We start from the raw sequence: 461,373 nt of genomic DNA, 5'->3' as shown, positions 1-461,373 counted from the left end.
GGGCCGCGCGGTATCTCGATGCGCTCGGCGCCGAACGGCTCCAGGTTGTAACTGACGGCAAAGCCAGGATTGACCAGCTTTAAGCCGTCCTGAAACAGGCCGGTCTCGGTCACGTCGAAACCGCGTATTTTTAAATAAGTGGTGCGAGGTTCGAAACCGAACGATTCGCTTTGCACGCCCGGCGTGTAGCGCAGGGCTTCCGCGATAGTGCCGACGTTTTGCGCTTCCAGTTGGTCGTCGGTGACCACCGAAATCGACTGCGGCGTTTCCAGCAGCGGCGTGTCGGTCTTGCTGGCGGCGCTGGAGGCGGCCGCCACGAAGCCAACGTCGCGGCGTGTATTGTGGTCTTTGACTTCGACAACGGGTAGGGTGACGTCCTTGTCGGCCGACGAATCCTTGTCGGTATCCTTTGCCGCGGCCGGCGCTGGGCAGAGCAGCGCGGCGGCCAGCGGCAGCGCCGCTATCAGTGCTCGGGTATCCGCCGGCTTTTGCCGGCGGCGTGAATTGGGTTGGGGCATGGGTGCTCCGTCGGGTTAGCAATGTCTTTAAAGTCATGGCTACCTGGCGGAGGCTGGGTGGCGGGTTTGTTACCCGTCAGAAAACGGGTACGTTTTGTATTTCCGGTTTTGGGATGTCCGGCAGACAGGGGTTTACTTCGTTACCATTACAAGGCGGCATCCTTGCCTGGCCTATCTGCCGGACATCCCAAAGCCGGCGAATTTTTTTGTATCTATGACCCCGGTCTTACAAGTTGGCAAAGCGCCGGGGTTTTACGCGCTATTTTTTCTCAGGCTCAGACACGAAACCGATTTTACTGACGCCGGCTTTAGCGGCGTCGGCCAGGGTTTCGGCGACAAAGTGATACGGTACGTTCTGATCGGCGCGGATATGCAATTCCGGTTGCTGCGGCGCTTGGGCGATTTCCGCCAAGCGTTGATTTAAGGCCGCGCGGTCGATTTGTTCCTGATTCCAGAATAACTGGCCTTCGCCGTCCACCGACAGTGCGACCGGGTCGTCGCTGGGCTGCTGTGGCACGCTACTGGCCTTGGGCAGATCGATTTTCACCGCATGGGTCATCAGTGGGGCGGTGATCATAAAAATCACCAACAGCACCAACATCACGTCGATTAACGGGATCATGTTGATTTCGGCGACGGTGTGGCCGCCGCCCTTGTTTTGATCGAAGCCGCCGAATGCCATTAGTGTTCTCCTGTGGCGAAGGCCAGTTCGACGCCGGCAATAGCGGCGGCTGGCGCGTTGGCGATGGTGGCGCCGGTGGTCAGGAAGGCAAACAAATCGTGGGCAAAGCCGTCCAAGCGCGCCAACAACAAGCGATTGCTGCGCACGCAATCGTTATAAGCCAACACCGCCGGTATCGCCACCGCGAGACCTAAGCCGGTCATGATCAGCGCTTCGCCGACCGGGCCGGCGATTTGATCCAGGCCACCCAAGCCGCCTTGGCCGATGTTGACCAGGGCATGGTAAACACCCCAGACCGTACCGAACAAACCGATAAACGGTGCGGTGCTGGCGATGGACGCCAGTGCTGTTAAGCCCCATTCCAGCTGCGCGGTTTCCTCGTCGATGACGCGACGCATCGAGCGGGTGAGGAATTCCGCCGTCGAGCCGGCCTGTTGCAAACCGTGGCTGCCGTGGCGGGCATGATGTTGCGAGGCGGCCAGCGCGTGGCGGGTCAGATTGGAAAACGGGTCGGTTTGGGCGCCGTCGGGCAAGTGGCCGGCTACGTCGCTTAGTGTCTCGCTGGTCCAGAATTTCTGTAAAAACAGTTCGGCGCGGCGGCGGATGCGGATGGCGTGCCAGGCTTTGACGACGATGAAATACCAGCTGGCGACCGACATGATGATCAGCAAGCTGAACAGGAAGGCGCCGACACTGTCGGTTTGCGCCAGGAAATGGTCGAGACTTTGATTGAGTGCCATGATTTATCCTTCGAGAGAGAATGAAACGGGAACCACGACCCAGGCGGAAACCACCTGGTCGCCGCGGCGAGCGGGGACGAAACGCCATTTTTGGACGGTGTCCTGGGCGGCTTGGTCGAGGCGTTCGTGGCCGCTGGATTTACGCAGCGTGACTTGCTCAACCTGGCCTTCGGTATTGACCAACACGCGTAGCAATACCTTGCCTTGTTCGCCGAGTTGCCGCGATGCACTGGGATAGGCCGGGGCCGGGTTGTTCAAGTAGTCGGCGTTCAGGTTGGGCAAGGTCATCGGCGCCGATGCGGTTTCGCTGGTGCTGGCCGAACTGGGTGCCGGGGCAGGTGCGGATGTTGCGGCTGTTGGCGCGGGTTCTGGTCGAGGCGGTTCCGGCGTCGGTTCGGGTGCTGCCATTGCTGCCGGTGCGTGACTGGCGGTCGAGACGAGATTGGGTTTTTTTTCCGGTTTGGGCGGCGTCTTGGGTTTACTGACGGTTTTTTCCGGGGTTGGCTGGGCTTGTTGTACCGGTGGTTTGGCTGGTGCCTGTTGGGTTTGGGTGTCGCCTAGCCACTGCACCATGATAGGTTGCGGCGGAGTAATAGCTTGCAGTGTCTCGCTGTTCGGCATGAGGCCGAACCAGGCTAAATGCAGGCCAAGGGCGATGAGAAAGCCCAGGCCGCGCTCGTTGTATTCGGCTTTTTGTAGTGTGGCTATCGATTTATGTGGCCCGTCGCTGGCTACGAGGCGCATGGGGGCCAGGCAAGCAAGCTGGCGAAAACTGGCGGTCGGTAACATACAGGCCTCTCGATTAACGGATCTGAAAACGATTGGCTGGCTACCCTGAGGCTGGCTGGCTGGTGTTGTCGGGTGTTGCGGTTTATTTGGTCAAAATTAATTTGCCGTTACTGGTAATGCGCAGGCGATATTCGTCGCCTTGATGTTCGATGACAATTTCGTTTTGCGTGCCAAACAGCAACTGGCTGTTTAGACGCGGTCGGCCTTGCGGCAAGTCCGAGGCATCGACCTTAGACGAATGTGCCAATGGTTGGTTTGACGGCGTATTCATAGGCTGCAAAGGGTTGATAAAGAAATACCGAACTCGGTCAATGTGTTGCTACGGCAACTGGGTGAGCGGCTTTGCGCTCCAACAACAGCCCGGTCACGGTTTGCCAGTGTTCCAGTAGCTGCAGGTACATATCGCGGCTTGAGGCACTGTGTTCCAGTTCCGGATGGCTGAGTAGTCGACCCAATTGCTGAACAATCAGATGTGCCAGTTTTGGGTTATGGTGGCCGTTGATGAATTGGGTCATCAACAAACATGTTGCGGCATGAATTTGTGCCACATCCCGGCCGTTCGCTAAGCGGTTAGAGTTATCTTCGAACATGATGACCTCGAGTTGCTGGGGGTTAAGTAAATTGCCGCACACTGGATAAATTAAGAGGCTGTGCAGGTGCGGCAAGGACAGCACGAGAGAAGACTGTCGGATACAAATGATAATGATTATCATCTTTAAGTCAAGGAAAAATTTTCCGGGCAACATATAGCTGGGGCGTTTTTGCAGAAATCGGCGATTTATGGCGTGTTTGTTTTGCGCTTTGCATAGACAAAGCTCAAGTACTGACGGTGTTGAATCTCATAACGCGTCACGTTGACACGTTAGCAAGGCTTTTAGCAGAGGGAAGCGGAAGAAGAGTAGGGCAATCCGTTCGATTGCCCTGCATGATGAGGGATTAAAGCGTTTAGATCCAGTCGGAATCGTCGCTGTCGTCCGGCACGTTATAGTCGGCGTCGCTGAGCGAATAATCGTTTTGGCTATTATCATTGCTGGCTTGCTGTATAGCGTCGTCCCCGTAATAATTGTTGGTCACGGTTTGTTCAGGTGCGGCGCCATGCTCGCCAAAAGCTTGCTGGCCCCAAGCGCTAGAGCTACCATGATGTCCCATCAGACTTTCGATGCCCTGGAACAAAAACGAACCCGCCACCACGCCGGCCGCCGTGGTGGCGACATTACCCAAGAAGCTGGAGCCGCCTGCGCCGCCACCGCCAAAAAATCCGGGCGATTGTTGCTGCACTGGAGCGCCACGCGGCACTTGATAATTGCCGGCACCTGGCACGGTACCACTGTTATTGACCGGTTGCGCCCACGGATCGTTACCCAGAAATCCGCTACGTTGCGAGCCCGCAGCGTTTTGCAATTGATTCTGCAACTCGGCGATTTGCGCCTTAGCTGCCTGCAAAGCTTGGTCTTGCAACAATGCGCGTTGGACCAGCAGATAAGCCGCGTCGGGTTGTTTGGCAACCGCTTCACCGATCAGCGCTTCAGCATCGGCATCTTTGCTCGGAAGCCTTACTTCGTTCAGTTGACTCAGAAACTGGCTGAGTTGGTTGCGTTCCTGTGAATTCATTTAATAACTCCTATGCTGAGCATATAACCCGGCTAACTACCGGCATTGGCAAAGACTTCGAAATGGCTTTAAAGTTTCCTTCACAGTTGGGTGCCACTAAGGAAGTTTCAATAGAAGGATCGAAATAATTAACCGCGACTATTTTTCTTTAAAGCTGTGACGGGGAAGCATACAATCGCCGGCAGTAACGTTCGACCCGCTGGATAGGCTGTTCGCCGACACTAGTATCGATTGCAGTTATAGCTCGTAACGGTTAGTGCCTTTGTGGCTACTAGCCTTTTGATCAGGAGGTTTTTATGCGACACCTTTGGATGATCTTGTTGGCGGGTTTTGCCGCCACCGTGCAGGCAGAAGAAACGCCCAAGCCTGCTGCGCCGGTTGTGCAGGCCGGCAGTGGCGGCTTAGATAATTTACTGGGCTTGCCGCCTGTCCCCATTCCCGCCGATAACCCGCAATCGCTCGCCAAAATTACTCTCGGCGACAAACTTTTCCACGATAAACGATTTTCCATAGACGGCACCGTTAGCTGCGCCAACTGCCACGACGACAAAAAAGCCTTTACCGACAATCTGCCCGTTTCGGTCGGCCATCATGGCCTGACAGGTACTCGCAACGCGCCGACGGTAATTAACGCGGCATACTACAAATCGCAATTCTGGGATGGCCGCGAACCGAGCCTGGAAGCGCAATCCAAAGGTCCGTTCGTCAATCCGGTGGAAGGCGGTTTGCCCAATCATCAAGCCTTATTGGACATCATTCGTGCCGATGTGGAGTATCAAAAAACGTTTAAGGAAGTGTTTGATGTAGCCGATCAGAAACTGACTATCGATCATGTTGCTAAGGCCATCGCCAGTTTCGAGCGTACGCTGGTGGCCGGTAATTCGCCGTTTGACCGGTTTTATTTCAAAGGCGATAAAACGGCTTTGAATGAACAACAACAGCGCGGCTTCAAGCTGTTTCTGGAACAAGGTCGTTGCGTTTCCTGTCATGTTATCGAACAGAATCAGGCCTTGTTCACCGATAGCCGCTTCCACAATATCGGCGTAGGCATTAACGCAGTGCAGCAAGACATCACGCCCCTGGTGCAGGCGTTTCTCGATGCAAAAAATAAAGGCGGAGATGTCGATAAAATTGTGCTCACCGATAAAAAATCCTCCGAGCTAGGCAGGTTTGCCGTTAGCGATTCCTTGGCCGATATTGGCGGTTTCAAGACGCCGACGCTACGTAACATTGCCTTGACGGCGCCTTACATGCACGACGGCAGCCTGAAAACCTTGAAAGAGGTGGTGATTCATTACAACAACGGCGGCGTGACGCCAGCGAGTGCTAAATCCAACGATTTTTTAAGCGGCGGCATCCGGCCTTTGAATCTGACCGACGCGCAAATCGACGACCTGGTGGCTTTCCTGCAATCTTTGACCAGCGCCCAATATGCCCAACCCACCGCTGCAGCGGCTCAATAAGGAGAAAGGTCATGAATATCATCAACAGCAGCCGGCGCAACTTTATCAAAACCGGCGGCGCCTTGGCGCTTGGAACGACTTTGCCGATCAGTCTGGTGGAACTGGCGTTTGCCGACACCGCCGAAAACTTTACCTTTGCCTATATTTCCGACGCCCATATCCAGCATATCAGCGGCAACCGTTTCGTGCGCAATTGGGATCAGGGCTTGAAGCGCGCGGTCGCTGAAGCCAATCTGTTAACGCCCAAGCCGGATTTTGTGATGTTTGGCGGCGATCTGGCGCAACTGGGCAGCAAGCCGGAATTGGACCACGGTGCCGAAATCATGTCCGCGCTGAGCCACAAAGTACATTACGTGATGGGCGAACACGACTATTACCTGGACATGGGCGCGTACTGGGAAAAACTGTTCGGCCCGCAATATCACAGCTTCGATCATAAAGGCGTGCATTTCATCGTGTTGAACAGTATCCGCACCTACGACGACTGGACTTACAAGCGCTGGCCGACCGCTGAGCAGCGGATGTCGGAAATGGCCGGTCTGGATAACCCCAACGGCTCGCCGTTCATGGTCGGCGACGAGCAGCGCAAATGGTTGAAAGCCGATCTGGATAAAGTCGCCAAGACCACGCCCATTGTGGTGTTCTCGCATTCGCCGCTGCAAAAAATTTACAAGGGCTGGAATTTCTGGACCGAAGACGCCGAGCAGATTCAGGCTTTGTTAAAACCGTTCGCCAAAGTCTCGGTGATCTACGGTCACGTGCACCAGATTCAATACAACCAGATCGGCAACATCAGCTTTAATTCGGTAATGGCCACCGCCTGGCCCTGGCCGTATCCATCGACTTACGCCCAAACCGAACAATATCTACCCAAACTAACCGTGCCGATGAACCGTGCCGACCCGTTCCAGGAACGCGACGCCACCGGCTGGCAGTTCATTAATGTCGCCAACGGCCGGGTCGATCTGAATTTTACGCTGTACAACAACAGCGAACGCTCGGTGATTTTCAACCCAAAAGCCAAACATCCCGAAGATCGCGCCTATCAGGCCGAATCCAGCCGGATACCGCCGCAAAACCACTATTAATCAGAGGAGCATGACATGACGAATAAAAAGCTAACTCAATCGATGCTGGTGGTGGCGGTTTTAGGCTCGCTGGCATGGGCGACGGCACCAGCCGACGAATTCAGCACTGCGGATACCGAGCGCTGGCAACAGCAATTCATGGATAGCGTCAAACAAGGCCGAGAGTTATGGACTAGTCCAACGCTGGGCAGCAACGGCGTGGTCTGCGCGCAATGCCACCCCAACGCCGCCAACACCCATCCGGAAACCTACCCCAAGTTCCAGAAACAGATAGGCAAGGTCATCCCGTTGTGGGAAATGATCAATTGGTGTTTGCGCAATCCGCTGGAAGGCCAGCCTTTGGCCGCCGACGATCCGAAGATGATCGCGATTCAGGCTTATGTCACGTACGAACGGCGCGGGGTGAAGTTGGAGCCGGGTAAACACTAATCTAAACAGATTCTCTAAGTGACGCGGGGTCGAATAATCGCCTCTCCTGCCCGCTGTTTATCAATCAGCCTAAAAAGAGCAGTTGGTGTGTGTTCTGGGGCGTTAGTGCTTAGTAATGTCGAAGCATGGACGGCCCACAACGCCTACCTTCGGCTTCGTGCGGAATATAGGTGTTAAAACCAGCGATGCGGTGATTGTAGAAGGGGTAGAAACCGAAGCGCAGCGCTTGTTTCCGGAACAATACGGCTGCCGCCTGCCTGAGGTTTTTGTTCAATAAGCCGGTTGCACTTGATTAACGGTGCTTGGAGATCAGGCAAAAAATTCCCAGGGCAAATACTTATCTGTAGAATCGCGCTTTTTGCCAAGCGATCAGGGGAGCAAAAATCGGATGGGTAGAGCGTATCAAAACCGTAAAGTGTCCATGGCTAAAACGGCTGATGCCAAGGCCAAGGTTTACAGCAAATATGGCCGGGAAATCTATATGGCGGCCAAAGCCGGCGGGATAGATCCTTCGGGCAATTTGACCTTGCGGGGATTGATCGATAGAGCCAAAAAAGACCAGGTGCCTACCCATGTTATCGAAAAAGCCATCGATAAAGCCAAGGGCGGCGGCGGAGAAGATTTCGCGCCTGCCCGTTACGAAGGCTTCGGACCTGGCGGTTGCATGGTGATAGTCGATTGTCTGACAGACAATCCTAATCGCACTTTTGGCGATGTGCGCCTCTGTTTTACCAAAACCAAATGCAAGATCGGCACGCAGGGCGCGGTCAGTCATATGTTCGATCATTCGGCAATCCTGGCGTTTAAACATGGCGACGAAGATGCAGTGCTGGAAGCTTTGCTGAGCGCGGATGTGGATGTGTCGGACATTGAAAACGAAGACGGCAAGTTGACCGTGTTTACCCCCCACGCCGATTACGCCAAAGCCAAGCAAGCCTTGATGGATTTATTGGGAGAGATCGATTTCGAAGCGGATGAAATTCAATTTATACCCAGAAGCGTCACCACGCTTGGTGGCGACGATGTTGCCATGTTCGAAAAGTTTTTAGATATGTTGAACGATCTGGACGATGTGCAAAGCGTTTTTCACGATGCGGAGTATTGAGGGCAATAGCGTTCAGTAAATTGGCAAATGCCTTTTCTAATCGCCAGCACGGTATCAAGAAAAGGCATTTCCGACTTTGATTCGCCTCAGGCAATCCTCCCGGCTTTGCCGCTAATTCCTTCCATATAGTGTAAGTGAGTCCGTGTGAATAGACGTCGGTGACGTCGCCGAGCGCTACGCAAAGATGTTTCCGACTGTTAGTTTATGGTGAAAATGTTACAATTGTTTCTTCCGGTAAAACAAATCATGCTTATTTAGTGGCATTGTTAATAAAACGCATCTATTTTATAGTGTAAGCGTGTTTATTACGGAGTAGAAAAAATGAATGACTTACAAAAAGATATTTTGAATGGTTTGGCGTTTATCACCGGTGTGATAGGTTTTATGTCAGGCGAATTTATCATTTCATCGGCATTATTTGCCTCAACCACTGTTGCCAGCAATATCAACGTAAATCGGAAGAAACACTTAGATTAAACCGGCTTGGAAGAGCTGCTTTAGCGGCCCAGCCGGTTTTAGCAGGGAAACAACGCATCGATTAAGGCCGGGTGTTTTTCCGCGCTTTTTGAGCTTATTGGTGATTTGCCTGCTCATTGACGCTACCCGATAAATGGTTTGCGACGAATTTAAAAGTCTATCTGTTCCGGTGCCACCCGCAACACTTCCTCCATAGTGGTAATACCGGCGGCGACTTTCTCCGCGCCACTTAGCCTTAACGGGCGCATGCCCTCTCGGATAGCCTGACGTTGCAGCAAAAGTGTGTCACAGCCTGTCACGATCAGTTTTTGCAGAGCAGGGTTGTTTTCGAAGATTTCGTAGATGCCGATACGGCCGGCAAAGCCGGTGTTGCGGCATGACTTACAGCCGACGGCTTTGTAAATTTGCTTAGGGCTAGCGACTTTAAACGGCGCGACCAAAGCCTGCCATTGCGCTTCGTCTACCTCTGTCGCGGTTTTGCACTGCCGACATAACACCCGTATCAAGCGCTGAGCCATTACGCCGAGTATGGTTTGCTGGATCAGATAGCCCGGCACACCCAGATTCAGCAAGCGGGTCACCGCAGCCGGTGCGCTATTGGTATGCAGAGTGGAAATCACCAAATGTCCGGTCAACGAGGCTTGTACCGCCATTTCCGCCGTCTCCAGGTCACGGATCTCGCCGACCATGATAATGTCCGGGTCTTGTCTCAGTAGAGTGCGGATGCCGCTGGCAAAGTCCAAACCAATATTGGCCTGGGTCTGCATTTGATTGAAAGCCGGTACGATTTGTTCGATCGGGTCTTCCACGGTGCAAAGATTAATTTCCGATGTAGCCAGCCGTTTTAAGGTCGAATACAAGGTGGTGGTTTTACCGGAACCGGTCGGGCCGGTTACTAGAATGATGCCGTGGGTTTGGCTGGTCATCCGGTTCCAGGTCGCCAGCTCCTGTTTGTTGAACCCCAATTGCTCGTAATCGCGCAGTAACACTTCCGGGTCGAAAATCCGCATCACCAGTTTCTCGCCAAACGCAGTCGGCATGGTCGAAAGTCGCAGCTCGATTTCCTTGCCGTTGCTATTTTGGGTCTTGATCCGGCCGTCCTGCGGCAGGCGTTTTTCCGCAATATTCATTCGGCCCAGAATCTTCAAGCGGCTCAACACCGCATTCATGATCGGCATCGGCAGCTGATAAACATTGTGCAGAATGCCGTCTATCCGAAATCGCACATTGCCTTGCTGGCGGCGCGGCTCGATATGAATATCGCTGGCGCGCTGGTCGAAGGCGTACTGCAACAGCCAGTTGACCAGATTCACCACATGCTGATTGTTGGCGTCCAAATCGGCGCTTTTACTCAGCTCGACCAATTGTTCGAAATTTTGGCCTTCCGCGGCACGGCCATCGTTATGGGTTTGCGCACCTTTCAGCGACTTGGAAAAGTTATAAAACTCGTCCAGATAGCGCTTGATCTCGTCCGGGTTGGAAAACACGCAGCGAATTTTGCCTTGATGCATTTTCGCTAGATCTAGTTGCCAGGCGCGGATGAAGGGTTCGGCGGTAGCCACTACGATTTCATCGGCGTCTATCTTGATCGGTAGAATATTGTAATTGCCGGCGTAAGCCTTGCTGAACAACGCAGTGACGGTGGGTACGTCGATTTTTAGCGGGTCGAAATAGTAATAAGGCATGGTCAGCTTTTTTGCCAGCCATTGGGTCAAGTCTTCCTGAGTCAGTAAATTACCAAGCTGGCCTTGATCGGTGAGCTCGCACTCGGCCAACACTTTTAACGGATGCTTGTTTATATTGATCTTGGCGACCGCGTACTGTCGGCATTTTTCGACATCCTTGGCGGATAGCATGCCGTCCTCTTGCAACCATTTGACCACTTGGTTGATGTCCAGCTTTCTGTCTTCGGATTTGTGTTCTTCCCGCATGCGCCTGATTTGCTATGATGTACGGGGTTTAGTCTAGCCAAATATGCAGGACGCTGCGGATATTTAAGTCCGGGGTGGTGGAATTGCCATGCAAAGCATGGAACACTGTGAAGATGGCTTAGCGATATTTAGGTAAAGGCTATAATGGCGAATCGATTCTTTAATTCAGGGAGAGCTTAAGTCTTAACCCTAAATTTAGAGCTTCCAGCAACAATATACTTTCAGGATTTTTACGTGATGTTTACCCAATTGCATCCAGGCAAAAGCCGCGCACTTTCGGTCGAAGTGTTTTTATTGACAAGCGCATTGCTGATGCCAGGATGCGCTAGCACCGAGAAACACGATGAGCTCTCAGTATATGATGATCCGTATGAAGGGTTTAACCGGTCTATGTACGGGTTTAATATGTCCCTGGATAAATATTTTTTTAAGCCGGTTTCCGATGGTTATAAATTTATTACGCCTGATTTCATGGAAACCGGCGTCAATAACTTTTTCAGTAATTTGAAAGGCGTTAATGTGGTGCTGAACGACGTCCTGCAGGGCAAATTCCAACAAAGCGCCTCGGATACCGGGCGCTTCTTAACCAACACCACGATTGGTTTAGGTGGTTTGATCGACGTTGCGAGCGAAGTCGGGTTAAAAAACAACGTTGAAGATTTTGGGCAAACCTTGGCGGTGTGGGGCGTGGGTCAGGGCGCGTATTTGGTATTGCCGGTTATGGGGCCAACCACGATTCGCGATGGCGGCGGCGGCATCCTGGACAAAGCCGCCAACCCAGGTACTTATGTGCCGGGCACGGGAATTATCGAGGGGATCAATGATCGCGCAAACGCCGAGGGTGCATTAAACTTTATCAACGAGGCGGCTTTAGATCCCTATGTGTTTACCCGCGAATCCTTCCTGCAATATAGGCGCAATTTGATCAACGATGGGAAAAATGATGTCACCAGCTACGACTTGGATGTTGATAGCGCCGTTGAGGGTTCGGCTGAACCGAATTCAAAAAAGCCCGAAGTGGCCAAGCCTGCGCCAGACAGCAGCAGCAAGATAGAAGAGGGTGCTACACCGTCTACTCAGCCTGCCGGAGTCGACAGCGCCACTGCTTTCGACAATATGTTGAAGTCGTTTGAGCAAGCCTCGAATAAACTGGATCAATTAAGCAAACGAAAACGTAAAAAAATAATGAAGTAACGGCTTGGCTGAGGCTGCTCGTTTTGCGCCATCGCGAACAGGCGTGACTGCCGGCGATAAATCACGATCAAGCTGTGAATTCTGCAAGTCCAAAAAAAACGGAGCCCTTAGCTGACTAAGGAGCCCCGTTGTTGGGTTTAATCGATAGCTATCGATTGTAGATGTACATGGTTACTTCAAAACCAAAGCGCAAGTCGTTATAGCAAGGTTTTTCCCATTTCATATCGTATACCTCTATTAAATTGATTTAGGTTTTGTTTCTCTGTCAGCTTGTTGCAGACTTTGATGATTAACATAGCCTGAAAGCATGGCTGGCAAAGGGTGGACGACCGCAGCCGGACCGTCCACTCGATGATGCCTATCTGGATGGATTGGGTTCCCACCACCTGACAAAGCTCGGCTCTGTACCTGTATCCAGCAATTGCAAATAGGCTTTAAGATTGGCAATGTCGTTGGGACACAGATTGTTTTTAAAGGACGGCATTCCCTCGCCTTTGCCATTCAGAACTGCCTCGCCGGTTTCGTCCGCCTCGCCAACCAAACTAGGCCCCATGGCTCCGCCATGACCGCCGCCACCATGGCAGCTGTAGCAATTCATCCGCATGTAAGCCCTGCGTCCTTCGCCGGCCGCGTCCTGAGTAGGCGTAATGCAGGTAGGGGGTGTCGTTATCGTGGTCGACGCTGTCGATCCGCCTGTGCTTGAACCCTTTGAATCGGTCGAATTGGACGACGATGTCCGCGGTCTGTCCGCATGGGCGGCGCTCATGCCGCCCGCGAACAGGATTAGCCCGAAGGCGATTGAGACTATATTCAGTAGAACTCGCATGATTGATTTACCTCTTGAGTGAAGTTTGAGAGGTCGCCGGATCCCTATCCAAAAGGGATACAGTGGCGCCCAAAAATGGTTTGATAAGCGGTACGTTATAAGCAGTCAAAATGTCTTGAATCTCGCGCTGTTTACGCGTCAGACTTTGCTCCAGTTGCGCTGCGAAAGCCTCTTCGCCTTTTCTAACGCCCAGGGAAATATCAAAGTCAAAAGGCATCGACGGCATGTCGGCATCGGCCGGCGCTGGCGTTACCACCAGGGCTTTACCGAATGGCTTGGCGAAATAGCCGCCGATCGGCCCCCAGACGATGGCGACATCGATTTCCTGCTTGGCGACGGCACTCACAATTTCACCTTGCGGGTTATCGATCGATTCTTCACCCCACATGGAATAGCCGACAATATTTTCGACTATGCCGCGCCGAGCCAACGCGTTGGCCGGCGGGGAGTTGGAACCGTCGATGCCGATTGCGTGCAGGCCAATTTTCAGCTTGTGCAAACGCGGATCGTCAAAAGATTTAAACGCCAGATGGCGACCGCGCGCCGTGACAAAAGCGTAGCCGGAACGGTAATAGGGCCGGGTGGAAAGCACCCGTTCATAACCGTGTGGTACACCCATCATCACATCGCAGTATTTTGCCCCCAGGGTTTCACGGATATAACCCTGCCGTTGTTTCTGCCAGTAAAAGTTCAGCTTCATCCCCAAGTCGTCAGCCAATAGCTTGGCGATCTTGTTTTCAAAGCCTTCTTGTTTCTGATTGGAGAACGGCAAATTGTCCGGATCCGCACACACGCGCAACTCACTATCCGCGGCCACCGCCGTAGCAAACGACAATATGGCGGCTAAGAAAGCAATTCGCAGTGCGTCTGGCGATTTAAACGATGACTGGAGCATATAACTCCGCTTCGTACCTATGTGCGACATGGCAATTAAGGCAGCTTGTATACGTGAACCCAGCCGCCGTTACCGGTTTGGTGTTCACCATCGGAGCTGGTGTTAGCCGCACACTTATCATCACTAAATACCGCGACGCGCTGTTTGCCGTCAGGGCCGGCAAAACTGATGGGGTTACCGACAGTGTTGCATTCCAATTTGGCGGTAAACAAAGGTTTTCCACCCTTGTCGGCATCAACTGCTTTCAGTGCCGGCTCTTTGGTCGAGTAAAACACTACCCCGCCAGCCGTCGTCAATGTACCGGCATAGATCCAGCTGGTTTCTTTAACCTCCCATTTCTTCTCGCCTTTCACGGCATCCCAGGCGATAAGGTCGCTTGAATAACTGGTATCCGAGGCTGCGCCTATGCTGTAATCCGTACCCATGTAAGGTGCGCCGGAGATAAATTCAGCCTTTAATGCTTCCAGATTGCCGCATAGATTGAAGGTCGGCGCATAGAATAGACCGGTCTTCGGCGAGAATGACGCCGGTTCCCAGCCTTTTCCTCCAAGTACAGACGGACAGACTTTTTCGGTTAAAGCCCCCTGATGGACGCGCATGTTGTCGTTGACAATGGGTAGGCCAGTCGTCAAATCCACACCCTTCGCCCAATTCACTTCTTTGACGAATTGCGGTGCCAGCAAAACCTCGCCGGTTGCTCGGTCGAAGGTGTAGGCAAAACCGTTTTTATTGAAATGAACCAGCAATTTCTCGTGGGTAACACCGTTGATAGTCAGCGTTTGATTGACGGCGATATTCTCGCTGGCGGCATCGTAGTCCCAGCTGTCGTGCGGAACAAGCTGATAGGCCCACACGGCTTCTCCCGTGTCGGGTTTTCTGGCGAAAATAGAAGAACCCCATTTGTTGTCACACTTGCGCGGATTTGTTTTATATGTTGCAGCATCGCAACGCATATCCGCATTCCAGACTCCAGGTTGGCTGGTGCCGTAAAACAGCAAATCGAGTTCCGGGTCGTAACTCAGGTATCCCCAGGCAGCGCTGCCGCCCAGCAGGTAAGCCCTTTGGTTGGGCCAACTGGTGGCACCTTGGTCTACTTGATCTTTGTAATAAATGGAATTGTCGCGAAAGTTTTGGCCGATCAATACATCTTTGTCAGGGCCGGTGTTATAGGCGCGCCACAGCGATTTGCCGGTATTCAGATCCAAGGCCTGAATCCAGCCGCGCACCCCCATCTCGCCGCTGGAAGACGCGGTGATGACTTTACCTTTGGCAATGATCGGGGCTACCGTCATCGTGACACCGGTATGCGGGTCCGCCATGTGATTACGCCAGACTTCCTTGCCGGTCAATGTGTCGACCGCCACGGTGGTATTGTCGAGCAGGTTGAAGACGATTTTGCCTTCCGCGTAAACGGCCCCTCGGTTGATGCCGCCGCAGCAATTAGCACCCTTGGCGTATTCACTCACTTTAGGGGCATAAGTCCATTTGGTTACGCCCTTATTAAGATCATAGGCGATCAGTTTGTTGGGGAAGGGCGTGACAACATAAAGGGTGCTGCCGACAACTAGCGGTTCGCCCATGTGGCTGCCGTGGGCACCGGTTTTAAACGAAAACTCTTCTTTTAGTTGGCCGACATTGTCAGGATTAATGTCGGCGAGTTCGCTGTAACGGGTACCTTCCGGCGTACCGCCAGCGGTTGGCCAGTCGGCCCCTGCACCGGTCGCCGCAGCGGCGCCGATGGACAAGGCGCTACCGCCGAGCAACATCGCAAATACCACGCCCTTATGGATGGGGGTCGATCGCGCTTTTAAGCCTCCGTGCGGCTCTTTATTATAATGAAGCATGTTTATGACAGTCATTTAATGGTCTCCTTGTTAAGGTGAAATATCGCTTGGCAAATTGCACTAGTACATGGAATGGACTGACCAACTACGCACTGACGTACAAAATCCAACTGTTGCGCGATAAGGAAGTGAAGCGCTTTCAGACTACCCTTTAAAAGTTATGGTATTGTTAGTGTTTGATTAGGAAGGTATTAAGATTTTTAGCTGTTTCTTTGCCTGAATCGGCCATAGCCGGTAGATGAAACAGGCAAATTTCCAGCCGAAAGTAGGCTTAGAGAATATTGAGTTTACAAACAACATCTATTGCTCGACCGATGAAATTTACTTTGTTTCCAGCATCCTTAACGGTTAAGTCCGCAAGCAAACAAGATGGGATGGCAAGCACTCTGCCGGAGCCTAATGGGACCCTCCATCCGTTCGGGGATTGGATGTAATCGATCACTTTATTACTGGTGGACTTAGATGGCCTTGCGACTTCGGTTATTCAATTTTTGTCGCTCTTGAAGGGCTGATTTAAGTTGTTAAACCGACTGTAGACTTCATTATTACGAGCGCATTGGTTCAAAATACGCACGGGCAGACTTACTCCTCGTATGATTTGCTGTGTTCCAATTGTGATCTTTGTTCACGATACTCAGTCGCTTCTTTCAGCAACCCAACGGCTTGCAGCACAGTCGCCTTCATTCCAACGCCACCATGATGCAGATGCGCAACAATTTGTCTGCGGATGCTTGGTGCCATGAAGCTCTGAACGTGAGCCAGGATTTCTTAGATCGCCTCGTCCTCAGGATAAGCCTCGTAAAACCGTCCTATATCATTGAGGTTGTTAAGCACGAGTTCGAATGGTTTGGATGGAGCTGGTGCTGAGATTAATGTCTCGTACATTCCGTCTTTCATAAGCGTCGCCCCTGCCAAAAAAATGCGCAAATCAATATATTTCAAAAAATATATCGAAGTTTGAATTATACGCAGGATCAACATAGCCATACCAGTTAAAAGTCCCAAAATTACTACCGAATTTCATTGACAGACTGTTCGCTAAGCCGAGCCAATTGGGGCCACACGGCATTTTATACACATTAAAGCTTAATGTACGGCGATCAAGCGTTAGCTCGACACTATTTTTCGATATATACTAACAAATATAACAGTATCTAAAATTCCACTTAGTCGTGATTCAGATCGGTTCAGAGCAAGCCAATCCCAACAACGTCTTTTGTGTTGGAAACCCGGATGCGCGTTTTCAAAATATTGCATCCCGTATGCTCACATCCGGACAACCGTTAGGAGATAAATCGATGGCGCATCAATGCGGAAATTGTGGCTGTGACAAAGATTTTGGAACACCCGAAAAATTCTCGGACACCTTGATCGAACTGGAAATCGACCGGATCAAGGTCACCGTGCCTCAAGGGACATCCGTGATGCGTGCCGCCGCCATGGCGGGGATTGAAATACCCAAATTGTGTGCGATGGAAAGCTTGGAACCATTCGGCTCCTGCCGTCTTTGTCTGGTAGAAATAGATGGTCGGCGCGGTCATCCGGCCTCTTGTACCACACCCGCCGAAGCCGGTATGAAAGTTCACACTGAAACGTCGCAACTCGCCAAAATTCGCCGGGGTGTAATGGAACTGTATATTTCCGATCACCCGCTCGACTGCCTGATTTGTCCAGCCAATGGCAATTGTGAACTGCAAACCATGGCGGGTCGGGTGGGGCTGCGCGAAGTGCGTTACGGCTACGAAGGTCATAACCATCTATCGTTACAAAAGGACGAGTCCAATCCGTATTTCACCTACGACCCTTCCAAATGTATTGTTTGCAACCGCTGCGTGCGTGCCTGCGAACAAGTTCAGGGCACGTTCGCGCTAACCATCGACGGTCGCGGCTTTGAGTCGAGGGTTTCCGCAGGCCAAAATGAAGCGTTCCTTGATTCCGATTGCGTGTCTTGCGGCGCCTGCGTGCTGTCTTGCCCAACCGCCACTCTGATGGAAAAAACCTTAATCGAGCGCGGCCAGTCTGACGATCACATCGTGACGACTTGCGCCTATTGCGGGGTTGGCTGTTCACTGGTGGCCGAAGTCAAAGGCACGCAAGTGGTCAACATGTTTCCGAATAAGAACGGCGACGCTAACCACGGCCATGCCTGTGTTAAAGGCCGATTTGCCTGGGGCTATGCGACACATCCCGATCGCCTGACCAAACCGATGATCCGCGAAAAAATCACCGATCCCTGGCAGGAAGCGACTTGGGAGCAAGCTATCGAGTTTGCCGCCACTAAATTCAAAGCTATTCAAGCCAAATACGGCCAAAACTCAATTGGTGGACTGGTGTCTTCGCGTTGTACCAATGAAGAAGACTACTTGGTACAAAAACTGGTGCGCGCCGCATTTGGCAATAACAACGTCGATACCTGTGCGCGGGTTTGCCATTCGCCGACGGGTTACGGATTGAGCGCGACATTTGGTACCTCGGCCGGTACGCAAACCTTCGATTCGGTGCAGGATGCCGATGTGATTATGCTGATTGGCGTCAATCCAACCGACGGTCATCCGGTGGTGGGCTCGCAAATAAAGCGCCGTTTACGTGAAGGGGCCGGACTGATTGTGGTCGATCCGCGTGAAATCAATATGGTCAATTCAGCGCACATCCATGCCGATTACCATCTGAAATTGCGCCCTGGCACCAATGTCGCCATGGCAAATGCTTTGGCGCATGTCATCGTCAGCGAAGGCTTGTACGACGAAAACTTTATCAACGAGCGTTGCGACCCCAAAGAATTTCAAACTTGGAAAAACTTCATTCTCGAGCCGCGCAATTCGCCGGAAGAGATGCAGGAAATTACCGGTGTGCCGGCTGATCAAGTGCGCGGCGCCGCGCGACTATTTGCCGCCGCCCCGAATGGCACGATTTATTACGGTTTGGGCGTGACTGAACACAGCCAGGGTTCCACGATGGTGATCGCCATTGCCAACCTGGCGATGGCCACCGGCAACATTGGTCGCACCGGCGTCGGCGTTAATCCGTTACGCGGTCAAAACAATGTGCAAGGCTCATGCGATTTGGGTGCGTTCCCGCATGAGTTGCCCGGTTATCGCCATGTATCCAACGCTGACGCGCGCGCTGTGTTTGACGCGGCTTGGGGCGTGACCCTGCAAAACGAACCGGGATTGCGGATACCGAACATGTTCGAAGCGGCCTTCGAAGGCACTTTTAAAGGATTGTATTGCCAAGGCGAAGACATCGCCCAATCCGACCCCAACACCCAACATGTGGAAGCCGCACTACGCCAGGTGGAGTGCATCGTAGTGCAAGACTTGTTTTTGAACGAGACGGCCAAATTCGCACACGTGCTGTTGCCAGGCGCTTCCTTTTTGGAAAAAGACGGCACCTTTACCAATGCCGAACGTCGTATCTCTCGTGTGCGTAAAGTGGCTCCGCCATTAGGTGGCTATGGCGACTGGGAAGCGACGATGATGCTGGCCAATGCCATGGGCTACCCCATGCATTACGACCATCCCTCGCAAATCATGGACGAAATCGCCGAATTGACGCCCACTTTTAAAGGGGTCAGTTACGCCAAATTAGACGAGATGGGCAGTATTCAATGGCCTTGTAATGACGACGCCCCAGAAGGTACGCCAACCATGCACATCGATGGCTTCGTGCGCGGCAAAGGCCATTTCATGAACACCGAGTATGTGGCGACCGACGAAAAAGTCACGCGCCGCTTCCCGCTGATTTTGACGACCGGTCGCATTCTGTCGCAGTACAACGTCGGCGCGCAAACCCGGCGTACCAAAAATAGCATCTGGCATCCGGAAGACATCTTGGAACTCCATCCGCACGATGCCGAAGAGCGCGGCATTGTTGATGGCGACTGGGTCGGCATTCAGAGCCGGGCCGGTGAAACGGTGCTACATGCCAAAGTATCGACCAGGATGCAGCCCGGCGTGGTCTACACCACGTTTCATCATCCATTCTCCGGCGCCAACGTCATCACCACCGACAACTCCGATTGGGCCACCAACTGTCCTGAATACAAAGTCACGGCGGTACAAGTGGTTAAAGTCGCGCAACCCTCGGAATGGCAGCAACGTTTTCAGCAATTTAGAGGCGATCAGGAAACTTTCTTGAAGAAACCTAAAAAAGCGACAGTCGATAGTTAATTGAATGCAGAGCAACCCTAACGCCTGACTGCCTGAAATTTTTGCCAAGGATGGCAAATTGCTAACGGTAATTCCTTATTCTGCATGTTTATTCGCCAAATTCATTATCTTCTGGCCCTGGCAAAGACTCAGCACTTCGGGCGGGCAGCTGAAATCAGCCATGTCTCGCAGCCTTCATTGTCGACTGCCATTCTGCATCTGGAAGAAGAACTCGGCATTACCATTATTAAACGCGGACAGCGCTTTCAGGGATTCACCGAAGAAGGCGAAAGGATCTTGCAATGGGCCCAGGTTTTAGCCAACAACTGGGAAAGCCTTAAGCAAACGGCTCGACAAGCTCAACATCAACTCACCGGCACCCTGCGCTTCGGTGCGATACCCACCACTCTCGCGGTCACGCCGTCGATCACACGCCCGATTCAAGCTGAATGTCCGGGTATCTCGATCAATTTGGTATCACTCTGCGCGGAAGAATTGATTCGACAACTAGACCAATACGAATTGGATTTGGGTTTAACCTATCTGGATGATCCCCGCTTGAAAGGCTTTAACATACAGCCCTTATATCGGGAACGTCACGTCTTATTGGCATTACGCCCTGATCATTCACTACTCAAACGCGAATTGAATTGGCTGGAAATCGCCGAATTGCCCTTATGCTTGCTGACACCCAACATGCAAAATCGCCGTTTGATAGACGGCGCATTCCGCGATGCCTGTATCAAACCCAATATCGTGTTGGAAACCGATTCGATTTTTGCACTGTACTCGCATGTTCGCAGCGGCCTATACAGCGTCGTCCCCCATAGCATGTTAAACGTGGCCCAGTACCAGCCGGATATTGTGGCCATTCCGCTTTACCCGGCGTTGACCCGTGAGGTCGGCTTGATCATTCGGCGCCAGGATATGCTCTCGCCGATTCAGGATGTGGCTTGGCGAATTGCACAGACACTGGAATTGCAACAACATTTCGACAAGCTGATGTCGGCGCAAATTGACAATGTCATGAGTTGAACTTGCCGGGATCGAAGGGGCCGGTAAGCTGGCGTGACGTGCATTTGATTCATTTCTTTTCACCATCACGCTACAAAATCACCCCAAGATTCCGGCTTAAAACTCGAACATTGACGTAATTTTGTCCAACGTCCAAGTTCTGAGCGGGAATGACCGAGAAATTTTCTCGAACATTCTGGCTGAGAAGTCCATCACTTTAGTTCTCAACCAGAGCATTGGAGTAATTTTGTCCAATGCCCAAGCTCTGAGCTGGAACGACCGAGAAAATTTCTCGAATGCTGGGGTTCCTAACTGAAATGGCCAAGCTTTTTTCTCGAACGTTTTGGCTAAGAACGCCATCGTTTTGGTTCTGAACGAGAACGTTGGAGTAAATTTGTCCAATGATCAGGAAAAAAGCCTGGGCGATGCAGAAAACTTCTCCATCGCTCAAGCTCGGAACTGCCATGCTCAGGTTTGAATAATGACTTTTCTAAGTTATTGCAGGACTATGCTTTATTGGCATATTCCACGCTCGATAAACTTTGGAAATGATGAATTGTCGAAATAGACCCTTTGCGGACTATCGCTTTGTCTGATTCGATGGCAGCGATTTGATCGTTACCAGTCATTGATGCCTGTCACCGTCGATGAAATGCAGATAGGAAAATTAAATGTAGATCAAAAAGTTATCATGTCAAAGAGCATTTTCATATAGATATGCAGTTAACAATTTAATTCCTTGTTAGACAAAATACATATAATCATCAACGGATGGTCTTAACACATTAGTTAGGTTCGTAAGCGAATACTGGGCAATCTCAATGGATGGCGAATAAATAATGATGTACTTTGCAAATAAAGGGCTTTTCATCAGAAAGCTTAGTGATAGCTCTTATGTGATTCAGGATATTTTTGGTACATGCTCATTGCCATTTCAGTCTAGCGAAGAAGAGCTAAATGAGAAAACAAACACGATTGCAAAAGTACAGAAGCTCGTAACTATAGGCATAGATTTAGAGTTTCCTGATCTTTCCGACTTTAGGTGGAACGAGCTAGAGCACTATTACATAGCGCACATTGATTACGCTTTTTTAGCCTGCCTGATTAATAGAGAAGAAATTGAGAGATATCACTCCATTATCGGATTATTCCCAATAGGTTATCTTGAGTTTGGTTATGGAGAGGGCTCTAGATATGCATTAGAGTTTCTTCACGAAACTTTTAAAAAACTTTGCAATGATGGGCATTTTCCTATTCAAGAACGGGATTTAGAGTTGTTCCTGGTAACTAATCAGGTTAAGCGAATCTGCAACGACATTATGTCACTGATCAGTCGATCTATATCCGCTTATATAGAACTGTTGAGATCTCATAGACAGTGCATTGCTAAATCTTATAAGGCCATTGAGCAGTTTGGATCCAAAGAAATTATTCATCGTGGAAATGATTCATATCAAGCCGCATCTGCAGTTACATCCCTGGTTATATCTCTTTGTTCATCATTAGATTTATCAGCAAAGTTAATTCAATACTTAAACTCTATAGATATTTCCAGTATTTCTTTTAAGTCAGCTAGAGATAAACAATATCATGAGGTAAAGAAGATACAACCAAAATTTATTGCAGACAAAGTGCTAAAAAACATTGTTGGTATCCAAGATTCAAATACCGACATACCTGAAATAATTCAATTTCGAAATGATCTTATACATTCAACATCTGCGATTGAATTAGAAAAAATCTACATTGGAATCGCGACCAATGAAATAAATGAAATGCCTTTATATTATTCAGCACAGTATGCCCGAGATTGTTTAGACTCCGGACAGCCAGTGAGATTCTTGGGAAGAGACTACTTCGTTGAGGGGAAGATGGATATTGAGGTCAAAGCACTATCTTGGATTCATAAAGTTTTGCAATATCACATTAGTGTTGCAAAAGAAATCCACTCCCACCTAAAAGCAGTGGAAAAGGCCAAGCATGAGTTTGCAGGTGAACTCTACGCTAAATGACTGGTTTCCGTTTTACTACTGCCATGCGCTAAAGTCTTAGAATGTCGCGGAATGGCCGATTAGGCTCTTTCAGGACTAAAGTTGAAAAAACCGATACTTAGCCGTCAGCCAATAAAAACTACTGTCCACTAGCAATCTCTTACCCGAATATCGACTGGCTCGCCCTTTTGAGCGCAAAGGGGTTTGTAACCCCGTTGCAAACGTTTCAATCAAGCTTGAAGGTAAGATAAACGTTACGGTCGGATTAAAAAATCCTTCCAGCCCCAGTTTTTCTACGCTATCGATTGTTAAAATTCATCATACAAGGATGCGCCAAGGCAAAGCCGCGCATCGTTCGCGACCGATGCATTTCGCTATACAAACCTCAAACCACTGCATTTTGATAGCTGCAAGCTATCGGATCATATTTGCAAACGATTGGACGCAAATCAACGCTAAGCCAACAATACCTTTTCCTGGCCAGGGAACATCTGATGAGCCATACGCGGCGCATCCCGTTTTTCACCCACACCAAAGGTACAAGAAAATGGCAAAAATTGTTTTAGTTCTTTACGATGATCCGGTCGACGGCTATCCCACTTCTTACGCGCGTGACGATTGCCCGCAGCCGGAAATCTATCCTGACGGTCAAACCCTGCCGACTCCTAAAGCCATTGATTTTGTTCCCGGCGCGTTGCTGGGAAGCGTATCCGGTGAATTGGGTCTGCGCAAATATCTGGAAGCAAACGGTCACGAATTGATCGTGACTTCCAGCAAAGACGGCGAAGACAGCGTGTTGGACCGCGAGCTACATGATGCTGAAATCGTCATCTCGCAACCGTTCTGGCCGGCTTACATGACTGCCGAACGCATTGCCAAAGCCAAAAAACTGAAAATGATCGTCACTGCCGGTATCGGTTCAGACCATACCGACTTGCAAGCGGCGATGGAGCACAATGTTACCGTGGCGGAAGTCACTTACTGCAACAGCAACGCGGTGGCCGAGCACGTGCTGATGTCGATACTGGCGTTGGTGCGCAACTTCATCCCGTCGCATAACTGGGTGTTGAAAGGCGGCTGGAACATCGCCGATTGCGTATCGCGCTCCTATGACTTGGAAGCGATGAGTGTCGGCACCGTGGCGGCTGGCCGTATCGGCTTGCGCGTGCTGCGCTTGCTGAAACCTTTCGGCGTCAAACTGCACTACCTGGATAGGCATCGTTTGCCTGAAGAGGTGGAAAAGGAATTGGATCTGACCTATCACAGCAGCCTGGAAAGCCTGGCCAAGGTCTGCGATGTCGTGACCTTGAACTGCCCGCTGCATCCTGAAACCGAGCACATGATCAACGAGCAATCGTTGAAATGGTTCAAGCGCGGCGCCTATCTGGTCAACACCGCTCGCGGCAAATTAGCTGATCGTGACGCGGTGGTTGCCGCATTGGAAAGCGGTAAACTGGCCGGTTATGCCGGCGACGTCTGGTTCCCGCAACCAGCGCCGCAAGACCATCCTTGGCGCAGCATGCCGAACCACGGCATGACCCCTCACATCTCTGGAACAAGCCTGTCTGCTCAAACCCGTTATGCCGCCGGTACCCGTGAAATCCTGGAATGCTACTTTGAAGGCCGGCCGATTCGCGACGAATATTTGATCGTGCAAGGCGGCCAGTTGGCCGGTGTAGGCGCGCATTCCTATAGTAAAGGCAATGCCACCGGCGGTTCGGAAGAGGCGGCTAAATTCAAGCAGTCTTGATGCACACCGCTTGAACTAGCCCTAGGGATGCGTGGCATCTTGCCCGCATCCTTTCCTTTTTGAGCTTAAGCCATGTCGTTAAAAAGTAAAAGTAGAACCCGCGCCGTAGCGCTGCCAATTCGGCCATCAATATCGGTCATTTTAGTCGCCTGGCTTGCCGCAAGTTTGGCCATCGCTTGCGTTGCCTATTTGAGCCAAGTGTCCGAGCAACCACCCGGCTTTGCTGGCATTTTAACTGGTTCCGCCATCAGGTCTGCAAATAAGGATAAGCACGCTTGGGCGGAATAATGGATATCGAGAACGATAATGCCGAATTGCCGTTAATGATCACCATTGACCGGTTTATTGATATTCTGCGCCCTTCCTGACACATTAACAGAAGGTAAACCATGAACGATTCAAACGAAGCCAAAAAAGTCATCGTAGTGGATTTGCAGATGCCGTTTTTCTCCATCGTGGTGTTGATGGTGAAATGGGCGTTGGCATCCATCCCCGCCATTATCATACTGGCAGTGATCTTTAGCCTGGTTAGCGGTTTGATGGGGGGCTTGTTATTCCCGCGAATTTGACGCGTTAAGTGACGGGTCAATCCGATTGCGCGGAATTATCGGACGCGGACTGTTTGACAGTTTGCCGTTTTTTCCTGATGGCATAGAAATAGGTCATACCGGAAATGGTGCCGCATACGGTGGCTAATTTATCCAGGATAGGCGCCACCGTTACGATCAGAGGTTCATCGACCAGCCCCAACCAGACGCCAAAAGCCGTCAGTCCGGTCGGCGTGGCGACGGTAGCTGCGACAGCGGAAAGGCCAGCGATAATACCTGTGGCCATTGCGACATGTTCTACGCGAGCGGCAATTACGTCGTGATTCATCTGGATTGCAGGCTTATACCGTGGCAGTTGTTTGAGGAATCTTATCCGGAGTTTTTGTTGCTTAAGCAGGATAAAATTTTTCGCATTTTAGTGAATTTTGCAGCGGCTGTCAGCGGGTTGAGGGTAAGAATAATGGAAAGTCGATTGTTTCATCGGTGCGAGGTTTCTGTGTTGCGCCGCGTGTGTTTAGGTCTTAAAAACAGTGTTTGACATTTTCGCAAACAGGGAGTAATACGGTGATATTTGGGGTGAACGTGTATGTTCATTCCGCAACAGGTCGCCGGCCTACGTTTTTGTATTGAGGGAGTTAGAGATCGCCATGTCTTCCTTATCTGTGTCCAGTGTTAATCAATCCGGTTTTCAACAGCTGAGTGCGCTTATGGCCAAAAGAAATGCCGACCAGGCCGGGCAAATGGCGCAAGCGTTGCGAAAACAGGCGGATGCCGTGCAAGCACAGGCCGATCAATATGAAGCCAAAGCTCAGACTCTCGATTCCCAAGCCAATAAGGCAAAAGTTAATGCCGACGCGGCACATTTGAGATTAAATCTGTCCAATGCTTTTCAGGAAGTGGGCACGCAGCTCAGTAACACTATCAAGAACGCTGAGGTCAAGCCGTCTACATATTCTCCGCCGGCGACGAATACCACGGTTTCAGTGAGTAATGACAAGCCGGTGGTCGGCACCAATCTAGATACCGTTGTCTAGTCTTGGTACCTGCAATCATTAGATAAGCGAGGTGGCATTATGCTGTCGTCAATTAATAAGACTAATTCGGATACGTCCCAAAGCCTTATCCAATCAAGTATTCAGCGCCTAAGTTCCGCAAAGCGGATCAACTCGGCTGCCGACAACCCGGCTGGGTTGGCCATTGCTGATGCAATAAGTAGTCGCTTGGGCGGCCAAAACCAAGCAATCGGCAATATTGGCAATGGTTTATCGCTGACAGACACAGCCGGCGGGGCATTAAACCAAGTAAGCGATAATCTGCAACGCATCCGCGAATTGACCGTGCAAGCAGGTAACGGTACGTTGTCGACCCAGGATCGGCAAAGCATTCAGGACGAGATCAACGGATTGGGCCAAAGCATCGACGGGATTGCCGGCAACACCCGGTTTAACGATCAAAAATTGTTGGACGGTAGCTTTTCCGGCCAAGTGCAAATCGGCCCCAATGCCGGCGATACGCTTAACCTCAGCTTGGCTAATGTGTCCAGCACTGCCTTAGGTGTTTCGGGATTGGATGTATCGACTGCCACCAATGCGACCAATGCGCTGGATACGATAGATAGCGCGATTAAAAATGTCGGGAATGTGCAGAGTAATTTGGCAAGCACCTCTGCGGGCTTGAATTCCAATCTGGCAAATCTGCAAAGCAGCTATCAGAACCTAGCCGAAACCCGCAGCCGTATTCAAGATACCGACTACGCGCAAACCGCTACTGAGTTGAACAAAGGCAAGGTGCAAAACCAAGTGGCTAACTATGCGCTCAAGCTATACCAAGACAATCAAAAAACCGCGACACTAGGCTTGTTAAAGTAACAAAGGCTTTGCAGTAAAAAGGCCGGTGATTCACCGGCCTTTAAGCTTTTACTCTAGCGGCTGCCTGACGGCTTTCTCAATTTGACCGGTTTGATGGTGAGCGGAAATAATGCAAAGCGCCGCACCAGCCATTTTCTAAATTCCTCCAGCAGCAACATACCGATCACGAACGGCAAGGTAAACAGCCAAACACCTGAGTCTATTGGCGCGGTGCCGAATAGCGCGTTGCCCCACGGTGTGTAGACAATCGCCAGAAGCAAGGCAATTTCCAGCAGGATGCCGGACAGGATCAGTTTGTTATCCAGTAAAAGAGTCGAGAAAAGGCCGCGCTGAGGTTGTTTGCAGATAAATACATTGGCGATCTGCATCATGATGATCGCGCTCAAGCAGGCGGTGGTGGCCTGCAGGTACAGTGGATGATGGCTACGTAATATCTCGCCATAGTCCCAGCCGCCGCGTTCCAACACGAAGAAAAATAACGCCATCGCCGCAACGGCTTCCAGCAGGCCGAGAAAACCGTACGCCCTGGCCAGCAAGCGCCAGTCGATCAAGGTTTCCTTGTGCGAGCGCGGTGGTTTACTCATCACTGACGCGTCCGGTTTTTCCACGCCCAGGCCCAGTGCCGGCAACATGTCGGTACCCAAATCCACCGCCAGAATCTGGATGATGGTCAGCGGCAGCGGAATTTTGAATAGCACGAAGGCCAGGTAGGGAATCAGTTCCGGAATATTGGAGCTGAGGATGTAGGTCAGGAACTTGCGGATGTTATCGAACACCGCCCGGCCTTCCTCGATGGCGGCGACGATGCTGGCAAAATTGTCGTCCAGCAAAATCATGTCGGCCGCTTCCTTGGCGACGTCGGTGCCGGCCTTGCCCATCGCGATGCCAATGTCGGCTTTTTTCAGGGCCGGGGCATCGTTGACGCCGTCGCCGGTCACCGCCACCACGTGTTTCTTACGTTGCAAGGCCTCGACGATATGCATTTTTTGGTCGGCGCCGACCCTGGCGAAAATGATCTCCGGTGCATCCAGCGCCACCTGCAATTGGCTGGACGTGAGTTTTTTTAGCTTGTCGCCGGCAATCACCCTGGGATTGTCGGACTTGACCAAACTAATTTGTCTGGCAATCGCCACGGCAGTATGCGGGTGGTCGCCGGTGATCATGATGACTTTGATACCGGCCAGGTGGCACTGGGCGATGGCGTCGGCGACTTCGGGACGTGGCGGATCTTCCAGGCCCACCAGACCGCTGAAAATCAGCGCCTGTTCCGGGTTTTTATCGACGGGTTCGGCCAGGGGGCGATAGGCAAACGCCAATACGCGTAAACCTTGGTCGGCCATGGTTTGCAGCGCTTTCAGCAGTTGTTGTCTCAGGGCCTCGTCGAGCGGCTCTATCTGGTCGTCGATAGCAATCTGCTTGCACAAAGGCAACACCATTTCCAACGCGCCCTTGCAAAACAGTAATTTGCCGGCCGGGGTGTTGTGGATGGTCGACATGCGTTTGCGGTCGGTATCGAACGGGATTTCGCCTATCTTGGGATAATCGACTCGCATGCCTTGCGTATGCGCCATCGCCACCAGCGCGACTTCCATCGGATCGCCGAGTAAATCCTTGCCTTCTACGCGTTTCAAGTTATGGCACAAAGCCGCGTTGGCCAGAAAGGCGGCGTGATGTTGCAGGCTGTCGCTGCCCAAGCGTTCGGGTTGCCAATAACGGTTGTCGATGAACAGTTGTTTAACGGCCATTCGATTCTGGGTCAGCGTACCGGTTTTGTCGGTGCAAATCACCGTGGTCGAGCCCAGCGTTTCCACCGAGGGCAGATTGCGGATCAGCGCATTGCGCTTGGCCATGCGCTGGGTCGCCATCGCCAGCGACAGCGTCACAGTGGGTAGTAAACCTTCCGGGACGTTGGCAACGATGATGCCGATCGCGAACATAAAGTTTTCCCAAAACGTCAGACCGATGAATTGGCCAATAAAGAAAAACACCACGCCCAACAGCAGGGCCAACAAAGCCACGAAGCGGCTGAGCCGGCTGATTTGCAATTGCAGTGGCGACTGGCCTTTGACCGTAGTTTTCAAGGTATGGGCAATCTTACCGAACTCGGTATGCATGCCGGTGGCGAATACCAGTGCCTTGCCTTCGCCGGATACCACCGATGTGCCGGCCAGCAGGATATTGCGGCTTTGCGTGATGTCCTCGACATCCGAGGTTTGCGCGTCGCGGCCTTTAGGGAGTGATTCGCCGGTGATGGTGGCGTTATTCACCCGTAAGCTAAAAGCTTCCAGCAGCCGGCAATCGGCCGGTACATTGTCGCCTTCCTCCAGAACCAGCAGGTCGCCCGGTACTAATTCGTCGGCAAACACCAGGCTCAGTTCCTGGTCGCGAATAACTTTGACTTGATGAGGCAGCAGCTTTTGTAAGGCGGCAATCGCTTGTTCAGCTTGATGGCGCTGCCAGAACGAGAAGCAGCCGTTGATCGCAATCACGCCCAATACTGCGTAGCCCAAGGTCGCCATGCCTTCGCCGGGTTGCTGAGACTCGGCGAAAAATGCCAGCCCCGCCGCCAGCCATAAAATCAAGGCAAAAAAGTGCAGGAACTCTCGCGCAAACGCCAGTAGCGCGGAGGTCTTTTTGCTTTCTTCGATACGGTTGAAGCCAAACTCGTGCAAACGGCCTTCTATGGCTACGTCCGCCAGGCCATCCATGCTGGAACCTAAACTCTCCAGGGCGTCTTCGGGGGTTAAATGGTGAATTTTCGTGGCCGTAATCCGATAAGCGAGTCAAGTAGGGTAGTTTAGAACGAATCGGCTTATTTCCGGTATGTAGCGCAGCCTATTCATGATCGTGCTTGTGTTTTAGGGCGCTTAGCAGGCAAACTTCTCACATTTTATTCATTTGGATAGCAAGTAGATGAGCGTTAATCGCCAAGTTTCTCTCGCGTCGTTCGCCGTCAGGTGCTTGGCAATGCCGATTTTATGCGGTCTGCAGGGCTGTTTTTCGCCGCTGGCGCTGGATAGGGCGGTGATCGAGTACGACAAGGTTACCACCGATATTTTGTCGAAACAGTTGCTGCTGAATATCGGTCGTGCCCACCAGCACCAACCGATGCATTTCACCGGCGTTTCGAACATCGCCGCCACGTTTAATTTTCAATTCAATGCCGGTGCCACGCCCGCTTTCACCGGCGAAGTCGGTTCGGTAATGACGCCGATATTCGGTGGCACGATGTCGGAAAATCCGACTATCAGCATTGTGCCCATCGAAGGCGAGGAATTTACCCGGCGCTTGTTGACACCGTTTCAGGAAAACAAGCTGACCATGTTGTTACGCCAAGGCGTGGATGTGGATTTGGTATTACGTCTGCTTGCCGGCGAGCTGCGTCTAAACGGCGGCAAGCAGGGCGGCGTGTATTTGAATAAACCGACGGATGGCGACGGTTATCGGCTATTCCGGCAAGCCGTGTTGCATTTGTCGGCTATCCAGGACAGTCATAAGCTGTTTGTGGAACCGTTGGTATTCAGTCGAAGCTGGAATCTGCCGGCCGAGTCGCTAAACGCCGAGCAGTTGGCGGTCTTGCAAAAAGACTATAAGGTTGAGTTCAGTGCCGACCAAAAAAAAGTGATCTTAACTAAACGGGTGACCGGACGGATATTATTGACTAATTTCGATCCCGCAACCTTGAGCAACGACGAGCGTTTGCGTTTGCATGAAGAAGCCGATCAAGGCGCGGAAAACGATGTCAGCGTCGATATTCGCGCCGGATATCCTGGCGGCGAGTGGCCGCTACATGGTGTGTTTCGCTTGCGCAGCTTTCACAATGTGTTGAATTTTATCGGACAAACAATAAACGATGATCCGGAATATCCTGTCGATAAGCATCCTCTGACGCCTTCGGTAAGCGAGAATCCGGTGCAAACCATGGCTTTGCTGGTCAGCGAAGACGAGCCTCCGTCAACTGAAATTAGCGTGCGTTTCGGAGACAATTATTATGCGTTGCGGCCGGAAACCGGCTATCAATGGAATCGGGAAGGTTTTAGATTGTTATGTCAGATTTTTCAAATGACCATGACCGATCTGGCGCGGAAGGGTGCGCCGGAAATTACTATTTCCAAATAAAGGGGGAGATTTTTGACTGAAGTAATCGATAAAAACATGGTGATGCGCTGCGTGGCCTATCAAAAAGGCATGGGCATAGGCGATGTCACCATCGAAGACATCAGCGAGGTGCTACTTAAGGACGACACCTTTATTTGGTTGGGCTTGCGTGAGGCTGATGCCGAGATATTGCGAAAAATTCAGCAGGAATTTGGTTTGCACGATCTGGCCATCGAAGATGCTTGCGCGGCGCATCAAAGGCCGAAGATCGAGGAGTACGGCGATTCCTTGTTTATCGTGCTGCATACCGCGGAATTGCCTGGTAAAAACGTCGAGTTTGGTGAGACTCACATTTTTATGGGGCCGCGTTTTTTGGTGACCGTGCGTCATGGCGCGTCGCAGAGTCTAAGCAAGGTGCGCGAGCGTTGCCAGGCCATGCCGCACCAATTAAGCAAAGGGCCGGGCTTTGCCTTGTATTCGATTATGGATTTTATTGTCGATAATTACATGGTGGCGATTGCCGGCCTGCAAGACCGCTTCGATGTGCTGGAATCGGCGATTTTTCAATATCGGCCCAGTCGGCAAACCATGGAAGACCTGTATGAGTTAAAGCGTGAGCTATTGTTGCTGGAAGGCGCGATCAATCCGGTGATCGATATTTGCAACGAGTTGATGCGTTTTCATAACGGATTGATTCACAAAGAGGTTAGGGTGTATTTTCGTGATATTTCCGACCACATTAAACGCGTCGACCAGGCCATTCATGGCATGCGCGAAATGTTGCTGGCGGCGATGCAGGTGCATCTGACCTTCGAGACGGTGCGGCAAAACGAGGTGGTCAAACGCCTGGCCGGCTGGGGGGCGATTCTGGCGATACCCACCATGGTCTTCAGCTGGTATGGCATGAATTTCCGGCATATGCCGGAGCTGGATTGGCCCTATAGCTATCCCTTAGTTGTTGGTGGCGTAGCGCTGTGCAGCTTGGCGCTGTATTTGCGTCTAAAGCGGGCCGGGTGGTTGTAAGCTGCGGGCTGTGATTCCCGACCTTTAGTTGTTGTGATCGGGTGCCTTAATTCTAGTCAGATTACTCGAACTACCTCTCTAAGTCCGTCGTTTCGGCAGGGATTGCCGAAATCCGGACGCCATGGACGGATCGAAGCTTACCATCCATGGCACTGGGTACCCGCTTCCCCGCTTCCCTGCGGGTATGACGAACCTTTTTTGTAATCTGACAAAGTACAATTAAGACACACTCAAAATAGCGTCAGTTGGTGTCGGCCTGCAATTGTTTCAGCATTTCCGCTACGCGTTTGGCATCCAATGCAGGGTCAACGTCGTCATCGATACGGCGTATCGTTAAGTTGGGGTCGACGATAAAGGTCCAGCGTTTCGCCATGTTCAATATCGGCATTTTTACGCCATAGGCTTCACTGACCTTAGCATCCTGATCGGATAACAGTGAGAATGTGAGCTTATGCTGCTGATGAAAGGCCTGTAGATCCTTAACCTCGTCAGTGCTAATCCCGTAAATCTCGGCATTTTGATCGCGGATCAGTTTGATGGCATCGCGAAAAGCGCAGGCCTGGGTGGTACATCCCGGCGTCCCGGCTTTGGGATAAAAATACAACACTGTCCACCCCTTTCCTTGCCGAGCGGCTAAACTTATTTTGCTGCCGTCCTGAGATGGCAATTGAAATAGCGGTGCCGGTTGGCCGGGCTGCAGATTATCGGCGTAGGCCGGCAAGGTAAATGCAGAGCAAGTCAATAGAATAAAGAGTAAGCGTTTGAAAGTCGAATCGGTTTTTTGCATTGAGAGTCCCCGTTAGATAAAAATTTACATGATGGCAAGCCTATAGGTTTCTAATAAAGCAAAACATACGGTGTTGCAACGAAGGCCTGGGTGGTATTGTTAACTATCAGCATGAGTATTCCTTGAAAAGCAATTAGCACAATGCCGATTAGGAATGGGGCCAAGACGATTGCCTGTATCCCTGCAAGAGGGCTTTTATTCGGTTCCTTGCGGGATACTCTTAAGGTTAGCGCCCAGCATTGGGTGTAGAATATTTGCTTATAAAACATCCGGTTTCTATCCGGTCATGTCAGTATTTTTGAAAGACTGATGTCCATATTGGCGCCGAACTATGGAAGACGCGCAATGAATCGTCCGCATAATTTTTCTCGTTTCTCTCGAAGCGTGTGGCTTACCGCGGCCACGTTTGCGATATTCGTTGTCGTGTTTGCAATATACGTCCGCTCGGAAAAGCAGATAGACCGCGCCAACGAATTGCGCCTGCAATCGTATGTATTGATGGACGAATTACGGCAGTCCTCCGACTATCTAACGCAAATGGCACGTAGTTATGTCGCCACCGGTGAGCCAATCTACAAACAATACTTTCAAGACATTATCGAAATACGCGAGGGTAAGCAGCCGCGACCTTTGAATTATCACGACGTCTATTGGGATTTGGCGATAGCCGACGCCAGAGCAGTACACCCTTCCAGCGGCCATACCATCGCCTTACTAGAGCTTATACGTCAAGCCGGATTTGCTGAGCCGGAATTGGCTAAGATGGTGGAGGCGAGTGCCAATTCCGATACGCTAACCGTTACCGAGCGCGCGGCTATGGCTGTGGTCGAAGCAAATAATGCTGATATCGAGATCAAACGCAATCAAGCGAGCCTATTGCTGCACGATAAGGCCTATCATCAGGCTAAAGCTAATATCATGAGGTCAATCGGAGAGGCCTACCGACTGATGGATAGCCGCACGCTGCAGGCGGTGAGTGCCAAGGAATCCGCCGCATTTTGGATGCGTTGCGTGTTTGTGTTTCTCGGGATCGTGTCGATGCTGATGCTTTGGCGAGTTCACCGCACTCTGCACGCCACCTTGGGCGTATCGGTGGATGAATTGCACTCGCGGATAGTTCGGTTAGGCAAGGGTGACTTTTCCGGCACAGTCCCAAATATTGATGGAGCGCAAAACAGCGTGGTGGCCTGGCTGTCTGAAACTCAGTTAAATCTGGCTCGCATCGATGCTGAACGCCGGGAGACGGAAGCGAAAAATCAGCGGCTGACTCAGTTGTACGCGGCGCTAAGCCAATGCAATCAGGCTATTGTGCGTTGCACTAGCGAAGCCGAATTATTTCCGCAAATCTGCCGCGATGCGGTGACCTTTGGCGGGATGAAGATGGCGTGGATCGGTATGTTGGATGAAACCAGCAAATTGATTAAACCGGTAGCATCTTACGGCAGCGGTACTGAATATCTGGCTGGAATTGAAATATCGATAGATGAGAGTTTGCCGACCGGACGCGGACCAACCGGCACAGCGGTACGCGAAGATAGTCCTTTTTGGTGTCAAGATTTTCAGCATGATTTTGCCACAACAGTATGGCATGAGCGTGGCGCAAAATTTGCGTGGAATGCATCCGCAGCCTTGCCATTGCATCTGCAAGGTAGAGCTATTGGCGCGTTTATGTTGTATGCGGACGCCGTCAATGCGTTTGACGATGCCGCGCGCAATTTACTGATGGAAATGGCTATGGACATCGATCATGCCCTGAATGGTTTTCAGCGCGAGATCGAGCGCTTCCAAACCCGGCAAATGGAAAGTTTTCGGGTGTTCATGCTTGAACGTCTGAATGGCAATGTGCCGTTGCCGGATATTTTGCAGGATGTGGTAACAGAACTTGAAACCATGCTTGCTGACAGTGTTTGTTCGGTTTTGCTTTTGGATGACGAACAGCGTTTACGGCTAGGCGCCGCCCCCAGCCTTCCGGATTTCTACAATCGAGCGATTGATGGCTTAAAGATAGGCGCCGGGCTTGGGTCGTGCGGCAATGCGGCGTACACCGGGCAGCGCACCGTTGTTGAGAATATCGCCAATCATCCTTTCTGGCAGCCTTATCTGCCGTTGGCGGAACGAGCAGGTTTGGCGGCCTGTTGGTCGGAACCGATTTTTTCCGGCAGTAAAAAAGTCCTCGGTACTTTTGCCATCTATCACCGTCATCCCGCGGTTCCTGACGAACATACACTGCGTTTGCTGGAGATGGTGGCGCATTTTGTGTCACTGGCCATCGAGCGCAAACAGGCTCAGGAACACATTTATTACCTGGCAAATTACGATCCGCTGACCGGTTTGCCAAATCGCAGTCAGTTGGACGATCATCTTAAATACGCCTTGAGTTTGGCAAAGCGCAGCAACGGCCATTTGGCGTTGATGTTTCTGGATCTCGATCATTTTAAAGACATTAATGACTCTCTGGGCCACAGCGTAGGTGACGCTATGTTGGTTGAATTGGCCCAGCGGCTATGTGCCGTGCTGCGTGATGAAGATACCGTGACGCGCTTGGGTGGCGATGAATTCATTTTTCTGTTACCCGGCACCGATGCCGATGGTGCCGCCAATGTCGCGCAAAAATTGCTGGATGCTATCGCCGAGCCTTATCGGATCGAGCAATACGATTTGACGATGAGTGCATCGATTGGGATTGCGTTGTATCCAAACGACGGGGAGGACTTGGAAAGCCTGTCTAAAAGCGCTGATGTGGCGATGTACCGAGTTAAAACGGCTGGTCGGCACGGTTATCGCTTTTTTACGCCGGAAATGCACGCCCGCGCTCAGCGCAATCTGCAATTGGTCAATGCATTAAGGCAGGCTTTGGATCGTGAGCAATTTCATGTCTATTATCAGCCGCAAGCGGACATACATACTGGGCAAGTGATTGGTGCGGAAGCCTTGCTGCGTTGGCGGCATCCCGAGTTTGGCATGGTTTCGCCGGCCGAATTCATTCCGGTTGCCGAAGATAGCGGGCTGATTCTGCCGATAGGCGAGTGGGTATTACAAACCGCTGTGCGGCAAGCTAAATCCTGGTTGGAGCAAGGCTTGGGGCCATTGACAATGGCGGTTAATCTGTCAGCGGTTCAATTTGGTCATCCGGCGCTGCCGGAGTTAGTCTCGCGCATACTCGCGGAAGAAGGGCTGCCGCCGGAGTATCTGGAGTTGGAGTTGACCGAAGGGGTATCGATGCAAAACCCTGAAGCCGCGATTGCGGTGATGAATAATTTACATCAACGTGGCGTGCGCATGTCTATCGACGATTTCGGTACCGGATACTCTTCCTTGAGTTATCTGAAGAAGTTTAAAGTATACAAATTGAAGATAGACCAATCCTTTGTACGCGATATCACTACCGATTCGGAAGATAAAGCCATCGTTAGTGCCGTGATCAGTCTGGCCAACAGCTTGGGTTTGCGGACCATAGCCGAAGGGGTGGAAACTTTAGAGCAACAGGCGTTTCTGCGTGAACAGGGCTGCCAGGAGATTCAAGGCTATTTATTCGGCAAGCCCATGCCTAGCGAACAGTTCGAAGTATTTTTGCGGCAGAGGGTAGTTGATTCGACTGCAGTGTCTTGAGTGGTGTCCGGCACTTTGCGACGGCGCCAAGTGTGGTGGACAAATTGACGAAATGGCCGACTACGTTCATGCTTGCTGACCGAATGCTGTGGTGCTTAGGGGATTGTAAGTTCCCTCATGCCGATTTTTCGCCGACTTAACAGGAGTCCGCCCTTGAACGACGCCAATCCTATTTTCAAAAACCTGCCCGACTCGCTGCCGATTTCGCCGTTGGCCATACTGATTACTGTCACCGTGTTGGTCGGCGCCACAATGTCGTTTTACACCATTCCCGCCGAATCTGAAGGCATCGTCTTGCGCTTTGGCGAATACATCGAAAAAGTCCCTTCCGGCTTGCATGCCAAACTGCCGTTTGGCGTGGACAGCATCATCACCGTGCCGACTCAGCGTCAGCAGAAACTGGAGTTTGGGTTTGCCACAGCAGGCTTCACTAACCCGGATCAAATCGGCGACGAGCCGGCCCTGGAAAAATCCATGGTAACCGGCGATCTGAATTCGGCGCTGGTGGAGTGGATCGTGCAATACCGGATCACCGATCCGGAAAAATATCTATTCGATGTCCGCGATCCTGGCTTGACCTTGCGGGATATTTCCGAAGCGGTAATGCGGGAGGTGGTGGGTGATCGCACTGTCGATGAAATCATCACCATCGGCCGGCAAGAGATAGAGGAAACCGTACTGGCACGTGCGCGCCTGTTGGCCGAGCGCTATCAATTGGGGGTGTCGATCAATCAGGTACAGTTGAAAAACGTTAATCCGCCCGAACCGGTACAACCCTCGTTTAATGAAGTGAATCGGGCCCAGCAAGACCGCGAAAATGTCATCAACCTGGCTAACGGTGAATATAACAAAGCCGTGCCACGAGCGCGCGGCGAAGCGGACCAGAAAATTCGCGCCGCAGAAGGTTATCGATTTAAACGGATTAACGAAGCGGAAGGGGATGTGACTGCTTTCAACCAAGTATTGGAGCAATATCTGAAAGCACCGGACGTGACGCGCGCACGGATTTATCTGGAGACGATGGGCGATGTGCTGCCGCAAGCCCGTCAGCAGATTATTGTCGACGATACGGTGCAACAGATATTGCCGATGTTGCCGTTTCCGGGTCAAGCTGAGGGAGTGGTGAAATGAGTGTATCCACAAGAGTCTGGTTATTAATCGTTGTCTTCGCCTTTTTGCTGTTGCAATCGGTGTTTACCGTCAATCAAACCGAGCAAGTTATCATCACCCAATTCGGTAAACCGGTCGGCGAACCGATCACCAGTCCTGGTTTGCATTTCAAGATTCCATTTACCCAGCAGATCAATAGCTTTGATAAGCGCTATCTAGCCTGGGATGGGCCTATGGTGGAGATGTCCACCAAGGATAAGACTTATGTGCAGGTCGATACCTTCGCGCGCTGGCGCATAACCCAGCCCATGCAATATTACTTGCGCTTGCGCGACGAACGTAGCGCGCAATCGCGCTTGGAAGATATTCTGGGTAGCGAAACTCGCACCGCAATAGCCCGGCACGAATTGATCGAAGTGGTGCGTTCCGATAAGGATCGCAAGCCCCTGCAAGACGAGAGCTTGGGGCCACTTACCGGCGAAGGAACCATAGGGGTGCTGCGGCCAATCCGGGTGGGCCGGGCGGCGATCGAAAAAGATGTATTCGATGCGGCCGCACCTAAGTTGGCCGAATTTGGTATCGAATTGCTGGATGTGCGCTTCAAGCGCATCAATTACAACCATCAGGTTTTGGAGCGCATCCATCAACGGATGATCAGCGAGCGCTTGCAAATTGCCCAGCGTTTCCGTTCGGAAGGCGAGGGCGAGGCGGCTAGGATTAACGGTAATCGAGACCGGGATCTCAACGAAATCGAATCCACTGCCTACAAACGTGTGCAAGAAATCCAGGGCGAAGCCGACGCCAAGGCGACCGAAATTTATGCCAAAGCCTATGGGCAAAAACCCGAGTCTGCCGAGTTTTACAAGTTTTTGAAGAGCATGGAAACCTATCGCAAGGTGATAGACGGTGACGCCACCATTGTGTTGTCTACCAACAGCGATTTATTTGGCCTGTTGAAGCGGGTGGAGCAAAAAAATCGTTGAGACGCGTATAAAGCCAATAAGCAAAAATTAAGCTCTGACCTGCACACTTTATCGCAAGCAAATAATTTTCTAACAGGAGGTTTGCGATGTTAAGCAGAACAACAGTCATCGTTTTGGGTTTATTGGTCTCGTCGGCTGCGCTAGCCGACCACGAGCATTGGGGTGGGCATCACGGGCATCATCACCATCATGGCTATGACCGGCCAATGTATCGGGAGGACGTGATTTATTATCAACCCGCCCCGGTAGTGGAATATGTGCCGGTTCCCCGGTATTACGCGCCACCACCTCCACCTGTTTATTACGGATATGACCAACGTTCACCGCAAGGTTTGTTGGGAGGAATGGTCGGCAGTGCGATGGGTTATCAGCTAGGAAATGGCGACCCGATAGCCGCTGGCATTGGTGCTGCCGCCGGGGCTTTGTTGGGTAACGGTATGTACTGAGGCTGCCTGGTCGGAGCGGTCAATATTCCAGTAACTTGAAAAAACTTTTCGGCGCGCCGCAAATCGGACAATCCCAATCGTCGGGGATGTCCTCCCAGCGGGTGCCAGGCGCGATGCCGCTATCCGGGTCGCCCTTGGCTTCGTCGTAAATGTGTTCGCATTCCATACAGTGGTATTTCTTGTAATCGCTCATCGGATTTTCTCCTGCGTCTAAGCGGCGCAAGTGCCGAGAAATCGTTCGAAAGCTGTTACCATCAAGGGCAATATGCTTAATAATCGGTGGTCGGCGTCTAGCATATGCAGACGCGCGCGATGCTCGCGGCAGAAGCGCCAGGCGTTTTCCGGTGGTACGACATCGTCTTGCCAGCCATGAAACACCTCGATATTGGCTGTCGTAGGCTTGAAATCGGTACGTGCGTATCCCGGTAAATAAAAGGCCGGTGCGATCAAAAACAGTCCTTTTGGTTTGATGGTTTCCGCCGCGACGGTAGAGACATAAGCCCCCATACTGGAGCCCACCAACACTAGCGTTTCGCATCCAGTTATATCCAAGGCCAATAGCTGTTGCACGCGCCAGTCCGGATCGTTGCTGGCTTGATAATCCGGGCTGACAAATTCAAACCCTTGACGTTTGGCGACTTCTGCCAATGCCAAGGGTTTTTCGCCCCAAGGGATGCTGTCCTTGCCGTGGTTGTAAATTACCAGATTGGTCATGATTTCAGTCTCGGTGTTGAATAGCTTATTTGCGGAAAAATAAATTAGCCAGCAGCGTGATTAGCACGCTGACCACGATCATCGACGTGATAGGTATAAATACGAAGCTGTTTTTATTCTGAATCCGGATGTCGCCGGGCAGTTTGCCAAACCAATTGATCAACCACGGGACATAGTGCAAAACCAAGCCGATCACCAGGATGGCCGAGCCAATAATGATTAGTGCTTTGCTGGGTTCCATTTCTTTTCTCTATTACGCCAATACCGTAAGGGTTAAGGAACCACCACTACTTGCGCGAAGCCGCCACCCAGCGTACGGAAGTTGGTGGTTTGCCCCTGGTAGAGGCGGGCGCAGACCAATTGGGTTTGGCCTTGATAGACATAGTGGCGCAGATCCAGTTTCAATTCGCCGGCGTCCAGAAGCCGTTCGCTGGGTTTCACTAAGGCCTGCGCGACATAATCGTGTTGCAGAATATCTTCGAAAACTCGCCGGGTCAGCTTATCGCCGCGATAAGCCGCCTTGCTGCCGTAGCCTTTGGCCGGTTTGAAAAACAGTTGTTTACGGTTGGACCAAAACCATTCGGCTTTTTGTGCATCAACCAAAACGGTATGAGCGACCCCCGTGCTCAATATCGCGCAGGTATTGTCATCGACGCCGATAGCCTGCAGAAAATCGTCCTTGCCTAACCATGCCAGATTTCTTTTATCGGCGTAAAGCGCGTGATTTCGCGGATGCGGGGTCAGCACTACTGCACCGGCCAAATAGGCTGCGCGTAAAGCGTGGCATTTTAAAGCTTCCAAGCCAAAGTCGGTCAAGCGGTTATACACCAGATCGATTTGCAGATCGCCGTGCCAAAGCCCGCCATCGCGATAGCTTAAGGCCTGCGGATCGCAAACCACAGTCTCGATTTTATGTTGCTGGAACAGGTGTTTAAACAACAAAAACTCCGGCCACATGTATTGATTTTGCGGATCGTCATCGACGATGGCGATGTTGCGCAATGGCGCTGAATCACGTTCCGCCTGCCATTCCTGGTAAAACATTTCCATGAATACCGTTTCGGTTTGGCGGATGTCTTGGTTATGCAGCTTAAGTTTACCCGGCTGCTGGTTACCGACGATTTCGCAACAGCTGTTTTGGACGCGAATTAATAGCGCATTAATCATCGCGCCGCCGGCATTGGAATTGATTTCGATCAGCTTCGGGCCGTCGGCGCTCAGATGAAAGTCATAGCCCAGAAATGCGCCGCGGGCTTTGACTAAAAATCGCGCGGTATCCGGTGCGTATTCCAGTACATGTTGCTGGTAAGCCGGTAGCGCTATTACCCGTTCCAGCGCAGCGATGATCTCCAGTTGTCGTTCCAGGCAGTCTTGGCTGATAAACACCGCAGACTCGGCGAACAAATTCGGCCGCTCCTCAGCGATCATCCGATACAAATTGTCGTTGCCCTCTAGCCTATGCAGTTCGCTACGCAGGGCTTTGCGATTTAGCGACGAGCAGCGGCAATTGCTGTTTAGCTGTTCGGCGCTAGGTATGTGTTCGGGGTCTGGATAGGGATGCATGAAAAACGCTAAACGTGGGTTGTTGGTCAAACAAGATTTACGCCACTATTCTAACGCGATACGCTGGCTCGCGAATCGGTAAATCCTAATATAGGCGCTTGTCAGCGCGGCCAAGCGATCTAATTCCCGGCTCATGAGCTTATTGCTATTTTACCTATCCGGTTTTTTATTGGAATGACGGCGCATAAATATAAAGAGCGGCAAGATTAGATGAAAAACGGGATTAAGCCCTTTTGTCCGGCAAAGCTAGAACTTGAGCGCGTATTTTGTCACTATGACAACCTTTGTCCGTATTTGAAGTCGCAAGAACTATGAAGCAACAAGCCGCATCAACCAATAATCAAACAAAATTGCGCAAATCCTCACCGTATCTGCTGACGATACTGGCGCTGCTTTATTTTTTTTCGCAGCCCGCCGGCGCCCAAAGTCCCGAGTCTGGTGTTAGGCAAACGATAGAGTCCTTGCTGGCCGCTAAACAGCATCCTTTGCTGTCACAGGCGGATTTTTCGCAGTATAGCGAAGCGCTGAAACAGCTATATCAGATGAACGCCAACCAGCTGATTTGGTTGGGCGCGGATAAGCCCGCGAAAAACCGCGACGATGTGTTGAGCTTGTTAAGTAATACCAAAACCGACGGCTTGAGCCCGGATGTTTACGATGCCGAGCGTTTGCGCGGTTATTTACAACAGGCCGCGACATTGCCGCAAAACGCAACCAGCGAGTTGGTATCTTACGACCTGGCTTTATCGATAGCACTGGTGCATTACGCGCGTGACCTGCATATGGGTAGAGTCGATCCGCGCAATTTCGATTATCCGGTGAAGTTTGCTGCCAAGTCCGCTGTCGATGTTGCGGCGTTGTTGAGCCAACATATTCAGCAACAAACGCTTGCTGAGCTGCCGGCGGTATTGGCGCCAAAATTCAAGCAATATCAACAGTTAAAGACTTTATTAGCAAGCTATCGTCAGCAAAATACCGCTGCGCAGCTGCCAAAACTGCTGTTTGCGAAATCGCTGCGTCCCGGCGAGCAAGATCTGCAATTACCGGAGTTGCGCCGACATCTGCTTGCGTTGGGCGAGCTGAAAGCGGAAGAAGTTCTCGGCGGCAACACGGATAACATCTATGACAATGCCGCGATAGAGGCTGTCAAACGCTTGCAGCAACAACAGGGTTTAAAAGCCGACGGCGTGATTGGCAAACAAACGCTGGCCTTATTGAATCAATCTCCGGCCGATAAAATCGGCAGAATCGAATTAGCCATGGAACGTTTACGCTGGATGCCCGCGTTACCGGAAGGGCCAAGGATTGCCGTGAATATCCCGGCGTTTCAGTTGTGGGCGTTCAATTCTCGCGAAGATGAACAGCCGTTGACCATGAAAGTGATCGTCGGTAAGGCTGAGAAGAACCAGACCCCGGTGCTATGGGAAGAGATGAAATATTTGGAGTTCATGCCTTATTGGAATATTCCGCAAAGCATCATGGATAAAGAAATGCTGCCGAAGCTATTGAGCGATGAAGAGTTTCTAGCCAATCAGGATATTGAGCTGGTGGATCGTCATGCTGACGACAATGAAGAAGACAACCAGGACAGCATTGTCGATGAAATCAAAAGCGGTCGGATCCGCGCCAGACAACGCCCCGGCAGCAATAATCCATTGGGGCGGGTGAAGTTTATTTTTCCGAATAAGGCCGATGTGTATTTGCATGATACGCCGGGGAAATCCGCGTTTAACCGGGATCGCCGCGATTTGAGTCACGGCTGCGTCAGAGTGGCTGAAGCGGAAAAATTGGCGGAATTCGTACTTGGCGATGAAACTGCTTGGGACCAGCAAACCATACAGCAAGCCATGGCGGGGCCCAAAACTCAGCGGGTCAGTCTAAAAAACTCCATACCTGTTTTGTTTTTTTATACCACTGTGTTCGTGGACCGCGATGATAAGCCGCGCTTTTATCCCGACATTTACGGCCAGGATAGTCTGTTGCAAAATGCCTTGAATAAGGCATTGGCTCCGAACGCCAAACAGCAAGTGGTTATTAAAACTGGCAATCTTGCTCGCGGCGGTTAGCTTGTATATTGTCACTGGGATAGCTGATTTTAGGAGGCTAATCTATGAGGCAAGCGAAAACAGCAAACTATGCGGTTGCTACCGAGGTTGCCGCTGGCGTCATAATTAAGGGGCTGCCGGCGGCGGTAGCGTATTGGTTGAGGCCGTTGGCGGTGCAGGCACGGGCGGCGTTGGTTTAGCCGGTCCATTGGTAGCTGTTGTTGGTCCAGCTGGCCGCTTTGATGTCTTGCACCTGGTTGCGGGTGTAGCTCCAGGTGTTGTCCTGGCCGGTGCCGGCGGCGGTGGCGTATTGGTTCAGGCCGGCCAACGCCGATTGCGTGTCGTAGCCGTAGCCGGTGGTGGTGCCGTTACCCAGGGTGACGGTGGTGCGCCGCGACAGGTCGTGGTAGGCGTAGCTGGCCAGGCTGACCGTGCCGTTTTCCAGCAGGGCGGTCGGCCGGTTCAGGGCGTCGTAGCTGGCGGTGATGTAGAACACAGAGGCTTCCGGCCAGGTGGTCAGCTGGTTCTTGGCATCCTTGACGGTAAGCGGCAGACCGTTGTTGCTGTAGGTGTAGGTCGCGTAGTTCTGCGCGATACCGCTGCCGACACAGGTGACGTTATTGTTCAAAAAGAGTTGTTGAAATATACGAAATTTTGTATATTTCAACCCATGACCGACCCAAAACCTATTAAATTCCTGGGCAATGCACTTGAAGACCTACGCGGATTTCCCGTATCTGTACGCCGAGAAGCGGGTTATCAACTTGACCATGTGCAATATGGATACGAACCAAGCGACTGGAAACCCATGAATACGGTAGGACCGGGGGTTAAAGAAATTCGAATTCGCGACGCGACCGGCGCATTTCGCGTGCTCTATGTCGCCAAATTCGCCGATGCTATCTACGTCGTACACTGTTTTCAGAAGAAAACCCAGAAAACCAGCCAGTCGGATATCGATCTGGCCGCCAAACGTTATCGTGATTTATTGAAGGAGCTTACCCAATGAACAGCGAACAATTCTCCAGTGTCTGGGATGCGATTGAAGACACTCCCGAAGAAGCCGAAAATATGAAACTTCGCGCGAGGCTAATGATGAATTTGACGGATTACATTACCCGAACCGGGTTGAGCCAAGCCCAGGCCGCCAAGCTGTTCGGCGTGACCCAACCGCGTATTTCGGATCTTATGCGCGGCAAGATTAACTTGTTCGGCCTGGATGCTCTCGTCAATATGGCCGCATCAGCAGGGTTGCATATCGAGATGTGGGTACGAGAGGCGGCATGACATCCCGCGCAATTGGCTAAAACATGCGGCGCAATACGGCTTCGTCTATTGACCTACCGATTACGGCTTACGGCCTTGGTTAATCACATGCGTCCGAATACGCTTCGCTATTCTGACCTACGCGGGTTGGCGTTTAACCGCCAAAAATAAAACCCTTTTCCATTGACCAGCGGCAGCCGGTGGCCTCGCAGAGCAGGATAAGCCTTGAGTGCATCGCGCGAATAAGCGGGTGTGGAGTGTCGCTATGCGGTAAAGCCAGAGGCGGTTCGTTGTGGGGAATCAGATGGTTTCGGGCAGTGGAACAGGCCGCCGATAGTTGAGATCGGCGGCCTGGGGTTTGATTGTGGTTTGCAAGGTCACTCGACAGATGCGCCTCCTGGCGTCGGCAGCATCCTATCTGCGCACGTTGATGTCTTGCACTTGGTTGCGGGTGTAGCTCCAGGTGTTGTCCTGGGCGGTGCCGGCCAGGTTTTGGGTCAGGCTGGCCAGGGCCGATTGCGCGTCGTAGCCGGTGACGGTGGTGCGCCGCGACAGGTCGTCGTAGGCGTAGCTGGCCAGGCTGACCGTGCCGTTTTCCAGCAGGGTGGTCGGCCGGTTGAGGGCGTCGTAGCTGGCGGTAATGTAGAACGCGGTGGCTTCCGGCCAGGTGGTGCGGGTGCGGTTGCCGGCCGGGTCGTATTGGTAGGCCAGGGTTTTGCCGCCGGCGCTGGTGCTGGTCAGGCGGCCGGCGTTGTCGTAGACGTAGCCGATGGCGTAGCCGGTTTTGTTGGCGGCGGTTTTACGGCCGACCAAGTCATACCCTAAAGGGCATAAATAACTGAAGCTGATGTTGTCGGCCGCAGTCGGATAGGTCCGACTCAGCAGACGGTTGAGGTTGTCGTAGGCCAGGGTAATGCTTTGACCGTTACGTTTGCGCAAGCTGGTGACGTTGCTGTTGTTATCGTAGGCCACCTGTTCGAAGTCGGTCGCCGAGGAGGCGCCGGCGGTGACTTTGTCCGGATACAGGGTTTTCAGCTTGCGGTCGTGACCGTCGTATTGGTAGGTGGTCAGCTGGTTTTTAGCATCCTTGACTGTGAGCGGTAGGCCGTTGTTGCTGTAGGTGTAGGTCGCGTAGTTCTGCGCAATACCGCTGCCCACGGCTTTTTTGAGGATCTGCACGCTGTCATCGCTGTTGTAGACGGTCTGAGTGACGCGGTTGCCGCCGTCGGCCGAAATTTGGTAACTTACTTAGGTGAAAAATAAGCGTATTATTTGCATATAAATAGCGCCTTTTTTGCGCTATAGGAGAACTGTATGGCAAACGATAAAGAAACAATTCGCCTTAGCTTGAGCGTATCACCTGAGTTAAACGAACGACTGGAGCAACTGGCGTCTTCGGGGCACACCACCAAAACCGAGATTCTACGTAAAGCCATTGCCTTGTATGACGTGGCTGCCGAAGCTAAAACGGAGAAAAAAGATTAGGTATCCTTGACCAAAACAAACAGCTATTGACCGAGATTGTAGGTATTTAGTGGAGGAACAGACCAATGAAAAACGCGGCGATCCCCAGATCAACCTAGGACAAATCGTCGGCAAGGATCATAAGTACGAGTTGTCAGTCAGCAACGAAACGCCAGAAGATGCCACCGCTAGATGTGTAAGGGAAATGGCGGATGCCGAACTGAAACGGAAAATGACCTATTCGCTATTTTGTTTCGCGCTTTTAGTAGTGGGTGTTGTTTTTGGCGGCTGTGTTTACGTCTTCGCGGTGGGGACGGTAGACGACAAAAAATGGGCCGCAGGTATTATCAGTGCAATTGCATCCGGTCTAATCGGCTTTTTGGTGGGGCAAGGGAAAAGATAACTGTTCACGGACGAGCCGCTTGACGCTCTACCTATTGCGACTTACGGCCTTGCGGAGCTCGATTGAAACGCCAGCGGGACGGTTTAGCCATTGCTGGCGTTTGGGGTTTTCGGGGCGGAACGAAAATAAGCCGCCGAAGGTAGAATTCGGCGGCTTAGGATAAGTTTGGTTCGATCACGCGACAGATGCGCCTCCTGACGTCGGCACATCTTATCGGCGCACGTTACCGCGTTGAGAAGAACCAGACGCCGGTGCTATGGGAAGAGATGAAATATCTGGAGTTCATGACGTATTGAGATATTCCGCAAAGCATCATGGATAAAGAAATGCTGCCGAAGCTATTAAGCGATGAAGAGTTTCTAGCCAATCAGGATATTGAGCTGGTGGATCGTCATGCTGACGACGATGAAGAAGACAACCAGGACAGCATTGTCGATGAAATCAAAAGCGGTCGGATCCGCGCCAGACAACGCCCCGGCAGTAATAATCCATTGGGGCGGGTGAAGTTTATTTTTCCGAATAAGGCCGATGTGTATTTGCATGATACGCCGGGCAAATCCGCGTTTAACCGGGATCGCCGTGATTTGAGTCACGGCTGCGTCAGAGTGGCTGAAGCGGAAAAATTGGGGGAATTCGTACTTGGCGACCAAACTGCTTGGGACCAGCAAACTATACAGCAAGCCATGGCCGGGCCCAAAACTCAGCGGGTCAGTCTAAAAAAGTCGATACCTGTTTTGTTTTTTTATACCACTGTTTTTGTGGGCCTTGATGACAAACCGCGTTTTTACCCGGATATTTACGGTCAAGATCAATTGTTGCAAACCGCTTTGAGCAAAGCCGCTAATCCGGGCGCTAAACAACAATTGGTCAGTAAAGCGGTAAATGGTGCCGGCGGCGGTTAACGGGGTTCAGTTTTAGCGGTTTTGGATTATGCTGTTATCCGGAGTGTGGTTTTTTAGGAGACAGGGATATGACGCAAGTAAAAATAGTAAACCAAGCTGTTACCGAGAAAGTTAAGAAATCGCCGGCGCGCAAGGGCAAGAAAGTCAGAATGGCGCCGCCGACCAATGGCGAGATTCTGGTCAAAGGTGTGGTGATGGGTATCGTGATTTCCGGGTTGACGCACGCCAGTAAAAGCATCACCCGCGCGCTGATTCGCCATCCGCTTGCCTTATTCTCCGGTGGTTTGCTGGCCGGCTATCTGGCGCATAAACATCGCAAGGACATCATCGTGCTGGGTAGTCGCACTGCAGAGGAAAGCCGGAATTTCGTGCTGAGACAACGCGAAAACCTCGGCGATTTAATCGCTGAAATCAAGGAAGAAAGCGGAAGGACTCAATAGTCTTCGGTTTGTTGGGGTTTACCCGACATCTTGTTTCACCGACTGGCGCCCCGATTTCCGGACTGGCGCATCCGCGTAACCGATGTACATAAGCGGTGGCACTACCGCAAAATTTTTTTTACGGTAGATTGATTGCTATCGCAGTAGTGCTGCATCGTCCTCGGCAAGTTTTATGAAAATTTATCAACTCCACCGGCAGCAGCGCTTGGCCCTCAGCCAGCAGCAAGCCTGGGAGTTCTTTTCGTCCCCGCATTATCTAAACCAAATTACCCCTGAGTTTTTCCATGTCGATATCACCTCGCCTGTACCAGAAGATATTTACTCAGGCTTGCTGATCCGCTATCGGATGAAGGCAGTGTTTGGTGTGCCCATGTCTTGGCTATCGGAAGTTAGTCATTGCGATAAGCCGAACCGGTTTGTCTACCAACAGGCCGTGGGTCCGTTCGGTTTCTGGAGTCATGAGGTTTGCCTGAGCAATTGCGCGGAAGGTGTCGTGCTGGAAGACATCGTGTTTTATACGATGCCGTTCGGCTGGCTGGGCCAATTGTTACATGGGTTTATCGGCGATAAATTGCAGCGCATATTCGATACGCGCCGCGATTATCTGCAAGCAAAATGGGGCGTTGCGGAGCCTTGACGCATTCAAATCGGTACCGGTTTGACAGTTGACTTTTTTCATCCGCAGGCATCTAATCAAGATCCTGCACATTCAACCTGAAGGAGACTAATATGGCTCAAGACAAAGGTTATTTGGATCAATCCGGCAATCAAGTGATTGCCATCGTCAAAAATCTGGATCGCGATGTGGAGCGCGGCGAAGATACCATCATGCTGGGCTATGGCTTGGTATTGCTGGCACCGGCTTTCGCCCCCTTATTGCCGCCCGTTATTCTGTTGCCGCTGATGGCTATCGCATTTGCGATTTCGGCCACCTTGGCCCGTCTGCATTTCTATAAAATGGCGCAAAAACTGACAGTATCCATGAGAGAACTGGAAAGCCGGGACCAATACACGTTAAAACCCATTGCGCAAGTGTTTGACGAACATCCCCAACAGACTTTGGCGGTCGCTTTTAATCCGTTGAGAAATCTAAAACGGACTCTGAAAAGCACCCTGGGCGGCTTGATGATCAATCCATTTTGGGGGCCGATTTTTTACATGTTGGGCGTGCAATTTGTCGAGGATAAACATTTCTTTGTACTAAATAAGGCGGTGATCAGCGTAGAAGAAAAGATCATGCCGATAGTCTTACGCGATGAATAAGCGGGGAGTCGGCAATTTCACGTTCGCAACGCTGCCGCGGCAAATTTAACGTAACCGCGTTCAAGGTGGGGCGGTTATTTTGTCGCGGTAACCATTGTCCAAAAGTACAGTTATACACAGAAGCTGTGGATAAGTTTGTGATCAAATCGTGGGCAAAGCTTGCCAGTGCCCGTCTTGTTTGAAGCTGCATTAAATTGGCTAATTATTAGTCAATTAGTCGGCCGTTTTTTTGACTATCCTTAGTACTGTTCAGAAGAGCCGGCGGCGATGGCCGACCGGCCCCGTTTTATCACGCAAAAGGTTGTTCCCCATGGAAACTCAACACACCCTCACCATTGACGGTAACCAGGCCGCCGCCGGCATTGCCCACAAGTTGAACGAAGTCATCGCCATTTACCCAATCACACCGTCGTCGCCGATGGGGGAGTGGGCCGATGAATGGTCATCGCGCGGGCAACCGAATTTATGGGGTACGGTCCCCAGAGTCGTCGAATTGCAAAGTGAAGCCGGCGCGGCCGGCACCATACATGGCGCGTTGCAAGCCGGTACCCTAGCTACGACGTTTACCGCATCGCAAGGTTTATTGCTGATGCTGCCGAATATGTACAAAATCGCCGGCGAATTAAGCCCGACGGTGTTCCATATCGCCGCCCGTTCCCTGGCTTGCCAGGGCCTGTCTATCTTCGGCGATCACAGCGATGTGATGGCGGCGCGGATGACCGGCTTTGCCATGTTATGCTCCAACTCGCCACAGGAAGTGCAGGATCTGGCGCTGATTTCTCACGCGGTGGCCTTGCAAAGCCGGATCCCCTTCATGCATTTTTTCGACGGCTTTCGCACCTCGCACGAAGTATCAAAAATCGTCAGCGTCGACGATGCGGTCATTCGGGCGATGATAGACGATGCCTGGGTTAGCGAGCATCGCGGCCGGGCCTTGACGCCGGATAAGCCGGTACTGCGCGGTACCGCGCAAAACCCGGACGTGTATTTCCAAGGCCGGGAGTCGGTAAACCCGTATTACTCGGCCTTGCCTGACATCGCTCAGCAAGCCATGGATAGATTCGCGGCGCTGACCGGCAGGGCATACCGTTTATACGAGTATGTCGGCGCGCCGAACGCCGAACGAGTGATCGTGCTGATGGGGTCCGGCGCGGAAGCGGTGGAAGAGACGCTGGATTATCTCAATCGCCAGGGCGAAGCAGTCGGTCTGTTGAAAGTGCGTTTGTTTCGGCCCTTTGCTCCGGAGCGCTTGATCGAGGCCTTACCTGCCAGTTGCCGGAAAATCGCGGTATTGGATCGCACCAAGGAACCGGGCGCCGACGGCGAACCCTTGTACAAGGATGTGCTGACGGCGTTGGCGCAAGATTTCAGCAACGGCGGCAAGTTTGCCGGCTTACCGATAGTGGTCGGCGGCCGTTACGGCTTGTCGTCCAAGGAATTCACCCCCGGTATGATCAAGGCGGTTTACGACGAGTTAAAACGCGAGCGGCCGAAAAATCAATTTACCATCGGCATCCACGACGATGTCAGCCATACCAGCCTGGAGTGGGACAGCGAATATCGCACCGACGCCCACGACCAAACCTTTCAAGCTATGTTTTACGGCTTGGGCAGCGACGGTACGGTCGGCGCCAATAAAAACACCATTAAAATCATCGGCGAAGAAACCGATTGGTTTGCCCAAGGCTATTTCGTGTACGACTCGAAAAAATCCGGCGCCATCACGGTTTCGCATTTGCGCTTCGGCCCCAAACCGATCCGCTCAACTTATCTGATAGCCGAAAACGACGCCAAATTCATCGGCTGCCATCAAACCGTGTTTCTGGAACGCTACGACATGCTGGCCAATGCAGCCCACAACGCGGTGTTTCTGTTGAACAGCCCGGTACCGGTCGAGCAGGTTTGGGATACCTTGCCGCATAAGATGCAAGAGCAAATGCTGGCCAAGAAGATTCGTTTTTATCTGATCGACGGCAACGCGGTTGCGGAAAAGTCCGGCATGGGTAAGCGAATCAATACCATCATGCAAACCTGTTTCTTCGCGATTTCCGGGGTATTGCCGCAAGATCAGGCTATTGCCGCGATCAAGCATGCCGTGGAAAAAACCTACGGCAAAAAAGGCCAGCGCATCGTCGATTTAAATTTTAAAGCGATAGACGAAACCTTGGCCGGCTTGCAACAAGTACCTCTACCCAAGCAAGCCGATAGCGGGTTCGATATTGCCGCATTGATCGCCGATACGGCGCCCGAATTTATCCGCCGGGTTACCGGCGAAATCATCGCCGGTCGCGGTGATGCGCTGCCGGTCAGCGCGATGCCGGCCGACGGCACCTTTCCCACCGGTACGGCGGCTTACGAAAAACGCAATCTGGCTTTGGAGATTCCGGTTTGGGAAACCGATCTGTGTACCCAGTGCGGCAAATGCCCAATGGTTTGCCCGCACGCGGCGATTCGCAGCAAAATCGTGCCCAACGAAGCCTTGAGCAATGCGCCGGAGACTTTCAAACACGCGGCGATGCTGGGTAAGGACTTTCCGGCCGGCCTGTCGATCAGCTATCAGGTGGCGCCGGAAGATTGCACCGGCTGCGGACTTTGCGTGGATATTTGCCCGATTCGCGACAAATCCAACGCCAGCCGCAAGGCTTTGAACATGAGTCCGCAAGCGCCGTTGCGCGAGCCGGAGAGCCAAAACTGGGATTACTTCCTGTCCTTGCCGGAATATGATCGTCGCTTGCTAAAAACCAACACCATCAAAGGCTCCATGGTGTTGCAGCCTTTATTCGAATTTTCCGGCGCTTGTGTCGGCTGCGGCGAAACCCCGTACGTGAAATTGGCCTCTCAGCTCTTCGGCGACCGCATGGTGGTAGCCAACGCTACCGGCTGTTCGTCGATTTACGGCGGCAATTTGCCGACTACGCCTTGGACCAAAAATGCCGACGGCCGCGGTCCGGCCTGGAACAATTCCTTGTTCGAGGATAACGCCGAATTCGGTTTGGGCATGCGGGTGGCTATAGATAAACAAGCCGAACATGCGGCCGAGTTACTGGTGTCGTTAAGGGAAACCTTGGGCGGAGAGTTGGTGGATGCGATTTTACATGCCGACCAAGCTGATGAAGCCGGCCTTTACGAACAACGCCAACGTGTCGCTGAATTGAAACAGCATTTACCCTCGCTGAAGCAGCCTGCCGCGCAAGCCCTGTTGCCGCTAGCGGATTATCTGTGCAAGAAAAGCGTTTGGATTATCGGCGGCGACGGTTGGGCTTATGACATCGGTTATGGCGGTCTGGATCATGTGCTGGCCAGCGGCCGCAACGTGAATGTCCTGGTGCTGGATACCGAGGTGTATTCCAATACCGGCGGCCAAACGTCCAAGTCCACGCCGCTGGGTGCGGTGGCCAAGTTCTCGGCCGGCGGCAAAGCCACGGCCAAAAAGGATTTAGCCTTGTTAGCCATGGATTACGGCAACGTCTACGTTGCCCATGTGGCTTATGCCGGCAAAGACACCCAAACCCTGAATGCCTTCCTGGAAGCGGAAGCGCACGATGGGCCGTCCATCATCATTGCTTACGCGCCTTGTATCGCGCACGGCGTCGATTTGTCCAACAACCATAGGCAGCAAAATTTGGCGGTGAAAAGCGGGCATTGGCCGTTATTCAGATTCAATCCTGGTCGTATCCGGCAAGGCAAGAATCCGATGCAACTGGATTCCGCGGAACCGTCGGTGCCGCTGCGCGAGTTTGTGATGAGCGAAACCCGTTTCAGCATGCTCTGGCAAAGTCATCCCGACCACGCCGAAGCCTTCTTGAAACAGGCGCAACAAGACGTGAAAAACCGCTATCGCTACTACCAACAACTGGCCGCGCTGGAATGGAGCGATGCCACCAGCGTCGCCGCTGCCAAAGCCGCACTGAAAGCCGATCTTGCCCAGGAGAGCCAACATGGTTGATTTAACAACAAATTATTTGGGCCTGAAACTGGCGCATCCTTTGGTGCCTTCAGCATCGCCGCTGAGCAAGGACTTGGACAGTGCCCGTCGGCTGGAAGATGCCGGTGCGGCGGCCATCGTCATGTCGTCCTTGTTTGAAGAAAAAATCGAAGCTGAACAGCAACAGATGGAGCGGTTTTTTTTCGGGCAAGGCATTGGTTACGGCGAGGCGGATTCCTTTCATCCGGTGCCTGAGCAGATTTTGACTTACCAGGAACAGTATCTGGAACATCTGCAACGCTTGAAAAGCAGCTTGCATATTCCGGTGATCGCCAGCTTGAACGGCATCTCCCAAGGCGGTTGGATCGAATACGGCCAAGCCTTGCAGCAAGCCGGCGCGGATGCGCTGGAATTGAATATCTACCATCTGGCGGCTAATGCCGATGAAAGCAGCGAAACGGTGGAAAACCGCTATCTGGATATTTTGCGGGAATTAAAAAGCCGGGTGAGTGTGCCGCTGACCCTAAAGCTCGGTCCGCAATTCAGCTCGCCGATTCATTTCTCCCAACGCCTGGAAGCGGCCGGTGCCGATGGTATTGCAATATTCAACCGGTTTTATCAGCCGGATATCGATCTGGAAACGCTGGAAGTGGTGCCGAAACTGCAATTGTCTACGCAAGCCGAAGCCTTGCTGCGTATCCGCTGGACTGCCTTGCTATATGGTCGGGTGAAATTGTCTTTGGCGGTAACCGGTGGTTTTCATCACAGCGCGGATGTGATTAAAGCCTTGTTGGCGGGCGCAGACGTGGTGCATCTGTGCAGCGTATTGCTGGCGCAAGGCGTGGGCAAACTCAGCGAAATCCGCGCGGAATTGGAACAATGGCTGATCGAACACGAATACGAGTCCATCAGCCAGTTAAAAGGCAGTGTTAGCCAACAGCACGCCATTGACCCCAGTGCGTATGAGCGTGCCAATTATATCCATGTATTGGACAGTTACACGCCCTCTGCCGGCGTGTTGAGATAGCGAAAGACCGTGCGGGATTTGGATGAACTATTCGCCGGCTTGGCTAAGTCCAGATTCCGCAGCCAATTTCGTTTGAATGCTAAAGACCGGGATTATTTGCACAACAAGGGCCTGGAAACGGTATTAAGCCACGCCCAAGATTTCGTCGAAAAACGCTTAGCCGCCGCCGAGCCGCGCAATGACGGCAAACAAACCCCGTTTCGCGGCCATCCGGTGTTTGTCGCGCAACACGCCACCGCGTGCTGCTGCCGGGGCTGCCTGGAAAAATGGCATAAAATTCCGCAACATCGCGAGTTGAGCGACACTGAGCAGAGCTATATCGGCGCGGTTCTGGAGCGCTGGCTAAGTGAGCAACTCTGAGCATGCTGGCGCTGTCGATTGATTACTGTTTTCCAATTCGGATCAGCCACGGTGTTTAAACGACTATTCGCCAAACCGCAGAAAATCAGACTTTACAAAGGGGCGGTAGTGATCGCTTCGAACGCGCAGCCACAGCTCGATTTCTTCCGGAGCACGGATTACGCTGCCTGTTGGCAGCAAAAACTTTCCGAAATTTTGTCGCTGCCGGAGCGGGACAAATCAGGAGCCGACGACAACGAGGCCCATTACCTTGACTTGATGGTATACGACTATCAACTCGGATGCGTCGAGGAAGTCGATCTGGGGTATTTCGGTTTTCCGCTCTTCTGGCGGCCGAAAGTCAGTATCGGGGTCAGGGTATATCGGGTGCGCGATGGCCGCACCCGATACAGCGAAACCTTGCGCATGGCGATGCCATGGCGCAGCTATTTCAAAAACCTGGCGCTGTTCAGGCACCATTTGCTGGATGAAAAAGGCATTGAGCGCATGCTTTATCAAGGGTGTTTGCGTTTGTTACAAAACGTGCATGACGACCTTTATCGCTGAATCCTCGGCTTGCTTGGTGCCGCCGCGTTTCGCGATTGACCGCCATGCACCGCTACGCGTAGTGTCTAAAATCCGATAGTCAATCGCCGGGCGTAATATGGGCCAAGAAATTCATGCCGCAATCTATCAAGATGCCGACTTTCAGCGCTTTCGACAACGCCTATTCGCAGAAACCGAACAGCTCGGCCGGCTGATTAAAAATCGTGCCTGTTCGGAAGCCGAGCCGGTGGCCGGTTTTGAAATCGAAGCTTGGCTGCTGGACGACAACATGCAGCCGGCACCGGCTAATCAGGCCTATCTGCAATCCTTCGCCCACCCGATGGCCGGGCCGGAACTGGCCAAATTCAATATCGAACTAAACACGCCGCCGCTGGCGTTGACCGGCGAAGTGTTCAGCCAAATGCATCAGGATTTACAAAGTACTTGGGAAGATGCAGAACAACATGCCCGGCAACTGGATTTGCATTTGTTGGCGATAGGCACCTTGCCAACCTTGCGCCAAAGCGATCTGCATCTGGGCAATATGTCGGACATGAATCGCTACCGGGCCTTGAATCAACAGATTTTGCGCTGCCGGGGGCGGCCGATTGTGTTGGATATTTGCGGGCATGAACATCTCAAATTAGAGCATCACGACGTGATGCTGGAAGCCGCCACCACCTCGTTTCAATTGCATATCCAATGCCCGCTCAGCATCGCTCATCATGTGTATAACGCGGCTATCATCGCCTCGGCGGCGATGGTGGCTGTGAGCGCCAACGCACCGTTTTTGTTCGGCAAGGATCTCTGGGCGGAAACCCGTATCCCGCTATTCGAGCAAGCCATCGCCACCGGCGGCTATGCCGGTGCGGCAGACGGGCCGTTGCACCGGGTCAGTTTCGGTTCCGATTTTGCCCGGCACTCTATCCTGGAATGCTTTGTCGAGAACCAGCAGCATTTTCCAATTCTATTACCCGAGTTTTTCGACGATGCGCCGGAAGCGTTTCAGCACCTACGCCTGCACAATGGTACCGTCTGGCGCTGGAATCGGCCGCTGGTGGGTTTCGATGCCGACGGCACTCCGCATATCCGCATAGAACACCGCAGCCCCGCCGCTGGGCCTACCGTGTTGGACATGATAGCGAACGCGGCGTTTTTTTACGGCTTGGTAAAAAACTTGGCTGACGAACGCCAAGCGGGCAGGGCGGATTTATCGTTTGCCCAGGCCAGGGACAATTTTTATCAGGCGGCGCGGCATGGCTTGGCTAGTCATATCGTTTGGTTTGGTGACCATAAACTACGGTTAGCCGCGCTGATAGAGCAGGAGCTATTGCCGCGCGCCGTTCAGGGATTGCAGGCTTTGGGCATCTGTACTGCTGATCGTGAGAATTATCTGGATGTGATTCGCCAACGGCTTGCCAATCAACAGACCGGCAGCCACTGGCAGCGGCGGTTTATCAAGGAGAATCCGGGTGAGTTTAGGGAGCTGACGCAGGCTTATTTGCAGAGGCAACGCAGTGGGGAAGCGGTTGCCGGATGGGGGATATGAATAAGCACAACATCATTGTTCCCATGCTCCGGCGTGGGAACAGGGCTCGACGCTCCAGCGTCCTGGTGCGCACCGCTGGAGCGGTGCGGGCTGCATTCCCACGCCGGAGCGTGGGAATGATAAAAAAACTTGGCTGACGAACGCCAAGCGGGCAGGGCAGATTTATCCTTTGCCCAGGCCAAGGACAATTTTTATCAGGCCGCGCGGCATGGCTTGGCTAGCCATATCGTCTGGTTTGGTGAACATAAGTTACGGTTGGCAACGCTGATAGAGCAGGAGCTATTGCCGCGCGCCGTTCAGGGATTGCAGGCTTTAGGCATCTGCACTGCTGATCGTGAGAATTATCTGGATGTGATTCGCCAACGTCTTGCCAAGCAACAGACCGGCAGCCACTGGCAGCGGCGGTTTATCACGGAGAATCCGGGTGAGTTTAGGGAGCTGACGCAGGCTTATTTGCAGAGGCAACGCAGTGGGGAAGCGGTTGCCGGATGGGGGATATGAATAAGCACAACATCATTGTTCCCACGCCGGAGCGTGGGAACGATGAAATTAGTTGACCATTAATCGGCGGAATCGCTGGCCCGTTTCGCCATACGAGTAATATAAGCCTCTTTATTGTATGCAGCATGGAGATAATATTTAGTATTTCTTTTTTCCGCTGCAAAAGTTGGCTCTCCCGGAAATGAGCCAATTTTGGACATGCTTTGTAGATCATCTGTTGATGGGGTGGGAAATCCATTCTCAAGACAATGAAGATTTAACCATTTTTCTGTTTCTTGAAAGAACACTTTTAGCTGAGTTGATTGATACTGCTCATCCAAACATTCCCACCACAAAATAATTGACGCGGATATTCTTCGAGAAATATCGTCTAAATATTCCTTAGAAGTTGGTGCTATACGTTCGGTAATATATTCAACTAATAGATGCATATAAAAAAGTAAATATGGTAGTCTGCTGTATAAGTATGCCCACTGAGTCAACTTTTGATCCCAGCCAGAGAAAATAAAATTTATATTTAGATTGTCTGTGCGAATTTTAGGGTGTTCTGTGAATAAATGCATGGCGAGGTTGCATATACCATCAAAACTATCTTCAAAGCTTTTATCGTAACGTAATTTAGCCAAATATAGAGGATCAAAACGTTTTTCTTCTCCTAGGATATTTAATACTTGGCTTATTCTTTTGCGATGACCCTCAACGCCTCCTGCGTTCTTATGTCGAAGTTTCAATGAGTCGATTGCAAGCGTTTCTGCAAAACTCAGCTTATCCAAAATAATTGATTCAAGGATATACAGATTTTCTTGCAATGGTTTTCTTATAAGCATATAAGATATTCCCAGTTTGGCTTTGCGAGAGCATTCTAACGCCTCATACACGCAATGTAATGCATCAGACAAGACAGCTGGAAAAATCATTGACACTAATATATTAGCTCTATCATTAGTCCGATTTTTATTTGCTAGCCATACAAAAATGTCATTAGCTTTTGATAGCTCTTGGTCTTCGTCTTCTAGCAAATCGATGGTAGTTATGAAAAAACCTCCTTCTTCACCTGATCTTAATATCTGAACCATTACATCGTGAATCAGGTAGCAAAGATCGTGAGCAATATGAAAGTTGTCTGGAAGAAGCTTTGTGTTCTTGTTTTTCAATGTAGGAGACATTATTTATTAGTGAACCAGCGATCAGAAAGGAAAGTTGCCCGATAATGTGTGGTAAATAATAACTAAATGTTTTGGTGTTGCTATATATATTTTTAGAAATTATATCAAACTATATTCATGTAACCAATTCTACCTGCTAATTCAATGTTAAAACAATTCGAAAGCTTACCCAATGGCTTACTAGATATTTCTGTCGAAGCCCTGCATAAGCTAATCCCCGAACCAACCTTATTCCACCTCCCCGGCAAACGCCCGGAAACCCTGTTTGTCTCGGTCTTACTGCACGGCAACGAATCCACCGGCTTTCTGGCTGTGCAAAAGCTGCTGCAAAAATATCACGACCAAAGCTTGCCGCGTGGCTTGACGCTGTTTTTCGGTAATACCCAGGCGGCGCGTTCCAATCTAAGGCGGCTGGACGGGCAGCAGGATTTCAACCGTATCTGGCCTGGTACTGCGTTACCGGAGTCGCCGGAAACGCTTTGGGCGGCGCAGATTTGCGAGATCATGCGCCGGCGTGGCGTGTTTGCCAGTGTGGATGTGCATAACAACACCGGCCTGAATCCGCATTACGCCTGCATTAACAAGCTGGATAAGGATTTTCTGCATCTGGGCGCGTTGTTCGGCCGCTTGCTGGTGTATTTCACCCATCCCAAGGGTACGCAGTCCAGCGCTTTTGCCGAGTTTTGCCCGGCGGTGACTTTGGAATGCGGCCGGCCGGGCCAGCCGCACGGCACCGAACATGCCTTTCAGTTTTTGGATAGTTGCCTGCATTTACACGAATTTCCGGCGCAGCCGATTGCGAAGCAGGATGTGGATATTTATCACACGGTCGCGCAAGTTACCGTCGCCGACGAGGTCGGTTATAGCTTTAGCGACGCCACGGCCGATCTGCGTCTTGATCCGGAATTGGAAGGTCTGAATTTCACAGAGATTCCGGCGGGTACCGTGTTGGCCACAACCGACTGCGCAAGGATGCCCTTGATTGCCAAAGACAACGACGGTAAGCCGGTTACCGAACAATTCCTGATGATTAGGGAAGGGCAAGTGCAAGTCACTCGGCCGACGATGCCGTCCATGTTAACCCTGGACGAACGGGTCATTCGCCAGGATTGTTTGTGTTACCTGATGGAGCGCTTGCCAATACAGACTGGTATTTGAATTTTCGTTACGGCGGGAAGCGGTAAAAGTCAAAAGCCTGGACGCCGCTTTCGCGAGAATGGTAGATTCGATCAGCTGCAATGGTTTTCCAAAGGAGAATAATGATGTTGAAGTCACTGGATGTGTTATTGGGTTTGTCGGTGGTGATGTTGATCGTCAGCATGGCGGTGACTTTAATCAGCCAGGGCATTTTGAATCTACTGGCCAGCCGCGGCCGCAATCTGCGCGCCGGCCTGGCCGACTTGCTGGAATTGCTGGATGCCCGCTTTTCCCGAACCGAAGCCGAGGCCATCGCCGCTTTAACCCTGACGCAACGGACTATCGGCGGCCGCTGTCGCTGCCGACTGCCGGCCTGGCTACAGTTTTTTCAGTTTGGTGAAGTGATCCATCGTGAAGAATTTATCAAGATTTTGCTGGATTTGGCGGCTGGCTACGATGTATCGATCAAAACCGAATTCGAACAAATCAAAGCCAGGCTGGCCAGTAAAACCATCAATGTCGGCCAAGCCACGGAAGCCCTGGAAAGCAAACTGCTGGAATATCCGTGGTTTTTTAAGCGCCTGGATATTGAAGCTTTGCTTGCCAAGATCAAACAAGAAAAGGCCGAGTCAAAAAAACAGCAGTATCTCAAGCTGGAGAGAATTGTCGCCGGACAAATCGATCTGCTGGATAAGTTGAAATCCGTATTGCACGACAATGGTATCGAGGATCCGGTGGCTACATTAAAAAACGCGCGCATGCTGGCGCTGGAATTTGAAAAATCCAATCCGGAATTGGCGCACGACGTGCGTGAGGCCAATGCCTTATTGCAGGAGGCCTCCAGTGAATTTTTGGCGAAAATTTGTTTGAGTTTCGATCATTTGATCGACCGGGTCAGCGTTAGATTTACCGCCACCACCCGTGTGGTCAGCTTTATCAGCGCGGCCCTGGTAGCGATTGCATTGCAGTTGGACACGGTATATTTGATCAACCGTTTGTCCATGGACGAGCAAATGCGGTCGGCCTTCGTGGAGTTGGCGCCCAAGCTGGCCGACGAGCAGCAAATAAAGGCTGCGGTTCAATCAACGGATGCCAAGGGTGCCGCGGGGCAGGGTGCCGAGGCGGCGACGGAAGATGCTGTTAAAGCCAAAGAACGCGTCGATCCGGAAAAGCAAAAGTATTATTTGAATTTTCTAGCGGAACAGGGCTTGATCAGCCTGCCGGTTGACCTGGAGAGCTGGTGCAAACATTGGAAACTGGTGAGTATTCCCGGTTTGATCTTATCGATTTTTCTACTCAGCTTGGGTGGGCCGTTTTGGTATAACGCCTTGAGTAAGCTGGTGCAATTGCGTTCCGGCCTCGCTCGCAAGGATGATGAGCAAAAAGCTATCCGCCAAACCACGCAGACCGTGGGTGGCGATCCGCAAAGCTCGGATAATTCGACAGCGGCGAATCCTTTACAAGGCGAACGCGGCGATCTTAAGGCGCAGGGTTGAGGAGAGCTTATGGACAAGAAATGGATAGGTTGCGCGCCGGGAAATTGTCGGGTCGGTCGCCCGGCTGGTTTCAAACCGGACATCATTGTCCTGCACTCGGCGGATGGCAGTCTGGCAGATGCCAGTGTGCGTTATAACAAGTCGGGCGCTTTACAGTCTATGCATTACGCCATCGGCAATAATGGCGAGATTCATCAATATGTCCTGGAAGCGGACACCGCTTTTCACGCCGGTTTGGTGGTTAATCCTGAAGCCGAACTCATTAAGCAAAGACCCAATACCAACCCCAATTTTTTCTCGATTGGCATTGCCCTGGAAGAACCTTTGCTCGGTTCACCTACTGCCGCGCAACTGGCGGCATGCTCGAATTTGATCCGAGAGATTGCCGACCGCTGGCATATCACCGTCGATGCGGCTCATGTGTTGTCGCATAGCGCGATTCGCGCCTCGGTGAACTGTCCCGGTTCCACTATCGATATTATCAGTCTGATTGCGACTGCCTTACCCGATCCGGCGGTCAATTTAGTGGCCGGCAAACAATTGGGTTTACTGAGTAGGGCCAATCTGCGCAGTCGCCCATCAGTCAGTGCGCCAGTGCTGCGAGTCTTGGATGCCGGCAGTAAAGTCGAGATTGTCAGCTTTACGGTGGGCGATAGTGTGTCCGGCAACGGCTATTGGTATCAGGATAAGGACAATTGTTTTTTCTGGGCGGGGGCCACAGACCGGCCTAATCCGCAGGTGTTGGCGACATCGAACGAAAGCGAAGCCGACACCGACACCATGGCGCTCGGTGACCAAGCCGCCGCAGTTGGCACAGGTTTGGTGATTAATCGCTCTCGATTTCGCTTGCCAGCCGGGCAGTTTTTTCCCGAGCGGCCGAAAAAAGATCTGATTGTTTTGCACTTCACAGCCGGGTCGTCGGCCAAGTCGGCGTTCGACACCTGGATAGGTGATGCTCAACATATCGCCGCGGCCTATTTGGTCGATGTCGACGGGACAGTCTATGAAGTGTTCGATCCCGCGCAGTGGGCTTATCATCTGGGGGTGAAGGGTTTTAACGGCCGGCTGGATCAACGCTCGATCGCGATAGAAATTGCCAATGTCGGGCCGTTGCGGCCGGCGGCGGATAATCCGGACGTCTTGAATTGGTGGTCGCCGCGTCGAGGCCAAACCGAGTCATTCGGTTCAAAATACTGCGACAAAGCCCAAACCGATAAATATATGCAAACCAGTTATCGGGGCGAAGCGTACTTTGCCACTTTTCCAGCGCAGCAGGTGCAGGCGATTCGTTTATTGCTGAACGACTTATGCGGGCGATTTTCCATACAGAAAACCTTGCCCCCCACAGCCCGGCAATTTGAACGCGATCTGGATTTTTTCCAGAGTTATTCCGGCATCGCCAGTCATGTGAATTTTCGCTGTGATAAATGGGATATAGGCCCGGCCTTCGACTGGGCGGCGTTGGGCATTGCCAATGCGCACGGCGCCTGATTCTCGCTTATCTGCGCTGATGTGTTGCTCGCGATAGGGTGTTTGTCCGCGAGTATCGGAAGATTAGCGTAACAAGCGATGCGGTTGTCACAGTTCTTCCCGCTGGCCGGCAACGATGTGCGCTGTTGCTGTTAAGATGAATTAAGTGAGTGGCCGGGCAATTCCGGCTTGGACCGCTATGCTTAGTTTTTTGGTAATCAAATCTGTTTCATCTACACCTCTAGCAACTTAGGAAATAATATGCCCGATAAACCATTCTGTATTTTTGTAGTGGATGACGATGCTCTGTTGCGTTTGGTCATAACCGATCAATTGCAGGGGCATGACTATCAAATTCACGAGTTTGCCAATGGCGAGGAATGTTTGGCCGCAATGGATTTGGCTCCCCATCTGATTTTGCTGGATATTGAAATGCCGGGCCTCAGCGGTATCGAGGTATGTCGGCAGATTCGCGCCGATGGCAACGACGATGTACAAGTAATGTTCGTTTCCGCGCACGACGATCTGGAGATTTTGCTGACCGCATTTGATGCCGGCGGTAACGATTTTATTCCGAAAAACGCCAAAAAAGACGTGCTTCTGCGCAAGGTCGATTTAGCCATCGAAGCCGAGCAGCAAAAACGGCAACTGCAATCACAATTATCTTACGCGCAAAAAACCGCATTTACCGCCATGTCTAGTTTGGGCGAAACCGGCACCGTGTTGCAGTTTTTACGGACATCGTTTCAATGCGTTACGTTTCAGCAATTGGGTAGTTTGTTAATTGAGACCCTGCAGCAATATGGTCTGAACGGTTTGGTGAAATTGACCGCCGGCGAAGATGAATACGATTTCAGCCCCGAAACAGCTTGTACCCCGCTGGAAAAGTCTATTCTGACCTATGTATCCAAAATGGGCCGTATATATCAGGCCGGTGACAGGTTGGTGTTCAATTTTTCGCATGTGGTTTTATTGGTAACCGGCTTGGACACAGACGATCCTGACGCTATCGGTCGTTTGCGCGATCACCTGGCGATTCTTGCGGAAGGGGCCGGCGCTCGCGTCGACGCAATGATTAGCGAGCAACAACGCATGCAGGAAGCCAATGCCCGCTTGGAAGGCGTGAAAGAGTTGACTGATTTATTGATAGAAATTGAAGCCAATCAACATGCTAATCACGCGCAGATGGTAAATCTGGCCGAACAGCACAAAATGAATATGGAAAGCGCTTTTATCCATCTGGGTTTGACCGATAGCCAGGAGTTCATGTTGCACGGTTATGTCGATGAATTGACGACGCAGATGGATAACCTGTTCGAGAACGACAACAGGCTGGCGTTGCGCTTGAACCAAATTGTCGAAAAACAAAAATCCTTGCTGCTATCGAGCCAGATTAACCGCTAAATACCCATCTACATCGCTATCGATTTGACGATAGAGTCGAGGATTTTCCATGCAAGCTTTGTTTTCGCCCGCTGTGGCGCTGATGAATCGTTTAAGTTTCAGCAAGAAGTTTGTGGTGATAGGGGTGCTGTCACTACTGGCGGTATTGGTGGTGTTTTACAGTCTGTATCAAAGCCTAAATCGGGTGATTATCGATGCCGAACGGGAATTGCACGGCTTGGCGCAAATCAAGCATATTACCCAGACCATGCAAGTGGCGCAGCAGCATCGGGGTTTGTCCATTGCGGTATTGAGTGGCATAAAAGGTTTGCAAGATAAACGCGATCAGACGGAAATCAAGGTCGGTACGTCTTTATCGGCTTTACAGCAAGTCCTAATAGACGATTCGGTGACTGCCGAGGCATTAGCAGAGATTAACAGCGAATGGGCGCGACTGCGGCAAGCTGGGGCGACACTTAGTATTCAGGAAATCTATGCTTTACATAGTCGGCTGTTGGAGCATCTATTGGCGCTTGGGGAAATTGTCGGCGAGGAATACGCACTAGTTACCGATTCCCACTTGGATTCCTACCATTTGATTATGCTGGTAATAGAGCAAATGCCGAGAACCTTAGAAGGCATTGAGCAGCTGCGCGGTTATGGCGTGGAGTTACTAGCCAAAAAACAGTTTAGCGATCAGGACAAGATCGATATCTTCGTCATAAAAGACAGAATCGAAACCGGTGTTAAGGCCATAGAAGAAACAACCCAGGACTTTCAACGTTACAAATCGGAATTGCGGCCGATCCTGGCGTCTACCCGGGAAAATATCGCCAATGCTGCAAACCTAATTACCCAACATGTCATTCCCGATATCCTTCAGGAAAAATTTTCCATCAATCCGGAGTACTTTTATTCGACAGTTACCTTGGCGCTAGATATTGCCTATTCGGAAGTATACGATAGCTTTATCCCGGCAGCCGAACAGTTGATTAAGGCCAGAGTCCGTGCGGCAAAAACCACATTAGCCTTGAGCATCGGTATCCCCGGCTGCATATTTTTACTGATAATTTATTTTGCAATTGGCGCTCATCTTGCGGTTAGTCGCTACATAGGCCAATTGACGAAAACTGCCAAAGCGTTTTCCGCCGGCAATTTTCAGCAAAGAATGCCGTTAACCATGCGCGACGAAATTGGTCAGGTCGCCGAGAGTGTTAATGAAATGGCCGACGGTTTCGCGGCATTATTGGCAGCAAGACGCGAGGATGAGGTTCGCATTCGCAGTATTGTCGATACCGCTTTGGATGCCGTAGTGCAGATGGATACCAACGGTCTGATCAGTGGCTGGAATCGTCAGGCCGAACAGATATTCGGCTGGCCTACGGCGGACGCCTTGGGCCGATTGTTACACGATGTCATTATTCCGGAGCAATACCGCCAAGCCCATCAACAAGGCATGTTGCGCTATTTGGACGCCGGAGATGGGTCTGTTTTGAACCAGCGCATAGAAATTGTTGCGCTACATCGCGATGGGCATGAGTTTCCAATTGAGTTGGCCATCACACCCAATAAATTGGGAGACACCATAGAATTCAGCGCATTTATCCGAGATATTTCCGCGCAAAAACAGGCTATGCAAACCTTGCAAGCCAGCGAGCAACGCCATCGGGCCTTATTCGAGTCGTCGCGGGATGCCTTGATGACGCTTAGTGCCAGCCGTGGATTTATATCGGGTAATATTGCGGCAATTAGCCTGTTTGCTTGCAGGGATGAGCAAGAGTTTTTGGCGCAAACTCCGGCCACATTATCGCCGGAACGGCAGGCCGATGGCCGGGTATCGGCTGAGGCGGCTCAGGAAAAGCTGGCGTTGGCGATTGCCGAAGGATCGACGAATTTCGAATGGGTACACCGGCGCTTAAACGGCGAGACTTTTTTTGCCGAAGTGCGGCTTAGCTGCGTCGAGATCGAAAATGAAATCGTCGTGCAGGCCACGGTGCGCGACATCAGTGAAAATAAACGCGCCAAGGCTGCATTAGTCACTAGCGAAGCTAGAACCAGAGCCGTACTGCGGACCATGTCCGATGCGGTGGTGTTGATCGACAACAAAGGTATCATATTGTTGGTTAACGACGCGATAGGCGAATTGTTCGGTTATGAAGAAGACGAATTATTAGGGCAAAACGTGAAGATGTTGATGCCGGAGCCTTATCATTCCGAGAACGATGGTTATCTGAGCCAGCATCTGGACAACATCAAAGAAAGGGTGATTATCGGCCGGCGTACTGAGGTAGAAGGTAAACGGAAGGATGGACTCCTGGTACCCATTGAGTTGAGTGTCAACGAATTAATGGACGATTTCGGCAGCACTTATATCGGAGTGATGCGCGACATCAGTCAGCGCAAGGCGGTAGAACAGGCGCATGAAATCGCACGCTTGGAAGCCGAGCATTTGGCGCATATGAAAAGTGAGTTTCTGGCCAATATGAGCCACGAAATTCGTACGCCGCTGAATGCGATTATCGGCTTGGCCAAAATGAGTGTGCGCGATAATTTTGGGCAGAGCATGCGGGAAAACAGCGCCCGTATTTACGATGCCGGTATGCATTTGCTTAGTGTGGTCAACGACATCCTGGATTTTTCTAAAATCGAGGCAGGCAAGATGATCTTGGATGAACAGCCGTTTCGCCTGGATGCTTTGATAGAGGATGCCATCAGCCTGGTGGATATTCGTGCCAAAGAAAAGCAGCTAGATCTAGTAGTGCATCGTTCCCAGGATTTACCGGAATGGGTGAATGGCGACCCGCTGCGTTTAAGGCAGATTTTGGTCAATTTATTGTCCAACGCCGTAAAGTTTACCGCGCATGGCTATGTCAGCCTGGAAGTTTCCAGACAGCAAGACATGACCGAAATCAGCGTGACCGACAGCGGCATCGGCATGACATCCGAGCAGATTGGCCGTTTATTTACCGCTTTCGAGCAAGCCGATAGCTCTACAACCCGTAAATTCGGCGGTAGCGGTTTGGGCTTGGCGATTAGTCGGGATCTGGCTAAGTTGATGGGCGGCGATATTCTGGTCGAAAGCATTTTGGGAGCCGGTAGCAAATTCACATTGAGTGTGGCGTTGCCGGCCACTGATGCCGGCGTCGAGCATTCAGCCGACTCTCAACAAGACGGCGGACGCTTGTGCGGCTTCAGAATATTGGCTGCGGAAGACGTGGCTTTAAACCGTCTGGTCTTGGAGGATTTGTTAATCCACGAAGGTGCGCAGGTGACCTTTGCGGAAAACGGTCAACAAGCTCTGGATCGACTGGAGGAAGCCGGCTACGCCAGCTTCGATGTGGTGCTGATGGATATTCAGATGCCGGTGATGGACGGTTATCAGGCGGCTCGGCGTATTCTGGAAATCGCACCGGATTTACCAATCATCGGTTTGACTGCTCACGCCATGCCCGAAGAGCGGCAGCGCTGCCTGGAAATAGGGATGCGGGATCGAGTTACCAAACCGATCGATGCCAACGCCCTGGTCGGTGCGCTGCGGCAGCATGTGTCCATCATCAAAATGCCTGATGAAACAAGTGGTAAGGGCTATGCCGCAGCGGTAATCGAAATTTCGGCAACGGTAAATGACACTGTGGCGGCAGTAGCTGCTGAAGGCTTGATCGATTGGGATGCCTTGCTACAGCGTTTTGATGGTCGTCAGGCATTTATAGACAAGTTGATCGACAACGCGCTGGATGGCGCGCAGCAAGCTAATGTCGATAAACTAAGAGTGGCCGCTCAGCAGCGCGACTATGCCTCAATTAAGTTTATGGCGCATAACTTGAAAGGTTTTGCCGGCATTTTCGAGATTCAGAAGATACAGTGTTTGGCGCAGCAAGCCGAAGTGGCTGCTAAGGATCAAGCCGATGACGCGATTGTATTGGCCGAGAGTTTGGCTAGTGTGCTGGAAACTATTCTGGCGGAGTTGCGGAATAAACGGGCTGTGGCAGGATAGGACGACTCTGTAACTATCAGCCAAGTCGTCAGTTCCGTGTGTACGGGAGCTGTCAGACCGCACAGTAAATCCATTATACGAGGTTCGCGGTAAAGCGGGCGGGTGAATACGTCAAGCTAACCGTTTGTCTTCAGTCATGGGAAGGACTCAATCAGCGCTAAATTGGCCGCGAAAAAAATGGCGGGTTTATACAACCCGCCATCAAAACATCCCTGTTGCTAGGAGGAGGTTTACCTATCACTAACAATAGCCTACAAAATCACCTGGTCGATTTGTCATGTTAATGAACGGAACCTCTAAAATAAAACGATATAATATGATTCTTATATCGAAAGAATAGATTCTCATTGCAACGTCGAATTACATTATAGGTTAGTAATAAAATTTTGCTTTGAATCGCCGTATTTTTAGGAGCAAGCATATGAATCTTAATCAATTGGAATTGCTGCGAGTTTTGCAGGAAACCGATTTCAATTTGAGCAAAGCCGCAGAAAAAATGCACGTGGTGCAATCGGCGGTTAGTCGGCAACTCCAGTTGTTTGAAATGGAAGTGGGCTCGCCGCTGTTCGTCAGACAGGGAAAAAAGCTCACTGGTCTGACGCCCTTGGGCGAAAAGATCATGGAAGAAGTGGATTTAATCAATCAGGCAAAAAAAAATATCCAACTGATTGCCGACGACTTTCTCGAGAACAGTAACGGCACCTTACGGATAGCGACTACTCATACGCAGGCCAAATATTTACTGCCGGAACCGATAGGCCGGTTTAGGCGCAAATATCCGGGGATTAAAATCTACATGGTGCAGTCTTCGCCGGATAATCTGATTAACTTGTTACATCGGCATCAAGCCGATATCGCCATCTGCACCGAAAAACTGGATGAAGACGATAAATTAGTGGTTAAGCCCTGCTATCACTGGCATCACGTCGCGGTAGTGCCAGCCGATCATCCTTTGGCGGAGGGCGAAATAAGCTTGCAGCGGTTATCGGCTCAGCCGATTTTAACCTATACACCAGGCTTTACCGGACGTACGACCATAGAAAAAGCGTTTTATAGCGCCCATCTACCCCTGGATATTACGCTGGCGGCCGCCGATTCCGACGTGATTAAAACCTATGTGCGCTTGGGCATGGGGGTGGGGATTATTGCCGGTACGGCCTACGAAGCCAGTAAGGATGGCGATTTGGTCGCCAGGGATCTGTCCGGTTTGATACCCAGTTCGACCACCAAGATCGCCTATCTAAAACAACTATACGTGCCCAATTACTGCCGTTATTTTATCGACGAACTGCTGGCGGAAGCTGCCCGGAAAAGTCGGGAGAGAGGCGAAGATCCAGACACCAAGCTCTAGAATCATGAGGAGTGTTTTTGGGTTATGGGAGTTTATTATTTTTCGGGAGACGATAATTTTGGTGATTTTTGAGAAAGTTTATACCCATTGGCAATGCCAAATATGTCGTTCGCTGAGCGGAGCCGAAGCGGGCTTTTGACTTCGACTACTTCGGCTTCGCTCGGCACAGGTCCGCTCAGTCAACGGAAAATTGTTTGGTTTGGGTACGTTTATTGTCATAAGTCGCCTTAGGTTAAATCCATTAATGTAAAGCGTCATTTAACATAGATTAATAAAAGGCTGCCTGGCTTGAAAGCTTGCCAGTTTGGTAGTCGCCTGAATAAATAAAGAAATCTGCATCGGGTTTAAGTTTTGCTAAGAACTTTCGGCTGACGTCCCAATACCGAAAAACTAAACCGGCCCAATGTCATTTCAAGCCCAGCAATCCCTGCACGAGCTATACGTCAGTTGCCACGGCGAACTGGAAGCCGTGCTGTTTTCGCGTGTGCGTTGCCGGGAAACCGCCGCCGACATATGCCAGGAAGCGTTTGTACGCTTATGCCGTAGCGAGGACTTGAGCACCGTCGGCAATCTGAAAGCTTATCTGTTCCGTACCGCGCAAAACCTGCTGATTGATTACTATCGCAGTCAAACCGTGCGCAGTGCCGCGATTGTGGAATGGCCGGAGGATACGCAGCCGGAAGTCGAAGACCTGCGCTGCGCGGAAACCGTGGCGCTGGGTGAACAGGATTTGGACCGTCTGATCGAGGGCATGACCAGCTTATCCCCCTTGTGTCAGCGCATTTTTTACCTCAACCGCTTCGAAGGCTTGAAGCAGCGCGAAATCGCCGAAACACTAAACATCTCCCTCCGCACCGTGGAAGAAAACATCAAAAAAGCCTTAGTGCATTGTGCTAAAACCCTGGATGAAGACGAATAGCGACTGTGGTTTAGGCCGATAGCCTCGTCTATGATATATCTCCCCCCACTGTTCAATCAGGAATTGATCATGTCCACCGAACCGATGCCAGACGATGCCGAGCGTTTGCTGGAGCAGGCTTGCTCATGGTTAAGCCAATTACATTCCGGTGAGTTTTCTCAGTCTGCGCGGCAAGAATTGAATGCCTGGCGCGCTGCCGACAGCGCCCACGAACAAGCTTGGCGACGTGCCGAAGCACTGTGGGCGGGCTTGGGACAACTGCGCGGCCGCCGCATCATTCCCGGTGCGCAACCGTTACCGGGGGAGGGGGGCTTACAAGCCAAAATACAACCCTCTCCCTCTGGGAGAGGGCAGGGTGAGGGGATGCAAACTAACGCTTTGACGCATTTTAATTCCCTCACGCCAACCCTCTCGGTAATCGATCCCGACATTGCCCCATCTTCAGCATCAGTGCAGTTGTCCCGAGATGAGAGGGAGCTTTTACGACAGTCTCCAGGGCAAGGTGGCAGGCAAGCTAAGGCAGCGGATGCGCTGGCCGCAAGTCCGGTTGCCATGCTGGATTCCCGTCTGCGCGGAAATGACAGCCTCGGGGATTTTAAAGTTCGCGTCAACACCAGAACTCGCCGCCGCGGCCAGTCCTTAACTTTGGCTGCCGCCTGTTGCGCAATGCTGGCGGTCACACTCACCGCGCTGTATCCGCCGGCATTCTGGCGCGCGGACTATTCGACCGGTAAGGGCGAGCAGCGCAGCGTGACCTTGGCCGACGGCTCGAGGGTGATGCTTAACACCGGCACCGCCCTGGCCATCCACTTCGACGCCGGCTTGCGCCGGGTGGAGTTATTGGCCGGCGAAGCCTTTTTCGAAGTGGCTAAAAATCCGCAACAGCCGTTCGTGGTCGCTGCCGCTGGCAGCGAAGTGCGGGCGGTGGGCACCGCCTTCGCTGTAAAACTACAGTCCGAGCAAACCCAGGTCGAACTGGTCGAAGGGATTGTTGAAATACAAGACGAGGGGCAACAACACTATGAACGCCTCGCGGTGGGACAGTCAGCGTCGATAGACGCCAACGGTATCGCCTTAAAACACGCCGGCCATCCGGACGGCATGGCGCTGTGGCGCGCCGGCTATCTGCAATTCGACGGCTTGCCGCTACGCGACGCGATTGCCCAAATCAACCAGTACCGCCCAGGCCGCGTCGTGTTGCTGAATACGGCTTTGGCCGACAAGCGCATCAGCGGCCTGTTTCGCTTGGATGCGCTGGATCAAGCCATCGCCAGTTTAAATGCCGCCATCCCGGCGCTGCAAATTGTTAGCATCACGCCGTATCTGGTGGTGTTGCGTTAACATGAAAGGCTAAAGCCAACCGCAATTCCGCCGGTAGGATGAGTAGAGCGCAGTGAAACCCATCATCAATAGTTTATTCCCGCCTCAAATCATTTTCCAATTCCACCACGACACTCCTTATTACAAAGAACAAGCCGCATTTTTCTGGTTTCGATACTGCGCGTTGGGACTGGCTTGATTAACGATGGGTTTCGCTACGCTCTACCCATCCTACGAAACCGAAGCAAACACAGCACCGCACTCACGACACCCCTCTCAATTCGCTCTCGCCGGTTTCTTCCAATGAAAAAATCCATGATCGCCCGATGTGGGTTTTCAAAAAGTTTCCGTCTTAACTAACACGAGCCGAAATGCTGCCGTGTAACCCGACCGAAACTAGGAGTATCCATGTCCAACGCAAAGCATTGCAATCCCTCAGCCGGCAAAGGCCGGCGCCATGCCGCCAAAGCCGCGTTGCTCGCGGCGCTGATCTCGCAAACCGCCCATGGCGATGCCGCCGGCAAACACCATTTCGACATACCCGCCCAGTCGCTGAATCAGGCCTTGTTGATGTTCGGCAGGCAAAGCCAGCAACAACTGATGTACGGAACCGACATTGCCGACAACCTGCGTAGCCGCGCCCTACAAGGCGATTACACCGCCGATGAAGCGATCAGAATTTTGTTGGGTGACGCGCCGCTACAGGCCGTGACGACCGGCGAAGGAAATATCACTTTGCAGCCTAAAGCGCGGGAAATGCACAACAAAGCCAGTCCGGATACGATGGCACCTGTGTTGGTGACCGGTAAAGCCGTTTACGATATTACCGACCCCACCAATCCCAGTTATAGCCAGTCAACGGCATCGACTACCAAGACCGACACGCCGATCATGGAATCGCCTTTTTCGGCCAAGGTCATCACCAAACAAATTTTGAAGGATCAACAAGTGGTCCGGCTGGACAAAGCGTTGGAAAACATCAGCGGCGTGTTGACTAGTCAAAGCGCGGCCGGTATCGGCGGCGGCCAAAGTTCGATATTCATCCGCGGTTTTCAAACGTATGAATATTATCGCGACGGCGCGCGGATCAATAACGGCTTTTTGGTAAATGGGCCGCGCGAGACGGCTAACGTCGAGCGCGTCGAGGTTCTTAAAGGCCCGGCATCCATACTGTATGGACGCATGGAACCGGGCGGCATGGTCAATATCGTGACAAAAAAGCCGTTGGCAACGCCTTACTATTCTCTGCAACAGCAATTCGGTTCGTTCGATTTCTACCGTACCACGGTAGACGCCACCGGCCCGGTCAATAAGGATAGAGACTTGTTGTATCGTGTTAATCTGGCCTATGAGAACGGCGGTTCGTGGCGGGAGTTTTTGAATAACGAGCGGGTGTTCTTCGCGCCGAATTTTCAATGGGACATCAGCGACCGCACGAAGTTAAATTTTCATTTGGAATATCAGCATAGCAACGATCCTTTCGATAACGGCTTGTTTGTGATGCCCGGCAGCAACCGCCCCATCAATTTGCCTCGCGAGCGAAATCTGGCGGAACCCGGCCCCGGCACGGAATCCGAAACCATCGCCACGGGTTACGATTTGACGCATGCCTTTAACGACAATTGGAGTATTCACCATCGTTTCGATGCATTTTTATTGCCCAGCGCCGATAACCCGCCGCAGGTAAAATTTGCCGGACCAATCGCTTGCGATACGGTTAGCTGTATGACCGGACAACAAACCTACGAGGCCCGCCGGACACAGGAAAGTTACTATTCGACTTTGGATCTGACCGGTAAATTCGATACCTGGGGCTTGCATCATACGGTTTTGATAGGCGGTGACTATCAGCGCGTGCAGGACGATACCGAGTATTTCGGTTTTAATTCCAGCGACACTCTTCCTCTCAATGCCTACAACCCGGTGCATACCGGTGTGAATGCCGGTTTGTACAACAGGCCGAATGTTTGGGGTTCGGCCGGTTTCGTCGAGGAATGGGGTGGATTTTATACCCAGGATCAAATCGAACTTCCCCGGCATGTACATCTATTGGCTGGATTTAGATACGACACCGTCAGGAAAAATGATTGGAATCAGATCGGATTAAATTTTGGCACGCCGTCGTACTTACCCTATGCCAATACCGTGCAGGTGGAAGAGGCGGTTAAACCACGTTTTGGCCTATTGTGGCAACCGATACCGGAAGTCAGTTTGTACGGAAATTATGTTGAAAATTTCGGTATAACCAATGGCCTGACGACGAATAACTCGCCGTTGCCGCCCACTTCCGCGCAACAATGGGAGGCCGGCATCAAGACCGAATTGTTCGATAGCCGTCTGACAGCGACGCTGGCTTGGTTCGACATCACCAAACAAAATATTGCCACGCCCGATCCCAATCCGGTATTGGCGCTGTTGGGGTTTAACAAGGCCGTAGGCGAAGTCCGCAATCGCGGTATCGAATTCGACGTATCCGGCGAGGTATTGTCTGGCTGGAACATTATCGGCAGCTACGCATATATCGATTCGCAAATTACCAAGGACACGGCGTTGGTCGGCAATGAAATCACCAATGGTAACCAGGGTCATCGCCTGTGGAATGTGCCGCGCAACAGCGCCAGTTTGTGGAATACCTACGACGTTCAAAGCGGCGATTTACGCGGTCTGAAAGTCGGCGGCGGGATGTCCTTGCGGGATCAGCGGGAAGGCGATAATGCCAATAGCTTTCAACTGCCCGGCTATGCGTTGGTCAATCTGATGGCCGCTTATAGTTGGAAAGTCGGTCCCACCAAGCTTACGACGCAACTGAATGTCAATAATCTTCTGGACAAAATGTATTGGGATAGCGCTGCCAACAACTCGTCCAATGGGGTCATGCCTGGTGCGCCACGCAGCTTCTTAGGTTCGGTGAGAGTGGAGTTTTAGTATCGTGAAGCTCTTGGCGGGCCAGGGCTGCGAGTCAGATTTTTATATCCCCAAGCGGCTTTGGAAGGACCAAAAGTTTGTGAGGGGGGTAACCCGGTCCAGCTCTAGAACTGGCGTTATTTCAACTAAAGTGACTTATACAGCGCCAAGGCTTTGTTCAATTCTTCGGAAGCGGCTTTAATGTCGCCTAACTTGGCTTTAATTTGGCCTTGAATTACCAGCGCGCCGGCTTGTTTTACAACGATTTCGCTACCGGTGATTTTCTCGCCGGAGGTGCGGGCGGCCTTCAAATGCACTTGGGCGGTATTGAAGTCGCTTTTAGCAATTTCCACCAAGGCTTTTTCCAGGTGCGAGATGGTTTCGCTGACATTTACCGAGCTGCTGGCTGTGGCTTCCGCGGCTAGGGCTGTCGTAGCGTATATACCGTAGCTAGTTGCCAGGGATAAGCTCAGCAGTGTGATTTTGATGATATTCATAAATAGTGGCCTTGTGGTGCATGAAGGAAATAGCAGGTTACCCGGAAAAAATTATTTTTCCTGCGGTGGCCTGTTGGTTGTTTGAGCCAGCGCCACACTACCCTAGTTTGAGCGTGGCGTTTAAATACAAAACGGCCAACAGCACATACACCACAAAGCTTAAACCCAACAACCAAGGTTTACCTTTAGGTCTAGCCCATGCCGGCAAATGCGGTGGCAGCAGTTTATGGTTGAGCAGATACAGCGCTACCGGAAACATGATTGTGCCGCCAAAGCCGATGATGGCGCTGGTTAAAATCAGTGGGCCGGGGGCGTCGAGTTGCATGGTCAGTGAGGTGATGATAGTCAACAAGCCCAAAAAGATGTAATACCAGCGTCGGGCCGGCAGACGGCGGCTGCTCGGAAACAAGGTCAATATAATATCGGTTTGGATACGGCTGACGGCGTCGGCGGTGGCTAGCCAGGTGTCGGTTAAAAAGGCGGCTGCCACCACCAAAAACAGTAAGCGGCCGATCTCGCCCCAACTCACTGCAAAGAACTGGCTTTGCACCACCGCCAGTTCGTATTCTTGCGGTAATAAACCTTTTGGAAACAACAGCGCATAAGCCAGCAGGCAGGTCATTAGCGTGGTGAGTAGATTGCCGATAATGCCGACCAAAATATCCGCGCTTAAAAACCGCCGCCAGGTCGACCAATTCTTCGCGCTCTCCGCGTCGTCGGCCGGCAGGAAACCGTCACTCAATACTGCTTCTTCTGAGCCGCCCAAGCCGGTGATGCGGCCAACTCGTCCAGCCATGCCGGCGCCTTTATCGCGCAACCAGTAGGAATAAAACAAAATCCAGAAGCCGCCTAGCCCTGCAAAGGTAATAGCAGTCAATAGTTTGCTGGCATCGCCGCTATCCCAGGGGCGCGGCATCTCGCCGACCGGGCCGAGCAGGCCGAGGCTAAATTCCGGCAGCGCCTTTAACACATCGCTTTGTAAACATGCGGATAACAGCCCCACCACGGTGACTACCGCGACCAGTTTCATGAAGCGTTCTATTAAGGTGTAAACCACGCCGCTGGCGAGAATGGCCGAAACGAACACCGCAATCGAGGTGTAGCCCCAAAACAAGCTTTGCCCGCGTTGCGTCCAGCCGGTCGGCCAGTGCGTCAGCTCGGCCATTGCGGTGCCGCCGGCCGAGGCAAAGGCACCAAACCACAAGAAGGACACGGTCATCAGCAGCCACAAAAAGATCCCAAAGCCGCGATGCAAGCGAATAAAGCCGTGGAAGATGCTTTCGCCGGTCAGCAGGGTGTAGCGGCCGATTTCCAGGTTCAACGGATATTGCAGCAAACAGGCCGGGACCAGCAACCATAAGAAAGTCAGGCCGTATTTGGCAATCATGTACGGCCACCAGATCAACTCGCCGCTGCCTTGTGCCAAGGCCATCCACACCACGCCAGGGCCAAGTGCTTTCCACCAGCCAGGGAAGGCGGGAACAGTGTGGCGGGGGAGGGCGTGTAGGTCGGTGTTGTTCATGGTTTGCAAAAATGAAAGCTTTATTGGAAAAGCCGCCATTTCCGCAAATTTGCCTGGATTTGGCAAATCCGTTTAACAATCCGGTGGATGGTTACTGGTGGAAATTGGGGAAGCAGGGGTTTTCAGCGTTTCTTGGAAATTTGCTTGGGTGAGACGCCGAAATATTTACTAAAAGCCAGGCTGAAGTTGCTGGCGTGCCGGTAACCTACCATCTCCGCTACCAAACTGATCGGTTGCCGAGTTGACGCCAGTGTGCGATAGGCATGCCGCATCCTGATCTCGGTGACGACGCCGTAAGGGGTATTATTAAAATAATGCTGGAACAGATTTTTTAACTTGAATGGGGTAATGCCCAGAGTTTTTGCCAGGTTTTCCAACGATGGCGGATCTTGGTAATGCAGTTCGAGGATCTCGCGGGCTTGGTCAGCTATGTGCCGGCTGGCTTCATCGAATCTGGAATAGCCGTATTTTGCAGGTTGGCAGAGTCCGCTAAGTTCGCTAGCCAGTATCGTCATGACATGGCCGTTTAATGTTAGCGGTGCCAAAGGGGCGCTGAGGTCGCATCCGAGCAATTGCCGGGCAGCAATAATGCTTTGATTCTGGCTTGGCCGGCAGCTTAAAAGTTGCAAGGCATTTTTCTGGAAGAAAAACGCTGATTCATTTTCGCCCAAATAGCGGTCCATCCAGCGCTTGCCGATTGAAAAACGCAATTGCTTTATGGGTTTATTCGCTTGGTATTGGCGTTCGCCGTTACTGCTGTCGAAACTGGTAATTGTGGTATTGCCTTCGCTGAATGTCAGCTCATGCTTCTCGCTGTCGATGAAGCGGGTGTGACCAGTTATCCCAAGAGTTACTACCAGCCGCGGCTCGGCGAAATCGATTTTGCTGGTGATCGCCAGATCGTGCAGGGGTTGATAGGTCGTTTCTATGTAACTTAGGGAGGGATCGAGCTGAAAAATCAGCGATCTGCCCTCGCCGAGCTGAGAAGGCAAGGATTGACGCCAGCAATGTTGTTGCGGACCGGGCTGCATGGACAGCTCGTTACTGCTCAGCCTTTTGTATCCCGCCTTTTTTGTGTCGGTCATGTCCTGAAGTGTCCTTGGCCTAGAGGATTTGCCCGCCTCGGTTGGGCATACGACTTACTTTTACAATAATTTGTGACATAACACTAACTTTTATCATAAATCATTTTAAATCCGTCTGCTTTGCCGGACGAGTTAGATGCGCGCTTTTCCTATCTTTATGTTTTATATGTCTTATTAAATCGGTGGCATAAGGATTGATAGTTGGTTTTTGGGTTGCTTAACTACTTAAGCCTCACATTGCGCGGAAACGCAATCAGCAGGAATGGTTAGGGGTAATTCGCCAATGACAAAATAACTATCAAGATTTTCGAGAGGACACGATGAAAAACGTTAAATATCTATTGCTCGCTGCCACGCTGGGGCTGTCTAGCCAAGTTCAAGCCGCACCAGGTTGTAGCGCCGCTAATTTGAACGGCAGTTATGTGCTATATCAAAACAGCGTGGCGCTGGCTAATCTGCATACAGGACGTTGCGAAATTACGGTTCTAAACGGTGTAGTAGGTGGTTCTTGCGCATTCACTACCACGCAAAGCGGGGTGATCACGCCGGGTTTCTCCGGCCCGGTAAGCGGCACCGCCACCATGAACACCGATTGCTCGGCTGTGGCGCAATTAGACTTCTCGCCGGCGCCTAATGTCACTGTGCAATCATTCTTTGATTTGCAATTTACCCCGGACAAACAGTCGTTTATCGGTCAATGGACCAATAATTTTGGCTTACTGGGTACTTCCGCCGGTACCCGTTTCTCTCCGTTCCTGCCCTCCACACCTGCGCAATAAGGTCTGATGATGACAACTAAATCTTTAAAGCTGGCCTTGGCGGTTGCTGCCTGGCTATTGGCGCCCGGCGCGAACGCGGCGGTTTACAATTTTGTGCAAACCGGTTTTGACGACGGGGCGACGATTTCCGGTAGTTTTACCGTCAATGATGCCAATAACTCCGGGCAGATTAATGTGGGAAGTGCCGTTTGGGGAATGAATTTCAACGAAATATCGGCGTTTTCTTTATCGTTTTCCGGTAACTCTATTGTTGGTGCGTTCACCCACAATCTGGCCGAATTATCGGTGATGGTTTACAACCTCGGCAGCCCTTACCTTGGCGACGAGATCCACGGCGCGCAACAGGAACTGATAGCCTCCAACTATTTTGGCACCACCGGCTTTGATTATTACAGCGGCATGGGCTTTGGCGGCTTCGGTGGCGCGGTATTCGATAAAGCCAGCAACGCGACATCTTATAGCTACGACTTGGTGTCGGTAACCCCGGCCGCCGTGCCGGTTCCTGGGGCAGTTTGGTTGTTTGGAACGGTGCTGGCGGGATTTGTCGGTATGAAGAAGCGTAAAGCTTGATTGCCAGTTGCAAGGCTTGGATAGCAAAAACGCCCGCTAAGGGCGTTTTTTTTTGACTGACCGTTTCTTAGTGATGTGGGTGGCAATCAATTCCCAACGGTCAGGCGGTTTTTTGCAGCTTTTTCAAAATGCTTTTACTGATCCGTTCCACAAAGTCTTCGGGATTTTCGTAGTCATGCTCTCGGATAAACTCCACGACCGATGTCACCAATTTTTTGGTGTCGGTGATTTCCTGATGCGATCTGCCGCAACCGCCGCAGTGGGTGCCTTCGGATGTGCATTGGTCGATACAAGGTTGGTATTTCATAGAGTGTTCTCAAAAGTTAATGGCTAAATGGTGACTATTGTAAGTGGCGGCAGCGAGTTACCGCAAAACTTAACGCCAACATCGGCTCTTTGGCTTCCCATGTTGGATAAATTGCTGCTGACGCTATTTTTATAAGTATTGTAATTTAGATGTAAGAGATTGAAAGTAATCAACTATTCTGTTAAATAACATAGTTCAATAACTTGAATTAAATAATTCTAATATTACAATATAGTTTGCTTTAATTTGGTATAGCTCATTGGCAAGCTCACGCTTCCGGCCGCTGCCGGTTTTAAAACTGTTCGATCAGTTTACAGATTTCCAGCTTTTTTGACGGTTTCAAGGGCGGAAAGATCTTAATGATCGTTGCTCGTGCCAATAGCAAATTGAAGTTATTTTTGACTTTCGAAAGGCGAATTATGAAAAAAATCTGCGTAGACAATCAGCAAACGGTCCTGCATGCTCCCTCGTCAGTAACAACAGGTCTCGGCTTATTGGGTTTGTTGGCGACTGGCATGCTGCCTCTCGGCTTTACCTCGGCGGTTAACGCCGATGACACAATCGAAAACTCCCTGGCTGATGAAGTGGTACTGGAAAAAGTCATCGTCACCGACAAGTTTCCAGGGGTAAAGGCCTTAAACGCTTCAGACATGGAAGCGGATATTCTTACCAGCAAGCGCGCGGCGGTCAGCGATACGGCCAAACTGCTGGAAGATACGCCGGGGGTGAGTTTATACGGTGCCGGCGGCGTCTCCAGTTTGCCGGTGATACATGGCTTAAACGACGACCGGGTGAAAATCGACATCAATGGTATGACGCTGACCTCGGCTTGCGCCAATCATATGAATCCGCCGCTGTCGTATATCGACCGCAGCAATATCGGCAAGATCACCATTTTGACCGGTGTAACGCCGGTGAGCCTGGGTGGCGACAGCATCGGCGGCACGATTTCCGTGCAAACGCCCGATCCGGTATTTGCCGAGCCGGGCAAGGATATTTTGCTGGACGGCAGCGTGTCGTCGTTTTACCGCAGCAACGGCGATGCCTTCGGCGGAAGCATCGCTGCCGGCGTGGCGACGCAAAATGTGCGACTGGACTACACGGGGTCGCACACCGAGAGCATGAATTACAACGACGGCAACGGCCAGATCGTTAAATCCACCGCTTACGAAAACCAAAACCACTCGGCCGCCTTGTCGTTCAAATCCGATAAACATTTGCTGGTGATCCATGGTGGTCAGCAGCATATTCCGTTCCAGGGCTTCCCGAATCAGCGGATGGATTTGACCAACAACGACAGCATCTTCGGCAACATCATGCACAAAGGCAGTTTCGATTGGGGTTCGCTGGAGAGCAAATTCTATTTCGAAAGCACCCAGCACAGCATGGACATTGGTGAGGACAAACACAGCCAGTTTCTGGATGGCACGGCTAGCGGCGGCACCTTTGCGCCGCCCAACGATCAAATGCCGATGGAAACCCGTGGCCGCAACCTGGGGTATAAAATCCAGGCGGAAATTCCATTCAACAAGCGCGACACTTTCCGGATCGGCAACGAATATCACAGCAACAAAATCAACGATTACTGGCCGGCGGTGCACACCAATACCAGTATCGCTGCCAATAATACCGATGTCCGCAGTGCCTATTGGATGATGGCGCCGGAAGCCTATCTGAATATCAATAATGGCGAACGCGACCGGGTGGGTTTTTTTGGCGAGTGGGAAGCCAATTGGGATGCCAAATGGCGCAGCTTGTTGGGTCTACGTTACGATCACACCACCACCAATACCGGTGAGGTTCAACCCTACAACCCCGATTTGATCAACACCGGTCAGACTCGTACGGTGGATAGAGCTGGGGCGATTACCGCTTTAAATGCTGCGAATGCCTTCAATGCCCGCGACCGCGAACGGAGTAACGACACTTTCGACGTGACCGCTCTGGTGCAATTCACCCCCAACGACATCAGTCAATACGAATTGGGATACGCCCGGAAAAACCGCGCGCCTAATTTATACGAGCGCTATGTCTGGGGCGCGCGCAATATGGACATGGCGATGATAGGCTGGCACGGCGACGGCAACGGCTACGTGGGCAATATGGATTTGACCGAGGAAACCGCGCATACCGTCAGTTTGACGGCCGCGTTTCACGAACCGAAAAACAATCTTTGGGAAGTGAATGCTACGCCGTATTTTACCTACGTGAACAACTTCATCGATGCCGACCGTTGCGTCAGTGCCTCGACGGCCGCAGCCAGCGGTTGCAAAGCCACACCGCAAACCGCCACCAACAGCTTCGTCTATCTGCAATATGCCAATCACGACGCCCGATTGTGGGGGATGGACGTGTCCGGCCGGACACGGATTTACAAAGACTCAACCGTCGGTGAATTTGCCGCCCACACCACCATGAGTTATGTGCGCGGCGAGCGCATGGATGGCGGTAACCTCTATCACATCATGCCGTTTAACATGAAGCTGAGTTTGGATCACCGTTTGAACACTTGGCAAAGCGCGATAGAAATGCAGTTTGTCGACGGCAAGGACGACGTGCAGGCCATCCGCAACGAAACCGAGACGGCGGCGTATATTTTGTTAAATGCCCGCACCGGCTACGAATGGGGCAAAGTGCGTTTTGATGTGGGTCTGGATAACGTGTTGGACAAGCAGTATTACCATCCCTTGGCAGGTGCCTATCTGGGTGACCGCTATGGCATGAATCCAACTGCGCCGGCCAACGTCACGGTGCCTTGGGGTAGAAACATTGCCGGGATGGGCCGTTCGGCGTTTGTGGGCTTGACGATCAAGTTCTGATGCCAAGTTTAGGATCAATGGAAATTGATTGAACGAGGCTATTTGATTGTTGTGTCACGACCTAGGTGGGTTTTGACACAATGATTGAAAAATACCGGCTTTGGTCTGGCAGAAATTGTGAAAATTTTCGGTGGGTAACGTTCGGCAAGGATTCCAAAGACACGAGTAAACATGGTGTCACAGTCGCTGAACTTCTCTTTCGGCGGCACCATTGCAGGTCAGCAAAATTCGTTTGGCGACAAAAATAACGGATGGTCTATGCTTGTCGGCCAATAGGCACGGTTTGTGAGTCCCCTGCGCGGCGATGGCGTATGCGCACGGATTTTCAGAAGTGTCCGGCCAGTCGTTAGCCTGTCCACCTCAGTGTTATGTTGTTGGGGAAAAAGGCGCTCTCCAAAGTAGATCAAAAGGAAAAGTCGATGTTAACTATCTCGCTGCGCAAGGGATTTTTAAGCGGTTTAGTGGCCTTAGCCTGGCTGTTATTGATACTGAACGGTTGCCGAGAGGATAGTAAAAGCGTCGCTCCGCCGATGATATATCTGTTGAATCATCAACATTGGACACCGGTGTTGGTACTGAATTTTACCGATGCCATCGCGCCACCGGATGACAAAAGTTTGCCTCTGAAGGAAGGTGTTCCGCAACTGGAACCGGCCATGGAGGGCGTGTGGCGGTGGCAGGATCCGTCGCGGTTGGCGTTTTTTCCGGCGAGACAGACGATTCCGCCTGACGCTAAGCTGAAAATTTCTTTGGCTGACGTGAAATTGCATCCCAGCTACAAGCTGGAGCAAGCCGATCTAAAATTCCATACTCCCGAATTGCAAATGATTCGCCACGAATGCCAATGGGTCGATAGTCACGACGCACCCTTGCGGCGTTCGTTGGAATTTAACTTGGAGTTTAATTATCCGCTGGCCCATCCTGCCTTCAGCGCCGCGATGGCCAACGGCACGGCCATAGATATTCATGCCAGTCAAGGCGTGCGCATTAAGGCCAGTAGCGACCAACTGCTGCGTCCGGCCGAGGATTCTGTTATTAAAGCAAGCTTTAAAGCCGGCAAAGTGTGGTTGTTGGCTGTCAATCAGGCCGCGACCGAAGCTGAATTGGCAACTGGTGCCGAATGCGAGTTGCCGATGATTCGAGGGGATTGGGATAAGTTCGATGCGCCGAAAGCCGTTATTCCCAGCGTCACCGATATCTGGGCCAATCAATACGATGGCAAAATCAGTGTTCGGCTCAGAGGTACGGATTTGACAGAGTCTGTCAAGAAAACCAAGGCCGGAGAGCCCGTGGCGGGCGGCGTTCGCATCGTCCCCGAAATGGAAGGCCAATGGTTCTATGGAGAATCCAAAGGCGATGGCGATTTGGTTTTTACCCCGAAAGCGGCGGATGCGTTGAAACCCGGCCAAGCATATGAAGTCAAGCTTGAGCAATCGGCCTTTCCGGGGCTGAAGTTTGAAAAGCCGCAGTATTCCGGCTACGTGACGATGCCGGATCTAACTGTGTCGGTCGGTAACGTTCGGCTTTACAATGACCCGATAGACGCCAAGATTAAACGCGCGACGGCCACCCTGACTTTCAATTATCCGCCGCAACGCGATGGTTTGGCCGCCAAAACAGCGGTGTGGTCGCGGCGTTTGCCGGCCAGAACGTTCCAGGATGCGATCGGCTACGAGCTTAGCTACGACGACAAAAATCCCAAACTGGCCTATCTGAAAACCACGGCATTACACTTGGTCGACGATCCGAGCGAAATCAAGATCGTTGTCGATAAAGGCGTCGTTGCCCAAAGCGGCGGCGAGCCTAGCAAGCAGGAAGCAATCGGCGTACTGGCCGTGCCCAGCGCGCTGGATTATTTGAAAATAGAAAGTCTGGTTGTCCAAAGTGTCATCAAGCAAGATGACAGTATCGAACGTTTGCTGGTGCTGAAAACCAATATTGCGTTGAAAGACCCGGCCGGGTTGGAAAAAGCCGTCGAAGTCTACGTGTTGCCGGATTGCCGGATCAAAAATCCCGCCAGACCCAAGTTTTGCGCCGAAAAAGATGTTACCGAATGGCAAAGCGCCAATCAGATCGACTCCGACGTCATTAAACTGTCGACGCCGGTGGCGTTAAAGTGGCGCGAATCGGATAGTGAAGATCCTACGGTTCAGCATTTGAGTTTCGCGGCTCCAGAAAATAGCCGGTTGTTGGTCAAGGTCAACAAAGGCATAGAAAGCCTGGACGGTTTTAAATTGAGCGGCGACGCCCGATATTTACAGGAATTGGGCGCCAATCAACGCGAGCTGAAAATCCTCCACGAAGGTGCCTTGCTCAGTCTCAGCGGCAATAAACAATTGGGCGTTACCGCGCGCGGCGTGCAAAACGTGCACGTGGAGTTGCAACGGGTGTTACCTCACAACATGCACCATGTCGTGCATTTCACCTCCGGTAATTTCGAAAATCCCAGCTTCAGCCTGCCAATCGAACATTTCGCCGAGAAATTCGGTTACGACCAGGCTTTACCCTCCGGCAAGGAAATGGAACGCCAGTATTTCGCGGTGGACTTCGGCCGCTTTACTCGCGACAAAGGCTTTCCGCCGAGAGGCTTGTTTATTCTGTCGGTGGCGGAGAAAAAAGCCGAATCGGCGCAAATTTGTACTGAGCAGGAACCAAGCGAAACCGCCGAAAGCGGTAACGGCGAGAGCGCGGAGCCGACTGCCGATGACGTGGAACAGGGCGGCGATGAACAAGCTGCTACATCCGGTGATTGTGCCGCCACTACCGACAACGGATCGGACTCAATTAGCACGGACAAGCGTCTGGTGCTGCTGACCGATATGGGTCTGCTGGTTAAAACCGCCTCCGACGGCAAGCAAGAAGTATTCGTGATGTCCTTCCGCAGCGGCCAGCCGGTTGCCGGTGCGCAAGTGTCGCTGCTGGGCAAGAACGGCGTGGCGGTGTTTTCCGGCAAGACTGACGAACAAGGCAAAGTCGGCTTTCCGACCACCGAAGGCTTAATAGATGAGAAAACCCCGACCGTTTATTTGGCAGAGAAAGACGGCGACCTGAGCTTTCTGCCGTTTAACCGCAGCAACCGACAGCTGGATGTGTCGCGCTTTGATATAGACGGCCTGCGCGATAATGCCGACAGCCTGCAAGCCTTTTTGTTCTCGGATCGCGGCATCTACCGGCCTGGCGACACGCTGAAAATCGGCGCGATTTTGCGCAAACGCGATTGGTCGGCGCTGCCGGCCGGCTTGCCTTTGAAATCCGTGATCAGCGACCCGGAAAATCAGGAAGTCTGGAGCAAAACCTTGAGTTTCGGCGCTGAAGGTTTCGAGGAAATTGCCTGGACCAGTTCAGCCGCCGGCAAGACCGGTACCTATCGCGTGGAGTTGATCGTTGCTGACAAGAGTAAAAAGTCGCTGGGCAGCACCAAGGTCAGAATAGAGGAGTTTCAGCCTGATCGCTTGCAGGTCAAGACCGAGATTCCCGCCGCACCGGCCAAGGGGTGGCTGTCCCCTGATGCTGCCAAGGCCAAAGTTACGGTCCGCAACCTGTTCGGCACCCCGGCCGAAGGCAATAGCGCCAAACTGCAACTGACTGCAAGGCCCTGGTCAGGCCAGGTGCCGGGTTATGCCGATTACCGCTTCCGGCGCTCGGCGACGGATAGCATCCCTGATGTGCCTCAAGAGTTGGGTGAAACCAAGACCAACGCCCAGGGCGAGGCCGTATTTGACCTGCCGCTGGCAAGCGTCGCCGAACCGGTCTACGAAATAGCGCTGGCCGGGGAGGGCTTCGAGAAAGGCTCGGGCCGTTCGGTGGTGGCCATGACTTCGGCGTTGGTGTCCAAACAAGCTTATCTGTTGGGTTATAAACCCGATGGCAGTCTGGATTACATTGCCAAGGACAGTACGCGCAAGCTGGATTTGCTAGCTCTGGGTAGCGACTTTCAGCCACGGCAAGCCGAAACATTGAATGCCGAGATATTTGAAACCCGCTATGTCTCGACGCTGGTTAAACGCAGCGACGGCTTGTATCAATACCAGTCCATGCAACGCCAGGAACTGCGCAAAACTCTGCCGCTGGCCTTGACCAAAGGCGTGGCCGACTTGATCTTGCCCAGCGACAATCCCGGCCGTTTCTATGTAATCTTCAAAAATACCCAGGGCGAGGAACTGAACCGAGTCGATTACACTGTCGCCGGTGCCGGCAACGTCACCCGCAACATAGAGCACAACGCCGAGCTGAATCTGACCCTGAATAAGACCGAGTATCAACCCGGCGAAACTCTGGAAGTACAAATTGTCGCGCCGTATCAGGGCGCTGGTTTGATTACCGTCGAACAGGACGGCGTACTCACTAGCCAATGGTTCAAGACCAGCACCACTGCCTCCAGCCAGCGTGTCGCGCTGCCGAAAAATATCAGCGGCAACGCCTATCTGTCGGTGGCTTTCGTTCGTTCGCTGGATTCGCGGGAAATCTACATGAGTCCGCTCAGCTATGGCGTGGTGCCGTTCAATATCTCCAAACAACGCTATACCCAGGAGATAGCACTTAAGGTGCCGGAGACTGTGCAACCCGGCAAGACGCTGGATGTGGGCTACCGTGTCAAGGAACCGACCAAATTGCTGTTATACGCAGTCGACGAGGGCATTTTGCAGTTTGCCCATTATCAGAATCCGGCGCCGTTGGATTATTTCTTCCGCAAACGCGCCTTGCAGGTTAAAAGTCACCAGATTCTGGATTTGATCCTGCCGGATTTTGCCTTGGTACAGCATCTATCGGCGCCGGGCGGCGATGAGGATGCACAGCTGGGTAAATATAAAAATCCCTTCGCCCGCAAACACAAACCGCCTATGGCGTTCTGGTCCGGCATCATCGACGCTCAGCCCGGCGAACACAGCCTGGCGATTCCGGTGCCGGATTATTTCAATGGCAAAATCCGCGTGATCGCCGTGGCGGCCAATGCCGGCAAACTGGCGGTGCCGGTGGCGAGCAGCGTTGCCAGCCAGGCTTACGTGATCCAGCCGCAGCAACCCTATGTTGCCGCGCCGGGCGACGAGTTCGACATGGGCGTACTGGTCGCCAACAATAGCGGCGCAGCCGGCACTCTGCCCTTGCAAGTAAACATCGCCGCTGGCGACTCGTTGGAATTGTTGTCGCCCAATCCACAAACCCTGACGTTGGCTCAGGGCCAGGATGGTACGGTGCGTTTCCATGCCAAGGTCAAGGACAACAAACTCGGTCCGGTCGATGTGCATTACCAGGTCTCTGCCGCCGGCAAGAGCGCCGACTACCGCGAGGAAATCAGCATCCGGCCGTCGCAACCCTTACTCACCACGCTGCAAGGTGGGGTGCTGACCATAGAGGAACAGCGCAAGGGCAATGTGCGCCAGTTGGACGTGAAACGCGACATGTATGACGCCCAACGGCAGGTGGAATTTTCGGTATCCATGACGCCGGCAGCCTATCTGCGCGGCATCGTCGATTATCTGAAACACTATCCTTACGGTTGTACCGAACAGATCACCAGCCAGGCCTTCCCTGCGGTGGTGTTGGGCGCCAATCCTGAATTGGGTTTGTCGGCCGACGACGTTCAGCAATTGCTTGGCCGCAGCATTCACACCCTGCAAACCCGGCAGCGGCATGACGGCAGTTTTGGTTATTGGACAGTGGCGGACGAAGGCATGCCGTTTTACTCGATGTATGCCACCCATATGTTGATGGAAGCCAAGGAGCGCGGCCATCAGGTGCCGGATGCGATGCTGGAACGCGCGCTGGGTTTTGCCGACGAGTATGCCCAATCCCGGCAATACCAATTCCTGCAACACGATGCCAAAGCCTATGCGTTCTATCTGTTGGCTCGAAGCGGCCGGAATGTGGCCGAACGCTTGCGGGCTTTCGAAGCCGATCTGCAGGCGCAAAGCAAAAGCAGCGGAAACGCAATAGCTAGCCGCAGCCGTTTCTTCATTGGTGCCGCCTACAAGCTGCATCATCTGGATCAGAATGCCGACCGCCATTTCGGCGAATTCCAACGGCAATGGAAATCCAGCGGCTTGTTGCCCAAGGACATTCAGAACAATCCGGAAGACCTGAGTCTATACCTGTATCTGGTCGGCAAGCACATGCCGGAGCTGATCGACAGCCAGGACCCGCAATTCGGCCGCTATCTGCTGGAGCTGGGCCAGGATTTGGTCAAACAGCGGATGAACTCGTTCCGTGGATCGATGGCTTTGCTGGGCCTGGGCAGCTTGTGGACGCGCTTTGAACAGGATCAGCAAAAAACATTTACGGTGTTGGCCGGCACGCCGCTGGCGCAACTGGCCCTGGAAGGCAAAACCATCAAAAGTATCATGCTGACGCCGGTGCTGCGGCCTTTGGAAATTCGCGGTGAAGGCAGTTGGAATCTGTACTACCAGCTTAGTGAACGCGGCTACGACAAAGCCGCGCCGGCCACAGCCATCGTCGAAAAGCTCAGCATTACCAGGCAGTTGCTCAACGATAAAGGCGAAAAAGTCGACCACATCGGATTGCAGGACAAACTGTACGTTCGGGTGGGCCTGCATCCTGATCGGGCGATGAAGGACGTGGCAGTGGTGATGCTGATCCCCGGCGGTTTCGAAATCGACCTAAGCGAGCAAGGCTTGGCCGAGCGCAAGTCGCTGCCTATAGACAAGAAACCGCTTTGGCAGCCGGATTACATTGACGTGCAGGAAGATCGTTTAGTGATGTTCGGCGCGCTGGATGGCGGCGAAAAATATTTCGAGTTCCGCTTAAAGCCCTTGAACTCAGGCGCTTACAAGGTGCCGCCTGTGTTTGCAGAGGGGATGTATGACAGCGAGATTTTGTTTAGGGGCTTGGGGGATGTGGTGAAGGTAGAGGAATAATAAAAAAGGAAGATACTATATGGATGCTGATTGCGTACTCGATTGCTCCTTATCGTTCGTTTCGATAAGGATGTACTGGAGGCCTTCCTTGCCAAAGGCCGTGGCTGGGGATGAATGATGCGCTGAAAGGCTGGCTTAAGGAGCATGAGACGGATTAATAAACTGCCATATTGAACAGGATCCTGACAGTTCTGAAGCTCAGCCTTATCGAAGGTTTACGCGCGAAAAAAACCAAGTAAGGGATGGAGGTGGGGAGTGCCTGGCACGAAAACGCCGAGAATTGGGCGGCGGTTAAACGGCGAACGCTGGATGCTGGGTCGCGGGCTGAATTTTTTTTCCAAACTGCTAGGCGACGGTCAGGCAATATTTGCTTAACGGATCAGGTTAGATGCTCCGACAAAATCTCTCAAAATGGAGGTGAATTGTCGCCGCTTGGTCTCTATTTCACCAAAACTAATGAAATTTACCGTCAAGGTTTTGAAATCCTCGCCGGCCAAACGTCTGTTGTTGGCGACGGTTTTACTGACATTACTGATCTGGCTGGCACAGGGCTTTAGCCCGCAACCGTTGTTGGTCAACCGAGCCAACGGCTCCTATGTCGTGACCGACAAGAATGGTCGCTTGCTGCGATTGAGTCTAACGTCCGACGAAAAATACCGGCTGTGGACGCCGTTGGCAGAATTGCCGCAATCCTTGCAAGATGCGACGCTGTATTACGAAGACCGCTGGTTTTACCGGCATCCCGGTATCAATCCGGTGTCGCTGTTGCGGGCGGTGTGGAGCAGTTTGATCACGCAAGATCGTCGTATGGGCGCATCGACGCTGAGCATGCAATTGGCGCGGCAGCGCTGGCGCTTGAAGACCGATACCGTAGACGGCAAGTTAAAGCAAATGGCTTATGCCTTGTGGTTGGAGCGGCATTTCACTAAAACGGCATTGTTGGAAGCCTATCTTAATCTGGCGCCCTATGGCGCCAACATTGAGGGCGCCGGCGCGGCGGCCTGGGTTTATTTCCACAAGCCGATTTCGGCGCTCAATCAAGACGAGGCGCGGGCTCTGGCGCTGATACCGCAAAACCCCCACGCAAGGGCGCCTATGAATCCTGCTGCACGGCAAAGGCTACACTTGGCCTGGCAGGCGGCATACGGTAACGATCCCGGATTCGACCGTCTCTGGTTCAGGTCGCGCAAGGAGCTGCCGTTCGGCGCGCCACATTTCGCCGAACGATTGCATAGTCTGCATCCTGAATCGGCAACCTTGTCGTCAACGTTGGATGGCACCGTGCAGGCACTAAGCGAGGAATTGCTGGGCGGTTTTCTGCGTCAACATAGATTGCAGGGCGTAGCCAACGCCAGTGTGATGGTGGTGCATGCGCCGAGCATGGCAGTGTTGGGCTATGTGGGTTCGGCGGATTATTTCAACGCCGATATTCATGGTTACGTCAATGGCTTGAAGTCGCCGCGTTCGCCAGGATCTACCTTGAAGCCCTTCATTTATGCTCAGGCCATCACTCAAGGTCTGATCACGCCGGATACTCGTCTAAAGGATACGCCGTTGCGTCTGGGCGACTACCAACCGGAAAACTTCGAGCGTAACTTCTACGGCCCGCTGTCGGCCACCGAGGCCTTGGTGCGCAGCCGAAATATTCCGGCTATCAGCCTGTTGGCGCAATTGCAAAAACCGACGTTTCACCAATTTCTACTTCAGGCCGGCATAAATATCCCCAAACAGGCCGCCAATTACGGGCTGAGTCTAGCGATAGGTGGAGCAGAGATCTCCATGGAGGATTTAATGAAACTGTACGGCATGTTGGCCAATGCCGGTGAGTTGCGGGAGTTACGGTGGTTGAATCAGGAGGATCAACCTGCAGGTAAGCCGCTGTTGACGCCGGAATCGGCGTTTCTAGTCGGCGAAATGCTGGAAAGCAATCCACGCCCGCAACGCAGTTTTGGCGGACGCAGTTTCGGTCGACAACGGGCCGTCGCGTGGAAAACCGGTACGTCTTCCGGCCTGAAAGATGCCTGGGCCATAGGCGTCATGGGCGATTTGCTGGTCGGTGTATGGGCCGGCAATTTTGACGGCAGCCCCAACCGCCACTTGGTCGGACGAGAATTGCTAGGGCCGCTGTTGTTCGATATTCTGGATGCCGTCGCCATGGAACGGCCAAGTCCTGTCGATAAAATTCCGCCACCTGGGTTGAAACGCATCGAAATCTGCCCGTTGTCGGGACAACCGGTATCTGATTGGTGCCCACATCGCAAGGAAGGCTGGATTATTCCAGGCGTGTCGCCAATTAAAACCTGCACCTTGCATAGATCGATACGTATCAACCCGGCCAACGGCTTACGAAAGTGCCCGGAAGACGATACACCAGGCGAAACCCGTGTCGCTGAATTTTGGGATAGTGACGAGTTGGAGGCGTTCCGTCAGGCCGGCATCCGCCATGACAATCCGCCACCTTTCGAACGCTTATGCGAGCAAAGTCGATCGGTCGATGTGGTAATCGATTCGCCCAAAATAGTGTCTCCGCAACCAGGGGTGAGCTATCCGGTACGCGGTGGGCAGCAAAACGGCATTGAATTCAGCGCTATCGCCGCCGGTGGCCAGCATCGTTTATTTTGGTTTGTAGACGATAGTTTTGTAGGTGAAGGTGCCACTGTGTTGTGGCCGGCGAAACCCGGCCGCGTCGAGATCGTCGTGGTTGACGATCAAGGGCGCTCGTCAAGTTTAGTGGTTGACGCAACACGGGCAGAATAGACTACGAGTTACGCTACGCTAGCGAGGTTTAGGTGTTGGCTGTAACTTAATCATATGGGTTTGAAAGCACGGATTATTTGATTTCGGATGCAACGCTAATTAGGTGTCTGCTCGGCTTCTGACAAACGGTATACATAAATCGTTGCCCCTATCACCGCCGCCTGGCCCATCAGCAAATTGACGATAGGCAGCGTCAAACCCAAGCCAGTCAAGCCGCCGAAGCTCAATACCCCCCAACGGGTTTGCTGCATGAATTGTTTCTGTTTGGGAAACGGCAGGCCGCGTTCTTCCAGTGGATACGCCAGAAATTCCATCGCTATGCCCCAGGCGGCAAATACCGCCCAAATAAAGGGTGCGATCAAATTGACGACCGGAATTAAAAACAGCAGCAGCAAGGGCAATACCCGCAGTAACAAATAGCCGACCCGGCGCAGTTCCCCGAAAAACACTTTATCCCAAGACAGTTCGGCTTTGGCGACGCTGCCGCCGCTGATCAGTTGCAGCGTCTTAGCGGCTAGCTGGCTGTAATACGGCGCGGCGATCAGATTGGCAAACAGCGTGAAGGTGAAGAAGCCGATCACTAAAAAGCTGACAAAAAACAGCGGCCATAAAATCCAATTTAGCCAGGACAACCAGTCTGGGATAAAGGAATGTATCAAAGCCGATACCGAATGGTAGCCCAGCACGAAAGCGCCGGTGTACAACACCATATTGATGAACAAGGGTATCAACAGGTATTTGCGCAGTTCGGGGTGGGTGAGCATTTTCACGCCCTGCCACAAGCAGTTCAGCGCAAAGACAGGGTTATTGCCGCGTGGTAAATTTAACATGGTGCCAAGCTCCTTACCCCGTGCAGGCCGGGATCGATAACCACGCCGCGTTCGGTGACGATGGCGCTAATCAGGGCGGCTGGGGTGACGTCGAACACCGGGTTCCAGGCGTTCACCAGTGAGCCTTCCTCTAAGTAACAATCCGCCAACAGTTCCTGGGGATTACGTTGTTCGATTTCGATGCTGTCGCCGTTTTCCATGCTGAAGTCGAAGGTGGAAGAGGGCGCTGCCACCATCATTTTTACGCCGTGCTGTTTAGCCAACACCGCCAGCGAATACGTGCCGATTTTGTTGGCGACGTCGCCGTTGGCGGCGATACGGTCGGCGCCGACGATGATCCAGTCGACCTTGCCGGATTTCATCAGCCAGGCCGCCGCCGAATCCGCGAGCAGTGTGGCGGGGATGCCGTCTTGCGCCAGCTCCCACACCGTCAAGCGCGCGCCTTGCAGCCAGGGCCGGGTTTCGTCGGCGTAGACGTTTTGCAATTGACCGCGCTGGTGCAAACTGCGAATCACCCCCAGCGCGGTGCCGTAACCGCCGGTGGCTAGCGCGCCGGCGTTGCAGTGCGTCAACACGGCTTTGGCGGCGCCGATCACATCCGCGCCGCGCTCACCCATGGCGTGATTGGCGGCGATGTCTTCGGCGTGAATTTGCTCGGCCAATTGGTTCAAGGCCGCGATGGGTTCCGCCGGATTTTCAGCTAACAAGCCCCGCATTTTATCCAGTGCCCAGAACAGGTTTACCGCCGTTGGTCGGGAAGCGGCGAGCTGTTGGATGTCCGACGCCACGGCGTTTTGCCAATCACCGCTCGGATAATGTTGCATCGCCGATAGCACGACGGCATAGGCGGCAGCAATACCGATGGCCGGCGCGCCGCGCACCCGCATCGAAGCGATGGCTTCGGTAACGCCGGCGGCATCGTGGTATTCGTCGTAAGCAATGGTTTCCGGTAGCAAGCGTTGGTCCAGTACTTTTAAGCTGTGCCCGCTCCATTGCAAAGCTTGTACGGAAAGTTTTTGGGATGTACTCATGGTGGTTCCGATTAAAGCAAAGATAAAATTATTTAGTTGGTTCGTGTGCCCTGGGACCAGAACCCTCCGGGCACAAGCGCCGGAGCTGTTGGGCCGCGTGGCATGGGTAATTATTCAGCGGCTATTTTAAGGCGTTTTTGCGCTTGCTGCTGGGTACCTTAGCCTTGTAACTAATCGCGTTGATGGCGTGTCGTCCACGATCAGGATAGTCGCCAGTGAGATAGTTTGGTTCCTGACTGTAAAGAAGTGACGGTCCAAAGGGTGACGATAAATGGTCTTGGCTGCAGTGACTTCACAGGCGAGTAAGCCGGCTAACGAGGTATAATCGTCGCTTTGCATTTTGGGAGAGCCCATGCTGGTCGATCTTCTCATTCAAGCCCGTTGGATTATACCGGTTGAGCCGGAGTCCGCAATCCATGAGCACTCCAGTCTGGTGATAGATGACGGCAGAATCGTCGATTTGTTACCGACCGCGCAGGCAATGTTGCAGTATCAAGCACGCAATGTGGAAGTGCTGGACCAGCATGCACTGATTCCCGGTCTGATCAATTGCCATACCCACGCCGCGATGTCTTTGCTGCGCGGTATTGCCGATGATCTGCATTTAATGGACTGGCTGCAAAACCATATCTGGCCGGCTGAGCAAAAATGGGTCAGCGAAGCCTTCGTCAGGGACGGCACCGATCTGGCGATTGCCGAAATGCTACGCTGCGGCACGACCTGTTTCAATGACATGTATTTTTTCCCGGAAATTGCGGCTCAACAAGCCATACAACATGGCATCCGTGCCAATATTGGCTTGATCGTGTTCGATTTTCCGACCGTGTGGGCAGAAAACGCCGACACCTACCTGAGCAAGGGCTTGGCGCTGCACGAGCAACTGCGAAATGAAACATTGATTAGCACCTCATTTGCGCCGCACGCGCCATATACCGTGTCGGATGGACCGTTGCGCAATGTCATAACTTATGCCGACGAGATGAATCTCACCGTGCATATGCATTTGCACGAAACTGCGCACGAAGTCGACGAGCAAAGAACTAAAAACGGTCAAACGCCGTTACAGCGGTTACACGAGCTGGGTTTGCTGACGCCATCATTTATCGCGGTGCACATGACGCAACTAACTAGCGAAGACATCCTGTTTTACGCAGGGACCGGCGGTCACATCGTGCATTGTCCTGAATCCAATTTGAAATTGGGTAGCGGCTTTTGTCCGGTTGCGGAATGCCTAGCGGCCGGCATCAATGTGGCTCTGGGTACCGACGGTGCCGCCAGCAATAATGATCTGGATATGCTGTCGGAAATGCGCACCGCAGCTTTACTGGGCAAGGGTGTGGCTGGCGATGCCAGCGCGGTGTCGGCGAGGACCGCATTGCAAATGGCGACCATCAATGGTGCCAAGGCCTTGGGGCTGGATGCGGAAATCGGTTCGCTGGCTATCGGTAAAGCCGCCGATGTGGTGGCAATAGACCTGAGTGAGCTTGAAACTCAGCCCTTGTTCAATCCGCTGGCGCAGATCGTCTATGCCGCCGGTCGGCATCAGGTTACTGATGTATGGGTCAACGGAAAGCAGTTGCTGAAAGCAAGGCGACTAACCACGCTGAATTATGAAGATCTTTTGCGCCGTGTAGACGTTTGGTCCAGACGATTGAAATAAACCGGTTTCGATCAACTTCCGCTTAACAATCATTGATCAGCTATTTTAGCTCAGTCCATTAGGATAGGTAGAGAGGTAATGGGAGATTGGCAAATTCGTCAATTTCATTCATCATTCGACATACGCAAATCAAAAATATAATTGGAGAATTCACTTGAGCACAATGAATCAAATAGATCCACCAACTGTCTCTGTTTGTATTCCTACTTTTCGCGGTGAGGCTCATATTGGCGCAGCTATTGAATCCGTGCTCAATCAGAGTTTTACAAATTACGAGTTAATCGTAATTGATGATAACTCGCCAGATAAAACTTGGCAGATAGTTTCGAGTTATCAAGATGAAAGGATTAAATATATAAAAAACTCCGAAAATCTTGGGCCTGAGGGGAATTGGAATAAATGTTTGGCTGAAGCTAAAGGTAAGTATTTAAAACTGTTGCCCCACGATGATACTTTGGCAGCTGATTGTTTACGCCAGCAAGTCGAAGTGCTTGATGAAGACGTTAAAGAAATAATTGCGCTGGTTTTTTGTGCTCGTCACATTGTAGATTGTAACGAAAAAACTATTGCTACCAGAGGCTATCGAGGGGGTAGGCAAGGTGTTGTTTCAGGCGGTGATACAATAAAAAAGTGTGTGCGATTAGGGACTAATCTGATAGGTGAACCCGGTGCTGTATTGTTTCGCAAGAGTCTTGCCGACAAAGTCGGGCCATTTGATGGCGGTATATCTTATATTATTGACCTTGACTATTGGTTTCGTTTATTACTGCATGGTGATGCTTATTATATTGATAAGCCTTTGGCGTCTTTTCGAGTGGCCGCAGGGTCTTGGAGTATTGATATAGGATCTAGGCAGAGCCAAGATTTTATAGGCTTTATTAATCGATGTATTCAAAACCCTGTCTACCGAATAAGTCCTCTGGATTGTATGTTTGGCAGATTTATGGCTAAAATTAATAACTACCTCAGGCTGTTGTTCTACAAATATTACCTTCCTCATTGAAATAAAGGTGGGTTATGCAAGGTGAAAATGTATTTTATCAAGTTTATGCTAATGAGTAGTTACGTAGAAGTCAGCATTTTATTAGAAGATTTATTAAGCGATTCTATATTAATATTTTAAAAGATTTGAATGGCTTCTCTCTAGATGTTGGTCGTGGTGCTGGACAATTATTGTCAAGGCTTACATCTGGTTCTCTTGGGCTTAATTCCTTATTGAGGCTCTAAGGTCTTATGGCATGAATGTGAAGCAATATGATATGAATGAGGACGATTTTCTGTTTTCAGATATTCCTGCGAGCCAGTTCAAAAATCTTATTATTTTGCATGTGCTGGAGTATTTTTCTGATGCTGCTGATGTAATGCGTAAGTTTTGCAATTCGGCTAAGGGTCTTGGTATTGAAAAAATATTTATCATCGTTCTAGGGGGAATGGGCTATGCTTCAGACAAAATACATCGTACATTTATCGATAATTCATACGTGCCTACAAATCATTTGGAATTTCTCTCGGGATATAAGTTGACTAGTGAAACGTACTTTCCCTTGCCATTTGAGTTTTTTGGAAAAATATTTATTTGTAATGAGCTAAAACTAATATATGACAAAGCTTAAAAGTCATCAGCAACGTAAGCGAGTTAAAAACAAAAGAAAGATTGCCTCTTTTGACAGAAAAAAATCAGGATTAAGCCGAGTTTTTAGGGTATTTGATATACGGTTCGTGCGTTTTTTGATTGTTGGTTCAATTAATACTGGGTTCAGCTATGCCGTGTATTCATTCTTGTTGTTTTTAGGGGTTGAATATAAACTGGCAAATTTTGGATCTCTAGTTTTAGGTATTGTATTTAGCTTTAATACGCAGGGGCGATTTGTATTTGGTAATCTTGATAATAGGCTTTTTGTTCGCTTTGTGATTTGTTGGTTTATTATATATATTTTCAATATTTTTCTTATTGGTAAGTTAATATATTTTGGGTTAAATGCTTACGAAGCTGGTGCTGTCGCTCTTGTTCCTGTTACGCTATTTTCTTTTTGTGTTCAAAAACTGATCGTTTTTAGGAAGACTAAGGATTTGGCTGATAACCTAACTACTTCAAATAATCCTCATTTACCCAGGTTATTTATGAATACTAATCTCGCTATTGTAGTTCCTTGTTACAATGAAGAAGAGGTTTTGCCGGAAACAAATCGCAGGTTACTTGGTTTAATGGCAACAATGCAAGAAACCGGGCTCATCTCTGAAAATAGTGGAATTTATTATGTGGATGATGGTAGTCGAGACAGAACGTGGGAATTGATTTCGAATTATAATGCTAAAAGTTCGTCTGTTCATGGGATAAGGCTGTCTAGAAATCGAGGGCATCAAAATGCTTTGCTCGCAGGTGTTTTTAATGCTCCAGGTGATGTCGTCGTTTCAATTGATGCTGATTTGCAGGATGATATCAATGTAATTAAAGAAATGGTGGATGGTTTTAACGAAGGCAATGAAATAATTTATGGTGTAAGGTCGTCAAGAAAAAGTGATACATTTTTTAAACGATTCACCGCACAGTTGTATTATAGGATCTTGAAGTTAATGGGAGTTGATCTTGTTTATAATCACGCGGATTATCGATTGATGAGTCGGAGGGTTATTGATTGTCTAAAGGAATATAACGAAGTTAATTTGTTCTTGAGAGGAATAATTCCTCAATTAGGGTTTCGTACAGCAACTGTTTTCTACGAACGTAGCGAACGGTATGCTGGGGAATCTAAATATCCGTTGAGTAAAATGCTTGCGCTTGCCGCCGATGGTATTACTTCTTTTAGCGTTATACCGTTGCATATGATTACTTGGCTTGGGTTTTTTGTGAGTTTGGGCAGTTTAGCAATGGTTGTATGGATTTTGATTGGTAAATTTGCCCTGAACTCCACAATTCCTGGCTGGGCCTCTTCGGTCCTTCCTATTTATTTCATAGGGGGTATACAGTTGTTAAGTACTGGAATACTCGGGGAGTATCTTTCCAAGGCATACATGGAGACAAAGAGGCGGCCAAGGTATTTTATTGAGGAGATTATTTAGTGTGAAATTTTTAAGTTTTTTTCAGATGCGTGGTATTAAAAAGTTATTTAGCGTTGAATTGTTTTTTATACTTTTCAGTGCGATTTCGCTGAGGTTGATTTTCTTTAATGGTCCTTTTGGAACGGATGAAATAACCTATCTGGTAAGGTCGCTAGAAGTAACTAATGGGGAGTGGTCAAGTTCCAACTATAATGGAGCGCTGAGATATGGGTATAATATTCCTTCCGGGTTTTTGATTTATTTATTTGGGTTAAATATTTACACTGCGAACCTCTGGGCTTTATCTTGTTCCATAATAGAAATCTGTGCTGTCTATTATTTCGCGTCAAAATTTATAAGTCACAAGGCCGCTATCCTGTCGAGTTTGTTTTTAGCCTTCACTCCACTTCATGTTGCGGTGTCCACTCGCTTGCATGCCGATCCAGTGGTTTCGATGTTTTTGACGCTTAGCTTTGTTTTTTTCTATATAGCGGAGCGCAATTCCAACAAAGTAATGTATTTCTTTACTGGAATACTTTTAGGCTGTGTGTTTTGGGTTAAGGAGCTGGCGGCGATAGTATTTTTTGCCTTCATTTTTTATCCTCTTGTTTTTAGAAAGCTAAATTCCGATTGGTTTTACTTGGTTTTTGGCGGTTTATTTATGCTGCTGGGACACTTTGTATTAATGGAGTTTATCGCGGGAGATCCATTTCATGCGATTAAGACGGTATTAGGTCAGGTAAATAGGAGTTTTATATCAAATAGTCAAGGTGAAGACAGTCCTTGGTATTATTTTTATTATCTTTTTTTTGATATAAAGCACACTTGGTTAATGCCTTTAATTGCATTGTTATTATTGGTGTTTATAAATAAAAAAAATCAATTAAAATGTGCTAATTCTTTGAGGTTTTGTTTATTTTGGTTACTGTCGTTATTAGTGGTTTTATCTTTTTTTCCGGTCTCTTTTTCGCCTATACGCTTTGCAATGAAGCAATCTAATTACATAACATTGTTTTTGGCTCCAATTTCTCTGATTGCCGGAACTGCAGTATCTTATTTTTCTCGTAGAACTGCTAGTATTTTAATTGTATTATTCGTGTCAGGAGGTATTGCACTAGCAGCCTTAGAGCAGCAGGCTTATCAGGTTTTTACCGCGAACAGTCGAGGGTTAATGGAGTTTTCAGTAAAGCATCCTGATCAATATATTTTTGGATCAGTTAATAATAAAAGAATTGCATGCTTCTATCGGCTCATAAACGGTAACACTTGCTTGGATAGTAAAGTTTACGAGTATTCTCAAATTCCAGAAGATTTGAGAAAAACTGTCGACACCCATGTGTACACAGTAATTGACCGGGAGACTTTAGGGTGGGGTATTAGCGATGTAAAAATAGAAAAAGTTCCTTCCTGCTGGAATGAGGTCGAGAAGATAGCACCATCAAATACTGGTAATGGTATTTATGTTCTTGATATGCTCTTGACTGTATCGAAATATCTGTCGACTAGTTTAACCGCCAAGCTTCAAACGATGAAAAGTCCTAATGAGGCTAAAATCTACTCCGCAAGTCTCGCAAATATATGGTGTGAACGCAATTGATAGAATGGTGATCAGCTCAAGTTAAGCGCTTATCCTGGCACGGCCAAGCAGGAGAATCCGGTAAGGACGTAGCTGTCCTCTTGAGAGCTCGGCAAATCCCGCGCGGGGAGTAACTAGCTCCTCATCTCCTCTGAAATTGTTGCTTGCGGGTTTGTTTAGTCTTCTTGATAAAGACCGGAGAGAATAGACCGCGTTGTTGCCAGGATAAAGATTTCCCAGTTAAGCAGTTTTGCGCAGGTTGCCGACTTTTTCAGAGGTTTTATATCTTGGTTAAAAGTTTTCTGGAAATTCCCTCGAATTCCCATACAGTTAAGTCACGTTTATTCAAATGGCCTCCGGTTGATATGCTCAATCCTGGGCGTCTACTAGTCAATCTGGCCGATTTTTTTAATTAGTATGTGATTAACAGATACTTCAACATTCAATTGCCTTGCTCCTCTTTGGATACCCGAGCTTGAGGTCCCGGTTGATAGCCGATTTGATGTTAAATACCCAGTAATATAGTAAACTATAGCCCTATGAACAGGTTGGCATTATGACAGCGACAGAAAACGTACATCCCCATGAAATTCATAAGTTTGGTTCGCAAGCCGAGCGTTGGTGGGATCCAAACGGCGAGTTTAAAACCTTGCATGACGTCAATCCTTTGCGCTTGCAATTTATTCAGCAATACGCCGATCTGCAAGGCAAGCGAGTAGTGGATGTCGGCTGCGGTGGCGGTATTCTCACCGAAGGACTGGCGAAGGCCGGCGCGGACGCTTTGGGTGTGGATTTAAGCGAAGACTTGCTGGATATTGCCGATTTGCATGGCTTGGAAACCGGCGTCAACGCCAGTTACCGGAAAATCAGCGCCGAACAACTGGCCGAGGAACAGCCGGCCGGCTTCGATCATGTGACCTGTATGGAAATGCTGGAGCACGTACCCGATCCCGCGTCCATCATTGCCGCCTGTGCAACGCTGGTTAAGCCCGGCGGCATGGTGTTTTTCTCGACTTTGAACCGGGTGCCCAAAGCCTGGTTACTGGCAATCGTCGCGGCCGAACACGTGTTAAAAATGGTGCCTAAAGGTACGCACGAGTACAAAACCTTTATCAAACCTTCCGAATTAGGGCAGATGGCCAGAAGCGTAGGGCTTGAGTTACAAGGGATGGTCGGTATCGAATACAGCCCGTTCAGCAAACGCTTTAGCCTTGGTAAGGATATCGACGTTAATTACATCGCCGCCTTTCAGCGCCCCGAGTGACTTTGCATGACCGGATTTAAACTGGATTGTGTGTTGTTCGATCTGGACGGTACCTTGGTCGATACTGCGCCCGATCTGATCGCCTGTTTGAATAAGACGCTGCTGGCCCATGGTTTTCCGGAAGCGCCGACAGAGTCAGTGCGGCCCTTCATTTCCCATGGCGCCATGCCGATGATCAGGCATTGCGTGAGCGTGGACGACAGCGTGGCGCAGCAGATGTTGTCATTCATGTTGGACGCTTATGAAAACAATATCGCGGAACACAGCCGTTTCTTTCAGGGTGTTGCCGATAGCTTGGAAGCGATAGAACAGCTAGGTTTGAAGTGGGGAGTGGTTACCAACAAGAAATCCCGCTTTACCGGGCCGTTGATGGCCGCGATGCAGCTCACTGAACGAGCAGCCTGCATTATCAGCGGTGACACCACGCCCAACAGCAAGCCGCATCCCGAACCGATGTTGGCTGCCTGTCGCCAAGCCGGTGTATCGCCGGAAAACTGCGTGTATATCGGCGATGCGATACACGACATCACTGCCGGCAAACGCGCGAATATGAAAACTCTGGCGGCCTTGTATGGCTATTTGCAAAGCGACGACCAACCCCACACCTGGGGTGCCGACGCCTTGATCGAACAACCGCCACAATTGATGGAATGGATACACGCTAATTTATGTTATTAAGCAATAAGGTTTTACTCATTACCGGTGCCGGCGGCGGTTTGGGCGGCACGGCGGCGCAGGCCTTAGCCGGGCAGGGCGCGCAAATCATTCTGCTGGATAAAAGTATTCCTAAGCTGGAAAAAGTCTACGATGCGATTGTGGCTGCCGGCGGCCCGGAACCTGTCATGTATCCCTTCGATTTGGCCGGCGCCAGTGAAGCGCAATACGAAGAAATGGCCGAGGCAATAACGCAACGCTACGGTGCTTTGCATGGTGTATTACATGCGGCCGTGGAATTTAGCGCATACAGCCCCATCGCCAACTACAAAACCAAGGATTGGGGACATGCCTTAAACGTCAACCTCAGTGCGCCTTTCCTGCTGTGCCGGGTGTTGTTGCCTTTGCTGCAACGCAGCGAGCATGCTTCCATCGTGTTTATCTCCGATTCCTCGGCGCGTAAAGTCCAGGCTTATTCCGGTGCTTACGGCGTAGCGAAAATCGCGCTGGAAGGCTTAGCAGGCATTCTGGCCGCGGAACTGGAAGCAGCAGGAAAAATCCGTGTTAATACTTTGGTACCGGGACCGGTGGATTCACCGTTGCGAAAGAAAGCTTTCCCGGCCGAAGATAAAACCAGACTGCCGAGCATGAGCAGTCTGGACCCGCTGTATGTTTACCTATTTAGCGACGCCAGTATCGGCAAGACCGGTCAAATAATTGACGCCCAAACTTTTAAACCTTAAGAAACTTATGGCAGACAGAGAAGTTGTATTTTTAACCCGCGAGGTCAACATCGTCACCATTCCCGACGGCAATCACGGCACCTTGAGTAAAGGCCAGGAAGTCACGATACACCAGGCTTTGGGCAGCAATTACACCGTGGTGACCGATTACGGCCACATGGTACGCATCGCCGGTATCGATGCCGATGCCTTGGGCAAGGAAACCCAGCATTTACAAACCTTGGTCTCGGAAACCGACCGCAGAGCTGTCGAACAGAACTGTTGGGAAGTGATGAAAACCGTCTACGATCCGGAAATTCCGGTCAACATCGTCGATTTAGGTTTGGTTTACCATTGCAGCGCCAGCCCCAATGCCAGCGGCGGCAACGATGTGCATATTCAGATGACCTTAACCGCGCCGGGTTGCGGCATGGGCCCGGTCATTCAAAGCGACGTCGAGAAATGCGTGCGCGCTCTGCCTGGGGTTAGCTCAGTTGATGTCGAAGTGGTTTTGGATCCACCCTGGTCGCGGGAAATGATGTCCGAAGTGGCGCAAGTGCAATTGGGTTTGTTTTAAGCATTTTGGGCTTGAGCCGATTGAGTGGCTAGCCGTTAAACCATTCGGCTAGTATGGCGGAGCCCGCTTTTATGAATGGCGGCAGACAGGTGGCGAAAAATTGCCGCTTGTTGTAAGAATCGGGTGCGAATTTTTATAAACAACTGATTTTTATTAAATATTATATATTGGCATGTTCCTGGCTTGTTTGTACTTGAACTTTGATTCAAGACTCGGGGAACCGTCATGAGAGATAAAGCAGCCGAATTAGCCATTGTCAGCAATAAAACCTTTGAAGCGTCTACCGCTGTCAATTTGCATCACTACGATATTAGTAGTGCTTTGCAGACCTCATTGGAATTCAACGAGCTGATCAGTATTTTCTGCGATAAAATTCAAAACACCATTCCACATAATGGCTTTGAATATATCAACGAAGATTTCAATTTAGAGTTCAAACGCGGCGTGATGGCGCGGCACTCTTGCAACTATGCGTTGAAAGTCGAAGATCAACAGCTGGGCGAATTGAAATTGACCCGCAGCAACCGATTCGGCAAAGACGAGTTGAAAATGCTGGAAAGCCTGTTGTGCTGCCTGATTTACCCATTGAGAAATGCCACCTTGTTTCAGCAAGCGTTGAAAATGGCATTTACCGATCCGTTAACCAAAACCAATAACCGCACGGCGTTTAACGATTGTTTGATGCGCGAGATTAAACGCGCTGAGCGTAACTCGCAGAATCTATCGGTAATTTTTGTCGATGTGGATCATTTTAAGCACATCAACGACGATTATGGTCACGGTTGTGGCGATTTGGCTTTATCTTCATTGGCCGGTTGGTTGAAAGACAGCGTGCGCGGCAGCGACGCGGTGTTTCGTTACGGCGGCGAAGAGTTTGTGATCTTGCTGAGCGATACCGACATCGACGGCGCCTTGGTGATAGGCGAACGCATCCGAGCAGATATTGAATCGCATACCTTGGCCTATGGTATGGACGTGTTGAATCTGACCGCCAGTTTGGGCGTTGCTACCTTAAAAGGTAGCGATAGCCCGGAATCGTTGATCAAACGTGCCGATGCCGCGATGTATCAAGCCAAACAACGCGGTAGAAACCGGGTAGAAATCGGGAGTTGATTCGGCTTTTCGCAAACTAAGCAAGCGGGCGGAGAGTGTTGCTTAGGTGATTTTTGAGAAAGTTAATATCCATTGGCAATGCCAACTATGTCGTTCGCTGAGCGTAGCCGAAGCGAACGGTTGACTTCGGCGCCGCTCAGTCCACGGAAAATTGCTTGGCTCGGGTACATTCATTACCATAAATCGCCTTAGTTCATTTTAAATCGATAACCCACGCCCGACTCAGTCAGCAGGTATTTTGGTTGAGTCGGATCGCTTTCCAGCTTTTGCCGCAATTGGCTCATGTAAATTCGCAAATAATGCGGATTTTCCTGATACGAAGGCCCCCAAACTTCCTTAAGAATCTGCTGATGCGTCAAAACTTTGCCGGCGTGCTTGATCAGCACGCAGAGCAAGCGGTATTGAATCGGCGTCAGATGAATTTCGCTGTCATTGACACTAACTACTCGATTGCGTAAATCCACTTTCAGCGCATCGACGATAAACACCTCGTCTTGTGCATATTCCGCCGGCCGGCTGGCATGCCGTAAAGCCACCCGTATGCGTGCCAGCAATTCGCCAAAGCCGAACGGCTTGGTTAGATAATCGTCCGCGCCGGCGTCCAAGGCGTCGATTTTTTGTTGCTCGTTACTACGGGCGGACAACACGATGATAGGTACGGCTGACCAATTGCGCACTGCCTTGATGACGTCGACGCCATCCATATCCGGTAAGCCTAAATCCAATATCAGTAAATCCGGTTTACGCACGCCGGCTTCGATCAGGCCTTGTTTGCCGGTCTCTGCTTCGAATACCGCAAAGTCTTGCGTCGCCAGACTGGTACGCAAAAAGCGTCGGATCGGCGGATCGTCTTCGATGACGATAATAACGGGATGGGTTTTAGCCATGGCGCAAAGCGGGTAAGAGTGCGTTCATTCCTCCGGCTCCATAGAGGGTGGTAGTTCGTCTGTGGGCAGCGTGAAGGTAAATATCGCGCCGCCGCCCACTCTGTTTTTGGCGCGAATCCGGCCGCCATGGACCTCGACAATGGCCCGGCAAATCGCCAGCCCCAAGCCGACGCCGCTTTGCGCCGATTCATGCCGGGCTTGGTAAAATTTTTCGAACAATCTGTCCTCCAAGCCTTTGGGAATACCTGGGCCGTGATCGGCGACCGAGATTTCCATCGTCTTACCCACGTTTTTGGCAAGCACTTCCAGTTCGGTATTCGTAGCGGTATAGCGCAAGGCGTTTTCCAGTAGATTAATCAGCACTTGTTCGATCATCACCGCATCGACAAATACCAGCGGAATGCCAGGCGGCAAGGTGACACTGACCTTGCGACCGCTTAGATGTTTTTGCAAGCGGGTCAGGACTGTGCCGATGATTTCTTCGACAGGATGCCACTGCTTGTTTAATTCCACCACGCCGGCGTCGAGTCTGGCCATGTCCAGAATATTATTCACCAAATTGGCCATGCGTTCGGCTTCGTCATAGATGGCGCGGCTGAGCTCTAAGCGGTGCTGGGTTTGTAAATGTCCTTCGTCTTCGACCAATGCGCTGGCTGAGCCGATTATTGTTGCCAACGGTGTGCGTAAATCGTGTGAAATGGCGCTCAGCAGCGAGTTGCGTAGCCGTTCCGCCTCGATTTGCATCTGCGACAGCTTGGCTTGTTCGGAAAAACGTAGCCGCGCCACGGCTTGGCCGATCTGCCGCAAAAAGGTTTCCAGCAATTTTTGTTGTTCCGGCAGGAACACTCGGCGCAAGTTGACCGGTAACAGCGCCAGCACCCCTATGGCTTTATCGTCATCCTGAATCGGAAAATAAATCGCGGCACTGCCGGGTAAGGTATGGGTACCCTGTCCGGCCATTTCGTTATGATCGTATACCCACTGCGCCACGCTCAAATCCGCGCTGCGTAAGGATTGGGCCAGGCTGCGTTGTTTAGGGTAGATCAGACGTCCGGCTGGGTTGGCAAATAAAATCACATTGCGGCTGCTGAATTCGGCGTACAAGTGCTTAACCGCTATCGCGACCACCTGCACCTCGCTCTGGGCCACCGCCAGCTCTTTACTCATGGCGTATAAGGCGGCGGCACGGCGTTCCCGATGCGCGGCGACCTTGGCTTGCGCGCGCACATTGACCATCAGATTGCTGATGACGATAGCCACCACCAGCATCGCTAGCAAGGTAATCAGATACTCACCGTCGGCTACCGACAGGCTGTAGAAAGGCCGCACGAATAGCACATCGAATACGCCGACGCTGAGTAAGGACGCCAACACCGACGGTCCCCGGCCGAAGCGGGTAGCGATGAATACCACACCGAGTAAATACACCATCACCACATTGGCCAGTTCTACCTTGCCGAACAGCATTTTGCCCACTGCGGTGCAGAGCAAAGTCGTTGCCATCGCCCACAGATAGCCGCGATAGCGTCGGCGAGTTTTACTGGGAATGCGTTGCCGCAGGCCGGGCAGGGGTGATTTCTTGAATAAAGACAGCTCGGCTTCCAGTTCCTCGCGTTCGCCCATGTGCGGGCTGCCCAGCAGGTAAATATTGATATTGTGGGCGTGGCTGATCAGCACATCCACCACCGAACCCAGCAGCCAGCGCCGCCAGCCGCGCCGGCTGGGTTTACCGACCACAATCTTGTTGATATTGCGCTCGCGGGCAAAGCGAATCAGTGCTTCGCTCATCTCCGGCGCGCTGAGCGTCACTGTTTCGGCACCCAGTTGTTCCGCCAGCCTTAATACCCGCAGGATGCCGTCGCGCTTTTCCGCGGGCAAGCGCGCTAATTCCGGGGTTTCGACATACACCGCGATCCAGGCCGTACGTAGACTGGTCGCCAAGCGTTTGCCGGCTCTGACCAGGCGCTCGGCCAGCACATTCGGACCTATGCATACCATCAGCCGTTCATTGACCTGCCAGACTTCGCGAATGGCGTTGTCTTCGCGATAATCCAACATCTGTGCATCGACGCGATTGGTGGTTTGTCGCAATGCCAGTTCGCGCAGGGCAATCAGATTGCCCTTGCGGAAAAAATGCTGAATCGCGTGTTCGGCTTGTTGAGGCAAATAGACTTTGCCTTCTTTCAAGCGCAGTAACAATTCGTCCGGCGGCAAATCGACCAGTTCCACTTCATCGGCGCACTCGAATACCGTGTCCGGCACGGTTTCCCAGATGCGGACGCCGGCAATCTGGCCGACGTCGTCGTTCAGGCTTTCCAGATGTTGCACGTTCAGCGCGGTATACACATCAATCCCGGCTTCCAGCAATTCGCGAATATCTTGCCAGCGTTTCGGGTGGCGCGAGCCGGGGGCGTTGGTATGCGCCAGTTCGTCAACCAGTATGATGGCCGGCCGGCGTTTTAGGGCCGCATCAATATCAAACTCCTGTAACACGGCGCCTTTGTAGTCGATCTTGCGGGTTGGGAGGATTTCCAAGCCTGCCAACAGCGCTTCGGTGTCGGCGCGACCATGGGTTTCCAGCAAGCCGACTATCACATCGAGATTTTCTGCGCGCCGTTCCCGTGCCGCCAGCAACATGGCATAGCTTTTCCCGACCCCGGCCGCCGCGCCGAAAAAAATCTTCAGGCGGCCGCGTTTGGCCTTGGCTTCGTCGCGTTCGACGCGGGCCAGTAGTTGGTCGGGGTCCTGGCGTGGTTCGTTCATGGCTGAGCAGGTTGCGCAGCGGCGTCCAAAGCCAGATTTAAGCCTAAGACATTCACCCTGGGTTCGCCGAACACCCGCCATTGTCTAGGCTGGGTATGCGATTCGACCAAATTCCGAACGACGCTTTCCGGCAATTTGCGGGCTTTGGCCACGCGCTTGATTTGGTAATTGGCCGCCGCAATGCTGATGTGCGGATCTAAGCCGCTGGCGGATGCGGTGATCAAATCCACAGGCACCGGCGCATGATTGCCAGAGTCGAGTTGCTGCAAGGCCTGAATGCGCTGGGTGACCGCATCCCTTAAAGCCGGATTGGTCGGGCCGAGATTGGAACCGCCGGAAGCGGCCGCATTGTAAGGGTAGGGTGCGGTTGCCGACGGCCGGCTCCAAAAATATTGCGGTTCACTAAAGCCTTGACCGATTAGAACCGAGCCTATGGCTTGGCCTAATTTATCGTGTATCAGGCTACCGTTGGCTTGGGCTGGAAAAACGGTTTGCGCTATCAGGGTCACCAATGCCGGATAGAGGCCGCCGGTGATTAATGTCATCAGCAACAACAGCGTCGCGGCTGGTTTGAAATAAGTCGTCATGTTCTGCTCCCTTACACCAGATTCATCGTTACCAGAACTAAATCAATCGCCTTAATGCCTATAAACGGTACCAGCAATCCGCCGACCCCGTAGACCAATAAATTGTTTTGTAACAGTTTCTCGGCGCCTACCGGTTTATATTTAATACCCTTCAAGGCTAGTGGAATCAAGGCGATAATTATCAGTGCATTAAAAATGACGGCTGACAATATTGCGCTGGCCGGCGTCGCCAGGCCCATCACGTTTAACACGTTCAACGCCGGATAGGTGGTGGCAAACGCAGCGGGGATGATGGCGAAATATTTTGCCACGTCGTTGGCCACGCTAAAGGTGGTCAACGCCCCGCGAGTCATCAACATCTGTTTGCCGGTCTCGACGATTTCGATTAGCTTGGTTGGGTTGGAATCCAGATCGACCATATTGCCGGCTTCCTTGGCGGCCTGGGTGCCGCTGTTCATCGCTACCGCCACATCGGCTTGGGCCAGTGCCGGCGCATCGTTAGTGCCGTCGCCAGTCATAGCTACCAATCTGCCGTCCGCCTGATGTTGCCGAATCAAGGCCAACTTGGCTTCCGGCGTGGCTTCGGCCAAAAAGTCGTCGACCCCGGCTTCTGCAGCTATTGCAGCCGCAGTCAGGCGATTGTCGCCGGTGATCATGATGGTTTTGATACCCATCTGCCGCAGTTCGATAAAGCGTTCCTTGATACCACCCTTGACGATGTCTTTCAATTCGATCACGCCCAGAGCCTGTTTGCCATCAGCCACCACTAGCGGCGTACTGCCGCGTCTGGCCACATCGACTACCATTTTTTGGATTTCGTCGGGAAAGCCGCCGCCTTGCTCGGTAACATACTGTCGAATCGCGTCCTCCGCACCTTTACGAATTTGCCGACCGTGCAGATTGACCCCGCTCATCCGGGTTTGGGCGCTGAAGTGGATGAAGGTCGCGCCCAGGGATTGCACATCGCGCTCGCGCAAACCGAACTTTTGTTTGGCCAGCACCACGATGCTGCGGCCTTCCGGGGTTTCGTCGGTCAAGGACGCCAGTTGCGCGGCATCGGCCAGCTGGGTTTCGCTGATACCCCTGGCTGGCATGAAAGCCGCGGCTTGCCTATTGCCCAGGGTGATGGTGCCGGTTTTATCCAGCAATAACACATCCACATCACCGGCCGCTTCTACCGCGCGGCCGGAGGTGGCGATCACGTTTTTTTGCATCATCCTGCCGATCCCGGCCACGCCGATAGCCGACAGCAAGCCGCCTATGGTGGTGGGAATCAAACAAACCAACAAGGCCACCAGTACGGTGATCGAAATAGGCCGCCCCGCGCCGGCTGTTTCCACGCTGTAGAGAGAGAAGGGTAGTAAAGTCACCGTCGCCATTAAAAACACCAGGGTTAGCGCGACCAGCAAGATGGTCAAGGCAATCTCATTCGGGGTTTTCTGCCGTTTCGCGCCTTCGACCATGGAAATCATCCGGTCCAGAAAGGTTTCGCCGGGGTTGGCGGAAATCCGCACCACTAGCCAGTCCGATAGTACGCGAGTGCCGCCGGTGACTGAGCTAAAGTCACCGCCCGATTCACGGATCACCGGCGCGCTTTCGCCGGTGATGGCGCTTTCGTCCACCGAGGCCACACCTTCGATGACATCGCCATCGCCGGGGACGAAATCGCCGGCTTCGATCAGCACCACATCGCCTTTTACCAAATTGGAGCCGGCGATTTTCGAATAATTGCTGCCGTAACGCGGTTCATCCAGCTTCTTGGCGGCAATATCGCGTTTGGCGGTGCGCAAGAAGGCCGCTTGGGCCTTGCTGCGGCCCTCCGCGGCGGCTTCGGCAAAATTGGCGAACAGCACGGTAAACCATAACCAGATAGTGATGGTTAATATAAAGCCAGCCGGTTCTTCGCTATCACCGGCCAAAGCTTGCAGCCACAACAGCGTAGTTAGCAGGCTGCCCAGATAAACGACAAACATCACCGGATTTTTCCATTGTTGCTGCGGCGTCAGTTTTTTAAAGGCTTCCCAAACCGCTTGTTTGAGCAGGTCAGGGTCGAATAAAGAAGAAGAGAGCGCTTTGTGTGTCATATGCTTACCTGCTAGGAAATCAAGAATGAGCGAGCATGTGCAGCTGCTCAACGATAGGGCCCAAGGCCAGCGCCGGAACAAAGGTCAACGCGCCGACCATTAACACCGTGATAATCAGCAACACCGCGAACAAGGGCGTATGGGTCGGCAAGGTGCCGGGGCCGACCGGTACGTGTTTTTTAGCGGCCAGCGAGCCGGCGATAGCTAATACCGGAATCATCAGCCCGTAACGCGATACCAGCATGGCCAGGCCGAGCAGGTAGTTATAAAACGGCACATTGGCCGATAAGCCGGCGAAGGCGCTACCATTGTTATTGCCTGCGGAGGACAGTGCGTAGAGCACTTCGCTAAAGCCGTGGGCGCCGGGGTTAAAGATGGATGCTTTGCCAGCCTCGCTCATAAGTGCGAGTGCCGTACCGCCCAATACCAGCAGCGGGGGTATCAGAATAATCACTGCGGCCATCTGCATCTCGAAAGCTTCGATTTTTTTGCCCAAATATTCCGGGGTGCGGCCTATCATCAAGCCGGCGATAAACACTGCGACCAGCGCGAATACCAGCATGCCGTAAAGGCCAGAGCCGACGCCGCCGAAGATCACTTCGCCCAGCTGTATCAACCACATCGGCACCATCCCGCCGATGGGGGTGAAAGAGTCGTGCATGGCGTTCACCGAACCGTTGGAGGCGGCGGTAGTGGCGACTGCCCATAGCCCGGAATTGACGATACCGAAGCGGATTTCTTTGCCTTCCATATTGCCGCCGGTTTGCTGAACGGAAGAGGCTTGATCCACGCCCAATGTGGTCAGTGCCGGATTGCCGTTTTGCTCTGCCGATACGGTGACGAAAATCAACGCGACAAACACCAGCGTCATTGCTGCCAACAGCGCCCAGCCTTGCCGGCTATCGCCGACCAGAAAGCCGAAGGTATGGCACAGCGCGGCGGGGATTAACAGGATGGCGAGCATTTCCAAAAAATTGCTTAGCGGTGTGGGATTTTCGTAAGGATGCGCCGAGTTAGCATTGAAAAATCCGCCGCCGTTAGTACCGAGCTGCTTGATAGCAATTTGTGATGCCGCCGGTCCCAAGGCCAGGATTTGTTCCTGGCTTTGCTGGGTTTGAGTGACGGGTTGACCTTGTGCATCCAGAACAGCGTGTCCATCCGCATCAAGCGCTGGTACCGAGTAAGTCAGCGGTTCTTGCAGCTTGACAGTGGCATAGCGATCAAAGGTTTGCACCACGCCTTGCCCGACCAGGACGACGGCCAGCAGCAACGACAACGGCAGCAGGATATACAAGGTTGAGCGCGTCATATCCACCCAGAAATTGCCGATAGTGTGGGTGTTACGGCGGCTGAAACCACGTATCAGAGCTACTAACACTGCCATACCGCTGGCTGCCGACAAAAAGTTCTGTACGGATAAACCCAGCATTTGCGTGAGATAACTCATGCTGGCTTCACCGGCATAACCTTGCCAATTGGTGTTGGTGGCAAAACTGATGGCGGTATTTAAAGCTGAGTCAGTGCTGATCGCCGGTAAAGCCTGCGGATTTAGTGGCAATAGGTCTTGGCAAGTTTGTAGCGCGTAAACGACTAGCAGACCGAGCAAGTTAAAAATCAGCAAAGCACCCGCATATTGCTGCCAGCGCATATCTTGATCGGCCTCGACGCCGCACAGCTGATACAGCCAGCGCTCAAGCCCGGCAAACCAAGTGTTGGCGACGATGGATTCGTCTTGATACACCCGTGCCATGTACGTACCCAGCGGCTTGCTCAACAGGAGTAAGGCCAGCAGATAGAAAAAAATTTGTAGGAAGCCGGTTTCGTTCATCAGAATTTCTCCGGATAAAACAAAGCGACCACCAGATATACAAACACCAGCAGCGCCAAGCCGCCGCTTAATAGATAAATCCCGCTCATATAGACCTCCTGTGAGGAAGTGCAAACAATTTTCGAATTTGGCGAGTGTTGGCACCGACCCAAGTGTCGGTTGATGCGTTTCAGATCGCCTGGGACACAATCTACCGATTGGCGGATAAAAATGTCGTAAAAATTCCCGGGTTGGTCGTTAAGAAAAGGTAAAACCCAATGGGGGGATTGGCTGGGTAAAGCCAAAATTCGTCAGATTAAACAGGACAAATGTCCAACCAAGCTTTTGGCGACTTTACGAACCGAACCAATCGCGAATGATGCGCTTCTTCAAGCTGTTCGTGGCTGGCTCGTGAATTGCCGAATTTTTACAAATTTTTTAGACGATAGTCGATATAGTCGCGCCTTATTTTTTATTCCATAGCTCGATCTACTTTGCCCTGCTTAACCAGGGTAATGAGCTAACAAGGCCAGGGTTGTCGATTAGCATCATGTCTGAAAATATCAAGTCTTCTCAATTTACCGGGTTAACGCTGAGTGCCATAGGCGTTGTATTTGGCGATATCGGCACCAGTCCTTTGTATGCGATTAAGGAAGTATTCCATAATGGTTTGACTACGGACATACCCCATATACTTGGCGTGTTATCGCTGGTTTTCTGGTCGCTCACTCTGGTGGTTGCTACGAAATACGCAATTTTCATCATGAGAGCAGACAATAAAGGCGAAGGCGGCATTATGGCGCTGCTCGCACTGGCCTTACAGACTGCCAAAAATGACAATCAAAAAACTAACAGGATCATCACGATTGGGTTGATTGGCACGGTACTGTTTTACGGAGATAGTATTATTACGCCGGCCATTTCCGTGTTAAGCGCGGTCGAGGGCTTGGAAATTATCGCCCCAAAGTTAGACGCGTATGTATTACCCACCACCATCCTGGTGTTAGGCGTATTGTTTGCCATTCAAGCGAGAGGAACAGAGGCCGTCGGGAAACTATTTGCGCCGATAATGTGTTTTTGGTTTTTAACTTTAGCGGTCCTGGGAGCAATAAATATCATCCAAGAGCCAGCCGTACTTAAAGCTGTCAACCCTATTTGGGGAATTCAACTGTTGCTCGAAGAAGGCTGGAAAGGCTTTCTTATCATGGGTTCCGTTGTCCTCGCCATTACAGGAGCTGAGGCGCTTTACGCGGATATGGGGCATTTTGGATTGAAGCCCATTCGATTTGCGTGGTTTAGTTTCGTGTTTCCTGCATTGTTGTTGAATTATTTCGGTCAGGGAGCGCTGTTGATTGGCAACCCGTCGGCGATAGAAAATCCTTTTTATTTACTGGCACCCACTTGGGCTCTCTACCCTTTGCTAATTCTGGCTACCTTCGCCACTGTAATCGCTTCTCAGGCGGTGATCTCCGGAGCATTTTCGCTGACCAGGCAGGCCATTCAGCTGGGATATTCCCCTCGTATGGAAATCCAGCACACCTCGGGTGATGAAATGGGCCAGGTGTACATTCCGGCTGTCAATTGGCTGCTGATGGCTTCAGTCTTTATTCTGGTGATTAGCTTTAAGTCATCCAGCGCACTTGCGAATGCGTATGGTCTGGCAGTCACAGGCACTATGATTACTACGACGATGTTAGCTTTTATCGTTATTCAGAAATTGTGGAAATGGAACACTGCTACCAGCACCACTTTTTTAGCCACGTTTTTGACATTAGACGTTCTGTATTTCCTGGCTAATTCCTTAAAAATTCCGGAAGGCGGCTGGTTGCCGCTCACAGTTGGGCTGGGTCTATTCCTGATATTTACCACTTGGATCAAAGGGCGAGCACTCTTAGCCAAGAAAATGGACGAAAAAAGGGTTTTGTTCGAGGAACTCGAACAAAAAATACAGGCGGGACAGTTAGCAAAGGTCAAAGGCACAGCTATTTACTTAGCAAAGACCTTGCATGGGGTTCCACAGGTATTGATGCATAATCTGGAGCATAACCGGGTGTTACACGAGCAGATTATCGTGTTAACCATGGTTACTAAAGAAGAGCCCTACGTCGACGAAGCCAACCGTCTTAAAGTTCGCGTGTTTGGCGACGAACGTAATTTCTTTCGCGTCAAACTCTACTTTGGCTTTATGGACCAGCCAGACTTGCGCCGGGCATTACATCTCTGCCGAAACGAAGGGTTAGTGATTGATGAGAAACTAGCTTCCTTTTTTGTGGGAAGTGAAAAAGTGTCTTTTCGCAGAAAAAGTCCTATGCCGAAATGGCGACGGGCACTATTCCGATTTTTACTTCACAACGCCTCCAGTGCCATTGAATATTTCAGGTTGCCAGTTGATCAAGTAATTGAAGTGGGTATTCGAATCGAGTTGTAGTATGTGTTGAAGGCCTTAAGCCGTAAGCTCCAACAACCATCCCATTAAAGTTTCGCATTTGATTTTTAGTGTTTAAAAAGCATCGACCGCATTTCACTGTTCCCGATCACGTAAAGCCATAAAGCGCAAAAACAATTTCATAGGGCGCATTAGAGATGGTGCAAGTAATTGATTTCGCAGCGTTGAAAAATATCTGATCCTGTTTGAACCTTTGGCCACATAACCGGCATTAACGCTAGTGTGTCTTCAGGGCGCGCTAGGTCTTGCAAAGGCGTTTTAGTCTCGGCAGGTGTCGGTTTATCAATAATTTCAAAAAGGATTCTTATGCACCGTTTTTTTTCATCCATGCGCACTCTGGCGGTCGCTATTTCCCTGGTTGCAGGCTGCGAGGCGGCCCAAGCCGCGCCAACTATTTCGTTTAGCGCGCCGCTGGCGGAAATACATCCAGGCAGCTCGTTTTCACTATCTATACTGGCAACCGATTTTCCGGTAAATCTCGAATTATTGGGCGGCGGCCTAGACATTACCTCCAGCGATCCAAGCGTACTGCGTATTGACGCGGCAACATTCGATCCTTCCTGGGAAGAGAGCTTTTCCGACAATCCAGTCATCGATGACGCAGGCAGTCATGCCAACCGTTTGGGGTTCGGCAGTTTCAGCGGTAAAACAGGCAGCTTTCTGATTGGTTCCATCAGTTTCACCGCAGTCAGTGATGGGATCAGTCAAATCGACCTGCTGGAAAACGTCTTCAACGGCGGATTCACTTTCTTCGACGCCAGTAATCCGAACCCGGCTATCCCGGTCATTTCATTTGCCGGATCAACATTGACGGTAACGCCGGTGCCACAAGCGGTACCTCTGCCTGGTGCCGCCTGGTTGTTTGCCAGCGCTATGGCCGGTTTCGTCGGTTTGCGTACTCGTTCAGCCGCGTTGGCTTAAGTCGTCCTTGTTACATTCGACCCAGGAATTAATATGAGCATTACTTCAATTCGTCCCAATCGACCAACGCTATTGGCAATGATGGTCGCCATGTCTGCCTTTGCCTCTGTTGCTACAGCCGTGACCGATCCGAATGCGCCTTTGTACGGCTCCTTAAGCAATTTTGACGTTTACAACGACAATCCTCCGGAAGTGGAGGTGCATGGTTTCGAAATCGAGCTGCACGGCGTATCGAAATCGGAGATAGGCTACTCTTTCGGTGCCCCTTACCAACGCTACGGTAATCCACTGGTTATCGACGGCGGCATCGATGCGCAAGGTAAGGCGGTTACCCGCATACGCTATGAATCACCTTACGATGCAGGGGCTAGCCGTTTCACCGAAACCACGCCTCGTGCGCCGGCAGTGACGAATACTGGCGGGCACGCCTGCTACCTTGGCGGTCCGATTGGTAATTATGCTAGTAGCGGCTGTGAGCATTTTGGGGTTGGTGTTATCGGCACCGCGACGCAAACTATTTACCGCTGGCTGGTAGCCGATCCTGCTACGCCGGGCAACCTGATTCCAGTCACCAATCCGGGTACCGGGTTGCCGGTGTCAGCCTCTATTCCTGCCCCTATCTGGAATGTGCAGCCGGCCCAACAACCGGACCTGAATCCGCAGCCGGAAGTCATTGCCGAAGTCGAAGCGCCTGAACTCGAACACCCTGAGGATAAGTTTGGACCGGCACAATGGATGAAGGTTATTAAGACTGAAACCGAACAATCGGCCAAACTGGAACATTTGCTGTTCGACGACCCTAAAAACCCGGTCAATGACGACGTGAACAATGTGGTTGAAACCGAGATCGAATGGGAAATCATGCAACAGCGCAACCCCCTATTCTTGGGTGGCGGTGGAAAAAAAGGCGGTAACGGCGGCGCGGCTGTTGCCAAACAAGCCAACGGTGGGCAATTGCAGAATGGCAAGAAATCGGTCACTCGCCGCTACGAGTTCTACAAATACACCGGGACATTGACGGTAGAAGGCGAAGCCGATCCGCAAGCGGATATTGATGTTGACGCCAATGGCAATCCGCTTGACGCGGCTATCGGTAATCTACAGGGCGTGCAAATGGTTGCGGTGAATCTGGATTCGGACGGTGACGGCATCGATGACGGCAATGACAATTGCATCGTGGAACCTAATCATCACGGCGACGTTGCGCAACGAGACGATGACGGCGATGGCATCGGCAACGCTTGCGACGCACATTGGGCCAATAACTTGGGCGACCAGGTAGCCAACTTGGTGGATTTGCGCATCTTCAAGCAGGACTTCCGCGATGCGGCGCGTAACCCAAAATTGGATTTGAACGAAGACGGACGCGTAGACTTGTCCGATCTGAGCAAATTCAAAGCCATGTTCGGCAAACCAGCCGGCCAATCAGGCAAAAAAATCTGCAACGCATTGAATCCGTGCTTGCCATAACAACGGCGTAGTTAGAGAAGCTTGTCAGGGGGATTTACCCGGTTGCGCAAAGCCTTCATAAAATACGTCGATAATATTTCCAACGGCCGTGACTGCGCAGTAAGCGAAGCCGTTGGCGTATAAAACTATCCGGAAGGCATCACCAAGCCGTCCGGCGGCGCCCCCGAGTCTTCTGGGGGCACCGCCGAACCTGCCGGGGTTGCATTCCCTGTTGGCGAAGGTGCAGTTGGGATGCCGGGACGTGCCTTCCAGGGAGTTTTATACGCCACCTAGGTAGTTTGGAATGCCTTCACGGGTGTCGGCAATGCGCACGGATACCTTGGAAGTCCTGCAAAGCGATACACCCCCGTTTTATTTCCTAAAAGCTCTCAATGAGACTGTTGCACCGAATGCTTATTCAGCAACGGCCAGCGCCAGTGCCTTATCCAATTCCGCCAGCGTGTTATAAAAATGTGGCGAGAAACGAATCCCACCGCCGCGTAACGCGCAGACCACCCCGTTTTTCTGCAGATGCTTATAAAGCACTTCATTGTCTATACGCCGATGCTTGAAGTTGACGATGCCGGACTGCAAACGGCTGTGCCGCTGCGACAGTAAAATCAGCTCGGCGTTGGCGCTGATGGCGTCGCGCAGGTAGTTGCTGCGTTCCAGAACCAGGGCCTCGACCGTCGGCATGCCAGTTTCCAGCAATAAGGACAAACTGGCCGACAAGGCGTGAATGCCCAACATGTTTGGGCTGCCGCATTCGAAGCGGCGGGCGCTGGGATGGATCTCCCAAGGCAGGTTTTCGTAGTTATGCGTGTCTTTCATCATGTGCCAGCCGTATTGGCTGAGCTTTAGCCGGTCGCGCGCGGCCGGGTTGGTGTAAAACACTCCCAGGCCTTCCGGGCCGAATAGCCATTTATGCCCATCGGCCATCACGAAATCGGCGTGATAAGCTTGCACATCGAACTGCACCGCGCCCAGGCTTTGAATCGCGTCGATGCAAAACAGGATGCCGCGCTGCTGGCAAAATTCGCCGATGCGTTCCAGATCCATGCGCAAGCCGGAGGCGAACTGGATGGAGCTGATGGTCAGCAAACGCGTGTTGCTATCCACCAGTGCAAACAAGGCGTCTTCCGGGGTTTGGGTGCTGTGCAAATCGGCTTGTCTAAATTCTACGCCTTGTTCGGCCAGGGCTTGCCAGGGCAGGCGGTTGGAGGGGAATTCCTCGTCGCTGGAGACGATGTTGTCGCCGGCCTGCCAGGGTAAACCAACAGCGACGAAGGACAAGGCTTCCGAGGTGTTTTTCACCAGGGCAATATCGTCGGACGAGGGCGCATTCAACAGTTCTTGCAATTGCCGGCGGATTTCGTTTTCCTTCTTCAACCAGTCCAAATAGTAATGCGAGCCGAACTGGCTGTTTTGTTCGGCAAACTGCACTACTGCCGCGCTGGTGCGTTTCGGCCAAGGGGCGACGGCGGCGTGGTTTAGATAAATCAGCTCGTCGGTTAATGGGAATTCTGCATGCTTCATGGGCTATACCGGTAAATGAATGGACCTGTACGGATGATGCGTTAAAACATCCTGCCTATCAACCTCTGATGTGCGCACCTATCTCTAGCTAATGCCGGCGTCAAATTCAACGCGGTTTAAAAATTAACCGGAAAGCTTTTAAAACAGGTTACGATCCCAATATATTAAACGGCGTTATTATTTTGGTTGATGTATATGATGGAACTAATCTGGATTAGCACGGCATATATGGCTGGTTTGGTGGCCAGTCGCCTGTCTTTTCCGCCGCTGGTCGGTTATTTGGTGGCCGGTTACGTGTTGCATGGCTTAGGCATTGCCGTGTTGCCCGATCTTCACCATCTGGCGGATATCGGTATCGAGCTACTGTTGTTTTCGGTGGGTCTGAAACTCAAGCCCAGTTCGCTGATTCGCCGGGAGGTGCTTAGCGTTGGCGGCTTGCATTTGCTGCTGATGGCGATGATTTCCGCTCTGGTGTTTCTGTGGCTGGACGAGCGTATGACCGGCGGCTTGGTGCTGGGCCTTAGTTTGGCGTTTTCCAGTACAGTGTTGGCGATCAAGGTGCTGGAAGATAATGGCGAGTTGTCGTCGCTGCACGGCCGGGATGTGATGAGTATCCTGATCTTGCAGGACATCGTGGCGATAGGCCTGCTGGCACTGGCCGAAGGCAGGCAGCCGACACCCTGGGCTTTGGCTTTGTTCTTGTTACCGCTTTTACGGCCCGTTGCGCATCGGGTGCTGTCGGTCAGCCGCTCCTCCGAACTGAAGCTGTTGTTGGGCGTTACCTTGGCTTTGGCGGGCGGCGTGGCGGCGGAATCTGTGGGTATTGCCGCTGACATTGGCGCCTTATTGACCGGCGTCATGTTGGCAAATCATCCCAGGATCAAGGAGTTAAGCGATAGGCTATGGGGCTTGAAAGAACTATTTTTAGTCGCGTTTTTCTTGCAGATTGGTGTCAGCGATTTACCCAACCGCGAGCAGATCATCGACGCCTTGCAACTGCTGGCTTTGTTGCCGTTGCAAGGCGCGCTGTTCTTCGGTTTGTTTGTGGTGGCCGGACTGAGGGCGCGCAACGCCTTTGTATCGTCCTTGGCCTTGATGACGTATAGCGAATTTGCATTGATTACTACCGGTGCGGTGGTCAACGCTCAACTGCTGCCGGCGGAATGGAACGCCATTATCAGTCTGGCGGTGGCCGGTTCACTGGCGATTGCCGCGCCCTTAAACCGCTATTCGCATCGATTGTTTTCCTGGGCCGAGCCGGTGCTGCTGCGTTTGGAAAGAAAATCCGAGCATCCTGACCGCTTGCCCGACTCTTTCGGTGCCGCCGAATGGTTGGTGATCGGCATGGGACGGACCGGTGGAGTAGTTTACAAAACCTTGTGCAAACAAGAACAACGCGTGGTTGGGCTGGATTCCGACCCCACCGTATTGGAATATCATCTTGCTGCCGGGCGACGGGTGGTTTATGGCGACGCGGAAGATAACGAGTTATGGATGGGTTTGCCCTTGCACAAAGTCAAAGGCATTTTCCTCACCGTACCGGCTTTTGATGTGCGTCTAAACGCTGTCGCCCAGCTTAGAAAACGCGGCTTCACCGGACAAATAAGCAGTATTTTTTATCACGGTGTGGAAGAACAGCAATTATTAAATTTGGGTGCCAATTTTGTGATTCATCCTTTGGTCGAGGCCGGTCATCGTCTTGCCAGCCTGATGTTGGACAGCCGCGACGAAACAAGCCAGTAAAGGGCTGCTGGCGCTGGATGAGCCGTTGATGCCAGGATTAGACATATTGTCCTGAATGGCCGATTTCAGCGTAAGCAAGGGCAAACCGCTAAAATACTCGGCTTGTATCGGGACTACGCGGCTTTGCGGACAAACAATACGATGTTGGCGGTATCAGTTCGCGGCCAGGCCTGAAAATCGATGGGTAACTCCATCAATGGCCCGGTAACGCATAACTTCAACGATCCATCGGTCGCCATGTAGAGTTTTTTCGGCAACTTGGCTCTCTGATTGTCGGTTTTGGTGTTCATTAAGGTCAGACTGGTGAATGTTGGTAGCCTTCACTTTATTGCCGGTTTCTTATTGTTGCCTTAAACCACCCGAATTTAATTGTTTGAAACGTATTCCGGAAATCCAACATGCTCGAGCAAATCAAATTGTTTTTTGAAAAACACCTTTCCTTACCGTCACCCGAGCTTGCAGCGGAAGCAAAGCTTCAGGAGGCCTTGACTGCCTTAATGACGGAAATGATGATCATGGACGATGTCTGCCAGGATGTCGAACGGGCCAAGATTCTGTCCTTGGTGAAAAAGTGTTTTTCCCTCTCCACCGAACAGGCCGAGATCTTGATGGCCAATGCGGAACAAAAGCGTCAGCAGGCGGTTGATTATTACGAATTTACCTCAACAATCAACCAATGTCTCGGCCCTGAGGAGAAGATAACGTTTGTTAAATCCCTCTGGCAAATCGCTTATGCCGATGGCAATATCGATCCGCAAGAGGAGTATATGGTGCGCAAGATTGCCGATCTTCTTGGCGTCTCGCATACCGATTTTATTCTGGCCAAACTGCGCGCGAATCCCAATCCCTGACTATCGCCGGACCAACACTTTTAAAATGAATCACTCATGAAAAAGAGCAAGAAAAACAAAAATCTGTTGCTAAAAGAAGTTGAAATTGAGGTCGGTGATTTGTACTTCACCACTGCCCAGCAATACCGGGCGGTCTTGGCGATCAAGGGCGATTTTTTAATTTACGCGCCAAGCTCGGAAAACATGAACCCGTTGCCGGCCGATAGCAAAATGCCTTTTGAAAACTCGCCATCTAAAAAATGCCAGATCGCCACATTTGCACAAAAGGAATATCAAGCATTTGATTGGCACGGCGCGGTAGCCGTCAAGCACAAGCTCACGGCGTCTCAGGTGGCCGAGGCCATCAGCCAATGTAACGCGAAAGCCCAAATTGCAGGTTTGATGGCTGAATAAGCCGTTTTTCGATCCAAGCTGCTCGCCTAAATCGGTGTAAGCACTCCGCTGTCGTTGACAATGCGATTGCCCCCACTATTGATCCGGCTTGGTGAAGGTTTAATGGCCGTCCGCCTGTCGAAACGCGGCTTATGCTTCGACAAGGTTCTCCTGAATGTCGCCGCAGAGGCGTCTCTGCCCGAACGATTGAAGCATTCAACAGCCCCGTCAATCGTTTGCAGCAATTGGCCGCGCGCGAATGGCCTTTTGGTCTGCGCGCAAGGCTGTCCAGGCTCGCGATTAAGGCATTCTGCCATTCGCGAGCAGCATTTTGGCTTGTGCGTTTAGTGCTACATCAATAAACGCGTCAAGGTCTGATTTTTGTTGTTTGTTCGAAACGGAGAACGGGATGATTTCGGACATAAGCACTGTAAAAATATAAGCAAGCACCGCATTGATTTCTGTATGGCTCTCTTGATTCATATTTTGAGTCAACTTATAAGTGGTTGATTAATTGATAAATCCAATTAAATTTTCAACGTATCTTATCGGCTTATGCCTTATTCAAAAGGCCATAAAAATACGACAAATCAAGTATTCTTGGTCGGCACGACCTTGAACACTGAACTCTCGCAGATACTTCACTGAAACAGTAACATCTCGATCGAATAGGTGTGGGGTATACATGGCTACTGGGCCTAAGCTGGAAGCTTCGCTATTGACATTCACTAAGGTTTCGGCACTTGCCCTGTCGGCAGTGGTTTGGCGATAGTGCGAACCGGTGATACCAACTGCAAGATCGGGTCGAATGTAATGTCCCAGCATATAATCAACATGAAATTCATCGCCGCTTTGATAAGCGGTGGCCGGATTTTTTAGATTGTTCATGTAGCCTAGAGTAACCGACAGTTCATTATCTGCTGGTAATTGCCAGGTTAGAGACAGGATGTGATCGAATGTCCAGACATTACGGCCGGCATTTAATGCGCCTTTTTCATAATATCCGGTAGGCGCAACAACACCTTCAAAAGCTAAAGCCGTAAGACTACCCCATTGCCAATTCAGTGCTATTGGTATCAGATAGGCATCACCCAGACCAAATCGGGTCATATCGTTATTGTTACTTTGATCTTTTGCGGCCACTAATCCGGGATATAGGGCAACGATAAAATTTCCGCCCAGTATTTTTTGGCCGGTGGCATGAACGATACTTGGCATTTCGAGAATGGTTCCAGTCTGTCCCTTGGTGTCCTTATAGGCGGCATAGAAATTATTAAAGAAAGTACCTTTTTCAGGCATGACCGCCATTGCAAAATCGCCGTAAAAACCCGGCAGATAATTGCTTCCACCACCTTCCGAAGCATGGCTAACTAGGGGGCCATTCCAGATAAGTGCGACAATCGCCAGATACCGCAGGATGGCGGATCGCCTTAATTGATGCGGGCTATTATTAATCATCGTAGCATCTCTCCTGTTATGGAACGTCGACTCTATGGTCAGCCAGATTCATTTGAAGTGGCTATACGGCGCCAAGTAATAATGGGCTCCCAGGCGGCATCGCTGAATGTCGTGTCATTATTCAGTGATGCGCAAATTCCTCTCCGTCAGCATAGAGAAGATAAATCACCTGTTTGTTGGCGGATGCTGAATAGTTACGATGTTGTTAAAGCATATGACACTAGAGCTGTTCCGACTCGTCCAACCATTGCAAGATGGCCGGATAATCGAAGCTTTCCGCCGGCTTGGACAAAGTCCGCGCTAACGTGGCATCGATGCCTGCTATCCGTTGTATGATTTCTATTATGTTGTCACTGTTCAGGCAGATCAGTTCATACCTCAGCTCTATACGCAGCTCTAACGGCAATCTTGCCAGCATGTCGACGATTTGTTCCGTGGCAGGCATTTCTTCCATCGCATGTTGAGATGTGTAGACATATTCCAGGCTCAGTTGCCGAGCCAGACAGGCATAAATTTCATCGAAACGATAGGGTTTGCGCACGAAATCGTCCATGCCGGCATCCAGCATTTCCTGCTGTTGTTCCATGAAGGCGGAGGCGGTCACTGCGACGATTTTCACCATTTGACCATCGGGCAATCGGCGGATGTATTGAGTGGCTTCGATACCGTCCATCACCGGCATCTGCTTGTCCATCCAGATTAAATCGGGCTGCCAGCTTTGAAAGACTTCTATCCCTTGCTTGCCGTTCTCCGCGATATTGGTTTCCAGGCCAAGTTGGGTCATCAAACGGTTCAGCAGCAACTGATTTTCGCGTTGATCTTCAACGATCAGGATGCGGTAGCGAGGTTGGCCTGGCGCGAGTTCCACCAGCTCGCTCGCGTCGAGGTGCTTGGAATGGAGAATCTGGTTGGCGTCAGCCAATTCTACCGGCAATTCGACCCGGAACAGCGAGCCCTTGCCGGGTGTACTGTCGAGAGTAATCTGGCCGCCCAAGAGATTGACGAACTGACGGGTGATAGTTAGACCGAGACCGGTACCTTGATTGATGGCATGTTCACCCAGTTGCACAAATGGTTCGAAAATACGAGTCTGTTCCTCCTGCGGGATGCCGACGCCGCTATCCTCGACTTCGATCTGCAAATGCGAACGCTTGTTTTGTCTTACGCCCAAGCGCACGCTTATCTCGCCTTGATCGGTAAACTTGATCGCGTTGGTAATCAGATTGGTCAGAATTTGTCGAATGCGGGCTTCGTCGCTGTTGATATAGCGCGGAAATTCCGACGATTGATCGAGTTCCAGCCGTAAACTTTTTTCACGGGCGCGGATCTGCATCATTTCGGTAACGTCCCGCACCATGGCGCCCAGATCGAATGGTGCCATGTTCAATTCCAAACGGTCCGCCTCGATTTTGGCCATCTCCAAGACGTCGTTAATCAATTTCAGCAGATGTTCGCCGCTACGGTTGATGATGTTCAGGTTTTCAGACTGGCTGGGGTTCAACTGGGCATCCTGGCGCATCATATTGGAAAAACCCAAGATGGCGTTTAGCGGGGTGCGCAATTCGTGGCTCATGTTGGCCAGGAAAACACTTTTGGCCTTGTTTGCCGATTCCGCCGCGTCCCTGGCCAGCAGCAGTTCCTCGGTACGCTGTAGAACCGTTTCTTCCAGATGGTCCTTATAATGGCGAAGTTCTTCGCCGGTTCGTTTCAGCTCCTCTTCGAGCCGTTTGCGTTCGGTGATGTCTCTAGCCACGCCCAATACCCCGATCAAGGCACCGGCTTCGTCGCGCATCGGCGTCTTGATGGTTTCGAACAAGCCGTGGTAGCCGCTGGCCACGAACGTCAGCCATTCCTCGTTGCTGCAAGGCTTATTCGCCTCCATAGCAATTCGGTCGTGCCCGCGAAAGAAATCGGCCAATTCGCGATCGATGAAATCGTAGTCGGTCTTGCCGATGATTTGACTTTCGGCGGCGCCGAAAAACGTTTCGAAGCGCGGGTTGCAATTCAAATAAATGCCTTCCGGATCCTTAAGCCAGACGAGATCTGGAATAGCGCACACCAGCGATTTAAGCTGGCTGCGTTCCACGGCGAGTTCCCGCTTGCTGGTCACCAGCGCCAATTGTGCCAGCAACAAAGCGTCGCGATCTTTCAGTAACGCGCCTTGCCGAATCATCGCCAGCACGACTACTATCACAGAACCTATGTCCGCCGCGGTTTGCACAATGAACGGTAAATTGTTGAGGGTATGGGAAAACACCACGGCCAGCGAGGCCATTACCACGGTGAGTAGAGGAAACAATCGCAACATGCCCTCGCACCAGCGGTCCCAGCTGGGGTCGGTATTGTCGTCGATATTCCAGCTGGTTAGGCTGAAGCCGATCAACAATACCGCTACCGAAAACGATATATTGAACCAGGCGCCGTCGATAGCGGTGCCGTCCAGGGCCATGAAATTCCAGCGCATCCAGCTAAGTCCGGTGATAATCAGGCCGATCAGAAACAGCAACAGACTGGAATTGGGGCGCTGGCGCAACACAGGCATCATGGTCAGAGCCAAACTGGCGGCTCCGAACAGCGTGGCAGGATAGGCTATCAGAATCAGCAGCGGCAGCAGCGCGGTTTCGCCGCGTTTGGGCAGATACAGCGCCAGAATCAGTGTCAACATCGCCACGGTCAGGGTTAGTGCGTCCAGCCAGATTGTTTTGCGTTCGGCCGCTACGGTATGTCCACGGATTTCCAGCAGTAAGCCTATGGCGATGCAAGGTCCCAGCCACAGATACAACAAATCCGATGGAGCGGGGAAGTTGGCATAAGCGATCGCGGTTTGAATATCCCAGAATATCTGGCCAACGGCATAGCCACTTAAACCGAGCGTAAACCAGAACACGCTTTTGGCATCGGCTGGAGCGGCTCGTTTCAGGCTCAGACAGCCCAGGATTGCCGATGAGACAGTGCCCGATGTCCAATGCATGTTATCGAAAAAGCGAATCCAAGAAATGTCGGTAGATAGGCGGATACCTAGAGTGCCGATCACCACGCCCAATATTCCGGCCGATAGGACGATTTTGCTGATGGCAGGCATGGGTTGGCGTCTATGCATGCTACACCAACACCACACTCTGATTAAGTTCCATATTGATCAATTTGGCCTGTAAATCTTCGAAGTCATATTCGCTTAGACCAATATAAATCAGTAAATTACTTGTGATACGTTCAAATTCATAATTTGTTTCCACGTTGCCCAGCGTTTTGTGGGTTTTACAAGTCGCTTCGGCCAGTTTTAATGTTGCAAGAAGATTCTTTTTGGGCTTAGTGCATTGTATTTTGTCCGCAAAAATATCTTTCGTTTTATGGCGGTCGGTAATGGCTTCACAGATATAAGCCGTTAGTTTCCAGGCTTTGGCGACAAAATAACCGACAACAGAATGATTGCAATCGATGAGGTCGTTTTAAACATCGGAAATCCTACGTTTAGGCTCTGCATATGCGTTATTCAAAACGCTTAAATAATGGTCGAATTTTCCAATAAGTAAAGCTATTCCGGATTAGCCTTGGTTGGTTTATGGCGCGCCCGCCGAGTAGATTGGATGGCATGTGCCCTACACATCATTGATCCGGCCTTCTGAAACATTAATATCTGATCATTTTGCCCCAGTCGAAAGGCTGTTTGCGTTTCGACAGGGGCGAACGGGTTCAGCATTTAACCTCCGCACTAATCGTTTGCAGAAATTTACCAGGCGCGAATAGCATATTGGCTCGCGCACAAGGCACTAGTGGTATGGGTTTAAGGGGGTATCCCGAATTTTGTGTAAACGGGTTTAAGTTATCGGTTAGGGATTCGGTCTTCGAACTGAATACTAAACCGGTTTAATGCGGCTTTCCAGTCATAGACGGGCATGGTCCACTTTTGGCTGATATTCTTCAATGCCAGATAGAGCAACTTGGATAATGCGTCATCGCTGGGGAAGATCGCGCGATTTTTTATGATTTTTCTCAGGCTTCGGTTCACCGATTCGATGGTATTAGTGGTGTAGATCACCTTGCGAATCTCGGGCGGATAGTCGAAAAACGGGATGATACGGTCCCAGTTTCGTCGCCAGATCGGGGCAATGGTGGGATAGGCTTCGTGCCAGTTGGCCTCGAATTCGGCCAGTTTTTGTTCGGCTTCCCTGACGGTAGCGGCTTGATAGATACGCTTGAGGTCGTCGGCGACCGACTGGCGCCTTTTGTAGCTGACGTAGTTAAGGCTGTTACGGACCAAGTGCACGATGCACAACTGCACAGTGGCTTTGGGAAACACGGTTTCGATCGCTTCCGGAAACCCCTTTAGACCGTCGACACAGGCGATAAAAACGTCGTTGACGCCACGGTTCTTGAGCTCGGTGACCACTTGCAGCCAAAATTTGGCGCCTTCGCTTTGGGCAATCCACAGCCCCAGCACCTCTTTGTGGCCGTCCAGATTGACACCAATAGCCAGATAGACCGCCTTGATCCGCACACTGCCACTGTCCCGCACTTTGGTGTGTAGGCAGTCGAGGTAGACGATGGGGTAAATCGGATCCAGCGGACGGGTTTGCCAGGCGCTCACCTCCTCAAGGACCGCGTCGGTCACCGAGGAAATCAAGGTGGGCGACACCTCCGTGTGATAGATCTCCAATAGATGGGCCTGGATTTCCCGTACCGTCAGGCCGCGGGCGTACAACGAGATGATCTTGTCGTCGAAGCCCGTCCAGCGCCGTTGATGCTTGGCGATAATCTGGGGTTCGAATTCGCCATGACGGTCACGGGGAATCTCGATGGGTAAGTCGCCGAAGTCGCCTTTGAGCGTTTTCCGGCTCTTGCCGTTACGGGCATTGCTATTGGCGTTGGTCACCGCCTCATGCTTGCCGTGGCCCAAATGCGCGGTCATTTCCGCTTCCAGGGCGCGTTCGACAATGGCTTTGGTCAACTGCTTTAACAGTCCATTGGCACCGATCAGGTCTTCGGGTGTTTGATAGTTCGACATTAAGGCATCGAGTAATTCATCAGGAATGGCTTTGGGTGATACGGTCATTTTTTCATCCTCATCAGGATCGGTAGTTTCCTACCTCATGGCCGTTTACACAAAAATTCTTACACCCTCGGGTTTAAACCAATTAGGCTTGCTTGAACTGCTTTTTAGCTTGCGCGCAAAGTTATTCAGGCTGGCGATTAAGGCAAATTTGCCGTTCGCGAGCGGCATTTTGAGTTGCGCGTTGACTGGTGCAGGTTTGCGCTTAAAGCGATTTGCCTGGCACGAAGGGCTTATTGGCTTGCGGGCTAGCCTAAATGCCTTGTGGTTAAGGTAAAAAGGGTTTCGAGAGAAGCAAACAACCTGGCGTTGGTAGCTCCGTACTGTACTGTCGAGGTGTTGTGGCCAGTCGTCCCCCCACAGCCCGCAGCAAATTTCGCCACCAAACTTGGCGGGTGGATTGTTCCACTTTGCGCTTGGCGCCGCGATTGAAACGCACCACTATAGCCTTGCATACGCTACCGTGTTGATCGGCCTGGCAATCAACGATATTTCGTAACTCGAACGACATATCGTCGCCGCTTCCGCCAGTCGGCTCATTGCCGCCAACCTGAAATGCCTTAAACACCAAGACCAAAACAACATTAAAACAATCGTTTACAGGGCGTCGGCAGTAAGCACGCGGCAATTGGCACAAGAAATGACAACTAAACGCTAACCATCGGACATCGGTTAGCGGCTAACCGCCTCCGAGACAACACTTTTATCGTTTACTCAGGAGCAGCATCATGTACCGCCCATATTTCAAAGCTCACCCATTAGCGCTGGCGTTTGCTGGCATCCTAGCCAATGGCCTTTTGACCTCACCCGCCCTTGCCTACGAGCTGGTTTGGGACGGCAGCGGCGACAGCGACAATTGGTTTTACTCGAACAACGACTTCCTTCACCCTAATACCAACTGGCTCAATAACGACCCATTATTACTGCCGACTGCTGGCGATACCTTGGTCTTCAAAGGCAGCACCCGGTTGACGCCGCTTAACGACGGCCCGGATGCCATGGCCATCAACGGTATTACCTTTGCGGCCGATGCCAAGGCGTTTACCCTAAACGGCAATCCCATCGTCAGCATCGGCAATATCGTCAATGCCAGCCGCAATCTGCAAACCATCAATATGCGGATCGCCATCGGCGCCGATCAGATCTGGGATGGCGGCAATATCCCCGGCGGCTTTTTGCAAGTGAATCAATTCACCGATTTGGGCAACCATTCCCTGACCTTGTTACGCCACGCCAAGGTTTCCGCCGGCAATAGACCACTGATTCTCGGCGAAACCGGATACGCACGATTACTGGTGAAAGGCGCGAGTACGCTGGACAGTGTCTCGGCCGTCATCGGCGACGGCTGGGGAAGTACGGCGGAAATGACCGTCCAAGGCTTGGGATCGAAATGGACCAATCGCGGGAACATGAACATAGGCACGCACGGCAAAGCCACCCTGAATATCCTAGATTCCGGCTCGGTGATCAGTAAGAGCACGTCTATCGGCAACGGCGGCAAAGTGACTATCGATGGTCTGGGATCGAGTTGGACCAACAGCGACTATCTTAACGTTGGCTATCTTGGTGAAGGTACGCTAAGTGTGACCAATGGCGGTGCGTTGAACTCCGGCCGAAGCACCATAGGGGACGGCACCGGCCATACCAGCTTAGTGACCATAGACGGTACCGGATCGAAGTGGACGAATCAGAGCCTGTCTATTGGGGTGCCTGGCCATGGCCGTTTGAAAATCACTAACGGCGGGGCCGTTATTTCTGGCGAGAGTATCATCGGCGCTCAGGGTGACGGCAGCTTAGTCGTCGATAGTGGCGGCAGCGTGAAAAGCGACAAAGGAACTATCGGCAGCACCGTTGGCGGTGTGGGGGTGGCAAGCATCAATAGCCAAGGATCGACATGGACTATCCGGGATAGACTAACGGTAGGCAATCAAGGCACCGGCACGCTGAATGTGGAAAATGGCGGAAAAGTGGAGAGCGCAAGCACGGTCATAGGCAATGCCATCGGCGGCTCGGGCACGGTGACTGTCAACGGCGACGGCTCGCAATGGCGGAACCAAGGCGATCTGTTCATCGGCCAGGGCGGACAGGGGCTGCTCAATATCGAAAACCATGGCCTAGTTTCGGTTGGCGGACACTTCCGAATTTTAAGAACCGGCGTCGTGAATCTGAGCGGCGGCACGTTCGAAGTCGTCAATCAAGACGAAGTTCGCCCTGGGCCTGGCGGCCAGTTTAACTGGCGCGCCGGCACCTTGAGTATCACTGGCGCCGATGGCGTGACCTTGGGCCGCAATGAAATATTTAGCCCGGTCACCACCCTAACCAGCGGTAAAACCTTGGCGGTGAGCAGAAGTCTGAACGTCAACAGCGGCAATCTATTATGGCTAAACGGCGGCTCGGTTAAGGCCGGCACGCTGGCTTTGAACGGCGGACAAATCGTTTTCGATAATGGTAGCCATCTGGATATGAACGACATCGGCACCTTGTCCGGCTACGGCAAGCTGGCATCGACAGTGAGCGGCGGCACGGCGGCCAACACCATCCGCGCCAATAACGGCAATCTGCTGCTGGGCGACGCCAATTCCACTCAAGGTTTCGAGTTTGGCGGCAAGTTGGAAGTCGGCTCCAATCAAGTGACGCTGCTAGATAAAGATAAAGCCCATTTGGGCGTCTCCACTATTCTCGCCAGCGGTGGCAAGTTGATTACCGTCAACGGCGCCGATCTTGGCAGCGGCGAAACCCTTAGTTACACCGGCAACGCCAGCATACTAGGCAACTTTACCAACAACGGTGACGTGTCCGGCACCGATGGCGTATTAACCTTCTTAAACGATGTTAACGGCGCCGGTGGCTTTAACGGAAGCGTTGCCTTTCATGGCGATTACAACCCAGGCAACAGTCCTGCTGCCATCGACTTCCACGGCGGCGACATTAGCTTCAACGCCACCTCCGTTGTGACGATGGAAATCTTCGGCAAGCAAGCCGGTAGCCAATACGATCAGTTGCTGAATATTGATCATTTCGACTTTAACGGTACGTTGGCCTTGGTATTCGGCGGCAACTTTACGCCGGTCGCCGGCGACGTGTTCAAGCTATTCGACTTCGCCGGATTCATCGGCAGTTTCAGCCCGGACCGCATCAGCGTCGCCGGCATAGACCGCAAGCTACTCGATTTTTCCAACTTGGCCGCCAACGGCAGTCTGCGCGTCGCAGCCGTGCCGCTGCCGACCGCCGTATGGCTGTTCCTGAGCGGTTTGCTGGGCATACTGGCCAAGTCGCGCCGCAATATTCGCCATAGCGCGAGGCAATCGTAAAAAGGGCCGTCGGGCGGATAAGCGGAGCGTCATCCATCGTTCAAGTGTTTTCAATGGTCATCCGCTTCTCCAACGGCAAGGGATTCGGAAATTGCTGCCGCGCAATCCAAGGCATAGACTTCTGCGGCTTCGACCAAACGATGAAAACTCGATGAAGGCTTTTAAGCCCTAGAGTAAGTCTTTAATCGAACTATCCTATGTATCAATAGTTTGGCATCGTGGTGGTTTATGTTGATTGGCGGATGACGCTGCGCTTATCCGCCCTACATTCTTTGATCGTTGGGATATGACAGCAGATTTTATTCGCGGTCACTCGAGTCGGATAGATTGGCAACGCGCTTCCCGACCCGGAACAAACTCCAAGCCAACGCGATAACCATCAGTACGATGGCGATGCCCAGAAACCAGCGGCTGTTCAGTAATTGACCGAAATTAAAATGGTTAACAGCAGCGGAAATCTCGGTTTCCGGCCCCAATCCGGCCGAGTTGCTGCGGTAACCGCGCCGCAACAACTCCTGGATCGGTGCGGTGTCGTAGCGCGGCGCTGCGGCGGTTTCGGTGCCGTATTTCAGTTGATAGCTCAAGCCGGTTTGCGGCAAGAACAGCAATTGGTAGCCCGGACCGCTGCCGGCGACGGTGTTGACTTGCAGTTCCGGGTTGTCCTGGTCGTGAATCACAATGCGGTAGCGTGCTTGCCGTTGTTCAGGAAAACCGATGCTGGTTTGCTCGCGATTGATGTCTTGATAATGCAGGGCTTCCAGGGTGCCGCTGCCGATGGTCTGCATTTGGGTTTCCAAGCCTTGTGTCAGTGGGATTTGCACTTCGGCTTGGCGGCTGAAGTTTGGGGTCATGATTTGCAGCTTAAAGCCGTTCAGGGGTTGTCGCAGGGTGTCTACGTCTATGACGGTGGCTTTTTGCTCGGCATCGCGTTTGATTTTAAAACTGACCGGGTAATCAAATGGCTGATCGGCGTCGGCCACGGTTTCGCCTACATTGTGCCATAGCTCTATGCGCTCGACATGCAGCGCTTCGGTGCTTAGTTGCGTGGTTTCCTGGCGTTGCAATTCCTCGCCGCCGCGCACGGTGCGGGTTAGTTCCAACAGTTCGGCAACCCGGGTCTGGCTGGCCTTGGCGACGACGATTTTGAACTGGCGGAAGCTATTCGCCGGCAACTCGACATCGTGATTACCGACACGCATATAACGCGAATAATCGTAAATCTGTGCGCGCTCGACCAGCAATTGCCAGTTTTCGCCGTCGTTGGAGCCGTGAATCTGCAAGGCGTATTCGAAATCATGCTGGTTGGTGACCAGACTCAGGCCGTCGGCGTTGGCAGCGTTTTTGTCCAGTTGCACGGTCACGACGAAGCCTTCGTCCTCGTCACCGAATTTTTGCAAATCGATGGTCTTACTGGCACTGGCTAGGCGCTTGCTGACTGTTTTCTGGCTGGCGATTTTTTCCAGAAAATACGGGGTTTCGACACCGTTTTGATCGGTCAGGCGTAGGTCGCGAAAATCGGCGGCGCTGTTTGCATACACCGCGCTGTCCAGCGGCACGGCCAGCAGACTTTGTTGCCCGTTATCCTGGGCCAGCACTGGCCGGAAGAACCGGTACGCCGGTGTTTCGTTGGCCCAAGCCTGGGACAAAAACAGGCAGGATAACACTGCAAATTTGGCGATCATGATCATGTTTTGTTTTCGGTATTGCCGATAAAGGTTTGTTGATAACGCATGTAAAAAAACGCGCCGCCCAGCGCCAGCATGCCTAGCACGATAAAGGCGACGATCCGGTAAATTTGTTCCAACCGGGCTAGGTCGATGAAAAACACCTTCCAGGCTACCAAGGCAAATAGCGCCAGGCCGACCAGGCGCAGGCCGGCAATTTGCCGCTTGATGCCATTAAACACCAGTGTCAATGCAAATATCGACCACAAGATCGACACGCCGCCGGAACGCAAACCCGGCACATATTGATACAACAGTGAGTTAATTTCCAGACTTAAAAAGGTAAATAACAATACCAGCGCCGCACCGCCCAGCCACTGGCGGATATTGCCGGTGTCGACTGTGCTGTCCGACAGGCGGCGCAAGGCGAACAGCAAAAAGCCGATAGTGGCGGCAAAATCCAGGAAACGCATCAAGGCCAATTCAAACGAATAGCCGCCGCCGTAACGCAAGGTCCAGACGCTGTCGCCGACGGCAATATGGCCCAGCGTCAAATCCCAGGACGGCAGATCGAACAACAGCATCTTCAGGAACACGCCGATCAGGAACAGTCGAAGCGCTTGTAACAGCCAATCGCCGGTACCGGCTACGTAACGGCTCAACAACAGCCAGCACATGGCCAGCCAGACCAAGGTCAATACCGGCAATTGCAAGGGTGGATACAGATAGGCAAAGCTGCGGAATAACTCCAGTTGCAAGACGATAAACAACAAGCCGCCTCCGACCAGCAGGATGATTTGCAGCAGTAGATTGTCTTTTAGCCACAGCGGCACATCGTTGCCGGCATCGCAAGCCCATGGCGAGGCGGGTGCCGGCTTTTCGATCAGGGTATAAGCCAGCGCCACCGACAATATGGGAATGCCAAAGCTGATCACGCGTTCCAGTAAACCCAACAGGAAGGCGCCGAACGATTGCTGGCTGTCCATCGTCATGCCGTATTGGCCGGGCAAGTCGATGAAACAAAAACGCACCAGCACCAGTGCATACAACAGATAAGCCACTTGCTGTAAAAACGCGCTACGCAATTTGCCGGCCATCCACAGCATCACCAAAGCTTGCAGCGACCAGCTGACGGTGATCCATTGATTAGACAGCAGCAGGGGCAGGGTGATGGTCACAAAAAATGCCGCCAAACCGATGAAGCTGATCAGCAGTTCTTTATCCGCCACCTTGCGCGCCAGACAGTAATACACATGTCCCACGTAAAACGCCGCCAGCGCCACGGTCAGTAAGGCGGTCCAGATTTGCCCGTAAGCCTCGTCGATCAAATGATAAGCGGTACCGAAGAAGATCGCGGCATTGACGATGAGGCCAATCAAATCGAGCAGAGTCGATTTGCTGTGGTTGACCAGGCAGAACAAAAACACTGTGGTGGAATACAGCACAAAAAAGCCGGTCAAGAACGGCAAGACCTGCCAGAAATACTCGACCTGATAATTTTGCATCGAACCGAAAAACAACAGGTAATTAAAGAAAAAGCTCAGGAAATTTAATAAATGCCACTGCTTGTACCAGTTAATCGCCAGGATGCCGACGCCTAGCAATAGCATGTAACTAAACAAGCCGGGGAAATTGACCTGGCCGGTAGATAGCATGATGGGCGTGCAATAGCCGCCGATGATCGCAAAGATAGCGACCAACATGGAATCCAGCTTGATCGCCAAAAACGCCGCGCAAGCGGTGACTAAAATCATCAAGGCAAAAGTTGGGTAGGCGTCCAGCAGATGGTAAAAACTGTGCGCGGCAAATACGCTGAAATACAACACCGCGATGCCACCACCCAGCAAACCCTGGCTGAACAGATGATAGGTGCCGCCGACCAAGCGCACACCGCCGACGATCATGCCGACGCCGGCCAGCACCGATAAGGCCACCCGTGCTTGCTCACCGAGCATGCCGTTGTCGATGGAATATTTCAGGAAAAAACCGATGCCCGTCACCAGGATTAATACACCGATGCGCAGCAGCCAGTTGCTGGCCACGGCATATTCCATCGCTACGCCTTCCGGCCGGTGGCCTTCGCCGACAATGATCCAGTTCCAGATTTCTTTTAGGATTTTCTGCGCTGCTAACTCGAAGCGACTAGGTTCGGCGGGTTGCCAGGTATTTTGACTCCAGGCGTTTTCTTGGGTAGGCTCTGCGCTGGGGACTGGTGTATTTTCGACTATTGGCGGAGCCGGTTCGGCAGGGAATTGGCTGGCGGTAATGTCGAATATTACCTGTTCCGTTGCCGGCGTTTGCGCTTCGAATAAGGCCGGTTGCGGCGGCGTTTCGGTAGCCGCTGGTACTTGTGCCTTCGACAGTTCGCGCAGCAGTTTGCGGTCTTCGCGCAGCGCGGCTTCTATATTACGCAATGTGTGATTAATATCATCCTGATTACGTTTCTGGCGGCCCATTAAAACGGCCAACATCGCGATCATCACGATGGGTACTAAAATCAGGACAAAAGCGATAAAGCCGAAAAAATCGTCCACGGCAACTCTCCAAGGCTGGCAAACGGCGTGTGATTGGGTTAAGTAAGTAGACTCCGCAAATAAGGTTTGCCGCATGCCTACTTAGCATGACCAAGCGCCATGTTAAACGGCAATGCGTAAAAAAAGAACGCTATTTACTGGTGGGTTCAATATTCAGCATAGGTGGCCGGTGGCGGGGTGGTTAATAAGGGTTCGTTTCGTAAGGATTTGATCTATGATTAAGTGAAGGATTACAAAGGTAAGCCATAACATGACATACAGGTTTCCAACAAGCTGCCGACAACCCAAGCAATACACCCGAACACTACGATGCATTGGCTGATCCCATGAACAAGAACTCCACAATCCAATCCAAAATTTTGCTGAGCATAGCCAGCGTTTTTTTATTGCTGATGTTTGTCAGCACGCTATTTATGGCCGAACGGCAAAAAGACATGATACAAGCTTTGGCGACCGAAAAAGCCCGGGATATTGCCAACAGTTATTTCGATGGCGTAAACACGCTGATGTTGACCGGCGCCATGGCGCAAGGCGAAGTGTTACGGGACAAGGCGCGCTCGCATAGCAACGTCACCGAAGTACGCTTAATCCGGGGCAAAGGGGTCGTGGATTTTTACGGCGCCGGCAAATCGGAGCAAAGACCTGTCGATAATCTCGACGACCGCGCACTGGCTGGCGAGCGCATCACTCAAACGGGCGAGGACAACAACGGACGCCTGATTACCGTGCTGGAACCCGTTAAGGCCAGCGCCGATTTTCGTGGCACTAACTGCCTGACTTGCCATGCGGTGAGCGAAGGAACAGTTCTGGGCGCGGTGCGGGTATCGTATTCCTTGGCGAATCTTGACGCGCAGATCAATCGCGATTTAGTTACCGCATCCGGTATTTCGCTAGTGATGTTTGCCGGCGGATTGTTGCTGGTGAATATGTTGATGCGCAAAATTGTGGTCAATCCATTGGTGACCATGCGTGACACGGTCAACGCCATTGCCGGACAGTCCGACTTGCGCCAGCGTTTGCAAGTCGATTCCGGTGACGAAATCGGTCAGGTCAGCGAGTCGTTTAATACCATGTTGGCAAATTTTGCCGGTAGTTTGGGGCAGGTGTCTTCGGTTAGTCAGCAATTGGCCTCAGCGACCAGTCAGATTGCCAGCGTAGCCCGGCAAACCTCGCAAGCCGCGACTCAACAACGTGGCGAAACCGAAACGGTTATACAGGCCATTCATGAGCTGGAGAGCTCAGTACAGGACGTGCGCGGCGGCGCAACCGGCGCAGCGCAAGCCTCCGTGGAGGCTGACCAGCAAGCCGCGCAAGGGGCGGCGACGACAAAAAATGCCATCAATGGTATTAACGAACTGGTGAATGAAATTGACCGTGCGGCCGAAGTAATCAAACGTCTGGATCAAAAAAGTAATGGCGTTGGCGCTGTGTTGGATGTGATTAAAGGCTTAGCCGAACAAACCAATTTGTTGGCGTTGAATGCCGCTATCGAAGCCGCCAGGGCGGGCGAGCAGGGCAGGGGGTTTGCAGTGGTGGCCGACGAAGTCCGCACCTTGGCGACCCGTTCGCATAAAGCGACCGAAGAAATTCAAAGCATCATCGATCAATTGCAACGCGAAGCGAAAGACGCGGTGACGGTGATGAACAATGCCAAAAACAGCGCCGAGCAGCGTCGCGAGCAAGTACAAAGCGCTGATCAGGGTTTGAGTGCGATTGCCGAGCGGGTTACACAGATTCGGCAGTTGAACTCGCGAATGTCGCAAGCTGCCGATAACCAAAGCCGCGTTGCGCAGCATGTCGGGCAAAGCATTGCCAATATAGGACAACTGACCGAACGGACCGCGCAGGATGCTGCGCAAACCAATTCCGCCAGTAACGAATTGGTGAAACTGGCATCTCAGTTAAACGAGTTGGTTGGGCAATTCAAGCGTTAGACTAGGGGCTGTTGCCGTTTTACATGGGCAACCAAATGAAAGCGCAGGCCAAAGCGACGACACTTTCAAAATTGCGTTTCAATTTGTCATATCGCGTCGCGATGGCTCTGAAATGTTTCAGTCGCGCAAATACATTTTCAACGAGGTGGCGATACTTGTAGAGGCACCAGTCCATTTCGTCATTCCCAATGGTTGAGTTCTGTTTTCTAGGAATGATAGGCACACTCCCTTTGTCTCGAATTTGAATACGTAAAGACTCACTGTCATAGCCTTTATCAGCAATCATGTGGGCAGCCAAAGGGAGTTTAGCCACCAATTCCGGCGCTTCTTTACAGTCGTGCACCTCGCCCCCCGTCACCGAGAAATGAATGGGCAGCCCGCAAGCATCAACGGCCATATGGATTTTGGTGGTGTTGCCCGCGACGGATTTTCCAATGGCTGTTTCCTGCTCATGGGCCGCGCCACTACTATGTTGATGAGCCTTCACAATACTGCCGTCGATAAATGCCCATTCCAAATCCGGTTCCACCACCAGTCCCCGAAAGATACCCATCAATTTTTCCTGAAGCGACCACGCGTTGAATCGTTTATACACGGCATTCCATTTGCCAAACGTTATAGGCAAGTCTCGCCAGGGGCAGCCTACTCGCAAGCGATAAAAAATCCCCTCTACCGTTTGTCGTAGCGAAGGCTTGTCATAAATCCCCAGGCTCAACATGATGGCTTTGAATTTATTCCAGTATTCATCCGTAAACAACTGTCGTGGCATCGCTTGAGTATAGGTTGATTGAAAAACTCAAGCATTTGGGCTATTCAGTTCGATTTCAAGGCTATCATCCCAAAACGGCAACAGCCTCTACTCGGACGACGGTTGACAGTTGCATTGGCTCGGCTATATAGTTCAAGGCCATGAACAGTCACATTGTTACAGCAAACACACACCTATGGCTATGGGCCTTGCCCATTGTCGTGGTGTTTGCGTTTTCTTAAAAATTCAAGCAACCGCGGGTCTTACCGCTGTTGCTTCGACACTCGCCTAAGGCCCGCATAATTCAGGAGGCCTAATGGCAACAACCACATCCACCGCATTATCCAATCGCACCCGTTTGTTGGGCTTTGGCCTGGCAACGCTAGCGGCCATCGGTTTTTCCGGCAAGGCTATTTTGGTAAAACTAGCGTATTACGAACCCGTGGATGCGGTGACGCTATTAGCGCTGCGCATGCTATTTTCCGCGCCGGTTTTTCTGATCGTCGCCTGGCGGCATGCCGGCAACAAGGCTCTGACGCAGTTAAAGGCTGGAGATTATCTGGCCTTGCTGCTATTGGGGCTGCTGGGCTATTACCTGTCCAGTTTGTTCGACTTTATCGGCTTGCAATACATCTCCGCCGGCCTGGAAAGGTTGATTTTGTTTCTGTATCCAACCATGGTGGTCGTGCTGTCGGCGCTGTTGTTAGGTAAACCGTTTGGGCGCAAGGAGGCTATCGCGCTCTTGCTGAGCTATGCCGGCATCGGCGTGGTGTTTTTCGACGAGATCAATATTCAGGCTGAGCATTTGCTGCTGGGCGCCGGTTTCGTGTTTGCCGGCACCTTAACCTACGCGGCCTATCTGATCGGCACCGGCGAAACGGTAGCACGCATCGGTGCTTCGCGTTTTACGGCTTATGCGATGCTGGTGGCTTGCGCGGCTACGCTGCTGCAGTTTTTATTCACCCATCCGCCGCAGGCCTTGGTGTTGCCGATGCGGGTGTATCAACTGAGTTTGGTAATGGCGATATTCTCGACCGTGTTGCCGGTGTTTATGCTGTCGGCGGCGATCCGGATGATCGGCTCCAGCCATACGTCCTTGATCGGCTCGCTGGGGCCGGTGGCGACCTTGTTCATGGCCAGTTATTTTCTGGGCGAGGAGTTGAGCCCGGCACAAATCGGCGGGGCGGCGCTGGTGATGGTGGGGGTGTTGAGTCTGTCGTTGAAGTAAGACCGCCGCAACAGTTTTGCTTAGGTGACTTATGGCAATAAATTACCCAAAGCGAGTGATTTTCCGTTGACTGGGCGGAGTCGAAGTCAACTTTTCGCTTCGGCTACTTCGGCTTGGCTCAGCGAACGACATATTTGGCACTACCAATGGGTACAAACTTTCTAAAAAATCACCTTAGTCCTTGGCTGAGCCACCCGATACCAGCATCTCCCGCGCATGCGCCAGCGTGTTTTCGGTAATGGTCACGCCGCCCAACATGCGGGCCACTTCATTCACGCGTTCGTCGTCGCTCAAACGGCGAACCGTGGACGAAGTCACCGCTGCTTTCTGATTTTTGGCAACAAACAAATGCTGATGCGCTTGCGAGGCGACTTGCGGTAAGTGCGTCACGCACAATACTTGCCGGTTTGCGCTCAAGCGCCTTAGCTTCTGGCCGACGATCTCGGCAATCCCGCCGCCGATGCCCGAATCAACCTCGTCGAAAATCATCGTCGGCGTGGTTTTGTCGGTGCTGGTGGTGACTTGTATCGCCAAGCTGATCCGCGACAATTCGCCGCCGGAGGCCACTTTAGCCAGCGGCTTGGCCGGCAGGCCGGGGTTAGTGCTGACTAAAAATTCTATACTATCCACACCGTTGCGCTGCGGTTCGGCATCCTCCGGCGTGCGCAGGTTAACGATGAATTCGCCGTGCGGCATGCCCAATTCTTTCACGGCGTCCGAAATGCGTTGCTGCAACTCCGCGCCAGCTTGGCGGCGGCTGGCGGATAAGTCGCCGGCCAGTTTACGGTATTGGCTTAACAGCCGCTCGCAATCGGCATTCAAGCTTTCGATGCGCTCGCTGCTATGGCTTATATTATCCAGTTCTGTGGCGAAACGCCCGGCCAGTTCCGGCAATTCTTCCGGCTGGATTTTATGTTTGCGGCTCAGCGATTGGATGATGCCAATCTGGTTTTCCAAGGAAATTAGCTGTTGCGGGTCGGCTTCCTGGTTTTCCAGAAAGCGGCGCAATTGTTGGGTGGCTTCGCCGATTTGAATTTCCGCGTCGCTCAATAGCTCGGAAATACCGTTCAGCTCGTGGGAATATTGCGCCAGTTCGTTGATCTCATGAATCACATGGCCCAGCATGTCGGTCACCGACTGCTGGTCGTTGTCGTACAAGATATCCAGCTGTTGTTGGCCGACGCCAAGAATTTTGCCGAGGTTGGCCAACTTGTGATGTTCGTCGGCCAAAGCCTGATAATCGAAGTTTTCCAAATCCAGCTGTTGTAGTTCTTCCAGTTGATAACGCAGCAACTCCTCACGCTCGGCCTGGTCGCTGCCGGCTTTTAATAATTGCTGCAGTTGCTTATGCGCTTGTTTCCAGTTTTGATAACAGCTATTCAAATTGTCCAGCAAGGCTTGATTGTCGGCGAAACCGTCCAGTAGCCGGCGCTGTTCCTCGCTATCCAGTAGCGTCAGATGCGCATGTTGGCCATGAATTTCCACCAGCTGCCGACTCAAGCCTTGCAGGGTTTGTAAATTGACAGGGCGGTTGTTGATATAAGCCTTGGAACGGCCATCATCGCTGATGGTGCGGCGGATCATGCACTGGCCGTCGTCGTCCAGTTCGCTATCTATTAGCCATTGTTTGACCAGCGGCGCTTTGGACAAGTCGAATTCGATATTCACTTCGGCGCGTTTGCTGCCGGGCCGGACATAGCCGGAATCGGCGCGGTCGCCCAAAGCCAGGCCTAAGGCGGTCAATAAAATTGATTTGCCGGCGCCGGTTTCGCCAGTCAGCACCGACATGCCGGGGTCGAGGTCCAAGTCCAGCGCGTCCACTACGGCTAGGTCGATAATGTTCAGGTTTAACAGCATGGCCTTAGGCGGGGTAGCCGCTCCAGTTGAGTTTGCTTCGTAGAGTATGGAAAAAATCGTGATCCGCGGGGTGCAAAATTTTAATCGGTTTGGCGGATTTTTTGATGACGATTTTATCGTTGATGCGCACGTCTGGAATCTCCATATGGTCGCAAGTCACCAAGGCGTTGATCTGTTTGGTCTGGCTAAAGCGGATTTCGATTTCCACATTGTCGTTGATTACTATCGGCCGATTCGACAGCGTGTGCGGGTTTAACGGCACCAACACCAGTGCATTCAGTGCCGGGTGCAAAATCGGTCCGCCAGCCGACAAGGAATAAGCGGTAGAGCCGGTCGGGGTGGCGACGATCAGGCCGTCCGAACGCTGGGTATTGAGATACACACCGTCGATGCTGGTGACGATCTCTATCATGCTCGGCGTTACCCAGCGGTGCACCACCACCTCATTGACCGCAGTTTGTTGGTGAATGATTTCGTGGTCGCGGATGATATGGGTGCTGAGCAATTGGCGCTGCTCGGTTTTGAACTCGCCCGCCAAAATCTTATCCAGGCGGCTGGACAACTGCTCCGGCGAAATATCCACCAAAAAACCCAGCCTGCCGAGATTGACACCCAATAGCGGTGTTTCAAAATCTGCGGCGGCCCGGGCTGCCGCCAGAAAGGTACCGTCGCCGCCCACCGCGATAATCAAGTCGCATAGTTCCGGCAAACGCTCGATATACACGGCAGACACCTCGTCCTCGTCTATCAAGTCGGCACTTTGCGCATCCACCACAATATCGTGACCACGAATTTTTAGGTAACGGAAAAGTTCGTTCAGCGTCGCGGCAATACCGGAATCGCCGCACTTGCCGATGATACCGATACGCTGGAAGGGGGTTGGCATGGTTGGGGTGGTGGTTTTTAAGTAAGTTCGATTATAGGGGATTGTGTTTTTATTCGGTAGCTTTGATGTGGTTTGTGTCGCGGGCGCGGCGGCTGTTTGGAGGTTGGTTTTCGGCGCGGCGGTAAATCAGGTCTCGCGGTAGGGAAACAATAGCGTTCGCGCGACCGATGCGCTTCGATTTCTTCCAACAGTATTTGCCGCCGTCAAACGATGCAAATAGCGCCACTGGTACTTTTCCAATCCAGCATGATTATAAAGCTACTCGCTGACACTACCTCAAAACTGAATGCCGTTAAGTTACACCCAAGGAAAAAAGAGCCGTTCGTGGTGAGCCTTGTCGAAGGGAACGGTTACGCCTTAACTTAACGGCAGTGCCCCGAAACCTGCTTGCTCTCGCGGCCAAGCCTCCAGCCAATCCGCCAACACCGCAGTACTTTCTGATTGGCACTCAGCGAGTGGTAGTTGGGGACATTTGGAGCGCTGGCGTTTAAGCAAAAAACCGCTGCAAATACGTCCCGGTATGCGATGTCTTATGCTTGGCAATCTGTTTGGGCGTGCCTTCCGCCACCAGTAGGCCGCCGCCGCTGCCGCCTTCGGGGCCCATGTCCACGATCCAGTCGGCGGTTTTGATCACGTCCAGATTGTGTTCGATGATGATCACGGTATTGCCGTGGTCGCGCAGGGTATGCAGCACGGTCAGTAATTGTTTGATGTCGTGAAAGTGCAGACCTGTGGTCGGCTCGTCCAGTATGTACAAGGTGGTGCCGGTGTCGCGTTTCGATAATTCTTTCGCCAGTTTCACCCGTTGCGCTTCGCCGCCGGATAGGGTCACGGCGTTCTGGCCTAGCGTGATATAGCTTAAACCGACGTCGATTAGGGTTTGCAGCTTGCGGGCCAGGCTGGGGATGGCGGAAAAGAATTGGGTGGCGTCTTCCACGGTCATTTCCAGCACTTCGTGGATGGTCTTGCCTTTGTAGCGGATTTCCAGGGTTTCCCGGTTATAGCGCTTGCCGTGGCAGATGTCGCAGGGCACGAAGATGTCCGGCAGAAAGTGCATTTCCACCTTGATTACGCCGTCGCCGGCGCAGGCTTCACAGCGCCCGCCCTTGACGTTAAAACTGAAGCGGCCGGGATTGTAGCCGCGAGAACGCGCCTCCGGCACCGCCGAGAATAATTCGCGGATCGGCGTGAAAATGCCGGTGTAGGTGGCTGGGTTCGATCTTGGCGTGCGGCCGATCGGGCTTTGGTCGATGTCGACCACCTTGTCGAACTGCTCCAGGCCTTCGATGGCCGCGCACGGCGCCGGAATGCAACTGGCACCGTTGATGACGCGGGCGGCATGGCTGTAAAGCGTATCGTTAATCAAGGTCGATTTGCCGGAACCGGACACGCCGGTGACGCAGGTCAGCAAACCGACCGGGAAACTGGCCGTGACGTTTTTCAGGTTGTTGCCGGATGCGCCTTTGATCGCCAACTGCCGGGCCGGATCGTTGGGCGTGGTTTTCTTCGGCACGGCGATGATTTCCGCACCGGATAAATAGCGGCCGGTCAGCGAATTGGCGTCGGCCAGAATTTGCGCCGGGGTACCTTGTGATACAATCTGCCCGCCGTGTACGCCGGCGCCGGGACCAATGTCGACCACATGGTCGGCGGCGCGGATGGCGTCTTCGTCGTGTTCGACCACAATCACGGTGTTGCCCAAGTCGCGCAATCGAAACAGCGTGTTCAGTAGGCGTTCGTTGTCGCGTTGGTGCAAACCTATCGACGGTTCGTCCAGCACGTACATCACTCCCACCAGGCCGGCGCCGATCTGGCTGGCCAAACGAATGCGCTGCGCCTCGCCGCCGGACAGCGTATCGGCGCTACGGTCCAGCGTCAAATAATCCAGTCCCACGTTAACCAAAAACTCCAGCCTTTCCTGAATCTCCTTATTGATCTTGGCGGCGATTTCGCCGCGGTGGCCGGGAATATTCAGTTGCTGAAAAAAACTTAGCGTTTGTTTAATTGGCAAGCGGGTGACGTGATGCAAGGGTTGTTCTTCGACAAACACGTTGCGCGCGCCCAGATTCAATCGCGCGCCGTCGCACACCGCGCAGGTTTGTTGCGCCAGATATTTGGATAATTCGTCGCGCACCATTTGCGAGTCGCTTTCGTGATAACGGCGTTCCATATTGGGAATAATGCCTTCGAAGCTATGCCGGCTGGCTTTGGGTTTGCCGTTACCCATCTGGAAGGTAAAGCTGATTTTCTCTTCGCCGCTGCCGTACAAAATCGCCGCCTGAATGTCCTTACCAATCTGTGAAAACGGCGCTTCCGGGTCGAAGTGGTAATGCTCGGCGAGCGCGCAGATGATCTGGTAATAGTAGGCGTTGCGCCGGTCCCAACCGCGCACCGCGCCGCCGGCTAAACTGATCTCCGGATTGTGTACCACCAGTTGCGGATCGAAGTGCTGGCGCACGCCCAGGCCGTCGCAACTGGGGCAGGCGCCTTTTGGGTTGTTGAAGGAAAAGATGCGCGGTTCCAGTTCGCTGAGGCTGTAGCCGCAGTGTGGGCAGGCGTAGCGTTCCGAGAACAGTAATTGTTGATCGTTTTCCATCGACGCGGCAATCGCCAAGCCTTCCGACAAGCGTAACGCGGTTTCGAAGGATTCAGCCAAGCGTAGTTGTATGTCGCCGCGGATTTTGAAGCGGTCGACGATCACTTCGATGGTGTGTTTTTTCTTTAAATCCAGGGCAGGGGGTTCGTCCAGCTCATAGACTTCGCCGTCGATGCGGGCGCGTAAAAAACCCTGGGCTTTCAAATCTTCCAGCAGCAACACGTGTTCACCTTTGCGGTCGTTGATCACCGGCGCCAGCAGCATCCAGCGCTCGCCTTCTGCTTGTGCCAGAACCTGATCGACCATCTGGCTGACGGTTTGCGCTTCCAGCGACACGCCATGCTCCGGGCAACGCGGAATGCCGACACGGGCGTATAACAAACGCAAATAATCGTAGATCTCGGTGATCGTGCCGACCGTGGATCGTGGGTTATGCGAGGTGGATTTTTGCTCGATCGAAATCGCAGGCGACAGGCCTTCGATATGGTCGACGTCCGGTTTTTCCATCATCGATAAAAACTGCCGGGCATAGGCCGACAAGGATTCGACATAACGGCGCTGGCCCTCGGCGTAAATGGTATCGAACGCCAATGACGACTTGCCGGAACCCGATAGACCCGTTATGACGATCAACTTGTCACGCGGCAAGTCCAGATCGATGTTTTTTAAATTATGAGTGCGGGCGCCGCGTATGCTGATGGTGTCCACTGCTGTGCATTCCTGTTTTTTTGAACAACTCCATACTATACGGGGAACGGTGGGCGTTGGGCAAAGAGCGATTTGGTTATGCAGGTTCGTAAGCGGGATACTCAAGGCGATACATAGATCCATTCTTGGGTCTTAAAGTTATAGCTCCACCAGTCCATGTAATCGTAGGTTACATCATATATCAGCGCCGGCCGGCCGTCGTAGACATGGAAATACACTCTGCAGCAATCGCGCGCTGTTCGGGAATCAATTCCCATATCTTCGAGCTTATCCGGGTATCGCTGGTTATTTAGATGAAACATTTCGATAGTTTTTGCGATTTGATCGCTTTCGGCTCTGACGCTGTAGTGTCGATAGATGTGGAAAACGAGTACGCTGCTTAGTGATGCTAAAATAATGGCAATCGCAGTCAGGCGGATGGCGCGTTGCAGTGGCGAACGCCAGTAGCGCAGGATTTGGATAACTTGGTAGAGCAGTGCTGCTATGGCAATCGGTATGATGATGTAGGCTGTGAGTCGCTCACAACATAAAAAGGTTGCAATGGCAAATAGGATTACGGTGCTCTGATTTGCTTTAAGCAAGGGTAATATTTTATTCACAGTATCCTACACGCTAAGGTCGGTTTCCCGGTGCATATTCAGTAAGTTGCATCAATCCTTACAGATGCTTCAGCATGTCCTGCTTGCTAGCGTTTAAGCAACAACGCCGAAATCAAGGCAGTCTGCAACAAGCCCACGCTGACTATCCAGCGGATCAATTCGCTTTTGGTTTCGGCCAGTTTGGCGTCTTGCTCCAGCTCCAGCTCCTTGATGTCGCGCTTAAGGCCGGTTTCTAGTTCCTTTAAGTCGCGCTTGGTCGATAAATCATCCAAATCGTAATCGTGTTTCGCTTGTTCCAAGGTTGCGGAAATGGCGGTTTTTTGCAACTTGGTGATGATTTCCGCTTGCTCTTCGCTAAATCCCGCTCCTTTCAGCTCTTTCACAAATTCATGGGTGTCGAACATGATCGCAGTCATATTAGTTTCCCAGATGGAGATTTTTGCTGCATTCTAACATGCGAAAATCCTTGGCAAATACACCTCAGGCTTCATTCCGGCGCTGGAGTCTCGCCTTGATAAGCTGGTACTATAGCCGCCTTTAACGACGCAAGGCAAAGGGGAGTTGGGGTTTGACACAGGTTCAGGATATTACCAGTCCGATGACGGCCATGGAGAAACGGGCTACCGTATCGCTGGCCAGTATCTATGCACTCAGAATGCTGGGTTTGTTTATGCTGTTGCCGGTGTTGTCGCTGTTTACCGAACAAATGCCGGGTTCGACACCTAAGCTGGTCGGCTTAACGATGGGCATTTACGGCCTGACCCAGGCTATCTTGCAAATTCCATTCGGATTGCTATCAGACCGTTTTAGCCGTAAGACTATCATTGTGATCGGCTTGGTTTTGTTCGTGGCCGGCAGCATTTGGGCGGCGCTGGCGACCGATATTTACGGGGTTTTAATCGGCCGGGCCTTGCAAGGCTGCGGGGCGATTTCCGCAGCGGTCATGGCCTTGCTTGCTGATTTGACCCAGGAAGTACACCGCACCAAAGCCATGGCGACCATCGGCGCTAGCATTGGTGTTTCCTTTGGTGTGGCGATTACGCTGGGACCTATCATCGCTGATCATTTCGGCATTGCCGGCATATTCTGGATGATTGCCGTGTTGGCGGCGCTGGCGATTCTGGTGGTTCTGTTCGTTGTGCCTAACCCGGAAAAAATTACCACGCATCGCGATGCCGAATATATCCCCTCCGAGCTAGGCTCAGTCATCAAAAACGCTGATTTGTTACGGCTGAATTACGGTATTTTTGCTTTGCATCTGATTTTAATGGCCAGCTTCGTGGTGGTGCCGCTGTTGATGCGCGATGCCGGCTTGCAGGGCGGCAGCCACTGGATGGTGTATCTGCCGGTGCTGGTGACGTCGATGGCGATGATTATTCCCTTTGTGATCATCGCCGAGAAAAAACGGCAGATGAAGAAAGTGTTTATCGGCGCTATTTTTACCTTGGTGCTAGCCAACGTCGGCTTCGTGCTATTGCACGGCGAATTGATCGGTTTGATCGCCTGTTTGTGGATATTCTTCTGCGGCTTTAATCTGCTGGAAGCCACCTTACCGTCCTTGATTTCCAAAACCGCGCCCGGCGACTTAAAAGGTACGGCGATGGGCATCTATTCCAGTGCCCAGTTTCTCGGCGCGTTTTTAGGTGGTGGAGCCGGCGGTTGGTTGTACGGCGAATTCGGCGCAGCGGCGGTGTTTATGTTTTCGGCGGGCGTAGCCGCCAGCTGGGTTGTGGTCGCGCTATTCATGTCGCCGCCACGTTATTGGGCCAACTTGCTGTTGTCGTTGAAAGCAGTTAAACCGGAACGCGGCGAGGAATTTTCCAAACAGTTACTGGCGATTAATGGCATAGAAGAAGTACGTTTGCATTTCGAAGAAAATGCCGCGTATCTGAAAGTCGATAACCAGCAGCTCGACAAAAATCAATTAGGCATTTTTTTAAAGCAGTGGCGGTAAGCCGCTGTTAATCGCAATTTTTATACGGAGACCATAATGTTAAATAAAGTTATGCTGATCGGCCGCCTCGGCGCAGATCCGGAAGTACGCTACATGCCAAGTGGTGACGCCATTACCACGATCCGTCTGGCTACCGACAGACGCTGGAAAGATAGGCAAACCGGCGAGCGAAAGCAAGAAACCGAATGGCATCGCGTGGTATTTTTCAGCGGTTTGGCAAAAATCGCCGGCGAATATTTGAAAAAAGGTAGCCAATGCTATGTAGAAGGACGTATCCGCACCCAGAAATGGCAAGGCCAGGACGGTCAGGAACGCTACACGACTGAAATCGTTGCCGACAATATGCATATGCTGGACAGCAAAAGCGGTGGCACCGCCAGCTACTCGGACAGCAACACGCCGCCGGCCAGCAGTTACGACAATCGTCAATCCGCGCCTGCCGGTTCGCAATCAGCGCCGGCGCCGGCTTCGTACGACGATTTCGATGATGATATTCCGTTTTAGATCGTCAGCCTGTTCAAGACAAGGATGAAGCAAGCCAACGCCAAAGCGCCCGACCAGACGGGCGCACAATCTTGCACCATCACTGCCAGCCGCCAACAGCAGCAGCTGGAAATCGCCGTTAGCGGCGATTGGGTGCTGGACAAACAATTGCCCACGCTCGATGTCGTATTGGCACAGATCGAATCCGATAAAGCTATAAGCAGCCTGCGGTTCTCGACGGCGGCGTTGGGGCGTTGGGATAGCATGTTGGTCACCGAATTGATCAAATTGATCGATTGCGCGTCCCGTAAGGGTATAACAGTAGATAAAACCAGCTTGCCTGCATCGATTCAAGGTTTGTTGACGCTGGTTTCTGCGGTACCGGAGCGTGTCGATGCTCATCGCGGGCAAATGCACACTTCCTGGTCTCGGGCTTTAGTTGTCAGTACGGGCAAAGCTATTCAGCATAGCAAGGAGATGTTGATCTTTGTCGGCGAAATGGTGGTCAGCACCTTTGCTACCATCCGCGGGCAAGCTCACTTTCGTCGCCAGGATTTATGGTTGTATATTCAAGAATGCGGGCCGTCGGCGCTGCCTATCGTCACCTTGATCAGCTTGTTGGTGGGCTTGATTCTGGCCTTTGTCGGCGCGGTGCAATTGTCCTTGTTCGGCGCGCAAATTTACATCGCCAACCTGGTTAGTTTGGGCATGACCCGGGAAATGGGCGGTTTGATGACGGCGATCATCATGTCCGGCCGCACTGGCGCCGCCTATGCCGCGCAGATTGGCACTATGCATGTCAACAGCGAAATCGATGCGTTAAAAACCATGAACCTGGACCCGATGGCGTTTTTGGTGCTGCCGCGCATGCTGGCCTTGATCATCATTATGCCGCTGCTGTGTTTGTATGCCGACTTGATGGGTATCATCGGTGGCGGCTTCGTCACGGTTAATTTTTTTGATGTGTCGCTGACCGAGTATCTGGACCGTACCGCGAGCGCGGTGAAAATGAAGGATTTTATTATCGGCTTTGTGAAATGCTCGGTGTTCGGTATTTTGATTGCGCTATCGGGTTGTATGCGCGGCATGCAATGCGGCCGCAGCGCCTCGGCGGTCGGCGACGCCGGTACTTCGGCGGTGGTCACGGCCATTGTGTTTATCGTCGTCGCAGACTCGGTGATGACCATCATCTGCAATCGCTTGGGGATTTAACGATGGCCGAGGCCTGCATCACGGTAAAAGACCTGACCATGACTTACGGCGATTTCGTGATTCAGCGCGATCTGAATTTTACGATCAATCGCGGCGATGTATTCATCATCATGGGCGGCAACGGCTGCGGCAAAACCACCTTGTTGCGGCATATGATAGGCCTAAAGTCGCCGGCAAAAGGCGATGTCTGTTATGGCGACCAAGGTCTCTGGCAAGCCAATCCCCAAGTCCGTCAGCAAATACTGGCGCGCACCGGGGTGTTGTTTCAAAGCGGTGCCTTACTCAGTTCCATGACTTTAGCCGAAAACGTCGCACTGCCGATTACCGAAGCCACCCGCTTACCGCCTAAAAAAGTGCGGGAGATTGTCTCCTATAAGTTGGCGCTGGTCGGCTTGGCCGGCTTTGAAGATTATTATCCATCCGAGCTGAGCGGCGGCATGCAAAAGCGCGCGGGCTTGGCGCGGGCGATGGCCCTGGACCCGGAGATTCTGTTCTTTGACGAGCCGTCCGCCGGCCTGGACCCGATCACCGCCAAATTGCTGGACGACCTGATTCTGAGTTTAAGCAATGCCTTGTCGGCGACTATTGTGGTGGTGACCCACGACCTTGACAGTATTTTTGCTATCGGCAGCAATTCGGTGTTTCTGGATGCGCAAACCCGCACCAATATCGATGGCGGGCCACCGCAAAAATTGCTGCACGAATCCAAACACCCCAACGTGATTCAATTTTTGAACCGGGGCAATCAAACCGAGCAAACCAGTAACACTCGACACATGAGGAGTCCGGCGTGAGCAAACAGGCCAATCCATTCGCCATCGGCGCATTTTTGGTCGGCGCGTTGATCCTGCTGACGGCGGGTGTGATGATCTTCGGCGGCAGCGACTTTTTTAAGGACAAAAAACGCTTCGTGATTTTTTTCGACTCGGCTTTGAATGGTTTGAATGTCGGGGCGCCGGTTAAATTGCAGGGCGTGCAAATCGGCAATGTCAATGAAATCTCCTTAGTAATGGATTCCGCGACCGGCCGTATCTTTAAGCCGGTAGTGATTGAAATCGACCCGGCCTTGTTACGAGATCTGTCGGGAGAGCAAATGTCTGCCCACACCGAAAAGCAGCGTCGGCAAGATGCGCAACGGATGATTGATGCCGGCTTAAAGGGGCGCTTGGAAACCCAAAGCTTATTGACCGGGCTGTTATATGTTGATCTAAATTTTTACAACGATAAGCCGGTCAATTTGGTGAAGCTGGATTATAAAAACCTGCCGGAACTACCCAGTGTGCCGACCACGGTTGATGAAATCCGCAACACTGCCGACGAAATTCTCAATCGCGCGCGCCAGCTGCCGGTCGAAGAGATGATGAAGAGTTTGGCTGATACGCTGAGTGAAATGCGCAGTTTGCTGCAGTCGGACGATACCAAGAAATCGCTGTCGGCACTGGCCAAATCCCTGCAGGAAACCCAAAAACTGATGTTTACTTTAAACAATCAACTGGGGCCTTTAATCATTAATGCGAACGGCGCGCTAACTGATACTCGCGGTACATTGCAGGATTTTAATAAGCAAATGTTGCCGGTTTTAAAAGCTGCCGAGCAGAGTTTGACCGCTGCTACTAAGGTGTTGAACGAGTCGCAAAATACGCTGAGTGCTGTGGAAACCATGGCGGCGCCGGATTCGCAATTGGGGCAGGCCCTGGTAGAAATGCGCAACGCCTCGCGGTCCTTAAAGGATTTGACCGAGTCGCTGGAACGGCGGCCGGAGTCGTTGATTTACGGCAAATAGAGCCTTGCGTTTTTCCGAATAGCTTTTCTAAAGGCGTCGCTGCCAAACCGGATGACTATGAAACACTTAATGTATTTATCGATGCTACTGTCAGTGCTGTTGCTGAATGCTTGCAGCCATACGCCCATGCAGTTTTACATGCTCAGTGCCGAAACCGGCGTGCCGCCCGCGGACACCGTTTTGCCTGCTGGCACCGTGTTGGGTTTGGGTCCGATTCATTTGCCGGCTTATCTGGATCGGCCGCAGTTGGTCACCGCCCTGAGCGAGCATCAGTATCAACTGGATGAGAACAATCGCTGGGCAGAGCGCCTGGATGAAAATATAGCCCGTGCCTTGGGGCTATCCCTGGCCAAACAACTGGGCATCGAACAAGTGGTCCGCTACCCTTGGGCTCCGCGCCAAACTATTGATTACCAAATCAGCTTTGACATCTTGGAGTTGCATCAAACCGCTACCGGCCAAAGCCGTTTAGCCGTGCAATGGCAATTGAAAAAAGCCGAACAGGCCGTTATTGGCAAACGTTTTGAGTGCAGCGAAGCAGCAGGTAAGGGCGTCGAAGCCAGTGTTGCCGCGCAAAGCCGTTGCTTGACAAGGTTTAGCGCGGAATTGGCGGATGCGGTGCGTCAGGCCGCGCAAAAATCCGCGCTCATCCCATAGTTGCACAGCACTTCCGGTTTGAAATTAAACTTTTAAATACACCCCCTCGGCTTAACCCGCCGCCAACGCGGCTCCGGCTTCGTCAAAGCGCAACACATTAATCTCGCCATCTGCGTCAGTAATTTCCGCTTCGGCCAGCGTGCCGTTAAAGTGATATGTGTACACATGACGTAATTCCACCTCGCCGTAGACCAATTTTTCCAATAGCAGCAGACGCTGATCGGTATCGTAACAACCGCGAAAATAGGTGTTGCGGTTTTCCAGATGGCTTTCGTCTGCCAGTTCGTTGACGAGTTTCAACGGTAATTTCACGCCGCTGTAGCTGATGAAATAGCGGCAGTCGCAGTTTTCCAATTCCACTTCGATTTTCCCAGGATAAAAAACTAATTTCCGCAATATTTGTGCCGGAATAGATGGGCCGAATTGTCTGGGCTAAGAGGCGATTTAAGCTAACTATGCTGTGACAAATCATTCGCCGCCGCTGCGGATTGTCGGGTTTGCTACATCCTGTCGAGTGGCAAGCGGGCGCGAAAATGAAACAATAGCGCTAAAGCTAGGGCTGATCAGCGTCGCGCGTCCATCAAGCATGGCCTGGCTTCGTTTTTGCTTGATCTAGGTTTTTAATCAGCCTAGCGCCTATGAAACTGTTTCTGGATTGGTCGTCGTATGAAAACGCCGGGATGGGTGATGCCTATGCCGATATTCCCAAGCACGGCGCGGATTTCGCCAAGGCCGTGGCAGTGTGTATCGGTAGCAAGCAATGCGAACGCGATGCCAAAGGGGTAATGTGCCCCAGTTTTAGGGTGACGCAAAACGCCGGTTTATCGCCGGGTGGACGGGTGAGGGCCTTGAAGGCGGCTTTGAACGCCGATAATGAAAGCGCTTTTTTCAATGCGGAGCTGGCTGAAACCATGGCCTTGTGCATCAGTTGCAAGGGTTGTAAACGCGAGTGCGAAAACGAAGTGGATATGGCTCTGATCAAGGCCGAGTTTCTGGCGCAGCAGGTACAGCGCAACGGAGTTTCTCTGCGGCGGCGGCTATGGGCGGAGCTACCGAACATACTGCGGTGGCGTGGACTCAGGCCGCTGATCCATTGGCGTAATCGTTTGCCGCTGCTGGCGCGTTTAGGCGAAGCCTGGCTGGGCATCAGCGCTAAAGTCCGCTTACCGGAACCCGCCGTGCAAGCGTTTCAGGTGCCGGCTCAGTCCGCGTTGAGCTTGCATCCGGCGTTGGCCGACAAACAAGTCGTTTTACTGGTTGATACCTTCAATTATTACTTTAATCCTGCCGCCGCCGAAGCCGCTAAAAAGCTGCTGAATAGCGCTGGTTATCACGTACACATCGCCACGCCGCTGGCCGGGGATGAGTCAGACCGACCCTTGTGCTGCGGCCGCACCTACTTTTCCAACGGTATGATAGACAAGGCCCGTGCCGAGGCGACGCGCATGCTCAGCGCGTTAGCCGAACATGTTGCCGCCGGTCGCACGATTATTGGCCTAGAGCCGTCCTGCATCCTCAGTTTACGCGATGAATATTTAAAGCTGGGTTTGGGTGAACCGGCGCAAAAACTGGCGGAAAAAGTCTTATTGCTGGAAGAGTTTATCGTCCGCGAACAAGCCGGCAAACGCTGGCCCATCGAATTTCAAGCCATTCCCGGCGTTAACAGTTTGCTATTGCACGGCCACTGTCATCAAAAAGCCGTGGGTGCGATCAAGTCGGTACGCAAGTTGCTGAAACAGTTGCCTGATTTGAAGTTCGAACTGATCGAATCGTCTTGTTGTGGGATGGCCGGCAATTTTGGTGTCGAAGCCGAACATTACGAGCAAGCCCAAGCTATGGCCGAACTAGCCTTATTTCCAGCGCTGCGCGCCGAACCCGACGCACTGCTGGTCGGCAACGGATTTTCCTGTCAGCAGCAGATCGGCAACGGCGGTTTCGCCCAGCCGCTGCATCTGGCCGAAGTACTTTGTTTAGCCCTACCGTCACAGGATTGATGCGATGAAATTAACCATAGAGAAACGTTATCTTCAACAACTACTTACCGATCACCCGCGTTTGCAAAGCTTAAACGACCAGTTGCGGTTTGGCACCAAAGCACAAGTGCCTTACGATTTACTCAGCGAGGCCGAATTAGCCAGCCTGGCCGGTATTTACTTGCAGCAAGGTGAAGCCCTGCAACAACAAGCGGCATTATTGAGTGCACTGCAAGCGGCTCTGGCCGACAACAGCCATCGCTACAATATCGATCAACTGGAAATGCTACTGCCCGCAATCGCCAACTATTTTCTGGACGGTGGTATTCGCGGCTGGTTGTTTCATGTCGAGCCTTCCGGCAGAACCTTGGCTTATTTGATCACCCGGCTGGATTACACCCCGCCGGGCGAAGAAGAAGCCGGGCGGATCTTGATCGAATTGAAAGCTAATACCAAGGGTAAAATCATGGTTGAGAGCCTGATCATTCGCAGCAAGGATCTGGCTAACAAAACTCTACCGGAGATTTTTGCCACGAAAGGGTATTTAAAAGAAACCCCGGAATTAATCGCCAGTTACGATGAGGCCTCCGTGCGCTATTTCGATTGGCGGGCCCGCTACGGCGAGCAATTCTCCGGTTGGGGTACGGGCGAATACGCCGAAGACCCGACCGCCAGCCATCGCAATAGTGATTGGACCCGCAAAAACACGGTAGTGATGTCCTCCGGCGGCGGCATCTGCCGCTTGGTCAACGACGAGAATATCCTCAGCGAACGGGCTTTGAGCTTGGACGCCTCCGGCGACATTCTCGGCACCTATCTGCGTAAGGCCGGCAAAAGCATGCGCTACGACAGCAAAACCGAAAGTGCCATGGAAGCCGCCAAAGCCGAAGTGCCCAAAGGCATGTTCACCGAGATGCCGGTGCATGGCTATATTCTGATGTTTCATCTGGAATTGCATCACCACGTTTGGGTGTATGTCGATGATACCCAGCCTTATGTGTATCAGCCGGAATTGAAGCAAAAACTGATTTTGCCGCCGGAGCAAACCGATTTGATCGATATTCTGACGGCGGAAATGGACATGTTGATGGATGACATCGTCGCCGGTAAATCCGGTGGTACCACGGTGCTGTGCGCCGGGCCGGCCGGCGTGGGTAAAACCTTGACCGCTGAAGTCTATTCGGAAATTATCAAACGGCCTTTGTACCGGGTACATTCCGGGCAGTTGGGCTTAAACGTCGCCGAGATGGAAAAAACCCTGAAGGACACCCTGATCCGCGCCCAACGTTGGGGGGCGGTGATGCTGATCGACGAAGCCGATGTTTACATCAAAAGCCGGGCGGATAATCTGGCCTCCAATGCCGTGGTTGGCGTGTTCTTGCGGGTGCTGGAGTATTTCAATGGCCTGTTGTTTTTAACCACCAATCGGGTCGACGACATCGACGAAGCCATTATTTCCCGTTGCATTGCCATGCTGCGCTATCACGCCCCGGACCATGCGGATCGCTGCAAAATCTGGCGGGTGATGACCGAGCAATTTAGTTTGCCGGTCAAGGAAGAATTGATCGACGAGTTGGCGGCGATCTTTCCCGGCGCCACTGGTCGCGACATCAAGGGCTTGACCAAGTTGGTCGCCAAGTTCTGTCAGCAAAAACAGCTGGCACCGGAGCTGGAAGTGTTTAAGCGCTGTTCGGTGTTTAGGGGCTTAGAATTGTTGGACGAAGCCGCCTAATTAGAAAACCGCGCAATATACTTAGTCTTGCTACTGTTTTATTAAGTAAAACAATAAATTGCCAGTTGCGCGTATTGTTGATTTTTAATAAGCGGATATAGTGAAAGCGAGATTTCGTTTTGACCGACAAACGGTCCGGGAGGCCAAATGAAAATTGCTAAGCTAGGAAATACCGGCATCGCCATGCTGATTGTCGTCATTGCTGGCTTGCTAGGTATATTACCGATGGGGCTGGTCTTTTCCATATTGCTATTTGCCGCCTTAATGCGCGGTAGCGTGATGTTAATTGATAAAGCCATTGATACGGCGCAAGCGAAGGAAATCGATCGGCATTGATCGGGGTATTATTAACTAGTCCAATAATATGTTTGCTCCCGCGCAGGCGGGAGCTGATCTTGCCCCCAATTCCCAGACACCCAGTTAAGAGAGTAATCTCGCAACCTGAGGCAACCACCAATAGCAATCATTCCTTGCCGGTTGCGCCCAATCGGCTAAACCAGAACTTTGAGGCCGATCGACCGGATCAAAAATGGGTCTCCGACATCATCCATATCTGAACTGACGAAGGCTGCTTGTATTTGGCTGTGTATGCGCGGCGGGTGATCGGCTGGTCAATTTCAGAACGCATGACCGCCACATTGGTCGGCGATGCTTTAACCATGGCGCTTTGGCGGCGTCATTTGCCCAAGGGTGTGATTGCGCATTCGGATCGCGGCAGTCAGTATTGTTAAACGGCGTACCAAAAGCTGCTGGCAAGCATCAATTAATTTGCAGCATGAGCAAGAAAGGCGATTGTTACGATAATACGGCCATGGAAAGCGGGAACCACAGCTTAAAAGTGGACGCGATCCACGGTGAGCGGCTTACAACTCGCCAAGTTGCCAAACAACATGCTCTGAAAATCTTGGAAACGGAGCGCAAGCGAAGTGAAGATTTTTAGTCCCCGATAGCCGTAGCGCCGGGCGGGTTTTCGCAGCGAAGCGGAGAAAACCTGCAAGGCATCGCGACACGGCGTCAAGTCATGCGAGAGCCGATGTTTCGACCCCCTGTTGGGTCGAAATGAGGTGACGCGGACGAATCGGGGCCGCCGAAGGCATAAACTGCCAGCAAATTTTTCGGCGCTGAAATCGGATGGGACCCATTTCAGCTTTACCGAAAAATGCTGGCGCTCTTGCGAAACGCTATTTTCGCTTTGGGACCATGCCCACCGGTCCGGCACTAACCCTTCGATAGCGAATGATAGTTTGTTTCCCGTTTCGCCTCGACTTGGACTTTCAAACCATCGGCCAAATAGCGTCGAGCAGCGGCTTGGAACCTAAAAAATCGGCGGGGTTCTCTGAAGATCGGCTTGGCCGCACAAAAGATCGAAGGGATACTTCCGAATATCGCTGGGATACTTCGGAAACTCGACGAGGTCGCTCGGATGGTATAAGGGTAGCTCCGGAAGTCCCCCCCGATATCCGAAGCATCCCTTCGATGCCGAGTAAGCTTTCGGCGCCGCCCCGAAAGCTGCCTAGGCCAACCGCTATACCAAGCAAAGCGATGGGATGATTTTGCTCATGCGGTCCAGACAGAAGTCAGCTCGGTTAAAATCCGACTCACAAGGCGCCCTCCTTAGCATTTAAAAACCTGTGTGCATCCGTCGTTCACGATTAGTCAATAAGGGGAAATCGGATCAAATGGACGATTGCATACGAACGCATAACAGGCGGCATATGCCGGTGCTGTTTTATAATGCCTTTTTGAAGCACCGGCTAATCCCTAAACAGCCATGAAAAAAATCATTCAGAAAATTTCCGCCGCGATTGCCGAATCGACCCTTCCGGAAAAAGCCAGGGCATACTATGCCGCCGGGCGTTTTAAGGAGGCGAGTGATTTATTCAAGGAGCTGTTGAAGCTATCGAACGACGCCGAAATCAAACGCTGCTTGGCTGATTGCTATCTGCAACGGGCCAGGGGAATGGCGGCCAAGGCTATGTTCAAGGAAGCCTGCGTGCTTTGGGAAAACTACGCCGCTCACGCCGATTGCCCGCTGCAAGCGCAAGACGCTTACCTGTTGTGGCTGTTGGCCGGCAAAAATGAGCGCAAAGCCTACGCCAGGTTGTATGCTTTTACCGCACGGCAGCTGGACGAAGAGTTTCCTGGATTGTCGGTCCATCTGGGCGCGCTACTGGTTTCCGGGGCGCCCGATCTGATAGCGCATTTACCTCAGGATTCCGCGCTGCTGAAGCATTGGGAATGGATAGGCGCGGCGCTGGCGGCGTATCGCGATGGCGAGCGGGAACGTTGCGAGCAGGCGCTGAAACAATTGCCGTTCCGTTCGGCGTTTCGCGATTTGCGCACCTTGCTGAAAGCACAGCTACTGGATGGTGTGGACATCGAGCAAGCGACGGTCATGTTAGCCAAAATCCCCGACGAATCGCCTTATCAACCGCTGGCTAAGGCCTGCTTGGCTTATCGGCAAACCGGCGCGGATTTCGTCGCCAGCGTGTCGGCGCTGGAGCACAATCAACGCCGTATTGTTGCCCAGGCCAAAGGTCTTAATGCCCGCCAGAGTCAGTTATTGGAAGCGCTGGCCAAACTCAACGGCCAGATCGACGCCAAGGCGCGCTTCAATCTGGTCCTGCAATATCGCGATGTATTCGGCAACGCTGCCGCGCAAGCTTACTGCCTGGGCGTGTTGGCCGAGTATCCGGGCGGCGAGAAAGACTATTTCAAACACTTCGCCGGCAAAGACTCGTTCGAGGAAAACCGTTTGCAGGCCTTGTTGCACGAACAAGCCGAAAACGCCTACGACGCCGGCTTTTTCTGGGAACGCTGCATCGATATTCTGAAACAAGACCGGCCGGCGAATGACCGCAAAATTGCGTTGATCCTCAGGCGTATGGCCGATAAGGCTTATTCCGGCGAAGCGGCAGCCATGTTGGCCGACAGCCTGGAATACGACCCGGACGACCGGCAAAGTTACCTGAAGCTGCTAACGATTTACCAGGAACAGCGGCCGGATCCCGCTCAGTACGAACACTGGTTGGAACGCGGCCTGCAACGTTTTCCAAACGATACCGAGTTGCTGGTGCGGGCAGCCAAATCGGCCGCCGCCAGAAAAGCCTTTAAAAAGGCGGCGGCTTACGCCAAAGCCTTGTTGCAGATCGATCCGGTCAATACCTTGGCTAAACAGCTATTGTTCGCCAATCACATGGCCCACGCCCGTCGTTTGATCAAAACCGAGAAATTTCATTTGGTCGAAAAGGAAATACAAGCGGCAGAACAATTGACCATCGATAAAAGCCTGCGCCGCCAAGCCGAGTTGTTGCGCGGTTTTTATCTGTGGCAGGCCGAGGACAAAGCCCAGGGCTTACAACGCATCGCCGATACGCTGGCAAGCCTGTACGACGATCCGGTAAATATGCATGTGCAAGCCCAAATCGAAGCCGGATTGTTGGAACTGCCGACACAGGGGCTTAGCCGCGTGCTGCCGGCGTTTAAGGACTATTTGCTGTCCGCCCCGCAATTGCAGCGGCTGATTGGCTTGCTGAATTATTACGACGAGCAATTGGACGATAACAGCCTGATCCTGAAAGCCCTGGACAAAGTCAAAGCGCCGCTGAAGAAGTCGGCGGAATGGCTGCTGGACCATGAAACGCTGTTGCTCGCCTGGTGCCAAGCTTTGGAAAGCATCGGTCATTTCGAGCTATTGAAGCACTGCGCCAAAATGGCTCAGGCCCGCCGACACACGCCGGCCTTAATGTATTACCGGACGCTGGCCGAATGCCAGGGCGATGCCAGCCACTTGGACTTAATGAGCTTATACCGCTTGGAAATTGCTTTGGCAGACGCGCGGGCGGATAGCGACAACAGGACCGCCGGATTGATCGGCCGCCTGCTCGAACGGGCCAGCGGGGGCGCCGAGCTTTTGCCGTCGGCGGATGACATTGAGGATTTCGATCAGCCGCCGCTGAGCGACGATCCGATTGAAGATTTGTTCGGTCACATTCCGGACGCCGTGTTCAAGCGTATCGAAAAGAAAATCGAGGAGCTGGTGCGCAAGCGCGGTCCCGATCAGTTCGTCGCCCAAATCATGCATCAATACGGCAACGGTCCCGATGATCAAAACCTGGCGATCTTGTTCATGAATCAAGACTTCCTATGGTGTGTGACGGTATTCGCCGCCGCCGAGGAACTGAAACTCGAGATCGGCGTCGGTTTAGACGACATCGTCGCCCGCTTTAACCACGATTCTCCGCAGTATTCGCTGCCTTTCAATTAAGTGCTTATGATTTCACCGTATGACATTCTGGGCGTGCCCGAACAGGCTAGCGACGCCGACATCAAACAAGCCTATCTGCAGCGGGTCAAGGACAATCCGCCCGACCACGACCCCGCGCGCTTTCGGCAAATTCAAGAGGCTTTCGAAGCGATCAAGGACCAAGACAGCCGGCTGCGCCACGCTTTGTTTGCTATGCCCCACATCGAATTCGATGCGCTGCTGGCGCAAGCCTTCGGCCAACCGGGTGCCGGCGGGCCGATGCCTGCGGACGATTTCCTAAAGCTGACGAGTACGCTGTCTATCGAAAAATCGCTCGCTCAATTGACTAAAACGCCATCATGACCACAGAGACCCCGCAAGACGAATTGCTGACAGCCTTGCAGCATTATCTACAGGAAACCGATTTTGCCCATTTGACCGCACTCGACCAACCGGATTTGACCGCCTTATTCAGCGATTTGGCTGGGCTGAAAACCGAAGTCAAAGCCGAGTCGCGGCAGTTCAAAGCCACACTGGATAGCTTGAGCGAGGCGGTCGCCGTGCTGAAAGCCGATAATCAAGCCTTGGTGGACGAACTGGCGAAAGCCGGCGAACGCCTGCAACAACAGCGCCGCGAGGACGAACGGGCGCTGCTACTGGAATGGCTGGATATTTACGACCGGCTCAGCGCGGGCTATAGGGCCTTACAAAATTATCGCCCGGTCGATGGCTTGTTCAGTCATTCAAAACCACAGGATGTCGGTTTCATCGCCAGCGTTGGCGAAGGCCAGGAAATCACGCTGAAGCGTTTGGAACAGATGCTGCAACGCCGGCGGGTGTTTGCCATCGATTGCGTCGGCCAGCCCTTCGACGCGCGGACCATGACGACCCTCGCCATCGGCAACGATCCCACGCAGGCAAACGCCATTGTGCTGGAAGAGCTGCGCAAGGGCTTTTTAATGGAAGACCAAGTGCTGCGCTTGGCGGAAGTCAAAGTCAATAAACTTTAAGCATTCAGGGAACACATATGAACGACATCATCATCGGCATCGATCTAGGGACCACCAACTCCGAAGTCGCCATCGTCGAAAACCGCAAGGTCACCGTGATCGCCGACAGCGGGCACAAGATTTTGCCGTCTTTCGTCGGGCTGGACGATAACGGCGAGATTCTGGTCGGCGCCAGCGCGCGCAATCAATACCTGATTTATCCGGAGCGCACCGTCAAGTCGATCAAACGCTTGATGGGTCAGGATGCGCGGGTCACTATGGCCGGTCAGACCTACACACCGCAAGAAATTTCCGCGATTATCCTGAAGCGCTTGAAAAGCATTGCCGAAGCTTATGTCGGCCGGCCTATAGCCAAGGCGGTGATTACCGTGCCGGCCTATTTTTCCGACGCTCAGCGCCAGGCCACCCGTGAAGCCGGGGAAATCGCCGGGCTGGAGGTGGTGCGGATGATCAACGAGCCGACCGCCGCCGCGCTGGTTTACGGCGCCGGCCAGCTCGATGCCAAACGCATGCTGGTGTACGACTTGGGCGGCGGCACCTTCGACGTGTCTGTGGTCAACGTGCAGAGCGGCGTCGTCGAGGTGCTGGCCAGCCATGGCGACAATCATTTGGGCGGTGACGATTTCGATCAGTTGATCGTCGATCGCATCCTGGCGCATATCCGTCAGCAATTTGGGATCGAAGTCGAGCCGCACGGCAAGGCAATGGCACGCATCAGCCGGGCGGCGGAACAGGCGAAACTGGTATTGTCCGACGAGCCGTTTGCGGCGATAGAGGAAGAATATTTGCTGGAACGCCAAGGCACGCCGCTGCATTTGACGATGGAATTGGCGCGTTCGGAATACGAAGACCTGATCGCCGACCACATCAACGCCACGCTGGACGCCACCCATATCGCGCTGAAGGGTGCCAAATTGATTGCTTCCGACATCGACGAAATCATTCTGGTCGGCGGCTCGACGCGCACGCCGTGCATCCGTGAACGCCTGTTCGACGAATTCGGTTTCGAACCGCACGGCGAGGTCGATCCCGATCTGTGCGTGGCGATGGGCGCGGCGATGCAGGCGGCGATGATTAACGGCGAGGATATCGGTACGGTCTTGGTCGACGTGACGCCGTATACCTTCGGCACCTGCGCGGTTGGTTATCTGGACGGCATGCCCTATCCCTATCAATACATACCCATCGTGCATAAAAACAGCGTGTTGCCGGTGCGCAAGTCCGAAGCTTTCGAGACCTTTAGCGACAATCAACGCGAAGTGAATGTGCGGATTTTTCAAGGCGAGGACCCGGATGCGTTGAACAACATCGAAATCGGCGAATTTTTGGTCGAAGGTTTGTTGGACGTGCCGGCCGGCAACATCATCACCTTGACGCTGGACCTGGATTTAAACGGCATCTTGCATGTTTCGGCGCGGGAAAAAGCTTCCGGCAAGGAAAAAGCCATCACCATCAACAACGCGATTTCCCGCTTTGATGACAGCGAACTGAGTAGCGCCAAACAGCGTATCGACGGCTTGTTCGGCGGTTCGGCCAATGGCGAGGCGGATTCGGTTTCGGAAAGCCCAGCCGTGGTCGCCGCGCTGCAAGTCATCAAAAAAGCCGAATTGCTGTTCGAAACAGTCTCCGCCGAAGACAAGGAAGACATGGTCGATTTGATCGAAACAATCTCGACTTGTCTGGAGAGCAGCGACGAGGCCGGGCTGCGCGAGCCGGTGGAACGCTTGAACGACATCATCTACTACCTGGAATCGTGATGCAGCGCTGCCCGGCCTGCAACGCCCGGCTCGGCGCAACCACACTGTGCCCGCGCTGCGGCGCCGAGTTGAAGCAAATCGTCCGTAGCCAACGCTTGGCCGAACAGTGGCTAGGCGTCGCTATGCAAAGTCTCGCGGCCGGTAGACCGGCTATCGCGGTGCCGGCGCTGTTGCGTTCGTTGAGTTTCAAGCAAACCCCGGCCGCCAAGCTGATCAAAGGTTTCATGGTTCAGCGCCTATATCGGACGCTTTATGATAATGTGGCGGAGCAACGCTGGCCGGAAGCGCGCGATATTTTGGGCCATTTGCGAATGCTGGAAGGACCGAACGAAAGCTTACGCCGGTTTGACGAGATGATAGGCCATCTGTCGGATTAGATCATTTCAGTCACCCCATGCCCAACTATATCCTGGATTACCACTACGGTTGCTCGTGCTAGACTCGTGCGCAGACATGCAATATTTCGGCAGGATGGCACTATGACAGCGGCGCGTACTAGTCACTCTCACCCTATTCAAATCGCAGAAGTCCGGGCCAGCCCGTCGCATGGCCGGATAGGCATCACCTTCTGTCCAGGCAAGCATGACCGTTTTGCTTACACCGGGGCTTGGGAGCGCGACCTCGGCATCGATTTGGATGCCATTGCGGCCTGGGGGGCAAAGCTGGTGTTAACACTCGTCGAACCCGCAGAGCTCACCGCCCTCAAAGTGCCGCAGCTCGGGCATGAAATTCGCCGACTAGGCATAGCCTGGCGCCATCTGCCTATTGCCGACTATTCTGTGCCTACCCAGGCCTTTGAACAACAGTGGATCGAGCAAGGCCGCGAGATCCGCGAGATGTTGCGTCATAGCGATGATGTGCTGGTGCATTGCAAAGGCGGCCTGGGTCGGGCGGGTATGATCGCGGCGCGGCTACTGGTGGAATTAGGCATGGATGCCGAAGCGGCGATTCATGCCGTTCGCCATGCGCGCAAGGGTGCCATCGAAACACCTGCACAATTGGCCCTAGTACGCCGAACCCAGCCCATCCCCAGCCCGGAGCCTAGCGATTGCCGCTGATTGATACCAACACTATGCAGCGGCTTGCCGGGCAGTTGGGTAGCAACCCCGCAGGTATTTATCAGGACGACAACGGACGACGCTATTACGTGAAGACCCTCGACTCGCCGGCGCATGCACGCAACGAAATGATGGCAGCCAAACTCTACCAACTGGCTGGTGCGCCGACTTTGACTTATCTGCACACAAACGCGCCTGATCAGATCGCAACTGAGTGGGTCGAACTGGATAAAAAGTGCATAGCACATCTCAGTGAAAGCGAGCGCAAACAGGCCCAGCACTGGTTTGCAGTGCATGCCTGGACGGCCAACTGGGACGCCGCCGGCTTCAATGGCGACAACCAGGGTGTCGTTGACAGCAAAGTACTGACACTTGATGTGGGCGGCGCACTGGCATTCCGGGCGCAGGGGGATCCCAAAGGCAAAGCATTCGGCACCCGCGTGGACGAACTCGATGTGCTGCGGCATGACACTGGCAACCCGCACGCCGTCAAGCTGTTCGCTGACATGAGTGCTGACGACATCAAACAGAGCATAATGGTGGTGACACGGATTCCTGACGAACAGATACGGCAGGTCATTATTGACAGCGGCGGCAGTCAAGCACTGGCCGAGAAGATGGTTGCGCGCAAAGCCGATATGGCTGGACGCTAGCTAGTTTTCGCGTAAGAATTGATCGGTCGTCGGGAGCGATGTGTTAGCAATGTTGGTTGGCATATTGAAGCTTTCCCTGTTTGTGCAACTTCACGAACGAGTCGACCGGTTCGTAAAGGTGCGAATACTTGTTGTTCAGTGGCGGTTGCAAGATGTAAATGTAAAACGACTCGACGTCCTCAAGGAACATTTCTGGAATACCGCCAAAGCACCAGAAATGCGAGAAAGGAAGCTGAGCCTTACGATGTTGGATAAGGCGCTTGTAAATAGTGTTGGACTTCCCAGCGTAGACGATCTCATGACTCATGAATTAAGAAGTAGAACCCGCCCTTATTGGGCCCTTCTCCCAACTCATAAGGAACGCCGTTTTTTACGATGTGGCCAGCGGTGTATAGAAAATTCGGAAAGCTTTGCTCAAGCCACTTGATGGGTGGGATACCTAGTTCCCTCCAGGGCTCTTGGGGGAGTAGGAAGATGTCATCCCCGTATGGTGTGGAATAGGCATTGCTAACGCCACACATCAGACGACCGAAAATCGCGTAGCGGTTTTTGGGTCGGCTGAATGTGATTGTTAAGACTTGCTTTGATGTTCATTGCAATGGCCAGATTTTTCGAGTTTTCAGGAAACTATCAGGGACCAAGAATGTACACATGTATTCGTTCACACCGAAGAGTTCACCCACACCATGCTGGTAGTGTGCGGTAGTTGATAATTGCGAGAAAACCTCTGCATGCCAACGTACTAGCAATAAGGTGTAGTACCGCCCAAAATTTTGAACTACTTCAACTTGGCCTGTGCGAACGGATGCTTGTTTAAGATTGCTCATTTCTTGGCCGGTTTCATCGACATGTAAAACCACTGAGTGAGCTCCGAGCATTCGCTCGACTAGTTCTGCGTTCTTCTCAACTTTAAGTTGCACTGGCTTTCCATAATAGTGTTCGGCAAGGATGGCGTTTGCAACAATACTCCGTCATTTGGCTATCGGCTCCTCTTGACTTAAGTTCGGTTCGCCAAGGGAGCCGAAGTTCGCATAGCGTCCTTTGCTGGCATCAGCAAATGCTTTGAAATAAACGAGTTTCTTTACATTTAACAAAATGCACTTAGGATTACCAGATTTATCAGCTGCGAAGCTGGGTTTCATTATCATTCAACCCAACCTACCCGTGCAAATCCAACATCGGCTTATTATCTATTTGTGGTCATTGGCAAAATTAAAGTGATAGTCTCTTTGGGGTCAATCACGGTAAATCAACAATCTCAAGCCTTTTTTGCACGGAACGCCGGATTTGCCCTATTGCGTAATCGACCACATTTTGCACAATACAGAAATATTTTCAGCTTTCAGCCAAGCTGATGTTTCCACTTTATAATGCAATCGTCCTGATTTTTTACCAATAATTGCTAGCGCCTTGCTATCTTAGACCTGACTTTTGCCGTGCGTAAGGCAGGTATTCCAATCGATTGAACGTGCGTCATCCAAATTTTAAGCAAATCTCTTGAAAACTAAACTAGCTTTTTTAATTCTTTCCCTATTCGTGGCGTTGGAGTCCGGTGTGAGTGCACAAGAAACAAACGACAATGTTGAAGCGCAGGTCCCGGCCTTATTGGCCAAAATGAGCCTGGAAGAAAAAGTCGGGCAGATGACGCAGATCGACTTTAGCGTGATTTCGGTGCTGAATGGCGAGGTGGCCGATCATCCTGTCGATTTAGCCAAATTGGAAGATGCCATATTCAATCGGCATATCGGTTCGATACTGAATACGCCCACCACGCCGAATAATCAAACTCAGCCCATCGAAAAATGGCGGCAGATTACCCAGTTGATACGCGATGTCGCCGCCAAGAGTCGCCTGAAAATCCCGGTGCTCTACGGCATAGACGCAATCCACGGCGCGACATATACCGAAAATGCAGTGTTATTCCCGCAAGCGATCAGTATGGCGGCGACGTTTAATCCGGATTTGGCTTTTAAGGAAGGCGAAATTACCGCTAGGGAAGTGAAAGCGTCCGGGTTGGATTGGAATTTCATGCCAGTCGTGGACATCGGCCGGCAACCGCTGTGGCCGCGTTTGTGGGAGACCTACGGCGAGGACGTGCATTTGGCCGTGACCATGGGTAGTGCCTATATCCATGGTCATCACGGCGACGATTTTGCGGCAGCCGACAAGGCGCCCACTTGCTTGAAGCATTATGTTGGCTATAGCTATCCCTTAAATGGCAAAGACCGTACTCCGGCCTGGATAGGCGAACGGGCCTTACGCGAATATTTTCTGCCGGGTTTTGAAGCCGGCGTGAAAGCGGGTACGCCCACTGTGATGGTCAATTCTGCGGAAGTGGACGGCATTCCCGGCCACGTCAACCATCATTATCTGAATACCATTTTGCGCGACGAGATGGGGTTTAAAGGCTTCACCGTTTCCGATTGGGCCGACATCAGCCGTTTGTATACCCGTGATAAATTGGCAGCCTCGCCGCGCGAAGCAGTGAAAATGGCAGTAATGGCCGGCATAGATATGAGTATGGTGCCGTTTGATTACTCGTTCTATGACTTGCTGCTGGATTTGGCCAAGACCGGCGAAGTGCCTATGAGTCGCATCGACGAAGCGGTGTCGCGGATTTTGCGGGTGAAATATCAAAGCGGTTTGTTTGACAGACGCGAACCGGCGCTGGCGGTAGACGGTAATTTTGTCACTGAAGACGCCGTGGCCGCTAACCGCCAAGCCGCGCGGGAAGCGATTATTTTGGCAAAAAACGAGCAGCATATGCTGCCTTTGAGCAAGCAGGCCAGCATTCTGGTAACCGGGCCGACCGCGAATTTATTGAGCGTCATGAACGGCGGCTGGACCATCACCTGGCAAGGTGCCGCCGAACATTTATACCCTAAAGACAAGCCCACCTTGCTGCAAGCGATTCAGCAAAAAACCAGCGCTAAAGTGACTTACGTGGGTGGCAAAAATTTCAGCGATGAAATTAATATCGAACAGGCGGTGACGCAAGCTCGGCAGCACGATGTGGTGATTTTGGCGCTGGGCGAAAAAACCTATACCGAAACCGAGGGCAATATCGAATCCTTGCAGTTGGACCCGGTGCAAATGCAACTGGCCAGAGCGATATTCGAAATTGGCAAACCGGTGGTTTTAGTCACATTCGGCGGCCGACCGCGCATCATCACCGAATTAGCTAACAAGGCGCAGGCCGTGGTGTTGGGCTTTTTGCCGGGCATGGAAGGCGGGGCGGCGATGGCTGATATTTTGTTCGGCGATACCAATCCCAGCGGTAAACTGCCGATTTCCTATCCGCGCGATACCAACGACATCGTGATGTATGATCACAAGCCGATAGAGGCTTTCGAGAGCAATCAGTATCGGCCACTATACCCGTTCGGCCACGGTTTGAGTTACACCACGTTTCAAACCAGCGGGCTAAGTTTGAGCAAAGACAGAATTGCCATGGGCGAGAATGTCGATGTGACCGTTAAGGTTAAAAATACCGGCGCGAGAACTGGAAAGGAAACCGTGTTGGTGTATTTGCACGATGTCGCGGCGTCGGTATCGCGGCCGGTGAAGCAGCTAAAGGCGTTCAAAAAGATAGCATTAAAAGCCGGTGCGGAGCAGATTTTGCAATTCACTTTAACGCCGCAGGATATGTCCTTTATTGGCGTAGATATGCGGCGTGTCGTCGAACCCGGCGAATTCGAGGTGATGGTTGGTACCGAAACGGCTGGTTTTCAGGTCGTCAAACCCTAAATCAATTAGCAGGATTAACCTATGCCGGATCAACCAAACCTGGGTAGACAGTCTTACACAGGTTCTTTAAGTATTTTGACCTCGCTGTTTTTTATTTGGGGCTTTATTACCTGTCTTAACGACATCCTGATTCCGCATTTAAAGGCGGTGTTCACCCTGAGTTATACCCAAGCAATGCTGATTCAGTTTTGTTTCTTCACGGCTTATTTTCTGATATCGGTGCCCAGCGGCTATCTGGTGGAAAAAATCGATTACAAGGGCGGCATCATCGTGGGCTTGGCGATTGCCGGCTGCGGCTGTTCACTGTTTTATCCGGCTGCCGGCTTGCATTCCTATCCTTTGTTTTTGGCGGCGTTTTTTGTGTTGGCTTCGGGGATTACCTTGTTGCAGGTTTCTGCCAATCCTTACGTGACGGTGCTGGGTGATCCGCATACCGCGTCGAGTCGCTTGACCTTGACTCAAGCGTTCAACTCCCTGGGCACCACGCTGGCACCGTATTTTGGCGCCTTGTTTATCTTGTCGATTGCGGTTAAGAGCGCTGATCAGATCAAGCTTTTGGATGCAGATCAACTCACTGCGTATCAGGCTGCGGAAGCCGCAGCGGTACAGAATCCGTATTTATTGCTCGCGGCCCTGTTGTTTTTAATGGCCGCAGTTTTTGCGTTGCTGAAGTTGCCTAAGATTAACCAGCAAGCCGAGGCTAGTGGCCCAAACGAAGAGGGTGATAGCGCCTGGCACCATGCGCATTTGGTATTGGGCGCCGTGGCGATTTTTGTGTACGTGGGCGGCGAAGTGTCAATCGGCAGCTTTTTGGTTAATTTTCTGGGCGAGCCGGATATCGCCGGCTTGGCTGAACAAGATGCCGGCAAATACGTGTCGTTTTATTGGGGCGGGGCGATGGTCGGTCGGTTTATCGGTGCGGCGGTGATGCAGAAAATCCATCCCGGCAAGGTGCTGGCGTTTAATGCTTTGGCGGCAGCAGCTTTGGTGTTGGCGACGATGTTGGGTAGCGGCACACTGGCAATGATAACGATACTGTCGGTAGGATTGTGCAATTCCATCATGTTTCCCACCATTTTTTCGCTGGCTTTGACCGGCCTTGGCAAACATTCCGGCCAAGGCTCCGGCATTCTCTGCGCCGCCATCGTCGGCGGGGCTATCTTACCGTTACTGCAAGGTGCTTTTGCCGATCATATCGGTATTCAGCAGGCATTTTTCATTCCTTTATGTTGCTACCTGTTCATCGCCTATTACGGTTTTCGCTGCCGCCGGTTGTAGACAAAACTGGCCCTTTACCCTTTCAAGAACTTTGCCCGATTGGGCGATTGAATGATCAAGTTGGGGATACCAGATAAAGGCAGTTCGCCATCCGTGCCACCGAGTTTTACCGCTTCCTTGGGCATGCCGTAGACCACGCAGCTGGCTTCGTCTTGGGCGATGCAGAGTGCGCCGGTATCGTGTAACTCCTTCATGCCATGTGCGCCGTCGTCGCCCATCCCGGTCATGATTATGCCTAACACGTTTTTGCCGGCGGCTTGCGCGGCCGAGCGAAACAGCACGTCCACGGACGGACGGTGGCGGCTGACCAATGGGCCATCCTTGATTTCCACCCTGTATTGGGCGCCGCTGCGACGCAGTAACATGTGTTTGCCGCCAGGCGCGATCAAGGCCAGGCCGGGGATGACCCGGTCGTTTTGTTCGGCTTCTTTGACGGTAATCTGGCACAAGCTGTCCAGCCGTTTGGCAAAAGCGGCAGTGAAAGCTTCCGGCATGTGCTGCACGATGACGATGCCGGGCGTGGTGCGCGGCAGCCGAGTCAACACGTATTCCAATGCCTGGGTGCCGCCGGTCGACGTGCCGATGGCGACGACGCGGTCGGTGGTTTCCGTCATGGTGATTAGGCTGGTGTGCGCGAGTACCGCGTCGGCGGTTAATTTCGGGCTGCCTTCCAGGGGTTTGCCGGTCGGGACCGATGATTTTTTTAGTCTGGCATGTGCAGCACCTTTGATCGCATCGGCGAGTAGGGTTTTTGAGTCTTGCAGAAAGCCCTTCAGGTTAACGGTGGGTTTGGTGATGATGTCAACGGCGCCGGCGCTCATGGCTTGCATCGTTACTTCCGCGCCCCTGGCGGTTAGAGTCGAGCAAATAACGACCGGGGTAGGATGTTCATGCATCAACTTTTTCAGGAAAGTGATGCCATCCATGCGGGGCATTTCTATGTCAAGGATGATGACATCCGGCCAATCCTTTTCCATGCGGGCCAATGCAAAGATTGGATCCGGCGCGGCACCGATAACTTTGATGCCGGGAAGGCTATCGAGTAGGCCGGTTAATACCTGTCTGACCACTGCGGAGTCGTCAACAATAAATACTTTTGTGTCTGCCATATAGCCTTTAAATGTGCCGGTTAAATCAGAGTTTGTTTACCAGAATTCGGCGCTGCTTCTGAATTTTTCATGTTCCTCAATGTTTTTCTTCCAATAGCGGCGTTCTTCGTTTTCAATCAGTCTTTCCTGGTCGTGATCGATTTTTTTGATAAAGACCGAATAATCAGTACCGACGAAATGGACGTTTCTGCCGATATTGCCGCCAAGACAGGCACTAAGCATAGGAATGTTTTCTTTTTTTAGGAACTCTTTTATGAATAAAACATTTACATCGCCTACTGTGGCCTTATTATTTCGGTCTTCTCGCAGCTTGAGCACATTGCCGCCACCGAAACATTTGGCGATCAGGTTAAGACGGTTTGCACCCAGTTTCATCATTTCGTTAATTAACAATTCCATTGCATAGATGCCGTAACGGCCTTCATCGGATTCGATGATAGGCTGGTTTTGCGCATGTGAGCGGTAGGCCAGGAGAAAATGGTTCATGCCGAAAACCCGGTTGATCGGGTCGTACAGACAGGCAGCCACGCAAGAGCCCAACAGGGTCGAAATTACTTCCGGCTGGCGAGAGGCATAAAATTCACCAGGGTCAATGACGATGCGTTGGGTGTCTTTGAATGGCAGGCGCTTCATGGCTTTCGGTATATTGAGGGTTTGATCATTTGTAACTGTTCCGTAACCCTATGCAGACTTTCCGAATGGCTGATAATGAAATGTCCGCCCGGTTTCAAGGCGGTGATCAGCCGTTCGACGACCTGTTTTTTGGTGTCCTGATCGAAATATATCAGGACGTTTCGTAGAAAAATCACTTCGAACTTACCCAGTGAAGGCGGCAGTATGCTCATCAGATTGATTTGATCGAACTTTACGCGGGTGCGCAGCTGGCTATCCACCCGAAAAAAACCTTCCTGGCTGCGGACACCCTTCAAACAATATTTTTCCAATAGGTGTTTATCCATCTGCTCCAGTCTATCCAGTGGATATACTCCTTGGCGGGCAATCTCCAACACACGGGTACTTAAATCGGAGCCGAAAATTTCCCAATTGCGCATGCCCAGATTTTCCGCTAATACCATCGCTAGAGTATAAGCTTCTTCTCCCGTTGAACTAGCCGCGCTCCAAACTCGAAACTGCTCACCGCGCCAGGGTTTAAGAATGTGCTGCTGAAAAAAATCGAAATGCTTGGGTTCCCGAAAAAAATAGGTTTCATTGGTCGTCAGTATGTTGACCAGCGTTTGAAACTCATGTGGGTAATCCGGGCTGGTAGCCAGCTGATAGTATTCGCCGTAATTGTGCACCTGGTAATAGTCAAGACGTTTGGCTAGCCGACTGGCTACCATGACTTTTTTCTCCGGTGTAAGAGCGATGCCGGCATGGTTGTAAATCAGAATCCTGAAGCGTTCGAATTCTTCGGGTGTTATTGGGGCGATATTAATAAACAGTCCTTCGAAAGTAGGGTAGGTGGTTTGATTATGTCAGTAAATGATTACATGAAATGCTGAGAACTTAACAATAACAAAAAACCTAAGATGATAGTGGGTTGAATGCAGCTGCAAAACTATCTACTATCCTTGATATACCTAAAAACACAAATGGAATTCCCATGCTTCGTAAACCTTATCCCACAGCCAAAAGCCCCGGCCCCATTGGTTTTTATGTGTTAACGGTTGGCTTGGGAGTGGCCGGTGGATTGTTGGCTTGTGTGCAAACAGGGTTTAGTCTGATCAGCATGGGCGCCACTGCCGCGCTTGGTTTTGCCGGTGTTCTGGTGGGGTCTACTTTGTATAATAGCCAGCAAGCCGTGCTTAACGAGGTTAATAAGGCTTGGCGGGGCGACGAAGACTTAAAGCTGCAAGATCTTGAAGCTTATGCCATTGAGCTGGAGCGCTTATTTCTGCAGGTGGTGCCCATCCTGCTCAGACAAGTACAAACTTCCAGAACTCACACCGAACAAGAAATTACCGTGCTGACAAGTCGTTTTGCGGCGATGGTTAATCAGTTGGAAAGGCTGATTTCCGCCGGTGGGCGGAGTCGTCAAGGCCGTAGCGTTGATGTGTTATTCAGCGAAACCCGGGATGCCTTGACCGCGGTCTTAAAAGTTTTAAATCAAATTCAAGACGTTGAACACGCGGTAGTCGACGAGGTTCGTAAGCTGTCCGCGCATACCGGTCAGTTGGATACCATGGCGCAGGAAGTGCGCAAGGTGGCCGAACAAATCAATTTATTGGCACTTAACGCTGCTATCGAAGCAGCCCGAGCAGGCGAAAATGGCCGGGGCTTTGCGGTGGTAGCCGACGAAGTGCGTAAACTGGCTGGTTTTTCGTCGTCCACTGGCGAAAAAATTAGCCATGCCATTGCGGATATTAACAAAGCGATGGCCTCCACCTTAAAAATGTCGGAGGCATCCGGGTCTTCGGACGACAAAGCGATACGCGATGCCGAGCAGGCCATACGCACCGCACTGGACGATTTGCGGGTAGCTTTGGATATGTTCAGAGATGATGCAGACCAATTGCGCGGTAACAGCGCACAAATTCGCGATGAGATTTTCTCGGTGTTGACGGCGTTCCAGTTTCAGGATCGGGTCAGTCAAATGTTGTCCCATGTCGAACACAATCTAAATAGTCTACAAACCGCGGTGGATACCACGCGTAACAGTGGCGAGCGCCAAGCCAATAGTTTGGATGTTGGGGCAACATTGGCGCGAATGGAACTGAGCTACACGATGCCGGAAGAACTGATGAATCACTCTTCCGGGTCGGCGGTAAGTCACCAAAGTACCTCCACTGACGATGAGATTACATTTTTCTAAATTTAATGAAGGATTGAGTAATGGCTAAAACCATCATGATTGTTGATGATTCGGCATCCATCCGCCAGGTTGTCGGTATTGCCCTTAAGAGTGCGGGCTACGATGTGATCGAAGCGTGCGACGGCAGGGATGCGCTGAACAAATTAACCGGACAAAAAATCAATCTGATCATTACCGATGTGAATATGCCAAATATGGACGGCATAACCTTTGTTACTGAAGCTAAAAAATTACCGGCCTACAAATTCACCCCGATGATGATGCTGACTACCGAAGCCGCCGATGATAAAAAGCAGGCTGGCAAGGCGGCAGGCGCTAAAGCGTGGTTGACCAAACCATTTCAAGCCCCAACGTTACTCGATGCGGTTTCCAAATTGGTGTTGCCTTAAAAACAACTCCGCTGCACAAGGGGAGAAAACCTTGGCTATCGAACTAAAGCAACAAAAAAAGGGTGTTACCCATCTTGCCATACAAGGTGAATTGACCATTTATTCGGTGCTGGAACACAAAGAGGCACTGTTCCCGTATCTTAGTTCGGCTAAGGAGATTCAAATCGATCTCGCCGATGTCACCGAAATAGACAGCGCCGGCTTGCAACTACTGATGTTTCTGAAGCAGGAAGCAGTAAGCCGAGGCATCACTTTTAGCCTGAGCCAACATAGCGAAGCGGTGGTTGAAGTGTTGGAACTGCTTAATCTTAGCAAGCATTTCGGTGATCCTATCGTTATCTCCGCAGACTGGAAATCATCATGAGCGAATTAGACGCGGCCTTAACAGTTTTCGCCCAAGAGGCCGAAGAGTTGTTAACAGATATGGAAGACGCTCTACTATCCCTGGAGAGCAAACCGGACGATAGCGAAACCATCAATAGTTTATTCCGGGCCATGCATACCATCAAAGGCTCTTCCGGATTGTTCGGCTTTAATGCCATCGTGGGTTTTACCCACGAAGCGGAGTCGATTCTGGATAAAGTGCGCAACGGCGAACGCAGTATCGATGCGGAATTGATCTCTGTGTTGTTGGATAGTAAAGACCACACGGCTAAATTGATCGAACATTGTTTGACACAGCAAGAAGCAGCATTACCTGCTAGCTTGTCGGCGGACAGTGAACGCTTAATTCGGCAATTGACTGGACGGCAAACTACTGACATGCAGCCCAGCGACGATAGCGTGCAGTTGGAAACAGAAGGTGGTGGCGAAATATCGGTGGACGACCATTGGCTTATTTCACTGGCGTTTCAGAAAGATGCCTTCCGAAATGGCATGGATCCCTTGTCGTTTATTCGCTATCTGCGAACTCTAGGTGAGATTAAACAAATCCTTACCGTCGCCCCTGCAATGCCGGCTGGTGACGATATGGATCCGGAAACTTGCTATTTGCATTTCAAAATTGCTTTTCAGAGCACCGCGAATAAACAAACAATTGAAGCGGTGTTTGATTTTGCCTCGGACGATTGCGAGATCAAAATTTTGCCGCCCAATTCCAAAATAGAAGAATATGTAGATCTGCTGAACGCTCAGGATGACAATGATATTAAGCGCTTGGGCGATATGTTGCTGCAGGTTGGCGCGCTGACTCAGAACGACGTTAATCATGCCTTGCAAAGTCAGCAGGCAATCATTGAGGCAGAAGAAGAAGGGGTTAGCAAACCGTTGGGTGAAATACTGGTCGAGCAACATGTTGTGCAACAGCCATTAGTCGATCAAGCCTTAAAAAAACAGGAGCAGACCAAACAAAAACTGGCAAGCGAAGCTAATTACATTCGTGTCGACGCCACCAAGCTTGGGCACTTGATCAATTTGGTGGGTGAGCTGGTCATCTCCAGTGCGGCAATGAATTTGATTGTCGAGCGGCACGGACTCAGCGATGCCGGCGATGTGGCCGCGAGCATGAACGCCTTGGTCAGCAGTATTCGCGATACCGCATTGGAATTGCGCATGGTGCAAATCGGCGAAACCTTTTCCCGGTTTAAACGGGTGGTGCGCGACGTTAGCAAGGAGCTGGATAAAGACATCGAACTTTATATCAGTGGCGGTGAAACCGAGTTGGATAAAACCGTTGTCGAAAAAATCAACGATCCGTTAACCCACTTGATCCGCAACGCCCTGGATCACGGCATTGAAAGTCCCGCGCAACGCCTCGCTGCCGGTAAACCGGCGCAAGGTATCGTGCAACTCAATGCCTATCACGAATCGGGGCATATCGTGATTCAAATCGCCGATGACGGTGCTGGTTTGAACAGCCGGAAAATACTCGACAAAGCAATAGCCAATGGCCTGATAAAACCTGATCACGATTTGTCAGAGCAGGAAATTCACAACCTGATTTTTGCCGCCGGGCTTAGCACCAAGGATCAGGCTACGAACTTATCCGGGCGCGGTGTCGGCATGGATGTTGTGAAAAAAAATATCGAAGCCTTACGCGGTTCGGTTGAGATAGACAGCCTAGAAGGCGAGGGCACCACCATTTCCATTCGTTTGCCGCTGACCTTGGCGATTATCGACGGCTTCATGGTTGGCACCGGCCAGGAGCGTTACATTATTCCGCTGAGCATGGTGGATGAATGCATCGAGATGAGCGCTAGCGACTGCGAGATCGATGAGATACAGCATTACATTAATTTGCGCGGTCAAGTGTTGCCTTATTTGCGATTGGCAGATTACTTTCACAATACTTCTAAAGATCCCGGCAAAAACCGTGAAAGTGTAGTGGTCGTTAAGTCAGGTCAAAACAAAGCAGGCTTTGTGGTGGACGAATTACATGGCGAACATCAAACTGTAATTAAGCCCTTAGGCAAGGTCTTCGAAAGACTCAAAGGTATTACCGGCGCAACGGTCTTGGGTGATGGTAACGTCGCCTTAATTTTGGATGTGCAGGGTCTTATTGATTCGGCTATCCATTCCAAACACCGAAAAATGCCGATCTATGAATCTTGAAATTCTAGCAACACCGTTGGGAATCGATTTTTGCCAATTTCATGCAGCGGTTTCCCAGGGGTAACTAAAGCCCTCAAGCAATACCCAACATCCCAGGCTTTAATTTAACAGGAATAAAACAATGAAAATGACCGTGGTAAGAAAAATGATTTTACTGGTTGTCGTGGCCATTATTGGTCTGGCGGCTGTTGCCTGGATAGGGCAACGCAGCATGAATAGTGTTTATGAGAAGACGAACTTTGCTAACTTAAATACGGTGCCGGCGCTGGCGGCCCTGGGTGATGCCGGGCAGCGGTTGGGGCGTTTGCGGGTCAGGGTCTATCGGCATGTGTTGACTGAGGATATCGCGGAAAAGGAAAAAGTCGAAGCCACTATCAAAGACGCGCAGGACGGTATTGAGAAGGCCTTTGCGGCCATAGAGAAAACTGTTGATGACGAAAAAGACAGAAAATTCCTAGAGGAAATGACAAAAACGTACAAAGAATATGCTTTATCAATCGATAAAATTATCGTGGTTTCTAGAAAAAATAATGATGCCGACAGTCGGACGGTACTTGCAGCCGGGGCGCCCATTGCCGAGGAGTTCAACAGTAAAATCGACAAGTTCCAAGAGTATGTGATTGAAATAGGCAAAAAATCGGCTGACGAAGCCGCGGCTGAAAAAGAAAACGCAACTTTTATGGTGAATGTGATCAGTGCATCGATCTTGATATTAACCGGCATACTTGGCTGGGTAATTACACGCGGCATTATTCTGCCTTTGAACGAGCTGCAACGGGTGGTGGACGCATTGGCGCAAGGCGAATTTAGTACCGCGATTAATATTGATCGTGAAGACGAAATTGGCGTGGTAGCGAATGCCTTGAAGGCTATGCGCGGACACTTGGTGAGAGTGGTGCAAGAAGTCCGTTCCAATTCGGAAGCCTTATTGAGCGCATCCCAGCAAGTCAGTGCCACGGCACAATCGATGAGCCAAATGGCGACCGAGCAAGCGGCTAGTGTGGAAGAGACGACCTCATCGATTGAACAGCTTAATTCGTCGGTGCAACAAAATACTGAAAACGCCCACATCACCGAACAAATGGCGACCAAATCTGCCAGCGAAGCGCGTGACGGGGGGGATGCCGTGAATGAAACGGTCTCTGCCATGAAACATATCGCCAAGAAAATTGGCTTAATTGAGGATATCGCTTACAAAACCAATTTGTTGTCCTTAAACGCTGCCATTGAAGCGGCGTCTGCTGGTGAGCATGGTAAAGGATTCGCAGTCGTGGCGGCAGAGGTGCGTAAGTTGGCAGAAAGCAGCCGCGTGACCGCAGAAGAGATTAATGAGTTGGCGACCAACAGCGTTGCCATCGCCGAAAAAGCCGGTTCCTTGATTAATGCAGTGGTACCTAATATCTCCAAAACATCCGATCTGGTGCAAGAAATCAATGCGGCGTCAATCGAACAATCCAGTGGCATCAATCAAATCAACGAAGCCATGCGCCAATTGGATAAAGCAACCCAGCAAAATGCAGCCAGTGCTGAAGAGCTAGCGGCTACGTCGGAAGAGCTGAATGGTCAAGCAACGCAGCTACAGCATGCAGTAGCCTTCTTTAAGTTGGAAGAAGATGCCAGAACGCAAAATTACAGAGCGGCTCCCCCCTCACCGCGTCCAAGCAGGGGGCCGGCTAAACCAGTTTTTACACCTAAACCTGTGGCTACCCACGCAGGTGACGGGTCGATTAATTTTAACGACAAAGACTTTGAGCGCTTTTAGTCTCTGGAGAGCAGACCATGAGTAATCTGATTCGACGAGAAGCTAGCCGGACAGTCGCGGTTCAAGAGCCGGTGGGGCAGTACCTGACATTTTTAGTGGGGACAGAGAGCTTTGCAGTGAGTATTTTGGATATTAAGGAGATTATTGAGATTGCCAGCGTCACACGAGTGCCGTTGACGCCCGATTACATTTACGGGGTAATTAATTTACGGGGTAGCGTGGTGCCGGTAATCGATTTATCGGCTCGTCTTAGCCGGAAGCGATCAGAAGTGAACAAACGCAGTTGCATCGTGCTGGTGGCCGTTGAAGTGGGTGATAGCGTGCAGCTGGTTGGAATGTTGGTGGACGAAGTCCGGGAAATTTTGGAAATTCCGCCCGCCAACATTCAGCCGGCACCGGATTTCGGCACTGATATTCGTACCGATTTTATTCAAGCCATGGCGCGTGTCGATGACGTATTTATTATACTTCTGGCGATTAGCCGGGTGCTGTCGCTGGACGAATTATCCCTACTAAGCGATTTGGCGCAATCTCAAGAGCATCTCATCGCAAATGCGGACTAGGCTTTGATCTGGGAGTTATGCTGGAAGATTTTTTAAGTATTCTCCCAGCAGCTTGTCTTCTTCAAGGATATGTACTAACACCCATTGGCGGACAAATATTTTTATGTCGGCAGGTCGCCATTGTCTTTGGTAAATGGTTTGGGAAATGTCGTTCAATCTATCAAGCATTTGGTTATGCGTTGCGACATGTTGTGCATAACCCGGATAGCCATGGTGTTTCATTAAATGTTCTTCGGCTTCGAAGTGCTCACGGATGTGCTGATAAAACAGTGCAAATAAATGCGTCAACGTTTCGCTAGACTCTGCTTCAACAATTTTATTCGCCAGATCGAACAATTGCCTATGCTGCGCATCCACCGTAGCGTGACCTATTTTGTAGTCATCTTGCCAGATAAACTCGCTCATTTTCAGGCCTCGTTATTAGTAAATTAAACAGTTAGTGAATTGTCCGATTTCTGATCTTGTTGGATTTTGAAATAAGCATTGATAGCGGCGTCCTCCTCCACTATATGAAAAATCCAGTCTCGCATGAAGCCAATCACATCTAATTCCTGGCGTTTTTGCCGATTGATATTTTGACTAAACTCGACCAGTTTCTCCAGCATCAAATTATGCGTTTGCTCATCGTTTTGCTATTCCTGATAGCCATGTTATTTCATAAAAGCTTCGTCAGCTTGAAAGTGCTCCCTCACATATTGATAAAGCAGCATGATGTTTTCGGCTAGCGCTTGAGTGTCTTTCGAGGCTACCAGTTGGTTCGCTAGCTGGAATTATTGTCCGTGTTGTTGGTTAACTTCTTCATTACCCAGCAGACATTGATTTTGCCAAACGAACTCGTTCATGTTTTTTATTCTTGTAATATCTTTTCGCTGTTATTGCATTTTGAAAAAGCCAACTTCCCGCATAAGCGTTTTGCTTTGATCGTTTAGTTCTTCAGCAGTGGCGGCCAGTTGCTCTGAAGCTGCCGCATTATGCTGAATAGCCGTATCCAATTGTCCTACCGCTTGGCTGATTTGGCGGACGCCGGCCGCCTGTTCGTCAGAGGCCGTGGCTATCTCCTGTACCAGCGTAGCGGTTTTTTGAATACTGGGTAGCATTTGGCTGAAGATACGACCGGCATTTTGGGCGATGTCCAGGCCGGTATTCGCTAGTTCGCCGATTTCGTTGGCGGTATCCTGGCTACGGGTTGCCAGCTTCCTAACCTCTGTTGCCACGACCGAGAAACCGGCGCCGTGTTCGCCCGCCTTGGCGGCGACAATGGAAGCGTTTAATGACAGCAAGTTGGTTTGGTAGGCAATGGCCTCGATTAAGCCGATTTTTTCGGCGATTTTGTTCATCGCCTCCACGGTGTCTCTGATTGCCTGTTCACCGCTTTGGGCTGATTCGGCGGCGGTAAGCGCTATTTTTTCCGTGGTTTGCGCATTCTCATGGTTGTGTTCCACCGACCCGGTCAACTGCTCCAGCGCGGCGCTGGTTTGTTCGATACTGGCCGCTTGTTCGCAACTGCTTTGACTGAGTGTTTGCGCGGCGTTATTTACTTCATTAGAGGCTTGAGCGATTTGCTCCGAACAACTGCCGATAGTGCCAATTACATCGGCCAGGCGTTTTTGCATGGTTAGCATTGCGGCAAAAATGCCGACATGTTGCTCCGCTTGCGGCATGCCCCGCCGTTCCAGCTTGCCTGCAGCGATATTGACCGCCAAATTATTGACCTGCAACGGTTCGCCACCCAACTGATTGGCTATATCCTTGCGCAGTATCCAAAACAGCGAAAAAGACAAACCCGCGACCACAACGATAAACACACCGTTGAACAACAAGCGGCGGCTGGCGCTGTTTTCGATGGCCTTGGACGAGTCTATGGTGTCCTTGGCGATATAGTTTTCCACATCTTTCAACAGATTGATCTTGCCGGTTTGCATCGCAAACCAGTGGGCCGGATCCACCCCAAAGCCGCCTTTATCGGCATGGCTCAGCGCTATGCTGCGCATGGCGGCGGTTTCGTCTATGAATTGTCCGCGCAGTGTGTGTTGTAAAAAATCCAGGTACGGTTGTGGGGCGACCGAGGCGAAAATATCCAGATAAGTATTCTGAAAAGCAATCAAGGTCACCAGTTTTTCATACATGCCTGGCCCAAATGCGTCTTTGGCAAAGGTGTTGGCCAAGACTGCCCGCTCCACGCCCGCTTGTTCCTTGCCCTTCAGAAAATTGGCGTAGGCATCCAGCTTATGATTGATTTGCACATTGGTGCTCAACTGCGGCAGTTGGGCGATGATGGCTAGATAGGCGGCATTCAGGTTGGAATAATAATTGATGGTGGCTTCGCCACTGGCGCGTAACGCGGTGACTGCCTGACGAGTCTCGTCGAGTTGGTCGATTTGCCGGTCTACTGCCGACAAGCCCGCCGTCAGGTTGGTGGCGGCGGCTTTGGTATCGAATGTTTTGAGAAAAGCATTCAGTTGTTTCAGTTTTTCGTTGGTGGCTAAGCGTTGTTGTTCCAGTTCCGCTTTGAATTTCTGGCCACCGCTGCCCAAATGCCCGACCGACAACCCGCGTTCTTTTTGTAATTCATGTACCAGATCGCTGGCGTACACGGAAAAGTCGGCTAAAGAGATAATCTTTGCCGCTGACTGCATCTCTACAATATGGGTGTAGACCACGAAGGAGGCCATTAGCAGTAAACCCGCTAAAGGGATTAGCGATAGAGCGGCTATTTTGTGACTGAATTTAACGGTGTGCAGGTCAAGCATGTCCACTCCCGGCGACTATTTATATGCTCAAGCATAGTCCAGGGTGCTTATACCTGCTACGTGCAAGGTTGACGGAAACGGGTCGATTGCGTTGGAAAAAACTCGAACAATCGACCCAATTCGCCTATCGATATTTAGAACAAACCGCTGATCACGCCGTCGTCGCTAATATCGATGCGTTCCGCGGCCGGTACTTTCGGTAAGCCCGGCATGGTCATCATGTCACCGGCAATAGCCACGATGAAGCCGGCGCCGTTAGCCAGGCGTACTTCATTGATTTCCACGATATGGTCAGACGGCGCGCCCTTAGCGTTTGGATTGGTAGAAAATGACATTTGGGTTTTGGCCATACAGATCGGGAAATGACCGTAGTGGGCTTGTAGCGCCTTTATTTCGGCAAGGATTTTGGGGCTGGCGCTGATTTTTGCTGCGCCGTACAGTTTGGTGGCAATGGCTTCGATTTTATTCCACAGTGGCAGCTCGTTGTCATAAACATAGCTAAAGCCGGGTTCGCGATTGTCGACGATGTGCAGTATTTCCTGCGCTAGCTGTTCCGCGCCGGCACCGCCGTGCGCCCAGTGCTTGGCGACCACGCATTTCACGCCCAGCGATTCGCATTTGTTCTGCAGTAAGGCGATTTCGGCGTCGGTGTCGAAGGTAAAATGGTTGATGCTGACCACGCAGGGCAAGCCGTAGTGCTGAGTGATGTTATGCAGATGGCGCTCCAGATTGGCAAAACCTTTTTCCAGCGCTGCCAGGTTTTCCTGGTTCAAGTCGTCTTTAGCAACGCCACCGTGGAACTTCAACGCGCGTACCGTGGCGACTAGTACCACTGCCGACGGTTTTAAACCGGACATGCGGCATTTGATGTCCAGAAATTTCTCCGCGCCCAAGTCGGCACCAAAGCCGGCTTCGGTTACCGCATAATCGGCCAGTTTCAAAGCGGTTTTGGTGGCAGTGACGGTATTGCAGCCGTGGGCGATGTTGGCAAACGGGCCGCCATGGATGATCGCCAGATTGTTTTCCAGCGTTTGCACCAGGTTAGGTTTGATAGCGTCTTTTAAGATCGCCGCCATGGCGCCGTGGGCTTTCAAGTCGCTGGCGTAAACCGGCGTGATTTTATCGGATTTGTAGCCTATGACAATCCGGCCCAAGCGCTCTTTTAAGTCGGCGCGGCTGGTAGCCAGACACAAGATTGCCATGACTTCCGACGCCACCACGATGTCGAAGCCGTCTTCGCGCAAATAGCCGTTGGCCGGCCCACCCTGGCCGATGGTGATTTTGCGTAGCGCCCGGTCGTTCATGTCGATCACGCGCTTCCATTGGATGCGGCGCGGGTCTATGTCCAATTTGTTGCCGTGATTGATGTGGTTGTCGATCAGTGCGGACAATAAATTGTGGGCCACGCCGACAGCATGAAAGTCGCCGGTAAAATGCAGATTGATGTCTTCCATAGGTACCACTTGCGCATAGCCGCCGCCGGCCGCGCCGCCTTTTACACCGAAGCAGGGGCCGAGCGACGGTTCGCGTAGGCAGATAATGGTTTTCTTGCCCAAGCGGCTTAAGGCGTCGCCCAAACCTACCGTGGTGGTGGTTTTGCCTTCGCCGGCCGGCGTGGGGCTAATTGCCGTGACTAAAATCAGTTTGCCATCGGTTTTATCGGTCAGGCTGTTGACATATTCCAGGGAAATCTTGGCTTTGTAATGACCGTAAGGGTCCAAATGCTCGGCGGGAATACCGAATTTTTCGCCGGCCAAATCAATAATCGGGCGCATGCTTGCCTGTTGGGCAATTTCAATGTCAGACATGGTGGTTCCTAAAATACTCTGAGAAATGTGGCAATAAAGCAGAGCAGCCGGCGGCTGCGATGGGCGGATATTGTAGAGTTCTAAGGCTTGAGCAGCCAGAAATTTAATGGAGAAAAGCCGGCAATGCTGAACGGGTACGGGGCACTGCCGCCTTTTCGGCGACTAAGACGGTCGCGGTGGACAGTCTGTCGCAATGTCGAGTAACGCGGTTCAGTAAGTAATAACTTCGCTGCCTTTACCTACCAACACCACATCTGCCGCACGGATGGCAAACAAGCCGTTGGTAATCACGCCGGGGATATTGTTGATGGTTCTTTCCAGTTCGACGGGGTCCAGAATGCTTAAATTATGCACATCCAGAATCTCACAGGCGTTATCAGTAATATAGCTGGCGCCGGTGTCCTTGTTCATGCGCAATTCCGGTTGGCCGCCCAATTTTGCCAATTGACGGGCCACGAAGCTGCGCGACAAGGGCAACACTTCAACCGGTAGCGGAAATTTGCCCATCACGTCCACGCATTTACTTTCGTCGACGATGCAGACAAATTTCTTGCTGGCGCCGGCGATGATTTTCTCGCGGGTCAGTGCGCCACCGCCGCCTTTCAGCATTTTTTTATGTGGGGTGACTTCATCCGCGCCGTCCACGTAAATATCCAGATCGCCGGATTGGTTCAGGTCGATAACGCGAATGCCGATGGATTGCAAATGCTCGGTGGTTTTAGCCGAGCTGGATACCGCGCCTTCGATGTCTCTTTTGAAGTCGCAGTCGGCCAACAGATTGATTAAATGCGTAACGGTGGAGCCGGTTCCCATGCCGATGATAGGCACGTTTTTCAAATATTGCAGGGCAGCCTGAGCGACTTGTTTTTTTAATTCGTCTTGAGTCATGGTGATGGTCCTGATGGATTGCTCTTATAAATCTGACACGGCGTTTAACCCGTCATTGTATGGGATAATAACCGATTAAGGCTGATTTCTCAGCAGTTTTTACCACGATACGGCTGCAGGCGGCAGCGCCTGCACGGCCCAAAGACCAACGCATGGACGGTAATTGCGCCAGCATTTGCCGAGGACGATAATGCAAAAATACATAGAAAAGATATTGCGGGCGAAAGTCTACGACGTTGCCGAGGAAACCCCATTGGATTTTGCTTCGACACTGTCGGAAAAAATCAATAACAAGGTCTATCTGAAGCGTGAAGATTTACAGCCGGTGTTCTCTTTTAAATTGCGCGGCGCCTATAACAAGATCGCTTCGCTGACACCCGAACAAACCGCCCACGGCATTATTGCCGCTTCGGCCGGCAATCATGCGCAAGGTGTGGCTTTGGCGGCTAAAAAACTGGGCATCAAAGCCCTGATTGTGATGCCGAAAACCACCCCGGAAATCAAGATCAAGTCGGTGAAGGCGCGCGGTGCGAAAATCGTACTGCATGGCGATTCTTACGACGATGCTTACGCCCATGCCATGGAATTGGTCGCGGAAAAAGGCATGACCTTTATCCATCCCTACGACGACCCGGAAGTGATAGCCGGGCAGGGTACGGTGGGAATGGAAATTCTGCGGCAGCACAACGGTGATATTCACGCGATATTCGTGCCGGTCGGCGGCGGCGGGTTAGTGTCCGGCATCGCCGCCTATGTCAAATTCGTGCGTCCGGACATCAAAGTCATTGCGGTGGAACCCGACGACGCCGATTGTTTAAATCAAGCTTTAAAAGCCGGCCAGCGGGTGATATTGGAGCAAGTCGGTTTGTTTGCCGACGGCGTGGCCGTCAAGCAAATTGGTGAGGAACCGTTTCGCATCGCCCGTGAGTACGTCGATCAGGTGATCACCGTCAGTACCGACGAGATTTGCGCGGCGATTAAAGATATTTTCGACGATACCCGCTCGGTCGCCGAACCGGCTGGCGCCTTGGCGGTGGCGGGTTTGAAAAAATATGCCGAACAACAACATGTGCAGCAGCACACGCTCATCGCCATCGACAGCGGCGCCAATATCAATTTTGATCGCTTGCGCTACGTTGCCGAGCGCACCCTGGTAGGCGAGCATCGGGAGATTCTGCTGGCGGTCGAAATACCGGAGGTGCCGGGCAGCTTTTTAAGATTTTGCAAAATGATAGGCAAACGCAGTATTACGGAATTCAATTACCGCTACTTCGACGCGCACATGGCCCAAGTGTTTGTTGGTATTAGTAGCAGCGGCGCGGAAAACGACCGGCAGCATCTTATCGAGCAACTGGTTGAAGACGGTTTTCCGGTTACCGATATGACCGGCAACGAACTGGCCAAGGATCATATCCGCTATATGGTCGGCGGTCATGCGCCGTGCGAATTAAAGGAAAGTGTTTATAGCATCCAGTTTCCCGAGCGCCCTGGTGCGTTACTGAAATTTTTGCTGTCGCTGGGTAGTCAGTGGAATATCAGTTTGTTTCATTACCGCAATCACGGCGCCGCGTTTGGCAAGGTATTGATAGGCTTGCAGATCGATGGCGAGCAACGCCGGCGTTTCGAACAATGCCTGTCAACTTTGGGGCTGGCGTATCGGGATGAGACCGGCAATCCAGCCTATCGCCTATTTGTGGGCGGTAGCGAGGGCTGATGAGCCGCTGTGACTTTGCTTATGACAATCAGATTTGAGGATCGGCTTGATTCGCGTTTCCTTGCCGATGTCCTTGGCTACTACCCCTTGCGGATATAAACTCAATTAGTTTAATTTGGCAAGCAATTGGCTGATCATACTGTTGGCTTGGTTTAAGTAGCCACGGCCGAACAGGTTTAGATGGTTAAGGATGTGGTAAAGGTTGTAAAGGGTTTTGCGGGTTTTGTATCCACTGTCCAGCGGATATTCGGCTTGGTAAGCCGCATAAAAATCGCGGCTGAAACCGCCGAACAGCTCGGTCATGGCCAGATCCGCTTCGCGGTCGCCGTAATAGCAAGCCGGGTCGAAGATTATCGGTTGCCCTTGGCTATCGGCGGCGGCATTGCCGCCCCATAAGTCGCCGTGCAGTAAGGACGGGTGGGGGCGGTAATCGCTAAAAAAAGCGCCAATGTTTTCCAGCAGTTTTTCGCCTTGCGTTTGCAGTGAGCCGCCATAGCCGTTGGCCGCAGCAAACTGCAATTGTTTGCCCAAGCGTTGTTGCCGCCAAAAACTGATCCAGTCGTTGTGTCTGGCGTTGTGTTGTGGGGTGGAGCCGATGGTGTTGTCGATGGGCCAGCCGAAATACGCTTGTGGTCGCTGGTGTAGCAAGGCGAGTTGTTGGCCGAATAGGCTGGCGCTACGCCCATGTAAGGAGCCCAATTCTATGAATTCCAACACCAGATAAGCGTGTTGTTGAAAGTCGCCAAAGCAAATCACCTGCGGGACACGCACTGTACCCATGCCGGCCAACTCGCGTAAACCGGCCGCTTCGGCGGCGAACATGGCCGCCAAGTCGGCGCGGTTTAATTTGATAAACCAATCGATGTTGGCAGCTTGCAGTCGGTAAGCGCTATTGATGTCGCCACCGCCGACACTGCTCAGGCGGTGGTTATTCAGAGATTGGCCGGTTTGGGTTTCGAGATGACTAACTAATTGTTGCAATGCGGCCATGATGATGTAAGCGCTTATTTCGCCCAGCTGTCGCGCAATGTCACGGTGCGGTTAAACACCAATTTTTCCGGCGTGCTGTCGGCATAGTCCAGGCAAAAATAGCCGGTGCGCTCGAACTGGTAACGAGTATCTGAAGAAGCATTAGCCAAGCTGGCTTCTACCCGGCAATCGCTTAACACGTCCAGCGAGTTGGGATTGATGCCGTCCAGGAAGTTGTCCAGTGTGTCCGGATTGGGGTGGCTGAACAATCGGTCGTATAAACGCAACTCGGCGGGCAGGGCGTGTTGCTCTGATACCCAATGAATTACGCCTTTGACTTTGCGGCCTTCCGGGTTTTTGCCCAAGGTGGCCGGATCGTAACTGCAATGCAGTTCTACGACATTGCCGGCAGCGTCTTTAATCGCTTCCTCGCATTTGATCACATAGGAACCGCGCAGTCTGACTTCGCCGCCCGATACCAAACGCTTGAAGTCTTTTGGCGGGGTTTCCATGAAGTCGTCTTGTTCGATCAGAATGGTTTTGGAAAAATTCACTTCGCGGCTACCCATTTCCGGTTTTTGCGGATGGTTGGCGATTTGATACGTTTCGGTTTTGCCGTCTTCCCAATTGGTGATGACTACTTTCAGCGGCTTTAATACCGCCATCGCCCGAGGTGCGCGCTCGTTCAAGTCTTCACGAATGCAGTTTTCCAGTACGCCCATTTCGATCCATGAATCGTTTTTGGTGACGCCAATCCGCTCGCAGAAATCCCGAATCGCTTCCGGGGTAAAACCGGCGCGGCGTAAGCCGGAAATGGTCGGCATGCGCGGATCGTCCCAGCCATTGACATGTTTTTCCGTCACCAATTGCAACAATTTACGCTTGCTGACGATGGTGTATTCCAATTGCAGGCGGGCGAATTCGATTTGCTGCGGATGGCAAGGGGTTTGCAATTTGTCCAATACCCAGTCGTAAAGCGGTCGGTGATCTTCAAATTCCAAGGTGCAGATGGAGTGAGTGATGCCTTCCAAAGCATCGGAAATGCAATGGGTGTAGTCGTACATCGGATACAAACACCAAGCATCGCCAGTGCGCTGATGATGAATCCGGCGGAGACGGTAAATGGTTGGATCGCGCATATTAATGTTAGGCGAGGACATATCGATTTTGGCGCGTAACACATATTGGCCGTCGGCGAACTCGCCGGCACGCATTCGCGTGAACAAGTCCAGGTTGTCTTCAATGGAACGGCTGCGGTCCGCACTTTCCTTGCCGGGTTCGGTCAAGGTGCCGCGGTCGGCGCGCATTTGTTCCGGGGTGGAACTGTCGACATAGGCATCGCCTTGCTTAATCAACTGCACCGCGTAATCGAAAAGTTGTTCGAAATAATCGGAAGCGTGATATTTGCCGGCCCATTTGAAACCCAGCCATTGCACATCGCGCTCGATGGCTTCCATGTATTCGACGCTTTCTTTTTCCGGATTGGTGTCGTCGAAGCGCAAGTTGCAGCTACCATTGTTTTCGGCCGCAAGGGTGAAGTTCAGGCAAATAGATTTGGCGTGGCCGATATGTAGATAGCCGTTAGGTTCGGGAGGAAAGCGGGTGGCGACTTTGCCGTCGTTTTTATTGGCGGCCAGGTCGGCGGCGATGATGTGTCTAATGAAGTTGGATGAAACTGGGCTATCGGTAGCTGACATGTTCGAGTAAATGGCTATGGTTGTGATGAGGTGGGTGGGCTGCTATTGAGTCAGTCTCCATTTTAACGAGTTTGGCCGGAATTCGTAAAGGCGGCATCGTTAGCTGGTTTTGCATTAAAATCAAGGTTAAATACATTGTAACTTTTTGTATTACAAGATTTTTACTAAATTATTAGCACTCTTGTTTGTCGAGTGCTAGAATTTGACCATCGTTAATTTATTCCACCGGAAACGAGGGTGATATGAACAACAGCTTGGCTTTACCGATCAATTTATCGGTTGGGACGTTTGATTCTTATTTAAGCCTGGTAGCTCAAATGCCTAAGCTCAGTGTAGAGCAGGAGCAGGATTTAGCTTTGCGTTACCGCGATGAAGGCGACTTAAACGCCGCACGCGAGCTGGTTATGTCCAATTTGCGTTTCGTGGCACATGTGGCCAGAGGTTATGCAGGTTATGGTTTGCCGTTGGCGGACATCGTGCAGGAAGGCAATATTGGCTTGATGAAAGCGGTAAAACGCTTCGACCCCGACATGGGGGTGCGGCTGGTGTCGTTTGCCGTACATTGGATTAAAGCCGAAATCCACGAATTCGTGATCAAAAACTGGCGCATCGTTAAAGTCGCAACGACTAAATCACAGCGCAAACTGTTTTTTAATCTGCGTAAATTCAAAAAGGACTTGAGTTATCTATCGCAAGACGATGCGGAAGCGATTGCGGAAAATCTGGATGTGGATGTCAAAACTGTTTACGAAATGGAACGGCGTCTGGATGGTCGTGATATAGGGTTGGAGCCCAGTGGCGACGACAGCGAAGACCACGCGCAAGCGCCGATCGCTTATCTGGAACAGCATGGCGCAGATCCGGCTTTATTGCTGGAAAATAGCGACTGGGAAGACCGTAAGGAAGAATTGCTGATGGATGCCATGGCCAGCTTGGACGACAGAAGCCGGGATATTCTGGCTAGCCGTTGGTTGGTGGAAGAAAAAGCCACGTTGCACGAATTGGCTGATCGTTATCAGGTTTCGGCCGAGCGTATTAGGCAGTTGGAACAAAACGCCATGAAAAAGCTGAAAGCAGCCGTGACTTTGGCGGCGTAAAAAATAGTTTGGCATTTCTGAAAAAGTCAGTATAATGACGCTTTCTTTGCCGGGGTGGTGAAACTGGTAGACGCGCCGGATTCAAAATCCGGTTCCGAAAGGAGTGTCGGTTCGATTCCGACCCTCGGTACCACCTACTCATTCAGAGTAGTCCAAAGAAATTCAAAAACCCGCGAGCCGCAAGGCTTAGCGGGTTTTTTATTGTTCAAAGAAGTTCAACGAAATGCAGGGACATACACCCAAATTTGTGTCCTTCATTGTGTCCTTTCCTATAATGCCCGTTACCGAGGACACAATTGAGGACACACTATGGCTCTTCATCTCAATAAAGACACGGTTTACAGAGCGGCAAAGCCTAGCGAAAAGGAATACTTCATCAACGATGGGGGAGGGCTTTATCTTGTCGTCGGTAAAAACGGCACCAAAATCTGGAAGTTCATCTTCACCTTCGAAGGAAAGCGGAAAAAACTCTCTTTTGGCATATATCCCGACGCCACACTAGAAAACGCCAGGCGCAAAGCTGAAGAGGCCAGAAACAACATCGCCGACGGCATCGATCCGAGCGAAACCCGAAAGCAAGCCAAAGCGGAAATAGCTCAAGTTGTCGAGAACCAAAACCGAATAGACTCCGGCCTACCCATCGCCAATAGCTTCGAAGATATAACCCGGCAATGGCTGGAATCGTCGGCACACACCGTGCGCGACGTAACCAATCACAAGAAAGTTCGCCGCTTCGAACTCTACGTGTTTCCGGAGATCGGCCAAAAACCAATCGACGAAGTGAAATCGCCTGACATCTTTGCAGTCATCAGGCCTCTAATCATTAAGAAGCAACTGGAAACCGCGCACCGAGTCCGAGCCGACATCAGTGCCGCCTTTGCCTACGCGATTGCTCACGGCTTTACCGACTACGATCCAGCTCAAGCGGTCGGCGCCCAAATACCGGCGCAAAAGGTCAAACACAACGCCGCTATTACCGAACCCAAGGAAGTTGGCCAACTTCTTCGAGATATAGCCCACTACCAAGGCACATTTGTAGTGCAATGCGCGTTAAGGCTATCGCCTTACCTCTTTCAACGGCCGGGAGAAATTCGGCAAATGGAATGGAAAGACGTCGACATGGCAGCCAAAGAATGGCGTTACTTGGTCACAAAAACCGAAACGCAACATATTGTCCCCCTGTCACGTCAAGCGGTTGAGGTTTTGGATTCAATCAAACCGTTAACCGGTGTCGGCCGATACGTGTTTCCGTCAAGCCGCGGCGACGGTAGGCCCATGTCCGACGGAACCATTCGTACCGCCTTGAAAACCCTGGGATATGAAAGCGACGAAATGAGCGCTCACGGCTTTAGAACGACGGCGTCGACCTTGCTCAACGAACAAGGCTGGTCGCCCGATGCAATCGAACGCCAGCTATGCCATATGCCAAAAGACCAGGTCAGAGCAGCCTATAACCGGGCGCAGTATCTGGACGAGCGCCGGCGGATGATGCAGGCTTGGGCGGATTATCTCGATGCACTACGAAACGGGGCTACGGTTATCCAGTTTCCGCATCATGCTTAGGTATTGATATGCCATGGCCAGTGATAGTCGTTTGTTTATATGGCGGGCGCAGGCCAGAACCATACTCGACGAAGTTTTAGGCGTTCGAACGGACTTTATCGAACACCTGCTCGCCCACGCGGTCCGCGATCCCAACGGCCGTGCGTACAATAGAACCGCGCATTTGCCGGAACGGCACAAGATGATGCAGCAATGGGCGGATTATTTGGATGCCGCAAAATCGGCGATAACGTCAACCCGCTTTCTATGTAAAGCACTACGATTGATCTAGTCGTGTACGTGACGGCCAGATCAAGCATGCAGACAAAGTTAGCGCCCCTGGTTTTTTGATAGAGATATGCCGATATATCGAACGAAAAGAGTAAAAACGACCCGCTGCGGTCAATCGCTCGGAGTGATTCAATGGCGACAATCAGTCCATTAACGGCCATTAATGTGTTGTGGAAACCAAAACATAACATTAATATTTTATTCAGACGCAAATTTTTAAATATATATGGTTGACCATATAATTATTTATTAGCTTACAAGCAAGGAAAAAATGAAGCCTTCAACATTAAATACTTTGTTAGTGGCAAAATCAATTTATGGTGAAACCAAATATTTAGTTAATTCAGGTGATAAACACATGTGCACGGCAGGCATAATTCTTTTACAGGATTTTGTCGAACTTGTTGTTTTGGCTGTTCTAGATGAACTAGACGTGGATGAACAAAGGGCTTTGGAGTCCAAGTCTTTTGACGAGCTTCTCGGAGAGCTCAAAAAAAGAAATGTTCCAGTGATAAAATCTGGATCGATTAAAGCATTAAACAAACAAAGAGTAATTTCTAAGCATTATGGGCAACTGGCCGAGCCCGCATCAGTAGTAAATTATTTTAGTATTGCGATTAAATTTACTGACACATTATTTGAAGCTATTATTGGCGCAAAGTTAAACGAAATATTTCTTACAGATATTCTAAAAGATGGAGAGCCTAAAGAGCTAGTAAAAGAATCTATAGCTCTATCAGAGCAAGAAAAATATTTGCCCGCTCTCATAGGACTTCGAAAAGCATTTTTTATTGCCTATGAATTTGAGTATTGCATCTATCGATTCAGAGAACGTGATCAGAATGAAGATGTATCTTTCGGTCTGCTTTATTGGGCTTCAGGTGGAATGAAAACTTACTACTGGACAAGAAATAAGCAGTGGATAAGTAAAAATGTCACAAAGCCAGTTGACTATGTACAAATCAATCACGACCAATTAAAAACAGATTGCATGGAGCTTGGTGTTAGTACAGTAGACATTGAAAATTTTCGAAGGCTGACACCCAACGCTGTAAGAACCGAAAAAGATGCATGGCATTTTGAATATTCACCTACTTTTGTTGCAAATGAATTAAATCGGGAAAACTTTAACTATTGTTTAGATATTATTATTGATTTCTTACTTAAAAAACAAGAATTTGACTCAAGCAGAAGATTTCCCAAAAGAGAAAAATCTATACCCGCGCCTCCAATATATATTGGAAAACCTTTATTCCGAAAGCCTTCGCAATATTCAGAACAAATAGGTGTTGTCGAAGATAATTATTACTATGACGTAGACAACATAGTTTCAGGATTTGATTCATCTGAGAAATATTTATACGTCCATTTATTTCCTCAGGAAGAAAAGTCTTTCTTAGACGGTCATATATGGGGTTACCTACTCGTTGAAGAAGGATAAGAAGTCAGACAAATACGCGCCTTCTGCATCGTAAGGCCTATAGAACATCGTTTATTGAGGCGTAAAACGGCTGATTTCGAAATGTCAACTGTCTTAAGCTCAAATTTTCGAATGACACAAAAGTTGCCGTTAACCGAATTCCTTCAACAACGCCACCCTATCAGCCTTCGATAACTTCCCAATCAAACTGGCGGCGAGCTCAAGGGTGTTGGTGACCGGTGGGTTGATCCAGCGTTGGAAGCCCAGTTGCATGACGAAGCGGGCGGCGCAGGCGGGGTTGGAGCAGTTGCAGTAAAGGTCGGCAATGGTTTTTTCGTCGTTCAGGTTGTTGCGCGAGGCGATGTGGGCTTTGTGTTGGCAGTGCGGGCAGTTTATTTGCATATTTTTAGTACGGTGCTTAGTTAACTTGACAAAACTTGACGCGCCCATATACTTTCGCGCATGCAAAAATCCTTGAATCTAGCCAATGCGGAACGCGCGATGCAGAATGCCGGTTTAACCCAAGCCGCTGTCGCCGCCGAATTGGACGTGTCCCGAGAAGCCGTATCGCAATGGCTTAGCCACAAATCCTTTCCGCGCCCAAACAAACTACTCCAGCTCGGCAAACTGCTCAATCTCGCCTTAAACGAGTTGGTGTTCATCGAAGAACCCAACGCGCCAAAAGTAGCCTTTCGCAAAATGAAAGGCACCAAAACCAAGGATCACCACATCGAAAAAGCACAGGAAATCGGGCGCTTTTTACGCCAATTGGCGCCGCTGTTGCCGTTTGACACCCTGGAAATGCCGCCAGTACTGAAAAATCCACTTGTCGATTATGACTACTTGCAAAAAGCCGCGGCCAAAGTTCGGGAAGACATCAACCTGGCACCAACCGATACCGTCGACTTCAAGCACCTGATTCGCCGCTTTCGCGATCTACAGGCCGTTGTCGTGCCGGTCATGTGGGGCAGCAAACAGCGGCACGAAAACGCCCTGCATATTTACTTGCCGGATTCGCAAAGCACCTGGGTTTATCTAAATCTCGATACCAACGTCCACGATTTCAAATTCTGGATGGCACACGAACTCGGCCACTGCCTGTCGCCCAATCTGGAAGGCGATGCCGCGGAGGATTTTGCCGACGCCTTTGCCGGCGCCTTGTTATTCCCGCATGCACTGGCAGAACAAGCGTACACTGACATCAAGCGCCACCGCGCTCCTGGCGCCCGTGCCAACCGCGTATTGGACTTGGCACGGGATCAAATAATCTCGCCTTACACCATTCTGGCACAGGCCAACCAATACGCCGAGCAGATCGGCAAACCTAAGATTGAACTTGGCCAGGCATTTAATGGCGCTGTAACCAATTTCAACAAAGGTTACTACAACGTAAGTGAAAGCCTGTTGGCAAGCGCCGGTCGTGACGAAAACGGTAAACCCAGTGCCAAAGATTATCTTGCCACCCTGGAACACGTCTTCGACACGCCATTTTTCGATCTGCTACGCCGCTACCTAAAGCAACAAGATAAGAGCCCTGGATACGTTCAAACGGTATTGGATATGACATTGCTCGATGCACGGAGTCTCCACGCCGAGTTGACCTGATGGCTCAGTCGAAAATACTTGTCGACACCAACGCTTATCTCAGGCTGGCACAAACCATCCGCCCGCTACTGTTCGTGCCTTTTGGCGAAAAGCAATTTTGCCTTTACATCCTGCCGGAACTCAATAAAGAGCTGGAAAACCCAAGGCTACAACACACCTTTTATTGGGTGAACGAAGCCGAATTCGCCGACAATCGCAAATATTTTCCAACGCTTGGAAGAAAGCAACAGCAAGCTATTCAACGGACATTCGAATATGTTTGGGATTACGTGCAAACCGACTTGCAAGGCCCGTCTCGCGTTGATGCGTTGTATATCGCTTACGCGCTGGAATTAAAAGTGCCGGTTGTAACCGACGATCAAGATATGACCACCTTAGCCAAGGTATTCGAGGTCAACGTCATGCCCACCTTGGAACTGTTGAAAATCATGCTCGACTGCGGCCACATCGACCTAAAATCCATCAAAGGTCTTTGCGAATATTGGCGGCAATTCGGCGACCGGCCGGCTAATATGGATGCTGATTTCACGCGGTTGTTTCTGGATCAATAATTGGCGGCTTTCGGAGCGTCATCGTTATAATCGAATCAACCGGATAGCCCGACGGGGCGAAAAGCGGGTTTCGTCAGCTCGTTTCCGGTTTTCCTTTCTGACGGCTTACACTTTGACGGAGTGAAAATGGTCTTGGTTTATTTTCAAGGGCATGGAGATTGGTTTATTCAAACTGACCAAGGCCTAAGGGCTGCGACATACGTTTCAAAAGCACTAGACGCTGACCCCGGTATTCTTATCGAATATCGATATTGTCCTGATATTAAGGGAACGTTCAAACTTACCGATGAAGATGAAAAAAACCTCGCTATAACTCAAAACTTTGAAATTACAAAAAAATCTATAAAAAAGTTACTCCCGTGCTATCACGAATTAAGCGCATTCGAAAAACTATCTAAAGAAGCCAAAATTCCAATAGACCAAATTGACAATTACGTATTTCTTATTCAAAGGGAAAAGAGGCTGCGAAAAGAATTTGTTCCATTAGATTTTGACTTAAAGATTATTGAATCAACATCTACAAGCAAAATCGATCCGAGACTGGAGAATTCTTATCTTTTAACCATCGGCGCGTTGTTGGAGTTTATATCCGGGAAAAGTCCTGGTATAGCCAAGCATCAGGGTTTTGAAAGTGAGGCAAAACTGATCGAATACCTAGACCACAAGTATGGAGATTACGAGGGAGTATCAAAAAGAACATTGCAAAGCAGATTTGCAGAAGCAAAACGTCGCTTGAAAGATGTTGGGAACTAGCACCGCAACAGTTTTAAACCACCGCAATTGCGGTGACTAAAAAATTTCTCTCGATCATCATGCACTCCAAATTCAACTGCATCAGAGGAGTGCAAAATGTCAACAGCCAACAAACTTCCGGAAACCGGTTTTCTTAGAATTACCCAAATAGTCGGTAGTAAGGCCAAAAATATTCCGCCGCTTATCCCTGTCGGTCGAACCACCTTCTTGAATCGCGTAAAACAGGGACTTTGGCCCAAGCCAGTAAAACTTGGACCAAACACCGTGGCTTGGCGTGTCGAGGATATTCGAGCGCTGATTAAAGAAATTGGCGGTGCCGCATGATCCGGTTGACAGCGCCAAATCGTAAAGCTATGCTGGTCATGCTTTCGAAAAAAACGGAAGTCGGGCGTGGAACCCCGTTAGTTAGCAAAGGCGTCAAGACGCCGATTCAAGGCGTTTTTTATTGCCTCAAGAAAATGGTCGCGCCCGCGGTGCGCCCAATTATTTTGGTGGCGCGTAGCGGGCAGCCGAAAGGCCGGCCTGACCCTTTGCCAGGTAGTTCCAACCCGTTACGCGTCGCCGCCCAAAGCGTGGAACCTTTGTGCGGCGGTTATCAACCTTCAGCAAAGGAACAACCGCTATGAGCACCCCAGCTACGGGCAAAATCCGCCCAATCATCAGCTACAGCGATGAATCCGTAAAACTCAACGCCGCCCTGTCCGGAATTAACGACATTTTCCACAGACTGGTCGAGCATTCCGCTACGGATCATTCGGCGCCTCACAATCTATTCGTCTGCTTGGAAAGCCTGGCAGGGGATTTAATTAACGTCTGCAATACGATCGACAACAGCGCCGGAAATCCAGCCGCGTCTACCCGATTTATCGGAAAGCCGCGTCGGATTAAATCCTATGGCCACGCCGCCGTACAACTCAGCAAAACCATATCCTCCCTCAACGGCATCTTCCACCTGCTGATCGAAAACTCCTTCAAGGGTATTCCGGCAAAATTCGATCTGATCGTTTGCCTGAAAACCGAAGCCGAACAATTAGCCGAAGTCTGCCAATACATGCAGGAAACCAGCGACGTTAGTTCTTATGGCATGGCAGGAGGTGCAATGTGAGCGCGCAACCCGTCAAAAAATCCGTTGTTATGTCATCGCCATTGGCCAGCATCAAACCGGCCGGCACCGTTGCCATGGCGCCCGACTCCGCCGAACGGCTCAGCTATTGGTGCGACCAGGCTGAAGACTTCCTGACCGAGTTGAGCAAATTGCGTTGCCTGTCCGGCCTGCTGAACGGCCAAAACGAGCACAACAACATTACGCTGTCGGAGCTGTGCTATCTGATTGACCCCAGTGTGGAGCGCTTGAAAGACATCTGCGACGAACTGAGCGACCTGTTTTATCAAAAGCAGGTGGCTTTCGTGCAAGCGGCCGACGAACGCGGCAACCACACAGACGCGGCATAAGCCGACCGGCAACTTTTAGCTGCCGGTTTTGCGCCGGCCGTGGCCGTTCTCCGCCCGGAGACCGCCCGCGGCCGCGCACCGGCAAGGAAGCAGACAATGACAAACGATGTCCAAACAATCATCGACCAATTCCGGGCCGACATGGCAGCCGCTGGAATGGCCGTCAACGAACCGATCATCGCCGACGGCGTGTTGCACCGCGTCTACGTGGCAGGCGACCGGAGCGGCACCCAGAACGGCGCCTATATCCTACATTTGGACGGCCATTCGGCCGGCTATTTCGAGCACTTTCCGAAAGGCTTGAAAACAACCTGGCGCTTTGGCGACGCATGCGCCAAGCCGTTGTCGTTGGTGATGCGTCGGCAAATCGAAGCCGAGCGCAAGCGCCGCCAACGCGAGCGCTGGCAACGCCAACAGGAAACCGCCGAGAAAGCGCGTTGGATCTGGCAGAACGCCAAGCCGGTATTCGAGACCCGGCAACACCCTTACTTGAAACGCAAATCGGTCAAGCCCTACGGCATCCGCACCGGCCGCGGCACGCTGATCGTGCCGTTTTACGACGACACTCGCCAGCTGGTGAATTTACAGTTCATCGAAGGCAACGGCCAAAAGCGTTTTATGGCTGGTGGCCGCAAGAAAGGTTGCTTTTCGCCGATCGGCGAACCGGCCGGCGCCGAGCGCTTGTTAATCTGCGAAGGCTGGGCCACTGGCGCCAGTCTGCACGAAGCCTTGGGCGTGGCCGTGTTGGTCGCGGCCGATGCCGGCAATCTGGAACCCGTCGCACTGGTGGCCAGGCGCTTGTATCCGTCGGCCGAGATCGTCATTGCCGGCGATAACGACGCCAGCGGTGTCGGCCAGATAGCAGCGAAAAAGGCGGCGTTGGCGGTCAAGGGCAAATACCTGATCCCGGCGCAAACCGACACCGACTGGAACGACGTTATCGCGGCTGGAGGCTCGGTCTGATGGATGCCGCCAACGACTTGAGGCAAGACTTGTTCGAAAACCTGGCCGAACAGGGTGCACTGTCGGCTGTCGAGCCACCTGCGCCGTACAAAAGTACGGTGCAGGTGCCGAAAACGCCAACGAATGGGGCTAAAACGGCGCCCAATTTGTCAGCGGCGGTCGACCCCTTCGAAGAAGACCAGGATATGCTCACCGCGCTACCGGACGGCACGCAATTGAACCCGGACGACATCGCGATCCTGAAACGGATGAACCTCGACTATTGCCATACCTTGGTCGGCGGCAAAAACTTGGTGATCGGCCAACGCTATTGCCAGGTGCAAGGCAACGTGCTGACTTTCGAGGCGCCGGCGGAATTCAAGAAAAAGTTCATGCATGCGCCGTTGATAGGCATGAGCGATGGCCACGGCCGCGGCAAACGCAAAAATCCGGGCCAAGCGTGGATGGAATGGCCAGGCAAGAATATCAAGCTTGGCGGTACCGGCTTTTTCCCAGATCCGAAAAAATGCCCAGCCGACGCACTGAACTTTTACCGCGGCTTGCAGGTGAAACCCAAGGCTGGCGACGTTAAACCCTATCTGGACCATTTGCGCTACGTGATTTGCGCCGGCCACGAGCCGTCGTTTCATTATCTGGTGGGTTGGATGGCGCACTTGTTTCAAAAGCCGGACATCAAGCCCAGCGTGGCCGTGGTCCTTAAATCTGTCGAAGGCACCGGCAAGGGCACCATGGCTGAACCCTTGCTGCGGATCTTGGGTTCGCACGGCAACAAGACCAATGGCGCTTATGCCATCGCCGGCCGCTTCAACGGCTTGGTGGCTAATCGGCTGATGATCTTTGCCGACGAGGTGGATTTGACCGACAAGCACGTCGCCGACCGGCTGAAAGGCATCATTTCCGAAACTACGGTCAACCTGGAGCGCAAAGGCTTGGAGATCGAGCCGCTGCCGAATTATTGCCGGCTGATCTTCGCCAGCAATCATTCCAGAGTATTGAGTGCCGGCATCCGCGAACGCCGCTATCTGGTGTTGGAGCCGTCAGACGGCTTTGCTCAGGATCCCGGTTACTTCCGCCGATTGTGGCATTGGATCAACCACGACGGCCCGGCCAAACTGCTGAACTATCTGCTGATCGTCAACATTGCCTACTTCGATCCGTACCGCTGCCCACAAACCGCCGCGCTGATCGCCGAGAAGCTGGGCAACCTGAGCGGCGTGAACCAGTTTTTCTATCACCAGATCGCCAAGGCGGAACCGTTCGGTGGCCGGCCCAGGATTCGGGCGACCGAACTGGTCGACGAGTATGTGGCATGGAGCTCCGAGGAGGGCGAGAAAGTCTCCAAGGCGGCAGCCGCCAATTTAACCGGGCGGATGATGGCCAAGCTGGGTATTCAGGTACACGGCCGTTCCGATCGCGGCGGCGGCAAGTATTACGATCTGCCGGAACGGTCTGAATTGGTACAGCGGTTTGCTTTATTGCTGGATATTCCGGTCGAGGAGCTGGACTCGTGAAATTCTGCAAACCGGCGTTTTTGCTGTACCAACTGTACCACCAAGAAAAACACGCTGTATTTCAGTATGTTAAGTGGTATAGCAATTATTTATCTATCTATACCATATCGATACCAACTAAACCGAAATCAACGGGAAAAAAGCTGGGCATCCGACATGGTGTAGTAACTGTACCGCCTATTTTGGCAACTGTACCCCACCTGAAAGCCACGCCAGACGTGGGCTTGAGGGGTGGTGGTACAGTTGGGACGGCAAAAATCGCATTTTTTCTTTTTATTTATTTCGGCGGCATTTTCCGCCGTTCCTTCCCGTTTTTTGCGACCGCGCACCGCGCCGAGGAGGTGACGCACTGATCGACTAAGCAATCCCGTTGGACTGGCCAGGGCTTGAGGAGGAAACCAACCACTGACGAGGATTTGAACATGACTGCATTTAACCCTTTGGCGGAACTTCGCCGGCAAGGCTTCGACGCCGATTTACACCAAGGCCTGGTGCGGGTTTGGCCGCGGCACAAGGTCAGAAAAGCGCTGGCCATGTTCGTTACTGCCAACTTGCCGGCGATTACCCAAGCGCTGGCGGCCGAAGACAACATGAAGAGCGTGAACAACGTGTTGTTGTGGGATTTACCGGTACCGGTCAACGCTGGTAACAGCGAGCCGCCAGCCGGCGCAATTCCCGAACATCTGAACGGCCAACGGTTTGCCGGCGTACCGGCGCCAACTGCTTAAAACCATTAATCACGGAGATTCTTATGAAAACAATCAGATTATTAGGCGACCTGGAAAAATACAAACCGGTCTGGACGCTGGACGTACAAACACCGGCCGAGGCATTGCGCGCAATTTCGGTGCAGCGCGATGGCTTTTTAGCGGAATGTGATGCTGGGCATTATGTGGCGGTATTGGTGGATATAAACAACCAGGATAATTGCCGGCAGGTAACTGGGGAAAATGCGCTCGATCCGTGGGCGGATGAAGAGTTATGGATAGTGCCGTCGGCGGGCGGCGACGTTCCTGCGGTCATTATCGGTATTGCTACCGCGCTCGGTGCGTCGGCTGCTACTGCGATTGCTATTTCCGCGTTTGTCATGCAAATGGCATTGTCGCTGGCCTTGTCGGCAGTTGCCAGCCTAATCACCGGCAAAAAGAAAAACACCCCCGCAACCCAACAAGAGCGCCCGGAAAACAAACCATCCTTCATCGCCGACGGTGTTGTCAACCTCACCGCCGCCGGCCATCCGCACCCCATTCTATTCGGCGAGGTTCCTGATACGGGCTGCATGATTCTGTCGTCGGATTATTGGGTTGAGGATATTCCAGTTTAATTTTGAAACACGTCAGACAAGGCTTGAGGAGAGACCGCCGGCCGACACAAATGCCGACCAGCAATTTTTAACTGTTTTGGAGAAAGAAAATGGCAATTACACCATGGCCAGTTAATAGCCCTTTGACCCAACTAAGGGTGCAAGGGATAGACGTCACATTTAACCGCTGTCGATTGATGGTATTTCCTAGCCCTAAAGTTACAAATGCGATTCGGGATTTCATCACTGCTAATGCCGAATCTATCGCAAACGAGTTGTATACGGAAGCGTATTACAAAAAATCCAAAGATCCACTGGGTTATTTGGTGGCAGATACATATGACTCGAGAATATCGTTGGGTGTGTTGTTTTGGGGGTGGCATGTCGATCATGCAACGCGAATAGCGCTTGGTGGTTTACCAACCGATTTTAGAGACGCTGTTCCCAGTGAGTTTCTCGGCGTGCTTTTCAGTCCTGGCGCTTGATACCCAGGATTAAACATATCGCCGATCAAGATATTGTTCGGCGATTCTCAAGCTAAATAAAGGAAACACCATGAACCATTTAAACGACACACAAAAGCAATATCTCAGTGAGACCGTCCAAAAGCTATCCGGCGCCATGAAAAAGATCAAGTTCACTCAGAAAATGTCCAGCGAAGAGGCGGAGGCGATCCGCAAGGAACTCAACTCAGTGCAAGGTACGCTTGCTGTCTTCAGCGATATTAATCCGGATATTCAGCAGATCGAGCTGTTCAAAGAAACGGCGGACCTGTCGCAAGAGGCATTGCGCGTATTAACCGGCAGCCACGACCATTTGGTTTAACCCCGCCCGCTGCGCGGCCGATACCGCGCAGCAATTTATTCACTAAATTGGAGTACCCGACATGAACCCTATATCGAATGCCGAACAAGATTATCTGGCTAAGAAAACCGAACTGGAAGCCGCCCAGCAAAATGAGGCCGAAAAACGCGGGGATATTGTTAAGCTGGAACAGCGGCAGAATGATATTGAGTCGGAGCTGTCCGACTTGAACCAAAAGCTGAAACAGGCCGGCCAAGCAATGGCTAACGGCGATATGAGCAGCGACGACTACATTGCATTGAAGCGCTTGATTGCCGACAAGAATTTGGAGCGCGAAGCGATCGGCGAGGCGATCGTTTTACAGAACGGCGCCTTGCAAATGCTGGTCGACCATTCGCGGAATATTGGTCATCAGCGTTGGCGGCAATTGGCTATTGCTGCCGGCGAGATTAAACAGCGAGCCTTGGCATCTTGTGTCGAGGACAGAGAGCAACACTTGAAGGTGTTTGTCCTAGGGGTCGCGGCTCATTACTTGAATCATCATCCGTTCACTGGCCAAGAAAAAACCGAACAAGCCCAATTGGCCTATCAGATCATCGGTGAAGAGTTGTGCAAAGCAGTTTTTGCCGACGAATTTGAAGCTTTTCGGATCTTCGCCGAACCCTCGCTTGCCAAAAGCAGAATCGAGGAGATTATCAGCCAAGCGGCTTAACCTAATCGGCAAGCCGGATCGAGCCGGCTTGCCTTTTTATCGCCAGCCTACAACCATGAGGATGAAAGGATGGCCATTCATCAAGACGAAAATGGGATTTGGCATGTACAAGTCCAACGTAAAGGGATACCCCGTATTCGCCGGCGCGGCTTTCTATCCAAGGATGCCGCCATAGTGTTCGAGCGCAATTATTTGGAGAAGCACCGCGCCGCAGCCGGATCGTCGGGCGACGGCCGCTTGCTGTCCGAACTGATCGAACTATGGTTCGTCCGGCATGGCGCACAGTTAGTCGACGGCAAACGTCAGCGCCGCGAGCTATTGGCAATCGCTATCGATCTGAAAAACCCGGTAGCGAGCCAGTTATCGCGCGATCAGTTCTTGGCCTACCGTTACGCCAAAACCCGGCAGGCGAATCGCGCCGAGCTGCGCCAATTTAACCAGACTCACCATCACTTGATCGGCCTGTTCAACCGTCTGCGTAACCTGCGGGAGATCAATTACAACTCACCGATCTGCGATCTGGAGCTGATCGAGTTGTAAGCGCCCCGGTACCGGTATCGCGATCGCAAACACGGCCGACCGGCCGTAAATTCACTCCTCCTCGCCTGCGCGGTTTTTGCACAAAAATTTGCACGCGAATTTCGTTTTGAACCGCTTAAGTTCGGACAATTAGCGTGAAAACCAGGAATTTCAAGGTTTTCTGGCACCAAAGCGGACCGTTTTTACCCGTTGTGCAGTATTCGCAAAGTGCCGATCATTTACACTTTCTGCCATTGAATACACCGAAACGGCAGACCTAAATACCAGTCGATTTACAGTAACTATTTGATATATAAATATTTAATTATCTATTAAATTTTTTGGAGAAATTTTGCCGTGTGCGATGCGATTGGCTGAAAGACGCGAATTACCTGGATTTGGAGAAAAACCGAATGGCGGAAATCGGCAGTTTTTCAGCATTTGTGAGGTCGGGTTTATTTAGGCTGATCCAGGCTAAATAAACCCTATAGTAACGACTAGCGAAATATTTGGATTTGAGCTGTTTAGGTAGGAAAATACCGGATAAGACTTAGAATTGTGTCCTTGTGTGTGTCCTTGCTCAGGCTGTTAAATTTTTATGATAAATAAAACAAGTGCTTATGAATGTTATGGTTCCGACCCTCGTACCATCTACTCTTCCAGAGTAGTCCAAAGAAATTTAAAAACCCGCTAGCCGCAAGGCTTAGCGGGTTTTTTATTTTGTGGCGTTCGAAATTCGCGCCAAATCACAGCACCACCCAAAGAGGTACTGGGATGCCAGCTTCCAATGCTAAGCACACCGATTCCACCCGCAAAATATCGACCTTAAAGGCGCTATGGCCGTTTATCCGTCCCTATCGCGCCAGAATGCTTCTGGCTTTTTGTTTGTTGTGCCTTGGTTCCGCGACGATTTTGTTAGTGCCATTGGCGTTTCGCGATCTAATCGATTTCGGCTTTGGTCAGCGACAGGCCGTGCAGGGCGGTTTGTTGGGTTCGTTGAGCATGGACAAGCGCTTTCTGGTGCTATTTGGTTTGGCCTGCCTGTGGGCGTTGACGATAGCTGCACGTTATTACACCGTGAGTTGGGTCGGCGAACGGGTGACGGCGAATTTGCGCAGCGCGGTTTACGAACGGGTTTTGGCCCTGTCTCCGCAGTTTTTCGAAACCTTACAAACCGGGGAAGTGTTATCACGTCTGACCGGCGATACCACGCTGATTCAAACTGTGGTGGGCAGTTCGATTTCAATGGGTTTGCGCAGCCTATTTCAATTTGTCGGCGGCATGATCATGCTGGCATTGACCAGCCTGTATCTGTTCTCGCTGATTTTGGGGCTGATGATCTTGCTGACCTTGCCGATACTGGCTATGGGCCGGCAAGTAAAAAAATTATCTCGGGAATCGCAGGACAAGATCGCCGACGCCTCGGCGTTGGCCGGCGAGATTCTTAACGCGGTGCCTACTGTCCAAGCCTACACCCAGGAATGCCGCGAAGCGAATCGCTTTAGCGAGCGTGCCGAAATCAGTTTCCTCACCGCTGTGCGTCGCAGTCGATTTCGTTCCGCACTAACGGTTATCGTCATCACCGCCGTGATGGGCTCCATCATTTTCGTGTTATGGATAGGCGCCAACCAGGTCAACGCCGGCATCATGACCGGCGGACAACTGGCGTCTTTCGTACTCTATGCAACCCTGGCTTCCGGCGGGGTCAGCACCATAGCGGAAGTCTGGGGCGACGTGATGCGGGCAACCGGCGCAACCGGGCGCTTGCTGGAACTGCTGCATGCCGAACCGGCAATAGTCGATACCTCTTCACCTCAGTCCTTGGCGGACAGCAACACGGCAGAGATTCAATTTCAGCAAGTCAGCTTTAGTTATTCGTCGCGCTTGCAAACCGCCGCACTGGATAGTATCGATTTAAGCATCGCGGCAGGGGAGAGCGTCGCTTTTATCGGTCCGTCCGGGGCCGGCAAGACCACGCTGTTCCAATTGCTATTACGTTTTTACGATGTTACGCACGGGGCTATCTGCCTAAACGGTCAGGATATTCGCCATCTATCTTTGCAAGAACTGCGCGGCAAAATTGCCATCGTGCCGCAAGACGCGGTGATTTTCTCGACTTCCGCGCTGGAGAATATTCGTTACGGCAGACCCGATGCCAGCGACGCGGAAGTCATCGCGGCCGGGCAATTGGCGCAGGTGGCGGAATTCATAGATCGCCTGCCGGATGGCTATCAAACCTTTCTCGGCGAGCGTGGTACGCGCTTATCCGGTGGTCAGCGCCAACGTATTGCCATCGCCCGGGCCATTTTGAAAAACGCGCCGTTGTTGTTGCTGGACGAAGCCACCAGCGCGTTGGATGCGGAGTCGGAAGTGCGGATACAGCAGGGTTTGAATGCGGCGATGCAAGGTCGTACCACCTTGATAATTGCGCACCGCTTGGCCACCGTGAATAAGGTCAGCCGCATCGTGGTGTTGGATCAAGGGCGCATCGTCGAAACCGGTACGCCCGAAGGTTTACGCAAACAAAGCGGACTGTATGCCAGGCTGGCAAACTTACAGTTCGATGTTCATTAAGCTCTGATAACTCGTTTTACGCCTCGCTGCCTATAGCAAGTCGCGCCGCAGCTTTATCGGCGGTGCACCGCGTATTACCATAAACTTCGCTTTTTCAATTTATACTGTCGGCGGAGAAGGGATTCTATTTTCGCAGTTACCGCCACCCGCCAAGCCCAGCCATGTACCACAAATTGCTTAAATTTATCCAAGACGATATTTGGCTGCTGCACGAGCAAGATCTGCCGTATGTTCACGAAAAAATAATCAAATATTTAAAAATCGTTATTTTGTCCTTGCAAAGTTTCGATCTCGATCTTTGTCAGCTGCGAGCCTCGGCTTTGACCTTGTACAGCATCTTGTCGATAGTGCCCGTCATCGCCATGTTGTTCGGGATTGCCAAGGGCTTTGGTTTTGAAACCATGCTGGAGCAAGAGCTGCTGCAGCGCGTGCCGAATCAAGATGCTTTGGTAACGCAATTAATCGGCTTTGCGAAAAACCTGTTGGAAAGTACCAAGGGTGAAGTGGTGGCGGGGATAGGGATTGTCGTGCTGTTTTGGACGATCATCAGCTTGATTGGCAATATCGAAGCATCGTTTAACTACATTTGGAAAATCGGTAAAAGCCGGTCTTTGGGTCGCAAATTTAGCGACTATCTATCCTTGATGTTGCTGGCGCCGGTACTGTTGATAGCCGCTAGCAGTATAACGGTGTTGGTTAGCACGCAGATAACCTGGTTTATTACCGTCATTCAATTGCCGGCGTTCGCTACCTGGCTGGTGGTTAAGGCGCTAAGTTTGTCGCCGGTGTTGCTGATGATCGTCTTGTTTTCCTTTACGTTTATTTTTATGCCTAACCATAAAATAAACTTTCGGGCCGGAATCCTAGCCGGGGTGGTGACCGGCCTTAGCTATCAACTGCTGCAATGGGCGTATATAAGCCTGCAGATCGGCGCGTCGAGTTATAACGCTATTTACGGCAGTTTTGCGGCGCTGCCCTTGTTTGTAGTTTGGCTGCAAAGCTGTTGGATGATCGTGTTATTCGGCTGCGAAATGGCGTTTTTTACCCAAAATTATCAAACCTATCGAAACCACAATCGCTTTGCCAATTTAAGTTTTGCGCTTAAAAAGCTGGTTGCCTTACAAATCATGCATCTGATAGTCAAAAACTTTAGCCAATTGCATGCTCCTCTAAGCGCTGCCGACATTGCCGGAAAACTGGCTGTGCCCATTGCGATTGTCCAGGATGTGCTGGCGAAATTAGTGCGCAGCCACCTACTCGCCGAACTGAAAGAACCGGACGACAGCGACGAGGTTTATTTGCCGGCGGTGGATATTCATATCTTGACCATCAGCTACGTAATCAACGCGCTTGAACAATGCGGACAAAACCAGTTGCCGGATAGTAACTGGGAGCCTCTGTTAAGCGAGGCGCTCGAAACCTTTAACACCATTATCGAAGTATCCAGCTGCAACGTGCTGTTAAAAGATATTTAGTAGCCTTGAATAATGCCGCTTAAACAGCTAGGCCTGTTCCGGGCTTAATTTGCATTTTTAGCACACATTTTTCAAAGTTAGACATTGGTTTTACGCGGTCCATGTTGTTCTATTTGTGGCGTGTAAACGGCCTTACTTTGCTCTTGGGTGGATCATGGGCTAACTTTGGCAAGAGTTTGTTTACGATTTTAAACGGGGGACTGTTTCGAGGCAGCCAACTCTCTATTCGCCGCCAATCAGGCTAGATGTAGGGCTTATATGAACGATATATGTGTTTCAAACGAAAAACCGAGAATTCTGATTGTTGACGATGTGCATGAAAACCTGCATACCTTGCTGAATATTTTGCGGCAGGATTATGCGGTGATGGCGGCTACTTCCGGTGAAAAGGCCCTGGAAATAGCGCGGCGCACACCTGCTCCTGATTTGATTTTGCTGGATATACACATGCCGGAAATGGACGGTTATCAAGTGCTGGGCCACTTACGTAGTGATCCATCAACTGTTGAGATCCCGGTGATTTTTGTCACTGCGGCTGGCGACATTGGTGACGACACCAAAGGACTGGAATTGGGCGCAGACGATTATTTACTTAAGCCTGTGATGCCTGAGATGCTTTTGACGCGGGTTAGGCTCCATTTGGAGTTGGCGGCCTATCGGAAACGCTACGGCAGACTATAATCGTTCGGGTGAATTGGCAACACTTGCCCAACTACTTTCCTTGACGATGAACAAAGACGAACCCCTAGCGCTCAATTCCCGACCGACTATTTTAGTGGTAGATGATCTTCCCGAAAATATCCACGGTTTACTCGAAGTACTAAAGGATGATTACGGCATTAGGGTTGCGACGGATGGCATGCGCGCGGTTGAGTTGGCGCAAGGCCTGACGCCACCGGATTTGGTGTTGCTGGATGTCAAAATGCCCGGTATGGATGGTTATGAGGTTTGCCGGCGGCTTAAGAGCGATTCTAGAAGTGCCGGCATACCCGTGCTGTTCGTGACGGTAGTCGATGCGTCCATCGAAAAAGTTCGCGGTTTTTCCATGGGCGCCGCCGATTTTATTACCAAGCCGTTCGATATCGACGAAGTACGGGCCAGGGTCAAAACGCATTTGGAACTTAGCCGCTTGCGCCGGGCCTTGGAAGGGCGGGTCAAACGCCTGAATGAATACCGGCATGCCACGGATGTGTCTAATATCGTGTTCCGAACCGATCCCCAAGGCTTGATCACTTTTGTAAACGATGCCTTCGTCCAAACCTATGGCTACTCGCGCGAGGAAGTGCTCGGAAAAACCAGTCGAGTGATAAAAGATCCTCATGCGGGTCCCGGTTTGCATCGGGAGTTATGGAACACGATTCTAAGCGGCGCAATCTGGCGTGGCACTTACAGCAATCTGACCAAAAGCGGGGAGGTGATTTACATCAACAACACCATCGTGCCTATCCTGAACGCGGATAGTTCGATTCGAGAATTTATATCGACCAGCGTTAATGTGACCCATCTGATCAGGCAGGAAGAATTGATTCGGGAACAAACCACGGATGCATTAACCGGTTTGCCCAATCGAGTGAAATTGATGCAGGATCTAGCGAACGCCGAGCAACCGATGTTGGGCATGATCAATATCGATCAATTCAAAGCCATTAACGATTTTTACGGTTTATACAACGGCGATAAAGTCTTGTTGGAAATTGGCGAGTGTTTGCAAAAAATGGGCGGTGCCGATGCCCAAGCCTATCGCATCGGCGGCGATCTGTTTGCGCTGTTCTCGCAAAACGGCTGCGATCTCAGCAGTTTTGAGCAGCTGATAGACCGAATTATCAGGTTTTTGGAATTAGAAGCGATCGATTGCGGTGAAGACCAGATCAATATCCGGGTCACGGCCGGCATCTGTTCCGGTACTGACAATCCATATACTCACGCTGCGCTGGCTTTGGAGCGAGCCAGAATCGAACATCGGGATTATTTGATTTATGCCGATCAGATGCAGATCAAATCGCACTATAAGGACAATATCCACTGGAGCCAGAAGATTCGTAGTGCGTTGGCCGACCGCCGCATCGTGCCGTATTATCAACCCATCGTCGACAATCGTAGCGGCGAAATCGTCAAATACGAAGCCTTAATGCGGATGATAGACGAAGATGGCAATGTCATTCCGCCTAGCTTTCTCGGTGTCGCGAAACGTACCCGGCAATATACCGCCTTGACGCGGACTATGATCGAGCAAGTGCTGCAAGTGTTGCCCGACTCTGTGGGGGAGATGAGTATCAATCTGACGGTCGAGGATATTATCGATGCGGATACCGTGAGTTTCATCGCTGACCACTTATCTCGGCCCGGCGTTGGGTCGCGGATTATCTTGGAGATCACCGAATCAGAAGGCATCGAAAGCTACGAGGAGGTGCTCGAGTTTGTTGAGCGAATGAAAGGCTACGGTTGTCATTTTGCGATTGACGATTTCGGCAGCGGCTATTCCAACTTTGCGCATTTATTGCGTTTAAAAATCGATTACTTAAAAATCGACGGTTCCATCATCATGAATATTATCGACAATCCCGATTCTGAAGTGATTGCGCGTGTCATCGTCGATGCCGCGCGCCGTTTGGGCATGCGTACAGTCGCCGAGTTCGTGGGTAGTGCCGAGATTCAGGCCAAAGTTGTAGCCTTGGGTATCGACTTTTCCCAAGGCTTTTATTTAGGCAAACCAGCACCGCGACCGCATGCAATACCGGGCAATGACTAAGGCTTATTCAGGCATAGCTGATGCTGAATCGGTCATGGTGTTCTAGTATGCGGTCGGTTTTTGTTGAGGGTTTTTCGTACGCGGCGATTTCCTTGCCAAGACCACTTAGCTGCATATTCTGCGGGCTACTAGGTGTTGCCGGTGTTCTGTTGGCAACAATTTGCTTCAGTATTCCGGCGCGCGCCGACATCAGTGCCGCGACGATTCGTGGTCAAGTCACGCTTGGAAGCGCGGACAGCCAGGCTGGCGCGCAAATAATCGTCACTAGCCTGGAGCGGGGATTTTCCACGCGTACCTTTTCCCGAACGGACGGCTCTTATGTACTGATGGCATTAAAACCCGGTCGGTACCAACTTAAGGTATTGGCTGCGGACGGGCAGCAGAACAGTCAAGAGCTGACGCTGCAAGTGGGGCAAACGGCCGTGGTGGACATTGCGTTAGGCTCTGAGGAGCGGGTTGCCGATCAGGCTAGCGAAGGCAATTCGGCGGAGTTAGCGACGTATTTAACCCCCGAGCAAATGCAACGTCTGCCGCAGGTCAACCGCAATTTTTTAAATTATGCCGATCTGGCACCCGGCGTGAATGTGGTTACCGACCAAAATGGCAGTACCCGTTTGCAAAGCGGTGGGCAGCGGCCGGATAGCGTCAATTTGTTTATCGATGGCGTCAGTCAGAAAAACTACGTGGTCAGGGGCGGGGTAGCCGGCCAGGATTCCAGTCGTGGCAATGTGTTTCCGGAATCGGCCGTCGCCGAATACAAGGTTATCAGCCAGAACTATAAGGCTGAGTACGATCAAGTCGGCGGTGCGGCAATTTCGGTGCAGACTAAATCCGGCGGCAATACCTTTCACGGCGAAACGTTTTACGATCATACCAATCAGGATTTGCGCAGCGTCACGCCTAGCGAGCAACTCAACGGCGGCAAGCGCGATACCGAGCAAGCCCAGTTCGGCGTCACCTTAAGCGGCCCTATTGCCAAGGATGTTGCGCATTTTTTCATGGCCTACGAACGTAAACTTAGCGACGATTACGCTAATGTCAGCGCCGGTGATGGCTCCAGCTTGCCCGCGCCGTATCAAGCGCAATTGGGCAGCGTGAACAGGCCGTTTACCGCAGATTTGTTTTTCGGTAAGTTGGATTGGGCGCTTAACGATAGTCACTTGATCGAAATCTCTTTCAAGTTGCGTGACGAAACCGAAACCTTGGGGATTGGCGGTCAAAACGCTGAATCGTATGCCTTGGCAAAGGGTAACAGTGAAAAACGTCTGGATTTTAAATATCAGTACAGCGCCGAACATTGGGTCAACGAAGCCCGGTTTACTTATGAAGATGCCAATTGGCGGCAACTACCGGCCACCCAAAGCCCCGGTTTGCTGCTGAGTCGCCTCGACGGCAGTTTGAGCGGTGGTAATCTGACTAGCCGTAGTGTGCTGAATAGCGGCGGGGCGACCAATTATCAGGACAAGGGCCAGAGTGGACCGGGGTTTCAAGACGATCTAACCTTCAGCGGCCTGGATTGGCATGGCAGCCATGTGCTGAAACTGGGCGGTAAAGTTAAACAAATAGAACTTGGTGCGGTGGAACGCGACCCGTACAACCCGCAGTTCGGCTTAAATTTAAACAATCCTGCCGGCAATCCCTACCAAGTGCGCTGGGCAACGCCATTGGCGGGAATCGGAGACGGTTCGGCCAGCACGGACGTGACGCAATTGGGCGTGTATCTGCAAGACGATTGGAATCCTAATCGGCATCTGAGTGTGAACCTTGGCGTGCGCTGGGATTATGAATATAACCCCGGCTATCTGAATTACGTCACCCCAGGCGATGTTAGCGGCGCGCTACGCAACTGGCGTAACATTCACAACACCAACGCCGGTTACGACATCGAAAATTATCTTAGCAATGGCACCAACCGCGCGGCGGACAGCAATAATATTGCGCCCAGATTAGGTTTGGCATACGACCTTTTCGAAGATCAGCGGCATGTGCTGTTCGGCGGCTACGCCAAAGCCTATGACCGCAATATTTACGATGTGCTGCAACTGGAACGGACCAAGGGCAGTTACCCCAGCTACGCAGTCAATTTCCAGGGCGACCCCAATGACAACTGCGCTGCGGGTGTCGATTGCATTGCCTGGAACCCCGCGTATTTGAATTATACGCCGGCTCAATTGTCGGCGCTGACCGGTGCCAGTGCCGGTAGTAGCCGGGAAATTAATCTGATGCGTAATAATCTACGGACGCCGTACGCAGACCAGTTCAATATCGGCATGCGTAATCGTTTCGGCGATTGGCATACCGAGATCAGTTTGTCGCATGTGCACAGTTACAATGGCTTGGTCGGTTTGCTGGGTGGTCGCAACACAGACGGCAGTTTTTACGGGGCCGGCTCGGGGTTCGGCGGCACTTTTCAGGCCGTGCCTGGCTTTGGGCAATTAATTTTGTTCGATAACGGCGTACAGACCAAGACCAATTCGGTATTTGTTAAGGCCGAAAAGCCGTACAGCAAGGACAGCGGCTGGGGGATGACGTTTGCTTATACTTTTACCGATTCCGAAGAAAACAAACCGCAGTCCTTCACCGACAACAGCAGCTATTTGTTTGAGCATCCCAACACCCATACCGCCGGATGGCTGGATACTGCCGGGGTTAGAAAACACAAACTGGTGACTACCGCCAGCGTCGATTTGCCGTGGGATTTGATTTTTTCCACCAAATTGACACTGGCTACGCCTGACACCCGCTCCGGCATTAACTGTACAAGTGGTGCGTGCCGCTTCGATACCTTTACGCCCAAAGGTAGCGATTTTATTTTTCCGGGGCAGTGGTGGGGGTATAAACAAGTCGATATCGCACTGATAAAAAGCTTTGACACGCCGCACGATACCCGGATGAAGCTGCGCCTGGATGTATTGAATTTATTCGATTTTAAAAATTATGCGGCGTTTAACAGCGACTTTGCCTCGCCGAATTTGGGCACGCCGCTTACCGTGCTGGCCGGGCCGGGTATGACGGTGAAATTGACCGCACGCCTGGAGTTTTAATGCGGGGAAAATTAGTGGGCTTGGCTGTGTTTTTATGGGTATTGCTGAGCAGTCTCAGCCTGGAAGCAATTGCCGACGATGCACTCAACGCCAAAACCAAGGCCAACTATGTGTTCAATTTCACCAAGTTCGTGGAATGGCCGGCGTTGATGAACGACACGCTGCATGTCTGTATTGTTGGTGCCGAGCCTATCGTCAACTTGCTTAGCGATTTGGCCAGCCGCGATACCAAGGGGCATTTATTGCAAATATGGTCGGGCATAGACGACCCGCAGGTTTGCCAGATTTTGTATATCGACAAAGATGCGCCGGAATTGCAGGCCTTGACGCGACAGGTGCGCGGTAATCAGATACTGACGGTTAGCGATGCCGATGGTTTTGCCGGCAAAGGCGGCTGCATCGGTTTCTACGCTGAAAACGGCCAAATTAAACTGGAAATCAATCCCGACGCGGTACGCAATGCGCAATTAAAAATCAACGCGTTGCTGATGGAAATCGCCCGTATCGTCCGTTAATTCAATCCGGAACACCATGACAAACCAGGCTGAATTTAAACGCGATCTGACTATTAAAACCAAACTGGTGCTGATCATGTTGGCAACTAGCGTACTGGCGCTGATGTTGGCTGGTGCCGGTTTTATTGCCCAGGAACACATGCGGGTGAAAGAGGATATGGGCCGGGATTTGAGTTCTCTGGCACGCATCATCGCCAACCGCAGTACCGTGGCCTTATCCTTTAACGACAGCAGTGTCGCCAATGCGACTTTGGCCGCCTTAAGCGTCAAGGATAGCGTGGTATCGGCGTGTATTTACGACAGCGCCAATCAGTTGTTTGCGCTTTACGAACACGGCCTGGCTTGTCCGCCGCAACATCCCGATCCGCTGGCAATGGATCAGCCGCAATTCGACGACGCTTACTGCACCGTCAACGAAACGATAGCGTTGGGCGGCCGGACCTTGGGAAGGGTGTGGATAGCTTCCAGTTTGGCTGAGTTGGATTCGCTGTGGCGAGACTTTTTAGTCGGCGCGACGGGTATCGTATTGTTGTCAGGTTTGTTTGCCTTATTACTGGCTTCCAGTTTGCAGCAAGTGGTATCCGGCCCGCTGGTAAGGCTGAAAAGGACGGTCGAGACTATTAACAGTCAAAAGAATTACACCCTGCGTGCGGTGCAAGAGAGCAATGACGAATTAGGCGCGCTGATTCAAGCCTTCAACACCATGATAAGCACTATCGAAACCCGCGATAGCGAGTTATTGGCTTTGAATCGGCAGCTAGCCGACAACGAGACCCAATTGGCCGGCATCAACGAAAGTCTGGAAGAACACGTGGCGGCCAGAACTAGGGAATTGGCGGAAAGTAACGCCAAGTTGGCGCATAACAGCGTGATGCTGGCAACGGTGTTGGATAGCATGTCGCAAGGTTTGATTGCCTTCGACAGCAATTTAAAATTATTGGTTTGGAATAAAAAGCTCAGCGAGGTGCGTGGCTATCCGGAAAGTATGTTGGAAGTGGGTAGGGACCATGCCGATTTTATGCAGTTCGACTTGACGGATACGCAGCTGCGTTTCCGAAATCCCGATGCCGAACTCAGGCAGTTGCTGGAGGAAATAAGACATTTTCTGCCGCACAATTTTACTCGGCACAGACTAGACAACCGGGTCATAGAGATCAGCGGTGGGCCGATAGCCGATGGCGGTTTCGTCAGCACCTACGAAGATGTCACCTTACGCAAACAAGCCGAGGTGGCGTTAAAAGAGGCCAGAGATGCCGCTCAGGCTGCGACCCAGACCAAAAGCCAGTTCCTGGCGAATATGTCGCACGAGATCCGCACGCCGATGAATGGTGTGCTGGGCATGTTGCATTTGGCTTTGCAGACCGAATTGACGGCATCACAACGCAATTATTTGTCAAAAGCCCACAATTCCGCGCGTACCTTGCTGGGGATTCTTAACGATATTCTGGATTTTTCCAAAATAGAGGCCGGTAAATTATTGTTGGAAGAAACCGAATTTCGCTTCGATAGCGTGGTGGACCAATTGGCCGATATGATCGGTTACCAAGCCGGTCTGAAAGGCATCGAATTTCTGATCCGTCACGATCCGCAAATTCCGCCGGTATTGGTGGGCGATTCGCTGCGTTTCGGCCAGGTGTTGACCAATCTGTGCGGTAACGCGCTTAAATTTACCGAGGCCGGCGAATTGGAGCTGGCTTTCCATTGTGTCGCCAAGGGCGATAACACTATCGATTTGCAGATTTCGGTGCGAGATACCGGCATCGGCATGTCCAAAGGCGATCAACAAAAACTATTTCAAGAGTTTACCCAAGCCGATCAGGGCACCAGTCGGCGTTTTGGAGGCACCGGTTTGGGATTGGCCATCAGTAAAACCCTGGTGGAAATGATGCGGGGCCGGATTTGGATCGAGCAATCGCAGCCGGGCCAGGGCACAACCTTCTGCTTTACCGCACGTTTGGGCGTTGCCACGGCTACTTTGTTGCATCAAGAAGCGCTGGAACAGAGCATAGGCCAGTTACTCGCCGACGTGCGAGTGTTGGTGGTGGATGACAACGATGCTTCCCGGGAAATCATCAGCGATATGCTGCGGCCGTTTCAGTTGCAGGTAAGTTGTGCTGCAAGTGCCGCATCCGCGCTGAGTGTTTTGCGGGATATGCCGGTGGAGCAGCCCTTCGATGTAGTGTTGATGGACTGGAAAATGCCGGGTATGAACGGCGATGAAGCGATTAGACTGATTCGCGCCGACACCCGCTTGCAGCCGCAACCCAAGATCATCATGGTGACGGCGTATGGTAGCGAAGATGTGATGCGCTTGGCCGGCCGGGCCGGTATCGACGGTTTTTTGATCAAGCCGGTATCGCCGTCTTCGTTACTGGATGCCATTCTATCCGCGCTGGATCGCGGACGGGTCCTGGGTGTGGTGGATAAATTTAAACAGTTGGGCGGTGCGGACATTACCGGCAGCAAACAGCTGCAAGGTATCCGAGTATTGTTGGTAGAGGATAATGAAATCAACCGCGAGTTTGCCTGCGAATTATTGCGCAGTCACGATATTCAGGTGGACGAAGCGGTTAACGGCGCGGAAGCGGTGAGCATGGTTAGGCAACATCATTACGACGCGGTATTGATGGACATTCAAATGCCCGTGCTCGACGGTTTGCAGGCCACCGGCCAGATTCGGGCCTTGGCGCAATCGGCGGGCGATCAACGCTATGCCTCTATGCCCATCATCGCGATGACCGCCCATGCCATGGCCCGCGATGTTGAAAAAAGCCTGGAGGCGGGTATGAACGATCACATTACCAAACCGATCGATCCCGACCGGTTGTTCAAAGCCTTGGCGACCTGGATTCCGATTAGCGCGGATGAAAACCGGGGAAACGACGTGGCGCGGACTTATGATCTCGCTGATTATCCTAAAGATTTACAAACTTTGACCTGCCTGGATATTGTGCAAGGTATACGCCGCATCGGCGGCAGTCCGGAGGCTTACCGCAAGCAGTTATATCGTTTTCGAGAACATTATCCGGATGTCGTCGCGCAGATTCGCGGCTTGATCAATGCCGGTGAACTGAAACGAGCCGAAGAGCGTTGCCATGCCCTGAAAGGTGTGAGTGGCAATCTGGGGGCGGTGGATTTATTCGAAGCTGCCGCCGGTATCGATATTGTGCTTAAGCAAAATCAAATACCGCCCGCTGAACACTTGCAGCGCATGGATGGGTTTTTGCGTAAATTAATCGCGGAAATTCAGACTTTGCAAACACTGGCGGACAGCCAAGGTTCCGGCCCGGAACAGGCTGTGGCACCGCTTGCCGACGCCGATATAGCGGCGGATTTAACCAAGTTGTCGCAATTGCTGGAAAACGATCTGGGCGCCGCCGAAGCGATGTTGGAGCAATTACGCAGAACGATGGCCGGGCATGAACATCTGTGCTTATTAGAAGACGTTGCTAAAAAAATCGACCGTTTCGCCATCGACGAAGCCCTAAAACAACTATCTGAGTTGCTGCAAAAGTTTTAAGGGCTATTTGCATTCTAGCTTGAAACATCAGCTTAGCCGATAGCTGAAAATATGTCTGTATTGTGCAAAATGTGGTTGAACAAGCAACAGGGAAATTGGGCGTTCTGTGTAAAACAGGGTTGAGATTGCTGATTTATCGCAATCGGCCCACTCTTGCCAGTCGAGTTTCTCCAAACCGGAGGGCTACAAAGCAGCCATTGCCGACTTCAATCAATCGGCCAAAATGAGATATTCAGGATTTCAAATTGTTGCCACTGAATACTCCTTTATCTGAATTAGTCGACCCTGAAAAATCATTATCATATTGATTTGTAATGGATAACCTGTAACACATTCCGAGTAGAGGCGCACCAAGACATTCTCTGCATCGGTGATACCGCTCATCACAAAAGCCAAGTGTTCTTTGTTATCCAGGGTATTACGGTAATAGTAGAGTTGAAAGTCGCTATATGCCGTGGGAATACGGGCGGTAGTAAGTCGGGATACGCCAGCTTGGGACTTGGTGTTTAATGTATGCTTAATTCCTTTCGGCAATCAATTTTTGCGCCATTTTTCAAGTCCTTGTTTGAAATAATAAACACCGGTTGCGGTGCTTGGAAAGTGATGTCAGACGGACGGAAAGTGTTGGTGCTGTGTTGGTTTATCAGCTTGTATGAGGTGGGAGAGCGGTGACAATGCGCTTGTTTGCTGTGTTCGTGGAATCAATCTTTTGATTGGCGAACGGTCGTAACCGGCGGGCTGCGGCGTATAATGGCTAGCCGCGATGTAGCGTAAAGTTTCACTGTTCTAACCCTGATCGGCGATCATGTCATGTCCAAACCCCTGATCTACAAAGGCCGTGCCAGCATCAGTAATGCAGCAGGCCGCTTTGAAAAGCTGAGCAAGGCAGCTGAAGACGACGGCTGGGGCAGTTTGGATGCCGAGCTGCCGCCCTTGGCGACCGACGTCATCATGGATAGCAGTAAGTCGGTCATTACCTATAACGATTCGCCCGATATCCCGTTTGATAGGTCGATCAATCCCTATCGTGGCTGTGAGCATGCCTGCATTTATTGCTTTGCCCGGCCGACCCATGCTTACTTGGGTTATTCCGCCGGTCTGGATTTTGAGAGCAAAATTTTGGTCAAGCCTGAGGCCGCGCGCCTGTTGCGCGAAGAGTTGGCCAAACGCAGTTATCGCTGCGCGCCGCTAGCCTTGGGCACCAATACAGACCCTTACCAACCGCTGGAACGGCAACAGCGCATCATGCGGCAGATTTTGGAAGTGTTATCCGAGACCCTGCATCCGGTGAGCATCGTCACTAAGTCGGCATTGATCGAACGCGATATTGATATTCTGGCGCAGATGGCCGGGCAGGGGTTGGCTGCGGTTTATCTTTCGATTACCACGCTGGACAGAACGCTGGCGCGTGCTCTGGAGCCGCGCGCCGCCGCCCCGCAACGCCGCTTGGAGGCGGTTGCTCGCTTGCGGGCAGCCGGAATTCCGGTTGGCGTGTTGGTGGCGCCACTGATTCCGGTGCTGACCGATTACGAACTGGAAAGCATTGTCAGTGCAACTCATAAGGCCGGCGCGCAAAGCGTGCAATACATCCTGTTGCGCCTGCCCTTGGAAACGGCGGATCTATTTGCAGAATGGCTGCAACAACACTACCCGCTAAAAGCCGAGCATGTGATGAATCGGGTCCGCGATAGCCGTGGCGGCAAAGCTTATGATGCGGCATTTCATCAACGCCAGCGTGGCAGCGGCGGTTATGCCGATTTGATTGCGCAGCGCTTCAAGTTGATTGCCAGAAAGCTGGAACTAACCGGTTCGCTGCCGGCGTTGCGTAGCGATTTGTTTCGCCCGCCAAACTTAGGCGGACAAATGAGTTTCGGTTTTTTTGATTGAGCGCGGCTCAGGCTTCCGTTTCGGCGTCTTCTCGGCGTTCCAGCAAGCCTTGCTCGCGGATCATGGCTTTAAAGCCCTTCATCACCGGTCGGGAAATTGCAGTTTCTGCCATCAAGCGTTTTTCGTAAATCAAGTTTTTCAGGGCTTCGTCGTCTTCCTTGGCGCGGGCCGTCGCTATCATAGGATGTAGATCGGCTTGCAGAATTTGCCCCGGCAGGTGTTTAACGCAGTCATAGAGCAGCGCCATCACCACTTTTTCAGTCGGGCGCATTTTGCATTTGCCGTCGATGATTTTCAGCATCACCGTCACTGCGCAATCAACGTGAATCGGACTGAGAGGGTGATCGTTCACCCATTGCTGAACGTGATCGGGCGTCATCCGATTTCCTCACCAGCAGCGGTGCGTTTGGCATAGTCCAGCAAGGATTCCTCGACCGCTGCGTAGGCATATTCCGCCACGGCCCGGACGCCGATGGCATGGACTTTTGCGGTGGGGCCGTCGCCGATGCGCGCCACGAATACGGCGTAACAGTCTTCAATGGTTGCCAAAATGCCGGGCATTGCCGATTCGTCGGCATGCTGGCCCAGGCAGTAATTAGCCACTTCACGGGTTTCCAGTAACTCGCAGCCGGTCTCGCTGGCGCTATACACCGAAAATTTTGTGGCATGGCCGAAATGTTCGTTGATGGAAATATTGTCTTTGGTGGCGACGGCCAGTTTTAAGGGAAATTCAGCCATGGGTGTGCGGTCGAGTAGATTTCATTTTTTGGAGGTGTCTTGGGTTTTAGCTAAAGCGAAGCAAGACCGATACCACATGCGCTACAGCCTAGTTTACGGGTGTGCAACGCGGCGGATGTAGACTGGAATTAAAGATTTGTCGAGTTTGCGACAAGTGCAGCTGACAAAGAGCTTAGGAGGTTTGTGAGAAACTTTATGTCCATTGGCAATACCTCATATGTCGTTCGCTGAGCGGAGCCGAAGCGAACAGTTGACTTCGGCTACTTCGGCTTCGCTCAGCGCAAGTCCGCTAAGTCAACGGAAAATCGCTTGCTTTGGGTACATTTATTGCCGTAAATCGCCTTAGTCTTCGTGCTTTTTTAAGGTGTTGCCGGCGGGTTTGAAGGTATGTAAATCCACCACCGGCTCGGTACCTTGCGCGGCGCAGCCCCAGCTTAGTTGCTGATCCTGGGTAAAGCGCTTGCCCAGCTGCCAGGCGATTTCGGCGCGGGCCAGTTCTACACCCAAATAAAAGGCATGGCCGCCGTCGGTTTCGACGTGCAGTTTTGGGTATAAATCGAACGGGTCTTGCGCGGTGTGCAGGCCGTCGCGGTTAAACACATGAATGCCGTCGCTACTGACCTGGATCCGGTAGCTGGGGTCTTTGATTTCTGCTGCCAAACTTTCGATTTCCGCGCGGCTGTTCAAAAACGGCGAGCTGTCATGCACAGTCAATAGATCCGGGGCGATGTGCTTGGGCAGGGTGTTGTGCTGCTTGGCGGTGTACATGATGCGGCGAGCGCTGTCGGCTTCCTTGATGGCGCGGCGCGCGTGTTTGCTGACTTCGGTAGCCAGAATATGGTTGATATTCAGCTCCGAGCATATCCCCAGCAACATGGCGTTAATGCCGGAGGTGTCGGCGTGAGTCAATTCGGTGAGATTGCCGACGCCCATCATCATTTCCACCTCCGGATAGCGGCGGCGGAATTCATGATTGCGGACAATGGAATCGGTGAAACCAAAATGGATAGGGTCGAGGATGGGGTCGACGATGAAAGCGCGGTTTTTGCGCTGCAATATCGCGATGGCCGCGTCCAACGTGTCCAAGTCGCCATGGACTTCCGGGATTAAAATCGGCGTGGTCGCCACTTCGTCAGCAATCCACAGACTCTTGGTGGTCAAACTCAGCATGTAATCGGCTCCGGCTTTACCGCCGGCCAATAAATCGGCGTCTTCCAACGAATCGATGCTGACGGTGAAGCCTTCTTGTTTTAAAGTGCGGATGCATTCGGCCAGATGCGGAAACGGCGTGCCGGGCAGGCAGCCAATGTCGATGACATCGGCACCGCTGGCTTGATAGTAGTAAGCTCGCTCGATCACCGCCTCGACGCTAATGCTGGGGGCGTCGGTGATTTCCGCGAAAACTTTGGTTTGGTATTGGCTTAGGTCGTAATGCTGGGCAGCCAGGCCAAAATGTTGCGGTAAGTCTTTTATCTCTTCCGGGCCGCGCTCGAACGGCAGGCCAAAGTGTTGAGCCAGCGCGGCCAGATCGCCGCGGCAGCGGCCCGGTAAGATCACCCGGTCAGCGCCTTGCGCATCGGGCATGCGGCGGATGATCATGTCGCTGGTAATCAAGGCGGCCACCGTCACGCCCATCACATAGACTTTGTATTGAAAGTCCGGCTGCATTTTTTCCAATACCTGCCGGACTTGTTTCTCCGCCAGTCGGCCAGTGATGAACAGGATGCGTTCGCTCATAGGCTGGCTAATCGGGCATTGACCGCAACGATCAGTTGCTCGACATCATCAACCACCTGCGTATAAGGAAAAGAGCGAATTTTGTCGGTGGCTTCCAAATCGATGGGGCGCGGATAAACCATGAACTTTTTCTTGCCGGGCGCGGTGGTTTCAATCTCCGGCAGGGTGTCACAAGGGTAAACGATGCTGGGTACGCGGCATTTGCCGGCTTGGGAATACAGGTTGGTGACCAATGAATCGGCGATGCCCAACACGCATTTGGCGATGGTATTAGAGGTGGTGGGGGCCATGACAAAGGTGTGGTAATAGCCCTTGTAGAATAAACCGACCGGAGGCGCCGAAGCGGCTTTATCCCGGTAGACCGGCATTTTAGCCTTGATGTCGTCCAGACGAATGCCGTACATTTTCAATACTTCCTCACCGGCCTGGCTCAAATACAGATCGACCTTGTCCAGCGTCAGCATGTATTCAAGACATTCTTCTATATAGTGTCCGGAGCCGGTAATAGCCCAGGCGAGACGCGGTGTGGTCATGGCATGTGTAGTCGTTTTGTGGACGGCGTATTATACGTGAAGATGACGGCTAATCGACTATGGTTGTTGATTATCAAGGCGTTACTCGCGCTGCGGCTGGATCAGTGGCTGAATGCTATCAGCGTATTGCAGCGCTCCGGTTTGCCGCTCGCTCCGGATAATTGAGCTGGCGCTTTAGGCCCGTGCGCAAACCCAAACATCAACTTTGCCGACGCCGGCTTGCTTCAGCGTAGCGGCCAGCGCTGAGCAGGTCGCGCCGGTAGTCATTACATCGTCAATAATCGCAATATGTTGAAACGCCAGGGGCTTAACAAGCTTGAAGGCCTGACGCATGTTTTTCCGGCGCTGCTTGGCTGGCAAGCCGGTTTGATGATTAGTGTCGCGCTGGCGAACGCAGCTGGTCAAATCCAGCGGAATGCCCAGTTGCCGGGATAAATGCCGGGCAATTTCTATGGACTGATTGAACCCGCGCTCCCGATAACGCTTGGGATGCAAGGGTACGGGTAACAGGCAATCCGGTAACTCTGCGCTGTCGGCAATATGCTCGGCCAGCAAGGCCGCCATCAAGCGCGCGTGTTTATAATCGTTGGCAAACTTTAATCTTCCAATCATATGGCGCATCTGGCTTTGGTATAAAAACGGCGCATAGGTCTCGTCGAAGGCCGGCGATTTCTTCAAGCAGCGGCCGCACAACTGCGGCACGTCTATAGCAGTCTCGAAGTGTTCTCCACAGCGGTAGCAACAGGAAAGGTTACGGGGTAGGTCGGTCAAACAGCCTAGGCACAAGTCCAAATCCTTGTATCCCGGACCAGCGCATAACACACAGCGTGGCGGCAGCAATTTCTTCTGTATAATGTTCAGCCAGTTGTTTACCATAATTTTAAATTTAGGTTGATAAGTGGGTGTTCTGCACCGCTTTTGTCCTTACTTTTCGGAGATTATCAGAATGTCTGCAAGCCAGAAACCCTTGGAATCAGCGGTAACCATTCGTAACGATTGGCAGTTGCACGAAGTCGAAGCATTGCTGGCACTGCCGTTTAACGATCTGATTTTTCAGGCGCAAAGCGTACACCGGGTATATTTCGATCCCAACGAGATTCAGGTTAGCAGTTTATTGAGCATCAAGACTGGCTCCTGCTCCGAGGATTGCGGTTATTGCCCGCAAAGCGCACGTTACGATTCCGATCTAAATCCGGAAGCCTTGATGCCGGTGGATGCGGTATTGAAAGCCGCGCAACAAGCCAAAGAGCAGGGCGCATCCCGGTTTTGCATGGGCGCGGCCTGGCGCAGCCCGAAAGACAGAGACATCGAGCGGGTCGTGGAAATGGTGCAGGGCGTGAAAGCGCTCGGCATGGAAACTTGCGTCACGCTGGGCATGCTTAGCGATAAACAGACCCAAGCCTTGAAAGATGGCGGTCTGGATTATTACAACCACAATCTGGATACGTCCGAAGAGTATTATTCCGAAATCATCACCACCCGTACTTATCAAGATCGCCTGGATACCCTGGAGCGGGTGCGTGATGCCGGTATCAATGTTTGTTGCGGCGGTATCGTCGGCATGGGCGAGTCTACGGTCGATCGGGCTAAATTGTTGTTGCAATTGGCGAATATGCCCAAGCATCCGGAAAGCGTGCCTATCAACATGTTGGTGCAAGTGGAAGGTACCCCGCTGCACGGCGTTGAAGCGCTGGATCCCATTGTTTTTGTACGCACCATTGCCGTTGCCAGAATTTTAATGCCACAATCGCGCGTCCGTCTTTCGGCTGGCCGAAAAGCAATGGGCGATGAGATGCAGGCCTTGTGCTTCCTGGCTGGTGCCAATTCGATATTTTATGGCGACAAATTGCTAACTACCGACAATCCGATGACCAATCACGATCAGCAATTGTTCGAGCGTTTGGGTGTCAAGATGGGCGGTTCCAGTTACGCCTAATGTCCAACGCTTTTTACGATTTTACCGGCGAGCTGCGACGACTGGAGCAGGACAATCTGTATCGGTACAGACGTGTCGTCGATGGTCCGCAAGACATAAAGCTCAATGTCGGCGGTAGGGAGCTGATCAATTTTTGCAGCAACGATTATCTGGGACTGGCCAATCATTCCGAGGTGGCGGCGGCATTCAAGTCCGGTGTTGAGCGTTACGGTGTCGGCAGCGGTTCTGCGCATCTGATTTGCGGGCATAGTAGTGCGCATCACGCCTTGGAAGAAGAGTTGGCGGCGTTCACCGGAAGAGAAAGGGCTTTGTTGTTTTCCACAGGATATATGGCCAATCTGGGGGTGATTTCCGCTTTGCTGGGGCGCGGTGATACGGTGCTGGAGGACCGCTTGAATCACGCTTCATTATTGGACGGCGGTTTGCTGTCGCGGGCGCGTTTTCAGCGCTATCGACACGCGGATTCCGCAGATTTGCAGGCTACGCTAGCGGTTACTTCCGGGAAGGCTTTGTTGGTCAGCGACGGCGTGTTTAGCATGGATGGTGATTTGGCGCCGCTGCCGGCCATGGTTGAGTTGGCCGAACAGCATCATGCAGGGTTATTGATCGATGATGCCCATGGTTTTGGCGTACTCGGTAAAAACGGCGGCGGCGTGGTCGAGCATTTCGGCTTTAGTCAGGATGATGTGCCTATCCTGATGGGTACCTTGGGTAAGGCTTTTGGAACCTTTGGTGCGTTTGTGGCCGGTTCCGAGGATTTGATCGAGATGCTGATTCAAAAAGCCAGGAGTTATGTGTTTACTACGGCACTGCCGGCGGCTGTGGCTGAAGCGACTCGCGCTAGTTTGCGTTTGCTGCAAGTCGAGTCCTGGCGCCGCGAACAGTTGCAAAAGCTAATCCGCCGTTTCCGGCAAGGTGCGAAGCAGCAAGGCTTGCACTTGATGGACTCTTTTACCGCGATTCAGCCCGTTCTGATTGGCGACAGCGGCCAAGCCATGGTGGCTAGTCAGCGATTGTTGGAACATGGGTTGTGGGTAAGCGCGATTCGGCCGCCGACTGTGCCGGCCGGTAGCGCCCGCTTGCGGATTACTTTTTCGGCTAATCATACCGAACAACAGGTCGATGCTTTGTTGGAAGCATTGGACAAGGCCTTGTCATGACTGGAATTCATCGAGAAATATATGGCCAGGGCCGACCGTTAGTGATGCTGCACGGTTGGGCGATGCATAGCGGTATCTGGCGTGAATTTGCCAGGCACTTGGCTAGGCATCGTCAGGTGATTTGCCTGGATTTGCCCGGTCATGGTCGTAGCGCCGAATTGGGGACCTTTGATCTACCGACTATCGCCGCCGCCTTGCTCAACGCTATCCCGGTCAATCGTTTTAGCGTGTTGGGTTGGTCGCTGGGGGCGACGGTGGCTTTGGATATGGCGGCCCGATGCCCTGATCGCGTGCAGTCTTTGTTCTTGTTATCCGGTAATCCTAAGTTTGTGAAGAATGCCGATTGGCCGGGGGTGAGGCCGGAGGTGCTGGATGGCTTCGTCTCCCAACTTAGCGAAGACACGCAACTGACCTTGCAACGCTTTTTGGGTTTGCAAGTGCAGGGCTTGCCTGAAAGTCGAGCGTTATTGCATAAATTGCGCTTGGCGGTGCATGAGTGCGATGCACCGGCTAGCGATGCGTTGCAGGGTGGTTTGCATATTCTGAAAAACAGCGATTTACGTAAATCCGTAGTGGGTTTACGTTGTCCGATCACGGTAATGCAAGGCGACAAAGATACCCTGATTCCGGCGCAAACCGGGCGCGCCATAAAGACTCTGAATCCGCGCGTTGCATTACATGTTTTGACCAATGCCGGACACGTGCCGTTTCTATCGCATTCGCAGCAATTATGCGACATCGTTGCGGCGGCTGAATGAGTCTTGCTGTGCTGGATAAAGCCAAGATCAGGCATTCCTTCGCTGCGGCCGCCGACAGCTATGATTCGGCGGCGAAGTTGCAACGCCAGGTAGCGTTGGCCTTGTTGCAAAAATTTCCGCTGCAGTCTATGCCGGGTTGGGTATTGGATATGGGTTGCGGCACTGGCTTTTTGACGCGGCATTTATCGGTCGAAAGCCAGGATCTATCCTGTTTGGCATTGGATATTGCTTTGCCGATGCTGCAGGCTTCGCGGCGGAACAACCGAAGTTTACCGGTTGATTATGTCTGCGCCGATGCCGAAGAACTGCCGTTTGTGGATAGGAGTTTCCAACAGGTTTATTCGAATCTGGCGCTACAGTGGTGTCAGAACTTGCCGGCGGTGTTTGCCGATGTACGACGAGTATTGATGCCTGATGGGCAGTTGGTATTCTCGATTTTCGGCCCGGAAACCTTGAGGGAATTGAAAGCCGCCTGGATCGGTGTCGACGATTTTGCCCATGTTAACGATTTTTATAGTGTTGGACAGATTCGCGATTTTCTGCAGATGGCCGGGTTAGGGCAGGTCGATGTGGAAACCGTAATGTATCGCTTAAGGTATCCCTCGGTGCTGGCTTTGATGCGGGAGCTAAAAGACCTGGGTGCGCATAATGTCAGCCACGCCAGAAATCGGCGGCTGACCACGCGCTCGCAATTACAGCAAATGCTGATGCAGTATGAAAATAGTATGCTAAACGGCGAAATACTTGCCAGCTATGACATTATTTTCGTGCGGGCAAGGCGATGAAAGCCGGATTCTTTGTCACCGGTACCGATACTGATGTCGGCAAAACCTGGACGACTATTGCCTTGATGCGTTGGTTTCAAATCCAGGGCTTAAGCGTTGTCGGGATGAAACCCGTTGCTGCGGGCTGCGAATGGCAAGATGGGATACTGAAAAATTCCGATGCACTACTGATGCAGCAATACGCATCCTTTCCCCTGGAATATGAGCAAATCAATCCTTATGCATTTGCAGCGGCAATGTCTCCACACTTGGCTTGTGGCAATGTTGAAGTGAGTGAGGAGGTTATCGTCGACGCATTTACCCGCTTACAAGCACTGGCCGATGTGGTGATAGTTGAGGGTGCGGGTGGCTGGTATTCGCCGTTGAGCGATGTTTTGGATAATGCTGGTCTCGTTCAAGTTTTACATTTGCCGGTGATTCTGGTGGTGGGCGTCAGGCTGGGTTGTATCAATCACGCGCGCTTAACGATGTCGGCCATACGCCAGGCCAATTTATCCTGCGCAGGCTGGGTTGCGGTGCATATCGATCAGGCTATGCCGGGCTTCGATGGCAATCTGGCTTTTCTACGCAAGGTCATAGACGCGCCTCTTTTGGGTGTTTTGCCGTTTTTGGCAGTTGCTGATTTTGATCTTTTAGCAACTAAATTGAATTTACCAAACTGGCAAAAACTTGATGTATATCAAAAAAAATGAGTAATAGATGTTCAAAATGACGGCTCCATTACAAAAACAACCAGGAGACGTTTTATGGCTTTAATTACTTGGACTGCGGCTCAGTATGGCACTAATGTCGGATTTGCCGACCAAGAACACCAAACCTTGTTCGGTTTGTTGAATAAACTGTACGATGAGGCTACTGGCGGCGCGGCGCGCGCTACGGTTGGCGCTTCGCTGGATGCATTGATTACCTATGTGGTCGATCACTTTGCTCACGAAGAAAGGGAAATGGTTGCTAAAGGCTTTGGCGGTTATGACCGTCACAAAGCGGAACATGAAGCTTTGATCGGTATCTGCGCGGATTTACAGAAAAAATTCCACGCGGGTGAAGCCGAAGTGACCGAGGACGTCGGTCAGTTGGTAAAAGGCTGGTTGGATAGCCACATTCCGAAATTCGACATGGCTTATTCGGATACGTTGAAGTAATGACCGCATAAATCTGTCTTTGCTAGACAACAAAAGGCTTGCGAGCAGCGATGCTCCCAAGCCTTTTTTACGTGTATTTTTTACAAACGGGAAAACCTCTTCTGGTTTGTGGGTGAGTCATGGGTTAAAATTGCCCAGTTAATTTATGATAATTATCAGTAAATGGAATTGTTCGTCCGTCAATGTCGGGCGACGATATTACGAAGATATAACGCATACAAGTTTATAACTACTAATGGGGAGGCTGCTCCGTGAAGAAAACAAAGCAACTGCTCGCTTGTCTGGTCTTGATGGCTTTGGGCCTGGAGACTGCGCATGCGGACTATACACTCAACCTGATGAAGGGCGTGACGCAACTCAGTAACGAGCTTTACGATTTGCACATGCTGATTCTGTGGATCTGTGTGTTTATTGGGATCGCGGTATTCGGCACTATGTTTTACTCGATTTATCATCATCGTAAATCAAAGGGTCATAAAGCCGAGCAGTTTCATGAGAATACGACTGTCGAGATTATCTGGACCATCATACCTACGTTGATTCTGGTAGGTATGGCAATTCCCGCAACCAAAGCCGTTATCGATCTGGACAAGGTGCAGGATTCCGAGATGAGTATCAAAGTCACCGGTAAACAATGGTATTGGGAGTACGAGTACCTGGATAACGGCGTGCATTTCGAGAGCCATTTAGATGAGGCTAGCGAGAAAACCCATCGGGTCAGCAGTATGGATCCACGTAACGTCCCCAATTACTTGCTGAACGTTGACAAACCTTTGGTGGTACCGGTCGGTAAGAAAATCCGTTTTCTGTTTACTGCTGCCGACGTGATTCACTCCTGGTGGGTTCCTGATCTGGGCTGGAAAAAAGATGCTAACCCCGGCTTCGTTAACGAAGCTTGGACTTCTGTCGACAAGCCCGGTACTTATCGCGGTCAATGCACCGAGTTATGCGGACGCGACCACGGTTTTATGCCGGTGGTGGTGATTGCTATGGAACAGGATCAATACGATGCCTGGGTGAAAGCCACTTTGGATAAACAAAACCAAGCGCCTGACTTGAGTGATGAAACCCGTAATACTTTGATGGCAAAAGGCGAGTCTGTTTATCTGAAAAACTGCGTGGCTTGCCACCAAATTGATGGCGACGGTATCTCCGGTTGGTTCCCCGCGTTGCGAGATAGTGCCAAAGTCACAGGCAATATGGATCAGCTGATTGGTTTTATTCAGGCAGGTACCAGCAAAATGCCGGCGTTCAAAAAATTGCCGGACGACGAGTTGGCTCAGCTGATTACTTACATCAGAAACGCACCGGCATTGGGTAATAACGTGGGTGATGAGATTCAGCCTAATAAAATCACACCCAAATGGGACGATGATGAGTAATTCACTGATTTTCGCAATGAACTCATTTTCTAATTTTTGCTGAGGTATAAAGTATGACTGCTGTCGTAGCTGAACATGATGATCATCACGATCACCACGATCACGGCCCTGAGAAGGGCATTTTACGGTGGATATTTACCACCAACCACAAAGATATAGGCACCTTGTATCTGGTATTCGGTCTGATAATGTTTTTTGTCGGCGGTACCATGGCCTTGATCATTCGTTCCGAATTGTTCGAGCCGGGCTTGCAATTTGTCGATCCCAATTTCTTTAACTCGATGACCACCATGCACGCCTTGGTGATGGTATTCGGCGCGGTAATGCCGGCATTCGTGGGTTTGGCCAACTGGATGATACCGATGATGATCGGTGCGCCGGATATGGCTTTACCACGGATGAACAACATGAGCTTCTGGCTGTTGGTCGCTGGCGTGTTGATGTTAGCCAGCACTTTGTTCATGGAAGGCGGCGCGCCTGCGGGTGGTTGGACTTTGTATCCGCCCTTGGTGCTGCAAACCGGTAAGGCTTTCCCGTTTGCCATTTTTTCGGTGCATTTATTGGGTATCTCTTCGATCATGGGCGCAATCAACGTGATAGCCACCATTTTCAACATGCGTGCTCCCGCCATGAGCTTGATGAAGATGCCTTTGTTCGTCTGGACTTGGCTGATCACCGCGTTCTTGCTGATCGCGATCATGCCGGTATTTGCTGGTGCGGTCACCATGTTGTTGACAGATAAATTCTTCGATACGAGCTTCTTTGATGCGGCTGGCGGCGGTGATCCTGTCTTATATCAGCACATTTTCTGGTTCTTCGGTCACCCTGAAGTGTATGTGATGATTCTGCCGACTTTCGGTGTGGCCTCTACCATCATTCCGGTGTTTGCCCGTAAACCACTGTTTGGTTATGCCTCGATGGTGTATGCAACCGGTGCCATTGCGTTCCTGTCATTCATCGTTTGGGCTCACCACATGTTTACCGTGGGCATGCCAGTTGCCGGTGAGTTGTACTTTATGTACGCCACCATGCTGATCGCGATTCCGACCGGCGTGAAGGTGTTCAACTGGACTGCCACTATGTGGAAAGGTGCCATGACTTTCGAAACACCTATGTTGTTTTCGATTGCGTTCGTGGTGCTGTTTACCATGGGTGGCTTCACCGGTTTGATGATGTCGGTGGCACCTGTGGATTTCCAATACCACGACACTTATTTCATTGTTGCCCACTTCCATTACACCTTGGTACCTGCGTCCATTTTCATCCTGATGGCTGCCGGTTATTTCTGGTTGCCTAAATGGACCGGCAATATGTACAACGAGAAAATCGGCAGACTGCATTTTTGGTTATCGGCCATCTCCGTGAACATCTTGTTTTTTCCGCAGCATTTCTTAGGATTGGCTGGTATGCCGCGCCGTATCCCGGATTATGCGATTCAATTTGCGGATTGGAATATGGTGTCCAGTATTGGCGCGTTCATCTACGGTTTTAGCCAATTGTTGTTCGTCTATATCGTCATCGATACCATCCGTGGTGGAACAGGCGAGAAAGTGAGCGATGAGGTCTGGGAAGATGCAAGCAAGCATGGTTTGGAATGGACCTTGCCATCCCCAGTGCCTTATCACACGTTTGCAACACCACCTGAGACTATTCCAACCGAGCATTTTTAACGCATGAAATGAGTGAATGAGATACGCCACGCCTGTGGGTGTGGTGTGTCAGGTAATGATATGGACACAAAAAAGAAAAACATTTTGACGGCTTTGGTGCTGGTTGCGATTGCCTTGACTATTTACGTATTTGCGGTTCTTAAGGCCATCTCGCAATGAGCGAGGATATTGGGCAAAAAAATGCCAAGCTGGTCCGTAAGCTGGCGTTGATTGCGATGGCCATGTTTGGTTTCGGTTATGCCTTGGTGCCGCTTTATGATGTGCTCTGTGATTTGACCGGTTTAAACGGCAAGGTTGCAGGTGAAGCAGTAAACGAAGTTGAGTATGTGGTGGATAAGAATAGGGAAGTGACTGTGGAGTTTCTCACGTCCTTAAACGAGTCAACGCCCATGTTGTTTCGCTCCGAAGTCAAAAGTATGACAGTGCATCCTGGCGAATATTACACGGTTAACTTTTATGCCAAAAATAACACTGATAAGCCAATGATTGCGCAAGCCATTCCCAGTATTACGCCGGGTTTGGCCGCAGAGTTTTTTAAAAAGACCCAGTGTTTTTGCTTTACCGAACAAACCTTTACAGCTAACGAAGAAAAAACCATGCCGGTCCGTTTCGTTGTAGAACCCAAGTTACCCGAACGCTATAAGACCGTCACGCTTGCATACACTTTTTTTGATAACACTAACATCAGTAAAAAATAGAGGGGAAGGATATGTCTACACACGATAGTTATTACATACCGCATAAAGCCGTGTGGCCGGTCATGGCTACCGGCGGCTTGATGATGACGCTGGCGGGGTTTGCCAATCATCTGAACGGTTCGTCGATAGGTCCTGGCATGATGATGACAGGTTTCGTGATATTTTTGGTAATGCTGGGTTTGTGGTTTGCGCTGCAGTCCACCGAGAGCGAATCCGGTATGTACAATCATGGCGTCGGTATTTCTTATCGGATGGGCATGATGTGGTTCATTTTTTCCGAAGTCATGTTCTTCGCGGTGTTCTTCGGTGCTTTGTGGTATGCCCGCAATATCTCGATACCGCATCTGGGCGAAAGCGGCATGATAAGCGGTCCCGGTCGCTCGACCCATGACGTGTTGTGGCCGGCTTTTGAAGCTGTATGGCCAACCAATGGTCCGGGTAAAGTCGGTGGCGATTTCGAGCCGATGGGCGCCTTCGGTTTACCGTTCCTGAATACTCTGCTGTTGTTGTCTAGCGGCGTTACCTGCACCTGGGCGCATCACGGCTTGTTGGCAAAAAGTCGCGATCAACTGATAAAAGGTTTGATCGCTACTGTCGGTTTGGGCTTTTTATTCGTGGCATTTCAAGCAACCGAGTATTACGAAGCCTACCATGAAATGGGTTTGACCCTGGGTTCAGGTATTTACGGTTCAACCTTCTTCATGTTGACCGGTTTCCACGGTTTCCACGTTTGCGTCGGCGCGATTATTTTATCGGTGGTATTGTTCAGAAGTTGGAAAGGCCATTTCACCCCGGAAAACCACTTTGCTTTCGAAGCGGCCGCCTGGTATTGGCATTTTGTCGACGTGGTCTGGTTGGGTCTGTTCGTATTTGTTTACTTGATGTAACAGCCGTTAGTCATGCCGGAAAAAGCGCGGTCTTTGCGGATCGCGCTTTTTTTTTGTCGATTCTTAAGGGTTTGAGGTTGCTGTCGGCTGGTTTTGATTGGCATGCATGCGCGCGCCAATGCCGTGAGGTTGAATCATGCCGCTGGCGTACGCGATGAACAGGAGGATAAACAAAGCCAGCGAAAGACCGATGCGCATGGTCAATGCCTTAGCGGTTTTCGCGGAATCCTTGTCTTCCTTGTGTCTGACAATATGAAACAGCGCGGAACCAAGACTAATGACGATGGCCAGGAATGCGACGATAGTGAGCGTTTTGATGAGCATGGCGGCGACAATAAATAAAAACCTGCATTCTCGGTGATTCGGGTACGCTTGCCAATAGCACATATCCACACAGGAGCTTACACCTATGATCAAATTTAGTACGTGGGGTATCGAATTTCGCTGTTCGTTACTGGCATTGAGCGGATATTTGCTGTTATTCGGCTTATTGTGCAGCTTGGGATTTTGGCAGTTGGGACGCGGCGAACAGAAGACGGTTTTACTGGCGCAGCAACAAGCGGCTGCCAATGCTGAGGCCTTGGATTTGGGCCGGCAAACCGAAATCGATAAAGATGTTTTACGTTATCGACCCGTTTTAGTGACTGGTCATTACGATGTCAGTCATCAGGTTTTGGTTGATAACCAGATTCTAAACGGCAAACCCGGTTATCTGGTATTGACACCGTTTTTGCCCGATGGCGGCATGCCTAGCATATTAGTTAACCGCGGCTGGGTCGCGTTGGGTGCCTCGCGTGAAGTGTTGCCGGATATCGGTATCAGCGTGGCCGCCCAGCAAGTGCAGGGCAGAATCAACCATTTTCCCGAGCCTGGTATCAAATTAAAGGGGGCGGAAATTCCTGGAGAAACTTGGCCGGTCAGAGTGCAAATTGTCGATAGCAAGCTCTTGGCAGACAAACTGGGCTACGCCTTGGCCGATTATCAGATTGAACTGGATCCGGCTCAGCCCGAGGGCTATCAGCGGCAATGGAAGATTGCTGTCGCAATCCCGCCTGAAAAACATAGGGCCTATGCAGTACAATGGTTTGGATTGGCGCTGACCTTAACAGCCCTATTTATTTGGATCAGTAGTCGAAAAATACACCGTGGAAAATCAATTTAAAAAAAACCGCATTACCATCTTAGTGATATTTGCTATGTCCATCGTTCCCTTTGGATTTGCATTTTTTTTGGCGAAAAATCCTGATATCGTCAAGCTAGGCACCAATAATGGCGTACTAATCAACCCGCCGCAAGTGACGTCAGCCGAAGAGTTTTCCGGGTACGATACATTCTCCGCGCAAAACATGCAGGAGTTGAAGGGCCACTGGGTATTGGTCAATCCGGTGACCAAGGATTGCGAGGAAACGTGTCGGGATGCCTTGTATAAATCTCATCAACTGACATTAATGATGGGTAAGGATATTGCCCGGATTCGTCGTTTGGCGGTGCTGTTTGACAAAACTTATCAGCTGCCGGCCGAATGGCGCGACGATGGTCGTTTATTAAAAGCCTTGCCGGCCGCCTCATTGCAGGAAAAATTAACACAATTAAGCGCGCAGCCCTTGCCGGAAGGCATGCTGATAATCATGGATCCATTGGGGAACCTGATGATGCAATATGCCCCAGGTTACGATCCTTACCAAGTAAAAAGCGACTTAAACAAGTTACTCAGAATTTCACAAATCGGTTAGAAATATGTTCAGAAAATTGACCCTGTGCTGCGCGTTTTTGGCGTTGCTAGTTATTGTTGTCGGCGCCTACGTTCGACTAACCCACGCCGGTTTGGGCTGTCCGGATTGGCCTGGCTGTTACGGCAAGGCTTTCGTCAGCGACAGCGCGGAATTTAAAGCCGAAGCCGCCGCAGCATTTCCGCAATACGCCGTAGATACCGCAAAAGCCTGGAAAGAGATGGCCCACCGCTACTTAGCTGGTGGCTTGGCAGTGTTGGTATTGATCTGGTTTGGACTGGCGTGGAAGGAAAAACCGCGTTCGCCTGCGGTGATGCTGACTGCATTGGTAATGTTATTGATTGTTGGCCAAGCCGGTTTAGGCATGTGGGCGGTTACCTCGGGCACTCGGCCTGGCGTGGTGACGGCACATCTATTATTGGGTTTTTTCACGTTTTGGACTTTAGGCTGGAGTTATTTGCGTCTTAATCCGGTCGCCGAGTTAAGGCAGGTTCGTTCCGGGCCTGTAATATTGACCGGTTTGGCGATGCTGGTATTGCTGGTGCAGATTGTGTTGGGCGGCTGGGTCAGTAGCAATTATGCCGGATTAGCGTGTAGCGATTTTCCGCGTTGTAATGGTGAATGGTTACCAGGGGCCGATTATCTGAGCATTTTGGATCTGTTCAGAGATAACGGTCTTTCGGCCGACGCGAAAATGGCAATCCAAGCGCTGCATCGGGTCTTGGCGGCATTTACTTTTGTGGTCCTCAGCGCCTTGATGTTGTCCGCTACGTCGGAACGTTACCCAAAACCGGTGCGTTTGGCAGGGAATATCCTGAGTCTCCTGTTATTGGTGCAGATCTTACTAGGGATTTTTAGCGTCAAATACCAGCTGCCGTTGGCATTGGCTGTTGCGCATAACGCGGTAGCGGCCGTGCTGATGTTGCCCTTGTTGGGAATTTTGTTTTACAGCCGTTACAGCCCAGGAGTCGAGGATAAAAGCCTAACCCTCGAAGCCGCCGAGAAGGTTCCAGCCGAACAGGTGCCTGTAGTAGAAGTACCGCAGGTCAGCAGTGACGGTTCCTTATATTTGCGTTTAACTACCCAGCTGAAAAAGACCAGAATGGGTCTAGGCGGGGTGTTGAGCAGTTTGGCATTCGGGCATAAAGCGGTTACTAAGGAGTTGTTGGCGGACATCGAAGCCCAGTTGTTGATGGCTGATTTGGGTATCGAAACCACCACGCAATTGATCAAACAGCTGACCGATAGTTTGGAACGCGATCAGCTCAGCGATGGCCAAGTATTGAGCCAAACCTTGAAGCAAAATTTATTAGCCATGCTGGAACCCTGCAGTTTGCCGCTGCGAATTCCGCAGCAGGATGGGCCGTTCGTGATTCTGGTGGTCGGTGTTAACGGTGCAGGCAAGACGACCTCGATTGGTAAACTGGCCAAACGCTTGCAACAACAAGGCCATAGCGTGATGTTGGCGGCAGGCGATACCTTTAGGGCGGCGGCGGTCGAGCAGTTGCAAGCCTGGGGCGAGCGTAACGATATACAAGTGGTGGCGCAGCACACCGGGGCCGATTCCGCCTCGGTTATTTTCGATGCCTTGCAATCAGCTAAAGCTAAAGGGATAGATGTGTTGATCGCCGATACCGCCGGCCGATTGCATACCAAGTCCAACCTGATGGACGAATTGAAAAAAATCAAACGTATCATGACCAAGCTGGACGAGTCCGCGCCGCACGAAGTGTTACTGATACTGGATGCCGGCACCGGGCAGAATGCCTTGTCGCAGGCTAAACTATTCAACGAAGCAGTGGAACTGACCGGTATCGCGTTAACCAAGCTGGACGGTACCGCCAAGGGCGGCATTATTTTCGCGCTAGCCAATCAACTGCATATTCCCATTCGTTTTATCGGCGTGGGCGAGCAGATCGATGATTTACAGGATTTCAATGCGCAAAATTTTGTCGATGCCTTATTTGTTCAAGAATGAAGTGTAACAGACTGATCCCATGTTGAGATTTGAACACGTAAGTAAACGCTATCCCGACGCCGGCGAGGCCTTGATCGACGTCAGCTTTCACTTGCAACGCGGCGAAATGGCATTTTTAACCGGCCGTTCCGGCGCGGGCAAGAGTACCTTGCTGAAGTTGATCGCGATGATGGAGCAATGTACGCGCGGTAGCGTTTCGCTGGACGGTCAAGACATTAGTCGTATCGGCGAGCGGAAAATACCCTATATGCGCCGCAATTTGGGCCTGATTTTTCAGGATTACAAGCTGCTAAATGATAGAACCGTGTTTGACAACGTGGCCTTGCCTTTGGTGGTCTCGGGTTACAACCATCAAGAAGTGGCGCGGCGAGTGCGGGCGTCTTTGGATAAAGTGGGTTTATTGGGTAAGGAAAAGAAACATCCCTTGGCCCTATCCGGTGGGGAGCAACAGCGCGTGGGTATCGCCCGAGCGATTGTCAACAAGCCCAAATTAATTCTGGCCGACGAGCCGACCGGTAACCTGGACCCCGATCTGTCCGCCGAAGTAATGTTCATGTTCGAGCAATTCAAACAAGTCGGAGTGACGGTGTTGATTGCCAGCCACAATATAGAGTTGATTAATCATCTCGGCCATCGAGTGTTGACGCTCGATAAAGGTCATTTGATAGCGAGTTGACGATGAAACAGAATCACCGCAAACAAAGCGGCAGCAGGTTGGGGGAGTTATTCCATGCCTATTTACTTAATCACGCGCATGGTCTGTTTTCCAGCCTGGGCCGATTAAGTCGCACGCCTTTTACCTCTGCTATGACTATCCTGGTACTGGCGATCGCCATTTCCCTGGCCAGCAGCTTTTATATCGTCGTGGCCAACATCCAGCAGTTGACGGGTAATCTAGAGTCCAGCAATCAGATGTCCTTGTTTTTGCATGACAACATTAGCGATGCGGCCGGGCAGAAACTCGCCGAGCAAATACAGCAAAACGGTAGTGTCATGGAAGTTAAATTCATCAGTAAGAAACAAGCGCTGGAGGAGTTTAAAGCCAATAGCGGATTCAGCGATGCCTTGAATGCGCTGGAACGCAATCCATTACCGAGTGTGATTCAAGTAGTGCCGAAAAACGCGCTGGAAAACAACGAAGACATCGAGAAATTGATGGCCGATTTTAAACAATTCCCGCAAGTCGATTTCGTGCAAGTCGATATGCAATGGGTGGCGCGCTTGCAAACCATCATGTTGATTGCCAGCCGCGGCGTGATGCTGGTTAGCCTATTACTGGGATTTGCGGTGACTTTTATTACCGGCAATACCATTAGGCTGGAGCTGCAAAATCGCCAGGATGAAGTGTTTATTTCCAAATTGGTTGGCGCTACCCATGCGTTTATCCAGCGTCCGTTTTTGTACACCGGTTTTTGGCTGGGTTTTATCTCGGGTTTTCTGGGCTGGCTGATCATGACGATCATGCTATTGATCTTGGAAACGCCGGTAGAGAAGCTATCGACTTTGTATAACAGTTCGTTCGATTTACTGTTTTTGAGTTTCTCAGAGTTTATTTTGCTACTGATGATCTCGTCAGTATTGGCAGTACTCGGTTCCTGGGCCGTGTTGCATTATCAACTGCGTCAACTCAAACCCCAATAAAGTCGTGAAATTCTGGGAAACGAAAACCCTGACGCAAATGAGCACGGAAGAGTGGGAATCGCTGTGCGATAACTGCGGTAAGTGTTGTTTGAACAAGCTGGAAGACGAAGACACCGGCGAAATCGCTTTTACCAGCGTGGCTTGCGATTTGATCGATCTGGAAACCTGCCGCTGCACCCATTACAGCGAACGCTGCACATTGGTGCCGGAGTGTATCGATTTGAAGCAGCATGATTTTGCTGAGTACAACTGGTTGCCTTCGACCTGTGCGTATCGCTTATTAACCGATGGCGAATCTTTACCCAGCTGGCATCCCTTGCTGACCGGCACTAGCGAATCGGTGAAAGACGCGGGAATATCTATTGGCAGTTATGCCATCAAAGAGTCGCAAGTTATCGATATGGAAGACCACATTATCGAATGGTTGCAACCTTGAGTAGGGGCAGGTTGGGCCGCCGGTAACCCTGGTTTTCCGGCGACGTCAAATTTGAAGCGTGCGGGATTGCTTATCCTTTGCCAGGCAACATTCCTACAGTGCCTGGCTTAATCCGTTTGCAACTAACCACTACATCTTCCTGACGGCATTTGGCTTCCTGTGGATTGCTACAGGTATCGCAAGCCGTGTTACCCGCGCTTTTTATCTCGTCAACATGCCAACCGTAACCTTGGGATTGGCAGAATTTCTTGCTGAATCTGTCGATATTGTAGCTTTTGGCAGCATTTTCCTTCGCTTTGCTCTCTACTTGGCAGTGCTCGGGTGCCAGAGTGTTCGCCATTATGTCGCGATAAATATATTCGGTAGCTTGGACGGGGCTGGTCAACAATAAAGAGGCTAACAGGGTGCCGATAAAAGTTATTTTCATCATATTAATCCTCGCGGTTGCTGATGACGCGGATATTCATTAAGCGATTTTCTTCGGCAATTTGATCCTTGATGGGCGCAAATTTGTCGTTTTCGCTCATTTTGACTGCCAAGATGGCGCCAACGACCACCGCAGTAGCCAACACCACATACAACACGAAGTTATCTTTTTCTTGTTTTACTTCTGTCATGGTTTTACCTCTTGAAATAGTATATCGGTCAGTGCCCCACCGAATTTGAAATGAAAAACCTGTTCGCCCCGTATCAGGGCCGGCACTGATTTGATGTCAATCGACGCGATTTTTTCGATACTAATTGCGTGCCCGCTTCGCCGAGCAAGATCGAATTTTTCGCTGACCGGATTGAATACATCAGCCAGGAATTGCGTTACACCTCCATATGAGGAGTTCCGGTCTGAAAAAGACTGAATTAGGCATTGCCGACCCGCTCTTTGGTAGCGAATCGAAACAATAAAAGAAACGAGCGAGCTTGTCAAACAAATATCGTATCAACATCATGAGTTTGAGGGTTTTTGCGCATACAGCCCCCGCAAATAACGCTGAGGTTTTGCGCGATTAGCGAATAGTGCAAGCGTGCCTAGTGCGGTTCGGCTCGATCAATAAGTGGGGCTTTATGTGAAAAGTCTGGCAATAGGAAGGCTTATTGGAGATAGAATATCTGCCCGGTTGAAATTAGCGATTAAGCTGGTACTCTTCAGCCTTACTTGCTTTTGTCTTACTACATTACTTACAGAACAGAAAGATCTCATATGCAAACATTAACTAGAAAAATTAAAAAACATGTGACTTTGATTCTTTTGAGTGCATTGCTTCCGGCTCTCAACCCGGCTTGGGCGGAGTCCGATAAGCAGCTCCAGGAAAAAACTCTCAAAGCGCGGGAAATGAGCCATCAGAAAACCATGGATCATTCCGCTCATTTAAATCAGGCGGATGAAACAGAAGGCTTTCGTGGGGTTTTTTATGGCTATCTGCCGTGTAAAGAAAAAGATTGCGATGGTTTCAAAATGACCTTGTCTTTGAAACAAAAGAACAATTACTTATTGGTAACCCAATACGCAAAATCCTCTTCTCGAGAGTTTTACGAAAAAGGTAAGTACGAGTGGGATGACAAAACCCACATACTGTCGTTAACCTCCAATAAAAACGATCTGAATCGCAAATTTAGTATTAAAGACGAAGGGACGTTGATTCAGCTGAATAGCGATGGCACGCCCATGCTTGGCGACCAGGACGACTACACGCTGGCAAGAAGTGATAAATCCAAATCTAGGGAAGTGCACATTCACTAGGGAATGCTAGCATAGAGTGAGTTCTCGCTGATACGGTGCAAAGCGCTAGCCGGTATGCTATTTCAAGCCGGCTAGTGGACAAGATTTAGAGTATTCGACGTAAAAGTCGGGTGTAGTTAACGGCTGTTTTCTGACAACGCATCTTCGACTATTAGCCTTGCTTAGATAGCGGATTCGGTCAAATAGTCGTTTTTCAACTTCACGTAATGTTTGGCTGAATATTCCAGAAAGTTTTTTTCAGAGTCGGTCAAGGCGCGCATTTGTTTGGCGGGTGTGCCGACATATAAAAAACCGCCTTCCAGCTTTTTGCCAGGCGGCACCAACGCACCGGCACCCAACATCACATAATCCCCCAGCTCGGCATCGTCCATCACAATCGCACCTATGCCGATAAGGCAATAATCGCCTATCGTACAGGCATGCACGACGGCTCGATGGCCGATAGTGACGCCTTTGCCGATTGTTAAGGGATGGCCTTGCGGCGAATAGTCGCCGGCGTGGGAGACGTGCAATACCGAGCCGTCCTGAACGTTAGTACCGGCGCCGATGGTGATGGTTTCCACATCGCCGCGTATCACCGTGCTTGGCCACACCGAGACATCGTCACCGATTTTCACATCACCGATCACGACCGCTGCTTCGTCGATATACACGTTGTTGCCGACCTTAGGTTGTTTGCCTTTATATCTTCTGATTGCCACCACAACTCCTGTTTTTTGCCATACTTAAACCGCGATGTTACGCAATTAATCAATTCTTCTCCAGTCCAGCGAGGGTCATAATGGCATTTATAGACGGTATCAAACGGCAACTACGTTCGGTTATCGAATGGGAAAATCCCGACCCCTATCTGTTGCTGGCGCAATGGACTGAAAACGGCGACGAAATCAAAAATGCCTCCAAATTAATCGTCGGTCCGGGGCAGGGCTGTATTTTCGTCTATCAGGGCCAGGTCAAGGCGATTATCGAAGAACAATGTATGATCAATTTAGAGACCGATAACGTACCGTTTTGGACCACAATCAAGAAATTCATGCAGTTTTTCGAGAGCGAGCATAAGGTAGGGATTTATTTCTTCCGTAAAACCAAGATTCTCGATCAGAAATGGGGCACCACCTCGCCAATTAAATATCAGGACCCCAAATATCATTTCCCGGTCGCTTTAAAAGCTTACGGCAACTACAGCTATCAGATCGCCGATCCCGGAGATTTTTTCGTCAATATCGTCGGCAGCAATAACCAGATGCGTATAGACGATTTTCGCAACATTCTTTCCGCGCGGATCATCAATCCCATTTCGGATTATCTGGCGGAATGTCAGCATAGTTTTGCCGACATCGACGCCAACCGCGACGAAATAGCCCGAGGCATAGCCATCAAACTGGCCATCGTGTTTCGTAAACTGGGTTTTAGTATTAGCGATTTTCGTATCGAAGGTACTGATTTTGATGAAGATACCTTGCGCCGCATTAATCGTATTGCCGATCTGACCGCTGAAGCGCAAGCCGCGCAAGCGGTGGGTCTGGATTATGCCAAGGTGCAACAGCTGGATGCCTTACGCGACGCCGCTCGCAATGAAGGCGGCGGCGCCGGGCTTGGTATGGGAATGGGCGCCGGCATCGGGCTGGGGCAAAGCATGGCGCAATCGTTGGGTGCGGCGACCAATCAGGCCGTTGCTGATAGCAATCAAACTGTCGCCAAACTGACCGAATTGAAGCAGCTATTCGAAGCGCAGTTGATAACCGAGGCTGAATACGCCGCCAAGAAACAACAAATATTGGACAAGTTTTAGCATGGCCAACTGCAGCAGTTGTTCCGCACCCTTACCCGCCAACACGCAATATTGCAGTTATTGCGGGGTCCGCAATGACATTGATCTGTTAGGCAAGCATGACTATCAAGTCATCGATGCCACCAGCGAGCGAGTTTGTCCGGAATGTGAAAAAAGCCTGCAAACCATAAGTCTGGATGCCGCCGGTGCCTTGCATATCGAGCGTTGCGCCAACTGCTATGGCTTGTTTTTCGATCCCGGTGAAATAGAAACCTTGCTGGATAGCGCGGTAGCGCCGGTGGTGACTGTCAATTTGGAGTTGCTGAGCAACATCAACCAAGACCGCTATCCGAAAAATGCCACCGTAAAATACCTTAAATGCCCGGTGTGCCAGGTGTTAATGAATCGGGTGATCTACGGCTATCGCAGCGGTGTGATTATCGACCAATGCAGAAGCCATGGCATTTGGTTGGACGGCGGACAAATCAGTCATCTGCTGGAGTGGAAAAAGGCCGGCGGCCAAATTTTGAATCAGCAAAAAATCGCCGCCAAACAAGAAAAAGCCAGCTCCGAGCAATTCAAAAAAGCCTTTCGAAAAGACTATTCCCGGCCGCAACAAAGCTATGGCGAACAAAGCGTTGATAGCGATTTAGTGGCGTCGGTAGCTGAAGTGATATTCAAGATTTTTGAATAATGCATATTCCTTATTAAGCCTGCCACCCGGTCCGATTGAACACCGCACTGGGTTCGATGGGAACGGGTTAGTTATTATTGAGAACGGCTGAGTTTTCAATCGAACCTGATATTGGCATATCTTTAAAAACGGGGGCGATTCCAGAATAGGTGCCAACAATAGAATGCGAAAAATTACTCAGAAGAAACCGATGATTCCTGTACTAGATGACTTGCTCAACGATGGCCGGCTAACGCGGTTGTTTTCTGCAGATGATCACCACTGCGCACTGCAACTTTGGGTTTTGCAAATCAAATCCAAACAGTCGATTGAAAATCGTATCGTCTACGGTCGCCTACTTCCCTACAGCTATTCCAGTGAAGAGTGGTCCTTCAGTGACAACGATAAACTTCATCCCTTGGGGCAAGCCAAAGCGAAGATTACCCGCCTCAATCTTTATATCAAAAGTATCTACTGCGAAGACCTTCTTCGGCAGTTGAGCGCCGGACGAACCATCTCGGAAATCAGCGATAAACTGGCGCTCAAACTCTCGGCCAAATTAAGAAGACTGTTCGGAAACCTTGCACTCGCTGCAGATGAGTTAGTTTATCGGCCCGTTGCATATTTGTTTAACCGTGACGCACATGACCAACACGGACTCTCCAGTCCACATGGCGGAGCCGGCGCCCTCAGTGCTTCGATCACACAAGCCAATAAAGGGGCACTGTTCTGTCTAGGCCAAGACTATGACTTGGGTTTGACTGCATTGGTGGTCGAGCACCTTAGTGAAGATACTGGCTTGGAGTTTGGTGGTGTCGATGCCGCCCGATTTGGTGACCTGGAACTACTAGTTTTTCCGGCGCTGGACAACCTGGAACGGCCCTTATTGAACGTGAACTGGGCCGATGACTCGTTCGCCCTAATTGTTCGATTTAGTCCGATGCAGTTGCCTTATTTCAGCAGTTTCCAGTTCCGCCTGTGCATCACAAACGATAGCCAAGTCGTCTACTCAAGCATCGCTAAAGCGGAACCTGATGCGGAAAACATGTTTGACTGCAAATTCGAGCTGGACGAATCAATGCAGGCGATAGCCGACAGCACCGAGTTAGAGATATTCGGTTTCCGTGGTGATAATTCCCGTACAGGCACCCTATGTTGCAGGTGGCGCGTATATTATTTTCGAGAAATCCACTCTCAGGGGCATGTGGTAGGCCATGGGGCTAGTCCGGTTAAATTTGACTGGCTGGAAAAAACCACGCAGTCGCGCGATCCTGCACGGGTAAAGGCGGCTTTAACGATCAATCACGGTAATCTCGGATATAGCAACCTTATCGGCAGGCGTAACGATCCTTGGGCTCCAGCCAACCGCGATCTCGCATCCCTTTTTGCGCGACTCCATCCGCCGAAATCGGAGTGTCGGTTTTTTCTTCGCTGGGGGCAAAGCGACGGCGAGGGACTGCTGCAATTTGTAGAGTGGTTCAGGGCGCTGCTGACCAAATATCAGCAGTATCAGATGGTCATTTTCGATCCCTATTTCGAGGATGTCGGCTTGGGTCTGTTGTTTATCTGTGCGTCAGAGAAGGCCGACTATATCGTCTTCAGATCCTTGCCTAAACCAACCAGGGAAGATAAACCCATGCGGCGGAAATCAGACAATACTGCTCGGGATGGAATTAACAACTTACTGGCAAACTGCGAGCAAAACAGCCAACAAATGAAACGAGTGAAATTGCGCATTTACGGGTTAAAGGAAGGTCGACTGCATGATCGCTATATCCTGATCATGGGACAAGATAGCTTGCCGGTCGCAGGTTTCCATCTATCCAACTCGTTTCAGAAAGCCGCCGAAAATTACCCCTTATTGGTTACCCCGATTCCTTCCGATGTTCTGCTGAAAGTCGAGCAATACAAGTCCGAATTGTTGGAGGAAGCAGCAATAGCCTTGCAGCCTGCAGGCAAGACCACGAATCCCAGTATGAAGCTTCTCTTCGACTCCGAGGCATCGCCTACTGCTCGACCACGCTACGAACCGCTTCGTTTCCTCGAGAAGACCCAAGCAGGTAACGTATTAAGCGCATGGACTGGAGAATTGTCGCTACAAGGATTAAGCGGTGATTTGTTGAAGGAGAGGATGGCGTTGTTGGGTTTGCTCACAGATAATTCGCTCACACTGCCCGAGACCACAGGGCTGAAAAATTGCCTAGATCAGCAGGCAGATGATATCGCGGACTTTACGACAACTTGGGAAGTGCTCGGCAATATGCTTGCGCATTCGCGATTTGGGGACTATCGCTTTCCTGAACTCGAATCCGAACGTAAATTTAAGAAATTTCTATCACAGTTCCTTCAGGTATCGTTTGACAGTGCGCTTGACGAGCTGGATAGGGAATTAGCCGTGATTGATGCAAAATTCTTTCGAGAATCACTAACGGCACTGTTACATAGCCCCTATCACCTACATCATTTATCCCACCCAACAAAATACACAGCTTTAACTTGGCCGGAGTTCTTCGCCATTAAATTTCTATGGTGGTGCGCCCCAAACGCTCTGCTGGCAATCGCCGAAGTCCAAATGGCCGGCGTACCAGATGAGCCGCAGGGCTCGGACGCGATGCGGTTGTCACTATTGAGCCAGATCGTCGGCGAAATTTCACTATCGGCACAGTTTGAAATCAGCGAAGTACAACGGAGCCTTCTCGTTCGCAGCAACAATGGATTACTGCAATGGATGGGGCTAAATGCGATTGAAATAGAGCTGGAAAAGCCGGGAGGGCTTGCTAAAGTGCTTAATTTGGTCGCTGGCTTTACCTATCCGGAACGGGTAAGAACGCTAGGCTGGATGATTAACCATGCGGCAAAGAATGACAAGAAGGCTGAAATCTACAAAGGTTTAGTCCATGCGCTGCACGCGACTCTGCCGGAGAGCGTCCTAGCAGATGAACTAAAATGCCTGATCGACTCCATGCGCGGGCATATGCACCAACTTGCCTGGGCCGAGCCTTGGCTATTCCAGGATGTGGTATTTCCCTTATTGCAGAACGACCGCGTCAACACTGATGACGTCTGTGAAATCTGGGTTCAGGAGCTAAATGGCATGCTGGAACCACTACAGAAGGATCTACCTATTTTGTTTAACCGAGCGCGCGAAGGACAGATGACCAACATAGCCGCCTTCCTTTTCGCGTATAGCTGCCACGAGCAGCAGAAGGTCAGCTTAAAGTCGATGCAGGCGATCTTGAAGAAGCAACGGCAGATTGTGCAACAGCCTCTTGCTAGCACTTCGAGCTGGACACGTTGGGACACCTCTCTCACGATCTCGCTTTGGATATTGGCTTTTAGCAGATGGGCCGAATTCTACCTGCGCCAACGCGGCATGAATGACGGCGAATTGGAGCGATTGTCGCGGGACGCCAAAGAGGTAGTGATAGTCAGGCATATGGAGGAATGGTCTTCAGGGGGCGCTGGTCAACAGGGTGAGCTGGCTGCATTTCTCGACGAGGTGGAACAACTCCTGAAGTCAAGCGAGCATTAGTCGAACAGGGTAGCCATGGCGAACCTGTTAATGAATTTTCAATTGGAATACCTTACAAGATACGAAGTGCGGGCACCTAAATTTGGATTTTGAAACGAACTAGGTAATTTGACATCATTGGCAGGGCCCTAGGATGTACTGAACAGCGTGAAGCGCATCCGCTGCGAAACCTTGGAAACGAAACGTAAGCGAGTAAAGGTTGTGTAGTCCCCGGAAGCCGTAGCGCCGGGCGGTTTTTCGATTAGAAAAACTGCAAGGCATCGCGGTACGGCGTCGAATCATGCGAGAGCCAAGGCTTTGATCCCCTTGTTGGGTCAAAGCCGAGGTGACGCGGACGGCCAAGGCCGCCGAAGGCAATCACCGTGACGGTGTAGGCGTGATTATTCACTCAGGGATGGTGAATAATCTTTACCGCCGGAAGCCGACACACGCCGATATACCAAGCTTTTAGCGTATTAATGATCACCCTTAACGATCATGAAAACACCGGGTTACCCCAGCAAATGAAAGCCGTGTGACGATGACTTTCACCGTAGCGTTTAGAAAAACTTTACCGAAATTAATCATCTGCATGCCGGCGTGATAAGCCTATGATCAATGCGCTGACAATGACCATGACTGCAAGCGCTACGCATGCCCACATAAAAGGATTAACGTAGCCAATAATGATGGTGCAGCCGATGAGAAAAAAACCGAGCAGGCTAAATTGCCAACCAATGTGATAGCCATCCAGCATGGTGGACAATCCCAAAATCAGTAAAATCACCAGGTCTGCGCTGAGCCCTTGCAGTTGCCCTGATTTATTCAATAAAGAAGCGGCACCGACCGCGATAATCGTATGAAACCAATGCATCGCTTGCGACTTGAGAATATCGCCAAAATCGACGTCTTTGCGCTTGGTTTGCAACCAGGAAACGAACACCGACAACACTCCAAACACGAATACCATCAAAAGCCAATAGCCATAGCCATCGTCTGGGGAAAAATCAGTGATGAAAATGCCCCCAAGCGATAACAGGATAAGCAGAACAAAAACGCTACCCTCTATCCAAAAATGGCGTTTGCTTGAGGTTTCATCTGTCAGTATTTCATCGTCATACATGTTTGTAGTTCCTGATCTTGGTCTGGTGAATGGATGGTTTATTTGTCGATTAGACAAGCTGTTCTCGACCCAGTTAAAAAAGAGGCATATTCATTAAAAAATGCACTCCGATGCTGCCTAAATAGCCCAGTGCGATGATCGGAGCCCATTTTAAGTGGATCATGAAGGTGTATACGCCTTTGGCTTGTCCCATTAACGCCACGCCTGCCGCAGAGCCGACCGATAACAAGCTGCCGCCGACCCGGGCTGTCAGTGTCACCAATAACCATTGACCTTCCGACATTTCCGGATGCATGGCCAGGATTGCGAACATCACCGGGATGTTGTCGATCAAGGCCGAAATGACGCCCACCAGGATGTTGGCTGGCGTGGCACCGAGTTCACCATAAAGAAACTCGGATAAATGATGTAAGTAGCCGAGGAAATTCATACCGCCAACGCATAGCACAACACCATAAAAAAACAGTAGGGTATCCCACTCCATCCGTGCCAAATGATGGAAAACATCAAAGCGCAAACTATCCCCATCGGCGGCATTTGCTATTTCTTCGCCAGACATGGGGTCGAGACCTAATTCCGGTTCGTCGCGGTGAGTGATGTGCAGGAAATAGCCAAACAATTGCAGATAGGTTAAGCCGGCCATCATACCGACAGCAGCCGGCATCTGCAGGCTGTTTTGAAAGCCGACTGCCGTCAATACGGTGAGCAGGAATAACAAGACGATACGTTTAGCGCCTCGCCGCGTGACAACTTGGGCATGAATTGGTGCAGGCTGGGTTTGGGGAATGGCAAAGTGCATGATGGCAGCGGGAATCAGGAAGTTAACCACCGACGGCACGAATAACTTGAAAAACGCCCAGAATTCGATAATGCCTTTTTGCCAGACCATCAATGTGGTGATGTCGCCAAACGGGCAAAACGCACCACCCGCATTGGCTGCCACCACGGTATTGACGCAGGATATACCGACGAACTTGGGATTATCCTTCCCGACCGCCATGACGACTGCGCACATCAGCATGGCGGTCGTCATATTGTTGGATACCGAGGAGATGAAAAACGCCAGGATGCCGGTCACCCAAAACAGTTGGCGATAACTCAAGCCCTTGTTAACCAGCCAAGCCCGGAGGCTATCGAAAACTCGCCGCTCTTCCATGGCATTTATGTAAGCAATGGAGACGATCAGGAATAGCAATAATTCGCCATAGTCCAGGACATCGTGCCGAATCGCTGCCTCCGCTAAGGACGATAGTCCTCGATCCTTGTAGATCAGGGCAATGGCCACCCAAATCAGCGCTGCCGCCGCCATCATCGGCTTAGATTTACGCAGTTCGAGAACTTCTTCGAGCACCACGAACACATACGCCACAGCAAATAAGCCGATACACAGATAACCGACCCAATGTCCACTCAAGTCCAGGGATTGAGATACAGTCTCTGACAACACACTGGTTGGCAATAAAAATAGTCCGGCACCTGTTAATGAGCCGAGCAAAACCTTGTTTAAGTCTTTCATACAATTTTCCATCTCAGTATCACGTCCCAAGTTCATATTCCAACAGTATCACTGTTGTTGTATCTGTCGGGTTGGCCTAAATGTTCATACTTTCCTTTTGTGGGAGGGCGATTTTTTAGGTAGAGGATTAATGGGCAACATCGCCGCCTCGTCATCCTTGATTTTCATTTCTTTGACAAGTACGTCCAGATTCTTGGCAAGAGACTTGAGAACATTCTCCGGTAAGTCAAATAACGCGTGTTGCAATATGCCCTGAGGCGGCGTCGGCACTTGGTTTAGTAATTCAATACCATCCTGAGTCAAGGTCACCGTGACGACCCGCTGGTCCTCACTAACGCGTTCCCGCATGATCAATCCTTTTTTGGCCAATTTATCGAGCATATTGCTGGCGGTGGAATGATGAATCGACATCGCTTTGGCCAACTCGGTGACCTTCAATCCAGGCGTTTTTGACAATTCCCAAAGTGCCCAGAGTTGAGCGCTGGTGACCCCGCAATGCGTTTCAACCCATTGGGAATGTTGTTGAACGGCCTTAAAAATCAAGCGAAATTGTTTCAAGACCTCATAAGGCCATTGTTTGGAACTGTCGGTTTTGCTGGTTTGCAGTGCGGTTTTGTCCATTTCGTTACGATTTAAACGCGGCAAAATTGCCATTAAAAAAAACATCATTATCCACCAAAGAGCTAATGTGGTCAGGATGATTCCAACTGTCTGAGCGCTGTTATTTGGTTACTGGCTACAATACAATTCATGGGAAAACACAATGACACCTGCGCTCGTTTTTATATGTTGATGCAAACATTGTTTGCATCAACATTATGCAGTTATTATAATGCCCTCGGCAAGTCTAAGAACGGATCAACTGTTGTGAAGAGGCTTGATGTGGTTTCAAAAATTGAACATACGTTGAAATTTCTGTCACTTAGCTTGCCCACTTACTTACTGAGTTGGCGCCAACCAAATAGACAACACATCTATTACGCGCTTGCCCAAGTTCCTTCTGTTCCCGTAGCAATACTGACAAAGCAATATAGAATCCGAAACTACAATGTTTTCAAAAAATCACATGAGACGGCTTATCCACTGGGTGTGCCTCGCCTCGCTATTGTCGCTGGCATCCTGTTGCGGTCAACACGATGCAGTCCCTATCGATCAATCTTCATCGACGACAGCATAGAGCCCGACAAATTTGTGCCAGTGTCTGGAATATCACCTTGGCTGCAGGGACAAGCTGAGTAGGGATTGTCAAAAACCGTGGTGTCAACTGCGGGGCCGCAAATGACCAGGAATAACGTATGAAATTGAAATATCGTCACCGAGTGGTCAAGAGAAAGAAATCCAGTCCAATCAATCATCCCCGCGAGGTGAACGCTTGCACGACCGTGGTCATACCGGCTTTGAACGAAGCCAAACGTATTCAGGAAGTGGTGGCATACGCGTTGGCCGATCCGGCAACGGCCGAAGTGATTGTTGTCGACGATAGCTCCATAGACAACACAGCGATTTTGGCGCAACAGGCCGGCGCCCAGGTGCTGACTAGCAGTATGCTTGGCAAAGGTGCCTCCATGCGCGACGGTGTGGCGGCAGCCAGCCATGATCTGATCGTTTACCTGGATGGTGATCTGAGCAATTTGCGCCCCCGCATTGTCACCAGCCTTTGTTTGCCGCTGCTGAATAAGCGGGCGGACTTTGTCAAAGCCCGCTTCGGACGTGGTGGTGGCCGGGTGACGGAACTCACCGCCAAACCGATGCTAAAGGTCTTTTTTCCCGAACTAGCGTATCTATCCCAACCGCTGGGGGGCATCATCGCTGCGCGCAAATGCCTGCTGCAAACGCTAAGTTTCGAAGATGGTTATGGCGTGGATGCAGGGTTATTGCTTGATGCTCATTTAGCCGGTGCCCACCTGGCAGAAGTCGATATCGGCTCGTTAGAACATGATAGCCAGCCGCTGCAAGACTTATCGCTGATGGCCAATGAGGTCAGTCGTGTCATTTTCAACCGCGCCAAACTTGCCGGGCGGCTGCACGTGGAGCAGGTGATAGCTATGTACGAAAGCCAACGCCAAGTCGCGGCTAGCATTGACTATGTTCTGACCCAGCGCAAGGGGCGGCGTGCCCTGGTTTTGCTGGACATGGACGGCACCATAACGCCCTCGCGATTTGCGCTGGAGTTGGCACGCAATACCGGAAATGAAACGGCACTGATGCAATTGCTGGATACGCCCCACGATGATGCCATAAGCCGTAGCGAGCAGATAGCCGAGTTGTTCCGGTTTGTTCACAAGCAGCAATTCGAATATGTGGCACGGACACTGGAAATTCGCCCAGGCGTCATCGAATTCGTCAAGCAGGCAAGGCGAGCCGGTTTCATGGTCGGGGTAGTCAGTGACAGCTACTTCGTTGCCGCCGATATCATGAGGCGTCGCATATTTGCCGATTTCGCCTTGGCTCATACCTTGACCTTCGATGGTGACGTCTGCAATGGGCAACTTCAAATCAATCCGACTTTCTTGCCTGACGAAAGTGATGCAGTGACTTCCATTTGTAAAAGCAATGTTTTGCGTTGCTTCTTGACTGATAAAACACTGCCCCCTGTCGAACTGATCTGGGCGGTCGGCGATAACCTAAATGACCTGGAAATGTTGCGGCGAGCGGACAATGCCTTCGTCATTGACCCGAAGTCGCCCAAACTACTTGAGGAGCCTGGCATCACGCTAATCGATGAATTTAAGGAATTAGTAGAGTTGTTGATTTATGAAGCGTCGGAAAGTATCGAATCTTAATGGCAACCGAGTTCAGTCATTGTAAATGGCATACCTAGTATCGAGACTACTCGGGCAGTCCAAACATCCCCAAAGCCTTTGGCGTTTATATGAACACCATCCGTTATGTTGATGTGCTTTTTCTTATCAGCTTGTTAAACATCTCAGGTTGCGAGCAACTCGATCCCGAGCAGGTAGCTCGATCAAAGCGGCTTGCTGAAATTACCAAGCAGAAAGGGCTGCTTTGTACTAAGTCCCGTCTGTATACAATCAGCTCTGAAAATTTAACCCGAAGTATCCGCGGACACGATTTTGAAACGGATCCTAATAGAATGTCTTGCTCGGACATGTATTATCACAATCAGGATCGAGTGGCTCGACACCCTAATACTCTCAAATAGGCGACTAAATATCCGCTTGCGATGTTGGTCCGCCCCCTGGCTAAACCATTGGCTATACGCTGTCGAAGACAATAGTCTCAGCAATACAAATGATTAGGATAGGTGATGTTTTATAGCAATATGTGCATACAAACATTGTTTGCTTCAACATTGAGTCATCACTAGAATGCTAATGGCCTGATAGATTTCTGATGCTCCTCAATGTAACTAAACAAGCCAGGACTATCTAAAACAGTAGCCGCCACTTCAGTTCATCTGCTAAGTCCGAGGCCGAATTAACGGCTAGAGGGAATTGCTTTATGTGTCGTGCACCCTATAAACGTAAACTCCCTACCTAGCGCCGGAGAAAGTTGTTGAAATGTGACTTATCAGAAAGCCAACCCGTGTCAGCAGTGGAGCTTAACCGGCAGCGGAACCGTTTAATCCCCCAAGCAATCGTGCTCGGCTTATTGACCGGCGGAACCTCGCTAGCATTTCATTTTGCGATGAATAGCGCCGAAGCATTTCGACACAAATTTTTAGACTTATCCCATCAGAATAGCCACCTTGGCGTGGGCATGATTCTGGGATTCGCGCTAGTATCGGTCATTGTCTCAGCTGGATTAGTCAGGCAATTTGCCCCCGAATCAAGTGGTAGCGGCATCCCTCATATTAAGGGTGTACTGCTCGGGCACCGACACTTCCGCTGGTTGAGGGTACTCATTACCAAGTTTTTCAGCATGGTGATTGGCAGCATTGGCGGCCTGGTGGTTGGCCGCGCTGGCCCCTGTGTGCACATGGGCAGTTCGATAGGGCAAGGGCTAGCCGATAGTTGGCCTAAAGATGGTAAGCACTATCATACAATTTTAATCGCTGCCGGCGGTGGTGCGGGCCTCACGGCAGCATTTAATGCCCCACTTTCCGGCGTAACATTTGTACTGGAAGAACTTGAAAGGCGCTGTTCGTCGCTCGAATTCATTACCGCCGCCATTGCCTGCCTCACCGCGGACATGGTGTGCCGCGTAGCGCTTGGGCAACAACCGGTCTTCCATTTCACCCATGTCGCTGCTGCGCCGCTTAACCAGCTCATTGCATTTGTGCCTTTGGGCTTGTTATCAGCTCTATTGGGTAGTTTGTTTACCCATACCTTACTGTGGGGACAGCGCTTGATCACTCTGCAGGCTTGGCCAAAATTGCTCTGGTGGCTACTATTGGCTAGCGGGTTGACTACCACAGCTTGGTATGCCCCACAGTTATTGGGCGGTGGGCATGATTTCGTGAACAATATTCTCGTCGGTCAAGAACTTACATTGCAGACCATCGGCTTGTTCTTTATCAGTCGATTCGTGCTGACGATTGGCAGTTCCTGCTCGGGGGCGGCCGGGGGAATTTTTATGCCGATCCTGGTATTGGGCGCACTGTTGGGTTGGGGCGTCGGCGTGGCCACACAATTGTTTTTTCCCGAATTAAACGTAGATCCCAGATTATTTGCCGTTGTCGGAATGGCGGCGTATTTTAGCGGGGTGGTGCAAGCACCACTAACGGGTATCGTGTTAATCATCGAGATGACCGGCGATTACGCCTTGATTTTGCCGCTATTCATCGCCTGTTTTACTGCATTACTAATCGCGAATTGGTTGGGATGTCCGCCCGTTTATGCAGCGTTGTTAGATAAGGATTTGCAAAAAGAACGGGTTCAGTAAATGGTGCATTGAAAACGCTCCATATTCACATTGCCAACTCAAACCATCAGGAGACAGTTATGGAATCTTACCGAATAGCGTTATTTGTCATCGCCTTGGTGGCGGCTTTCGCGCCCTTGCTGGCCAGATTACCGACTCGCTTCCGTATGCCGGTGGTGGTAGTGGAAATGCTTTTGGGAATGCTGATTGGCCCGCATATTTTCAATTGGGTAGCCCCAGACGGTTTAGTGGGCATGTTGGGCGAGCTAGGCCTGACGTTTTTGCTGTTTATGGTTGGCATGGAAATCAATCTCGGCGAAATTCACGGCAAACCCTTAACACTGGCCATTGGCGGCTGGTTTCTGTCGTTTACAGTCGCCATGGCGTGCATGTTTTTTGTGCGTGCCATCGGCCTGATTCAGGCTCCACCCTTATTGGCTGCCGTGGCATTGTCGACCACTGCTCTTGGAATATTGGCCCCAATCCTGCGTGACGACGGCATGTTGAATACGGACTTTGGCAAGCTGCTTCTCTCTGCCGCGGCGATGGGAGAATTCGGCCCGCTGATGGTGGTTTCCTTAATGATCATCCCAACCCATAGTACTTTTTTGCATACTGTGTTCATCGTTGCCTTCGTAGGGATTACTTTTGTGATTGCGGATACGGCTATCAACGCGCGATCTTCTTCTATCATCAATCTCCTGTCCCAAACCATGCAAAGTAGTGGCCAATTGCCGGTGAGAATCTGCATTGCGCTCCAAGCTTTATTAGTGGTTTTGGCCGGCGAATTCGGATTGAATGTGGTGATCGGCGCATTCGCGGCCGGCATGGTGGTCAGTCTTGCCAGCCAAGGTGACAATGGTGTGATTCTGCGTCAGAAGTTGGATGCCATCGGCTATGGCTTCTTAATTCCTATTTTTTTCATCGTTTCCGGTATGAAATTTGATGTCAGTGCGCTTTGGGCAAATCCATTGGTGCCCATTCAGATTATCTGTTTATTGGGGCTGCTGATTTTGATTCGCGGCGTACCGGTACTGCTTTACCACAAGGTGCTTTCACCCTCTGATCGACTACCTTTTGCCCTTTATTCCGCCACCGGCCTACCCATGATTGTCGTCATTACCGAGCTGGGGGCTTCGTCCGGCCTGATGTCGCCGGATCGCGCCGCAGTTCTGGTCAGTGCTGCGATGATTTCCGTTCTGCTGTTTCCCATCCTTGCCGAAAGGATAAGAGCGCAATCGTAACGTTGTCTGCGAATGCAATCCGTTACAGTAAACGTTAATTAACCACGCCAACAACGTCTTGTTCCGCTTGGTTTTCGGAGATGGCATTAACCGTGCGCCTGGGCCGCTTCAGATTTCGGCCTAAGGTTGCTTTTTGCATGGCGTCGATGACTGTGGGATTGGGCGAAAAATAGTCCGGCGTATTCCATTGACTCCACTTGTGCTTGATCGTGTTGAAATCATCCGTAGCAATATTGGCAACATTGCTATTCTGCTCTGCGGTGTTGTACATGCCCCAATTATTGCGGCCTAACACCTTATAAGACCAGGTGGTCCAGTGGCTGCCCGACTCCGTAAATTGCTGAAGGCCGTAATTCCAGGATTCGGCATTGCCGAACAATGTGAACTCCCCTATAAAATGCGGTACGTTATATTCAGTACCCCATTTTTTCGCGTCCTGAATCCACCCGTCCACGGCATTCTTCATCACCATGAAGTCTTCATTGTTTTGCCATTGGTAATAGTGCAGAGAATAGACGACGTTCTCCCAGTTTTTTTCTTGAGGATTCGGCAGGGTATTCCACCACCAGATGGCTTCCATAATGATGATATGGTCGGGATCAATCGCCCGGATAGCGTGATACAGGCGATCGTATAGATTGACCACCTCGGACCCCATCCCGCCGGGAAAGGTCTCCGAGGGTTCATTTAGCAGGTCATAACCGGCTACACCGGCGTTGTCTTTAAAACGCATGGCAAGGGTTTCCCAAAATTCCACCAGTTGATTCTGATAGAGCGGGGTGGAATAAAGTAGCGTGCCGTTTTGCCGACCAGAATGATGTGCTCCGTTTTGTGAACCCGGCGCGCCATGCAGATCCAGGATGGTGTAAAGCCCGTATTCCCGAGCTTTGTTGACGGTCCATTCAATCCTGGATAAATCAATGGCACCTGTATCGTCCAGTCGCCAGTTGCCCCCGTCATCCATATGGTTAAGCGCGTATATGGGTAAGCGGATACAGTTGAGACCGGCGGCGGCGATGTTCTTGAAATCGGTTTCCGTGATCCATGAATCCCAGTAAGCGTGGTAGAGCTCCCAGACGGCATCCTTACCAAAACGCTTGTTAAGAATATTTCGTGCGTCCCATTCATTTGACGCACCGGCTAATGGCGACATCCACGGTTCATGCCCCCGCCAGCCGCCCAGATTGGTGCCGTAAAGATGAACCTCCTTGCCCATACCATGATTGTCTTTGATAGTCGCGCCATCCACTTTCAGAAAATCTGCAGCGGAACGACCTACAGGCGACCATAGCAGCAGCGTGCAGAGTAAGACAGAAATTTTCGGTAAGAGTGGGAGAAAAACAAGGTTCAGTTTCATAATCATCACTATAGCTTGGTGGGCTCCGTCCCTTGGGTTTTAACATCGAACAAGCGTCCGTTTATTCTCGAGCTAACGGTCAAAGCGTGGGCAACATAATCCGCATCATTCGCGATGTAACTCCAGATTTTACAGGCTATTCAGTCAATATACGCGGTCATGGTCAGTCAATGCCGGGTGATCTAATGATTATATTTCTGTCAACCAATAGAACTGATAACCCTGCAACACGATCCGCCTATCATATTGCGCCGGCTTGCCGCCGCTGTACAAATCGACGAATTGCCCAAAAGGATCGATGCCCCGACTCCTGAGCAGATATAAATCAAGGTATTGCGGGTTGGCGTCGAAATTGGCGACGACCAAAACGCGTTCCGATGGCCGGTCGTGATTGAAACGAATGAAGCACAGCAAATGCGGGTTATCGACCTCGACCAGTTCCCGGTTGTTGAAATCGGCGAACGCCGAGGTTTCCTTGCGGATTGCTATCATTTTTTTCATGGCATTAAACAAGCTATATTCAGTGGTGCCCAGTTTTTTTCGCAATTCCGCTCGGTCCCAGTTGATCTTGGGGCGATGTATCCAACGGTTGTCGTCGCTTTTGCCGGGGTCGTCGCGGTAGCCATAATCGTTAACGACGCTGAGCGCATCGCCGTTGTAAAGTAAGGGAATACCGCCAAAAGACAATATCAGGCTATGCAATAACAGAATCTTTTTGATCGCGGTATCGATCAAGCCCTGGTCATTCATTTCCTGACCCGCCTCCAGTCCCGCCAGGGACGCCAGCGAGCCACTGATACGGGCATCTCCGGTGGTTTCGTTACGCATGAACACCATCCCTCTGGCTGGCGACGCCTCGAACTGGCCGCTGAAATAATTGACTAGAAACTGCCGGTGCGCATAGGGATCGTATCCTGCGGCCAGGATGTCGTTGTCGTCAAAGCCAAAGCCTATATCATCGTGGCAGCGCACATAATTCAGCCAAGTGGCTCGTTCCAGTTTCGCCGGCAGGTTTTTGACGCCTTGATAAAGCAATTTGGTATTTTGCGTGGCTATGGCATCCCATAGTAAGGCCATCAAGGTAGCGTTGTAGGCGATTTCGCATTCCTTGGCGATGATCGCGTCCTCGCCGAAATATTTGATGACTTCGAGCGGCGTGACGATGGCTTCGGCGATGAATAGCACGCCCGGCGCGGTGACCTGACAGCAATCCTTCATCAGTTGCAGAATCAGATGGGCATTGCGTTCGTTCTGGCAGGAAGAACCGATTTTCTTCCACAGGAAGGCGACGGCATCCAGTCGCAGGATGTCCACCCCCTGATTCGCCCAGAACAGGATGATATCCAGCATTTCAATAAACACATCCGGATTGCTGTAATTCAAATCCCACTGATACTGCTGGAACACAGTCATCACCCATTTCTGCATCTTCTCATTCCAGGTAAAGTTGCCAGGGGCTGATTCCGGGAAGATTTGCGGCATGGTCTGCTCGAACATATCGGGAATTTCCCGATTGTCGAAAACAAAATAGTAATCTTGGTAACGCTTATCGCCCTCGACCGCCTTGGCGGCCCAGTCGTGTTCGTCGGAGGTATGATTCATGACGATGTCCAGCACCAGCAGGATATCGCGTTTCCTGAATTCCTCAGCCACCCATCGCAGATCATTCAAATCGCCCAACCTGTCGTCGATTTGCCGAAAATCGCTGACTGCATAGCCGCCGTCACTCTTGCCGGTCGGACACATCAGAATCGGCATGATATGCACCAAATTGATGCCAAGTTCCTGAAAGTACGAGATCTTGGTGGCCAGATCAGCCAGATTGTCCGCGAAACCATTGGTATACAGGGCCATGCCCACCCATTTCTGCGACAGAAACCAGTTGTGATCCTGTTCGCGTTCGATGTCGACCCGTTCCAACTCGGCGGATCGATCGATATAGCCCTTGGCCATGGTTTCCACCAGTCGCAGCATTTGCGGCTTGAAATCCTCGCGGTGACCATATAAGTTGAAAAACAGCGAATAAATCGCATAAAAATTAGCACCCAGCCGGGTGTAGAAGTGCCGAAGATCCTGGCGCCGAATCTCCGGCTTCAGATCATCCAGAATGGCGTTCAAGAGCGAGTGGGAAACTTGTTCGTACATGACCGTAACCTGTTCGAGTTAATGTGGCAACATGGCGTAACGAATGCGAAACTGGGATGGGCATTGGCGCCCATTGCGAGCTTAGTAGCCCCGCAGCAATTGTTGCATCATGCCGTTGTCTGCAAGACGCTTGAACTGTACGGTGCAGAAAACGGCCATACTGCGATCAATCTTCATGGGCCTCCATCATCCAGTACCGGGTTTCCGGAAGATAATGAGCGATGCCTTCGAGTATACCCGCACTGTAATTGCCGTTCATACCCAAAAAGCCGCCTCGCGCCAGATAAAAAGCCGCCTGGTTACTATTTTGCCTAATCAAGACTTGTGCCTGTTCGACAACAGCACGGTCGGCATTGGCGACCAGCACCGACGGTATCCGGCTGACAATCACCGGCAGATCGTTACCACTGTCGCCGGCAAATACTGTATTGCCGATATCGAAGCCCTGATGCTGCATCAAAAACTCGGCGGCATGCAACTTGGTGGCTCTGGCCGGTAACACATCCAGCAAACCGGTGTCGGTAGTCTCATCCACGCTGTAAATCAGACTTGCTGGCAGGCATTGCGCCTGTAGTCGGCTAGCCATTTCCTGGCGCAATACCTCAGTATCACACTGCACCGACAGATAATAACTAAGTTTGAAACGGTTTTGCTTTGCTTCTTCCTGCAAACGCAAGTTCGGTAAATCGTCGAATAAAGGCCGCAAATCCTCGGCCATCAGGCCGCGCCAGTCGGTGGCGATATCGTCTTCCCAAGTCGCCCAATGCTGCCATTCTGCTGCACCCGCTCGATAGATCGTGGTGCCGACGTCGCCGATCACCCAATCTGGTGCCGGCAAATCGTACTCGTGTATGGCTTCCGCGACCAGTTCGCGGTGCCTGCCGCTGACATAAGCCAACGTCACCTCGGGGCGCGCAACCAAACGCCGGAAAATATCGCGCGCACCCGGTGACTCAGGCTGGCGGCCGTTGGGTAGCAGAGTGCGGTCCAGGTCGGTACAAATTAGGATACGCGTCAGCATGACTCCGACGCTTTGTCAGAGATTGAAGAAATCATAGTGGTCGATGGCCTCAAGTATGCCCCAGGCATTTGACCGCTCGGCGAAATAGACTTGCTCCACCTCGGCTAAATTCGCCAGTTCCTCGCGATGGCGGTTGGCGACCACCACGCCCAGCGTATTGCCTGCCACCATGTCGCAATCGCCGCCGGAGCCGCCCGTCGCCAGGATGCGTTCCAAGGGAATATTCCATTGCCGGGCAACATATCGCAATGCCTGTCCTTTCGAGGCTCGCGCCGGTACGATGTCCAGAAAATGCCCAAATGACAGAGTGGGATTCACCGACAATTCCTTTTGACGCAACAAGGTCAGAATCTCGTCCATCGGCGGTGCACGTTCGCTGTCGTAATAATAAGAAATCTTGAAGCGACTTTGTTCTTGCTTGGGTTGCGGTGTCAAACCGGGCAGGCCACTGAGAACACGGCGCAGCACCTGTGGGGTCCACAGATGATCGATATGATAGCTCCAGGCAATATCGGCAATCAGTTGCGACGTGAAATAGACTTCGGTGCCCAGGCTGGTGATCAAAATATCCGGCTTTGGAATCCGCTTTTGCTTCAAAATCGCCAAAACTGCATCCAGCCGGCGTCCGGTAGCGATACCGAACAGACACTTTCGCCGCTTCTCTCTGATCAAGTTGACGAATTTTGCCAATCCCTCGTCATCCCCTAAGAGCGTGTTGTCCATCGCCGTAAAAATCGCTTGCCGCCGCAGCCGGCCCACTTTTCCGACCGGCGGCGTTTTCGGCAGACGTTCGAAATGTTGCAACAGCGGCTGCAGTTTTTGTAGATAGGCTTGGGTATGCGCCTCCCAGGAATAATAGCGGGCGACATTCCGCAGTCCGTTGGCGGACAGTGTCCGCCAGTGCTCCGGATTTTCTAGTATGCTCAGTAAGGCCTCCACAATCGCGGTTTTGTCCAGCGGGTCCACTAACAACCCGTTACGGCAGTTGCCGATGATGTCGACCGGGCCACCGTTTTCGGTGGCCACCAGCGGCAGGCCGCTGGCGGCCGCTTCCAGCAGCGTCAGTCCAAACGGTTCGGTGAGGGCGGGATTGATAAAAATCCCCTTGGCTGCCGCCGCCAGACGATAAATCTCCGCGACCTCGTCCGCACTGTGGTGCTTGGGTAACGCAACCCGGCCGTACAGATCATAACAATCCATCACCAGCAACAATTCGGTCAACACGCCTTGCGCTCCGTCGTTCATTTCCCGGATGTCGTCGCGGTTGCCGGCGACGATCACCAGGTTGGCGATAGCCTGCAAACGCGGCGATTCGCCGTAGGCTTCCAATAAGGTGACAATGTTTTTGCGTTCGTCGGGTCGCGACAAGGCCAAAATCATCGGCTTATTCGGGTCATACAAGAATTTATTAAGTGATATGGCAAACGTGGAAGCAGCCGTCTTGGCGCTGGGCGGGTAAAATTGCTCCAGATCTGTGCCGGGCGGAATGACCGCCATCTTCTCCGGGGTGTAGTAATCGTAAAGTTCGTATTGGTCTTCGATTTCGTTGCGGGTACTGGTGATGATCAACTCGGCATTGCTCAGCGTATCTTCTTCCGCATCGATGCGCCGGGAAATGTGATAACGCTGCTCGATTTCCTCCATTGCCAGGCCCAGCGCCAACAACCTACGGCACTTGTCCCGCCCCAAGGAATGGCCAGTATGAATCAAGGGCAAACCTGTCAAATGCGCCAGCCGCACCCCCACATAGCCGGCGTCGGCATAATGGCTGTGCAACACATCCGGCCAGCGTGGCTGAAGATGCAGCCAACTCAAAAGATTGTCCGCGAAGCTGTCCAGATGATCCCAAAGCTCTTCCTTGCGGATGTAGCCTTCCGGACCGGCATCGATACGCACGATCTGCGCGTTTTCCGCCAATGCTTCGACGGCTTCGGCGTAATCGTCGCTGACGTCGCTGTCGACGATGCGTCGGGTAACCAAATCCACACGTTCGACCAGGGGCTGCTTTGCCAAAGCTTTGGCCAGCTCCACCACATATTTGGTCTGCCCGCCGGTATCGGCGTCGCGGCCCAATTCTAAATCACGCCCACGTATCAGCCCGTGTATGCTGATCAAGACGATGTGCAGGCGTCCGGTATCTCCGTGTTCTAGCATGGTTCGCTCCGTGGACGACGTTGGTTTGCCGCGTCGACCTAGGTTAATACCGCTAAGAAATAGAGCAATCGACTTATTTCACGTAGCGGTAAAAACCTTTTAATAACATGGGCGCAAACAGGGTGGTCATGGCTATGACAATAATCAGCGCCGCGTAAACTTCGTTGACCATAATACCTGATGTGCGGCCGAGTTCGGCAAAAATCAGGCCGACTTCGCCGCGTGGAACCATGGCAATACCGATAGCCAGGCGCTCAGTCCAAGGTCCGCGCAGCACTAAGGCACCCAGCATTTTACCGAGTATAGCCACAGCCAACAGGCTGGCGGAAAACCACCAAATGAACGGCGAGGCCCAATCGATTTCACGCAGATTCAGCGAAAGCCCGACCATCACGAAAAATATCGGCACGAATAATTGGATGATAGGCCGCATCTGAGCTTCGATACGTCCGGTAAAATCCGGGTCTTCATGCAAAGCCATAGCAAAAGGCAGAAAAAAGCGCCGTGACAGCGCTAGTCCCGCGGCAAACCCGCCCAACAATTCCGGGGCGCCCATTTCGTGGGCTAACCAGGCGAAAAACAGCACAAGAGAGACAATCAGCGTGGGGATGAGTCCGTCGGTCTGGCTGATTTTGGCAAATTGCCGGATCAGCAAGGAAATAGCTTTAGCAAACAACGGCGCCAAAACAAAGAACATGGCGATAAAGCCGATGACTTGCAGGGCATTGGCTGTGTTGATTTGTCCGACCTGCGAAAAATCGTACAGTACGGCCAGCAGCACGACGCCGAGTATGTCGTCAATCACCGCCGCGCCCAATACCACCTGTGCTTCCCGGCTGTGCTGACGTTTTAAATCGGTAAGCACGCGGACCGTAATACCGATACTGGTGGCAGTCAGCGTACCGCCGATGAATAGCGATTCCAGCAAGTTAAGATCAAACAGCCAATGGCTGAGACTGAAACCAAACACAAACGGCCACAAAAAACCGCTGACCGCGACAAACAAGGCTTGCCAACCGGATTTTGCTAGTTGGCGTATGTCGGTATCCAGCCCGACTTCAAACAACAGCAAAATGATGCCGATTTCCGCCAATAATTTGATGACCTGACTTGGTTCCATCCAACCCAGCAAACTGGGGCCAAGAATAACACCGGCCAACAGTTCGCCTACGACTGGTGGGCTTTTAAGCCGCGCGAACAATTCACCGAACAGCCGAGCCGTCAACAGAATGACCATCAGCTGCAAGAAAAACTGATGGACGGTTTGGGCTTCCATAAGTCGACAATACTTGTTAAATCTGTTGCTGGCTGTCGATTACTTTATCGGTCTCGGTATCGGGTGATATCGCTTCGACCGATTGAAGTGGTTCGGCATTGGGCACCTGCATGACGAGGTCAGACGAGATGTCGCCTGTGACGGGTCGTTGACTTATACACAACGCCGGAAGCGTCGCCAGCCCGATCAGCAATGGAAGGGGGATGGCTTGACTACCCCAACGATAATGACCGACAAAGTGATCCGAATCATGGCTGTAGTCGTATGCTGCTGAACGACTTACGGGTGAATGCTTCCAAGGTTTAGCATCCAACCAGACCATGACTTGACCGGCTAACAACATCAGGCCCAAGCCGCTCAAATTAACCAAAGCCACTTCCAGCCACGCATCGCGCCCTAAGCGATCCAGCCAGATGCCGGCCGCATATGAAAGCACCATGGAGCAGAGAAAAATGGGTAACGATTGTTGCCCCATCGTGACAATAGCGCGAGGCCATGCACCCATTAGCCATTGTGGGCGCCAGTTGCACAGCTGATGCATCAGATAAGCCAGCGCCAGTAGATGCAGCCAGCGCAATAAACCCAAATGGCTTTTGTCGAGCCAGGGTTCCAGTTTTGCGCGAAGTTCGGCCCAGAACAGGACGTGGCTATAAGTGGGCTCATGTCCCAATGGGATTGACACCAATACCAAGCCAATGCAGATTGCCGTCAACCAGCGTCTTGCGTTGATCCGCAACCAGCCGGCACCAACGGCATAACCGGTGAAAAACATCCATTGCCAATTGAATGGGTTGAAATACCAGGGGCGACCACTAACCGGGTCCGAGGTCAACTCCCAGCCGTAGTAAAAGCTTGCCCAATACAATCCTGCCGAACTACCTAAGGCCAGCGCGACATGCACACGCGATAAGGCCCAAAATATCGGTAGCCAGACCATCATCACCAGATACATCGGCAGAATGTCAAAATACTTGGGCACATAAGTCAAGGTGAACAAGTCGTAGAGCGCTTGCTGGGTTGCGTCGAAAAAATAGGCGATATTCAGTCGTTGAATATCGTCCATTTCCGGCACCCAGCGATTACCGATCACGCAAACTAGGGCCAGCAGCACGAATGAAGCCAAATGTGCGCTGTAAATTTGCACGCAGCGATGCAGGATGCGGACGAAGCCCAGCCACAGTCCTGAACGTTCGAAGCAACGACCATAGGCCAGCGCCGAAGCAAAGCCCGATAAGAACACGAACACTTCGGCGGCGTCGCTGAGGCCAAACCGTGAAGGGGTATACCAAAACCAGGGGTTATCCGGCATGTGGTTGATAAAAATCACCATCAGCGCTACACCTCTAAAAAAATCCAGCTGAATACTCCTGGTTTGTAGTAACGGGTCTAGCAAGCTCATAACGCCTCTATAGTGCGATAAAAACGATTAAGTTAATGCAGTATTTCAATGAAATTTTTCTATCGTAGCAACAACAGTGGCTTGCGACTATGCGTTAACATCTTTACGGTAACGCTGCCCAGTAGCCAGTCGTGAATACGGGTATGCCTGAACGTACCCATCTCGGTCAGATCAATGCCGTGCTGGTCTTGATAATCGCACAGCACCTGTTCAGGTTTGCCGATCAGCCTTTTAGCGATGACCTCGATACCGCCGGCCAGTCGCAGCTTGTTGGCGGCAACATCCAGCAATTGGCCTTTGCCTTCATCCTGGCTGACGCAAACCAGATGGCAGGTCAGACCTTTGTATAGCGGGCTAGCGGCGACCATTTCCAAGGCTTTCTCCGCGGCCTGGCTGCCGTCGTAGGCAAGCATGATGCGCTCGGGGGCTTTGAACTCGGCATTGACCACCAAAATCGGTTTGTGCAGCGAGCGGATGATGGACTCCAGCTTGGCGCCGATTTTATCCGCTTGGTTTTCGTGCACCTTGCCGCGCACGCCGATCACCAGTACCCTCAGTTCATTCTCCAGCTCGATCAGCGATTCGACCAGACTGCCGTGGCGTTGGTTGGTGATCGGGTCGAGAACGCCGGCTTGCATCGCTCGTTCCCGAGCCGCTTGCAGCAGCTGCTTACCTTGTTGCAGCCGCAGTTTGCTGCGTTGCTGTTCCAGTTGCGTCAGTTGGTCCAGCAAACGATCGCGGCTGTCGACGCCGATGTTGCCGGTGATGTCGGTCGAATGGGCGTGCTCCGGATGATGGTCGATGGTGTGCAGCAGTTTCAACGGCGCATCGACTTTTTGCGCGATCCAGGCCGCATAGTCGCAGACGGCGTCGGTTAAGGGTGAGCCGTCGATGCTGGCCAGTACCAGGTTTTGGATAGTATTCATCAATGGCCTCCCATGACTTTCTCAATTTCTTCGGGCCTATCGTGAACGCCGAAGCGGTCCACAATCGTGGCGGTTGCGGCGTTCATGCCGATGACTTCAAGCTCGGCGCCTTCGCGGCGAAATTTGATCACGACTTTATCCAGCGCGCCGACCGAAGTGAGGTCCCAGAAATGTGCGCGGGTCAGGTCGATCACCACGTTCTCCAGCGCCTCCTTGAAATCGAAGCTGGCGACAAACTTATCCGCCGAATTGAAGAACACCTGGCCGACGACCTTATAAATTCGTGTGCCGCCACTTTCATCCAATCCGGATTCGACGTACAGGAAATGACTGATCTTATTGGCGAAAAACAGGGAAGTCAGCAACACACCGACCAACACGCCCAGCGCCAGATTGTGCGTCCACACCACGACCACAACGGTCGCCAGCATAACGATGTTGGTCGATAAGGGATGCGTTTTCAGATTGAGAAGGGAGCGCCAACTAAAGGTGCCGATCGAAACCATGATCATCACGGCCACCAGGGCAGCCATGGGGATTTTGGAAATCCACTGATCCAGAAACACCACCATGATCAATAAAAACGTACCCGCCACCAAGGTGGACAAACGGCCGCGACCGCCGGATTTAACGTTGATCACCGACTGACCGATCATCGCGCAACCGGCCATGCCGCCCAGCAAACCAGCGCCGATGTTAGCCAGTCCCTGGCCTTTGCATTCGCGATTCTTATCGCTGCTGGTGTCGGTCAACTCATCGACGATGGTGGCGGTCATCAACGATTCCAGCAGACCGACCACGGACAACGGCAATGAATACGGCAGAATAATTTTCAGATTCACATAGTGCGCCGGAGTTTCGATTAATAGACCTGACCCGACTGGTGCGCGAATGTTGCATGGATTGGGTGCCAAGAGCATTGGATCGCAAAATTGAATTGGGTTTTGATGCACCGGATACCGTGGTGCAAATCAATGGTGATGATGTTCTGCTGAGGGAGTTGCTGGGCAATCTACTGGACAACGCCATCAGTTATGGCCAATCGGGCGGACACATCAATGTCACCATGAGTTCCGCGCCACATATCAAGCTGATCGTGGAAGACGATGGGGTGGGGATACCTAATAGCGAGCAAGACAAGATCTTCGAACGTTTTTATCGCGTGCCCGGTAGTCCGGGAGACGGCTGTGGACTAGGATTGCCTATCGTCAAAGAAATTGCCGATCTCCATGCGGCGCAAATCAAGATTGACAGCAGATTATCGAACCAACGGGGAACTCGGATCGAAATCGACTTTGTCGGACGTTAAATCCTCTATTCACTTTTACGGCCTTCATTTAACGAAGCGCTGAACAAATCGACCCCGCTCTTGCCCTCACTAGCACAAGTGGCTCTGACAGGCTCTCGGCAGCTGCTCCTGCGTTGCTCTAACTCCTGCATTCTCGCAGTCGATCACGAACGGAATCAAACACTTACCGTTCATTCTGAGATTGTCGAAGGATTTAATCAGCGTTTCCCTAAGCTAAGTGAAAGGTTATTGTAAGGTTGACTCACTAAAATCTTGCTGTCTGTGTACCTTGAGATTCGAGCCCATGTTTTCCTGTCGCCTTCCAAAACGCCGAATTTACCTAATTTATCTCGCCCTCAGCCTCTCGTTAGCGTCCGGTTGTGCGCACTATAAACCGGAAGAACCCATCGATCATTCGTCAACGACCGTTTAAGGCCTGGCAGGCATTAAATCGAGCGTCAATCCAGCCAATCACGGAAAAATGAAAATCAGCAAAATTTTGTTGCTAATGCTTTGTTTGGGCATGGCAGCCTGCAACACCGAAAAGCCGCCGACTCAAGTCGATACCCACGAGGTGATTCATCCCATCGTCAAGGACACCAGCTACAGCAGCGAGTATGTTGCCGAAATTCAGTCGGTACGCTATGTCGAAGTCAGGAGCAGAATCAAAGGGCATATCGAAAAAATTCATGTCGACGAGGGACAAGCGGTCAAAGAAGGGCAACTGTTATTCACCCTGAGTTTCATGGAATTCGAAAACAGGAGCGCCAGCATTTTTCGGTAAAGCTGAAATGGGTCCCATCCGATTTCAGCGCGAAAAATTTGCTGGCAGTTTATGCCTTCGGCGGCCCCGATTCGTCCGCGTCACCTCGTTTCGACCCAACAGGGGGTCGAAACATCGGCTCTCGCATGACTTGACGCCGTGTCGCGATGCCTTGCAGGTTTTCTCCGCTTCGCTGCGAAAACCCGCCCGGCGCTACGGCTATCGGGGACTAAAAATCTTCACTTCGCTTGCGCTCCGTTTCCAAGATTTTCAGCGAGAGCTGCAAAAGGCTAATGCGGCCCATAAAAGCGCTCAAGCCAATTTGAAAGCGGCGGAAGTTGAAGTGATAAATGTCAGTCGACTACTGGAAAAAAACATCGTGGCGGAAGGTGAACTCGCAATCGTTAAAGCCAAGGTCGAGGCACTGAAAGCCAATGTGGACGAAGCGGCGGCCAATAAAGAACAAGTCGCGTTGAACCTTTCCTTTGCGCAAATCAAAGCGCCGTTCAGCGGCTTCGTCAATCGGATTCCCAATAAAGTCGGCAGTTTGATTGCCGACGGCGATATGCTCACCTCGATTTCAGACAATCAGGAAGTATTTGCTTATTTCAATCTATCAGAAATCGATTACCTCAATTATGTTTCGGCAAACGATAAACAGACAGATAGCGTGAGCCTGAAACTGGCCAATCACGTCTTATATCCCCATGCCGGAAAAATCGAAATGATCGAAAGCGAGTTTGATCACAGCACCGGCAACATCGCCTTCAGAGCCCGGTTCGCTAATCCGGAAAGGCTGTTGAAGCATGGCTCCAATGGCAAAATCATCGTCAACAAGCCACTCAAACAGGCTTTGTTTGTGCCGCAGAAATCGACCTTTGAAGTACAGGACAAACTGTATGTGTATGTCGTTAACACGGATGGCGTACTTGAGCAGCGCAATATCGTACCGAAAATGCGCTTTCCTGATTTTTATGTGATCGAATCCGGTTTATCCGAGCATGACAGCATCGTCTATGAAGGCGTGGAAAGCATGAAGGATGGCGACAAGATACACGCAAAGCCCATCGATTTAGCGCAAGCCCTACCATCATCAAATTAAGGGAGCGGGAAGCGTCATGATGACTGCCAAATTCATCCATCGGCCGGTATTGTCGATCGTTATATCCATTTTGATTACCTTGCTAGGGCTGTTGTCGTTATTTCAACTGCCGGTTACTCAGTTTCCCGATATCGCCCCGCCCGAAGTCAATGTCACGACAAAATTCATCGGCGCCAATGCCGAAGCCTGCGTCAAGGCAGTCGTCACTCCGCTTGAGCGGGCCATCAACGGCGTACCGGGCATGGCCTATATGTCGTCGGTTTCCGGTAACGATGGCGTCAGCGTGATCCAGATTATTTTTAAAGCCGGCACCGACCCGGAAGTCGCCTCGGTCAACGTGCAAAACCGCGTGGCATCGGTGTTGGACGAACTGCCCGAAGAAGCGATCAAGTCGGGAGTCATCGTCGAGAAAGTGCAAAACAGCATGCTGCTGTACGTCAACATCCTCAGTAAAGACCCGACCTTGGATGAAAAATTTCTCTACAACTTTACCGACATCAATGTGTTGAGAGAGTTGAAACGCATCGAAGGGGTCGGTTTTGCCGACATTATGGGCTCACGGGAATATGCGATGCGGGTTTGGTTGAAGCCCGATAAGTTGCTGATGTATAACATTTCGCCTACCGAAGTCATTGAAAAACTAAGGGCGCAAAACGTCGAGGCCGCGCCGGGTAAAATCGGCGAAAGTTCGGGGCGAGACGCGCAAGCGTTGCAGTACATCTTGAAATACTCCGGCAAGCACAACACCCAGGAAGCCTATGAAAACATCGTGCTGAGCGGCAAGGAAGATGGTGAACTATTGCGCTTACGGGATGTTGCCGAAGTGGCGTTCGACTCGCAGGACTACGATGTTTTGTCCAAGGAAAACGGCCAACCTTCCGCCGCCATTATGCTGAAACAACGGCCCGGCAGTAATGCCAAGGAAGTCATCGCCAATATCAAAAAAACCATGACAGAAATCAAAGCCAACTCGTTTCCACCCGGCATGGATTACAGTTTGACTTACGACGTTTCCGAGTTTTTGGACGCCTCTATCCATGAAGTGATTAAAACCTTGATCGAGGCCTTTGTCTTGGTGGCCTTGGTGGTGTTTATCTTCCTACAGGACTTTCGCTCCACCCTAATCCCCATTCTGGCGGTACCGGTTTCGTTGGTCGGCACCTTTTTCTTTATGCAACTGATGGGGTTTTCCCTGAACCTGATTACCCTGTTTGCCCTGGTACTGGCTATCGGCATAGTCGTTGATAACGCCATCGTGGTCATTGAAGCTGTGCATGCCAAGATGGAACATTCGCATATCGGACCGATGAAAGCCACCGAACAAGCGATGCGCGAAATCAGCGGTGCAATTATTGCCATCACACTGGTCATGTCGGCGGTGTTTTTGCCGGTGTCATTTATGGACGGACCCAGCGGCATTTTTTACCGGCAATTCTCGCTAACCATGGCTTTCTCGATTGTGTTGTCCGGCATTACCGCGCTGTCATTGACGCCGGCACTTTGCGCCTTGCTGCTTAAAAGCCATCACCACTCCCAGCAAAAAGCCACCCGGTTACAAAAACTGTTTGGCGGATTTAATCACTGGTATGACGGACTGGCCGCCCGCTACAAGACACTGATCGGCGCCATTGCCAATCGCCGACTGATCACGTTTGCCATCTTGCTGGGGTTTTCCCTGGGCGCCGGCTTGATAGGCGCCAATGTGCCGACGGGTTTTATCCCCGAAGAGGATCAAGGCACCATTTACGCCAACATCACCACGCCTTCCGGCGCGACGCTGGAACGCACCGAAAAAGTGGTCGATGACGTGCAGAAAATCGCCGCCTCACTTGAAGTCGTCAACTCAGTATCAAGCTTGGCGGGATTCAGTGTGCTGTCGGACGGCAGTGGCGCGGTGTACGGCATGAATCTGATCAGCTTGAAAAACTGGGGCGAGCGAAGCGTCTCAGATAAGGAAGTCATTGGGGTATTGGAAGAAAAGACCCAGCATATCAAGGATGCCGGTATCGAGTTTTTCACGCCACCGCCGGTGCCGGGCTACGGCAATTCCAGCGGCTTTGAAATGCGCTTGTTGGATAAAACCGGCGGCAGTCTCGAACAATTGCAGAAAGTCGCCGACCTGTTTGTCGAGGAATTGAACAAACGACCGGAAATCGTCAATGCCTTTACTACCTTCAACGCGCGTTTCCCACAGTTTGTGCTGCATATCGACGGCGACAAGGCGGCACAAAAAGGCATCACCGCCGAAAATGCCATGAGCACCTTGCAAACCTTGATCGGCAGCGAATATGCGACCAACTTCATCCGTTTTGGTCAGATGTATAAAGTCATGGTGCAGGCGCTGCCGGAATACCGTGCACAGCCCGATGATCTGATGAAGTTGTATATCAAAAACGATGCCGGCAAGATGGTGCCGTTTTCCGCTTTTCTGCACATCGAAAAAGTCTATGGCCCCGAACAGGTGACGCGCTACAACATGTACACCTCGGCCATGGTCAACGGCCAACCGGCAGCGGGATATAGCAGTGGCCAAGCCATCGACGCCATCAAGGACGTGGCGGCGAAAAAACTGCCCAAAGGATTTGGCTACGATTGGGCCGGCTCGTCTCGGGATCAGGCCAATGCCGGTCATCAGGCCATTTATATTTTTATGATTTGTCTGTTGTTTGTTTATCTTCTGCTAGCAGCCCAATACGAAAGCTTTCTGTTGCCGATGCCGGTGATCTTGTCGTTGCCCATTGGTATATTCGGCGCGCTGTTCATGTTATGGATCATGGGCCTGGAAAACAATATCTACGCACAAATCGCCATGATTATGCTGATTGGTATTCTCGGCAAAAACGCCATTCTGATCATCGAATTTGCTAGCTTGCAACATCGACTCGGCAAGTCGCCGTATGCTGCGGCTATTGAAGGCGCCACCTTAAGGTTACGACCGATTTTAATGACCTCATTAGCCTTTATCGCGGGTCTGATTCCGTTGATGTTTGCCTCGGGCGCTGGAGAAATTGGTAACAATACCATCGGCTCGGCCGCCGCCGGAGGCATGCTATTTGGAACCTTTTTCGGCGTCATCGTGATTCCCGGCTTATATGTGGTATTTGCCGGCAAGGCCGACAATAATCATCTCGGCGGCAGAAAAGATGAAGTCCCATTCACTGAATCCCTGTGATCGCTCATGGAACCTAAAGTTTTTCACCCATTCGTTCTTTTCTTCGTGATCATGGGCTTTAGCGGGTGCGCAAATCTAAATACCGATTTGTCGATCCCGGAAAAGCCGCTTCCGGACAGCTTTAACGATAAACAAGTTAGCACCGCCGTAGCCAGCATTAACTGGCGAGATTATTTTGCCGATCCGCTGTTGCTCAAATTGCTGGATACAGCGGTCGGCAATAACCTCGATCTGCAAATGGCCTTGCAACGCATTGAAACCTCGCGTTCCAGCGTGAAATTGGCAAATGCCGCCATGCTGCCGCAAGTCAGTTTGAATGTGGGCGGCGGTGTGCGTAAGTTTGGGCTTTACACGATGGATGGCGCTGGTAATGCGACAACTGAAATCAGGCCCGGTCAAATCGTTCCGGAAAATTTGCCCGATATGTTTATCGGCTTGCAGTCGTCTTGGGAAGTCGACGTTTGGGGTAAACTGGAAAGCCAGCGTAAAGCGGCTGTTTCAAACTACCTGTCCAGTATTGAAGCCACACATTTTGTGATTTCCAACCTGGTAACCGATGTCGCTATTTACTACAACGAACTATTGGCATTGGATAATGAGCTGGATATTGTCCGGCAGACCATCCAAAAACAACAGGAAGCGCTGGAAATCATTCAGATACAAAAAGAAGCCGGCAGGGCAAATCTGCTGGCGGTTCAACAATTCAATGCGCAACTGCTCGATAGCCAGGTATTGGAAAAAACGCTGCTACAACAAATTAGCGAGCGAGAAAATAACATCAATTTTTTGCTGGGCCGCTATCCACAACCCATCGAGCGGACGAAAACCGAGTTCTTCGATGCGCTACCCAAAGAAGTCCTTGCCGGTATCCCGTCGCAGTTATTGATCAACCGTCCCGATGTGCGTGCTGCGGAACATCAAGTCGAAGCCAGCAAATTCGATTTGCAGGCAGCCAAGGCGGCTTTCTATCCCAACTTCAACATTACCGCCAGCTTAGGGTTTCAGGCGTTCAACCCGGAATTTTTGTTTACCTCGCCCGCCTCGCTAGCATATTCGCTTGCTGGAACCCTGGTGGCGCCTATCATCAACATGAAATCATTGGAAGCCGCATTTAACACCGCCCAGGCCAATCAACTGAGTGCAATGTATAACTATCAGAAAAGCATTCTGAATGCCTATGTTGAGGTCGCTAATCAGCTGTCAAATATCAAAAGCCTGCAACAAATGAGCGCACTCAAAAAGCAACAAAGCGAGGTATTGAAACAATCGGTCGAGGCGGCCAATGAGTTATATAAATCCGCCAGAGCCAGTTATTTGGAAGTTTTGATTGCGCAACAAAGTGCGTTGCAATCGAACCTGCAACTGATCAATGTTACCAAGCAACAGCGACTGGCGACGATTACCCTTTATAAAGCGTTGGGTGGTGGTTGGAAATAAATAGGTAGCGGCTTTGATCGGAATACGCAAATAAACGGTTTAGGTATTGACGTGTGCCGCAAATACCGCAGGTAAAAAAAACTCCGCCACCAGCAACGGTTGCCGATGGATCGCGTAAACCGTTCGACGCCCCCAAATAGCATCATCAACATTAACAGCTGTTTGTAGGGCTGGTGACCAAATGTTTGTATCAGCCCGGCTGAATTGACGCTGGCGGCGTTCCAAATCCGGATAGGCAAAAATCACCTCGCCCAAGGGTCTGGTGCCGAGATGGGATAAATTACGATGGGCGATTTCGATGGTTGGCTCGGGCAGGATGGTGCGGGCCAGCACCAAGGGCTCGCCATCGGCGTGCAACAGTACTTCCCGGATCAATTGGTAGCGGCAGGGCGGCAAGCCTAGTAGCTGGCATTCGTCTATGAATGCCGGTTTCCAGCGGTGAAATAGCACTTTTACGCCGAAGCGGTTGCCGTGTATGCCGCGCAGACGTTTGGTCAGCGAGCCGGTTTCATTGAGCCAGGATTGCAGGTCGTTCGGCAGTTGCCGTTGGCTGCTTTGTTCGTGGCTTTTCCAGATGGGCGGGCGGCTGAATAAGAAACTTTTGTCGGGCAAGCGTTAAACCTCGGCGTAATGGCGGCTATGGCCGATCCAGCGTTGGATCAGCGGTTGAATGGCGTTGGGGTGTTGGCGATGGATCAATTGCGCGGCGACCGGGATCAGTTCCAGCAAGTCGCTGTCGCGGCTCAAATCGGCGATTTTGAACTGTATCTGCCCGGTTTGGCGGGTGCCCATCACCTCGCCAGGGCCGCGCAGTTCCAAGTCTTTTTCGGCGATCACGAAGCCGTCGTTGCTTTCTTTCAGGATAGCCAGTCGTTGTTTGCCGGCTTGCGAGAGCGGTGATTGATACAACAGTAGGCAATAGCTGTCCTGATTACCGCGGCCAACCCGGCCGCGTAACTGGTGCAATTGCGACAAGCCTAAACGCTCCGGATTTTCGATGATCATCAAGCCGGCGTTAGGTACGTCCACACCCACTTCGATCACCGTGGTGGCGACCAATAAATCGCAATCGCGATTTTTAAAGGCTTGCATCACCGCGTCTTTTTCAGCCGTTTTCATTCGGCCGTGGATCAGTCCAATTCTTACGTTCGGCAGGGCTAGACATAGATAGGCGGCGGTTTTCTCGGCTGCTTCGCATTGCAGAACTTCGGATTCTTCGATCAAAGTGCAGACCCAATAGGCTTGGCGTTGCTGCGCCACCCAATGTTCGATGCGGCCGATGACTTCTTCCCGGCGTTCCGAGGAAATCACGCTGGTGGCGATGGGTTTGCGGCCAGGCGGCAGCTCGTAGATGATGGAAATATCCAGGTCGGAATATTGCAGCATCGCCAAGGTGCGCGGAATGGGGGTGGCAGTCATGATTAATTGATGCGGTCTTAAGCCGCCATGCTGGCCTTTTTCGCGCAGAGCCAAACGTTGATGAACGCCGAAGCGGTGCTGTTCGTCGATGACGATCAAGCCCAGCTTATGAAAATGCACACTATCTTGGAACAATGCATGGGTGCCGATCACGATGTTGGCCGAGCCGTCTGTCAGGGCTTCCAAGGTGGCTTGCCGGGATTTGCCTTTCAATTGCCCGGTTAGAAACAGCACCTGATAGCCGGTCTCGGCGAACCACAGGCTGAAGTTGCGAAAGTGTTGTTCGGCTAATAGTTCTGTGGGTGCCATGATCGCGACTTGATAACCCGAGTTTAGGGCCATCAAACTGGTCAGAGCCGCTACCACGGTTTTGCCGGAACCCACATCGCCTTGCACTAAGCGCAGCATGGGTTGTGACTGGCGGCAGTCGCTTTCGATTTCGACGCTAACCCGTTGTTGCGCACCGGTCAGCTGAAATGGCAAGCCATCAAGAAATGCCTGTTTTACCGTGTCGTTTACTTTAAATATTGGCGACTGCCAGCTCTTATAAGCCAATTTGCCTTGCAGTAGCGCTAGGTGGTGGGCTAAAAACTCCTCGAACACCAGACGTTTTAATGCGGGCAGGGAGCCGCCGCTAATAATCTCTGCCGACAACTGCGGCGGTGGATTGTGCAGGGTGTGCAAGGCATCGTTCAGCGAGGGATAGCCATGTTCTGCCAGCAAGTTGGCGGGCAGCCAGTCCGTAATGGCACTGTCGCTTTGCAAGCAGAGTGTTAATGCTTGTTTGATGGCTTTGCGCAATGCGGATTGGGAAATACCTTCGGTCAGCGGGTAGACCGGCGTCAGCGTTGCTTCAAGTAGTTGTTCGGCCGCAGCGACGATTTTGTATTCCGGATGCACCATTTCCAGGCCGTTGTAGCCGTAACGTATTTCGCCGAAACAGCCGAGCAGGGTGCCGGGTTTCAGTTGTTGGCATTGTTGGACGGAGAAGTGAAAAAACCGTATCGACAGGCTGCCGCTGTCGTCGGCTATGCGACAAATCACGCTGGGTCGGCCGCGCTGGATACTGTCGGTAAATTCCACAGTGCCGCAGACCAAAGTGGTCATGCCCGGTAATAATTGCGAGATGGGGACGATACGGCTGCGATCCTGATAACGCAAGGGCAGGTGGAACAACAGGTCTTGGAGGGTATGAATACCCAGTTTTTCCAGGCGGGCGGCGGATTGGGAACCGATGCCTGTCAACGTGGTGACAGTTTGTTTGTGCGGTTCCGGATGACTCATGAATAAATAAATGAGGCGAAATAAAACGCCCCGTAGCTCTGATCAGTAGTATTCGTTGCGCAATACCATCACGCCGTCCATTTCCACACCAACACCTTTGGGTAATGCCGCAACGCCTATTGCCGCACGAGCGGGGTAGGGTTGGCTGAAATACTCCGCCATGATTTCGTTGACCGTGGGAAAATTAGATAAATCGGTCAGAAAAACATTGAGTTTGACGATGTCGCTGAAGTCGCCGCCGGCGGCTTCGGTTACTGCTTTCAGATTATCGAAAACCCGGCGGATCTGTACGGCAATGTCGCCGTCCACGACTTGCATGCTTTCCGGGTCAAGCGGGATCTGTCCGGATAAATAAACAGTGTCGCCGACTTTGATGGCTTGCGAATAAGTGCCGATGGCTTGCGGCGCCCGAGGTGTCGAGATGATTTCCTTGTTCATGCTATGCCTTGATGCGGGTAATTTTTAAAACCAGAGAAAGCTTTTTCAACTTGCGGATAATAGTGGCCAGATGCACGCGATCCTTCACTGCCAAGGTCAGCAAGTCTACCGAGACGCGGTCGTCTTGACTGACCACGGTGATGTTTTCGATATTGGAGTCCATGCTGGAGATGGTTGAGGCGATGGTGGCCAGCGAACCGCGTTGGTTTAGCAATTCGATGCGGATTTCGGCGGGGAATTCGCCGCTGGCTTCCGGGCTCCATTCCACATCCAGCCAGGTAGTCTGTTTTTTTCTGACTTCGTTGCTGTTACGGCATTCATGGTGATGGACGACTATGCCTTTGCCGGGATTGAAGAAGCCGATAATCGAATCACCTGGAATTGGCCGACAGCATTTAGCCAAGCTGACTACGATGCCTTCGGTGCCTTTGATAACCAGCGGGGTTTTATGCGTGGATTCGTTGTCGTCGAGTTTGACGGCGGCGTTTACGTCGGTTTGACTGATGCGCTTGGCCACCAGGAAGGGCATGCGGTTGCCCAGGCCAATGTCTTCCAGCAACTCGTTCATAGAGTGTTTTTTTAATACCTGCAACACCTGGATGATGCGGGTGTTATCGACATTTTCGAGTTGAATATTCAGGCTTTGCAGTTCTTTTTCCAGCAGGCGGCGGCCGAGATTAACCGCTTCCTGCTGATTAAAGTTTTTTAAATAGGCGCGGATGCAACTACGGGCTTTGGCGGTAGTGACGTAATTCAACCATAAGGGGTTCGGCCTGGCCCAGGTGGCGGTAATGACTTCCACTGTCATACCGTTTTCCAGCTTGGTTTGCAGCGGTACCAGTTTCTTGTCGATGCGTGCGGAAATGCAGGCATTGCCGACATCACTATGCACCAGATAAGCGAAGTCGACGATAGTGGCGCCGCGCGGTAGCTTGATAATCTTGCCCTTGGGTGTGAAGACGAATACTTCTTGCGGGAAAAGATCGACTTTCAGGTTATCGATGAACTCCAGCGAATCGCCGGCGGATTTTTGGATTTCCAGCAAATCGCGCAGCCATTCGTTGGCGCGCGCCTGAATGGTCTCGCTTTTATCTTTATCGGATTTGTATAGCCAATGCGCGGCAATCCCAGACTCCGATAAACGATGCATTTCGTGAGTGCGAATCTGAATTTCGATAGGTACGCCGTAAGGACCTATCAATATCGTATGTAGCGACTGGTAGCCGTTGGCTTTGGGCAGTGCTATGTAGTCCTTGAAGCGGCCGGGAACCGGCTTGTATAAATTATGTACGCAGCCTAAAGCGCGATAACAGTCGTCGACTTGGTGGCAATAAATTCGGAAAGCGTAGACGTCGAATACGTCAGTAAAGGAAATGTGTTTACTGAGCATTTTTTGATAAATGCTGGCGATGTTTTTTTCTCGACCAGCCACCGCACCGTCCAAGTCGCTTTCCTTCAGACGATTTTGGATGGCATTCTGGATGGTGTCGATGATTTCTTTGCGGTTGCCGCGCGATTTTTTTACGGCATTGTTGATAGCGGTAAAACGGTTGGGGTAGAGCGCTTTAAAGCCCAGCGATTCCAGCTGATGCCTGACATCGTTCATGCCCAGGCGATTGGCGATTGGTGCGTAAATCTCCAAAGTTTCTTTGGCGATGCGGCGTTTTTTATCGACCGGCATATTGCCCATGGTTTGCATATTATGCAAACGGTCAGCGAGTTTGACGACGATTACCCGCAGGTCTTGCGCCATGGCCAGGAACATTTTTCTGACGTTTTCAGCTTGCGCTTCGGCGCGGGAACGGCTGTCGATCTTGGAGAGTTTAGTCACGCCGTCGACCAGCTCGGCAACTTCCAGGCCAAATTGTTCGCCCAGTTGTTCCTTGCTGATGGGGGTGTCTTCGATGACATCGTGCAGAATGGCGGCCATGATGCCATGGTGGTCCATGTGCATAGTGGCCAACGTGGTCGCAACCGATACCGGGTGACAAATGTAAGCTTCGCCGCTTCTGCGGAATTGTCCGGAATGTGCGGCCGCGCCAAAATGATAGGCGCGGATCACATCGTTGATTTGCTCTTGGTCGAGATAGCTGCGCAGGATCTTGCAGAGCTGGTGAAGAAGTTTTTCTTCAGGATGCTCGATAGCGGGTAGCGCTGGTACGGTTTTGACAGCTATCTCGGGCATCGGGGTTAGATTTCCAGATGGGTTTCCGAAACGAACCCGGAGCGATGCAGACGATCAATGTTTTCTTCGTTAACAAAGCCAGCGGCAATTTCACGAAGTGCTAACACGGTGTCTTTGTCTTTGCCGCGCGGAATGAATTCATCGGCGCCTCTTTCCAGTTGCCGTGCTCTTTTGCTGGCGAGTAACACCAGTTTGAAACGGTTTTCTACATTTTCCAAACAATCTTCAACGGTAACGCGTGCCATGATTTAGCCTTATCTGAGTTTGCGGGGGAGCTTTGCCCGATAGACTGTAACAGTATCGAGCGAAGAAGGCTGAATTATAAGATAAATGACGCCCTTAGGCCAATCGAGGCTGCAAGCGGATGGGGGGCGAAGGTAAAACGACGGGCAATAAAAAGCCCGCTATACGCGGGCCCGTCCTGTTTGTTGTAATTATTATTGTTATTATGTTGGACGCCTGCCGTGAGGCAGTTTAGTCAAGCAATTACTATTTTATTGTTATTATTATCAGCCTTTTTTACAGGCCGCTTCCCTCCCCCTCAATAATACAACCGGTTAAGGTTGTATTCACTCCGTAAAAGGTGGCCGAAGTTTATTTTAAAAAAAACCGTGTGTCCAACAAAAAAAATCATTTTTCTTTGGGAAATGGTTTCGTCACGAAATTAATTTTCTTAAACAAAAACTTAGAAAGTATCAGTTCTTTCTAATGTTTAAAATTAGCGCTCCGCTCTGCGTGATTCTTCCTCGCTTAGAAAGAAATTAAGCCGTTCGTTGAGGATGGCCTGCAGTTGAAAACTTAGGTCGCTCTCTTGTTTTGCCAATCTGATTTGCATGATCGCCGCCTCGGTTTCGCCGCTGGCGTAATAATATTCGGCCATGTAGCGATGCGATTCGCCAGGCTGTTTGAGGTCGGCGAAAATCTGCGCGAGCAATTCGTAATAAAACGGTTGATCTTTCTCACCGTCCGACAAGCTTTGCAGTACTTGCTTGGCGCGTTGCGGCTGGGCGTTCTTGAGTAGGCTGCGGGTATATTCGATTTTCAGAGCGTCGTTGCTAGGAAAGCTATTGATCGCTTTTTCAAATAATTTGCCGGCTTTTTCGTAGTCGTGAGCATCCATGGCCGCACGCGCCAGTGCTGATATATATTGTGGCTGGGTCGGATATTGCTCGGTGAGTTTTTGAAACACTTCGCTGGCGGCGGCGTATTGTTGGTTTTCCAGATACACCAAACCTATGCCGTAACGGGCGACAGCTCTTTGCTCCGACGTGCCTTGCATTTCGAGCGTTGTGAAGTGCTGTAACGGGGTGCGTTTGTCCTGAGCGGACATTACAGTGAGCTTGGCTTTGGTCAATAAATAAGCCAACGAATCCGGATACTGGCGGTACGGATATATTTCGGCTCTGCCGCGTGTGTCGGCGACACGATTTTCGGATACCGGGTGAGTCCTTAAAAATTCCGGTACGCCTTTGCCATAGTAGCGGGTGGATTGTTGCAAGCGTTCGAAAAAGGTAGGCATGCTGCGCGGGTCGTAATTGGCGCCTGCCAGCGTTTGCATACCCACCCGATCAGCTTCTTTTTCGTGATCGCGGGTAAAGTCGATTTGAAACTGAATATTGCCGGCTTGAATTGCCATCAGAGCCGCTTGGCCCATGTTGGGCGACTGGGTGCCGATCAAAATCGCCGCCAACGTGGCCGCGACTGTCGGAATCGACATCTTGCTGGCTTTTTCGATCGATCTATATAGATGGCGTTGGGTGACGTGAGCAATCTCGTGAGCCATCACCGATGCCAGTTCGCTTTCCGCTTCGGTCAGCAAAATCAAGCCGGAATTGACGCCAATGTATCCACCCGGACCGGCAAAGGCGTTGATATTGGGATCCATCACTACAAAAAAATGGAAGGGATTGGATGGGGTATCGCTGTGGGAAGCTAATTGCCGGCCTATGGTTTGGATGTACTGCTGGATCTCCACATCCTGATTAATCTCGGTTTGCTGGTGCAAATTACGAAAAAACGCTTCGCCGAATTCCTTTTCCTGCGTTGGCGAAATAATGGCGCCGGCGGAATCGCCCATGTCCGGCAGTTGGATTTTTTCAATGTCCAAGGCCCGTGGCGACGAACAGAATAGGATTAGGCCAAGGCTGAAAATTAGAGGCTTAAGTGTCATGGAGGCTGGGACCGGAAGCGGCAAAGTTGGTTCAATGGCAAAACAATATGCGGCAAAAACGGGCAGTGTGCGTATGCCCGTATTAAAATGCGTTCAATATTTAATTTAACGATTATTTTACAGCGCGATGAAATATGCCGTACAAGTTAATGCCAGTCCTTACGCCAGCAATGCGGGCCTGAATGCCTATCGGTTTATTCAAGCTGCGTTGGCCGCCGAGCACCAAGTTCTACGCGTATTTTTTTATAAGGAAGGTATCTATCATGCTTTTCGTTATGCAAATCCTCCGGACGATGAGTTGTCGATTACTCGGTATTGGTCGCAATTGGCCGAGCACTCTGGCCTGGATTTAGTGGTATGTATTTCTGCGGCACAGCGCCGGGGCTTATTGTGTCTAGATGAGGCGGCGCGACAAGGCAAGCAGGATGACGATACGGCACTGGGGTTTCGGATAGGCGGTTTGGGGCAATGGCTGGAAGCTACACTGCTGGCTGATCGCTGCGTGGTTTTCGGTTGAGTATTCAATGAAACGTTATCTATTTATTATGCGCCGCTTGCCTTACAGTGGCACTCATCTGCAGGAAACCCTGGACGCGATTTTGACTGCGGCTGCCTTCGACCAGCACGTAGCATTACTATTTGTCGATGATGCCGTGTGGCAATTGAAAAGTCAGCAGCAGCCGGTCGGATTAGCTTTGAAGGACACCTCGGCAATTTTCAAGGCCTTGCAAATCTACGACGTCAACGAGTTGTATGTAGAACAAGAGTCTTTGCATGCCGCCGGGTTAACGGACGTGGATTTGATCTTGCCAGTGGTCAGTCTGGCGCGCGTTGAAATTAGCAGTTTGATGCGTACTTACGACGTTATTGTTCCGGATTAACCGGATGGGATTAAGCAGTTGATGGCGCTTAAGCTAAAATTCCTTATTCGAAATATTACCCTACTTAAATATACCGAGGACGAACACACCATGGTGGATGAAATAGAAGAAAAAAGGCGTTATTTCCGCGTCAACGACACGATAAGCCTGCTGCATAAGGTCATAGACAAAAAACATGCCGACGCGTTGAGTCATGTCTCCAACGACGTGTTAGGAAATTGTTCATTGACTTCAGCCTTGGATGTACTAGCCCAGGAAGCGCGAATGTTGTCGCCACGCTTGGAAAGACGCGATCCGGAAATGTTCGAATATCTGAAAATCATTGATACCAAGATTAACCTGATCGCGCAGGCGATTAGCGCGCAGAGTGAAGAGTTTTCCGAGCACGATACCCAGGAAGTCAGTCTCAGCGCGACGGGTTTGGCATTTAGTAACGATACGCCGATAGAGGTTGGTATGTTGTTGGAGCTGCGGATGTTGCTGACTTCGTGCATGGCGGTGATCGTTGCTTATGCGAAGGTCGTGCAATGTAAGGATATTTCGGAAGATAACCCGGATCAGCCGTTTGCTATTTGCGTGGAGTATGTCAATCTCACTGAAGACGATAGAGAGCTGTTGATTAAGCACGTCGTCAAAAAGCAGCTGCAGCAATTGCGTGATAAAAACGAGTTTTAACCGCGCTATACGGTTTCAAAGGGTTTTCGTAAGGTTGACGTTTGATTTCTCATAAGCTCAAACAGCTGTTACACGTCCTGGCGGACGGTCGATTCCATTCCGGGACCGAATTGGCGAGCTTGCTTGGCATTAGTCGTTCGGCGGTATGGAAACACTTAAGTGCGTTGTCCGAATTCGGTGTTGAATTACTGGCGGTATCCGGCAAGGGTTACCGTTTGCAGCGGCCGTTGCAGTTACTGGATAAACAGCAGATCGATCGGTACCTGGAGTTTCGCGTCAGGCCGTTACTCGGTGAGCTGGAAATTCACGATCAGATTCACTCCACTAATACGCATTTATTGGAAATGGCGCGGCAGGGCGCTAACAATGGTTCTGTCTGTTTGGCTGAACGGCAAACAGCGGGAAAAGGCCGGCGGGGTCGGACTTGGGTTTCACCATTTGGCCACAATATTTATTTATCGATTTTGTGGCGCTTCCAGGGCGGACCGGCTGCGATTACAGGATTGAGCCTGGCGATGGGTGTTGCCGTGGTACGTGCGTTGCGAGGTTTCGGGATTTCCGAAGTCGGTTTGAAGTGGCCGAATGACATTTACTGGCGACAACGTAAATTGGCCGGGATTTTAATAGAGGTGTCCGGAGAAAGCAGTGGACCTTGCCACGCGGTAATGGGTTTGGGTTTAAACGTCTATTTACCGGCGCATGAAGGGGAGGGCATTGAGCAGGACTGGGTGGATTTGCATGGTATTTTGGCGGGATCGATTCACGGCAAACGCAATTGGCTGGTGGGTGCGTTATTGAATCAGTTATTGCCGGTGCTGGCGGAATACGAGATGTATTCACTGGGCCATTATCTCGAAGAATGGCGTAGATACGATTGTATGCAAGGTAAGCAAGTCGACATTTTTATGCATGAACAAGCGTTTAGTGGCGTGGTAGCCGGCATAGACGATCAAGGCTTGTTATTGCTAAAACAAGCGAACGGCCAAATCCGCGCGTTTGCGTCAGGCGAAGTCAGTTTCAGACATATATGATTTTACTCGTGGATGTTGGCAACTCTCGCCTGAAATGGACTCAAGCAAATGCCGGTCTGCTGCAGCCGACACTTTTCATGGATTATCGGCAAGCGGATTTTCTAGAATGCTTACGCGAGTTTTGGCTGCATATAGCTGCACCCAGGCAATTAGCCATCGCGTCGGTATCGGAAAACGCGGTGACATTGCTATTGCTTGAAATGGCGCGGGCTCTTTGGCCTGGAATAGAGGTAATCATACCGCGAGCCTCACAAGCGGCATTTAATGTCAAAAATGCTTATGCTCAGCCGGAGAGGTTGGGCGTGGATCGCTGGTTGGCATTGCTGGCCGCGCATCGTTATTATCCCGGCGACACCTGCATAGTCGATTGCGGCACCGCGATTACAATCGATTTTATCGAGACGGATGGCAAGCATCTGGGAGGCTTGATCAGTCCAGGTTTGCTACTAATGAAAAAATCCTTGGCACAAAATACCGCCGCGCTACCATTTAACGAAGACCAGGCTGACACACAATTGGCGGTAGTCACGGAAGCTGCTATCAATAACGGTACTTTGTTGGCGGCAGCAGGCTTGGTGGAAGCCACGTTGGCGCGCCAGCCTAAAGTGTATCGGCTAGTATTGAGCGGTGGCGATGCGGAGACAGTAGCTCGATACCTAGCAATTCCAAGCATTGTCGATAGCGATTTGGTCTTTAAAGGTATGCTTAACTATTGCCGAAATGAAAATGCCTCATGAAAGCCCTGTTTTTTCTTTTATGTCTGCTGAATGTGTTGGTTTTTTTCTGGGAGTTACATTTTGGTGCGTTGACGAAGTCTGTCGAACCGCCAAGCAATGTACCGAAATTAATATTGCTTAGCGAACGACAAACCGCTAGGCGCGGAGCACAAATTTCCGCTTATCTGGATAACTCGGCTGCTGAATTACAAGCTAAGCAAGTGACGGATATTTTGCAGCGTTTGAATCGGCCCCCGGCCGTTTCAAATTTCAAAGCCCGCAGCCAAACCGCTAGCTCAATAGGTGCCGGACGCCAGCGAGCGGTTACCAATAATTGCTATGAGGCTGGGCCGTTTAACGACCAAAATGCTGCGCAGCGGTGGGCTAATGCCGAGCACTTGAGCGTATTCAAGCCCGTATACAAGTCGATAATACTCGCAACGGATTTTCAGATTTACTATCCCGCTGCCAAAGATGCCGAGCAAAGCCGCATCAATAAACTGATGTTAAAAGCCAAAGGATTTGCCGATGTGTGGCCGATTACTGACGGTGAAGTCAAGGGGGCAATATCGCTCGGAGTATTCAATGAAAGGCCGCGCGCAATGCTATATAAAAATCAATTGGCTGAGCAAGGTGTAAAAGCCGAGATAAGGCAGCGCAATAAAACGCGGGAGGAATTGTTTATTCGGTTTACCGCGACTCCGGGTGCAACCAAGAAAGCTGCGACTCGTCTCTCTGCTGGCGATTGCGGAAATGTGTTGAAATAAGTGGCATAACTTCGGGCGGCTGTGCCCGCATAACTCTTGTAGACACTGAATAGCTATGATTTAGGCCGGATGGAGCGGATTTGGCTCCATCCGGCTTTTTTGTGTCCGCAAGAATTAGCATATCTTGGTTTTAGATTCTAATTGCACCGATTTGGTGAGTTTTTAAGCTAAAAGGTAAAAAAAACCTCAAAACATGTCGGTAAATTTTACAGGCGATAGTTCTCTATTACGTAACCAATTGAAAAAAATAATGTTTAATTATGGCATTGTATTTGCTTATATGGTGGTGGGCAGGTATTTGTATATATCAACCCCCTTCGTAGTCGGAATTGAGGAACAATTTTGATTGCAGAGTAAGGTGGCCAAAAGGATGGCCAATTGTTAACGTTAATTTTAAATGGGGAATATCCATGAAAACGCTTTTATCTTTAAAACTTTGGCTTGCTGTTTGCCTGTTTGCAGTTTCGACTGTAAGTTCGGCTGGCATCATTTGGGAATCTACTAACGCCGATAGCAATTTTATCTCCTTCGGTTCTAGTTCATTCCCATTTACTTCAAGTGACACCTTCGGTATCTTTGCTGCTACTGCTGATCTGGCTGCTGATGCACCTGTGTACACTTTTAGCGGTGTAGGCAGCTTCGCATCTGCTAGCCCTTTCAAATTGGGTCTGTTGACAGCAAGCGGTTGGGTTAGCGAAGTCGGTAATTACGCACTGGGTGCCTCTGACACGTTCTTGTTGACCTTTGTAAAACCAGGTGTGATCACCAACAACTTAAGCTTTCTGTTTGGATTCGATCTGAAAGCAGCTGCTGATCAAAACCCTGTTACTAGCGTACCTCTCCCTGCTTCTGTATGGTTTATGACAAGTGCTTTGATGGGCTTTCTGTACACCGGTCGTCGTAAAGCGGTCGTTAAAGCTTAAAAATTTTTGGGCTTTTTAAACCGGATGGAGTCTAGTACTCCATCCGGTTTTTTTATGCCTGTTGAAAAACACAGGATTTAGTTTTTTCACTCCGTTCTGCAGATGCACTCTTTGCATGAGGCTGCAAGCTTTACGTTATCTGGCGGTATTCGCCGCCAGGGTTGGTGTCCGGCAAACATCAAAGTTATGATTTCTCCCTCGAGTGCAAACCAAATTGCTTGTTTAGCGAGTTAGGCTGTCAATTTCAAAGAGTCCGGAAGCGCTAAACAGATACTTCCCGACAAGGCTGGCAGTAAATTTCAAGTTCCCTTTTGTAGTCATGGAAGGAAAGTGGTTAGTTGCCGGAGCTTTCAAATAGTACAGTGATGTTTACAGTACGGCTGTTTTTGGTGTCGAATTATCGGTTACATAATAAGCCTAGCCTAAGGGCTAGTAGCTTAAAACTAACGACGCTCTCCCCAGGCATTGCGGTACAACAGGCCGAACACGGTTGCAAAAAGCCAAAACGCCGAGGGTAAGGGTACTGGTTGCACCGGCGACGTTTGGTACGGACGAAAAGACGTCAGTTTCAGATTGTCACCAGTACCGTTTGCGGTGGCCAATTTAAAGTACCAGCCGTCGCCGGTTGGGGCATTGCTCAACTCGGCGGCGATCAAACTAAAATCCCCGCCTGTATCATAACCCTCGCCCCAGTTGTATCCACTGCTAATGGTTTGCCCAACCAATTCTTGGGTGAAATCCAGAGTCGCGCCGGTGGTATCCCAAATGAATGCCGCATAATCGGTTAAGTCGAAATTGCCGTTACCTGTCGCGGCGCCGGAGACAGTGATGTTGAAACCGGTGACCTCTATCCCAGGCGTTAGCCAAACAAGGCCACTAGTATCGGGAAAAAGTATGTCGTCTACGCTTAGCAACGCATGTGCCTCGGCCTGATTACCAAACACGGCCCCGCTCCAATCCAGTTGAAAACTGCTGATGGCGGCCAGGGTTGGGGTAGGCGAGCCAAGCGCGCAGATTAACGCAAGCCCAGTGCCGATATTGTGAAAGCGGGGGATAAACATATTTTTACCTGTGATTGAATTCATACAAATATTTTTTGCAAACTTTTCTGTTTTTAACGGGATTTTCAACCTCGCGGAAAAAAGCTGCGGTTCCCTAAGGCCGCAGCCCATTCAACTGTTATTGAAAACCGATTTCAGAGCAATCGTACTGATTACCGCTTGGTGGCACGACCACTGTAGAGGGTACTGGTGCGTTGGGGTTGCAAGTCGCAATCAGGTTTCTAGCCAGTAATTTATTATTCAAAGCGCTTTGCAATAAGGCGTTACGCAGAGTCTGACCCGGTGCCAACTGCGCCAGGTTCTGATAGTAAGCGGCCGATTCCAATTTTTTGACCGCTTCCCAATTGTTGCCGAGCACACCGTCTTTCAATACCTGAATAGCGTCTTGGTTTTCCTCGATAGCCAGTTTGGCTAGTTCTTTGGCAGTGGCATTATTTGCCACTTGTTTGGCCTGATTATCCAAACGGTCCGACAGTCGAATGTTTTCCAACGCGTTGATGGCGCGCAAAAACGAAGCGACGGCTACAACTTGGGTAGAGTCAAGCTTGACTTTGCGATCAGCATTCTTCGAGGTCAAAGAACCATTTGAAAAATTAAACGCGTCACTGTTATAGGCTGCAATGGCTTCTTCCAGAGTGCTGACTGCATTGTTATGGAAGAATGGTGCGGTGTCGGCTGCTTCGATCAACGGTGGCGTATTGAAGCGACCGTCGCCATAACAAGGTTCGCCGTCCGGACCACAACTTCCTGCGGTTTGGCCGAAGCCGCCGTCATAAGGCATATCCGGTTTGAGCAGGCGAGCGGGATGGATCTTCATCTGCTCGATGCCTGTGTTGCGGGTTGGGTTGGCGTTGGTGGTTGAACTGCGGCCGCCGGCATTTTGATGGCAGCCGTTACAGTTGGCTGTGGTGCCTTGGACTACGGATTGACCGCTCGGGCATGTCGCAACCCATACGCCGTTTATCTTGGTGGTAGTTTGTTGGCCTCCGCCGGAGCAGGGGTTTTGCTTGGTATCTATCAACACCTTGCCGGCCTGCGTAAGGGGGTCGAAAAAGCTTAATTTATAGACCGGGTAATCCTTGCTTCGGCCCAGAGATAAAATATAAGCCTCGACAGCATCGAGTTCAGCGTTGCTCGGTACGCGAAAATCGGTATTGGGCACCCTGAGTAAATTAGTCGTCATATGCTGAGCTACCGCTCCCAGGGTAAATTCTTTTAGCGATCCGCCACCCGGTGCGCCATCGCCGCTCCAGCCGGTGGCGTTGGCAAATGCCTCATCCGCAACGAAATCTCCGCCCGCAGCCAGAGTTTCGCTTTTGGCGGTAGTAGCCAAAGATAAAGTGTGTGGCACGCTGCGGAATATATCAGGATTGACCAGTGTGTTAGGGTTAGCGGGATCGGGATGAGCGTCGACATTGGTTTTGATCAATGCGTGTTTACGTAACAGGGTCGAGTCTTCCAGGTCAGCCAAGGCCGGATTGGTTTCAGCCACGAACAGCGGATCGTTCGCAGGTAGTTTCAAGATGTAGTTGGGGTCCAGGGTGAAGTTATTGTCGGCGCGATGGCAGGTACCGCAGGTTCTGCCGTTGCCGCCGAAGGTTTCGTTATGGAAAATTTGCCGGCCTAACGCGACCTGGGCGCCCAGTACTGGCGTCAAGTCCGACAATGTGTCGGCGTTGGCTGCTTTCGGCAATAGAAACTCAAATCCGGTGTTTGTTTCATACTCGCGACCGTTAAAGTCGCCCATGGCGGTGGTTAGCCAGGGTTTGTCGGCATAATAGAGTTTATGCATCAGATCTGGCGAACCGGTAAGTGTGACGTTTTCCGCCGGGGTTTGACCGGCTTTGGAAACGACCACCGAGTCCAGGGTAAAGCCGGTTAATTGTTGGCGTTGCAATTGGGTTTCTAGCTGACCTTTGCCGTCGGCGACTAAGAAATCGCCCAGCGGCATCATCTTATCGCCGGCTTCGGGTTTTACGGAACTAGCGCCGTTATCAACCAGCCACAGGCTATATTTGCCAGCATCCATCCCACTGGTTTTTAGTGTTAGCGCTCCGCTTTTCAGGTTCAGTTCCATCAGTGCACGGCCACTGCTAAAGCTATGCGACAAAACTTTGGAATAACCCATACTGATTTTCAGAGTCTCCTGGCTCCCGCCGCGCGCCTCGTAATTTTGCTTCCAGACATCCATTGCGGCTTTTAAGGTGTCGACATCACCATGACCTACGATGTCGCTGTTCTGGTTCTGGGACGGTTTGCTGAACGAGTCGGCAATCTGGCTGCCCAGGTTTAGGGTCAGTAAAGACACGAGCGCTATAGTCGCCGTTAGCGCGCACGTTTTGGGGGTGCTTGTTATGAATCTCATAAAATAAAAAATCCTCGTCAAATCAGGTTCGGTTGGATGTAGCGACGGGATAGGCTTTGCAGGAAAAACGCACTTCCGGGCTTTTTGGCGCCGAGGCGACCCAATACGCTGTTTTTCGACACGACATCTGCAATTGCATTGGCAATATCCATGCCCAAATTCAGGTATTTTGCGTGCGGCTTATTTGTGTAATTGTAATCAATGACTTACAAGTGCCCTGGAAATGATTTTTTGAGCATAAGATAGGGCTAGACTATATTTATGATCTGTCAAGACGGATTTGGAAAATAAACTAGGTCATATGCCGCATGTATGTGGCATATGACGTATTTAGTTAGTTTGCTCACGGCTACAACGACGTAAACTTTCGACGACCAGTGTTTATTTGTGGTGAGCTTTTTTGAGTCGGCTAAACTCTATGGGGATTTTCTAATATTTGCGTACGGATTTGGGTTGGCGAGCGATCTTTGCCGTGCTCGCCCATTAGAAATTAGGTTTTTCGCCATAAACGCACCTTATTGTAGTTTTGCATGCTGAATGCGTGGCAAGCTTTTGCTGCACTGAATCCACTCGCCCGCTCCCCGAATGGGTTAATGTTCGTAGCCAAACTCGTCTATAAAGGTTTGCAGCTCCGGTAGGATGGCGGTGTACTCCGCTTGATAGTGGTGCCAGCGGCCAACCGATGATGAGTATAAAGGTTGCGCGACTTGGCTAAAGCTGGGGCTGGCGATGTACTTACCGGCCGCTTTTTTATGGAATTCGGCGACAGCCGGGTCCCAGTCCAAATCAAGAAAATCAAACACGTTACGGAACGCCGGTTCGAAATCGAATACGGCGTCTTCGTATCGAAACTCGATAAAATTCATTGTTAATTTCGATCTGATCGTCATCCACCAGTCCATGACTTGCGCATAAAATCGCGCCGTGCCATCCCAGCTAAACAAGTGCACGGTCGAAGGCGTCGGCAGCATGGTTTGCATGAAGCAACTCAAGCAGACATCGCGCGGATCACGGAGTAAAAATACCAGCTTGGCATCCGGGAAAATGTAGTTAATCAAGCCTAGATCGATGGTGTTCATTGTTGTTTTATCCAGCAATAAGCGAGTGCCGATCTTATCGCCGTACAAGGCGCGGGCCCGGTTCCAGTAAAACGCCCGTAATTGCAATACACCGGCTAAATCGAGTTTTCGCAGTTGCTCGGCGAGACTACCTTGTCCATTCGAAAGCCGGTTCAATTCCTTAGTAACCGAGGCAATCAGATCGGTTTCGTCCGCGACAAACATTTCCGGGTGGGAGGCAAGCACCTCCTGAGTCAGGGTGGTGCCGGTGCGCATAAAACCCAGCAAAAAAACCGGCGCGGGTTGATCGGCTGGAAACTCGGTATTAGCCCATCGTCCAAGCAAGTCACGATCGAATTCGGTCTTATGGCTTTCCAGCATTTTGGGAACCAAGCTGGCGTTTTGGCGTTTTACTTCCGGCAGGCGCGGCGCTACCTCGGCAGCTGCATGCAAATGTGCGAATACCTGATCGTATTGACCAAGTTTGTCCAGAATACGAGCCAACTCTTTATTGGCTCGGAACCTTTCTTCGGCGGTCAATAAGGGATTTTGCAACACCTTTTCCAAACGTTGTTTGGCTTCTTGATTCAGGCCATCGGCAGCTTCCAGAGTGGCGAGTAAAATCGCCAGTACTGCGCTATTCGGCGCCAATTTTAATGCCTGTCTACCGGCTGCGAGGGCGGGTTTTTTCAGATTTAGACGAGAGTAGGTCAAGGCCAATAATTGATAGCCGCGCAATTGCCCCGGATTAATCTGCACAGCTTGTTTGCATATTTCCAGCGCGCCGGGAAAGTCATTCCAAAACTGTAGTTGATCGGCCAGATCCAAAGCCAGATTGATGTCTCGGCTTTTGCGGGCTTTTTTAAGTAAGAACTGCCCCGATTGGCGCAGATGCGCGAGTCCTTCATTGAGTTTGCCTTGCCAACAAAGGGATTGCCCGAGACAAGCCAGGAATTGCGCGTCTTTGGGGTTTTCCGCGACCGCCTTGCCGAACCATTCCGCCGCTTCGACGAAATTCTTATTTTCAATGGCAGTTCGGCCGAGTTGTATGAATTGGTTCATGGTATAGGTAGGCACAGAAATGAGTTGAGATCAGGAGACGGTATCCTCAAAACGCGTAATTCCAAGTGGCGTTTAAGCTACCTTCACGTTGCAACTGGTTGCCGTTGAAGTCCGTTATCGCGGGTTGCAACCATTCGACGCTAAACAGATGTCTAGAAAGCGATCCTTCGGGAATGGACAGATTAAGGCCGAAACCGAAGTCTAAAAATTGTCCACCGTAGTTGCTGGTGTAATCGATGGGCGACGTTAATGAATGAGTACGGACAAATTCGCCATTGATAGCGCCTTGAGCGGTATAGACGCTACGAATCGATCCGGAAAGCCAGTTGGATACTCGGTAACTGCCCCATGCCGTCGATTGAAAGGCGTTTCCCAAAACATAGTTTGATCGATTACGGTTTTGCATGCGTTTAATGCCGCTTAATTGCGCCCCCCACGACCAGTTGTCTTGTTGCCCGGAATATGTCAGGCTGGGTTTGAAGTCCCAGGTCCCACTACCCAGTTGCATGCCGTAGTCATGTAGTTGGCTGGTGACAGCATCTCTCCCGTCGACTGTGGCCTCGACGTCGCCAGTCGGTGCGCTAAAGCCCAAGCCCAGATGAATGCGATGGTCTGGATGATCGTAAAGCTTGAGCAACGCGGCCATGGTGGTGTCCGAAAGGCCGCCGCTACTATGGCCGCCGCTATGTTCGTCGGTTGTGGTTGCGCCAACTATGGGCGATGAAGACATTTTCATGTCCATGATTTGCGGCATTACCATCAGGTTAAGCCAGTCGGTCGGGGCGTACATGATGTCGAGCATGTGCATATTCATGCTCATCTCGCGGGGCCTGGACGCACATGGGTTATTGCCGCAGCCGGCGGTTAGTAGCGAAGTATCGGCAACAACGTTCGATCCACGCAGAATATTGCCCGATTGATTTGCGTATTGATAACGGTAGCCCACCATAAACTCGCCGGGATTAGTCATCATATGCCCAAACATTACGCCAGCGGGAAGCGGCGCGCCGTGATGCAGATGAGATTGATGGCTTTCGTGTTCGTTTTTTTGGCTTGCGGGTGCGTATAAATTAATATTCATTCCCGCGTGGACCATGTAATAGCTGTAATCGGCATAGCTGGTGTCGTTACCACCGCCCAATTTCAGGTCGCTCTGCCGGGTGTAATACTCCACGCCGGCCTCTAACTTGATGCCTTTGCTAAGTTGTTTGCTGAAAGCGATACTTCCACTTAACGAGCCAAAGTCCGCCAAGCGGAAGTCGCTGGAATAATGGCCGTCTGCCCGGGGGGCCAGAAAATAAGGAGCAAAAAAATCGGCTTGAGATTGCGAATAGTAGCGTAGGCCGGGAGTGACCGTTATGCCGAATGGTAGCGATTGGTACCACTTTAACTCCACCGTGTGAGAGTTGATGCTCCAGTCGTCGGTATAAAAACGGTAATCGAGGCTGCTGGAGGCGTTGAGTGCCGGAATGTGCTGATTTATGCGATTTGAAAACGACAGCATATTGCGTTGGTCCGGACGAACTTCACGAAATAGTTCGGTGCCGACCATTTCCAACTTGGTGATATTGCTCCAATCCAGTTTATTGGTCTGCTGCGATAGCGCGTAGTATTCAGCAGCAGTGACCTCGCCGCGAATGTAGACATATTTGTAAGGGTTGCTGAGGTATCCTTCCTGGTGGGTAAAGTTTGCGGTGGACTGAAATAAGGTGTTTTTAGCCAGAACCTGGGATAGACCGACGCTAAAACTGTTATAGACGCTGGATTCTGTTAGCGCCGGGTAATTTGGGGATGTGGGGTCGGACGCGTGTACGTGGCCCGCTTCCGACAGGCCTGAATGGGTATCGGTATTGCGGGTTATCTGATTGGAGGTAAGATTGTAACCCGCAGTCAGAGTGGTTAATTTGTTGTTGAATTCCCGGCTGTAATTGACGGACCCGAATGTGGAGACAAAGTCCGGTTCTTCGGAAAGGCCGCCCGAAAAGCCGAGTGTGGCGTTGTCGAAATAATACTTCCCGCTAAATGTAGGCATGGTGCGGGTTTCCAAGGGTTGTTGTTGATAACGCTGCACTGGTTGCATGGTTGGCGTTATCTTGTTTAGCAACGACTGATACACGGCTATCGTTAGATTTTTAACGATGTCCGCTTCGAATTCCGATTTAGCCAATAGCCACGCGTTCATCGCATCGCTGTTGGCATTTTGCGAGGTAGAGGATGACGTGACGACGTTATCCAAAACCATATTGAAGGTCTTGCCGTTGGTCGGCGTAGAAGGAAACCCGGCAAAATGAATCCAGACGGCGTTGACGTTGCTAAAGCTGCTGTTCAATGTGCCATCGGCTAATGAGAGGTTGCCGTTAAAGCCGTTGGCGATGGTTTGATAGGCTATGCGAGTGGCATAGTTGGTGCCGTCGCCGCTGGCTAAATTGGTGTTGACTGCCGTGTTGAAGCCGAGCATCTCCCAATACGGGGTTGCCCAGTAGTTCGGCGAGGTCGTTGCCACCGCATTGTTAAGACGATTGCCGTTTTGGATGGTGGCGTTAAAATTCAATGAGTCCAGGCTGAATGCGCTGCCGTCAAGGGCTCTCAGGTAGATGCCGCTGGAGTCCGCGTGATATTCCAGGCCGTAAAGATCGATACCTTTGGACGAGTCGTAGTCGTTGGCAAATTGATGTAAATGGGCGCTGAGCGTACCGTCATTTACGTGTCCGACTACGATATTGGCCTCTTCGTAACAGCCATTGGTGCCTTGGCCGGAGCACGAACCGGTTCCGGTGTTGGAACTGCCATAGTACGCAGCGTAGGCCATTTCCTGAAAATCCAGAGTGCCGCCAATGGCCAAGGTAGCGGAAGCCGGTTTTGGATGGTCTGTAGTCCAGGCGACTAGCGCATCGGTAATCGGTTGGTCGTTTGCGCTGCGGCCTTCGACAAATTCTTGAAAATTGTTGAGGCCGCCGATGGTGGTGAGGCCGCTGGCGGTAATTCCGCTTGATGCTGCTGTGACAATGTCGACAGGCACAGCGTTGCTGGCGGAAGAGCCGTCTGTTTTCAGGGTGAATTTCGGTTGATTGGTCATAACGTCCGGTACGCTGTAGGCCGGCGATGCGCCACTGTAGGTGTCGCGGTCCAAGCTGAACGCCATTTCGATCCTGTCGGCGAACGGTACGCTAAAATCCACGTGGTAAACATCGACCTGCATGCGGTCGTTGCTTTCCTGATAATGCCCGTAAAGTAAATTAAGATTCGGTTGCTGGCTGGGCACAGCGGCTTGTGAGTGCATTCCCGGCAAGCTCAGGGCGGCGGAAGTCAATGCCGCCAGCGTTGTGCGCGTTTCCGAGCTAGTTACAGCCACAGCCGCCTCCGCCGCCGTTATGTCCGCCTTGGGTGGCTTCTTTGCTGGTAAAAATATGCTCTCTGAAATGGGTTAAATTAGGGTTAGGGGAAATACTCATATCTTCCCGAGCCAGATTGCCGCGTTCCCAGGGCGACACTTCGGCGCACCCCTGAAAAACAAGCGCAAGCAGCAAACAACTTGCCGAATATACGCGGCGCATGTCAATTAGGCTCCCTGAGCAGAAGCTCAACTTGATTCGATATTTCCTTTTGGTCTTCTTCGCGGAAACCTAAAAAGATTTTACGTATCTTGCCGGTTTTATCGACGAGATAAGAAGAGGGCATGGCCTTTAAATCGAAGGCTTTCGGGCAGTCGCCGTTCGGGTCGAAAGCCAACTTGTACTCGACGGGGTGGATTTGCAGGAACTGCCGGGCAAGTTCGCTATCCTCGTCGATATTGACGGCAATGATTTCCAAATCCTTCGATTGGTATTGACGGCGCAAGCTATTAAAAAACGGCATGGATTTAATGCAGGGTGGACACCAGGTCGCCCAGAAGTCGATAAGCACGACGCGCCCTTTTACGCTTTCCCAGTTGAGCGGCGTTGACTGGTCGATTAAGGCGGTGGGGCAGGCTGGTGGGGTCTCAGTGAGCGCTGTTGCTTGGGTTAAAGGGGAATGCAGCATAAAACATGCGAGGAAAACCAGTTTTTTTTTCATTACGTCTGAATGCGCGGTTATATAAAAATCTTATAGTTTACAGCACGAATTATGCCTGAAATATTAACTGATGTTTTGGTTGACTGGTGTGCGGTTGGTCCGAAGATAAGGCGAATACGATAAGGCGAATCTCATCAAGAGAAGAATTGGGTCTCAGTTTTTGGGTGGCAGATGGTTGGCAGGGTGATTAGTTGTGGGTTGGAAATAATTGTAAGTGTATGTAATTTAATGTAAATAATTGTTTGAATGTGCGATATGGCCAAAATTCTTTGGAATAATAAGTCATTTAACATAGTTTAAATTTAGTGATGATGTGTTGGCGCGATTGATTGAGCTTGCCGGCTTGGGCTTGATTTAGGTCGAGGTAAACTGAGGTTGCTCGTTGGTCCGTATTGTCTGGGGATTAGGCTGAGTATAAGTGGGTGCTGGGATGGAATTATTTATTATGGTATGAATATTGCCTGTTATGTTGTCGACTTATGTCGAATTGTCTCGCCCGTATGGCAAGACAGCTCAGTCGCTTTCGAGCAGCACAGGATAGGGGGGCTTGGTTGGTGCGAGAGCAGTATTGGGATTAAAAACTAAATGTAAACTTACTGGAGTATTCATGAAAAAATTAGCGCTAAACAGCTTGCTGGCGGCGGGCTTGGTTACGGCTTCTTCCGGGGTATTGGCGGCTGGAACCATTGACTTTCAGGAAATGGCCTTCGCTGCTTATTACGGCAAGTCCAATACCTCTACGGGTAGCTGCTCAGGTGCTGGCACCAATGGTTGTTACGAGGAAGCCGGCATGGTGATCGGGCATCCGGATGACGGTTCCGCCAGTGCGCATTTGCATCAGTTTGCCAACGGTTACGATGCGGTTAACGATCAGGATCTGTATGGTCTTGAATATCATGCAGACTCTAGTGGTATCTATATCCGCTCTTTGGATGGTAGTGCGTTCAGCCTGGATTCGCTGGATTTTAGTGCGGTAATCCAAAACGGCAATCGCCTTAGTAATACTGTGCCAACTACCAGCGCCAATTACTGGGCTACCCCTTATTGGGAAATCTTAGGCTTCGACACGGCGGTGAATACCGGTTTATCCAGTGGTGACGGTACAAACTATGCAAATCGTGTAGCCTATTCCACGGTGGCGAATGGTTTTGACGGCAACTTGTCGCAAGCATCTGGTGGGCTGGATAGCGCTTTCGATAATGTATCCGCTGTTTGGATTCATTTTGCGGGTTTCCCGGCTACACCAACCAATGGAAAAACTTTCAATATGGTGCTTGATAACGTCGTGATTGGCGATGCTGCCGTTGCGGCGGTGCCGGTGCCTGCTGCTGTTTGGATGTTTGGTAGCGGCTTGCTGGGCTTGTTGGCTACCGGTAGAAGAAAATTGGCTTAATTTTCTTCGCTCCAATAGAAAAGGGGCAAGGATTTCGCCTTGCCCCTTTTTTTGTGCGTAGATTTTCAAGAGTCTCTTAGGCGATGCTCCGGGTTTTTCGAGATTTAAAGGCGTGCCTGGTCTGTTGGTGGGGGGGGATTCCGGCAACTATATGAAGTATGGGGCATATAACTCATTTCTATGAGGGTTTGCCGTTTCGCTTTGTGGGTTTCGTTTTTAAGTAATTGATAATCAATAGAATAATTTCTATGGTGCGCTTTGTGCTTTAAAGGTGGAATGCGGCTTTTGGATTGACCTGTCGATTGCTCGGAAAATACGGGTCCTGGAGCGGTAAGTAAATTTCCTCTGGTGTGGAAGCTTTTTGAATATAAGGTTGATGAGAGGTCAGCATGCGATTTTTCGATAAATTGATTTTGGTGAGTGGTATCCTGCTGGCGCAGTCGGTATTTGCTCATGGTCCGCAGACGTTACCGTTACAGCGCGTACCGATACCGCCTGTTCCCGGATTGACGGACGGTGCCGATCCGATTGTTGTCAACGAAGAGGCAGCTATCGCCTTGGGTAAGGCCTTATTCTGGGATGCCAATGTCGGCAGCGATGGTATGGCTTGCGGTTCTTGTCATTTTCATGCCGGCGCAGATAGTCGTGCGGTCAATCAATTGAATCCTGGCCAAAAAAGCAGCAATGCGTCCGGTCAAACTTTCGAGGCCACCAAGACCGGTGCGGCGGGTGGTCCAAACTATACCATGCGTTTAGCCGATTTTCCGTTGCGACAATATGTCAATCCTTTAATTAAAGCCAGTGGCGTTAGTTTTAGTACCGACGATGTAATGGCTTCTTCAGGGACATTTAGTGGTACTTATACCGGCGCGTCGAAATTTATCGGTGCCAACGATCAGTGTAATCGTAGTGTGGATTCCACTTATCATGTCGGCGCGACGGGTACTCGTCGTGTGGAGCCCAGAAATGCGCCGACGGTGATCAATTCGGTATTTAATCATCGCAATTTTTGGGATGGTCGAGCCAATAACGTTTTCAACGGTAGCAGTCCTTGGGGGGGCGAGATCCAAAAGCGGGTGTTTGGGTAAAGCTTAATTCGCAGTCGGTGCAGAAGCAGCGCCTGGAATTAATTAATTCCTCTTTGGCCTCTCAGGCTACCGGGCCTGGCTTGAGCGATGCGGAGATGTCTTGCCGGCAGCGCACTTGGCCGGATGTCGGCAGAAAGCTTTTGTTACGCCAACCCTTGCAAGGTCAGAAAGTTCATAACGAAGACAGTGTGTTAGCGCCCTATAGTTTGAGTACCGGCGGAAATCTCAAGCCGGGGCTGAATACCACTTACCAAGCCTTGATTAAAAAGGCGTTCAACTCGAAATACTGGTCTGTTATCGGAACTGCATCCGGGACGTTCGGAGCGCCGGCAGGTGGGGTGGCCTATAACCAAATGGAAGCTAACTTCTCGATGTTTTTCGGCTTGTCTATCCAACTATACGAATCGACCTTGGTATCGGATCAAGCGCCTATCGATTTAACGAACCGGGATGTGAACAACACGCCAACTTGGGACAATTTGGGCTACACCGCGGCACAAATTGCGACCTTGAAACAGGGTGAATCGACTTTTGTGAATAATCATTGCCAGATGTGCCATAGCGGGCCGACAACTACCTTGGCGGCTATAACCACCAATGCAATGCTGCTGACGCCCACCGTAGATCAGGCAACCGGACAAACCAAGAAGTATGGTCCGGCGAACGCTGAAATTTCTTATGGCCCTCTGGCGCTGGGGGGGAGTTATCTTCCGGGCGGTGCGGCCGATGCAGGGATCAATATTCACGGTAATGTCATTACTCGCGACAAAACTTTCGATGTTGGCGTCTATTACAAAAAATTAATGGATATGGGTTTTATAAATTCAGGCGTTGGAGATCCTGACGCTGATCCCGGCGTCAATGGTGTGGACGATTTTGGCCACCCGTTATCCTACACCAAGCAATATTTGGAGTATCTGCAAGACAATAGTCAGGGCGTTGTCGACTCGGTTGTTAACTCGCAATGGTCTTGCGATTTCATTTGGTCCTTGGCAGACAATACGTTGACTGGAACCGACTTTTTTGTGAGTGCCGACGGGCTGATTGAAGATGGCAGTAAAGAGGGGGGGTCCAGAACTACCGATTGTCTCTTTGATGTCTCTACGGCCTATTTGCCGAGCGTTTCAGCGGCATTGGCAAATTTGACGACCGCCAAAATGGCTTATGCGACTAAAGCGGCGTTTAAGGTGCCTACTTTGAGAAATATCGAATTGACCGGTCCGTACATGCATAACGGCAGCATGGCGACTTTGGAGCAAGTCATTGAGTTTTATGCTCGGAAAGGTAACTTTGATAATGTCGATAAACATCAATCGGTTGCCCAAATCAATTTGGCCGGCACTAGTCAGCTCTACATTAAAACGCGAGCCGCTTTGGTTGAGTTTTTGAAAACCTTTACCGACGAACGGGTGCGTTACGAAAGAGCGCCATTTGATCATCCCGAGCTATCGGTGCCCAATGGACATGTTGGCAATGAGTCTGGGGTAACTGCTGGAAATGCGATAGGCAGCGGCTTTGCTCAAGATGCGATGTTGGCGGTGCCTGCAGTTGGGGCAAGTGGGCGGGTTGATCCTCTGGAGCCGTTTTCTGCTCTGTTGGCGCCTTGAAATTGGATAAACGAGCAGGCTTGCGACTTGATACGAGGCGCGGCCTGTTCTTTAAATTGAAAAAATTTATTGGGTACAGAGAGATATGAATATCCTGAGCAATCATATTAAATACGGTGCGTTGAGCTTGGCTTTGTTGGCGGTCGGAGCTTCCAATGCCTATGCCACGAGTTCCTTTACGGGTTCGGCGGCATTGACCTTCACATATTCCGGAGATCTTAGTGGGATCGTTGTTGGGTATGTTGGCAGTGGTAACGTTGATGATGGAACTGAAGTGTATGGCGATGCGGTACTGCAGCCGAATTTTAATTTTCCGGATCAGGCTTCCGGCGAGTTCTCGGTGGTCGGAAGCGTTAACGATAGTGAAGGTCAGAATATTCACTCGGCGCAGATTGCAACGTTCGCCCTGTCTTTCGTGAATCATAGCGGTCAAAGCCGATCTTTTGGGTTGTCGCTTGACTACCTATTGCACGCGGTTGTCGTGGGTGAGTTCGCCAATAGTGCTGTGCAGATTAGTTTTGGCGATTATGGATACGATGAGTTAACGGCCGACTTATTCAGTGGACAGGATAATATTTCCCTGGCGGGCAGCTCCGGGGTCTTTAATTTCGATTTGGCGGCCAACGAAACGGGTTCTTTCTCGGTGAATGTAGGTATCGTTGGAGATCTGCTTGGTACGACGCCCGTGCCTTTGCCTGCGGCTGCCTGGTCGTTTTTGGTCGGTTTGCTTGGTTTGCTTGGGGTAAATAAAAAACGAGCCGGCGTTAAAATTGATTGAATGGATATTTAAGTGAACGAAAAAAGTCGGCTTGTGCCGACTTTTTTCGTTTAAGGGGGGCGAGGTTTATGGTTTTTGGTGTTTTTCATCGAAGATTTTAGATCTGGCCGGTTCGGTGGGAACTCTAACTAAACTATGTTATATGGCCTTTATCCTTTGGGTTATTTGACTAGGCGTTTATCCGGCTTCTACTGGCGTTGGGGCAAATGATTGAAATATTGAGCAACGTTTGGTTGGATGAAGCGGGCGAGAGCAGTCAATTGATGTAACTAGATAGTGGCGCATTTTTTGCTTTACATATTGCACGTTAGTTTGAGCGTATTCAAATAATTAACCCTAACTCTTTAAGGACAAGTTTATGATCAATACCAAAACAGCAAAAACGATCGCCATGATCTTGGCGGGAGGCTCTATGTCGCTTGCCGGAATTTCTGTTGCCTCGGCATCTGCTACTTACTACAGCACCGATAGGCCGATCGATGGCTCTTATGCCCCCGATCAATACACCGACGCGGCGGCGTTGGGTACCGACGGTTGGACCCGCACTGGAGAATCCGGCAATAGCGGTACGCCGCTACCTTGGCTGGGCACGGTGGGGGGCGCTCGCCCGTTTGGTTATGTCGGTTATGGTTCGGCAAACTGGGCGGCGGAAATCACCGCAGCCGGTGACAGTCTGGAAATATCTCAAGCGGACGCCGCCGCCCGTTATGGCACCGCGTGGGGGGCATACGGTGCGTCGTTAGCGAATATCGATACCGCAAAAGGTGCGTGGTACGATGGAGCTCAAGGCTGGGGGCATAATACCGATATCGGCTTGTTTAAGTCCGATGTGACCGCGTTGGTGACTATCAATCTTACTTCGCTGTTCAACGATTCCGAGCCCGATAAATCCTGGCACAACTTTGGTGTGACCGTATTTACCGGTATGGATAGCTCTTCCAGCGGTTACAGTCGGCATACCGGTTGGAACTACGGCACCGATTTTACCCAAAGTGATCCGTTTACTTCCGTTGGCGTTGTTTACGACGGTAGCATTGGGGTCAGTAATCCGGGGAAAGCCTATTCCGCAACCGTCGACGATGTGAATGGATATACGTTCCTGGCTCAGGCAGGGCAGGTTTATTCGATCTATTTAGGGGGTAATTCGGGAAGTGGAAACTATGATCCCCATGCCGGCTATCAATTAAACATTACGACAGAAGCTCCGGCCTCTGTACCAGTGCCTGGAGCGGTATGGTTGTTCGGTACCGTGATTGCCGGATTTGTGGCTACCGGTCGTCGGCGTTTGAAAGGCGCTTAAGTTATACGGGTTCTGCTTCCGTGTGGTTTCTATCGGGAGCTGCACGGAGCGAGCCGATAGAAAACTTCAGCGAGTGCTTATCCCATTCTCAGATGATTTTGTCTGGTATGGGTAATCCGGCAAAAAACGCCGCTAAGTTTTCCAGTACCTTCTCCCCCATCGCGGTACGCGTCGCAACAGTGGCGCTGCCCAGGTGGGGAAGTAGTGAGGCGTTTTCCAGCGTCAAAAAGCCAGGGTCTATGTCTGGTTCGCCTTCGTAGACATCCAGGCCGGCGCCGGCAATGCGCTTTTCTTGCAAGGCTTTAATCAAGGCTTTGCTGTCTACCACATCGCCGCGGGCGGTATTAATCAAGTGGGCGGTGGGTTTCATTAAATTCAAGGTATTTTCGTTGATTAAATGCCGTGTCTCGTTGCCGCCCGGACAATGCAACGATACGTAATCGCACTGCGGTAGTAGTTCTTCTAAGGTATTGCAGCGCGCAGCCTGTAGTTCGTCGTTGATGCTTGGCTCTGCCGCACCAGGTTTGAGATACATGATTTTCATCCCAAAGCCATGATGAGCTTTCCGTGCCATGGCCTGGGCGATGCGTCCAAAGCCGATTAGTCCCAACGTGGCGCCGGTCACGTCGCTGCTCATCATATGCGTTGGACACCAGCCGGTCCATGCGCCGGCGCGTACCAGTCTATCGCCCTCGGCTCCGCGCCGCGCCGACATCAGTAACAAGGTCATCGCTATATCGGCGGTACTTTGCGTCAACACGCCGGGGGTATTGGTCACGATCAGGCCTTGCTGTTTGGCGGCGGCAATATCGATATGGTTATAACCCACACCAAAATTGCCCAGAATTTTGCAGCGCTTATTAGCGACATTCAGCACCTCGGCCGGCAGGGCATCGCAAACGCTGGGACACACAGCATCGTAATTTTGTAGCGCTGCCTTAAATTCGTCCGTGCTGAACGGGTGGTCGTCGCTATTCAGCGTGACGTCGTAAAGAGCCTGCAGTTTGGTTTCAACACTTGCAGGCCAGCGGCGGCTAATCAGGACTTTGGGTTTGCTCATTGGATTTCCTATCGTAAAAACTTTATGCGCTTTCAGGCTTAATTCAGTTGCCAGGGGTTTTAGGGGTCGACGGCAGGGTTGGAGGTGCTAATCCCGCCGCTACCGTGGTCACGGTCATAGGCTTTCAAGCGCGCCGCGCGCAGGCTATTGATGCTGGCGATGTTTTCATCGTGTTGCCTTAACGATCTTTGCCGCTGCAGGGCTAAGTGTTGGTCTTGTTGTTCTTGCAAAGCCATCGCCATCGCCGGTTTTTTATATTGCAGTTCGGCTTGGCGCTCGGCGATGTATTGTTCTTGATCGCGAGTGTCCGTATTTAGGTGTTTTTCCATTAAATCCAGGCTGCGTGTTTGGTTTTGTAGCTGCTGCTGGCTAAGCATTTTGGTATCGTCCATCTGCTGCTGTCTGAGCCGTAGCTCCATTTCCATGCGTCGAGCTGCCTGTTCATCTTGGCGTTGAGCGCTTATTTGTTGATTGTCGTGTAACAACTGCTCTTGTTGGCTTTTTAACGCCTCGGTGGCGGCAATCAACTTGGCATTTTGGATCTGCTCTAGTTCGGCTTGTCGTTGGGATTGCTGGTTATTGTGATAAAGCCATGAGCCTATCGGAAATAGCAGCAGGAGGGCAATCGCCAATCGTTGCAACCATGGGCCGGCTTGGCTGCGGTCGATTGCCGTGGGGGGTATTATTTCTGTCGGCTGTAAGCGGCTGGCTGCCAGTTTGCGATCATACGCAATGCGCCGACTAGAATCGGAGAGTATCACAAACGCTTCTCGCGCACGGTTCAGCGTATCTATTGCGGAGTCGTCCTCGCGTTTCAATCCATGCCGTTCAATATCTTTGAATGCACGATGGATTTGCTGGTCGTTAGCCGACTCGGGTATGTTTAACAGTTGATATAAGGTTTTGGCCATCTTCGCATCTCCCAACGCTTAGTCATCTAATGATCGGGAGATAGTGTTAGTCCCCTGAAAATGCCGGCGCTAAGCAAAGCTGCCGGCACAAAGAACTATAAAGATTTGAAAATCGAAGCGCAAATACCCTGCAAAAAATTAATGGGTGGCGATAGCCAGCTTTTCTTGATGCCGACGCATCATCGCCAACGACCCCAACATGCAGCCCAAAGCAAACCAGGTTAATGTTGCCAGGGGCATTGACGATAAGGTCTTGTCACTAGGAGCCGTAGTGGCTTGATCAAACGATTGGGCTTCAGCATTTTTTCCGATAAGAAATTGATAGCCGATATCGGGGATAAACGACCAAGCCCCGCTGCTGATGGCGGGATAGTTCATTACAGACCAGTTCAGGGTCTGCTTGTTGCTAACTTCGCTGGGAGTTTGTCGACTTAAGCCTTGGGTATAAATCGCTTTGGCCACGCAATTATCTAACTCTACGGGGCTATTTTTGCCGTTTGAGCTGTTGGGTAGCCAGCACGATGCCTGTTCGAAAAAATCGGAACGTGGTAGTTGGCTAATCTGCATGGTGGTGTTTAGCCATGCTTGGCTGTGGATTTCGGTAGGCGCGTGTTCATGAAGTTCTGCATGAGCAGGGGCGGTCAGTGCTGTAAACAGTAGCAGGCTGTGTCTCATGATTGTCTCCAGTAGCTTCGGAGTTAGAGGGTAACTCGATTATATGTGCAGCAAAAGTGAGGCCTGTATTTTAAAATTCTTTGTATTTTAAATACTTAAGCAGATTTTTTGTTTTTTAGGATGTTAAAAACCAATGGTTTTTGATGTGTAATGGTGCAAATGTTGGGTGCTTTTGGTGCTTAGCGCACAAAATAAGGCCGTCTGTCTTGTGTCCTAAAGTACAGTCACCCCAGGCATATCGGCTGGTTTTGATAAGTGAGCGGGGCGAGATAGTCGGAGGTTTAGTCGGTAATCCTGGCAGAGCGAATGAACGGGTGACCGGTTAAACGGGCCACCCGTTATTACAGGGTAAGCGTGTTATTTTGCGGTAGTGCGGTAATACTCGATAGCTGCTGCGACGCCGCTACCCGGTTTAATGTCAACGCCGTTATCCAGCATAGCCATTTCCACACCGGCAATCGCACCCAGCAAAGACACATCGTTCATATCGCCAACGTGGCCGATACGGAAGACTTTGCCGGCCACTTCGCTCAAACCGGCGCCCAGCGAGATATTGTATTTGCTATAAGCGGTGCTAATCACGTGACGGGCATCCTTGTCGGCTGGTACCACAATCGCGGTGACAGTATCGGAATCCCAGCCTGCTTGCGCGCAGGTTTGCAAGCCCCAGGCTGCAACCGCGCGGCGCACGCCTTCGCCCAGTCGGTGATGACGGGCGTAAACGTTTTCCATGCCTTCTTCCAGTAATAATTCCAAGGCTTTACGCAAGCCATACAGCATCGGGGTGGATGGCGTGTACGGGGTGTAGCCGTCTTTATTGGACGCCGCCATGTCTTTAAGTGAAAAGAATGAACGCGGGAAGTTGCTGTTATCGATAGCGGCCAGGGCTTTTTGGCTGAAGCCCAGAATCGCCAAGCCGGCCGGCAACATAAAACCTTTTTGCGAACCGGCGATTGAGGCGTCCACGCCCCATTCGTCTTGACGGAAATCAATACTGCCGATGGAGCTAACACCATCCACGAATAGCAGTGCAGGATGGCTCGCCGCGTCAAGGGCTTTGCGCACACCCGGAATGTCGCTGGTCACGCCAGTTGACGTTTCGTTATGCGTGGCCAGGATGGCTTTGATCTCGTGGTTTTTGTCTTCTTTCAGGCGTGCTTCCAGATGATCCAGCGGCATGCCTTTGCCCCATTCCACTTGGTGGATTTCCACGTCAAAGCCCAGTTTTTTGGATGCTTCCGCCCACAGGTGGCCGAACTGACCAAAGCGGTAAATCAACACTTTATCGCCTTGGTTCAGGCAGTTGGTCATCGCCACTTCCCAGCCGGCAGTGCCGGTGGCCGGAAACACGAAGCATTGGCCGGTTTCGGTGCGGAACACTTTTTTCAGGTCTTCCAGAATCGGCGCCAGCAGTTTAGGGAAAATCGGCGAACGGTGATCTTCCATCGGCACATGCATCGCGCTCAGAATTTCATGTGGGGTATTGGTTGGACCTGGAACAAAAAGGTGATTGCGACCTGCCATCTGGTGTCTCCTTGGAATTTTTGAAGCTTAGAAAATCGCGGGATGTTGCCACAGAAGCCGCTTTTCGGCAAGTTGGGCTGAGGCCAGACCCATTCAGAACGTACGGAACAAGCCAATTTACCTGAGTGCTTCCCTGTTCACTGATTTACTGCTAAAACGGCAACAAAAACATTAAAACTCTGTTGCCATGCAAGCACCCGATCAAACCCAGTCTAACTATCCGCGTTGGCTACCGCCGGTGTCCAATTTTATCTTGGCCTTGGTTGCTACGCTTAGCCTTACTATTTTCGCTTTCATCCAGGAACCGCATCCGGATGCGTTTCGGGTCGAGCCAAACTGGGCAAGTTGGGATTTTTGGCAGTATCCCATCGAACGAAATGCTTTTCGCCGTCTGCCGGTAATTGGCACAGATTTGCATGATATTGCCGTATCGGCGGATGACTCGCGCTTGTGGGCGGTGGGTCGAAGTTCCTTTTCTAGTGATGACTCAATTGTATACAGTCACGACAGTGGCAAGCATTGGCAAACCGCGACAATCGCTTGGCCAACAAATGGTTATTCCCAGGCTGCGTCATCCAACCCATCAGCAGCGCAATCTGCAAACGCTGCAACCCCGGATAAAACCGCCACATCTCTCCAACCCGATTCGCCAGCTCGTCGTCTAAACAGCATCTCTTTCATCGACCGCAATCATGGCTGGGCGGTGGGAAATAATGGCACCATCCTGAGTAGCGCCGATGGTGGCAAAACCTGGCAAGCCCAGAGCAGCGGTACGTCAGCAGGGCTTAATGCCTTGCAATTCCTTGACAATGGCCAGCAGGGCTGGGCGGTGGGTGACGCTGGCACCATCCTGAGTAGCATCGATGGCGGCAAGACCTGGCAAGTCCAGAGCAGCGGTACGCAAGAATGGCTAAATGCCGTGCAATTCCTCAGCGATAGCCAGCGTGGCTGGGCGGTAGGGAGCAATGGCACCATCCTCAGTAGCGCCGATGGCGGCAAAACCTGGCAAGCTCAGAGTAGTGGTACACTGGAAATGCTGAATTCGGTGCAATTTCTGGACGACGGCAAGAGGGGCTGGGCGGTAGGTAGAGGTGGTACCATCCTGAGTACCGTAGATAGCGGTAACTATTGGCAATCCCTGAGTAGCAGCACTTGGGTAGGGTTGAATAAGGTGCAGTTTCTCAAAGATGGCTCACAGGGCTGGGCAGTGGGAGACAATGGCTGGATATTGAGCAGCGTCGATGGTGGCAAATCCTGGCAAGCGCAAAGAAGCGGCACTCAGGCAAATTTGGATTCTTTGCAATTGCTCAATGGTTACCGAGGTTGGGCGGTGGGTCGAGGTGGAACGATTTTGAGTAGCGAGGACGGCAAAACTTGGCGAGCCCTGAGTACTGGTTCGCAGGCAAATTTGCGCTCTGTGCAATTCCTGGAAGACGGCCAAAGGGGCTGGGCGCTTGCGGGTAATAGCACGATCCTGACTAGCGTAGATGGAGGCAATATTTGGCAAGTCCAGAGCAGTGGCGAGTTGGAAGCGTTGAACGCTTTGCAATTCCTCGGCGACGGTCAGCGCGGTTGGGCTGTGGGAAGCAATGGTACCATCCTGAGTAGTGCCGATGGCGGTAAATCTTGGCAAAAGCAGAGCAGCGGCACTAAGGGATGGCTGAACGCTGTGCAGTTCCTTGGTGAGGGTATGCTCGGTTGGGCTGTGGGAGACAGTGGAACGATACTCAGTAGCGCTGATGGCGGCAAAACCTGGCAAGCGCAGAGCAGTAGTACGCAGACAATGCTTACTTCTGTGCAATTCCTCGCCGATGGCCAACGGGGCTGGGTTATAGGTGGAGATGGTACTGTCTTAAGTAGTGATGATGGTGGCAAAACCTGGCAAGTTTGGAGCAGCGCACCGTCGCGGCTGAATTCTGTGCGATTCTTCAGTCACGGTCAGCGAAGCTGGGCGGTGGGTAGTGAAGGCACCATTGTGAGTAGTGCTGATGACGGCAAATCGTGGCAATCGCAGAGCAGCAGTGCGAAAGCAAAGCTGAACGCCGTGCAATTCCTCGACGATGGTCAGCATGGCTGGGCGGTGGGAGGCGATGGCACCATCCTGAGTAGCGCCGATGGCGGCAAAACTTGGCAAGCCCAGAGCAGCGGCACGCCAGCAGGGCTTAGCGCCGTGCAATTCCTCAGCGACGGCCAGCGTGGCTGGGCGGTGGGATACGATGGCTCCGTCCTGAGTAGCGCCGATGGTGGTAAAACTTGGCAAGACATCCAATACCGCAAAATGCCGGCGCCGTGGTTTTGGGTTTTGATTTGGTACCTTTGGGCTTGGCTGGTGGTTTCCGGCAGGCCGCTGCTTAAAGCGCTTGCAGGTGAGCTAGGCCCGGAACTGACTGCCAAAAAATTTGGCATACACGCAGTTGGTAGCAGCGATAACCCGGGCGGTCCGGCCAGCGTCGATTACTTGGGCAGTCTGCAATTGGCGCGGGATATTAGTCATTTCTTGCTCAACGAACACACCACGCCACCCTTGACCTTGGCAATAACCGGCGATTGGGGTAGCGGCAAAAGCACGGTGATGACTTATCTGCAAGCGCAATTGCGCCGCGCCGGTATGCGGCCGGTGCTGTACAACGCCTGGCATCATCAGGAAGAGCAGCAAGTCTTGGGTTCGATTCTGGAATGTGTCCGCCAACAAGCGACGCCGCGCTGGTGGCCGTGGTTATTGCCGGCCCTGTGGTTTCGGCTACGTTCTTTGCTTTATCTGCCCTGGTGGTTGAAGCTGCCGTTGTTGAGCTTGTTGGTGGCTTTGATAATTTTGTCCGGCCATAAAGAGCGCCAGCAAGCCGTAGTGACCACTTGGCATGACTTGGCCGAACAACTGAACCTGGAGAAGCCCGCGTTCCTGACCGGGCGAGGGTATAACAAGCTGTGTCCGGCTGCTGTTAGCAGCCCGGATAAAGCCAATTCCATTATCAGTACGGCGGCTGTCGAGTTAAGTGAAGCGGAATGCCGAAAATTAGTCTGTTTGGTGCAGCCTGAGTTACAAGCTCCTGTGCACCGAGCGGCTGACTGTCTGCCAGCAGTTCATTTTAATAACGATGCTGAGTTTTTGGATGCAGTAAAGCTAGCATTTGGCATTCTCACCGATGAACGCGGACAATTGATCAGCGCCCAATTGGAACATGCCGGCGACAGTAATTCCTCCTTACCATTCTGGTTGCTCACCGGCTTGGCTGGCATGATGCCGCTGATTTTGTTGACCATCAAAGCCTCGTCGCTGTTCGGCTTGGCCAGTACCGATCTGCTCAAATCCGCTGCCAAGACGGTCGGTTTAGCGGTGCCCGCCGAGCCGGTAGGTACCCGGCAAATTTGGCAAAGCAAATTTCAACGTTTGACTCAGTTAATGGGGGCCAGGACTTTGGTATTGTTCATAGACGACCTGGATAGATGCCAGCGTGAGCACGCAATGCGGGTGTTGGAAACCTTGAGCTTTTTGGTCAACGCCGGCGATTTATACGTGATCTTGGGTGTGGCACCTAAATACGTGTTGGCCAACGTTAAATTACATTTTGAGGACTTGGCCAAGGCCCTGCACGAGTTTGATGGCAATGGCGAGGAAAATGAGGCTAATCCAAGCAAAGCCAAACCCCGAAATCTGGCCCGTTTTTATCTGCAAAAACTCATCAATATCGAAGTGCCGGTGCCTCAGGCTAGCTCGGAATCCATGCATAAGCTGCTGTTTGCTGAGCAGGGTGAGGTGGACAGTGACGCTCAGCGTGAAGAAAAATTTCAAAAATTGGGCTGGGGCTTGATCTTGGGTTTGCAAATCCTGGTGGCATCTGGCGTGATGGGGTTCGCGGCTTTTTACCATTGGCCGGATACGCCACAGATTAGCCAGACCCCTCTGCAAAGCAATGCCAGTGCTGCGTCCAATACTGCAACAAAACAACCGGATAAGCCTGTCACGACCCCGGAGCCAGCGGTTCCTGAATCGAATCGGGCTGAAAAGAATACTGCTACTTACTTCCGTCCCGCGCCGGAGCCTTGGCCGACAGAACAGCAGTTATGGAGCGGCAGCCTGGCGGTGTTGGGTTTGCTTGGCGCTATATTGGCTGGATGGCTGGGAATCAGGCGTAACCCGAAACGTTGGCAGCAGTGGCAATCCAGGGTCAAAAAAGTCGGTAAGAGCCTGCGTCTCGAGTTTGTCGGCGCTAAGCCGCTTCAAGACAGCGATGTATTCAAGGAGGCTTTGGAAATCTGGATGCCCTTGATCGTTGCCGACCGTGCCGGTGCGATACATGCGCCGCGTACGGTTAGAGCTTTTTTGAATCGTTTAAGGTTTTTGGCGGCGCGCTGGCCCAAGGAAAAGATGAACGGCGAAGCACAGCTTGTAGCGTTAGCCGCGCTGCATATGTATCTGGCAAGCGATTTCGAAAACACGGTAGCGATATTTCTCTTAAGCAGTGCTAAGCCGGATCATAGGGAACTTATTTCGTTTGTGAACACGTTTATAACGACGCATCAAGAGCGCTTCGGATTGTTTACCAATGAGGATAAAGACTTCTTCGCTTTTCTAATCTCGGGTCTGGAAATCCACAAGCCCTAATCCGGTGCGCTGTGCAAATTGACTTTAGCGGCCCCGAAAGTAAAATGGCGGACTATTTATAAATAGCCGTAACTGCAAAACCAGCCGTTCGCTCTCTGACCTTAGGATATTATTGATGAGTCACACACTTTACGAAGCCAATGCCCAACGCGTGCAACGTTGCGAATTGGCGGTACCGGGCACTAGTCCGGAAATGTTCGAAAAAGCCCTGAAAAGTGGTGTGGACTTTGTATTTCTCGATCTGGAAGACGCTGTCGCGCCGGACGATAAACTAAAAGCGCGGAAAAACGTGATCCAGGCTATTAACGATCTGGATTGGAAAGGTCACGGTATCACCCTGTCCGTGCGTATTAACGGTCTGGATACACAGTACATGGTGCGCGATGTCGTCGACCTGGTCGAACAAGCCGGTGCTAAAATCGACACGCTGCTGATTCCTAAAGTCGGCGTCTATGGCGACGTGTATATGGTTGACGCGATGTTAACGCAATTGGAAATGCAGGAAGGCTTGAAAAACAAGATCGGCATTGAGTGTCTGATCGAAACTGCCTTGGGCATGGCTAATGTGGAAGACATTGCCAAGCAAGGCGCTATCGGCGGTCGGGTGGAAGCCTTGCATTTTGGCGTTGCTGATTATGCCGCCAGCAACCGGGCCCGCACCGTGAATATTGGTGGCTTAAACCCTGATTATCCCGGCGACCAATGGCATGCGGCGATCAGCCGGATGACGGTAGCCTGCCGCGCCTATGGCCTGCGTCCTATCGACGGCCCATTCGGCGACATCAAAGACCCAGAAGGCTACAAAGCCGGTGCCCGCCGCGCCGCTGCTTTGGGTTGCGAAGGCAAATGGGCGATTCATCCCTCACAAATTGCTTTGGCTAACGAAGTCTTCACCCCCCCGCGGCGGAAGTCGAAAAAGCCAAGCGCATCCTGGTGGCGTTGCAAGAAGCCGCCGCGCAAGGTAAAGGCGCTGCCGCACTGGATGGTCGTTTGATCGATGCCGCTTCCGAGCGCATGGCCAATAACATCGTCCGAGCCGCTGAAGCGATTGCCGCTAAAACCAAATAATTTCAATTATGTAGGTTGGGTTCACCCTAGGGCGTAAAAGCCGATAGGCGTAACCCAACACGACGGCTTCCAATGTTGGGTTACGCTGCGCTTTTATGCCCTGCGGGTAAACCCAAGCTACATTTTTTAATTTAAGAGAGACATGCATGGACATTCATGAGTACCAAGCAAAACAGCTATTAGCCGATTATGGCGTAAAAATAGCCGATGGCGGTCTGGCCTACAGCCCGGAAGACGCGGTGCAGCGCGCCCGCGAAATCGGCGGCCACGTTTGGGTGGTTAAAGCGCAGATTCATTCCGGTGCACGCGGCAAGGCTGGCGGTATCAAGATTTGCAAGACCCACGACGAAGTCAGCGACGCCGCCGAATCCTTGTTGGGTAAAAAACTGGTGACCCACCAAACCGGTCCGGCCGGTAAACAATGTTTGCGCTTGTATGTCGAAGCCGGCACCGATATCGCCAAGGAATTGTATTTCAGTCTGCTGATAGATCGCGCTCAGGAGCGCATCGTCATGGTCGGTTCCGCGCAAGGCGGGATGGAGATTGAAGATCTGGCGGAAAACAATCCGGATGCGATTAAAAAAATCTATATCGAACCGGCCGTCGGTTTGCAGGATTTCCAAGCCCGCGAAATGGGTTTTGCCTTGGGTTTGCATGCCGACCTGATTCCACAAGCAGTGAAACTAATTCAAGGCTGCTATCGGGCGATGCGCGAGTTGGATGCCAATATGGTGGAAATCAATCCTTTGGTGATTACCGGCCATGATGAATTGATCGCGCTGGACGCGAAAATGGGCTTTGACGACAACGCCTTGTTCCGCCGGCAAAAAATCTCCGAGTTGCGCGATAAGTCGCAGGAAGATCCCCGTGAAATGGCCGCTGCCGACCGTGGCTTGAGCTACGTCGGTCTGGACGGCGACATCGGCTGCATGATCAACGGCGCTGGTTTGGCGATGGCGACCATGGACATGATCAAACTGGCGGGCGGTGAGCCAGCCAATTTCCTGGATGTGGGCGGTGGTGCCTCGGCCGAACGTACCGAAAAAGCCTTTCGGATGGTGTTGGCCGACAAAAATGTGAAAGCCATGCTGGTGAACATTTTTGCCGGTATCAACCGTTGCGACTGGATCGCCGAGGGTGTGGTGCATGCGGTGAAAAAAATCGATATGCAAATACCGCTGATCGTGCGTTTGTCCGGCACGAATGTCGAAGAGGGCCGCAGGATTATCGAAGAAAGCGGCTTGCCTATCATCACGGCGAACACCTTGGCGGAAGCGGCCGAGAAAGCGGTACAAGCCCGTAACGAAGTGGTCGCGGGTCGCTTTCAGCATCCTGCTTCACCCGACACTGTTACATCCCTGTAAGGCGCGCAAGGTTAAGGAATTTATATGGCAATTTTTATCGATAAACACACCCGTATCATCGTGCAAGGCTTTACCGGAAAAATCGGTACTTTCCATGCTCAGGAGATGATCGATTATGGCTCGAATGTCGTCGGTGGCATTACCCCCGGCAAAGGTGGCCAAACCCATTTGGATAGGCCGGTATTCAACACCGTGAAAGAAGCGGTAGAACAAGCCGGTGCCGAGGCCAGCATCGTCTTCGTGCCACCGGCTTATGCCGCAGACTCGATCATGGAAGCCGCCGAAGCCGGCATCAAATTCTGCGTGTCTATCACTGACGGGATCCCGACTCAGGACATGATGAAAGTCAAAATCTTCCTGAGCAAATTCCCCAAGGAAAAGCGCATGGTGCTGACCGGCCCTAACTGCGCCGGCACCATCAGTCCGGGTAAATCCATGCTGGGCATCATGCCGGGTCATATTTACATGCCGGGCAATGTCGGCATCGTTGGGCGCTCCGGCACTTTGGGTTACGAAGCGGCCGATCAAATGAAAGCGCTGGGTATCGGCGTATCGACTTCGGTCGGTATCGGCGGCGACCCGATCAACGGCAGCTCGCACCGCGACATTCTGCAAAAGTTCGAAGAAGATCCGGAAACAAAGGTAGTGGTGATGATCGGCGAAATCGGCGGTCCGCAGGAAGTGGAAGCCGGTATGTTTGCCAAAGAACATATGACTAAACCTGTGGTGGCTTATATTGCCGGTTTAACGGCACCGAAAGGCCGGCGGATGGGTCATGCTGGGGCGATTATTTCCTCGGTGGGTGAGTCAGCCGCGGAAAAAGTCGAAATGCTGAAAGAGTTGGGCGTGATTATCGCGCCCACCCCGGCGGCTATGGGCGAAACCGTGGCCAAGGTATTGGCATCGCTGTAAGTCTGTGCGCTCTAAAAAAGCCCGCTTCGGCGGGCTTTTTTATGTGTGCTGACTTGAGGTTCTTTAGCTTGTCTCGCCAAGCTGGTAACATCACCCATTTTGTCGTTTTGCCGGAATCATGCAATCTTCTCATTTAGTCGAACGTCTTAAAACCTACAGGACATTAACTGCCGAGCAACAGATTATTTTGAAGTTGCTGGCTGTTTATTACGGCTATAGTTCGCTGATCAATTTGGCTAAATGTCTGGCTAGCCTGGGTATCAGGGAAGGCGACAAAACCCTGAAATCCGATGCGGTCAAAGCCCGTTTGAAACCGCTGATTAAAGCAGGTTTGCTGGAAGAAAACCCCAAGTCAGGCGGTACCCGCTGTTGTAAAACATTGGCGGAAGTACTGATCCGGCAAGCCGTCGTCGATAAGGATTTCGATCTGTTTGCAGGGGCGGTGCAAATGCAAAATCCGCCCGGTCACGGCTATTACCGTTACAGCACCGTGGATGATTGCATTCGCGAAGCGCGGATCCAGTTTTATCGCGGCGATTACGCTAGAGTCAGCGAATGTCTGGAGTCCGGCTCCCATTATTTGGGCAAACTGCCGCCGGTTAACGAACTTTATTTGTCCTGGTTTTTAAACCCGCTGGATGTCGCCTGGTTTACCAAGCATCATCCGCAAATATTGATTGGTTTGGCGGGTTTCTCGGGGTTGCACCAGCTGTTGTATCTCTATGCCGACCAAAAGTTGGATGGTTTTTTACAGCAGTTGATGTTCGTTGGCCAAGGCATGCAGCAAGAAATGTTGAACCGAATGGCCCTGGAGCTGCGCTTGCTGCGCGGTGAATGGGATGAGGTTGCGCAATTGGTGGTTGATCAGGACGATCCGGAGCTGCAAGCCATCGCCGCCGCATTGATCTTTTTGCGCGGCGACTATGCCCTTGCCGTCAGCGGCTTTGAAGCGGCCTTGACGCGGCTGCGAAAATTGTCCGGCCAGCGTACCGCCTATTTTTATGGATTGGCAGGGGTCTTCTATCCATTGGCAATCCTGAAAAACAACGATGCCAAACAACGCGCCAAACTCGGCACATTAATCAACCAGGCCGCCAAGGCCGATAATTATTGGTTGGGTATTTACCAGCAACTGGCTTTATTTCAGCGCTTTTTACAAGGAGACTTATCGCTACGCGAACAGCTATTGACGACCGATTTGACCTATAAAATCGGTACCGGTTATCGGGATAGCGGCTCCCCGGATACTTTACTCACCGCGCCACTGTTGCTGCATGTATTTTTTGCCCTGATCAAATTTTGGGTGAAAGCCGATCAATTCAATCATGTCACACCGCTCAGTCAAAAACTTTATCGGCATTTGTTGGATAACGGCTATCGCTGGCCGGCGGCGGAATTGGCAAAAATATTCAAAAGCATAGAACCATCCAGAGCCATGCAATGGGATTGCGGTTTTTTCGATTCGCGACCGGCGCTGGCGGATTTGTTCGCCAGTCGACCCGATTGGGATTTGGCGCTGGACGCGCTGCTTAACCTGCCGAAACAGGAAAGGAAAGCCGATGCGGTCGTACAAACCGATAAGCCGACGCGCTTGGTCTGGTTACTCAGTTACGACGAAGCCAGTCATCAGCTGGATATCGAACCACGCGAACAGAAACAGCAAGCCAAGGGCGGCTGGAGCAAGGGCAGGGCGATTGCGTTGAAACGGCTGGCGCAAGAAACCAATAGCTTTGATTATTTTACCGAGCAGGACTTTAAGCTTTGTTCGCATATCAAGGAATATCGCGATAGCGGCTGGTACGGCAGCGGTACGGTTTTTGAATTCGACAACAGCATGCCGCAGGCCTTGGTGGGCCATCCGCTGCTGTTTTGGGCCGACTCAGTCGAGGTACGGGTCGAAGTGTCCAAAGGCGAGGCGGAGTTACGGGTAAGGAAATTGGACGGCAGTGACAAGATTAAAATCAGTCTGGAACCCGTCCCCGGCTACGAGCAAAAATTTTACGTTGCCAAGGAAACCCCCACCCGGCTGAAAGTTCTAGAATTTACCGCTGACCACCACAAAATCTACTCTGTGCTTGGTCCCAAGGGCTTGGAAGTACCTTTATCCGCGCAAGAGCGGGTCTTGCAAACCCTGACAAGTATTTCCGGCTTGTTGACCGTGCATTCGGATATTGGCGGCAGCTCCAGCAGCGCCGAGCAGGTCCAGGCCGATGCCACGCCGCGCGTGCATTTATTGCCCTTGGGCGAAGGCTTGCGCGTTGCCTTGTTGATCCGGCCGTTCGCGACCGGTGGCGCTTATTTTCAGCCCGGCCATGGCGGCGAAAGTGTGTTGGCCGAAATAGACGGCCGGCACTGTCAAACTAAGCGGGATTTGGCGTGGGAGAAACAGCTTGCCCAGGCCGTCTTGCAGGCCTGTACGGTATTGGCGCAGGCTGAACGCGATACTGCTGGCGATTATTTGCTGGAGGAACCGGAACACTGTCTGGAATTGTTGCTGCAATTGCAAGCCTTGCCGGCCGAACAGGCGGTGCTGGAATGGCCGGAAGGTATCAAGTTTCGGATGTTGGGGCAAACCGGCGGTAGCGGTTTTAGCATGCAAATCAAGCGCGACAACGATTGGTTCGCGTTGCAAGGCGAATTGCAAGTCAATGAAGATACCGTCATTGAAATTCAGCAATTACTGGGTCTGTTGAGTACCAGCCAGGGCCGGTTTTTGAAATTGCAGGACGGCCAGTTCATCGCCTTGACCGAAGAGTTTCGCCGGCGTCTCGACGATTTAAGAGCCTACGCCGACGTGCATGGTAAGAAAGTGCGCATCAATCCGTTGGCGGCCTTGACCCTGGAAGATTGGCAGGACGACGCCGGATTCAAAGCCGACAAGCACTGGCAAGCGCACATGCAGCGCTTAAAAGATTCTCGGGATTTCCAGCCGCAAATCCCTTCCACCTTTCAAGCCGAATTGCGCGACTATCAAACGGACGGCTATTGCTGGTTGGCTCGATTGGCACAGTGGGGTGTGGGCGCTTGTCTGGCCGACGACATGGGCTTGGGCAAAACCGTGCAAGGCTTGGCCTTGCTGGTGGATCGCGCGCCGAAAGGCCCCAGCCTGATCGTGGCGCCGACTTCGGTGTGTATGAATTGGGAAAACGAAGCCGGCCGTTTTGCCCCTACGCTCAATCCGCAAATTCTCGGCAGCGGCGACCGTCAGCGTTTGCTGGACAATTTAGGGCCGTATGATTTGCTGATTTGTAGCTACGGTTTGCTGCAGCAGGAGCAAGTTGCCGATATGCTGGCAAACATCCGCTTCCAAACCGTGATTCTTGACGAGGCACAATGGATCAAAAACATCGCCACCCGCCGCTCGCAGGGGGCGATGAATCTGCAAGCCGAGTTTAAAATCATCATGACCGGCACGCCGCTGGAAAACCATTTGGGCGAGTTGTGGAATTTGTTTCGCTTCATCAATCCGGGTTTACTGGGGTCTCTGGAGCAATTTAACCAACGCTTCGCCGGCCCTATCGAACGCGACCGCAGCGCCGAGGCCCGTTTTCAACTGAAAAAGCTGATTCAGCCTTTTATTCTGCGCCGTACCAAAACCCAGGTATTGCAGGAATTACCGCCGCGCACCGAAATCCCCATATTCGTCGAACTCAGCAGCGAAGAAACGGCGTTTTACGAAGCCCTGCGCCGGGATAGCCTGGCGGCATTGAGTAGCGCCGACGCGCCGCCTGGACAAAAACAATTTCAGATTCTGGCGGCCATCAGCAAATTGCGCCGTAGTTGTTGCAACACCTTGCTGGCCAATTCGGCTGTGTCTTTACCTAGCAGCAAGCTGGCGGCGTTTGGCGACATCGTCGACGAACTACTGGATAACAAACACAAGGCTTTGGTGTTCAGCCAGTTTGTCGATCATTTGCAATTGATTAAAAACTATATCGAGCAGCGCGGCATCCGCTACCAATATCTGGACGGCAGCACTCCGGCCAAGGACAGGCAGCTACGCGTGGATGCGTTTCAGCGCGGCGAAGGCGAGTTGTTCTTGATCAGTTTGAAGGCCGGCGGGGTGGGCTTAAATCTGACAGCGGCGGATTACGTGATTCATATGGACCCCTGGTGGAATCCGGCTGTGGAGGATCAGGCCTCCGACCGCGCCCACCGCATGGGGCAACAGCGACCGGTGACTATCTATCGGATGATCGCTAAAAATACCATCGAGGAAAAAATCGTCGCGTTGCACAGCCATAAACGCGATTTGGCCGATAGTTTGCTGGATGGCGCCGATATGAGCGGTAAAGTGTCGGCGGACGAATTGCTGAATCTGATGAAAGGCGATAGCTGAGCCGGCAAAAAAATCCGGCTTAAGTGCCGGATTTTTAAAACCGCTTATTGATCCTATCTTAAATTATGCTTCTTACGGGCAATGTTGCGGCTGGCTTTGTTTTGTTGATGAGTCAGGCGAGCTCTTTCACCCTCGGTGACCACGCCGTCGGCTTTCGCAGCTGCTTCCTGGCGTTCGATGCGCATTTGTTGATGTTCCAAACGGTTGGCTTCACGGTTGGTTAATGCGCCGGATGCCTCGCCTTGTTCTATACGTCTTTCCTGGTTTTCTTGGCGTTGGTCGATGCGTGGTGTTTCCAGGCCGGCGAAACAGGGTTGTGCCAAACTAAAAGACGCAAGCAAAGCGCCTGACAGTAAAAATTTGCTGATGTTATTCATGTTTGCCTCGATGGTGTAATTATTAGGTTGCCAACGTCATCTTCAAGCCACTGCAAGCAGCTGGCGAATCCATTTTAGCCGGAAATATTAACCACGCCTTAACGGTAAAAGCCTTAGCTCAGCCAGCTGCCGATACAGGCCGTTTGTATTGCAATCTGTCTAGCGCTTGGCAAGCGTCCCGGCACTATCCGGGTCATTTTAAAATTAAATGCCGTCGCTAACTCCTTGAGTTAAAAAAACAAAGTCTAAAGCAGGGCTTATTAGGAAAAAATTCCCGCCGATAACACAATATGTTGTGCTAGAATTTCAACATACACACTATATGCAGTATGTGTCGCTGCTGTAGTGTTTTCGGTTTTAATCCAATAAAAATTAGTATCTTAGCCGTGCCGGCGCGGCGTAATAGCCCATAACCATTCAACTTGAAAAGGGAATCCACGAATGACTGCAAAACTTCATGTTGTGACGCAAAACACTACCGAAATCCCGCTGCAAAGTGCTTCCCTGGATATTTGGGATAGCAAATACCGCTTAAAAACCAAGGACGGCAAAGCCATAGACGAGACCATAGACGACACCTACAAGCGGGTCGCCAAGGCCTTGTCCAGCGTAGAAATCACCAAAGCCCTGCAAGAAAAACACTACAAGGAATTCTTGTGGGCGCTGCGCAAGGGTGTGATTCCGGCCGGCCGGATTACCTCCAATGCCGGCGCTTTGGATCATAAGCCTGCCACATCAACCATCAACTGCACCGTGTCCGGCATTATCGAAGATTCGATGGACGACATTCTGCACAAAGTCCACGAAGCCGGTTTGACCCTGAAAGCCGGTTGCGGCATCGGTTACGAGTTTTCCACACTGCGGCCGCGCGACGCCTATGTATCCGGCGCCGGCGCTTATACCTCCGGCCCGCTGTCATTCATGGATATTTACGACAAGATGTGTTTCACCGTGTCATCGGCTGGCGGCCGCCGCGGTGCGCAAATGGCCACCTTCGACGTCGCCCATCCGGATGTGGTGGATTTCATCCGTGCTAAGCGCGAAGACGGCCGCTTGCGCCAGTTCAACCTGTCGCTGCTGATTACCAGTGAATTTGTCGAAGCGGTGAAAAGCAATGGCCAGTGGCCCTTATCCTTCCCGGTTACCGAACGCGAAGCCAATGCCGATAAACTGGATCTAACCGACACCGACAAAGTCGTCTGGCGCGATTTGCCCAATAAAAAAGGCTATGTGGTCAACGACGCCGGCCTGGTGGCTTGTCGTATCACCAAAGTCATGCCGGCCCGCCGCTTGTGGGACATCATCATGTCGTCCACCTACGACTACGCCGAACCGGGTTTTATATTGATCGACAAAGTCAATGAGATGAACAATAACTGGTTTTGCGAACATATCCGCGCCACCAATCCTTGCGGCGAACAACCCTTGCCGCCTTACGGCAGCTGTCTGCTGGGCTCGATCAACCTGACTCGCTTCATCGATAAACCCTTCACTAAAGAAGCCAGCTTCGATTGGGAAGGCTACCGCAAAACCATCCGCATTTTTACCCGCATGCTGGATAACGTCGTCGAGATCAACGGTCTGCCTTTGGAAAAACAACGCGACGAAATCATCGGCAAACGCCGCCACGGCATGGGCTACCTGGGGTTGGGTTCTACCATTACCATCCTGGGCATGAAATACGGTGATGAAGAATCTTTGGCGTTTACCGAACAAGTCACCAAAGAGTTGGCTTTGGAAGGCTGGAAAGCCGGCCTGGAACTGGCCAAGGAAAAAGGTCCGGCGCCGATTATGGACCAGCTATTCACCGTTACTGGCGAAATGCTGCATAAACGCCCGGAAATGAAAGCGGACGGTTACAAACTGGGCGACCAAGTAGCGGGTAAAGTGCTGCACGCCAAATACAGCCGCTACATGCAAAAAGTCGCACAGGAACAGCCGGAATTGGTTGCGGAGCTGGCGGAAGTGGGCTGCCGCTTTACCCACCACAGTTCCATCGCGCCGACCGGCACCATCTCGCTGTCCCTGGCCAATAACGCCAGCAACGGTATTGAGCCTAGTTTTGCCCATCATTACTCGCGCAACGTAATTCGCGAAGGCAAAAAATCCAAGGAAAAAATCGACGTATTTTCCTTTGAATTGCTGGCTTACCGCCATCTGGTCAACCCGGAAGCGATGCCGTACAGCGACGACCCGGATCAGCAATTGCCGGCTTACTTCATCTCTGCCGACGAGGTCTCGCCGAAGCAGCATGTAGACATCCAGGCCGCCGCGCAGCTTTGGATAGATTCGTCTATCTCCAAAACCGCCAACGTGCCGACCGATTATCCTTACGAAGACTTCAAGTCCATCTACGAATACGCTTACGATAAAGGTCTGAAAGGCTGCACCACCTTCCGCTTCAATCCGGAAGTGTTCCAGGGCGTGTTGGTGAAAGAATCCGATCTGGAAAACACCACCTACCAGTTCACCCTGGAAGACGGCCATGTCGTGGAATTTAAAGGCAACGAAGACGTGGAATACGACGGCGAAATTCACACCGCCGCCAACCTGTTCGACGCTTTGAAGGAAGGCTATTACGGTAAGTTTTGATTAACGGTGTTATCCGCGGTGCGCGAGACATTCTCCGATTACATCGTTTATGTCGATGAAAGTGGCGATCATGGCTTAACGAGTATCGATCCGAGTTATCCGATATTCGTGTTGATGTTTTGTATTTTTAAAAAACGGGATTACGTGCAAGCCGTTGTTCCGTTAATTCAAGAATTTAAACTCAAGCATTTTGGGCACGATCAGGTGATTTTGCGTGAAACCGATATTCGGCGAGACCGTGGAAGTTTTGCATTGTGAAAAGCAAGCAACTTAAAACGGATTTCTTAAACGAGCTAACCGGAATTATTCAAAACACCCCGTTTGCCCTTGTGAGCACCGTGATAGATAAAGAACGCTATCGCCAAAGGCACCAAGCTGCGGAGAATCCTTATCACATAGGCTTGCGGTTTGGTTTGGAACGGATTTTTTATTGTTTGCGCCAACCTGAATCAATCACCCATATTGTCGTGGAGCAGCGTGGCAAGGTTGAAGACGATGAGTTGGAATTGGAGTTTCGGCGGATTTGCGCGGGCAATAGTTATCTGCATAAACCCTTGCCGTTTCAGTTGGTGTTTGCCGACAAGAAAAGTAATTCGGCCGGATTACAGCTTGCCGATTTGGTGGCGCGCCCAATAGGGCTGCATATATTGAGACCCGAGCAAAGCAATAGAGCTTTCGAAATTGTGAACGATAAATTTTATAAAAACAGTCGGGGCGACAAACATGGTTATGGATTGAAATGCTACCCCTGAAAAACGAAAAGCCCCGATGTAACCACCGAGGCTTTTTGTCGACCGAGTATCCTCAATCCTTGGCTACATTATGTTGTCGCCAAGCGTGCGAGTCAAGCTCGGCAAACAACGATTTTAACAGACAACCTTAACGGGTTCGTGTAACCCAATATACACAAGGCAGAATCCCATGACCCTACACAAAATCAATAAAAAAATCGTCAGCTACAAAGTGCTGACTAAAGAAAACCTGGAAGCGGCAGCTGAGGCCGCGGTGGAAAAGCCTTCCTTGGAAGAAATGCACGAAAATCTGGCGCGCCCGGAAATGCTGCTGGGTTCTACTTATAAGATCAAAACCCCGCAGTCCGAGCATGCTTTGTATATCACCATCAATGACATCATCCTGAACGAAGGCACGGTGCATCAGGAGCGCCGGCCTTACGAAATCTTCATCAACTCCAAAAACATGGAGCATTTTCAATGGGTGCTGGCGCTGACCCGCTTGATTTCGGCGGTATTTCGTAAAGGCGGCGACGCCACCTTTTTGGTGGAAGAAATGAAGGCCGTTTTCGACCCGCAGGGCGGCTATTTCAAAAAAGGTGGGGTATTCATGCCGTCCCTGGTAGCGGAGATCGGTCACGCCATCGAATCGCATATGAAACATATCGGTATGATCAAGCCGGACAAACTCAGCGATCATCACCAGCAATTGGTCGACGATAAACGCCGGGAGTTTGAAGCGCAGCATGGCACTACGGAGGGGCAGGCGTTTCCGGAAAAAGCGGTGTTGTGCGTGAAATGTTCGACTAAAGCAATGGTGTTGATGGATGGGTGTATGACTTGTCTCAATTGCGGTGAAAGCAAGTGCGGCTAAAATGAAGCTGATTTATCGAAAACACGCAATCATACGTATGTTTGAACGCGGAATCACTGATCAGGATATTCGGTCGGTGTTGGTCGGCGGCGAAGTGATTGCGAATTATCCTAACGATACTCCGTACCCCAGCCAATTGGTTTTGGGTTGGGTAAACGGAAATCCGATTCATGTTTTATCAGCAACCGCTGAACAGGAGCGCCAGCATTTTTCGGTAAAGCTGAAATGGGTCCCATCCGATTTCAGCGCGAAAAATTTGCTGGCAGTTTATGCCTTCGGCGGCCCCGATTCGTCCGCGTCACCTCGTTTCGACCCAACAGGGGGTCGAAACATCGGCTCTCGCATGACTTGACGCCGTGTCGCGATGCCTTGCAGGTTTTCTCCGCTTCGCTGCGAAAACCCGCCCGGCGCTACGGCTATCGGGGACTAAAAATCTTCACTTCGCTTGCGCTCCGTTTCCAAGATTTTCAGCGGATGATGAGTTTATTGTAATTACGGCCTATCAACCAACCCCCTCTCTTTGGGAAAACGATTTCAAGAGGAAACGCCCATGAAATGTCCGATTTGTAAACATGGAGATACCGCCAGCGGCACCGCAAGTTTGACGCTGGAACGAGGCTCTGCAACGTTGGTGTTTAAAAACGTACCGGCGCAGATTTGTAATAACTGCGGCGAAGAATATTTTAGCGATGACATCACACGTTCGATTCTGAATCAGGCCGAGTCCGCTATTAATGCTGGCGTGGAGATTGATGTGCGGCAGTATCGGGCGGCGTGAAGATAGTTGTATCAAGTAGGGTGGAAAAGCGAAGCATCTTCCGCCGCAATGGCATTAAATCATTTGGCGCATGGCGCTATCGCTTATGCGCTCTACAACTCTGAAGTTTTTATATGAATATGGGGATTCTATATATGATTAATGTAAATACTGTTTTTACTCAAGCAGCTGAAAAGTGTTTGTCTGGCGAATCAGGAATAATAAAATTTAATTACTCCATCTATCCAAATGTTGGAGATACGTTAACCATAAGAACTTCTCCAAATAATATAGCACTGACATTCGTTTGCATATCCCGTCATTTTGATTTTTCAAACAGCGAAAAAGCTGAAATGACAATTGAACTTGATGTTAGTTGATGGTTATATGTTATCTGCATAAATCCAGCTCGCAAGGATTATTGTTCGAGAATATTTGTCTGATATTTTTTGGTCACAAGTCTTAAATTAAATTTATTCAGCCGGGTAGATACTCTGTTCAAAAGCAACAAATTTCATCATCTTTTACTCAGCGATGATCGATTCAGGGATGGCATAAAACTGTGTGTTATCGAACGGCTGGTCGTGCTTCAACATGCCATGGATCGCATGCAACAATTTACGCATGACAGCGCAGACAGCTTGTAACGGTTTCTTGCCGTTGTCGATCAGATGCTGGAAATAAGCTCGCACATGTGGATCATGCTGTTTAGCACTCAAGGCCGGCATATACAACGCGGAGCGAATATGCCGGTTACCGGCTTTGGACAGCCGCATTTTCTTGTGTATGCTTTTGCCGGATTCAAAGGCCTTGGGATCGAGTCCGGCAAACTTGACCCATTCACGGTGCGACAGATTGGGCGGCAATAACAGCAGCTCGCCCATCAAGGCAATGGCGCTGGTTTGGGCAATGCCTTTGATGCCGGTCAACAGTTCGAATATGCGCTGAAGTTCCGGATGCTTGTCGATCAACGCTAGCGCCTCGCTAGCCAGGGTATTGATGCGCTTTTCCAGTTGACTAATCGCCAGCTTGGCATCGCGCAGCAAGGCCTTCGGAGTTTCCTCTGTCGCACTCAGCGCATGCAGATGATTTTTCGCGGCGGCCTTTTGACCGGTCAACGCATCGATGCGACGAGCATAATAGCGCAAGGCTAGGCTTTGATTTGACGGACGAGTCCAGGCGACGAAATTCATGCGCTCGACATATTCAGCCAGGGTATTGGCATCGACAGCATCGGTTTTACTGTTTTTCATCAATACCTTGGCGAAGTTATGCGAGGCCTTGGGATTGACCACCATCACAGGAATACCGGTGTCATGCAGCGCAATCGCCAGATCGAAATGGTAAATGCCGGTGGCTTCCAGGCACACCTTGATGCCGGGTAATTTGATCAGCTTATTGACCAACCGGGTACGGTCGCTACGGGTATTGGCATATTTTTGCGGATCGAACGGCTTGCCGTTCTTGCGGATCACCAACACCAATTCATCGGCTCCCACATCCACGCCGGCAAACAGGCGATGGACAGATTCAGCGGTAGTGTTGAGCGGGCGGTTCGTCATAATCGTTTTTGAATACAGTTAAAGGGAAGTACACTATTCATCGGTTCCCGACCCTGCACATGCACCTACCTTCCTTGTGTATGCAGGCTCTTAGCCTCGGATACTCCACGGTATGGGTGAATAGGGCGGGGGCCAATCTACACGGACAGGCTCTGGTAAACTACCAGTCCTCAGGGTGGGACGGCCTCCCAATGAACGATGACAGCTTAATCGGTTTTTCTGCGCTATCGGTTGTTAAAATTCATCATACAAGGGTGGGCACGGTTTTTGTGCCCACGCGGGATTGCCGGTTTTGATCGACAATGATTCGCTATCGCGAGGATTGATTTAATGCCGGTTCGCGGACCGGGGACCGCGATACTTTCGCTACGAAAACCATCCCTGGTTTTCGCCCTTCGGGCCAGCCGGTCGGCTGTTCAAATTCGCTCCAGGCGAATTTGTGCGTCGCCAAAAGAAAGTATCCAAAGAAAAGGCGACCCGGATGCCGCTTTTATCCTGCGCTCCGAAGGTTTTGCCGAGGGTTTTCGGAAGGGGCTTCCTGCCCCTCCGAAAACGAGCGGCATGCCCGAAAAGCGGGGCAGGCTCTCCCTGCCGCTCCCCTGCGGGCTGATCTCGGCAAAACCTCCGGTGCTCGGCGCGGCATAGGGGACTGACCCCGTCCCACTTCATAGCGCCAACGCGTTCCCAGACGCTCCGCGTCGTCTTGCAAAGACCGCGTTGGTTATTCATTTTTAAACACGCATTTTTTCGGAATTAATCGACAGCATGGCAAAACCTAAAAAAGTCAAAGCGAAGGGCGGGGCTAAGGAAGCGGGCAAGGGATTGGTGATGGATTCGTTTTGCGGCTGGGATGGCGATGTGCTGGTGCTGAATGTGCTCGGTACGCCTTCTGCCAAGCAGGATGCCATCGGCAAACCCAAGGGTCAGCAACTTAAGATTAGCGTCACCGCCGCGCCGGTGGGCGGCAAGGCCACCGATCATATGGTGCGCTTTCTGGCCAAAGAGTTGGGGGTGGCAACGGGCGATATCGAGGTGGTGTTCGGGCGCTATAACATCAATAAACAATTGCGCATCAAGGCGCCCAAGCAATTGCCTGCGGTGATTGGCAAATCAGCTGGGTAGGTAGCCACCGCGTAGCGGCCCCCTTATACAATCCCAAATGAAGCGTTGACGGAATCGAGGGGGCTATATTCAACGAATCCTCGATTACATCGAGCCCACGCAATACGGATTTTAAAAACTGAGGTAAATGTGCACGTACTGTCTTTGATTCTATCGCTATTGATCTTAACCGCGTGTTCGACTCACCAACTGAAAACAATATCTTCGGAAAACGTTTCGAGTTACGGCAAGGACATTAAGCTTGATGTAAGCGGCGAGAACGCGGAGATTGTCGATAAACTCAGGCGTTATATTCAGGCTTCTTTATTAACTGCGGGATTTAATATTGTCACCGACGAGAATGCTACGCGGCTGGATGTGGCGATTTCGGCATTTGATCCGGGTAATGCTGCATTACGATTGACGGTAGGTTTTGGCGCGGGCAGGGGATCGTTGGTCTATAACGCCAAATACACAAAAAACGGCAAGCTGTTAGTCGATTACGACGGTGCCGAGCGTTTTACCGGATTGGAATTTGCGCCCGGCACCCAATACGAGACTTTCCGAAATTTTGGTGGCGAAGAAACATCGACACTCATTTTGCTGGAAGAAGCGTCAAAGCATATTGTTGAACAGGCGACGACAAGCGGGAAGTAACCATCACTCTCGCGGGTGCTGGAAGTGTATTCATGACCACGGCAGGCAAGAAACAGAGTAGGATGCAGCGAGTTTTATTTTGACGGTTAACTCGAATTTACACCGGGGCGGATTATGAAATACATCGTAAAACAAATTGCCGATGACTTTATTTTTGAGGAAATGGAGCAGGCTAGAAAGCAGTTTGTGGAGGCACTGAATTACACCATGGAAAGTGCCACGATCTTTTTTGATAAGAGCTCTAGCAATCCGCTGGATTTCTATATCGCCTACGATTTTCAGCAAAAGCACGGCGACCCGGTGGTGTACGGGTTTAATCTGCGCGATGAAATGATCCGAATTTTCAATTTGGACGAAAGCAAAACCCATTCGTCGACCTTGGCTTTGGCGATCAGTCAGCAGCTGAAAAACTTGGCTGAAGAAATTGCAGAACGTTATGACCCCGAACCCACCAAGACCATCGCCGAAACACAAGATAAAAAAGACACGCAGTATGCTAATAACATCAATCGCTCCTACCGCGAGGTACTTAGGGAAGCGATAGAAAAAGACCAAGCCGAGCGTTTGCGGAAAGCCGAGGCCGTAGCGCCGGACGATAGCTATCAACGCCATACGATTTTGTTGGGCAGTAAAAGTGCGGTCAAATCGTAAGATTGGCTAAAGTCCGGGCTAAACTGATAGCTAGCCACTTAAAAAGGGTGGCAATTTGCTACTGGCCTTACACCGATAGCATCCAGCCGTTAGCATAAAAAATCTCAAACTCCCTGAACATCACAAAGAATCTGCCGAATTTGATTTTGCCCGTCCCGGTTTCATTAAGGTCGGCTACGGTGCCGTCGCCATACCAGTTACTGTGAATGACATCGCCGATTTGTATTTTGTCGTAGGTTCTCATGACACGCCCCTTATTATTGAATGACAAATTCAAAGCAGCATAAAAAATGCCAAAACTGTCGAATCAAATTGGATTTGCTCTCAGACGGCCGCCAAGCCTTGTGGGCCAAGGCCTGGGTGTGGAACGGCTTACAATGGGCGAGATAGAAAAGCCGATTTGCAGGTTAAACCGATACGAAAACTCGTCACCGATACGATATTTAGTAAAATTCACTAGGCGTTTATTGGCCCCAGGCGGCTTTCAGGCGCTGAATTTCCGGCATAATCTCCATGAACGCAGCCAGCAAGCGCGGATCGAAATGGCTGCCGGCCATGCTTTGCATCGATTTTAAAGTCTCTTCCAGCGGCCAGGGTTCTTTATAGGGACGTTTCGAGGTCAACGCATCGAACACGTCGGCAATTGCCACTATCCTGGCCGACTCCGGAATCGCTTCGCCGGCCAAGCCCAGCGGGTAGCCGCTGCCGTCCCATTTTTCGTGGTGATGGCGGGCGATTTCGGCGGCCATTTTAAATACCGGATTATCGCTTTTATTCAGAATGTCGTAGCCGATTTGCGAATGTGACTGCATGATCGGCCATTCCTCTTCATTGAGCGCTCGTGCCGCTTTTAAAATGCCGTGCGGAATGCCGATTTTGCCGGTGTCGTGGGTGGGCGCGGCCAATTCCATCATCGCCACTTGCGATGGCGTCCAACCGGCGGCGCGGGCCAGTGCCGCCGAATAGGCAGCCATGCGCCAGATGTGGTCGCCGGTGTACGGATCGTTATAGTGGCCGGCATCACCGAGCATTTCGATGGCGGCGCGGGCGAGTTGGTCCAGCTCGTCTACTCGCACCAGCGATAAATGGGTTTGCACCCTGCGTAACACGATGGGGCCGGAGACCGGTTTTTGGATGTAATCGACCGCGCCAACATCGAAACCGCGCGCTTCGTTTTCCATTTCGCCCATCGCCGTGACAAAAATCACCGGGATTTTCGCAGTCAGCGGGTCGGCTTTTAACTGCGTGCACACTTGGTAGCCGTCCATGTTCGGCATCATGATGTCCAGCAGAATAATGTCCGGTTGATGTTCTTTGGCGGCCGCCAGGGCTTTTTCGCCGTTGATGGCAAACAGTAGTTGAAAGCGATCTTTGAGTATCTGCTGCAGCACCTTTAAATTATTCGGTTCGTCGTCTACCAGCAGCACTTTGTAGCTGTCTTTCATTGGGTAACTCCCTTCAGCGTGATCGCTAATTTATCCAATAAGAGTTTAACTTGGGTTTTTGCGCCGTCGAAATCGAAACTATCCACTTCGAAGCGGATGGCTTTCAGCTCGGTTTCGTCGAGAAAGCTGCACAGTTGCTGCAGAATCGGCTCGACGTGATCCGGATTCAACGCATCCAAAGCGGTGTTTAATTGCTGTAACAGACAGCCGACCTTCTCCGCATCAAAGGCTACGACGGACACCGCTGCCGGTTTAGTCGGTAGTTTTAGCCGGCGTATGGCTTGAGTTGCGGTGTTTAACGCAGTATCCAGCGTATCGATCAGATGTACGATATTTTGCGGATCACCGGTTTTGAATTGCGCGTCAATCTCGGTAGCCAGACTGGTTATCACCGATAGTGCCAGATTGCCGGCCACGCCTTTTAAAGCATGGGCGATGCGCCGGACCGCTTCGGGATTCTCCGGGTGCTCCTGTAGATTGCGTAGCAATTTGCTGCCGTCCGCGCCGTGTTGTTCGGCAAAATTTAGTAAGGCATCGGCATAAATTAGCGGATCCAACCAGGTTGCCAAACCTTTTTCGTAATCGGCGACGCCGGCCAACGGCGTAAAGTCCACGGCAATTTTCGCCGGCTCGGCAATATTCACGCCGGTGTTAGCAATGCCGTGCCCTTTGGGCACCAGCCGTTCCATCTGCGTTAATAAATCGTCGACATCGATGGGTTTGCCGACTATGGTGTCTATGCCAGCGTCCAGCGATTCGCGGCGTTCGTGGCTTAACACGCTGGCGGTCAAGGCCAGAATCGGGATATGGCTGCCGCGGGCTTGTTCCAGATCGCGAATTTGCCGGGTGGCGGCGATGCCGTCCAGCACCGGCATTTGCAGGTCCATCAGGATCAAGTCGTAGTCGCCACTTCGGAAGGCGTCCACCGCTTCCTGGCCGTTTTTTACCCAGCTGACTTGATGGCCTTGCTGTTCCAGGCGTAAGCGCGCCAAGGTGGCGTTGGCTTCTATGTCTTCCGCCAGCAATACCCTAAAGCGGCGCGGCGAAAAATAGGCCACGGTATGTATTGAGCTGACGTCATACAGGCAATTCTCGGCGCTGGCCGATTCCGGCATATGCACGGTGAAATGAAATACCGAGCCCACGCCCGCTTGACTTTCCACCCATATGCGTCCGCCCATCAACTCGACAATTTGTTTGCTGATGGTGGTGCCCAGACCGGTGCCGCCGAAGCGACGGCTGGTGGTGGTATCGGCTTGCGAAAATGATTCGAAGATGTGTTCGGTTTGTTCCTGGGTCATGCCGATGCCGGTGTCACTGATCGCAAAATGCAACATCTCTATGCCTTCAGCACGCTTGATCGTCACGCCTATGCTGCCTGTATCGGTAAACTTTACCGAGTTGCCGACCAGATTCAAAATCACTTGCCGCAAGCGGTTCGGGTCGCCAACGAAATGGTTAGGTAGCCCAGCTTCTATCGCCAAGTCGATGCGCAAGCCTTTTTCGGCGGCGCGCAGCCCCATAATCTGCAAGGCCTCTTGCACCGCAAACGGCAGGTTGAAACAGACCGATTCCAATTCGACCTTGCCGGCTTCGATTTTGGAAAAGTCCAGAATATCGTTAATCACGCTCAGCAGATGCCGGCCGGAGCTGAGGATGGTTTTGATGTGGCCACGGGTGTCGCCGGCCAGGTTTTGATCTTGCAAAGCCACTTCGGCAAAGCCGATGACGGTATTCATCGGTGTGCGAATTTCGTGGCTCATGTTGGCCAGGAAATTGGCTTTGGCTTTGGCGGCCGCTTCCGCTGCTTCCTTGGCTAGTCGCAGTTCCTGTTCGGCTTGTTTTTGCAGGCTAATGTCGGAAATAAAGCCAACGAACATATGCCGACCTTCCGAAATGATGCCGTGGCCAACCGCCAGATTGGCCGGGAAGCGGCTGCCGTCCTTGCGTTGCGCGATGACTTCCCGCTCTATGCCGAGAATTTTGGCCTGATGGGTGGCTAAAAAATGCCGTATGTAACTGTCGTGTGCGGACGCATCCGGTTCCGGCATCAATAGCGAGATATTTTTACCGACAATTTCGGCGCTGCTCCAGCCGAACAGTTTTTCGGCCGCGGGATTGAACATCCGAATTAGACCGCTGCTGTCGATGGAAATCACGCCGTTCACCGCAGTTTGTACGATGGCTTTGACTTCCGTGGTGGCCATCGCCACCAGCTCTTCCAGATGCTCGCGGTACTTCAGCAACTCGGCTTCTGCGGCCTTGCGTTCGGTAATGTCGGTGATGGAACCGACCATCCGTACCGGCCGACCCTCGGCATCACGCAAGGCGTCGCCGCGATCCAGCACCCAGCGATAGCTGCCGTCCTTGTGCCGCAGGCGCAGTTCGGTGGTGTAGCGTTCGTTATGCTCCAAATGCTTACGAAACACTTCGCTGGCGCGGGCTTTGTCGTCCGGATGAATCAATTCGAAGAAAATCGATTCCACATTGGGTAGTTCACCGTCGGCATAACCCAAAATTTTGTTCCAGCGCGGCGATAAGTAGTATTCGTGACGCACAATGTCCCAGTCCCAGATGCCGTCATTAACCGCCCGTTCTGCCAGCATATAGCGTTCCTGGCTGGTGCGCAGGGCTTGGGTGCGCTCGGCGATTTTCGTTTCCAGATTATGCTGAGCATCCGCCAGTGCATCGGTCATGTGATTGAAGGAGCTGGCCAATTCGGCGATTTCATCCAGACCTCGGACTTCGGCTCGCACCGACAAGTCGCCGTCGCGAATGCGTCTGGCGGTACAGGTCAGGCGCGAGATCGGCCTGACAATACGCCTGGCCAGGGCGTTGGCGATTATCGTCGTCAAGCCGACAAACAGCAGCACGGTGATCAGCATTTGTTTTTCCAGCGCTTGAATCGGGGCCAAGGCTTCGGCTTGCTCGATATGCGCCATGATACAGCCGCCGGTTTCCGGAATATAACGAAAGCCGTGGATGATCGGCCGCTCCCGGTAGTCGCTATCCAGCGTTTCCAGGTTTTGCCGGGCCAGGCAGCTTTGCATCGGTTGCGCCGAGATCGGATGACTATTGCCTTGCTCGCTCGGATATTTTGGTGTGGTAACGAAAAAGCCGGCGCTATCGGCCAGGAAAGATTCGCCGGATTTGCCTAGATCGGGATGCGCCGCAAAAATGCCTTGAATCAGGCCCACCGGATAGCTGACCAACAGTTGCCAAGGCAGCTTGGCGTCCTTGGCAACCACATAATAAAACCGCGCTTGCCCGGGTTGCGGTTTGCTGAAGTCGGCTAATTGCCCGGGCTGAAATGCTTTAAGATCGGCGATAGCCACGGCTTGATTGCCGACACTGACGCTGCCGGCGTCAATATCGCGCCGGAAAAACACCGCACCGGCGGCCCCTTCGGTGAGTAAATAATCGTTTAAAAATGCCGTGGCACAATCGTGGTTTAATTGGTCGGCAACCACGCATTTCACCAATACTTCGGCCAGGAAGGCGTGGGCTCGGCTATCGGCGCGTTGCAATACCAGCTTGAGTTGTTCGTGACGGCTTTCCGCGACGCGGCCGACAATCTTGAAGCGATCGGCGCGGATGTTGTCGATGGCAAATCGATAGGCCATGTAGCCGACCGATAAAGTCGGTAACAGGATCAGCAGCAACAGCAGAGCAATCAGGCGTTTTTGCAGCATGTTGGGCCTCCATGTCGGCAAGAAGGTCAGCCGACTTTATGCCATGGGTGAGGGCGATGCGGCAATACCTTACGCGAATCGACACCTGCGTGCCATTAAGATTCCTCAGCGCGGGAAATTGTCAAATTACGGCAGGGGAGGCTTCAGAGCCACAGGGGCACAGTAGCGTGGGGTGCCAAACTGCTTTTGCGACAATCGCCAATCTCCTCGCGCGCAGGGATGGCAGAATGATCGAGCCGGGTCTTATTTGCGCAACGCGTTAAAAAAACTGCATTCCGGCGCGCCGCCGTTGTGCTCAAAAAACACAAAACAATCGTTGAACCATTTGACAAAGCGGTCAGCGTGTTCGGCGCTGCCGATCGGATATTGGCGCATTTTCCAGCGATTACGCGCCGAGTCGTTACGATAGAGGCCGCCAGCATTGTAAGCGCATGCCACTTTCGGCGGATCAAAATGGGTTTGTTTCCACTGCCCGGCGATGTAAGCGGTGCCGGCCTGAATCGAATTGCTGGGAATTAATAGCCAGGCTTTATCGATGTCGTCTTTGTTCAAGGCGGCGCGGGCGGTGGAAATTAAAGTCTGCATCAGACCGGGCGAAATTTTATGCGGTGTGCGCACTTCGTCGATAAAGCCCGGTTCTTCGCGCACCGCGTTTTGATTGCCTGACGACTCGGTGCAAATGGAGGCGATGATCAGCTCGACCGGCACTTTTAATTCGGTGGACCAATGCGCCAATGCACTGCCGTATTGGCTCCAGATTTTGGCGACCGTTTTCGGTTCGCCGCCGGTGCCAATTGGGTTATTGTCGTTGCCTACCAATAAGCCGTGCGTGCTTAATTGCCAGGACACGCCGTCCTGATAAGCGTGCCTGGTTTTTAGCTCGTCGAGTAAATCTTGACCGATAACCGTGCTGCCGGCATCGTTAGCGGCGGGACGTTGCGTATTCGGGGAACTGTCGTCTTGGAACAAACTGCTCCAGGTTAGCGGGCCGACGATACCGTCGCTGTCCAAGCCGTGACTAGTTTGAAACGCTACCACGGCTGCGGAGGTTTTGGCGCCGAATAAACCGTCGGGTTGGCCGACACCATTGATCTGCAAGCTTTTTAAACGCGATTGCACTTCGAGTACATCGCGGCCGCGCAGCATAGGCAGTTGAAATTTAAGCGGGCGACTAAAGGCCATGACTGGCTCCTATCTGCTAAAGGCTTATGGGCAGCCGGGAAGCGAGGCTTTGATCCCGGCGATGTCGTTTAACAAGCGCCGATGATAATCGGCGTAGCGGCTTTGGGCGGCCTGTGTGGCGGCTTGGCTCTCGTTCTGTTGCAATTGCTTTAGCGCCTGGCAACTGCCGGTATCGTTGATTTGGAAACGAATTGCGGCTAGTTCGGCGTTATACAGAAAAAAGGTGGCGGCCGGTTTCAAGTCGCCTGGGGCTTGCAGAAATTCCTGGGCGCAACTGTGCAGCTTTTGATTGTAAGGTGTGGCGGCGGCTGTGCTGGTTTGCTCGCTACGCAATAAACGCAACGACTCGCACCAGTTTTCGAAATACTGGGCGCGTTTGCCGACTACGGCCTCGGCTGCCGTCCAATCTGCTGTCAGATGTATGCCTTGTTCGAGTTGCTCGGCGGTGCATTGGTAGTTTTTGACGCTATCGGTGTTTTGTTTGGCCAGCCGGTAACAGGCATCGCCTTTTAGCAGATGCAGTTGATTACAGCTCTCGTCGTCGGCTTTGCAATCGACTTCCGCTGCAGCGATTTCCTGCCAATTGTTTTCCGCGGCGGCTTCTTTAAAGTTTTTCAATTGCCGGGTCGCGCAGCCGGATGCTAATAAAACCATTGTTAACAAAGGCAGGGTTATCCTCAGATTTGGCCTCATGACGCTTGGCCCTCCAGAATTTTGTTGATCATGCCGGATACGGGTTTGTCTTCTGCTTGTAGCTTTTCGGTCACCACGATCAAGCTATCCAAGTCTTTTAAGGCGTCAGGATTTTGGTGCAGTTTGTCTACGGCTTGCAATACTGACTCGTAACCGCCGGTGCTGCCGAACATGGCCGGGTCACGGGCTAGGATCAAAGATTTCAATTCACGGTCCACAGCGGTACGATGAAATTCGTCCAGGCCTTCTTCAAATTGCTGCAAGGTAGTAAAGCCGCCCAGTTCGGCATATTTTTCGAATAATGCCGCCGAATCGGCATTGCCGATGAAGTCGTTAACCGCGTCTGTCAAAAATTTGGGATTTTCCATTTGTCCCTGGAACGCGGCACGAAATAACGGGCTTTGCCGCAGCAACATAAAGCCGGTGTTATCGTCGACCGGTTCCAGCGTCAAACCGGCCGCCGGCGAGAAGGGCATGTGCAAAATCCGGGCTTTCCATTTTTGATAATAAATGCCGGTCAGCTTGACGGTGCCGGCCACCACGGCGGCGATCAGTGCTGCAGGCGGCATGAAGGTGCCCAGCGTAGCGCCGAAGGTTTTTACCGCGCTGCCGACGATGTCGGTTAAGGGGCCATCTTGGTCCAGCGTGTTCTGGGTGTCGGTGACTGCGTGCAGCGCATCTTCGATTTTGCCTTCGCCCATCAGACCTTTGGCGACATTCACGCCTTGTTCGACTTTAGTCGCCAGATCCACGTATTTACCGCCAATGTCTTTGGGCAGTAAGCCGGCCACCGTGCGCGCCATGTCGATGCCGGTGCTGACGGTTTCCAGCATGGAGCCGGTTTTGGATTCTTGTTGCTGGCTGACGGCTGCGTCGCGTTGCGTGGTGGCTTCGTGAGCTTGCTGTAATGCAGCACTTTCCGAGTCGCGCGTTTGCCCGCGCGCACCGAAATAAAAGCCAATGATAGTGCCAAGGATGCCGCCCAATACGTCCGGAAACTGGTTGTTGGGTAAGGCCAGAAACAGCATCGAGGCGGTGACGATCAACATCGCTATCACGCCGCGTATGGTGCCTTCCGGCAGGCCGGCCGGGCTTTGAAAGAATAGCGCGAGTTGTTTTTCGCGGGTGCAGGTTTCCAGAAAGGTTTTTTGCAGATGCCGCAAATACAGCAAAAAGGCGAGCACAACCACTGCCAAGATACCCAGTGTTATCAGAAAGTGAATGGATAGGGCGATGGGTTTTTCCTCGCCGTTAACGACCGCGGTTTGCGCGGCAACGGAAAGCGGGAGCAGGTTCAGCCCGGCGTAACCCAGGGTTTTAAGTCGATATGTCGGTTTGTGCATAAATCCGCCTCTTTGGTAACGATCTTGTTGATCGATTAAGTTCTCTGGTTAGGCTAGCCGGGCGGATGATATACCCCGCGGTCTAGTTTTGGTTGTCTGCGACTCGACACCGGCTGTTTCGATTTAATATGCGCGTGACGCAGGTACGAAAAGCAATGTCACTAAGGTCAGTCAAGGATTTAGGCAGAACAGAATCTTTTTGTCGAGTCAGTTAATCACGGTATTTCTTAATCTACAGATTCGGTCGCGCGTGACTGCGGCACCGGTTTTTTGATATGAATCATTGGTGAGGTCCATATCGGATGACGGCGTTCCTGGCGGTAATAGGTTTCGTAAAGTGCTTGATAAACCAATTCAGATGCGGCCCAACGTTCCTTGCAAAAACTGGATAGCATTAACCCTGAAACGCTGCCGCAGACCAACGCCAGTAAAATCAGCTTTTCAATAAACAATACCAAGCTGAATATCAGCAATATTAAAGTCAGGCTGCGGGCCAGTTTGGATTGAATTTGCAACGCTTCCACCTTGGAGACCACCGGATTATCGTTGTCCCTGAGCCTGTCCAACGCTTCGTGATATTTACTGAGCAAGGGGTCGTTGGTGGATAAAGCCAGAGTCTGCGCGCGTCGGTACCAACTGTCCGATTTCAGGCGTTTGCGGTCTCGGTACAAATGATCGTATGCGCTATTGAGTAAGTCGTGGGATAGACGTTTGATGATGAGGGAGACTGCCAGCGTCAGCAGTAGAAAAAGCAGTGCGCCGGCCGTGCTGGCAGAGAAAGGGTCGGGTAAGTGCAGCAGGGCCGGATGAATCTGCTCTCGATAGCTGAAAAACACCGCCACCAAGGCCGCGGAAGGCAGAGCGACGCCGACCTGTTCGACCGGATCCGTGAATAGTTTGTTGATCAGCTTGCTAAGTGGGTTTGACATTTTGTCCCTCCTTCAAGGTTGGGAAAAATGAGTTGCCGGACGTAGAACACCGGGGTTGCTTTGGCAGTTATTTATTAAATAGCAAACGCGGCTAAACAGCAACTCTATTGACGGTTTGATTATGCCGAAATCGGATTTTACTGAGACGTATGAAATTACCTAAGGTTTGGATGCTTTTTTCACTTTTTGAAACGGCCAAAAATATTGGGCTTTGTCGTCTGGGCCCTTAATTTCACTGTCGCTGTCGTTACCGAAAAGCAATGGATCCTTTGAATAACCTGGGATTTCGGCATGACGAGTACGCAAAACTCTGGGGCGAAGCTAATAACTGCCGTATCGATACGTATTGATTGCCGGACAAAAACGGGTAAAACTGGAGTAGAGTAAACGGGTAATGGAACTCGAGAAAATGCTTTCCGCCAGGATGCCGGTGATGGCGTCAGAAAAGAACCGTTGCGGATCAACCCCGGCGACAAACGGCCGGCCGACCAGTTTAAAGCCGATGTGTTCGGTCATCCTTTGACCATTGGCGGCGCCTACGAATTGGAGCCGCGCTATGTGGAAGATAGGCGGCTGGACCCGCGTCGTGATGATGACACGGCTGACGTTTACCAAGACATGAAGCTGGAATTGTTTTATCAGTGGTCAAAATCCTTGTCATTTTTTGTGCAATCCGATGTTTATTACGATCCGGAGGTGTACACCGAGAGTGGTCTGGACCAATACGAAGCAGCCATTAAACTGACCCAGGCCTGGCTGTTAATGCACCAAATTCTGGATTCGGGTTTTAGTTTGCAATTGGGCCGGCAACGGATGGCGGATAAGCGGCAATGGTGGTGGAACGATGAGTTGGATTCAGCACGGATTTATTTTGGTGAAGACACACTGTTTGCCGAATTGGCCATTGCCAAGGAATTGGGTTCCAAACAGTCTGACCAGGATTTCATCGACGCGGTTAGCGACCGGGTAGTCAGGTTGATGGGCGACGTGATTTGGCAATGGGACCCGAAGCAAAACTTGTCTTTATTTTTTTTGAGTTAGTTCGACAATTCGGACAATCAAAATCCCGGCGACTTGATTCGAGCCAATCGTAAAGACGCCAGCGACGGCGACTTGAACTGGTTCGGCGGACGGGCCATGGGGAAGTTTAAAATCGAGCATGTCGGTAAAATCGGCTATTGGCTGGATTCGGCGTTTGTGTTTGGTGACGAGACCACCCAGACCTTCACCGACATTAATAGCAACATCTCCGGGGTTAGATCGCAAACCCCACGTCACGTCGAGGCTTGGGGCCTGGACGCCGGCGTTACTTGGTATACCAATTTGTTCATGGAGCCCTACCTGACATTGGGTTATGCTTACGGCTCCGGGGATTCCAATCCTAGCGACGGTACCGACAGCACTTATCGGCAATCCGGGCTACATAACAACAAGATCAAATTATCCGGCAGTCAGCGTTTTCGTTATTACGGCGAATTGTTTCGGCCGGAATTGTCAAATTTGAACATCATGACGGCGGCGTTGGGATTTCCGATCTCCGAGCAAAGTTCTATCGACCTGCTGTATCACCACTACGAACAGGCCACACCGTCGTCGGTAATTCGCGATTCGCGAATTCGCGCCACGCCCAATGGCCGTAGCGGCACGCTGGGCGATGAGTTCGATCTGGTATTGTCATTGGACGAATGGAAGCATTTGCAGGTGCAATTTGCCGGCTCTCTGTTCATGGCCGGTCCGGCTTTCGGGCAACTGGAGGGTAATAATTCCTTCCAGTTGGATCTGACCTTTAAGTACAGCTTTTAATCTGATGCATACCAAGCGCCGCAAAATCTTGTTTTATTGTCAAAGCCTGGTCGGCTTGGGGCATTTGACCAGCAGCTTACTGGTGATTCGCGAATTGCTGGCGTATGCCGATGTCGATTTGATCCACGGCGGACAAGGCTTACAACACATGCCGGAACTGCCCGGATTTAGGCAGCTACGCTTACCCAGAATACTGATCGACAGTGCCAGCGACGAGCTGTACGCACCGGACCGGGATGACTCTATTGAAACGGTTTGGGCCGAACGCGCCGCCGCTATCGAGCGCTTTGTCGATTGGCCTTATGATGCGGTGATTGTCGAGTTTTTCCCGTTTGGCCGGCGACGCTTGAAAAAAGAAATTCTGGGGCTGTTTGCGTCTGTCAGACAGCAGTGCGGAGCAATACCGATTTTTTGCTTTGTTCGGGAAATTCTGGTGCCGGCGCCGCTGGCTGCGGAGCAACGTATGCTGCAACTGGTGCGGGAACATATTCATACTGTATTCGTGCGCGGTGATCCTGCAATTGTCCGTTTCGAGGAAACCTTTAGTTTAACCGCCGAAATTGCCGATCGTTTGGTATATGTGGGCTATGTCAGTCCGCCGTCTCCGGCTAGCTTACCTACGCGACAGAGTAAGATCGTCGTTAGTCAGGGTGGCGGTGAAATTGGCAAGGCTTTGTTGCGTGCAGCGGTACAGACAGCGCCGTTGCTGCCGGATTATCAGTTTTTAGTGGTAGTCAGTTCCAGAGCCACGGCAGGCGAAATAGCCGAGTTACAGCGCTTGGTGCAAAGCAGCAATGTTCAGGTCGTGTCTTTTCTGAGTAATTTTCAGGAACACTTACAAACCGCTGCCTTGTCTATCAGTTTAGGCGGCGATAATACACTAATGGATGTGATCAGTACCCGCACACCGGCGCTGGCGTATCCTTACGCTGGCAACAGCGAGCAAGGGTTGCGGATTGAGAAGCTCGTCGGCAAGGGTTTTGTATTTCCGTTAACTGAAAACGATTTGGTGCCGGAGCGGCTAAGTGTCAAAGTGAGGGAAACGATAAAACAAACTTATCCACAACAGGCCATCGCTATCTATGGCGCGGCCGAGATCAGTCAGCGGATAAGGGTGATTCTTGAGGGTGGCTGTTGTGGCAACTAGCGGGTGTGTTCCGGAGAGGCTAGGGCGGTATTCGAGTCAAGCAAATTGGCGGTCGAGGCGTCGTTGCCGAGTCGGCGTTTGATGTCTGCGGTTTTCCAGTCCGGATGCAGTTGTAGCAGTAAAGCGGCCATGCCGGCCACGTGCGGCGCTGAAAAAGAGCTGCCGTTCATAAAGTCATAGGCTTGGTGCGGCACTGTCGTTAGGATGTCTTTGCCGGGTGCGATAATTTGCTGACGCTTGTCGTCATTTTCCTGGCCAACGGCTATCACACCGGCTATGTTAGCCGGAAAACCACCGGCTTGGTTCCGGCTTGGTACCGCTGCGACCACAATAATGCCTTTATCCAGGGCTTTTTCGATCAGGTGCTGAACCAAATTATCTTCGGGGCCGCTAAGGCTCATATTGATGATATGGCTATTCATGCGCATGGCTTGGTTTAAGGCCAAGGCCAATGTAAAGCTGTTGCAATGCGCTGCCACGGCGTTAGGTTTTTCCGGCCAGCAGGCCCGAAACGCCAAAATTTCCGCTTCCGGAGCGATCCCAACAATGCCTATGCCGTTGTTAGGATGGGCGGATAATACCCCAGCAACTGCTGTGCCGTGAATGTCGGCTAAATTATGATCGCTGGGTTCCGGCGCAGTGTTTTCCGAGTATTTAATTCGACCCTGCAAGTCCGGGTGTTCGGTATCCACGCCGGTATCAATTACCGCAATACGCACGCCCCGGCCGGTGGTGGTGCGGTGCAGTTCTGCTATCCGTAAAGAGTTAAAACCGGTTTGTAAATGCAGATACGGATCGGTATATGTCTGAGTCGGCGGTGCTTGTTTACCTAAAACCTGAAAACTATGCATTTGCTGCACGGACGTGACATCCCGATCCTGTTGCAACTCTGCTATCGCTTGTTGTACTGGCAAGGTATCCGGTACCTCGTACACCACGCAGCTGACTCCCAACATGGTCACCGGCCACTGAGCGACGAACCGCAAATGATGGCGCTCGGCCAGCTCCTGCGCAATATGTTCGCTCCAGCCGGAATTGCCATATTGGCCGCGTAAACGGTAACCGTCCAAGGTGTTGGCCGTTAACTCCCGATTGATCGTTCTATCGGCAAAGGTTACCACCAAGCGGCGTTCTTCCGCGGTTTTGCTGTCACCCAGCCGCGAATAATCGCTATCGCTGGTGGTGGCGCAAGCGCTAACCAAGCCTAGCAAGCAAATAAACAGATATAAGCGCGCTAATTTCATGATCGATTACGGTTGTAAAATGGGTTCGGCTAGCACTACATCCTGTCGGCTGCGGAGCAACGCCAATGTTCCGGCCATGTCAGTATCCTGTTTGCCGGTAGTGATTTTGACAATATAAGCGCCGACGCTGTTAGGCCCGTCTACCCGTACGCCGCCAATTTGGCTAAGTGCGGCGTCTATGTCTTTGTCCGATAAGTTCTTGGCAAATACCACTTGTAACTGACCGGTTTGGCTGGCCGGTTTAGCTGCCGAAAGCGTGTAATAGTCTGTTGTGTTGGCTGGCTGCAAATATTGTATAGCAGCAGGTAGCGTCACCAATAACAAGGATGCGGCAATAGCCAGACCTTTTCCGGTATTGCCGGCGATTTGCCACAATCTGTGACGAGTGCAGAATGGTTTTATGTTAGCTGCAACGGGTTTTTGACGTGAGCTATCGGCACCTGGGTTAAGTGGGCGTTGACTGGTGGTTTGCAATTTGGCTCGCAAGCCTGCGAAGGACGCTTCAGCCGCTATATCCAGGTCGGAGGCTTGTTGCACGGCTACTGCGAGTTTACGTAATGCTAGTAATTCGCGTCGGCAGACTAGACAGCTTTTTAAATGCGTACTTACCTTTTGGTGTTCGGTTGCATCTAGGGTTTGATTGACGTACCAAGGCAACAACAACATGATATCCGAGTGAGAACTAACGGATGTTGAATTGTGTGATTTCATGTTCTTAAATCTCCTGTGTATCGGCAAAAACCTGCAGTTTCTTGCGGGCATGAAACATGCGGGTTTTCACAGTGTTTTCAGGGCAATCGAGGATTTTGGCGACATCCTGATAGGGCAAATCGTGGTAAAAAGTGAGTTCGATGACGGCACGTTGATCTGGCGGTAAAGTGGCCAGTGCATAATTAAGCCAATCTTCGTTTTCCCAATTGTTGGCTGGATTTGCCGTTGGATCGCCAATGGTTTCGGTCCATTCGTCGATATCGTAATCATTGCGGCGCCGGGCGCTTTTGGCCATGGCTTTCAATGTTTTGTGGTACGCGATCCCAAATACCCAGGTGGAAATTTTACTTTCATTATTGAAGCTGTGTGACTTTTCCCAAACGACGAGTAAGGTCTCCTGTATTAATTCTTCCACTGCCTCTGGTTGGTGTGTCATTCGTAAAATAAAGCGAAACAAGCGTGGATAGTAGTTTTTGTAGAAGGTTTCGAACGCGGCGGAATCGCCTTCCCCAATCAGTTGCAGCAAGGCGTGCTCGTCCAAGCGGGTGTCGGGCTGTTCGGACATGATCGGTCGATGTGGGTTAGGTACTAAACGCAGCATGGCTCAAACCTTGGATCTATGATAATTACTTGGTATGCAAGTATATTCCGCGGCGCAGCGGGAAGGTTCAAAGGAGCGAATAATTATTTAAAAGCCGAGCGTCACGGAAAATATGAACTTTTGTTCCTGTAAGCGCGGATAAAATTCATGGTTGTGGTGCGGCTCATCGTGAAGCTGGTTTAGGTTGACATCGACGTAGCGCATATCCACGGCCAGATTAGGGCATATAAACCAAGAGGTACCAGCGTTCCAATAAAAATAATCATTTTCTAATAATTGCTTGGCCTGGTAGAAACCCAGCCCTACGGAGAATTGCAGGTTGTCCAATATATCGCGGCGATATTTTAGCTCGTAATTCATTGTCGTTGCATCGCGCTGATAGGCGTTAGGCGCTATCGAGACTGTTCCGCTCAGCCAGTTCCGGTAATGCAGGGAGGCGTAAAATTCGGCGTAATAGGCATTTCTTTCAAAAATCTTGCCGTCGAACAGGTAGCCGGTTACCGATAATTCAGTGCGCCAGTCTTGATTTAAGGGCAGGCTCCAACCCAGATACGGTTTGATTTCGACATTGGCATGATCTTTACTGAGATGATCGTCGAAGCTGACTTGCGAAACTCCCGCGCCGCCAAACCAGCCCAAAGGGTCCTGATAATCTATATGTGCTTGCGCTAAGGGGGCGCCACGATTCTTGGAATAACCCCGGAACAAATAATCGCTGAGAAGAGTGAGTTCTCCGTGCCATTCCGCTTGGGCTTTGGGGGTAGCCAATATCAGGCAGAAAATTCCCATTAAAAATGAAAATAAGCCTTCGCGGAAAATTTTATCTGAATCCATAAATGGGTGGTTTGAGATATGTGCAGGTATTGTCGCGGATCGACAGCGGCAAAAAACTACCCTTTAGTGCATTATTTCCTAGTTGGGTTGAACCTACAACTGACTATCAGAGATAGGGGGTGAAATTATCGAATTTGATCGTCATTTGTTGGTGAAAGTTATTTGTGTGGGTGTCGGGCTGTGTGGTCTCGGCGCTGATCCGGAATGCCGGCAATGTTTGTTCGAACCTGGTTCTGGGGCGTGCAGGCAATTGCAGTGGGGCAGGCTTATTGCGATGAAAAAACAGTAGGAAGCTTGCAAGCCTTGGGAGCTAAACTGGTTTTTGGTGTTCTTTAGTATAATCGCTTATCCCGTGTCGGGCTTTTGGATAGAATTATTTCGGGGGATTTCTCCGCAACGATAGGCGGAGAAATCGTCTTTTTCCTGGGCGCTACAAGCTCTAGATCAAGGGTTTGCCGCTCTCCGACAAAAACTGGGGATAGCGGCAACCGTACCAGTCGGAAACGTGCAAATATTGACGGACGGGTGTTTTGATTAATAACAGAAGCAGGCCAATTGAATATAGGCACCATACGGCGGCCCATTCGTTCATATTATTGGTGGACAAATAGGCTAGCAACGGACCGGTCGTAAGGTGGTACAGCACCAGCTTCCAGGAGCCGTAAAGCAAGGGCAACAGGAACGCGGCATATACATAGCTATTAGCCATTTGAATGCTGCCGCTTGCAGGTATTGCCCAGGCGATATGCCATTGTCCGGACGTCGAGCAAATTTCCGTGCCGCAAAAAGGCATGGTGAATTTGATATTAGTGCCGGGTAAAAACTGGTAATAGTGGTCGAAGCAAAAACTAGCCCATTGAAATGGATAAATCCGCATCATAAATACCGTAGCCGCAGTAAAGCAGAGTCCATATACAAGCGGCCCAATGCGTTTTCGTATGGGTTCCGGGACAAAGTGCATGGTGACCGCATTCACAAAAAATGGCTGAAATGCTATGTGCATATACCCCAAAAAGGTGGCGACCTGATTATTCGGATTAAGACACTGGTCTATCACTGAATAGGTATACGCCTGTAGTAATTCCATTAGGGAAAAATAGGCCAATGCCAAGCATAAGACCTTGGATTCGCCGCGTCGATAAAAAAAAGCAGTGCTCGCAAAGCCGGTTACGGCAAGCGCGGCTGATGCCTCGCCACTCCAACACATAATTCCTCCTGGGAACTAAAAATCTAGGATCGAGCAAACTGCGATCCAGTGTCGGAGTTTGAAAGCTATAAAAGAGTAACGCCCGGCTGGTGCCGTGGGGCTTTAAGGCTCTGTGTTACCAACTTTAGCCATGTTTGAGACTTGGCTGTTAGGAGGAAGGGAAGCCTTGGTGTCGGGAAACAAAAAGGCTTAATCGCGAGAAAAACGCTGCAAATTTTGCAGTCGAAAATTGTACTTTATAGGGCTGCGTTGCAGAATCCGAGCTTATTTTAATGGGAACCAGGCGCTTTATGTGACAAAAATTTTTCAGAGAACCGTCATAATGTTGGCAAGCAAAGAAAGTTGCTTATCTTTGGATGAATGGAAACCTCTTGCTTGGATTGAGCTTTCCGAGTTTGATTTGTCATCGAATACCACGGACACTGTCCGCAACAGTCCATGGCTGGTTACTATTGTTTAAGCTTAACTTGTTTGGCCGGTGAACGCACAAAAGCTATGCGTGTTCTGTCGGCAAAGCTTCAGCTGCCTCGGACCGTTTTCGGCGTTCAGCTTTCAATTTACTTGCCTGCTCGGCATCTGCTTTCGTCACTTGGCCCGCTGGGTTTCCTTGTAAATCAACTCTGACAGCATCTTCCGTCAAGCAATCCCAGTAACGATGCCCCCAGCACCAGGCTTTAAGTGCCGTGCGTAAATGGTTTTTATCTGTGCCAAGTTGGTCGGCGTGCGCCAGGATGTCCCTATGGATACCGATTTTTAGCGGCAGTTTTGCTGCGGGTTTTTTTGGAAATGCCAAGGGAAAAGTCTTTTGGAGCAAGCCTATGCTGGAGACTAACGTGTTAGCTTTGCCGGTCTTCTTGGCAGGTGTTTTGTCATCTACCTTCTTTTGCAGCTGTGTTGATTTTTCGGCTGCTGCTTGCTTAACAAGTTCGTCTCTGAGCGATGCTAGTTCTTCAAATCCCATAATGTATCCACACTTTTAACAAGGAATAAAAGCGAGATTGTACATCGGGAAACATCAAGCCAATAGTGCAATTGGTTTTAGATGTTAAAGGCTAACGGTTTTAAACCAGCGGTAAGTGCTTTTCAAGCATTCCGGATTGCCAAATGACATCATTTTGCCTGCGCAAACCTTGGTATATGGTTGAGTACCGGTTTTGTGGTAATTTGCGCGCAGTGGACTACCTGATAAGGGTTGCCGAGTAAAACTACTGTCGACAGGAACGCGCTTTATCATGATTGAGAACGATATTTCCGCAGTAAAAACTTATTTGTTGAATTTGCAAGATCGAATTTGTACTGCTTTGGAGGCGGAAGAGTCCTCCGCTCGCTTTGTTGAGGATGCTTGGGATCGCGCCGAAGGCGGTGGTGGGCGTTCGCGGGTATTGACGAATGGCGAGGTGTTTGAACAAGGCGGCGTTAATTTTTCGCATGTGTTTGGCAGTAATTTACCGCCTTCGGCAACCGCTAAACGACCCGAGCTGGCTAATCGGCAATTTGAAGCGATGGGGGTGTCGTTGGTGATGCATCCGCGCAATCCTTATGTGCCGACTTCGCATGCCAATGTGCGGTTTTTTATTGCCAAAAAAGAGGGTGAGCCTTCTATTTGGTGGTTTGGTGGAGGTTTTGATTTGACCCCGTTTTATCCTTTTTGTGAGGACGTATTGCATTGGCATCAAGTTGCGCGTCAGGCTTGTCTGCCGTTTGGCGAAGACGTGTATGCACGTTATAAAAAATGGTGCGACGAGTATTTTTTTTTAAAGCACCGCAACGAAACCCGCGGCGTTGGTGGTTTGTTTTTTGACGATTTGAATGAGCCCGATTTTTCTCAAGCTTTTGCATTTATGCAGAGCGTCGGTGACCATTACTTGGCGGCATATTTGCCTATCGTGCAAAAGCGTAAAGATACCGCCTACGGCGAACGGGAACGTAATTTTCAGTTGTACCGGCGCGGCCGTTATGTCGAGTTTAATTTGGTGTACGACCGGGGGACTTTGTTTGGTCTGCAATCGGGCGGCAGGACTGAATCGATTTTGATGTCCATGCCTCCAGTTGCGCATTGGCAATACAATTGGCAGCCTGATCTTGGTAGTCCGGAAGCGGCGTTGTATGACACATTTTTGCAGCCACAAAATTGGTTGGGAATTTAGTTTTAGGAATGGCTGAATTCGTCTATTGGCAAGGCCGCAGCAAATTTTGCTGAAATTGTTTTTTGAGGTTTTGTTGGGAGTCAAGTGGGTTTGGTCTTTTTTTGAATAGTTAGTTAAAGTTCACAAAATTTCTGCCGCTAAACAAATCGGTATGGTTGTAATGCCGCCAAAGCGGGCGCCTTAAATGTATGGGCACTGTGTTTTTGTGTGGTTATGAGCCGTTTGTTTTTTGTATGTCAGCGTCAAGGTGAATCTAATGACTACGATCAATTCAATGACAACCTCGTTGTATGTATCGCAAACCAGCATCAGCATATCCAGCACCAAAAGTACGTATAACGATGACGATCAAGAGCGCCAGGCGGTAAGCGGGCGAGGTGAAAAGCATGGACATCATCACGGTGGTGGTGCGTTTATGCAAAGTGTCGTGCAAACATTGCAAAGTTTTGGGTTGAATATTCCTGCCCGCAATGGCGGTTCTGTCGCTGATGACAGTACTGAAAGCGATGCCGGCGGCGGTCAAAATAATTCATCCAATCTGGGTCAGTTGTTACAGACCTTTTTGCAGGATTTGCGGCAGATATTGAAGCAAAGTGGTGCGTCGCAGTCAGCTGCGGTTGCGCAAGGCGACACTGCTGCCGCTCAGACGCTACCGAAACAGATTGCGTCTGCTACGCCTATATCGTCGCCTACAACAGTGCCAACCGGGCAAGCAGCGTCAGAGGTATCAAACAGTGCTCAGAATAACGCTGGCACACAAGTTACTACGACAACTTCGCCGGCAGCAACCGCGACGGCAGCGACTACTACTACAGCTGCAGATGCTGCGCCGAAGCCAAGTGCAACTGTCGTCGATGTAGGTCAGGCATTGCATAGTTTCTTGCACGATTTGCGTCAGGCTTTGAAATACAGCGCGGACCGTCGTCACGGCTCTAACGATGACGCCCAGTATGGTGACAAAGCGATAGGCCGAAACGGCTACGGTAAATTTACCGATAATCTACAAAATTTGATTACGACTCTGGGTGATACTGCTGGTGCGGCTGCGGGAAAATACAAAGAATTGCAGGATAGTTTTAACGATCTAGTGAATGTGCTGGGTAGCGCGGCCAATGGTAAGAAGCCAACTTTGTTAGAGTTCTTAAACAAATTGGCGGGCAATAGTGAGAGCAGTACGCAGGCACCTAGCGCCAAAGGTTCCATCGTATTTGAAACAGCCTGATCTAGAGCTTGGCTTTTGGTTGTGCAGAAAAAGCTTGCATAAGCGAGTAATGTCATTATAATGCGCGCCTCGAACGATAGACTTTAGGCGCGTAGCTCAGCTGGTTAGAGCACCACCTTGACATGGTGGGGGTCGGTGGTTCGAGTCCACTCGCGCCTACCAAAACATAAAGCACCGCATGACGGTGCTTTTTTTATTCTGGAATCGAAAATGCCTGTAATAACTTTGCCTGACGGCTCTCAGCGTCAATTTGACCAAGCGGTTTCCGTAATGGATGTGGCCCTGTCTATCGGTGCAGGCCTGGCCAAGGCAACCTTGGCTGGCAAAGTTAATGGCAAGTTAGTGGATGCCAGCACGCTGATTGATTCCGACTCAAGTTTGCAAATCGTTACGGTCAAAGACGGGGAGGGTGTCGATGTAATCCGCCATTCCACTGCACATTTGCTAGCTCAGGCTGTTAAACAATTATTTCCTTCAGCGCAGGTGACGATAGGTCCGGTGATAGAAAACGGTTTCTATTATGACTTTGCCTTTGAGCGATCTTTTACGCCTGAGGATCTGGCCGCTATTGAAAAGAAAATGGCTGATTTGGCTGCACAAGATATTGCCATCAGTCGTTCCGTGTTGTCGCGCGACGAAGCGGTTAGTTTTTTCGAGGGACTAGGCGAGAAATACAAGGCGGAAATCATTGCTTCGATTCCGGCTAACGAAGATCTGTCCTTATACAATCAAGGCGATTTCACCGATTTGTGCCGCGGTCCGCACGTGCCTAGTACGGGGAAATTAAAAGCCTTCAAATTGATGAAGATTGCTGGCGCATATTGGCGTGGCGATTCCAAAAATGAAATGCTGCAGCGTATCTACGGCACTGCCTGGGGTGATGCCAAAGATTTAGCGGCATACTTGCATCGTTTGGAAGAAGCGGAGAAGCGCGATCATCGTAAAATCGGTAAAGCCCTGGATTTGTTTCATACCCAGGAAGAAGCGCCGGGTATGGTGTTTTGGCACGATAAGGGTTGGACTATTTATCAACAAATTGAACGGTATGTGCGCGAGAAATTGCGCGTAAATGGGTACGGTGAAGTCAAAACGCCGCAAATTGTAGATCGCAGTCTTTGGGAAAAATCCGGGCACTGGGATAAATTCAGTGCCATGATGTTTACGACAAATTCGGAAAATCGTGATTACGCGGTCAAGCCGATGAACTGCCCTTGCCATATTCAGATTTACAATCAGGGTATCAAGAGTTACCGGGATTTGCCGGTGAGGTTGGCGGAGTTCGGTTCTTGTCATCGCAACGAGCCATCCGGTACGCTGCACGGCTTGATGCGTGTGCGGAATTTCGTGCAGGACGATGCGCACATCTTTTGCACCGAAGATCAGATTCAATCAGAGGTATCTACCTTTATTGATTTATTGTTTGAAGTCTACAAAGATTTCGGTTTTGAAGACGTGATCATCAAGCTGTCAACTCGTCCGGAAAACCGAGTGGGTGATGATGCTGTCTGGGATAAAGCTGAATCTGCGCTGGAATTGGCGCTGAACAATAAAGGCTTGGATTGGGCTTTGCAGCCAGGTGAGGGTGCCTTTTATGGCCCCAAAATTGAATTCTCCTTAAAAGATTGTATAGGTCGAGTCTGGCAATGCGGTACTATACAAGTTGATTTCTCGATGCCGGCTAGATTGGACGCATCTTACATAGGCGAGGATAGCGCCAGGCACGTGCCTGTAATGTTGCATCGGGCGATTCTGGGTTCCTTGGAGCGTTTTATCGGGATTTTGATCGAGCAGTTTGCCGGAACCTTTCCACTATGGTTGGCGCCTGTGCAGTTAGTGATATTGAATATTACTGATCGCCAAGCTGATTATGCAGAACAGGTGCGGCGAGAACTTGAAAAACAAGGTCTTAGGGTCAAAATTGACTTGAGAAACGAGAAGATAGGCTTTAAAATCCGCGAGCATTCCATGCAGCGAGTGCCGTATCTTTTGATTATCGGCGACAAGGAATTAGAAACTCAGACTGTCAGTGTCCGCACGCAGCAGGGTGAGGATCTAGGAAGTCTGTCAATTGGCGAACTTGGCGAACGCTTGAGAAACCAGATTGCGGATCGAAAATAATAACAACTTGGAGGATTAGGGTATCAGCTCTAAAAAAGATGCAACGCGCTTAAATACCGAGATTACCGCCAGGCGGGTTCGGGTAGTAGGCGCTGAAGGTGAACAAGTCGGGGTTGTTTCCATAAACGAAGCGTTACAACTCGCCTACGATGCAAATATGGATCTGGTCGAAATATCGCCCAATGCGGATCCTCCGGTTTGCAAAGTCATGGACTTCGGCAAATACCAGTTTGAGTTAAACAAAAAACTGCAAGCCGCCAAGAAAAAGCAAAAACAAATCCAGATCAAGGAAATCAAGTTTAGGCCTGGTACCGAAGAAGGCGATTACCAAGTTAAGCTGCGTAGCCTGATCAAATTTCTAAGCGAAGGCGACAAAACCAAGATCACTGTGCGTTTTAAAGGCCGGGAGCTAACTCATCGCGAGTTGGGTATGGACTTGTTGAAACGTATCGAAACGGATCTGGAAGAAATGGCTATCGTCGAGCAGTTTCCCAAGTTGGAAGGCCGGCAAATGGTAATGGTGATGGGCCCCAAGAAAAAGAAATAGCTCAGCCATAAGGTTTTAGTCGTTTTTTAAAACGGCAACGCGATTCAGGAACGAATCGGCTAGCGGACGCTTATGTGTCTGGAAATTCAATGGGGCCAAGCATTTTGCCTCACTGGGTTTTATCTCAGGGACTTTACTTTTAATCATTGGAGAAAACAAATGCCAAAAATGAAAAGCCATAGTGGTGCCGGCAAGCGCTTCAAGAAAATCGGCAGCGGCGGTTTTAAATGCAAACAATCGCATAAGCGTCATATTCTGACCAAAAAAACCACCAAACGTAAAAGACAACTGCGTAAAACAGCCATTCTTCATCCGTCAGATGCGCCATTGGTTGCGCGTATGCTGCCGTACAGTTGATTTGTCACCGTTATTGAAGAGAGTAGAACATGGCTAGAGTTAAACGCGGCGTCACCGCTAGAGCAAGACACAAAAAGATTTTAAAGCTGGCAAAAGGTTACTACGGTGCCCGTAGCCGGGTTTACCGCGTCGCCAAGCAAGCGGTCATCAAGGCCGGTCAATACGCCTATCGCGACCGTAAACAGAAAAAACGTCAATTCCGCGCCTTGTGGATAGTGCGTATCAATGCTGCCGCACGTTTGTACGGCATTTCCTATAGCCGGTTGATCAACGGTCTGAATAAAGCCAATGTTGCGATCGATCGCAAAGTCTTGGCTGACTTAGCTGTACGCGATATCGACGCTTTCGGCGCCATCGCGAAAGTGGCTATAGCGAACCAAAGCAAACCGTAAGGAAAACATTAAGCCGTTCTTGCAGAGCGGCTTAATCGCTCGACTCCCTGGTTTGCAGGGAGTTTTCCACCGCCTCTTGTTGGTGGAACCCTATCCTTTTGGAATTTCCCTCAATTGCAGACAAAAGTGAGCTTAGTCGTGTCGGCTAGTATCGAAGATATTGTTACGCAGGCATTACATGAGCTTGCACAAGCAGCAGACCTTAGCCAACTGGATCAGGTCAGAGTCAATTATCTAGGCAAAAAAGGCTTATTTACTCAACAGATGAAAGAGTTGGGTAGTCTGGATCCCGAACAGCGCCGCAGTGCCGGTCAAGTGATTAACGACGCTAAAAACACCTTTCAAGAGGCGTTAGAGGCGCGGAAATTGACCTTGGAGAGTGCTGAACTGGCTGCGCGTCTGGCCAGTGAATGTGTTGATGTCAGTTTGCCGGGTCGCGGTCAAAGCGTCTCCGGACTGCATCCTGTCACGATTACCTTACGCCGAATTGCCAAGATTTTTGCCAGTGTCGGTTTCAACGTAGTCGAAGGTCCAGAAATCGAAGACGACTATCATAATTTCGGCGCACTGAATATTCCCGAGCATCACCCCGCGCGGGCGATGCACGATACTTTTTATTTTGATGCCCACACTGTATTAAGAACCCACACCTCACCGGTACAGATTCGAGTGATGGAATCCGAGAAGCCGCCTTTGAAGGTGATTGCACCGGGTCGGGTTTATCGTTGCGATTCCGATTTGACCCACACGCCAATGTTTCATCAGGTCGAAGGGTTTTTGGTCGATACCGATGTCAGTTTCGCCGATTTGAAAGGCGTGGTATTTGAGTTTCTGCGTGCGTTTTTTGAGAAAGACATACAAGTTCGCTTCCGTCCGTCTTATTTTCCATTTACCGAGCCTTCCGCCGAAGTCGATATCGAGTGCGTAATATGTGATGGCAAAGGCTGCCGCGTGTGTAGTCAAACCGGCTGGTTGGAAGTGATGGGCTGCGGCATGATTCATCCGGAAGTCTTTAAGTCTGTCGGCATAGATAACCAAGTTTATTCCGGCTTTGCCTTTGGCATGGGCGTCGAGCGCTTGGCAATGTTACGTTACGGGATTAACGATTTGCGGATGTTTTTCGAAAACGATCTGAAATTTTTACAACAGTTTAACTAACGGTGGATAGTAATCATGCAAGTCAGTGAAGCCTGGTTAAGAGAACTGGTCAATCCGCCTGTAGATACCGCCGAGTTGGTTGCGCAGCTGACCATGGCCGGTCTGGAAGTCGATGCCGTTACGCCGGTTGCCGCCGAATTCAGCGGCGTGGTCGTTGGCGAAGTGTTATCTACCGTACAGCATGCCAATGCCGACAAACTTAGGGTTTGTCAGGTCAACGTCGGTCGAGCCGAACCTTTACAAATTGTGTGTGGGGCTAGCAATGTCAGGCCCGGTTTGAAAATTCCGGCGGCATTGATAGGCGCGGTATTACCGGGCGATTTTAAAATAAAAGAATCCAAACTGCGTGGCGAATTGTCGTTCGGTATGCTGTGCTCGGAAAAAGAATTGGGCTTAGCGGTTAGTTCGGTAGGGTTGATGGAATTGCCGGCCGATGCGCCGGTGGGCATCGATATCCGCGACTATTTGATGCTCAACGACAATGTGATCGAATTGGGTTTGACGCCTAATCGTGCGGATTGCTTGAGCGTTGAAGGCGTTGCTAGGGAAGTAGCGGTATTGAACAGCCTGTCTTTCCAAGCGCCGACAGTTGCCGTTATCGAGCCGCAACACCAACAAGCTTTGGAAGTTAAGATTGAAGCTGTTGAAGCATGTCCAGTTTATTTGGGACGTTTGATCAAAAACATCAATCCTGCTGCGGTCACCCCATTGTGGATGCAAGAGCGGCTGCGTCGTTGCGGGATTAGAAGCTTAAGTCCAGTGGTCGATGTCACTAATTACGTGTTAATCGAGTTGGGTCAACCCTTGCATGCCTTTGATGCCGATAAGCTGAGTGCGCCTATTGTAGTTAGATGCAGTCGAGTCGGTGAGTCGCTGGCCTTATTGAATGACCAGACCATAGAGCTGGATGGCGACGCCTTAGTCATTGCTGATCAACAGCAAGCCTTGGCCTTGGCCGGGGTGATGGGGGGTAAGGACAGTGCGGTATTTGGCGAAACCCGAGACATTTTCCTTGAATGCGCGTTTTTTACGCCGGTTAATGTGGCCGGCAAGGCTCGTCAATTTGGTTTGCATACTGATTCATCGCATCGATTCGAAAGAGGTGTCGATTTTAATGTGCAACGCCGGGCCATCGAGCGCGCGACCCAGTTAATTCTGGACATCGCCGGCGGTAGCCCTGGTCCTGTTTCAGAAATTATTTCGGCAGCTGAGCTGCCTGTTAGAGCTCCCGTCAAGTTGCGGAGCCAACGCATCGCCAAAGTCTTGGGGATTCAGTTCGGCGATGATGAAGTACATGCTTTGTTTGAAGGTTTGGGCATGAGCGTGCAAGTGGTCGAAAGTGGTTGGGAAATAACCCCTCCGGGCTTTCGCTTTGATATTGCTATCGAAGAGGATTTGCTGGAAGAAATCGGCAGAATCTATGGTTATAACAATCTACCTAGCAGCAGCCTGTTAATGCGGTCCGAATTGGGTAAAGCGCCCGAAGCGCAGTTGTCCCTGGCGAGGTTGCAGGATTGTTTGGTTGATCGTGGTTATCAGGAAGCGATTACCTACAGCTTTGTCGATGAAGCGATGCAAAATGCCGTCGCGCCCGGCGAAGAGTTTATCCGGATTCAAAATCCGATATCTTCCGAGTTAGCGGTGATGCGCACAACGCTATGGTGCGGTTTGTTGAACGCGGCTTTGTACAACATAAACCGTCAGCAAAACCGGGTGCGCTTATTCGAAGCTGGCTTGCGGTTTTTCTATCAAGACGGACAAATTCAGCAGCGTAAGATGATATCCGGTGTAGCTTTGGGTACTGTTAACACCGAGCAATGGGGCGAACAAACCAGAAAACTGGATTTTTTCGACGTGAAAGCTGATGTTGAAGCTTTATTTGGTCTGGCCGGTATTGGCGCAGATTTCGTTGCCTATCAACATCCGGCCTTGCATCCCGGTCAAACCGCGCAAATTAAAAACCAACGCGGTGAAGCTATAGGCCTATTAGGTATGTTGCACCCGACGCTGGAGAAGCAGTTAGGCTTCGACAGTCCGGTATTCTTGTTCGAACTGGAGCAGGATGCCGTATTGGAACGCCGTGTGCCTAAATTTAGCGTATTGTCCAAATATCCCTCGGTACGCCGCGATATGGCGTTATTGGTGGAGGAGTCTGTATCGGCTGACGCGATTACTAGCGCTATTGAAGACTGTCTGGAGACGGCGATACGTGAAATATCGATTTTCGATATTTATCGCGGACCAGGCGTTGCAGAAGGTTATAAGAGTGTTGCGTTAGCTTTGGTCTTGCAGGATTTTGCACAAACTCTTACCGACACGGAAATTGATGCTATATTTCGCAAAGTGCTGGACACTTTAGCGGCTAAACTGAATGCGAAATTGAGGGAGTGATTGTGGCATTAACCAAAGCAGATATTGCAGAGAAGTTATTTGAAGATCTCGGTTTAAACAAGCGAGAAGCTAAAGAAATCGTAGAATTGTTTTTCGACGAAATTAAAAAAAGTCTGGAAAGCGGTGAGCAGGTTAAAATTTCCGGGTTTGGGAAGTTCGAATTGCGCGACAAAAGTGGTCGTCCAGGAAGAAACCCGAAAACCGGTGAAGAAATTCCGATTACGCCTCGTCGTGTCGTGACCTTTAGAACAGGGCAAAAATTGAAAGCTCGAGTAGAAGCATATGCTGGAACCCAGTAATAACAACGAACTGCCGGTTATTCCGGCTAAACGTTATTTTACGATAGGCGAAGTTAGCGACCTCTGCGCTGTAAAACCCCACGTATTGCGCTATTGGGAGCAGGAGTTCACGGAGCTTAGTCCGGTAAAGCGCCGCGGTAATCGCCGCTATTATCAGCGTCACGATGTGCTGTTGATTCGACAAATTCGAGCTTTGTTATACGAGCAAGGCTATACCATAGGTGGTGCTCGTTCCCATCTGGCGAGTGGTAGTGCAAAAGAAGATAGTTTGCGTACGAAGCAGCTTATCCATCAAATGATAGGTGAGTTGGAAGATATTTTGGAGCTGCTGAAATAGCGTTTCGCAAATAGTATGATAGTATGCGCGACACGCTTTACTAGGTGAGAGCATGTGTTTAGCGATAGACTTTCGGGGCGTAGCGCAGTCTGGTAGCGCACTTGTCTGGGGGACAAGGGGTCGCAGGTTCAAATCCTGTCGTTCCGACCAATAAAATCAATGGCTTATAAAGTCATATGTTTATAAAAATCTCAAAAATTTGATTTCGTGATACCAATTTTAACCGGTTGACTTCGTGGACACTAAAAAAACCGGTTTTCACGCTCTCTCAGTAACTGGAAAGCTGGTTTGCAGCGTTTGGCCGGATACTGGCAAAAGCCGCACTAACAGCCACCCTGAAAAAAACAACCTGTTGCTGAACGCTTGGACATTATCCATCGCGAACAGAACCTGGAACTCAGTCTGGCAATCAACCTAGTCGCGTTGCAGAGCAAGACCGCCAATCCGCAGCAGGTTACCTTCGTGGCAGGCGAAATCGTTCAATACCGAAAAAACCTAGGTGGCAGGTGCCGTTGGATTCAAATTAAAGCTACTGAGCGGTCTGGCTGGTTGCTCAGTCAGTGGCCAGAAAGGCAGTCACTTGGTCAGTTATTCGGCAAAACGACAAATTCGACAAGCGCATTCTGAGGATTGCGGTGGTATTTCGCTGTAATACAAGCTTTGTCGTCAGCGACGTTGGATTGATCCGCACCAATCTGCAATTCATTCCCGTCGACTCATCTTTCAAACTGCAAGTGGCTGACAAACTGATTGCAGTGTGGAACGGTGCGCATTCAGCAAGCCCTTAAGGCTCGAGGATGAGCTGCCTTACCTGCCGGTTTTCCTGGTACGCAACTTGGCAGTGGTCTCCGGAAGTAGATAGTCAAATGCCTTTGTTTCCAAGATAAAACCTATGTTTGCATTCATGTGTCCGGCGTCAATTATTTTTTCCGGTTTTAGTTAAAAATAATGGGTTACTTTTTTATACTTTGTTTTTTCCGATAGCTTTCTCCTTCTATTTCAATAATGATGGCATGGTGGATAATGCGTTCAATCGCTGCAACGGTCATCATGGTGTCTGGAAGGATGTGTTCCCACTGGCTGAAGGGATGGTTTGACGTGATGATCAGACTGCCACTTTCATACGATAAGCAATGAACTCAAACAGAACTTGGGTTCCAGTTACGCGTATTTTGGCTCCAGTGGCGAGGATTTTGTTGGCGAGCGTTTTCATAAAGTGCCTTACGTTGAGCCAGCAGCGTTTCGTCCACACCCGCATGGCTTTGGGCCGGGGTGACACCAATGGCACCATGCCGATGCTCGTGGTTGTAACCTGAAGGTCATAAATACTAATGCACTAAATCTGCCACCCATTCACGAGCGACGCTCAGATCGGCCAACGGTTTCAACGGGTATTGCGGCCGATATTTCAAGGTTTTGAACAGCGATTCCGAATACGGATTGTCGTTACTCACCGCCGTGCGACTCAGTGAGGGCATGACGCCGAGCTGTTGCAGTGTGGCCAGTATGGTGGCACCTTTCACTTGTGCCCTGTGGGTATGTGGCTACCGTTATCGGAATGCAGGATGACTTGCCCAGGTTGTAGACCTTCGCGCCCAACAATATCCCGCAACAGCTCGCTGGCGTAGTGGCTGCTTTCTTCTGCAAACACCTGCCTGCCGACGATCTGGCGACTGAAAATATCGAGGAACAGGTAGAGATAGTAGAACTGGCCTTTGATGGCGGTCGGCAGATAGGTAATGTCCCAACTGTAAAGTTGGTTCGGTGCCGTCGCACTTAAGGCTTTGGGCTTGGTGCGAGGCTGGCTGGGGCGTTCACTGCGGCGGTGTTTCAGTTGCCGGGCGACTTTTAGAATGCGATAGATCGTCGATTCAGAGCCCAGATAAATGCCCTGATCTGCCAGCCGCGGAACAATCTGGCTGGGTGGGCAATCCGCAAATTCAACGGAATTGACCACGGTCAAAATGTGGGTGCGCTCGGCCTCGGTCAACGCATGCGGCGGCGAGTACTGCCGCCGTGATCGCCGGTCTTCGCCCAGAGTTTCTCCGGCCTGCCAGCGTTGCAAAGTGCGCGAGTTCAGACCCAACACGGCACAGGCTTGATCTTGGCGGGCACCGGCTGTTGTCGTCTCAGTAATGGAATCAATCAGATTTTGGCGCTGTTGCACAGAGGTCATTCGACCTCGCCCCCCAACAGCGCCCGGACCTTTTCTAGTGCCCCGTGTGGGTATTTGCAGGATCAGCAAGGCAGCGGCTTCAGCCAGGGCTTTGTCCTTACGATTCAGTTCGCGCTCCAGACGTTGATTCTCGGCTTTCAGGCCGCGCAGTATCAGGCTGTCATCGCCACCTGAACGCGGTCGGGCGGCAGCGCAAAAATCGCTTCGCCACTGGACGAGTTGATGCGCAAATAGCCCGCGTTGCCGACACAGGCACTCAGCCCTTCACCGGTCAAGCCATGGCTTTCCTGAAGTGCCAGCAAGCGTTCTTCGGGGCGCCAATCTTGGGGGCGTTTGGCTGGTTTGGGTTTCGGGGTATCCGTCGGTGCCGCGTTGCTCATCCAGGTTTTTAAGGTATGTATGCTGAGGTTAGATTCGTCGGCAATGGCCTGAATCGTGCGCTGCCCGCGACTATAAACTTTCGCCAGGGCTTGCTCCTTAAACTCAGCAGAATACTGTTTCTTGGAAGGATTCATTTTTTATCTCAAATTTAAAGTGAGCTGAAAATTTGAGGCCACAACTATTCTGACGCAGGGGGAGTTCCACCCAATCCCAATAATGTTATCGATACAAACTTTCATCGATTTCAACTAAGCCAAAATTAAACGAGTACGGCCATTTCAGAGGGATGCGAGATTATCTCCAAGCACAAAATGCACATGGTCGTCGATTGAAACGCTGGTGAAGGGCTTGATATTCCTTACGAACATTCCACCGTATTAAGGCTCCGGCTAGTAAATTAGCCATCGGCAACACTACTCCACCACCGGCAGAATCAAATAATCCGTCCATTTGCGTTCGCCATCAGCTTCGTCTTCTGTTGGCACTAAGGTTTCATTCCAGCCGCCGCCCAGGGCTTTGACCAGTAACACCGAGGCGGATAAGCGTTGCCCGAGCAATTGCACCGCGGTTTGTTGATTGGACAGTGCGGCGGTTTGCGCGGTCATCACGTTGATATAGCTAACGGTGCCGGCCTGGTATTGGTTGTTGGTCAGGGCCAAGGCCTGCTTGGCGGCCGCGACGGCTTTGTCTTGCACTTGGGTCTCTTCATCCAGGATACGCAAGGCAGCCAGATTGTCTTCCACTTCTTGAAAACCGGTCAGCACGGTTTGCCGATACCCGGCGACGCTGGCGTCGTAGGCGTCTATCGCTTGCTTGTACTGAGCGTTTTTGGCGCCACCGTCGAACAAGGTCAAGGCCAAGCCGGCCGGTCCCAAAGACCAATAACGGCGGGCCATCGTGAACAGAGTGTCTGCGGTCGGCGACTGAAAACCGTTGGTCGAGGCCAGATTCAACGTAGGGTAATAAGCTGCTTTGGCGACGCCGATTTGCGCATTGGCGGCGGCGATTTTACGTTCGGCGGCGGCGATGTCCGGGCGGCGTTCCAGCAATTCCGACGGGAGGCTGACTGGAATGCCTGGTGGTTGCGCATTTAATGGCGATACTGCCAGCGCCAGTTCCGCTGGGGTTTTACCGATCAATACTGCAATCGCATGTTCCAGCTTGGCGCGTTGCACACCCAAGTCGATGGACTGGGCGCGCACGGTTTCCAGTTGCGTTTCGGCTTGTACCACATCGGCCTTGGCCACCACGCCCACTGCATAGCGGTTTTTGGTAATCTCCAAAGTTTTCGCAAAAGCCGCCACCGTTTCGTCCAATAAGGCTTTCTGGGCGTCCAGGGTTTTCATTTGAAAGTAACTGTCCGCTAACGCCGATTGGCTGGATAGTATCAACGCATGCAAGGTCGCGGCGCTGGCCTGGGCGTTGCTGGTATTCGCTTCCACCTGGCGGTGCACGCTACCCCATAAATCCGGTTCCCAAGCCACGCCGACTGCCTGACCAAACAGGTTGCGTACGCCACCTACCGCCACGTTCTGGCCGGTGGCGGCGCGGAAGCGGTTGAAGGTGCCGGTCAATGTCGCCACCGGCAGCAGGGACGATTGCACCGATTGCACCAGATGCTGGGCTTGCCGGTATTGCGCTTCGGCCTGGACGATGGACTGGTTGGCGGCGGCGACCTGCTCTTCCAGTTCGTTCAGTTTGGGGTCGTTGAAAATCTCCCACCATTTGCCGGGCAAACCGGTATCGCGCGGCTGGGCCTGTTTCCAGCCTTGCACTTCTTTAAATTCCTCGGAGATATTGGCTTGCGGGCGCAGGTAATCCGGGCCTACCGTACAGGCAGCCAATGGCAAGGTCAGTAAGGAAGCAATCAACGCTGGGCTTGTTCTTAAACGCATGACAATCGGTTTAGATGGAATGTGGCGCCTGGCTGGCGGCGCGCTTGGAAAAACGGCCGTGCAACCACAGCCGGAGCCGGTCGAGATACACATAAACGACCGGTGTCGTGTACAAAGTTAACAACTGGCTGAAAATCAGGCCGCCCACGATGAAAATCTCCAATAGCTGGCATAATTCCGCGCCATAACCGCTGCCCAATGCAAGCGGCAACGCGCCGAACAACGCGGAGAGTGGTCATCAGGACGGGCCTGAAGCGCAGCATGCAAGCCTGGAAGATCGCTTCGCGCGAATCCGGACCGCGCTCGGCCAGCAACGCAAAGTCTACCATCATGATCGCATTTTTCTTGACGATGCCGATCAGTAAAATCACGCCGATTAAGGCGATGATGCTGAGCTCCTTGTCGCAAGCCATCAATGCCGGGAAATTGCCGCTGCCGGCCGCTTGGATGGCGACCACGGCCGGAGCGTCTTGCTGCTCAAAAAAGCGCCGTTTTTTACCGCCGCCGCGCTCTGCTTTGGTGTATGGGGCCGGCGCTTACTCGACGAGGGTAACTCGGAAATTTCTCGGTTCATACTTGGATACGTTGAGGTAAAGTTTGCGAACGGATGGCGTGGATACCGTCCAACGAGAAATCCACCACGTGCTTGACGAACGCGCCGATGTCGCTCAGATCGCTGGGGAGTGTGCGCTGTGGACGGTCTTGTTGCATTTGTTTCAGGCGTAGCAATTGAAAGCATTGGCCCATGATGCTGACGTGGCAATACTGCAATTGCTGTTCGCTGGCGTCCTGGCCCAGGCATTCGCGCAGCAAACCGAACATTTGCTGGCGCTGCGGATTGATTTCCTTTTCCAGAATGTCCGCCAACAAGCGCGTTGATTGCGCCATTTCCTTGTGAATGATCGCGAATGAATAGGAATTGTTGTCGGCTACTCGCCGGATTAACGATTTGATGCGCCCGGCCAACCGTTGCTCTACCGGCGCCTGCTGGGACACGCCGCCGTCGGGTGGATGCTGGCCTAGCTCTTGGTTGAAGGCATGGCGCCAGGCTTCCAAATACAGGGTTTGCTTATCGCCAAAGTGATAATTTACCGAGGTGAATTTGGCTTGGGCCTGCTCGCAAATCTCGGCGATGGTCGAGTCCTGATAGCCTTTCTCGGCAAAGATGCGGCTGGCGGCGGTCAACAGCCGCTCGCGCGTTTTCTCCGCTTTGGTTTTAAGGTCAGTCATGCGTTGGACTTGGAGCTGGCGATATGGAAATTGAAATTGGCGATTCAAATACGCATTTGAGAGAGCAATCGATGTGCCAGATATTATATTATTGTTTTTTAAAGGTATTGGTGGTGGCGGTGGTGTTTTGTTGTTCGTATTTCAGCAGGGGGTGGTTGTGGGGTGCTGCGTTCTGGACAGTGGGGTATGCGTTTGGTTTCTAACTTAACCCGTTCTACACTCGTTCGTTTGCTGAGCCAAGCGTGTTTACCGTCGGGCTGGCGGTAATGTTTGCGGCCTGTTTGAACTAGCCGCAATACGGCTGCGCTTGGACTATGACTGCAACAACGCGCAATCGACAACCAGCAGCGACATGTCGTCCTGCGCTTTATGGGGATCGATAAAATCAATAAACGTTTTATATAACTCGGCTGATTTGTCCGGGCTGTCGAACTGTTGTTTAAACAGAGCTAATGCGCGCGCCTCACTAAAGCTCTCTCCGTCGGCATTTTGGGCGTCGGTTAGACCATCGGAGTATGAAAACAGGCGTTGGGGGTATGGTCTCGAACAGTGCGCGAAAGCGGTTGTCTTTGCTCAATAAATCCGCCGCTTTACGTTTGCTAATATCCCGGATAATTTTTGTCGCGCCGATAATATTCCCTTGCGGACACCTTATTGGTGAAATGCTGATAGATGCCGGAAACTCGTCTTCATCCTTTCGCCGTCGAATCGTTTCATAGTGTTGAATTTGATCCCCCTGCAAGATTCTGCCAAGAATCACTTTCTCCTCGCTATGCAGTACTTTGGGGATCAGTTTTGTAATCGGCTGGCCTAGAATTTCTTGTTCCGTATAACGGAGCATCTGTTCGGCGGCCGAATTCCAATTGGCAACCCTGCCATGTAAATCCTTGCCAATAATGGCGTCTTCGGAGGATTCGATCATTGCTCGATACCAATTATCGGTGTTCTGCCAGTTCGTTGTAATGCCATTTGCCATGATGACGACCTCTATGACTGCGTTCTTGAAATGGGATGCTTAGGCTAAAAAATGAATCTTTCTTGATTGCGGAAGCCGCAATATTAGACGGCATTACAATAAACGCCCCTCACAGGGAAGGCTATTTTTTTGGCGGGTGAGTTTTTGACGGTAGCCTGATTTATTTGCTACGGGCAAGCAGTCTGCGGATTTGCCGCTTAGCGTTAGAAATAGGTGGATATTGCTATAAACCTCTTCGATGATCGAGATCGATAAGCTTAGCTGCTCGGATTTTCAGGTTTTTGCGGTAATACTGGGGATGCTATCAAACTGCAGCGGCCGGTATAGCCATTGGAGACGGTTAACTGCCGGCACGTAGTGGCGAGCAACATTTTTAACCCAAAATTTTCAAACTTAAATTAAGATGCCGCCACAATTTAAACGAGGATGAATATGAACAAAACCGAGGCCATTTTGAGCAAAGGCCAGAAACTCTATGAAGACGATGCCTATATATTTCTGTGGACGAAATTTTTTGGTATCAGCCTGCTGGCACTGACTTCTTACTATGTTTATGTCAAACAAAAGCAGCGACTGATTAAGCTCAATAGTAAGGAAAAAACCTATCTGATGAGCATCAGCTACTACCTGACCCACGACTACGGCCTTAGCCCCAAATTGATGTTGGAAGGTATCAGCCTGTTTAAGGATTTCTCTGCAGTGGTTGCCGATAGAGGCGGCGAATCCTGGAAGACGTTCTTCGCGGAAAACGCAAAAGATAAGGCCAGAACCTATGCCGTGCGCGGCGTCCGTAAGGATAAAAAAGCTAGTGCTTGAACAGGCTAAGCCTTATTGGTTCGACGGTATTTTGCGCAGCTTTTCGACCGGCGAACCTACCGGTCGGGTAGAGTGCTCAGACGACTCAAGCTGCTGCTTTAAATTGATCTTTCCGGCTTGGTGGCTTGCTGTTTCAATACCGACAGCGCAAATTGATACGCTTCGGGAAAATCGATTAGCGCTGCGGTATTGGTTTTTTGTATCTGCTCGTACAAGCCGAACTGGGTTTTATACTTCAAATTACCGATGGCCATGGGGCCTATGCTTAAAAAGCTGATACCGGATACCTCCGCGACAACCCCAAGGTCGTTAAGCCCGATGCCGGCCACGCCGCTAGGGGGGACCGCATTGGTATCGGCGGCAAGGATCAGGTTTTCGGCATGCGCCAAGGCGTTCTCCAAAATGCGCACCCCGGCTCTGGCCGCGCTAATAATGATTTCGGCATCCCGGATCACGCTTTCTTTTTCGTCATTAGTCTGCGCGGACACCCATTCAACCTGGGTGTTGTAACGCTCGCAAAAGCGTTGGGCCGATCTTTCGTCATCGTCGGCAACAAGTTGGCACAATTTCACCTTTGCGCCTTGTTGGGTAGCCAATATAGCCGTGCAAAGACCCACAGGCCCGGTTCCAAATATGGCTACTTTCTTCCCTGACAAGCTTTTGCCGGTCTTCTCATTAAGAACTTGTTCAACCAAGGCGACAATACTGGCGGACGTGGTGTAAGCGCCATTCGGATCGGCGAATACGCCGACCTTAAAAGGTCCCACCATGGCGTTTTTGGCATTTTGAAACATGTCGGTCGCCATATGCACATCGCGTCCGCCGATGAAAATCCCTGTATCGTTAAAGCGATTGGGCGGGCGGCAAAAAATGGCATCTTGAACCATCGCCGATACTTGTTTTGGTTGAACTTTAGTAAACGGCACCACCATATCGAAGCCTGCATCGGCGGCAATGGTGACATCGAATGGACTGATGTTTTCGCTTGGTGTTAAAAAGTACAGGATTCTTTTGGTCATGGTCGATTGGTCCGAGTTAGCTTTATAGGTGGTCTTAATATAGTAGATACCGCGCTAATTACAGTGGGCTGTTAATAAAACTGTCATCCGGCGCAAGTAACCGAGGTGACTCGGCAAACCAAACCGGCTGAGGATGGTAACCGTACTGCGCGGCAAACCAAGAAGCGCTGTGGACAAGCGTTGATGGGTTGGCTGCGGCTCGAAAGAGGGCAGAAAAGCCATAAAACCACCACCTCTCCGGAAGTTGTGGCAAATGCGCCTTGTCCTATTTATAAACCCTCATCCTAACCTTCTCCCGGAGGGAGAAGGGAACCCCGCGCAGGTTCCCTTGAGACAACATCCAATAGAAAAACAATCGCTACCGGTTTTTAAGCCTGATTTTTTATAGCCTTGTTTTCAGGGCGCGCAATTGATGACCAGATCATTGCTAAATTGCCCGACTTCCTTGTCTTTCAGCATATAAATAGCGGTATAGCGGCGCAACTCCGGTTTGCCGGGTTGTAGCAGTGGCCGGTTGTCCGCATACGGCGAAACTGTGGCGCGGCCCAGCAATACCCAGTCGGCATCGTTTTCACGCTGGCAATAAATGTTGATGCCCTCGCTGTTATATTTGGTAAAACTTAAAGAAACTTTCCCGCCGGTTTGATCGATGCCGATTAGATTGGGATTGGAAGTAGCGAGATCGTTGGTATATTCAGCCCCCTCTATGCCCATTTGCGCCCCCAAACCGCCGGTATAATCCGCACGCGCCTTGATCCGTCGAGCTTCGGCACGAATCAGCGATTCGGCTAAGCGGCGGCTGTCATTTTTATCGGCGGTAGCCTGTTTGGCAGTGGCTGCCGCATTATTGGCAAACGCGGTTTTGGCGTGAAAATCGTCGCTGGCGGATTTGAGCGCGGTCAAATTGTCCGCCGCTACGCCGCGTTCCGGCGTCAGATTGGCGAGAAAATGATCGAACCAGACTAAAAAGTCATGGTCCGCGGCGGGGATGAAAGTAGACTTAGGCATAGTAGATTCCTCATTAGTTGAATGTAAAAGACCCACCTCAGATGATTACCCGCCATATTTAGAACTTGTGGCGAGATTTTATGCCGTCCAATGGCCTGTATTTATAATTCAAACCTATGTTTCCAGCGTCCAGTGGCGCGTAGGAAACGTCTAGTCGCCCGTATCCGGCGTGCCGTAAATTGCCGTGCTCTGTAAGCCTTGATATTCCTTGCTTCCAGCATTTGGTCCCAAGGCCCGGATTGGCGCCACTGGAATACTCCGCGCTTCGTAAGGAAAAGCTGGTGAGCAAGCTGGGTTATTTTTCCCCGAGCATATTTGCAAATGTGCGTCGTTTACAAGTTTAAGCCTAGCGCGCCAAATTGTTCGACATATTGCTGGCTTCAACGCACATGGCAATACAAGTTGTTGTCGGTATAGTATAGGAGTTAATTTCATGCAGGGGCTGAAAATGGTTTTACTTACCCCGAACTACGATAAACAGTTTTGCAGGCATCCGCTTCGAGCATTACGAGACGACGAAGATGATGTGGGGAACGAGTATTTTGATGGGGAGGGCAGGAGTCGACCCAAAACGGCCTGTCACGCTTCTCCAAACCGGCCAGTCAGCCAAAGCCAGATTTTGCAAACTGGAGGGCTACAAAGCAGCCGTTGGTGCGAAACTGCAAATTGCCCATTTCTAATTGAGCTAACTTGTGACTTTTTAAAAACTCATCCGCAGACTTTTCAATACTTCTGCCACTTCGGGTTTTGCGGCCGATGAGAGTGGGAATATAGCGCAGATTGTGCGACGAATTTCTGGGTCTGACAGATAACGAACTCGAATCTTATCTGCATTTTTGGTGATGGTGAATTCCGGCATTAGCGCAACACCGATGCCGGCGCGCACCATACTCAGTATCCAATCTTCGCTATTACTTCTATAGGCAGCATAAAGATTGACCTGCCGACCCTGACACACACTCCTCAGTGTTTCACGCAATTCACAGTTCAGGCGATCCAAATAAGGTTCAGTTTGTATGGTTGCTAAATCAATGTGTTGCATTTGATTGAAACGGTGTTTGTCGTTGAAGACAACGACATAGCGTTCTTCGTAAAGCTTTAAAGACTGGTAATGCCCTGCCGGTAAGGATGTTGGTGCGCTGATAACTAAATCCAAGCCATCTTCATCAAGTTGATTCAATAGATTGCATTCATTGTCGACGACTAATTCCAGTTCTACATGTGGGTGTTCTTGCTGAAAGTCAGCGAAGAATGGACTTAAATGGTGTGCGGCAATTGTCGTCATCACTCCGATGCGAAGTGGCACAGTATTTAAGCGGCTGAAACGCACAGCCTCTGCTTTGACAGCTTGCGTCTTGTGCACTATTTCGCGTATCGAAGGTTCGATTAAACGTCCTAAAGCCGTCAACCGACATCCGCTACGATCTCGGCTAAATAGCTCACCGCCAAGTTCATCTTCCAATTTCTTAATTGCTTGCGTCAGCGAGGGTTGGGCCACATAGGTTGCTTGTGCAGCGCGAGTGAACGAACCGTTATCGCAGACGGCCAGAAAATAGCGAATTTGCTGCATTTCCACACTTTGCCCCTTTTAAAATAGGAAAAACCTATTATTTCATAGAAAATATGTATTTTACAGTTGCCATAACTCATTATTTAATATAGTCACCCAGTCACATAAATATTCAAAATTCCTATGAAAGCCGCAAAATTAATCGTAATGTACCCTACGCCAACAGATCTAAAAACGTTTGAACGTCGATATGCTGATGAGCATGTGCCGATGGCCGTGGAAAAGCTGGTCGGCAAAACACGATTTGTCGCCTCATTGATTCTTTCCAATGCAGACAAATCTGCAGCGCAGTTTCATCGGATTGCCGAGGTTTACTTTCCATCACTCGCTGAATTAAAGGCTTGTCTGAATTCACCAGGCGGTCAAGAAACAGCTCAGCATGCCGTTGAGATTTCTAGCGGTGGTGAGCCGTTGTTTCTGATCTCCGAGGTGGAAACCTTTGATTTCTAAACCGACCATCGGATTTAACAAAATCACAGAGGGAGCAAATCAATGTCTAACTCTATCAACAGACTAAAGAAGGTGGTTCATAAGCGCATTAGGTGGCTGAGTCTGCTGCCTGTTGTCTTTTGGGTCGGATTAATGCCGACTATTGTTCAAGCGCATCGCGGTGCGCCTGACGAGGCCGATACTTGCGTTACGAGGGTTGGTTTTGAACGAGTCCATTTCACGGCCTATACCCCCACACTGTCAGGGGATCGGGAATATTGCAGCATCATTCCCGAAATCGGCCCAACTAATTTGGTGTTCGACTACGAAGGTAAACGTCTGCGCAATGTCAGCGTGGAATTCGAAATCACCAAAGAACCTGAAGGGCAAAGGGTTTTTTATCAGCAGCCGAAAAAAGTTAAAAACGGCACTTTCGATAGTTTGGTCGATTTTAGCCAGTATGGTGCTGGTAATTATTTGGCCCACATCGCTATTGTCGACAAGGATAAGCGTCTTGATACGCATATTCCGTTCTCTGTTGGCCTGGAATCGGTTCCGGGAAAAAGCTATATGCTGCAGATTGTGATGATCGGAAGCTTGCTGTTGCTGGCTTATATTTTACTGAAGTTAGCGAATAAGGAAGCACTCAATCACTCACCTGAGGCATGATCGAATGGTACAGGCGAGTCAAGCGAACTTAGGGAGAATATTATTATGAATATGACTCAATTAAAGGTTTATCTTTTAAGAATTAATTCTTGGCAGAGAGTGCTATTCGGGTTACCGATATTAATAATGGTTGTCATGCTTTTGATGGATCATAGTGGCGACTCGGTAGAATTGGGGCAAGCCGCGTATCGGCCTGAGATGCTGCAACGTCTTTGCAAACCTGATCAACTCAGTGGAGACGCTGGAGAGACTTATGGCGAAGAAACCGAAAACGGCATCAAATACAATGTCCGCACACCAGCCAATTATGATGCATCCGTTGCCCACCCACTATTACTGGTATTTTCTCCGGCGGGATCGAATCGGGCTAAAACCGAAAAAACAACTGGGTTCACTTTTCCTGCGACCCAAGCCGGTTTCATCGTGGCCTATGCGGATCATCCGGAATTATCGCCCAGCACTACCGTAGAATTAGGCACCATTCCCAGTTTAATGGCTAAAAAATGGTGTATTGATGAAAAAAAAGTCTATGTTACCGGACATTCCGATGGAGGGACTTCGGCGATGGCATTAGCATTTATGACTGGCACGGGACACATCCCACGAGCCATTGCGCCGAGCGCAGCCGGGGTTGCGTATGATGATTTACGCGACCGCAGATGCCCTGAACCCTTGCCGGTTATGGTTATGCACAGCAGCAAGGATCGCCTGTTTCCTGGTTATGGTCAGCAAGCGGTGGGTTGGTGGGCGGCGTGTAATAAATGTGATCCTATTCCGGATAAAATCGCAAATGGTTGCTCCTCTTATTCAGGGTGTGCCGGGGGCGTAAAAACGTTGTACTGTGAAGGTGATCAAATCCATTCACATTGGCCCGAGCGTACTCAGGATATCATCGAGTTTTTTGTGTCCGCGACTCAAGTTAGCCCACGGGAGGCAAAGTGAAATGGGACCTATATGAATCGTAGTGGGAGCAAAGGTAAACCCGAAAGCAAACGGATGACCCGGATTCCATCTCGGGTCTGCCCCTTTTAGCGGCTGAGTAGTTGGCTGGCAACCGACTCGGCTCGCATTGAGAGCTGGCGGCCTAAAACGGCTGAACAACGGATTGGCTCCAGGTGATGGGGCATTGATAATGTCATTTTGCTAGCCGAATACCGGACAGCCGATTGGGTTAAATGATGCCTTAATTATTAAAATTGGATAGCTACTCCGAGCGGCGGGCTTTGGCCGATCCTTGCCGATCAAGATTTCATGAATTTTGAGATTCTTATCTTTAATTTATCGTTTCCGAAAACTAGGCTTGGGCAATCGGTCAGGAAACTACTGTTGAGCTATGTGCCACCGGGCCATGGGCAATTAACCATACCAATCCCGCCGATGATCCACGCAAGCCGAAATAGCGCTTGCTCAAATTGGCGAGCTAATGAACCGTTTTAGCGCGACATTCGGCCGCTATCGCGCATTTCTATCAGCCACTCCCGATAGCAAGTTAAAGAGCAGGCCCGCTATTGCCGCCCAGCATGGCCTGCCGGATCAACGGAATCGGCGGCGCGCCGTAGGACAGAAAAGTATCGTGGAAGGACTTCCACGCCGCCCGGCCGCCGCGGCTGGCGCTCCAATCCTCTCGTAGTTTGCGGATCATTAGTTTACCCAAGGTGTAATTCAGATAGCCCGGATCGAAGGTACCGCGCGCGGCTTGTTGCTTGGCGGTGCCTGGGTCGCGGAACGCCAGTTCCCGAAACATTTTTTCCGACGCTTCTATGGTCATGCCTTGGGTGTGCAAACCAATTGCCGATAGGAAACGCACGTCGCGGAGCAGGGCATTCAACAATTGGCCGATATGGGTTTGCGCATCGCCCGCGTTCAAACCGGCTTCCCACATTAATTCCTCGGCATAATGCGCCCAGCCTTCCGAGAACGCGTAATTACTGAACAATTGCCCCAGCTTCGACGCAGCGCGGTCGGCATGCAGATGCTGTAGGAAATGGCCGGGCCATACTTCATGCGCGGAGATAAATAGCAGGTTGGCTTTGCTGGGCACATAGGCGGCCTGCTCGGCAGCGCTCCAGGCCGGATCGGGCGGTGCGACGTAGTAGATGGAAGGCAGGGCATGTTCGTAAGGGCCTGGGATGTCGATGTAAGCCGAATTCCAACGTTTGAACGGCGGGGTTTCGGCGACCGCCGCTTCTTCCTGGCCGGGAATCGACAGCAGGTTATTTTCGGTTAAAAAAGCCTTCAACAGTATCAGTTGCCGGCCCGCTTCGACGACCGCGCCGTCGGCCGGTTTTTGCGCTTCCACTTTGGCGACGCAGTCCGGCAGCGACGCCTCCGGGGCGTACTGCTTACACGCATCTTTCAGCTCGGCCAGATTGCGGTCCAGATCGGCGCGGCCGATTTTTTCGAGAGTCTCCAGCGGTATATCGACGCCTTCGCTGGCTTTGAGCATGGCCCGGAACCGCGTGGCACCCAGCGCAAAATCGTCGTTGGCAGTAGCGCGTTGTTGTTCCAGCCAGTCGGCTAGCTCGCGCATCGCTTTGGCGGCGGCCGGCGTTACTGTATTGAGTTGCTGTTGCAAGGACGGATTGTCTACCGAGGCAAACGTCGCCTTGGCATCGATTTCATAGAAGGTCGCCAGACCGGTGAATATAGTCTTGCCGACTTCGATATAGCTGCGCGGCAAAGGCAGCTTTAGATTGGCGCGGATTTGCGCGGTGACCTTGGGGATGTTCGCGGCGTAGTTGATGAAGGCTTGCAGGCGCTGCGCGAGCGGTGCATAAGGGCGCGTCAGATAAAAATTGGGATCCAGGGCCTGCGAATAAAACAGCGGATTTTTCGATGGTGACTTGGCCGATTGCAGCCAGAATAATTCCTCGTCGATTACCGCCTGCAGCTGGTTTTGCTGGAAGCGTTCCGATTCTTTCAGCGATGTATCGCGATAGCCGGCGGCTAATTCGCGCTGCGATTTTAGCCATTGGCTTTGCCGGGCTAAACCGGCCGCACTCCAGTCCGGCAATTTGCCGTCGAATTCATGCCGGCCGGCATTGGCGGCAAAGCTAGGGTGGAGTTCAAAATAATGTTCGACGAACTGGCCGACAAACCCATCCCAGTTTGGGACTGCCTTGGTGGCGGCAAGCGCTTGCCCGAAAAACAGCAGGAGTATTAGGATAGAAACGATGGCTCGCGAGCCGTGGAAACCTATGGTGCGTAACATAGTAGCCCCTTTTTCCGCATGGTGAAGGTTCATCATATAGCAAGGCAATGCTCAGTCAATCAGTAGGATCAGCTTAGTTTCCGATGCAAGCAAAAACTATTCGAGGTTGCCGCCGAGTCGTGCGCCGGCAAATCCTGATTCTCGGGAGGCGCAGACGGTGCGTTCAGTGGTGTTCGCGCGGGTTAGTACCTTACCGCTGACTCGTTTATGGATGCCCCTGTAGCGATGCGGGTCACAAACGAAATAGCGTGGCGGTGTCTTTGCATGTTTGGCCGGTGTGTGCGTGCTTGGAATATCGCCATACGGTTTTTGGGTGCGGATAAATCAGGATCGAGGCATCAGCATTGCGCTATTGCCTCGATCCTTAGCCGGTTACCGGGAAGCTTTGGTAATGCCGATTGCGCTACGCAACTCCGCCAGCGTTACTACCCGTGGGCCGTGTAATGCGGCGATCTGACCGACGTCCAGTTTCAGCTTCTGAATGTTTTCATACAAGTTTAGTGAATACGGATTGACCGAGGTTGGCGCCGGCGCGTTGGCAGCCGGTGGCGTATAAGCGTCGGCTTCGATCAGGATTTTTTCCTTAGGCAAATACACCGCGACAAAGGCATCGCTGTGGCTATTGTCGGCCAGCGAATGAATCTCGATAGTGCGCTTGCCGTCGGATAACACCTGTTTGCCGGCAAAGCTGGTGAAGTTGGCGGTTTTCTTGGACTTCTCCAGCCTATCCGGATTGATGCTGTGCGGATTGGCCCAGACTTTTTCGTAATAGGCTTGATTCGGTTGATGGGTGACGATGGTGGCGCCGGCATCCACAAAGGTGCGCAAGCCGCCGCTGTGGTCAAAGTGAGCGTGGGTATTGACCAGATATTTGATCGGTTTGTTGGGGATGATTTCCTGCAATTTGGCGATCAAGGCCTGCGAGCGCTCTTCGTTCAAAGGCGCTTCGACCAGCACAATATGGTTCAATTGCTCGATAGCCACGCTGTGGTGGGTGCCACCGGTCAGGTAATACACGCCGTCCGCCAGTTTGTTGGCCGCAACGGCAACAGCCGCTGGTTTAAGTGCTTCGGCCGGTACGGCAATATCCACGGCCGGATTGGCTTTTACCGCCGTGACATTCAAATCCAGCACCGGAAAACCGCCCTGCGTGCGGACGATATGGCTGGGGAACTGGCCGCCGTCGAAGGCTTTGTAATCGCTATAACGGGTTTCGACTAAGGTGTCGCCCAGCACCGGATTGTCGATCCAGGTTTTTACCGATTCCAGCTGATGTTTGGCATTGATGGTGCCGACATAGCGGTACTTGCCGCCGATATTAAAAGAAACTTCGCTGCCGTTGGCGATGTCCTTGGTTTCGGCATGATTGGTCAGTGCCGCCTTGAAAAAGCCGTGCGGAGTCGCCCAGATTTCAGCGGCCCGTTCTTCCACGGCAGCCGGTTGTGCAGTCGCCGCCGCATTGCCGGTCGTTGCCACATTCCAGGCATTATAGCCGCTGACGTATTGATCGGCGTTTTGTTCGACCGGCGCCGGACGGTTGCGGCCGGGTTCCACCACTTGCAGACGGGCGATTTGCACCCTGGCGCTGGCGGTGTCGTAATTGATGTCGGCGGTGTAGGCTTTGACGTCGAAAGGCGGCCAGGGTAGATCGGGATTGGGCGCTTGGCCGAACTGATACCAACGGCCGGTGCCGGTGAATTCGATGGATTTGATAGTAGCTGCGCCGGCGGCGTCGCTAGCCTGTTGCAAGCTGCTTTGCTGCAGGGAGCTGCATCCGGCAGCAGCCAGGGCTATGGCTAAAGCTAGCGTGTTGGGTATCGATCTACGCATGAAACATCCTGGGTTATGTAGGGTGTAAAAAAGAATTTTTAATGAACCCAGTGTTTTGCAAGACGCATACCAGGGTGGCTGATTATCATTGGAAATGATTGGACATGCCGTCAACAGTGGCTTGCAGGGTGTTTGGGATTAGAGCCGGTTAGCATTTTGAATGGGATGATGCTGGAAACCCAGCAACAGGTGCTGCTTCGATGCTGCCGAATAGGCAGTGGCGCAGGGTAAATCAAGTCGATCCGCAGGGTACTCGCACATGTATGCAAGCCACGTCTTAAAGACGCCAATCCAGGTTTTTTAAGCGGAAGGGGCTAAGTTTGATCTAATCCCATCCATTCCGAATTCCCAATCTGACGCTTGTAACTAGTTTGCGTACAATTTGAGCTGGAGCTGATATGGCTAGTACAATCGCCCGCAGACCCGTAAGCGAGTAAATCATGGCCAACAACATCAATCATCTGCTCGAAGCCTACCGGCAACTGCAACGCGACGGCGAAGACCGCGTGCTGGCGACCATCATCGAAACCTTTGGCTCGACCTACCAAAAGGCTGGAGCGCGGATGCTGATGACCAAGACCGGCGACCTGATCGGCTTGCTGGGCGGGGGCTGTTTCGAGCGGGATTTGCAGGAGCAGGCCGCTGCGGTATTCGAAACCGGCCATGCCAAAACGGTGTTTTACGATATGCGCTCTGGAGAAGATGTAATCTGGGGCTTGGGACTGGGCTGCAATGGCGCGGTCCGAGTGTTGCTGCAATTGTTATCAGCCGAACAAGATTTCAGTCCGTTGAATTTGCTGGTTGAGGCGGCCGAAACTCAGGCAAGCGGCGTGTTGGTTACCGTGTTCGATTCCGGGCATGCGGATTTTCCAGCCGGCCGCAGCCAGTTTTTGCCGGCGGCCATCGTCGGAGATCAACCGATATTGCCTAGCGCACCGTTTCCGTTTGCCACGGCCGCGCTGCAAACCGCCTTGCAACAAACACCGCGCATCGAAACGCATCTGCTCGACGGTCAGGAAATCAAAACCTTTTACGACCCGGTACAACCGCCCTGGCAATTGCTGATATTCGGTGCCGGTGCCGATGCGATACCGCTGGTAAACTGCGCCAAAGCCTTGGGTTGGCGGGTGACCTTGGTCGATCACCGCCCCGCGCATATCAAGCCCGAACGCTTTCCGCAGGCCGACCTGTTACTGCATCTAGTACCGGAACAGGTGGCGGGTTTGCTGGATTTGAATCGCTTCAACGCGCTGATGTTGATGACGCACAACATCGAATACGACCAACGCTATCTGCAAGCCATTGTGCATTGCCGCGCGCCGTTTATCGGTTTGCTGGGGCCGGCGCATCGCAAACAACGGTTGTTACAAAGCCTGGGCGACAATGCCGCGCTAATCAGCGATCGGGTATTTGGCCCGGTGGGTTTGGACATCGGCGCGCAAACCCCGGAAGAGATTGCGCTGTCTATCATGGCCGGCATTCATGCCCAGCTCAAGGGCCGCAACGGCTTGCAACTCAGCAATGACATCGTCGCAATCAAGCATGAATGCAGTCATTGAGAATGTCCATGCCGTGATCCTGGCGGCCGGTGCTTCCAGCCGAATGGGCAGCCCCAAACAATTGCTGGCTTGGCGAGATCGGCCATTGCTGGTACATGCGCTTACCAATGCGCAAGCCGTGTTGGCGGAGCGGATTGTGGTGGTATTGGGCGCGAATATTGAGGCGATAACAGCCGCAGTTGATTTGAACGGCTGCAAGGTGGTTTTGAATCCGAGTTGGGCGGACGGCATGGCCGGTTCGATTAAAGCTGGTATCCAGGCTTTGCCGGCCACGGCCAGCGCGGCGTTGTTGATGCTCTGTGATCAACCCTTGATTAACGCTGTGCATCTGCACAGTTTGCTTAGCGCTTGGCAAAATGCGCCGGAGCGCATGGTGGTCAGTGAATACGCGGAGTCGTTTGGCGTGCCGGCCGTGTTTCCAGCTGCTTTTTTTGCACAACTAGCCGATTTAACAGGCGACCGGGGCGCCAAGCCCTTATTACTACACTTTGAAAAATCGCTGGTAAAAGTGCCGCTAAAAGAAGCGGCGCTGGATGTCGATACGCAGAGCGATTATCAGCGCTTGCGCGCCTATTAACCAGATATAGCTGATGATTGCGGAACAGCTTGACGGCTACTTGTTGAGGATTCGCAAGATATTGGCGGAGTTGGGGATTCCGGAAGAACTGCCGGCAGCCAGAGGCGTGAACTTATGCAGGGAGTCGGCTGAATTGATCGTCGTGGAACCCATGCCGCAGGGCAGGGCGTTTTTATTTCACAGCGGCTGCGGCAGACGCCTGGTGCGCATTGAAACAGGCCGCCGAGGACGGCATTACGCTGTTGATGGTCTCGGCCTTTCGCAGTGCGGATTGTCAATCCGACATTATTTGTTATCAGAGTTCCGTTAAACCTGGATGCGATTAATATTGTGGTTAAACAAATCGGAAATCATCAAGTTCGTGTTTTTACTTATCGCGGTAATCCGGTAGACAAGGTGGGAACAAAGTTTTGGCGAGCGGCTTTAAAGCGCGCCGGAATCGAAAATTTCACGTGGCACGGATTAAGATATACTTGGGTGAGTTTGCACGTTCAGAATGGAACCCCTTTGAACGTATTGCAAGAGTTAGGCGGTTGGAGTAGTTAATATATGGTGCTTAGATATGCACATTTAGCACCGGATCACCTTAACGACTATGCAAACAATGTTTGTTCACTCGTTGCAAAATCGGTAGCAGTCTAAACAACAGGCGTAAAAAAAGGACTGGGCAGAAAGCCTAAGTCCTTGATTTAAATGGTGGCGATACCGGGGATCGAACCTGGAACCTCGGGGTTATGAATCCCTGTAAACAAACAATCCTCGACAAGCTACAACAATATTTTAATCGCGTATTCAATAGGTTAGTGCGTTTTTATTGTCGCCAACTATCGATAATAATCGACGTTTTTTGCCAACTAGTGTGACGTGAGCGTGACGTAAGGTATAATGCCGCCATAAGCAAAACGGGCTTGAGGGTGTTACCAGCACCAACAAGCCCTAACCTATTCACTTAACGGTTCGGGTTAAGCAACGGCTGATAGCATCATATCAAAATGCCGATTGCTGCCCAAATGGGGCAAATATGGCTAATATCAGAAAGCGGGTTAAAAAGGATGGGGTGCCGTATTACACGGTCCAAATTAGATTAAAGGGATATGAGCCTCAATCAGCGACGTTTGGCCGTCTAACTGACGCCAAAAGGTGGGCGGCCTCAACGGAGAGCGCAATCAGAGAAGGTCGGCACTTCAAAACAACTGAAGCTAAAAAGCATACCGTTGCGGAAATGATCGAACGTTATCTCTTGTCGGCTGGGCTCACCAAAACACAAGACGAACACACTGGACTACATCTTCGGCGCTGGAATGAAGAAATAGGTTATATGATGCTGTCCGACGTGACAGCCGATACACTCACTCTTGTCAAAGACAAACTGCTCAATGAAACCGTCAGGACCGGACAAAAGCGCAGTCCGACCACAGCCCTACGATATATGGCCTCTTTGTCTAAGGTGTTTAACACGGCGGTTAAAAGCTGGGGGTGGCTGGAAGATTCACCGATGCGGAATATCGAAAAACCCAGGGCCGCAAAAGGCCGGGTTAGATTTTTGGACGATGATGAGAGGGAACGATTGACCAAGGCTTGTAAGGAATCGTTAAACCCCCTGCTCTATCCAGCCTTTATCTTGGCGTTATCGACCGGAATGCGCCAAGCCGAGACCATGAATTTATATTGGGGCAAAGCACCTGCAAACCCGCCCACAGAAGGCGCGTGGGGTGTAGTTCTCCTTGAACAAGGTTGTATTATTTTGCATAAAACCAAAAACACCGAAAAACGCCGTATTCCATTAACATGCTTGGCGCTGCAATTACTCAAAGATATGAGCAAGGTTCGCAGGATAGATACCCCACTCGTTTTCCCTTCGCATAAAAACCCATTAAAACCTATTGACTTGAAAACGCCCTGGTTAAAGGCGATGGCGGAAGCCGAAATTAAAGGCTTCACCTGGCACGACATACGCCACACAACCGCCAGTTATCTCGCGATGAATGGCGCAAGCCTAGCCGAAATTGCTGAAGTTTTAGGGCATAAAACATTACAGATGGTACAACGCTATGCCCATCTATCGGACGGCCACATTACCGGCGTTGTAGAGCGGATGAATAACAAGCTATTTGGGGGTGGGTAATGGGATGGCAGGATAAAGTAAGAGATTTGGCCAGGGAAGCTAAACAGGAACAGCTAATAGAGCAATCTAAAATTGATTTAGCTAGGGTTGAGGCAGAGCATCGCGAGGAAGAGCGGAAGCAGAAGGAAGAAAACTTCATCATTGAGTTTCAGCCTGAAGGAATACCACCCGATACCTTTGAAGAGTTTCGGGATAAAAATATCGACAGGCTCGTTGAATTAGATTCAACCATTGGTAGAAAAAAGTTAACACCTATGCAACGGGCAACGAGCGAATCCCTGCTGTTGATTTATAATCTTACTGAAAAATATAGAGTTAAATATCTTGATCAGCTCGAGGCACCAGCAGCATGGGGAAAAATAGTTTCAGGCGAGTTTAAGAGCGATTTAATACGCGAAATCATTGGGGACAAAAAAATAAAATATAACGACGGAGAACTTCAGTCTGGATCCGAATTTAGGGAGAAGTATTTGAGTAGATTTAAATAAACGATACAAATATGAACTAGCCGGCGAGAGCCGGTTTTTTTTTGCCAAAAAAAGCGCGCAAAAATACCAAATAACAGAAATAGCGGAAACAAGGCTAACTAAGACCACAAATAAAATCAATCATTTACGATTATCACCAATGCAGCTAGACAGCTGGCGAAAATTGGAGATGACAAAATGAAAATTGAAGAGAACGAAGTATTAAGCAGTAACGAAAAAATAGAGTCACCATATCTGACCGTCGAGTTATTCAATAAAAAACATCCTGCTTTTCCGGTCGGAACCTTACGCCACTATATTTTTTATCAAGAATCTAACGGCCTGAAAAAGGCTGGTGCCATTTTTAAAATGGGCCGCAAAGTACTGATAAAGGAATCTGCATTTTTTGATTGGTTGGAAAGCGGCGCAGCGGCCGGCAAGGCGGCGTAGGTAGCGTCATGCCGACCAATCGCAAAATGGTTAGGCTGTGCTGCGGATGCGGCACACCTTTGCGGCCCAGAGAGCACCACACCTGCCCCACCTGCCTGGCTTACGTCAAGCTGTATGCCGGACTGGCATCATATAAGGCGTTAGCTGCTATAGCCAGACAGGCCGGTAGGAAATGAGTAATAAACATATCAATATGGCTTATCACATGCCACTCGACGCAATGGAGAAACTCGTTCTTATCGTGCTTTGCGATCATGCAAATGACAATGGGTTTTGCTTCGTGGGCTATCAATTGCTGATGTTTGAAACTTCAATTAAATCGAAATCCACCATTTCAAAATGCCTTCACGTTCTAAGTGGCGCTGGCCTAATTGAAATTAGAGCCCATGCAGAAATTGGGGAGGGGCGAAAAGTAAACACATATCAAATAACTTTTGATGAAAGTTGGTTTGAAAAAATTATCTACGATCCGGAGAAAAGTCCACGGATTGTACTAATCAATAGTACACGCCTCGAACTTATCGAAAAAATCAACAACCTACGTGATATTAAAAGACGAGCGATAAGTACACACCTCGAACCTCGAAAAGTACACACCTCGAACCCGAAAAGTACATTCCGTGTACATGAACCCCCAATAGAACCCCCATTGTTAACCCCCAGTATAAAAACAAACAAAAGAGAAATCGCATTACCTCAAAAAACCAACGATGAAAGCAACACCGATCCGATAACCGATATTTTCAATTTTTGGCAGACAACCATGGGCCACCCTCGAGGGTTGTTAGATACCAAAAGAAAATCGGTGATCGCTAAAGCTCTAAAAAGCTACACCACCGAACAAATCAAAGCGGCCATCACTGGCTGTGCAAAATCAGCCTGGCATATGGGTAAAAACGACAAGGGTAAGGTTTACGACTCACTCGACCTAATCCTCCGCAATGCCGACAAAATCGAAGGATTTATCCAGAACTCAACCATCGCACTACAACCCGGAGCAACCAGCCATGCAACCAAACGCCAGCAATCAGCAAGTATCAACCAGCAAATTTACAGAGCGGCAGCTCAACTCTATGACACAGAGCCAGAGAGCATTGGCGGAGACGGATGTATTGTTCCTGCGGATGATCGGTATTTATCACAACCTTTGGGCTGATCAATTCCTCACGGACGAAGACTACAAAATCGCGCGGCGTGAATGGTCGTTGCAAATAGCGAACCTGTCTGCAATCCAAATCGAGCGCGGGATTCAGGGCTGTATCGCATCCGGCGAGAAGTTTCCGCCAACGCTACCGGTTTTCATCAAGCACGCTACGACCACGCCGGAACCATTGCCAAAATCAAGACGTAAGGTTTACCAATGACCCCTAACAAGCAAAGCAAATACGAGGATGCTGTTGTCAACATCCTTGTAAACAAACCAAGTGCCCTAGCAGGCCACGAAATAGACGAACGCTGGTTCAGCAAGTGGCGACCAGTCATCGCCGCCACCAAGGCAATCGCGGCAAACGGCGGCGATCCGGATATGTATACGCTGTCCGAGCACATCAACCGCCCTGGCCTGCTGCAAGAGCTCAACCAACTTCGTAGCGGCACACATGCCGCCGCCGAGAACTTGCAAAAGTACCTTGATGGGCTGAGGTCGCTACATCAAGCAACCCATGTGCAAAAAACACTGTCGGAGGCCCTGAACGAATTACAGAGCGGGGCTGACCTGGACGCCGTGCTCGGCCAGATGATGCAATCTACCCTGGCAGCGGTATCGAGCGAAACCCGCAACTACAACCACACCATCAAATCCGCGCTGGGCGAGTTTGTTGATGTATTGGAAACGGCACTCGACGCCAGAGAAACCGGCGGGCTTGGCCTGCAAACAGGTATTACAGCCCTAGACCGAGTGCTCGGCAGCATGCACCCTAGTGACTTGGTGGTTGTAGGCGCCCGCCCGAGTGTGGGCAAGACGGCATTCGGGATTTCTGTGCTGCTCAACTTGGCAAAGGCCGGTAAGCGCGTCGGCATCATATCGACCGAGATGGCAGCGCGGCAGTTGATGTTGCGGGTCACATCTGCGAATAGTGGCATTGCCGGTACAGCCCTGAGAGATGCCAACCTGCAAGACGGGGATTGGGCGAGCATCACCGCCGCGATTAACCGAGTAGCGCACCTCAATTTCCGCATATACGACAAGCCCGCCGTCACCATAGCCGACGTGGCGTTACAGGCCAAGGCGTGGGCCATTGATGGCGGCTTAGATTTTATCGTCGTGGACTATTTGACCCGCGTAAAGCCGGTCAAAAGCAGCGGCAACCAAACGCTCGACGTTGGCGAGGTTGCCACCGGCCTGAAAAACATCGCCCGTCAAATCAACATACCCGTCATGGCCTTGGCTCAGCTCAATCGGGCAAGCACCAAGCGCACCGACAAGCGGCCTAACATGGCCGATTTGCGGGATTCAGGCGTTATCGAGCAAGAGGCCGATCAAATCCTGCTCTTACACCGTGACGACGAAGACGACAACGCACCGGCGGAAGTGATCGTAGACAAGAACCGCCATGGGGAGGTGGCAACAGTACTCTGCTGTTACCTCCCGGAAACCATGCAGTGGGTAAACCTTGCGCACGCCGCCGCTTAACACAACCATTTTTTTACAACCCAATAGGGGAAATACCATGAAAGCAAAAATAATCGATAGAAACGAAATCAATGAAGCGCAGCATTTTGTTTGCCACGTTGGGCCGATAGTCGCGTTGCTCGAAACGATTAACGAGGACATGGAATTCAGCTTTGAAGACGACGAATCAATTCCAAAAGTCGTCAAATTCAAAGATTGGCTAGCTACAAATCTGGCTAGGCATCAAGCAGTGCTCGATAGCGTACCGAGCCTTAACCCCCCTCTGCTGCAGGGCATTGATGCCGCCATCGAAGTTAGAGTTAATCAAATCAAAAACGAAATAAAGTTGCATGATTGGGCCGTTGAAAACTTAGCAAATTTATACGGAGCAAAGCGTGAGCTACTGCACGGGCAAGGATTTTCAATTTTCGAAATTGACGCCATCCTGCCAGAAGGGCATGCCCACTATTACCCACACTTCGGTATTCGTAAAAACCTGAGCTCAGAACTTGAAAAAATCGAGCAATTTGTTTCCGGCGGCAACAATAATTTCGACTTGCTGGACGGTACCAAATTAGCTTGTTTCGTCCCTGTACCTGAGCTCGCAGAGTAGAAAATCAGGATTCGGAAAGTTCGCCGCGCCGCCTGTCCGGGCGGCGTTACTCTTATTACACCCAGCCACACCTACAGAAACACAGGAAAAATCATGAGCACAAAAACCATTACCAAAGCCGACTACACAGAGGCGGTTTACTCAAAGCAAATCATTCTGCCGGCCATAGCCGCCTTGAAGGCCGTTGATAGCCGGGCGCTTGCCGGAAATAGCTATTCAGCAAAGAAAATCAGTCAAGCCGTTAGTGTGCTTGAAATGCACCTGAAGGACTGCGAAAAGCTTTTCGCCCAGGTCGAGGCTGATTGGCAAGCGGCTGGAGGCACTGAACTTCTGGGGATAGTTGCCAGGAGAATCGCTGCAATTTCGGGCGAAATCAGCCTGAACGAGCGCACAGCAGAGCATTTGCGCCAAGGCCATGATTACCGAGTTAGCGAGCTGAAGCATTCCGGCTTTAGCGAGAAACAGATAGCCACCATCGAACCCTATCCAGCCCAAGAATTGGCCGACCACGCCGCCACCGTCGAAGCCTTGAAAGCCGAACAAGAAAAGCTGCATGCCTTTGTCGCCAGTGCGCCGGTTTATGAGATGCATCACCTTAATACCACCCAATTCGAGGACGGCTTGAGAAAAGCGGAGATCGCGTAATGAAAGAAACCTCAGAACAGCTAGTTTCGCGCCTTGATGATGCGATTAGTGGCCTAAAACGGCTTAGCCCAGCGGCTTTGCAATACGATTCAATGCTTTATGAACATTTCTTCAAAGGAATGCTCCTGTTGCAATCCATAAAAGCTGATTTTGAAGGCAATTCAGTCGAGCCAAACCCGCTGATAAATACTGATTTGAGGATACAAGTCGCCGGAGCAATTGCGAGGCTTGAGGCTGAAATCGATGGGGCGTTCGCCGAGGCCGACCAAACCACCGCAGAACACGCTCGCCAGTTAGCAGAGTGCCGGGGAATCGGCATGACCGAAGCCCAGGCGTTAGAACATTGCTCAGTTGAAATAGTCGATTCAGTGGTTGATGAACTGTACACAAAAGCCGAGGCAATGATGACCGAGCGAAACAACTTGATAACCTTCCTCCAAGATCCGTCTGGCGATGCGCGGCTTTTGTCCGGAACTTGCTGCCAACAAGCCGAGCCAGTTTCCCACTAACCAAATTCCATAGGAACACACTCATGAACCTGCAAACCATATCGGGCGACAAAATAATCGAAGTCCAAAACCGCATCAAAGCGCTTCAAGAAATAGTCAGATTCAACCAAAACGATAAAATTGGGTACGCGCGTATGCAGCGCTCAAATCATTTTGACTCGGCGATGGTTGACAGAATGAAGCCGGCTGAATTCCTGCTGTTGTTCCCAAACGCGCCGGTCGATTCCGATTTCGCGGCCGAAAATGCAGAAATTACGGCGAAGCAAACCCAGCTAACAGCAGCCATTGCAGCGCAGCCGGCAAACGATCCCGGTAACAACTACCACAACTACACTGTCTTGCCCCTTCAAAGCAAAATCGAAGAATTGCAACGGAAAAAACAGTTCGTCATCGACACCTACAACCGCCAAAAAGTGAAGCCAGACAGACCACTTACCGAGGCAGAGTTTTTACAGTTATACCCGGAGCCGACCTTCACCGCCGAAAATGCTGCCATTGCTACGGCGAACACTGAATGCAATAAGCTCGACGCCTTCCTTAAATCCGGTCCGTACCCCCAGTATCCGGCAACATACGACGTCGACCTCCTGGCCGGCACTGCCGTTTCGGCGTAGGCGGCAATCATGGCATTGCAGAGTGATAGTCAGGGCTTTTTAGTCGGCGACCCTATCGACCTTGGCCGAATGCCGGGGTATTTGCGCGACATCAAAAACGACATCGCGGCAATCCGGAAAGCAGCTATAGGCGCCGGTCCAAACAGTACCCGGCAGCGGGCTCCGTCATCAACGCCAGCCAACCTACCTAACCGTAACGCCAGCGGCAGGTTTGTCTCAAAAAGCGCCATTGCTACCCCGACATCCTCCCGCAATTCCGAAGGCGCTATCAAGGCGTTGGCCGAATCACTCGGAGCCAGCCAAGGCGCTCAAAAACGCAATGCTGATACCATGCGTTCGGCGGCGAAGAAGGCGGCTACAACCACAAGCCGGGATAGCGCAGGCAGGTTTACCGGTAACGACGATACCGGTAGCAATGGCCGCGGCAAATCCTCAGATTCTGCTTTATCAGCATTGGCCAGCAGGTTAACCGCACTATCCGGCATAGGCGCTGGGATTGAAGACGCTGATCCAACGGTGAAGGCATTTCAGGAGGTGGCCGAGCCTATGCGCCGGGGATTGGAGTTCTTCGGCGTCGGCAAGGATGACAAGCAAACAGGCTGGCTGCGGAAGATTTTCAGCAAGTTGAATATTTTTCACAAGGAAAGCTCGGTCTACGATAAAGCCTCGACAAAGGTACTCAAAAGCATTGATGAAAAATCAGGGCTTGGCGGCGGCGAAGGCGATAGTTTCAGTGGCGGCGCGGCTGGCTCAATCATTGGCCGGCTTGTCCCATGGCTGCTTGGAGGGTTGGCAACTGCGGGTACCGCGATAGCCACAGTTGCCGGTGGGGCATTGTCAACGGCGATTGCGGCTATATTTAGCCCGGTAGGTGCTTTGGTGGCCGCTGCCGGCGTGGCAGCTTGGGGAGTATTTACCGAAGATGGCCGGAAGTTTTTCAGCGGTCTTGGCGGCAAGATGGCCGATAGCTGGAATAGGTTCACTGACTTCCTGGTGGAAAGTTCGCCAAAAACTATGGAGTTTCTGAAGAATACCGGCGAACAACTGGGTGCGGCTGTTGATGGCGTGAAAGCCACGGCAAACAAGGCTGTTTCGGTGGTCGCTGAGCAAGCCAAGGATGCAGGGAATTACCTTGTAAAAAGCTCGCCTGTCACTATGGCCGCACTAGATAAAGCAGGCAGCTACCTAAAAGGCAAATTCGACGTACTAAAGGCTGCACTGGGATTTGGTGGCGGAGAGATAACCGGGCTTACCGATGCTCAATCAAGGGCTTTGGCTGCTGAAACGCAGCGGACCGAATCAAATGGCAATCCACGTGCTGAAAATAAGTTCGGTTATATCGGCAAGTACCAATTCGGTGCTGATGCGCTAGCAGATGGTGGGCTTGTGGATCTGGATAGGCTGAAGGCTGCAAAAAAGGCCAGCGGCAAAGGATGGTACCAAGGTGGACAAACCGCGTTCCTGAATGATGCCGGAAACTGGAAGATTGCGGGCGGAAAGGAGGCGTTTTTGAGTGATTCTGCCTTGCAAGATAAAGCTTTCAACGATTACACCTCACGCAATATTGAAGCCGGCTTTCGGTCTGGCGCGCTCTCAAAGAACGCTGATCCGGCAAGAATCGCGGCCTATGCGAAAGCCGCGCATTTGAAAGGTACTGGCGGGGCTAACAAGCTGTTTTTAAGCGGTGTTGATGGAGTAGATGCCAATGGTACAAGCGCATCTGTGTATGCAAGTCACGGCTCCAAAGCCATTAACACCCTTGCCCCATTAGTGGCTCAAGCCCAAGCAAGGACTGTATCAGCACCATCAGTGCCAGTTGTAAAAATGCCATCAGCCGGACCAATCGCCGACGCACCGCAAGTAGTTCAGCCGCTCGGTAGTGGCAGCGATAACCGTGGAACGACTATTAACTTACCATCGCAAGATGTTGGTCGAGACCTGCCTCATCGAGGTATTGCTCACATTGTAACGGGTGGTCTGTCTGGCTAAATAGCAAGATTCGACATTGTTTCGAGGGGGCTGCATGAGGCGCCCCCCATTCGGCAAGTAAAATTCGACAAAAAGGCCAAAATGCTCAATACACAGACCGGTAAAAAAGGAGTCGCCATCTCAAGAGAGGTTGGCCTCAGGTTGGTCAAAGCCCGCCAAATCTTCGATCCTCACATGCCCCAACATAAGGCTGCCGAACTTCTGGGTATATCCGAATCCGTCGCCGCACTTGGCCCGGCAATCCAGGCCATTGACGATGCATTCATGCGGTTTTGGCAACAAAACCAAGAGTTTGAGAACATGGCAGGAGGCTCGGCCGTTCTAGGCAGGATAGACCTAGCTCAATGCGTGGCGCGCTCCGCAACGCTTCAAGCGGTCAGAGCAAAGGCTCTGCCCATACACGCACTTGCCACGCTACCCCAAAAACAAACACTAAGAGTGTGGACAAATCCGGCATTGCCGCAGCCAGTTCTGCCAATAACCGAATCTAAGCCGCGCACCACCCGTTCACGCAACAATCTCACCAATAGGAATGCAAATGGCAATCAACCAAAACCAACCCAAAACGCCGGAAGCCGTTGAGTTGACCTCCGATTGGGGCGGGCTATCGCCACACTTGATAGCCTCGTTCTACCCGGTAGACCGGAATGGCATCAGGAAGAAATACAACGACAAGTATGTCGTAGTCAAAGCGGCCTTAGTCGATCCCAATCTTGATGTCACACTGAACTGGCAAAGCCCGTTTGAGCAGGCTGGGCCTGAAACGAAAGCGCCAACCCTGTTTGCCATGCTGCAATCAGGGGCTATTCAACCAATTGTCGACGCTATACCGCTACTTGGTGACGGGAGTACTGGTAATGCCGCTGCCACCCGGTTGCTTCAGCAGTTCGAGGGGCGAACAGGCATCACCAAGCTTAATTCCGTACAAGTGTTCAACGGCATGCCGCCAGTGAAGCTCACAGTGACAGCATTGTTTAGAGCCTGGAAAGACCCAGTAAACGAAGTGGAGCGACCATTCGATCAATTGATGGAATGGGCTTTGCCGGTTGAGCTGGCCAAGGACAGCTCATTGCTGGTTAATGCCGTCGAAAAGGTCCGTGGTGGCGATAAGGACTGGATTGAAACGGTACTGCCTTCGCAGTCTCCGACATTGATTGCCATGACATATAAGGGGCGCACCTACGCGCCTTTGGTCATCGAATCCATAGGGCAGCCACTTGCATCGCCTATCGATAAAACCGGTGCGTTTGTTGAGCTGGCGGTACCACTTAGCTTGGCGACGCTCACAGCGATAGACAGGCAAGATTGGAGTAGAACCACTCTCAACAATGTCAGGTCAAACCTAAGTCGGTAAAAAGCTCCCTGAACGCATTAAATTGTCTTTCAAACTTTTGGCAAAAAACAGGAAAAACAAAAGCTAACGGCAAGCCTGGTAAGTATCCGCAAACAAGAAAGCCAAAATCTATATTAGGCATTACAATGTTTAACAAGTAAAAGAAGCATTGGATCGGACACAGATGTACTGTGCCCCTCCAGCGCCAACGAAAACCGACAGTACGACAACCCAACTTGCTACGAGTTTTAAGCTGGCTTTCATCATAGTTACCTCCTTGGTTTGAAGTACCATGGGTACATTGTGGTGTTCATTGTTAGAGGGAATTCCACCCAACATTCGGACGGTCTTTTCAGTCATGCGAATACGTTGATATTCAAGGCTGATCGAACTCTCGGTCTTCTCGCTCCAATGCTTCCTCGGAAAATTACAGGTTCAAAGTCTACTCTTTCATCAAGTCCATGTAAATTTTGGCATATCTCTATCAGCACTTTGTGGCGGGTGCCAACCATTAGGGCTTAAAATCAACGTGTTATGTCGGGATTCATTGCATTCAACGTAACCCAAGCATCAATCTACAAAGGTAAAAATCTTCAATTGCTTTGAACAAACAATCTGATCTGAATCGTTAATATTGCTAAAGCCTTTACGCCTCTTGCCTTGTTCGGTAAATACATCCAAGTCTTTTGTCTTTGCCAGATTGATTATCGATTCCTTGATCAGGTTGGATGTTGCCGGCGTGAAATTGCAGGCTTTGAGAAATAATTGATCGAACCGCACACCATCCGGCATTTTACAAATCAATTGCGGTATTTCTTCTCGCAAGGTTTCGATACTTCGCTCTTTCGCCGTGCCATCGAATAAGAAGCTATCGATCGACGTTTGGCCTGACAGGGTATCATCTTTTTTGTCGAAATAGCCCAGCATAAACATATCTAAACCCGGATCGCCATAGTGGATGAAATAGTTGTTCAAATCCCAGTGGATTCCGGCCATGACATCCCTGGCTTTAGGCTGTTGAGAGAAGTGCAGCAGCCAATAGTCGCCATGGCCTCGGTCGGATCGAATGAAAAACGATGTAAAGAATTGCGCTCCGCAGGCATTCACAAAATCTTGATACAGCATCGATTGAATAAAAAGCCGCCAATCAGGCCCGCTGGATTTGATTTCTTCGACGGTTTTACCTCTCAGCAAGTCGGGCATTTCTATCTTTCTTAGCAGCTTTGTTGTTTGTTCGGAGTCGGAAATATAGTTGAGAAGCGAATCCACGGCATAGGTCAGGATAATTTCGCTTCCTGGAAGCTTATTGAGTATGCCTTGAATAAAACTTGGCGGGATTTCGGAATAGCCGTATTGATCGAGTAAGAATATCGCTCTTCTCGCCCGGGGAGTTTTGCCTACTATGCGCTCGACGAGGTTTGCCGATTTGTTCTGAAATTCGGCGTTCAAGATAAAAATTTTGTCGTTTATAAGCCCTTCATATCCGCGTAGTTTTAATTCGAATTCTAAGAACTTGTAGGCACGTTTGCTTTTTTCGATAAAAACAAAGTCTGCGTCGATTTTTAAGGGTTTGGTTCTGGTTGCGTTGATGCTGGCTTCGGCTTCCTTTACCGCATCTAGCATGATAAACGGCGAGCCGAGAGTGATTTGCCCAGTATCCTCATGCAGATAGGCTCCGCCGCCTGCAAAGCCGTCAATTAACGTCAATTTGATAATTTCCCGGCCTGGATTGGAGGTTAAGGTCTTGAAGTATTGAATTAGGTAGGCCTTTAAAATCTCATGTTTGGCAATGCTATGTTGTCTGATAAACGGATATTCCTTTCCGGGTGTGCCCCATTCATACGATTTTTTTGGCATAGGATTCCTTGATTTACAGTCGTTGTGCCGGCATTTGATCCCAGGTTTTGCCGCCGAACTCTCGTCCGTTGGCTTTTTTATGGCGTTTTACACCATCCGCGCCCCAGCCGCCCCATTGCTTAAAGAAAAAGGCCACGCCGGTTTCGCCGGCTTGGGTTTTGATGTTTTCCACCCATTCCGGCTTCATCGGCCTGGCTTTGGGGCCGGATTCGCCGCCTACGATGACCCAGTGGATGCCGTTGAGGTCGATGGTACCGAGGTCTTCCAATAACGGCTCTATCGACAGAAAGCGAATGGCGGCACTCACCTGTTTAAGCTGATCGATGCGAGGCACGCCGAACTTGCGGTCTTCCACCGATACACCGAGCCAGACGTTGGCCGGACAACGGCGCTGGCTGAAGTAATCCGGCAGGCGTTCCGCGCGTTTGGTCAGTATTTGGTAAGTGTGCTGTGGGGTTTTTTCAATGACCGAAAAGACGTCGTCCAGGTAGCTGTCCGGAATGTCTTCGTGGAATAAATCGCTCATGGAGTTGACGAAGTACACGGTGGGCTTTTTGCGCTTTAACGGCTGGCTGAGTCTTTCCGGCATTAGGGTGAGTTGAAATCCGTTTTCGTAGCCTCTGGCTTTCATGGCGTGCAGGCGCGCGGCCATCACTTCTGCATAACAATGTTTGCAGCCGGGCGATGTTTTGGTGCATCCCGTGGTGGGATTCCAGGTTTGCTCAGTCCATTCAATTTGCGATTTTGTTGCCATGTAGATTCTCCTGGCGGGAATTTTAGACTAAGAGGTCAGCAGACGACAGGTTTTAGGGAATTAACTCGTGCCTGCCCTACACCACCTCCACGCACCGTTCGCCGTCGTTCCCGGGTTTATTCACCCAATCGCTCACCGGCGTGGCTTTCATATCTTCGTAAGAGTTATTGGCCAATAAGGCGAAGGCGGCGTCAGGATCGGCGGTTTTGTCTAGCCAGCTTTGGTAGCTTACCGGCGCCAGGATAACCGGCATGCGTTCGTGGATCGGCTGCATCAGGCCGATGGCGCCGGTGGTGATGACGGTGCAGGAATACAGGGTTTCGCCGCCGCGGTCCCAATGTTCCCAAAGGCCGGCAAAGGCGAACAGCCGGCTGTTCGGGCGGTGGATGTGGTAGGCCTGTTTACCGGTTTCGCGATTTTGCCATTCGTAAAAGCCGGTGGCCGGGATCAGGCAGCGTCGATGTTTGAATGCAGACCGGAACGACGGCTTTTCCTTCACCGTTTCTGCTCTGGCGTTGATCAGATGCCCGCTGTTTTTGGTGTCTTTGGCCCACGATGGCACCAACCCCCAATGCAGATTAACCGGCTTTAGCGATCCGTCTTCGAGTTCAACGATGTTCAGTATTTTTCGACCTGGTGCGATGTTGTAGCTCGGCTTGAATTTGACTTCGCGCATCAGTTTGAAATGTTCGATCATTTCTTCAGCTGTTGTGGCAAGGGCGTAGCGACCGCACATTCTTAAATCTGGATCTACGATTTATAAGGGCACTTTAATGCGCGACGTTTCATGCGTTAAATAAGCACCAAAGCACGACAACATCGACCGCCAGATGCAGGAAAAAAGTGAGTTGTAAACGATAAGCCAGGCTATCTTCGTTAAACGCATCGGTAAGTTTATGACTAAGAAAACGGACGTCTCTAGTTTTTAATCTAATTTCATCTCGAACCCCTGTCGCTAAACGAGTAGCTGGCCAAAGCACACCAAGGTTCGCAAAGAAAAAGACCATTGCGGCTACGGAGACGGCAAACTTTTGATCGTGTAATAAAGATTGCTTGCCAGAAAATAGCCAGCCAGCAATTGCGAAAATAGCAACTGACCAGTATGTCCAATAAGCATTTATACGAGACTCTAATTTTTCGTGAAGATCGAGAAGGTCTTTAAGTTCCATTGAATCTCTCTGTTTGGCCCAAGTAATTTAAGATTCTAGCGCTTCATAGTGATGTGCGCTAACCCATATAGTCTGCAAATCTGCTTACGAAAACCACGCCGGAATCAATTTTCTCATGTGTTTCAATTGTCCATCACCTAAAAATCATGGAGAATCGTTTGTTCCAGCCAAAATGCGAAATCACCAAAATATTCGGGAAGCGCATGATTACAGCCCGCGAATTGAATGGTTTAAGCGGCGTAGAAGCCGCTGCACTTCTTGGCTACCAAAACTCTTCAAAACTGTCCAAGATCGAGCATGCCAGCGATCCGCAGACTATTCCTGCTTTTTTGCCATATAAGGCCGCAATCGTCTATCAGGTCAGCCTTGATTTTTTGTTTGGATTGTCGGACGACTGGCAGCGCGACCCGGTGATTGCCCAAGAGCAGCAGATTAAGCGGGCGCTTGAACAGGTTACCGCAGACGAAAATAGTGCCATCCGGGATCTGTTTGAGCAGCTGACGATTGTCGAACAGGCAGCCACGGTCGCATTTAACCGATTTGGGGAAATCAAGCGAATCGTCAACCGCTTCCGCGAAATCAATCCGGAGTTCGACGAACTGAAACTGGGCGCCAAACTGCTCAGAGTCGTCGAAGAAACCCATTCGGAAGTCGTCGCCATTAGGCGGAAATTAACGGTTTATCATTCCTCAACCCAATAATTTTCGGAGTCCAAAAATAAGGGCATCATGACAATCAAAGAGAAAAAGCGCGCTATAGGCCGGCCTTCGGCATTCAAACCTGAATATGTTAATCAGGTTTACAACTACGCCTTACTTGGCGCAACCGATTCCCAGTTGGCCGGCTTCTTCAATGTCGCCGAATCGACGATCAACCTTTGGAAGAAAAAATTCCCCGAGTTCGCAGCTGCCATGACACGCGGCAAAATGCTTGCGGATGCCACGGTGGCTGAGGCACTGTTTAAGCGCGCTACCGGCTATTCTCACGCCGAAACCAAGATCAGCGTGATAGACGGTGCAGTCGTTACTACCGACATTGTTAAGCATCATGCGCCAGAGACACTTGCCTGTATCTACTGGCTGAAAAATAGACAGCCGAAACTATGGAAAGATCGAATCGAAGTTAAAGAGGAATCTGTTGTCCGCATTATTCCGTGGGACGACCTAAAGAAAATCAGCAAAGACGCGCTGGCGTTTGCCGAGGCTGAGCATGAGCGGTTGATTAAGGGCCGTGCTGAGCGACTGGGAATAACCGAAAACTATGACGCTGATTAACCAGGCTTGAAAAAATGGAACGATAAATCAAGTGGACAGCAAACCCAAACACGGTGGACGTAGACCCGGCTCAGGCCGTAAGAAAGGCACACCGAACAAGGCTACAATCGATTTAAAAGGCAAAGCCGGCGAATATAGCGATGAAGCGCTTGAGGTCTTCGTTGAAATCATGCGTGATACTGAAGCACCAGCAGCCGTTCGACTCCAAGCCGCCGATAAATTGCTGGACCGAAGTCACGGCAGGCCAACTGCCAGTGTTGAAGTTCAGAGCAGCGCGATTGATCCTGACATGATGAAAAAGCTTAAAACCTTATTCGTTGATCGCATGGCCCTGGCGAGGGAGAGACAGCGGAAAGTCCTGCTTGAGCGTGGATTGCTCGGCGAGGACGATCCTTATTAACGCCTTGACGTTCCCAAGACAACTATTCTTGGAATCAAGGCATCACATCACAAACATAATCGACACACCAAGCCGAAATGGTAAGCCCTTTGGCCTCATGAAGTTGTCACATTAGAAGGCCGCGCACCGCCTCGGCTTTTTGCTGTCTGGAATTCTTGCTACATGGCGCCGCTTCAGATGGCACTACGATACTAACTCCCTGTTCTCGTCTGTCGGGTAAACACTGGCACCCATGGCAAACTGCCGCTAAGATTACCGTTCGCACCCACTCGGAGAAGTCTGCATGCACATCAAAAATCCCGGATATTGGCTGACTGCCTTAATTCTGGCCCTAGCCGTACAAACTCCCGTTTCCGCCCATCCCGGCGGCGTCAATGGTGAAGGCTGCCACACAAACCGCAAAACTGGGGAATACCACTGCCACCCGGAACGGGTAAAAACAACAGCTGCACCGGCATCGATTGTCAGCGAACCGGCTTTGCCTCCAGCCACACCGATTCCGGCGGTACCTGCCACTATAGCGACCGAAACGCCAGTCACGCCAGCCAGCAAAATCTTGAAGCTAGATTATCAGGGATTCACTGTCTGGCTGGATTGCTCGAAACGCGGCCCGACCAAGTTTCGGTACTCAGCCCAAAGGGATTCCGGTAATTTTAAACGGTACCCGGATTTTTTCCTTGATCCCAATGTACCGGCAGAATGTCAGCAAACATCAACAAAGCCATACGGGCATGGTTACGACCGAGGACACCAAGTACCGGCAAATCATCTCGATTACTCGGATGTTGCCATCAAGCAGACCAATTTTATGACCAACATTCTGCCGCAAACGCAGCAGATGAATCGGGGCGCATGGGAACGCACCGAGGAAATTATCGAATGTTACCGCGACATCGACGAGCTACTGGTCCTTGGCGGCGTGATCTGGGGCGACAACCCCGCTGATGATTTTTTCATCGAATCCCATGGCGTCAAAACGCCTGATGCTTTCTGGAAGGTCATCATTCGCGGCACCGGCCAAGATGAACGGGCGATTGCCTGGATTGTGCCGAACAGCACCGATGCCACCAAGAAAAACCTGGATCGCTACTTGGTCACTGTCGACGAAATTGAGCGCGCGACCGGCGAAAGCATTCCGGTTGCGGATTACGCCAAACATGACAAGCCAAGCAACTCATGGACAATTCCACACGGTTGCAACAAAGGTTAAAAGGCTCACTTGATGATCATCATAAAAGGGACGCGTTCATGAATAACAAAGTGGTTTTGCTGATTGGCTTGCTTGCTGTTTCGATCATTCAAATGCCTGGGGCATTCGCAAAAGGCCCGGCGCCGTCCATCGGCATACAGGCAGACGTTCCCAACGAAAACGAGCTGGTGGAGCATGGTCACTACACGAATAAGAGTGGTAAAGCGGTCCACTCACCGGCACATTCAAAATCAGGTGCTATTCCTGTCGGTGCAAGCGCCAAATGCCGCGACAGCAGCTATTCTTTCAGCCAACATCGCCGAGGTACCTGTTCGCATCACGGCGGGGTATCGCAGTGGCTTCACTAATTGGTTTTGGCAAAATGGGTAAATTCGGCCAAAAGCAGCCTTCAACGATACCGTTACGTATGACAACTCTTCCATGAATATCTGGCTGATATAATGACCCGTAAACGCTTGATTGCAAGACTTGACTGCAATTCCATTGTTATAAATGTTGCAACAGCCAAGGGTGCAGGTAGTGCGCGATTTCCTGCGGATAGAGTTGCTGGCCTTTCCATAAAACCACGGCATAACCCAAGGCTATCAATGAAACCACGGTTGCCGTATGCCAATGTTCCAGGTGGCGAGCGCGGGCTGCGAATAGATTTTGCCGGTCCGCATTTAACACGGTAAATTTGCTATCGTCTTCCAGAACCGGTTTGTGCATGGCTTTTAGCCGTTTGGATTGCCAGGCGGTCATCAATCCCAGTCCGCTGGCTAAGCACAACAACCCATATCGAATGCCAATCGGCGGCGGTGCTTGTTTTGTCAGCATTTCCCCGCCAAGTTTCGACCACGGTTCCGGCAATACGGCCAGCCATTGCTGCAAGTCCGGCCATCGATTGACCAGCAGCCAAAGCGCCATCAATCCGGCGCAGTAGACTATGGCTTGCCCAGCGCTGCAGACGCGCACGGCAGCATGGTCGCGGACCAACTCAGGCGAGAGGTTGGCGAGCGGCCGGCGTAATAACAGCGCAACCGGCCACCACATCCAAAGCGTCGATTTTAAACTCCAGCGCCAGAGCAAGGCAGGGAGAAATAAGACCACTGCAACCGGATATGTGGCAAATTTTTGATCGTCGCTTAATAGTCGATTGAGACTAAGATCATCAGTAGTTTGATTGAGACCCGGTATCAGCTCCGGTTCATGTTTCACATCGACGATCCATAACAGTTGCTGCCAGTTGTTCGGCAAGTTGGCTAGCCCCGACCGACAATAGCGCAAACTAGCCGTGATCCGGATCAACAAACTGCGTGTCCACACTCCCATCGCTATCGCTATCGCTATCGCTATCGCTACAGCTAAAGCTAAAGCTACCTCTCCCGCTCGCTCTATCGCTCGCACTACAGCTCCCGCTACTGCTACCGCTCTCTCAATCGCTATCGCTATACCTACCGCTATACCTACCAAGGGGGCAATCGCACCAGTCAGTAGAGATCGCCAGAATAGAGGCCATCCCTGATATTCGACTAACCAGGTCGATGTCAACCAATAGATGATAGTGACGGCCAGCATTACGGCGGGTACGGTCATAAACCCTTTCTCGGTGCGGGTTAATGGTCGTTGATTAGGATTAGGGTCGAAATATTTTGTAAACCATCGCAAGCCTAATTCTTTGGATTCGTCCGAACGCAACAACAAGATTGGCGCGGCCAAGGCGGTTAACAGCCACCACCATTGGCGCTCAAAATGCTGTGCCAGCCAAAAATAAACCGCGACCGAGACCAGCGTTTCGGCCACCGCCAGCACGGAAATTTGCCCGGCTGCCACCGATTGCTCGCTGCTATACCAGACCCAGCACCGCTGAGCTGAGATTACTGTGTTCTCTTTAGAGTCCGTCATGTTTGGATCGTCTCCGAATGCTGGATCCCTACAAGATAATAAACAACTCGATCTGCATCAATTTTAAATAAGTGTTCACTAGGATCAATTGCTGGAAGTTTGATTGTGAATGGGGGAATCAGCGGGTTACTGCCTCGAATGATCGCCAGCGCATAGCCGTGGTTGAAGCAGCGACAGCCCGTGTAGATCCGATTAGTGGAAGCGAAATGGTAGGATTGTCGGCTTGATTGACCCCGGCAATGGCTAAGATGGTCGCAGCGGTAAACATCACCATCGTGGCGCGTGTAGCGGCGCGCCTCCATGCAACTCTTAACAAACAGGAGTAGTTTTGTCGCTATGCGGGTCTACAAGACAAAGATTGACAACCAGTTCTTGTCTGATGGAAATATCCTCGCTAAGGAGTGAGCAATCCTGTAATTCTCTTGTTATTTGCGGCGTAAGATCGCATATATGATTGACTACTCCGCTAAATCGTTTTTGCAGCAATTCAGATTGCTTAAGCTCATAGAACTCATTCAAGCAAATCCAGGTATTTTTTTTTAGATAGCAGGAATGTACCGGCAGATAAAAATTATGAAACCTGTCATCTGGTTGACAGCCATAGGCAATGCCTTTTCCATAAGACTGCGAGGTCGTTTTAGCAACGACGGAAACGCCTTTGCTCGATCCAAGCACTACAAATAGCTTTTCGCCGCTTTCGCCGTCGTGGAAATGGAAATTAGTGTCGAAGAAAATGGCCCCTGGATTCATCCAATAGCCTCAATCATCTCCTTACGCTCTCGAACTATTTTAAGCATCTCATCTTTTTCGTTAACCTGTAATGCGTATTCATAGGGGATTTCAGCTTGTGGTGATGCCTGTTGGTTGAAAACTTTATCCCACGGTAAATTTTCCAGATGGGTCGCTTCTATCATGTCTTCGGCTTTGGTGTTTTTGTATTCGGTTGCCAATTTGTCAAGTAGCTTTAGTTCACGTTTAGTAAAAAATTCGTTCGAAAATGGATGAATTGGTGTGAACGACAACATTGGATTGCCCCGATATGTGGGTATTTCGGTAATTTCTAGGGCTTCAGCAAAATCAGGCTCCGGCGACTCAATTTCGTCAAATAGCTTGGTGGGTACAGGCCCCATTTTCCAGGCACTATATTTGAGTCCCGTAACACTTCGACCAGTTACTTTGAAATGCTCGAAATCTAGAAAATATAGCAACTTGAACAGTTTTACCTTGCCACAAAACTTAGTGTTTTGAGCAAAATAAACTACTGTTTGAAGGAGCTTTTCTCGTTCGTGGCTTATGAGCATAAATGATAATTTTTTAATTGCATCTATCCGACATATGAGGTGCGATACTGTTTGGATTGTACCCCAATGAAGTCAAAATGACCTGGAAAATGATCTAACCTCACTCCCGGTCAGCGGTCGCAATATCTCGCGGCAAAAATTGAGCCGCGAGAATATATAGATTCGCGCGGTAAGCAGGCGGATGCTCAAGACTCGGCGGGCCAAGGGCTTTAACCTCTGTTTTTCGTCATTCACGCCGAAGGCTTATGATCGGTGGTCGGGTGCTCGTGTCTCGATCTATAGTGACCGGCCTCCACCGACATATCCATAAACACCTGATAGTGCTGTTCGGCCAGTACTGCGTATTGCTGCGCTTGATTAACTAATTTCTGGCGCTCGCAAGCCAAGCTCATTTTTTCGTAAATCTGGAAATAATTGAGGTGCGCAAACTTTTGCCGGATAGCTGGTCTCTGGCGGGGAGCCTCATTCTTGACGCGCTCTTCAACCTCATTCAACAACCGGTGAAATTCCGCGATAGCTACGTCAAATAACCCTGCTTTTTGAAGAACCACCGGTAAGCAAAGCCACCGGTCCAAGGGATAATTACTGGGATGTTGCCGCATCAACTCAGCAGCCTCTTGTAGGCAGGTAACGGCCGCTGGCAAATTGGCGCCTTTGTATTTGCCCGCCTCGTGCTGGAGCATGGCAACTCGCTCACCAATCGGACCGCTTGCGGTTTCCACCGAATATTTAGACCCTGGCTGGCAATCGCTATGCATCATCCTGCAGCCGTTCCCAAAGCGCCTGGATAATGACGCCACTTGCATCATCCGGATGAATGTCGGTGCCGCAAGCCGCCGCCAATTCACTGCCGGGGTTGTGCAGCCCAAACGCATTCCGGATCGCTACGCCAAGGCAAAAGTGGAACTCGACCAGTTCGTCTTCCTCCGCACTGGCAACCGCATGGCGTTCGGTGTCGTTAATGATGAGCAAAAGCCGGTCAACGGCCTCGTCAACCGTGCGCGGCGTTCGCAATATCTCGCTGCTGAGTGCTGACCAAATTTCAGTCAATTTAAATTTCCTTGTTGCCTGGCGGCTACTTAGGTTGCGTTGTCACGGCTTTGTCACAGGGTTTTCCACAGGAGTTGGGGATAACACCGACTGCGCGGGGTTTGGATTATTTGGTAACCGGTCCACGAGGATGATTGATTACCTTCACGAGGAACTTTGACCACTCCCCCTGGCCGGCAATTATGCGATGGCTTCTCAAAAAACCGGCAATCAGCCCACCTTGAGCGCTATTTTCCCTGCCGGGGATATGCCCGACCCATGCATTGCCGCCCTCAACTGTACATGCAAATGGATATTCGTCACGGCTGAGGATATGCGGGATCTCATAATTATTACCCTTGACCTGATAATGCATAGCGGCCTTTCGCTGTTGTTTGCGAAGCGTCATGTCCGGGCCGTTGTAAGTCAGTACCTTTGGGTGTCCAGCCATTTGGGCATGCCATACGTTGTCCGCAAGTTCACGGTAGAAATACCAATCGAATATCAACTCTGGGTACGCCATATTTCCGCCTTCACGCTTTGCATTTAAGCCAGTGCGAGTGGGTAATTTTTAAAGTTATTGTGCGTTTCTACATATCATCGCCCACCTTTTCAATCTAGGCAATACCCTAATTCCATTTCTGGGTAGAAAAATTTCCTTGACACCACCCCAACACCCAGCCTAAGCTTTAACCGTGCCAACACGTTGGCGCCGGGATTAGGACCCCGTTTTGATATGGCGAAAAAATCGCCACTTTTATCAGTGGCTTTTTTGTGCCCGTCATTTTTGCACGGCTATGCTGTGCTTATCGTTATGGCGTGGTTATTTGGGCAGCCGAAAGGCTGGCCGCTTTCCATATCGCGGTAGTCCTAACCCACTTAACCACGTCGCCCGATTGTTAGGACTATCGAGCGGCTGTTTTCATCACGATATGGAGTACCGCTATGACCACCAAATTTTTCAACGAGGGCGGAACCGCCCGAGAAACCGAGCTTTTCAATAAACACGACTGCTTCAACACTATTCAACGTGCGAATGCGGTCTTGACGATTATTCTGGATAACTGCGCATGCCATATTGAGGATCAAAACGTCATAAACGCATTATTCAGCGTTCAAGGCGAGATTAATTCTGCTGAGCGCCTTCTTGCGGCCTGCATCTGGGGCAAAGACGACCCTGCTGCCGACCAGTCGCAAGAATTCACCGAGGTTGAGCGCTGGGCAGATAACCACCTGCAAGCCGCCGGCAACCTATACCGATTGTACGACAATGCCACCAAGGCAATGCTGGTCGAATTCGAGGCTGAATCGCTGGCAGACGCCAAAGTCAAAGCCGGCCTATTCCTTCGCGACAGTGCTAAAGGCGGTGCAGCATGAGTGCAAATACAGCAACCCCAAGCCTGGACAGTGTCTTTGAGTCCGCGCAACGCGCCCACGCCGTTGTGGAGCTGTTAATCGATGCCTGTTCCGCTCCCGCGTATGGAGAAGCCATCGTTTATTCGCTATGGGCGGTGGAGCGCGAACTTAGAGAAATCAAAGGGGCCTTTGATTCCATTTTATATGTCGAGCCTGAAGGACACCAACCGACTTATACTGCCAATCCCGCTGAGGCTTGCCCGGAAGCAGCCATCTTGGCCAAGTTAATCAAATTTGCCGAAATCACTGCCGAACAAGCCGCGGGAATCGACGCCGAGTTGAAGAAATACCGGGCCGCAGCGGCAGTCAATGATTCTGCCACTGTTGGGGCGAGCCAGCCCGGCAAAGGCGGTGCTAAATGAACTGGTACATCAAATTTAAGCTTTGCATGATCGTTTTCAGGGTTCGCGCGGCTATATTGAGGCGATATGATCACACCCAGTCGAGAGCAATCAAGCGCCTAAACTTGGCAGCGTTCGAGGTGGTGACTGCTTTTTACATTTTTATGCGCTGGACTTGGGCAACTCATTAAGCCAGCGATCCCCATTACAAGAGCCGGCCTAGTGTCGGCTTTTTTGTGATCAGCATATTATTTCCGCGCATAACTTCCTGGCTGTTTTCTATCTACGCCTAGACTTAATCCATCAGGCAGAGAGCAGTTGATACACACTAAACGGCCGATAGTCCTTTCTTGGGTTATCGGCTTTTTTTGTGGCTAGCTGGTGGTATCGATCCCTTGTGGTCAACCACGCCATCTGATTCAATGGCAGCAAAAATAGGCTGTATCAATCGAGGAGACAGACAGTGCGTGTAATGGTGCTCGTGAAGGCGACCGAAGACAGCGAAAAGGGCTTTCTCCCGACAACCTGGACATCCGAGATGCTTGAAGCGATGGGTAAATTCAATGACGAACTGCGCAATGCTGGCATCCTGCTCGCTGCCGACGGCCTCAAGCCTTCTTCATACGGCAAGCGTATCGCGTTCGATGGTACCAGTCGCACGGTCATCGACGGGCCTTTTGCCGAGGTACGGGAACTGGTCGCCGGCTTCTGGCTCTGGGAAGTCAAAGATATGGACGAGGCGGTTGCCTGGGTAAGGCGCTGCCCAAATCCCATGCCGGGGCCGAGCGAAATCGAAATCCGGCCACTTTACGAGGCGGCTGATCTGAGCTGAAAACCTGGTCGGCTTCCAGGCGCGCCTCATTTCTGGCGCTACATGGTGGATTGGCGATCCATATCGGTTATTAGTAGATCGATGTCTTTCGGTAGCAATTGACCAAACTTGATCTGTCTGGATTGAAAGGGTAAAACCGACCCCTATGTATAGTGCCCAACTATGTATAGCAGTGATCTATTTCGACTGGCAACCCGCGCGCAGCCAGAGATGACTACCAGTACGCTATGCATAGTTTTGACGCTTGTCGAAACCGTATCAATTTCTCACCAACCGGATAACAACCATCATTCGTATTGATATACGGCGACAGCCAACTAATGAGGCGCGAAACATCAACATAGTGTCCCAATTAGCTCTCAGGAGGCCAGATTAAAATTGATTGGTAGGCAAATTTCATTAAAGTATCTTAAGGCTAGTGAATTTCACCTTCAGAACAACGGCAAAACTATGTAAAGCTTATTGACTGATGGTTGGCTCAAGTGTCAGAGAAACCAAGTTTTGCCGTCGATAGTAATTTACAGCTATACATAGTTGGGCACTATACATAGGGGGCGCTATGGATAGCTATCCATAGCGACCCGTTGCTGTCTCTCGCTTCATTTTATTTAATGACTGCAATTTAATCATCACCTGTCATTACTATTTACCATCGATAAACTCCGTGTAAGATCTAATTCACTATTTATACGTAAAAGGCCTCCACAGTGAACTTTCCTATAGAACTGACAGCACAAATCAACAGCCACAATGGCAGCTTCACTCGTAAGTTCATTTTGAACCGAGGCCTTACAGTTCTACTTGGACCAAATGGTTCTGGTAAGACTCATCTTCTTAGAGGATTAAAGGATAATCTCCACCAGCATATGAACGGTAAGCAAGTTCGCTTTCTCTCGGCTGGTCGTATGGGGCTGTTGGAACAGTTTAGATCTGACTATGACGGTCATCGTGGAGGCTCGCCAAATTACGATCAGGCTGTCTTTGGTAGCAAAAGTGATGCGAATCGCCGGCATAAAATGGAAACCTTAAATGGGGATTTCCAAACTCTCGCAGAGAGGGCTGATATTTTGATAAAAATTCAGGAACGGCTCAGAAAGCTATTTAAGAGGGATGTTCTTATTGATTGGGATGGAGGAAATCTAAAAATATCGTTTTCCCGATTAGATATTGAAGCAAAACCGTATTCCTCGGGCCGAGAGGCATCAGGGCTGATGCACATGGTAGGGATATTGGCCGCACTTTATGACGACGACGTGGGCGCGCTTCTTCTTGATGAACCTGAAGTGTCCTTGCACCCTCAACTACAGGCCTTTCTTTTAAATGAAATTCTTAGCGTTGCAGGGCATCCAGCAGCCGGTGGAAATAAGAAGATAGTCATCATTGCAACGCACTCAACAGAGATGCTCCAAATTCAAAGCACAGAAGACTTATTGTCGCTTGTCTTCTGTTATGACCTTATGACAGACCCCGTTCAAATTCCGGCTGACACAGGGGAATTGAAGAACAAGAAAGTACAGGGTCTAATTGCCAGACTGGGTCAAGAGCATAAGCTATCACTATTTTCCAAACGGCCTCTATTAGTTGAAGGACCATCTGATGTAATCATTTGTAGCGCACTTGCTGGCAAGCTAGATATGCATCTGGAAGCTGCCGGATCTCAGCTTCTTCCCGTTATCGGCAAGGGGCAGATGCCAACTGTTGCAAAGTTGCTACGTCTCCTAGGAAAAACACCTGTGGCATTGGCAGATGCGGATGGAATTGCTGATGGAGTTGAACTAGTCAACTCCTACCTTATTGACAACCATTTCGCAGACAAACAAGCGAGCGCACTGGGATTTGCATCTGCGCAGCAAATGGCTGGCTCGATATTCGGTGATTTCTGCAAATTGGTAGATAGCCGATGGACTGAGATTTCTGCTAGAGCAGAAACGCATCCATATTGGGTTAACAGGAAAGCCGATGAGGAGAATCAGGCAAGGCGCAGATCTGCTTTATGTGCGCTGTTTACAACTAACGCCATTGAACTAAGCAATATTGCATCTGACGACGCTTGGGCAAACATAAGGGCTCGAGTTACAGCATTGCTTGATTTGCTGGAGCAGTGTGGCCTATTTGTTTTGCGTAAGGGCTCCATAGAGTCTTACTACCTAAGCGCGGACCAGTTCACTTCGAATGGCAAACCAAGTGCAGCCGTTACCGAAATTGACCACCTCAATCAGCTTGTAAGTGAGGATATAGACGTCGCTTATTCTGATGTGGTGCGCTGTATACGGTATGCCTCAAATGCTGAGGTAATTTGTGAGGCTGATGCATTACGGGACTTATTACTTTCAGTAGTGGCACCAGCGCATGCGAGATTTAAAAGTGGCGATTCCTCATCTAATTTCAATCTGTTGGCTCGTTCAATTTTAGGTGAGAGATCAAAGATATTTGGTTTTGGTGTCGAAAGAGAAAAGCTTGTTGTTTCGATTGAGAGCAGGATACTCAACGTCAAAGGTTTTCCGGTTGCACTTGGGAAGGACGATGATGTGCTGAAATCGATTAATTTGGCTCTTGAAATCAATGCATAACCCGGCAGTCGAACGACAGCTTTCGAGCTTATTGCTGCCTCCCCCTGTAGTCATTGAATGTCGCAAAGTGGCCGAACGGGAGCATTCAACCCCTGATTGTGTGGATCGGGGCGTCGTGTACACATTCACCCATCAGATTTGAACCTGAAACCGGTGGTTTGGCCACATCAGGAACATTGCCGCAGTAACGCCCAATCCAAGGCATAGACTATCAGCTTTGAAACTCGAAATATCGCCATGATGACCATGCCCAAGCCACGCACACCGCCGCCGCCTCGACCAGGCTGGAATTACGACGTCTATTTCCTGGCGCAGTTGGCCAAGGCCAAGGAACAAAAGCGGTAGCAGTTGTGGGGTGAGGTTTCGTTCTTCATCAGGAGGCGCCGGCATACGTTCGCAGCAATATCGACTTGACGGCAGGCCCAGCCAAACAGTTACAAGGCTAATTCCGGGGATTACCGGTATCTAAATCGGACGCGCGTGTCCGTTTTGCAGGAGCCGAATTGACCGTTCCTGAAAATCCAGGAGCCCTGCTCGTTCCGGAAATTTACTGGGCTAGGACATAGCGTGGCAGAAAAGAAAAGGGGTTAATCCGCTGCTGCGGTCAAGAGCCGCAGACGAATTAACCCCGGTACTGCCCTTTGCTTGCGCCGACATCGATCCCAGCAGCCAAAGCTGGGGTTGCCGACTGTTTGAGTTTAATCAAAAAGCTCAATCAATACAATCGGCCACAAAAAGCAAAGGCCACGACGAATCGCAGCCTTTTCTTACAACTACTTCCAATGACCGGGGAACGAGTCCTTCCGGTTTAGCCAGTTACCAACTTGAGAAAATTGTACCATCAAAAATTCATCAGCCATAAAAAAGCCGGCAAAGCCCACCGTATAGGGCTTGCCGGCTTACATCCTTGTTTTCATGAGCTGACAAGATGCCGACTCCAGCATGTTTGTACGTGGGGCCGGCTGCGCTAAGCTCGCCAACCTAACGCAAGGCCAGTATATCGGCGCGGCTTGGCTGGATCGGGGCAACTTTCCGAGATTGGAATTCCCGGCGATAGCGGGAATTAGGATTTCCTGCAATGCAGGTAATCGTTCCGGCGCCTGCGGAAGAGGAATATTGGCAGTTGGTAGGCGACTAGGAATGATCACATAAGCTAGTCATGACCTTCCTTAGGAGCCAGATTGAACGCCAGCAGGCAAAATCCCGTTAGAAATAGCCAAATAATGCTCGGCTCGGGGACGGTAATAGTTGCTACATCGCCGTCGCGGACTGCCCAAGCAGAGGATACGTAGCTCTCAGAGTTGAGTTCATGATAACCAACACTTTCATCGAAATACCAAGCGAAACCCGGTATACGGGTAAACTCGGTACCCAGCCAATATACTTGCTGAATATTGTCGAATAAATCGAAATTGTAATTGTGGTTTGTTGCAATCGACTTACCCGCCTCACCGCCAAGCATATAAAACAGGGTGCTTAATTCACTTCCTGATTGACTGTAACGAGTTATATCTACATTTGCATAAGCCGTTGGTAAGCGCCAGTCGCTGTAGATAACGTTACGAACGCTGTCATGGTAAACAAGGTTGGAAACCCAATTTTGAGCAGCATACCAATTCAATTCACCGTAAATGTTTAAACCCGTGGTTTTTGCATAGTTGGCGTCTTGTAACCAAGTTATATCCTGAGTATCGTCGTAGATCAAACCACCACCACGGTCATACAAAGCGGCGCTAGACGATCCGGCAAACCCAATGCTGACAACCAGAGTAGAGGCTAATGCAGCTCGACTGAAAATGGACATCCCTTTGTCTTTTTGGTTTTCTGAATTAATTGTTGAAATCGATTAACACCCCTCAATTTATTGAGGATTGTCGAGAATTGTTATCTCTTACTGTGACGTGAGTGTGACGCGGACATAAAAAAAGGACTAACGAATTAACGTAAGTCCTTGAATTAGATGGTGGCGATACCGGGGATCGAACCTGGAACCTCGGGGTTATGAATCCCGCGCTCTAACCGGATTGAGCTATATCGCCACTGGGAATAGCCTTGAAAAGACGCGCATTATAGGGCTCATATTTTCTATTGTCAAACGTTGAAACGAAAGTGCATCACATCGCCATCCTGGACTTTGTACTCCTTGCCTTCAAGTCGCCATTTACCAGCGTCTTTAGCACCTTGCTCGCCGTTGTAAGTGATGAAATCCGCGTACGATACGACTTCAGCCCGAATGAAGCCCTTTTCGAAGTCGGAATGGATGACGCCAGCGGCTTGCGGAGCGGTGGCGTTGACTGGAATAGTCCAGGCTCTTACTTCTTTGACGCCTGCGGTGAAGTAAGTTGAGAGATTCAACAGCTCGTAGCCGGCACGCACCACTCTATTCAATCCTGGCTCTTCCAGACCCAAGTCTTCGAGAAACTCTTTCTTTTCATCTTCATCCAATTGCACGATTTCGGCTTCTATTGCCGCGCAAACGGCAACGACTTTTGAGCCTTCTTTTTCGGCAAAAGCTTTGACTTTGTCCAGCATCGGATTATTCTCAAAACCGTCGTCTTGAACATTGGCAACATATAGTGTGGGCTTGATAGTTATCAAGCACAATTCCTTGATGAGTTGGGCTTCGTCTTCGGTTAAACCTAAAGTACGCACCGCTTCGCCGGCATTGAGATGCTCCAGCACGCGCTCCAACACTTCTTTTCTCGCCAACTCGTCTTTATTGCCCGACTTTGACGCTTTTGCAGCTTTTTGCAGCGCTCTTTCGACGGAAGACATGTCGGCCAAAGCCAATTCGGTATTGATGACTTCTATATCATTGATGGGGTCTACTTTACCGGCAACATGAATCACATTGTCGTCCACAAAGCAGCGCACGACATGCACAACTGCATCTGTTTCGCGAATGTTGCCGAGAAACTGATTGCCCAAGCCTTCGCCTTTTGAGGCTCCGGCTACTAAGCCTGCGATGTCAACAAACTCAATCGTGGTCGGTAACACACGCTCGGGTTTTACGATTACTGCCAGTTTATCCATGCGCGGATCCGGAACCGGTACCACACCGACGTTGGGGTCTATGGTGCAAAAAGGGTAGTTTTCAGCAGCGATGGTCGCTTTGGTGAGTGCGTTAAACAGAGTTGATTTACCGACGTTGGGTAGCCCAACGATTCCGCAGTATAGTGCCATGGATTTTATACAGAAGGATTAATTAAACAGGAACCGGATAAACCGGAAGAGTGCGGGCGCGATTATACAGGGAATTTACGGATATAACCGCGCCAACACGAGGAGTAGCGCATCATTTGCAGACGATGCGCGGGTTGTTACTTGACTTGCAAAACGCCACCTTGACCGCTACCGCCACCACCTTGCACTTCCTGCGCTTTATAGTTTCTGAGCGATTGGACCATATTGTTATAGGCGTCAAAAAAGGCTGCCGCGGTAGCTATACCTTCCGGGGTTCTGCTGTACATCCCTATGCTGCCGCCTGCCGCGCCGGCAAAAAGCCCACCCCAACCGCCGAAAGCGCCGCCGCCCGAAGTACTCATATTGTTAGCGGTGGCACTGCCTTGAGAAATGGCAATTTGTACGGTCGAACGAATATCGGTCAGTGTCAGTGCCACATCGGTGGTCCTAGTTTCCACAGCATGCGAAACCGCTCCGGCAATAGCGCCTAAACCGCCTAGGCCTGCGGCACCCAAGCCGGCGCCAATTAACCCTGCGCCAATAGAGCCCTGTTGCCCGCCTGTCGATTCGTTAGCAACGATAATCTGCGGATCGAGCAAATAGTCAGCCGCTACACGTTGACCTTTATGCTGTTTTGAACCTGCTCTATATTCCCCGGAGTTTCTCTGTTGATCGGTAATTCGATCCAGCATGGCGCTAGTACTATTATTGCCAATACCGGTGATAATGAAACAATTGGATTGTTGTACGGCCAAACGGATTAGTGGATCAACTGTAGTCACGCCCGATGCCCCGGAAAAACGACCATCACTTACCGCCAGGGTACCCAGCGGACTGACACAGCGTTCTAGTGACTTATTAGCATTGACGCTGGTCGCTCCACCGGCAGATCCGGACACTAAATTTGAACTGCCACCTGTTTGCAAACCAGGCTGTTGCGCACAGCCGGCAAAAGCAAAAACAGAGACCACTAATGATAAATCTCGAATTGATTTAACCTTCATCCAAAAAACTCCAAAAATTGCCGTTCAGTTAATAACGCCCTAGCAAACTAAAAAATTCGAGCGATAATAGACCATAACTCGTAAAAAGAAAAAGGAAATACTCATGCTTTTAAAAAAGCCTTTTTTGTCAACGGCATTTGTAATAATCGTAACGTTTAGCCTTGTATCTTGTACGGGTCAAGAAAAACAAGTTAAGTCCGACACCATTAGAATTTGCGATGAAAACGGCTGTGCGGATCGTCCAAAAGACTATGCATCCTTTCAGCCGGCACCGGCAATTCCGCCTGAAGACGCAGCAAAAATCAAAGCCCTTGAAGATTTGGCTGCAAACGACCCGCGGGCCGCTTACGACTTGGCCCTACGTTTCTTTAGAGCTGACGGCGTTCCCCAAGATACCTATAAATCGATTAAATGGATGCGAGAATCTGCGGAGAAAGGCAATTTCAATGCTCAAAAAGCCCTGGGAAGGCTTTATTTAACCGGCCTGGGTGAAATGGGTTCAGACCCAGGCGAGGCTGAAAAATGGTTATCCATCACGGCTAGCAAGGGTGACAAAGAAGCTAACACCTTACTAAAAGAGGCCGTAAAAGCGCGACAATCAGAGCAAGCTGACTATCGGTGGCGGAGACGGTGGCAACCGATTTTTTATAACAACTGGTATAACGGCTATCGCTACAATTGGTATTGGGGGACAGGTCGTTGGAATTTGTATTAATTTATAACCCACGCATGATGCTTAAGATAAATCGGCAAGGTTTGTTTTGTGAGGACTTTTTGACCGGTTTCACTCTCGCTTCTATGGTCGTGGAATCCTGCACCCAAAGGGCATAAATGGAATATGCAGGACTAACCCACACCGGTAGCTTTTTGAATCAGCGCTCCATGCATAGGCTCCGGCAGGCGAGATTTAGAGAGCTCGGCAAATACCCACAGGGCACAAGGGCGCGCGAAAACGTCTATTAATTGGGGGCTTCGCTTTTACGTTTCCAGCAGTTTATGCCCGGCTTCAAGCCGCTATCGGTCACCAATCGAGCAAGTAAGGTTCTTGTCTTGGTTTTGTGGTTAGTCATCTTGGCGATAAACGCCGGGGCAATGATGGTGCGATCCTGCGCAGGGTGAGACAGCGGCAACCGGCATAAATAAATTCCTCAATGCTCACCACGTCCCGTTGTTTCGCGGTGCGATCAACTAATTCCGCTCGGCTTACCGAGTTTTGCAAGTTCCTCCAAAGCTTAAAATTACTCCAAACTCAAAATAAACTCCCATTCCTTGGCGTTGATCGGCATGATCGAAAGACGGTTGCCGCGGCGTAGCAGAGCCAAGTCAGCTAACTCGGTTTTCAGTTTAAGTTCGCGCAGACTGATATTTCGCGATAGCGCTCTGACGAATTTTACATCGACCATGTACCAAGTGGGTTTGTCTGGATTGCTTTTTGGGTCGAAGTGCTTGTCGTCGGGGTCGAAAGCGGTAAAGTCGGGATAGGATTCCCGCGCCACTTGCATGATGCCGACGATGCCCGGTTCGTCGCAATTGGAATGGTAAAAAAACACCTGATCGCCGATTTTCATGGCATCCCGCATCATGTTCCGCGCTTGGTAGTTACGCACACCATCCCAATGTTCAGTTTGTGCGGGGCGTTTAATCAAGTCGTGGATGCCGAAGGTATCGGGTTCGGATTTCATTAGCCAGTAGTTCATAAGATTGGGTGTCGTGGTAACAGGCTTTATTTATCCCAAACTCACGGGCAATCGGCAAGCAAAATCGCTGCGGTGCCTCGAGGCAGGTCTATTTTCTATGTGCGGAATTTAGAGACGTTGGATATGGCCTAGACTGAAACGCTTACCCAAGCTAGTATTTAATTGCGTAAATTAGCTATTACATTTTTTATCTGACTACGCCGTACCTCTCTTCGGCGCCCATTAAAAGGCTGGGCCTTCTGATTGCCTCACGATAAATGCTTCAATCGCACCCTTTAACTCCTCTTGGTCGGCCCGACTTGCTCTTCATTGCAGCGGCTGATTTACTGAGCAAACTCTATATAGCCGGTTTTATCGATTCAGCCGCGATGTTTTCATTGGCTCCTTCATCGTTATGGCGACGATCAATGACAAGGCAGCGCAGACGCTGACGTAATAAGCAAACCACTCCGGATGCCCCAGGCTTTTCATCCATAAGGCCAGATATTCTGCGGTGCCGCCGAACAAGGCCACCGTCAGGGCATAAGGAAAACCCACCCCTAGCGCTCGAATATGCACTGGAAATAACTCAGCTTTGACAATGGCGTTGACCGATGAATATCCCGAGACTATCAGCAAGGCGCAGATATACCAGAATAAAGCGGATTCGATACTTTGCGGCTGGGACAGTAAGGCCAGGATAGGCACTGTAAAAACCGTTGCGCACGCGCCAAATGCAATCAACATGAAGCGGCGGCCGATAAAGTCTGAAAGCAAGCCAAAGATCGGTTGCATCACCATAAACGCCACTAAGGCGATGGTGCAGATCAGTGTGGCGTCGTCCTTGCTGAAACCAGTGGTGTTGACCAGAAACTTCTGCATATAGACCGTGAAGGTATAGTAGGACAAGGTACCGCCGGCGGTTAGCGCCACCACGGTGAAAATCTGCTTAGGGTATTTAAGCAATTCCCGCAGATTGGCATGCCGGCTGGAATAGGTGTGTTGCTCCACAAAGGCGGCTGTTTCCGCCATATTACCGCGCAAACCCATGGCGACGACCGCGAGCAGGCCGCCGACAATAAATCCAATCCGCCAACCCCAATCATGCAGTTCTTCGCTGCTTAAAAGACACTTTTGCAAGAGCATCAACAAGCCTAAGGCCAGGATCTGGCCCAAAACGATGGTGACATACTGAAAGCTTGAGTAATAGCCACGACGATTAGCCGTTGCCATTTCACTAAGGTAGGTTGCCGAGCTGCCATACTCGCCACCAATGCTAAATCCCTGCAACATGCGGGCGAACAACAGCAAGGCTGGAGCCCAGTCGCCGATCACCGCATAACCCGGCGTACAGGCGATGATTAAGGAGCCTAAACACATCAGACTGACCGATAAGACCAACGCACTCTTACGGCCTTTGCGGTCCGCCAGACTGCCCAGCAACCAGCCGCCCAAGGGGCGAAAGATAAAGCCCACGGCAAATATCGCCGCATTATTCAGCAATTGCGCAGTCTGATCGCTTTCCGGGAAAAAGGCGGGCGCAAAGTACAACGCAAAGGCCGCATAGATCGCCCAGTCGAAATATTCCACTAGGTTACCAACCGAACCGCTAAAGATATTCAGTAAGCGTTTTTGGTGTGTAATATCGATAGCTTGCTGCTCAAGGCGATTAGGCATAGTTAAGGGATAGACAGATTTGCTAATGAAATGGGCTTGCTTCGTAAAATCAGTTCATGATCGCTGGGCGCTTCGGTGTTACTCATCTTTATCTCTACGGGCCGTGCACGAGGTGTACGAGTTTATTAGATCATTTCATTTCAGTCACCGCCATGTTCAACTATATGCTGGATTACCAGTACGGTTGCTCGTGCTAGACTCGTGCGCAGACATGCAATATTTCGGCAGGATGGCACTATGATAGCGGCGCGTACCAGTCACTCACACCCTATTCAAATCGCAGAAGTCCGAGCCAGCCCGTCGCATGGCCGGATAGGCATCACCTTCTGTCCAGGCAAGCACGACCGTTTTGCTTACACCGGGGCTTGGGAGCGCGACCTCGGCATCGATTTGGATGCCATTGCGGCCTGGGGGGCAAAGCTGGTGCTAACACTCGTCGAACCCGCAGAGCTCACCGCCCTCAAAGTGCCGCAGCTTGGGCATGAAATTCGCCGACTAGGCATAGCCTGGCGCCATCTGCCTATTGCCGACTATTCCGTGCCTACCCAGGCCTTTGAACAACAGTGGGTCGAGCAAGGCCGCGAGATTCGCGAGATGTTGCGCCATGGCTATGATGTGCTGGTGCATTGCAAAGGCGGGCTAGGCCGGGCGGGCATGATCGCGGCGCGGCTACTGGTGGAATTAGGCATGGATGCCGAAGCGGCGATTCATGCGGTTCGCCATGCGCGCAAGGGTGCCATCGAAACACCGGCACAATTGGCCCTGGTGCGCCGAACCAAACCCATCCCCAACCCGGAGCCTAGCGATTGCCGCTGATTGATACCAACACTATGCAGCGGCTTGCCGGGCAGTTAGGCACCAACCCCGCAGGCATTTATCAGGACGACAACGGACGACGCTATTACGTGAAGACCCTGGAATCGCAGGCGCATGCACGCAACGAAATGATGGCAGCCAAACTCTACCAACTGGCTGGTGCGCCGACTTTGATTTATCTGCACACAAACGCGCCTGATCAGATCGCAACAGAGTGGGTCGAACTGGATAAAAAGTGCATTGCGCATCTTAGTGAAAGCGAGCGCAAACAGGCTCAGCACTGGTTTGCTGTGCATGCCTGGACGGCCAACTGGGACGCCGCCGGCTTCAATGGCGACAACCAGGGTGTCGTCGACAGCAAAGTGCTGACACTTGATGTGGGCGGCGCACTGGCATTCCGGGCGCAGGGGGATCCCAAAGGCAAAGCATTCGGCACCCGCGTGGACGAGCTCGATGTACTGCGGCATGACGCTGGCAACCCGCACGCCGTCAAGCTGTTCGCTGACATGAGTGCTGACGACATCAAGCAGAGCATAATGGTGGTGACACGGATTCCCGACGAACAGATTCGGCAGGTCATTATTGACAGCGGCGGCAGCCAGGCGCTGGCGGAGAAGATGGTTGCGCGCAAAGCCGATATGGCTGGGCGCTTGCCTGTTAATTTTTAAGTCGAATAAGTGACGGTTTTCAAATGGGTTGGTTTTTTCAAGCTGGTCAATTAACGGTTTTGGTCATTAGCAGTTGGTGACTGACCGGCTAAAATCCTATAACAGACCTAGGGCGGGAAATTTACCTACAATTTCTTCCGCGTGGGCACAAACAGCGGTACCGGCCCAGGCTGGACGATTTAGCTCGTAAGGAGAGTGGTTCGGTTTTTGGGGTGGCCGATGGAGCCCTGCCTTATTCCTGTTTCGGCTTCAATGTGTCCGGCGCATCGTCGCCAATCGCGAACGGTGCTTTGCCGTCCCATTGCACCACGTATTGACCTAACCGGCGCTTACGTTCCAGAGTTTTGCTGACGGCCTGACGCAGACAATCCAGCATGGCTTGTGTATCCGGGTTGGGGGTTGGATTAGTAAGTTCGCTCATGGTTGGGCCTGTTGTTGTAACAATATAAAAAGTTCGGGATGTGAGACTTCCCGTGTAGTTCCGGTTTTCTGAAATACCAATTCGGGGATACCGCCGCTGTTCATGAAGCAGCGGGTTTGATCGACCTGTGAGGCAAAGATGTTCAATAAATTGTGCAAACTGCGCGGAAAACGGCGTGCCACATCGGCATCGGGAATATTGTGGCCACCATGGGCGACGCGTTCCGCGACCCGCAATTTCGACATTTCGGCGCTGGGCAAGGCCAGGTAGATCAACTCCACCCGCCAGCCGGTGGAATGAAAACGCTCGATCAGCTTGAGATAGCCACGTCCGGACAGGGTGGTTTCAAAGGCGAAATCCAGGCGCGCGGCGATACAGTCTTCGATTTCGTTCAGGAACAAACGGCTGGCGGCCGCCAAGTGTTGTTCCGGCGCCAGCGGCGACAGGCCGGCGGCGATCAAATCGGCATTGACGAAGTGCCGGCAACCCACCACCGATGGCAGGTATTCCAACGCGAAGGTGGTTTTACCCGCGCCGTTGGGTCCGGCGATTATCCAACAGGTGGGTATAGGATGAGTTTCTAGGCTTATTCGGCTAATTTTACTAGTCATTTCCTTTAAGTTTTAGTAATTCCGGCTTCAACTTTTTCATTAGCTCCATCATGTAATGCTGCCGGTTAGAGTTTGGAATTGGTTGGCCATCCGTTTCCCGGAATTTTATTAAATCGGTATATGCAAAATTGGTTCCTTTTTGTGCTTGGTCGAATTGATCCCCATGCGGCTTAAAAAACTGCAGCCTAGCTAGTTCTTCGTCGGAATTAAATTGGCATGGGGCAAAATAAATAGGTGCAATTAACAGCTGATTACGAGCATCAGACTTCAGGCGCTCAACAGCGACACTGAATTCTTTTTCCTGTATGTATTGCGAATTCATGAACTCCTGACTGACTAACAGAATCATTACGTCGCAATTGGCAATCTTGCCCTGCAGAAAATGATCCCAATCATCGCCGATTGGAATTTCTTGATCAGCAAAAACTTCAACATTTAACTCTGGTAAACGAATATATTGTTCAAAATCTTCCTTGAAGATAGAGGCATATTTTCTCTGGACATGCGCATATGAAATAAATATTTTTAAAGGCTTCTTCATTGGGTTAGTTTCCTCTGCCCACGCAGGTAGACGGTCTGAGCGGATGCCATCCAGCAACTCCAATACATCTACTTCTTCGTAACTGGCCGGACATTCTACTTTTAGTTTTTTATCGCGTTTACGTTGCAAAAGTCGTTTTAAATCGAAAGATTCCGGCCTAGTCTGTTCGCGGCATTTTTTACAATTGCATGGCACGAGCTTTTCGACTTTTTCATTATGTTTTTCGTCGTTTAAATGAAAGCTATCGTTTAATGAATCTAAACCGGTCGAGATGACCGTTAGCAATTCCTTACGCTCCGGGCCTCGTGCGCGTAAGATAATTTCCCCACCCTTCGGTGCAATTTCAACGAGAATTTCGCTGATATCCTGTTCAAACAACATACCAGTAACCCAACCCAATTCAGGGTGTGATACGAAACGATGTTGGCGCACCATCAGACGGCTAACCAAACCTTTGGGCATAAATTCGTAGCGGTAGCGCAATACTAAGTCACCTGGCTGTTCCCAAGACGCTAGCGCGGCAGGTTTTGATGGGGGCAGCAGTTGTGGAGTAAGCCATGTCTCGGTGCCTGTGTCAGGTAGCTGATAACAAAGTTCAAACTTCTGCATTAGGGCCAGTAGTTCAGCGTGCATGTCGGCATATTGAGAATCTTGCCAAACTCTTTGGCAATCTTGCAGACTGAAATGTCCCAACGCAGTCTTAACAACTTCATCGTCCAGCATTTTGAATACTGCTTCTGTGGCCCAAGTATTTTGCAGAATGATTGTTTTTAGTAAGTTCCTATCGTCCTGAAAATGTAAAAACACGCCAAGGTCGTGTAGATAACGGCTTAAAAACAAGGCTTTATCACGATCGAATGGTAAATGTTTAGAGTAAAGGTCGAAGTATTCTTGCAACGTAATATGAGGTTTGTGTTCAGCCAACGTTTCAATATCTGCTCGGATAGAAACCCAACGGGCTGGAAGCACTTCGCCTATGTGTGGAAGATTTCGAGCGTAGTATTCAAGTGCACCTTTTAGCTTATCTGCGGCGTTAATGTTTTCGAGGTTACCCCGAAATACGTCTTTAACGTTATCAAATCGACCTTTAATGCCGGCTTCGTCAATTTTCTTGCTGCGTCCTCCTTTCTCATTTTGGAATATTAAAAGCGGACTATGATCGGACAATTGATCAACTACTTCCAGCCAGTATTTGAAACCTTCGTCTTGAACGGTTTTATTATCTTTTCTGGTATCGTCTAGTAATACGTATAAGGAGCGTCTTGTAAGGAAAAACTGATGAGTAGAGTGGTAGATTTCCTGGCCACCAAAATCCCAAACATTTAGACGAAAAATCCGGTCATTATCGAGTTTAAATTCGTGTCGATGAATTGCTATTCCCTTGGTAGTTTCCGCTTCCTCGGGAAGTGGCTTATTGGTTTGATAAAGCCTTCTCAATAAACTGGTTTTTCCAGCCCCACCTTCGCCAACAATTAATAATTTTGCTTCGTATAAGTGATCGATGCCTTGTTTTTGTTTTTCATCAAAGTAATTCAGGATGGCTTTGGCGCCCTGCTTGACAATCTCAGCAGGTGGAATCGTAAGATGATCACTATCAACTGTAATGCTGTTATAACCATGAGAGCTTTGCCATAACGAGGAGAGAGATTTTATTTTTATGGGAATTCCTGATCTAATCCAAGGAATAAAGGGGGATAGATCGCTGATAGGGATAGATATGGCTGCAATGTGATTAAGGCTTTCTAGCCCGAGTATCGGTGTCAGATCAACCTCCTTCGAACCTTTTATTCGCAATACTTTAAGTGCGATTAAGTTTTTTAATGGCTCTAAATCAGTACCAACCGAAAAACCATTCTTTCGGCCAATATCTAAAGTCTCTAAATTTGATAGTTGTTTCAGAGCAGTTAAGTCTGCATGCCTCGTCCCCGAAATATCAAGACTTCTCAAATCAATAAGACTCGCTAACGGGTTTATATCAACGATGTTGTTGTCGCTGATGTCGACTTTTACTAGATTTGTTAATTGATTTATTGGACTTAAATCAATGATTTTTGTATTGTGCGCGTTTAGCTCTTTAAGTGTATTTAATTTTGCCAAATGGCTTAAAGTGTCAACCGCTGTTCCACCGCAATAAAGTTTTTCGATGTTATTCATGCCAGCGATAGGCGATAAATCTTGTACTTTTGTGCGAGTGATAAAAAGTGATTTTATGTTTTTTAAGTTTTTTAGAGGAGTTAAATCAGCGACTTTGGTGCCTGATATGTCAAGTACCTGTAAATTCACAAGATTAGAAATTGGGTATATGCTGGATAATTTTGTATTGGAAAGATCAAGCCACTCTAATTTTTTTAATTGTGATAGGGAGGAAATGTCCGAAACTCTAGTGTTAGAAAAATCCAGCCACTCCAGGTTTTTTAGGTTCGTTAACGAGGAAAGGCTTTCAGGACTATAAGAAGTTTGTCCATCGAAACAATTAAACCAGAGCTTCTTAAGATTGATGAGTTTTAAAAATGGGTTGTTTTTGCCTTTTTTCTTGAAGTAGCTAATTTTATTTACAGGGCCATTGTTCTGGTTTTTTCTCTCAAACCCAAAGACTTCCTTTAAATTAGAAAATGAAAGTTCTTCTAGCCAGACTAACTCTGAAATTTCCATTGGAACTTCAGTTAGGCCGCAATTACCCAAGTCTAATATTGGAGAAAGGGTAAGCTTGTTTTCTTCAATGAGTTTCAAAGCAAGTTCAGACATTGGATTCGTTCCTTCATACGCTGTACGGAAAAGGTTTTTCAAGCTCGTCCTGATTTATTGAACAGAATTTTAGCACGGTAGCCAGCGTAGCCTGGATGGAATGGAAACCAGGGAGTGAAGGCTACCAAACCAGGCTACGCAGTTGGACAAATATAGGTCAACTTGCTGTCATTGAATTAGATGGATCAATCGATCAAAACGGGTCGAATATGCACCCTGAATACAACGCCGTTGAGTTTGGTGCAGACTTTAGCCACTGGAAAAGAAGCTTGTGCTGTTCCAGGCAATGCCCGGCTCAGTTTGGTGTCGGCGCAGGCTGGACCGCGGGGTTAGAGCTTCTTTTTGCGGTAAATTCGATAGGTACGTGCGCCGAATAACTGCCTTCGGTTTGCATCACGAATTTAATTTCATCGCCGACAATTTTGCCCTGATAACGGTGGATCGCCTCGCGGATAGGCTCAGAGCCGGAAGACTCCGGCGTTTTAATGATGAAATGCACCGTATCTGCCACCACTTCCCCTTCCAAAATGCCGTTCACGCTGCGGGTAAACGACGCACTGCCGTATAGCTGCTTATCGCTACCGGCGAAATTGAAACTTTCTTGATAATCGGCATTAGGCCAGTCATAGCTTACCTGAGCCTGCCATAGCCCGTTGATCGCCGGTCGCTGTTCCGCGCTGCTAAACAGTTCCATCAAGTTGCGGGTGGCACTGGTAAAAGTCGAAAGGCCGATAACCACTGTGCTGACTGCTATCAACAAGGACAATACCGGGTTGTTTCTGATCCGGGCATTGATTTTATCCAGGCGGGTTCTTGAGTCGCTCATAGTTTTTAAGTCCGGGCTGATTGTGATTCAGATGGGGCATGCTTATTAGGGGGAACCTCTAAAAATTCCACTTAGACCACCTCAGTGCGAACGGCGGTCATGGTAAATCAACCGTCTATCCGTTCGTGCAGAGCCGGTCGAAGCATGAACGGAGAACCCGGAAATTTCAAGGCTGGATTTATAGTATGTTTTTTTGCCCGGCTAAATAACCGGGGTAAATACTGTCTATTACAGAATAAGCGTTCTCGCTGATTTTTTTGCATAAATCTCGCGAGCGAAAAATTAGTCTGCCGCTCATAAACTTGATGAGCACGCTCATAATTTTTATGACTGGCGTACCTGTCATGGCTGGCCGGTTATCAGGTCCTGTTCCTTAAAGCTTTAACATCATAAATTTTATGAGGCTGAATGGTTTTGCCGGTAATGCATGTTCGGGAATACATTTCAAACTCCCAATATAAATAATAACTTAACTCTATAAATTCATGGCTGTTCATGCATGGCATGGGCGTTGCTCTATTAGCTTTAGACGACTTTGGTTTCGTTGTTGGATACCCAAATTACTGGAAGCTAAACCACCATGCCTACGCAAGCTAATATCCAAATCAGAAAAATCCCCAGCGGTTATCCGGGCACCTTGCAGACGGTCGAACAGGTATGCGAACTGATTAAAACCGGCGCTAAGGACTTTACGGTGCGCCAGTCGGCCATCGATATTTTGTTGCAGCGCGCGGTCAAACCCAAGGATTATCTGGCTGAAATAAAAGCCTTATTCGAATGGGTACAACAAAACATTCGCTATACCAAGGATACCTTTCGAGTGGAGGTGCTGCATTCGGCAAGACGCATGTTACAGCTGCGGGCCGGCGATTGCGACGATATGACCATTCTGCTCGGCGCAATGTTGGAAGCCATCGGCCATCCGGTCAGATTGGTGTTAAGCGGCGCCAATCCGGCTCGCCCGGATCAGTTCAGTCATATTTACCTGGAAGTACTGTATCGCGGTCAATGGATTCCGCTGGACGCGACGATGCCGCATGCGATGGGCTGGTCGTCACAAGCGGCGGTAAAAAAAATTGTACCCTTGCCGCGGGCTGTGGCGGCAACGGATAGCGTCACATTGCACGGCCTGGATGCAAATCCTGACGTGTCTTCGCTAATACCGGATTTGCTGCGAGCCATCAGCCACGAAGCATTCAAGCCAAATGATCCGCGCATCAAAACGCTGTGGCATATGCTGAAGCGCCGGCAGTTATTGCAAAAAAGCGCCTGGTTGCAAGCGGTGTTGCGACGGATTTGGCGGCAAGGCCTGGCAGCCAAACCGCGTCCCCACCTGGCTAATCGGCTTGAGCGGCTATTGCGTGACTGGCGGCTGTTGGTTCCCGATACAGTATCAACGACGCCTAAACCGGTAATGGCGCCCGCTACGATGCAAGCCTTACGGCCGGTGGCGTTGAAGCCGGTGGGTTCGGTCAGACCGGTGAAAATGCAAGCCATGCGCGCCGTGGAATTACCACCGGCGGTACTGCGTAGGCCACGAAAATGACTAATCATGATGCCCCGTTTTCTAAGGCTAGCGGACGTATTTTCGACGCGGTTAAGCAAGAAGAGCTGGCGCAAGGCGAGGACTTGTACAGCCGTTTCAACAGTTTCGGGGCCAGCGGCGTGATGAAGGTTAAGCACTGTCGAACCATTCCGCCCGTTGTGGTCGAGTTGGGCGAATTAGTGGGTTTGATCTACCGTTCAGATAAAGGCCAGCAAGGACAAGCCCTGACTTACATTCATCGCCTGGAAGATCCGCCCAGACTGGTCAGCAATGTCGAAGGCACGCAACTTTACATTGTCGGCGGCAGTTATCGGGTAACAGCGCAAGGTATCGAAGGCTAGGGCAATGCCGGCAATAAACTGGAAACATTGGAGGCGGTGATGAGTACTGACCAGCAATTGGGCTTGGATGAATTGATGATCGTAAACCCCGGTCCCTCGGGAACCCAAAGCTTGTTCCTAGGCGACGACGGGATTTTGTATCAGCTGCAGGACTTGGCCGGTGTGGAGGGCGCTGGGGCAGGGCAGTTTTTTCTTGGAGAAGACGGCAAGCTCTACCAAACCGGCGACTTTCAAATCCACAGTCTAGCCGAGTCCGGCGAGGCAAAGGCTTCCGCACCATCTGCAGCCGAAAGCCAGACGCTAGGCCGCTATTTCCTCGGCGAGGACGGCCGCTTGTACGAACGCATTAGCTGAAAACCGCTGGTAAACCAAATCAAGCAGCCTAATGCGGCTTGATTGAATCGAAAATCATTAGTTGAGGAGATGGTCATGGCCAAGATGCAAGGCGTGAAAGAAAAACTGCACGCACCCCTGTACGACGCGTTTCACGTATCGGATAAAGACCCGAAAAAAGTCTTTAAAGATTTTATGACCGATCCGCGGGTGATTCGATTTTTTGTCGATGTGCAAGGCAAAACCCGCTTGGAAACCAATATGCAGGCGGCCGGGATGTTGCCGAGTTTGAACACCTTCGAAGCCCGCGCGTTACGGGTGATCGTGTCGAATATGCGCATCGCCGAAAAGAAAAAGATTACACCGAAAGGCGGCGCCGGTGGCAGTGTGGAAGTTGAAAGTCTGGCTGTGACCAGCGAAAGCGAAATTCTGGCCGATCTGATCTACAACTCGGTCATTTCTCTGATCGTCGGCGAAAAAACCATGATCGAAATGCCGACTTTCTGGTTCCCCTCCGGGGCGGGTATCAGCCCCGGTTTCCCGACGATCAGCAATCATGGCGAGCCGGATCCTACCGCCACCTTCCGCTTCGCGGAGCCGGTGTTTATCGAGCCTCAGCAAAATTTTCGGGTGGAACTGGCTTTTCCGCAAGGCCTGCCGGGTTCAGAGCTAACCGTCGATTCGCCGGAAAAACGGCTGGCTAACATCATCGGACCGTTACGCATTTGGGTGGTGCTGGACGGTTATCTGACCCGCGACGTGCAATAAGTCAAGCAGCCGACAGGAGAAATGTCATGCAATATTTAAATGAAAACGATGTCACGCAAATGATGGGCATCGGTTATCTGGGGGAAATGCGCCAGGGACCGGACGGGCAGGTGTATCAATTTGTGCAGGGTGTCGATGGCCTAGGCAATCCGATAGGCGGGTTCTGGAGCCGGGTCAAGCGCGGCCTGAAACGGGCGCTGCCGATTGCCCGCACATTTGCGCCATTCATTCCCGGCGGCGCTGCCGTGCTGACTGCGGCCACGCCGTTTCTCAGACAAGCCGGCATTCAAGGCCAGGATGGTATCGGCGAGTTGTATGAAGCGCCGGATGGCAATGTCTATCAAGTTCAGGGTCTTGGCGAGCTGGAACAATTTTACGGTATCGACGAAGATAGTCTGGAGCAAATCATGGGCCTGGGCTATATCGGCGAAATCCGCCAGGGTCCGGACGGAAATCTTTACCAATATCTGCAAGGCGTGGATGGCTTGGGTAACGTCGGCGGATTTTGGAGCAAGCTGCGTAAATTGGGTAAAAGAGCCTTGCAGTTTCAGCCGGCCCGTTTGGCCTTGAAAGCCGTCAGTCCTTATATACAGCAGGCTATGCCGATAGTTAGACAAGTGGCGTCCGCAGTACCCGGCGGAGCGCAAGCACTGACGGCGGCCGCGCCGCTAATGAAGCAGGCCGGACTGGCCGGCTGCCATTGCCAACAACCAAGGCCATATGGCCCTGCGCCGGCGATGTCGGGCTTTGCCGAAGATGAATTGCAAGGGCTGGATGCGGACGAGGAGCTGCAAGGCTATGCCGACGGCGATTTGTACGGGCCCGACGACGAGCTGATGCAAGGTTTGGAGGCGGAAGAGGATTTTGCCGGAGACGACGAATTGCAAGGTTTTGCCGAAGACCAGGATATGCAAGGCGTGGAAGGCTATATCAAACAAGACGGCGTGAACGGCCTAGCGCGTTACGAACCGGAACAACCGCCGCAAACCCGTTGGCACGTGCCGTCCAGTCCGCCCGATGTCTGGAAGCCGTTATGGTAATGCACATCCCGATATTACAGATGCTTGTGCCGTGCGCCGATTTCTGCGGCCGCGATAGCGATCGCAGCCAAAACCATGGGAGATCACGATTATGAGAGCAGGACTTCAGTTAGGTCAGGAGCCGGGATCCCCGCGACCAACGGCGGAGGGTATGCCTGCCGCCGCTGTCGCGCCGACCACCAAAGAAATCCCCTACGATTACGTTGCCAAATTCAAGTTGCAAGGCAATGCCGGCAATCGGGTGCAGGATGTGATTAATATCAGTACCGAGGGCGTGTTTGTGGCGGTGGCGATAGGCTACAGCTTTATTCCCGCCAAGTTGGACATTCAGCCGCCAGTCACCATTCCGTTGGTGGCGGATGGCCTGAACGGTTTGATCGCGCAGTTAGGCGAACAAGATCAGCTGGTATTGAGCCAGGCGTTGTTTGTTAAGGCTTGCGGCATCGATTTTAAATACAGCATCGTCGATAGCGGTAGCGGTAGGGAATTGCAAAATCAACCGATTCATAATATCGCCGGCCTGGGTGAAGCCAACGGCAAACGGCCGTTTCGGCCATTGGCGAAACCGATGATGTTTATGCCGCGTTCGACGATACGCATCGAGATCGAAGAAGTGTCGGTAGGCTCAATATACCGGGGTGCCGAGCTGTATCTGGTGTTGCACGGCTACAAAATTCTGGGCTACGGCACCGCGCCATGAGCACTTGCCAGATCTGCGGCATACCGCAGGATGCCGGGTTTTTCGACGAATCGTCGATACACGATGCACCGGCATTTGGCGAAGAAGTGATTTTGGCCAGTTACCAATTGCACCGCAATTATTGCGGGCTGCTGATGTATTTCGCGCAATTCACCGATGCCTATGCCGCCAACCCGGTAGCGGTGCAAACGCCTGGCTATCAATGGCAAATTCGTTGCGACGGCCAGCCGCGCGATCCTTATCTGACGTTTTCCCACATCATTAACCCGTGGGGCTTGTCCGGATTTCCGCTGTCCTTGCGATTGGAAGAAGGCTGTCTGTTGGAGTTTGCAATTCGCAATGTCAATGACCAGCAGCAGGCCTTGAAAAAGGTTGGCGGCCGCCTGCTTGGGCGAACTTGGTACAACACAGCTTATGGTGGTTAGCGCCAATCGCGATGCGACGATTGGTGCAGCTTGAGGATTAATTGAAAACGCGATTACCGGACAGGATCGGCTTGCAAAAAAAGGGCATCGAATTTATTACTGGCTGAAGACCGGATGGAGGGGAATATGTATTTATACGCACAGCAACAGCCGCCGTTTTCGCTTGGTCTTGGGGAATTGGGGGGCGATGATGTCGATCAGGCGATCAGGACAGCTAAAAAGCAAATGCAGATTCATTATGATCGCAGAGAAAAATATGCCGCCGGTGCGGGCCGAACCAATGATGGATCCGCGGCCCGCAAGGAGGAGGTCAAGTGGTGGGAATGGTCATCCGAGCTGCAATTTCTGGAAAGGTTGAAAGCGGTTTATGAAACGCAGGCGGGTGTACCGTTGAGTTATAGAAGCTACCCCGTGACCAGAGTCGATCCGGTCTCAGGTAATGCGAGCAAAAATAGTCCATGGCGCCGGAGCAGCAAATATCAAGTTTTCAGTGCCGATGAAGCGAATGGTAGTTTTTGCTTGGGTAGCTCGCGGGCCATGGCGTTAAGAACAGTGTTCGGTTTGGATAAACCCAGTAATCGAACTGTACTCACCGATCTGAAAAAGCAAATTGAAGCCGCGAAATCAGCGGGTGACATAGAGACCGAGGCCAAGTTAATCATTAGCCGTCTCGTTAGTCATCTGCACGATCCGGCGAGCGTTAAGCAGTTCAACCAGGATCTCGCGTCAAGGTATGGTATCAAAAACGCGATTATACGCAGTGCCTCACGGTCGGAAGCATTTGATGCGTTGAAACAAGGGGCACCGATAATCGCCGATCTCGAAGGCGGTTGGCATTGGGTATTGGTGCAAAGATCGCCGCGTGGGCAGTTGTGGGCGAATGACCCTCTTAGCGGCTATGGGGTAAGAAAAATTGCCTTAAGCGCTTTGGGCTCCAGATTTGAACTAATCGTGGATGCTAAAACAGGTGCCCCTATCACGCCCGGTCAGGCTGCGACATATCAAAACTGAGAGTGTTCAGGATTCAATAGTTCAGCAGGGGGGAATGCCATGTATATATCGATAGGTGAAATCGGCGAGGACATTGAGAAGAATGGACATATACGCAAAGCGTGGTCCGAGTGTCAACGTGAAGGCGGCAGGCAGCGTCGCTGCGATATAGAGTTTAGGATTAGATACCGAAAGTCTTTTGTGGGTTTTCGCAGTGAGGTAGAGCTGGCTATGACGCGGTGGATGACCGTGCCGCGTGCCAGGGCGTTGACGGCAAAATTAGAACTAGGACTAAAAAAATGGCACCGGGAAATTGCGGATCTCAATTATCAGGAGGCTGCTCCGCTGCGTATTTTCGGTGCGTTTGTATATCGCGGAGCGGATAGCACATGGCGGATAGTGGATGTATCGTTATCGACGTATATGCTTTTTTCACGAGCGCAGATCGACTCCGGTGCGCGCTAACGCGTTCGGCCGCCGGTTTGGATAAGAGGCAAACATGTACATATATTCGGCCAGAGCTATTGATCAGCCCGCTACACTCAATATCGGCGAGCTTTATTCGCCCGGACTTGCCCAACCGCCTAACGCCGCGAACCCTGTAAAGCGTTTTACATGCAGCCAGCAAGAGCGCGAAAAGATAGAACAGATCGTTGGCAAGCCCGTTTCAACCGCGGACGCGCGGATAGCGTTGAGAGGCGCCGCCGAAAAAGCCGTTGTTTTAACGTACAGAGCCGCGCGGGCCCTGGAAAAATTACCACGGTCTACCCGGACCAGGACGCTTTTCAGAGAAGTATTTGCTACATTTCCGGAGCTTGTTCCCAAATGGCGCACAGCCGACGCGATCTGGAAAGATCTCGGGGCGTTGGTGGCCCTCCGTCTGCGGCGTGCCGCCGGTCTGCTGGCCGGTGGTCGGATTCATTATCATTGCTGGGGCTGCCCCGGTGGTGAGCGGGCGCCGACTAGCTACGAAGCTTGCAATTTCCCGGTCGGTAGCTACGTTATCGGATTGGGCAAAGGGTTTTGGGAGAATATGGGTGATGCCCGTGCGGATGATCTCATGGCCATGACCTTACTGCACGAAGCGCTTCACATATATTATTCTGCCGTGATCGGTAGCAATCACGATGGCCGATACGGAAATGCCTATTGCTATCAACGCTTTGTGCCCGAGATAAATGGGCTGAATTTGTACCCGGAAACGGAAAAAGCATGTCCTTCGGTGCTGCGACGCGGCGCTCGGGGTAATGAAGTCGGTAAGCTTCAGGCGTTGCTGAACCGATGGATACAACCCTCGGTTGTTACGATGGCTTTACTTGATAAACCACCAGTACTTACGGTAAACCAGATTTTTGATCAACCCACGGAAATTGCGGTTCAGGCCTTCCAGAAAGCCGAGAGACTGACGCCAAACGGGGTAGCGGATTCGGAAACTTGGCGCAAATTGTTAACCCAGCGCCCCTAGTGGGTGGATTTGACATGCAAGGAGAATGACCGTGTACATTTTTGCATCTGAAGGCTTGGGGCAATCTCCGGAAATGTTGTCCGATTTTGATGACGAAAAACGGCGTTTTGACGCCGCTAATGCCGAACATCTGAAACGGCTTGCTCCGCCGGCGCTTGGGGTTTTACCGTTAGATGTTTTGAGAAAGGCCGGCTTAACTACTGAAACCAGAATTAATAAGTCAACAGCCGCGCTCTTGCAGAGTGTGTTGGAACGCAGTCGAGTATTAAGGCCTTATATCGCGGGAAAATTAATCAGTATAAAAATACCGAAAAATTTTATACACCACGATTTTGATAAGGTTTTTGAACATAAATTAGTTTCCTTACACAATATAGTTATACCCATGGGATCATCCGCTGAAAAGGAATTAAAAAATATTTACGGGTTTTACCACGCGCAAACCCAGACAATTCATTTGCGGCCAAGCGCGAATATTGGACATGCACTTCATGAAGCCATCCATAAGTTTGCCTCGCCAGGTTTTTTGAATATCTTTGGCAAGTTTCTAAATGAAGGTGTGACCCATTATTTCACTGACCTTGTTTTGGTTGAGCAAGGGCTTTTAAAGTCTAAAGCTTATGCTGAAGAGCTGGCATGCGCGAAAAATTTGGTTCGTATTTGTGGTCGGGAGCGGGTAGCGCAGGCCTATTTTCTCGGAAGTAATAAATTGGCTATGGATATAGTAAGGCTTCTTAATATTAGCCTGCTTGACTTATATAAATTAAAAAAACAGGGCGACGCTTCCTTATGTGCAAAAATAAATAAAATTATACCTAATTAATTTATAGCATTATTGTAGTTAAAACTGGTGTCGGTTTAATTGTATCAATGGATATTTCTTTTCTCTAATATTTGGAGAATTAAATGAGCATCGTTTTTGATAACTCAGCAAATATCCTAATTTTTGATCGCGAACGCCACTTGCGTGAGAGCCTCCGAAATTATCTTTTGGCCGAAGGTTATAAACATATTCACGTCGTCGCGTCGATCCAATCCGCATTGGTAATACTACGTCAGCAACATTTCCGTTTAATTCTGCTGGGAGTATCGCCACCGATTTTGGCCATGCAACGCTTGGCTATAGTAGCTCGGCGCCGGCAAGCGGCGGCCAAAATATTTCTGTTGATCGATGGCAGGGATCAGCCATGTTTCGTGGATATGCCGGAGGCAGTTATTCTCAGGGATTATATGTACGCAAATTTGCTGGAGTTAATCTGATGCCGATAGCTTGGATGGATTTATCGGATTTACCGGCGAGCAGTGACTATTAACGTAAACATCCCGAATTACCCGATTTAGCCGAAACGCGCGGCATTTTTATGCGTGTCCGTCCGCTCTCTGTAACAAAGCAGACTGCAAGCCTGCTGCATCCATATCGATCAGACTCTGTGACCAATTACCCATTATCCTAGTGTATAAGCTCACTTGAGTGATATGGGCGCTTTCTGATGAAATAAAGACCAGTTGAATCGAGTCAGGGCTAAAAGTCGCTGAGTTAGGAATTAAAAAATACCAGCTAGGGTCAAAGTCAATACCGTTAAGTTTGATTTCGGTGTTGTTAATTTTCCTCTTTGTATAAGAGGGGTGCTGGCGAGATTTTTGGAATAAATCCCCCCTCGATCCCCCTTTTCCAAAGGGGGAGGAGCCTTAACTTAACGGCATTGGGGTCAAAGCCCGGGGGTGTTGTTCGGGCCGGAATTTCGACACGCGGGGGATTGGGCTTTTTAATGCCTCGTGCCGGAGGGTTTGACCGGACTTGTCTATAGGCACAAACTTTGCCCAAGGGGAATGGGGGCTTTCGCTAGATAGCTACGTTATCTCGGCTTTTGCGGGCAGGATGGACGAGTATCAAGCGGCGGGCAGGCATCAAACTGCTTATGGGAGGTACGTATGAGCAATGCATCTGATCTTTACCAGACGCTTTTCGATGTATTCCGCGAGGCGATCTTGATCGTTGACCAAGAAAGCGGCCATATTATCGATGCGAACATGCAGGCCTTGCGCATGACCGGTTTGCCGCCAGCGGAATTAAAGCGCGTCAACTACAAAACATTCTTCCGGATTCCAGACGACGCCGGAACACGGCCGGAATGCGTATTTTGTCCAAGCCTGAGCGCCGGGCTCAAGACTGGAATGTGCTTCGAGACCTTATATATCGATTACGAAGCCAGGACATATCTGGTGCTGCTGGGCCGGGGCTCGGCCGATTTACCTGCCCGAATCTGTCCGCGTACCGAAGTTGGCGATTATGGTTGGTCCGATTTGCAGGATTTCCCAAATATCATCGGCCAAAGTGAAAGAATTCGCGACGTATGCCGCCTGATTGGCTCGGTAGCCAAAACCGATGCCACAGTGCTGATTGAAGGCGAAAGCGGCACCGGCAAGGAAGTGGTGGCCAACGCGATACATATTCATAGTCTGCGCGGTAAACATCCATTCGTGAAAGTAAATTGCGCCGCACTGTCCGAGACCTTGCTGGAGAGCGAGTTATTCGGCCATGTGAAAGGTGCGTTCACCGGCGCGATAATTGATCGTCGTGGCCGTTTTCAACAGGCCAACAACGGGACGATTTTGCTGGATGAAATTGGCTGCATGTCCCTAGCGGGGCAAGCTAAGTTATTGCGAGTGCTACAAGAACACGAATTCGAACCGGTAGGTAGCTCGAAAACCTTGCCGGTCGATGTCAGGGTATTGGCCTCGACAAATGTCAATCTGGCCGAAGCGGTAAAACTGGGACGGTTTCGCGAGGATTTGTATTACCGGCTAAATGTGTTCTCGATTCCGCTTCCGCCGTTAAGGGAGCGCAAACAGGACATTCATTTACTGGTACGGCACTTTCTTTATAAAAATAATGCCAATTTGGGTAAATCGATAGAGGGTATCGATTTCAGCACACATGCGTTGCTGATGCAGCATAACTGGCCAGGCAATATCCGCGAGCTGGAAAACGTGATCGAACATGCGGCCATCGTCGAGCAGGGGCCGACCCTATTGCCTGCCAGTTTGCCTATGAATCTGGCCGGGTCGCATCCCAATAACGACGAGAATGAATTAACGGCGATGCCGGGCTTACGGGAAAAACTGACTCTTTTTGAACGACAAGTGTTGTTGGATACCTTGCTGAAGGCGAATGGCGTTAAAAAGCTTACCGCCGCAATGCTGGGTATAGACGCTAGAAACCTACCTTATTTGTTGCGAAAACATCATTTGGGTTATTAAACCGCTGCGTAAATATCGATACTCCCGCACACGGGATGTCAATTTAGTCGGCACTAACACGGAGTAATTACTATGGGCTTCGCAACATCAGACCTCGACACACGCTGGCCGCATGCCCGCGTTCCTTATTTGATCGACGAGACGCAATTTCCACCCGGTCAAACGGCATACGCAGGCATTCTCAACGCGATTAATTATTATCGCTGCGTCACCGGGATTCAGTTTGTGCCACGTATCGATGAGGACGATTTTGTGTTAATCAAGCGCGTGGCCGACCGTTCCAACTCGCCAGTGGGGAGAGACGGGGGCACGCAGATATTGAACTGCGCGGTTAACGATATAGGTTTCAACTTTACCTCGAAAACGACGTATGCCGAGACTTCCGATGACGGTCCGGCACTGGCTTGCGATGGCAGCAACTATTTTATGGTGTGGCGCGGCACGGATGATCGCCTGAACGTCGCTTTGTTGGCAGGGCCAGGCGGTGCCATCGTCGCCAAGGCCACACTGCGGCAGAAGACATCCAGCCGGCCCGCCGTGGCCACCATCGGGGGCGTGCTGGTGATTGCCTATCGCGAAACGGGCAGCGACAAGTTGCGCCTGATCAGTTCCGAGAACATTGCCCCTCCGGCCGTGCCGATGCGCTTTGTCCAACTATTGCGGGTCACACTGGCCGCGCCCTGGCAAACCACAGAGGGTGCGCCAGCGCTTTGTGTTCACCAGGGAGCGCTGTTCGTTGGCTGGCGCGGAGCAGGGAATCCGCGGCTGAACATCGCCCGAGTTCGTGTCCGGCAATTGCGTGTGTTAGCGACGCTGCCGGATACCAGCGAGAGCGGACCGGCCCTGGTTTCTTTCGACAGTCTGCTTTATTTGGCTTGGCATGGCGGCGATAATCGGCTGAATCTGATGCGGTCGGGCGACGGCGGTGTAAGCTTTGCCGACAAGTTTATCAGTCCGCTGCTTGCCGATGCTTCACCTGCGCTCGTTGCACTTAACAGCGAGCTTTACATTGCCTGGAAGTATGGGGAATCGCTGTCTATAGGCAAGGTGCAAACCGCCCCTGGAGCGCTGGTACCGGTAAATTTCGTCTGGCAGCAAAGCACTCTGGGCGCGGAAAACACCGATGCCGCTCCTGCACTGGCCGCGGCAGGTGCTAGCGGTTGCATTGCCTGGAAAGGCGTTGGTAACCGTAACCTAAATTGCGAGCCTACGCAGTTCAATCGGGAATCGTCGCTGATCCATGAATCGGCACACGCGCTAGGTATGTACCACGAGCAACAACGGCCAGACCGCGATGTATATGTGCAAGTGATCGGCCCTGAAGATAAAGAATGGAAAGAAAATTATAAGCCGCTCGAAGACGAATCGATGCTCGGTCCCTATGACGGCAGCTCACTGATGCACTATCCGCCCAATGCGCGCTTGCAGCCGCGGCCGGGCGGTCTACCGACCTTCGGTCCAGGCCCGCTATTGAGCCCTGGCGATATCGATGCGCTGCGCTACATGTACCCGGTTACGCAGGTTTGGGTATTGGGCGAGACCACCGACGCGCAGCCGGCATTGTCATTCGAGGACGGCAGCTTGCGTTTGGCTTGGGTTGGTTCCGGCAATCAGAATCTCAATTCGGCTTTCGTAGTGATGCAGTTCGAAACCTTCTCAGGCCTGACGGTTGCCAATCAGCCGATACCCGACCGTGTACGCATCGCCACGGGCGGAATCGAGAATAAACAGACCTATGCCGACACAGCCGATTTGGGCCCGACCTTGGGCGGCTCCAAGCTGATTTGGAAAGGCTCCGACAATGAGGATTTAAATTTTGCGTACATTAGCGGCGGTCCGGTACTTGCCGACAAAACCAGACTTGGCGGCGCGGGTAACCCGGAATTGTCGGACCATTCCCCGGCGGCCGTGCCTTTCGGCCCCTATACGGCGATAGCCTGGAAAGGCCACGGTAACGACAGCCTGAATTTAAGTATCGTCGACTCCAACGGTCGGGCGGTCAGCGGCACCTATCGCTTCGTGAACGAAAACACCGAAACCGCGCCGGCACTGACTTTGCATGGCGGCGTGCTGTTTATGGCCTGGAAGGGTTCGGGTAACAACGCGTTAAACGTTGCCCCGGTGCAGCTTGCGGCGGACCAGCGCATTCTTGGTATGGGGACGAAGACGACTCTGCCGGTCCGGTGCGACGAAAACACCGGTCCCAGCATTGCGTCCATCCGCAATCGGCTGGTGATAGCCTGGAAAGGCGAGCACAACGATTATCTGCACTTCATGGTGTCTTTCGACGATGGACATAGTTTCAGCAACCTGCATGCTTCGGCGGAACAAAGTTCGCACGCGCCGGCGTTGGCAACGGTGGACATGAACGGCAACGAAGCCCTTGTGGTTGCTTGGAAGGGTGCCGACAACGACAGCATTAGCCTGGGGATGGTTGATTTGGCTTGGACGCATGCCGGCGCAATGTATGCGGCCTTAGCAGTTGATGCCGGAGGCACGTTGAACCTGGCTTGGCTGGATCTAGGCAACGATGGGGGTTGGCAAGGCCCGCTGAGGATAGGCGGCGCAAGGCTTGCTCCGGGCGGAAACGTCACGCTGTTCGAGCAGGGCGACACAGTGCGCACTGCGCTTTCCATTGGTGCCGACGGCACGCTGAACGTGGCCTGGCTTGAGCTGGGCGGCAGTTGGCAGGGGCCCATCGCGGTGGGCGGCGCGACATTGATGGCCGGTGCGCCCGTTACCGTCTTCCAGCAAGCGCAAACTGAGTTCGCTGCCTTGACTGTAGACCGAGGCGGATCGATGAACGTCGCTTGGCTGGATACTACCAGGTCTGGCTGGCAGGGGCCGCTGGCTTTCGGTAGCGCGACATTATCGCCCGGCGCGCCGGTCTCGGTGTTTCGTCAGGACGCCACGACCTTCTCGGCACTGACCGTCGATGCTGCAGGAATGATGAATATCGCCTGGTTGGACACCGCTACACCCGGCTGGCAGGGTCCGTTGGCATTCGGAACCGGGCATCTGTCGCCGGGTGCCGCAGTGACGGTGTTCGAACAGAGCGGCGGGGTGTTTTCGGCCCTGACTATTGCCGCCGACGGTGCGATGAACGTCGCCTGGCTCGACACTGCTAGCCCAGGCTGGCACGGACCCGCGCCATTCGGCGACCGGCACTTGCTGGCCGGAGCGCCGGTCGCGGTGTTCCGGCAGGGTGAGTCGACGATTTCGGCACTGACCGTGGATAGACACGGCGCGATGAATGTAGCTTGGCTAGACACGACGGCGTCGGGCTGGCAGGGGCCGATGCCGTTTGGTAATGCCGTTCTAGTGCCGGGGGCGCCGGTCACCGCTTTCCGGCAGAGCGAGACCGTGTATGCCGGGTTGACGGTGGATGCGCAGGGTGCGATGAGCATCGTTTGGCTGGATACTGCCATGCCAGGCTGGAATGGGCCGGTAGCGATAGGCGAGCCGCGATTCCCTCCAGGTGCGCCAGTGTCGGTATTCCAGCAGAGCGAAAACGTCATCACAGCTTTAGCGGTGGACAGAAACGGAACGCTATGTGTCGCCTGGCTAGATGTGAAACGTCCCGGCTGGCGCGGACCGGTGACTATCGGCGATGCCCGTTTCCGTGCACCCACACCCGTGGCCACTATTCGTCAGCACGCCTAGATCTATCCATCCCCCATGAGATGCGAGCAAGCAGTGTCGGCATCATTCAAGCGAGCGCTAAAATTGAATGACGGATATGTTGAACTTTTAGCCGGCACATGCTCGCGGGCCGCACTGCGCGTGTTTTAGGAAATCAAAACCATGGAGCCACTTCCCCATATTTACGCGGACAGTTTTCGGTTCAGCCGCTGCCAGCCGATCACTATGCCAGATACACTAATTAGTAGGCCGCCGGCGCTGAACGCTATTAATAAAATATCCCAGACCGGCCGATTGTTCAGTAGCGGCAGCCAATCCCAACTGTGCAGGAAGGCAAATAACCAGCGGCTGACGCGTCTACCCGCATCGAGTTTGCTGAAGTTACCGGTGTAGGGGTCGAGATGCAGCCAAGTGCTGGCCGGGTCGGTGAATTCCAGACGCAGGATCGGCAAACGTTTCTCGATGTGCCCGGTCATGGTATGCGCTGCGCGGCTGTAGTAATAAAAGTCGTACTCGCTCAACACGCGGTGCTGGCTGACTTTGCTCTGTCCCATCAGTCGTTCCGCCGCGTTTTGCAGTTCCTGCCAGCCGAATTTCTCGAAAACCCGGCCATTCGCCTGTGCAGCCAGAATGCGGCTGCGGCCTTGGCCATCAAAGGCGATGTAATAGCCTTGACCGTTGAGTAAACGCCATTCGATTTCGCGCGCCTGAAAACCGGCATCTTGAAAACGCGCCAAGGCCTCCGGCACGGCTAGTGGGAAATAGCGCTGCGAAATTTCTCCGCCCATGTAAGCCTGGAGCTTAGGTTTTGCGGCGCCGGAGTCGAATATCTTCCACGGATTCATCGAAAATAAGCCGCTTAGTATCCAGGTGAAAGCGATTACGCCGAATCCCAGTCCCAAGATATGATGCCAGCGCATCCAGCCATTGCGATAAGGGGTTTTCCTACCGTGTTTGTAACGGCCCTTAAAACGCCAGCGCAGCAAGCCAACCACGATGCCGAGCAGACTTAATATCGAACCGGCCAGTGCCGTGTAGATGATGATGTCTGCGGCGTATTGATCCAAAGCGCCGCCGCGAAACGGGTACAACCAATGAATCCAGGCCCCCAGCCAATTCCAGAAGCGTTCGTTGCGGTTGGCGTCGCGCACTACTTCGCCGGTAGTGTTGGAAATATACAGCAGCGTGGCTTGCTCATCGTCCATTTGTACCCGGTGCAGCGGCCGATGTTCGTCCAGCGCTTTGGAATGCGTCCAGGCATCTTCATCGATGCGATCCAGATAATCGCCGCCGGCCGTCGCCAGAAAGCTGCCGGCTGACGCTAAGGCCTGGGCCGGCGTCACCTGATCGATACGGTTCACGGTTTCGGCATCCACGGCGATTTGGGTTTTACCGTAAGTAAATACATAACGCGGCGCGCCGGCTACGCTGGTCAAGCGAATGCTATCGGGGCTTTTGACTTGGCCGCCGGCTGCCAAGGCTTGCGCCAGGTTGACCCGGCAACGCTCGGCAGCCAAGCCAGGCAAGGCGCTCAGCCTTTCCTGCGGCGTCAGTTTGGGGTAGCCGATATACATCATCACTACCCCGGACACGAACCACATAGCCATAAACAGGCATAGCACTATACCCAGCCAGCGGTGGCTCAGATATAGATAGCGCTTGCACAAGCCGAGCATTAAAAGTCTACTTTCACTTCCATCATGAAGGTACGCGGCGCCGCGATGAAGAATAGCGGGGCGTTGCCGCCGCTACCCCATTCGACGTATTGCTCGTCGGACAGATTTTTAACGCGCGCGGTGACGGTGGCATGCGGGTTAAATTTCCAGGCCAGTTGGGTATCGAAGACTGCATAGGCCGGGGCTTTAATCAGATTGGCGGTATCGACGAAGCGGTCGCCGACGTAGCGCGAGCCGAAATTCCATTGCCAGTCGGCATCGAAATCCCAGGTCAGCCAGGCATTAGCCACCCATTTGGCGACATTGGCCGGCCGATTGCCTTTTCTGGACACCGTGCTGGTGCCGACGGTTTCCAGGAACTTGTCGTACTGGGCATCGACATAGGCCATATTGCCTTGCACGCTCCATTCATCGGTGAGTTTTACCCCAATATTGGCCTCCACGCCGCCGGACGATTGCGCACCTATTGGTAACTGCCTATTTCGGTCCGTCGGATCGGTTATCGATAGATTTTTCCGTTCTATGTAATAACCCGCCAGGGTTGCCGAGCCTTTGCCGTCCCAAAAGTCAAATTTGGTACCCACTTCCGCTTGTCGGCCGGTGGTGAGATCGAAGTCTTGCAATGCGGCGAAAGTGCCGGTGGTCAAAATCCCGGATGGAGGATCAGCTGCGGTGCTGTATTGCGCATAAACGTTAAAAGTAGAGGTGATGTCGTACATCAGTGCTGCCCGCCAGGTCACAGCGGTCCAGCGGCGGCCGAAAGCGGCGGGGTTGGTGGCGGTTGGCGCTACAAAGGAGGTACGTAAATTTTTCGAATCCAGACGGATATCGTCTACCCGTACACCAGTAATCAAGTTTAGATCGGGCACCAGGGTCAGCCGGTTTTCAGCATAGCCGGCTACGGTATAGAGCTCGTTGCGAGCGTTGGACACAGGTCCGGTGGCCAAAGGGTTATCGTAGTAAGTGCCGGTGCTGAAATTATACGGATTGACAACGCTGACAGTGCCTGTGGAGCTTTCCATGCTCGGTGCGCGAGTCTGTTTGTTGTAGGCAATATCGACGCCGGCCGAGACTTTGGAGGGCAGACTGAACCAGTTGCTGCTGTGTACGATTTCGAAACGGTTGCCAACCAACGCCTGATCGTGATTTACCGCAAACGATTTATTACGGGTAATCAGAGTATTGGTGCTGTTCCAGTCGTAACCTTCCACGTTTAGGTATTGGCGATCGGCTTTATAGTAATAAAAGGTGTTTTTGAATTGAGTGTTATCGGACAGTTGATAGTCGACAATATCGCGTAACCAAAACACCTGCTGATCGAATACCGAACCACTGGCGTTATAGTTTTTAAAACGGGTGCCGGGGTCTATTTGCCCTTCGTTAGGGCCTAAACCCTCGGTGCCCCAAGGGACGATTCTACCGTTGACCACCGGATTCAGCACCGGCGTGCCCCAGTAAGAATCGCGGTCTTCCATCTGATGCTCGAAGGCGATGGTGTGCGACAGTTTGGACGTAATGTCACTTAACAAGGAAAACGACATCACGCCGGAATCAGCTTCCGTGTTGTCGATATAGCCCTCGGAACCCAAATAGCTGATGTCGGCTTGCAGCCAGTTGTCCGTGTTGCCGAGCTGGCCATTAAAACCGTAGGAAGCCCGGCGGTTTAAGTATTCGCCGAGCGAGACCAAGCCGTGGTGTTCATCCGGGCCGCGATGGGCGATTTTACTGACATAGTTGACCGAGCCGCCTACCGCGCCTTGGCCATATAAAAATGTGGACGGTCCGCCCAATACCTCAACCCTGTCTGTGATCCAGCTGTCTATGGGGCGTGCGGCAACGACATCGTATTGCACGGTAATGCCGTTAAACAGCTGTGTGATCTGTGCGCCGGTAAAGCCGCGCATTGACACAGAGCCGGCTGAGCCGGGTTGCGACGATACGAGTATGCCTGGGGCTTTTTCCAAGGCTTCCTGGGTGGTCTGCGCGCCGCGTTTCTCAAAAGTAGCCCGGTCAATGATGGTGATTGAAGCCGGTGTCTCACGAGGTGTCAGGCCCAAGCGGCTGCCGGTGGCGGCTTCGGTATCCAACTGCGGTTTTTGGTTAGGCGGATTTAGCGGGGCCGAGCCTGCTACGGTTACGGTATCCAGGGTAGTGGCTGAGTCGCTGGTTTGTGTTTGGTTAGCGGTTTTGGTGGTTTTATTTTTGGCTGTTGTTTCGCTAGTTGCTTGATCTTCGGTTGAGGATGGTTCGGCGGCGTAAGTGACGCCGTGCAGAGTAAAAAGCAATGCCGCAACGCCGGCTAGTTGGCCTGTATGGGCAACTGGAAAATCCTGTAACTTAGTTTTTTTCATTGTTTATTGTCAGGTATTTAGAAGTTTGGAAGGCTTTTACGATCCGTGATACGTAGATGCGATTGAGCGCGCCCTGGAAGCAGCAAATAGCGTGCCGGATCAGAAAGTACCGGATCGGCAGGGGTGGCGGGGGGAGATCGTTAGTCTTTTAATTAAACTGTGTTTTTAAATAGGATGGATTGCGGTATATCGCTTAATTGCTGAATTGGGCGATTATCGGGACAGGCTGTCTGATGAGACTTAGCTGTTATTGGCTTTAAAGTCTGTTGGTCGGCAATGCTAAAATACCGCTTAGGTCGGCGTTGTGGTAAAACGCCAATATCGAAAATTTAGCTAAAAAGTGGATTCAAGCATGTCGGGATTTTTTGCCAAACAACATAGCGTCGCGCAGCCCGGCTATTGCCGTTGGTTGGTGCCGCCGGCGGCCTTGTCAGTGCATTTATGCATAGGGCAAGCCTACGCATTTAGCGTGTTTAACGATCCATTATCACGCGTGATAGGCATCGGCAGTGCCGCGCCTGATGATTGGAAGCTGACTACCCTGGGCTGGATCTTTAGTTTGGCGATTGTGTTTTTAGGCTTGTCGGCGGCATTCGGCGGTAAATGGCTGGAAAAAGTCGGGCCAAGGTTAACGATGTTCGTCGCGGCCTGTTGTTTTGGTGGTGGTTTCTTGATTTCGGCGCTGGGTGTACAGCTGCATGAAATCTGGCTGATTTATCTAGGTTACGGGGTGATTGGCGGTATCGGTTTAGGGTTGGGTTATGTATCGCCGGTATCGACTCTGATCAAGTGGTTTCCCGACCGGCGCGGCATGGCGACCGGCATGGCCATCATGGGTTTCGGCGGCGGGGCAATGATAGGCGCGCCCTTGTCGGTGTTGCTGATGGACCATTTCAAATCTGCCGAATCGGTTGGCGTGGTGCAAACTTTTCTGGTGATGGGCGGACTGTATTTTTGTTCGATGATGATAGGCGCGTTGACCATCCGCATACCGCCGCCTGATTGGCAACCGGCCGGCTGGACGCCGCCGGTGGTGCAAAACAAGATGATCACCGACAAGCATGTGCATATCGATCAGGCCTTGAAAACCCCGCAATTCTATTTATTGTGGCTGGTGTTGTGTCTGAACGTCACAGCCGGCATCGGCGTTTTGGGGCAAGCCTCGGTGATGATACAAGAAATGTTCAAAGGCTTGGTAACGCCGGCTTCCGCAGCCGGTTTCGTCGGTTTGCTGAGTCTGTTTAATATGGGTGGGCGGTTTTTCTGGTCCTCGGCTTCGGATTTTCTCGGACGCAAAAACACTTATTTTATTTTCTTCGTGGTTGGTGCAGGGCTGTACGCCACCATTCCCAGCATGGGCATGGCCGGCAATATGGCGCTATTCGTGTTGCTGTACGCCTTGATCATGAGTATGTATGGCGGCGGTTTTTCGACCATTCCGGCGTATCTGGCGGATATTTTCGGCACGCGTTTCGTCGGCGGTATTCACGGTCGCTTATTGACGGCCTGGTCTACCGCCGGGGTGTTGGGACCGGTGTTGGTCAATTACATCCGCGAATATCAAATAGGTCAGGGCGTGGCTAAAGCCGATGCGTACAACGTGACCATGTACATCATGGCCGGACTGTTGGTCGTGGGCTTTATCGCCAATCTGTCGATCCGGCCGGTTCACGAGAAACATCACATGAAACATGGCGACTTCGACGAGCTGGACGGTATTTATCCGGCCGATGAAGCCGAACACTGATGGGCAGGAGACCTACGATGAAGCAAATCCAAGCGACTAAATCTTCCCAGCCGATCTTGCTGGTGTTGTTCTGGCTATATGTGTTGATTCCGTTGAGCTGGGGGGTGTGGTCGACGATAAAAAAAGCCCTGGCATTATTCGGTTGATACTGTTGTTCGCTCACGTTGGCGCTACTGTGTCAAGCATGCCGATAAACTCAAACGATGCTCGCTTATTCCTGGTGTAGATGTCCATAAACGAAGTAAACCGAGGCTGATGATTCTGTCAGGTTGTGCGGTCTGAGCCGCATGTGCCGGACTTAGCGTGGAATATTTTAGGCAAAACTTGTCGCGGATGAGAGTATTATCATGGCATCGGGCATATTTGCCGGACCTACGACTTGATTATAAGAATAGTTAGACGCTACTGGAGGACATATGGCTTCACTTGATATGCAAGGGGCTTACGATTTGAGCAATGCCAAAATCAACGAACTAATCACGGAAAGCGCCGAGGGCAATTATGCCTTGGGCATCATCAATCAAAAAACCAATAAATTCGTGGTCAAATACGTCGGCCGTTCGGAAACCGATCTAAATGCCCGGCTGAAGCAACATGTTGGCAGGTATCCTAAATTTAAGTTTAGCTATGCCGCATCGCCCAAGGCCGCATTCGAAAAAGTCTGCCAAAACTATCATGATTTTGGCGGATCGAAAAAACTGCTGAATCACGTCCACCCGACGCGGCCAGCCGATGTCGATTGGAAATGTCCTTGTTGCGATACCTTCGGTTAGGGGCTGTTGCCGTTTTATACAGGGAACCATAGGACGCGCAAGTCAAGGCGTGCGCCTTCAAAATTGTGTTTGAGCTTGTCGAGTCGCGTGGCCCTGAAATGCTGCAGCCTCGCAAACACATTTTCAACAAGGTGGCGATTGGGTAGAGGCGGCAATCCTGTCGCCGTTTGCCGAAGTGTTGGCTTATCTTTTGATTGAAAGCCCCCATTCATGCTGCAGAATAATTGAATTTCAGGGGGATGATTGCAAAATGGCAACAGCCCCTGATTTAGAAAAATTATCTCCACCTCATAGAAGTACTTTATTCATACTGGGAACGTCTGTAACCAGTATTCCACTGTCAAGAATTTCCGCGTTTAAAAACAAAGTTTCATACTGAAACGACAATAAACTAAAGCAGCCCGACGAAATCTTAAAGCAAATGCCCAGCCAAAAGGAGGGTAGGGTGAGGTGAGTTTGCGAACCGCATCAATCGCGAACGATGCGGTGTACATTGGTTACCGCATTCTATTAGCTGAGTGATTTCACGTCGTCAGTGCGTGAAATCACCTGTTTCTTTTGTGATACGCTCATAAACCAGATGATTTATAAGGTAATGTTGGCTGGCACCAAAATTGCGCTAACAAGAATAGGTTAGGTTGTCGATGTCTGTTCCTCGCGCGGAGTAAGCGATGTGATGCATGGACCCGAACCCACGATGCGCGACATTGAGAAAGCAGGCTGCTTGCATGAGATTCTTTTTATGTAGCGGCGCCTAGAGTCACTAGTTTTCGGAAGAATATGCCAGATGACGGCGTCAATTTTCGCGTTGGTTTTGTTTCAAAAACATTCATCATCCATAGGGCTATTATGAAAAGTGCAAAAAAGGTTTTCGCTTCCAAATTGATGCTTTCACTCTTGCTGGGAGCGCAGATATTATCGGTTGGAGTCAGTCACGCCGAGGGACGGCACGAAGATGCCAATCGCGACCCCAATCGCCGCTTGAACGGAACTTACGGTTTTGCTGCCACCGGTTACTTTGGTGCAAATTACGATACCACGACCAAACAAACCACCGGAGCCGTGGCCGAAAGGGTTGGCGTATATAGTTTTGATGGCAAGGGAAATTGCACCATACACAGTCTAGCCAATAAAGCCGGACTGGCTGCCGGCGTCCTCCAGGATACCGAGGATTGTACCTATCAAGTGAGTGCCGATGGAACCGGCCAACTCGATGCCACGCTGGGTGGAAAAACCTTTCTGACCTACTTTGTGCTGGTGAACAACGACAAGGAGTTTATGTTTACCCGCCGCGAAGGAACCAGTAATCCGGCTGATCAGGGTGGAGCATCCTTGATTTTTGCTATCGCCAAGAAGCAATAGGTTTGCATGGCGCATTGGCGAGGGTCAATGCGCCGTTCTGAAATAATCAGGTGTTATTTGCGGATTAAATGACACTGCAATCCGTGCTATGACGCGGAAAAAATATCCAAAAAGAATCCTGATTACTTACATGCTTCAGCGAAATCAAACGCAGGGTTCGCACCGCGTACCTTTGGGTTCATTCGCCACCATCGAAGGTATCAAATTGTCCGGCCATATCCGAGCCCCATTACGCAGGATAAACCCCCTCGTTTACGAAGCGATGGAACGACGAATATGGCCAATCGGCCGCCGAGGTCACCAGACCGTGTTTAACCGGATTGTAATGCAGGTAATCCAGATGTTTTGCGTAGTCGCGTTCGTCGCGTAATGCATGTTCCCAGAATCGACGTTGCCAGACACCGCGCCGCCGTTGCTGTTGTTTTGATGAAGATATTGATTGTTCAGGGCCGTTCGCCGCCAACCAATGTTGGGTGAAATATTTTTTGATAAAGCCCCAGCGTATGGAGTAATCGGCATCGCCAGGAGGCAATGCCAAAATCGCGTGGAGGTGATCCGGCAACACCACCAGGGCGTCAACCGTAAAAGGCCATTGTTGTTGGCAAGCGCGAATGGCCGAGCGCAGTAAATCTCGAGCCGCATCGTTTGCCAAAATCGGCGCCCGTCGTTCCGTTACCACGGTAAAAAAGTACGAACCTCCTGGTATATAACAGCGCCGATAATTCGCCATCGCAAACCCCGTTTGCAGAAATCCAGGTTGCGAATTGTGGACCGGTTTAAACCAATCGGCAATTCAAGGTAGGGTACGCACCGCGTACCGAAAGAGGGGCGTCCCAATGTTGGAAGCCAGAAGGTACGCGGTGCGTACCCTACGGGACTATGTGGGTAGTCGATTATCGGTTCTGAGAATAAAGCGATGAGCAAAATTTTCGATGTTTGGCGGATTGGTTTGAAAGCTAGAGTATGCGCGAGTATCATCAAGAACTCACCAGTCTCGAAAGCAACTGACCACATAGGTAAATATCATGAATTCCATCGTTCGTTACTTGGCATTAACCACTGCGATATTGGCATCTGTCGGCTCAAGCACTCCCGCAACTGCGGCGTTGGTTCAATATACCTATACCGGCAATACTTTTACCGACATATATCCGCCCGGATTTGGCGATATTGGTTTAAACATTAGCTTCATCGTTGAAGAGTCGCTGTTACCCAAAAACGGTCGGGCCGTTCTTGACGTTGATGACTATTCCAGTGGGAGAGTCCCGTTTACCTTCAGCTTTGGCCTTGGGCAATATTATAAAATCGACACGGCAGAATTTTACGCTAACCCCAATAATGCAGGGGTCGACCCGCATTTTCAGACTTATTTCGATAGGAGTGCTCGAATAGAGTTCGATACCGACGCCGAAGGGCATTTTAGTGGTAATTGGAGCGCGGTACTCAATAAGCATGAATATGGCAGGCCCGGTTTGTTGGGCGGCGTTTCGATAAGTTCGTCGGCGTACAGCTTTAGTTCAGTGGACTCGGCCGAATTTTACGGCGTTTCGGGGTCTGTGACCGGCAATCCTGGGACGTGGGTACGTCAGCTTGCGCCTGTGCCGTTACCCGTGAGTGGGTTTTTGTTCAGTTTTGCTATTGCTGGCTTAGGTCTTCGCAAATGTTTTAATCGCCAGTAACTTGATTGGTCGAAAATACCATTCACCTGCTTGTGTAGATTGTGCGCCCTCTTTGCTTGGGTAAATAGCAATAAAAAAGGCCGGGTACCCGGCCTTTTGTTTAGCGTGTTAGGTGTTTAACCCAACAACCCCTGCAACAACCCATTCAACTTATGCACAAATGCTGAAGGATCGTCCAACTGACCACCTTCACTCAAAATAGCCTGGTCGAACAAAATATGGCTGATGTCCGCAAACCGTGCATCGTCTTGCTCGCTTTTTAGGGCTTGGACGATGGCGTGGTCCGGGTTAATTTCGAAGATCGGTTTGCTGCCGCCCATGCCCATCATGTTCATCGATTGGCCGGCTTCTTTCATGATGCGTTCCATGTTCAAGCTCATGTCGTAAGCGCCGGTGACTAAGCAGGCAGGCGAGTCGGTTAGACGGTGGCTGACTTTTACTTCGCTGACCTTGTCTTTCAACACATCCTGAATTTGTTTCAGCACCGATTCGAAATCCTTGTTGATTTCTTCCTGGTGCTGTTTCTCTTCTTCGGTATCGAATTTTTCCAGATCCAGCTCGCCCTTGGCAATGGATTGCAGATGTTTGTCTTCGAAGTCGGTCAAGCTGGACACCAGCCATTCGTCGATGCGGTCAGACAGCAGCAACACTTCGATACCTTTCTTGCGGAAGATTTCCAGGTGCGGGCTGTTTTTGGCAGCGGCGAAGCTGTCGGCGGTGACGTAGTAGATTTTCTCTTGGCCTTCCTTCATCCGGCTGACATAGTCGGCCAAGGAAACGTTTTGAGTTTTGTCGTCGGTATGGGTGGAGGCGAAGCGCAATAGCTTGGCCACGCGGTCTTTGTTTTTGTGGTCTTCGATCGGGCCTTCTTTGATGACGTTGCCGAATTGCTCCCAGAATTTTTGGTATTTTTCGGCGTCGTTTTCGGCCAGATCTTCCAGCATACCCAAGACTTTTTTCACCGCGCCGGTTTTAATCGCGCTGATTTGCTTGCTTTGTTGCAAGATCTCACGTGAGACGTTCAGCGGCAAGCTGTCGGCGTCGATTACACCGCGCACGAAGCGCAGGAAGCGCGGCATCAGCTGCTCCGCGTCGTCGGTGATGAAGACTTTTTTGATGTACAACTTCACGCCGTGTTTGGCGTCGCGGTCCCACATGTCAAACGGAGCGCGGCTGGGTACGTACAGCAGCAGGCTGTATTCGTTGGTGCCTTCCACCCGGCTATGCACGTGGGTTAACGGGGCTTGGAAATCGTGCGAGACGTGTTTGTAAAACTCGGCGTATTCTTCTTCGGAAATGGAGTCTTTGGATTGGGTCCATAAGGCCGAGGCGCTGTTGACGGTTTCGTCCTCGACGCGGGCTGGCGCGGTTTCGTTGCCTTCTTCGTCTTTCTCGGCCGGGATTTCCTTGCTCATGATAATCGGCAGGGAAATATGGTCGGAGAATTTTTTGATGATGGAACGCAGTTTCCAGCTGTTTAAAAATTCTTCTTCACCGTCTTTTAGGTGCAAGACGATTTCAGTACCGCGGGCGGCTTTATCGACCGATTCGATAGTGTAATCGCCTTCGCCGGCCGATTCCCAGCGCACCGCTTCGGAAACCGGCGCGCCGGCTTTGCGGGTGGTCAGCGTCACTTTGTCGGCGACGATGAACGCGGAGTAAAAACCGACGCCGAATTGGCCGATCAGTTCGCTATCCTTGGCTTGGTCGCCGGTCAGGCGTTCGAAGAATTGTTTGGTGCCGGACTTGGCGATGGTGCCGATATGGTCTTGTACTTCGGCGCGGGTCATGCCGATGCCGTTATCGCTGATGGTGATGGTCTTTTTGGCTTCGTCGAAATCGACGCGGATTTTCAATTCGCTGTCGCCTTCGTACAAGCTGTCGTTGGCCAAGGCTTCGAACCGCAATTTGTCGGCGGCGTCGGAACCGTTGGAGATCAACTCGCGCAAAAAGATTTCCTTATTGCTGTACAAGGAGTGAATCATCAAGTGCAGCAAATGCTTGACTTCGGTTTGAAAACCTAGGGTTTGTTTGTTTGCCTCAACAGTCATGTCTATACTCATTTGGTTGTAAAGTGGACTCGGGCGAGTTGGGGATGGTAATTTTGTTTTTCAAGTCTGTCTGAGCTATGGATTTTTTCGGAGTGGATTTTTTGTTGGTTTTAATGGCATTCTTCAGCGCATGAGCTTCAGTTTAAACGGTAAAAATATCCTGATTGTCGAGGACAATCCTGTGTTCCGCAAAGCCATGCGGGATATGCTGTATAGCTTGCAAGCCGTCACCGTGGTCGAAGCGGATAACGGTATTGCCGCGATCAATGCCATGAGCAAAAGCAGTTTCGATATTGTGTTGTGCGATTACAACCTGGGTGTGGGTAAGAACGGCCAACAGGTGTTGGAGGAAGCTAGGCACCGGACCTTAATCGACTATCGCTGCGTGTTTATTTTGATCAGTGCCGAGCAGACCACCAGCGCGGTGTTGGGCGTCATGGACAGCAAGCCGGATGAGTATTTGACCAAGCCCTTCAATGCGCAGCAGTTGATGAGTCGCTTAACCCGCAATTTTGCCCGCAAGGACTTTATGGCCAGTATCGATAAGGCGCTTGCCGGCGGGGATTCGTCTAAAGCGATTCAGTTATGTGATGCCTTGTTATTGTCTGAGGACAAGAAAATGCATCTGCATTTGCAAAAAATTCGCGCCGAACTAGCGATTTCGGTGGGCGATTTCGAAAAAGCCAGACAAATCTACCATGAGGTGTTGTTGCATCGTGAGTTACCCTGGGCGCGCTTAGGTTTGGGCGTGGTGGACTTTCAAAACAATAATATCGAGCAAGCCATTGCCGGTTTTCAAAGCCTGGTGGCTGACAATCCGATGTTGATGGAGAGTTACGATTGGCTGGGTAAGGCCTACGAAGCCTTGGATCAGTATCACGATGTGGAGAACGTGTTGCAGCAGGCCTTGCAATTGTCCCCGCAATCGATACTCAGGCAAAAGAAATTAGCGGAAACCGCCGATAAAAACGGCAATCTGGAAACCGCCGAAAAAGCCTATAAATCGGTGGTAAAACTGGGTAAACATTCCGTGCACCGCTCTTGCAGCGATTTTTCCGGATTGGCAAAACTGTACGCAAAAACCAATGCCGCCGACGAAGCCTTAAAAACCCTGGAAGAAATGCGTAAGGAATATGCCAATATCCCCGAGGCAGAGTTGCGTGCTTCGACAGTGGAGGCGGAGGTATACAAAACTCTGGGCAATGAAGAATTGTCGCAGAAGGCTTTGCAAAATGCCTTGGATATATGCGGTCGCCTTGGCAATAAAGCGCCCAGGGACTTACAGTTGGAAGTGGTAAAAACCTGTTTCTTGAGCGATGAGCACGATAAAGCCGAAGAAATACTTTACGATCTGATTCATGCGCATATCGACGACGATCAGTTTTTGAACGATTTGCGCCGGATGCAAAGCGGCATCGGCATGGATAATCACTCGGAAATCCTGATTCAGAAAACCAAACAGGCATTGATCGCCATTAATAATAAAGGTGTAGCTCTCTATAAACAGGGCAAATTCACGGAGGCCCTGGAGTTGTTCGAACAAGCTATACTGACCATGCCGGATAATAAAACCATCATCGTCAATATGCTGAAGATCATGATTCATGATTTGAAAGTCAATGAATTTTATGAAGAAAAAAATCAACGCATCAAAGCGTTATTCAATAAAGCCAAGCAAATTGGCGTCGATCAACATAAGCTCAGGATATTACAACTGGAGTATGTGAAATTGAGAAAGTCTCAAGCGGTTAAAGCCTAAAACTATGCCGACTAACCCAAGCAGCAACGGTTTGTTTCCTACCATCCTCGCATCTACGGTTCACGATATTAAGAACTCCTTGGGTACCTTGTTGGAGTTGGTTCGGCAAGCGGCGGCCAGGCAAAATGGTCAATCAGCGGAATTGGGTCAGCTGGAGTTTGAGGCCGCCCGCATTAATCACAGCTTAATGCAATTGCTGGTGATGTATAAGATCGATTCGCAAAAATTTAGCTTGGATATTGAAGAATGCGCGGTGATCGATATCGTCAATGAAGCGATACATCAGCAGGCGCGTTTGTGTGGATTGCACAATATCGATTTGCAAGTGGATTGCGGCGATGACTTAGTATGCTTTTGCGATAATCCCATTATTAGTAATGCCTTGGCGGCGGTGTTGAATAATGCGTTGCGCTACACGCGAAAAGCGGTGCTGATTGCTGTGGCCGAAGAAGACGGCTACTTGTTTATTACCATTGAAGACGATGGTGAAGGTTACCCACCACATTTTTTAGCCGCAGACTTACAAGATACGACCGAATTAGATTGGGTGTCCGGGAATACCGGCTTGGGTTTATATTTTGTATCACTGATGGCCGGCCTGCACAAAAACGCCGGGAAAAGCGGATTTGTGCGGATTGACAACGAAAGTCGTTTGGGAGGTGCGCGGTTCACATTGTTTTTGCCGTAAGGTTTGCAGAATCACTAGACACTGAACGATAGTACTAAGGTACAATGGCCCCGATAAAATTAGCGTTTTTCGTCGGGCAGACGGTTAGAATAATTAAAAAAATCTTTAAATATGAGCATTTTAGTAACCGGTGGGGCAGGATTTATCGGCAGCAATTTTGTGTTGGATTGGCTGGCGCAAAGCGACGAACTAGTCGTCAATCTGGATAAATTGACTTACGCGGGTAATTTACAGAACTTGGCTTCACTGCACGGCGATGCGAGACATGTGTTTGTCCACGGCGATATTGCCGATTACGATTTGTTATTGAGTTTGTTGCAAAAACACCAGATTCGGGCCGTAATCAATTTTGCCGCGGAATCGCATGTCGATCGCTCCATCCATGGGCCGGAAGATTTTATTCAAACCAATATCGTCGGCAGTTTCCGTTTGTTGGAAGCGGTGCGCCAATATTGGAATATTCTTGATGGTTCCGCGCGACAAGATTTTCGTTTGCTGCATGTTTCCACCGATGAAGTCTATGGTTCTTTAGAAAAGAGCGACGCGCCGTTCGCCGAAACCAAGCAGTATCAACCCAATAGTCCTTATTCCGCCAGTAAAGCGGCCAGTGACCATTTGGTGCGTGCTTATCACCATACTTATGGTTTGCCGGTGCTGACCACTAATTGCTCCAATAACTACGGTCCTTATCATTTTCCGGAAAAACTAATCCCGCTGTGCATTCAAAATGCCTTGTCCGGTAAAGCTTTGCCAATTTACGGCGACGGTCAACAAATACGCGACTGGTTGTATGTGCAGGATCACTGCAGCGCCATTCGTCAGGTACTGGCGTTGGGCAAAGTCGGGGAAGTCTATAACGTCGGTGGCTGGAACGAAAAAGCCAATCTGGACGTAGTCAATACGCTGTGTAGCATTCTCGACGAATTGCAGCCGCGCACCGATGGCAAGTCCTACGCCGAACAACTTACCTACGTTACCGATAGGCCTGGACATGACAGACGTTATGCTATCGACGCCGGCAAGCTGGAGCGGGAGCTTGGATGGAAACCGGCGGAAACCTTCGAAACCGGTATTCGTAAAACCGTGCAGTGGTATTTGGATAACCAAGCCTGGGTAGGTAATGTGCTGTCCGGCGATTACCAGTCCTGGCTGGATAAAAACTATGCTGAGCGTACGGCATGATCAATGCGTCCGGTGGTTATTTGCCGGGCTCAGTGGCGGGGCTTGAATGAAGGTTTTGCTGTTCGGTAAAAATGGTCAGCTTGGCTGGGAATTGCAACGGAGCTTGGCGCCCTTAGGCGACTTGCTTGCGCTTGATCGATACGATCAGCATTATTGCGGCGATTTAAGTAATCCACGCGGGGTTGCAGAGACGGTCCGTGCGCTGCGTCCCGACGTCATCGTCAATGCCGCTGCCTACACCGCAGTGGATAAGGCCGAGTCGGAGAACGAAGCGGCGCATATCATCAATGCAGTAGCGCCGGGCACTTTAGCCGAAGAAGCCAAGCGTTGCGGTGCTTGGTTGGTGCATTATTCCACCGATTACGTGTTCGACGGCAGTGGCGATAAACCGTGGCAGGAAGATGATCAAGTTAGTCCGTTGAATGTCTACGGGCAAACCAAGCTGGCTGGCGAACAAGCCATTCAAGCTAGCGATTGCCGGCATTTAATTTTTCGAACCAGCTGGGTTTATGCAGCAAGGGGTAACAACTTTGCCAAGACTATGCTACGCCTCGCTCAAGAGCGCCAACAGCTTTCTGTGATAAACGATCAAATCGGCACGCCAACCGGAGCGGAGTTACTGGCGGATGTCAGTGCCCATGCCATTTGCCGTGCACTGAAAACGCCGGAGGTAGCCGGCCTTTATCATTTGACCGCCGCTGGAGAAACCAGTTGGTACGACTATGCGCATCTGGTGTTTGACTATGCTCGTACAGCCGGATTGGAACTGAAAACCGATAAACAATCGGTCTCGGCAATTCCCACTAGCGCTTACCAAACCCCAGCAAAGCGACCATTAAACTCCCGATTGAATACCGAGAAATTAAAAACCGTGTTTGATTTGCAGCTGCCGGCTTGGCAACTGGGCGTTGAGCGGATGTTGTCTGAATTGTATAGCAAATAGTCATGCGCTTAACAGACGAACAAGTTCAAATCATACGCAGCACCGCTTATAGATTTTTAGGTGATAAGGCGAGGGTTTGTCTGTTTGGCTCACGTGTTAAAGATAATGGCAAAGGCGGGGATATTGATCTTTGTTTTGAAACGGATCAGGTCCTAGTAAACCGAGCAGAGGTGATTTGTCGGATATATGCCGCTTTGGTATTGGCCTTTGGCGACCGTAAAATTGACATAGTCGTTAAGGATGCCGACACGCCGCCAGTACGGATTTTCCAGATTGCAGAGCGCACCGGGGTTTATCTTTGAGCGTTATTTATTTGACAGAATATGCGCAAGACGCCGTGTTGGCATTGGCAGTTGCTAGCAAGGAAGCAGGACACTTAAGGTATACGCAAAGCACTTTGTTTACAGAAGCCATTGACATGGCCTGGGTAAAGGCCTTGGACGAAAATGAAGAACGGGCTGAAAAAGTCGATGCGTTTGTTGGTCGTTTTGGGCGATTACAAGATTTTATTGGTGAGAAACTAATCCCACGCTTCGCTGCATTGTTGGGCGAAAAGCCAAAATCGTTGCTGGATGTCTTGGTGTTTGCTGAGAAAATGGGTTGGTTGACGGGGGCCGAGGATTTTATAGCGGCTAGAAAGCTTCGGAATTTGTTGGTTCATGAATAAATGGACGATGAAAAATTATTTTTGCAATCGCTGTTGTCCGCCAATGTGGCTACCGATGTATTACTGGCCGTGGTAAAAACAATGGAAAACGAAGCCATGCGCTTGTCGTTGCCACCGATAACGGTCTAAACAGGCTTTGTTCACACTTATATGATGAATATGAATCAGCGTAAAGGCATAATTCTGGCCGGAGGCTCCGGTACTCGGCTCTATCCGGTTACAAAGGCAGTTTCCAAACAATTGCTGCCGATTTACGACAAGCCGATGATTTATTATCCGCTCAGCACCTTAATGCTGGCCGGGATTCGCGATATTTTGATCATTTCCACGCCGCAAGATACGCCTTTGTTTCAGCATTTGCTGGGTAACGGTAGCGATTGGGGTATTGATCTGCAATATGCCGTGCAAGCAAGTCCCGACGGACTGGCGCAAGCATTTGTCATCGGCAAAGATTTTGTCGGATCGCAACCCAGTGCGTTGGTATTGGGCGACAACATTTTTTACGGACACGATTTACACGTTCAGCTGGGACGAGCGACTGATCAATCCTCAGGTGCCACCGTTTTTGCCTATCATGTCAATGATCCGGAGCGTTACGGGGTCGTTAGCTTTGATGCTCAGGGTAGAGCAACTTCGCTAGAGGAAAAGCCCACGCAACCGAAAAGTAATTACGCAGTGACCGGTTTGTATTTTTACGATAATCAAGTCGTCGATATTGCTGCTAATTTAAAGCCGTCGCCGCGCGGTGAGTTGGAAATCACCGATGTCAATAAAGTGTATTTGGATAGGCAACAGCTCAGCGTCGAGATCATGGGGCGCGGCTATGCCTGGTTGGACACCGGCACTCATGCCAGTTTGATCGAAGCCAGTAATTTCATCGAAACCATCGAAACCCGTCAGGGATTGAAAATCGCTTGCCCGGAAGAAATAGCCTGGCGTAGGGGATGGATAAACGACGAACAAATCGAAAAACTAGCCAAACCATTGGCGAAAAATGGTTATGGGCAGTATCTTCTCGCGTTACTCAATAAACAAGTTTTTTAATTTATGCAGTTTGTTAATCCTACCGTCAAATGCCCTGTGAGCGTCATTAAGCCAGATTTGAGGCCGATCCTAATTGGGGAAAGCATTAACATTTGGACAGAGCAATAAATCTTGACATGCTTGACAAACAACTCGTTGATGCAGTTTGTAAAATTATCTTGAAATACGTGGCGGCAACGCGAATTTATTGGTTCGGTTCGCGCGTTACCGGAGATGCAAAGCTCGAGAGCGACTATGATTTTGGATTCGATTCGGAAGATTCACCGAGTCCTGATGTTTTGGCTGCGATTCGTAAAGAAATAGAGCAATTGCCTACCTTGATCAAAATCGATGTTACTTGTCTCAATAAGGCTGATCGTCGTTTTGTAAATCGAGTTAGATCTTCCGGAAAAGTGGTTTATAGCGCAACCAAAGCCCTTAGAGTGGAAGACGGGTTGACGTATTTTCGGCGCGCACTGGAAAGATTTCAAGTTGTGATCAACGAGCGAGAACGCTGGATTAACGAGGGTAACGGCGACATAGTGTTGGATATTGCTGCCAAGCGTTTCGAATTTACCTACGAAATGGCATGGAAGGCGTTGAAGCGTTGGCTGGATTTTCAAGGCATGGATGCGCGCAGTCCCAGAGCTGTATTTAAAGAGGCATTCGCCTTGGGAGTGATCTCAGATGAAAAAACCTGGCTGGATATGATAGAAATGCGTAATTTGTCATCCCATGTTTATGACGAAAATGAAGTATCAGGGCTGCTTGATCAACTTGAACGTTTTAACAGTGCATTTACAGATTTGCTAAATAAGATTGACCGGCCAAACCTTGAGCAAGAGACTCGCGGTAATGCCGATATACCCCAAACCTTTGAACATTAAATTTCTTAATTAACCCATGCAAGCCACCCGTCTTTCCATCCCTGACGTTATTTTGTTCACGCCCAAGGTATTCGGCGACGAACGCGGTTTTTTCTTTGAAAGCTTCAATCAGCAGATATTTGAAGAACTGACCGGTTTGAAACGGAGTTTTGTTCAGGACAACCACTCGAAATCGCAAAAAGGCGTATTGCGCGGCTTGCATTACCAGCTGCCACCCAAGGCACAAGGCAAGTTGGTGCGAGTGGTGCAAGGCGAGGTATTTGATGTGGCTGTCGATATTCGTAAAAGCTCTGTCACTTTCGGTCAATGGGTAGGGGAGATACTCTCAGCGGAAAACAATAGGCAAATGTGGATACCGGAGGGGTTTGCACATGGTTTTCTGACATTAACGGATACTGCGGAGTTTTTGTACAAAACCACAGACTATTATGCGCCGGAATACGAGCGCTGCATTATCTGGGATGATGCTGATTTGAACATTGCGTGGCCATTCGATGATTTGCCGCAGCTTTCAACTAAGGATTTGCTAGGCAAGGCTTTTAAGGATCTGGCAGCCTAATAGTTACCGTGTTTATTCCTGCCTAGCTGGAGAGCCGCCTTAGGGTGAATCCTTACCGCTTGGTTTGATTTTATTAAAAGAGGACATTATATGAATAAAAGAGAACGCTCAATGCTCGACCTTTTAAAGAAAGGCAAGCAGGAGTATGGATATGAGGGCATTAAAGCGGAGTTTGAAGCGGAAGGAACCAGGACGGACGAGTTATTGAGACTGATCGAGATTGTGCGTAAAGCCGATTTGAAAGTGGGATTGAAGATAGGTGGCTGCGAAGCGATGCGCGATTTGTTAGAAAGCAAATTAATTGGCGTGGACCATATTATCGCACCGATGATTGAAAGCACTTACGCCTTGTCCAAGTATATCGATGCCAAGAATAAGGTGTTCACCGAAGACGAGCAACAAGATACCGATTTTTTATTTAATATCGAAACCGAACAAGCGTTTCAGGTCGTGCAAAGCTTGGCTGAGCAAGCTCGGCACCATAACGGTGTCGATGGCATGGTATTTGGTCGTGTGGATTTTTCCCTGTCGCGAGGCTATTCGAGAGATGCCATTAACCAGCCGCAAGTGACGGAGTGTTGCATTGCCACTGCTAGGGAATGTAAAGAAAAAGGTTTGGACTTTGTGGTCGGTGGCGGTGTTTCCATTGACGCGTTGCCGGCATTGAAAGAAATTAATCAGGTTCACCTTACACGATTTGAAACTCGAAAAGTCATATTTTCCGGTCATTCGCTAGACAAGCCGGATATTGAAAAAGGTTTGTTGAACGCAGTGCACTTTGAATTACTTTGGTTACAGAATAAACGCGATTATTACGACATTATTGCCAAGGAAGATTTGTCTCGAATAGCTATGCTTGAAGGACGTTGGAATGTATTAAGAGATAGCAATTAATTCGGTCGTCGCGCAATGCAGAAAATATTGATTTTTGGCGGTTCCGGTACGATAGGCGCGCACATTTGCCAATTGTTCGAAAAAAAAGGGTGGAAAGTCACTATTGCATCCAGAACACAAAGCTCACATCAGAATCATATTTTATTTGATCCCTTGGGTGAGAATCTGGCGCTATCTTCGCTCAAATCTACGGGGCCGTTCAATGCTGTATGTTGGGCTCAGGGTATGAACTGCAACGATAATATTTATAATGTTGATACTGACAATAACGTTGAGTTATACAAAGCTAACTGCCTATTTATTGTGAAATCGCTAAATATTTTGTTAAATGAAAAGTTATTAGCCAAAAATGCACGTTTATCAGTGATTAGCTCTATATGGCAAAATATTGCGAGGCAAGACAAATTATCATATTGCATGACTAAAGCCGCCCTGCAAGGACTTGTGCTTTCAGCGGCAACCGATCTGGCCGAAGATGGATACCTGATTAACGCGGTGTTACCGGGCGCATTAGATACACCGATGACTCATCTAAATCTTAAACCGGAACAGTTAAAAAAAATAACAGACGCTACGAAGTTTAAACGATTGGCGGCTTTGGATGATGTAGCCAATTTGGTTTATTTTCTCTGTTCAGCAGAAAATACCGGAATTACAGGTCAATTTATTAATGCAGATTTAGGGTTTAGTCATGTCCGTATCGTTTGATATTCAATCGAGTATTGCAGATTATCGGGTGGTAATAGAAAACGGTGCTTTTGCCGAAGTACAGCAGCAAGATGAGAATAGCGCCGTGTTATGCGATAACTTTTTTGAAACGGCTTTTTCCGGAAACTCCAGGGTTATTGCCGTACCGGCGAATGAAGAAACCAAAAGTTTGAAATGCGTTCCCGATATAATCATAAAAATGCGGGACTTAGCCTTAACAAGGCAATCCAAGTTAACGGCTGTCGGTGGTGGTAGTCTGCAGGATATAGCTACCTTTTGTGCGTCGATTTATATGCGTGGTATCAAATGGGATTATGTTCCAACCACTCTATTAGGTATGGTGGATTCGTGTATCGGTGGTAAGTCATCTATAAACGTTGGGTATTATAAAAACTTGGTTGGAAACTTTCACCCACCACAGACCGTTATAATTGATCCGAATTTAGTAAAAACCCTCAACGCAGAACAAAAAATCGCTGGATTATGCGAGGCCGTGAAAATTTGCTATGCCAGAGGGAGTTTGAGTTTCTCTGAATATATGCAGTTAAATCCGCAAGTAGATATGGATGTAGCGTGTTATGCGGATATAATTGCATTGAGTCTAAGAGCCAAGAAATGGTTTATCGAGGTTGATGAATTCGATAAAGCCGAGCGTTTGCTGTTGAATTATGGTCACACTTTTGGGCATGCCTTGGAAGGTGCTTCAAATTTTGAAGTAAGTCATGGCATAGCAGTTGGTTTAGGCATGTTGATTGCCATTAATTATGCCCAAGTGAGCGGTGGTATTAAGCAAGTTCCTGCGGATACTCAACAGTTGAAAGATTATGTCGTGGGTTTGTTGGATCAAATTCCAACTCTGAAAGAAATTATCCAGCGCATTGATGTGGAAAAAGTATTTGAGTGTTTTATATCGGATAAAAAGCATTCCGCCAGTCATTTTATTATTATCAGTGTGAATGATTCCGGAGCATTAGAACGATTATTTATCGATAAAACCCAGGCAAATATAGTCAATTTGAAGTCTGCAATTAGTTCAGTCATTAGTCAGAGCTACAAATAATGCCTTTTAATTTCGAAAAAGCGTTTGGCGCTGATTATCGATTTATATTAGATTGCCTATTTAGTAAACAGAGTCATATCGCTGTGACCGGCGCCAGTGGCTGGTTAGGTCGGGCAGCCCTGGAATTGTTTTCGGCTTTGTACGGCGATGAATTTAACGGTCGAGTATCGGCATACGGATCTCGTGAGCAGCAGATAATACTGGATGATGGTCGTACAGTATCCGTTAGACCTCTGACGGAAATCATCCATCGGCATACACAACACGATATCTATTTGTTTCACTTTGCGTTTTTAACCAAGGATAAGGTTGGCGGATATACAGACGATGAGTATATCCGCTTGAACAATGACATTCGGAGCTTGGTGATGCAGGTCTTGAAGCAGTCGCAGGTAAAGGCCGTGCTGTTGTCTTCGTCCGGAGCGGTTTACGATTATTTAAACGATAGCAATAGAGACAAGTCTGCAAATCTATACGGCAGATTAAAATATGAAGACGAGTTGCTCATTGAAGAGATATGCAATAAATACGATATAAAACTGCTTATTCCAAGGATATTTAATTTAAGCGGGCCGTACATTAATAAGCTAAGTGCTTATGCCCTATCCTCGATTATCACGAATGTCGTTGCCGGGGAAAATGTGGTAATTCGGGCAAATAAATTCGTGTTTCGTTCTTACATTTATATTCTGGATTTGTTGCTGCTCTGTATTCGTATGATGTTCTCGGAACGTTTCGAAAAAATCGTCCGTTTCGATACCGTGGGTGATGAGACGGTGGAAGTTGGCGAGTTAGCTGTAAAGGTTTGCAAGTTACTTGATGTTGCCGATCTAACAATTGAACGTCCGAATATAATAGGTGACGAAGCTGATAGCTATTTGGGAAACGAGCAGCCTATTAAAGAGATTATAAAAGGGTTCGAATTTCCCGTAACAGGTCTGGATCGGCAGATTTTGGAAACTGCCGAGTATATCCGTAATTTGAGCAAATGTAGTGGATAGATGATTATGTCTATAACCAAGAGGAAATATTAATGAAGTTGGTTATTCTGGCGGGTGGATTGGGTACTCGTATTAATGAAGAAACCTCGGTGAAGCCTAAGCCGATGATAGAAATAGGTGGCAGGCCTATTTTGTGGCACATAATGAAGTTATATTCTCATTATGGGATTAACGAGTTTATAATATGCTTGGGTTATAAAGGCTATATTATTAAGGAGTATTTTGCCAACTATTTTTTGCACATGTCGGATGTAACCTTCGATATGGAGCATAACGAGATGCAGGTGCATCAAAAATATGCAGAGCCATGGAAAGTCACTTTAGTAGACACAGGTGAATTAACCATGACCGGTGGCCGGTTAAAAAGAGTTCGTGATTATGTCGGCGACGAAACATTCTGTTTTACTTACGGAGATGGAGTCGGCGATGTCGACATTAATGCGCTGATCGATTTTCATCATTCCCACAATAACGCCGCAACAGTGACCGCCGTGCAACCGCCCGGGCGGTTTGGCGCCTTGGAATTGATGGGTAGCCGCATCAAAAGTTTTCAGGAGAAACCGCAGGGCGACGGCGCCTGGATCAACGGCGGTTTTTTTGTGTTGTCGCCGGCAGTGTTCGATTTAATCGATAGCGACGAAACGCTATGGGAGAAAGAACCGATGGAGCGTCTGGCGAACAGCAATCAGCTGCACGCTTATTTCCACAAAGGCTTCTGGCAACCCATGGACACATTAAGAGATAAACAGCATTTGGAACAGCTTTGGCAACAGCAAAAAGCACCGTGGAAGATATGGTAGAACATAGCGATTTTTGGCGAGGCAAACGGGTTTTTATAACCGGACATACCGGATTTAAAGGCGGTTGGTTGGCGTTATACCTGCATCGGCTCGGTGCGGAGATCAAAGGATATGCGTTACCAGCGCCGACCACGCCAAGTTTATTCCAAGTGGCCGATGTTGCTTCGGTACTACAGCACGTTGAAGGCGACATTCGCGATTTAACCTGCGTGATGACGGAAATGCAAATTTTTCAACCTGAGTTTGTGTTTCATTTGGCCGCGCAACCGCTTGTGCGTTATTCCTACCAACAGCCAGTAGAAACCTACGCCACCAATGTGATGGGTACGGTTAATTTACTGGAGGCGGTCAGGCACACCTCGTCTGTAAAGTCAGTAGTGATAGTCACCAGCGACAAATGCTATGAAAACAAGGAATGGTTGTGGGGTTACCGTGAAAACGAGCCGATGGGTGGCTTCGATCCTTACAGCAATAGCAAAGGCTGTTCGGAGCTGGTGACTGCCAGCTATCGCAATTCCTTTTTCCCCAGCGAACGCTACGCTGAGCACGGTGTGGCGGTGGCTTCGGTGCGTGCCGGAAATGTGATCGGCGGCGGAGATTGGGCTCAAGATCGCTTAATTCCGGACATCATGAAAGCGTTCATGGTGGGGGAGGCTGTGACGGTTCGTAACCCGACAGCGATTAGGCCTTGGCAGCACGTACTGGAGCCGGTGACCGGCTATGTCCTGTTAGCCGAACAACTGTATAAAAAAGGTAGTCGATACGCTGAGGGTTGGAATTTTGGGCCCAGCGAAGCAGATGCTCAACCAGTATCGTGGATATTGGAAAAGCTTGCGGATTTATGGGGCAATGGCGCAAGCTGGCAAATCGACGGTAGTGAGCAACCGCATGAAGCTCACTATTTAAAGCTTGATTGCTCCAAAGCCAAGACTCTTTTGGGTTGGGGGCCGCGTTGGACTCTGGCCCAAGCATTGGCGATGATTGTCGACTGGAACCTGGCCTACCAACAAGGCAAGGATATGCGGCAAGTCTGCGCAGAGCAGTTAGAGCAGTTTTTAGCATCCGAACAACATTAATTTTTTATTTGATATAAAGAAAATACAGTGACAGAAAATACATTAAAAGCGCAGATTTTGGATTTGGTTGAACAATACGCCGCTGAACGTTATGCCGAAAAAGCTTTCGTTCCGGAACAATCCGTGGTCCCACCATCAGGTAAGGTTCTGGGTGCGAAAGAACTTAGCTACATGGTTGAAGCGTCGCTGGACGGTTGGTTGACTACCGGACGATTTAACGACCAGTTTGAAAAGCAATTGGCCGAGTTTATCGGCGTTAGCAGCGCGCTGACGGTCAATTCCGGCTCGTCTGCGAATCTGCTGGCTTTTGCTTGTTTGACATCGGAGAAACTGGGCGATCGGGCCTTACAAAAAGGCGACGAAGTTATTTCCGTGGCAGCCGGTTTTCCCACAACGGTTAACCCTATCTTGCTTTACGACCTGGTTCCGGTATTTGTCGATGTGGAAATTCCGACTTACAACATCGATCCAAGTAAAATCGAGGCTGCCATCACGCCTAAAACAAAAGCAATTATGATCGCCCACACTCTGGGCAATCCATTTGATCTGGATCAAGTTGTCCAAATAGCAAAAAGATACAATCTTTGGCTGATAGAAGACTGCTGCGATGCCTTAGGCACAACCTACAAGGGCCGCAATGTCGGCACTTTTGGGGATATTGGTACGCTTAGTTTCTACCCGGCTCACCACATTACAATGGGCGAGGGCGGTGCGGTATTTACCAGTAGTCGTCGCTTGAAAACTATCATCGAGTCGTTTCGGGATTGGGGCAGAGATTGTTATTGCGCTCCTGGCGTCGATAATACCTGTAAAAAGCGCTTTGGTTGGCAGTTAGGCGATTTGCCGGCTGGTTACGACCACAAATACACCTATTCGCACTTGGGGTATAACTTAAAGATTACCGATATGCAGGCTGCTTGCGGCTTAGCGCAGCTAGAGCGCGCGCCGGAGTTGATTGAAATCAGAAAACGTAATTTTAAATTCTTGAAACAACGCTTAGCCACTTGCGAGCAATATTTAATTCTGCCTGAAGCGACGCCCGGATCGGATCCCTCATGGTTCGGGTTTCCTATTACGCTAAAGGAGGATTCAGGCCATGAACGCGTGGAGTTGTTGAAATACCTGGATCAATACAAAATCGGCTCCCGTTTGCTGTTTGCTGGAAATTTAACCCGGCAACCGTATATGAAAGGTAGGCAATACAGAATTTCCGGCTCGCTGGATGTAACCGATAGAATTATGCGGCAAACCTTTTGGATTGGTATTTATCCGGCTTTAACCACCGAAATGTTGGAATTCGTCGCCGAAAAAATAGAAATCTTTTTTGGTATCCGTCAATAAGCTGGCAAACAAGTGATGCAAAATAAGACCATAAAATATAGCGATCTATTGGCCGATTGGTTAAAGGAAAGAGGATATACCCACTGCTTCTACGTGGCGGGCGGCAATATCATGCACATTTTGGCTAGCGTGAATCGTCATTTCAAATGCGTTAGCGTGGTTCATGAGGTGGCAGCCGGCATTGCAGCGGAATATTTCAATGAAATTAGCACCGATGGCAAAGCCTTTGCTCTGGTAACCGCCGGTCCTGGCTTAACCAATATCGTTACCGCTGTAGCGGGTGCCTATTTGGAGAGCCGGGAGTTATTGGTGATTGGCGGGCAAGTAAAGACTGCCGATCTGTGTCGGCAACAAGTACGCCAGCGCGGCATTCAAGAGATCGATGGTGTCGATATCGTCAAGCCGATCACCTCAAAATCGGTGCTGATGGATAGCTTGATTTCCTGTGAGGAATTTAACCGGATTATCGATGCCGGGGTTACAGGTCGCAAAGGTCCGGTGTTTCTTGAAATTCCATTGGATATTCAAGGTGCGCCAGTCGACGCCAACGATCCGATATGCCAATTCCACTCCTCGGAGAAGCTCGCTTTTCCAGCTATTGGGGCAGCCGAAATTCAGCGTTTAATCGATGATGTACGCTCGGCAAAGCGGCCATTCTTGTTAATCGGCGCAGGTGTTGCTAGGCAGACTGTGGAGCAGATTTACGATGCTTTGGAACCCATGGGTATTCCATTGGCAACCACATGGAATAGCGCGGATAGGGTGGCAGCGGATCATCCCTTGTATTTTGGCCGCCCGAATACCTGGGGGCAACGTTACAGCAATTTATTGATGCAACAAGCAGATTTGCTAATCGCGCTGGGAACCCGCTTGGGTCTGCAACAAACCGGCTTTAACTGGCAGGAGTTCGTGCCTAAGGGCAGAGTAGTGCAAGTCGAATGCGACCCTACCGAGCTTAGCAAAGGCCATCCTCGCGTCGATTGCGGTTTGCAAGGCGATGCCAATCAAGTATTACAAGCATTAGCGTCAGCCAGCCTTGGCGATCATGCCGAATGGGTGGCTTATTGCCAAAAAGTGAAAGCCGAATTGCCGTTGATCGAGCCTATCAACAATACCGCCGAGAATTATGTATCGCCGTACGATTTTGTCAGCCGCCTATCTGTACATTGCCGGGAAACCGATAACGTCATTCCCTGCAGTAGCGGCGGCGCCTTTACCGTGATGATGCAAACCTTCGCTCAACAGCGAGGCCAACACATCGTTACCAACAAGGGCTTGGCATCCATGGGGTACGGATTGAGCGGAGCAATAGGTGCGGCGTTCGCCTATCCGCAGCGCAGGACAATTCTAGTGGAAGGCGATGGCGGATTTGCCCAAAATTTACAGGAGTTGGGCACGGTTGCTGTTAATAAGTTAAACCTGAAAATATTTATATTTAACGATAATGGCTATGCATCTATTCGCATGACGCAACGAAATTATTTTAATGGCGCCTATATTGGTTGCGACCAGTCCTCGGGATTGGGCTTGCCGGATTGGCTAACCTTATTTAAAGCCTTTAATCTGCCTTGTATCAAACTCGATGCTAATTTCGAGCAAGATCCTAATTTCCAACGCCTATTCGCAAGCGATGAACCGGCTGGGTTTGTCGTGCCGATAGATCCGGAACAAACTTATTTTCCCAAAATTACCAGTAGGGTAACGGAAACAGGTTCGATGCAATCAAATCCATTACATCAAATGACACCGGATTTGGACGAACATTTGTATTCCGTAGTAGCGCAATATTTGCAATAGATATATCCAGCATGAATAAAAAATTAATTTCCGTGGTAATTCCTGCCTATAACGAGCAGGATAATGTTGATGAATTGGCTAAACAATTAACGGCGGTATTTGCGGAAAATAGCGCATACGACTTTGAAGCTATTATCGTAGAGAACGGTTCGCAAGATAATACCTACGAAAAGCTCTGTGAGGTACATCAGAAAGATCCGCGGTTTAAAATTGTGCAACTGGCGCGTAATTTCAGAATGGATGGGGGAATTACTGCTGGATTGAATTATGCGTCTGGCGATGCCGCTGTGATCATGACAGCCGATTTGCAAGACCCACCGCATTTAATAACCCAGTTCATCAAGAAATGGGAAGAGGGTTATGAAAATGTTTATGGAATTGTTACTAAACGCAATGGCACCGGCTTAATTCGCCGTTTTAACTCACAATTATTTTATTGGGTTGCCAATGGATTGACCAATGGCATGGTCCCCAGAAATGTAAGCGATTTTAGACTAATCGATAGAAAAGTTTACGAAACCATCAATTCCATACACGAACGTAATCGGTTCATCCGCGGCCTATTTGCCTGGGTTGGATACAAATCCATTGGCGTTGAACATGAACGCGCGGAACGCTTTGCCGGCGTGTCCGGGGCGCATACTTTCAAGGTTATTGAGCTGGCTTTGAAAGGTATATTGGCCCACTCTTATGTGCCTTTAAAGATTATTACAATAATGGGTATCACAATATCTGCCCTTTCATTTGTTTTACTTGTGTGGACAATAGTAAAAGCAATATTGTGGGGAGTGCCTTTTAATGGTTATGGAACGATTATGACCGTGATGTTTTTGATGTTCGGCATACTTTTTACCATGCTCGGTATAGTTTCAGAATATATTGGTTTGATTTATGAAGAGGTTAAGCAGAGGCCCAACTTTATAGTAAAAGACAAGGTTGGGCTTTGAAAAAGAGGTTAGAAAAACATAAACCTAAGCTTCGTTATTTATTCGTTGGAGGGCTTAATACATTAGTAGGTTTATCGGCATATCCAGTATTGTACTTTGCTCTTGAACAGTTCGCTTTGCACTACATGGTTATTTTAGTAATTAGCCAAGTTTTTTGTGTCATTAGTGCTTTTTTTACCAATAAGTTTCTTGTGTTTCGAACAAAAGGAAACTATGTCGTTGAGTTCTTAAAGTTTTCCAGTTTTTATATGGCTTATTTCGTAATAAATGTAGCAGCTATGCCAGTATTGGTTGAGATGGTTAAAGTGCATCCTGCGGTCAGCCAAGTTTTTATCAGTATAGGTATCATAATAACGAGTTACTTCTGGCATAGCCGGGTAACCTTTGCAAAAAAAAAGAAAAAATAACCAATTAATGCACATATGGCTAACACTATTAGTAAATACGAATCAAGAGTATGCCCCTCTTGTGGGTGCTCGGACACAGGGAGTGTTTCGGTGGCATCAAAACGTCCTGCCCAGAGTATTGATTTAGATGATTTACAATCACATTGGAATGGCTTTTTTAAAGAGAAAGTTATTTTTTCGTATTCGCGATGCGCTAGATGCAATTTATTATATTGCCCAAGTTTTTTCTCTTCCGGACAGCTAGAGGCTTTATATGAACAAATGCCGGATAATACAGCAGGAGTACCATTAGAAGCCTTGGAAAAGACTCAAAAAGGCTATTTTGATATATTAAAAAATTTCAGTTTTGAAAAAGGCGGTTATCTTGAGACCGGGCCTGATATTGGCTTGTTCACAAAGAATATTATTAGTGATCCTGCTTTCGATCAATTTTGGTTATTTGAACCAAACCGAGCGGTTTGGCCGACGCTCAATAGGCTTGCCGATAGTAACCGATTACATTTGTCAGCTGAGATGTTTGGTTTTTCCGAGGTCCCTGATACGTCAATATCAGTTGCGGTAATGATTCATGTCTTGGATCATCTGTTAAATCCTGTTGAAATTCTTAAAAAACTTCGTATAAAAATGGCGCCGGGAGCGGTTCTGGCAGTAGTTACCCATGATGAATCATCGTTATTAGCAAAAATAACCGGCAACGGGTGGCCTGCCTTTTGTTTACAACATCCCCAATTGTATAACCCTAGTACCGTTGAAACCTTAATGAAAGAAGCAGGTTTCAAGGTTGTACGAGTCCAGCGCACAGTTAATTATTTTCCAGTAACTTATTTGTTTAAGCACCTGCTTTGGGCTTTTGGATTCAAGATTAATCTCCCTGGCTGGGATGGTCTGCAGATTCCGTTAAAGCTCGGCAATATTTTAACAATCGCTTCACCGGAATAAATAGAGAATAATAATGAAAAAATATACAAAAAATAATATCATCGCTCGGCTAACTGCAGAGGGTTTGAGTTTTTCCGAGTTTACCTTAGTCCATGAAGGAGATTATGCGATCGACGATGCTGACTGGAATTATAAAGATGTTCCGCACCTTCATTATGTCCACGAGTTAGCTGAAGCAATACCGACGATTGTAGCCGATGATTTGATTACGTCGGTAAATATGCAAAAGGTATTGTGTTTTAGATTCCCATTTTCACTGACAAACTTTGAGTCTGGAGAAAACTCTCAAACGTATTACACCACTTGGATGTTTTATGTATTGATGATTGAAACGCGTTATGTCTCATTAGGGCCTTGCAGAACTCGAGTAGAAACTACTTATGCAGTGGGGTCGCCAAAACTATTAAAATGGACGTTCCCGATAATTCGCTGGATTCTTAAACGTAACTATGACAATTTAATGTCTACAGATATTCCGATGCGTACGCGCAGAGGTGAGTTGCGCAGTTGGGGTTATGATTTTAAGAAGCTAGGTGCAACCTATAGTTTCGAGGAAACTATGGATATTATGAAACCAAATGTTGTTATTCCTAAAATACAGGCAGAGAATCTAACGATAGATATCGATCAGGTGTTGCCGAGCGATGGCGAATATATGATAGGGCGCCCGGACCATCTTGGTTTGAGGTTAGTGCGCTCTGAAGATACCTTGGCTTTATATCCCCGTTTATGCCCTCATGAAGGCGCTAATCTCGATGAAAGCAACTGTGACGGTAAGAAAGTTAAGTGTAAGTGGCATGGTAGAGCGTTTGCAAGATTAGCGGAATTATCAATTAAGTCAACGTCAACTCAACATGTTGAGTTAGATTATCAGAGTATTGAGTTTGATAGTAACATTATGAACATAGTTTTTAAATAAGTGTTCTAGGTCTAACTCAACTAATATAACAATTTGAACTTCTTATTTAATGTATAAAATCAAGTTAACAGCTATTTATGGGCATGTTTTTTTATGTAGCATTGGGCTAATAGGTCTAGTTCTTAAGTTAATCAGAGCATTGTTGCTGGATGGTTTTTTCTTGGGATCGCAGTTGCAGCTATCAACTAGCCTGTTTCAGCCTTGGCAGTCGGTATTGAGTGTAGGAAAAAGAGAACAACTGATTTCTTACGTCTTGGTTATGTTGGCAACTGTATTGTATTACTCTATTTCTTATTTATATATTAGGCGAGAATCTCATAATTTAACTGATAATTCTTTGCTGGCTTGGCTTGAAGTGGCTTGGGAGAGAGCAGCAGGATATTTGTTCGTTGTTCTTCTGGCTAACGTGTTTCTTTTGGCATTTTTCGGAAGTGGTGGGTATTATCTGGTTTTTTTAGCGTTATTAATATGGCTTTTGATATTTGTGCTTCCGGCACAGTTTGGGGGAAGCGTTTTTAGCGGCTATAAGTCGAAATTTATTACTACTAATAGTTTAATGGCCTTAGTCGGTGTTTTGGCTATATTGCCATATATATACTACGTAGGAGGGGGAGGTGTTTTAGAAAATGAATTTCAGGATATCCCCGAGCAAACTATTCTGGAAGATGGGTT

The 461,373-nt window shown here is 51.0% G+C and carries 415 protein-coding genes, 4 tRNA genes and 6 pseudogenes (2 of these 425 running past the window's edge); 269 read left to right on the top strand and 156 right to left on the bottom strand.

What is annotated here, in order from left to right; all coding sequences use genetic code 11:
• From EBA_RS14825 to EBA_RS14790, 7 genes are all read right to left on the bottom strand, one after another.
• Positions 1–518, bottom strand: the 5' end (the start) of a protein-coding gene (locus EBA_RS14825) for a TonB-dependent siderophore receptor (RefSeq protein WP_192375427.1). It extends 1,684 nt beyond the left edge of the window; 518 of the gene's 2,202 nt are visible here — the first part of the coding sequence; its start codon is at positions 516–518; the stop codon falls past the left edge of the window.
• A 259-nt stretch (positions 519–777) separates the two neighbouring features.
• Positions 778–1,200, bottom strand: coding sequence for an ExbD/TolR family protein (locus EBA_RS14820; RefSeq protein WP_192375426.1), 423 nt, complete (start codon positions 1,198–1,200; stop codon positions 778–780).
• A complete protein-coding gene (locus EBA_RS14815; protein WP_192375425.1) occupies positions 1,200–1,940 on the bottom strand; it encodes a MotA/TolQ/ExbB proton channel family protein in 741 nt (246 codons plus the stop codon). Before EBA_RS14815 ends, EBA_RS14820 begins: the two co-directional genes overlap by 1 nt.
• A 3-nt stretch (positions 1,941–1,943) precedes the next feature.
• Positions 1,944–2,729: an energy transducer TonB gene (locus EBA_RS24605; RefSeq protein WP_192375424.1), complete on the bottom strand. Its 786-nt coding sequence runs from the start codon at positions 2,727–2,729 to the stop codon at positions 1,944–1,946.
• An 82-nt stretch (positions 2,730–2,811) separates the two neighbouring features.
• Positions 2,812–3,000 (bottom strand): hemin uptake protein HemP, encoded by a 189-nt coding sequence (gene hemP, locus EBA_RS14800; RefSeq protein WP_192375423.1) that lies wholly within the window; start codon positions 2,998–3,000, stop codon positions 2,812–2,814.
• A gap of 37 nt (positions 3,001–3,037) precedes the next feature.
• Entirely contained in the window at positions 3,038–3,319 is a 282-nt protein-coding gene (locus EBA_RS14795) for a hypothetical protein (RefSeq protein WP_192375422.1), read from the bottom strand.
• Positions 3,320–3,674: 355 nt separating this feature from the next.
• Positions 3,675–4,340, bottom strand: coding sequence for a DUF2076 domain-containing protein (locus tag EBA_RS14790; RefSeq protein ID WP_192375421.1), 666 nt, complete (start codon positions 4,338–4,340; stop codon positions 3,675–3,677).
• Between the two features lie 296 nt (positions 4,341–4,636).
• Between EBA_RS14790 and EBA_RS14785 the strand changes: the two genes are divergently transcribed.
• From EBA_RS14785 to EBA_RS14760, 6 genes are all read left to right on the top strand, one after another.
• On the top strand, positions 4,637–5,803 hold the full coding sequence (locus EBA_RS14785; RefSeq protein WP_192375420.1) for a cytochrome-c peroxidase: 1,167 nt from the start codon (positions 4,637–4,639) through the stop codon (positions 5,801–5,803).
• 11 nt (positions 5,804–5,814) lie between these two features.
• Positions 5,815–6,891, top strand: coding sequence for a metallophosphoesterase (locus tag EBA_RS14780; RefSeq protein ID WP_192375419.1), 1,077 nt, complete (start codon positions 5,815–5,817; stop codon positions 6,889–6,891).
• 15 nt (positions 6,892–6,906) lie between these two features.
• Entirely contained in the window at positions 6,907–7,320 is a 414-nt protein-coding gene (locus tag EBA_RS14775) for a cytochrome C (RefSeq protein WP_225616322.1), read from the top strand.
• A 115-nt stretch (positions 7,321–7,435) separates the two neighbouring features.
• The gene (locus tag EBA_RS14770) at positions 7,436–7,597 is read left to right on the top strand and encodes a hypothetical protein (protein WP_192375418.1); all 162 of its coding nucleotides are present in this window, start codon (positions 7,436–7,438) and stop codon (positions 7,595–7,597) included.
• Between the two features lie 111 nt (positions 7,598–7,708).
• Complete coding sequence (locus EBA_RS14765; protein ID WP_192375417.1) at positions 7,709–8,425, top strand: YebC/PmpR family DNA-binding transcriptional regulator; 717 nt, start codon at positions 7,709–7,711, stop codon at positions 8,423–8,425.
• A 321-nt stretch (positions 8,426–8,746) separates the two neighbouring features.
• On the top strand, positions 8,747–8,902 hold the full coding sequence (locus EBA_RS14760) for a hypothetical protein (protein ID WP_192375416.1): 156 nt from the start codon (positions 8,747–8,749) through the stop codon (positions 8,900–8,902).
• Positions 8,903–9,051: 149 nt separating this feature from the next.
• Here EBA_RS14760 and EBA_RS14755 read toward each other — a convergent pair whose 3' ends face one another.
• Positions 9,052–10,833 carry a GspE/PulE family protein gene (locus tag EBA_RS14755; RefSeq protein ID WP_192375415.1) on the bottom strand — a complete coding sequence of 594 codons (1,782 nt, stop codon included), beginning with the start codon at positions 10,831–10,833 and terminating at the stop codon, positions 9,052–9,054.
• Between the two features lie 237 nt (positions 10,834–11,070).
• Between EBA_RS14755 and EBA_RS14750 the strand changes: the two genes are divergently transcribed.
• On the top strand, positions 11,071–12,027 hold the full coding sequence (locus tag EBA_RS14750) for an MlaA family lipoprotein (protein ID WP_192375414.1): 957 nt from the start codon (positions 11,071–11,073) through the stop codon (positions 12,025–12,027).
• Between the two features lie 148 nt (positions 12,028–12,175).
• Here EBA_RS14750 and pqqA read toward each other — a convergent pair whose 3' ends face one another.
• The 5 genes from pqqA to EBA_RS14725 form a co-directional block, all read right to left on the bottom strand.
• Entirely contained in the window at positions 12,176–12,250 is a 75-nt protein-coding gene (gene pqqA / locus EBA_RS14745) for a pyrroloquinoline quinone precursor peptide PqqA (protein WP_192377299.1), read from the bottom strand.
• 135 nt (positions 12,251–12,385) lie between these two features.
• On the bottom strand, positions 12,386–12,853 hold the full coding sequence (locus tag EBA_RS14740; RefSeq protein WP_192375413.1) for a c-type cytochrome: 468 nt from the start codon (positions 12,851–12,853) through the stop codon (positions 12,386–12,388).
• A gap of 7 nt (positions 12,854–12,860) precedes the next feature.
• Positions 12,861–13,748: a substrate-binding domain-containing protein gene (locus EBA_RS14735; RefSeq protein WP_192375412.1), complete on the bottom strand. Its 888-nt coding sequence runs from the start codon at positions 13,746–13,748 to the stop codon at positions 12,861–12,863.
• 35 nt (positions 13,749–13,783) lie between these two features.
• Positions 13,784–15,592: a PQQ-dependent dehydrogenase, methanol/ethanol family gene (locus EBA_RS14730; protein WP_192375411.1), complete on the bottom strand. Its 1,809-nt coding sequence runs from the start codon at positions 15,590–15,592 to the stop codon at positions 13,784–13,786.
• Positions 15,593–16,174: 582 nt separating this feature from the next.
• Positions 16,175–16,333: a hypothetical protein gene (locus tag EBA_RS14725; RefSeq protein WP_192375410.1), complete on the bottom strand. Its 159-nt coding sequence runs from the start codon at positions 16,331–16,333 to the stop codon at positions 16,175–16,177.
• A gap of 557 nt (positions 16,334–16,890) precedes the next feature.
• Here EBA_RS14725 and fdhF point away from each other — a divergent pair.
• Complete coding sequence (fdhF, locus tag EBA_RS14720; RefSeq protein WP_192375409.1) at positions 16,891–19,761, top strand: formate dehydrogenase subunit alpha; 2,871 nt, start codon at positions 16,891–16,893, stop codon at positions 19,759–19,761.
• Between the two features lie 84 nt (positions 19,762–19,845).
• Positions 19,846–20,775, top strand: coding sequence for a LysR family transcriptional regulator (locus EBA_RS14715; protein WP_192375408.1), 930 nt, complete (start codon positions 19,846–19,848; stop codon positions 20,773–20,775).
• 196 nt (positions 20,776–20,971) lie between these two features.
• Here EBA_RS14715 and EBA_RS14710 read toward each other — a convergent pair whose 3' ends face one another.
• Positions 20,972–21,220, bottom strand: coding sequence for a hypothetical protein (locus EBA_RS14710; RefSeq protein WP_192375407.1), 249 nt, complete (start codon positions 21,218–21,220; stop codon positions 20,972–20,974).
• Between the two features lie 373 nt (positions 21,221–21,593).
• Between EBA_RS14710 and EBA_RS14705 the strand changes: the two genes are divergently transcribed.
• The 3 genes from EBA_RS14705 (at position 21,594) to EBA_RS14695 (ending at position 25,064) form a co-directional block, all read left to right on the top strand.
• Complete coding sequence (locus EBA_RS14705; protein ID WP_192375406.1) at positions 21,594–22,766, top strand: hypothetical protein; 1,173 nt, start codon at positions 21,594–21,596, stop codon at positions 22,764–22,766.
• A 526-nt stretch (positions 22,767–23,292) separates the two neighbouring features.
• Complete coding sequence (locus EBA_RS14700; protein WP_192375405.1) at positions 23,293–24,495, top strand: NAD-dependent formate dehydrogenase; 1,203 nt, start codon at positions 23,293–23,295, stop codon at positions 24,493–24,495.
• Between the two features lie 389 nt (positions 24,496–24,884).
• A complete protein-coding gene (locus EBA_RS14695; protein WP_192375404.1) occupies positions 24,885–25,064 on the top strand; it encodes a hypothetical protein in 180 nt (59 codons plus the stop codon).
• A gap of 16 nt (positions 25,065–25,080) precedes the next feature.
• On the opposite strand, the gene EBA_RS14690 is transcribed toward EBA_RS14695, so the two are convergent.
• Positions 25,081–25,371 (bottom strand): hypothetical protein, encoded by a 291-nt coding sequence (locus EBA_RS14690; protein WP_192375403.1) that lies wholly within the window; start codon positions 25,369–25,371, stop codon positions 25,081–25,083.
• 319 nt (positions 25,372–25,690) lie between these two features.
• Here EBA_RS14690 and EBA_RS14685 point away from each other — a divergent pair, with 319 nt between their 5' ends.
• Both EBA_RS14685 and EBA_RS14680 read left to right on the top strand, forming a co-directional pair.
• On the top strand, positions 25,691–26,077 hold the full coding sequence (locus EBA_RS14685) for a hypothetical protein (RefSeq protein WP_192375402.1): 387 nt from the start codon (positions 25,691–25,693) through the stop codon (positions 26,075–26,077).
• A gap of 39 nt (positions 26,078–26,116) precedes the next feature.
• A complete protein-coding gene (locus EBA_RS14680) occupies positions 26,117–26,911 on the top strand; it encodes a flagellin (RefSeq protein WP_192375401.1) in 795 nt (264 codons plus the stop codon).
• 53 nt (positions 26,912–26,964) lie between these two features.
• Here EBA_RS14680 and EBA_RS14675 read toward each other — a convergent pair whose 3' ends face one another.
• Positions 26,965–29,667, bottom strand: coding sequence for a cation-translocating P-type ATPase (locus EBA_RS14675; protein ID WP_267874708.1), 2,703 nt, complete (start codon positions 29,665–29,667; stop codon positions 26,965–26,967).
• 211 nt (positions 29,668–29,878) lie between these two features.
• On the opposite strand from EBA_RS14675, the gene EBA_RS14670 reads away from it, so the two are divergent.
• Positions 29,879–31,030, top strand: a complete 1,152-nt coding sequence (locus EBA_RS14670) for a hypothetical protein (protein WP_192375399.1) — start codon at positions 29,879–29,881, stop codon at positions 31,028–31,030.
• Between the two features lie 12 nt (positions 31,031–31,042).
• Positions 31,043–32,032 carry a magnesium/cobalt transporter CorA gene (gene corA, locus EBA_RS14665; RefSeq protein ID WP_192375398.1) on the top strand — a complete coding sequence of 330 codons (990 nt, stop codon included), beginning with the start codon at positions 31,043–31,045 and terminating at the stop codon, positions 32,030–32,032.
• 241 nt (positions 32,033–32,273) lie between these two features.
• Here the strand turns inward: corA and EBA_RS14660 are convergent, their stop codons facing one another.
• On the bottom strand, positions 32,274–32,819 hold the full coding sequence (locus EBA_RS14660; RefSeq protein WP_192375397.1) for a peroxiredoxin: 546 nt from the start codon (positions 32,817–32,819) through the stop codon (positions 32,274–32,276).
• A 345-nt stretch (positions 32,820–33,164) separates the two neighbouring features.
• Here EBA_RS14660 and EBA_RS14655 point away from each other — a divergent pair, with 345 nt between their 5' ends.
• The 4 genes from EBA_RS14655 (at position 33,165) to EBA_RS14640 (ending at position 38,967) form a co-directional block, all read left to right on the top strand.
• Positions 33,165–36,428 (top strand): bifunctional diguanylate cyclase/phosphodiesterase, encoded by a 3,264-nt coding sequence (locus EBA_RS14655; RefSeq protein ID WP_192375396.1) that lies wholly within the window; start codon positions 33,165–33,167, stop codon positions 36,426–36,428.
• Between the two features lie 153 nt (positions 36,429–36,581).
• On the top strand, positions 36,582–37,559 hold the full coding sequence (gene hflK, locus EBA_RS14650) for an FtsH protease activity modulator HflK (protein WP_192375395.1): 978 nt from the start codon (positions 36,582–36,584) through the stop codon (positions 37,557–37,559).
• Entirely contained in the window at positions 37,556–38,521 is a 966-nt protein-coding gene (hflC, locus tag EBA_RS14645; RefSeq protein WP_192375394.1) for a protease modulator HflC, read from the top strand. Before hflK ends, hflC begins: the two co-directional genes overlap by 4 nt.
• 86 nt (positions 38,522–38,607) lie before the next feature.
• Positions 38,608–38,967, top strand: a complete 360-nt coding sequence (locus tag EBA_RS14640) for a hypothetical protein (RefSeq protein WP_192375393.1) — start codon at positions 38,608–38,610, stop codon at positions 38,965–38,967.
• Between the two features lie 19 nt (positions 38,968–38,986).
• Here the strand turns inward: EBA_RS14640 and EBA_RS14635 are convergent, their stop codons facing one another.
• From EBA_RS14635 to EBA_RS14620, 4 genes are read right to left on the bottom strand one after another with little or no spacing between them, the layout of a single operon-like run.
• On the bottom strand, positions 38,987–39,160 hold the full coding sequence (locus tag EBA_RS14635; RefSeq protein WP_192375392.1) for a rubredoxin: 174 nt from the start codon (positions 39,158–39,160) through the stop codon (positions 38,987–38,989).
• 17 nt (positions 39,161–39,177) lie between these two features.
• Complete coding sequence (locus EBA_RS14630; protein ID WP_192375391.1) at positions 39,178–39,681, bottom strand: YqiA/YcfP family alpha/beta fold hydrolase; 504 nt, start codon at positions 39,679–39,681, stop codon at positions 39,178–39,180.
• 25 nt (positions 39,682–39,706) lie between these two features.
• The gene (locus tag EBA_RS14625) at positions 39,707–39,922 is read right to left on the bottom strand and encodes a DUF2905 domain-containing protein (RefSeq protein ID WP_192375390.1); all 216 of its coding nucleotides are present in this window, start codon (positions 39,920–39,922) and stop codon (positions 39,707–39,709) included.
• 32 nt (positions 39,923–39,954) lie between these two features.
• Entirely contained in the window at positions 39,955–41,274 is a 1,320-nt protein-coding gene (locus EBA_RS14620; RefSeq protein ID WP_225616315.1) for a hypothetical protein, read from the bottom strand.
• Positions 41,275–41,555: 281 nt separating this feature from the next.
• Between EBA_RS14620 and EBA_RS14615 the strand changes: the two genes are divergently transcribed.
• Both EBA_RS14615 and EBA_RS24595 read left to right on the top strand, forming a co-directional pair.
• Entirely contained in the window at positions 41,556–43,310 is a 1,755-nt protein-coding gene (locus tag EBA_RS14615; RefSeq protein ID WP_192375389.1) for a L,D-transpeptidase family protein, read from the top strand.
• A gap of 44 nt (positions 43,311–43,354) precedes the next feature.
• Positions 43,355–43,489 (top strand): hypothetical protein, encoded by a 135-nt coding sequence (locus tag EBA_RS24595; protein ID WP_267873586.1) that lies wholly within the window; start codon positions 43,355–43,357, stop codon positions 43,487–43,489.
• Here the strand turns inward: EBA_RS24595 and EBA_RS14610 are convergent.
• Positions 43,486–43,956 (bottom strand): hypothetical protein, encoded by a 471-nt coding sequence (locus EBA_RS14610; RefSeq protein ID WP_192375388.1) that lies wholly within the window; start codon positions 43,954–43,956, stop codon positions 43,486–43,488. The genes EBA_RS24595 and EBA_RS14610 overlap by 4 nt on opposite strands.
• Positions 43,957–43,959: 3 nt before the next feature.
• On the opposite strand from EBA_RS14610, the gene EBA_RS14605 reads away from it, so the two are divergent.
• A complete protein-coding gene (locus EBA_RS14605; protein ID WP_192375387.1) occupies positions 43,960–44,298 on the top strand; it encodes a type II toxin-antitoxin system RelE/ParE family toxin in 339 nt (112 codons plus the stop codon).
• Positions 44,295–44,576: a helix-turn-helix domain-containing protein gene (locus tag EBA_RS14600; RefSeq protein WP_192375386.1), complete on the top strand. Its 282-nt coding sequence runs from the start codon at positions 44,295–44,297 to the stop codon at positions 44,574–44,576. The genes EBA_RS14605 and EBA_RS14600 overlap by 4 nt, the downstream gene beginning before the upstream one ends.
• A gap of 393 nt (positions 44,577–44,969) precedes the next feature.
• Here EBA_RS14600 and EBA_RS24735 read toward each other — a convergent pair whose 3' ends face one another.
• Positions 44,970–45,734 carry a hypothetical protein gene (locus tag EBA_RS24735; RefSeq protein ID WP_229427844.1) on the bottom strand — a complete coding sequence of 255 codons (765 nt, stop codon included), beginning with the start codon at positions 45,732–45,734 and terminating at the stop codon, positions 44,970–44,972.
• Between the two features lie 135 nt (positions 45,735–45,869).
• Here EBA_RS24735 and EBA_RS14585 point away from each other — a divergent pair, with 135 nt between their 5' ends.
• From EBA_RS14585 to EBA_RS14530, 12 genes are all read left to right on the top strand, one after another.
• Positions 45,870–46,040, top strand: coding sequence for a ribbon-helix-helix protein, CopG family (locus tag EBA_RS14585; protein ID WP_223146685.1), 171 nt, complete (start codon positions 45,870–45,872; stop codon positions 46,038–46,040).
• Between the two features lie 49 nt (positions 46,041–46,089).
• On the top strand, positions 46,090–46,422 hold the full coding sequence (locus tag EBA_RS14580; protein WP_192375385.1) for a hypothetical protein: 333 nt from the start codon (positions 46,090–46,092) through the stop codon (positions 46,420–46,422).
• A gap of 314 nt (positions 46,423–46,736) precedes the next feature.
• On the top strand, positions 46,737–47,324 hold the full coding sequence (locus EBA_RS14575; protein WP_225616313.1) for a L,D-transpeptidase family protein: 588 nt from the start codon (positions 46,737–46,739) through the stop codon (positions 47,322–47,324).
• Between the two features lie 68 nt (positions 47,325–47,392).
• On the top strand, positions 47,393–47,764 hold the full coding sequence (locus tag EBA_RS14570; protein ID WP_192375384.1) for a hypothetical protein: 372 nt from the start codon (positions 47,393–47,395) through the stop codon (positions 47,762–47,764).
• A gap of 172 nt (positions 47,765–47,936) precedes the next feature.
• Positions 47,937–48,401 (top strand): SRPBCC family protein, encoded by a 465-nt coding sequence (locus EBA_RS14565; RefSeq protein WP_192375383.1) that lies wholly within the window; start codon positions 47,937–47,939, stop codon positions 48,399–48,401.
• Positions 48,402–48,493: 92 nt separating this feature from the next.
• Complete coding sequence (locus EBA_RS14560) at positions 48,494–49,027, top strand: hypothetical protein (RefSeq protein ID WP_192375382.1); 534 nt, start codon at positions 48,494–48,496, stop codon at positions 49,025–49,027.
• 310 nt (positions 49,028–49,337) lie between these two features.
• The gene (gene nifJ, locus EBA_RS14555) at positions 49,338–52,973 is read left to right on the top strand and encodes a pyruvate:ferredoxin (flavodoxin) oxidoreductase (RefSeq protein ID WP_192375381.1); all 3,636 of its coding nucleotides are present in this window, start codon (positions 49,338–49,340) and stop codon (positions 52,971–52,973) included.
• Positions 52,966–53,979, top strand: coding sequence for a dihydroorotate dehydrogenase-like protein (locus EBA_RS14550; protein WP_192375380.1), 1,014 nt, complete (start codon positions 52,966–52,968; stop codon positions 53,977–53,979). Before nifJ ends, EBA_RS14550 begins: the two co-directional genes overlap by 8 nt.
• Positions 53,980–53,988: 9 nt before the next feature.
• On the top strand, positions 53,989–54,339 hold the full coding sequence (locus EBA_RS14545) for a DUF4186 domain-containing protein (RefSeq protein ID WP_192375379.1): 351 nt from the start codon (positions 53,989–53,991) through the stop codon (positions 54,337–54,339).
• A 51-nt stretch (positions 54,340–54,390) separates the two neighbouring features.
• On the top strand, positions 54,391–54,885 hold the full coding sequence (locus tag EBA_RS14540) for a hypothetical protein (RefSeq protein WP_192375378.1): 495 nt from the start codon (positions 54,391–54,393) through the stop codon (positions 54,883–54,885).
• Positions 54,886–54,982: 97 nt separating this feature from the next.
• Positions 54,983–56,413, top strand: a complete 1,431-nt coding sequence (locus EBA_RS14535) for a glutamate-cysteine ligase family protein (RefSeq protein ID WP_192375377.1) — start codon at positions 54,983–54,985, stop codon at positions 56,411–56,413.
• 129 nt (positions 56,414–56,542) lie between these two features.
• The gene (locus tag EBA_RS14530) at positions 56,543–56,914 is read left to right on the top strand and encodes a glutamate--cysteine ligase family protein (RefSeq protein ID WP_192375376.1); all 372 of its coding nucleotides are present in this window, start codon (positions 56,543–56,545) and stop codon (positions 56,912–56,914) included.
• 59 nt (positions 56,915–56,973) lie between these two features.
• On the opposite strand, the gene EBA_RS14525 is transcribed toward EBA_RS14530, so the two are convergent.
• A complete protein-coding gene (locus EBA_RS14525) occupies positions 56,974–58,080 on the bottom strand; it encodes a hypothetical protein (protein WP_192375375.1) in 1,107 nt (368 codons plus the stop codon).
• A gap of 144 nt (positions 58,081–58,224) precedes the next feature.
• On the opposite strand from EBA_RS14525, the gene EBA_RS14520 reads away from it, so the two are divergent.
• The 9 genes from EBA_RS14520 to EBA_RS14480 all read left to right on the top strand — a co-directional run bounded on the left by EBA_RS14520 (position 58,225) and on the right by EBA_RS14480 (position 74,075).
• A complete protein-coding gene (locus EBA_RS14520; RefSeq protein WP_192375374.1) occupies positions 58,225–59,238 on the top strand; it encodes a M14 family metallopeptidase in 1,014 nt (337 codons plus the stop codon).
• Between the two features lie 104 nt (positions 59,239–59,342).
• On the top strand, positions 59,343–60,713 hold the full coding sequence (locus EBA_RS14515) for a hypothetical protein (RefSeq protein ID WP_192375373.1): 1,371 nt from the start codon (positions 59,343–59,345) through the stop codon (positions 60,711–60,713).
• A gap of 9 nt (positions 60,714–60,722) precedes the next feature.
• Entirely contained in the window at positions 60,723–62,204 is a 1,482-nt protein-coding gene (locus EBA_RS14510; protein ID WP_192375372.1) for an N-acetylmuramoyl-L-alanine amidase, read from the top strand.
• 240 nt (positions 62,205–62,444) lie between these two features.
• Entirely contained in the window at positions 62,445–63,587 is a 1,143-nt protein-coding gene (locus EBA_RS14505) for a response regulator (RefSeq protein ID WP_192375371.1), read from the top strand.
• 49 nt (positions 63,588–63,636) lie between these two features.
• Positions 63,637–67,560, top strand: coding sequence for a PAS domain S-box protein (locus EBA_RS14500; RefSeq protein WP_192375370.1), 3,924 nt, complete (start codon positions 63,637–63,639; stop codon positions 67,558–67,560).
• Positions 67,561–67,981: 421 nt separating this feature from the next.
• Positions 67,982–68,911: a LysR substrate-binding domain-containing protein gene (locus EBA_RS14495; protein ID WP_192375369.1), complete on the top strand. Its 930-nt coding sequence runs from the start codon at positions 67,982–67,984 to the stop codon at positions 68,909–68,911.
• A 403-nt stretch (positions 68,912–69,314) separates the two neighbouring features.
• On the top strand, positions 69,315–69,830 hold the full coding sequence (locus EBA_RS14490) for an RNA polymerase sigma factor (RefSeq protein ID WP_225616311.1): 516 nt from the start codon (positions 69,315–69,317) through the stop codon (positions 69,828–69,830).
• Between the two features lie 69 nt (positions 69,831–69,899).
• Positions 69,900–71,171: a FecR family protein gene (locus EBA_RS14485; protein ID WP_225616309.1), complete on the top strand. Its 1,272-nt coding sequence runs from the start codon at positions 69,900–69,902 to the stop codon at positions 71,169–71,171.
• 387 nt (positions 71,172–71,558) lie between these two features.
• Complete coding sequence (locus EBA_RS14480; protein WP_192375368.1) at positions 71,559–74,075, top strand: TonB-dependent siderophore receptor; 2,517 nt, start codon at positions 71,559–71,561, stop codon at positions 74,073–74,075.
• Between the two features lie 125 nt (positions 74,076–74,200).
• Here EBA_RS14480 and EBA_RS14475 read toward each other — a convergent pair whose 3' ends face one another.
• The 3 genes from EBA_RS14475 to EBA_RS14465 form a co-directional block, all read right to left on the bottom strand.
• Complete coding sequence (locus EBA_RS14475; protein WP_192375367.1) at positions 74,201–74,551, bottom strand: hypothetical protein; 351 nt, start codon at positions 74,549–74,551, stop codon at positions 74,201–74,203.
• A gap of 97 nt (positions 74,552–74,648) precedes the next feature.
• Entirely contained in the window at positions 74,649–76,073 is a 1,425-nt protein-coding gene (locus tag EBA_RS14470; RefSeq protein WP_225616301.1) for an Nramp family divalent metal transporter, read from the bottom strand.
• Between the two features lie 122 nt (positions 76,074–76,195).
• Positions 76,196–77,158: a helix-turn-helix transcriptional regulator gene (locus EBA_RS14465; RefSeq protein WP_192375366.1), complete on the bottom strand. Its 963-nt coding sequence runs from the start codon at positions 77,156–77,158 to the stop codon at positions 76,196–76,198.
• Between the two features lie 320 nt (positions 77,159–77,478).
• Here EBA_RS14465 and EBA_RS14460 point away from each other — a divergent pair, with 320 nt between their 5' ends.
• Together EBA_RS14460 and EBA_RS14455 are read left to right on the top strand one after the other, a co-directional pair.
• The gene (locus EBA_RS14460; protein WP_192375365.1) at positions 77,479–77,937 is read left to right on the top strand and encodes a hypothetical protein; all 459 of its coding nucleotides are present in this window, start codon (positions 77,479–77,481) and stop codon (positions 77,935–77,937) included.
• A gap of 9 nt (positions 77,938–77,946) precedes the next feature.
• The gene (locus EBA_RS14455) at positions 77,947–78,507 is read left to right on the top strand and encodes a PEP-CTERM sorting domain-containing protein (protein WP_225616299.1); all 561 of its coding nucleotides are present in this window, start codon (positions 77,947–77,949) and stop codon (positions 78,505–78,507) included.
• Between the two features lie 100 nt (positions 78,508–78,607).
• Here the strand turns inward: EBA_RS14455 and EBA_RS14450 are convergent, their stop codons facing one another.
• Entirely contained in the window at positions 78,608–78,814 is a 207-nt protein-coding gene (locus tag EBA_RS14450) for a DUF1289 domain-containing protein (protein ID WP_033155285.1), read from the bottom strand.
• Positions 78,815–79,233: 419 nt separating this feature from the next.
• Between EBA_RS14450 and EBA_RS14445 the strand changes: the two genes are divergently transcribed.
• The 3 genes from EBA_RS14445 (at position 79,234) to pbpC (ending at position 91,262) form a co-directional block, all read left to right on the top strand.
• Positions 79,234–81,633: a TonB-dependent receptor plug domain-containing protein gene (locus EBA_RS14445; protein ID WP_225616297.1), complete on the top strand. Its 2,400-nt coding sequence runs from the start codon at positions 79,234–79,236 to the stop codon at positions 81,631–81,633.
• A gap of 419 nt (positions 81,634–82,052) precedes the next feature.
• Positions 82,053–88,505 carry an alpha-2-macroglobulin family protein gene (locus EBA_RS14440; protein ID WP_192375362.1) on the top strand — a complete coding sequence of 2,151 codons (6,453 nt, stop codon included), beginning with the start codon at positions 82,053–82,055 and terminating at the stop codon, positions 88,503–88,505.
• A 456-nt stretch (positions 88,506–88,961) separates the two neighbouring features.
• A complete protein-coding gene (pbpC, locus tag EBA_RS14435; RefSeq protein ID WP_192375361.1) occupies positions 88,962–91,262 on the top strand; it encodes a penicillin-binding protein 1C in 2,301 nt (766 codons plus the stop codon).
• Between the two features lie 95 nt (positions 91,263–91,357).
• Here the strand turns inward: pbpC and cysZ are convergent, their stop codons facing one another.
• The gene (cysZ, locus tag EBA_RS14430; protein WP_192375360.1) at positions 91,358–92,092 is read right to left on the bottom strand and encodes a sulfate transporter CysZ; all 735 of its coding nucleotides are present in this window, start codon (positions 92,090–92,092) and stop codon (positions 91,358–91,360) included.
• Positions 92,086–93,123: an S-methyl-5-thioribose-1-phosphate isomerase gene (gene mtnA, locus EBA_RS14425; protein WP_192375359.1), complete on the bottom strand. Its 1,038-nt coding sequence runs from the start codon at positions 93,121–93,123 to the stop codon at positions 92,086–92,088. Before mtnA ends, cysZ begins: the two co-directional genes overlap by 7 nt.
• A 352-nt stretch (positions 93,124–93,475) precedes the next feature.
• Here mtnA and EBA_RS14420 point away from each other — a divergent pair, with 352 nt between their 5' ends.
• The 10 genes from EBA_RS14420 (at position 93,476) to EBA_RS14375 (ending at position 103,728) form a co-directional block, all read left to right on the top strand.
• A complete protein-coding gene (locus tag EBA_RS14420; protein WP_192375358.1) occupies positions 93,476–94,783 on the top strand; it encodes a TRZ/ATZ family hydrolase in 1,308 nt (435 codons plus the stop codon).
• A 163-nt stretch (positions 94,784–94,946) separates the two neighbouring features.
• Positions 94,947–95,786, top strand: a complete 840-nt coding sequence (locus tag EBA_RS14415) for a glycosyltransferase family 2 protein (protein ID WP_195880820.1) — start codon at positions 94,947–94,949, stop codon at positions 95,784–95,786.
• A gap of 256 nt (positions 95,787–96,042) precedes the next feature.
• Positions 96,043–96,396 (top strand): hypothetical protein, encoded by a 354-nt coding sequence (locus EBA_RS14410; RefSeq protein WP_192375356.1) that lies wholly within the window; start codon positions 96,043–96,045, stop codon positions 96,394–96,396.
• Positions 96,383–97,843: a glycosyltransferase gene (locus tag EBA_RS14405; protein WP_192375355.1), complete on the top strand. Its 1,461-nt coding sequence runs from the start codon at positions 96,383–96,385 to the stop codon at positions 97,841–97,843. The genes EBA_RS14410 and EBA_RS14405 overlap by 14 nt, the downstream gene beginning before the upstream one ends.
• 1 nt (position 97,844) lies before the next feature.
• Positions 97,845–99,419 carry an ArnT family glycosyltransferase gene (locus tag EBA_RS14400; RefSeq protein ID WP_192375354.1) on the top strand — a complete coding sequence of 525 codons (1,575 nt, stop codon included), beginning with the start codon at positions 97,845–97,847 and terminating at the stop codon, positions 99,417–99,419.
• 535 nt (positions 99,420–99,954) lie between these two features.
• Positions 99,955–100,662 (top strand): bifunctional 2-polyprenyl-6-hydroxyphenol methylase/3-demethylubiquinol 3-O-methyltransferase UbiG, encoded by a 708-nt coding sequence (ubiG, locus tag EBA_RS14395; protein ID WP_192375353.1) that lies wholly within the window; start codon positions 99,955–99,957, stop codon positions 100,660–100,662.
• A 6-nt stretch (positions 100,663–100,668) separates the two neighbouring features.
• On the top strand, positions 100,669–101,340 hold the full coding sequence (locus EBA_RS14390) for an HAD family hydrolase (RefSeq protein ID WP_192375352.1): 672 nt from the start codon (positions 100,669–100,671) through the stop codon (positions 101,338–101,340).
• Positions 101,331–102,059: an SDR family NAD(P)-dependent oxidoreductase gene (locus tag EBA_RS14385; RefSeq protein WP_192375351.1), complete on the top strand. Its 729-nt coding sequence runs from the start codon at positions 101,331–101,333 to the stop codon at positions 102,057–102,059. Before EBA_RS14390 ends, EBA_RS14385 begins: the two co-directional genes overlap by 10 nt.
• Before the next feature lie 7 nt (positions 102,060–102,066).
• Complete coding sequence (gene sufT, locus EBA_RS14380) at positions 102,067–102,615, top strand: putative Fe-S cluster assembly protein SufT (protein WP_192375350.1); 549 nt, start codon at positions 102,067–102,069, stop codon at positions 102,613–102,615.
• A 225-nt stretch (positions 102,616–102,840) separates the two neighbouring features.
• Positions 102,841–103,728 carry a GGDEF domain-containing protein gene (locus tag EBA_RS14375; RefSeq protein WP_192375349.1) on the top strand — a complete coding sequence of 296 codons (888 nt, stop codon included), beginning with the start codon at positions 102,841–102,843 and terminating at the stop codon, positions 103,726–103,728.
• A 188-nt stretch (positions 103,729–103,916) separates the two neighbouring features.
• Here the strand turns inward: EBA_RS14375 and EBA_RS14370 are convergent, their stop codons facing one another.
• From EBA_RS14370 to EBA_RS14345, 6 genes are read right to left on the bottom strand one after another with little or no spacing between them, the layout of a single operon-like run.
• Entirely contained in the window at positions 103,917–104,615 is a 699-nt protein-coding gene (locus EBA_RS14370; RefSeq protein WP_192375348.1) for a response regulator, read from the bottom strand.
• A gap of 24 nt (positions 104,616–104,639) precedes the next feature.
• Positions 104,640–107,378, bottom strand: a complete 2,739-nt coding sequence (locus EBA_RS14365; RefSeq protein ID WP_192375347.1) for a sensor histidine kinase — start codon at positions 107,376–107,378, stop codon at positions 104,640–104,642.
• Positions 107,375–107,965, bottom strand: coding sequence for a potassium-transporting ATPase subunit KdpC (gene kdpC, locus EBA_RS14360; protein WP_192375346.1), 591 nt, complete (start codon positions 107,963–107,965; stop codon positions 107,375–107,377). The genes EBA_RS14365 and kdpC overlap by 4 nt, the downstream gene beginning before the upstream one ends.
• 11 nt (positions 107,966–107,976) lie before the next feature.
• Complete coding sequence (gene kdpB / locus EBA_RS14355) at positions 107,977–110,049, bottom strand: potassium-transporting ATPase subunit KdpB (protein ID WP_192375345.1); 2,073 nt, start codon at positions 110,047–110,049, stop codon at positions 107,977–107,979.
• Between the two features lie 19 nt (positions 110,050–110,068).
• Positions 110,069–111,877, bottom strand: coding sequence for a potassium-transporting ATPase subunit KdpA (gene kdpA / locus EBA_RS14350; protein WP_192375344.1), 1,809 nt, complete (start codon positions 111,875–111,877; stop codon positions 110,069–110,071).
• Positions 111,877–111,966 (bottom strand): potassium-transporting ATPase subunit F, encoded by a 90-nt coding sequence (locus EBA_RS14345; RefSeq protein ID WP_192375343.1) that lies wholly within the window; start codon positions 111,964–111,966, stop codon positions 111,877–111,879. The genes kdpA and EBA_RS14345 overlap by 1 nt, the downstream gene beginning before the upstream one ends.
• Before the next feature lie 440 nt (positions 111,967–112,406).
• On the opposite strand from EBA_RS14345, the gene EBA_RS14340 reads away from it, so the two are divergent.
• From EBA_RS14340 to EBA_RS14330, 3 genes are all read left to right on the top strand, one after another.
• Positions 112,407–114,284: a potassium transporter Kup gene (locus EBA_RS14340; RefSeq protein WP_192375342.1), complete on the top strand. Its 1,878-nt coding sequence runs from the start codon at positions 112,407–112,409 to the stop codon at positions 114,282–114,284.
• Positions 114,285–114,608: 324 nt separating this feature from the next.
• Entirely contained in the window at positions 114,609–115,223 is a 615-nt protein-coding gene (locus EBA_RS14335) for a hypothetical protein (protein ID WP_192375341.1), read from the top strand.
• Between the two features lie 33 nt (positions 115,224–115,256).
• Positions 115,257–116,693, top strand: a complete 1,437-nt coding sequence (locus EBA_RS14330; RefSeq protein WP_192375340.1) for a hypothetical protein — start codon at positions 115,257–115,259, stop codon at positions 116,691–116,693.
• Between the two features lie 393 nt (positions 116,694–117,086).
• Here the strand turns inward: EBA_RS14330 and EBA_RS14325 are convergent, their stop codons facing one another.
• Entirely contained in the window at positions 117,087–118,208 is a 1,122-nt protein-coding gene (locus EBA_RS14325) for an aminotransferase class V-fold PLP-dependent enzyme (RefSeq protein ID WP_192375339.1), read from the bottom strand.
• 195 nt (positions 118,209–118,403) lie between these two features.
• On the opposite strand from EBA_RS14325, the gene EBA_RS14320 reads away from it, so the two are divergent.
• Entirely contained in the window at positions 118,404–119,951 is a 1,548-nt protein-coding gene (locus tag EBA_RS14320; RefSeq protein WP_192375338.1) for a cation:proton antiporter domain-containing protein, read from the top strand.
• Between the two features lie 113 nt (positions 119,952–120,064).
• On the opposite strand, the gene EBA_RS14315 is transcribed toward EBA_RS14320, so the two are convergent.
• Entirely contained in the window at positions 120,065–120,241 is a 177-nt protein-coding gene (locus EBA_RS14315) for a hypothetical protein (RefSeq protein ID WP_192375337.1), read from the bottom strand.
• Positions 120,242–120,349: 108 nt separating this feature from the next.
• Between EBA_RS14315 and EBA_RS14310 the strand changes: the two genes are divergently transcribed.
• Positions 120,350–120,802, top strand: a complete 453-nt coding sequence (locus tag EBA_RS14310; protein WP_192375336.1) for a tellurite resistance TerB family protein — start codon at positions 120,350–120,352, stop codon at positions 120,800–120,802.
• Between the two features lie 36 nt (positions 120,803–120,838).
• Complete coding sequence (locus EBA_RS14305; RefSeq protein ID WP_192375335.1) at positions 120,839–121,195, top strand: hypothetical protein; 357 nt, start codon at positions 120,839–120,841, stop codon at positions 121,193–121,195.
• A 279-nt stretch (positions 121,196–121,474) separates the two neighbouring features.
• On the opposite strand, the gene EBA_RS14300 is transcribed toward EBA_RS14305, so the two are convergent.
• From EBA_RS14300 to EBA_RS14285, 4 genes are all read right to left on the bottom strand, one after another.
• The gene (locus tag EBA_RS14300; protein WP_192377394.1) at positions 121,475–121,657 is read right to left on the bottom strand and encodes a hypothetical protein; all 183 of its coding nucleotides are present in this window, start codon (positions 121,655–121,657) and stop codon (positions 121,475–121,477) included.
• A gap of 81 nt (positions 121,658–121,738) precedes the next feature.
• Positions 121,739–122,632: a SphA family protein gene (locus tag EBA_RS14295; RefSeq protein ID WP_192375334.1), complete on the bottom strand. Its 894-nt coding sequence runs from the start codon at positions 122,630–122,632 to the stop codon at positions 121,739–121,741.
• 220 nt (positions 122,633–122,852) lie between these two features.
• Positions 122,853–125,732 (bottom strand): PAS domain-containing sensor histidine kinase, encoded by a 2,880-nt coding sequence (locus tag EBA_RS14290; protein ID WP_192375333.1) that lies wholly within the window; start codon positions 125,730–125,732, stop codon positions 122,853–122,855.
• A gap of 723 nt (positions 125,733–126,455) precedes the next feature.
• Positions 126,456–127,685 carry an IS256 family transposase gene (locus EBA_RS14285; RefSeq protein ID WP_192374356.1) on the bottom strand — a complete coding sequence of 410 codons (1,230 nt, stop codon included), beginning with the start codon at positions 127,683–127,685 and terminating at the stop codon, positions 126,456–126,458.
• Positions 127,686–128,410: 725 nt separating this feature from the next.
• On the opposite strand from EBA_RS14285, the gene EBA_RS14280 reads away from it, so the two are divergent.
• Positions 128,411–130,993 (top strand): hypothetical protein, encoded by a 2,583-nt coding sequence (locus tag EBA_RS14280; RefSeq protein WP_192375332.1) that lies wholly within the window; start codon positions 128,411–128,413, stop codon positions 130,991–130,993.
• A 299-nt stretch (positions 130,994–131,292) separates the two neighbouring features.
• Here EBA_RS14280 and EBA_RS14275 read toward each other — a convergent pair whose 3' ends face one another.
• Both EBA_RS14275 and EBA_RS14270 read right to left on the bottom strand, forming a co-directional pair.
• Positions 131,293–132,675 (bottom strand): DUF3999 family protein, encoded by a 1,383-nt coding sequence (locus EBA_RS14275; protein ID WP_225616294.1) that lies wholly within the window; start codon positions 132,673–132,675, stop codon positions 131,293–131,295.
• A 2-nt stretch (positions 132,676–132,677) separates the two neighbouring features.
• A complete protein-coding gene (locus tag EBA_RS14270; RefSeq protein WP_192375330.1) occupies positions 132,678–135,191 on the bottom strand; it encodes a DUF2339 domain-containing protein in 2,514 nt (837 codons plus the stop codon).
• A 326-nt stretch (positions 135,192–135,517) separates the two neighbouring features.
• Between EBA_RS14270 and EBA_RS14265 the strand changes: the two genes are divergently transcribed.
• The gene (locus EBA_RS14265) at positions 135,518–137,125 is read left to right on the top strand and encodes a methyl-accepting chemotaxis protein (protein WP_192375329.1); all 1,608 of its coding nucleotides are present in this window, start codon (positions 135,518–135,520) and stop codon (positions 137,123–137,125) included.
• 19 nt (positions 137,126–137,144) lie between these two features.
• Here EBA_RS14265 and EBA_RS14260 read toward each other — a convergent pair whose 3' ends face one another.
• Complete coding sequence (locus EBA_RS14260) at positions 137,145–137,894, bottom strand: IS5 family transposase (protein ID WP_192372303.1); 750 nt, start codon at positions 137,892–137,894, stop codon at positions 137,145–137,147.
• A 295-nt stretch (positions 137,895–138,189) separates the two neighbouring features.
• On the opposite strand from EBA_RS14260, the gene EBA_RS14255 reads away from it, so the two are divergent.
• The gene (locus EBA_RS14255) at positions 138,190–139,101 is read left to right on the top strand and encodes a DMT family transporter (RefSeq protein WP_192375328.1); all 912 of its coding nucleotides are present in this window, start codon (positions 138,190–138,192) and stop codon (positions 139,099–139,101) included.
• A gap of 174 nt (positions 139,102–139,275) precedes the next feature.
• Here the strand turns inward: EBA_RS14255 and recN are convergent, their stop codons facing one another.
• The 5 genes from recN to EBA_RS14230 all read right to left on the bottom strand — a co-directional run bounded on the left by recN (position 139,276) and on the right by EBA_RS14230 (position 146,163).
• Entirely contained in the window at positions 139,276–140,958 is a 1,683-nt protein-coding gene (gene recN, locus EBA_RS14250; protein WP_192375327.1) for a DNA repair protein RecN, read from the bottom strand.
• A 4-nt stretch (positions 140,959–140,962) separates the two neighbouring features.
• A complete protein-coding gene (locus EBA_RS14245; protein WP_192375326.1) occupies positions 140,963–141,844 on the bottom strand; it encodes an NAD(+) kinase in 882 nt (293 codons plus the stop codon).
• A gap of 487 nt (positions 141,845–142,331) precedes the next feature.
• Positions 142,332–145,148: an excinuclease ABC subunit UvrA gene (gene uvrA, locus EBA_RS14240; protein WP_192375325.1), complete on the bottom strand. Its 2,817-nt coding sequence runs from the start codon at positions 145,146–145,148 to the stop codon at positions 142,332–142,334.
• A 101-nt stretch (positions 145,149–145,249) separates the two neighbouring features.
• Positions 145,250–145,747, bottom strand: coding sequence for a hypothetical protein (locus tag EBA_RS14235; protein WP_192375324.1), 498 nt, complete (start codon positions 145,745–145,747; stop codon positions 145,250–145,252).
• An 86-nt stretch (positions 145,748–145,833) separates the two neighbouring features.
• Entirely contained in the window at positions 145,834–146,163 is a 330-nt protein-coding gene (locus tag EBA_RS14230) for a coiled-coil domain-containing protein (RefSeq protein ID WP_192375323.1), read from the bottom strand.
• Between the two features lie 152 nt (positions 146,164–146,315).
• Here EBA_RS14230 and EBA_RS14225 point away from each other — a divergent pair, with 152 nt between their 5' ends.
• Genes EBA_RS14225 through EBA_RS14200 form a run of 6 tightly spaced genes read left to right on the top strand, consistent with a single transcriptional unit; the run spans position 146,316 to position 151,836 of the window.
• Positions 146,316–147,701: an MFS transporter gene (locus EBA_RS14225; RefSeq protein WP_225616292.1), complete on the top strand. Its 1,386-nt coding sequence runs from the start codon at positions 146,316–146,318 to the stop codon at positions 147,699–147,701.
• A 36-nt stretch (positions 147,702–147,737) separates the two neighbouring features.
• The gene (locus EBA_RS14220; RefSeq protein WP_192375322.1) at positions 147,738–148,205 is read left to right on the top strand and encodes a single-stranded DNA-binding protein; all 468 of its coding nucleotides are present in this window, start codon (positions 147,738–147,740) and stop codon (positions 148,203–148,205) included.
• A gap of 24 nt (positions 148,206–148,229) precedes the next feature.
• Positions 148,230–149,396 (top strand): MlaE family ABC transporter permease, encoded by a 1,167-nt coding sequence (locus EBA_RS14215; protein WP_192375321.1) that lies wholly within the window; start codon positions 148,230–148,232, stop codon positions 149,394–149,396.
• A 2-nt stretch (positions 149,397–149,398) separates the two neighbouring features.
• Positions 149,399–150,190 carry an ABC transporter ATP-binding protein gene (locus EBA_RS14210; RefSeq protein ID WP_192375320.1) on the top strand — a complete coding sequence of 264 codons (792 nt, stop codon included), beginning with the start codon at positions 149,399–149,401 and terminating at the stop codon, positions 150,188–150,190.
• Positions 150,187–151,179 carry an MlaD family protein gene (locus EBA_RS14205; protein WP_192375319.1) on the top strand — a complete coding sequence of 331 codons (993 nt, stop codon included), beginning with the start codon at positions 150,187–150,189 and terminating at the stop codon, positions 151,177–151,179. The genes EBA_RS14210 and EBA_RS14205 overlap by 4 nt, the downstream gene beginning before the upstream one ends.
• Before the next feature lie 57 nt (positions 151,180–151,236).
• Complete coding sequence (locus tag EBA_RS14200) at positions 151,237–151,836, top strand: PqiC family protein (RefSeq protein WP_192375318.1); 600 nt, start codon at positions 151,237–151,239, stop codon at positions 151,834–151,836.
• A 51-nt stretch (positions 151,837–151,887) separates the two neighbouring features.
• Here the strand turns inward: EBA_RS14200 and EBA_RS14195 are convergent, their stop codons facing one another.
• Positions 151,888–152,232: a DUF6156 family protein gene (locus tag EBA_RS14195; RefSeq protein ID WP_225616290.1), complete on the bottom strand. Its 345-nt coding sequence runs from the start codon at positions 152,230–152,232 to the stop codon at positions 151,888–151,890.
• A gap of 242 nt (positions 152,233–152,474) precedes the next feature.
• Here EBA_RS14195 and EBA_RS14190 point away from each other — a divergent pair, with 242 nt between their 5' ends.
• The 11 genes and pseudogenes from EBA_RS14190 to EBA_RS14140 all read left to right on the top strand — a co-directional run bounded on the left by EBA_RS14190 (position 152,475) and on the right by EBA_RS14140 (position 164,265).
• Positions 152,475–153,830: a (Fe-S)-binding protein gene (locus EBA_RS14190; RefSeq protein WP_192375317.1), complete on the top strand. Its 1,356-nt coding sequence runs from the start codon at positions 152,475–152,477 to the stop codon at positions 153,828–153,830.
• 4 nt (positions 153,831–153,834) lie between these two features.
• Positions 153,835–155,541, top strand: coding sequence for an AAA family ATPase (locus EBA_RS14185; RefSeq protein ID WP_192375316.1), 1,707 nt, complete (start codon positions 153,835–153,837; stop codon positions 155,539–155,541).
• Positions 155,542–155,688: 147 nt separating this feature from the next.
• On the top strand, positions 155,689–155,877 hold the full coding sequence (locus EBA_RS14180) for a hypothetical protein (RefSeq protein WP_192375315.1): 189 nt from the start codon (positions 155,689–155,691) through the stop codon (positions 155,875–155,877).
• A gap of 107 nt (positions 155,878–155,984) precedes the next feature.
• Positions 155,985–156,466 (top strand): annotated as a pseudogene (locus EBA_RS14175) (IS3 family transposase); the annotation flags it as partial.
• Between the two features lie 846 nt (positions 156,467–157,312).
• On the top strand, positions 157,313–159,808 hold the full coding sequence (locus tag EBA_RS14170; protein ID WP_192375312.1) for a tetratricopeptide repeat protein: 2,496 nt from the start codon (positions 157,313–157,315) through the stop codon (positions 159,806–159,808).
• 6 nt (positions 159,809–159,814) lie between these two features.
• Complete coding sequence (locus tag EBA_RS14165; RefSeq protein ID WP_192375311.1) at positions 159,815–160,150, top strand: J domain-containing protein; 336 nt, start codon at positions 159,815–159,817, stop codon at positions 160,148–160,150.
• Positions 160,147–160,797 (top strand): nucleotide exchange factor GrpE, encoded by a 651-nt coding sequence (locus EBA_RS14160; RefSeq protein WP_192375310.1) that lies wholly within the window; start codon positions 160,147–160,149, stop codon positions 160,795–160,797. Before EBA_RS14165 ends, EBA_RS14160 begins: the two co-directional genes overlap by 4 nt.
• 17 nt (positions 160,798–160,814) lie before the next feature.
• A complete protein-coding gene (locus EBA_RS14155; protein WP_192375309.1) occupies positions 160,815–162,554 on the top strand; it encodes an Hsp70 family protein in 1,740 nt (579 codons plus the stop codon).
• Positions 162,554–162,931 carry a hypothetical protein gene (locus EBA_RS14150; protein ID WP_225616287.1) on the top strand — a complete coding sequence of 126 codons (378 nt, stop codon included), beginning with the start codon at positions 162,554–162,556 and terminating at the stop codon, positions 162,929–162,931. Before EBA_RS14155 ends, EBA_RS14150 begins: the two co-directional genes overlap by 1 nt.
• Positions 162,932–163,033: 102 nt before the next feature.
• Positions 163,034–163,612: a cyclin-dependent kinase inhibitor 3 family protein gene (locus EBA_RS14145; RefSeq protein WP_192375307.1), complete on the top strand. Its 579-nt coding sequence runs from the start codon at positions 163,034–163,036 to the stop codon at positions 163,610–163,612.
• Positions 163,603–164,265 carry a hypothetical protein gene (locus EBA_RS14140; RefSeq protein ID WP_223146684.1) on the top strand — a complete coding sequence of 221 codons (663 nt, stop codon included), beginning with the start codon at positions 163,603–163,605 and terminating at the stop codon, positions 164,263–164,265. The genes EBA_RS14145 and EBA_RS14140 overlap by 10 nt, the downstream gene beginning before the upstream one ends.
• 590 nt (positions 164,266–164,855) lie before the next feature.
• Here EBA_RS14140 and EBA_RS14135 read toward each other — a convergent pair.
• Together EBA_RS14135 and EBA_RS14130 are read right to left on the bottom strand one after the other, a co-directional pair.
• The gene (locus EBA_RS14135; RefSeq protein WP_192375306.1) at positions 164,856–165,185 is read right to left on the bottom strand and encodes a hypothetical protein; all 330 of its coding nucleotides are present in this window, start codon (positions 165,183–165,185) and stop codon (positions 164,856–164,858) included.
• A 51-nt stretch (positions 165,186–165,236) separates the two neighbouring features.
• Complete coding sequence (locus tag EBA_RS14130) at positions 165,237–165,407, bottom strand: hypothetical protein (protein ID WP_192375305.1); 171 nt, start codon at positions 165,405–165,407, stop codon at positions 165,237–165,239.
• Positions 165,408–165,819: 412 nt separating this feature from the next.
• Between EBA_RS14130 and EBA_RS14125 the strand changes: the two genes are divergently transcribed.
• Together EBA_RS14125 and fucP are read left to right on the top strand one after the other, a co-directional pair.
• The gene (locus tag EBA_RS14125) at positions 165,820–168,012 is read left to right on the top strand and encodes a glycoside hydrolase family 3 N-terminal domain-containing protein (RefSeq protein ID WP_229427843.1); all 2,193 of its coding nucleotides are present in this window, start codon (positions 165,820–165,822) and stop codon (positions 168,010–168,012) included.
• A gap of 21 nt (positions 168,013–168,033) precedes the next feature.
• The gene (gene fucP / locus EBA_RS14120) at positions 168,034–169,290 is read left to right on the top strand and encodes an L-fucose:H+ symporter permease (RefSeq protein ID WP_192375303.1); all 1,257 of its coding nucleotides are present in this window, start codon (positions 168,034–168,036) and stop codon (positions 169,288–169,290) included.
• 14 nt (positions 169,291–169,304) lie between these two features.
• On the opposite strand, the gene EBA_RS14115 is transcribed toward fucP, so the two are convergent.
• Genes EBA_RS14115 through EBA_RS14105 form a run of 3 tightly spaced genes read right to left on the bottom strand, consistent with a single transcriptional unit; the run spans position 169,305 to position 171,820 of the window.
• Entirely contained in the window at positions 169,305–170,399 is a 1,095-nt protein-coding gene (locus EBA_RS14115) for a protein-glutamate methylesterase/protein-glutamine glutaminase (RefSeq protein ID WP_192375302.1), read from the bottom strand.
• 36 nt (positions 170,400–170,435) lie between these two features.
• On the bottom strand, positions 170,436–171,032 hold the full coding sequence (locus tag EBA_RS14110) for a chemotaxis protein CheD (RefSeq protein ID WP_192375301.1): 597 nt from the start codon (positions 171,030–171,032) through the stop codon (positions 170,436–170,438).
• Positions 171,029–171,820, bottom strand: coding sequence for a CheR family methyltransferase (locus EBA_RS14105; protein ID WP_267874707.1), 792 nt, complete (start codon positions 171,818–171,820; stop codon positions 171,029–171,031). The genes EBA_RS14110 and EBA_RS14105 overlap by 4 nt, the downstream gene beginning before the upstream one ends.
• 182 nt (positions 171,821–172,002) lie before the next feature.
• Here EBA_RS14105 and EBA_RS14100 point away from each other — a divergent pair, with 182 nt between their 5' ends.
• From EBA_RS14100 to EBA_RS14075, 6 genes are all read left to right on the top strand, one after another.
• The gene (locus EBA_RS14100; protein WP_192375300.1) at positions 172,003–173,211 is read left to right on the top strand and encodes a methyl-accepting chemotaxis protein; all 1,209 of its coding nucleotides are present in this window, start codon (positions 172,003–172,005) and stop codon (positions 173,209–173,211) included.
• A gap of 20 nt (positions 173,212–173,231) precedes the next feature.
• Complete coding sequence (locus EBA_RS14095) at positions 173,232–173,600, top strand: response regulator (RefSeq protein WP_192375299.1); 369 nt, start codon at positions 173,232–173,234, stop codon at positions 173,598–173,600.
• Between the two features lie 31 nt (positions 173,601–173,631).
• Positions 173,632–173,964: an STAS domain-containing protein gene (locus EBA_RS14090; RefSeq protein WP_192375298.1), complete on the top strand. Its 333-nt coding sequence runs from the start codon at positions 173,632–173,634 to the stop codon at positions 173,962–173,964.
• Positions 173,961–176,150 carry a chemotaxis protein CheA gene (locus EBA_RS14085; protein WP_192375297.1) on the top strand — a complete coding sequence of 730 codons (2,190 nt, stop codon included), beginning with the start codon at positions 173,961–173,963 and terminating at the stop codon, positions 176,148–176,150. The genes EBA_RS14090 and EBA_RS14085 overlap by 4 nt, the downstream gene beginning before the upstream one ends.
• A gap of 121 nt (positions 176,151–176,271) precedes the next feature.
• Entirely contained in the window at positions 176,272–177,912 is a 1,641-nt protein-coding gene (locus tag EBA_RS14080; RefSeq protein ID WP_192375296.1) for a methyl-accepting chemotaxis protein, read from the top strand.
• Between the two features lie 17 nt (positions 177,913–177,929).
• On the top strand, positions 177,930–178,475 hold the full coding sequence (locus EBA_RS14075; protein WP_192375295.1) for a chemotaxis protein CheW: 546 nt from the start codon (positions 177,930–177,932) through the stop codon (positions 178,473–178,475).
• A gap of 15 nt (positions 178,476–178,490) precedes the next feature.
• Here EBA_RS14075 and EBA_RS14070 read toward each other — a convergent pair whose 3' ends face one another.
• The 5 genes from EBA_RS14070 to rpiA all read right to left on the bottom strand — a co-directional run bounded on the left by EBA_RS14070 (position 178,491) and on the right by rpiA (position 183,921).
• Entirely contained in the window at positions 178,491–178,880 is a 390-nt protein-coding gene (locus EBA_RS14070) for a bacteriohemerythrin (protein ID WP_192375294.1), read from the bottom strand.
• A 23-nt stretch (positions 178,881–178,903) separates the two neighbouring features.
• Entirely contained in the window at positions 178,904–179,080 is a 177-nt protein-coding gene (locus tag EBA_RS14065; RefSeq protein WP_192375293.1) for a hypothetical protein, read from the bottom strand.
• Positions 179,081–179,347: 267 nt separating this feature from the next.
• Positions 179,348–181,225 (bottom strand): methyl-accepting chemotaxis protein, encoded by a 1,878-nt coding sequence (locus EBA_RS14060; RefSeq protein WP_192375292.1) that lies wholly within the window; start codon positions 181,223–181,225, stop codon positions 179,348–179,350.
• Positions 181,226–181,359: 134 nt separating this feature from the next.
• Complete coding sequence (locus tag EBA_RS14055; RefSeq protein ID WP_192375291.1) at positions 181,360–183,033, bottom strand: formate--tetrahydrofolate ligase; 1,674 nt, start codon at positions 183,031–183,033, stop codon at positions 181,360–181,362.
• A 210-nt stretch (positions 183,034–183,243) separates the two neighbouring features.
• Positions 183,244–183,921: a ribose-5-phosphate isomerase RpiA gene (gene rpiA, locus EBA_RS14050; protein WP_192375290.1), complete on the bottom strand. Its 678-nt coding sequence runs from the start codon at positions 183,919–183,921 to the stop codon at positions 183,244–183,246.
• A gap of 190 nt (positions 183,922–184,111) precedes the next feature.
• On the opposite strand from rpiA, the gene ilvA reads away from it, so the two are divergent.
• Positions 184,112–185,635, top strand: a complete 1,524-nt coding sequence (gene ilvA, locus EBA_RS14045) for a threonine ammonia-lyase, biosynthetic (RefSeq protein WP_223146683.1) — start codon at positions 184,112–184,114, stop codon at positions 185,633–185,635.
• A 105-nt stretch (positions 185,636–185,740) separates the two neighbouring features.
• Here the strand turns inward: ilvA and EBA_RS14040 are convergent, their stop codons facing one another.
• Both EBA_RS14040 and EBA_RS14035 read right to left on the bottom strand, forming a co-directional pair.
• On the bottom strand, positions 185,741–186,625 hold the full coding sequence (locus tag EBA_RS14040; protein ID WP_192375289.1) for a fructosamine kinase family protein: 885 nt from the start codon (positions 186,623–186,625) through the stop codon (positions 185,741–185,743).
• Positions 186,626–186,639: 14 nt separating this feature from the next.
• Entirely contained in the window at positions 186,640–188,301 is a 1,662-nt protein-coding gene (locus EBA_RS14035) for a glutamine--tRNA ligase/YqeY domain fusion protein (protein WP_192375288.1), read from the bottom strand.
• A 242-nt stretch (positions 188,302–188,543) separates the two neighbouring features.
• Here EBA_RS14035 and rpoH point away from each other — a divergent pair, with 242 nt between their 5' ends.
• From rpoH to EBA_RS14010, 5 genes are all read left to right on the top strand, one after another.
• Positions 188,544–189,398 carry an RNA polymerase sigma factor RpoH gene (rpoH, locus tag EBA_RS14030; RefSeq protein ID WP_192375287.1) on the top strand — a complete coding sequence of 285 codons (855 nt, stop codon included), beginning with the start codon at positions 188,544–188,546 and terminating at the stop codon, positions 189,396–189,398.
• 48 nt (positions 189,399–189,446) lie between these two features.
• Positions 189,447–189,531 (top strand) — tRNA-Leu (locus EBA_RS14025).
• 176 nt (positions 189,532–189,707) lie between these two features.
• Positions 189,708–190,961 (top strand): tyrosine-type recombinase/integrase, encoded by a 1,254-nt coding sequence (locus tag EBA_RS14020; RefSeq protein WP_192375286.1) that lies wholly within the window; start codon positions 189,708–189,710, stop codon positions 190,959–190,961.
• A gap of 13 nt (positions 190,962–190,974) precedes the next feature.
• Positions 190,975–191,232, top strand: a complete 258-nt coding sequence (locus tag EBA_RS14015; RefSeq protein WP_225616284.1) for a hypothetical protein — start codon at positions 190,975–190,977, stop codon at positions 191,230–191,232.
• Positions 191,233–191,502: 270 nt separating this feature from the next.
• A complete protein-coding gene (locus EBA_RS14010) occupies positions 191,503–192,672 on the top strand; it encodes a hypothetical protein (protein WP_192375285.1) in 1,170 nt (389 codons plus the stop codon).
• Between the two features lie 129 nt (positions 192,673–192,801).
• Here EBA_RS14010 and EBA_RS14005 read toward each other — a convergent pair whose 3' ends face one another.
• The gene (locus tag EBA_RS14005) at positions 192,802–193,053 is read right to left on the bottom strand and encodes an ogr/Delta-like zinc finger family protein (RefSeq protein ID WP_192375284.1); all 252 of its coding nucleotides are present in this window, start codon (positions 193,051–193,053) and stop codon (positions 192,802–192,804) included.
• Between the two features lie 60 nt (positions 193,054–193,113).
• On the opposite strand from EBA_RS14005, the gene EBA_RS14000 reads away from it, so the two are divergent.
• The 23 genes from EBA_RS14000 (at position 193,114) to EBA_RS13890 (ending at position 216,701) form a co-directional block, all read left to right on the top strand.
• Positions 193,114–194,256, top strand: a complete 1,143-nt coding sequence (locus tag EBA_RS14000) for a helix-turn-helix domain-containing protein (protein WP_192375283.1) — start codon at positions 193,114–193,116, stop codon at positions 194,254–194,256.
• Positions 194,256–194,807: a DNA-binding protein gene (locus tag EBA_RS13995; protein WP_192375282.1), complete on the top strand. Its 552-nt coding sequence runs from the start codon at positions 194,256–194,258 to the stop codon at positions 194,805–194,807. The genes EBA_RS14000 and EBA_RS13995 overlap by 1 nt, the downstream gene beginning before the upstream one ends.
• A 126-nt stretch (positions 194,808–194,933) precedes the next feature.
• On the top strand, positions 194,934–195,560 hold the full coding sequence (locus EBA_RS13990; RefSeq protein ID WP_192375281.1) for a hypothetical protein: 627 nt from the start codon (positions 194,934–194,936) through the stop codon (positions 195,558–195,560).
• Between the two features lie 96 nt (positions 195,561–195,656).
• Positions 195,657–195,884 (top strand): helix-turn-helix transcriptional regulator, encoded by a 228-nt coding sequence (locus EBA_RS13985; protein WP_192375280.1) that lies wholly within the window; start codon positions 195,657–195,659, stop codon positions 195,882–195,884.
• 38 nt (positions 195,885–195,922) lie between these two features.
• Entirely contained in the window at positions 195,923–196,186 is a 264-nt protein-coding gene (locus tag EBA_RS13980) for a hypothetical protein (RefSeq protein WP_192375279.1), read from the top strand.
• The gene (locus EBA_RS13975; protein WP_192375278.1) at positions 196,183–196,665 is read left to right on the top strand and encodes a hypothetical protein; all 483 of its coding nucleotides are present in this window, start codon (positions 196,183–196,185) and stop codon (positions 196,663–196,665) included. The genes EBA_RS13980 and EBA_RS13975 overlap by 4 nt, the downstream gene beginning before the upstream one ends.
• Positions 196,662–197,012, top strand: coding sequence for a hypothetical protein (locus EBA_RS13970; protein ID WP_192375277.1), 351 nt, complete (start codon positions 196,662–196,664; stop codon positions 197,010–197,012). Before EBA_RS13975 ends, EBA_RS13970 begins: the two co-directional genes overlap by 4 nt.
• 96 nt (positions 197,013–197,108) lie before the next feature.
• Entirely contained in the window at positions 197,109–197,975 is an 867-nt protein-coding gene (locus tag EBA_RS13965) for a toprim domain-containing protein (RefSeq protein ID WP_192375276.1), read from the top strand.
• Entirely contained in the window at positions 197,975–199,486 is a 1,512-nt protein-coding gene (locus tag EBA_RS13960) for a DUF5906 domain-containing protein (RefSeq protein WP_192375275.1), read from the top strand. The genes EBA_RS13965 and EBA_RS13960 overlap by 1 nt, the downstream gene beginning before the upstream one ends.
• A complete protein-coding gene (locus EBA_RS13955; protein ID WP_192375274.1) occupies positions 199,483–199,839 on the top strand; it encodes a hypothetical protein in 357 nt (118 codons plus the stop codon). Before EBA_RS13960 ends, EBA_RS13955 begins: the two co-directional genes overlap by 4 nt.
• 69 nt (positions 199,840–199,908) lie before the next feature.
• The gene (locus tag EBA_RS13950; protein WP_192375273.1) at positions 199,909–200,214 is read left to right on the top strand and encodes a hypothetical protein; all 306 of its coding nucleotides are present in this window, start codon (positions 199,909–199,911) and stop codon (positions 200,212–200,214) included.
• A gap of 23 nt (positions 200,215–200,237) precedes the next feature.
• Complete coding sequence (locus EBA_RS13945; RefSeq protein ID WP_192375272.1) at positions 200,238–200,810, top strand: tail assembly protein; 573 nt, start codon at positions 200,238–200,240, stop codon at positions 200,808–200,810.
• A gap of 89 nt (positions 200,811–200,899) precedes the next feature.
• Positions 200,900–201,274 (top strand): hypothetical protein, encoded by a 375-nt coding sequence (locus EBA_RS13940; protein WP_192375271.1) that lies wholly within the window; start codon positions 200,900–200,902, stop codon positions 201,272–201,274.
• Between the two features lie 70 nt (positions 201,275–201,344).
• Positions 201,345–201,614 carry a hypothetical protein gene (locus tag EBA_RS13935; protein WP_192375270.1) on the top strand — a complete coding sequence of 90 codons (270 nt, stop codon included), beginning with the start codon at positions 201,345–201,347 and terminating at the stop codon, positions 201,612–201,614.
• 61 nt (positions 201,615–201,675) lie between these two features.
• Entirely contained in the window at positions 201,676–202,305 is a 630-nt protein-coding gene (locus EBA_RS13930) for a hypothetical protein (protein WP_192375269.1), read from the top strand.
• A 69-nt stretch (positions 202,306–202,374) separates the two neighbouring features.
• Positions 202,375–202,845, top strand: a complete 471-nt coding sequence (locus EBA_RS13925) for a phage integrase (RefSeq protein WP_192375268.1) — start codon at positions 202,375–202,377, stop codon at positions 202,843–202,845.
• Between the two features lie 753 nt (positions 202,846–203,598).
• On the top strand, positions 203,599–205,398 hold the full coding sequence (locus tag EBA_RS13920) for an ABC transporter transmembrane domain-containing protein (protein WP_192375267.1): 1,800 nt from the start codon (positions 203,599–203,601) through the stop codon (positions 205,396–205,398).
• A 161-nt stretch (positions 205,399–205,559) separates the two neighbouring features.
• Entirely contained in the window at positions 205,560–206,873 is a 1,314-nt protein-coding gene (locus tag EBA_RS13915; RefSeq protein ID WP_192375266.1) for a YihY/virulence factor BrkB family protein, read from the top strand.
• 258 nt (positions 206,874–207,131) lie between these two features.
• Positions 207,132–207,554 (top strand): response regulator, encoded by a 423-nt coding sequence (locus EBA_RS13910; RefSeq protein ID WP_192375265.1) that lies wholly within the window; start codon positions 207,132–207,134, stop codon positions 207,552–207,554.
• A gap of 46 nt (positions 207,555–207,600) precedes the next feature.
• Positions 207,601–209,622: a two-component system response regulator gene (locus tag EBA_RS13905; protein WP_192375264.1), complete on the top strand. Its 2,022-nt coding sequence runs from the start codon at positions 207,601–207,603 to the stop codon at positions 209,620–209,622.
• A 149-nt stretch (positions 209,623–209,771) separates the two neighbouring features.
• On the top strand, positions 209,772–212,666 hold the full coding sequence (locus tag EBA_RS13900) for a TonB-dependent receptor (RefSeq protein WP_192375263.1): 2,895 nt from the start codon (positions 209,772–209,774) through the stop codon (positions 212,664–212,666).
• Complete coding sequence (locus EBA_RS13895; RefSeq protein WP_192375262.1) at positions 212,666–213,181, top strand: YfiR family protein; 516 nt, start codon at positions 212,666–212,668, stop codon at positions 213,179–213,181. Before EBA_RS13900 ends, EBA_RS13895 begins: the two co-directional genes overlap by 1 nt.
• 16 nt (positions 213,182–213,197) lie before the next feature.
• The gene (locus EBA_RS13890; RefSeq protein ID WP_192375261.1) at positions 213,198–216,701 is read left to right on the top strand and encodes a response regulator; all 3,504 of its coding nucleotides are present in this window, start codon (positions 213,198–213,200) and stop codon (positions 216,699–216,701) included.
• A 240-nt stretch (positions 216,702–216,941) separates the two neighbouring features.
• On the opposite strand, the gene EBA_RS13885 is transcribed toward EBA_RS13890, so the two are convergent.
• Positions 216,942–217,235 (bottom strand): hypothetical protein, encoded by a 294-nt coding sequence (locus tag EBA_RS13885; protein ID WP_192375260.1) that lies wholly within the window; start codon positions 217,233–217,235, stop codon positions 216,942–216,944.
• A 276-nt stretch (positions 217,236–217,511) separates the two neighbouring features.
• On the opposite strand from EBA_RS13885, the gene EBA_RS13880 reads away from it, so the two are divergent.
• Positions 217,512–218,588 (top strand): PA0069 family radical SAM protein, encoded by a 1,077-nt coding sequence (locus EBA_RS13880; protein WP_192375259.1) that lies wholly within the window; start codon positions 217,512–217,514, stop codon positions 218,586–218,588.
• A 7-nt stretch (positions 218,589–218,595) separates the two neighbouring features.
• On the opposite strand, the gene EBA_RS13875 is transcribed toward EBA_RS13880, so the two are convergent.
• From EBA_RS13875 to EBA_RS13860, 4 genes are all read right to left on the bottom strand, one after another.
• Positions 218,596–218,967: a hypothetical protein gene (locus tag EBA_RS13875; RefSeq protein ID WP_192375258.1), complete on the bottom strand. Its 372-nt coding sequence runs from the start codon at positions 218,965–218,967 to the stop codon at positions 218,596–218,598.
• Entirely contained in the window at positions 218,964–219,326 is a 363-nt protein-coding gene (locus tag EBA_RS13870) for a NifB/NifX family molybdenum-iron cluster-binding protein (RefSeq protein ID WP_192375257.1), read from the bottom strand. The genes EBA_RS13875 and EBA_RS13870 overlap by 4 nt, the downstream gene beginning before the upstream one ends.
• A gap of 342 nt (positions 219,327–219,668) precedes the next feature.
• On the bottom strand, positions 219,669–221,063 hold the full coding sequence (locus tag EBA_RS13865; protein ID WP_192375256.1) for a DUF6513 domain-containing protein: 1,395 nt from the start codon (positions 221,061–221,063) through the stop codon (positions 219,669–219,671).
• On the bottom strand, positions 221,060–221,596 hold the full coding sequence (locus EBA_RS13860; RefSeq protein WP_192375255.1) for a flavoprotein: 537 nt from the start codon (positions 221,594–221,596) through the stop codon (positions 221,060–221,062). Before EBA_RS13860 ends, EBA_RS13865 begins: the two co-directional genes overlap by 4 nt.
• 3 nt (positions 221,597–221,599) lie before the next feature.
• Between EBA_RS13860 and EBA_RS13855 the strand changes: the two genes are divergently transcribed.
• The gene (locus EBA_RS13855) at positions 221,600–221,761 is read left to right on the top strand and encodes a hypothetical protein (RefSeq protein ID WP_192375254.1); all 162 of its coding nucleotides are present in this window, start codon (positions 221,600–221,602) and stop codon (positions 221,759–221,761) included.
• A gap of 9 nt (positions 221,762–221,770) precedes the next feature.
• Here EBA_RS13855 and EBA_RS13850 read toward each other — a convergent pair whose 3' ends face one another.
• Positions 221,771–222,472 (bottom strand): ComF family protein, encoded by a 702-nt coding sequence (locus tag EBA_RS13850; RefSeq protein WP_192375253.1) that lies wholly within the window; start codon positions 222,470–222,472, stop codon positions 221,771–221,773.
• A 70-nt stretch (positions 222,473–222,542) separates the two neighbouring features.
• On the opposite strand from EBA_RS13850, the gene bioB reads away from it, so the two are divergent.
• The 10 genes from bioB to EBA_RS13800 all read left to right on the top strand — a co-directional run bounded on the left by bioB (position 222,543) and on the right by EBA_RS13800 (position 232,014).
• Positions 222,543–223,532, top strand: a complete 990-nt coding sequence (gene bioB, locus EBA_RS13845) for a biotin synthase BioB (protein WP_192375252.1) — start codon at positions 222,543–222,545, stop codon at positions 223,530–223,532.
• The gene (gene bioF, locus EBA_RS13840; RefSeq protein ID WP_192375251.1) at positions 223,532–224,692 is read left to right on the top strand and encodes an 8-amino-7-oxononanoate synthase; all 1,161 of its coding nucleotides are present in this window, start codon (positions 223,532–223,534) and stop codon (positions 224,690–224,692) included. Before bioB ends, bioF begins: the two co-directional genes overlap by 1 nt.
• Positions 224,689–225,450, top strand: a complete 762-nt coding sequence (gene bioH, locus EBA_RS13835) for a pimeloyl-ACP methyl ester esterase BioH (protein ID WP_192375250.1) — start codon at positions 224,689–224,691, stop codon at positions 225,448–225,450. Before bioF ends, bioH begins: the two co-directional genes overlap by 4 nt.
• On the top strand, positions 225,447–226,235 hold the full coding sequence (gene bioC / locus EBA_RS13830; RefSeq protein WP_192375249.1) for a malonyl-ACP O-methyltransferase BioC: 789 nt from the start codon (positions 225,447–225,449) through the stop codon (positions 226,233–226,235). Before bioH ends, bioC begins: the two co-directional genes overlap by 4 nt.
• A complete protein-coding gene (gene bioD / locus EBA_RS13825; protein ID WP_192375248.1) occupies positions 226,232–226,927 on the top strand; it encodes a dethiobiotin synthase in 696 nt (231 codons plus the stop codon). The genes bioC and bioD overlap by 4 nt, the downstream gene beginning before the upstream one ends.
• Positions 226,928–226,981: 54 nt before the next feature.
• Entirely contained in the window at positions 226,982–227,377 is a 396-nt protein-coding gene (locus tag EBA_RS13820; protein WP_192375247.1) for a bacteriohemerythrin, read from the top strand.
• A 251-nt stretch (positions 227,378–227,628) separates the two neighbouring features.
• Positions 227,629–228,759 carry a cytochrome c oxidase subunit II gene (gene coxB / locus EBA_RS13815; protein ID WP_192375246.1) on the top strand — a complete coding sequence of 377 codons (1,131 nt, stop codon included), beginning with the start codon at positions 227,629–227,631 and terminating at the stop codon, positions 228,757–228,759.
• 53 nt (positions 228,760–228,812) lie between these two features.
• Positions 228,813–230,429 carry a cytochrome c oxidase subunit I gene (gene ctaD, locus EBA_RS13810; protein WP_192375245.1) on the top strand — a complete coding sequence of 539 codons (1,617 nt, stop codon included), beginning with the start codon at positions 228,813–228,815 and terminating at the stop codon, positions 230,427–230,429.
• A 155-nt stretch (positions 230,430–230,584) separates the two neighbouring features.
• Positions 230,585–231,127, top strand: a complete 543-nt coding sequence (locus EBA_RS13805) for a cytochrome c oxidase assembly protein (protein WP_192375244.1) — start codon at positions 230,585–230,587, stop codon at positions 231,125–231,127.
• A gap of 11 nt (positions 231,128–231,138) precedes the next feature.
• Entirely contained in the window at positions 231,139–232,014 is an 876-nt protein-coding gene (locus tag EBA_RS13800) for a cytochrome c oxidase subunit 3 (protein ID WP_192375243.1), read from the top strand.
• A 63-nt stretch (positions 232,015–232,077) separates the two neighbouring features.
• Here the strand turns inward: EBA_RS13800 and EBA_RS13795 are convergent, their stop codons facing one another.
• Positions 232,078–232,338, bottom strand: a complete 261-nt coding sequence (locus EBA_RS13795) for a twin transmembrane helix small protein (protein WP_192375242.1) — start codon at positions 232,336–232,338, stop codon at positions 232,078–232,080.
• 85 nt (positions 232,339–232,423) lie between these two features.
• On the opposite strand from EBA_RS13795, the gene EBA_RS13790 reads away from it, so the two are divergent.
• From EBA_RS13790 to EBA_RS13765, 6 genes are read left to right on the top strand one after another with little or no spacing between them, the layout of a single operon-like run.
• Positions 232,424–233,176, top strand: coding sequence for an SURF1 family protein (locus EBA_RS13790; RefSeq protein WP_192375241.1), 753 nt, complete (start codon positions 232,424–232,426; stop codon positions 233,174–233,176).
• A 34-nt stretch (positions 233,177–233,210) separates the two neighbouring features.
• Positions 233,211–233,747 (top strand): hypothetical protein, encoded by a 537-nt coding sequence (locus EBA_RS13785; protein ID WP_225616281.1) that lies wholly within the window; start codon positions 233,211–233,213, stop codon positions 233,745–233,747.
• Between the two features lie 4 nt (positions 233,748–233,751).
• A complete protein-coding gene (gene ftsY, locus EBA_RS13780) occupies positions 233,752–235,722 on the top strand; it encodes a signal recognition particle-docking protein FtsY (protein WP_192375239.1) in 1,971 nt (656 codons plus the stop codon).
• 19 nt (positions 235,723–235,741) lie between these two features.
• Positions 235,742–236,398 (top strand): cell division ATP-binding protein FtsE, encoded by a 657-nt coding sequence (ftsE, locus tag EBA_RS13775; RefSeq protein ID WP_192375238.1) that lies wholly within the window; start codon positions 235,742–235,744, stop codon positions 236,396–236,398.
• 2 nt (positions 236,399–236,400) lie between these two features.
• Entirely contained in the window at positions 236,401–237,363 is a 963-nt protein-coding gene (ftsX, locus tag EBA_RS13770) for a permease-like cell division protein FtsX (protein ID WP_192375237.1), read from the top strand.
• Positions 237,364–237,367: 4 nt separating this feature from the next.
• Positions 237,368–237,799, top strand: coding sequence for a YcgN family cysteine cluster protein (locus tag EBA_RS13765; protein ID WP_192375236.1), 432 nt, complete (start codon positions 237,368–237,370; stop codon positions 237,797–237,799).
• Positions 237,800–237,869: 70 nt separating this feature from the next.
• Here EBA_RS13765 and EBA_RS13760 read toward each other — a convergent pair whose 3' ends face one another.
• On the bottom strand, positions 237,870–238,229 hold the full coding sequence (locus EBA_RS13760) for a hypothetical protein (protein ID WP_324615355.1): 360 nt from the start codon (positions 238,227–238,229) through the stop codon (positions 237,870–237,872).
• A gap of 1 nt (position 238,230) precedes the next feature.
• Positions 238,231–238,416: a hypothetical protein gene (locus tag EBA_RS13755; protein WP_192375235.1), complete on the bottom strand. Its 186-nt coding sequence runs from the start codon at positions 238,414–238,416 to the stop codon at positions 238,231–238,233.
• Positions 238,417–238,994: 578 nt separating this feature from the next.
• Between EBA_RS13755 and EBA_RS13750 the strand changes: the two genes are divergently transcribed.
• Complete coding sequence (locus EBA_RS13750) at positions 238,995–239,534, top strand: copper resistance protein NlpE (RefSeq protein ID WP_192375234.1); 540 nt, start codon at positions 238,995–238,997, stop codon at positions 239,532–239,534.
• 161 nt (positions 239,535–239,695) lie between these two features.
• Here EBA_RS13750 and EBA_RS13745 read toward each other — a convergent pair whose 3' ends face one another.
• Positions 239,696–240,235 (bottom strand): gamma carbonic anhydrase family protein, encoded by a 540-nt coding sequence (locus tag EBA_RS13745; RefSeq protein WP_192375233.1) that lies wholly within the window; start codon positions 240,233–240,235, stop codon positions 239,696–239,698.
• An 80-nt stretch (positions 240,236–240,315) separates the two neighbouring features.
• Between EBA_RS13745 and EBA_RS13740 the strand changes: the two genes are divergently transcribed.
• The 3 genes from EBA_RS13740 to EBA_RS13730 all read left to right on the top strand — a co-directional run bounded on the left by EBA_RS13740 (position 240,316) and on the right by EBA_RS13730 (position 245,510).
• Positions 240,316–241,326, top strand: coding sequence for an SPFH domain-containing protein (locus EBA_RS13740; RefSeq protein ID WP_192375232.1), 1,011 nt, complete (start codon positions 240,316–240,318; stop codon positions 241,324–241,326).
• A gap of 1 nt (position 241,327) precedes the next feature.
• Positions 241,328–241,999: a TFIIB-type zinc ribbon-containing protein gene (locus tag EBA_RS13735; RefSeq protein WP_192375231.1), complete on the top strand. Its 672-nt coding sequence runs from the start codon at positions 241,328–241,330 to the stop codon at positions 241,997–241,999.
• Between the two features lie 163 nt (positions 242,000–242,162).
• A complete protein-coding gene (locus EBA_RS13730; RefSeq protein WP_192375230.1) occupies positions 242,163–245,510 on the top strand; it encodes a VPA1262 family protein in 3,348 nt (1,115 codons plus the stop codon).
• A 559-nt stretch (positions 245,511–246,069) separates the two neighbouring features.
• Here EBA_RS13730 and EBA_RS13725 read toward each other — a convergent pair.
• The 3 genes from EBA_RS13725 to EBA_RS13715 all read right to left on the bottom strand — a co-directional run bounded on the left by EBA_RS13725 (position 246,070) and on the right by EBA_RS13715 (position 248,797).
• Positions 246,070–246,612, bottom strand: a complete 543-nt coding sequence (locus tag EBA_RS13725; protein WP_192375229.1) for a hypothetical protein — start codon at positions 246,610–246,612, stop codon at positions 246,070–246,072.
• A 73-nt stretch (positions 246,613–246,685) separates the two neighbouring features.
• Entirely contained in the window at positions 246,686–248,128 is a 1,443-nt protein-coding gene (gene nhaD, locus EBA_RS13720; protein ID WP_192375228.1) for a sodium:proton antiporter NhaD, read from the bottom strand.
• 84 nt (positions 248,129–248,212) lie between these two features.
• The gene (locus EBA_RS13715; RefSeq protein ID WP_192375227.1) at positions 248,213–248,797 is read right to left on the bottom strand and encodes a MarR family winged helix-turn-helix transcriptional regulator; all 585 of its coding nucleotides are present in this window, start codon (positions 248,795–248,797) and stop codon (positions 248,213–248,215) included.
• Between the two features lie 626 nt (positions 248,798–249,423).
• Between EBA_RS13715 and EBA_RS13710 the strand changes: the two genes are divergently transcribed.
• The 3 genes from EBA_RS13710 to EBA_RS13700 all read left to right on the top strand — a co-directional run bounded on the left by EBA_RS13710 (position 249,424) and on the right by EBA_RS13700 (position 254,196).
• The gene (locus EBA_RS13710; protein WP_192375226.1) at positions 249,424–250,911 is read left to right on the top strand and encodes an HAD-IB family phosphatase; all 1,488 of its coding nucleotides are present in this window, start codon (positions 249,424–249,426) and stop codon (positions 250,909–250,911) included.
• Positions 250,912–251,644: 733 nt separating this feature from the next.
• Positions 251,645–252,973, top strand: a complete 1,329-nt coding sequence (gene clcA / locus EBA_RS13705; protein ID WP_192375225.1) for a H(+)/Cl(-) exchange transporter ClcA — start codon at positions 251,645–251,647, stop codon at positions 252,971–252,973.
• A gap of 59 nt (positions 252,974–253,032) precedes the next feature.
• Entirely contained in the window at positions 253,033–254,196 is a 1,164-nt protein-coding gene (locus EBA_RS13700) for a cation:proton antiporter (RefSeq protein WP_192375224.1), read from the top strand.
• A gap of 34 nt (positions 254,197–254,230) precedes the next feature.
• Here EBA_RS13700 and EBA_RS13695 read toward each other — a convergent pair whose 3' ends face one another.
• The 8 genes and pseudogenes from EBA_RS13695 to EBA_RS13660 all read right to left on the bottom strand — a co-directional run.
• Positions 254,231–255,553, bottom strand: coding sequence for a glycoside hydrolase family 5 protein (locus tag EBA_RS13695; RefSeq protein ID WP_192375223.1), 1,323 nt, complete (start codon positions 255,551–255,553; stop codon positions 254,231–254,233).
• Between the two features lie 189 nt (positions 255,554–255,742).
• Positions 255,743–257,698, bottom strand: coding sequence for an alpha-amylase family glycosyl hydrolase (locus EBA_RS13690; protein WP_192375222.1), 1,956 nt, complete (start codon positions 257,696–257,698; stop codon positions 255,743–255,745).
• 166 nt (positions 257,699–257,864) lie between these two features.
• Positions 257,865–258,719 (bottom strand): HAD-IIB family hydrolase, encoded by an 855-nt coding sequence (locus tag EBA_RS13685; RefSeq protein WP_192375221.1) that lies wholly within the window; start codon positions 258,717–258,719, stop codon positions 257,865–257,867.
• 15 nt (positions 258,720–258,734) lie between these two features.
• A complete protein-coding gene (locus tag EBA_RS13680) occupies positions 258,735–260,873 on the bottom strand; it encodes an HAD family hydrolase (protein ID WP_192375220.1) in 2,139 nt (712 codons plus the stop codon).
• Positions 260,874–260,946: 73 nt separating this feature from the next.
• The gene (locus EBA_RS13675) at positions 260,947–262,149 is read right to left on the bottom strand and encodes a cation:proton antiporter (RefSeq protein WP_192375219.1); all 1,203 of its coding nucleotides are present in this window, start codon (positions 262,147–262,149) and stop codon (positions 260,947–260,949) included.
• A 16-nt stretch (positions 262,150–262,165) separates the two neighbouring features.
• A complete protein-coding gene (locus EBA_RS13670) occupies positions 262,166–263,548 on the bottom strand; it encodes an OpgC family protein (protein ID WP_192375218.1) in 1,383 nt (460 codons plus the stop codon).
• A 59-nt stretch (positions 263,549–263,607) separates the two neighbouring features.
• On the bottom strand, positions 263,608–264,474 hold the full coding sequence (locus tag EBA_RS13665) for a universal stress protein (protein ID WP_192375217.1): 867 nt from the start codon (positions 264,472–264,474) through the stop codon (positions 263,608–263,610).
• Positions 264,474–265,313: pseudogene (locus tag EBA_RS13660) on the bottom strand (SulP family inorganic anion transporter); the annotation flags it as partial. The gene EBA_RS13665 and the pseudogene EBA_RS13660, both read right to left, overlap by 1 nt.
• A 59-nt stretch (positions 265,314–265,372) precedes the next feature.
• Here EBA_RS13660 and EBA_RS13655 point away from each other — a divergent pair.
• From EBA_RS13655 to EBA_RS13635, 5 genes are all read left to right on the top strand, one after another.
• The gene (locus EBA_RS13655; protein WP_192375216.1) at positions 265,373–265,783 is read left to right on the top strand and encodes a sensor histidine kinase; all 411 of its coding nucleotides are present in this window, start codon (positions 265,373–265,375) and stop codon (positions 265,781–265,783) included.
• 460 nt (positions 265,784–266,243) lie between these two features.
• Positions 266,244–266,546, top strand: coding sequence for a biotin/lipoyl-binding protein (locus tag EBA_RS13650; protein WP_192375215.1), 303 nt, complete (start codon positions 266,244–266,246; stop codon positions 266,544–266,546).
• Positions 266,547–266,676: 130 nt separating this feature from the next.
• Complete coding sequence (locus tag EBA_RS13645; protein ID WP_225616278.1) at positions 266,677–267,627, top strand: efflux RND transporter periplasmic adaptor subunit; 951 nt, start codon at positions 266,677–266,679, stop codon at positions 267,625–267,627.
• Between the two features lie 19 nt (positions 267,628–267,646).
• Entirely contained in the window at positions 267,647–270,799 is a 3,153-nt protein-coding gene (locus tag EBA_RS13640) for an efflux RND transporter permease subunit (RefSeq protein ID WP_192377288.1), read from the top strand.
• A 6-nt stretch (positions 270,800–270,805) separates the two neighbouring features.
• Positions 270,806–272,236: an efflux transporter outer membrane subunit gene (locus EBA_RS13635; protein WP_192375213.1), complete on the top strand. Its 1,431-nt coding sequence runs from the start codon at positions 270,806–270,808 to the stop codon at positions 272,234–272,236.
• 39 nt (positions 272,237–272,275) lie between these two features.
• Here EBA_RS13635 and EBA_RS13630 read toward each other — a convergent pair whose 3' ends face one another.
• From EBA_RS13630 to EBA_RS13605, 6 genes are all read right to left on the bottom strand, one after another.
• Positions 272,276–272,848 carry a chorismate--pyruvate lyase family protein gene (locus EBA_RS13630; RefSeq protein WP_192375212.1) on the bottom strand — a complete coding sequence of 191 codons (573 nt, stop codon included), beginning with the start codon at positions 272,846–272,848 and terminating at the stop codon, positions 272,276–272,278.
• 3 nt (positions 272,849–272,851) lie between these two features.
• Positions 272,852–274,939, bottom strand: coding sequence for an ATP-dependent DNA helicase RecG (gene recG, locus EBA_RS13625; RefSeq protein ID WP_192375211.1), 2,088 nt, complete (start codon positions 274,937–274,939; stop codon positions 272,852–272,854).
• A gap of 42 nt (positions 274,940–274,981) precedes the next feature.
• Complete coding sequence (locus EBA_RS13620) at positions 274,982–275,377, bottom strand: RidA family protein (protein WP_192375210.1); 396 nt, start codon at positions 275,375–275,377, stop codon at positions 274,982–274,984.
• A gap of 1 nt (position 275,378) precedes the next feature.
• Positions 275,379–277,562, bottom strand: a complete 2,184-nt coding sequence (locus tag EBA_RS13615; protein ID WP_192375209.1) for a RelA/SpoT family protein — start codon at positions 277,560–277,562, stop codon at positions 275,379–275,381.
• Between the two features lie 5 nt (positions 277,563–277,567).
• Positions 277,568–277,807, bottom strand: a complete 240-nt coding sequence (gene rpoZ, locus EBA_RS13610) for a DNA-directed RNA polymerase subunit omega (RefSeq protein WP_192375208.1) — start codon at positions 277,805–277,807, stop codon at positions 277,568–277,570.
• 473 nt (positions 277,808–278,280) lie between these two features.
• Positions 278,281–279,669 (bottom strand): M48 family metalloprotease, encoded by a 1,389-nt coding sequence (locus tag EBA_RS13605; protein WP_225616273.1) that lies wholly within the window; start codon positions 279,667–279,669, stop codon positions 278,281–278,283.
• A gap of 190 nt (positions 279,670–279,859) precedes the next feature.
• On the opposite strand from EBA_RS13605, the gene tusD reads away from it, so the two are divergent.
• The 7 genes from tusD to EBA_RS13570 all read left to right on the top strand — a co-directional run bounded on the left by tusD (position 279,860) and on the right by EBA_RS13570 (position 284,725).
• Positions 279,860–280,249: a sulfurtransferase complex subunit TusD gene (gene tusD, locus EBA_RS13600; RefSeq protein ID WP_192375206.1), complete on the top strand. Its 390-nt coding sequence runs from the start codon at positions 279,860–279,862 to the stop codon at positions 280,247–280,249.
• Between the two features lie 7 nt (positions 280,250–280,256).
• A complete protein-coding gene (gene tusC / locus EBA_RS13595) occupies positions 280,257–280,613 on the top strand; it encodes a sulfurtransferase complex subunit TusC (RefSeq protein WP_192375205.1) in 357 nt (118 codons plus the stop codon).
• A 90-nt stretch (positions 280,614–280,703) separates the two neighbouring features.
• A complete protein-coding gene (locus EBA_RS13590; protein ID WP_192375204.1) occupies positions 280,704–281,288 on the top strand; it encodes a PilZ domain-containing protein in 585 nt (194 codons plus the stop codon).
• Between the two features lie 41 nt (positions 281,289–281,329).
• A complete protein-coding gene (birA, locus tag EBA_RS13585; RefSeq protein ID WP_225616252.1) occupies positions 281,330–282,319 on the top strand; it encodes a bifunctional biotin--[acetyl-CoA-carboxylase] ligase/biotin operon repressor BirA in 990 nt (329 codons plus the stop codon).
• Positions 282,316–283,056 carry a type III pantothenate kinase gene (locus EBA_RS13580; RefSeq protein ID WP_192375203.1) on the top strand — a complete coding sequence of 247 codons (741 nt, stop codon included), beginning with the start codon at positions 282,316–282,318 and terminating at the stop codon, positions 283,054–283,056. The genes birA and EBA_RS13580 overlap by 4 nt, the downstream gene beginning before the upstream one ends.
• Positions 283,053–283,802, top strand: coding sequence for a hypothetical protein (locus tag EBA_RS13575; protein ID WP_192375202.1), 750 nt, complete (start codon positions 283,053–283,055; stop codon positions 283,800–283,802). The genes EBA_RS13580 and EBA_RS13575 overlap by 4 nt, the downstream gene beginning before the upstream one ends.
• A 410-nt stretch (positions 283,803–284,212) precedes the next feature.
• Positions 284,213–284,725 (top strand): hypothetical protein, encoded by a 513-nt coding sequence (locus tag EBA_RS13570; protein ID WP_192375201.1) that lies wholly within the window; start codon positions 284,213–284,215, stop codon positions 284,723–284,725.
• A 443-nt stretch (positions 284,726–285,168) separates the two neighbouring features.
• Here EBA_RS13570 and EBA_RS13565 read toward each other — a convergent pair whose 3' ends face one another.
• From EBA_RS13565 to EBA_RS13540, 7 genes are all read right to left on the bottom strand, one after another.
• The gene (locus EBA_RS13565) at positions 285,169–285,786 is read right to left on the bottom strand and encodes a hypothetical protein (RefSeq protein ID WP_192375200.1); all 618 of its coding nucleotides are present in this window, start codon (positions 285,784–285,786) and stop codon (positions 285,169–285,171) included.
• Between the two features lie 118 nt (positions 285,787–285,904).
• Positions 285,905–288,094 (bottom strand): hypothetical protein, encoded by a 2,190-nt coding sequence (locus EBA_RS13560; protein WP_192375199.1) that lies wholly within the window; start codon positions 288,092–288,094, stop codon positions 285,905–285,907.
• A gap of 74 nt (positions 288,095–288,168) precedes the next feature.
• The gene (locus EBA_RS24590; RefSeq protein WP_267873583.1) at positions 288,169–288,303 is read right to left on the bottom strand and encodes a hypothetical protein; all 135 of its coding nucleotides are present in this window, start codon (positions 288,301–288,303) and stop codon (positions 288,169–288,171) included.
• Positions 288,304–288,741: 438 nt separating this feature from the next.
• The gene (locus EBA_RS13555; protein ID WP_225616250.1) at positions 288,742–290,271 is read right to left on the bottom strand and encodes a tetratricopeptide repeat-containing sulfotransferase family protein; all 1,530 of its coding nucleotides are present in this window, start codon (positions 290,269–290,271) and stop codon (positions 288,742–288,744) included.
• Positions 290,272–290,317: 46 nt separating this feature from the next.
• Positions 290,318–293,623: a DUF3570 domain-containing protein gene (locus EBA_RS13550; protein ID WP_192375198.1), complete on the bottom strand. Its 3,306-nt coding sequence runs from the start codon at positions 293,621–293,623 to the stop codon at positions 290,318–290,320.
• Positions 293,610–293,825 (bottom strand): DUF4266 domain-containing protein, encoded by a 216-nt coding sequence (locus EBA_RS13545; protein WP_192375197.1) that lies wholly within the window; start codon positions 293,823–293,825, stop codon positions 293,610–293,612. Before EBA_RS13545 ends, EBA_RS13550 begins: the two co-directional genes overlap by 14 nt.
• A gap of 1 nt (position 293,826) precedes the next feature.
• On the bottom strand, positions 293,827–294,324 hold the full coding sequence (locus EBA_RS13540; RefSeq protein WP_192375196.1) for a TlpA family protein disulfide reductase: 498 nt from the start codon (positions 294,322–294,324) through the stop codon (positions 293,827–293,829).
• Between the two features lie 607 nt (positions 294,325–294,931).
• Between EBA_RS13540 and EBA_RS13535 the strand changes: the two genes are divergently transcribed.
• From EBA_RS13535 to EBA_RS13515, 5 genes are all read left to right on the top strand, one after another.
• A complete protein-coding gene (locus EBA_RS13535) occupies positions 294,932–295,717 on the top strand; it encodes a hypothetical protein (protein WP_225616247.1) in 786 nt (261 codons plus the stop codon).
• 389 nt (positions 295,718–296,106) lie between these two features.
• Positions 296,107–296,805, top strand: a complete 699-nt coding sequence (locus tag EBA_RS13530; RefSeq protein WP_225616245.1) for a cytochrome c peroxidase — start codon at positions 296,107–296,109, stop codon at positions 296,803–296,805.
• 17 nt (positions 296,806–296,822) lie between these two features.
• Positions 296,823–298,412: a hypothetical protein gene (locus EBA_RS13525; RefSeq protein ID WP_225616660.1), complete on the top strand. Its 1,590-nt coding sequence runs from the start codon at positions 296,823–296,825 to the stop codon at positions 298,410–298,412.
• An 85-nt stretch (positions 298,413–298,497) separates the two neighbouring features.
• Entirely contained in the window at positions 298,498–299,190 is a 693-nt protein-coding gene (locus EBA_RS13520; RefSeq protein WP_192375195.1) for a hypothetical protein, read from the top strand.
• Positions 299,191–299,548: 358 nt separating this feature from the next.
• Positions 299,549–300,490 (top strand): hypothetical protein, encoded by a 942-nt coding sequence (locus EBA_RS13515; RefSeq protein WP_192375194.1) that lies wholly within the window; start codon positions 299,549–299,551, stop codon positions 300,488–300,490.
• A gap of 88 nt (positions 300,491–300,578) precedes the next feature.
• On the opposite strand, the gene EBA_RS13510 is transcribed toward EBA_RS13515, so the two are convergent.
• The 4 genes from EBA_RS13510 to EBA_RS13495 form a co-directional block, all read right to left on the bottom strand.
• On the bottom strand, positions 300,579–301,550 hold the full coding sequence (locus EBA_RS13510) for a 2-hydroxyacid dehydrogenase (protein WP_192375193.1): 972 nt from the start codon (positions 301,548–301,550) through the stop codon (positions 300,579–300,581).
• Positions 301,551–301,609: 59 nt separating this feature from the next.
• Entirely contained in the window at positions 301,610–302,461 is an 852-nt protein-coding gene (locus EBA_RS13505) for a hypothetical protein (RefSeq protein ID WP_192375192.1), read from the bottom strand.
• Between the two features lie 138 nt (positions 302,462–302,599).
• Positions 302,600–303,136: a hypothetical protein gene (locus tag EBA_RS13500; RefSeq protein WP_192375191.1), complete on the bottom strand. Its 537-nt coding sequence runs from the start codon at positions 303,134–303,136 to the stop codon at positions 302,600–302,602.
• A gap of 357 nt (positions 303,137–303,493) precedes the next feature.
• The gene (locus tag EBA_RS13495) at positions 303,494–304,660 is read right to left on the bottom strand and encodes an aminotransferase class V-fold PLP-dependent enzyme (protein ID WP_192375190.1); all 1,167 of its coding nucleotides are present in this window, start codon (positions 304,658–304,660) and stop codon (positions 303,494–303,496) included.
• Between the two features lie 187 nt (positions 304,661–304,847).
• Between EBA_RS13495 and EBA_RS13490 the strand changes: the two genes are divergently transcribed.
• The 5 genes and pseudogenes from EBA_RS13490 (at position 304,848) to EBA_RS13470 (ending at position 316,946) form a co-directional block, all read left to right on the top strand.
• Positions 304,848–309,263: a YCF48-related protein gene (locus EBA_RS13490; RefSeq protein WP_192375189.1), complete on the top strand. Its 4,416-nt coding sequence runs from the start codon at positions 304,848–304,850 to the stop codon at positions 309,261–309,263.
• Positions 309,264–309,378: 115 nt separating this feature from the next.
• A pseudogene (locus EBA_RS13485) lies at positions 309,379–310,331 on the top strand (HpcH/HpaI aldolase/citrate lyase family protein).
• Between the two features lie 146 nt (positions 310,332–310,477).
• Positions 310,478–311,695: a malate--CoA ligase subunit beta gene (locus EBA_RS13480; RefSeq protein WP_192375188.1), complete on the top strand. Its 1,218-nt coding sequence runs from the start codon at positions 310,478–310,480 to the stop codon at positions 311,693–311,695.
• Between the two features lie 24 nt (positions 311,696–311,719).
• A complete protein-coding gene (gene sucD / locus EBA_RS13475) occupies positions 311,720–312,607 on the top strand; it encodes a succinate--CoA ligase subunit alpha (RefSeq protein ID WP_192375187.1) in 888 nt (295 codons plus the stop codon).
• A gap of 118 nt (positions 312,608–312,725) precedes the next feature.
• The gene (locus EBA_RS13470) at positions 312,726–316,946 is read left to right on the top strand and encodes a DEAD/DEAH box helicase (protein WP_192375186.1); all 4,221 of its coding nucleotides are present in this window, start codon (positions 312,726–312,728) and stop codon (positions 316,944–316,946) included.
• 53 nt (positions 316,947–316,999) lie between these two features.
• Here EBA_RS13470 and EBA_RS13465 read toward each other — a convergent pair whose 3' ends face one another.
• Complete coding sequence (locus EBA_RS13465; RefSeq protein WP_192375185.1) at positions 317,000–317,323, bottom strand: hypothetical protein; 324 nt, start codon at positions 317,321–317,323, stop codon at positions 317,000–317,002.
• Positions 317,324–317,764: 441 nt separating this feature from the next.
• Between EBA_RS13465 and EBA_RS13460 the strand changes: the two genes are divergently transcribed.
• The 7 genes from EBA_RS13460 (at position 317,765) to EBA_RS13430 (ending at position 322,657) form a co-directional block, all read left to right on the top strand.
• Positions 317,765–319,915, top strand: coding sequence for an adenosylcobalamin-dependent ribonucleoside-diphosphate reductase (locus EBA_RS13460; protein WP_192375184.1), 2,151 nt, complete (start codon positions 317,765–317,767; stop codon positions 319,913–319,915).
• An 18-nt stretch (positions 319,916–319,933) separates the two neighbouring features.
• A complete protein-coding gene (locus EBA_RS13455) occupies positions 319,934–320,173 on the top strand; it encodes a DUF3800 domain-containing protein (protein WP_324615354.1) in 240 nt (79 codons plus the stop codon).
• Positions 320,170–320,667 carry a DUF3800 domain-containing protein gene (locus EBA_RS13450; RefSeq protein ID WP_324615353.1) on the top strand — a complete coding sequence of 166 codons (498 nt, stop codon included), beginning with the start codon at positions 320,170–320,172 and terminating at the stop codon, positions 320,665–320,667. Before EBA_RS13455 ends, EBA_RS13450 begins: the two co-directional genes overlap by 4 nt.
• A 169-nt stretch (positions 320,668–320,836) precedes the next feature.
• The gene (locus tag EBA_RS13445; RefSeq protein WP_192375183.1) at positions 320,837–321,520 is read left to right on the top strand and encodes a TSCPD domain-containing protein; all 684 of its coding nucleotides are present in this window, start codon (positions 320,837–320,839) and stop codon (positions 321,518–321,520) included.
• A 1-nt stretch (position 321,521) separates the two neighbouring features.
• Positions 321,522–321,872: a DUF4258 domain-containing protein gene (locus EBA_RS13440; RefSeq protein WP_192375182.1), complete on the top strand. Its 351-nt coding sequence runs from the start codon at positions 321,522–321,524 to the stop codon at positions 321,870–321,872.
• A 198-nt stretch (positions 321,873–322,070) separates the two neighbouring features.
• Positions 322,071–322,298, top strand: a complete 228-nt coding sequence (locus EBA_RS13435) for a type II toxin-antitoxin system MqsA family antitoxin (RefSeq protein ID WP_192375181.1) — start codon at positions 322,071–322,073, stop codon at positions 322,296–322,298.
• A 134-nt stretch (positions 322,299–322,432) separates the two neighbouring features.
• On the top strand, positions 322,433–322,657 hold the full coding sequence (locus tag EBA_RS13430; protein WP_192375180.1) for a hypothetical protein: 225 nt from the start codon (positions 322,433–322,435) through the stop codon (positions 322,655–322,657).
• 144 nt (positions 322,658–322,801) lie between these two features.
• Here EBA_RS13430 and EBA_RS13425 read toward each other — a convergent pair whose 3' ends face one another.
• Positions 322,802–323,839: an IS110 family RNA-guided transposase gene (locus tag EBA_RS13425; protein ID WP_192375179.1), complete on the bottom strand. Its 1,038-nt coding sequence runs from the start codon at positions 323,837–323,839 to the stop codon at positions 322,802–322,804.
• A gap of 765 nt (positions 323,840–324,604) precedes the next feature.
• On the opposite strand from EBA_RS13425, the gene EBA_RS13420 reads away from it, so the two are divergent.
• From EBA_RS13420 to EBA_RS13410, 3 genes are all read left to right on the top strand, one after another.
• Entirely contained in the window at positions 324,605–324,961 is a 357-nt protein-coding gene (locus tag EBA_RS13420; RefSeq protein WP_192375178.1) for a DUF167 domain-containing protein, read from the top strand.
• 129 nt (positions 324,962–325,090) lie between these two features.
• Entirely contained in the window at positions 325,091–325,597 is a 507-nt protein-coding gene (locus EBA_RS13415; protein WP_192375177.1) for a DUF4410 domain-containing protein, read from the top strand.
• A 114-nt stretch (positions 325,598–325,711) separates the two neighbouring features.
• Entirely contained in the window at positions 325,712–326,248 is a 537-nt protein-coding gene (locus EBA_RS13410; protein ID WP_192375176.1) for a hypothetical protein, read from the top strand.
• A 67-nt stretch (positions 326,249–326,315) separates the two neighbouring features.
• Here the strand turns inward: EBA_RS13410 and EBA_RS13405 are convergent, their stop codons facing one another.
• From EBA_RS13405 to EBA_RS13375, 7 genes are all read right to left on the bottom strand, one after another.
• A complete protein-coding gene (locus EBA_RS13405; RefSeq protein WP_192375175.1) occupies positions 326,316–326,492 on the bottom strand; it encodes a hypothetical protein in 177 nt (58 codons plus the stop codon).
• A gap of 220 nt (positions 326,493–326,712) precedes the next feature.
• Complete coding sequence (locus tag EBA_RS13400; protein ID WP_192375174.1) at positions 326,713–327,693, bottom strand: response regulator; 981 nt, start codon at positions 327,691–327,693, stop codon at positions 326,713–326,715.
• The gene (locus EBA_RS13395) at positions 327,690–331,385 is read right to left on the bottom strand and encodes a PAS domain S-box protein (protein ID WP_192375173.1); all 3,696 of its coding nucleotides are present in this window, start codon (positions 331,383–331,385) and stop codon (positions 327,690–327,692) included. Before EBA_RS13395 ends, EBA_RS13400 begins: the two co-directional genes overlap by 4 nt.
• A gap of 243 nt (positions 331,386–331,628) precedes the next feature.
• Positions 331,629–332,567, bottom strand: coding sequence for a peptidoglycan-binding protein (locus EBA_RS13390; protein WP_192375172.1), 939 nt, complete (start codon positions 332,565–332,567; stop codon positions 331,629–331,631).
• Positions 332,568–332,591: 24 nt separating this feature from the next.
• Entirely contained in the window at positions 332,592–333,260 is a 669-nt protein-coding gene (locus tag EBA_RS13385) for a hypothetical protein (protein ID WP_192375171.1), read from the bottom strand.
• Positions 333,257–334,603 (bottom strand): hypothetical protein, encoded by a 1,347-nt coding sequence (locus EBA_RS13380; RefSeq protein WP_192375170.1) that lies wholly within the window; start codon positions 334,601–334,603, stop codon positions 333,257–333,259. The genes EBA_RS13385 and EBA_RS13380 overlap by 4 nt, the downstream gene beginning before the upstream one ends.
• Positions 334,604–334,830: 227 nt before the next feature.
• Positions 334,831–335,532 (bottom strand): hypothetical protein, encoded by a 702-nt coding sequence (locus EBA_RS13375; protein WP_192375169.1) that lies wholly within the window; start codon positions 335,530–335,532, stop codon positions 334,831–334,833.
• Positions 335,533–335,985: 453 nt separating this feature from the next.
• On the opposite strand from EBA_RS13375, the gene EBA_RS13370 reads away from it, so the two are divergent.
• The 3 genes from EBA_RS13370 to EBA_RS13360 are packed head-to-tail and all read left to right on the top strand — an operon-like array spanning position 335,986 to position 338,482.
• Positions 335,986–336,573, top strand: a complete 588-nt coding sequence (locus EBA_RS13370) for an alginate export family protein (protein WP_192375168.1) — start codon at positions 335,986–335,988, stop codon at positions 336,571–336,573.
• A 33-nt stretch (positions 336,574–336,606) separates the two neighbouring features.
• The gene (locus EBA_RS13365; protein WP_192375167.1) at positions 336,607–337,335 is read left to right on the top strand and encodes an alginate export family protein; all 729 of its coding nucleotides are present in this window, start codon (positions 336,607–336,609) and stop codon (positions 337,333–337,335) included.
• Positions 337,336–337,339: 4 nt separating this feature from the next.
• Positions 337,340–338,482 carry a glycosyltransferase family protein gene (locus tag EBA_RS13360; protein WP_192375166.1) on the top strand — a complete coding sequence of 381 codons (1,143 nt, stop codon included), beginning with the start codon at positions 337,340–337,342 and terminating at the stop codon, positions 338,480–338,482.
• Here EBA_RS13360 and EBA_RS13355 read toward each other — a convergent pair.
• The 6 genes from EBA_RS13355 to EBA_RS13330 all read right to left on the bottom strand — a co-directional run bounded on the left by EBA_RS13355 (position 338,479) and on the right by EBA_RS13330 (position 344,040).
• Entirely contained in the window at positions 338,479–339,726 is a 1,248-nt protein-coding gene (locus EBA_RS13355) for a S8 family peptidase (RefSeq protein ID WP_192375165.1), read from the bottom strand. The genes EBA_RS13360 and EBA_RS13355 overlap by 4 nt on opposite strands.
• A 6-nt stretch (positions 339,727–339,732) precedes the next feature.
• The gene (locus tag EBA_RS13350; protein ID WP_192375164.1) at positions 339,733–340,437 is read right to left on the bottom strand and encodes an anti-sigma factor; all 705 of its coding nucleotides are present in this window, start codon (positions 340,435–340,437) and stop codon (positions 339,733–339,735) included.
• A gap of 4 nt (positions 340,438–340,441) precedes the next feature.
• On the bottom strand, positions 340,442–341,002 hold the full coding sequence (locus EBA_RS13345) for an RNA polymerase sigma factor (RefSeq protein WP_225616243.1): 561 nt from the start codon (positions 341,000–341,002) through the stop codon (positions 340,442–340,444).
• Positions 341,003–341,125: 123 nt separating this feature from the next.
• Positions 341,126–341,872: a TorF family putative porin gene (locus EBA_RS13340; RefSeq protein ID WP_192375162.1), complete on the bottom strand. Its 747-nt coding sequence runs from the start codon at positions 341,870–341,872 to the stop codon at positions 341,126–341,128.
• Between the two features lie 439 nt (positions 341,873–342,311).
• A complete protein-coding gene (locus tag EBA_RS13335; RefSeq protein WP_192375161.1) occupies positions 342,312–343,079 on the bottom strand; it encodes a DUF5765 domain-containing protein in 768 nt (255 codons plus the stop codon).
• A gap of 493 nt (positions 343,080–343,572) precedes the next feature.
• Positions 343,573–344,040 carry a ProQ/FinO family protein gene (locus tag EBA_RS13330; RefSeq protein ID WP_192375160.1) on the bottom strand — a complete coding sequence of 156 codons (468 nt, stop codon included), beginning with the start codon at positions 344,038–344,040 and terminating at the stop codon, positions 343,573–343,575.
• 271 nt (positions 344,041–344,311) lie between these two features.
• Between EBA_RS13330 and hemF the strand changes: the two genes are divergently transcribed.
• The 12 genes from hemF to EBA_RS13270 all read left to right on the top strand — a co-directional run bounded on the left by hemF (position 344,312) and on the right by EBA_RS13270 (position 354,197).
• Positions 344,312–345,226, top strand: a complete 915-nt coding sequence (gene hemF / locus EBA_RS13325; protein ID WP_192375159.1) for an oxygen-dependent coproporphyrinogen oxidase — start codon at positions 344,312–344,314, stop codon at positions 345,224–345,226.
• Between the two features lie 256 nt (positions 345,227–345,482).
• Positions 345,483–346,448 carry a hypothetical protein gene (locus EBA_RS13320; protein WP_192375158.1) on the top strand — a complete coding sequence of 322 codons (966 nt, stop codon included), beginning with the start codon at positions 345,483–345,485 and terminating at the stop codon, positions 346,446–346,448.
• Positions 346,449–346,533: 85 nt separating this feature from the next.
• Positions 346,534–346,610, top strand: a tRNA-Val gene (locus EBA_RS13315).
• Positions 346,611–346,658: 48 nt separating this feature from the next.
• Positions 346,659–348,566: a threonine--tRNA ligase gene (gene thrS / locus EBA_RS13310; RefSeq protein WP_192375157.1), complete on the top strand. Its 1,908-nt coding sequence runs from the start codon at positions 346,659–346,661 to the stop codon at positions 348,564–348,566.
• Between the two features lie 22 nt (positions 348,567–348,588).
• The gene (gene infC, locus EBA_RS13305) at positions 348,589–349,113 is read left to right on the top strand and encodes a translation initiation factor IF-3 (RefSeq protein ID WP_082879515.1); all 525 of its coding nucleotides are present in this window, start codon (positions 348,589–348,591) and stop codon (positions 349,111–349,113) included.
• Between the two features lie 72 nt (positions 349,114–349,185).
• On the top strand, positions 349,186–349,470 hold the full coding sequence (rpmI, locus tag EBA_RS13300) for a 50S ribosomal protein L35 (protein WP_456085608.1): 285 nt from the start codon (positions 349,186–349,188) through the stop codon (positions 349,468–349,470).
• A 29-nt stretch (positions 349,471–349,499) separates the two neighbouring features.
• On the top strand, positions 349,500–349,862 hold the full coding sequence (gene rplT / locus EBA_RS13295; protein WP_020481986.1) for a 50S ribosomal protein L20: 363 nt from the start codon (positions 349,500–349,502) through the stop codon (positions 349,860–349,862).
• Positions 349,863–350,000: 138 nt separating this feature from the next.
• On the top strand, positions 350,001–351,020 hold the full coding sequence (gene pheS, locus EBA_RS13290; RefSeq protein ID WP_192375156.1) for a phenylalanine--tRNA ligase subunit alpha: 1,020 nt from the start codon (positions 350,001–350,003) through the stop codon (positions 351,018–351,020).
• Between the two features lie 15 nt (positions 351,021–351,035).
• The gene (gene pheT, locus EBA_RS13285) at positions 351,036–353,411 is read left to right on the top strand and encodes a phenylalanine--tRNA ligase subunit beta (RefSeq protein WP_192375155.1); all 2,376 of its coding nucleotides are present in this window, start codon (positions 351,036–351,038) and stop codon (positions 353,409–353,411) included.
• Between the two features lie 2 nt (positions 353,412–353,413).
• Entirely contained in the window at positions 353,414–353,710 is a 297-nt protein-coding gene (ihfA, locus tag EBA_RS13280) for an integration host factor subunit alpha (protein WP_026146839.1), read from the top strand.
• Positions 353,694–354,047, top strand: a complete 354-nt coding sequence (locus EBA_RS13275; protein ID WP_192375154.1) for a MerR family transcriptional regulator — start codon at positions 353,694–353,696, stop codon at positions 354,045–354,047. Before ihfA ends, EBA_RS13275 begins: the two co-directional genes overlap by 17 nt.
• 73 nt (positions 354,048–354,120) lie before the next feature.
• Positions 354,121–354,197, top strand: a tRNA-Pro gene (locus tag EBA_RS13270).
• Positions 354,198–355,000: 803 nt separating this feature from the next.
• On the opposite strand, the pseudogene EBA_RS13265 reads toward EBA_RS13270, so the two are convergent.
• The 9 genes and pseudogenes from EBA_RS13265 to EBA_RS13225 all read right to left on the bottom strand — a co-directional run.
• A pseudogene (locus tag EBA_RS13265) lies at positions 355,001–355,203 on the bottom strand (ATP-binding protein); the annotation flags it as partial.
• Between the two features lie 172 nt (positions 355,204–355,375).
• Complete coding sequence (locus EBA_RS13260) at positions 355,376–355,570, bottom strand: hypothetical protein (protein ID WP_192375153.1); 195 nt, start codon at positions 355,568–355,570, stop codon at positions 355,376–355,378.
• On the bottom strand, positions 355,567–356,223 hold the full coding sequence (locus EBA_RS13255; protein WP_192375152.1) for a DDE-type integrase/transposase/recombinase: 657 nt from the start codon (positions 356,221–356,223) through the stop codon (positions 355,567–355,569). Before EBA_RS13255 ends, EBA_RS13260 begins: the two co-directional genes overlap by 4 nt.
• Before the next feature lie 152 nt (positions 356,224–356,375).
• The gene (locus EBA_RS13250) at positions 356,376–356,738 is read right to left on the bottom strand and encodes a transposase (protein WP_225616241.1); all 363 of its coding nucleotides are present in this window, start codon (positions 356,736–356,738) and stop codon (positions 356,376–356,378) included.
• A 279-nt stretch (positions 356,739–357,017) separates the two neighbouring features.
• On the bottom strand, positions 357,018–358,499 hold the full coding sequence (locus tag EBA_RS13245) for an efflux transporter outer membrane subunit (RefSeq protein WP_192375151.1): 1,482 nt from the start codon (positions 358,497–358,499) through the stop codon (positions 357,018–357,020).
• Between the two features lie 10 nt (positions 358,500–358,509).
• Positions 358,510–358,948, bottom strand: a pseudogene (locus tag EBA_RS13240) (efflux RND transporter permease subunit); the annotation flags it as partial.
• Positions 358,949–359,069: 121 nt separating this feature from the next.
• On the bottom strand, positions 359,070–359,729 hold the full coding sequence (locus tag EBA_RS13235) for a CerR family C-terminal domain-containing protein (RefSeq protein ID WP_192375150.1): 660 nt from the start codon (positions 359,727–359,729) through the stop codon (positions 359,070–359,072).
• A gap of 312 nt (positions 359,730–360,041) precedes the next feature.
• A complete protein-coding gene (locus tag EBA_RS24930; protein ID WP_192377284.1) occupies positions 360,042–360,254 on the bottom strand; it encodes a SpoIIE family protein phosphatase in 213 nt (70 codons plus the stop codon).
• Positions 360,196–360,705 carry a PAS domain-containing protein gene (locus EBA_RS13225; protein ID WP_192375149.1) on the bottom strand — a complete coding sequence of 170 codons (510 nt, stop codon included), beginning with the start codon at positions 360,703–360,705 and terminating at the stop codon, positions 360,196–360,198. Before EBA_RS13225 ends, EBA_RS24930 begins: the two co-directional genes overlap by 59 nt.
• 432 nt (positions 360,706–361,137) lie before the next feature.
• On the opposite strand from EBA_RS13225, the gene EBA_RS13220 reads away from it, so the two are divergent.
• Entirely contained in the window at positions 361,138–361,521 is a 384-nt protein-coding gene (locus EBA_RS13220; protein ID WP_192375148.1) for a hypothetical protein, read from the top strand.
• A gap of 98 nt (positions 361,522–361,619) precedes the next feature.
• Here the strand turns inward: EBA_RS13220 and EBA_RS13215 are convergent, their stop codons facing one another.
• From EBA_RS13215 to EBA_RS13205, 3 genes are all read right to left on the bottom strand, one after another.
• Positions 361,620–362,540: an NAD(P)-dependent methylenetetrahydromethanopterin dehydrogenase gene (locus tag EBA_RS13215; RefSeq protein WP_192375147.1), complete on the bottom strand. Its 921-nt coding sequence runs from the start codon at positions 362,538–362,540 to the stop codon at positions 361,620–361,622.
• 396 nt (positions 362,541–362,936) lie between these two features.
• A complete protein-coding gene (locus tag EBA_RS13210; RefSeq protein ID WP_192375146.1) occupies positions 362,937–363,548 on the bottom strand; it encodes a hypothetical protein in 612 nt (203 codons plus the stop codon).
• A 700-nt stretch (positions 363,549–364,248) separates the two neighbouring features.
• Positions 364,249–365,124, bottom strand: coding sequence for a LysR family transcriptional regulator (locus tag EBA_RS13205; RefSeq protein ID WP_192375145.1), 876 nt, complete (start codon positions 365,122–365,124; stop codon positions 364,249–364,251).
• Between the two features lie 117 nt (positions 365,125–365,241).
• Here EBA_RS13205 and EBA_RS13200 point away from each other — a divergent pair, with 117 nt between their 5' ends.
• The 3 genes from EBA_RS13200 to EBA_RS13190 are packed head-to-tail and all read left to right on the top strand — an operon-like array spanning position 365,242 to position 367,158.
• Complete coding sequence (locus EBA_RS13200) at positions 365,242–365,568, top strand: EthD family reductase (RefSeq protein ID WP_064023125.1); 327 nt, start codon at positions 365,242–365,244, stop codon at positions 365,566–365,568.
• A gap of 42 nt (positions 365,569–365,610) precedes the next feature.
• Positions 365,611–366,216, top strand: coding sequence for a hypothetical protein (locus EBA_RS13195; protein ID WP_064023126.1), 606 nt, complete (start codon positions 365,611–365,613; stop codon positions 366,214–366,216).
• Positions 366,217–366,261: 45 nt separating this feature from the next.
• On the top strand, positions 366,262–367,158 hold the full coding sequence (locus tag EBA_RS13190; RefSeq protein ID WP_192375144.1) for an alpha/beta hydrolase family esterase: 897 nt from the start codon (positions 366,262–366,264) through the stop codon (positions 367,156–367,158).
• Between the two features lie 547 nt (positions 367,159–367,705).
• Here the strand turns inward: EBA_RS13190 and EBA_RS13185 are convergent.
• Both EBA_RS13185 and EBA_RS13180 read right to left on the bottom strand, forming a co-directional pair.
• Complete coding sequence (locus EBA_RS13185) at positions 367,706–369,427, bottom strand: DUF885 domain-containing protein (protein ID WP_225616239.1); 1,722 nt, start codon at positions 369,425–369,427, stop codon at positions 367,706–367,708.
• Between the two features lie 372 nt (positions 369,428–369,799).
• Positions 369,800–371,257, bottom strand: a complete 1,458-nt coding sequence (locus EBA_RS13180; protein ID WP_192375142.1) for an MBL fold metallo-hydrolase — start codon at positions 371,255–371,257, stop codon at positions 369,800–369,802.
• Positions 371,258–371,697: 440 nt separating this feature from the next.
• Between EBA_RS13180 and EBA_RS13175 the strand changes: the two genes are divergently transcribed.
• From EBA_RS13175 to EBA_RS13100, 16 genes are all read left to right on the top strand, one after another.
• Positions 371,698–372,816, top strand: coding sequence for an XdhC family protein (locus EBA_RS13175; protein WP_192375141.1), 1,119 nt, complete (start codon positions 371,698–371,700; stop codon positions 372,814–372,816).
• Positions 372,800–373,393, top strand: coding sequence for a nucleotidyltransferase family protein (locus tag EBA_RS13170; RefSeq protein WP_192375140.1), 594 nt, complete (start codon positions 372,800–372,802; stop codon positions 373,391–373,393). Before EBA_RS13175 ends, EBA_RS13170 begins: the two co-directional genes overlap by 17 nt.
• A 13-nt stretch (positions 373,394–373,406) precedes the next feature.
• Entirely contained in the window at positions 373,407–373,703 is a 297-nt protein-coding gene (locus EBA_RS24470; RefSeq protein ID WP_192377393.1) for a hypothetical protein, read from the top strand.
• Positions 373,658–373,939, top strand: a complete 282-nt coding sequence (locus EBA_RS13160; protein ID WP_223146679.1) for a tyrosine-type recombinase/integrase — start codon at positions 373,658–373,660, stop codon at positions 373,937–373,939. The genes EBA_RS24470 and EBA_RS13160 overlap by 46 nt, the downstream gene beginning before the upstream one ends.
• Before the next feature lie 475 nt (positions 373,940–374,414).
• Positions 374,415–375,518 carry a tyrosine-type recombinase/integrase gene (locus tag EBA_RS13155; RefSeq protein WP_192375139.1) on the top strand — a complete coding sequence of 368 codons (1,104 nt, stop codon included), beginning with the start codon at positions 374,415–374,417 and terminating at the stop codon, positions 375,516–375,518.
• The gene (locus tag EBA_RS13150) at positions 375,518–376,006 is read left to right on the top strand and encodes a hypothetical protein (protein WP_192375138.1); all 489 of its coding nucleotides are present in this window, start codon (positions 375,518–375,520) and stop codon (positions 376,004–376,006) included. The genes EBA_RS13155 and EBA_RS13150 overlap by 1 nt, the downstream gene beginning before the upstream one ends.
• Before the next feature lie 177 nt (positions 376,007–376,183).
• Positions 376,184–376,435, top strand: coding sequence for a hypothetical protein (locus EBA_RS13145; RefSeq protein WP_192375137.1), 252 nt, complete (start codon positions 376,184–376,186; stop codon positions 376,433–376,435).
• A 172-nt stretch (positions 376,436–376,607) separates the two neighbouring features.
• Positions 376,608–377,591 carry a helix-turn-helix domain-containing protein gene (locus tag EBA_RS13140; protein ID WP_192375135.1) on the top strand — a complete coding sequence of 328 codons (984 nt, stop codon included), beginning with the start codon at positions 376,608–376,610 and terminating at the stop codon, positions 377,589–377,591.
• 204 nt (positions 377,592–377,795) lie between these two features.
• On the top strand, positions 377,796–379,067 hold the full coding sequence (locus EBA_RS13135) for a replicative DNA helicase (RefSeq protein WP_192375134.1): 1,272 nt from the start codon (positions 377,796–377,798) through the stop codon (positions 379,065–379,067).
• 37 nt (positions 379,068–379,104) lie between these two features.
• Positions 379,105–379,659, top strand: coding sequence for a hypothetical protein (locus EBA_RS13130; RefSeq protein ID WP_192375133.1), 555 nt, complete (start codon positions 379,105–379,107; stop codon positions 379,657–379,659).
• Positions 379,660–379,752: 93 nt separating this feature from the next.
• On the top strand, positions 379,753–380,304 hold the full coding sequence (locus EBA_RS13125; RefSeq protein ID WP_192375132.1) for a hypothetical protein: 552 nt from the start codon (positions 379,753–379,755) through the stop codon (positions 380,302–380,304).
• Positions 380,304–380,813: a hypothetical protein gene (locus tag EBA_RS13120; RefSeq protein ID WP_192375131.1), complete on the top strand. Its 510-nt coding sequence runs from the start codon at positions 380,304–380,306 to the stop codon at positions 380,811–380,813. Before EBA_RS13125 ends, EBA_RS13120 begins: the two co-directional genes overlap by 1 nt.
• Before the next feature lie 23 nt (positions 380,814–380,836).
• The gene (locus EBA_RS13115; RefSeq protein ID WP_192375130.1) at positions 380,837–381,427 is read left to right on the top strand and encodes a hypothetical protein; all 591 of its coding nucleotides are present in this window, start codon (positions 380,837–380,839) and stop codon (positions 381,425–381,427) included.
• Positions 381,428–381,703: 276 nt separating this feature from the next.
• On the top strand, positions 381,704–383,416 hold the full coding sequence (locus tag EBA_RS13110; protein WP_192375129.1) for a hypothetical protein: 1,713 nt from the start codon (positions 381,704–381,706) through the stop codon (positions 383,414–383,416).
• An 81-nt stretch (positions 383,417–383,497) separates the two neighbouring features.
• Positions 383,498–383,998, top strand: a complete 501-nt coding sequence (locus EBA_RS13105) for a hypothetical protein (protein WP_192375128.1) — start codon at positions 383,498–383,500, stop codon at positions 383,996–383,998.
• Positions 383,955–384,770, top strand: a complete 816-nt coding sequence (locus EBA_RS13100) for a hypothetical protein (protein ID WP_192375127.1) — start codon at positions 383,955–383,957, stop codon at positions 384,768–384,770. Before EBA_RS13105 ends, EBA_RS13100 begins: the two co-directional genes overlap by 44 nt.
• Before the next feature lie 549 nt (positions 384,771–385,319).
• Here the strand turns inward: EBA_RS13100 and EBA_RS13095 are convergent.
• The 4 genes from EBA_RS13095 to EBA_RS13080 form a co-directional block, all read right to left on the bottom strand.
• On the bottom strand, positions 385,320–386,606 hold the full coding sequence (locus EBA_RS13095; RefSeq protein WP_192375126.1) for a three-Cys-motif partner protein TcmP: 1,287 nt from the start codon (positions 386,604–386,606) through the stop codon (positions 385,320–385,322).
• A gap of 13 nt (positions 386,607–386,619) precedes the next feature.
• Complete coding sequence (locus EBA_RS13090) at positions 386,620–387,360, bottom strand: DUF5131 family protein (protein ID WP_192375125.1); 741 nt, start codon at positions 387,358–387,360, stop codon at positions 386,620–386,622.
• 76 nt (positions 387,361–387,436) lie between these two features.
• Positions 387,437–388,096 carry an SOS response-associated peptidase gene (locus tag EBA_RS13085; RefSeq protein WP_192375124.1) on the bottom strand — a complete coding sequence of 220 codons (660 nt, stop codon included), beginning with the start codon at positions 388,094–388,096 and terminating at the stop codon, positions 387,437–387,439.
• Positions 388,097–388,145: 49 nt separating this feature from the next.
• Positions 388,146–388,529 carry a hypothetical protein gene (locus EBA_RS13080; RefSeq protein WP_192375123.1) on the bottom strand — a complete coding sequence of 128 codons (384 nt, stop codon included), beginning with the start codon at positions 388,527–388,529 and terminating at the stop codon, positions 388,146–388,148.
• A gap of 203 nt (positions 388,530–388,732) precedes the next feature.
• Here EBA_RS13080 and EBA_RS13075 point away from each other — a divergent pair, with 203 nt between their 5' ends.
• From EBA_RS13075 to EBA_RS13055, 5 genes are all read left to right on the top strand, one after another.
• Positions 388,733–389,230, top strand: coding sequence for a hypothetical protein (locus EBA_RS13075; protein WP_192375122.1), 498 nt, complete (start codon positions 388,733–388,735; stop codon positions 389,228–389,230).
• A gap of 27 nt (positions 389,231–389,257) precedes the next feature.
• Entirely contained in the window at positions 389,258–389,803 is a 546-nt protein-coding gene (locus EBA_RS13070; protein WP_192375121.1) for a helix-turn-helix domain-containing protein, read from the top strand.
• 31 nt (positions 389,804–389,834) lie between these two features.
• Positions 389,835–390,203: a hypothetical protein gene (locus tag EBA_RS13065; protein ID WP_192375120.1), complete on the top strand. Its 369-nt coding sequence runs from the start codon at positions 389,835–389,837 to the stop codon at positions 390,201–390,203.
• Between the two features lie 283 nt (positions 390,204–390,486).
• Positions 390,487–391,413, top strand: a complete 927-nt coding sequence (locus EBA_RS13060) for a DNA/RNA non-specific endonuclease (RefSeq protein ID WP_192375119.1) — start codon at positions 390,487–390,489, stop codon at positions 391,411–391,413.
• Between the two features lie 38 nt (positions 391,414–391,451).
• Positions 391,452–391,760: a DUF3761 domain-containing protein gene (locus EBA_RS13055; RefSeq protein ID WP_223146678.1), complete on the top strand. Its 309-nt coding sequence runs from the start codon at positions 391,452–391,454 to the stop codon at positions 391,758–391,760.
• A gap of 139 nt (positions 391,761–391,899) precedes the next feature.
• Here the strand turns inward: EBA_RS13055 and EBA_RS13050 are convergent, their stop codons facing one another.
• The 6 genes from EBA_RS13050 to EBA_RS13025 form a co-directional block, all read right to left on the bottom strand.
• Complete coding sequence (locus tag EBA_RS13050; protein WP_192375118.1) at positions 391,900–393,297, bottom strand: hypothetical protein; 1,398 nt, start codon at positions 393,295–393,297, stop codon at positions 391,900–391,902.
• A 309-nt stretch (positions 393,298–393,606) separates the two neighbouring features.
• A complete protein-coding gene (locus EBA_RS13045) occupies positions 393,607–394,047 on the bottom strand; it encodes a hypothetical protein (protein WP_192375117.1) in 441 nt (146 codons plus the stop codon).
• Entirely contained in the window at positions 394,044–394,598 is a 555-nt protein-coding gene (locus EBA_RS13040; protein ID WP_192375116.1) for a Panacea domain-containing protein, read from the bottom strand. Before EBA_RS13040 ends, EBA_RS13045 begins: the two co-directional genes overlap by 4 nt.
• Positions 394,599–394,828: 230 nt before the next feature.
• A complete protein-coding gene (locus tag EBA_RS13035) occupies positions 394,829–395,359 on the bottom strand; it encodes a hypothetical protein (protein WP_192375115.1) in 531 nt (176 codons plus the stop codon).
• On the bottom strand, positions 395,349–395,648 hold the full coding sequence (locus EBA_RS13030; RefSeq protein WP_192375114.1) for a DUF6794 domain-containing protein: 300 nt from the start codon (positions 395,646–395,648) through the stop codon (positions 395,349–395,351). The genes EBA_RS13035 and EBA_RS13030 overlap by 11 nt, the downstream gene beginning before the upstream one ends.
• Positions 395,649–395,754: 106 nt before the next feature.
• Positions 395,755–396,150 carry a NucA/NucB deoxyribonuclease domain-containing protein gene (locus EBA_RS13025; protein WP_192375113.1) on the bottom strand — a complete coding sequence of 132 codons (396 nt, stop codon included), beginning with the start codon at positions 396,148–396,150 and terminating at the stop codon, positions 395,755–395,757.
• A gap of 422 nt (positions 396,151–396,572) precedes the next feature.
• Between EBA_RS13025 and EBA_RS13020 the strand changes: the two genes are divergently transcribed.
• From EBA_RS13020 to EBA_RS13005, 4 genes are all read left to right on the top strand, one after another.
• Positions 396,573–397,004, top strand: a complete 432-nt coding sequence (locus tag EBA_RS13020; protein WP_192375112.1) for a hypothetical protein — start codon at positions 396,573–396,575, stop codon at positions 397,002–397,004.
• Positions 397,001–397,405: a hypothetical protein gene (locus EBA_RS13015; RefSeq protein ID WP_192375111.1), complete on the top strand. Its 405-nt coding sequence runs from the start codon at positions 397,001–397,003 to the stop codon at positions 397,403–397,405. Before EBA_RS13020 ends, EBA_RS13015 begins: the two co-directional genes overlap by 4 nt.
• Before the next feature lie 451 nt (positions 397,406–397,856).
• Positions 397,857–398,216, top strand: a complete 360-nt coding sequence (locus EBA_RS13010) for a YciI family protein (protein WP_225616552.1) — start codon at positions 397,857–397,859, stop codon at positions 398,214–398,216.
• Positions 398,217–398,923: 707 nt separating this feature from the next.
• Complete coding sequence (locus tag EBA_RS13005; RefSeq protein ID WP_192375109.1) at positions 398,924–400,786, top strand: ATP-dependent nuclease; 1,863 nt, start codon at positions 398,924–398,926, stop codon at positions 400,784–400,786.
• A gap of 1,153 nt (positions 400,787–401,939) precedes the next feature.
• Here the strand turns inward: EBA_RS13005 and EBA_RS13000 are convergent.
• The 4 genes from EBA_RS13000 to EBA_RS12985 all read right to left on the bottom strand — a co-directional run bounded on the left by EBA_RS13000 (position 401,940) and on the right by EBA_RS12985 (position 404,973).
• A complete protein-coding gene (locus EBA_RS13000) occupies positions 401,940–402,590 on the bottom strand; it encodes an Lcl domain-containing protein (RefSeq protein WP_192375108.1) in 651 nt (216 codons plus the stop codon).
• 157 nt (positions 402,591–402,747) lie between these two features.
• Positions 402,748–402,825, bottom strand: a tRNA-Met gene (locus tag EBA_RS12995).
• Positions 402,826–402,877: 52 nt separating this feature from the next.
• Positions 402,878–403,969: a redox-regulated ATPase YchF gene (gene ychF, locus EBA_RS12990; RefSeq protein ID WP_192375107.1), complete on the bottom strand. Its 1,092-nt coding sequence runs from the start codon at positions 403,967–403,969 to the stop codon at positions 402,878–402,880.
• A gap of 137 nt (positions 403,970–404,106) precedes the next feature.
• Positions 404,107–404,973: a hypothetical protein gene (locus EBA_RS12985; RefSeq protein ID WP_192375106.1), complete on the bottom strand. Its 867-nt coding sequence runs from the start codon at positions 404,971–404,973 to the stop codon at positions 404,107–404,109.
• A gap of 103 nt (positions 404,974–405,076) precedes the next feature.
• Here EBA_RS12985 and EBA_RS12980 point away from each other — a divergent pair, with 103 nt between their 5' ends.
• A complete protein-coding gene (locus EBA_RS12980; protein WP_192375105.1) occupies positions 405,077–405,688 on the top strand; it encodes a tetratricopeptide repeat protein in 612 nt (203 codons plus the stop codon).
• Between the two features lie 523 nt (positions 405,689–406,211).
• Here EBA_RS12980 and EBA_RS12975 read toward each other — a convergent pair.
• Complete coding sequence (locus tag EBA_RS12975; protein WP_192375104.1) at positions 406,212–406,670, bottom strand: EVE domain-containing protein; 459 nt, start codon at positions 406,668–406,670, stop codon at positions 406,212–406,214.
• Between the two features lie 351 nt (positions 406,671–407,021).
• Positions 407,022–408,326, bottom strand: a complete 1,305-nt coding sequence (locus EBA_RS12970; RefSeq protein WP_192375103.1) for an MFS transporter — start codon at positions 408,324–408,326, stop codon at positions 407,022–407,024.
• A gap of 237 nt (positions 408,327–408,563) precedes the next feature.
• On the opposite strand from EBA_RS12970, the gene EBA_RS12965 reads away from it, so the two are divergent.
• Both EBA_RS12965 and EBA_RS12960 read left to right on the top strand, forming a co-directional pair.
• The gene (locus tag EBA_RS12965) at positions 408,564–409,142 is read left to right on the top strand and encodes a cyclin-dependent kinase inhibitor 3 family protein (RefSeq protein WP_192375102.1); all 579 of its coding nucleotides are present in this window, start codon (positions 408,564–408,566) and stop codon (positions 409,140–409,142) included.
• Positions 409,133–409,810 carry a hypothetical protein gene (locus EBA_RS12960; protein WP_223146677.1) on the top strand — a complete coding sequence of 226 codons (678 nt, stop codon included), beginning with the start codon at positions 409,133–409,135 and terminating at the stop codon, positions 409,808–409,810. The genes EBA_RS12965 and EBA_RS12960 overlap by 10 nt, the downstream gene beginning before the upstream one ends.
• A gap of 232 nt (positions 409,811–410,042) precedes the next feature.
• Here the strand turns inward: EBA_RS12960 and EBA_RS12955 are convergent, their stop codons facing one another.
• The 4 genes from EBA_RS12955 to EBA_RS12940 all read right to left on the bottom strand — a co-directional run bounded on the left by EBA_RS12955 (position 410,043) and on the right by EBA_RS12940 (position 414,954).
• Positions 410,043–410,231 (bottom strand): hypothetical protein, encoded by a 189-nt coding sequence (locus EBA_RS12955; RefSeq protein ID WP_192375101.1) that lies wholly within the window; start codon positions 410,229–410,231, stop codon positions 410,043–410,045.
• Positions 410,228–410,842 (bottom strand): zeta toxin family protein, encoded by a 615-nt coding sequence (locus EBA_RS12950; RefSeq protein WP_192375100.1) that lies wholly within the window; start codon positions 410,840–410,842, stop codon positions 410,228–410,230. The genes EBA_RS12955 and EBA_RS12950 overlap by 4 nt, the downstream gene beginning before the upstream one ends.
• Positions 410,835–414,128, bottom strand: a complete 3,294-nt coding sequence (locus EBA_RS12945) for a COR domain-containing protein (RefSeq protein WP_192375099.1) — start codon at positions 414,126–414,128, stop codon at positions 410,835–410,837. The genes EBA_RS12950 and EBA_RS12945 overlap by 8 nt, the downstream gene beginning before the upstream one ends.
• A 295-nt stretch (positions 414,129–414,423) precedes the next feature.
• A complete protein-coding gene (locus EBA_RS12940) occupies positions 414,424–414,954 on the bottom strand; it encodes a hypothetical protein (RefSeq protein WP_192375098.1) in 531 nt (176 codons plus the stop codon).
• 580 nt (positions 414,955–415,534) lie between these two features.
• Here EBA_RS12940 and EBA_RS12935 point away from each other — a divergent pair.
• The 14 genes from EBA_RS12935 to EBA_RS12870 all read left to right on the top strand — a co-directional run bounded on the left by EBA_RS12935 (position 415,535) and on the right by EBA_RS12870 (position 429,486).
• Positions 415,535–416,500 (top strand): transglutaminase-like domain-containing protein, encoded by a 966-nt coding sequence (locus tag EBA_RS12935; protein WP_192375097.1) that lies wholly within the window; start codon positions 415,535–415,537, stop codon positions 416,498–416,500.
• Positions 416,497–416,841 carry a hypothetical protein gene (locus tag EBA_RS12930; protein WP_192375096.1) on the top strand — a complete coding sequence of 115 codons (345 nt, stop codon included), beginning with the start codon at positions 416,497–416,499 and terminating at the stop codon, positions 416,839–416,841. Before EBA_RS12935 ends, EBA_RS12930 begins: the two co-directional genes overlap by 4 nt.
• A 39-nt stretch (positions 416,842–416,880) precedes the next feature.
• A complete protein-coding gene (locus EBA_RS12925; RefSeq protein ID WP_192375095.1) occupies positions 416,881–417,195 on the top strand; it encodes a hypothetical protein in 315 nt (104 codons plus the stop codon).
• 75 nt (positions 417,196–417,270) lie between these two features.
• A complete protein-coding gene (locus EBA_RS12920) occupies positions 417,271–417,942 on the top strand; it encodes a hypothetical protein (RefSeq protein WP_192375094.1) in 672 nt (223 codons plus the stop codon).
• A gap of 26 nt (positions 417,943–417,968) precedes the next feature.
• Positions 417,969–418,982, top strand: a complete 1,014-nt coding sequence (locus EBA_RS12915; protein WP_192375093.1) for a hypothetical protein — start codon at positions 417,969–417,971, stop codon at positions 418,980–418,982.
• A 151-nt stretch (positions 418,983–419,133) separates the two neighbouring features.
• Positions 419,134–419,682 (top strand): hypothetical protein, encoded by a 549-nt coding sequence (locus tag EBA_RS12910; RefSeq protein WP_192375092.1) that lies wholly within the window; start codon positions 419,134–419,136, stop codon positions 419,680–419,682.
• Complete coding sequence (locus EBA_RS12905) at positions 419,679–420,107, top strand: hypothetical protein (protein ID WP_192375091.1); 429 nt, start codon at positions 419,679–419,681, stop codon at positions 420,105–420,107. The genes EBA_RS12910 and EBA_RS12905 overlap by 4 nt, the downstream gene beginning before the upstream one ends.
• 126 nt (positions 420,108–420,233) lie before the next feature.
• Positions 420,234–421,118 carry a hypothetical protein gene (locus EBA_RS12900; RefSeq protein WP_192375090.1) on the top strand — a complete coding sequence of 295 codons (885 nt, stop codon included), beginning with the start codon at positions 420,234–420,236 and terminating at the stop codon, positions 421,116–421,118.
• Between the two features lie 39 nt (positions 421,119–421,157).
• Positions 421,158–421,562, top strand: a complete 405-nt coding sequence (locus EBA_RS12895; RefSeq protein ID WP_192375089.1) for a hypothetical protein — start codon at positions 421,158–421,160, stop codon at positions 421,560–421,562.
• Between the two features lie 34 nt (positions 421,563–421,596).
• On the top strand, positions 421,597–422,562 hold the full coding sequence (locus EBA_RS12890; RefSeq protein ID WP_192375088.1) for a peptidoglycan-binding domain-containing protein: 966 nt from the start codon (positions 421,597–421,599) through the stop codon (positions 422,560–422,562).
• A gap of 31 nt (positions 422,563–422,593) precedes the next feature.
• Complete coding sequence (locus EBA_RS12885; RefSeq protein WP_192375087.1) at positions 422,594–423,385, top strand: hypothetical protein; 792 nt, start codon at positions 422,594–422,596, stop codon at positions 423,383–423,385.
• Positions 423,386–423,468: 83 nt separating this feature from the next.
• Positions 423,469–423,822: a hypothetical protein gene (locus EBA_RS12880; protein WP_192375086.1), complete on the top strand. Its 354-nt coding sequence runs from the start codon at positions 423,469–423,471 to the stop codon at positions 423,820–423,822.
• 672 nt (positions 423,823–424,494) lie between these two features.
• Positions 424,495–425,823 carry a sigma-54 interaction domain-containing protein gene (locus EBA_RS12875; RefSeq protein ID WP_192375085.1) on the top strand — a complete coding sequence of 443 codons (1,329 nt, stop codon included), beginning with the start codon at positions 424,495–424,497 and terminating at the stop codon, positions 425,821–425,823.
• Between the two features lie 72 nt (positions 425,824–425,895).
• On the top strand, positions 425,896–429,486 hold the full coding sequence (locus EBA_RS12870; RefSeq protein WP_192375084.1) for a M12 family metallopeptidase: 3,591 nt from the start codon (positions 425,896–425,898) through the stop codon (positions 429,484–429,486).
• 161 nt (positions 429,487–429,647) lie between these two features.
• Here EBA_RS12870 and EBA_RS12865 read toward each other — a convergent pair whose 3' ends face one another.
• A complete protein-coding gene (locus EBA_RS12865) occupies positions 429,648–431,141 on the bottom strand; it encodes a PepSY domain-containing protein (protein ID WP_192375083.1) in 1,494 nt (497 codons plus the stop codon).
• Positions 431,141–433,492 carry a TonB-dependent receptor gene (locus EBA_RS12860; RefSeq protein WP_192375082.1) on the bottom strand — a complete coding sequence of 784 codons (2,352 nt, stop codon included), beginning with the start codon at positions 433,490–433,492 and terminating at the stop codon, positions 431,141–431,143. The genes EBA_RS12865 and EBA_RS12860 overlap by 1 nt, the downstream gene beginning before the upstream one ends.
• A 352-nt stretch (positions 433,493–433,844) precedes the next feature.
• Here EBA_RS12860 and EBA_RS12855 point away from each other — a divergent pair, with 352 nt between their 5' ends.
• From EBA_RS12855 to EBA_RS12850, 3 genes are all read left to right on the top strand, one after another.
• Complete coding sequence (locus tag EBA_RS12855; RefSeq protein WP_192375081.1) at positions 433,845–435,239, top strand: L-lactate MFS transporter; 1,395 nt, start codon at positions 433,845–433,847, stop codon at positions 435,237–435,239.
• Positions 435,240–435,256: 17 nt separating this feature from the next.
• The gene (locus tag EBA_RS24585; RefSeq protein WP_267873582.1) at positions 435,257–435,385 is read left to right on the top strand and encodes an MFS transporter small subunit; all 129 of its coding nucleotides are present in this window, start codon (positions 435,257–435,259) and stop codon (positions 435,383–435,385) included.
• A gap of 270 nt (positions 435,386–435,655) precedes the next feature.
• Positions 435,656–436,012 carry a hypothetical protein gene (locus EBA_RS12850; RefSeq protein ID WP_192375080.1) on the top strand — a complete coding sequence of 119 codons (357 nt, stop codon included), beginning with the start codon at positions 435,656–435,658 and terminating at the stop codon, positions 436,010–436,012.
• A gap of 14 nt (positions 436,013–436,026) precedes the next feature.
• Here EBA_RS12850 and EBA_RS12845 read toward each other — a convergent pair.
• Positions 436,027–436,149 (bottom strand): annotated as a pseudogene (locus EBA_RS12845) (IS5/IS1182 family transposase); the annotation flags it as partial.
• A gap of 712 nt (positions 436,150–436,861) precedes the next feature.
• Between EBA_RS12845 and EBA_RS12840 the strand changes: the two are divergent.
• A complete protein-coding gene (locus EBA_RS12840) occupies positions 436,862–437,374 on the top strand; it encodes a hypothetical protein (RefSeq protein WP_192375079.1) in 513 nt (170 codons plus the stop codon).
• Positions 437,375–437,603: 229 nt separating this feature from the next.
• On the opposite strand, the gene EBA_RS12835 is transcribed toward EBA_RS12840, so the two are convergent.
• Positions 437,604–438,104: an REP-associated tyrosine transposase gene (locus EBA_RS12835; protein WP_192375078.1), complete on the bottom strand. Its 501-nt coding sequence runs from the start codon at positions 438,102–438,104 to the stop codon at positions 437,604–437,606.
• A 295-nt stretch (positions 438,105–438,399) separates the two neighbouring features.
• On the opposite strand from EBA_RS12835, the gene EBA_RS12830 reads away from it, so the two are divergent.
• Positions 438,400–439,053 (top strand): hypothetical protein, encoded by a 654-nt coding sequence (locus EBA_RS12830; RefSeq protein ID WP_192375077.1) that lies wholly within the window; start codon positions 438,400–438,402, stop codon positions 439,051–439,053.
• Between the two features lie 116 nt (positions 439,054–439,169).
• Here the strand turns inward: EBA_RS12830 and htpG are convergent, their stop codons facing one another.
• A complete protein-coding gene (gene htpG, locus EBA_RS12825; protein ID WP_192375076.1) occupies positions 439,170–441,104 on the bottom strand; it encodes a molecular chaperone HtpG in 1,935 nt (644 codons plus the stop codon).
• Positions 441,105–441,234: 130 nt separating this feature from the next.
• On the opposite strand from htpG, the gene EBA_RS12820 reads away from it, so the two are divergent.
• The 23 genes from EBA_RS12820 to EBA_RS12715 all read left to right on the top strand — a co-directional run.
• On the top strand, positions 441,235–442,863 hold the full coding sequence (locus EBA_RS12820) for a tetratricopeptide repeat-containing response regulator (protein ID WP_192375075.1): 1,629 nt from the start codon (positions 441,235–441,237) through the stop codon (positions 442,861–442,863).
• A gap of 4 nt (positions 442,864–442,867) precedes the next feature.
• Positions 442,868–443,551: a sensor histidine kinase gene (locus EBA_RS12815; protein WP_192375074.1), complete on the top strand. Its 684-nt coding sequence runs from the start codon at positions 442,868–442,870 to the stop codon at positions 443,549–443,551.
• Positions 443,552–443,662: 111 nt separating this feature from the next.
• Entirely contained in the window at positions 443,663–444,733 is a 1,071-nt protein-coding gene (rfbB, locus tag EBA_RS12810; protein WP_192375073.1) for a dTDP-glucose 4,6-dehydratase, read from the top strand.
• A 46-nt stretch (positions 444,734–444,779) separates the two neighbouring features.
• Positions 444,780–445,676, top strand: coding sequence for a dTDP-4-dehydrorhamnose reductase (gene rfbD / locus EBA_RS12805; RefSeq protein ID WP_192375072.1), 897 nt, complete (start codon positions 444,780–444,782; stop codon positions 445,674–445,676).
• A 2-nt stretch (positions 445,677–445,678) separates the two neighbouring features.
• Positions 445,679–445,978, top strand: coding sequence for a nucleotidyltransferase domain-containing protein (locus EBA_RS12800; protein ID WP_192375071.1), 300 nt, complete (start codon positions 445,679–445,681; stop codon positions 445,976–445,978).
• Complete coding sequence (locus tag EBA_RS12795; protein ID WP_192375070.1) at positions 445,975–446,343, top strand: hypothetical protein; 369 nt, start codon at positions 445,975–445,977, stop codon at positions 446,341–446,343. The genes EBA_RS12800 and EBA_RS12795 overlap by 4 nt, the downstream gene beginning before the upstream one ends.
• Positions 446,344–446,472 carry a hypothetical protein gene (locus tag EBA_RS24580; protein ID WP_267873581.1) on the top strand — a complete coding sequence of 43 codons (129 nt, stop codon included), beginning with the start codon at positions 446,344–446,346 and terminating at the stop codon, positions 446,470–446,472.
• A 30-nt stretch (positions 446,473–446,502) separates the two neighbouring features.
• Positions 446,503–447,387: a glucose-1-phosphate thymidylyltransferase RfbA gene (gene rfbA / locus EBA_RS12790; RefSeq protein ID WP_192375069.1), complete on the top strand. Its 885-nt coding sequence runs from the start codon at positions 446,503–446,505 to the stop codon at positions 447,385–447,387.
• A 116-nt stretch (positions 447,388–447,503) separates the two neighbouring features.
• Positions 447,504–448,253 (top strand): HI0074 family nucleotidyltransferase substrate-binding subunit, encoded by a 750-nt coding sequence (locus tag EBA_RS12785; RefSeq protein WP_192375068.1) that lies wholly within the window; start codon positions 447,504–447,506, stop codon positions 448,251–448,253.
• A 16-nt stretch (positions 448,254–448,269) separates the two neighbouring features.
• Positions 448,270–448,812 carry a dTDP-4-dehydrorhamnose 3,5-epimerase gene (rfbC, locus tag EBA_RS12780; RefSeq protein ID WP_192375067.1) on the top strand — a complete coding sequence of 181 codons (543 nt, stop codon included), beginning with the start codon at positions 448,270–448,272 and terminating at the stop codon, positions 448,810–448,812.
• Between the two features lie 90 nt (positions 448,813–448,902).
• Positions 448,903–449,706, top strand: a complete 804-nt coding sequence (locus tag EBA_RS12775) for an aldolase/citrate lyase family protein (protein ID WP_192375066.1) — start codon at positions 448,903–448,905, stop codon at positions 449,704–449,706.
• A gap of 15 nt (positions 449,707–449,721) precedes the next feature.
• Complete coding sequence (locus EBA_RS12770; protein WP_192375065.1) at positions 449,722–450,414, top strand: SDR family oxidoreductase; 693 nt, start codon at positions 449,722–449,724, stop codon at positions 450,412–450,414.
• Positions 450,398–451,474: a 3-dehydroquinate synthase gene (locus EBA_RS12765; RefSeq protein ID WP_192375064.1), complete on the top strand. Its 1,077-nt coding sequence runs from the start codon at positions 450,398–450,400 to the stop codon at positions 451,472–451,474. Before EBA_RS12770 ends, EBA_RS12765 begins: the two co-directional genes overlap by 17 nt.
• Entirely contained in the window at positions 451,474–452,475 is a 1,002-nt protein-coding gene (locus EBA_RS12760) for an NAD-dependent epimerase/dehydratase family protein (RefSeq protein ID WP_192375063.1), read from the top strand. The genes EBA_RS12765 and EBA_RS12760 overlap by 1 nt, the downstream gene beginning before the upstream one ends.
• 32 nt (positions 452,476–452,507) lie before the next feature.
• Positions 452,508–453,275, top strand: a complete 768-nt coding sequence (rfbF, locus tag EBA_RS12755; RefSeq protein ID WP_192375062.1) for a glucose-1-phosphate cytidylyltransferase — start codon at positions 452,508–452,510, stop codon at positions 453,273–453,275.
• On the top strand, positions 453,239–454,351 hold the full coding sequence (gene rfbG / locus EBA_RS12750) for a CDP-glucose 4,6-dehydratase (protein ID WP_225616234.1): 1,113 nt from the start codon (positions 453,239–453,241) through the stop codon (positions 454,349–454,351). Before rfbF ends, rfbG begins: the two co-directional genes overlap by 37 nt.
• 27 nt (positions 454,352–454,378) lie before the next feature.
• A complete protein-coding gene (gene rfbH, locus EBA_RS12745) occupies positions 454,379–455,692 on the top strand; it encodes a lipopolysaccharide biosynthesis protein RfbH (protein ID WP_192375061.1) in 1,314 nt (437 codons plus the stop codon).
• 15 nt (positions 455,693–455,707) lie between these two features.
• Positions 455,708–457,489: a thiamine pyrophosphate-binding protein gene (locus EBA_RS12740; RefSeq protein WP_192375060.1), complete on the top strand. Its 1,782-nt coding sequence runs from the start codon at positions 455,708–455,710 to the stop codon at positions 457,487–457,489.
• Positions 457,490–457,500: 11 nt separating this feature from the next.
• Positions 457,501–458,436 (top strand): glycosyltransferase family 2 protein, encoded by a 936-nt coding sequence (locus tag EBA_RS12735; RefSeq protein ID WP_192375059.1) that lies wholly within the window; start codon positions 457,501–457,503, stop codon positions 458,434–458,436.
• Positions 458,433–458,843, top strand: coding sequence for a GtrA family protein (locus EBA_RS12730; RefSeq protein WP_192375058.1), 411 nt, complete (start codon positions 458,433–458,435; stop codon positions 458,841–458,843). The genes EBA_RS12735 and EBA_RS12730 overlap by 4 nt, the downstream gene beginning before the upstream one ends.
• A 90-nt stretch (positions 458,844–458,933) precedes the next feature.
• Positions 458,934–459,782 (top strand): class I SAM-dependent methyltransferase, encoded by an 849-nt coding sequence (locus EBA_RS12725; RefSeq protein WP_223146676.1) that lies wholly within the window; start codon positions 458,934–458,936, stop codon positions 459,780–459,782.
• Positions 459,783–459,795: 13 nt separating this feature from the next.
• A complete protein-coding gene (locus EBA_RS12720; RefSeq protein ID WP_192375056.1) occupies positions 459,796–460,701 on the top strand; it encodes a Rieske (2Fe-2S) protein in 906 nt (301 codons plus the stop codon).
• Positions 460,702–460,750: 49 nt separating this feature from the next.
• A protein-coding gene (locus EBA_RS12715; RefSeq protein WP_192375055.1) for a glycosyltransferase family protein crosses the window boundary here: on the top strand, positions 460,751–461,373 show its 5' portion. The gene runs 1,822 nt beyond the window's last position; 623 of the gene's 2,445 nt are visible here — the first part of the coding sequence; it begins with the start codon at positions 460,751–460,753; the stop codon falls past the right edge of the window.

It is taken from the genome of Methylomonas albis (assembly GCF_014850955.1).
Taxonomy (GTDB): Bacteria; Pseudomonadota; Gammaproteobacteria; order Methylococcales; family Methylomonadaceae; genus Methylomonas; species Methylomonas albis.
This window is presented reverse-complemented; position numbering and strand designations above follow the sequence as displayed.

Coding starts and splice junctions, on each gene's coding strand:
- EBA_RS13170 (WP_192375140.1), top strand. CDS start 372,800: ATGAATGCAGTCATTGAGAATGTCCATGCCGTGATCCTGGCGGCCGGT.
- EBA_RS13360 (WP_192375166.1), top strand. CDS start 337,340: ATGCATACCAAGCGCCGCAAAATCTTGTTTTATTGTCAAAGCCTGGTC.
- EBA_RS14010 (WP_192375285.1), top strand. CDS start 191,503: ATGAAGCCTTCAACATTAAATACTTTGTTAGTGGCAAAATCAATTTAT.
- EBA_RS14475 (WP_192375367.1), bottom strand. CDS start 74,551: ATGAATATCATCAAAATCACACTGCTGAGCTTATCCCTGGCAACTAGC.
- EBA_RS13435 (WP_192375181.1), top strand. CDS start 322,071: ATGAAATGTCCGATTTGTAAACATGGAGATACCGCCAGCGGCACCGCA.
- EBA_RS14405 (WP_192375355.1), top strand. CDS start 96,383: ATGACAAAGCTTAAAAGTCATCAGCAACGTAAGCGAGTTAAAAACAAA.
- EBA_RS12830 (WP_192375077.1), top strand. CDS start 438,400: ATGAATTCCATCGTTCGTTACTTGGCATTAACCACTGCGATATTGGCA.
- EBA_RS13700 (WP_192375224.1), top strand. CDS start 253,033: ATGGAATCTTACCGAATAGCGTTATTTGTCATCGCCTTGGTGGCGGCT.
- EBA_RS13680 (WP_192375220.1), bottom strand. CDS start 260,873: ATGCTAGAACACGGAGATACCGGACGCCTGCACATCGTCTTGATCAGC.
- EBA_RS14055 (WP_192375291.1), bottom strand. CDS start 183,033: ATGTCTGACATTGAAATTGCCCAACAGGCAAGCATGCGCCCGATTATT.
- EBA_RS14575 (WP_225616313.1), top strand. CDS start 46,737: ATGGATAAAGAAATGCTGCCGAAGCTATTAAGCGATGAAGAGTTTCTA.
- EBA_RS14490 (WP_225616311.1), top strand. CDS start 69,315: ATGTCATTTCAAGCCCAGCAATCCCTGCACGAGCTATACGTCAGTTGC.
- EBA_RS14015 (WP_225616284.1), top strand. CDS start 190,975: ATGGCCAGTGATAGTCGTTTGTTTATATGGCGGGCGCAGGCCAGAACC.
- EBA_RS13860 (WP_192375255.1), bottom strand. CDS start 221,596: ATGACCACACCGCGTCTCGCCTGGGCTATTACCGGCTCCGGACACTAT.
- EBA_RS13255 (WP_192375152.1), bottom strand. CDS start 356,223: ATGACCTCTGTGCAACAGCGCCAAAATCTGATTGATTCCATTACTGAG.
- EBA_RS13320 (WP_192375158.1), top strand. CDS start 345,483: ATGACTACGATCAATTCAATGACAACCTCGTTGTATGTATCGCAAACC.
- EBA_RS12720 (WP_192375056.1), top strand. CDS start 459,796: ATGAAAAAATATACAAAAAATAATATCATCGCTCGGCTAACTGCAGAG.
- EBA_RS13275 (WP_192375154.1), top strand. CDS start 353,694: ATGCTGGAACCCAGTAATAACAACGAACTGCCGGTTATTCCGGCTAAA.
- EBA_RS13490 (WP_192375189.1), top strand. CDS start 304,848: ATGCAAGCACCCGATCAAACCCAGTCTAACTATCCGCGTTGGCTACCG.
- EBA_RS13395 (WP_192375173.1), bottom strand. CDS start 331,385: ATGCTGCAAAAACGCCTGATTGCTCTGCTGTTGCTGCTGATCCTGTTA.
- EBA_RS24580 (WP_267873581.1), top strand. CDS start 446,344: ATGGACGATGAAAAATTATTTTTGCAATCGCTGTTGTCCGCCAATGTG.
- EBA_RS13075 (WP_192375122.1), top strand. CDS start 388,733: ATGATTACAGCCCGCGAATTGAATGGTTTAAGCGGCGTAGAAGCCGCT.
- EBA_RS13870 (WP_192375257.1), bottom strand. CDS start 219,326: ATGGCTGAATTTCCCTTAAAACTGGCCGTCGCCACCAAAGACAATATT.
- EBA_RS13675 (WP_192375219.1), bottom strand. CDS start 262,149: ATGGAAGCCCAAACCGTCCATCAGTTTTTCTTGCAGCTGATGGTCATT.
- EBA_RS13620 (WP_192375210.1), bottom strand. CDS start 275,377: ATGAACAAGGAAATCATCTCGACACCTCGGGCGCCGCAAGCCATCGGC.
- EBA_RS13690 (WP_192375222.1), bottom strand. CDS start 257,698: ATGTACGAACAAGTTTCCCACTCGCTCTTGAACGCCATTCTGGATGAT.
- EBA_RS13340 (WP_192375162.1), bottom strand. CDS start 341,872: ATGGATTCAGATAAAATTTTCCGCGAAGGCTTATTTTCATTTTTAATG.
- rpmI (WP_456085608.1), top strand. CDS start 349,186: ATGTGTCTGGAAATTCAATGGGGCCAAGCATTTTGCCTCACTGGGTTT.
- thrS (WP_192375157.1), top strand. CDS start 346,659: ATGCCTGTAATAACTTTGCCTGACGGCTCTCAGCGTCAATTTGACCAA.
- EBA_RS13890 (WP_192375261.1), top strand. CDS start 213,198: ATGACAAACCAGGCTGAATTTAAACGCGATCTGACTATTAAAACCAAA.
- EBA_RS13555 (WP_225616250.1), bottom strand. CDS start 290,271: ATGAACCAATTCATACAACTCGGCCGAACTGCCATTGAAAATAAGAAT.
- EBA_RS13150 (WP_192375138.1), top strand. CDS start 375,518: ATGGGATGGCAGGATAAAGTAAGAGATTTGGCCAGGGAAGCTAAACAG.
- EBA_RS14465 (WP_192375366.1), bottom strand. CDS start 77,158: ATGACCGACACAAAAAAGGCGGGATACAAAAGGCTGAGCAGTAACGAG.
- EBA_RS24605 (WP_192375424.1), bottom strand. CDS start 2,729: ATGTTACCGACCGCCAGTTTTCGCCAGCTTGCTTGCCTGGCCCCCATG.
- EBA_RS14340 (WP_192375342.1), top strand. CDS start 112,407: ATGTCTGAAAATATCAAGTCTTCTCAATTTACCGGGTTAACGCTGAGT.
- EBA_RS13985 (WP_192375280.1), top strand. CDS start 195,657: ATGTCAACAGCCAACAAACTTCCGGAAACCGGTTTTCTTAGAATTACC.
- EBA_RS13225 (WP_192375149.1), bottom strand. CDS start 360,705: ATGGCAAATGGCATTACAACGAACTGGCAGAACACCGATAATTGGTAT.
- rpoZ (WP_192375208.1), bottom strand. CDS start 277,807: ATGGCACGCGTTACCGTTGAAGATTGTTTGGAAAATGTAGAAAACCGT.
- rfbC (WP_192375067.1), top strand. CDS start 448,270: ATGCAAGCCACCCGTCTTTCCATCCCTGACGTTATTTTGTTCACGCCC.
- nifJ (WP_192375381.1), top strand. CDS start 49,338: ATGGAAACTCAACACACCCTCACCATTGACGGTAACCAGGCCGCCGCC.
- pbpC (WP_192375361.1), top strand. CDS start 88,962: ATGAAATTTACCGTCAAGGTTTTGAAATCCTCGCCGGCCAAACGTCTG.
- EBA_RS13735 (WP_192375231.1), top strand. CDS start 241,328: ATGGCCAACTGCAGCAGTTGTTCCGCACCCTTACCCGCCAACACGCAA.
- EBA_RS14035 (WP_192375288.1), bottom strand. CDS start 188,301: ATGTCAGCTACCGATAGCCCAGTTTCATCCAACTTCATTAGACACATC.
- rfbA (WP_192375069.1), top strand. CDS start 446,503: ATGAATCAGCGTAAAGGCATAATTCTGGCCGGAGGCTCCGGTACTCGG.
- EBA_RS14735 (WP_192375412.1), bottom strand. CDS start 13,748: ATGCTCCAGTCATCGTTTAAATCGCCAGACGCACTGCGAATTGCTTTC.
- EBA_RS14150 (WP_225616287.1), top strand. CDS start 162,554: ATGCAGCGCTGCCCGGCCTGCAACGCCCGGCTCGGCGCAACCACACTG.
- EBA_RS14170 (WP_192375312.1), top strand. CDS start 157,313: ATGAAAAAAATCATTCAGAAAATTTCCGCCGCGATTGCCGAATCGACC.
- EBA_RS14820 (WP_192375426.1), bottom strand. CDS start 1,200: ATGGCATTCGGCGGCTTCGATCAAAACAAGGGCGGCGGCCACACCGTC.
- EBA_RS14085 (WP_192375297.1), top strand. CDS start 173,961: ATGAGCGAATTAGACGCGGCCTTAACAGTTTTCGCCCAAGAGGCCGAA.
- cysZ (WP_192375360.1), bottom strand. CDS start 92,092: ATGTTAAATTTACCACGCGGCAATAACCCTGTCTTTGCGCTGAACTGC.
- EBA_RS13590 (WP_192375204.1), top strand. CDS start 280,704: ATGGTGGATGAAATAGAAGAAAAAAGGCGTTATTTCCGCGTCAACGAC.
- EBA_RS13670 (WP_192375218.1), bottom strand. CDS start 263,548: ATGAGCTTGCTAGACCCGTTACTACAAACCAGGAGTATTCAGCTGGAT.
- EBA_RS14750 (WP_192375414.1), top strand. CDS start 11,071: ATGTTTACCCAATTGCATCCAGGCAAAAGCCGCGCACTTTCGGTCGAA.
- EBA_RS14520 (WP_192375374.1), top strand. CDS start 58,225: ATGTTAAAACAATTCGAAAGCTTACCCAATGGCTTACTAGATATTTCT.
- EBA_RS13460 (WP_192375184.1), top strand. CDS start 317,765: ATGACTGCAAAACTTCATGTTGTGACGCAAAACACTACCGAAATCCCG.
- EBA_RS13220 (WP_192375148.1), top strand. CDS start 361,138: ATGAACAAAACCGAGGCCATTTTGAGCAAAGGCCAGAAACTCTATGAA.
- EBA_RS13895 (WP_192375262.1), top strand. CDS start 212,666: ATGCGGGGAAAATTAGTGGGCTTGGCTGTGTTTTTATGGGTATTGCTG.
- hflC (WP_192375394.1), top strand. CDS start 37,556: ATGAGTGTATCCACAAGAGTCTGGTTATTAATCGTTGTCTTCGCCTTT.
- EBA_RS12760 (WP_192375063.1), top strand. CDS start 451,474: ATGCCTTTTAATTTCGAAAAAGCGTTTGGCGCTGATTATCGATTTATA.
- EBA_RS13790 (WP_192375241.1), top strand. CDS start 232,424: ATGATCAAATTTAGTACGTGGGGTATCGAATTTCGCTGTTCGTTACTG.
- EBA_RS14500 (WP_192375370.1), top strand. CDS start 63,637: ATGCAAGCTTTGTTTTCGCCCGCTGTGGCGCTGATGAATCGTTTAAGT.
- EBA_RS12925 (WP_192375095.1), top strand. CDS start 416,881: ATGAGTACTGACCAGCAATTGGGCTTGGATGAATTGATGATCGTAAAC.
- EBA_RS13575 (WP_192375202.1), top strand. CDS start 283,053: ATGAAAGCCCTGTTTTTTCTTTTATGTCTGCTGAATGTGTTGGTTTTT.
- EBA_RS14215 (WP_192375321.1), top strand. CDS start 148,230: ATGAAGCAAGCCAACGCCAAAGCGCCCGACCAGACGGGCGCACAATCT.
- EBA_RS14260 (WP_192372303.1), bottom strand. CDS start 137,894: ATGCCACGACAGTTGTTTACGGATGAATACTGGAATAAATTCAAAGCC.
- EBA_RS14455 (WP_225616299.1), top strand. CDS start 77,947: ATGACAACTAAATCTTTAAAGCTGGCCTTGGCGGTTGCTGCCTGGCTA.
- EBA_RS13385 (WP_192375171.1), bottom strand. CDS start 333,260: ATGAGGCCAAATCTGAGGATAACCCTGCCTTTGTTAACAATGGTTTTA.
- EBA_RS14310 (WP_192375336.1), top strand. CDS start 120,350: ATGCTCGAGCAAATCAAATTGTTTTTTGAAAAACACCTTTCCTTACCG.
- EBA_RS13920 (WP_192375267.1), top strand. CDS start 203,599: ATGCCAGCTTCCAATGCTAAGCACACCGATTCCACCCGCAAAATATCG.
- EBA_RS13850 (WP_192375253.1), bottom strand. CDS start 222,472: ATGGTAAACAACTGGCTGAACATTATACAGAAGAAATTGCTGCCGCCA.
- EBA_RS14565 (WP_192375383.1), top strand. CDS start 47,937: ATGAAAATTTATCAACTCCACCGGCAGCAGCGCTTGGCCCTCAGCCAG.
- EBA_RS13235 (WP_192375150.1), bottom strand. CDS start 359,729: ATGACTGACCTTAAAACCAAAGCGGAGAAAACGCGCGAGCGGCTGTTG.
- EBA_RS12850 (WP_192375080.1), top strand. CDS start 435,656: ATGGCTTCACTTGATATGCAAGGGGCTTACGATTTGAGCAATGCCAAA.
- EBA_RS14700 (WP_192375405.1), top strand. CDS start 23,293: ATGGCAAAAATTGTTTTAGTTCTTTACGATGATCCGGTCGACGGCTAT.
- EBA_RS14230 (WP_192375323.1), bottom strand. CDS start 146,163: ATGACTGCGATCATGTTCGACACCCATGAATTTGTGAAAGAGCTGAAA.
- EBA_RS14165 (WP_192375311.1), top strand. CDS start 159,815: ATGATTTCACCGTATGACATTCTGGGCGTGCCCGAACAGGCTAGCGAC.
- EBA_RS14725 (WP_192375410.1), bottom strand. CDS start 16,333: ATGGCACCAAGCATCCGCAGACAAATTGTTGCGCATCTGCATCATGGT.
- EBA_RS14605 (WP_192375387.1), top strand. CDS start 43,960: ATGACCGACCCAAAACCTATTAAATTCCTGGGCAATGCACTTGAAGAC.
- EBA_RS13375 (WP_192375169.1), bottom strand. CDS start 335,532: ATGTCAAACCCACTTAGCAAGCTGATCAACAAACTATTCACGGATCCG.
- EBA_RS12935 (WP_192375097.1), top strand. CDS start 415,535: ATGCCTACGCAAGCTAATATCCAAATCAGAAAAATCCCCAGCGGTTAT.
- EBA_RS14005 (WP_192375284.1), bottom strand. CDS start 193,053: ATGCAAATAAACTGCCCGCACTGCCAACACAAAGCCCACATCGCCTCG.
- EBA_RS13120 (WP_192375131.1), top strand. CDS start 380,304: ATGAAAGAAACCTCAGAACAGCTAGTTTCGCGCCTTGATGATGCGATT.
- EBA_RS14285 (WP_192374356.1), bottom strand. CDS start 127,685: ATGACCGTATCACCCAAAGCCATTCCTGATGAATTACTCGATGCCTTA.
- EBA_RS14220 (WP_192375322.1), top strand. CDS start 147,738: ATGTTAAATAAAGTTATGCTGATCGGCCGCCTCGGCGCAGATCCGGAA.
- EBA_RS14115 (WP_192375302.1), bottom strand. CDS start 170,399: ATGGCAGACACAAAAGTATTTATTGTTGACGACTCCGCAGTGGTCAGA.
- EBA_RS13190 (WP_192375144.1), top strand. CDS start 366,262: ATGAATATGACTCAATTAAAGGTTTATCTTTTAAGAATTAATTCTTGG.
- EBA_RS13425 (WP_192375179.1), bottom strand. CDS start 323,839: ATGACGAACCGCCCGCTCAACACTACCGCTGAATCTGTCCATCGCCTG.
- EBA_RS14460 (WP_192375365.1), top strand. CDS start 77,479: ATGAAAAACGTTAAATATCTATTGCTCGCTGCCACGCTGGGGCTGTCT.
- EBA_RS13685 (WP_192375221.1), bottom strand. CDS start 258,719: ATGCTGACGCGTATCCTAATTTGTACCGACCTGGACCGCACTCTGCTA.
- EBA_RS13210 (WP_192375146.1), bottom strand. CDS start 363,548: ATGCCTAAGTCTACTTTCATCCCCGCCGCGGACCATGACTTTTTAGTC.
- EBA_RS12840 (WP_192375079.1), top strand. CDS start 436,862: ATGAAAAGTGCAAAAAAGGTTTTCGCTTCCAAATTGATGCTTTCACTC.
- EBA_RS13710 (WP_192375226.1), top strand. CDS start 249,424: ATGAAATTGAAATATCGTCACCGAGTGGTCAAGAGAAAGAAATCCAGT.
- EBA_RS13530 (WP_225616245.1), top strand. CDS start 296,107: ATGCGATTTTTCGATAAATTGATTTTGGTGAGTGGTATCCTGCTGGCG.
- EBA_RS13345 (WP_225616243.1), bottom strand. CDS start 341,002: ATGTCCGAACAGCCCGACACCCGCTTGGACGAGCACGCCTTGCTGCAA.
- EBA_RS14155 (WP_192375309.1), top strand. CDS start 160,815: ATGAACGACATCATCATCGGCATCGATCTAGGGACCACCAACTCCGAA.
- hemF (WP_192375159.1), top strand. CDS start 344,312: ATGATTGAGAACGATATTTCCGCAGTAAAAACTTATTTGTTGAATTTG.
- EBA_RS13975 (WP_192375278.1), top strand. CDS start 196,183: ATGAGCACCCCAGCTACGGGCAAAATCCGCCCAATCATCAGCTACAGC.
- EBA_RS14560 (WP_192375382.1), top strand. CDS start 48,494: ATGGCTCAAGACAAAGGTTATTTGGATCAATCCGGCAATCAAGTGATT.
- ubiG (WP_192375353.1), top strand. CDS start 99,955: ATGACAGCGACAGAAAACGTACATCCCCATGAAATTCATAAGTTTGGT.
- EBA_RS13635 (WP_192375213.1), top strand. CDS start 270,806: ATGGAACCTAAAGTTTTTCACCCATTCGTTCTTTTCTTCGTGATCATG.
- EBA_RS13855 (WP_192375254.1), top strand. CDS start 221,600: ATGTGTAGTCGTTTTGTGGACGGCGTATTATACGTGAAGATGACGGCT.
- EBA_RS13930 (WP_192375269.1), top strand. CDS start 201,676: ATGAACCCTATATCGAATGCCGAACAAGATTATCTGGCTAAGAAAACC.
- EBA_RS14130 (WP_192375305.1), bottom strand. CDS start 165,407: ATGAAACCCAGCTTCGCAGCTGATAAATCTGGTAATCCTAAGTGCATT.
- EBA_RS14630 (WP_192375391.1), bottom strand. CDS start 39,681: ATGACCAATCTGGTAATTTACAACCACGGCAAGGACAGCATCCCTTGG.
- EBA_RS13785 (WP_225616281.1), top strand. CDS start 233,211: ATGTCCATCGTTCCCTTTGGATTTGCATTTTTTTTGGCGAAAAATCCT.
- EBA_RS14755 (WP_192375415.1), bottom strand. CDS start 10,833: ATGCGGGAAGAACACAAATCCGAAGACAGAAAGCTGGACATCAACCAA.
- EBA_RS14145 (WP_192375307.1), top strand. CDS start 163,034: ATGACAGCGGCGCGTACTAGTCACTCTCACCCTATTCAAATCGCAGAA.
- rfbD (WP_192375072.1), top strand. CDS start 444,780: ATGAAGGTTTTGCTGTTCGGTAAAAATGGTCAGCTTGGCTGGGAATTG.
- nhaD (WP_192375228.1), bottom strand. CDS start 248,128: ATGAAAGACTTAAACAAGGTTTTGCTCGGCTCATTAACAGGTGCCGGA.
- EBA_RS13650 (WP_192375215.1), top strand. CDS start 266,244: ATGAAAATCAGCAAAATTTTGTTGCTAATGCTTTGTTTGGGCATGGCA.
- EBA_RS14245 (WP_192375326.1), bottom strand. CDS start 141,844: ATGCCAACCCCCTTCCAGCGTATCGGTATCATCGGCAAGTGCGGCGAT.
- EBA_RS13420 (WP_192375178.1), top strand. CDS start 324,605: ATGGCAAAACCTAAAAAAGTCAAAGCGAAGGGCGGGGCTAAGGAAGCG.
- EBA_RS14440 (WP_192375362.1), top strand. CDS start 82,053: ATGTTAACTATCTCGCTGCGCAAGGGATTTTTAAGCGGTTTAGTGGCC.
- kdpC (WP_192375346.1), bottom strand. CDS start 107,965: ATGACGACTTATTTCAAACCAGCCGCGACGCTGTTGTTGCTGATGACA.
- EBA_RS13050 (WP_192375118.1), bottom strand. CDS start 393,297: ATGACGGACTCTAAAGAGAACACAGTAATCTCAGCTCAGCGGTGCTGG.
- EBA_RS12930 (WP_192375096.1), top strand. CDS start 416,497: ATGACTAATCATGATGCCCCGTTTTCTAAGGCTAGCGGACGTATTTTC.
- EBA_RS12920 (WP_192375094.1), top strand. CDS start 417,271: ATGGCCAAGATGCAAGGCGTGAAAGAAAAACTGCACGCACCCCTGTAC.
- kdpB (WP_192375345.1), bottom strand. CDS start 110,049: ATGACACACAAAGCGCTCTCTTCTTCTTTATTCGACCCTGACCTGCTC.
- EBA_RS13105 (WP_192375128.1), top strand. CDS start 383,498: ATGCTCAATACACAGACCGGTAAAAAAGGAGTCGCCATCTCAAGAGAG.
- EBA_RS13570 (WP_192375201.1), top strand. CDS start 284,213: ATGAAAACGCTTTTATCTTTAAAACTTTGGCTTGCTGTTTGCCTGTTT.
- EBA_RS14255 (WP_192375328.1), top strand. CDS start 138,190: ATGGCAACAACCACATCCACCGCATTATCCAATCGCACCCGTTTGTTG.
- EBA_RS14160 (WP_192375310.1), top strand. CDS start 160,147: ATGACCACAGAGACCCCGCAAGACGAATTGCTGACAGCCTTGCAGCAT.
- EBA_RS14095 (WP_192375299.1), top strand. CDS start 173,232: ATGGCTAAAACCATCATGATTGTTGATGATTCGGCATCCATCCGCCAG.
- EBA_RS13935 (WP_192375270.1), top strand. CDS start 201,345: ATGAACCATTTAAACGACACACAAAAGCAATATCTCAGTGAGACCGTC.
- EBA_RS13335 (WP_192375161.1), bottom strand. CDS start 343,079: ATGTGTTGGAGTGGCGAGGCATCAGCCGCGCTTGCCGTAACCGGCTTT.
- EBA_RS13535 (WP_225616247.1), top strand. CDS start 294,932: ATGAAAAAATTAGCGCTAAACAGCTTGCTGGCGGCGGGCTTGGTTACG.
- EBA_RS13175 (WP_192375141.1), top strand. CDS start 371,698: ATGGCCAACAACATCAATCATCTGCTCGAAGCCTACCGGCAACTGCAA.
- EBA_RS14185 (WP_192375316.1), top strand. CDS start 153,835: ATGAAATTAACCATAGAGAAACGTTATCTTCAACAACTACTTACCGAT.
- EBA_RS14180 (WP_192375315.1), top strand. CDS start 155,689: ATGAAAATTGCTAAGCTAGGAAATACCGGCATCGCCATGCTGATTGTC.
- EBA_RS12895 (WP_192375089.1), top strand. CDS start 421,158: ATGTATATATCGATAGGTGAAATCGGCGAGGACATTGAGAAGAATGGA.
- EBA_RS13640 (WP_192377288.1), top strand. CDS start 267,647: ATGACTGCCAAATTCATCCATCGGCCGGTATTGTCGATCGTTATATCC.
- EBA_RS14765 (WP_192375417.1), top strand. CDS start 7,709: ATGGGTAGAGCGTATCAAAACCGTAAAGTGTCCATGGCTAAAACGGCT.
- bioF (WP_192375251.1), top strand. CDS start 223,532: ATGTCCAACGCTTTTTACGATTTTACCGGCGAGCTGCGACGACTGGAG.
- EBA_RS14695 (WP_192375404.1), top strand. CDS start 24,885: ATGAACGATTCAAACGAAGCCAAAAAAGTCATCGTAGTGGATTTGCAG.
- EBA_RS12985 (WP_192375106.1), bottom strand. CDS start 404,973: ATGAAGGTTAAATCAATTCGAGATTTATCATTAGTGGTCTCTGTTTTT.
- EBA_RS14060 (WP_192375292.1), bottom strand. CDS start 181,225: ATGCTTGACCTGCACACCGTTAAATTCAGTCACAAAATAGCCGCTCTA.
- EBA_RS14065 (WP_192375293.1), bottom strand. CDS start 179,080: ATGCTGGAGAAACTGGTCGAGTTTAGTCAAAATATCAATCGGCAAAAA.
- EBA_RS12900 (WP_192375090.1), top strand. CDS start 420,234: ATGTATTTATACGCACAGCAACAGCCGCCGTTTTCGCTTGGTCTTGGG.
- EBA_RS14040 (WP_192375289.1), bottom strand. CDS start 186,625: ATGGCCGCATTGCAACAATTAGTTAGTCATCTCGAAACCCAAACCGGC.
- EBA_RS13080 (WP_192375123.1), bottom strand. CDS start 388,529: ATGGAACTTAAAGACCTTCTCGATCTTCACGAAAAATTAGAGTCTCGT.
- EBA_RS13465 (WP_192375185.1), bottom strand. CDS start 317,323: ATGAATAACATCAGCAAATTTTTACTGTCAGGCGCTTTGCTTGCGTCT.
- EBA_RS14815 (WP_192375425.1), bottom strand. CDS start 1,940: ATGGCACTCAATCAAAGTCTCGACCATTTCCTGGCGCAAACCGACAGT.
- EBA_RS13695 (WP_192375223.1), bottom strand. CDS start 255,553: ATGAAACTGAACCTTGTTTTTCTCCCACTCTTACCGAAAATTTCTGTC.
- EBA_RS12865 (WP_192375083.1), bottom strand. CDS start 431,141: ATGCTCGGCTTGTGCAAGCGCTATCTATATCTGAGCCACCGCTGGCTG.
- EBA_RS12980 (WP_192375105.1), top strand. CDS start 405,077: ATGCTTTTAAAAAAGCCTTTTTTGTCAACGGCATTTGTAATAATCGTA.
- EBA_RS12775 (WP_192375066.1), top strand. CDS start 448,903: ATGAATAAAAGAGAACGCTCAATGCTCGACCTTTTAAAGAAAGGCAAG.
- EBA_RS14450 (WP_033155285.1), bottom strand. CDS start 78,814: ATGAAATACCAACCTTGTATCGACCAATGCACATCCGAAGGCACCCAC.
- EBA_RS12855 (WP_192375081.1), top strand. CDS start 433,845: ATGTCGGGATTTTTTGCCAAACAACATAGCGTCGCGCAGCCCGGCTAT.
- EBA_RS13155 (WP_192375139.1), top strand. CDS start 374,415: ATGGCTAATATCAGAAAGCGGGTTAAAAAGGATGGGGTGCCGTATTAC.
- EBA_RS14625 (WP_192375390.1), bottom strand. CDS start 39,922: ATGGAACCCAGCAAAGCACTAATCATTATTGGCTCGGCCATCCTGGTG.
- EBA_RS13180 (WP_192375142.1), bottom strand. CDS start 371,257: ATGCGTAGATCGATACCCAACACGCTAGCTTTAGCCATAGCCCTGGCT.
- EBA_RS14320 (WP_192375338.1), top strand. CDS start 118,404: ATGATGGAACTAATCTGGATTAGCACGGCATATATGGCTGGTTTGGTG.
- EBA_RS13875 (WP_192375258.1), bottom strand. CDS start 218,967: ATGACGCCCGATCACGTTCAGCAATGGGTGAACGATCACCCTCTCAGT.
- EBA_RS14290 (WP_192375333.1), bottom strand. CDS start 125,732: ATGCATAGACGCCAACCCATGCCTGCCATCAGCAAAATCGTCCTATCG.
- EBA_RS13215 (WP_192375147.1), bottom strand. CDS start 362,540: ATGACCAAAAGAATCCTGTACTTTTTAACACCAAGCGAAAACATCAGT.
- EBA_RS12740 (WP_192375060.1), top strand. CDS start 455,708: ATGCAAAATAAGACCATAAAATATAGCGATCTATTGGCCGATTGGTTA.
- EBA_RS14275 (WP_225616294.1), bottom strand. CDS start 132,675: ATGATCGCCAAATTTGCAGTGTTATCCTGCCTGTTTTTGTCCCAGGCT.
- EBA_RS14415 (WP_195880820.1), top strand. CDS start 94,947: ATGAATCAAATAGATCCACCAACTGTCTCTGTTTGTATTCCTACTTTT.
- EBA_RS13880 (WP_192375259.1), top strand. CDS start 217,512: ATGTCCAAACCCCTGATCTACAAAGGCCGTGCCAGCATCAGTAATGCA.
- EBA_RS14100 (WP_192375300.1), top strand. CDS start 172,003: ATGCTTCGTAAACCTTATCCCACAGCCAAAAGCCCCGGCCCCATTGGT.
- EBA_RS13865 (WP_192375256.1), bottom strand. CDS start 221,063: ATGAGCGAACGCATCCTGTTCATCACTGGCCGACTGGCGGAGAAACAA.
- EBA_RS12910 (WP_192375092.1), top strand. CDS start 419,134: ATGCCTGCCGCCGCTGTCGCGCCGACCACCAAAGAAATCCCCTACGAT.
- EBA_RS14690 (WP_192375403.1), bottom strand. CDS start 25,371: ATGAATCACGACGTAATTGCCGCTCGCGTAGAACATGTCGCAATGGCC.
- ctaD (WP_192375245.1), top strand. CDS start 228,813: ATGACTGCTGTCGTAGCTGAACATGATGATCATCACGATCACCACGAT.
- EBA_RS13020 (WP_192375112.1), top strand. CDS start 396,573: ATGACCACCAAATTTTTCAACGAGGGCGGAACCGCCCGAGAAACCGAG.
- EBA_RS12970 (WP_192375103.1), bottom strand. CDS start 408,326: ATGCCTAATCGCCTTGAGCAGCAAGCTATCGATATTACACACCAAAAA.
- EBA_RS13925 (WP_192375268.1), top strand. CDS start 202,375: ATGGCCATTCATCAAGACGAAAATGGGATTTGGCATGTACAAGTCCAA.
- EBA_RS24585 (WP_267873582.1), top strand. CDS start 435,257: ATGAAGCAAATCCAAGCGACTAAATCTTCCCAGCCGATCTTGCTGGTG.
- EBA_RS13250 (WP_225616241.1), bottom strand. CDS start 356,738: ATGAATCCTTCCAAGAAACAGTATTCTGCTGAGTTTAAGGAGCAAGCC.
- EBA_RS14325 (WP_192375339.1), bottom strand. CDS start 118,208: ATGAAGCATGCAGAATTCCCATTAACCGACGAGCTGATTTATCTAAAC.
- EBA_RS13800 (WP_192375243.1), top strand. CDS start 231,139: ATGTCTACACACGATAGTTATTACATACCGCATAAAGCCGTGTGGCCG.
- EBA_RS12950 (WP_192375100.1), bottom strand. CDS start 410,842: ATGACTAGTAAAATTAGCCGAATAAGCCTAGAAACTCATCCTATACCC.
- htpG (WP_192375076.1), bottom strand. CDS start 441,104: ATGACTGTTGAGGCAAACAAACAAACCCTAGGTTTTCAAACCGAAGTC.
- EBA_RS13545 (WP_192375197.1), bottom strand. CDS start 293,825: ATGCGCCGCGTATATTCGGCAAGTTGTTTGCTGCTTGCGCTTGTTTTT.
- EBA_RS13760 (WP_324615355.1), bottom strand. CDS start 238,229: ATGATGAAAATAACTTTTATCGGCACCCTGTTAGCCTCTTTATTGTTG.
- EBA_RS13195 (WP_064023126.1), top strand. CDS start 365,611: ATGTCTAACTCTATCAACAGACTAAAGAAGGTGGTTCATAAGCGCATT.
- EBA_RS13380 (WP_192375170.1), bottom strand. CDS start 334,603: ATGCACAAACCGACATATCGACTTAAAACCCTGGGTTACGCCGGGCTG.
- rfbB (WP_192375073.1), top strand. CDS start 443,663: ATGAGCATTTTAGTAACCGGTGGGGCAGGATTTATCGGCAGCAATTTT.
- EBA_RS13045 (WP_192375117.1), bottom strand. CDS start 394,047: ATGAATCCAGGGGCCATTTTCTTCGACACTAATTTCCATTTCCACGAC.
- EBA_RS14570 (WP_192375384.1), top strand. CDS start 47,393: ATGACGCAAGTAAAAATAGTAAACCAAGCTGTTACCGAGAAAGTTAAG.
- kdpA (WP_192375344.1), bottom strand. CDS start 111,877: ATGAACGAAACCGGCTTCCTACAAATTTTTTTCTATCTGCTGGCCTTA.
- EBA_RS13350 (WP_192375164.1), bottom strand. CDS start 340,437: ATGAAATCACACAATTCAACATCCGTTAGTTCTCACTCGGATATCATG.
- pheT (WP_192375155.1), top strand. CDS start 351,036: ATGCAAGTCAGTGAAGCCTGGTTAAGAGAACTGGTCAATCCGCCTGTA.
- EBA_RS14305 (WP_192375335.1), top strand. CDS start 120,839: ATGAAAAAGAGCAAGAAAAACAAAAATCTGTTGCTAAAAGAAGTTGAA.
- EBA_RS13390 (WP_192375172.1), bottom strand. CDS start 332,567: ATGGCCTTTAGTCGCCCGCTTAAATTTCAACTGCCTATGCTGCGCGGC.
- bioC (WP_192375249.1), top strand. CDS start 225,447: ATGAGTCTTGCTGTGCTGGATAAAGCCAAGATCAGGCATTCCTTCGCT.
- EBA_RS14495 (WP_192375369.1), top strand. CDS start 67,982: ATGAATCTTAATCAATTGGAATTGCTGCGAGTTTTGCAGGAAACCGAT.
- EBA_RS13035 (WP_192375115.1), bottom strand. CDS start 395,359: ATGATGCATAGCGATTGCCAGCCAGGGTCTAAATATTCGGTGGAAACC.
- EBA_RS14600 (WP_192375386.1), top strand. CDS start 44,295: ATGAACAGCGAACAATTCTCCAGTGTCTGGGATGCGATTGAAGACACT.
- EBA_RS13805 (WP_192375244.1), top strand. CDS start 230,585: ATGAGCGAGGATATTGGGCAAAAAAATGCCAAGCTGGTCCGTAAGCTG.
- EBA_RS12870 (WP_192375084.1), top strand. CDS start 425,896: ATGGGCTTCGCAACATCAGACCTCGACACACGCTGGCCGCATGCCCGC.
- EBA_RS13355 (WP_192375165.1), bottom strand. CDS start 339,726: ATGAAATTAGCGCGCTTATATCTGTTTATTTGCTTGCTAGGCTTGGTT.
- sufT (WP_192375350.1), top strand. CDS start 102,067: ATGGCAGACAGAGAAGTTGTATTTTTAACCCGCGAGGTCAACATCGTC.
- EBA_RS14795 (WP_192375422.1), bottom strand. CDS start 3,319: ATGTTCGAAGATAACTCTAACCGCTTAGCGAACGGCCGGGATGTGGCA.
- EBA_RS12800 (WP_192375071.1), top strand. CDS start 445,679: ATGCGCTTAACAGACGAACAAGTTCAAATCATACGCAGCACCGCTTAT.
- EBA_RS13730 (WP_192375230.1), top strand. CDS start 242,163: ATGCGAAAAATTACTCAGAAGAAACCGATGATTCCTGTACTAGATGAC.
- EBA_RS14375 (WP_192375349.1), top strand. CDS start 102,841: ATGAGAGATAAAGCAGCCGAATTAGCCATTGTCAGCAATAAAACCTTT.
- EBA_RS13980 (WP_192375279.1), top strand. CDS start 195,923: ATGCTTTCGAAAAAAACGGAAGTCGGGCGTGGAACCCCGTTAGTTAGC.
- EBA_RS13115 (WP_192375130.1), top strand. CDS start 380,837: ATGAACCTGCAAACCATATCGGGCGACAAAATAATCGAAGTCCAAAAC.
- EBA_RS14020 (WP_192375286.1), top strand. CDS start 189,708: ATGGCTCTTCATCTCAATAAAGACACGGTTTACAGAGCGGCAAAGCCT.
- EBA_RS13055 (WP_223146678.1), top strand. CDS start 391,452: ATGAATAACAAAGTGGTTTTGCTGATTGGCTTGCTTGCTGTTTCGATC.
- EBA_RS13715 (WP_192375227.1), bottom strand. CDS start 248,797: ATGATGTTTTTTTTAATGGCAATTTTGCCGCGTTTAAATCGTAACGAA.
- EBA_RS14470 (WP_225616301.1), bottom strand. CDS start 76,073: ATGAACAACACCGACCTACACGCCCTCCCCCGCCACACTGTTCCCGCC.
- EBA_RS13940 (WP_192375271.1), top strand. CDS start 200,900: ATGGCAATTACACCATGGCCAGTTAATAGCCCTTTGACCCAACTAAGG.
- EBA_RS13540 (WP_192375196.1), bottom strand. CDS start 294,324: ATGAAAAAAAAACTGGTTTTCCTCGCATGTTTTATGCTGCATTCCCCT.
- EBA_RS13945 (WP_192375272.1), top strand. CDS start 200,238: ATGAAAACAATCAGATTATTAGGCGACCTGGAAAAATACAAACCGGTC.
- EBA_RS14370 (WP_192375348.1), bottom strand. CDS start 104,615: ATGGCTAAAACCCATCCCGTTATTATCGTCATCGAAGACGATCCGCCG.
- EBA_RS13500 (WP_192375191.1), bottom strand. CDS start 303,136: ATGAGACACAGCCTGCTACTGTTTACAGCACTGACCGCCCCTGCTCAT.
- EBA_RS14705 (WP_192375406.1), top strand. CDS start 21,594: ATGATGTACTTTGCAAATAAAGGGCTTTTCATCAGAAAGCTTAGTGAT.
- EBA_RS13615 (WP_192375209.1), bottom strand. CDS start 277,562: ATGCCCGAGATAGCTGTCAAAACCGTACCAGCGCTACCCGCTATCGAG.
- EBA_RS14345 (WP_192375343.1), bottom strand. CDS start 111,966: ATGAGCGGGATTTATCTATTAAGCGGCGGCTTGGCGCTGCTGGTGTTT.
- EBA_RS13125 (WP_192375132.1), top strand. CDS start 379,753: ATGAGCACAAAAACCATTACCAAAGCCGACTACACAGAGGCGGTTTAC.
- EBA_RS14075 (WP_192375295.1), top strand. CDS start 177,930: ATGAGTAATCTGATTCGACGAGAAGCTAGCCGGACAGTCGCGGTTCAA.
- EBA_RS14525 (WP_192375375.1), bottom strand. CDS start 58,080: ATGTCTCCTACATTGAAAAACAAGAACACAAAGCTTCTTCCAGACAAC.
- EBA_RS13665 (WP_192375217.1), bottom strand. CDS start 264,474: ATGAATACTATCCAAAACCTGGTACTGGCCAGCATCGACGGCTCACCC.
- EBA_RS13410 (WP_192375176.1), top strand. CDS start 325,712: ATGAAATACATCGTAAAACAAATTGCCGATGACTTTATTTTTGAGGAA.
- EBA_RS14210 (WP_192375320.1), top strand. CDS start 149,399: ATGGCCGAGGCCTGCATCACGGTAAAAGACCTGACCATGACTTACGGC.
- EBA_RS13025 (WP_192375113.1), bottom strand. CDS start 396,150: ATGGCGTACCCAGAGTTGATATTCGATTGGTATTTCTACCGTGAACTT.
- EBA_RS14265 (WP_192375329.1), top strand. CDS start 135,518: ATGAACAAGAACTCCACAATCCAATCCAAAATTTTGCTGAGCATAGCC.
- rfbF (WP_192375062.1), top strand. CDS start 452,508: ATGAAGTTGGTTATTCTGGCGGGTGGATTGGGTACTCGTATTAATGAA.
- EBA_RS24470 (WP_192377393.1), top strand. CDS start 373,407: ATGATTGCGGAACAGCTTGACGGCTACTTGTTGAGGATTCGCAAGATA.
- EBA_RS13015 (WP_192375111.1), top strand. CDS start 397,001: ATGAGTGCAAATACAGCAACCCCAAGCCTGGACAGTGTCTTTGAGTCC.
- EBA_RS14515 (WP_192375373.1), top strand. CDS start 59,343: ATGTTGAAGTCACTGGATGTGTTATTGGGTTTGTCGGTGGTGATGTTG.
- EBA_RS13565 (WP_192375200.1), bottom strand. CDS start 285,786: ATGTTTATCCCCCGCTTTCACAATATCGGCACTGGGCTTGCGTTAATC.
- EBA_RS13445 (WP_192375183.1), top strand. CDS start 320,837: ATGACCCTACACAAAATCAATAAAAAAATCGTCAGCTACAAAGTGCTG.
- EBA_RS14485 (WP_225616309.1), top strand. CDS start 69,900: ATGTCCACCGAACCGATGCCAGACGATGCCGAGCGTTTGCTGGAGCAG.
- EBA_RS13090 (WP_192375125.1), bottom strand. CDS start 387,360: ATGGCAACAAAATCGCAAATTGAATGGACTGAGCAAACCTGGAATCCC.
- EBA_RS13495 (WP_192375190.1), bottom strand. CDS start 304,660: ATGGCAGGTCGCAATCACCTTTTTGTTCCAGGTCCAACCAATACCCCA.
- EBA_RS14080 (WP_192375296.1), top strand. CDS start 176,272: ATGAAAATGACCGTGGTAAGAAAAATGATTTTACTGGTTGTCGTGGCC.
- EBA_RS13070 (WP_192375121.1), top strand. CDS start 389,258: ATGACAATCAAAGAGAAAAAGCGCGCTATAGGCCGGCCTTCGGCATTC.
- EBA_RS13580 (WP_192375203.1), top strand. CDS start 282,316: ATGATTTTACTCGTGGATGTTGGCAACTCTCGCCTGAAATGGACTCAA.
- EBA_RS13185 (WP_225616239.1), bottom strand. CDS start 369,427: ATGTTACGCACCATAGGTTTCCACGGCTCGCGAGCCATCGTTTCTATC.
- rpoH (WP_192375287.1), top strand. CDS start 188,544: ATGAACAACAGCTTGGCTTTACCGATCAATTTATCGGTTGGGACGTTT.
- EBA_RS14365 (WP_192375347.1), bottom strand. CDS start 107,378: ATGAACGAACCACGCCAGGACCCCGACCAACTACTGGCCCGCGTCGAA.
- EBA_RS12955 (WP_192375101.1), bottom strand. CDS start 410,231: ATGAGCGAACTTACTAATCCAACCCCCAACCCGGATACACAAGCCATG.
- EBA_RS12860 (WP_192375082.1), bottom strand. CDS start 433,492: ATGAAAAAAACTAAGTTACAGGATTTTCCAGTTGCCCATACAGGCCAA.
- EBA_RS14770 (WP_192375418.1), top strand. CDS start 7,436: ATGTCGAAGCATGGACGGCCCACAACGCCTACCTTCGGCTTCGTGCGG.
- rplT (WP_020481986.1), top strand. CDS start 349,500: ATGGCTAGAGTTAAACGCGGCGTCACCGCTAGAGCAAGACACAAAAAG.
- EBA_RS12915 (WP_192375093.1), top strand. CDS start 417,969: ATGCAATATTTAAATGAAAACGATGTCACGCAAATGATGGGCATCGGT.
- EBA_RS13995 (WP_192375282.1), top strand. CDS start 194,256: ATGGCTCAGTCGAAAATACTTGTCGACACCAACGCTTATCTCAGGCTG.
- EBA_RS13515 (WP_192375194.1), top strand. CDS start 299,549: ATGATCAATACCAAAACAGCAAAAACGATCGCCATGATCTTGGCGGGA.
- ftsX (WP_192375237.1), top strand. CDS start 236,401: ATGAAACAGAATCACCGCAAACAAAGCGGCAGCAGGTTGGGGGAGTTA.
- EBA_RS13915 (WP_192375266.1), top strand. CDS start 205,560: ATGTACCACAAATTGCTTAAATTTATCCAAGACGATATTTGGCTGCTG.
- EBA_RS14070 (WP_192375294.1), bottom strand. CDS start 178,880: ATGAGCGAGTTTATCTGGCAAGATGACTACAAAATAGGTCACGCTACG.
- EBA_RS13245 (WP_192375151.1), bottom strand. CDS start 358,499: ATGCGTTTAAGAACAAGCCCAGCGTTGATTGCTTCCTTACTGACCTTG.
- EBA_RS14300 (WP_192377394.1), bottom strand. CDS start 121,657: ATGAATCAAGAGAGCCATACAGAAATCAATGCGGTGCTTGCTTATATT.
- tusC (WP_192375205.1), top strand. CDS start 280,257: ATGAAACGTTATCTATTTATTATGCGCCGCTTGCCTTACAGTGGCACT.
- EBA_RS14730 (WP_192375411.1), bottom strand. CDS start 15,592: ATGCTTCATTATAATAAAGAGCCGCACGGAGGCTTAAAAGCGCGATCG.
- EBA_RS13040 (WP_192375116.1), bottom strand. CDS start 394,598: ATGCTCATAAGCCACGAACGAGAAAAGCTCCTTCAAACAGTAGTTTAT.
- EBA_RS14655 (WP_192375396.1), top strand. CDS start 33,165: ATGAATCGTCCGCATAATTTTTCTCGTTTCTCTCGAAGCGTGTGGCTT.
- EBA_RS14535 (WP_192375377.1), top strand. CDS start 54,983: ATGGGCCAAGAAATTCATGCCGCAATCTATCAAGATGCCGACTTTCAG.
- EBA_RS14785 (WP_192375420.1), top strand. CDS start 4,637: ATGCGACACCTTTGGATGATCTTGTTGGCGGGTTTTGCCGCCACCGTG.
- EBA_RS12820 (WP_192375075.1), top strand. CDS start 441,235: ATGAGCTTCAGTTTAAACGGTAAAAATATCCTGATTGTCGAGGACAAT.
- mtnA (WP_192375359.1), bottom strand. CDS start 93,123: ATGAGTACATCCCAAAAACTTTCCGTACAAGCTTTGCAATGGAGCGGG.
- EBA_RS13960 (WP_192375275.1), top strand. CDS start 197,975: ATGGATGCCGCCAACGACTTGAGGCAAGACTTGTTCGAAAACCTGGCC.
- EBA_RS13085 (WP_192375124.1), bottom strand. CDS start 388,096: ATGTGCGGTCGCTACGCCCTTGCCACAACAGCTGAAGAAATGATCGAA.
- EBA_RS12835 (WP_192375078.1), bottom strand. CDS start 438,104: ATGGCGAATTATCGGCGCTGTTATATACCAGGAGGTTCGTACTTTTTT.
- EBA_RS12880 (WP_192375086.1), top strand. CDS start 423,469: ATGAGCATCGTTTTTGATAACTCAGCAAATATCCTAATTTTTGATCGC.
- EBA_RS14315 (WP_192375337.1), bottom strand. CDS start 120,241: ATGAACACCAAAACCGACAATCAGAGAGCCAAGTTGCCGAAAAAACTC.
- EBA_RS12785 (WP_192375068.1), top strand. CDS start 447,504: ATGCTTGACAAACAACTCGTTGATGCAGTTTGTAAAATTATCTTGAAA.
- EBA_RS13010 (WP_225616552.1), top strand. CDS start 397,857: ATGGTGCTCGTGAAGGCGACCGAAGACAGCGAAAAGGGCTTTCTCCCG.
- bioB (WP_192375252.1), top strand. CDS start 222,543: ATGTCTGCAAGCCAGAAACCCTTGGAATCAGCGGTAACCATTCGTAAC.
- EBA_RS13795 (WP_192375242.1), bottom strand. CDS start 232,338: ATGCTCATCAAAACGCTCACTATCGTCGCATTCCTGGCCATCGTCATT.
- ychF (WP_192375107.1), bottom strand. CDS start 403,969: ATGGCACTATACTGCGGAATCGTTGGGCTACCCAACGTCGGTAAATCA.
- bioH (WP_192375250.1), top strand. CDS start 224,689: ATGACTGGAATTCATCGAGAAATATATGGCCAGGGCCGACCGTTAGTG.
- EBA_RS14680 (WP_192375401.1), top strand. CDS start 26,117: ATGCTGTCGTCAATTAATAAGACTAATTCGGATACGTCCCAAAGCCTT.
- EBA_RS12815 (WP_192375074.1), top strand. CDS start 442,868: ATGCCGACTAACCCAAGCAGCAACGGTTTGTTTCCTACCATCCTCGCA.
- EBA_RS14445 (WP_225616297.1), top strand. CDS start 79,234: ATGAAAAAAATCTGCGTAGACAATCAGCAAACGGTCCTGCATGCTCCC.
- fucP (WP_192375303.1), top strand. CDS start 168,034: ATGCCGGATCAACCAAACCTGGGTAGACAGTCTTACACAGGTTCTTTA.
- EBA_RS14615 (WP_192375389.1), top strand. CDS start 41,556: ATGAAGCAACAAGCCGCATCAACCAATAATCAAACAAAATTGCGCAAA.
- EBA_RS13430 (WP_192375180.1), top strand. CDS start 322,433: ATGATTAATGTAAATACTGTTTTTACTCAAGCAGCTGAAAAGTGTTTG.
- EBA_RS14550 (WP_192375380.1), top strand. CDS start 52,966: ATGGTTGATTTAACAACAAATTATTTGGGCCTGAAACTGGCGCATCCT.
- EBA_RS13520 (WP_192375195.1), top strand. CDS start 298,498: ATGAATATCCTGAGCAATCATATTAAATACGGTGCGTTGAGCTTGGCT.
- EBA_RS12975 (WP_192375104.1), bottom strand. CDS start 406,670: ATGAACTACTGGCTAATGAAATCCGAACCCGATACCTTCGGCATCCAC.
- EBA_RS13905 (WP_192375264.1), top strand. CDS start 207,601: ATGAACAAAGACGAACCCCTAGCGCTCAATTCCCGACCGACTATTTTA.
- EBA_RS13990 (WP_192375281.1), top strand. CDS start 194,934: ATGGTCTTGGTTTATTTTCAAGGGCATGGAGATTGGTTTATTCAAACT.
- EBA_RS12770 (WP_192375065.1), top strand. CDS start 449,722: ATGCAGAAAATATTGATTTTTGGCGGTTCCGGTACGATAGGCGCGCAC.
- EBA_RS12890 (WP_192375088.1), top strand. CDS start 421,597: ATGTACATATATTCGGCCAGAGCTATTGATCAGCCCGCTACACTCAAT.
- EBA_RS13330 (WP_192375160.1), bottom strand. CDS start 344,040: ATGGGATTTGAAGAACTAGCATCGCTCAGAGACGAACTTGTTAAGCAA.
- EBA_RS14635 (WP_192375392.1), bottom strand. CDS start 39,160: ATGAGCGATTACAAGAAATACCACTGTATGGAATGCGAACACATTTAC.
- EBA_RS14480 (WP_192375368.1), top strand. CDS start 71,559: ATGTCCAACGCAAAGCATTGCAATCCCTCAGCCGGCAAAGGCCGGCGC.
- EBA_RS13130 (WP_192375133.1), top strand. CDS start 379,105: ATGAAAGCAAAAATAATCGATAGAAACGAAATCAATGAAGCGCAGCAT.
- EBA_RS24595 (WP_267873586.1), top strand. CDS start 43,355: ATGAGGCAAGCGAAAACAGCAAACTATGCGGTTGCTACCGAGGTTGCC.
- EBA_RS13505 (WP_192375192.1), bottom strand. CDS start 302,461: ATGGCCAAAACCTTATATCAACTGTTAAACATACCCGAGTCGGCTAAC.
- EBA_RS13000 (WP_192375108.1), bottom strand. CDS start 402,590: ATGTCCATTTTCAGTCGAGCTGCATTAGCCTCTACTCTGGTTGTCAGC.
- ftsE (WP_192375238.1), top strand. CDS start 235,742: ATGTTGAGATTTGAACACGTAAGTAAACGCTATCCCGACGCCGGCGAG.
- EBA_RS14740 (WP_192375413.1), bottom strand. CDS start 12,853: ATGCGAGTTCTACTGAATATAGTCTCAATCGCCTTCGGGCTAATCCTG.
- EBA_RS12875 (WP_192375085.1), top strand. CDS start 424,495: ATGAGCAATGCATCTGATCTTTACCAGACGCTTTTCGATGTATTCCGC.
- EBA_RS14505 (WP_192375371.1), top strand. CDS start 62,445: ATGCCCGATAAACCATTCTGTATTTTTGTAGTGGATGACGATGCTCTG.
- EBA_RS14715 (WP_192375408.1), top strand. CDS start 19,846: ATGTTTATTCGCCAAATTCATTATCTTCTGGCCCTGGCAAAGACTCAG.
- EBA_RS13140 (WP_192375135.1), top strand. CDS start 376,608: ATGAGTAATAAACATATCAATATGGCTTATCACATGCCACTCGACGCA.
- EBA_RS13910 (WP_192375265.1), top strand. CDS start 207,132: ATGAACGATATATGTGTTTCAAACGAAAAACCGAGAATTCTGATTGTT.
- hemP (WP_192375423.1), bottom strand. CDS start 3,000: ATGAATACGCCGTCAAACCAACCATTGGCACATTCGTCTAAGGTCGAT.
- EBA_RS14410 (WP_192375356.1), top strand. CDS start 96,043: ATGAATGAGGACGATTTTCTGTTTTCAGATATTCCTGCGAGCCAGTTC.
- ilvA (WP_223146683.1), top strand. CDS start 184,112: ATGCAAAAATACATAGAAAAGATATTGCGGGCGAAAGTCTACGACGTT.
- EBA_RS12905 (WP_192375091.1), top strand. CDS start 419,679: ATGAGCACTTGCCAGATCTGCGGCATACCGCAGGATGCCGGGTTTTTC.
- EBA_RS14510 (WP_192375372.1), top strand. CDS start 60,723: ATGGACAAGAAATGGATAGGTTGCGCGCCGGGAAATTGTCGGGTCGGT.
- EBA_RS14790 (WP_192375421.1), bottom strand. CDS start 4,340: ATGAATTCACAGGAACGCAACCAACTCAGCCAGTTTCTGAGTCAACTG.
- sucD (WP_192375187.1), top strand. CDS start 311,720: ATGGCAATTTTTATCGATAAACACACCCGTATCATCGTGCAAGGCTTT.
- EBA_RS12735 (WP_192375059.1), top strand. CDS start 457,501: ATGAATAAAAAATTAATTTCCGTGGTAATTCCTGCCTATAACGAGCAG.
- EBA_RS13135 (WP_192375134.1), top strand. CDS start 377,796: ATGACCCCTAACAAGCAAAGCAAATACGAGGATGCTGTTGTCAACATC.
- EBA_RS14710 (WP_192375407.1), bottom strand. CDS start 21,220: ATGGCAGTTCCGAGCTTGAGCGATGGAGAAGTTTTCTGCATCGCCCAG.
- EBA_RS13095 (WP_192375126.1), bottom strand. CDS start 386,606: ATGCCAAAAAAATCGTATGAATGGGGCACACCCGGAAAGGAATATCCG.
- EBA_RS13400 (WP_192375174.1), bottom strand. CDS start 327,693: ATGAAAGACAGCTACAAAGTGCTGCTGGTAGACGACGAACCGAATAAT.
- EBA_RS14385 (WP_192375351.1), top strand. CDS start 101,331: ATGTTATTAAGCAATAAGGTTTTACTCATTACCGGTGCCGGCGGCGGT.
- fdhF (WP_192375409.1), top strand. CDS start 16,891: ATGGCGCATCAATGCGGAAATTGTGGCTGTGACAAAGATTTTGGAACA.
- ftsY (WP_192375239.1), top strand. CDS start 233,752: ATGTTCAGAAAATTGACCCTGTGCTGCGCGTTTTTGGCGTTGCTAGTT.
- EBA_RS13740 (WP_192375232.1), top strand. CDS start 240,316: ATGGCATTTATAGACGGTATCAAACGGCAACTACGTTCGGTTATCGAA.
- EBA_RS14390 (WP_192375352.1), top strand. CDS start 100,669: ATGACCGGATTTAAACTGGATTGTGTGTTGTTCGATCTGGACGGTACC.
- EBA_RS13060 (WP_192375119.1), top strand. CDS start 390,487: ATGCACATCAAAAATCCCGGATATTGGCTGACTGCCTTAATTCTGGCC.
- EBA_RS13950 (WP_192375273.1), top strand. CDS start 199,909: ATGACTGCATTTAACCCTTTGGCGGAACTTCGCCGGCAAGGCTTCGAC.
- EBA_RS14775 (WP_225616322.1), top strand. CDS start 6,907: ATGACGAATAAAAAGCTAACTCAATCGATGCTGGTGGTGGCGGTTTTA.
- EBA_RS13655 (WP_192375216.1), top strand. CDS start 265,373: ATGGATTGGGTGCCAAGAGCATTGGATCGCAAAATTGAATTGGGTTTT.
- EBA_RS14585 (WP_223146685.1), top strand. CDS start 45,870: ATGGCAAACGATAAAGAAACAATTCGCCTTAGCTTGAGCGTATCACCT.
- EBA_RS13405 (WP_192375175.1), bottom strand. CDS start 326,492: ATGAGAACCTACGACAAAATACAAATCGGCGATGTCATTCACAGTAAC.
- EBA_RS13480 (WP_192375188.1), top strand. CDS start 310,478: ATGGACATTCATGAGTACCAAGCAAAACAGCTATTAGCCGATTATGGC.
- bioD (WP_192375248.1), top strand. CDS start 226,232: ATGAAAGCCGGATTCTTTGTCACCGGTACCGATACTGATGTCGGCAAA.
- EBA_RS14640 (WP_192375393.1), top strand. CDS start 38,608: ATGTTAAGCAGAACAACAGTCATCGTTTTGGGTTTATTGGTCTCGTCG.
- recG (WP_192375211.1), bottom strand. CDS start 274,939: ATGAGTCATCCGGAACCGCACAAACAAACTGTCACCACGTTGACAGGC.
- rpiA (WP_192375290.1), bottom strand. CDS start 183,921: ATGACTCAAGACGAATTAAAAAAACAAGTCGCTCAGGCTGCCCTGCAA.
- EBA_RS14110 (WP_192375301.1), bottom strand. CDS start 171,032: ATGAAGCGCCTGCCATTCAAAGACACCCAACGCATCGTCATTGACCCT.
- EBA_RS13100 (WP_192375127.1), top strand. CDS start 383,955: ATGGCAATCAACCAAAACCAACCCAAAACGCCGGAAGCCGTTGAGTTG.
- EBA_RS24590 (WP_267873583.1), bottom strand. CDS start 288,303: ATGGATATTGCCAATGCAATTGCAGATGTCGTGTCGAAAAACAGCGTA.
- EBA_RS14780 (WP_192375419.1), top strand. CDS start 5,815: ATGAATATCATCAACAGCAGCCGGCGCAACTTTATCAAAACCGGCGGC.
- EBA_RS14420 (WP_192375358.1), top strand. CDS start 93,476: ATGCTGGTCGATCTTCTCATTCAAGCCCGTTGGATTATACCGGTTGAG.
- EBA_RS12940 (WP_192375098.1), bottom strand. CDS start 414,954: ATGAGCGACTCAAGAACCCGCCTGGATAAAATCAATGCCCGGATCAGA.
- EBA_RS13440 (WP_192375182.1), top strand. CDS start 321,522: ATGAAGCTGATTTATCGAAAACACGCAATCATACGTATGTTTGAACGC.
- EBA_RS14685 (WP_192375402.1), top strand. CDS start 25,691: ATGTCTTCCTTATCTGTGTCCAGTGTTAATCAATCCGGTTTTCAACAG.
- EBA_RS14200 (WP_192375318.1), top strand. CDS start 151,237: ATGAAACACTTAATGTATTTATCGATGCTACTGTCAGTGCTGTTGCTG.
- EBA_RS13750 (WP_192375234.1), top strand. CDS start 238,995: ATGCAAACATTAACTAGAAAAATTAAAAAACATGTGACTTTGATTCTT.
- EBA_RS13510 (WP_192375193.1), bottom strand. CDS start 301,550: ATGAGCAAACCCAAAGTCCTGATTAGCCGCCGCTGGCCTGCAAGTGTT.
- EBA_RS12945 (WP_192375099.1), bottom strand. CDS start 414,128: ATGTCTGAACTTGCTTTGAAACTCATTGAAGAAAACAAGCTTACCCTT.
- EBA_RS14335 (WP_192375341.1), top strand. CDS start 114,609: ATGCACCGTTTTTTTTCATCCATGCGCACTCTGGCGGTCGCTATTTCC.
- EBA_RS14670 (WP_192375399.1), top strand. CDS start 29,879: ATGCCGATTTTATGCGGTCTGCAGGGCTGTTTTTCGCCGCTGGCGCTG.
- EBA_RS14190 (WP_192375317.1), top strand. CDS start 152,475: ATGAAACTGTTTCTGGATTGGTCGTCGTATGAAAACGCCGGGATGGGT.
- EBA_RS13470 (WP_192375186.1), top strand. CDS start 312,726: ATGCAATCTTCTCATTTAGTCGAACGTCTTAAAACCTACAGGACATTA.
- EBA_RS12965 (WP_192375102.1), top strand. CDS start 408,564: ATGATAGCGGCGCGTACCAGTCACTCACACCCTATTCAAATCGCAGAA.
- EBA_RS13820 (WP_192375247.1), top strand. CDS start 226,982: ATGGCTTTAATTACTTGGACTGCGGCTCAGTATGGCACTAATGTCGGA.
- tusD (WP_192375206.1), top strand. CDS start 279,860: ATGAAATATGCCGTACAAGTTAATGCCAGTCCTTACGCCAGCAATGCG.
- EBA_RS14330 (WP_192375340.1), top strand. CDS start 115,257: ATGAGCATTACTTCAATTCGTCCCAATCGACCAACGCTATTGGCAATG.
- EBA_RS14295 (WP_192375334.1), bottom strand. CDS start 122,632: ATGATTAATAATAGCCCGCATCAATTAAGGCGATCCGCCATCCTGCGG.
- EBA_RS13965 (WP_192375276.1), top strand. CDS start 197,109: ATGACAAACGATGTCCAAACAATCATCGACCAATTCCGGGCCGACATG.
- EBA_RS13755 (WP_192375235.1), bottom strand. CDS start 238,416: ATGACAGAAGTAAAACAAGAAAAAGATAACTTCGTGTTGTATGTGGTG.
- EBA_RS12765 (WP_192375064.1), top strand. CDS start 450,398: ATGTCCGTATCGTTTGATATTCAATCGAGTATTGCAGATTATCGGGTG.
- EBA_RS14760 (WP_192375416.1), top strand. CDS start 8,747: ATGAATGACTTACAAAAAGATATTTTGAATGGTTTGGCGTTTATCACC.
- EBA_RS14660 (WP_192375397.1), bottom strand. CDS start 32,819: ATGCAAAAAACCGATTCGACTTTCAAACGCTTACTCTTTATTCTATTG.
- EBA_RS13145 (WP_192375137.1), top strand. CDS start 376,184: ATGAAAATTGAAGAGAACGAAGTATTAAGCAGTAACGAAAAAATAGAG.
- recN (WP_192375327.1), bottom strand. CDS start 140,958: ATGCTGTTAAACCTGAACATTATCGACCTAGCCGTAGTGGACGCGCTG.
- EBA_RS13725 (WP_192375229.1), bottom strand. CDS start 246,612: ATGTATGACGATGAAATACTGACAGATGAAACCTCAAGCAAACGCCAT.
- EBA_RS14000 (WP_192375283.1), top strand. CDS start 193,114: ATGCAAAAATCCTTGAATCTAGCCAATGCGGAACGCGCGATGCAGAAT.
- EBA_RS13200 (WP_064023125.1), top strand. CDS start 365,242: ATGAAAGCCGCAAAATTAATCGTAATGTACCCTACGCCAACAGATCTA.
- EBA_RS14280 (WP_192375332.1), top strand. CDS start 128,411: ATGTACCGCCCATATTTCAAAGCTCACCCATTAGCGCTGGCGTTTGCT.